The 460012-nt window shown below is 61.7% G+C and carries 433 protein-coding genes, 9 tRNA genes, 3 rRNA genes, 1 other RNA gene, 7 pseudogenes and 1 riboswitch (2 of these 454 running past the window's edge); of the genes and pseudogenes, 216 read left to right on the top strand and 237 right to left on the bottom strand.

The window, feature by feature from the left end; translation table 11 throughout:
• Positions 1-491, top strand: partial view of an endonuclease III gene (gene nth, locus C4K39_RS23645; RefSeq protein WP_068585030.1) — the 3' portion only. Its footprint begins 148 nt before the window's first position; 491 of the gene's 639 nt are visible here — the last part of the coding sequence; its start codon lies beyond the left edge, outside the window; its stop codon occupies positions 489-491.
• A gap of 107 nt (positions 492-598) precedes the next feature.
• A complete protein-coding gene (locus C4K39_RS23640) occupies positions 599-778 on the top strand; it encodes a PA3496 family putative envelope integrity protein (RefSeq protein WP_068585028.1) in 180 nt (59 codons plus the stop codon).
• Positions 779-912: 134 nt separating this feature from the next.
• Here the strand turns inward: C4K39_RS23640 and C4K39_RS23635 are convergent, their stop codons facing one another.
• The 4 genes from C4K39_RS23635 to C4K39_RS23620 form a co-directional block, all read right to left on the bottom strand.
• Positions 913-1539 carry a response regulator transcription factor gene (locus tag C4K39_RS23635; protein WP_068585386.1) on the bottom strand — a complete coding sequence of 209 codons (627 nt, stop codon included), beginning with the start codon at positions 1537-1539 and terminating at the stop codon, positions 913-915.
• A gap of 415 nt (positions 1540-1954) precedes the next feature.
• On the bottom strand, positions 1955-2371 hold the full coding sequence (locus C4K39_RS23630) for a hypothetical protein (RefSeq protein ID WP_068595608.1): 417 nt from the start codon (positions 2369-2371) through the stop codon (positions 1955-1957).
• A 273-nt stretch (positions 2372-2644) separates the two neighbouring features.
• Complete coding sequence (locus tag C4K39_RS23625) at positions 2645-3862, bottom strand: argininosuccinate synthase (protein WP_068585023.1); 1218 nt, start codon at positions 3860-3862, stop codon at positions 2645-2647.
• A gap of 129 nt (positions 3863-3991) precedes the next feature.
• A complete protein-coding gene (locus tag C4K39_RS23620) occupies positions 3992-4906 on the bottom strand; it encodes a flagellar protein MotY (protein ID WP_068585020.1) in 915 nt (304 codons plus the stop codon).
• 157 nt (positions 4907-5063) lie between these two features.
• Between C4K39_RS23620 and pyrC the strand changes: the two genes are divergently transcribed.
• Positions 5064-6110, top strand: a complete 1047-nt coding sequence (pyrC, locus tag C4K39_RS23615) for a dihydroorotase (RefSeq protein ID WP_124347530.1) — start codon at positions 5064-5066, stop codon at positions 6108-6110.
• Positions 6107-6778: a ribonuclease T gene (gene rnt, locus C4K39_RS23610; protein ID WP_068585014.1), complete on the top strand. Its 672-nt coding sequence runs from the start codon at positions 6107-6109 to the stop codon at positions 6776-6778. The genes pyrC and rnt overlap by 4 nt, the downstream gene beginning before the upstream one ends.
• Before the next feature lie 61 nt (positions 6779-6839).
• On the opposite strand, the gene C4K39_RS23605 is transcribed toward rnt, so the two are convergent.
• A complete protein-coding gene (locus tag C4K39_RS23605; protein ID WP_022640616.1) occupies positions 6840-7442 on the bottom strand; it encodes a peroxiredoxin in 603 nt (200 codons plus the stop codon).
• Positions 7443-7766: 324 nt separating this feature from the next.
• Here C4K39_RS23605 and C4K39_RS23600 point away from each other — a divergent pair, with 324 nt between their 5' ends.
• Together C4K39_RS23600 and bfr are read left to right on the top strand one after the other, a co-directional pair.
• Positions 7767-7985 (top strand): bacterioferritin-associated ferredoxin, encoded by a 219-nt coding sequence (locus C4K39_RS23600; RefSeq protein WP_068585012.1) that lies wholly within the window; start codon positions 7767-7769, stop codon positions 7983-7985.
• Between the two features lie 204 nt (positions 7986-8189).
• Entirely contained in the window at positions 8190-8663 is a 474-nt protein-coding gene (bfr, locus tag C4K39_RS23595) for a bacterioferritin (RefSeq protein ID WP_022640618.1), read from the top strand.
• A 129-nt stretch (positions 8664-8792) separates the two neighbouring features.
• Here bfr and grxD read toward each other — a convergent pair whose 3' ends face one another.
• The 3 genes from grxD to plzR all read right to left on the bottom strand — a co-directional run bounded on the left by grxD (position 8793) and on the right by plzR (position 11763).
• Positions 8793-9134, bottom strand: a complete 342-nt coding sequence (gene grxD / locus C4K39_RS23590; protein ID WP_022640619.1) for a Grx4 family monothiol glutaredoxin — start codon at positions 9132-9134, stop codon at positions 8793-8795.
• Positions 9135-9230: 96 nt separating this feature from the next.
• Complete coding sequence (locus tag C4K39_RS23585) at positions 9231-11339, bottom strand: molybdopterin oxidoreductase family protein (protein ID WP_124347529.1); 2109 nt, start codon at positions 11337-11339, stop codon at positions 9231-9233.
• Positions 11340-11472: 133 nt separating this feature from the next.
• A complete protein-coding gene (gene plzR, locus C4K39_RS23575) occupies positions 11473-11763 on the bottom strand; it encodes a PlzR type 4 pili assembly inhibitor (RefSeq protein WP_068585002.1) in 291 nt (96 codons plus the stop codon).
• Positions 11764-12179: 416 nt separating this feature from the next.
• On the opposite strand from plzR, the gene argF reads away from it, so the two are divergent.
• Together argF and C4K39_RS23565 are read left to right on the top strand one after the other, a co-directional pair.
• A complete protein-coding gene (gene argF / locus C4K39_RS23570) occupies positions 12180-13100 on the top strand; it encodes an ornithine carbamoyltransferase (protein ID WP_068584999.1) in 921 nt (306 codons plus the stop codon).
• Entirely contained in the window at positions 13097-14206 is a 1110-nt protein-coding gene (locus C4K39_RS23565; RefSeq protein WP_068584996.1) for an ABC transporter ATP-binding protein, read from the top strand. Before argF ends, C4K39_RS23565 begins: the two co-directional genes overlap by 4 nt.
• Positions 14207-14278: 72 nt before the next feature.
• Here the strand turns inward: C4K39_RS23565 and ybaK are convergent, their stop codons facing one another.
• Positions 14279-14749 (bottom strand): Cys-tRNA(Pro) deacylase, encoded by a 471-nt coding sequence (gene ybaK, locus C4K39_RS23560; protein WP_068584993.1) that lies wholly within the window; start codon positions 14747-14749, stop codon positions 14279-14281.
• 371 nt (positions 14750-15120) lie between these two features.
• Here ybaK and C4K39_RS23555 point away from each other — a divergent pair, with 371 nt between their 5' ends.
• The 14 genes from C4K39_RS23555 (at position 15121) to C4K39_RS23490 (ending at position 29468) form a co-directional block, all read left to right on the top strand.
• On the top strand, positions 15121-15969 hold the full coding sequence (locus C4K39_RS23555) for an MIP/aquaporin family protein (RefSeq protein ID WP_068584990.1): 849 nt from the start codon (positions 15121-15123) through the stop codon (positions 15967-15969).
• 76 nt (positions 15970-16045) lie between these two features.
• Entirely contained in the window at positions 16046-17551 is a 1506-nt protein-coding gene (glpK, locus tag C4K39_RS23550; protein ID WP_068584987.1) for a glycerol kinase GlpK, read from the top strand.
• A 222-nt stretch (positions 17552-17773) separates the two neighbouring features.
• Positions 17774-18529: a DeoR/GlpR family transcriptional regulator gene (locus C4K39_RS23545; protein ID WP_011063123.1), complete on the top strand. Its 756-nt coding sequence runs from the start codon at positions 17774-17776 to the stop codon at positions 18527-18529.
• A 248-nt stretch (positions 18530-18777) separates the two neighbouring features.
• Positions 18778-20316: a glycerol-3-phosphate dehydrogenase gene (glpD, locus tag C4K39_RS23540; RefSeq protein ID WP_068584984.1), complete on the top strand. Its 1539-nt coding sequence runs from the start codon at positions 18778-18780 to the stop codon at positions 20314-20316.
• Positions 20317-20677: 361 nt separating this feature from the next.
• Positions 20678-21592, top strand: a complete 915-nt coding sequence (locus C4K39_RS23535; RefSeq protein WP_060840809.1) for a glutamate/aspartate ABC transporter substrate-binding protein — start codon at positions 20678-20680, stop codon at positions 21590-21592.
• A gap of 194 nt (positions 21593-21786) precedes the next feature.
• Positions 21787-22533 carry an amino acid ABC transporter permease gene (locus C4K39_RS23530; protein ID WP_068584980.1) on the top strand — a complete coding sequence of 249 codons (747 nt, stop codon included), beginning with the start codon at positions 21787-21789 and terminating at the stop codon, positions 22531-22533.
• Complete coding sequence (locus tag C4K39_RS23525) at positions 22533-23204, top strand: amino acid ABC transporter permease (protein WP_022640629.1); 672 nt, start codon at positions 22533-22535, stop codon at positions 23202-23204. Before C4K39_RS23530 ends, C4K39_RS23525 begins: the two co-directional genes overlap by 1 nt.
• Positions 23201-23935, top strand: coding sequence for an amino acid ABC transporter ATP-binding protein (locus C4K39_RS23520; RefSeq protein ID WP_022640630.1), 735 nt, complete (start codon positions 23201-23203; stop codon positions 23933-23935). The genes C4K39_RS23525 and C4K39_RS23520 overlap by 4 nt, the downstream gene beginning before the upstream one ends.
• 74 nt (positions 23936-24009) lie before the next feature.
• Positions 24010-25911, top strand: coding sequence for a two-component sensor histidine kinase AauS (gene aauS, locus C4K39_RS23515; RefSeq protein WP_068584977.1), 1902 nt, complete (start codon positions 24010-24012; stop codon positions 25909-25911).
• Between the two features lie 44 nt (positions 25912-25955).
• Positions 25956-27233, top strand: a complete 1278-nt coding sequence (aauR, locus tag C4K39_RS23510; protein WP_241110199.1) for a two-component response regulator AauR — start codon at positions 25956-25958, stop codon at positions 27231-27233.
• A gap of 27 nt (positions 27234-27260) precedes the next feature.
• Complete coding sequence (locus C4K39_RS23505) at positions 27261-27590, top strand: GlpM family protein (RefSeq protein WP_178083990.1); 330 nt, start codon at positions 27261-27263, stop codon at positions 27588-27590.
• Between the two features lie 146 nt (positions 27591-27736).
• Positions 27737-28657 (top strand): arginase family protein, encoded by a 921-nt coding sequence (locus C4K39_RS23500; RefSeq protein WP_124347527.1) that lies wholly within the window; start codon positions 27737-27739, stop codon positions 28655-28657.
• A complete protein-coding gene (locus tag C4K39_RS23495) occupies positions 28654-29028 on the top strand; it encodes a DMT family transporter (protein WP_068584962.1) in 375 nt (124 codons plus the stop codon). Before C4K39_RS23500 ends, C4K39_RS23495 begins: the two co-directional genes overlap by 4 nt.
• A 32-nt stretch (positions 29029-29060) precedes the next feature.
• The gene (locus C4K39_RS23490) at positions 29061-29468 is read left to right on the top strand and encodes an EamA family transporter (protein WP_068584958.1); all 408 of its coding nucleotides are present in this window, start codon (positions 29061-29063) and stop codon (positions 29466-29468) included.
• A gap of 159 nt (positions 29469-29627) precedes the next feature.
• On the opposite strand, the gene C4K39_RS23485 is transcribed toward C4K39_RS23490, so the two are convergent.
• Both C4K39_RS23485 and C4K39_RS23480 read right to left on the bottom strand, forming a co-directional pair.
• Positions 29628-30491, bottom strand: a complete 864-nt coding sequence (locus tag C4K39_RS23485) for a fatty acid desaturase family protein (RefSeq protein WP_068584955.1) — start codon at positions 30489-30491, stop codon at positions 29628-29630.
• Between the two features lie 147 nt (positions 30492-30638).
• On the bottom strand, positions 30639-31409 hold the full coding sequence (locus C4K39_RS23480) for a MipA/OmpV family protein (protein WP_068584952.1): 771 nt from the start codon (positions 31407-31409) through the stop codon (positions 30639-30641).
• A gap of 228 nt (positions 31410-31637) precedes the next feature.
• Here C4K39_RS23480 and C4K39_RS23475 point away from each other — a divergent pair, with 228 nt between their 5' ends.
• From C4K39_RS23475 to C4K39_RS23450, 6 genes are read left to right on the top strand one after another with little or no spacing between them, the layout of a single operon-like run.
• On the top strand, positions 31638-32333 hold the full coding sequence (locus tag C4K39_RS23475; protein WP_068584949.1) for an HAD-IB family phosphatase: 696 nt from the start codon (positions 31638-31640) through the stop codon (positions 32331-32333).
• Positions 32326-33720 (top strand): aspartate aminotransferase family protein, encoded by a 1395-nt coding sequence (locus tag C4K39_RS23470; protein ID WP_068584947.1) that lies wholly within the window; start codon positions 32326-32328, stop codon positions 33718-33720. The genes C4K39_RS23475 and C4K39_RS23470 overlap by 8 nt, the downstream gene beginning before the upstream one ends.
• Positions 33717-34583 carry an alpha/beta hydrolase gene (locus C4K39_RS23465; RefSeq protein WP_068584944.1) on the top strand — a complete coding sequence of 289 codons (867 nt, stop codon included), beginning with the start codon at positions 33717-33719 and terminating at the stop codon, positions 34581-34583. Before C4K39_RS23470 ends, C4K39_RS23465 begins: the two co-directional genes overlap by 4 nt.
• Before the next feature lie 14 nt (positions 34584-34597).
• On the top strand, positions 34598-35725 hold the full coding sequence (locus C4K39_RS23460) for a GNAT family N-acetyltransferase (protein WP_124347526.1): 1128 nt from the start codon (positions 34598-34600) through the stop codon (positions 35723-35725).
• Entirely contained in the window at positions 35722-37500 is a 1779-nt protein-coding gene (locus C4K39_RS23455; protein WP_124347525.1) for a sensor histidine kinase, read from the top strand. The genes C4K39_RS23460 and C4K39_RS23455 overlap by 4 nt, the downstream gene beginning before the upstream one ends.
• Positions 37490-38887, top strand: coding sequence for a sigma-54-dependent transcriptional regulator (locus C4K39_RS23450; protein WP_124347524.1), 1398 nt, complete (start codon positions 37490-37492; stop codon positions 38885-38887). Before C4K39_RS23455 ends, C4K39_RS23450 begins: the two co-directional genes overlap by 11 nt.
• A 50-nt stretch (positions 38888-38937) precedes the next feature.
• On the opposite strand, the gene C4K39_RS23445 is transcribed toward C4K39_RS23450, so the two are convergent.
• A complete protein-coding gene (locus C4K39_RS23445) occupies positions 38938-39972 on the bottom strand; it encodes an alpha/beta fold hydrolase (RefSeq protein WP_068584932.1) in 1035 nt (344 codons plus the stop codon).
• 243 nt (positions 39973-40215) lie between these two features.
• Here C4K39_RS23445 and metR point away from each other — a divergent pair, with 243 nt between their 5' ends.
• Complete coding sequence (gene metR, locus C4K39_RS23440; RefSeq protein ID WP_068584929.1) at positions 40216-41133, top strand: transcriptional regulator MetR; 918 nt, start codon at positions 40216-40218, stop codon at positions 41131-41133.
• A gap of 24 nt (positions 41134-41157) precedes the next feature.
• On the opposite strand, the gene C4K39_RS23435 is transcribed toward metR, so the two are convergent.
• The 6 genes from C4K39_RS23435 to C4K39_RS23410 form a co-directional block, all read right to left on the bottom strand.
• Positions 41158-41667 carry a GNAT family N-acetyltransferase gene (locus tag C4K39_RS23435; RefSeq protein WP_068584925.1) on the bottom strand — a complete coding sequence of 170 codons (510 nt, stop codon included), beginning with the start codon at positions 41665-41667 and terminating at the stop codon, positions 41158-41160.
• A 2-nt stretch (positions 41668-41669) separates the two neighbouring features.
• Complete coding sequence (locus tag C4K39_RS23430) at positions 41670-42035, bottom strand: nuclear transport factor 2 family protein (RefSeq protein ID WP_068584922.1); 366 nt, start codon at positions 42033-42035, stop codon at positions 41670-41672.
• A gap of 16 nt (positions 42036-42051) precedes the next feature.
• Positions 42052-42690: a LysE family translocator gene (locus C4K39_RS23425; protein WP_068584919.1), complete on the bottom strand. Its 639-nt coding sequence runs from the start codon at positions 42688-42690 to the stop codon at positions 42052-42054.
• A gap of 22 nt (positions 42691-42712) precedes the next feature.
• The gene (locus C4K39_RS23420; protein ID WP_068584916.1) at positions 42713-43147 is read right to left on the bottom strand and encodes an NUDIX hydrolase; all 435 of its coding nucleotides are present in this window, start codon (positions 43145-43147) and stop codon (positions 42713-42715) included.
• A gap of 86 nt (positions 43148-43233) precedes the next feature.
• On the bottom strand, positions 43234-44580 hold the full coding sequence (gene nosR, locus C4K39_RS23415; RefSeq protein ID WP_068584914.1) for a response regulator c-di-GMP phosphodiesterase, NosR family: 1347 nt from the start codon (positions 44578-44580) through the stop codon (positions 43234-43236).
• 182 nt (positions 44581-44762) lie between these two features.
• Entirely contained in the window at positions 44763-45032 is a 270-nt protein-coding gene (locus C4K39_RS23410; RefSeq protein ID WP_068584912.1) for a type B 50S ribosomal protein L31, read from the bottom strand.
• 403 nt (positions 45033-45435) lie between these two features.
• On the opposite strand from C4K39_RS23410, the gene C4K39_RS23400 reads away from it, so the two are divergent.
• The 6 genes from C4K39_RS23400 (at position 45436) to C4K39_RS23375 (ending at position 50129) form a co-directional block, all read left to right on the top strand.
• Positions 45436-47055 (top strand): FMN-binding glutamate synthase family protein, encoded by a 1620-nt coding sequence (locus C4K39_RS23400; RefSeq protein ID WP_068584909.1) that lies wholly within the window; start codon positions 45436-45438, stop codon positions 47053-47055.
• Between the two features lie 62 nt (positions 47056-47117).
• Complete coding sequence (locus C4K39_RS23395) at positions 47118-47402, top strand: putative quinol monooxygenase (protein ID WP_068584901.1); 285 nt, start codon at positions 47118-47120, stop codon at positions 47400-47402.
• Positions 47403-47475: 73 nt separating this feature from the next.
• Positions 47476-47772 carry a cupin domain-containing protein gene (locus C4K39_RS23390; RefSeq protein ID WP_124347523.1) on the top strand — a complete coding sequence of 99 codons (297 nt, stop codon included), beginning with the start codon at positions 47476-47478 and terminating at the stop codon, positions 47770-47772.
• Positions 47773-47846: 74 nt separating this feature from the next.
• The gene (locus C4K39_RS23385; protein WP_124347522.1) at positions 47847-48689 is read left to right on the top strand and encodes an alpha/beta fold hydrolase; all 843 of its coding nucleotides are present in this window, start codon (positions 47847-47849) and stop codon (positions 48687-48689) included.
• 237 nt (positions 48690-48926) lie between these two features.
• Complete coding sequence (locus C4K39_RS23380) at positions 48927-49520, top strand: papain-like cysteine protease family protein (RefSeq protein WP_124347521.1); 594 nt, start codon at positions 48927-48929, stop codon at positions 49518-49520.
• Positions 49521-49529: 9 nt separating this feature from the next.
• Positions 49530-50129, top strand: a complete 600-nt coding sequence (locus C4K39_RS23375) for a hypothetical protein (RefSeq protein WP_124347520.1) — start codon at positions 49530-49532, stop codon at positions 50127-50129.
• Between the two features lie 103 nt (positions 50130-50232).
• Here C4K39_RS23375 and C4K39_RS23370 read toward each other — a convergent pair whose 3' ends face one another.
• Entirely contained in the window at positions 50233-51651 is a 1419-nt protein-coding gene (locus C4K39_RS23370) for an amino acid permease (RefSeq protein WP_068584887.1), read from the bottom strand.
• 552 nt (positions 51652-52203) lie between these two features.
• On the opposite strand from C4K39_RS23370, the gene C4K39_RS23365 reads away from it, so the two are divergent.
• The 3 genes from C4K39_RS23365 to C4K39_RS23355 all read left to right on the top strand — a co-directional run bounded on the left by C4K39_RS23365 (position 52204) and on the right by C4K39_RS23355 (position 56839).
• Positions 52204-55311 carry a transglycosylase domain-containing protein gene (locus C4K39_RS23365; protein WP_124347519.1) on the top strand — a complete coding sequence of 1036 codons (3108 nt, stop codon included), beginning with the start codon at positions 52204-52206 and terminating at the stop codon, positions 55309-55311.
• Positions 55312-55475: 164 nt separating this feature from the next.
• Positions 55476-56057 carry a PadR family transcriptional regulator gene (locus C4K39_RS23360; RefSeq protein WP_124347518.1) on the top strand — a complete coding sequence of 194 codons (582 nt, stop codon included), beginning with the start codon at positions 55476-55478 and terminating at the stop codon, positions 56055-56057.
• Positions 56054-56839 carry a siderophore-interacting protein gene (locus C4K39_RS23355; RefSeq protein WP_124347517.1) on the top strand — a complete coding sequence of 262 codons (786 nt, stop codon included), beginning with the start codon at positions 56054-56056 and terminating at the stop codon, positions 56837-56839. Before C4K39_RS23360 ends, C4K39_RS23355 begins: the two co-directional genes overlap by 4 nt.
• Positions 56840-56892: 53 nt before the next feature.
• On the opposite strand, the gene C4K39_RS23350 is transcribed toward C4K39_RS23355, so the two are convergent.
• Positions 56893-57564, bottom strand: coding sequence for a Pr6Pr family membrane protein (locus C4K39_RS23350; protein ID WP_068584877.1), 672 nt, complete (start codon positions 57562-57564; stop codon positions 56893-56895).
• Between the two features lie 8 nt (positions 57565-57572).
• The gene (locus C4K39_RS23345) at positions 57573-57803 is read right to left on the bottom strand and encodes a VF530 family protein (protein ID WP_068584870.1); all 231 of its coding nucleotides are present in this window, start codon (positions 57801-57803) and stop codon (positions 57573-57575) included.
• A gap of 377 nt (positions 57804-58180) precedes the next feature.
• On the opposite strand from C4K39_RS23345, the gene C4K39_RS23340 reads away from it, so the two are divergent.
• On the top strand, positions 58181-60220 hold the full coding sequence (locus C4K39_RS23340; RefSeq protein ID WP_124347516.1) for a TonB-dependent receptor: 2040 nt from the start codon (positions 58181-58183) through the stop codon (positions 60218-60220).
• A 30-nt stretch (positions 60221-60250) separates the two neighbouring features.
• On the opposite strand, the gene C4K39_RS23335 is transcribed toward C4K39_RS23340, so the two are convergent.
• Positions 60251-61639, bottom strand: a complete 1389-nt coding sequence (locus tag C4K39_RS23335) for an aminotransferase-like domain-containing protein (protein WP_124347515.1) — start codon at positions 61637-61639, stop codon at positions 60251-60253.
• A 316-nt stretch (positions 61640-61955) separates the two neighbouring features.
• Here C4K39_RS23335 and C4K39_RS23330 point away from each other — a divergent pair, with 316 nt between their 5' ends.
• The 6 genes from C4K39_RS23330 (at position 61956) to C4K39_RS23305 (ending at position 69088) form a co-directional block, all read left to right on the top strand.
• Positions 61956-63158: a benzoate/H(+) symporter BenE family transporter gene (locus C4K39_RS23330; RefSeq protein ID WP_124347514.1), complete on the top strand. Its 1203-nt coding sequence runs from the start codon at positions 61956-61958 to the stop codon at positions 63156-63158.
• Positions 63159-63378: 220 nt separating this feature from the next.
• Positions 63379-64734, top strand: a complete 1356-nt coding sequence (locus C4K39_RS23325; RefSeq protein ID WP_124348384.1) for a carbohydrate porin — start codon at positions 63379-63381, stop codon at positions 64732-64734.
• A gap of 119 nt (positions 64735-64853) precedes the next feature.
• A complete protein-coding gene (locus C4K39_RS23320; protein ID WP_068584860.1) occupies positions 64854-67274 on the top strand; it encodes a glucose/quinate/shikimate family membrane-bound PQQ-dependent dehydrogenase in 2421 nt (806 codons plus the stop codon).
• A 299-nt stretch (positions 67275-67573) separates the two neighbouring features.
• Complete coding sequence (locus C4K39_RS23315) at positions 67574-67870, top strand: hypothetical protein (RefSeq protein WP_068584857.1); 297 nt, start codon at positions 67574-67576, stop codon at positions 67868-67870.
• Positions 67871-68045: 175 nt separating this feature from the next.
• Positions 68046-68339 (top strand): hypothetical protein, encoded by a 294-nt coding sequence (locus C4K39_RS23310; RefSeq protein ID WP_068584854.1) that lies wholly within the window; start codon positions 68046-68048, stop codon positions 68337-68339.
• A gap of 101 nt (positions 68340-68440) precedes the next feature.
• Positions 68441-69088, top strand: coding sequence for a carboxypeptidase-like regulatory domain-containing protein (locus C4K39_RS23305; protein ID WP_124347513.1), 648 nt, complete (start codon positions 68441-68443; stop codon positions 69086-69088).
• Between the two features lie 6 nt (positions 69089-69094).
• Here the strand turns inward: C4K39_RS23305 and C4K39_RS23300 are convergent, their stop codons facing one another.
• Positions 69095-70723, bottom strand: a complete 1629-nt coding sequence (locus C4K39_RS23300; protein WP_124347512.1) for an ATP-binding response regulator — start codon at positions 70721-70723, stop codon at positions 69095-69097.
• Between the two features lie 144 nt (positions 70724-70867).
• Between C4K39_RS23300 and C4K39_RS23295 the strand changes: the two genes are divergently transcribed.
• Both C4K39_RS23295 and C4K39_RS23290 read left to right on the top strand, forming a co-directional pair.
• Complete coding sequence (locus tag C4K39_RS23295) at positions 70868-71485, top strand: LuxR C-terminal-related transcriptional regulator (protein WP_068584844.1); 618 nt, start codon at positions 70868-70870, stop codon at positions 71483-71485.
• A 74-nt stretch (positions 71486-71559) separates the two neighbouring features.
• Entirely contained in the window at positions 71560-71991 is a 432-nt protein-coding gene (locus C4K39_RS23290; protein WP_124347511.1) for a HEAT repeat domain-containing protein, read from the top strand.
• Positions 71992-72027: 36 nt separating this feature from the next.
• Here C4K39_RS23290 and C4K39_RS23285 read toward each other — a convergent pair whose 3' ends face one another.
• The gene (locus C4K39_RS23285) at positions 72028-74370 is read right to left on the bottom strand and encodes a putative bifunctional diguanylate cyclase/phosphodiesterase (protein ID WP_124347510.1); all 2343 of its coding nucleotides are present in this window, start codon (positions 74368-74370) and stop codon (positions 72028-72030) included.
• Between the two features lie 398 nt (positions 74371-74768).
• Between C4K39_RS23285 and lon the strand changes: the two genes are divergently transcribed.
• From lon to cmoB, 5 genes are all read left to right on the top strand, one after another.
• Positions 74769-77189 carry an endopeptidase La gene (lon, locus tag C4K39_RS23280; RefSeq protein WP_068584836.1) on the top strand — a complete coding sequence of 807 codons (2421 nt, stop codon included), beginning with the start codon at positions 74769-74771 and terminating at the stop codon, positions 77187-77189.
• A gap of 171 nt (positions 77190-77360) precedes the next feature.
• A complete protein-coding gene (locus C4K39_RS23275; RefSeq protein WP_068584831.1) occupies positions 77361-77753 on the top strand; it encodes a protease inhibitor I42 family protein in 393 nt (130 codons plus the stop codon).
• A 1-nt stretch (position 77754) separates the two neighbouring features.
• Positions 77755-78390 carry a lysoplasmalogenase gene (locus tag C4K39_RS23270; protein ID WP_068584828.1) on the top strand — a complete coding sequence of 212 codons (636 nt, stop codon included), beginning with the start codon at positions 77755-77757 and terminating at the stop codon, positions 78388-78390.
• A gap of 110 nt (positions 78391-78500) precedes the next feature.
• Positions 78501-79244, top strand: a complete 744-nt coding sequence (gene cmoA, locus C4K39_RS23265) for a carboxy-S-adenosyl-L-methionine synthase CmoA (protein WP_068584824.1) — start codon at positions 78501-78503, stop codon at positions 79242-79244.
• A complete protein-coding gene (gene cmoB / locus C4K39_RS23260; RefSeq protein ID WP_124347509.1) occupies positions 79241-80197 on the top strand; it encodes a tRNA 5-methoxyuridine(34)/uridine 5-oxyacetic acid(34) synthase CmoB in 957 nt (318 codons plus the stop codon). Before cmoA ends, cmoB begins: the two co-directional genes overlap by 4 nt.
• Positions 80198-80323: 126 nt before the next feature.
• On the opposite strand, the gene tadA is transcribed toward cmoB, so the two are convergent.
• The 7 genes from tadA to treP all read right to left on the bottom strand — a co-directional run bounded on the left by tadA (position 80324) and on the right by treP (position 89695).
• Positions 80324-80818, bottom strand: coding sequence for a tRNA adenosine(34) deaminase TadA (gene tadA, locus C4K39_RS23255; RefSeq protein ID WP_124347508.1), 495 nt, complete (start codon positions 80816-80818; stop codon positions 80324-80326).
• Entirely contained in the window at positions 80818-82200 is a 1383-nt protein-coding gene (locus C4K39_RS23250; protein ID WP_124347507.1) for a multicopper oxidase family protein, read from the bottom strand. The genes tadA and C4K39_RS23250 overlap by 1 nt, the downstream gene beginning before the upstream one ends.
• Positions 82201-82327: 127 nt before the next feature.
• Positions 82328-82618: a PTS sugar transporter subunit IIB gene (locus C4K39_RS23245; RefSeq protein ID WP_068584808.1), complete on the bottom strand. Its 291-nt coding sequence runs from the start codon at positions 82616-82618 to the stop codon at positions 82328-82330.
• Positions 82619-82620: 2 nt separating this feature from the next.
• Positions 82621-85152: a phosphoenolpyruvate--protein phosphotransferase gene (gene ptsP, locus C4K39_RS23240; protein WP_124347506.1), complete on the bottom strand. Its 2532-nt coding sequence runs from the start codon at positions 85150-85152 to the stop codon at positions 82621-82623.
• 60 nt (positions 85153-85212) lie between these two features.
• Positions 85213-86436 carry a maltoporin gene (locus C4K39_RS23235; RefSeq protein ID WP_124347505.1) on the bottom strand — a complete coding sequence of 408 codons (1224 nt, stop codon included), beginning with the start codon at positions 86434-86436 and terminating at the stop codon, positions 85213-85215.
• 114 nt (positions 86437-86550) lie between these two features.
• The gene (gene treC / locus C4K39_RS23230) at positions 86551-88200 is read right to left on the bottom strand and encodes an alpha,alpha-phosphotrehalase (protein WP_124347504.1); all 1650 of its coding nucleotides are present in this window, start codon (positions 88198-88200) and stop codon (positions 86551-86553) included.
• A 52-nt stretch (positions 88201-88252) separates the two neighbouring features.
• Positions 88253-89695 carry a PTS system trehalose-specific EIIBC component gene (gene treP / locus C4K39_RS23225; RefSeq protein ID WP_068584793.1) on the bottom strand — a complete coding sequence of 481 codons (1443 nt, stop codon included), beginning with the start codon at positions 89693-89695 and terminating at the stop codon, positions 88253-88255.
• A gap of 230 nt (positions 89696-89925) precedes the next feature.
• On the opposite strand from treP, the gene treR reads away from it, so the two are divergent.
• The 3 genes from treR to C4K39_RS23210 all read left to right on the top strand — a co-directional run bounded on the left by treR (position 89926) and on the right by C4K39_RS23210 (position 92099).
• On the top strand, positions 89926-90630 hold the full coding sequence (gene treR / locus C4K39_RS23220; protein ID WP_068584791.1) for a trehalose operon repressor: 705 nt from the start codon (positions 89926-89928) through the stop codon (positions 90628-90630).
• Between the two features lie 107 nt (positions 90631-90737).
• Positions 90738-91451: a hypothetical protein gene (locus tag C4K39_RS23215; protein WP_068584789.1), complete on the top strand. Its 714-nt coding sequence runs from the start codon at positions 90738-90740 to the stop codon at positions 91449-91451.
• Positions 91452-91493: 42 nt separating this feature from the next.
• Positions 91494-92099 (top strand): ADP-ribosyltransferase family protein, encoded by a 606-nt coding sequence (locus C4K39_RS23210; protein WP_124347503.1) that lies wholly within the window; start codon positions 91494-91496, stop codon positions 92097-92099.
• A gap of 66 nt (positions 92100-92165) precedes the next feature.
• Here C4K39_RS23210 and C4K39_RS23205 read toward each other — a convergent pair whose 3' ends face one another.
• The 6 genes from C4K39_RS23205 to C4K39_RS23180 form a co-directional block, all read right to left on the bottom strand.
• Entirely contained in the window at positions 92166-92687 is a 522-nt protein-coding gene (locus C4K39_RS23205) for a helix-turn-helix transcriptional regulator (protein ID WP_068584782.1), read from the bottom strand.
• Positions 92688-92692: 5 nt separating this feature from the next.
• On the bottom strand, positions 92693-92971 hold the full coding sequence (locus C4K39_RS23200) for a hypothetical protein (RefSeq protein ID WP_068584780.1): 279 nt from the start codon (positions 92969-92971) through the stop codon (positions 92693-92695).
• Between the two features lie 307 nt (positions 92972-93278).
• Positions 93279-94856 carry a glutamine-hydrolyzing GMP synthase gene (gene guaA, locus C4K39_RS23195; RefSeq protein ID WP_124347502.1) on the bottom strand — a complete coding sequence of 526 codons (1578 nt, stop codon included), beginning with the start codon at positions 94854-94856 and terminating at the stop codon, positions 93279-93281.
• A gap of 104 nt (positions 94857-94960) precedes the next feature.
• Positions 94961-96436, bottom strand: coding sequence for an IMP dehydrogenase (gene guaB / locus C4K39_RS23190; RefSeq protein ID WP_022640682.1), 1476 nt, complete (start codon positions 96434-96436; stop codon positions 94961-94963).
• A 162-nt stretch (positions 96437-96598) separates the two neighbouring features.
• Complete coding sequence (locus tag C4K39_RS23185; protein ID WP_068584777.1) at positions 96599-97147, bottom strand: sugar ABC transporter ATPase; 549 nt, start codon at positions 97145-97147, stop codon at positions 96599-96601.
• A 131-nt stretch (positions 97148-97278) separates the two neighbouring features.
• Positions 97279-98049 carry a sulfite exporter TauE/SafE family protein gene (locus C4K39_RS23180; protein WP_124347501.1) on the bottom strand — a complete coding sequence of 257 codons (771 nt, stop codon included), beginning with the start codon at positions 98047-98049 and terminating at the stop codon, positions 97279-97281.
• Positions 98050-98151: 102 nt separating this feature from the next.
• Here C4K39_RS23180 and C4K39_RS23175 point away from each other — a divergent pair, with 102 nt between their 5' ends.
• The 4 genes from C4K39_RS23175 (at position 98152) to leuA (ending at position 103357) form a co-directional block, all read left to right on the top strand.
• Positions 98152-99048, top strand: coding sequence for a LysR family transcriptional regulator (locus tag C4K39_RS23175; RefSeq protein WP_124347500.1), 897 nt, complete (start codon positions 98152-98154; stop codon positions 99046-99048).
• 47 nt (positions 99049-99095) lie between these two features.
• Positions 99096-100475: an exodeoxyribonuclease VII large subunit gene (gene xseA, locus C4K39_RS23170; RefSeq protein WP_124347499.1), complete on the top strand. Its 1380-nt coding sequence runs from the start codon at positions 99096-99098 to the stop codon at positions 100473-100475.
• A 3-nt stretch (positions 100476-100478) separates the two neighbouring features.
• Positions 100479-101300 (top strand): M23 family metallopeptidase, encoded by an 822-nt coding sequence (locus C4K39_RS23165; protein WP_068584769.1) that lies wholly within the window; start codon positions 100479-100481, stop codon positions 101298-101300.
• A 377-nt stretch (positions 101301-101677) separates the two neighbouring features.
• Positions 101678-103357, top strand: coding sequence for a 2-isopropylmalate synthase (gene leuA, locus C4K39_RS23160; RefSeq protein WP_124347498.1), 1680 nt, complete (start codon positions 101678-101680; stop codon positions 103355-103357).
• Positions 103358-103599: 242 nt separating this feature from the next.
• On the opposite strand, the gene C4K39_RS23155 is transcribed toward leuA, so the two are convergent.
• The 21 genes from C4K39_RS23155 to trmJ all read right to left on the bottom strand — a co-directional run bounded on the left by C4K39_RS23155 (position 103600) and on the right by trmJ (position 122466).
• A complete protein-coding gene (locus C4K39_RS23155; protein WP_068584766.1) occupies positions 103600-104391 on the bottom strand; it encodes an amidohydrolase in 792 nt (263 codons plus the stop codon).
• Positions 104379-105527 carry a pyridoxal phosphate-dependent aminotransferase gene (locus tag C4K39_RS23150; protein WP_124347497.1) on the bottom strand — a complete coding sequence of 383 codons (1149 nt, stop codon included), beginning with the start codon at positions 105525-105527 and terminating at the stop codon, positions 104379-104381. The genes C4K39_RS23155 and C4K39_RS23150 overlap by 13 nt, the downstream gene beginning before the upstream one ends.
• A 188-nt stretch (positions 105528-105715) precedes the next feature.
• Complete coding sequence (gene der / locus C4K39_RS23145) at positions 105716-107188, bottom strand: ribosome biogenesis GTPase Der (RefSeq protein WP_068584764.1); 1473 nt, start codon at positions 107186-107188, stop codon at positions 105716-105718.
• Between the two features lie 141 nt (positions 107189-107329).
• Positions 107330-108481: an outer membrane protein assembly factor BamB gene (bamB, locus tag C4K39_RS23140; protein WP_124347496.1), complete on the bottom strand. Its 1152-nt coding sequence runs from the start codon at positions 108479-108481 to the stop codon at positions 107330-107332.
• Positions 108474-109115: a tetratricopeptide repeat protein gene (locus tag C4K39_RS23135; protein ID WP_068584760.1), complete on the bottom strand. Its 642-nt coding sequence runs from the start codon at positions 109113-109115 to the stop codon at positions 108474-108476. The genes bamB and C4K39_RS23135 overlap by 8 nt, the downstream gene beginning before the upstream one ends.
• Before the next feature lie 40 nt (positions 109116-109155).
• Positions 109156-110445, bottom strand: coding sequence for a histidine--tRNA ligase (gene hisS, locus C4K39_RS23130; protein WP_068584757.1), 1290 nt, complete (start codon positions 110443-110445; stop codon positions 109156-109158).
• 22 nt (positions 110446-110467) lie between these two features.
• Positions 110468-111577 carry a flavodoxin-dependent (E)-4-hydroxy-3-methylbut-2-enyl-diphosphate synthase gene (gene ispG, locus C4K39_RS23125; RefSeq protein ID WP_124347495.1) on the bottom strand — a complete coding sequence of 370 codons (1110 nt, stop codon included), beginning with the start codon at positions 111575-111577 and terminating at the stop codon, positions 110468-110470.
• Between the two features lie 3 nt (positions 111578-111580).
• Positions 111581-112606, bottom strand: coding sequence for a RodZ domain-containing protein (locus C4K39_RS23120; protein WP_068584753.1), 1026 nt, complete (start codon positions 112604-112606; stop codon positions 111581-111583).
• Complete coding sequence (pilW, locus tag C4K39_RS23115; RefSeq protein WP_068584742.1) at positions 112606-113364, bottom strand: type IV pilus biogenesis/stability protein PilW; 759 nt, start codon at positions 113362-113364, stop codon at positions 112606-112608. Before pilW ends, C4K39_RS23120 begins: the two co-directional genes overlap by 1 nt.
• 12 nt (positions 113365-113376) lie before the next feature.
• Entirely contained in the window at positions 113377-114525 is a 1149-nt protein-coding gene (gene rlmN / locus C4K39_RS23110; protein WP_124347494.1) for a dual-specificity RNA methyltransferase RlmN, read from the bottom strand.
• A 31-nt stretch (positions 114526-114556) separates the two neighbouring features.
• Positions 114557-114982, bottom strand: coding sequence for a nucleoside-diphosphate kinase (ndk, locus tag C4K39_RS23105; protein WP_068584736.1), 426 nt, complete (start codon positions 114980-114982; stop codon positions 114557-114559).
• A 94-nt stretch (positions 114983-115076) separates the two neighbouring features.
• Positions 115077-115277 carry a Fe-S cluster assembly protein IscX gene (iscX, locus tag C4K39_RS23100; protein ID WP_022640701.1) on the bottom strand — a complete coding sequence of 67 codons (201 nt, stop codon included), beginning with the start codon at positions 115275-115277 and terminating at the stop codon, positions 115077-115079.
• A gap of 14 nt (positions 115278-115291) precedes the next feature.
• A complete protein-coding gene (gene fdx, locus C4K39_RS23095; RefSeq protein WP_068584733.1) occupies positions 115292-115633 on the bottom strand; it encodes an ISC system 2Fe-2S type ferredoxin in 342 nt (113 codons plus the stop codon).
• 3 nt (positions 115634-115636) lie between these two features.
• The gene (hscA, locus tag C4K39_RS23090) at positions 115637-117499 is read right to left on the bottom strand and encodes a Fe-S protein assembly chaperone HscA (RefSeq protein WP_124347493.1); all 1863 of its coding nucleotides are present in this window, start codon (positions 117497-117499) and stop codon (positions 115637-115639) included.
• A 51-nt stretch (positions 117500-117550) separates the two neighbouring features.
• Positions 117551-118072, bottom strand: coding sequence for a co-chaperone HscB (gene hscB / locus C4K39_RS23085; protein ID WP_068584722.1), 522 nt, complete (start codon positions 118070-118072; stop codon positions 117551-117553).
• 8 nt (positions 118073-118080) lie between these two features.
• Complete coding sequence (gene iscA / locus C4K39_RS23080; RefSeq protein ID WP_007929524.1) at positions 118081-118404, bottom strand: iron-sulfur cluster assembly protein IscA; 324 nt, start codon at positions 118402-118404, stop codon at positions 118081-118083.
• Positions 118405-118446: 42 nt separating this feature from the next.
• Positions 118447-118833: a Fe-S cluster assembly scaffold IscU gene (iscU, locus tag C4K39_RS23075; protein ID WP_007929523.1), complete on the bottom strand. Its 387-nt coding sequence runs from the start codon at positions 118831-118833 to the stop codon at positions 118447-118449.
• Positions 118834-118926: 93 nt separating this feature from the next.
• Positions 118927-120141: an IscS subfamily cysteine desulfurase gene (locus C4K39_RS23070; RefSeq protein ID WP_068584719.1), complete on the bottom strand. Its 1215-nt coding sequence runs from the start codon at positions 120139-120141 to the stop codon at positions 118927-118929.
• A 50-nt stretch (positions 120142-120191) separates the two neighbouring features.
• Complete coding sequence (iscR, locus tag C4K39_RS23065) at positions 120192-120683, bottom strand: Fe-S cluster assembly transcriptional regulator IscR (RefSeq protein ID WP_011063217.1); 492 nt, start codon at positions 120681-120683, stop codon at positions 120192-120194.
• Positions 120684-120919: 236 nt separating this feature from the next.
• A complete protein-coding gene (gene cysE, locus C4K39_RS23060; RefSeq protein ID WP_124347492.1) occupies positions 120920-121696 on the bottom strand; it encodes a serine O-acetyltransferase in 777 nt (258 codons plus the stop codon).
• Positions 121696-122466 carry a tRNA (cytosine(32)/uridine(32)-2'-O)-methyltransferase TrmJ gene (gene trmJ, locus C4K39_RS23055; RefSeq protein WP_068584712.1) on the bottom strand — a complete coding sequence of 257 codons (771 nt, stop codon included), beginning with the start codon at positions 122464-122466 and terminating at the stop codon, positions 121696-121698. Before trmJ ends, cysE begins: the two co-directional genes overlap by 1 nt.
• 224 nt (positions 122467-122690) lie before the next feature.
• Here trmJ and suhB point away from each other — a divergent pair, with 224 nt between their 5' ends.
• The gene (suhB, locus tag C4K39_RS23050; RefSeq protein WP_068584709.1) at positions 122691-123509 is read left to right on the top strand and encodes a type III secretion system regulator SuhB; all 819 of its coding nucleotides are present in this window, start codon (positions 122691-122693) and stop codon (positions 123507-123509) included.
• A 117-nt stretch (positions 123510-123626) separates the two neighbouring features.
• Here the strand turns inward: suhB and C4K39_RS23045 are convergent, their stop codons facing one another.
• The 6 genes from C4K39_RS23045 to queA all read right to left on the bottom strand — a co-directional run bounded on the left by C4K39_RS23045 (position 123627) and on the right by queA (position 129738).
• Positions 123627-124181, bottom strand: a complete 555-nt coding sequence (locus tag C4K39_RS23045) for a glycine zipper 2TM domain-containing protein (protein WP_068584700.1) — start codon at positions 124179-124181, stop codon at positions 123627-123629.
• A gap of 122 nt (positions 124182-124303) precedes the next feature.
• Positions 124304-125218 carry a protein translocase subunit SecF gene (gene secF / locus C4K39_RS23040; protein WP_068584697.1) on the bottom strand — a complete coding sequence of 305 codons (915 nt, stop codon included), beginning with the start codon at positions 125216-125218 and terminating at the stop codon, positions 124304-124306.
• Positions 125219-125227: 9 nt separating this feature from the next.
• Complete coding sequence (gene secD, locus C4K39_RS23035) at positions 125228-127096, bottom strand: protein translocase subunit SecD (RefSeq protein ID WP_068584694.1); 1869 nt, start codon at positions 127094-127096, stop codon at positions 125228-125230.
• A 62-nt stretch (positions 127097-127158) separates the two neighbouring features.
• The gene (gene yajC, locus C4K39_RS23030; protein WP_011063224.1) at positions 127159-127497 is read right to left on the bottom strand and encodes a preprotein translocase subunit YajC; all 339 of its coding nucleotides are present in this window, start codon (positions 127495-127497) and stop codon (positions 127159-127161) included.
• A gap of 46 nt (positions 127498-127543) precedes the next feature.
• Positions 127544-128659, bottom strand: a complete 1116-nt coding sequence (tgt, locus tag C4K39_RS23025) for a tRNA guanosine(34) transglycosylase Tgt (protein WP_022640715.1) — start codon at positions 128657-128659, stop codon at positions 127544-127546.
• 14 nt (positions 128660-128673) lie between these two features.
• Positions 128674-129738 (bottom strand): tRNA preQ1(34) S-adenosylmethionine ribosyltransferase-isomerase QueA, encoded by a 1065-nt coding sequence (gene queA / locus C4K39_RS23020; RefSeq protein ID WP_068584691.1) that lies wholly within the window; start codon positions 129736-129738, stop codon positions 128674-128676.
• Positions 129739-129846: 108 nt separating this feature from the next.
• Between queA and C4K39_RS23015 the strand changes: the two genes are divergently transcribed.
• Positions 129847-129931, top strand: a tRNA-Leu gene (locus C4K39_RS23015).
• A 100-nt stretch (positions 129932-130031) separates the two neighbouring features.
• Here the strand turns inward: C4K39_RS23015 and C4K39_RS23010 are convergent.
• Positions 130032-130670, bottom strand: coding sequence for a glutathione S-transferase family protein (locus C4K39_RS23010; protein WP_124347491.1), 639 nt, complete (start codon positions 130668-130670; stop codon positions 130032-130034).
• A gap of 116 nt (positions 130671-130786) precedes the next feature.
• On the opposite strand from C4K39_RS23010, the gene C4K39_RS23005 reads away from it, so the two are divergent.
• Complete coding sequence (locus tag C4K39_RS23005) at positions 130787-131905, top strand: transketolase-like TK C-terminal-containing protein (RefSeq protein WP_124347490.1); 1119 nt, start codon at positions 130787-130789, stop codon at positions 131903-131905.
• Between the two features lie 2 nt (positions 131906-131907).
• Here the strand turns inward: C4K39_RS23005 and C4K39_RS23000 are convergent, their stop codons facing one another.
• Entirely contained in the window at positions 131908-132360 is a 453-nt protein-coding gene (locus C4K39_RS23000) for a MarR family winged helix-turn-helix transcriptional regulator (RefSeq protein WP_068588845.1), read from the bottom strand.
• Between the two features lie 176 nt (positions 132361-132536).
• Between C4K39_RS23000 and aceE the strand changes: the two genes are divergently transcribed.
• The 3 genes from aceE to C4K39_RS22985 all read left to right on the top strand — a co-directional run bounded on the left by aceE (position 132537) and on the right by C4K39_RS22985 (position 137553).
• Positions 132537-135206, top strand: coding sequence for a pyruvate dehydrogenase (acetyl-transferring), homodimeric type (gene aceE / locus C4K39_RS22995; protein ID WP_124347489.1), 2670 nt, complete (start codon positions 132537-132539; stop codon positions 135204-135206).
• Positions 135207-135551: 345 nt separating this feature from the next.
• A complete protein-coding gene (gene ppk2, locus C4K39_RS22990; protein WP_164487362.1) occupies positions 135552-136445 on the top strand; it encodes a polyphosphate kinase 2 in 894 nt (297 codons plus the stop codon).
• 370 nt (positions 136446-136815) lie between these two features.
• Positions 136816-137553 carry a hypothetical protein gene (locus tag C4K39_RS22985; protein WP_124347487.1) on the top strand — a complete coding sequence of 246 codons (738 nt, stop codon included), beginning with the start codon at positions 136816-136818 and terminating at the stop codon, positions 137551-137553.
• A gap of 132 nt (positions 137554-137685) precedes the next feature.
• Here C4K39_RS22985 and C4K39_RS22980 read toward each other — a convergent pair whose 3' ends face one another.
• Together C4K39_RS22980 and C4K39_RS22975 are read right to left on the bottom strand one after the other, a co-directional pair.
• Positions 137686-139020 carry an ATP-binding protein gene (locus tag C4K39_RS22980; protein ID WP_124347486.1) on the bottom strand — a complete coding sequence of 445 codons (1335 nt, stop codon included), beginning with the start codon at positions 139018-139020 and terminating at the stop codon, positions 137686-137688.
• Positions 139017-139727, bottom strand: a complete 711-nt coding sequence (locus C4K39_RS22975; RefSeq protein WP_068588861.1) for a response regulator — start codon at positions 139725-139727, stop codon at positions 139017-139019. Before C4K39_RS22975 ends, C4K39_RS22980 begins: the two co-directional genes overlap by 4 nt.
• 167 nt (positions 139728-139894) lie before the next feature.
• On the opposite strand from C4K39_RS22975, the gene C4K39_RS22970 reads away from it, so the two are divergent.
• Entirely contained in the window at positions 139895-140218 is a 324-nt protein-coding gene (locus C4K39_RS22970) for a hypothetical protein (protein ID WP_068588864.1), read from the top strand.
• Positions 140219-140295: 77 nt separating this feature from the next.
• Here C4K39_RS22970 and C4K39_RS22960 read toward each other — a convergent pair whose 3' ends face one another.
• Positions 140296-141429, bottom strand: coding sequence for an MFS transporter (locus tag C4K39_RS22960; protein ID WP_124347485.1), 1134 nt, complete (start codon positions 141427-141429; stop codon positions 140296-140298).
• Positions 141430-141530: 101 nt separating this feature from the next.
• Between C4K39_RS22960 and gcvA the strand changes: the two genes are divergently transcribed.
• Both gcvA and C4K39_RS22950 read left to right on the top strand, forming a co-directional pair.
• Positions 141531-142460 (top strand): transcriptional regulator GcvA, encoded by a 930-nt coding sequence (gcvA, locus tag C4K39_RS22955; protein ID WP_124347484.1) that lies wholly within the window; start codon positions 141531-141533, stop codon positions 142458-142460.
• Positions 142461-142531: 71 nt separating this feature from the next.
• Positions 142532-142927 (top strand): hypothetical protein, encoded by a 396-nt coding sequence (locus C4K39_RS22950; RefSeq protein WP_124347483.1) that lies wholly within the window; start codon positions 142532-142534, stop codon positions 142925-142927.
• Positions 142928-142986: 59 nt separating this feature from the next.
• Here C4K39_RS22950 and C4K39_RS22945 read toward each other — a convergent pair whose 3' ends face one another.
• Positions 142987-143598, bottom strand: a complete 612-nt coding sequence (locus C4K39_RS22945) for a phospholipase D-like domain-containing protein (protein WP_164487313.1) — start codon at positions 143596-143598, stop codon at positions 142987-142989.
• A 223-nt stretch (positions 143599-143821) separates the two neighbouring features.
• Here C4K39_RS22945 and C4K39_RS22940 point away from each other — a divergent pair, with 223 nt between their 5' ends.
• Genes C4K39_RS22940 through C4K39_RS22930 form a run of 3 tightly spaced genes read left to right on the top strand, consistent with a single transcriptional unit; the run spans position 143822 to position 146627 of the window.
• The gene (locus tag C4K39_RS22940) at positions 143822-145744 is read left to right on the top strand and encodes an alkaline phosphatase D family protein (protein ID WP_124347481.1); all 1923 of its coding nucleotides are present in this window, start codon (positions 143822-143824) and stop codon (positions 145742-145744) included.
• A 37-nt stretch (positions 145745-145781) separates the two neighbouring features.
• The gene (locus C4K39_RS22935) at positions 145782-146249 is read left to right on the top strand and encodes a hypothetical protein (RefSeq protein ID WP_124347480.1); all 468 of its coding nucleotides are present in this window, start codon (positions 145782-145784) and stop codon (positions 146247-146249) included.
• Between the two features lie 12 nt (positions 146250-146261).
• The gene (locus C4K39_RS22930; protein ID WP_031320450.1) at positions 146262-146627 is read left to right on the top strand and encodes a DUF7079 family protein; all 366 of its coding nucleotides are present in this window, start codon (positions 146262-146264) and stop codon (positions 146625-146627) included.
• A gap of 5 nt (positions 146628-146632) precedes the next feature.
• Here C4K39_RS22930 and C4K39_RS22925 read toward each other — a convergent pair whose 3' ends face one another.
• The 3 genes from C4K39_RS22925 to C4K39_RS22915 form a co-directional block, all read right to left on the bottom strand.
• Positions 146633-147235: a hypothetical protein gene (locus C4K39_RS22925; RefSeq protein WP_124347479.1), complete on the bottom strand. Its 603-nt coding sequence runs from the start codon at positions 147233-147235 to the stop codon at positions 146633-146635.
• Between the two features lie 160 nt (positions 147236-147395).
• On the bottom strand, positions 147396-149441 hold the full coding sequence (locus tag C4K39_RS22920; RefSeq protein WP_124347478.1) for a c-type cytochrome: 2046 nt from the start codon (positions 149439-149441) through the stop codon (positions 147396-147398).
• A 215-nt stretch (positions 149442-149656) separates the two neighbouring features.
• Positions 149657-150322 (bottom strand): ArsR/SmtB family transcription factor, encoded by a 666-nt coding sequence (locus tag C4K39_RS22915; RefSeq protein ID WP_068588881.1) that lies wholly within the window; start codon positions 150320-150322, stop codon positions 149657-149659.
• Positions 150323-150430: 108 nt separating this feature from the next.
• On the opposite strand from C4K39_RS22915, the gene C4K39_RS22910 reads away from it, so the two are divergent.
• Positions 150431-150934, top strand: a complete 504-nt coding sequence (locus C4K39_RS22910; RefSeq protein ID WP_068588884.1) for a DUF2938 domain-containing protein — start codon at positions 150431-150433, stop codon at positions 150932-150934.
• 282 nt (positions 150935-151216) lie between these two features.
• On the opposite strand, the gene vapC is transcribed toward C4K39_RS22910, so the two are convergent.
• Together vapC and vapB are read right to left on the bottom strand one after the other, a co-directional pair.
• On the bottom strand, positions 151217-151615 hold the full coding sequence (gene vapC, locus C4K39_RS22900; protein WP_124347476.1) for a type II toxin-antitoxin system tRNA(fMet)-specific endonuclease VapC: 399 nt from the start codon (positions 151613-151615) through the stop codon (positions 151217-151219).
• Positions 151615-151848 carry a type II toxin-antitoxin system VapB family antitoxin gene (vapB, locus tag C4K39_RS22895; RefSeq protein WP_068588739.1) on the bottom strand — a complete coding sequence of 78 codons (234 nt, stop codon included), beginning with the start codon at positions 151846-151848 and terminating at the stop codon, positions 151615-151617. The genes vapC and vapB overlap by 1 nt, the downstream gene beginning before the upstream one ends.
• Before the next feature lie 176 nt (positions 151849-152024).
• Between vapB and C4K39_RS22890 the strand changes: the two genes are divergently transcribed.
• Both C4K39_RS22890 and C4K39_RS22885 read left to right on the top strand, forming a co-directional pair.
• Complete coding sequence (locus tag C4K39_RS22890; RefSeq protein ID WP_124348383.1) at positions 152025-152606, top strand: DedA family protein; 582 nt, start codon at positions 152025-152027, stop codon at positions 152604-152606.
• Positions 152607-152726: 120 nt separating this feature from the next.
• Positions 152727-153974 (top strand): 2-aminoadipate transaminase, encoded by a 1248-nt coding sequence (locus C4K39_RS22885; protein ID WP_124347475.1) that lies wholly within the window; start codon positions 152727-152729, stop codon positions 153972-153974.
• 25 nt (positions 153975-153999) lie between these two features.
• Here the strand turns inward: C4K39_RS22885 and C4K39_RS22880 are convergent, their stop codons facing one another.
• The 3 genes from C4K39_RS22880 to C4K39_RS22870 all read right to left on the bottom strand — a co-directional run bounded on the left by C4K39_RS22880 (position 154000) and on the right by C4K39_RS22870 (position 156010).
• Positions 154000-154584 carry a hypothetical protein gene (locus tag C4K39_RS22880; protein ID WP_068588731.1) on the bottom strand — a complete coding sequence of 195 codons (585 nt, stop codon included), beginning with the start codon at positions 154582-154584 and terminating at the stop codon, positions 154000-154002.
• 4 nt (positions 154585-154588) lie between these two features.
• The gene (locus C4K39_RS22875) at positions 154589-155032 is read right to left on the bottom strand and encodes a DUF3592 domain-containing protein (protein WP_068588728.1); all 444 of its coding nucleotides are present in this window, start codon (positions 155030-155032) and stop codon (positions 154589-154591) included.
• 147 nt (positions 155033-155179) lie between these two features.
• A complete protein-coding gene (locus tag C4K39_RS22870; protein WP_124347474.1) occupies positions 155180-156010 on the bottom strand; it encodes an amidohydrolase family protein in 831 nt (276 codons plus the stop codon).
• Positions 156011-156170: 160 nt separating this feature from the next.
• Here C4K39_RS22870 and C4K39_RS22865 point away from each other — a divergent pair, with 160 nt between their 5' ends.
• Together C4K39_RS22865 and C4K39_RS22860 are read left to right on the top strand one after the other, a co-directional pair.
• Entirely contained in the window at positions 156171-156566 is a 396-nt protein-coding gene (locus C4K39_RS22865; protein ID WP_124347473.1) for a GNAT family N-acetyltransferase, read from the top strand.
• 35 nt (positions 156567-156601) lie between these two features.
• On the top strand, positions 156602-157231 hold the full coding sequence (locus C4K39_RS22860) for an SMI1/KNR4 family protein (protein WP_053131851.1): 630 nt from the start codon (positions 156602-156604) through the stop codon (positions 157229-157231).
• 24 nt (positions 157232-157255) lie between these two features.
• On the opposite strand, the gene msrA is transcribed toward C4K39_RS22860, so the two are convergent.
• From msrA to msrB, 3 genes are all read right to left on the bottom strand, one after another.
• Positions 157256-157954 (bottom strand): peptide-methionine (S)-S-oxide reductase MsrA, encoded by a 699-nt coding sequence (gene msrA, locus C4K39_RS22855; RefSeq protein ID WP_124347472.1) that lies wholly within the window; start codon positions 157952-157954, stop codon positions 157256-157258.
• Between the two features lie 87 nt (positions 157955-158041).
• Positions 158042-159820, bottom strand: coding sequence for a cytochrome c biogenesis protein DipZ (locus C4K39_RS22850; RefSeq protein WP_124347471.1), 1779 nt, complete (start codon positions 159818-159820; stop codon positions 158042-158044).
• A 31-nt stretch (positions 159821-159851) separates the two neighbouring features.
• Complete coding sequence (gene msrB / locus C4K39_RS22845) at positions 159852-160370, bottom strand: peptide-methionine (R)-S-oxide reductase MsrB (protein WP_068588712.1); 519 nt, start codon at positions 160368-160370, stop codon at positions 159852-159854.
• Positions 160371-160522: 152 nt separating this feature from the next.
• On the opposite strand from msrB, the gene C4K39_RS22840 reads away from it, so the two are divergent.
• Together C4K39_RS22840 and C4K39_RS22835 are read left to right on the top strand one after the other, a co-directional pair.
• Positions 160523-161236, top strand: a complete 714-nt coding sequence (locus tag C4K39_RS22840; protein ID WP_068588710.1) for a response regulator transcription factor — start codon at positions 160523-160525, stop codon at positions 161234-161236.
• Positions 161233-162741: a sensor histidine kinase gene (locus tag C4K39_RS22835; RefSeq protein WP_124347470.1), complete on the top strand. Its 1509-nt coding sequence runs from the start codon at positions 161233-161235 to the stop codon at positions 162739-162741. Before C4K39_RS22840 ends, C4K39_RS22835 begins: the two co-directional genes overlap by 4 nt.
• A gap of 133 nt (positions 162742-162874) precedes the next feature.
• On the opposite strand, the gene C4K39_RS22830 is transcribed toward C4K39_RS22835, so the two are convergent.
• The 4 genes from C4K39_RS22830 to C4K39_RS22815 all read right to left on the bottom strand — a co-directional run bounded on the left by C4K39_RS22830 (position 162875) and on the right by C4K39_RS22815 (position 166905).
• Positions 162875-163672, bottom strand: a complete 798-nt coding sequence (locus C4K39_RS22830) for a GNAT family N-acetyltransferase (RefSeq protein WP_124347469.1) — start codon at positions 163670-163672, stop codon at positions 162875-162877.
• 1 nt (position 163673) lies between these two features.
• Positions 163674-164150, bottom strand: coding sequence for an HIT family protein (locus C4K39_RS22825; protein WP_068588701.1), 477 nt, complete (start codon positions 164148-164150; stop codon positions 163674-163676).
• Positions 164151-164255: 105 nt separating this feature from the next.
• Positions 164256-165863, bottom strand: a complete 1608-nt coding sequence (locus C4K39_RS22820; RefSeq protein ID WP_124347468.1) for a 5-guanidino-2-oxopentanoate decarboxylase — start codon at positions 165861-165863, stop codon at positions 164256-164258.
• Positions 165864-165984: 121 nt separating this feature from the next.
• A complete protein-coding gene (locus tag C4K39_RS22815) occupies positions 165985-166905 on the bottom strand; it encodes a LysR substrate-binding domain-containing protein (protein WP_022640755.1) in 921 nt (306 codons plus the stop codon).
• Between the two features lie 225 nt (positions 166906-167130).
• Here C4K39_RS22815 and C4K39_RS22810 point away from each other — a divergent pair, with 225 nt between their 5' ends.
• From C4K39_RS22810 to C4K39_RS22770, 9 genes are all read left to right on the top strand, one after another.
• Positions 167131-167925 (top strand): ABC transporter ATP-binding protein, encoded by a 795-nt coding sequence (locus C4K39_RS22810; RefSeq protein WP_068588693.1) that lies wholly within the window; start codon positions 167131-167133, stop codon positions 167923-167925.
• A gap of 49 nt (positions 167926-167974) precedes the next feature.
• The gene (locus tag C4K39_RS22805; RefSeq protein WP_053131879.1) at positions 167975-168748 is read left to right on the top strand and encodes a transporter substrate-binding domain-containing protein; all 774 of its coding nucleotides are present in this window, start codon (positions 167975-167977) and stop codon (positions 168746-168748) included.
• A 50-nt stretch (positions 168749-168798) separates the two neighbouring features.
• The gene (locus C4K39_RS22800; protein ID WP_022640758.1) at positions 168799-169512 is read left to right on the top strand and encodes an ABC transporter permease; all 714 of its coding nucleotides are present in this window, start codon (positions 168799-168801) and stop codon (positions 169510-169512) included.
• Positions 169513-169521: 9 nt separating this feature from the next.
• A complete protein-coding gene (locus C4K39_RS22795) occupies positions 169522-170226 on the top strand; it encodes an ABC transporter permease (RefSeq protein WP_053131882.1) in 705 nt (234 codons plus the stop codon).
• Positions 170227-170268: 42 nt separating this feature from the next.
• A complete protein-coding gene (locus C4K39_RS22790; RefSeq protein ID WP_124347467.1) occupies positions 170269-171450 on the top strand; it encodes a pyridoxal phosphate-dependent aminotransferase in 1182 nt (393 codons plus the stop codon).
• A gap of 131 nt (positions 171451-171581) precedes the next feature.
• Positions 171582-173330, top strand: a complete 1749-nt coding sequence (locus C4K39_RS22785) for an amidohydrolase (RefSeq protein WP_068588687.1) — start codon at positions 171582-171584, stop codon at positions 173328-173330.
• Positions 173327-174253, top strand: a complete 927-nt coding sequence (locus C4K39_RS22780; protein WP_068588684.1) for a CobW family GTP-binding protein — start codon at positions 173327-173329, stop codon at positions 174251-174253. Before C4K39_RS22785 ends, C4K39_RS22780 begins: the two co-directional genes overlap by 4 nt.
• Before the next feature lie 77 nt (positions 174254-174330).
• A complete protein-coding gene (locus tag C4K39_RS22775; protein WP_124347466.1) occupies positions 174331-174828 on the top strand; it encodes a DUF6622 family protein in 498 nt (165 codons plus the stop codon).
• Positions 174829-175008: 180 nt separating this feature from the next.
• Entirely contained in the window at positions 175009-175710 is a 702-nt protein-coding gene (locus tag C4K39_RS22770) for a hypothetical protein (RefSeq protein WP_068588678.1), read from the top strand.
• 70 nt (positions 175711-175780) lie between these two features.
• On the opposite strand, the gene C4K39_RS22765 is transcribed toward C4K39_RS22770, so the two are convergent.
• From C4K39_RS22765 to hmpA, 13 genes are all read right to left on the bottom strand, one after another.
• Complete coding sequence (locus tag C4K39_RS22765; RefSeq protein ID WP_124347465.1) at positions 175781-176902, bottom strand: aminotransferase class V-fold PLP-dependent enzyme; 1122 nt, start codon at positions 176900-176902, stop codon at positions 175781-175783.
• A 3-nt stretch (positions 176903-176905) separates the two neighbouring features.
• The gene (locus tag C4K39_RS22760; RefSeq protein WP_178083974.1) at positions 176906-178111 is read right to left on the bottom strand and encodes an MFS transporter; all 1206 of its coding nucleotides are present in this window, start codon (positions 178109-178111) and stop codon (positions 176906-176908) included.
• Complete coding sequence (locus C4K39_RS22755; protein WP_124347463.1) at positions 178111-179358, bottom strand: ATP-grasp domain-containing protein; 1248 nt, start codon at positions 179356-179358, stop codon at positions 178111-178113. Before C4K39_RS22755 ends, C4K39_RS22760 begins: the two co-directional genes overlap by 1 nt.
• 12 nt (positions 179359-179370) lie before the next feature.
• Positions 179371-180342 carry a proline dehydrogenase family protein gene (locus C4K39_RS22750; RefSeq protein WP_124347462.1) on the bottom strand — a complete coding sequence of 324 codons (972 nt, stop codon included), beginning with the start codon at positions 180340-180342 and terminating at the stop codon, positions 179371-179373.
• A gap of 3 nt (positions 180343-180345) precedes the next feature.
• Positions 180346-181347, bottom strand: a complete 1002-nt coding sequence (locus tag C4K39_RS22745; RefSeq protein ID WP_225926540.1) for a fatty acid desaturase family protein — start codon at positions 181345-181347, stop codon at positions 180346-180348.
• Positions 181348-181860: 513 nt separating this feature from the next.
• Positions 181861-182556, bottom strand: a complete 696-nt coding sequence (locus C4K39_RS22740) for a helix-turn-helix transcriptional regulator (protein WP_124347460.1) — start codon at positions 182554-182556, stop codon at positions 181861-181863.
• A gap of 243 nt (positions 182557-182799) precedes the next feature.
• The gene (cyoE, locus tag C4K39_RS22735) at positions 182800-183687 is read right to left on the bottom strand and encodes a heme o synthase (RefSeq protein ID WP_068588660.1); all 888 of its coding nucleotides are present in this window, start codon (positions 183685-183687) and stop codon (positions 182800-182802) included.
• 10 nt (positions 183688-183697) lie between these two features.
• Positions 183698-184027 (bottom strand): cytochrome o ubiquinol oxidase subunit IV, encoded by a 330-nt coding sequence (cyoD, locus tag C4K39_RS22730; RefSeq protein WP_060840942.1) that lies wholly within the window; start codon positions 184025-184027, stop codon positions 183698-183700.
• A complete protein-coding gene (locus tag C4K39_RS22725; protein WP_031320461.1) occupies positions 184028-184654 on the bottom strand; it encodes a cytochrome o ubiquinol oxidase subunit III in 627 nt (208 codons plus the stop codon).
• 3 nt (positions 184655-184657) lie between these two features.
• Positions 184658-186676, bottom strand: coding sequence for a cytochrome o ubiquinol oxidase subunit I (gene cyoB, locus C4K39_RS22720; RefSeq protein WP_124347459.1), 2019 nt, complete (start codon positions 186674-186676; stop codon positions 184658-184660).
• 3 nt (positions 186677-186679) lie between these two features.
• The gene (cyoA, locus tag C4K39_RS22715) at positions 186680-187624 is read right to left on the bottom strand and encodes a ubiquinol oxidase subunit II (RefSeq protein WP_068588654.1); all 945 of its coding nucleotides are present in this window, start codon (positions 187622-187624) and stop codon (positions 186680-186682) included.
• A 791-nt stretch (positions 187625-188415) separates the two neighbouring features.
• Complete coding sequence (locus C4K39_RS22705) at positions 188416-188925, bottom strand: disulfide bond formation protein B (protein WP_068588650.1); 510 nt, start codon at positions 188923-188925, stop codon at positions 188416-188418.
• A 499-nt stretch (positions 188926-189424) separates the two neighbouring features.
• Complete coding sequence (hmpA, locus tag C4K39_RS22700; protein ID WP_068588643.1) at positions 189425-190606, bottom strand: NO-inducible flavohemoprotein; 1182 nt, start codon at positions 190604-190606, stop codon at positions 189425-189427.
• 154 nt (positions 190607-190760) lie between these two features.
• Here hmpA and norR point away from each other — a divergent pair, with 154 nt between their 5' ends.
• From norR to C4K39_RS22675, 5 genes are all read left to right on the top strand, one after another.
• Positions 190761-192317 carry a nitric oxide reductase transcriptional regulator NorR gene (norR, locus tag C4K39_RS22695; protein ID WP_124347458.1) on the top strand — a complete coding sequence of 519 codons (1557 nt, stop codon included), beginning with the start codon at positions 190761-190763 and terminating at the stop codon, positions 192315-192317.
• A 171-nt stretch (positions 192318-192488) separates the two neighbouring features.
• The gene (locus C4K39_RS22690; protein WP_068588639.1) at positions 192489-193391 is read left to right on the top strand and encodes a chemotaxis protein CheV; all 903 of its coding nucleotides are present in this window, start codon (positions 192489-192491) and stop codon (positions 193389-193391) included.
• A gap of 3 nt (positions 193392-193394) precedes the next feature.
• Positions 193395-193874, top strand: a complete 480-nt coding sequence (locus tag C4K39_RS22685; RefSeq protein WP_124347457.1) for a GNAT family N-acetyltransferase — start codon at positions 193395-193397, stop codon at positions 193872-193874.
• 195 nt (positions 193875-194069) lie between these two features.
• Positions 194070-194396 (top strand): hypothetical protein, encoded by a 327-nt coding sequence (locus tag C4K39_RS22680; protein ID WP_068588633.1) that lies wholly within the window; start codon positions 194070-194072, stop codon positions 194394-194396.
• 91 nt (positions 194397-194487) lie between these two features.
• Positions 194488-195237: a YkgJ family cysteine cluster protein gene (locus C4K39_RS22675; protein WP_068605546.1), complete on the top strand. Its 750-nt coding sequence runs from the start codon at positions 194488-194490 to the stop codon at positions 195235-195237.
• 30 nt (positions 195238-195267) lie between these two features.
• Here the strand turns inward: C4K39_RS22675 and C4K39_RS22670 are convergent, their stop codons facing one another.
• The 3 genes and pseudogenes from C4K39_RS22670 to C4K39_RS22665 form a co-directional block, all read right to left on the bottom strand.
• Positions 195268-196323 (bottom strand): methyl-accepting chemotaxis protein, encoded by a 1056-nt coding sequence (locus C4K39_RS22670; RefSeq protein ID WP_416220698.1) that lies wholly within the window; start codon positions 196321-196323, stop codon positions 195268-195270.
• A gap of 246 nt (positions 196324-196569) precedes the next feature.
• A pseudogene (locus C4K39_RS32305) lies at positions 196570-196851 on the bottom strand (PAS domain-containing protein); the annotation flags it as partial.
• 157 nt (positions 196852-197008) lie between these two features.
• Complete coding sequence (locus C4K39_RS22665) at positions 197009-197254, bottom strand: hypothetical protein (RefSeq protein ID WP_068578873.1); 246 nt, start codon at positions 197252-197254, stop codon at positions 197009-197011.
• Between the two features lie 222 nt (positions 197255-197476).
• Here C4K39_RS22665 and C4K39_RS22660 point away from each other — a divergent pair, with 222 nt between their 5' ends.
• The 7 genes from C4K39_RS22660 to C4K39_RS22630 all read left to right on the top strand — a co-directional run bounded on the left by C4K39_RS22660 (position 197477) and on the right by C4K39_RS22630 (position 207352).
• A complete protein-coding gene (locus C4K39_RS22660; RefSeq protein ID WP_124347456.1) occupies positions 197477-198637 on the top strand; it encodes an efflux RND transporter periplasmic adaptor subunit in 1161 nt (386 codons plus the stop codon).
• Positions 198634-201729, top strand: coding sequence for a multidrug efflux RND transporter permease subunit (locus tag C4K39_RS22655; RefSeq protein ID WP_124347455.1), 3096 nt, complete (start codon positions 198634-198636; stop codon positions 201727-201729). The genes C4K39_RS22660 and C4K39_RS22655 overlap by 4 nt, the downstream gene beginning before the upstream one ends.
• 8 nt (positions 201730-201737) lie before the next feature.
• Positions 201738-202415 carry a heavy metal response regulator transcription factor gene (locus C4K39_RS22650; protein WP_068578867.1) on the top strand — a complete coding sequence of 226 codons (678 nt, stop codon included), beginning with the start codon at positions 201738-201740 and terminating at the stop codon, positions 202413-202415.
• A complete protein-coding gene (locus C4K39_RS22645; protein WP_124347454.1) occupies positions 202405-203769 on the top strand; it encodes a heavy metal sensor histidine kinase in 1365 nt (454 codons plus the stop codon). The genes C4K39_RS22650 and C4K39_RS22645 overlap by 11 nt, the downstream gene beginning before the upstream one ends.
• 176 nt (positions 203770-203945) lie before the next feature.
• Positions 203946-204170: a hypothetical protein gene (locus tag C4K39_RS22640; RefSeq protein ID WP_068578862.1), complete on the top strand. Its 225-nt coding sequence runs from the start codon at positions 203946-203948 to the stop codon at positions 204168-204170.
• 189 nt (positions 204171-204359) lie between these two features.
• Positions 204360-205691: an OprD family porin gene (locus tag C4K39_RS22635; RefSeq protein ID WP_124347453.1), complete on the top strand. Its 1332-nt coding sequence runs from the start codon at positions 204360-204362 to the stop codon at positions 205689-205691.
• Between the two features lie 137 nt (positions 205692-205828).
• Complete coding sequence (locus tag C4K39_RS22630; protein ID WP_124347452.1) at positions 205829-207352, top strand: GGDEF domain-containing protein; 1524 nt, start codon at positions 205829-205831, stop codon at positions 207350-207352.
• 66 nt (positions 207353-207418) lie between these two features.
• Here C4K39_RS22630 and lpxC read toward each other — a convergent pair whose 3' ends face one another.
• The 18 genes from lpxC to rsmI all read right to left on the bottom strand — a co-directional run bounded on the left by lpxC (position 207419) and on the right by rsmI (position 226846).
• Complete coding sequence (gene lpxC, locus C4K39_RS22625) at positions 207419-208330, bottom strand: UDP-3-O-acyl-N-acetylglucosamine deacetylase (protein ID WP_011063304.1); 912 nt, start codon at positions 208328-208330, stop codon at positions 207419-207421.
• A gap of 112 nt (positions 208331-208442) precedes the next feature.
• Positions 208443-209639: a cell division protein FtsZ gene (ftsZ, locus tag C4K39_RS22620; RefSeq protein ID WP_022640798.1), complete on the bottom strand. Its 1197-nt coding sequence runs from the start codon at positions 209637-209639 to the stop codon at positions 208443-208445.
• A 97-nt stretch (positions 209640-209736) separates the two neighbouring features.
• The gene (gene ftsA / locus C4K39_RS22615; protein WP_068595669.1) at positions 209737-210996 is read right to left on the bottom strand and encodes a cell division protein FtsA; all 1260 of its coding nucleotides are present in this window, start codon (positions 210994-210996) and stop codon (positions 209737-209739) included.
• 14 nt (positions 210997-211010) lie between these two features.
• The gene (locus C4K39_RS22610) at positions 211011-211880 is read right to left on the bottom strand and encodes a cell division protein FtsQ/DivIB (RefSeq protein WP_068578850.1); all 870 of its coding nucleotides are present in this window, start codon (positions 211878-211880) and stop codon (positions 211011-211013) included.
• Between the two features lie 4 nt (positions 211881-211884).
• Positions 211885-212841, bottom strand: coding sequence for a D-alanine--D-alanine ligase (locus C4K39_RS22605; RefSeq protein WP_068578849.1), 957 nt, complete (start codon positions 212839-212841; stop codon positions 211885-211887).
• Entirely contained in the window at positions 212838-214295 is a 1458-nt protein-coding gene (murC, locus tag C4K39_RS22600; protein ID WP_068578847.1) for a UDP-N-acetylmuramate--L-alanine ligase, read from the bottom strand. Before murC ends, C4K39_RS22605 begins: the two co-directional genes overlap by 4 nt.
• Positions 214288-215358 carry an undecaprenyldiphospho-muramoylpentapeptide beta-N-acetylglucosaminyltransferase gene (gene murG / locus C4K39_RS22595; RefSeq protein ID WP_068578846.1) on the bottom strand — a complete coding sequence of 357 codons (1071 nt, stop codon included), beginning with the start codon at positions 215356-215358 and terminating at the stop codon, positions 214288-214290. Before murG ends, murC begins: the two co-directional genes overlap by 8 nt.
• Positions 215348-216565, bottom strand: coding sequence for a putative lipid II flippase FtsW (gene ftsW, locus C4K39_RS22590; RefSeq protein WP_068578845.1), 1218 nt, complete (start codon positions 216563-216565; stop codon positions 215348-215350). The genes murG and ftsW overlap by 11 nt, the downstream gene beginning before the upstream one ends.
• Positions 216562-217908, bottom strand: coding sequence for a UDP-N-acetylmuramoyl-L-alanine--D-glutamate ligase (gene murD / locus C4K39_RS22585; RefSeq protein WP_068578843.1), 1347 nt, complete (start codon positions 217906-217908; stop codon positions 216562-216564). Before murD ends, ftsW begins: the two co-directional genes overlap by 4 nt.
• A 6-nt stretch (positions 217909-217914) precedes the next feature.
• Positions 217915-218997, bottom strand: coding sequence for a phospho-N-acetylmuramoyl-pentapeptide-transferase (gene mraY, locus C4K39_RS22580; protein ID WP_068578841.1), 1083 nt, complete (start codon positions 218995-218997; stop codon positions 217915-217917).
• On the bottom strand, positions 218997-220379 hold the full coding sequence (locus tag C4K39_RS22575; protein WP_124347451.1) for a UDP-N-acetylmuramoyl-tripeptide--D-alanyl-D-alanine ligase: 1383 nt from the start codon (positions 220377-220379) through the stop codon (positions 218997-218999). The genes mraY and C4K39_RS22575 overlap by 1 nt, the downstream gene beginning before the upstream one ends.
• On the bottom strand, positions 220372-221835 hold the full coding sequence (locus tag C4K39_RS22570; protein WP_124347450.1) for a UDP-N-acetylmuramoyl-L-alanyl-D-glutamate--2,6-diaminopimelate ligase: 1464 nt from the start codon (positions 221833-221835) through the stop codon (positions 220372-220374). The genes C4K39_RS22575 and C4K39_RS22570 overlap by 8 nt, the downstream gene beginning before the upstream one ends.
• Entirely contained in the window at positions 221835-223571 is a 1737-nt protein-coding gene (locus tag C4K39_RS22565) for a peptidoglycan D,D-transpeptidase FtsI family protein (protein ID WP_124347449.1), read from the bottom strand. The genes C4K39_RS22570 and C4K39_RS22565 overlap by 1 nt, the downstream gene beginning before the upstream one ends.
• Positions 223568-223861 (bottom strand): cell division protein FtsL, encoded by a 294-nt coding sequence (gene ftsL, locus C4K39_RS22560; RefSeq protein ID WP_003171871.1) that lies wholly within the window; start codon positions 223859-223861, stop codon positions 223568-223570. The genes C4K39_RS22565 and ftsL overlap by 4 nt, the downstream gene beginning before the upstream one ends.
• Positions 223858-224805, bottom strand: coding sequence for a 16S rRNA (cytosine(1402)-N(4))-methyltransferase RsmH (gene rsmH / locus C4K39_RS22555; protein WP_068578832.1), 948 nt, complete (start codon positions 224803-224805; stop codon positions 223858-223860). The genes ftsL and rsmH overlap by 4 nt, the downstream gene beginning before the upstream one ends.
• The gene (mraZ, locus tag C4K39_RS22550) at positions 224802-225257 is read right to left on the bottom strand and encodes a division/cell wall cluster transcriptional repressor MraZ (RefSeq protein ID WP_068578830.1); all 456 of its coding nucleotides are present in this window, start codon (positions 225255-225257) and stop codon (positions 224802-224804) included. Before mraZ ends, rsmH begins: the two co-directional genes overlap by 4 nt.
• 308 nt (positions 225258-225565) lie before the next feature.
• Positions 225566-225919: RNase P RNA component class A (gene rnpB / locus C4K39_RS22545), an RNA gene on the bottom strand.
• 72 nt (positions 225920-225991) lie between these two features.
• Positions 225992-226846 carry a 16S rRNA (cytidine(1402)-2'-O)-methyltransferase gene (rsmI, locus tag C4K39_RS22540; RefSeq protein ID WP_164487312.1) on the bottom strand — a complete coding sequence of 285 codons (855 nt, stop codon included), beginning with the start codon at positions 226844-226846 and terminating at the stop codon, positions 225992-225994.
• Between the two features lie 230 nt (positions 226847-227076).
• Here rsmI and C4K39_RS22535 point away from each other — a divergent pair, with 230 nt between their 5' ends.
• The 4 genes from C4K39_RS22535 (at position 227077) to C4K39_RS22520 (ending at position 230532) form a co-directional block, all read left to right on the top strand.
• On the top strand, positions 227077-228888 hold the full coding sequence (locus C4K39_RS22535) for a penicillin-binding protein activator (protein WP_068578828.1): 1812 nt from the start codon (positions 227077-227079) through the stop codon (positions 228886-228888).
• Positions 228888-229259, top strand: a complete 372-nt coding sequence (locus C4K39_RS22530) for a YraN family protein (RefSeq protein WP_068578827.1) — start codon at positions 228888-228890, stop codon at positions 229257-229259. Before C4K39_RS22535 ends, C4K39_RS22530 begins: the two co-directional genes overlap by 1 nt.
• A gap of 104 nt (positions 229260-229363) precedes the next feature.
• On the top strand, positions 229364-229957 hold the full coding sequence (locus C4K39_RS22525; RefSeq protein ID WP_015636934.1) for a phosphoheptose isomerase: 594 nt from the start codon (positions 229364-229366) through the stop codon (positions 229955-229957).
• On the top strand, positions 229954-230532 hold the full coding sequence (locus tag C4K39_RS22520) for a BON domain-containing protein (protein ID WP_068578825.1): 579 nt from the start codon (positions 229954-229956) through the stop codon (positions 230530-230532). The genes C4K39_RS22525 and C4K39_RS22520 overlap by 4 nt, the downstream gene beginning before the upstream one ends.
• Positions 230533-230580: 48 nt before the next feature.
• On the opposite strand, the gene C4K39_RS22515 is transcribed toward C4K39_RS22520, so the two are convergent.
• The 7 genes from C4K39_RS22515 to rplM form a co-directional block, all read right to left on the bottom strand.
• On the bottom strand, positions 230581-230991 hold the full coding sequence (locus C4K39_RS22515; RefSeq protein ID WP_068578822.1) for a ClpXP protease specificity-enhancing factor: 411 nt from the start codon (positions 230989-230991) through the stop codon (positions 230581-230583).
• Positions 230992-231007: 16 nt separating this feature from the next.
• Complete coding sequence (locus C4K39_RS22510) at positions 231008-231625, bottom strand: glutathione S-transferase N-terminal domain-containing protein (RefSeq protein WP_068578820.1); 618 nt, start codon at positions 231623-231625, stop codon at positions 231008-231010.
• A gap of 151 nt (positions 231626-231776) precedes the next feature.
• Positions 231777-232559: a cytochrome c1 gene (locus C4K39_RS22505; protein WP_068578818.1), complete on the bottom strand. Its 783-nt coding sequence runs from the start codon at positions 232557-232559 to the stop codon at positions 231777-231779.
• The gene (locus C4K39_RS22500) at positions 232559-233770 is read right to left on the bottom strand and encodes a cytochrome b (RefSeq protein ID WP_053131929.1); all 1212 of its coding nucleotides are present in this window, start codon (positions 233768-233770) and stop codon (positions 232559-232561) included. Before C4K39_RS22500 ends, C4K39_RS22505 begins: the two co-directional genes overlap by 1 nt.
• Positions 233770-234363 carry a ubiquinol-cytochrome c reductase iron-sulfur subunit gene (gene petA, locus C4K39_RS22495; protein ID WP_068578817.1) on the bottom strand — a complete coding sequence of 198 codons (594 nt, stop codon included), beginning with the start codon at positions 234361-234363 and terminating at the stop codon, positions 233770-233772. Before petA ends, C4K39_RS22500 begins: the two co-directional genes overlap by 1 nt.
• 253 nt (positions 234364-234616) lie before the next feature.
• A complete protein-coding gene (rpsI, locus tag C4K39_RS22490) occupies positions 234617-235009 on the bottom strand; it encodes a 30S ribosomal protein S9 (protein WP_007961615.1) in 393 nt (130 codons plus the stop codon).
• A gap of 14 nt (positions 235010-235023) precedes the next feature.
• Entirely contained in the window at positions 235024-235452 is a 429-nt protein-coding gene (rplM, locus tag C4K39_RS22485) for a 50S ribosomal protein L13 (RefSeq protein ID WP_022640822.1), read from the bottom strand.
• Between the two features lie 246 nt (positions 235453-235698).
• On the opposite strand from rplM, the gene C4K39_RS22480 reads away from it, so the two are divergent.
• Positions 235699-236739, top strand: coding sequence for an NADP(H)-dependent aldo-keto reductase (locus C4K39_RS22480; RefSeq protein ID WP_068578815.1), 1041 nt, complete (start codon positions 235699-235701; stop codon positions 236737-236739).
• Between the two features lie 67 nt (positions 236740-236806).
• Here C4K39_RS22480 and C4K39_RS22475 read toward each other — a convergent pair whose 3' ends face one another.
• Positions 236807-237943, bottom strand: coding sequence for an acyl-CoA dehydrogenase family protein (locus tag C4K39_RS22475; protein ID WP_053131934.1), 1137 nt, complete (start codon positions 237941-237943; stop codon positions 236807-236809).
• Positions 237944-238186: 243 nt separating this feature from the next.
• Here C4K39_RS22475 and C4K39_RS22470 point away from each other — a divergent pair, with 243 nt between their 5' ends.
• Positions 238187-239086 (top strand): GlxA family transcriptional regulator, encoded by a 900-nt coding sequence (locus C4K39_RS22470; protein WP_176719845.1) that lies wholly within the window; start codon positions 238187-238189, stop codon positions 239084-239086.
• Positions 239087-239133: 47 nt separating this feature from the next.
• Here C4K39_RS22470 and zapE read toward each other — a convergent pair whose 3' ends face one another.
• The 3 genes from zapE to C4K39_RS22455 form a co-directional block, all read right to left on the bottom strand.
• Complete coding sequence (gene zapE, locus C4K39_RS22465; RefSeq protein ID WP_068595661.1) at positions 239134-240228, bottom strand: cell division protein ZapE; 1095 nt, start codon at positions 240226-240228, stop codon at positions 239134-239136.
• 88 nt (positions 240229-240316) lie between these two features.
• Positions 240317-241672, bottom strand: coding sequence for a tryptophan--tRNA ligase (locus C4K39_RS22460; protein WP_124347448.1), 1356 nt, complete (start codon positions 241670-241672; stop codon positions 240317-240319).
• 24 nt (positions 241673-241696) lie between these two features.
• Positions 241697-242326 (bottom strand): alpha/beta hydrolase, encoded by a 630-nt coding sequence (locus tag C4K39_RS22455; protein ID WP_068578807.1) that lies wholly within the window; start codon positions 242324-242326, stop codon positions 241697-241699.
• Positions 242327-242470: 144 nt separating this feature from the next.
• Here C4K39_RS22455 and C4K39_RS22450 point away from each other — a divergent pair, with 144 nt between their 5' ends.
• Positions 242471-242905: a Z-ring associated ZapG family protein gene (locus C4K39_RS22450; protein WP_011063336.1), complete on the top strand. Its 435-nt coding sequence runs from the start codon at positions 242471-242473 to the stop codon at positions 242903-242905.
• An 81-nt stretch (positions 242906-242986) separates the two neighbouring features.
• On the opposite strand, the gene C4K39_RS22445 is transcribed toward C4K39_RS22450, so the two are convergent.
• From C4K39_RS22445 to C4K39_RS22430, 4 genes are all read right to left on the bottom strand, one after another.
• On the bottom strand, positions 242987-243748 hold the full coding sequence (locus C4K39_RS22445) for a YiaD family glycine zipper/OmpA-like lipoprotein (RefSeq protein ID WP_068578805.1): 762 nt from the start codon (positions 243746-243748) through the stop codon (positions 242987-242989).
• A gap of 110 nt (positions 243749-243858) precedes the next feature.
• On the bottom strand, positions 243859-244503 hold the full coding sequence (locus C4K39_RS22440; RefSeq protein WP_068578803.1) for an MBL fold metallo-hydrolase: 645 nt from the start codon (positions 244501-244503) through the stop codon (positions 243859-243861).
• A 56-nt stretch (positions 244504-244559) separates the two neighbouring features.
• On the bottom strand, positions 244560-245060 hold the full coding sequence (locus C4K39_RS22435) for a methylated-DNA--[protein]-cysteine S-methyltransferase (protein WP_068578802.1): 501 nt from the start codon (positions 245058-245060) through the stop codon (positions 244560-244562).
• A gap of 142 nt (positions 245061-245202) precedes the next feature.
• Entirely contained in the window at positions 245203-245451 is a 249-nt protein-coding gene (locus C4K39_RS22430) for a hypothetical protein (protein ID WP_068578800.1), read from the bottom strand.
• A 300-nt stretch (positions 245452-245751) separates the two neighbouring features.
• Between C4K39_RS22430 and C4K39_RS22420 the strand changes: the two genes are divergently transcribed.
• The 3 genes from C4K39_RS22420 to C4K39_RS22410 all read left to right on the top strand — a co-directional run bounded on the left by C4K39_RS22420 (position 245752) and on the right by C4K39_RS22410 (position 248898).
• Positions 245752-246426 carry a response regulator transcription factor gene (locus C4K39_RS22420; RefSeq protein ID WP_068578796.1) on the top strand — a complete coding sequence of 225 codons (675 nt, stop codon included), beginning with the start codon at positions 245752-245754 and terminating at the stop codon, positions 246424-246426.
• On the top strand, positions 246419-247759 hold the full coding sequence (locus C4K39_RS22415) for a sensor histidine kinase (RefSeq protein WP_068578794.1): 1341 nt from the start codon (positions 246419-246421) through the stop codon (positions 247757-247759). The genes C4K39_RS22420 and C4K39_RS22415 overlap by 8 nt, the downstream gene beginning before the upstream one ends.
• Before the next feature lie 236 nt (positions 247760-247995).
• A complete protein-coding gene (locus tag C4K39_RS22410; RefSeq protein ID WP_068578792.1) occupies positions 247996-248898 on the top strand; it encodes a LysR family transcriptional regulator in 903 nt (300 codons plus the stop codon).
• Positions 248899-248911: 13 nt separating this feature from the next.
• Here C4K39_RS22410 and C4K39_RS22405 read toward each other — a convergent pair whose 3' ends face one another.
• The 5 genes from C4K39_RS22405 to C4K39_RS22385 all read right to left on the bottom strand — a co-directional run bounded on the left by C4K39_RS22405 (position 248912) and on the right by C4K39_RS22385 (position 258583).
• Positions 248912-251647, bottom strand: coding sequence for a winged helix-turn-helix domain-containing protein (locus tag C4K39_RS22405; RefSeq protein ID WP_124347446.1), 2736 nt, complete (start codon positions 251645-251647; stop codon positions 248912-248914).
• A 309-nt stretch (positions 251648-251956) separates the two neighbouring features.
• Positions 251957-253321, bottom strand: coding sequence for a DUF1329 domain-containing protein (locus C4K39_RS22400; RefSeq protein ID WP_068578788.1), 1365 nt, complete (start codon positions 253319-253321; stop codon positions 251957-251959).
• Between the two features lie 30 nt (positions 253322-253351).
• The gene (locus tag C4K39_RS22395) at positions 253352-255235 is read right to left on the bottom strand and encodes a DUF1302 domain-containing protein (protein ID WP_124347445.1); all 1884 of its coding nucleotides are present in this window, start codon (positions 255233-255235) and stop codon (positions 253352-253354) included.
• A gap of 334 nt (positions 255236-255569) precedes the next feature.
• Positions 255570-257252 (bottom strand): fatty acid--CoA ligase, encoded by a 1683-nt coding sequence (locus tag C4K39_RS22390; protein ID WP_124347444.1) that lies wholly within the window; start codon positions 257250-257252, stop codon positions 255570-255572.
• Positions 257253-257398: 146 nt separating this feature from the next.
• Positions 257399-258583, bottom strand: a complete 1185-nt coding sequence (locus C4K39_RS22385; RefSeq protein ID WP_068578782.1) for an MFS transporter — start codon at positions 258581-258583, stop codon at positions 257399-257401.
• 86 nt (positions 258584-258669) lie between these two features.
• On the opposite strand from C4K39_RS22385, the gene C4K39_RS22380 reads away from it, so the two are divergent.
• Positions 258670-259443 (top strand): AraC family transcriptional regulator, encoded by a 774-nt coding sequence (locus C4K39_RS22380; protein ID WP_068578780.1) that lies wholly within the window; start codon positions 258670-258672, stop codon positions 259441-259443.
• Here C4K39_RS22380 and C4K39_RS22375 read toward each other — a convergent pair.
• Positions 259427-260056 carry a LysE family translocator gene (locus tag C4K39_RS22375; protein WP_124347443.1) on the bottom strand — a complete coding sequence of 210 codons (630 nt, stop codon included), beginning with the start codon at positions 260054-260056 and terminating at the stop codon, positions 259427-259429. The two genes, C4K39_RS22380 and C4K39_RS22375, sit on opposite strands and share 17 nt — an antisense overlap.
• An 82-nt stretch (positions 260057-260138) precedes the next feature.
• On the opposite strand from C4K39_RS22375, the gene C4K39_RS22370 reads away from it, so the two are divergent.
• From C4K39_RS22370 to C4K39_RS22360, 3 genes are all read left to right on the top strand, one after another.
• Positions 260139-261104, top strand: coding sequence for a 2-hydroxyacid dehydrogenase (locus C4K39_RS22370; RefSeq protein ID WP_068578776.1), 966 nt, complete (start codon positions 260139-260141; stop codon positions 261102-261104).
• Positions 261105-261137: 33 nt separating this feature from the next.
• Positions 261138-262136 carry a methyltransferase gene (locus tag C4K39_RS22365; RefSeq protein ID WP_068578774.1) on the top strand — a complete coding sequence of 333 codons (999 nt, stop codon included), beginning with the start codon at positions 261138-261140 and terminating at the stop codon, positions 262134-262136.
• Positions 262137-262187: 51 nt separating this feature from the next.
• Positions 262188-262311: riboswitch (yybP-ykoY riboswitch) on the top strand.
• Positions 262312-262399: 88 nt separating this feature from the next.
• Positions 262400-262984, top strand: a complete 585-nt coding sequence (locus C4K39_RS22360; protein WP_068578773.1) for a TMEM165/GDT1 family protein — start codon at positions 262400-262402, stop codon at positions 262982-262984.
• Between the two features lie 80 nt (positions 262985-263064).
• On the opposite strand, the gene C4K39_RS22355 is transcribed toward C4K39_RS22360, so the two are convergent.
• Positions 263065-263883 carry a M48 family metallopeptidase gene (locus C4K39_RS22355; RefSeq protein WP_124347442.1) on the bottom strand — a complete coding sequence of 273 codons (819 nt, stop codon included), beginning with the start codon at positions 263881-263883 and terminating at the stop codon, positions 263065-263067.
• Positions 263884-264093: 210 nt separating this feature from the next.
• On the opposite strand from C4K39_RS22355, the pseudogene C4K39_RS32300 reads away from it, so the two are divergent.
• Together C4K39_RS32300 and C4K39_RS32295 are read left to right on the top strand one after the other, a co-directional pair.
• Positions 264094-265443, top strand: a pseudogene (locus C4K39_RS32300) (methyl-accepting chemotaxis protein); the annotation flags it as partial.
• Positions 265444-265455: 12 nt separating this feature from the next.
• The gene (locus C4K39_RS32295) at positions 265456-266298 is read left to right on the top strand and encodes a methyl-accepting chemotaxis protein (RefSeq protein WP_437179389.1); all 843 of its coding nucleotides are present in this window, start codon (positions 265456-265458) and stop codon (positions 266296-266298) included.
• A gap of 45 nt (positions 266299-266343) precedes the next feature.
• On the opposite strand, the gene C4K39_RS22345 is transcribed toward C4K39_RS32295, so the two are convergent.
• The 3 genes from C4K39_RS22345 to C4K39_RS22335 are packed head-to-tail and all read right to left on the bottom strand — an operon-like array spanning position 266344 to position 267459.
• Positions 266344-266964 carry an SOS response-associated peptidase gene (locus C4K39_RS22345; RefSeq protein WP_124347441.1) on the bottom strand — a complete coding sequence of 207 codons (621 nt, stop codon included), beginning with the start codon at positions 266962-266964 and terminating at the stop codon, positions 266344-266346.
• Positions 266965-266998: 34 nt separating this feature from the next.
• Positions 266999-267259 carry a putative signal transducing protein gene (locus C4K39_RS22340; RefSeq protein ID WP_068578764.1) on the bottom strand — a complete coding sequence of 87 codons (261 nt, stop codon included), beginning with the start codon at positions 267257-267259 and terminating at the stop codon, positions 266999-267001.
• Positions 267260-267276: 17 nt separating this feature from the next.
• Positions 267277-267459 (bottom strand): CPXCG motif-containing cysteine-rich protein, encoded by a 183-nt coding sequence (locus C4K39_RS22335; protein ID WP_068578762.1) that lies wholly within the window; start codon positions 267457-267459, stop codon positions 267277-267279.
• A 139-nt stretch (positions 267460-267598) separates the two neighbouring features.
• Here C4K39_RS22335 and C4K39_RS22330 point away from each other — a divergent pair, with 139 nt between their 5' ends.
• Positions 267599-268768, top strand: a complete 1170-nt coding sequence (locus C4K39_RS22330; protein WP_124347440.1) for a 1-acyl-sn-glycerol-3-phosphate acyltransferase — start codon at positions 267599-267601, stop codon at positions 268766-268768.
• A gap of 57 nt (positions 268769-268825) precedes the next feature.
• Here the strand turns inward: C4K39_RS22330 and C4K39_RS22325 are convergent, their stop codons facing one another.
• Entirely contained in the window at positions 268826-269113 is a 288-nt protein-coding gene (locus C4K39_RS22325) for a hypothetical protein (RefSeq protein WP_176719841.1), read from the bottom strand.
• Positions 269114-269304: 191 nt separating this feature from the next.
• Here C4K39_RS22325 and C4K39_RS22320 point away from each other — a divergent pair, with 191 nt between their 5' ends.
• Positions 269305-269511 carry a hypothetical protein gene (locus C4K39_RS22320; protein WP_022640865.1) on the top strand — a complete coding sequence of 69 codons (207 nt, stop codon included), beginning with the start codon at positions 269305-269307 and terminating at the stop codon, positions 269509-269511.
• A gap of 112 nt (positions 269512-269623) precedes the next feature.
• Here C4K39_RS22320 and C4K39_RS22315 read toward each other — a convergent pair whose 3' ends face one another.
• Positions 269624-270208: a YajG family lipoprotein gene (locus tag C4K39_RS22315; RefSeq protein WP_068578756.1), complete on the bottom strand. Its 585-nt coding sequence runs from the start codon at positions 270206-270208 to the stop codon at positions 269624-269626.
• 206 nt (positions 270209-270414) lie between these two features.
• Between C4K39_RS22315 and C4K39_RS22310 the strand changes: the two genes are divergently transcribed.
• Positions 270415-270648, top strand: a complete 234-nt coding sequence (locus tag C4K39_RS22310; RefSeq protein ID WP_124347439.1) for a hypothetical protein — start codon at positions 270415-270417, stop codon at positions 270646-270648.
• Positions 270649-271385: 737 nt separating this feature from the next.
• Complete coding sequence (mqo, locus tag C4K39_RS22305) at positions 271386-272897, top strand: malate dehydrogenase (quinone) (RefSeq protein WP_124347438.1); 1512 nt, start codon at positions 271386-271388, stop codon at positions 272895-272897.
• Positions 272898-272990: 93 nt separating this feature from the next.
• Here the strand turns inward: mqo and C4K39_RS22300 are convergent, their stop codons facing one another.
• The 4 genes from C4K39_RS22300 to C4K39_RS22285 form a co-directional block, all read right to left on the bottom strand.
• Positions 272991-273278 (bottom strand): PA4642 family protein, encoded by a 288-nt coding sequence (locus tag C4K39_RS22300; RefSeq protein WP_124347437.1) that lies wholly within the window; start codon positions 273276-273278, stop codon positions 272991-272993.
• Positions 273279-273341: 63 nt separating this feature from the next.
• A complete protein-coding gene (locus C4K39_RS22295; protein WP_124347436.1) occupies positions 273342-273827 on the bottom strand; it encodes a hypothetical protein in 486 nt (161 codons plus the stop codon).
• Positions 273828-273919: 92 nt separating this feature from the next.
• On the bottom strand, positions 273920-274393 hold the full coding sequence (locus C4K39_RS22290; protein ID WP_124347435.1) for a WbuC family cupin fold metalloprotein: 474 nt from the start codon (positions 274391-274393) through the stop codon (positions 273920-273922).
• Positions 274394-274396: 3 nt separating this feature from the next.
• Positions 274397-274954, bottom strand: coding sequence for a hypoxanthine-guanine phosphoribosyltransferase (locus tag C4K39_RS22285; RefSeq protein WP_068578810.1), 558 nt, complete (start codon positions 274952-274954; stop codon positions 274397-274399).
• A 165-nt stretch (positions 274955-275119) separates the two neighbouring features.
• Between C4K39_RS22285 and upp the strand changes: the two genes are divergently transcribed.
• Both upp and C4K39_RS22275 read left to right on the top strand, forming a co-directional pair.
• Positions 275120-275758, top strand: a complete 639-nt coding sequence (gene upp, locus C4K39_RS22280; protein WP_068578742.1) for a uracil phosphoribosyltransferase — start codon at positions 275120-275122, stop codon at positions 275756-275758.
• A 2-nt stretch (positions 275759-275760) separates the two neighbouring features.
• Entirely contained in the window at positions 275761-277035 is a 1275-nt protein-coding gene (locus C4K39_RS22275) for a uracil-xanthine permease family protein (protein ID WP_068578740.1), read from the top strand.
• A 54-nt stretch (positions 277036-277089) separates the two neighbouring features.
• Here C4K39_RS22275 and hemH read toward each other — a convergent pair whose 3' ends face one another.
• Both hemH and C4K39_RS22265 read right to left on the bottom strand, forming a co-directional pair.
• Positions 277090-278112, bottom strand: a complete 1023-nt coding sequence (gene hemH / locus C4K39_RS22270) for a ferrochelatase (protein WP_124347434.1) — start codon at positions 278110-278112, stop codon at positions 277090-277092.
• A gap of 13 nt (positions 278113-278125) precedes the next feature.
• Positions 278126-279028 (bottom strand): TIGR01777 family oxidoreductase, encoded by a 903-nt coding sequence (locus C4K39_RS22265; RefSeq protein ID WP_124347433.1) that lies wholly within the window; start codon positions 279026-279028, stop codon positions 278126-278128.
• 194 nt (positions 279029-279222) lie between these two features.
• On the opposite strand from C4K39_RS22265, the gene C4K39_RS22260 reads away from it, so the two are divergent.
• The 12 genes from C4K39_RS22260 to C4K39_RS22205 all read left to right on the top strand — a co-directional run bounded on the left by C4K39_RS22260 (position 279223) and on the right by C4K39_RS22205 (position 289245).
• Positions 279223-280209 carry an NAD(P)/FAD-dependent oxidoreductase gene (locus C4K39_RS22260; RefSeq protein WP_124347432.1) on the top strand — a complete coding sequence of 329 codons (987 nt, stop codon included), beginning with the start codon at positions 279223-279225 and terminating at the stop codon, positions 280207-280209.
• Positions 280206-280421 (top strand): TIGR02450 family Trp-rich protein, encoded by a 216-nt coding sequence (locus C4K39_RS22255; RefSeq protein WP_068578731.1) that lies wholly within the window; start codon positions 280206-280208, stop codon positions 280419-280421. The genes C4K39_RS22260 and C4K39_RS22255 overlap by 4 nt, the downstream gene beginning before the upstream one ends.
• A 129-nt stretch (positions 280422-280550) precedes the next feature.
• Positions 280551-281501 carry a YbgA family protein gene (locus tag C4K39_RS22250; protein ID WP_124347431.1) on the top strand — a complete coding sequence of 317 codons (951 nt, stop codon included), beginning with the start codon at positions 280551-280553 and terminating at the stop codon, positions 281499-281501.
• Between the two features lie 3 nt (positions 281502-281504).
• Entirely contained in the window at positions 281505-282440 is a 936-nt protein-coding gene (locus C4K39_RS22245) for a MerR family transcriptional regulator (protein ID WP_124347430.1), read from the top strand.
• 13 nt (positions 282441-282453) lie between these two features.
• A complete protein-coding gene (phrB, locus tag C4K39_RS22240) occupies positions 282454-283893 on the top strand; it encodes a deoxyribodipyrimidine photo-lyase (RefSeq protein ID WP_124347429.1) in 1440 nt (479 codons plus the stop codon).
• Complete coding sequence (locus C4K39_RS22235) at positions 283886-284311, top strand: nuclear transport factor 2 family protein (RefSeq protein WP_068578723.1); 426 nt, start codon at positions 283886-283888, stop codon at positions 284309-284311. The genes phrB and C4K39_RS22235 overlap by 8 nt, the downstream gene beginning before the upstream one ends.
• Positions 284308-285078: an SDR family NAD(P)-dependent oxidoreductase gene (locus C4K39_RS22230; RefSeq protein ID WP_124347428.1), complete on the top strand. Its 771-nt coding sequence runs from the start codon at positions 284308-284310 to the stop codon at positions 285076-285078. The genes C4K39_RS22235 and C4K39_RS22230 overlap by 4 nt, the downstream gene beginning before the upstream one ends.
• Complete coding sequence (locus C4K39_RS22225) at positions 285075-286322, top strand: NAD(P)/FAD-dependent oxidoreductase (protein WP_124347427.1); 1248 nt, start codon at positions 285075-285077, stop codon at positions 286320-286322. The genes C4K39_RS22230 and C4K39_RS22225 overlap by 4 nt, the downstream gene beginning before the upstream one ends.
• Positions 286319-287125, top strand: a complete 807-nt coding sequence (locus C4K39_RS22220) for a DUF1365 domain-containing protein (RefSeq protein ID WP_124347426.1) — start codon at positions 286319-286321, stop codon at positions 287123-287125. Before C4K39_RS22225 ends, C4K39_RS22220 begins: the two co-directional genes overlap by 4 nt.
• Positions 287112-288383, top strand: coding sequence for an SAM-dependent methyltransferase (locus C4K39_RS22215; protein WP_124347425.1), 1272 nt, complete (start codon positions 287112-287114; stop codon positions 288381-288383). Before C4K39_RS22220 ends, C4K39_RS22215 begins: the two co-directional genes overlap by 14 nt.
• Complete coding sequence (locus tag C4K39_RS22210) at positions 288376-288885, top strand: DUF2878 domain-containing protein (protein WP_124347424.1); 510 nt, start codon at positions 288376-288378, stop codon at positions 288883-288885. The genes C4K39_RS22215 and C4K39_RS22210 overlap by 8 nt, the downstream gene beginning before the upstream one ends.
• A 54-nt stretch (positions 288886-288939) precedes the next feature.
• Positions 288940-289245, top strand: a complete 306-nt coding sequence (locus C4K39_RS22205; protein ID WP_124347423.1) for a YkgJ family cysteine cluster protein — start codon at positions 288940-288942, stop codon at positions 289243-289245.
• A gap of 7 nt (positions 289246-289252) precedes the next feature.
• On the opposite strand, the gene C4K39_RS22200 is transcribed toward C4K39_RS22205, so the two are convergent.
• From C4K39_RS22200 to hemA, 6 genes are all read right to left on the bottom strand, one after another.
• Positions 289253-289771, bottom strand: coding sequence for an acyloxyacyl hydrolase (locus tag C4K39_RS22200; RefSeq protein ID WP_068578709.1), 519 nt, complete (start codon positions 289769-289771; stop codon positions 289253-289255).
• 114 nt (positions 289772-289885) lie between these two features.
• Positions 289886-290677 carry a glutamate racemase gene (gene murI / locus C4K39_RS22195; protein WP_068578707.1) on the bottom strand — a complete coding sequence of 264 codons (792 nt, stop codon included), beginning with the start codon at positions 290675-290677 and terminating at the stop codon, positions 289886-289888.
• Entirely contained in the window at positions 290670-291425 is a 756-nt protein-coding gene (locus C4K39_RS22190) for a molybdopterin-synthase adenylyltransferase MoeB (RefSeq protein ID WP_068578713.1), read from the bottom strand. Before C4K39_RS22190 ends, murI begins: the two co-directional genes overlap by 8 nt.
• The gene (gene prmC, locus C4K39_RS22185; RefSeq protein ID WP_068578705.1) at positions 291419-292249 is read right to left on the bottom strand and encodes a peptide chain release factor N(5)-glutamine methyltransferase; all 831 of its coding nucleotides are present in this window, start codon (positions 292247-292249) and stop codon (positions 291419-291421) included. The genes C4K39_RS22190 and prmC overlap by 7 nt, the downstream gene beginning before the upstream one ends.
• A complete protein-coding gene (gene prfA, locus C4K39_RS22180; RefSeq protein WP_068578703.1) occupies positions 292250-293332 on the bottom strand; it encodes a peptide chain release factor 1 in 1083 nt (360 codons plus the stop codon). It abuts the gene before it with no gap.
• Positions 293332-294606 carry a glutamyl-tRNA reductase gene (hemA, locus tag C4K39_RS22175; protein WP_068578702.1) on the bottom strand — a complete coding sequence of 425 codons (1275 nt, stop codon included), beginning with the start codon at positions 294604-294606 and terminating at the stop codon, positions 293332-293334. The genes prfA and hemA overlap by 1 nt, the downstream gene beginning before the upstream one ends.
• A gap of 183 nt (positions 294607-294789) precedes the next feature.
• Here hemA and C4K39_RS22170 point away from each other — a divergent pair, with 183 nt between their 5' ends.
• From C4K39_RS22170 to ychF, 8 genes are all read left to right on the top strand, one after another.
• Complete coding sequence (locus tag C4K39_RS22170) at positions 294790-296514, top strand: tetratricopeptide repeat protein (protein WP_068578700.1); 1725 nt, start codon at positions 294790-294792, stop codon at positions 296512-296514.
• Positions 296515-296518: 4 nt separating this feature from the next.
• Positions 296519-297136: a lipoprotein insertase outer membrane protein LolB gene (gene lolB / locus C4K39_RS22165; RefSeq protein ID WP_068578698.1), complete on the top strand. Its 618-nt coding sequence runs from the start codon at positions 296519-296521 to the stop codon at positions 297134-297136.
• A 1-nt stretch (position 297137) separates the two neighbouring features.
• The gene (ispE, locus tag C4K39_RS22160) at positions 297138-297989 is read left to right on the top strand and encodes a 4-(cytidine 5'-diphospho)-2-C-methyl-D-erythritol kinase (protein ID WP_068578696.1); all 852 of its coding nucleotides are present in this window, start codon (positions 297138-297140) and stop codon (positions 297987-297989) included.
• A gap of 36 nt (positions 297990-298025) precedes the next feature.
• A tRNA-Gln gene (locus C4K39_RS22155) sits at positions 298026-298100 on the top strand.
• A gap of 48 nt (positions 298101-298148) precedes the next feature.
• A complete protein-coding gene (locus C4K39_RS22150) occupies positions 298149-299090 on the top strand; it encodes a ribose-phosphate pyrophosphokinase (RefSeq protein WP_003171603.1) in 942 nt (313 codons plus the stop codon).
• Positions 299091-299229: 139 nt separating this feature from the next.
• Positions 299230-299829: a 50S ribosomal protein L25/general stress protein Ctc gene (locus C4K39_RS22145; protein WP_068578694.1), complete on the top strand. Its 600-nt coding sequence runs from the start codon at positions 299230-299232 to the stop codon at positions 299827-299829.
• Positions 299830-299998: 169 nt separating this feature from the next.
• The gene (pth, locus tag C4K39_RS22140; RefSeq protein ID WP_068578691.1) at positions 299999-300583 is read left to right on the top strand and encodes an aminoacyl-tRNA hydrolase; all 585 of its coding nucleotides are present in this window, start codon (positions 299999-300001) and stop codon (positions 300581-300583) included.
• A gap of 22 nt (positions 300584-300605) precedes the next feature.
• On the top strand, positions 300606-301706 hold the full coding sequence (gene ychF / locus C4K39_RS22135) for a redox-regulated ATPase YchF (RefSeq protein ID WP_124347422.1): 1101 nt from the start codon (positions 300606-300608) through the stop codon (positions 301704-301706).
• Between the two features lie 300 nt (positions 301707-302006).
• Here ychF and C4K39_RS22130 read toward each other — a convergent pair whose 3' ends face one another.
• Positions 302007-303155, bottom strand: coding sequence for a radical SAM protein (locus C4K39_RS22130; protein WP_068578884.1), 1149 nt, complete (start codon positions 303153-303155; stop codon positions 302007-302009).
• A 486-nt stretch (positions 303156-303641) separates the two neighbouring features.
• Between C4K39_RS22130 and C4K39_RS22125 the strand changes: the two genes are divergently transcribed.
• The gene (locus tag C4K39_RS22125; RefSeq protein WP_124347421.1) at positions 303642-304574 is read left to right on the top strand and encodes a LysR family transcriptional regulator; all 933 of its coding nucleotides are present in this window, start codon (positions 303642-303644) and stop codon (positions 304572-304574) included.
• Positions 304575-304922: 348 nt separating this feature from the next.
• The gene (locus tag C4K39_RS22120) at positions 304923-306245 is read left to right on the top strand and encodes an OprO/OprP family phosphate-selective porin (protein ID WP_124347420.1); all 1323 of its coding nucleotides are present in this window, start codon (positions 304923-304925) and stop codon (positions 306243-306245) included.
• Between the two features lie 60 nt (positions 306246-306305).
• Here C4K39_RS22120 and C4K39_RS22115 read toward each other — a convergent pair whose 3' ends face one another.
• Both C4K39_RS22115 and pobA read right to left on the bottom strand, forming a co-directional pair.
• A complete protein-coding gene (locus tag C4K39_RS22115; protein ID WP_124347419.1) occupies positions 306306-308360 on the bottom strand; it encodes a TonB-dependent receptor domain-containing protein in 2055 nt (684 codons plus the stop codon).
• A gap of 191 nt (positions 308361-308551) precedes the next feature.
• Positions 308552-309739, bottom strand: coding sequence for a 4-hydroxybenzoate 3-monooxygenase (gene pobA, locus C4K39_RS22110; RefSeq protein ID WP_124347418.1), 1188 nt, complete (start codon positions 309737-309739; stop codon positions 308552-308554).
• Positions 309740-309931: 192 nt separating this feature from the next.
• On the opposite strand from pobA, the gene C4K39_RS22105 reads away from it, so the two are divergent.
• Positions 309932-310825: a helix-turn-helix domain-containing protein gene (locus C4K39_RS22105; RefSeq protein ID WP_124347417.1), complete on the top strand. Its 894-nt coding sequence runs from the start codon at positions 309932-309934 to the stop codon at positions 310823-310825.
• Positions 310826-310879: 54 nt separating this feature from the next.
• Here the strand turns inward: C4K39_RS22105 and C4K39_RS22100 are convergent, their stop codons facing one another.
• A complete protein-coding gene (locus tag C4K39_RS22100; protein ID WP_068578112.1) occupies positions 310880-312097 on the bottom strand; it encodes an MFS transporter in 1218 nt (405 codons plus the stop codon).
• A gap of 256 nt (positions 312098-312353) precedes the next feature.
• Here C4K39_RS22100 and C4K39_RS22095 point away from each other — a divergent pair.
• From C4K39_RS22095 to rimJ, 3 genes are all read left to right on the top strand, one after another.
• Positions 312354-312430, top strand: a tRNA-Met gene (locus C4K39_RS22095).
• Positions 312431-312611: 181 nt separating this feature from the next.
• Complete coding sequence (locus C4K39_RS22090) at positions 312612-313460, top strand: 5'-nucleotidase, lipoprotein e(P4) family (RefSeq protein ID WP_124347416.1); 849 nt, start codon at positions 312612-312614, stop codon at positions 313458-313460.
• Between the two features lie 70 nt (positions 313461-313530).
• A complete protein-coding gene (gene rimJ, locus C4K39_RS22085) occupies positions 313531-314097 on the top strand; it encodes a ribosomal protein S5-alanine N-acetyltransferase (protein ID WP_124347415.1) in 567 nt (188 codons plus the stop codon).
• Between the two features lie 64 nt (positions 314098-314161).
• Here the strand turns inward: rimJ and C4K39_RS22080 are convergent, their stop codons facing one another.
• Positions 314162-315154, bottom strand: coding sequence for a cytochrome-c peroxidase (locus tag C4K39_RS22080; RefSeq protein WP_124347414.1), 993 nt, complete (start codon positions 315152-315154; stop codon positions 314162-314164).
• A 212-nt stretch (positions 315155-315366) separates the two neighbouring features.
• Between C4K39_RS22080 and ggt the strand changes: the two genes are divergently transcribed.
• The 8 genes and pseudogenes from ggt (at position 315367) to C4K39_RS22040 (ending at position 321292) form a co-directional block, all read left to right on the top strand.
• Complete coding sequence (gene ggt, locus C4K39_RS22075) at positions 315367-317202, top strand: gamma-glutamyltransferase (RefSeq protein ID WP_124347413.1); 1836 nt, start codon at positions 315367-315369, stop codon at positions 317200-317202.
• 140 nt (positions 317203-317342) lie between these two features.
• On the top strand, positions 317343-317843 hold the full coding sequence (locus tag C4K39_RS22070; RefSeq protein WP_124347412.1) for a GNAT family N-acetyltransferase: 501 nt from the start codon (positions 317343-317345) through the stop codon (positions 317841-317843).
• 7 nt (positions 317844-317850) lie between these two features.
• A pseudogene (locus C4K39_RS32290) lies at positions 317851-318099 on the top strand (DUF3077 domain-containing protein).
• A gap of 115 nt (positions 318100-318214) precedes the next feature.
• Positions 318215-318517 (top strand): type II toxin-antitoxin system HigB family toxin, encoded by a 303-nt coding sequence (locus C4K39_RS22060; protein ID WP_124347411.1) that lies wholly within the window; start codon positions 318215-318217, stop codon positions 318515-318517.
• Between the two features lie 5 nt (positions 318518-318522).
• Positions 318523-318894 (top strand): helix-turn-helix domain-containing protein, encoded by a 372-nt coding sequence (locus C4K39_RS22055; RefSeq protein ID WP_124347410.1) that lies wholly within the window; start codon positions 318523-318525, stop codon positions 318892-318894.
• A 78-nt stretch (positions 318895-318972) separates the two neighbouring features.
• Complete coding sequence (locus C4K39_RS22050) at positions 318973-319785, top strand: MerR family transcriptional regulator (RefSeq protein WP_068575848.1); 813 nt, start codon at positions 318973-318975, stop codon at positions 319783-319785.
• Positions 319786-319906: 121 nt separating this feature from the next.
• Complete coding sequence (locus C4K39_RS22045; protein WP_124347409.1) at positions 319907-320632, top strand: purine nucleoside phosphorylase YfiH/LACC1 family protein; 726 nt, start codon at positions 319907-319909, stop codon at positions 320630-320632.
• A gap of 78 nt (positions 320633-320710) precedes the next feature.
• Entirely contained in the window at positions 320711-321292 is a 582-nt protein-coding gene (locus tag C4K39_RS22040; RefSeq protein WP_124347408.1) for a hypothetical protein, read from the top strand.
• A gap of 2 nt (positions 321293-321294) precedes the next feature.
• Here C4K39_RS22040 and C4K39_RS22035 read toward each other — a convergent pair whose 3' ends face one another.
• Genes C4K39_RS22035 through C4K39_RS22025 form a run of 3 tightly spaced genes read right to left on the bottom strand, consistent with a single transcriptional unit; the run spans position 321295 to position 323289 of the window.
• Entirely contained in the window at positions 321295-321648 is a 354-nt protein-coding gene (locus C4K39_RS22035) for a gamma-glutamylcyclotransferase family protein (RefSeq protein ID WP_124347407.1), read from the bottom strand.
• A gap of 32 nt (positions 321649-321680) precedes the next feature.
• Complete coding sequence (ddlA, locus tag C4K39_RS22030) at positions 321681-322775, bottom strand: D-alanine--D-alanine ligase (RefSeq protein ID WP_068575841.1); 1095 nt, start codon at positions 322773-322775, stop codon at positions 321681-321683.
• Positions 322776-322809: 34 nt separating this feature from the next.
• Positions 322810-323289: a GNAT family N-acetyltransferase gene (locus C4K39_RS22025; protein WP_068575840.1), complete on the bottom strand. Its 480-nt coding sequence runs from the start codon at positions 323287-323289 to the stop codon at positions 322810-322812.
• Positions 323290-323469: 180 nt separating this feature from the next.
• Here C4K39_RS22025 and C4K39_RS22020 point away from each other — a divergent pair, with 180 nt between their 5' ends.
• From C4K39_RS22020 to C4K39_RS22000, 5 genes are all read left to right on the top strand, one after another.
• A complete protein-coding gene (locus C4K39_RS22020) occupies positions 323470-323841 on the top strand; it encodes a DUF190 domain-containing protein (protein WP_124347406.1) in 372 nt (123 codons plus the stop codon).
• Positions 323842-323876: 35 nt separating this feature from the next.
• Positions 323877-324686, top strand: a complete 810-nt coding sequence (locus tag C4K39_RS22015) for an AraC family transcriptional regulator (RefSeq protein ID WP_124347405.1) — start codon at positions 323877-323879, stop codon at positions 324684-324686.
• A gap of 79 nt (positions 324687-324765) precedes the next feature.
• Positions 324766-325158: a cupin domain-containing protein gene (locus C4K39_RS22010; RefSeq protein WP_124347404.1), complete on the top strand. Its 393-nt coding sequence runs from the start codon at positions 324766-324768 to the stop codon at positions 325156-325158.
• Between the two features lie 236 nt (positions 325159-325394).
• Positions 325395-326009 (top strand): biliverdin-producing heme oxygenase, encoded by a 615-nt coding sequence (locus C4K39_RS22005; protein WP_068575831.1) that lies wholly within the window; start codon positions 325395-325397, stop codon positions 326007-326009.
• Positions 326006-328240 carry an ATP-binding protein gene (locus tag C4K39_RS22000; protein ID WP_124347403.1) on the top strand — a complete coding sequence of 745 codons (2235 nt, stop codon included), beginning with the start codon at positions 326006-326008 and terminating at the stop codon, positions 328238-328240. The genes C4K39_RS22005 and C4K39_RS22000 overlap by 4 nt, the downstream gene beginning before the upstream one ends.
• A gap of 3 nt (positions 328241-328243) precedes the next feature.
• Here the strand turns inward: C4K39_RS22000 and C4K39_RS21995 are convergent, their stop codons facing one another.
• Positions 328244-329143 carry a LysR substrate-binding domain-containing protein gene (locus tag C4K39_RS21995; RefSeq protein ID WP_068575827.1) on the bottom strand — a complete coding sequence of 300 codons (900 nt, stop codon included), beginning with the start codon at positions 329141-329143 and terminating at the stop codon, positions 328244-328246.
• A gap of 102 nt (positions 329144-329245) precedes the next feature.
• On the opposite strand from C4K39_RS21995, the gene C4K39_RS21990 reads away from it, so the two are divergent.
• Positions 329246-330175 (top strand): DMT family transporter, encoded by a 930-nt coding sequence (locus C4K39_RS21990; protein ID WP_124347402.1) that lies wholly within the window; start codon positions 329246-329248, stop codon positions 330173-330175.
• Between the two features lie 5 nt (positions 330176-330180).
• Here C4K39_RS21990 and C4K39_RS21985 read toward each other — a convergent pair whose 3' ends face one another.
• Positions 330181-331587: an MFS transporter gene (locus C4K39_RS21985; RefSeq protein ID WP_124347401.1), complete on the bottom strand. Its 1407-nt coding sequence runs from the start codon at positions 331585-331587 to the stop codon at positions 330181-330183.
• 95 nt (positions 331588-331682) lie between these two features.
• Between C4K39_RS21985 and C4K39_RS21980 the strand changes: the two genes are divergently transcribed.
• Positions 331683-332567: a LysR family transcriptional regulator gene (locus C4K39_RS21980; protein WP_124347400.1), complete on the top strand. Its 885-nt coding sequence runs from the start codon at positions 331683-331685 to the stop codon at positions 332565-332567.
• A gap of 6 nt (positions 332568-332573) precedes the next feature.
• Here C4K39_RS21980 and C4K39_RS21975 read toward each other — a convergent pair whose 3' ends face one another.
• Positions 332574-333068 carry a YbaK/prolyl-tRNA synthetase associated domain-containing protein gene (locus C4K39_RS21975; RefSeq protein ID WP_124347399.1) on the bottom strand — a complete coding sequence of 165 codons (495 nt, stop codon included), beginning with the start codon at positions 333066-333068 and terminating at the stop codon, positions 332574-332576.
• A gap of 137 nt (positions 333069-333205) precedes the next feature.
• The gene (locus C4K39_RS21970; protein ID WP_124347398.1) at positions 333206-333811 is read right to left on the bottom strand and encodes a flavin reductase family protein; all 606 of its coding nucleotides are present in this window, start codon (positions 333809-333811) and stop codon (positions 333206-333208) included.
• A gap of 162 nt (positions 333812-333973) precedes the next feature.
• On the opposite strand from C4K39_RS21970, the gene C4K39_RS21965 reads away from it, so the two are divergent.
• The 3 genes from C4K39_RS21965 to C4K39_RS21955 all read left to right on the top strand — a co-directional run bounded on the left by C4K39_RS21965 (position 333974) and on the right by C4K39_RS21955 (position 336344).
• Complete coding sequence (locus tag C4K39_RS21965) at positions 333974-334747, top strand: SDR family oxidoreductase (protein ID WP_068575812.1); 774 nt, start codon at positions 333974-333976, stop codon at positions 334745-334747.
• A gap of 93 nt (positions 334748-334840) precedes the next feature.
• Positions 334841-335746, top strand: coding sequence for a LysR family transcriptional regulator (locus C4K39_RS21960; RefSeq protein WP_124347397.1), 906 nt, complete (start codon positions 334841-334843; stop codon positions 335744-335746).
• A 70-nt stretch (positions 335747-335816) separates the two neighbouring features.
• Positions 335817-336344 carry a GNAT family N-acetyltransferase gene (locus tag C4K39_RS21955; protein ID WP_124347396.1) on the top strand — a complete coding sequence of 176 codons (528 nt, stop codon included), beginning with the start codon at positions 335817-335819 and terminating at the stop codon, positions 336342-336344.
• Between the two features lie 53 nt (positions 336345-336397).
• Here the strand turns inward: C4K39_RS21955 and C4K39_RS32285 are convergent.
• A pseudogene (locus C4K39_RS32285) lies at positions 336398-336829 on the bottom strand (methyl-accepting chemotaxis protein); the annotation flags it as partial.
• Between the two features lie 162 nt (positions 336830-336991).
• A pseudogene (locus C4K39_RS32280) lies at positions 336992-337624 on the bottom strand (PAS domain-containing protein); the annotation flags it as partial.
• A 304-nt stretch (positions 337625-337928) separates the two neighbouring features.
• Here C4K39_RS32280 and C4K39_RS21945 point away from each other — a divergent pair.
• Positions 337929-338423: a RidA family protein gene (locus tag C4K39_RS21945; RefSeq protein WP_068575804.1), complete on the top strand. Its 495-nt coding sequence runs from the start codon at positions 337929-337931 to the stop codon at positions 338421-338423.
• A 75-nt stretch (positions 338424-338498) separates the two neighbouring features.
• On the opposite strand, the gene C4K39_RS21940 is transcribed toward C4K39_RS21945, so the two are convergent.
• The gene (locus C4K39_RS21940) at positions 338499-338831 is read right to left on the bottom strand and encodes a DUF2790 domain-containing protein (RefSeq protein WP_124347395.1); all 333 of its coding nucleotides are present in this window, start codon (positions 338829-338831) and stop codon (positions 338499-338501) included.
• Positions 338832-339159: 328 nt separating this feature from the next.
• On the opposite strand from C4K39_RS21940, the gene C4K39_RS21935 reads away from it, so the two are divergent.
• The 3 genes and pseudogenes from C4K39_RS21935 to C4K39_RS32275 all read left to right on the top strand — a co-directional run bounded on the left by C4K39_RS21935 (position 339160) and on the right by C4K39_RS32275 (position 341675).
• Positions 339160-340488 carry an OprD family porin gene (locus C4K39_RS21935; protein ID WP_124347394.1) on the top strand — a complete coding sequence of 443 codons (1329 nt, stop codon included), beginning with the start codon at positions 339160-339162 and terminating at the stop codon, positions 340486-340488.
• Between the two features lie 175 nt (positions 340489-340663).
• Entirely contained in the window at positions 340664-340870 is a 207-nt protein-coding gene (locus C4K39_RS21930) for a hypothetical protein (protein ID WP_068580336.1), read from the top strand.
• A 346-nt stretch (positions 340871-341216) separates the two neighbouring features.
• Positions 341217-341675 (top strand): annotated as a pseudogene (locus C4K39_RS32275) (REP-associated tyrosine transposase).
• Between the two features lie 128 nt (positions 341676-341803).
• Here the strand turns inward: C4K39_RS32275 and C4K39_RS21920 are convergent.
• The 3 genes from C4K39_RS21920 to C4K39_RS21910 all read right to left on the bottom strand — a co-directional run bounded on the left by C4K39_RS21920 (position 341804) and on the right by C4K39_RS21910 (position 347663).
• Complete coding sequence (locus C4K39_RS21920; protein WP_124347393.1) at positions 341804-344938, bottom strand: CusA/CzcA family heavy metal efflux RND transporter; 3135 nt, start codon at positions 344936-344938, stop codon at positions 341804-341806.
• Between the two features lie 27 nt (positions 344939-344965).
• Entirely contained in the window at positions 344966-346195 is a 1230-nt protein-coding gene (locus C4K39_RS21915) for an efflux RND transporter periplasmic adaptor subunit (RefSeq protein WP_068580332.1), read from the bottom strand.
• A 199-nt stretch (positions 346196-346394) separates the two neighbouring features.
• Entirely contained in the window at positions 346395-347663 is a 1269-nt protein-coding gene (locus tag C4K39_RS21910; protein WP_124347392.1) for a TolC family protein, read from the bottom strand.
• Between the two features lie 382 nt (positions 347664-348045).
• On the opposite strand from C4K39_RS21910, the gene C4K39_RS21905 reads away from it, so the two are divergent.
• Entirely contained in the window at positions 348046-348720 is a 675-nt protein-coding gene (locus tag C4K39_RS21905; RefSeq protein ID WP_068580328.1) for a heavy metal response regulator transcription factor, read from the top strand.
• A gap of 18 nt (positions 348721-348738) precedes the next feature.
• Here C4K39_RS21905 and C4K39_RS21900 read toward each other — a convergent pair whose 3' ends face one another.
• Entirely contained in the window at positions 348739-349635 is an 897-nt protein-coding gene (locus tag C4K39_RS21900) for a cation diffusion facilitator family transporter (RefSeq protein ID WP_124347391.1), read from the bottom strand.
• Between the two features lie 210 nt (positions 349636-349845).
• Between C4K39_RS21900 and C4K39_RS21895 the strand changes: the two genes are divergently transcribed.
• Positions 349846-350265 (top strand): lysozyme inhibitor LprI family protein, encoded by a 420-nt coding sequence (locus tag C4K39_RS21895; RefSeq protein ID WP_068580323.1) that lies wholly within the window; start codon positions 349846-349848, stop codon positions 350263-350265.
• Between the two features lie 15 nt (positions 350266-350280).
• Here the strand turns inward: C4K39_RS21895 and C4K39_RS21890 are convergent, their stop codons facing one another.
• Both C4K39_RS21890 and C4K39_RS21885 read right to left on the bottom strand, forming a co-directional pair.
• Positions 350281-351600: an MFS transporter gene (locus C4K39_RS21890; RefSeq protein ID WP_124347390.1), complete on the bottom strand. Its 1320-nt coding sequence runs from the start codon at positions 351598-351600 to the stop codon at positions 350281-350283.
• 97 nt (positions 351601-351697) lie between these two features.
• Positions 351698-351931 (bottom strand): Pathogenicity locus, encoded by a 234-nt coding sequence (locus C4K39_RS21885; protein WP_068580320.1) that lies wholly within the window; start codon positions 351929-351931, stop codon positions 351698-351700.
• 114 nt (positions 351932-352045) lie between these two features.
• Between C4K39_RS21885 and C4K39_RS21880 the strand changes: the two genes are divergently transcribed.
• The 5 genes from C4K39_RS21880 to C4K39_RS21860 all read left to right on the top strand — a co-directional run bounded on the left by C4K39_RS21880 (position 352046) and on the right by C4K39_RS21860 (position 360163).
• On the top strand, positions 352046-353464 hold the full coding sequence (locus tag C4K39_RS21880) for a short-chain fatty acid transporter (protein WP_068580317.1): 1419 nt from the start codon (positions 352046-352048) through the stop codon (positions 353462-353464).
• A gap of 203 nt (positions 353465-353667) precedes the next feature.
• Positions 353668-355368, top strand: a complete 1701-nt coding sequence (locus tag C4K39_RS21875; RefSeq protein WP_068580315.1) for an acid phosphatase — start codon at positions 353668-353670, stop codon at positions 355366-355368.
• Between the two features lie 217 nt (positions 355369-355585).
• Positions 355586-357283, top strand: coding sequence for a molecular chaperone HscC (locus C4K39_RS21870; RefSeq protein ID WP_124347389.1), 1698 nt, complete (start codon positions 355586-355588; stop codon positions 357281-357283).
• Positions 357284-357295: 12 nt separating this feature from the next.
• A complete protein-coding gene (locus C4K39_RS21865; RefSeq protein WP_124347388.1) occupies positions 357296-358900 on the top strand; it encodes a J domain-containing protein in 1605 nt (534 codons plus the stop codon).
• Positions 358901-358990: 90 nt separating this feature from the next.
• Entirely contained in the window at positions 358991-360163 is a 1173-nt protein-coding gene (locus C4K39_RS21860) for a hypothetical protein (protein WP_124347387.1), read from the top strand.
• A 53-nt stretch (positions 360164-360216) separates the two neighbouring features.
• On the opposite strand, the gene can is transcribed toward C4K39_RS21860, so the two are convergent.
• Positions 360217-360861 carry a carbonate dehydratase gene (can, locus tag C4K39_RS21855; protein ID WP_068580308.1) on the bottom strand — a complete coding sequence of 215 codons (645 nt, stop codon included), beginning with the start codon at positions 360859-360861 and terminating at the stop codon, positions 360217-360219.
• Positions 360862-361015: 154 nt separating this feature from the next.
• Here can and C4K39_RS21850 point away from each other — a divergent pair, with 154 nt between their 5' ends.
• Entirely contained in the window at positions 361016-361348 is a 333-nt protein-coding gene (locus C4K39_RS21850; protein ID WP_068580306.1) for a serine kinase/phosphatase, read from the top strand.
• Positions 361349-361381: 33 nt separating this feature from the next.
• On the opposite strand, the gene rimI is transcribed toward C4K39_RS21850, so the two are convergent.
• Both rimI and C4K39_RS21840 read right to left on the bottom strand, forming a co-directional pair.
• On the bottom strand, positions 361382-361834 hold the full coding sequence (gene rimI / locus C4K39_RS21845; protein WP_053132139.1) for a ribosomal protein S18-alanine N-acetyltransferase: 453 nt from the start codon (positions 361832-361834) through the stop codon (positions 361382-361384).
• A gap of 8 nt (positions 361835-361842) precedes the next feature.
• A complete protein-coding gene (locus C4K39_RS21840; protein ID WP_083235700.1) occupies positions 361843-362628 on the bottom strand; it encodes an energy transducer TonB in 786 nt (261 codons plus the stop codon).
• A 179-nt stretch (positions 362629-362807) separates the two neighbouring features.
• Here C4K39_RS21840 and mksB point away from each other — a divergent pair, with 179 nt between their 5' ends.
• The 3 genes from mksB to mksF are packed head-to-tail and all read left to right on the top strand — an operon-like array spanning position 362808 to position 367628.
• Positions 362808-364085, top strand: coding sequence for an Mks condensin complex protein MksB (gene mksB / locus C4K39_RS21835; protein WP_053132175.1), 1278 nt, complete (start codon positions 362808-362810; stop codon positions 364083-364085).
• Positions 364075-364782 carry an Mks condensin complex protein MksE gene (gene mksE / locus C4K39_RS21830; RefSeq protein ID WP_068580302.1) on the top strand — a complete coding sequence of 236 codons (708 nt, stop codon included), beginning with the start codon at positions 364075-364077 and terminating at the stop codon, positions 364780-364782. Before mksB ends, mksE begins: the two co-directional genes overlap by 11 nt.
• Entirely contained in the window at positions 364779-367628 is a 2850-nt protein-coding gene (mksF, locus tag C4K39_RS21825; protein ID WP_068580300.1) for an Mks condensin complex protein MksF, read from the top strand. Before mksE ends, mksF begins: the two co-directional genes overlap by 4 nt.
• A 64-nt stretch (positions 367629-367692) precedes the next feature.
• Here the strand turns inward: mksF and C4K39_RS21820 are convergent, their stop codons facing one another.
• The 17 genes from C4K39_RS21820 to mrcB all read right to left on the bottom strand — a co-directional run bounded on the left by C4K39_RS21820 (position 367693) and on the right by mrcB (position 387137).
• A complete protein-coding gene (locus C4K39_RS21820) occupies positions 367693-370023 on the bottom strand; it encodes a PqiB family protein (RefSeq protein ID WP_124347386.1) in 2331 nt (776 codons plus the stop codon).
• A complete protein-coding gene (locus C4K39_RS21815; RefSeq protein ID WP_068580295.1) occupies positions 370016-370639 on the bottom strand; it encodes a paraquat-inducible protein A in 624 nt (207 codons plus the stop codon). Before C4K39_RS21815 ends, C4K39_RS21820 begins: the two co-directional genes overlap by 8 nt.
• Positions 370626-371285 carry a paraquat-inducible protein A gene (locus tag C4K39_RS21810; RefSeq protein ID WP_124347385.1) on the bottom strand — a complete coding sequence of 220 codons (660 nt, stop codon included), beginning with the start codon at positions 371283-371285 and terminating at the stop codon, positions 370626-370628. The genes C4K39_RS21815 and C4K39_RS21810 overlap by 14 nt, the downstream gene beginning before the upstream one ends.
• 146 nt (positions 371286-371431) lie before the next feature.
• Positions 371432-371547: ribosomal RNA gene (gene rrf / locus C4K39_RS21805) — 5S ribosomal RNA — on the bottom strand.
• Between the two features lie 135 nt (positions 371548-371682).
• A 23S ribosomal RNA gene (locus C4K39_RS21800) occupies positions 371683-374574 on the bottom strand.
• A gap of 218 nt (positions 374575-374792) precedes the next feature.
• A tRNA-Ala gene (locus tag C4K39_RS21795) sits at positions 374793-374868 on the bottom strand.
• Positions 374869-374878: 10 nt separating this feature from the next.
• Positions 374879-374955 (bottom strand) — tRNA-Ile (locus C4K39_RS21790).
• 123 nt (positions 374956-375078) lie between these two features.
• Positions 375079-376615: ribosomal RNA gene (locus C4K39_RS21785) — 16S ribosomal RNA — on the bottom strand.
• The 16S, 23S and 5S rRNA genes sit together here with 2 tRNA genes alongside, the layout of an rRNA operon.
• 543 nt (positions 376616-377158) lie before the next feature.
• Positions 377159-377779, bottom strand: a complete 621-nt coding sequence (gene msrQ, locus C4K39_RS21775; RefSeq protein ID WP_124347384.1) for a protein-methionine-sulfoxide reductase heme-binding subunit MsrQ — start codon at positions 377777-377779, stop codon at positions 377159-377161.
• Positions 377779-378792 carry a protein-methionine-sulfoxide reductase catalytic subunit MsrP gene (msrP, locus tag C4K39_RS21770; RefSeq protein WP_124347383.1) on the bottom strand — a complete coding sequence of 338 codons (1014 nt, stop codon included), beginning with the start codon at positions 378790-378792 and terminating at the stop codon, positions 377779-377781. Before msrP ends, msrQ begins: the two co-directional genes overlap by 1 nt.
• A 63-nt stretch (positions 378793-378855) precedes the next feature.
• On the bottom strand, positions 378856-379713 hold the full coding sequence (pssA, locus tag C4K39_RS21765) for a CDP-diacylglycerol--serine O-phosphatidyltransferase (protein WP_068575496.1): 858 nt from the start codon (positions 379711-379713) through the stop codon (positions 378856-378858).
• 146 nt (positions 379714-379859) lie between these two features.
• Entirely contained in the window at positions 379860-380876 is a 1017-nt protein-coding gene (gene ilvC / locus C4K39_RS21760; RefSeq protein WP_068575497.1) for a ketol-acid reductoisomerase, read from the bottom strand.
• Positions 380877-380921: 45 nt separating this feature from the next.
• Positions 380922-381413, bottom strand: coding sequence for an acetolactate synthase small subunit (ilvN, locus tag C4K39_RS21755; protein WP_011063488.1), 492 nt, complete (start codon positions 381411-381413; stop codon positions 380922-380924).
• Position 381414: 1 nt separating this feature from the next.
• Entirely contained in the window at positions 381415-383139 is a 1725-nt protein-coding gene (locus tag C4K39_RS21750; RefSeq protein WP_068575538.1) for an acetolactate synthase 3 large subunit, read from the bottom strand.
• 575 nt (positions 383140-383714) lie between these two features.
• Entirely contained in the window at positions 383715-384050 is a 336-nt protein-coding gene (locus C4K39_RS21745; protein WP_068575498.1) for a YqcC family protein, read from the bottom strand.
• Positions 384050-384796: a tetratricopeptide repeat protein gene (locus C4K39_RS21740; protein WP_124347382.1), complete on the bottom strand. Its 747-nt coding sequence runs from the start codon at positions 384794-384796 to the stop codon at positions 384050-384052. Before C4K39_RS21740 ends, C4K39_RS21745 begins: the two co-directional genes overlap by 1 nt.
• 16 nt (positions 384797-384812) lie before the next feature.
• Entirely contained in the window at positions 384813-387137 is a 2325-nt protein-coding gene (gene mrcB / locus C4K39_RS21735) for a penicillin-binding protein 1B (protein ID WP_124347381.1), read from the bottom strand.
• 117 nt (positions 387138-387254) lie between these two features.
• On the opposite strand from mrcB, the gene C4K39_RS21730 reads away from it, so the two are divergent.
• From C4K39_RS21730 to C4K39_RS21715, 4 genes are all read left to right on the top strand, one after another.
• The gene (locus C4K39_RS21730) at positions 387255-388811 is read left to right on the top strand and encodes a bifunctional aminoglycoside phosphotransferase/ATP-binding protein (RefSeq protein WP_068575501.1); all 1557 of its coding nucleotides are present in this window, start codon (positions 387255-387257) and stop codon (positions 388809-388811) included.
• Positions 388812-388904: 93 nt separating this feature from the next.
• On the top strand, positions 388905-389249 hold the full coding sequence (locus C4K39_RS21725) for a pentapeptide repeat-containing protein (RefSeq protein WP_068575502.1): 345 nt from the start codon (positions 388905-388907) through the stop codon (positions 389247-389249).
• A 220-nt stretch (positions 389250-389469) separates the two neighbouring features.
• A complete protein-coding gene (locus tag C4K39_RS21720; RefSeq protein ID WP_068575503.1) occupies positions 389470-389742 on the top strand; it encodes a TfoX/Sxy family protein in 273 nt (90 codons plus the stop codon).
• Positions 389743-389755: 13 nt separating this feature from the next.
• Positions 389756-390556, top strand: a complete 801-nt coding sequence (locus C4K39_RS21715) for a Crp/Fnr family transcriptional regulator (protein ID WP_068575504.1) — start codon at positions 389756-389758, stop codon at positions 390554-390556.
• 230 nt (positions 390557-390786) lie between these two features.
• On the opposite strand, the gene C4K39_RS21710 is transcribed toward C4K39_RS21715, so the two are convergent.
• The 4 genes from C4K39_RS21710 to C4K39_RS21695 are packed head-to-tail and all read right to left on the bottom strand — an operon-like array spanning position 390787 to position 394344.
• Entirely contained in the window at positions 390787-391647 is an 861-nt protein-coding gene (locus tag C4K39_RS21710; protein ID WP_124347380.1) for a ChaN family lipoprotein, read from the bottom strand.
• A gap of 20 nt (positions 391648-391667) precedes the next feature.
• Complete coding sequence (locus tag C4K39_RS21705; protein ID WP_124347379.1) at positions 391668-392435, bottom strand: heme ABC transporter ATP-binding protein; 768 nt, start codon at positions 392433-392435, stop codon at positions 391668-391670.
• On the bottom strand, positions 392435-393472 hold the full coding sequence (locus tag C4K39_RS21700; protein WP_124347378.1) for a FecCD family ABC transporter permease: 1038 nt from the start codon (positions 393470-393472) through the stop codon (positions 392435-392437). The genes C4K39_RS21705 and C4K39_RS21700 overlap by 1 nt, the downstream gene beginning before the upstream one ends.
• Complete coding sequence (locus tag C4K39_RS21695) at positions 393469-394344, bottom strand: heme/hemin ABC transporter substrate-binding protein (protein ID WP_068575508.1); 876 nt, start codon at positions 394342-394344, stop codon at positions 393469-393471. The genes C4K39_RS21700 and C4K39_RS21695 overlap by 4 nt, the downstream gene beginning before the upstream one ends.
• A 217-nt stretch (positions 394345-394561) precedes the next feature.
• Here C4K39_RS21695 and C4K39_RS21690 point away from each other — a divergent pair, with 217 nt between their 5' ends.
• Positions 394562-394879: a Rieske (2Fe-2S) protein gene (locus C4K39_RS21690; protein ID WP_068575509.1), complete on the top strand. Its 318-nt coding sequence runs from the start codon at positions 394562-394564 to the stop codon at positions 394877-394879.
• Here the strand turns inward: C4K39_RS21690 and sfsA are convergent.
• Entirely contained in the window at positions 394876-395583 is a 708-nt protein-coding gene (gene sfsA / locus C4K39_RS21685; protein WP_124347377.1) for a DNA/RNA nuclease SfsA, read from the bottom strand. The genes C4K39_RS21690 and sfsA overlap by 4 nt on opposite strands.
• Entirely contained in the window at positions 395583-396755 is a 1173-nt protein-coding gene (locus tag C4K39_RS21680; RefSeq protein ID WP_068575511.1) for a pyridoxal phosphate-dependent aminotransferase, read from the bottom strand. The genes sfsA and C4K39_RS21680 overlap by 1 nt, the downstream gene beginning before the upstream one ends.
• Positions 396756-397092: 337 nt before the next feature.
• On the opposite strand from C4K39_RS21680, the gene dksA reads away from it, so the two are divergent.
• The 14 genes from dksA (at position 397093) to C4K39_RS21610 (ending at position 417270) form a co-directional block, all read left to right on the top strand.
• A complete protein-coding gene (dksA, locus tag C4K39_RS21675; RefSeq protein WP_011063504.1) occupies positions 397093-397533 on the top strand; it encodes an RNA polymerase-binding protein DksA in 441 nt (146 codons plus the stop codon).
• Positions 397534-397688: 155 nt separating this feature from the next.
• Positions 397689-398576, top strand: a complete 888-nt coding sequence (gluQRS, locus tag C4K39_RS21670; RefSeq protein WP_164487311.1) for a tRNA glutamyl-Q(34) synthetase GluQRS — start codon at positions 397689-397691, stop codon at positions 398574-398576.
• A gap of 77 nt (positions 398577-398653) precedes the next feature.
• Complete coding sequence (locus C4K39_RS21665) at positions 398654-398830, top strand: hypothetical protein (RefSeq protein ID WP_003176118.1); 177 nt, start codon at positions 398654-398656, stop codon at positions 398828-398830.
• The gene (locus C4K39_RS21660) at positions 398814-401768 is read left to right on the top strand and encodes a sensor histidine kinase (RefSeq protein WP_164487310.1); all 2955 of its coding nucleotides are present in this window, start codon (positions 398814-398816) and stop codon (positions 401766-401768) included. The genes C4K39_RS21665 and C4K39_RS21660 overlap by 17 nt, the downstream gene beginning before the upstream one ends.
• A gap of 22 nt (positions 401769-401790) precedes the next feature.
• Complete coding sequence (locus C4K39_RS21655; protein WP_124347375.1) at positions 401791-403212, top strand: sigma-54-dependent transcriptional regulator; 1422 nt, start codon at positions 401791-401793, stop codon at positions 403210-403212.
• A 724-nt stretch (positions 403213-403936) separates the two neighbouring features.
• Complete coding sequence (locus C4K39_RS21650; RefSeq protein WP_068575515.1) at positions 403937-405325, top strand: polynucleotide adenylyltransferase PcnB; 1389 nt, start codon at positions 403937-403939, stop codon at positions 405323-405325.
• A 2-nt stretch (positions 405326-405327) separates the two neighbouring features.
• A complete protein-coding gene (gene folK, locus C4K39_RS21645; RefSeq protein WP_124347373.1) occupies positions 405328-405807 on the top strand; it encodes a 2-amino-4-hydroxy-6-hydroxymethyldihydropteridine diphosphokinase in 480 nt (159 codons plus the stop codon).
• 392 nt (positions 405808-406199) lie between these two features.
• Positions 406200-407000: a 3-methyl-2-oxobutanoate hydroxymethyltransferase gene (gene panB, locus C4K39_RS21640; RefSeq protein ID WP_124347372.1), complete on the top strand. Its 801-nt coding sequence runs from the start codon at positions 406200-406202 to the stop codon at positions 406998-407000.
• Positions 406997-407857, top strand: a complete 861-nt coding sequence (gene panC, locus C4K39_RS21635; protein ID WP_068575518.1) for a pantoate--beta-alanine ligase — start codon at positions 406997-406999, stop codon at positions 407855-407857. Before panB ends, panC begins: the two co-directional genes overlap by 4 nt.
• A gap of 389 nt (positions 407858-408246) precedes the next feature.
• On the top strand, positions 408247-409911 hold the full coding sequence (gene pgi / locus C4K39_RS21630; protein WP_124347371.1) for a glucose-6-phosphate isomerase: 1665 nt from the start codon (positions 408247-408249) through the stop codon (positions 409909-409911).
• 123 nt (positions 409912-410034) lie between these two features.
• Positions 410035-411972, top strand: coding sequence for an acetate--CoA ligase (gene acs, locus C4K39_RS21625; RefSeq protein ID WP_124347370.1), 1938 nt, complete (start codon positions 410035-410037; stop codon positions 411970-411972).
• Between the two features lie 53 nt (positions 411973-412025).
• Positions 412026-412892: an oxygenase MpaB family protein gene (locus C4K39_RS21620; protein ID WP_124347369.1), complete on the top strand. Its 867-nt coding sequence runs from the start codon at positions 412026-412028 to the stop codon at positions 412890-412892.
• A gap of 338 nt (positions 412893-413230) precedes the next feature.
• The gene (locus C4K39_RS21615) at positions 413231-414247 is read left to right on the top strand and encodes a class I SAM-dependent rRNA methyltransferase (protein WP_068575522.1); all 1017 of its coding nucleotides are present in this window, start codon (positions 413231-413233) and stop codon (positions 414245-414247) included.
• Positions 414248-414351: 104 nt separating this feature from the next.
• The gene (locus C4K39_RS21610) at positions 414352-417270 is read left to right on the top strand and encodes a DUF748 domain-containing protein (protein WP_124347368.1); all 2919 of its coding nucleotides are present in this window, start codon (positions 414352-414354) and stop codon (positions 417268-417270) included.
• A 200-nt stretch (positions 417271-417470) separates the two neighbouring features.
• Here C4K39_RS21610 and C4K39_RS21605 read toward each other — a convergent pair whose 3' ends face one another.
• Together C4K39_RS21605 and C4K39_RS21600 are read right to left on the bottom strand one after the other, a co-directional pair.
• Positions 417471-417827, bottom strand: a complete 357-nt coding sequence (locus C4K39_RS21605; protein WP_124347367.1) for a BON domain-containing protein — start codon at positions 417825-417827, stop codon at positions 417471-417473.
• 216 nt (positions 417828-418043) lie between these two features.
• Complete coding sequence (locus tag C4K39_RS21600) at positions 418044-418460, bottom strand: pilin (protein ID WP_124347366.1); 417 nt, start codon at positions 418458-418460, stop codon at positions 418044-418046.
• Positions 418461-418734: 274 nt separating this feature from the next.
• Here C4K39_RS21600 and C4K39_RS21595 point away from each other — a divergent pair, with 274 nt between their 5' ends.
• From C4K39_RS21595 to yacG, 4 genes are read left to right on the top strand one after another with little or no spacing between them, the layout of a single operon-like run.
• Positions 418735-419952, top strand: coding sequence for a type II secretion system F family protein (locus C4K39_RS21595; protein ID WP_068575526.1), 1218 nt, complete (start codon positions 418735-418737; stop codon positions 419950-419952).
• Positions 419953-419954: 2 nt separating this feature from the next.
• A complete protein-coding gene (locus tag C4K39_RS21590; RefSeq protein ID WP_124347365.1) occupies positions 419955-420827 on the top strand; it encodes a prepilin peptidase in 873 nt (290 codons plus the stop codon).
• A complete protein-coding gene (coaE, locus tag C4K39_RS21585) occupies positions 420824-421447 on the top strand; it encodes a dephospho-CoA kinase (protein ID WP_124347364.1) in 624 nt (207 codons plus the stop codon). Before C4K39_RS21590 ends, coaE begins: the two co-directional genes overlap by 4 nt.
• On the top strand, positions 421444-421647 hold the full coding sequence (gene yacG / locus C4K39_RS21580; RefSeq protein WP_068575529.1) for a DNA gyrase inhibitor YacG: 204 nt from the start codon (positions 421444-421446) through the stop codon (positions 421645-421647). The genes coaE and yacG overlap by 4 nt, the downstream gene beginning before the upstream one ends.
• Positions 421648-421664: 17 nt before the next feature.
• Here yacG and C4K39_RS21575 read toward each other — a convergent pair whose 3' ends face one another.
• From C4K39_RS21575 to C4K39_RS21565, 3 genes are all read right to left on the bottom strand, one after another.
• The gene (locus C4K39_RS21575; protein ID WP_022641062.1) at positions 421665-421880 is read right to left on the bottom strand and encodes a hypothetical protein; all 216 of its coding nucleotides are present in this window, start codon (positions 421878-421880) and stop codon (positions 421665-421667) included.
• 63 nt (positions 421881-421943) lie between these two features.
• Positions 421944-422633 carry an energy-coupling factor ABC transporter permease gene (locus C4K39_RS21570; RefSeq protein ID WP_124347363.1) on the bottom strand — a complete coding sequence of 230 codons (690 nt, stop codon included), beginning with the start codon at positions 422631-422633 and terminating at the stop codon, positions 421944-421946.
• Positions 422630-423097, bottom strand: a complete 468-nt coding sequence (locus C4K39_RS21565) for a hypothetical protein (protein ID WP_068575531.1) — start codon at positions 423095-423097, stop codon at positions 422630-422632. The genes C4K39_RS21570 and C4K39_RS21565 overlap by 4 nt, the downstream gene beginning before the upstream one ends.
• A gap of 152 nt (positions 423098-423249) precedes the next feature.
• Here C4K39_RS21565 and C4K39_RS21560 point away from each other — a divergent pair, with 152 nt between their 5' ends.
• The 3 genes from C4K39_RS21560 to C4K39_RS21550 all read left to right on the top strand — a co-directional run bounded on the left by C4K39_RS21560 (position 423250) and on the right by C4K39_RS21550 (position 425600).
• Complete coding sequence (locus tag C4K39_RS21560; protein WP_068575532.1) at positions 423250-423879, top strand: DUF1780 domain-containing protein; 630 nt, start codon at positions 423250-423252, stop codon at positions 423877-423879.
• 188 nt (positions 423880-424067) lie between these two features.
• Positions 424068-424241 carry a DUF3094 family protein gene (locus C4K39_RS21555; RefSeq protein WP_068575533.1) on the top strand — a complete coding sequence of 58 codons (174 nt, stop codon included), beginning with the start codon at positions 424068-424070 and terminating at the stop codon, positions 424239-424241.
• A gap of 60 nt (positions 424242-424301) precedes the next feature.
• Positions 424302-425600, top strand: a complete 1299-nt coding sequence (locus C4K39_RS21550) for an NAD(P)/FAD-dependent oxidoreductase (RefSeq protein WP_068575534.1) — start codon at positions 424302-424304, stop codon at positions 425598-425600.
• Between the two features lie 505 nt (positions 425601-426105).
• On the opposite strand, the gene C4K39_RS21545 is transcribed toward C4K39_RS21550, so the two are convergent.
• Complete coding sequence (locus tag C4K39_RS21545; RefSeq protein ID WP_068575535.1) at positions 426106-426735, bottom strand: response regulator transcription factor; 630 nt, start codon at positions 426733-426735, stop codon at positions 426106-426108.
• A gap of 378 nt (positions 426736-427113) precedes the next feature.
• On the opposite strand from C4K39_RS21545, the gene C4K39_RS21540 reads away from it, so the two are divergent.
• Positions 427114-428289, top strand: coding sequence for an EAL domain-containing response regulator (locus C4K39_RS21540; RefSeq protein ID WP_124347362.1), 1176 nt, complete (start codon positions 427114-427116; stop codon positions 428287-428289).
• Positions 428290-428451: 162 nt separating this feature from the next.
• Entirely contained in the window at positions 428452-432051 is a 3600-nt protein-coding gene (locus C4K39_RS21535) for a transporter substrate-binding domain-containing protein (RefSeq protein WP_225926543.1), read from the top strand.
• A 125-nt stretch (positions 432052-432176) separates the two neighbouring features.
• Here the strand turns inward: C4K39_RS21535 and C4K39_RS21530 are convergent.
• The 7 genes from C4K39_RS21530 to rluD form a co-directional block, all read right to left on the bottom strand.
• Positions 432177-432253, bottom strand: a tRNA-Pro gene (locus C4K39_RS21530).
• A gap of 93 nt (positions 432254-432346) precedes the next feature.
• A tRNA-Lys gene (locus C4K39_RS21525) sits at positions 432347-432422 on the bottom strand.
• A gap of 5 nt (positions 432423-432427) precedes the next feature.
• Positions 432428-432504: transfer RNA gene (locus C4K39_RS21520), tRNA-Pro, on the bottom strand.
• A gap of 9 nt (positions 432505-432513) precedes the next feature.
• Positions 432514-432589 (bottom strand) — tRNA-Asn (locus C4K39_RS21515).
• A gap of 294 nt (positions 432590-432883) precedes the next feature.
• On the bottom strand, positions 432884-435448 hold the full coding sequence (gene clpB / locus C4K39_RS21510) for an ATP-dependent chaperone ClpB (RefSeq protein WP_068580965.1): 2565 nt from the start codon (positions 435446-435448) through the stop codon (positions 432884-432886).
• A 130-nt stretch (positions 435449-435578) separates the two neighbouring features.
• Complete coding sequence (pgeF, locus tag C4K39_RS21505) at positions 435579-436304, bottom strand: peptidoglycan editing factor PgeF (protein WP_068580969.1); 726 nt, start codon at positions 436302-436304, stop codon at positions 435579-435581.
• Positions 436301-437263 (bottom strand): 23S rRNA pseudouridine(1911/1915/1917) synthase RluD, encoded by a 963-nt coding sequence (rluD, locus tag C4K39_RS21500; protein WP_068580971.1) that lies wholly within the window; start codon positions 437261-437263, stop codon positions 436301-436303. Before rluD ends, pgeF begins: the two co-directional genes overlap by 4 nt.
• 150 nt (positions 437264-437413) lie before the next feature.
• Here rluD and C4K39_RS21495 point away from each other — a divergent pair, with 150 nt between their 5' ends.
• The 3 genes and pseudogenes from C4K39_RS21495 to C4K39_RS21485 all read left to right on the top strand — a co-directional run.
• Positions 437414-438436 (top strand): outer membrane protein assembly factor BamD, encoded by a 1023-nt coding sequence (locus C4K39_RS21495; protein ID WP_068580973.1) that lies wholly within the window; start codon positions 437414-437416, stop codon positions 438434-438436.
• A gap of 133 nt (positions 438437-438569) precedes the next feature.
• Positions 438570-438803 (top strand): PP0621 family protein, encoded by a 234-nt coding sequence (locus C4K39_RS31850; RefSeq protein ID WP_083235883.1) that lies wholly within the window; start codon positions 438570-438572, stop codon positions 438801-438803.
• Positions 438804-439161: 358 nt separating this feature from the next.
• Positions 439162-440055, top strand: a pseudogene (locus tag C4K39_RS21485) (sigma-54 interaction domain-containing protein); the annotation flags it as partial.
• 10 nt (positions 440056-440065) lie between these two features.
• On the opposite strand, the gene thiO reads toward C4K39_RS21485, so the two are convergent.
• The 5 genes from thiO to pilV are packed head-to-tail and all read right to left on the bottom strand — an operon-like array spanning position 440066 to position 443475.
• Complete coding sequence (gene thiO, locus C4K39_RS21480; protein ID WP_124347359.1) at positions 440066-441163, bottom strand: glycine oxidase ThiO; 1098 nt, start codon at positions 441161-441163, stop codon at positions 440066-440068.
• A 55-nt stretch (positions 441164-441218) separates the two neighbouring features.
• Positions 441219-441620 (bottom strand): type IV pilin protein, encoded by a 402-nt coding sequence (locus C4K39_RS21475; RefSeq protein WP_124347358.1) that lies wholly within the window; start codon positions 441618-441620, stop codon positions 441219-441221.
• 15 nt (positions 441621-441635) lie between these two features.
• Complete coding sequence (locus C4K39_RS32055; protein ID WP_124347357.1) at positions 441636-442286, bottom strand: pilus assembly PilX family protein; 651 nt, start codon at positions 442284-442286, stop codon at positions 441636-441638.
• A gap of 38 nt (positions 442287-442324) precedes the next feature.
• Positions 442325-443035, bottom strand: coding sequence for a PilW family protein (locus C4K39_RS21465; protein WP_124347356.1), 711 nt, complete (start codon positions 443033-443035; stop codon positions 442325-442327).
• A complete protein-coding gene (gene pilV / locus C4K39_RS21460; protein WP_068580988.1) occupies positions 443032-443475 on the bottom strand; it encodes a type IV pilus modification protein PilV in 444 nt (147 codons plus the stop codon). Before pilV ends, C4K39_RS21465 begins: the two co-directional genes overlap by 4 nt.
• Before the next feature lie 293 nt (positions 443476-443768).
• Here pilV and C4K39_RS21455 point away from each other — a divergent pair, with 293 nt between their 5' ends.
• Positions 443769-444293 (top strand): GspH/FimT family protein, encoded by a 525-nt coding sequence (locus C4K39_RS21455; protein WP_124347355.1) that lies wholly within the window; start codon positions 443769-443771, stop codon positions 444291-444293.
• Here the strand turns inward: C4K39_RS21455 and ispH are convergent, their stop codons facing one another.
• The 6 genes from ispH to murJ form a co-directional block, all read right to left on the bottom strand.
• Complete coding sequence (gene ispH / locus C4K39_RS21450; RefSeq protein ID WP_124347354.1) at positions 444294-445241, bottom strand: 4-hydroxy-3-methylbut-2-enyl diphosphate reductase; 948 nt, start codon at positions 445239-445241, stop codon at positions 444294-444296. It abuts the gene before it with no gap.
• Between the two features lie 102 nt (positions 445242-445343).
• Complete coding sequence (gene fkpB, locus C4K39_RS21445; protein ID WP_068595631.1) at positions 445344-445796, bottom strand: FKBP-type peptidyl-prolyl cis-trans isomerase; 453 nt, start codon at positions 445794-445796, stop codon at positions 445344-445346.
• Positions 445789-446301, bottom strand: a complete 513-nt coding sequence (gene lspA / locus C4K39_RS21440) for a signal peptidase II (RefSeq protein ID WP_124347353.1) — start codon at positions 446299-446301, stop codon at positions 445789-445791. The genes fkpB and lspA overlap by 8 nt, the downstream gene beginning before the upstream one ends.
• Positions 446294-449125 carry an isoleucine--tRNA ligase gene (gene ileS / locus C4K39_RS21435; RefSeq protein WP_124347352.1) on the bottom strand — a complete coding sequence of 944 codons (2832 nt, stop codon included), beginning with the start codon at positions 449123-449125 and terminating at the stop codon, positions 446294-446296. Before ileS ends, lspA begins: the two co-directional genes overlap by 8 nt.
• A 13-nt stretch (positions 449126-449138) precedes the next feature.
• Positions 449139-450083, bottom strand: a complete 945-nt coding sequence (gene ribF / locus C4K39_RS21430; RefSeq protein WP_164487309.1) for a bifunctional riboflavin kinase/FAD synthetase — start codon at positions 450081-450083, stop codon at positions 449139-449141.
• 129 nt (positions 450084-450212) lie between these two features.
• Entirely contained in the window at positions 450213-451751 is a 1539-nt protein-coding gene (gene murJ / locus C4K39_RS21425; protein ID WP_068581043.1) for a murein biosynthesis integral membrane protein MurJ, read from the bottom strand.
• Between the two features lie 252 nt (positions 451752-452003).
• On the opposite strand from murJ, the gene rpsT reads away from it, so the two are divergent.
• On the top strand, positions 452004-452282 hold the full coding sequence (gene rpsT / locus C4K39_RS21415) for a 30S ribosomal protein S20 (protein ID WP_009050949.1): 279 nt from the start codon (positions 452004-452006) through the stop codon (positions 452280-452282).
• Positions 452283-452393: 111 nt separating this feature from the next.
• Here rpsT and C4K39_RS21410 read toward each other — a convergent pair whose 3' ends face one another.
• The 5 genes from C4K39_RS21410 to rplU all read right to left on the bottom strand — a co-directional run bounded on the left by C4K39_RS21410 (position 452394) and on the right by rplU (position 456202).
• Positions 452394-452855: a CreA family protein gene (locus tag C4K39_RS21410; RefSeq protein ID WP_068581040.1), complete on the bottom strand. Its 462-nt coding sequence runs from the start codon at positions 452853-452855 to the stop codon at positions 452394-452396.
• Between the two features lie 20 nt (positions 452856-452875).
• Positions 452876-453994: a glutamate 5-kinase gene (gene proB, locus C4K39_RS21405; protein ID WP_068581037.1), complete on the bottom strand. Its 1119-nt coding sequence runs from the start codon at positions 453992-453994 to the stop codon at positions 452876-452878.
• 185 nt (positions 453995-454179) lie between these two features.
• A complete protein-coding gene (cgtA, locus tag C4K39_RS21400; protein ID WP_124347350.1) occupies positions 454180-455403 on the bottom strand; it encodes an Obg family GTPase CgtA in 1224 nt (407 codons plus the stop codon).
• 194 nt (positions 455404-455597) lie between these two features.
• Positions 455598-455855, bottom strand: a complete 258-nt coding sequence (gene rpmA / locus C4K39_RS21395) for a 50S ribosomal protein L27 (protein ID WP_003228360.1) — start codon at positions 455853-455855, stop codon at positions 455598-455600.
• A gap of 35 nt (positions 455856-455890) precedes the next feature.
• Positions 455891-456202, bottom strand: coding sequence for a 50S ribosomal protein L21 (rplU, locus tag C4K39_RS21390; protein WP_068581034.1), 312 nt, complete (start codon positions 456200-456202; stop codon positions 455891-455893).
• Between the two features lie 379 nt (positions 456203-456581).
• Between rplU and C4K39_RS21385 the strand changes: the two genes are divergently transcribed.
• The 3 genes from C4K39_RS21385 to C4K39_RS21375 all read left to right on the top strand — a co-directional run bounded on the left by C4K39_RS21385 (position 456582) and on the right by C4K39_RS21375 (position 458470).
• Positions 456582-457550: a polyprenyl synthetase family protein gene (locus C4K39_RS21385; protein WP_068605706.1), complete on the top strand. Its 969-nt coding sequence runs from the start codon at positions 456582-456584 to the stop codon at positions 457548-457550.
• A 122-nt stretch (positions 457551-457672) separates the two neighbouring features.
• Positions 457673-458014, top strand: a complete 342-nt coding sequence (locus tag C4K39_RS21380; RefSeq protein WP_016967028.1) for a zinc ribbon domain-containing protein YjdM — start codon at positions 457673-457675, stop codon at positions 458012-458014.
• Positions 458015-458200: 186 nt separating this feature from the next.
• A complete protein-coding gene (locus C4K39_RS21375; RefSeq protein WP_068580996.1) occupies positions 458201-458470 on the top strand; it encodes a PA4570 family protein in 270 nt (89 codons plus the stop codon).
• A gap of 76 nt (positions 458471-458546) precedes the next feature.
• Here C4K39_RS21375 and bamJ read toward each other — a convergent pair whose 3' ends face one another.
• The 3 genes from bamJ to C4K39_RS21360 all read right to left on the bottom strand — a co-directional run.
• Positions 458547-459164: a BamJ family beta-barrel-assembly machinery protein gene (gene bamJ / locus C4K39_RS21370; RefSeq protein ID WP_068580999.1), complete on the bottom strand. Its 618-nt coding sequence runs from the start codon at positions 459162-459164 to the stop codon at positions 458547-458549.
• A 127-nt stretch (positions 459165-459291) separates the two neighbouring features.
• Complete coding sequence (locus tag C4K39_RS21365) at positions 459292-459597, bottom strand: DUF6482 family protein (RefSeq protein ID WP_068581002.1); 306 nt, start codon at positions 459595-459597, stop codon at positions 459292-459294.
• Positions 459598-459731: 134 nt separating this feature from the next.
• Positions 459732-460012: the 3' portion of a TIGR00645 family protein gene (locus tag C4K39_RS21360; RefSeq protein ID WP_068581005.1), read on the bottom strand. Its footprint extends 208 nt past the window's final position; only the last 281 of its 489 coding nucleotides appear in the window; the start codon falls outside the window, past its right edge; it ends in the stop codon at positions 459732-459734.

Here is a 460012-nt window from a genome sequence, read left to right as displayed (position 1 = left end):
CCACCGCCAAGCTGTTTCCCGTGGCCAACACCCCGGCCGCCATCCATGCCCTGGGCGTCGATGGATTGTCCGAATACATCAAGACCATCGGCCTGTACAACAGCAAGGCCAAGAACGTCATCGAAACCTGCCGTTTACTGGTAGAACGCCACAACAGCGAGGTACCACAAACCCGCGAAGAGCTGGAGGCCCTGCCTGGTGTTGGCCGCAAGACCGCCAACGTGGTCCTCAATACGGCCTTCCGCCAACTGACCATGGCCGTCGACACGCACATTTTCAGGGTCAGCAATCGTACGGGGCTGGCACCGGGGAAGAATGTGGTGGAAGTGGAAAAGAAGCTGATGAAATTCGTACCCAAGGAGTTTCTGCTCGATTCCCACCACTGGTTGATCCTCCATGGGCGCTATGTATGCCTGGCCCGCAAGCCGCGCTGCGGTAGCTGTCGAATCGAGGACCTGTGCGAATACAAGCAGAAGACTTCCGATGATTGACCAGGCATTGATTTTCCTGATGAGTCGATTGAAAAAATCTTTTTTACCCGCCAGGAGAATATCGATATAAGGAGCGCCAATGGCAGTCCTAGCCTGGAGTTGACCTTATGAGTACTGGCAAAGAACAATTGGAAGTAGAAGACGACTTCAACGCGGCAGAAACAGATGATGCCGAGCCCGTAGTAGAGGTTGCGAAAACCAATCTGAGCAAACGTCGCACAATCGACAATCTCCTCGAAGAGCGGCGCTTGCAAAAGCAATTGGCCGATTACGACTATGACCTCTAATAACAAAAAAACCTCCAGCCGGAGGTTTTTTTGTATCTCTGTGCTGTAACTCCTGCGGCCGGTTTCCTCGACCGACCGCAGGCTCATTCCGACGCTGCTCCCAGCTCGCGCTGAACCACTAAAATACTGAACACTCAGGCCAATCGATGGCGCTGGGCGAATTCGATCAAATCGACCAATGAACGAGCATTGAGCTTGGTCAGCAAGCGCCGCTTGTAGGTACTGATGGTCTTATTACTCAGGCACAGGCCTTCGGCAATCTCCTTGTTACTCATGCCACTGGTAAGTTGTTGCAGTACGACCAACTCTCTTCTGGAAAGTAATTCGATCATTTCCTCCTCACTACTGACGTTCTGGCTTGAACGAAAAGAGTGAAGCGCCTCATTGGGAAAATAACTATAACCAGCCAGTACTGCCCGCACTGCACTGATCAGCTCGGTAATGCCCTGTTGCTTGCATACATAACCAGCAGCCCCAGCCTGCATGCAACGCATGGAAAATGGCCCAGGTGTCTTTAAGGTGAACACCAGGATCTTGGTGAGCATGGACCGGGACATCAAACGATTGATAACTTCAAGACCATCAACTTTTGGAATCCCGATATCAAGAATCACAATATCTGGAATATATTCCATGGCCAACTTCAAGGCATCCATGCCGTTTTCCGCTTCAGCTACAACTTCGAACCCATGGCGCTCCATCAACATACGCACGGCCAAACGGGTAACAGGGTGATCATCCACGATCAAGACTCTTTTCATAGGGATATCTAAGTCCTGAGTTTTTTAGATCCAGCACCATACCCCAGAGATTTGACTCTGACACCGAGCCCCTAGGGGCTACGGCCGTACGAGGACGTTCCTTACAAACAATAGAGAATTGCCTTACAAAACAACTAACTCAACAACAGAAAATATAAAATCACGTATAGGATTAATCTCCATACACGCAACCCAACGTATTAATACTGTAACTTATAAAAATTACCAGACGTTAAAACCCAAGACAACGAAAGCCTTATTCAACCAAGGGTATGCAAGAATATAAAAAGCCCAGTCTCAGAAAAACAAAAAACTGACCAAATCCAGAAATTTTCGAAAAAACTCATGCATAAAAATCCGGAGCCTCTTAAAGCTCCGGATATCTTCAAGGCAATTTAACTGGGCACCCTCACACTCAACTACAAGTCGCGTGGTAACGCCCTGTTGGATTCTTGAACGAAAAAGCATGGCAAGTCTTGAGGCGTCTATCGGGGTCCGTCGATTTATAAATATAAACAGTCACATGTTCCTTACCCTTGAAAGGATCAATACCTCCTATGTGCCACAAATCCTTTTTCAGATAGAGGTCAGTGTCATACAGATTGTTGTAGCCGTTGGTGATGGATTCGCTCGCTGATTCACTGAGGGTTTGACGAATACTGGTGTCTTCTCCATCAGTCGACTTCAACTCAAGCTGCTCTTCGGTAATGGCAGCCCATTTATTGCAAGCATCGTCGCTGCAGACATACACCGCTGCCATCGAATTACTGGACACAATGCCCAGGCACAGCGCTGCTGCCAGGGCCAGCAAGCAGGATTGGCGTGTTTTCATTGGCGTCCTCCCAATTGGAACTTGATTTGATATGACGATGAACAAGGTCTTGCCCCATCGTTTACAGCCCCACCAAGCTCCGACGACTTCCTGGTCATCGTGGATGGGGCTGTAGCGGACCTTATTCCCACCGGGGCGGCGGATGCCATGGCGAAATCTTTCCAACCGTGATGCAGCGGGGCGATGCTTTCCCCATAAAAAACGCCGCCTGCCTCGATGGGCAAGCGGCGCTATAGGTGTATCGATCGTGGCGGTTCATGACCGCCCAGAAACTCAGAGCAAGGTCCGGCCCTTGTTAGCGGCAATCCGCATGCGCAATGCGTTGAGCTTGATGAAGCCTGCGGCATCTGCCTGGTTGTAGGCACCGCCATCTTCTTCGAAGGTCGCGATGTTGGCATCGAACAGCGAATCATCGGACTTACGCCCAGTGACGACGACATTGCCCTTGTACAGTTTCAGGCGCACTACGCCATTCACGTTGACCTGGGAGGCATCGATCATCTGCTGCAACATCAGGCGCTCAGGACTCCACCAGTAGCCGGTGTAGATCAGGCTGGCGTACTTGGGCATCAACTCATCCTTGAGGTGAGCCACTTCACGATCCAGAGTGATGGACTCGATGGCGCGGTGCGCACGCAGCATGATGGTGCCGCCTGGGGTCTCGTAGCAGCCCCGGGACTTCATGCCCACGTAGCGGTTCTCGACGATGTCCAGGCGACCGATGCCGTTCTCGCCGCCAATGCGGTTCAGGGTCGCCAGTACGGTGGCCGGGCTCATGTCCACGCCATCGATGGCCACGATGTCGCCGTTACGATAGGTCAGCTCGATGTAGGTCGGGGTGTTGGGGGCGTTCTCCGGGGAGACGGTCCAGCGCCACATGTCTTCTTCGTGCTCGGTCCAGGTGTCTTCCAGCACGCCGCCTTCATAGGAGATGTGCAGCAGGTTGGCATCCATGGAATAGGGGGACTTCTTCTTGCCGTGGCGTTCGATCGGGATGGCGTGCTTTTCGGCATAGTCCATCAGTTTTTCACGCGACAGCAGGTCCCACTCACGCCAAGGTGCAATCACCTTTACGCCCGGCTTGAGCGCGTAGGCACCCAGCTCGAAACGCACTTGGTCGTTACCTTTGCCGGTGGCGCCATGGGAAATGGCATCGGCGCCGGTTTCGTTGGCAATTTCGATCAGGCGCTTGGCGATCAACGGACGAGCGATGGAAGTACCCAGCAGGTACTCACCTTCGTAGACGGTATTGGCGCGGAACATCGGGAAGACGAAATCACGCACGAACTCTTCGCGCAGATCGTCGATATAGATCTCTTTGACACCCATGGCTTGTGCCTTGGCGCGGGCCGGTTCGACCTCTTCGCCCTGGCCCAGGTCAGCAGTGAAAGTCACTACTTCACAGTTGTAAGTATCCTGCAGCCACTTGAGGATCACCGAAGTGTCCAGGCCGCCCGAATACGCGAGAACGACCTTGTTAACGTCCGCCATGCCATCACTCCACGGGGTTGTACGGAAAGCCGTCAAGTCTACCGATCAACGCGGATAATTTACAGAGGGGCGACAGCTTATGACGACCAAGCGACAGATTATGTCGAGCGAGCGACGACGACAGCCGTATCAGGAAGTCGCTGCAGCGTTGGCCCCTGAGGCAGCCTGGGGAGCTGGAGCCGGCTTCTCGGGTGCAGCGACACGTTCCAGATGCACGTTGACCCGACGGTTTTTCGCCCGATTGGCGGCATTGGTGTTGGGAGCCAGGGGATAGCGCTCGCCATGGAAGCGCACGACGATCTGGTTTTCCGCCAAACCGTTGGCCTTGAAGAACTCCATCACCGCCAGCGCCCGACGGCGCGACAGGTCACGGTTGGTCAGGCGATTGCCGCTATTGTCCGAATGGCCGTCAAGCTCGACATGATTGACCGTAGGATCGGCCTTGATGAAGTCCACCATCACCTGCAGCTTGGCCTTGGCCCGGGCGTCCAGCTCGATACCGCCTCCAGGAAAGCCAATCTCGGCCTGCTTGACCTGCTCATAGTTCATCGGCAGCAGTTTGGTCATGCAGACTTGATAGTCGCTGTAAGCCTTGCTGAATTTCACCGGCAGCAGGCGCACCTCGGACACGCCCCCTTCACGGGAGTAATGACGCACCACCGGACTGCGCCCTTCCAGCAGGCCGACGATCAGGCGCCCAGCCTGCATCTGGTTACTGTTGAACAGGACCCCATCGGAACCGGCCTTGACGGCCCCCAGGTTGATGTCGCCACGTCCCGGCTGCCACGGTGCGGCCGCAGCGAGCAGGGTGGCAGAGCCCCCTGCCTGCATCGGGTTGAAGCTCTTGAGACGGAAAATCGCCTGCTCGCCAGCCCGGCGAACGAACTCACCGGAACCAAAATCGGTAACGGGCTGGATCAAGCGGCACTCGAACTTGTCGCCTTCGACCGTCCACTCAATGCTCTCCAGGCGGGTCTGGAAAGTGAGAGCCATCGCGGGCAGGCTGGCAAACACACTGAGCAAGGCTAGATAACGCTGGCGCACGGGAGGCTCCACTGACGTGTACAACAGAAAAATCGACAGGCGTGAATACGCCATACCTTCGGGATATCGGTTGCTCTGAGCAAAACTTGATAGCGAGTGCCTGCAAGAGTCTTTTCCGGTAGCATTCCCCCCTAGTTTTACCCGCCTGGAACCTCCCATGTCCGACCGCCTGACCCTACTGCGTCCCGACGACTGGCACATCCATCTTCGCGATGGGGCCGTGTTGCCCAATACAGTCGCAGATGTCGCGCGCACCTTTGGCCGCGCCATCATCATGCCCAACCTGGTACCTCCGGTACGCAACGCCGAACAGGCCGATGCCTACCGCCAGCGTATCCTGGCTGCTCGCCCAGCCGGCAGCAGCTTCGAACCGCTGATGGTGCTCTACCTCACCGACCGCACCCAACCGGACGAAATCCGTGAAGCCAAGGCCAGTGGCTTCGTGCACGCCGCCAAGCTGTACCCGGCCGGCGCCACTACCAACTCGGACTCGGGCGTGACCAGCATCGACAAGATCTTCCCAGTCCTGGAAGCCATGGCTGAAGTCGGCTTGCCGCTGCTGGTCCATGGCGAAGTGACCCATGGTGATATCGATGTCTTCGATCGCGAGAAGATCTTCATCGATGAACACATGCGGCGAGTGGTCGAGCGCTTCCCGACCCTCAAGGTGGTGTTCGAGCACATCACTACCGCCGATGCCGTGCAGTTCGTCAAGGAGGCTTCGGCCAACGTCGGCGCCACCATCACTGCACACCACCTGCTGTACAACCGTAACCACATGTTGGTCGGCGGGATTCGCCCGCACTTCTATTGCCTGCCGATCCTCAAGCGCAACATCCACCAGCATGCCCTGCTGGATGCGGCCACCAGCGGCAACGAGAAGTTCTTCCTCGGTACCGACTCGGCGCCCCATGCCCAGCATGCCAAGGAAGCCGCCTGCGGTTGCGCCGGTTGCTACACCGCTTTCGCGGCCATCGAGCTGTATGCCGAAGCCTTCGAACAGCGCAATGCGCTGGACAAACTGGAAGCCTTCGCCAGCCTCAACGGCCCACGCTTCTATGGCCTGCCGGCCAACACCGATCGCATCACCCTGGTTCGTGAAGAATGGACCGCCCCCGCCAACCTGCCATTCGGCGAGTTGACCGTCATTCCGCTGCGCGCCGGAGAAAAACTGCGCTGGCGCCTGCTGGAGGATCACTCGTGAGTGACGACCATTTCGACGACGAGCAAGAAGGTAACAGCGGTGGTTCTCGCCACCCCATGGCGGCACGTTTTCGCGGCTACCTGCCAGTCGTCGTCGACGTTGAAACCGGTGGTTTCAACTCAGCTACCGACGCACTGCTGGAAATCGCCGCCACCACCATCGGCATGGACGAAAAAGGCTTCGTGTTCCCCGAACACACCTATTTCTTCCGGGTCGAGCCTTTCGAAGGCGCGAACATCGAGCCTGCGGCCCTGGAGTTCACCGGGATCAAACTCGATCACCCCCTGCGCATGGCTGTCAGCGAGGAGACCGCCCTCACGGATATTTTCCGCGGGGTGCGCAAGGCCCTGAAGGCCAACGGTTGCAAGCGCGCGATCCTGGTCGGTCACAACAGCAGCTTCGACCTGGGCTTCCTCAATGCCGCCGTGGCGCGTCTGGACATGAAGCGCAACCCGTTCCATCCGTTCTCCAGCTTCGACACCGCTACACTCGCGGGCCTGGCATACGGCCAGACGGTACTGGCCAAGGCCTGCCAGAGCGCGGACATCGACTTCGACGGCCGCGAGGCCCACTCGGCGCGCTATGACACCGAGAAGACTGCCGAGCTGTTCTGCGGCATCGTCAACCGCTGGAAGGAAATGGGCGGCTGGCAAGACTTCGACGACTGAATATCGCCTGCATAAAAAAACCGGCCCTTAAGGCCGGTTTTTTTATGCGAGAGGCCTGGCCTTACAGCTTGCCAGCGTTCTCGGTCAGGTAAGCGGCAACGCCTTCTGGCGAAGCGGTCATGCCCTTGTCGCCTTTTTTCCAGTTGGCTGGGCAAACTTCGCCGTGCTCTTCGTGGAATTGCAGAGCGTCGACCAGACGGATCAGCTCTTCCATGTTACGGCCCAGCGGCAGGTCGTTGACGATCTGCGAACGAACCACACCCTTGTCGTCGATCAGGAACGCGCCACGGAAAGCCACGCCGCCTTCGGACTCTACGTCGTAGGCCTTGGCGATTTCGTGCTTCATGTCGGCAGCCATGATGTATTGAACCTGACCGATGCCGCCGGCATTGATCGGGGTGTTGCGCCAGGCGTTGTGAGTGAAGTGCGAGTCGATCGAAACAGCGATCACTTCTACGTTGCGGGCCTTGAAGTCAGCCATGCGGTGGTCCAGGGCGATCAGCTCGGACGGGCAGACGAAGGTGAAGTCCAGTGGGTAGAAGAACACCAGGCCGTATTTGCCTTTGATGGCCGAGGACAGGGTGAAGCTGTCGACGATTTCGCCATTGCCCAGAACGGCTGGGACGGTGAAGTCAGGGGCTTGTTTGCCTACGAGTACGCTCATTGGATATCTCCTGGTGTGGACGTAGTAATGGAAGAAGGGGATGGGTCCTGAGTCTGCCACGCTGATGCGACAACTCCATGACCTGGCCCCGCTCCGCAAGAACCGCCCATGATACACGGCGTTTTGAGCTGTCCTTAGTGGTTTTTCTCCAAGCAGGCCTGCAAGGCTGGAAATGCCATTAATCTGTCATTACCGGGAGCAAAAGCCATTCGTCACTCCGGCAGGAAAAGACCATAAAGGCTGTCGAAACCACTTTGACAATCATTCTCGTTAACATTAAGATCCATCGCAATTGAGCCCCCAACCAGCGACGGTTCTCATCCTATGTATGTCTGCCTCTGCACCGGTGTCACCGACGGTCAAATCCGCGAAGCGATCTACGAAGGCTGCTGCAGCTACCGCGAAGTACGTCAGGCCACTGGCGTTGCCAGCCAATGCGGCAAGTGTGCGTGCCTTGCCAAGCAAGTGGTTCGTGAGACTTTGAGCGAATTGCAGAGTGCCCAGGCGGCAATTCCCTATCCAGTGGAATTCAATGTCGCTTGATTTAATCACCCAGATTCAAACAACCGGACCTAGTGTCCGGTTTTTTTATGCCTGTAATTCAATTGCTTAGAGGTAAAACGCGGAACACAAACATTCTTATTCCGATTAATTTTCATATATTATTCAATAACTTAGGTTTGACAGTAATCTTTATGCGGCTCAAACTCTGCCCATGTTCCACTAATTACAGGGCAGGACCCCATCATGAAAGGCGACATCACAGTCATCCAGCATCTCAATAAAATCCTTGCCAATGAACTGGTCGCGATCAATCAGTACTTCCTGCATGCCCGCATGTATGAAGATTGGGGCCTGAACAAGCTGGGCAAGCACGAGTACCACGAGTCCATCGACGAAATGAAGCATGCGGACAAGCTGATCAAGCGCATTCTTTTCCTCGAAGGCCTGCCTAACGTCCAGGACTTGGGCAAGCTGCACATCGGTGAACACACCAAGGAAATGCTCGAGTGCGACCTGCGCATCGAGCGTACCGGTCATGCAGACCTCAAGGCAGCGATCGCCCACTGTGAATCGGCCGGCGACTTCGGCAGCCGTGAACTGCTGGAAGATATTCTCGAATCCGAAGAAGAACATATCGATTGGCTGGAAACCCAACTGGGCCTGATCGATAAAGTTGGTATCGAGAACTATCTGCAATCGCAAATGGGTGACGAGTAACTTAGCTCGTTATATCCCCGACAATAAAAAGCCCCGCCTCTTTCCAGAAGTGGGGCTTTTTTGCATTACGTGGATATATTCGCGTAATGCGCAGGAGCGAGTGCTCTCGCTCCTGCAAGACAGCCTGGATCAGGCTTCGGTCTTGGCTGCGGCTGCTTTCTCGGCAGCGGCTTTGATCAGGGTCTGCAGTTCACCGTTGGCGAACATTTCAGCCATGATGTCACTACCGCCAACCAACTCACCGTCTACCCACAGTTGCGGGAAGGTTGGCCAGTTGGCGTATTTTGGCAGGTTGGCGCGAATTTCCGGGTTCTGCAGGATGTCCACGTAAGCGAACTTCTCGCCACACCCCATCACGGCCTGAGCGGCTTTCGCGGAGAAGCCACACTGTGGGGCATTCGGCGAGCCTTTCATGTAAAGCAGAATGGTGTTGTTGGCAATCTGCTCTTTAATAGTTTCGATGATATCCATGGAACACCTCGGCTGAACTTTCCGACTCTGTTGTCGGCACGGTGGCGCATTGTAACGGAATCCTGAGCGTACTGCTTGGCCTCTCCGACAGACTTCTCAGGCGGCCTCAACCTTTACCGGTACCCCATTCAATGCAGCGTTTCCCGACAGTGCATCCAAGTGGCGCTCATCGGTCAGGTCATTGACGCTGCAGCCCGGCTGCTGCGTGGCAATGTTCATCTGCACTCCCGAGCGCCCGTGCCCCCAGCCATGGGGCAGGCTCACCACTCCGGGCATCATCTCCTCACTGGCCAGCACTTCGACTTCCACCGCACCGACCCGGGAACTGATACGCACCCTCTGGCCATCGCTCAGGCCCCGCCGGGCCAGGTCCTGGGGATGCATCAGCAACTGATGGCGAGGCTTGCCCTTCACCAGGCGATGATAGTTATGCATCCAGGAATTATTGCTGCGCACATGCCGGCGTCCGATCAGCAGCAACTCCTCCACTGCCGGCGCCCCCTGCTCGGCAAAGCGCTGCAGGTCCGCCATGATCGCCGGCGGTGCGACCTGGACCCTGCGGTTATCGGTCCTCAGGCGCTGCGCCAGGTTTGGCTGCAGAGGCCCCAGGTCGATGCCATGCGGGTGCTGCTCGAGGGTCTGCAAGGACAAGCCAAACGGTGAGCCATCGCCATAACGCCCGGCTCTGAGGCCCATGTCGATCATCTGCGCAGGGGCCATGGTCGGCTTGAGCGGGTTTCCAGTCCTTGCCGCGAACGCCTTGGCCAAACCGACGAATATCTCCCAATCGTGCAGGGCCCCCTCGGGCTTGGGCAGGATCGCCCGATTGAAACGGCTGACATTACGCACGGCAAACAGATTGAAGGTGGTGTCGTAGTGATCGTTCTCCAGCGCCGAGGTAGAAGGCAGGATCAAATCTGCATAGCGAGTGGTCTCATTGATGTACAGATCGATGCTGACCATGAAATCCAGGCCGTCCAGGGCCTCCTCCAGGCGCCGGCCATTGGGGGTGGACAGCACCGGGTTGCCCGCCACCGTGACCAGGGCTCGTACCTGCCCCTCCCCCGGAGTGAGCATTTCTTCAGCCAGGGCTGAAACGGGCAGTTCGCCACCGTACTCGGGAAGCCCGGACACCCGACTCTGCCAGGCATTGAAATGCCCGCCGGAGGTCGCCGCCACCAAATCCACCGCCGGCTCGGTACACAAGGCACCGCCAACCCGATCGAGATTACCCGTGATCAGGTTCAGCAATTGCACCAGCCAATGACACAAGGTACCGAACGCCTGGGTGGAGATCCCCATGCGTCCGTAGCAGACGGCCTTGCCCGCACTGGCAAAGTCCCGGGCCAGCTGACGAATCAGGGGAGCCGGAATCGCACACAGTGGGCTCATGGCCTCGGCGGTGTAACGGGAAACCGCCTGGCGCACCTCGGCCAACCCATCCACCTGCAAATGGCTGTCGCGGGTCGGCCCCTCCTCGAAGATGCTGTTCAACATGCCCAGTAGCAAGGCCACGTCTGCACCCGGGCGAATGAACAGGTGCTGGTCGGCCATCGCCGCCGTCTCGCTGCGTCGAGGATCGACCACCACCACCTTACCTCCCCGAGCCTGGATGGCCTTCAGACGCTTTTCCACGTCCGGCACGGTCATGATGCTGCCATTGGACGCCAAGGGGTTGCCGCCAAGGATCAGCATGAAGTCGGTGTGATCGATATCGGGGATCGGCAACAGCAAACCATGGCCGTACATGAAGTAACTGACCAGATGGTGGGGTAGCTGATCGACAGAGGTCGCCGAAAAACGATTGCGAGTCTTGAGCTGGTTGAGGAAATAGCCGCTATGGGTCATCAATCCATAGTTATGGACGCTGGGATTACCCTGGTAGGTGGCGACCGCATCATTGCCATGGTGCTGCTGGATATCCACCAGGCGCTCGGCCACCAGGGCAAAAGCCTCGTCCCAGCCGATAGGCTGCCATTGCTTGCCGATGCGACGTACCGGCTGGCGCAAGCGATCAGGATCATTCTGGATATCTTGCAGGGCCACGGCCTTGGGACAGATATGGCCACGACTGAAACTGTCTTGATGATCGCCCTTGATCGAGGTAATGCGTGGGCCGCCCTCCTCTTCCTGCGTCACTTCCAGGGTCAAGCCGCAAATAGCTTCACACAGATGGCAAGCACGGTGATGCAGAGTCTTGGTCATGGCCAGCCTCTATTATTTGAAGTACCTGCGTTCAGGCACCGAAGGCAAAAACTATGGCCGCAGCCACGCAAGGACACCAGGGACGTTCGTCATATGAATTCATGGCCATCAACCCAGGCCATGATTGCCACGCTCAATTGGGCGGCAGTCTGGGCAAGCCTTCGGAAGGTATCTGGGCCGTGGTATCCACAGGGCCTTGCCCCGGGTAATCGGCCGACAATTCGGCGAGCAATCGCCAATGCTCGTCGAGACCGGCGCTGATACTCATCATCCGGTCGATCATCTTGCGCGCAGCAGCCCGGGTCACCTGGTCCTCGCTGCGCAACAGCTCGAATGAAAACGCCGTCACCGAGGCGGTCATGTCGGTGAGCGCCCGGGCCGTGAGCCCCAGTAGCGTCATCAATTGTTGCTCCTTGGACTCCATCGCACATGCATCCCTGCTACTGATTCGCCTTTATAACCCCAGCACTTTGCATTAGGAAATGTTTCAGGCTGGGGCCCCACAAACTCCCCCATCACGAATCTTCGGCCCATGGGTCAGAAAACGACCGCACCGGCACCGGCAGCGCCCCACTCAATTGCCAAGCCGTGCCGGGGCAGTGTACAAATGCCTGGCTGCTGTCTGGAAACTGGTCCCTGAAGTGCCAGCGCATTCGCACCCTGGCCTCCCTGAATGCCCATAATCGTCGTAGCACTATTGGTAAGACGCGACATTTAATTATAAGATCGCGCCTTCCCCTATTTCGTCGCCCCGTGCGGCTTCCGCCGCAGGTCCAGCCCGTTGTTCGACAAAACAAGGCTTTGAGAATCTGCGGTCCGTTGCAAATAAGGTAGTTAATGATGAGCGCAAGGCACTTTCTCTCCCTGATGGATTGCACGCCCGAAGAGCTGGTCAGTGTGATCCGTCGAGGCATCGAGCTGAAGGACCTGCGTAACCGCGGTGTACTCTTCGAGCCCTTGAAAAATCGTGTGCTGGGCATGATTTTCGAAAAATCGTCGACTCGTACCCGACTCTCCTTCGAAGCCGGCATGATCCAGCTGGGCGGCCAAGCCATCTTCCTTTCGCCACGGGACACCCAACTGGGACGCGGCGAGCCTATCGGCGACTGCGCCATCGTCATGTCGCGCATGCTCGACGCCGTAATGATCCGCACCTTCGCCCACAGCACCTTGACCGAGTTCGCGGCCAACTCCCGCGTGCCGGTGATCAACGGCCTGTCCGATGACCTGCACCCGTGCCAGTTGCTGGCCGACATGCAGACCTTCCTCGAACACCGCGGCTCGATCCAGGGCAAGACCGTGGCCTGGATCGGCGACGGCAATAATATGTGCAACAGCTATATAGAAGCGGCCATCCAGTTCGACTTCCAACTGCGCATCGCCTGCCCTGAAGGCTACGAACCCAACCCACAATTCGTCGCCCAGGCTGGGGACCGGGTGACCATCGTCCGCGACCCACGGGAAGCCGTGCGCGACGCCCACCTGGTCAGCACTGATGTCTGGACCTCCATGGGCCAGGAAGAAGAAACCGCCAAGCGCCTGGAGTTGTTTGCCCCCTTCCAGGTCAACCGTGCCCTGCTCGACCTGGCAGCAGCGGACGTACTGTTCATGCACTGCCTGCCCGCCCACCGCGGCGAGGAAATCAGCCTCGACCTGCTGGACGACCCACGCTCGGTTGCCTGGGACCAGGCAGAAAATCGCCTTCATGCACAAAAGGCCCTGCTCGAGTTCCTCGTCGAGCCGGCGTACCACCACGCATGAGCCAGCCATTGCTACTGAACCTGCGCAACCTGGCTTGCGGCTACCAGGACCAACGAGTGGTGCAGAACCTCAACCTGCACCTCAACGCCGGGGATATCGGATGCCTGCTGGGCTCCTCCGGTTGCGGCAAGACCACCACCTTGCGGGCCATCGCCGGTTTCGAACCGGTGCATGAGGGTGAAATCCAGCTGGCTGGCGAAACCATCTCCAGCGCCGGCTTCACCCTGGCCCCGGAAAAACGCCGGATCGGCATGGTGTTCCAGGACTATGCGCTGTTCCCCCACTTATCCGTGGCAGACAACATCGCCTTCGGTATCCGCAAGCACCCTGAGAAGGACCGGGTGGTCGCCGAGCTGCTGGAACTGGTCAACCTCAAGCAGTTGGGCCAGCGTTTCCCCCATGAACTCTCCGGAGGCCAGCAACAACGCGTGGCCCTGGCCCGCGCCCTGGCACCCGAGCCCCAACTGCTATTGCTCGACGAGCCGTTCTCCAACCTGGACGGCGAACTGCGTCGCAAGCTCAGCCATGAGGTGCGCGACATCCTCAAGAGCCGGGGAACCAGTGCGATCCTGGTCACCCACGACCAGGAAGAAGCCTTTGCGGTGAGCGACCAGGTCGGAGTCTTCAAGGAAGGTCGCCTGGAGCAATGGGACACCCCCTACAACCTCTACCACGAACCGCAGACCCCCTACGTCGCCAGCTTCATTGGCCAGGGCTACTTCATTCGTGGCCAGTTGAGCAGCCCCGAATCGGTCCATACCGAACTGGGCATGCTGCAAGGCAACCGCGCCTATACCTGGCCAACCGGTGGTGCGGTTGACGTGCTACTGCGCCCGGACGACATCGTCCATGCCCCCGACAGCGCGCTCAAAGCTCGGGTGGTCGGCAAGACCTTCCTCGGAGCCTCGATTCTCTATCGCCTGCAATTGCCCACCGGCAGCCAGCTGGAATCGATCTTTCCCAGCCATGCCGACCATCGGGTGGGAGAAGACGTAGGCATTCGCGTGGCCGCCGAGCACCTGGTGCTGTTCCAGGCCAGCGGCAGCACGGCGGCACAGATCCCGGCAAACGACTCCGGTGTACGGCGCTACAACAGCGCCCACTGAAACGACACCTCGGCTCCGGCGTGGCACCGGAGCCGGCTGTCGCACGACGCCCCAGGTACCGACTGCCGAGACTCAGGGACGTCCGATATCGGCAAACCCGGCCTGGGTATGTTCGGCCAGAACCGCCGCCGCCAACTCCACCTCCAAGCCTCGACGACCGGCGCTAACGAAGATGCTGGACAAGGGCTGCGCAGTACTATCGATAAATGTCCGCAAGCGCTTCTTCTGCCCCAACGGGCTGATTCCTCCCAGCAGGTAGCCAGTGGCACGCTGGGCGGCGGCAGGGTCGGCCATCTCGGCTTTCTTCACCCCTGCGGCATGGGCCAGGGCCTTGAGATCCAGACTGCCGGCCACCGGCACCACCGCCACCAACAATTCCCCCTTCTCACTGCTGGCCAACAGGGTCTTGAACACCCGTGCCGGATCAAGGTTGAGCTTCTCGGCCGCTTCGAGCCCATAGGAAGCTGCCTTGGGATCATGTTCGTAACTGTGAATGCGATGTTCGGCGCGAACTTTTTTCAGCAGGTCCAGTGCAGGGGTCATGGCAGCTCCAGGGCAGGGATAAAAGGCAAAACAAAGCTTTCGGATTTTAGGCCATTGATCGACAAAAGGCTCTAATCCAAGCCTTGAAAACCAGCCCCCTCCCCCGGCAACGCCGGCCTTGCTGTCACTCCTGGGCAGAGCGCCGCCGATCATTCATTTGACTGATATCTATAAAATGACCACTCGTTCACTTTCGACCTTTGACAGCGGTGTTTCTTGTCTATATTTTTTCGTTTCTGAATATCATGCGGTAAATGCAAGCTGCTACCCAGTAACAAGACGAGGCCGGAATGGGGATTCCGCCTTCGTTGGAAGTCGCGCTCCATGCCTTTTGCAGCAGCGCCAGACAACAACAAAAATCGAGGTTCACAATGACAACTGCTCTGCAACAACCGTCGCTATCTGGCCAATGCATGGCCGAGTTCCTGGGCACCGCACTGTTGATCTTTTTCGGCACAGGATGCGTCGCCGCGCTCAAGGTCGCGGGGGCCAGCTTCGGCCTATGGGAAATCAGCGTCATCTGGGGGATCGGCGTCAGCATGGCGATCTACCTGACCGCCGGCGTTTCCGGCGCGCACCTGAACCCTGCCGTGAGCATCGCCTTGTGCCTGTTCGCTGATTTCGAGAAGCGCAAGTTGCCGTTCTACATCCTGGCCCAGGTGGCTGGCGCCTTCTGCGCCGCCCTGTTGGTTTACACGCTGTACAGCAATCTGTTCTTCGATTTCGAACAAGCCCACCAGATGGTCCGTGGCTCCCAGGCCAGCCTGGAACTGGCCTCGGTATTCTCCACCTTCCCTAATCCGTCCCTGAGCACCGCCCAGGCGTTCCTGGTGGAAGTGGTGATCACTGCGATCCTGATGGGCGTGATCATGTCCCTGACCGACGACAACAATGGCCTGCCCCGCGGCCCCATGGCCCCGCTGCTGATTGGCCTGCTGATTGCCGTGATCGGCAGTGCCATGGGCCCGCTGACCGGTTTTGCGATGAACCCGGCGCGGGACTTTGGCCCTAAACTGATGACGTTCTTCACCGGCTGGGGTGAGATTTCCTTCACCGGCGGCCGTGACATTCCGTATTTCCTGGTGCCAATCTTCGCTCCGATCCTGGGCGCCTGCCTCGGTGCAGTTGCCTATCGCAGCCTGATCGCCCGCCACCTGCCCAGCAGCGCGCCGTCTCCAGAGGCCGAGCAGGCCACAGATGGCAAAGTAAAAGCTTCCTGAATCCAGCGGCGCGTGATCCTGCCCAAATCGATCCCGCGCCTGTTTCCACTCCCTTATTTCGTCCAAGGCAATCGACATGACCGACATTCAGAATAAGAACTACATCATTGCCCTCGATCAGGGTACGACCAGCTCCCGAGCCATTATTTTCGACCGCGACGCCAACGTGGTCTGCACCGCCCAGCGCGAGTTCGCCCAGCACTACCCGCAAGCCGGCTGGGTCGAGCACGACCCGATGGAAATCTTCGCCACCCAGAGCGCGGTGATGGTCGAGGCCCTGGCACAAGCCGGCCTGCACCATGACCAGGTAGCCGCCATCGGTATCACCAACCAGCGTGAAACCACCGTGGTCTGGGACAAGAACACCGGCCGCCCGGTCTACAACGCCATCGTCTGGCAGTGCCGGCGCAGCACCGAGATCTGCCAGCAGCTCAAGCGCGACGGCCTGGAAGACTATATCCGCGAGACCACCGGCCTGGTCACCGACCCGTATTTCTCCGGCACCAAGCTCAAGTGGATCCTCGACAACGTCGAAGGCAGCCGCGAGCGCGCCCGCAACGGCGAACTGCTGTTCGGCACCATCGACAGCTGGCTGATCTGGAAATTCACCGGCGGCAAGACCCACGTCACCGACTACACCAACGCCTCGCGCACCATGCTCTTCAACATCCATACCCTGGAGTGGGACGCGAAGATGCTGGAGGTCCTGGACATCCCGCGCGAGATGCTGCCGGAAGTGAAGTCCTCCTCGGAAATCTACGGCCGCACCAAGAGCGGCATCGCCATCGGCGGTATCGCCGGCGACCAGCAAGCGGCGCTGTTCGGCCAGATGTGCGTCGAGCCAGGCCAGGCCAAGAACACCTACGGCACCGGTTGCTTTTTGCTGATGAACACCGGCGACAAGGCGGTGAAGTCCCAGCACGGCATGCTCACCACCATCGCCTGCGGCCCCCGCGGCGAAGTGGCCTACGCCCTGGAAGGCGCTGTGTTCAACGGCGGCTCCACCGTGCAGTGGCTGCGTGACGAGCTGAAGATCATCAACGACGCCCACGACACCGAATACTTCGCTGGCAAGGTCAAGGACAGCAACGGCGTGTACCTGGTACCGGCCTTCACCGGCCTGGGCGCCCCCTACTGGGACCCCTACGCCCGTGGCGCGCTGTTCGGCCTGACCCGCGGCGTGCGCGTGGACCACATCATCCGCGCCGCCCTGGAATCCATCGCCTACCAGACCCGCGATGTGCTCGACGCCATGCAACAGGACTCCGGCGAGCGCCTCAAGGCCCTGCGCGTGGACGGCGGAGCCGTGGCCAACAACTTCCTCATGCAGTTCCAGGCCGACATCCTCGGCACCCAGGTAGAACGCCCGCAAATGCGTGAAACCACGGCCCTGGGCGCTGCCTACCTGGCAGGCCTGGCCTGCGGTTTCTGGGGCAGCCTGGAAGAACTGCGCGGCAAGGCGGTGATCGAGCGCGAGTTCGAACCACAACTGGCCGAAACCGAAAAAGAAGCGCTGTATGCAGGTTGGAAGAAAGCCGTCAGCCGCACCCGCGACTGGGAACCCCACGACGAGGCCAAATAAGCCAAATCCTGGATTCCATCTCCAGGCGATCTGGGCAGCCCCGCATGGCCTGCGGGGCTGCGCAACGAACCGGCATAGCCGCATCCACCACCTGCCGCAGGCAAGGTGTGCGGGCCGGTTTTCGAGACACGGCACTCGCCGTCACCCAGCCTGGCAACTGGTAGGGAGCGGATTCCTGCGGCATCATGGGCAAATTTTGCACGGCAGCCCAAAGGAAGCCCCATGAATCTGCCTCCCCGTCAGCAGCAAATCCTCGACCTGGTCCGCGAACGCGGCTATGTCAGCATCGAGGAATTGGCCCAGCTGTTCGTCGTCACCCCGCAGACCATCCGCCGCGATATCAACCAGTTGGCAGAAGCCAACCTATTGCGTCGCTACCACGGTGGCGCGGCCTATGACTCCAGCGTAGAAAACACCGCCTACGCCATGCGCGCCGACCAGATGCGCGATGAAAAGCAGCGTATCGGCGAAGCCGTCGCCGCGCAGATCCCCGATCACGCCTCGCTGTTCATCAATATCGGTACCACGACCGAATCCATCGCCCGCGCCCTGCTCAACCACAGCCACCTGAAGATCATCACCAACAACCTGCACGTGGCCTCGATGCTCAGTGCCAAGGATGATTTCGATGTGCTGCTGACCGGCGGCAATGTCCGCCGCGATGGTGGCGTAGTGGGCCAGGCCAGCGTCGACTTCATCAACCAGTTCAAGGTGGATTTCGCCCTGGTGGGCATCAGCGGCATCGACGAAGACGGCAGCCTGCTGGATTTCGACTACCAGGAAGTGCGGGTCTCCCAGGCGATCATCGCCAATGCCCGGCAGGTGATCCTGGCCGCCGACTCCAGCAAGTTCGGACGCAATGCCATGATCCGCCTGGGCCCCATCAGCCTGATCGATTGCCTGGTCACCGACCAGCAACCAGTACCAGCCCTGACCCAACTGCTCAACCAGCACAAGATCCGCCTCGAAGTCGTCTGACGCCCCTTCACCCACGACCGGGCAGTCTTCCTTGCCCGGCCGTTGCGGCAACTCTCCTGCCCGCCTCCTGCCTGCACACCCACGACTGCAATAATCGCCTGACAATGTTCGCAAACCGACTTTTCGGGGCCCTTCGATCAGTTTTTTCAATCGAAGCGCGCTGGATACCGCCTTGTTTATGCGCTAGTATTTTCGGAAATGAACATTAATGTTCGAATTCAAATATCAAAGCAACACGAGGCCAGTCGATGCCCACTTCTACCTTGCCCGCGCGCCCTCTTTCCGAGGTTTACGATATCGCCGTCATTGGCGGTGGGATCAACGGTGTTGGAATTGCCGCAGATGCGGCGGGTCGCGGCCTGTCCGTGTTCCTTTGTGAAAAGGACGACCTGGCCAGCCACACCTCATCGGCCAGCAGCAAGCTGATCCACGGTGGCCTGCGTTACCTGGAGCACTACGAGTTCCGCCTGGTACGTGAAGCCCTGGCCGAACGCGAAGTGCTGCTGGCCAAGGCGCCACATATCGTCAAGCCCATGCGCTTCGTGTTGCCGCACCGTCCTCACCTGCGTCCGGCCTGGATGATCCGTGCCGGCCTGTTTCTCTACGATCACCTGGGCAAGCGGGAAAAACTCGGCGGCTCGCGCAGCCTGAAGTTCGGCGCCGACAGCGCGCTGCAAGCGCAGATCACCAAGGGTTTCGAATACTCCGACTGCTGGGTCGATGACGCACGCCTGGTGGTACTCAATGCCATGGCTGCCCGTGAACATGGCGCCCACGTACACACCCAGACTCGCTGCGTCAGTGCTCGTCGCAGCAAGGGTCTGTGGCAACTGGACCTGGAACGCGCCGATGGCAGCCTGTTCTCCATCACTGCCAAGGCCCTGGTGAACGCTGCCGGACCTTGGGTCGCCAAGTTCATCAAGGACGACCTGAAGCTGGAATCGCCCTACGGCATCCGCCTGATCCAGGGCAGCCACCTGATCGTGCCCAAGCTATACGAAGGTGAGCACGCGCATATCCTGCAGAACGAAGACCAGCGCATCGTCTTCACCATCCCCTACCTCGACCAGTTCACCCTGATCGGCACCACCGACCGTGAATACACCGGTGATCCGGCCAAGGTAGCGATCACCGAAGGGGAAACCGACTACCTGCTGCAGGTAGTCAACGCCCACTTCAAGAAACAACTGAGCCGCAGCGATATCCTGCACACCTACTCCGGTGTTCGCCCGCTGTGCAACGATGAATCCGACAACCCTTCGGCAGTGACCCGTGACTACACCCTGGCGCTGTCCGGCAATGGCGACGAAGCTCCATTGCTATCGGTGTTCGGCGGCAAGCTCACCACCTATCGCAAGTTGGCCGAGTCGGCCATGGCCCAGTTGGTGCCTTACTTCAAGCACGCCAAGCCGAGCTGGACTGCCCGCGCCAGCCTGCCCGGTGGCGAGGACATGACCACGCCACAGGCCCTGGCCGACGCCATCCGCAGCAAATTCGACTGGCTGCCCAGCCAGATCGCCCGCCGCTGGGCGACGACCTACGGCAGCCGTACCTGGCGCCTGCTGGAGGGAGTGCACAGCCTGAGCGACATGGGCGAGCATCTGGGGGGTGGTCTCTACAGCCGCGAAGTGGACTACCTGTGCAGCGAGGAGTGGGCAGTGAAGGCCCAGGACATCCTCTGGCGCCGAAGCAAACTGGGGTTGTTCACCACCCCGGAAGAGCAACAGCAGTTGCAGGCCTACCTGCAGAAGATCGAACTCGATCGCGGCAAGATCAAGGCCGCCTGAGTTCCACTGCCATGAAAAAGCCCCTGCACCGTGAGGTCCAGGGGCTTTTTCATGGACTGAACATGAACCCTTCGCCATTTCTCGACGCCGAAGCGCCGCCATTATCGTTCGGATTTCCGAACGCAACCCCGCCAGGGATTCGGCAAACCGGATGAACCCGCCCCACAACCTCTGCCATGAATATTTAATAGCCTTTGAAATCAAGGCTTTGACCATGATCAACTGGCCTGGCACGACTCATGCTCTACACTGTCCGACGAATGCCTGTCGTGCCAACACAACAGGAGCCGTCGAGGCATTCGCTGTATAAAAGAGCCGTCCAATCGGCTGTATAAAAAAAACAAATGTCGAGGAAATACTGATGCGCATCGTTCCCCATCTGTTGGGCGCAGCTATCGCTGCCGCTCTGATTAGCACTCCAGTTTTCGCTGCCGAACTCACCGGCACACTGAAGAAAATCAAAGAGTCCGGCACCATCACCCTCGGACATCGCGACGCTTCCATTCCGTTTTCCTATATCGCCGATGCTTCGGGTGTGCCAGTGGGCTACTCCCACGACATCCAGCTGAAGATCGTCGAAGCCATCAAGAAAGACCTCGACATGCCTGACCTCAAGGTCAAGTACAACCTGGTCACCTCCCAGACCCGTATCCCGCTGGTGCAGAACGGCACCGTGGACGTCGAGTGCGGCTCCACCACCAACAACGTCGAGCGCCAGCAGCAGGTCGACTTCTCGGTCGGTATCTTCGAGATCGGTACCCGCCTGCTGTCCAAGAAGGACTCCACCTACAAGGACTTCGCTGACCTGAAGGGCAAGAACGTGGTGACCACCGCCGGTACCACTTCCGAGCGCATCCTCAAGGCCATGAACGCCGACAAGCAAATGGGCATGAACGTGATCTCCGCCAAGGACCACGGCGAGTCGTTCCAGATGCTCGAATCGGGCCGCGCTGTCGCCTTCATGATGGACGACGCCCTGCTGGCCGGTGAGATGGCCAAGGCCAAGAAGCCTACCGACTGGGCCGTGACCGGTACCCCTCAGTCCTACGAAATCTACGGCTGCATGGTCCGCAAGGGTGATGCTCCCTTCAAGAAAGCCGTGGACGACGCCATCGTCGCTACCTACAAGTCGGGCGAGATCAACAAGATCTACGACAAGTGGTTCCAATCGCCGATCCCGCCAAAAGGCCTGAACCTGATGTTCCCGATGAGCGACGAGCTCAAGGCCCTGATCGCCAATCCGACCGACAAAGCGGCTGACGACAAAAAGTCCTGATTCCTGACTAACCTTACTCCTGAAGGGGCCCTGGCCTCTTCAGGAGCCTGTCACTACCTGCTGGCACATTCTGGAAACACTCGCACCGGTGGTTGTCGAGCCGATCGCGCGTGCCTGGCCGTCCTGGCCAGACGGGAACGGATCTCCCCAGGCGGGTGCTTGTAGTACATCGAACGATCTGAGGGGTAACCCCAATGAATTACAACTGGGACTGGGGCGTGTTCTTCAAGTCCACCGGCGTGGGCAGCGAGACCTATCTCGACTGGTTCATCTCGGGGCTGGGCTGGACCATCGCCATCGCCGTGGTGGCCTGGATCATCGCATTGATACTGGGATCGATCCTGGGGGTCATGCGTACCGTGCCGAACCGCCTGGTGTCGGGCATCGCCACCGTCTACGTGGAGATCTTCCGCAACGTGCCCCTGTTGGTGCAGCTGTTCATCTGGTACTTCCTGGTGCCCGACCTGCTGCCGCAGAACCTGCAGGACTGGTACAAGCAGGATCTCAACCCGACCACCTCGGCCTACCTGAGCGTCGTCGTCTGCCTGGGCCTGTTCACCGCCGCCCGGGTCTGCGAACAAGTGCGCACCGGTATCCAGGCCCTGCCCCGCGGCCAGGAAGCCGCTGCCCGCGCCCTGGGTTTCAAGCTGCCGCAGATCTACTGGAACGTGCTGCTGCCCCAGGCCTATCGGATCATCATTCCGCCGCTCACCTCGGAATTTCTCAACGTCTTCAAGAACTCCTCCGTGGCCTCGCTGATCGGCCTGATGGAGCTGTTGGCCCAGACCAAGCAGACCGCCGAGTTCTCGGCCAACCTGTTCGAAGCCTTCACCCTGGCCACCCTGATCTACTTCACCCTGAACATGAGCCTGATGCTGCTGATGCGCCTGGTGGAGAAGAAAGTCTCGGTCCCCGGCTTGATCTCCGTGGGAGGTAAATAATGGAATTCGACTTCTCGGGCATCGTCCCGGCCATTCCCGGCCTGTGGAACGGCATGCTGATGACCCTCAAGCTGATGGTCCTGGGCGTAGTCGGGGGGATCATCCTCGGCACCCTGCTGGCCCTGATGCGCCTGTCCCACAACAAGCTGCTGGCGAACATCGCCGGCGCCTACGTCAACTACTTCCGCTCGATCCCGCTGCTGCTGGTGATCACCTGGTTCTACCTGGCGGTGCCTTTCGTGCTGCGCTGGATCACCGGCGAAGACACCCCGATCGGCGCGTTCACCTCGTGCATCGTGGCCTTCATGATGTTCGAAGCAGCGTACTTCTGCGAAATCGTCCGGGCCGGCGTGCAGTCGATCCCCAAGGGCCAGATGGGCGCCGCCCAGGCCCTGGGCATGACCTACGGCCAGACCATGCGCCTGATCATCCTGCCCCAGGCCTTTCGCAAGATGACCCCACTGCTGCTGCAGCAGAGCATCATCCTGTTCCAGGACACCTCCCTGGTATACACCGTGGGCCTGGTGGACTTCCTCAATGCCTCGCGCTCCAGCGGCGACATCATCGGCCGCTCCAATGAATTCCTGATCTTCGCCGGTCTGGTGTATTTCACAATCAGCTTCGCCGCCTCGCTGCTGGTCAAGCGTCTGCAAAAAAGGTTCGCCGTATGATCTCTATCAAAAACGTCAACAAGTGGTATGGGGACTTCCAGGTACTGACCGACTGCAGCACCGAGGTCAAGAAAGGTGAGGTGGTGGTGGTCTGCGGGCCGTCCGGTTCGGGCAAGTCGACCCTGATCAAGTGCGTCAATGCCCTGGAGCCGTTCCAGAAAGGCGACATCGTGGTCGACGGTACGTCCATTGCCGACCCCAAGACCGACCTGCCCAAGCTGCGCTCGCGGGTCGGCATGGTGTTCCAGCACTTCGAGCTGTTCCCGCACCTGAGCATCACCGAGAACCTGACCATCGCCCAGATCAAGGTCCTGGGCCGCAGCAAGGAAGAGGCCACCAAGAAAGGCCTGCAACTGCTGGAGCGAGTCGGTCTGGCCGCCCATGCCCACAAGCATCCGGGCCAGCTTTCCGGTGGCCAGCAACAACGTGTGGCCATCGCCCGCGCCCTGGCCATGGACCCGATCGTCATGCTGTTCGACGAACCGACCTCGGCCCTGGACCCGGAAATGGTCAACGAGGTGCTGGATGTGATGGTGCAACTGGCCAACGAAGGCATGACCATGATGTGCGTGACCCACGAAATGGGCTTTGCCCGCAAGGTGGCGAACCGAGTGATCTTCATGGACAAGGGGCAGATCATCGAGGACTGCCAGAAAGAAGAGTTCTTCGGCGACATCAACGCCCGCTCCGAACGTGCGCAGCACTTCCTCGAGAAAATCCTGCAGCACTAAAACCTGTGTTCCCGCAGGAGCTGGTTCGCCAGCTCCTGCGGGCATTGCACAGTGGTTGACCCAAGGCATCTGTGATGAAATGCGACCCCACTCTCTATCGCGCTACGCCGCCATCACTTGCCGTGAAACCCCGCCTGATCCGCCACCTGTTCCTACCGCCGCTGATCATCGTGCTGATGACCGCCCTGGGCTATGCCGGCTTCTGGATCAGCGAGCACAACGGCATTCGCACCCTCAGTGAAAATGGCGCACGCCAGCTGGAGCTGCATGCCCGGGCCGTAGAGAGCGAGATCAGCAAGTACACCTACCTGCCCAGCCTGCTGGAACTGGAATCCAGCGTCTCGACGCTGCTGGCCGATCCTTCGCCGGAACACCGGCAAGCCGTCAACCAATACCTCGAAGGCCTGAACCGCCGCAGCCGCAGCCGGGCCATCTATGTCATGGACACCACCGGCCGGGTGCTGGCCACCAGCAACTGGCGCGATGTCGACAGCTACCTGGGCGAAGACCTGTCGTTCCGGGCCTATTACCAGAATGCCGTACGCGGCTACCCCGGGCGTTTCTACGGGATTGGCAGCACCAACGGCGAACCCGGCTACTACCTGGCCCACGGCCTGGAGGAACAGGGCAAGATCATTGGCGTGGCGGTGGTCAAGGTACGCCTGGAGGCCCTGGAAGAACGCTGGCAAAGAGCGCGCCTGGAAGCGTTCGTCAGCGACGAGAACGGCATCATCATTCTCTCCAGCGATCCCTCGCGACGCCTCAAGTCAGTACGTCCCCTGAGCGACGACACCAAGGAACGCCTGGCTCGCAGCCTGCAGTACTACTGGTTTCCCCTCAACGAGCTGGAGCCCCTGGCCCGGGAGCGCCTGGCCGAAGGCATGGAAAAACTGAGCTTCCCGGCCAACGCCGAACTGGCCTCCGATGACAAGCCCATCAGCTACCTGTCCCAGACGCGCCCCTTGAGCGATACGCCCTGGAACTTCACCCTCCTCACGCCCCTGCAGGACCTGCGCCGCGAGGCCATCAACCAGGGCATCCTGGTAGCCGTGGCCTTCGGCCTGGTGGCTTTTCTACTGATCGCCTGGAACGAGCGGCGCAAAGCCATCGCCACTCGTCTCGCCGCTCGCGAGGCCCTGCAAGAAGCCAATAGCCAGCTGGAACGCAAGATCACCGAACGCACTGCCGACCTGCGGGCCAGTAACGAGCGGCTCAAGGCGCAGATCCGTGAGCGCCGCCAGGCCGAGGAAACCCTGCGCCGGGCCCAGGACGAGCTGGTCCAGGCCGGCAAGCTGGCGGCCATCGGCCAGATGTCCACCAGCATCGCCCACGAACTCAACCAGCCCCTGGCGGCGCTACGTACCCTGTCCGGCAACACCGTGCGCTTCCTCGAACGCGGCGCCCTGGACACCGCCAGCGCCAACCTCAAGACCATCAACGAACTGATCGACCGCATGGGCCGCATCACTGCCAGCCTGCGCTCCTTCGCCCGCCGTGGCGACGACCAGGGCCAGGCCAGCCTGGGCAAGGCCGTGGACGCGGCCCTGCAGGTCCTCGGCGCACGTATCGAACCGCTGCCGCTACAGCTGCACCGCGACTTCAGCGAACAGACCCTGCAAATCGACCAGACCCGCCTGGAACAGATCCTGGTCAACCTCATGGGCAATGCCCTGGATGCCATGCAGGCGCAGCCGGCGCCCCAGCTCTGGCTGGAGGGCGAGGCCAGCGACGGCAAATACCGTCTGCGGGTGCGGGATAACGGCCACGGCATCGACCCTGAAACGCGCAAGCACCTGTTCGAACCCTTCTTCACCACCAAGCCCGGCGAACAAGGGCTGGGACTGGGCCTGACCCTGTCCGCCAGCCTCGCCGCCGCCACGGGCGGCAGCCTGGTGGTGGAACACCCGGCAAGCGGCGGCACCGCCTTTGTCCTCAGCTTGCCCTTGGCAAGCCCCACTCAAGCCGAGCCGATATGAACAACGAGCTGACCGTGCTGATCGTCGAAGACGACCCCCATGTCCTGCTGGGTTGCCAACAGGCCCTGGCACTGGAAGACATCCCCTGCATCGGCGTGGGCAGTGCCGAAGACGCCCTGGTCCAGGTCGGTGAAAACTTCCCCGGTATCGTGATCAGCGATATTCGCCTTCCAGGCATCGACGGCCTGGAACTGCTGACCCGCCTCAAGGCCCGTGATCGCAGCCTGCCGGTGGTCCTGATCACTGGGCACGGCGATATTTCCATGGCCGTCGGCGCGATGCAGAAAGGTGCCTACGACTTCATGGAGAAGCCCTTTTCCCCCGAGCGCCTGGTGGACGTGGCCCGCCGCGCCCTGGAGCAACGGGGCCTGGCCCGGGAGGTGAGCTCGCTGCGGCGCCAGCTGGCCGAGCGCAACTCCCTGGAGGGCCGGATCATCGGTCGCTCGCCAGCCATGCAGAACTTGCGGGAGCTGATCGCCAACGTCGCCGATACCTCGGCCAACGTGCTGATCGAGGGCGAGACAGGTACCGGCAAGGAGCTGGTCGCGCGTTGCCTGCACGACTTCAGCCGGCGCCAGCAGCAGCAATTCGTCGCCCTGAACTGCGGCGGCTTGCCGGAAAACCTCTTCGAGAGCGAAATCTTCGGGCATGAAGCCAATGCCTTCACCGGCGCCGGCAAGCGACGGATCGGCAAGATCGAGCATGCGCACCAGGGCACCCTGTTCCTCGATGAAGTGGAAAGCATGCCCATCAACCTGCAGATCAAGCTGCTGCGGGTCTTGCAGGAACGCACTCTGGAGCGCCTCGGCTCGAACCAGAGCGTCGCCGTGGACTGCCGGGTCATCGCGGCCACCAAGTCGGACCTGGACGAACTGAGCCGGGCCAAGGAGTTTCGCAGCGACCTCTACTACCGCCTCAACGTGGTAACCCTGGAGCTGCCTCCCCTGCGCGAGCGGCGCGAGGATATCCTGCAATTGTTCGAACACTTCCTGCAGCAATCGTCCCTGCGTTTCGACCGAGCGCCACCGGAGCTGGACAACCAGACCCTGTCGAGCCTGATGAGCCATGACTGGCCGGGCAACGTGCGAGAGCTGCGCAATGTCGCCGAGCGCTTCGCCCTGGGCCTGCCGGCCTTCAAGAAAGCAGGCGGCAACAGCGGCCAGGGGCTGGGCTTTGCCGAGGCCGTGGAAGCCTTTGAACGCAACCTGTTGAACGATGCCTTGCAACGCAGCGGCGGTAACCTCAGCCAGGCCAGCCAGGAGCTGGGCATGGCCAAGACCACGCTGTTCGACAAGGTCAAGAAGTACGGCCTGAGCCACTGACCCAAGGCGCACAAACACATGGATCTATTGTTGAAGGCCGCCCTCGGGGCGGCGGTAGTGGTGATCCTGGCAGCCCTGGCCAAGACCCGGAACTACTACATCGCCGGCCTGGTGCCGCTGTTCCCGACCTTCGCCCTGATTGCCCACTACATCGTCGGCAAGGGCCGTTCGATCGACGACCTGAAGACCACCATCCTGTTCGGCATGTGGTCGATCATTCCCTATTTCGTCTACCTGGCGACCCTGTATGTCATGGTCGACCGCTTGCGCCTGGAGGCCTCACTGGCCGTCGCCGCCGTGGCCTGGTTGATCGCCGCCAGCATCCTGGTCAGCGTCTGGGTCCGGCTCCACGCCTGAGGCCTCCCTGGCCGAAGACCCAGCCGCCCGGCTCGGCCAGACAAGCCTGGCCCGACCCTTGCATTTACCCGGCAAAGCCCGCCCAGCCTGCGCTCCAGCTTGATTGCGCAGTTTTCTGGGGGGCGCTGCCATGGGTAAATTGCACCTTGAACATTCTAGATCTCGACCACAGCCTGACCGCCCAGGAGCCGATCATCCGGCGCCTGAACAGCGGCCAGGCCCGGCGCATCGACCTGCTGGACCTGGGCCCCAAGTTGCGGCTCTGGTCCACCGAGCGAACCTATCGCCACTTCACCGAGCGCCTGGGCCAACGGCCACGGCACAGCGGTTCCAAACCGGAAATCTTCTTCGTCGGCTCCGGTGACTACCACCACCTGACTCCGGCCTTTCTCGGCAACCTGGCGGAGCCGGTGAGCCTGATCCATTTCGACAACCATCCGGACTGGGTGCGCTTCGCCCCGCGCCGGCATTGCGGCTCCTGGGTCAACCGGGCACTGCAGCTGGCGAACATCCAACGTATCGTCACCCTCGGCCCCTGCAGCGAAGACCTGCACAATCCACAGCTGCGCGGCGGCAACCTCGGCGCCCTGAAGCACGGCAAGCTGCAATTGTTTCCCTGGCAACACGAACCCTCCAGGGTCTGGGGCCAGGTCGGCGACGGTGCCGGGCACCAGCAACAGGACAAGCACCTGCACTGGCAAAACCTGGCACAGGTGGACTGGCCGGCGTTTCTTCAAGGGCTGATCGACAGCCTGCCCACCGAGGCGGTCTGGATCACCATCGACAAGGACGTGCTGGCCAGCGAGGACGCCGCCACCAACTGGGACCAGGGTGGCATGCGCCTGACCCACCTGCTGCAGGCGATACGGACCCTGGCGGCACGCAAGCGGATCCTGGGCATCGACGTTTGTGGCGAATTCGCCAAGCCAGCCTTCAGCAACGCCTTCAAGCGCTGGGAAGCCAAGTCCGACCAACCACCGGCCGAACGCTGGAGCCAGGAAGACCTGCTACGCAATTCAGTGACCAATGAAGCCTTGATTTCGCTGTTCGAGGAGCTGTTCCCATGACGTTTGTCGTTGTGCTGCTGGTGGCCTTTTCCATCCTCCTGGATGTAATCGGCCAGCTGTGTTTCAAACTGGGCCTGGACCGCCTGCCGGAGCTGGAGGGAGGCTTCCGCCTGAACGCCTTCTGGGGCCAGGTATTCAACGCCCCGCTGTTGTGGTGCGGGGTAGGCGCCTATGCCGTGGAATTCTTCGTCTGGCTGGAGGCTCTGTCCCGGGCCCCGCTGAGCCTGCTGTTCCCGGCAGCGGCCCTGGGCTACTGCGGAGTGGTACTGGCGGGCAAGCTGGTACTGGGAGAAACCGTCAGTCGTCGGCGCTGGCTCGGCACCCTGGTCATCACCGCTGGCGTGATGCTGGTTTGCATCGCCAGCACCTGAGCCTCCCATCAACGCATACAAGGAAACGCTTCATGAGTTCGAACCACGCTAATGACTGGTTGCATGGGCGCCTGGGTACCCTGGTGCTCTGGTTCCTGTTGATCAGTTTCGAGGGCGCCGGCCAGATCGCCACCAAGGTCGGTGGCGACCAACTGGGCCAGATGGACTTCAGCCTGCAATGGCTGGCAGCCGTGGTGGCCAACCCCGGAGTGCTGACCGCGATTGCCTGCTATATCGGCGCGTTCTTCGTCTGGATGTTGATCCTGCGGCGCAGCAGCCTGTCCCTGGCCTTTCCCCTGAGCGCACTGGTGTACGTGGTGGTCCTGCTGGGATCGTGGCTGGTGCTGAACGAGCAGATCAACCCGCTGCACTGGCTCGGGGTCTTCGTGATCATGGGCGGGATCGCCCTGCTGGCCGAGGGCGAAGGCGAAGCGGCCTGAAGACAGGGTCTTCGGCAACTTCAGCCTTGGGCAGCAGCTACAGGATCAGCTTCGTGTAGCCGCTGCCGCCAGGCTGCGACAAGGTCCGCAGGACCTTCGGCGATTTCGCCTCCTGCGCCCGCTGCTCGGTCGTGCACAGCCTTGGGCAGCGGCTACAGGTTACCGACGGTGGGACACCAAAAAGCCCAGCCCGTGGGACACCGGGATCACTTTCACCCCCGCCGCACGCTGTTCCTCGCGAATCTGGCGATGGAAGGCCTTGACCTTGGTCCAGTGCATTTTCGGCCGGTAGTGGTGCTCGGCGTGGTAGCCGTTGTTCATCCAGATCAGGTTGTACAGCGGGCTATAGGAGCTCACGCCCCAGGCAATCGGCAGGTCCGGGTTACCGCCCAGGTGCTCGTAGTAGCCGTTGAGGGACGACAGCGACTGGCCCAGGTACCAGAACGGCAGCAGCACCAGCACCGCGTGCCAGTCGAAGAACGCCAGCGCCAGGTAGAACGCGACCGTCACGGCGATCTCCACTTTCACCCAGCGCGCATCGTCCGGGCGCTTGCGCTGCATTTCCTGGTAGATCTCCTTGGGGTCGTCGCGAAAGAAGCTCAGGAAGGTGTAGGCCCAGGGGTTGTCCGGCTGGCCATCCTTGCCATGCAGGTAGATCGACAGCGGATCGATGGTCTTGCCATGGGCGTCCGGCAGGTCGGAATTGCCCCGGTGATGGCGATTGTGGATATCGCGATACAGGGTCTGGGAGAAGCCGATGGTGACCGACAACAACAGGTCGAAGGCCCGGTTCATCCAGGCCGGAGTGAAATAGGCGTTGTGGATCTGGTTATGGGAAATACTGTTGATGCTCCACGACAGGCTGACCGCATACAGCAGCGCCGACGGGATGATGACCCACCAGGACAAGGCATGGAAATCCAGGGTCAGCCACAGGACAAAGGCGAAATGCGCCAGGGCCATGACGATCGGAATCAGGTCCCAGAGGGAATAGGCGAGTAAACGGTAGGCAGGTCGGGCCATGAAGAACTTCCTGAGAAATTGAGTTCGCGGCAGTTACTGCAAAGGCCAGACCAGTTTTACCCATCGTTATCGGTAATGTCCCCGATCGCTGCCGCGACAGACCCCCTCAGGGCCTGCCAGGCTCCGCGGCAGCAGTTCGAAAGGACGTCAGAACTTGTAGCTGATGGCGGTCTGCACCTGCCCCTGGTTGACCTCGCCCTTGTCACGCACGATGGTGCTGTTGGCCGCCGAGTTGACCAGGCGGATCCAGCTGGCACTGGCCACCAGCGACCAGTTGTTGCCCAGGGGCACCTGGATGTTCTGGGTCAGTGTGAAGTTCTGCAGGCCGCCACCGGCGTGATAGCGCTCGATGCCGGAAGCCAGGAACTCCTTGGTGCTGACACCGAAGAAGGTCTGGTTCTGCCGGGCGTCGGCAAAATGCAGGGTCAGGTTGTTGCTACCGATGATCCCCATGCCCAACGGGTAGCCGATCTCGCCACCGATCTTGCCCAGCATGCCGCCTTGGCCACCGCCGCCCCCGACGGCCTGGCCCACCGAAGCGAACACCCGCCAGAAATCGTCCGGGGCATATTGGATGAAGCCACCCACGTCGGCCATGTCGGGCACGTCCCGCAAGCCACGCAGCGAGCCGTCGGCGTTACGCCCCTGCAGGTAATTGATGTAGGGGCCCATGCTCACGCCATTGCTCTTGAAGGCATCCCAGGTCAGGCCATCGTCACCGCTCAGGCTGACATCCCCCCAATCCAGGTCCAGGTACGGCAATGGGGTGGTGTCATAGCGGCTGCCCGTGGGGTCATGGGGCTGGTAGCCGATACCCAATCCCAGTTCGCCGGTGATGCCGGAGTCGCCCCAGGCGCTGCAGGCCAGGCCCAGCGACAGCAGTCCGGCGAGCAGGGATGAAGGGAATAGCCTTGGCATGAATGAGTTTCCTTGTCTGAACATGCGCGCATCAATCACCAGAGCCCCCCTCGGGCGCAAGCACTGATGTTGTTTGTAGGGAGCTACAAAAATTGTAGCTAGAAAGCTACAAAACACCTCTCCCCTTGGTTAGAGCCCCAGCCCTGCTGGGTTTTCCGTACTTGGCACAGTCCCTGCTGTACCCCTGCCGCAAGCGTAAACAGCGCTCTATTCAACAGGTAACAACAGATGATGCACTGGCATATCGTATGTGACTTCGACGGGACCATCTCCCGCGCCGACGTGATCGATAACGTCCTCCAACGCTTCGCCGACCCCAGCTGGGAGAGCATCGAGCAGGAGTGGCTGGACGGGCACATTGGATCCCGAGAATGCCTCAGCCGCCAACTGGCCCTGGTCAAGGCCTCGCCCGCCGAACTGCTGGGCTACTTCGACAGTGTCGAAATCGACCCCGACTTCCCTGACTTCGTCGATCACGTGATCGGCCTGGGCGCCTCCATCGAAGTGGTCAGCGATGGCATCGAGCAAGGCATCGCCCGCATCCTGGCACGCAACTACGTGACCCTGCTGCCGATCCTCGCCAATCGCCTGCGCCAGGTCGATCACAACAGCTGGCGCATCGATTTCCCTTATGCCAGCGACGCCTGCCGTGCCGCCTCCGGCAACTGCAAATGCAAATCCACCCCGCGCGGCAAGCGTGTGCTGGTGATTGGCGATGGCCAGTCGGACATGTGCGTGGCCTCCACTGCCGACTTCGTCTTCGCCAAGGGCCGCCTGGCCGAGTACTGCGAGCGCAACGCCATTCCCTACGCGCGGTTCGACTCCTTTGCCGAACTGCCGGCACTGCTGGCCAAACTGCCACGCAACGCGGCCAACGCCACTAATTTCTCTATTGAAACCCAGGAACTCTTCCACCATGTCTGATATCCGCATCGCTACCGCAGAAGACCAGATTCTTCTGGAAAAAGAAGCCAAGTACTGCTCCTACGGCGATACCGTTCACTACATCGAACCCCCGCGCATCTTCAGCCGCTGCGAAGGCTCCTACGTCTGGGATACCGAAGACCAGGCCTACCTCGACCTGCAGATGTGGTACTCGGCGGTGAACTTCGGCTACGCCAACCCGCGCCTGAACAACGCCCTGAAGCAACAGATCGACACCCTGCCGCAGATCGCCAGCCAGTACCTGCACAAAGGCAAGATCGAGCTGTCGGAAATGATCGCGGTCGACGCCAAGAAGAAGTTCGGCCTCGACGGTCGCGTGCACTTCAACGTCGGCGGTTCGCAGTCCGTCGAGGACTCGCTGAAAGTCGTGCGTAACGCCAGCAACGGCAAGAGCCTGATGTTCGCCTTCGAAGGCGGCTACCACGGTCGTACCCTGGGCGCTTCGTCCATCACTTCCAGCTACCGCTACCGTCGCCGCTACGGCCACTTCGGCGAGCGCGCGCAGTTCATTCCATTCCCGTACCACTTCCGTGGCCCGAAAGGCATGACCAAGGAAGAGTACGGCAGCCACTGCGTGAAGCAGTTCGCCCGCCTGTTCGAAACCGAATACAACGGTGTCTGGGACCCGAAAGTCGGCCAGAGCGAATACGCCGCCTTCTACGCCGAGCCGATCCAGGGCACCGGCGGCTACGTGATCCCGCCGATGAACTTCTACCGCGAGCTCAAGCAAGTGCTGGATCAGCACGGCATCCTGCTGGTGGTCGACGAAATCCAGATGGGCTTCTACCGTACCGGCAAGCTGTGGTCGATCGAGCACTTCGACGTCCAGCCTGACGTGATCGTGTTCGGCAAGGCACTGACCAACGGCCTGAACCCGCTGGGCGGTATCTGGGCTCGCGAGGAGCTGATCAACCCAGGCGTGTTCCCGCCAGGTTCGACCCACTCCACCTTCGCCTCCAACCCACTGGGCACCGCCGTGGGCCTGGAAATGTTCAAGATGACCAGCGAGATCGACTACGGCGCGATGGTCATGGAGAAGGGCAAGTACTTCCTCGAAGGCCTCAAGGACCTGCAGAAGCGCTACCCGATCATCGGCGACGTCGACGGCCTGGGCCTGGCCCTGCGCTGCGAGATCTGCACCACCGACGGCTTCACCCCGGACAAGGCGACCCTGGACTACATGGTCGAGGAAGGCATGAAGGGCGACATCGAGATCGACGGTCAGCGCCTGGGCCTGATCCTCGACGTGGGCGGCTACTACAAGAACGTGATCACCCTGGCACCATCGCTGGAAATCAGCTACGCGGAAATCGACCTGGGTATCGCCCTGCTGGACCGCCTGCTGGATCGGGCCATGAAGCGATGAGCATGGCTGAGATCGATCTGGGCGAAGGCGACGCCGGCTTCGTTCTCGGCACGGGTCAGGTCGGGATCTTGTTGATCCACGGCCTGACCGGCACCCCGACGGAACTCCGTCGGGTGGCCCAGGGCCTGGCCAAGGATGGTACGTGCACCGTGTACGTACCGACCCTGCCCGGGCACTGCGGGGACAACAGCGACCTGCAGGCCACGGGCTGGCAGGACTGGTACGAAGGCGTGCGCAAGACCTTTGCCGCCATGCAACAGCGCCACGAGCAGGTGTTCGTCGGCGGCCTGTCCATGGGCGCGGTGATGTCGATGTACCTGGCATCCGAGCACCCAGGGCGGATCAGTGGCTTGCTGATGTATTCCACCACCCTCAAGTACGACGGCTGGAGCATCAACAAACTGGCATTCCTTACCCCGTTGCTGATGAAGATCCCGTTCGGCGTGCATATCTGCCGTTTCGAAGAAAAGCCGCCCTATGGCATCAAGAACGAGCGCCTGCGGGCCATCGTCGAGAAGCAGATGAAGGCCGGCGCCAGCAGCGATGCCGGGCTCCTGACCATGGAGGGCGTGACCGTGCGCGAACTGCACCGGATGAACGCCGTGGTCAAGAAACGCATGCCGTCGATCATGACGCCCGCACTGGTGCTGCACTCCAGCGAAGACGACATCACCAGCACCTGGAATGCCGACTACGTGGAACGCAAGCTCGGCGGCCCGGTGACCAAGATCCTCCTCGACAACTGCTATCACATGATCACCGTGGACCTGCAATACCAGCGCGTGATCGAACTGAGCGTGGATTTCATCCAGCAGCGAGTGGTCGCCCCCGCCGTACGCGAAGACTACCGACAGCTGGCGTGACTTAAGGAAGAGACGTGATTACCGCCCAAGCCTTCTCAACCATACAGGCCATCGATCGCAGTGCCTGGAATGACTGTTTTCCAGGGGCCCTGGAGGATTGGGACTATTACCTGGCCGTGGAAAAAGCCGCCATCGTCGATTTCAATTGGCGCTACCTGGCGGTCTATGAAGGTTCGACCCTGGTGGCCGTGGCTCCGGCCTTCACCACCCAGTATCGACTGGACACCACGGTCTCCGGCCTGGCCAAGCGCATGACCGAACGCCTTGAACGGCATTGGCCGGGTGTCTTGCAACTGCGCCTGTACGCCATCGGTTCGCCGGTGGCCGAACAGTGCAACGCCGGCACCGCCAGCCACGTTCCCAGCGAACGCCGCCAAGCCCTGCTGGAGGAGCTGCTGAAACTGGCCCGGGCCGATGCCGACAGCTTCGGTATCGGCCTGATGGCGGTCAAGGATGCCCCCAGCAGCGATCAGCAATGGGCCGCCAGTTGTCTGGCCGCAGGCCTGCAGGCCATGCCGAGCCTGCCTTCGGCGCTGCTGCCGATCCCCTTCGCCTCGGTCGATGCCTACCTGGGCACCCTCGGCAAGTCGACCCGCAAGGACTTGCGCCGCAAGCTCCGGGCGCCGGGGCCACGCATCGAGTGGCGCCAGCAGATCGATGACGTGTTGCCGGACATCATGCGTTTATACGAAGCGACCCTGAACCGCAGCGACCTGCAGTTCGAGCGCCTGCCGGCGGAGTACTTCACCGGCATCCTCGAACAGTTGGGAGAGCGGGCCGCCTGTGTCTTGTACTGGGTCGGCGATCAACTAGTGGCTTTCAACCTGGTGCTGGTCGACCAGAACCGCTTGATCGACAAGTTCTTCGCCCATGACCTCAATGTCACCCGGGAGCACAACCTGTACTTTCGCAGCTGGCTGGCCAATGTCGACTACTGCATCCAGCAGCGGATCTCCCTGTATGAGTGCGGCCAGGCCGGTTATGCCAGCAAGCTTCGCCTGGGCTGTCGCTTCACCGGTAACATGCTGTTCTTCCGCCACCGCAATCCGATGCTCAATGCACTGCTCAAAGTGATAAAACGCTTTGTCCGTCCGGATCGCTCCGACCCCGCCATGGCCGCTGCAATAAGCGAAAGTACATGACCAGAAAAGATCGTCGTCCTCCCCGCCCCTTCGCCATCTCCCGCTGGAGCCTGCAGCGCAAGCTGGTGTTGGCGTTCTGGCTGGTCAGCGTGATCCCCACCATGATCGCCGCCGAGCTGGCGGCCACCACGTTGTCGGAGATTTTCGACAGCAACGTGCGTATCTGGCTGCAGGAATCCACCAAGATCGTCGAGGACGAGATCACTGAAATCCTGCGTGACAACGCCAGGATTGCCCAACTGTTCCTGCGCTATACCCGGCCCCCAGGGGAGCGTAACGCCAACAAGCACGACAAGCTCACCGCCGACATTGCCAACTCCATGGGCATCGACGTGGTGGCACTGATTCGCAAGAGCGACCACAAGGTCATGTTCACCACTGCCGCCGACGATGTGGTCGGCCAGATCAGCACTGCCTCCAATGCCGTCCTGCAGACGATCCAGGTCGGCGGGGCCGCCACCGGGGCGGTGGTCTCGACCTTCCAGACCAACCTCGATGGCGTCGACTATCAGCTGTTGATCGCCACCTACCTGGATGCCAGCTTCCTCACCAGCGTGGCCGACGTGCACTCCCTGGACCTGCGCCTGTACCTGGCCAAGGCCGACGACTTCTCGGAAATCTTCGCCACCCAGCGCTTCGAGGACCACCCGCCGCGGGTGCCGCACAAGATCGAGGACATCCTGCGCACCACCCGCCAGCCCACCGAACAGTTCACCAATCGCTACAGCGGACTGTACCGGCCGATCTTCAACGACAGCGGCGACCTGGTCGGGGTGATCTTCAGCGGCCTGCTGCGCCACAGCAGCCTGGTGGGCCTGGTCAACCAGAGCAACCTGTTCATCCTGATCTTCCTCCTCAGCTCGGCGGCCTCGTTGTGCGTCGGCTGGCTGGTGTCGCAACGCCTGACTCGCCCGCTGCGGGGCCTGTCCACCGGGGTACGGGCCGTGATTGCCGGCGACTATCGGCAGCGGGTTCCAGTTATCGGTGGCGACGAACTGGCCGAACTGAGCAGTACTTTCAACCACATGACCGAGCGCCTGGGTGAACTGCAACACCTGGAGTCACAACTGCGTCGCCGCGACCGCCTGCACGCCCTGGGCGAGGTGGCCATGGGCCTGGCCCATGAGATTCGCAACCCGCTGGGCATCATCAAGACCGCCACCCAACTGCTGCACCGCCGGGTCGACCTGCCGGAGAACGACAAGCGTCACCTGGAGTACGTGATCAGCGAAGTCAGCCGGATCAACGACCTGATCACCGAGTTCCTCGATTTCGCCAAGCCCAGCACGCCGATTCGTGCCACCCAGCCGGCTCGGACCCTGGTGGAGGAGCTCCTGGGTTTCTGCGGCCCGGAACTGGCCACCCACAATATCGATGCCCGGATCGAGGACCAGGCCCCCGGGGCAACGATCCACGCCGATGCCCGGCAGCTCAAGCAGGCCTGCCTGAACCTGATCCTCAACGCCATCGACGCCATGCCCGAAGGCGGCCGCCTGACCCTGGGCATCGCCCAGGAGGATGATGAAACCGTCATCAGCGTCAGCGATACTGGCCAGGGCATCGAACCGGACATGCTGGAACGTATCTTCACCCCGTTCGTCACCACCAAGGCCTCGGGTACCGGCCTGGGCCTGGCCAAGGTCTTCTCTATCTTGGAAAGCCATGACGGGCGTATCGAGTGCGTCAGCGAAAAGGATGCCGGAGCCACCTTCAGCCTGTACATTCCGGCCAACGGTGAAGAAGACGAGGACGACGAGGACAGCGATGACGCATAACCTGTTGGTGGTCGACGACGAACCCAAGCTCTGTGACCTCTTGTCCTCGGCCCTGGGCCAGAACGGCATCCAGGTATTCACCGCAAGCAACGGCCTGCATGCCCTCAAGGTGCTGGAACAGGAAGAGATCGACCTGGTGATCAGCGACTGGCGCATGCCCGGCATGGACGGCCCGCAGTTGCTGGGGGAGATCAAGCAGCGCTACCCGCAATTGCCGGTGATCGTGATGACCGCCTACAGCACGGTGAAGAATGCCGTGCAGTCCATGCGCAACGGCGCCTACGACTACATCGCCAAGCCCTTCGACATCGACGAGCTGGATATCACCGTCAGCAAGGCCCTGCAGTTTCGCGACATCCTCAAAGACAACCAGCGCATGCGCGCCGAGCTTGAAGAACACCAGCAGATCGACAGCCTGGTGGGCGATAGCCCAGCCTTCCGCCGGGTCCTGCAAGCGGTGGACTCGGTGCGCGAGAGCAACGCCACCATTCTCCTCACCGGCGAGAGCGGAACCGGCAAGGAGATGGTCGCCCGGGCCATCCACAAGCATGGCAATCGCGCCAGCAAGCCCTTCGTCGCGGTCAATTGCGCCGCCATTCCAGAAGGTTTGCTGGAGAGCGAGATGTTCGGCCATCGCAAAGGCGCGTTCACCGGCGCCGTGGCCGACCGGGTCGGGCGTTTCCAGCAGGCCGACAAGGGCACGCTGTTTCTCGATGAAGTGGGCGACATGCCCCTGGCCCTGCAAGCCAAGATCCTGCGAGCCCTGCAAGAACGGGTGATCGAGCCGGTAGGCGATCCCCGGGAACGCAAGGTCGATGTGCGGGTGATTGCCGCCACCAACAAGAACCTGCTGGAGGCCGTGGCCAACAAGGAGTTTCGCGAGGACCTCTACTATCGCCTCAATGTGTTCCCCATCCCATTGCCGGCGCTGCGCGAGCGGGTCGAGGACATCGCCCTGCTGGCCAGGCACTTCGCCCACAGCCTGGGGGCCACCGCTGGCAAGCGTATCAACGGTTTCAGTCCCCAGGCCCTGCAAGCCATGGCCAGCTATGCCTGGCCAGGCAATATCCGTGAACTGCAAAACTGCGTGGAGCGCGCCACGATCGTTGCCACCGGCCACACCATCGAGGAAAGCGACCTGCCCGGCTACCTGTTCGATACACGTCCCCAGGACACCGAAGGCAGTGCCGCCATCAGCGTCGGCCCGCAAGTGCCCAGCGACCTGGATGCCGCCCTGGCGGAAGTGGAGAAAGCCTACATTCTCGCCGCCCTGCACCAGAGCAATGGCGTCCAGGCCGCAGCCGCCCAGATGATCGGCATTTCCGAGCGCAGCTTCTGGTATCGCCTGAAAAAGCTGGGCATCCAGGTGGACAAGATCGTTCGCTGACGCGAACAGCGACAAGCTGCAAGCGAAAATCTATCCGCTTGAGGCTTGGCTCAGAGCATGCGACCCACTTCCAGCGGCTCGATCTGCGCCCAGTGCGAAGTATCTTCGCGATGGCTCTGCAGGTACGGCAGCACCGCCGCCAGCAACGGAGCCTTGAAGGCTTCCTGGAAACGATGGGCCAGCCCCGGGATCAGCTTCAACTGGCTGCCTTGGATATGCGCCGCCAAGTGCACTCCGTGCATCACCGGCAACAGTGGATCGGCGGTACCGTGGACCACCAGGGTCGGCACCCGCAGTTGCTTGAGCATGGCCACCCGGCTCGGCTCGGCAAGGATCGCCATGATCTGGCGCTTGACCCCCTCGGGGTTGAATGCCCGGTCATAGGCCAGCGCAGCCTGGTGCAGCAAGACCTGCCGGTCATCCCTCACCTTCGGGCTACCCAGGGCGGCCAAGAGATCGGCCTGCTGCTCCAGGGCCGCCTCCCGGTTGGGTGCATTGCGCCGCGACAGCAATTGCACCAGGGCGGCATTCGGCGCCGGCAGGCCCTCGGCACCGGAGCTGGTCATCACCAGGGTCAGGCTTTCGATCCGTTGCGGGGCCATTGCCGCCAAGTGCTGGGCAATCATCCCGCCCATGCTTGCCCCCAGCACATGGAACTGCTCCACGTGCAGGGCATCCATCAGCCCCAGGGCATCCTCGGCCATGTTGGTCAGGGTATAGGGCGCAGCCACCGGCAGGCCGAGCTTGTAGCGCAGCACCTCGAGCGTCAGGTTGGCGCTGGCCGGTGCCTGGCGCCAGGTGGACAAACCGACATCGCGATTGTCATAGCGAATCACCCGGAAACCCTGCTGGCACAGGGCGACGACCACCTCGTCCGGCCAATGGATCAACTGCCCACCCAGCCCCATGACCAAGAGCAACGCCGGATCGGAGGCACGACCGATGCTCTGGTAGGCCAGGCTTACCTGTGGCAGCTCGACCCGCTGGGTCGGTACATCGACATCGCAACGCGAGGCCGCAAAAGAAAACTGGCCGGGCAATAGCCCGGCCAGCAAGAAAATAATCGAGAGAAATCTTGCCCGCATGGAAAACACCGAAACGCAGAACCCCAGTAGAGCGCGAGTCTGATGAACTTCGATGATTCGCGCTGCCACAGTTGCGTGACAGTTTGATGAAGATTGCCCAGCGGTCATGCCCTCTCCGGTCCGTCAGCCGCCCATGAGGGAAAAATCCCCGGGCGAGGCCAGGCCCCTGGTCGACAGCTGTTCCTGCATGAGACAAACTCAACCTTTTGCTCCCGATCACAAAATTCATTCATGGAGTTCCTGGTGCTCGAGATCCGTCACCTGAAGACCCTGCACGCCTTGCGCGAAGCCGACAGCCTGGTAGAAGCCGCCGAACGCCTGCACCTGACCCAATCCGCTCTCTCGCACCAGTTCAAGGAGCTGGAGGAACGCCTGGGCATGCCACTGTTCGTGCGCAAGACCAAGCCCGTGCGCTTTACCAGTGCCGGGCTGCGCCTGCTGCAACTGGCAGATGCCACCCTGCCACTGCTGCGGGGCGCCGAGCGCGACCTTTCGCGGCTGGCAGGCGGCACCGCCGGCCGCCTGCACATGGCGATCGAGTGCCATAGCTGCTTCCAGTGGCTGATGCCGACCATCGACCAGTTCCGCGACGCCTGGCCCGAGGTAGAGCTGGACCTGGCCTCAGGCTTTTCCTTTGCCCCATTGCCGGCCCTGGCCCGTGGCGATCTGGACCTGGTAGTGACGTCCGATCCCGTGGACCTGGCCGGCATCACCTATGTGCCGCTGTTCACCTACGAGGCCATGCTCGCGGTGGCCAACCAGCACGCACTGGCCAGCAAGCCCTACATAGTCCCGCAGGACCTGCAAAGTGAAACCCTGATCACCTACCCGGTGGAACGGGATCGCCTGGACATCTTCACCCGCTTCCTGGAACCGGCCGACATCGAACCGGCGCAGGTACGCACCTCGGAATTGACAGTGATGATGATGCAACTGGTGGCCAGCGGCCGAGGAGTGTGCGGCATGCCTCATTGGGCCTTGCATGAGTACAGCTCAAGAGGCTACGTGAAGGCCAAGCGACTGGGGGAAAAGGGCCTGTTCGCCACCCTGTATGCGGCGGTTCGCAGCGACATGCTGGACGCGCCCTACATGCGGGATTTCCTGCTGACCGCCAAGGACACCTCGTTCTCCACCCTCGATGGCGTCAGTGCCGTCCGTTGAGCCGACTTGGCTGGCGCTGAAGCCTCAGGACTCGAGCGACAACTCGCGCCACATGTGGATCTTGTCGAAGTAGTCGTCCCCGACCCGAACGGCCTGGGGCTCAAGGCCGTATTGGACAAAGCCACAACGCTCGTACAAGGACAATGCAGCGTCATTGCCTGCGGTCACGGTCAGTTGTACCAGGCGCAGTCCTTCGTACTCCCCAGCCTCGGCCAGCAGGTCCTGGACCAATCGGTAGCCCAGGCCGCTATTGCGCTGTCCAGCGGTGACATACAGGCCAAAGAGGGTCGCCTTGTGCCTGGCCTTCTCGCGAAGTTCGAAGGCCAGGCCGACGATCCCCAGCAGCCGCCCTTCGCAGAACGCCCCCAGGAGCACGTCCAGCTCACCATCCAGGCGAGCGGCCCACCAGGCCAGGGGCAGCTTTTCCCGTTCGCGGACGCTGGAGGTGAACGCCTGCGGATGGCGCTCATAGGCTTCGAGCATCAAGGCCCGGTATTGCTCGACATCATCAGGGGTCAGGCGTTGGATCTGCATGTTCAATCGAGGGTCTTTTGTCCGGTAATGAATGAGGCGGACTTTATCTTGCCATCCTGCACTTCATAGATGGCTACGGTTTCCAGGGTTCCGGTGCCATCGCTAAAGGTGCGGCTGATCAGCTCATGATCAATGACCACATTGCCCATCACCGAGCGCTGGAGCAGCCGGGCGTGCAGGTTGGGCTCCTGGAAGCGCAGTTGCGCCCGAGCCCGGATCTCTTCATGACCACGGGCCAGCAAGGTCGCCGGATGCTCGTATTGCCGGGCATCCCTGGCATAGGTCGCCAGCCAGGCCTCCAGGTCCTTGCGGTTATAGGCTTGCAGTTGCTCCTCGACCACGGTCTCGGGGCTGGAAAACTCTGTCATGGCACTACTCCAGTGTTCAGTTGGCACGACGTTGTTCGAACATCAAGCGCACCGCCAATCCTGCCAGCACGAAACCCATGAAATAACGCTGGGCCGACAACCAGGTCGGATTGCTGGCGAACCAGGAGGCGATACCGGCGGCGAACAGGGCGATCAGCAGGTTCACCGAGAAACTCACGCTGATCTGGGTCAGACCGAGGATGATGCTCTGGGTGAATACCGAACCGTATTCGGGATGGATGAACTGCGGGAAGATCGACAGGTAGAACACGGCGATCTTGGGATTCAGGGCACTGGTCAGAAAGCCCATGGTCATCAGCTTGCGCGGCGAATCGGCCGGCAGTTGCTGGGCCTCGAAGGGCGACCGGGCACCGGGCTTGAGCGCCTGCCAGGCCAGCCATAGCAAGTACAGGGCACCTGCCCACTTGAGGACTTCATAAGCCATGGGCACCGCCATGAACACGGCCGTGAGCCCCAGGGAAGCGGCCATCAGGTGGACGAAGAACCCAGCCACCACCCCCAGCAACGATGTAACCCCGGCCTTGCGGCCCTGGCAGATCGAACGGGAAATCAGGTAGATCATGTTCGGCCCTGGAGTCAGCACCATCAGCAGGGAGGCGGCGACGAAAATCAGGTAGTCGTGCAGTGGAATCATGGCAGTCCTTGGCTATGGGGCCTCAGGCTGGAGATGCCTGGGCCTGGCGATAGAACGGCAAGATCAGATCCCTTGTCAATGGGGCCAGGAACAAACCACCATCGCCGGCCGGATCGATCCAGCGCACCTCCTCGATCTCGGCTGCAGGGGTCACCGGGGTGTCGATATGGATCAGGAATACCTCGGCCTGCACCACGAACCCCGGCTCATTGGCCGCCGGTGCCGAGAATTGTTGCAGGTAGCGGGCCTGGGCCGGGTCGATACGCAAGCCCAGCTCCTCTTCCAACTCACGAGCCAGGGCATGAACCGGCTGCTCGCCAGCCTCGATCTTGCCACCAGGTTGCATGAAGGCCTGGGTACCGCGCTTGCGCACCAGCAGGGTGTGGCCGTCGGCGCCGATCAGCAGTGCCGCAGCGATGCGAATAAGGGAGGGAGCAGCAGAGGAAGATGCAGGCATGGGAATACGAAGACCTTGGAAACGAAGGCGCAAGGATCACATGAGTACCTGCCTGGCGCCATCCACCCATGGTCTTTCTACCTGGCTCAGGCGCTCACCCGTTCCTCTCGGGGCAGCTTGACGAATACGCTGTAGCGAGCGCCCTCCATGGTTTCAAAGGCAATCAGCTTGTCCACCAGGGGCAGGCTGAGCACCTTGCCAGCATTGAGCAACAGCATGCCGTTGTCGGCATTGAGGTTGCGCGCCAGGATCATTCCCGCTACCAGTTCCCGAGTACCCATGACCCGTACCGCAGGGTCTCCCAGAGTGACATCGCACAGGTACACCGAGCACACCTGGATAAACCCCTCCACCAGGTCCGGGTCGTACAGCCGACCGGCGTACTTGCGAATGAACACCAGGGCCTCGTCGCTGTTCATCCGCCGTTCCAGGATCAGGCCGCACTGCAATTCGATGAAGTCCACCGCCAGCTTGAGCAGCCGCGCCCCCAGGGGAATCGCCGGGCCCTTGAGGTGATCGGGAAAGCCCGTGCCGTCCCAGTGCTCCTGGTGATGCCGGATCAGCCGGGCGGCATCCTGCACCGGTTCCAGGGTCATCAGCAGCGACTCGCTCTGCTGCGGGTAGGCCCGGTAGCGTTCGCGCTGGTGAGGGTGCAATTGGTCAGCCGGGGTGACCATCATGCTGTCACTCCAGCTCAACTTGCCGATGTTGTGCAACGCAGCCGCCATGGCCAGGTCGCGCTGGAGCACATCCCCAAGTCCCTGGATCGTGCAGTAGGCACGCACCAGTTCGATGACCCGCCGGTTGGTCTGCTTGCCGACAGGCAAACGCTGGTTCACCAGGAGCGAAAACAGCTCGGCCCCCGTGGCATAGCTGTGCTTGAGCTCCTCATAGGCGAGGTCGAGCATGTCGGCGGTCTGCTGCAACTCGGCGGTACGCGCTGCAACGTGCTTTTCCAGTTGGGCGTTGAGGAGCTTGAGTTCGCTGTTCTGTTGACGGGCCAGGGCCTCCAGGCGTTGGCGTTCACGCTCGCAATGCTGGTGTTCCAATGCCTGGTGCACGGCCTGCAGCAGCTCCTGGTCATTCCAGGGCTTGTTCAGGTAGCGATAGATCTCTCCCTCGTTGATGGCCTTGGTAATCAGTTGCAGGTCAGGATCACCGGTCAATAGGATTCGCGTCGTGAGCGGATACTGTTGGTGGATCTGCGCCAGCAGGGTCGGCCCATCCATCTGCGGCAGGTGGGCGGAACTGATCACCAGGTCCACCTCGCAACTGGCCATGACGTGCAGGGCCTGGGCAGGGTCCCGGGCGAAATGCAGCCGGTAGGGATGAGGCTCGAGCAACTGCTGCAAGCGTTGCAGGATCTGCGCCTGGGCATCGACCAACAGAACCCCGGGCAGGAGTGAAGCAGTGACAACGTCCGGATCACCCATGGGCCACCTCGGTTCAACGTTGATGCACGCATCCTTCATTGCGTGTACTGGCAACAATGATTCTCGTTGCCTGATTCAAGCGTAGAAGAATTTCCACTTGTGATGATGGCCTTTTAATACCACTGATCGCCCCGCAAGCCATGATCGCACCATTGCCCGCGGCAACGGTGCGGCCAACGCCCTTACTTGGCACCCTTGGCGCTGGAACCAAAGGCAGAGAAGCGCTTGTTGAAGCCTGCGATACGACCTTCGGACTGGGTCTTGCGCTGCTGGCCGGTGTACACCGGGTGCGAGGCACTGGAAACGTCGAGGGCCACGTAGGGATAGGTCTGGCCATCGCTGTACTGCTGGGTGCGGTCGGTGTCGACGGTGGAACCGATGAGGAAATACACGTCCGCAGCAGTGTCGTGGAACAGCACAGTGCGATAGGTGGGGTGGATACCAGGTTTCATGGAGCCTCCAGGGCATTTGGCGAACGACTAAAGGTTATACAATAACATATCAATTCAGCCCAAACGAGAACCGATTGCAACAAGCCGTCCGCCGCGATAACCGCGCCAGGCCGCACCCTTGCCCTTGGATTCCGGTCGTCCGCCGTTCAACGGTTGCCCCGACCGGGAGATCGCCCGTAAGCTGGAAATCTCCGCCGAGACCGTGAAAGCCCATTAAAAAACATATCTACGGCACGCAGGGCCTCAATCCCTGTCCGAGCTGTGCCCGATCTCTTTCCAGGCACCTGGTGCCCGGAAGGACCCGTGACGTGTTGCCGGCCCCGGCCATAACAATAAGAACCAGCGCTCCAACAACGATGAGTACCGACAAACGATCTTAATGAGTCCGAACCAAGGAACCCGTATGAGCCTGTCACTCCTGAGCCGCTACGCCTTCTTTGCCGCCTGCGTGATATTCACCCTCGCCAGCCTGCCTTTCGTCGAATACGACTGGGTCTGGCCCTTTACCCTGGTCACCGGCCTTTTGAGCCTGCTGGGGATCTTCGATCTGCTGCAAAGCCCCCATGCCGTTCGCCGCAACTACCCGATCCTGGGCAACATCCGCTACCTGGTCGAAGGCATCCGCCCGGAGATCCGCCAGTACCTGCTGGAGTCCGACAGCGACGCCCTGCCATTCTCCCGGGCCCAGCGTTCCCTGGTGTACTCCCGGGCCAAGAACCAAAGCGCTGACAAACCCTTCGGCACCCTGGTCGATGTCTACCAGTCGGGTTTCGAATTCATCGGCCACTCCATGCGTCCGGCCCCGCTGAGCGATCCCAACACCTTCCGGGTCACCGTCGGCGGCCCGCAGTGCACCCAGCCGTACTCGGCATCGGTTTTCAACATCTCGGCCATGAGCTTCGGCTCCCTGAGCGCCAATGCCATCCGCGCCCTGAACCAGGGTGCCAAGCTCGGCAATTTCGCCCATGACACCGGGGAAGGCAGCATCAGCCCCTACCATCGCGAACACGGTGGCGACCTGACCTGGGAACTGGGTAGCGGCTACTTCGGCTGCCGCACCAGCGATGGACGCTTCGATCCCGAGCGCTTTGCCGCCCAGGCCCAGGACCCACAAGTGCGGATGATCGAGATCAAGATGAGCCAGGGCGCCAAGCCGGGGCACGGCGGCATCCTGCCCAAGCACAAGGTGACCCAGGAGATTGCCCAGACCCGTGGTATCCGCATGGGCGAGGATTGCATCTCGCCCTCGAGCCACAGTGCCTTCTCCACCCCGATCGAAATGATGCATTTCATCCAGCAACTGCGTGAGCTGTCCGGTGGCAAGCCGGTGGGCTTCAAGTTCTGCCTTGGCCATCCCTGGGAGTTCATGGGCATCGCCAAGGCCATGCTGGAAACCGGCATTCTCCCGGACTTCATCGTGGTCGACGGCAAGGAAGGCGGTACCGGTGCAGCGCCGGTCGAGTTCACCGACCACATCGGCGCACCGATGCGCGAAGGCCTGCTGTTCGTGCACAACACCCTGGTGGGCCTGAACCTGCGGGACAAGATCAAGCTCGGTGCCAGTGGCAAGATCGTCAGCGCCTTCGATATCGCCAGCGTCCTGGCCATCGGCGCCGACTGGGCCAACTCGGCACGGGGTTTCATGTTCGCCATCGGCTGCATCCAGTCGCAAAGCTGCCACACCAATAAGTGCCCGACCGGCGTGGCCACCCAGGACAATCTGCGCCAGCGGGCACTGGTGGTCCCGGACAAGGCCCAGCGGGTATACAGCTTCCACCACAACACCCTCAAGGCCCTGGCGGAAATGCTCGCGGCCGCCGGCCTGCAACATCCTTCGCAGCTCGAAGCCAAGCACCTGGTGCGCCGCATGTCAGCCACCGAGATCAAGCTGTTCTCCCAACTGCATGTATTCCTCAAGCCCGGCGAACTGCTCACCGGCCAGGTCAGCGGCGAGTTCTACTCGCGCATGTGGCAACTGGCACGCGCCGACAGTTTCGAACCCAATACCCCAGCCGCGGCCTGAGACCCGCCGTCCAGGCTCCCCTGATGCCAAGGGAGCCTGGCCAACCCACAAGGAAGATCATCATGCTCAAGGTCATTGCCGAAGACTTCATCCTCCCCGAACACCTGGAGACCGTACGCCCGTGGTACGCCGAACTGGTGGAGAAGACCCGCCAGGAACCGCTGTGCATCGCCTACGATCTGTTCGTCGACCAGAAGGACCCCGGGCATTTCATCTTCATCGAACTATGGCCCGACCAGGCCGCCCTCGATGCTCACTGCCGCAGCGAGCACTTCACCCGCCTGGTCCCGCAGATCAATGCATTCCAGGCCCGCGAATGCCGCGTGCTGTTAATGGACTCGTTCTAGAAAACACCCTGCACGATGCTTGACCGGACCACCGAAAGCAGCCCCGACACGACCTACTTTTGGGAGATCCACCATGTCACTGCTGTCATTCGAGCTGCTGTCCCGTCAACTGCCCGAACCCTGGCAATCCAAGCAGGTTGGCCAGGTCGGCCCGGCACGCATCAAGGTGCTGCGCATGGACCGCCGCCCCTATGCCGAAGAAATCCACGACTACAACGAAGGCTTGCTGGTCACTGTTGGCTGCCTGCGCCTGGGCATCGAAGGAAACACCGTGGAGGTGCTGCCCGGGCAGATGTACCTGGTCCAGGCCGGCCAGGCCCACAGCGTGCTGCCCGGCAGCCATGGCACCCTGGTGATCATCGACGTCTAGGCTTCGTGCGTGCGGGCGCATGACGCACCACTGCCCGCAGAGGACCCACTGGCCCCATTGGAATGGAGAAACCCATGTCTCGTCGCTTGCTTGCAATGCTCACCTTGTTGATATCGCTCGACACCGCCATCGCTGCCGAGCGTTGGCAGACCCTGCCCCCGACCCCGGCTCCACTGGCCGAGGCCCGGTCCGACTATGCCCAGGTCAATGGCATACGCCTCTACTACAGCAAGATCGGCCATGGCTCGCCGGTGGTGCTGCTGCACGGCGGCCTGGGCAATGCCGACTACTGGGGCCATCAGGTCAAGGCCCTGGCCACCCGGCACACGGTGATCAGCGTCGACAGCCGTGGTCATGGCCGCAGCACCCGCGATGCCCGCCCCTACGGCTACGACCTGATGGCCGACGATGTGATCGCCCTGCTCGATCAACTGAAAATCCCCCGGGCCGATTTCGTCGGCTGGAGCGATGGCGCGATCCTCGGCCTGGACCTGGCCATGCGCTACCCGCAACGGGTGGGCAAGGTCTTCGCCTATGCCGCCAACACTCGCACCTCCGGCGTCAAGGAAGGGGTGGAGAACAATCCGACCTTCGCCGCCTACATCGAGCGCGCCGGCAAGGAATACGCAAAACTGTCACCGACACCCGGGGAGTACCAGGCCTTCGTCGAGCAAATCAGCCACATGTGGGCCAGCCAACCCAACTGGAGCGACGCCGACCTTTCGAAGATCAAGGCACCGGTACTGATCGTCGACGGCGATCGCGACGAAGCCATCAAGCGCGAACACACCGAGTACATGGCGGCGGCCATTCCCGGGGCTGGGCTGCTGATCCTGCCCAATGTCAGTCACTTTGCCTTTCTCCAGGACCCGGGCTTCTTCAATGCTGCCCTCGAACATTTCCTCGACGAAAAATAACCCGAGGCCTGCCACGGACGCCCCCCTTAGCGGGGACGTCTTTGTCAGTGCATTTGCATTTATGCATATATAAATTGCGTTGACGCATAATTCATCTAAGGTTGAGTGCAGACCCGACAGCGCCTGCCATCGAGGCTGGCCCGGCGCGATGCCTGGCATCCGGGTCCGGTACGCCGCCCACTCACGTGTGGCGACGAATACCAGCCGGAGGCTGGTTTTCACTCACGGAGGATGAACATGCTAAGCACTACCCTGCCCCCTATCGGCAACCCACAGGTCATGCCCCGCTGCCTGGCCGGCACCCTGCTCGATCCGGAACTGGACGAAATCACGCAAGAGGCCGAAGCCGCGCCCCTGGCCGGCGCCCGCCTGAACTTCAGCATCCAGCAACAGACCCAGACCAACTGGTGCTGGGCCGCCCTGTCGGCCTCGGTCGGCAACTACTACGGCACCGGTTCCTGGACCCAATGCGGGGTGGCCAACGCCGAACTGGGCCGCAACTACTGCTGCAGCCAGCCTGGGCCGTGCAACGTATACGGCCAGTTGGACTCGGCCTTGCGCACCACTGGCAGCTATGGCGGCATGCGTGAAGACCGCATGCAGATGGCCGCCATCGAGAACCAGATCGGCATGGGCCGCCCCGTCGGCCTGCGTTGTGCCTGGTACGGCGGCGGCGCGCACTTCCTGACGATCTATGGCACCGATGGCGGCTATGTCCTGGTGGCCGACTCGATCTTCGGCTACTCGACCCGCGCCCTGAACAGCTTCCCCGGCACCTACAACGGCGGCGGCAACTGGACCCACACCTACTTCACCCGGAAAAACTACTGAGGAGGCAGCATGCAACTGACTTACCCCAAGGCGCCCGCCGGTGGCGTCCAGCAACTGCGTCCGGTCCTGCAATCGGCCCTGCAGACCCAGGGCTTCGGTATCAATCGTGCCTTCGCCAATGCCCGTCCGGGCACCTTGAACCTGTCCCAGGCCTTTCGTGGCTATACCCTGAGCCTGGAAGACCTGGCCAACGGCCAGGACCTGACCCAGGCCACGCCGGGCGATTGGCATTACCTGGTGTTCGCCGGTGGCGTTTCGATCGCCGACGCCCAACTGACCGAAACCACCGGCCAGCTGGAGTTCTGTGCACTGAACCACGGTGCCCTGGCGGCCTCGACCATCAGCGCCCTGAACCTGGCCGATCAAGCCCCACAGCTGCAAGGCAAGTCCTATGAACTGCGCTTGCTGTTCGTCCCGGCCTTGCAAGCAACGCTGATCTGGCTGCACGGCGACGCCGAGGAAGTGCTGATTCCCATCGAACCCACGCCCACCAACCTGGCGCCCCGGCAGCTCTACAGCGAGACTGCGCTGTTCGGCCTGCTGGTACCGGCCGCCAAGCAAGCCAAGGCGGTGTTCGATGCCGACACCAGCGGCACCCTGGGCGGTTGAGCCCGGCCAAAAAAAATCCGGCGCCCCTCACGGGACGCCGGATTTTTCATTGCTTGGCCATCAGGCCAGGCTGCTCACGTAGGGAGCAGCCCCGAGCCGCTACTCAGGAAGCCGAACGGGCCTGCTGCTGGGTGTTGGTCGGATGCAGGTTGAGCATGTAGAACAACGCGGTCAACAGGACCAGGAACGCTGGGCCGACATACAGCGCCACACGGGTATCCGGGAAGTAGGCCATCAGCCCCACCACCAGTACCAGGAACGCCAGCGCCAGGTACGAGCTGATCGGGTACAGCCACATCCGGTACTTCAAGCCGGCGCGCTCGGCTGGAGTCAGGCCTTTGCGGAACTTGAGCTGGGCCAGGAGGATCATCACCCAGGTCCAGATCGCGCCGAAGGTGGCGATAGAGGTCACCCAGACGAACACCTTCTCCGGCACCAGGTAGTTGAGCAGCACGCCCAGCAGCAAGGCGAAGATCGACAGCAGCAAGGCGCGACGCGGCACGCCGCTTTCCGAGGTCTTGGCGAAGCTGGCCGGCGCCTGGCCGTTCTGCGCCAGGCTGTAGAGCATGCGGCCGGTACTGAAGATACCGCCGTTGCAGGACGACAAGGCCGCAGTGATCACTACGAAGTTGATGATGCCGGCGGCGGTCTTGATCCCCAGGCGCTCGAAAGTCATCACGAAGGGACTGCCCTGGGTGCCGATTTCGTTCCATGGGTAGATCGACAGGATCACGAACAGCGCGCCCACGTAGAACAGCAGGATGCGCCAGAACACCGAGCCGATGGCGTTGGGAATGGTCTTTTGCGGGTTGCGTGCTTCACCGGCGGTCAGGCCGATCATCTCTACGCCCAGGTAGGCGAACATCACCATTTGCAGGGACATCAACACACCGGTCACGCCGTTGGGCATGAAGCCGCCGTGGGTCCACAGGTTGGAGATCCCCAGGGCCACGCCATCGTTGCCGAAGCCGAAGGCGATGATGCCGACACCGCCAATGACCATGGCGATGATAGTGACGATCTTGATCAGGGCGAACCAGAACTCGAACTCACCGAAGGCCTTGACCGCGATCAGGTTGATCGAGCCCATGCTCACCAGGGCCGCCAGGGCCCAGATCCAGCGCGGCACATCGGGGAACCAGATGCCCATGTACACCGCCACGGCGGTGATTTCCGCGACACAGGTCACCAGCCACAGGAACCAGTAGTTCCAGCCGGTGAGGAAGCCTGCCAGCGGCCCCAGGTAGTCTTGTGCATAGCGGCTGAAAGAGCCGGCGACCGGGTTGTGCACTGCCATCTCGCCGAGGGCGCGCATGATCACCAGGATCGCCAGGCCGCCGATGATGTAGGACAGCATGATGGCCGGACCGGCCATTTGGATGGCCTTGGCCGAGCCGAGGAACAGGCCGACGCCGATACAGGCGCCCAGGGCCATCAAGCGAATATGCCGTTCGCCGAGTTCGCGTTTCAGCGGGCCGCCCTGAGCGGTTTCGCCGTGGGGCAGTTGGTTGCCAACTGGCATAGAGATACAACCTCATTTTGTTATTGGATATGAACCACCGAGTCTTCCAGGCAAAGGCGGGTAACCCTAGCCTGCTTGACCGGACCGCCCTTGTGGGACGGCGCGTCTGTAGGACAAGACCTGCCAGATCAGCGGGGTGCGCAGTATAAAAAGCTCATGACAGGGCTTTTCACTCTATAAATAGCTAAATTCAGAGAGAAATCTCGGCAATATCCGGTTTCACGGAGAAGCATTCCCTGCTTTTTGCCTGCAGACCTCACTCGGAAAGGGTCGCGAGTATTGCACAGCCCCGGGGTGTCGTCATGCCCCTACCTAGGGCGTATTTACCTTGGTAAAGGCTCTATTCCTGCACTTTCCGGTTTTTTCACCGCACACTCTCCTTACCTGCCACCACGCCGCGAATAGCCTGACGATCAACGCTTGATCGCACCAACAGCAGGCTCTCGCCGCGGCGCTGGCTAAACACCTGTTTCGACAATTTCCTCACCGTTGGCCACCACCGACTAAGCTTCAGACAAGTCCGATCAATCTGCGTGGATGGATCAATCGACTATGGGCGCTTTGTGGCACACCGATTCGCGTAACACCGCAGTGCCAAGCCACAGCGACGCCGAAGCGCCTTTGCCCAAACGCCCCAGACCCCGCCGCTATCTCTGGCGCCTGTTCTGGCTGTTGTTGCTGATCACCCTGATTGCCCTGGGAGTGGCCGCCTCCCGGGAAATGCGCACCTCAAAGCTTCAGGCCCGGGAGTTCAGCAGGCTGGCCAATGACCTGAGCTACTCCTTGCAGCCAGGCCCCAGCGACGCGGTGTTCTATCCCGGCAGCGGCCCCTTCGACCGTCGCTTGGGCTATAGCGCCCTGGGCGAGTTCCTGCCGCGCCTGCTCAAGCGCGGCTACCTGATCGAAGCCCAGACCCGGTTCTCCCCAGCCTTGATGGACTACAGCAAAAGCGGTTTTTTTGTGCCCTATGCCGAAAAAATCCAGGCCGGGTTGTCCATCACCGACTGCCGGGCCGCACCGTTGTACCAGTTCAAATATCCGCAACAGCTGTATGCGAATTTCGCCAGCATCCCGCCGCTGGTGGTGCACAGCCTGCTGTTCATCGAGAACCGTGACCTGCTGGACCCGGGACTGGCCCAAGCCAACCCGGCGGTGGACTGGCCACGCTTCGCCAAGGCCGCCTGGTCCCAGGTGGCCCGGCTGCTGCACCTGCCGGGCCAGAGTGCCGGGGGCAGTACCCTGGCCACGCAGTTGGAAAAATACCGTCACTCTCCCGACGGCCTGACGGCATCCGGCGGCGAAAAGATCCGGCAGATGGTTTCGGCCAGTGTGCGCGCCTATCAGGACGGCCCGCAGACCCTGGAAGCCCGTAAACGCATCGTGCGCGATTACCTCAACAGCGTCCCGCTGTCAGCCGTTCCCGGTCATGGCGAGGTCCATGGCATGGCCGAAGGGCTGCGGGTCTGGTACGGCGCCGACTTCAACCAGGTCAACCAGGCCCTGGCCGGTACGGCAACGGATGCCCACAGCCTGGCCCAGCGAGGCCTGGCCCTGCGCGAGGTGCTGTCGCTGATGATTGCCCAGCGCCGCCCCTCCCATTACCTGGCCAAGGGCCGCACAGAGTTGGCGGACTTGACCGACAGCCACATCCGCCTGCTGGCGCAGAACAATGTCATCGACCCGGCGCTGAGCAGCGCCGCCCTGGCCAGCAAGGTGACCTATCGGGATTGGCAGCAACAGCCGACGATCCAGCCGATCGAGACCAACAAGGGCATCAGCGTGGCCCGCAGCCGCCTGGCGGCCCTGCTCAACCGGCCGCTGTACGACCTGGACCGCCTCGACCTCTCGGCCACCAGCACCTTGCAGAGCGACCTGCAGCGCCAGGCCACCGAATACCTCAAGCATCTGGCCGACCCGGCCTTCGCCGCGCAGGTGGGCCTGCTTGGCGAGCGCCTGCTCACCCCCACCAGCACCACGCAAGTGCGCTACAGCTTCACCCTGTTCGAACTCACCCCCGACGGCTCCCGAGTGCGGGTGCAGACCGACAGCACCGACCAGCCCTTCGACATCAACGAAGGCAGCAAGCTGGAGCTGGGCTCCACCGCCAAGCTGCGGGTGCTGACCACCTACCTGCAGATCATCGCCGAACTGCACGACAAGTACGCCGGACAGAGCCCGGCGCAATTGAAGAAGGTCGCGGTGAACGACCAGGACCGCCTGAGCCGCTGGGCCCTGGATTACCTGGCGCAGAACAGCGACCAGAGCCTGCCGAAGATGCTCGACGCCGCCCTGGACCGCACCTACTCCGCCAGCCCCGGCGAGGCCTTCTTTACCGGTGGTGGCGTGCACCACTTCCACAACTTTCGCAACAAGGACAACGGCCGCAGCCCGAGCTTGCGCGATGCCTTGCGCGAATCCATCAACCTGCCGTTCATCCGCCTGATGCGCGATCTGGTGCGCTACAGCACCTATGGCGGCGACAGCGCCAGCGCCGAGTTGCTCAAGGACGATGACAACCCGCGGCGCCAGGAATACCTGGCGCGCTTCGCCGACCGCGAAGGCACCTCGTTCCTCCTGCGCTTCTGGAAGAAATATCGCAACAAGGACACCCAGTCGCGCCTGGAAACCTTCCTCGACGGTATGCATCCCACCGCGATCCGCCTGGCCGCCGTGCATCGCTACCTGCTGCCGGACGCCAGCCAGGACAGCTTCAACCGCTTCGTGCGGGCCCACATGAAGACCGCCAAGGTCAGCGAGAAACTCACCGACGAGCGCCTGGACAAACTCTACGCCAGCTACGGACCGGGCGCCTACGACCTGCCGGACCAGGGCTACATCGCCAAGGTCCACCCGTTGGACCTGTGGCTGCTCGGTTACCTGATGCACAATCCCGACGCCAACTTCAGCCAGGTGGTCAAGGCCAGCGAGTTCGAACGCCAGGAGGTCTACAGCTGGTTGTTCAAGAGCCGTCATCGCAGCGCCCGGGACAGCCGCATCCGCACCATGCTGGAGATCGAGGCGTTCCTCGACATCCACCAGCGCTGGCAAGCCGTGGGGTACCCGTTCGACCACCTGGTGCCGTCCCTGGCCACCGCCATCGGCAGCTCCGGCGACCGGCCAGCGGCCCTGGCCGAGCTGGTGGGCACCATCCTCAATGACGGTGTGCGCCTGCCGACCCTGCGCATCGACAGCCTGCACTTCGCCGCCAACACGCCCTACGAAACCCGCCTGCTCAACGACCCGGACAAGGGCAAGCGGGTGATGCCTTCGCAGGTGGCCACGGCGCTGCGTGGAGCCCTGTCCCAGGTGGTGGATGCCGGCACCGCAAAGCGGGTATCCGGCAGCTTCAAGCTGGCCGACGGTACGCCCCTGGCCATGGGCGGCAAGACCGGCACCGGCGACAACCGCATCGAGGCCATCGGCGCCGGAGGCCGGGTGCTGAGCTCCAAATCCATCAACCGCACCGCGACCTTCGTGTTCTACATCGGCGATCACCACTTCGGCACTCTCACCGCCTATGTTCCCGGTGCCTCCGCCCAAGCCTTCAAGTTCACCTCGGCCTTGCCGGTGCAGGTGCTCAAGGGCATGGCGCCGATCCTCATGCCCTACCTGCAACCGGGTAGCGGCACCCAGTGCCAGGGCAGCCTGGCCCAACGCTGACGCCCCACACGGCGGCCAGCCCCGGGGCTGGCTGCGCGGTATTTCTCGCTCTCTTTGCCAATCAGCAGCTGCGACGAACGGTGGCCCCGGGTCGTGCGGAACCCCTTGCGTCATTCTTAAGATATATCTTAAGTTATGTCTTAACCAAAACGGAGAGCACGAAAATGAGAGAGCACCACCCTCCCCATCATCACCGCGGACATGGCGACGGCCCCGAAGGCTTCGAGCGCCGCGGCGGCCGTGAGCGCGGTGGCCGTGGCCCACGGGTATTCGCCCCCGGCGACCTGAAGCTGCTGCTGTTGGCGTTGATCGCCGACGAGCCCTGCCATGGCTACGACCTGATCCGCCAGATCGAAACCATGTTCGATGGCGTCTACAGCCCGAGCCCGGGCGTGATCTACCCGACCCTGACCTTCCTGGAAGAAAGCGAAATGATCCAGGGCGATGCCGAAGGCGGGAAAAAACGCTACAGCGCCACCGACACCGGTCGTCTGTTCCTCAAGGAGCAGGCCGTTGCCCTGGATGGCGTGCGCATGCGCATCGAAGTCAGCAAGCGCTCGCTGCGCGGGCATGATCGCCCGGCAGAAATCCACGAGGCGGTGCACAACCTGCGCCATGCCCTGCAAATGCATAACGGTCGCTGGAGCCCCGAGGAAATCCTGCGGGTCCGCGATCTGCTGAACAACACTGCCAAGGCCATTGTCGATGGTCCTGCAACCCCTTCCAGCCAGGAGAAAGCCGAATGACTGCCACTTCCGAATTGTCCATTCACCGGGTCATGCACGAGATCAAGCGCCGGCGCCTGCAGGTCCTGCGCGTGGTCGACGTGACCCCGCGCATGCGCCGGGTCACCCTGGGCGGCCCGGAACTGGCCGGGTTCCTCAGCCTGGGCAGCGACGACCATGTGAAGTTGCTGTTCCCGCAGAACGCCGAGCAGCAAGCCGCCCTGCAAACCCTGGTCATGGGCCCGGGCAAGGACAACGGGCCGATGCCCGACATGCGCGACTACACCCCGCGCCGCTACGACCCGCAGCTGGGCGAGTTGGACATCGACTTCGTCTTGCACGGCGACGGCCCCGCGTCGACCTGGGCCGAACAGGTCCAGCCCGGCCAGGAGCTGCACATCGCCGGGCCACGAGGCTCGATGGTGGTCCCGGACATCTTCGACAGCTACCTGCTGATCGGCGATGAAACCGCCCTGCCGGCCATCGCCCGGCGCCTGGAGGAGCTGCCCGCCGGCCGCCGGGTCCTGGCGGTGATCGAAATCCAGGATCGTGCCGAACGCCAGGCGCTGCACAGCGCCGCCGAAGTGGAGGTGATCTGGGTCGAACGTGATAGCGGCCAGCAGGATCTGCTCGGTTGCGTACGCGGGCTGCAAGTGCCAGAAGGCCGGCTCTATGCCTGGATCGCCACCGAGAGCAAAGTCTCGCGGCAACTGCGCCGGATTCTGCTCGATGAGCATCGGCTCGACGATGAATTCGTCAAGGCCGTCGGCTACTGGCGCCTGGATACCAGCGAAGAAGAGTAACCCTCACCCGCGACTTTGCGCCGACGCAGGTGCTTGCCACCTGCATCGGCGAATCATTGCTGGCCCGCGCAATGCCGGCGACCGAGCCAGCGGTCCAACCCCAGCAGCACCAGCGATACCAGGACGAACGTCGCCAGCAGTCCCAGGGCATTGAGCACCGCCCGGGGGTAACCCAGCCGATCCACGGCAATGAAGGGATAGGGATACAACCCAAGCAAGTGCCCACGCCATAACAGGTAGGCGAAGTACAAGGTCGGGTAGAGAGTCCACCAAGCCACATGGCGCACGCGCAACTGGCCCTTGGGTACGCAACACCACCAATAGGCCAGGAACAGCAGCGGCATCACATCGTGCAGCAATTCGTCCGCCAGCCATTGCCACCCCAGTGGATGCCACAGGTGCCGCAGCAACAGGTTGTAGGCCAGGCCCACCAATACGATGCTGGCAGCTACCGCACCACTGACCCAGGGTTGGAGCATGAAGGCCTGCCCGCGGGAAACACGCAGGTTCAGGGCGCAGGTCAGCACACTGGCCACCAGGGTATTGCTCAGCACGGTGAAGAAACTGAAGAAGTTCACCAGGCCGCCCAACAAGCTGGCTCCGGCGTCCCAGCGCAGCAGCAGGATCAGGTACAGCTGTACCGTCAGGCCAAACCAGCCAAGGAATGCCGCCACCGCGATCAGGCCACGCCGGCCGGGCGACTCCAGCTGCGATCCGGGCCTCATGCCGTACCTCAGAGCGGGCGCTTGGTGCGTTGCAACTTCACGTAGAGCCGTTCGACCTTTTCCCGGGCCCAAGGCGTCTTGCGCAGGAATGTCAGGCTCGACTTGATGCTCGGATCAGCCTTGAAGCAGCGGATATCGATGCGCTGCGCCAGCCCCGACCATTCGTAGTGCTCAACCAGGGCCTTGAGGATCTGTTCCAGGGTCACGCCATGCAGCGGGTCGGTGTGGGTAACGGTCATGCCAGGCCTTCGAGCGCAGAAAGAAAAGAAGCCGCGCACCTTAGCCGAGGGCCCGCGCCCACGCCAGTGCGCTGAATTAACTGTAGCCGCTGCCGAGGCGGTGCCAAGGTCCGCCCCCTTAGCGATCGACCCGCCCTCCCTTGCTCCAGCGGCCTCTGCACGCCCGGTCGCAGCCTGCGGCAGCGGCTACAGCGAGACTTCTGCCCCCCGCCCCAGGCCGGTTTTTGCAAGCCGATGAAAAGTTCCCGGCTTTTACAAATAAATGAGATGTTATATTGTATCAACACAAGACAACTCTCTCGCACACCGGGCCGCCCCGTGCCCCGCCTGTTTTTCGACCCTATGCGCGCCGCGCAAAGCTTGCCAAGGAACGACCGATGTCCCTTTCAGCCCACCACCCTTCTCGCTCGCTACTGTGGCGCCTGTCGCCGCTGTCCGCTGCCTTGCTGATCGCCACCCAGGCCCACGCCGTGGAGCTGCCACAGCAGGTCATCACCGCCAATCCCCTGGGTAGCACCGAACTGGCCGCCCCCACCACGGTGGTCGAAGGCGACTCGCTGACCCTGGCGCAGAAGGGCAGCCTCGGCGAAACCCTGAACAACCAACCTGGTGTGTCTTCGTCCTACTTCGGCCCCGGCGCCAGCCGCCCGGTGATCCGCGGCCTGGACGGCGATCGCATCCGCATCCTGCGCAATGGCGTCGGTGCCCTGGACGCCTCGTCGCTGTCCTATGACCACGCCGTGCCTCTGGACCCGGTCAACGTCGAGCGCATCGAGATCGTCCGTGGCCCGGCAGCCCTGCTCTATGGCGGCAACGCCATCGGCGGGGTGATCAACAGCTTCGATAACCGCATCCCCACCGAAGCCATCGAGGGCATCCACGGTGCCGGCGAGTTGCGCTACGGCGGTGCCGACACCACCCGCAGCAGCGCCGGCAAGCTGGAAGCCGGCAACGGCACCTTCGCCCTGCACCTGGACGCCAACTCACGGCAGTTCAACGATCTGAAGATCCCGGGTTACGCCCGTAGCCGCCATGCTCCGGAAAGCGAAGACGGCAACGGCAAGAAAGGCCGCCTGGGCAACAGCGACGGCCGCCAGGACGGTGGTGCCATCGGTGGGTCCTACACCTGGGACGACGGCTACGCCGGCCTGTCCTACAGCAACTACGACTCCAACTACGGTTCCCCCGCCGAGCAGGATGTACGCATCCGCATGAAGCAGGACCACTACGCCTTCGCTTCGGAACTGCGCAACCTGCAGGGCCCCTTCAGTTCGCTGAAGTTCAATGCCGGCTATACCGACTACGAACACCGCGAGATCGAAGGCGGTGAAACCGGCACCACCTTCAAGAACAAGGGTTATGAAGCCCGGGTCGAGGCTCGGCACTTGCCCATCGGCCCGCTCGAAGGGGTGGTCGGGGCCCAGTTCAACCGCAACGAATTCTCGGCCCTGGGCGAGGAAGCCTTCGTCCCGAAAACCGATACCAACAGCGGCGCGCTGTTCATCCTCGAGGAACTGCAAGCCACGGACCGCCTGAAACTCAGCCTTGGCGGGCGCCTGGAACACACCGTCGTGGACCCGGATGGCAAGGGCAACGAACGCTTCGCCCAGGCCGACAAATCCAGCAGCTTCACCGCCGGCAGCCTGTCCTCGGGCGCGGTCTACACCCTGACTCCGGTCTGGTCCCTGGCCGCCACCCTGGGCTACACCGAGCGCGCGCCGACCTTCTACGAGCTGTATGCCAACGGCGCCCACGTCGCCACCGGCACCTACGAAGTGGGCAACGCCAAGCTGTCCAAGGAAAAGGCCGTCTCCAGCGACCTGGCCCTGCGTTTCGACAACGGCGTGCATAAAGGCAGCGTCGGGGTGTTCTACAGCCACTTCTCCAACTACATCGGCCTATTGGGCACGGGGCGTACCCTCAACGATGAAGGCGAAGAAGATCTGTCAGGTCATCCGGAATATACCTACAGCGGAGTACGAGCACGCTTCACCGGGATCGAAGCCCAGGATCGCTGGACCCTGGGGGAAAACGCTTACGGCAAGTTCGCCCTGGAGCTGTCCGGCGACTACACCCGGGCCAAGAACCTGGACAATGGCCAGGACCTGCCGCGCATCGCCCCCCTGCGCCTGAACAGCGGCCTGCTTTGGGAACTGGACCGCTGGCAGGCCCGGCTGGACGTGCAACACGCCGCCAGCCAAGGCCGGGTACCGGACAACGAGAGCGGCACCGATGGCTACACCACCCTGGGAGCCAGCGCCGGGTACCGCTTCGACATCGGCAGCAGCCAGTGGCTGGCCTTCGTCAAGGGCGAGAACCTGACCAACCAGACCGTGCGCTACGCCAGTTCGATCCTGCGGGATATCGCACCCGCGGCCGGGCGCAGTGTGGAAGTGGGCTTGCGCACTACCTTCTAAGTCCAGGCCAGCCAGCGACCTGCCCGCGGCTCAGCGATAACGCCGCGGGTCGGTGCCGATCAGGCTGGCCAACTGGGTCAGGGCAAAGCGCAGTTCGTCGCGGGTGGTGGGCGACATCAACACCACCCGCACGTGACGGCAGTTGGCATCGCGCTCCACCTGGAACTGCGTGCCGCTCATCACCAGCACGCCATTGGCCCGGGCCAGGGTGGCGAATTCATCGGCGGTCCAGGGCTGCGGCAAGGTCAACCACAGGTGGTAGCTGTGGGGCTGGGTCCGGAACTCGAAACCGGCGAACACTTCCCGGGCAATCGCCTGGCGCTCCGCCGCCTCGCTGCGCTGGGTCTCTACCAGCTTGCGGTCCAGCCCCTCGACCAGCACATTGCTGGCCAGTTGCGCGGTCAGCGGCGAGGGCATCCACACGCTGCTGCGGACCATCGCGCTCAAGCGCGACAGCAGCTTGGGCGGGCTGTACAAGTAGCCGACCCGCAGGGCCGGCATGATCGCCTTGGACAGGCTGGTGAGGTACACCGAACGCTCCGGCGCATAGGCCGAGAGCGGCTTGATCTGCGGATCGGTGGCGAGAAAACCGTAGATATCGTCGTCGACCAGCAAAAAATCGAACTCTTCGGCCAGTGCCGCGATCTGGGCCCGGCGCCCCGGCGACATGATCGCCGTGGTGGGGTTCTGGCAACTGGCGACACACACCAGCAACGCCGGCTTCTCCCGCAGGCACTGCTCGCGCAGGGCTTCGGGCAGTATTCCCTCCTCATCCATGGCCACGCCCTGCAAGCGTCGCTCCAGGCCATGGGCTACCGAGAGGATGCCCGGGTATGCCAGGGACTCGCAGAGCACCAGGTCACCGGCATTGCTCAAGGCGCTGATGGCAACCATCAGCCCGTGCTGGGCGCCGGAGGTGATCACCACTTGCTGCCACTGGGCCTCGGGCAGCGAATGCCGTAGCCACTGCGCCCCGGCCTCGCGGTGGGCGGGATGGCCGCCGTCGGGAGCGTAGTCCAGGGCCCGGCCGAAATCGCTGCTGCGGGCCATGTCCACCAGGGCGCCGCGCAACCAGTACTCCAGGGTTTCGCTGTAGGGCTTGATCAGCGACAGGTCCAGGGCCTCGGACTGGCCCAGGGACAACGACGGCCCGGCTGCACCTTCCACCAGCGCCAACGGCGCGCGCCCCAGCACATAGGTGCCACGCCCCACCTCGCCCTGCACCAGGCCGCGGCGCTGGGCTTCGCCGTAGGCCCGATTGATGGTGCCGGGAGTAACGTTCAGGGTCACCGCCAGCTCGCGCAGGGTCGGCAGGCGCTCACCATCCTTGAGCAGGCCACTGCCGATATCGCGCTGCAGCGCATCGGCGATGGACAGGTAGACCGGCTGGTTGAAGTCGCTTAACTGGGGAACCCACATGGAGGCTGGTGACCATCGGCTGCATTGAAATGCGGCGCAGCATAGCACAGGGCCGCTGCCCACCCGCATATCGACTCAATCGAAAAATTGATTCAATAACCAGGCCCTATTCCTTCCAAATGAATTTTGATCAAAAGTATTTTCAATCAATAAAATCGTTAATAAACAATTATTTATAAGAAAGAATCTACAACCAATCTCTTCATCAAGGCATTGATTGCATCAAGACAATTGAATCGATTCAATTTTCTGAAATACACTGAAACACGCTTATATCGATCGACTCAATCATCCACCACCCGCCAGTCGAGATGCCATGCACAACCTCAGCAAGGACCTGTCCCTCTCCGCCGTGGTCGCCGGCTTGATCGCCGTGATCATTTCCTACGCCGGCCCCCTGATCATCGTGTTCCAGGCCGCCCGCGAAGCCCATATGCCCGACGACCAGGTGTCCTCCTGGATCTGGGCCATATCCATCGGTAGCGGCCTGACCGGCCTGCTGCTCAGTTGGCGCCTGAAGGTGCCGGTGATCACCGCCTGGTCCACCCCCGGTGCCGCGCTGCTGGTCTCGATGCTACCGACGGTGTCGCTGCCCCAGGCCATTGGCGCCTACATCGTCGCCGCGCTGATCATCGCCGTGCTCGGCCTCAGCGGTGCCTTCGACAAGCTCATGGCGCGCCTGCCCAAGGCCATCGCCGCCGCGATGCTGGCGGGCATCCTGTTTCGCTTCGGCGCAGGCCTGTTCACCTCGCTCAGCCTGCAACCGGTACTGGTGCTGGCGATGCTCACCACCTATCTGCTGGGCAAGCGCTGGTCGCCGCGCTACGCCATCCCCGCCGTGTTGCTGGTGGGCTGCTGCGTGGCCGCAGCCCTGGGCGAATTCAACCTGGGGGCCATCACCCTGGCCGTGGCCGAGCCGATCTTCATCGCCCCGCAGTGGGACTGGCAGGCCATCGTCAATATCGGCCTGCCCCTGGCCCTGGTCACCCTGACCGGACAGTACGTACCCGGCATGGCGGTCATGCGCAGCGCAGGCTACGCCACCCCGGCCCGCTCGATCGTGTCCTGGACCGCCATCACCTCGGCGCTGCTGGCCCCCTTCGGCGCCCACGGCATCAACCTGGCGGCTATCACCGCGGCGATTTGCACCGGCCGCGAAGCCCATGAAGAACCCAACAAGCGCTACATCGCCGGGATCGCCTGCGGCTTGTTCTACCTGCTCATGGGCGTGTTCGGCGCCACCCTGGCCTCGGTCTTCGCCGCCCTGCCCAGGGAGCTGATCGCCGCCCTGGCCGGCCTCGCCCTGTTCGGCGCCATCAGCAGCGGCTTGAGCGGTGCCATGGCCGACGACCAGCAGCGTGAAGCAGCGCTGATCACTTTCCTGGTCACCGCCTCGGGCATGAGCTTCCTGGGCCTGGCCGCGGCCTTCTGGGGTTTGATTTTCGGCTTGGTCGCGTACTTCGTCCTGGGCCACACCCGACACACGCCCGCCCTGGCGCAGGCGACCCCATCACGCTGAGGAGTAAAGCCCGAACGACTGTTACCGATTCCGAAACGGTTCATGTCGATAAAAGCGCTTTCTCTTGCCGAGAGGGCGCTTTATTCTTCGCACCCGAAGCTGAAACGCTTCATCTTTCCTTTTGAAAACAGCGGCCTGGCGCCTCGACCGACAGCGGTCCAGGTCTCGTGCCCTGCCCTTGTTTCGCCTATTCCTAGAAAAAGACCTTATCCGAATGCCTATGCCTCTTTCTCAGCGCGCAAAAGACAGCGCTGTCCTGACGCCAGTCGCCCTCCTCGGCGCCCTGGGTTTTGCCGCTTGCGCCCAAGCCACGCCGGCCTTCGACAGCGACTCGCCCTGGATGCTCGGCGACTGGAACGGCAGCCGCAAGGAACTGGCCGATAAGGGCTACGACTTCAAGATCGACTACGTCGGCGAGATGGGCGCCAACCTGCGCGGCGGTTATGACCACGATCGCACCGCACGCTACAGCGACCAGTTCGCCTTCGGCAGCCACCTGGACCTGCAAAAGATCCTTGGCTGGCACGATGCCGAGTTCCAGCTGACCGTGACCAAGCGCAACGGCGACAACATCAGCAACGACCGGATCAACGACCCGCGGGTCGGCGGCTTCACCTCGGCCCAGGAAGTCTGGGGTCGCGGCCAGACCTGGCGCCTGACCCAGATGTGGTACCAGCAGAAGTTCTTCGACCAGAAGCTGGACATCAAGGCCGGTCGCTTCGGCCAGGGCGAAGACTTCAACAGCTTCCCCTGCGACTTCCAGAACCTGGCGTTCTGCGGCTCGCAAGTGGGCAACTGGGCTGGCAGCGTCTGGTACAACTGGCCTGTCAGCCAGTGGGCCCTGCGCATCAAGTACCACCTGACCCCCGAGCTCTATGCCCAGGTTGGCGCCTACGAGCAGAACCCTTCGAACCTGGACCGCGACAACGGCTTCAAGCTCAGCGGCAGCGGCACCCAGGGCACCCTGCTGCCGGTGGAGCTGGTCTGGACTCCACGGCTCAATGGCCTGCCCGGGGAGTACCGCGCCGGCTATTACTACAGCAGCGCCAAGGCCACCGACGTCTATAAAGACCGCAATGGCCAGCCCGCCGCGCTGACCGGTGAGGCCTACCGCAGCAGTTCGAGCAAGCATGGCCTGTGGCTGGGCGTGCAACAGCAGGTCACCAGCCTGGCCAGCGACCAGTCCCGGGGCCTGAGCCTGTTCGCCAACGTCACCGCCCATGACAAGAAGACCAACGCCATCGACAACTACGTCCAGGCGGGGCTGGTCTACAAGGGGCCATTCGATGCCCGGGCCAAGGACGATATCGGCTTCGCCCTGGCTCGGGTCCACGTCAACCCGGCCTACCGCAAGAACGCCCAGGCCAGCAACCAGGCCCGCGCGCTGTACGACTACGACAACCCGAGCTACCTGCCGCCCCAGGACACCGAGTACAGCGCCGAGCTGTACTACGGCGTACACCTGGCCAACTGGCTGACGGTACGTCCCAACCTGCAGTACATCCGCCATCCAGGAGGCGTGAGCCAAGTGGATGATGCATTGATTGGCGGCATCAAGATCCAGAGTTCGTTCTGAGGCCCGCCGGCAAAAAAAAGCCTTCGGCAAACACTTTCCAGCTGAACCAAGCCCGCGCCTGAACGTCATCTACAGTGAACATGCGCGGGTACATTCTTAACGTCACGGAGAACCACACTATGAGCACAGAGGGCGCTTCGAGCCCGAGCCGCTTGCCACCAAGGCTGCTCGGGATCTTGCTGCTGCTAATGGGCCTGGCCTTACTGGCCGGGGGGATCAAGCTGAGCATGCTCGGCGGCTCGCTGTACTACGTCCTGGCCGGTATCGGCCTGACGCTGACCGGCCTGCTGTTGCTGGCCGGAAAACGCGCGGCACTGGGCCTGTACGCTCTGGTGCTGTTCGCCAGTACCATCTGGTCGCTGTGGGAAATCGGCCTGGACTGGTGGCAACTGGTACCGCGCCTGTCGTTGTGGTTCGCCCTGGGCGTGGTCCTGCTGCTGCCCTGGTTCCGTCGCCCACTGCTGCGCGATGGCCCGGCACCGATGGGCACTGCGGCCCTGAGCGTGGCCGTGGTCCTGGCTGGTGGCGCCGCCATCGGCAGCCAGTTCACCAACCCGGGGGAAATCTCCGGCGACCTGGGCCGCGACAGCGCGGACATGGCCAGCACCGCACCGGCCATACCGGATGGCGACTGGCAGGCCTACGGCCGTACCGAATTCGGTGATCGTTACTCGCCGCTCAAGCAGATCACTCCGGCCAACATCGGCAAGCTGCAGGAAGCCTGGCGCATCCGCACCGGCGACATGCCGACCGCCAAGGACCCGGTGGAGATCACCAACCAGAACACCCCGCTGAAGGTCAACGGCAAGCTCTATGCCTGCACCGCCCACAGCAAGGTGCTGGCACTGGACCCGGATACCGGCAAGGAAATCTGGCGCTTCGACCCACAGATCCAAGGCCCCAATGGTGACGACTTCCGTGGCTGGGCCCACATGACCTGCCGTGGCGTGTCGTACTACGACGAAGCCAACTACCAGAACTCCGACGCCATCAGCCGTCCGGCGACCCTGTCCCCTGCCGGCCAGGCCATCGCCACCAGCTGCCCACGCCGCCTGTTCCTGCCGACCGCCGATGCGCGCCTGATCGCCATCAACGCCGACACCGGCAAGGTCTGCGAAGACTTCGGCAACAAGGGTGCCGTGGACCTCAAGGCCGGTATCGGCTCGTTCACTCCCGGTGGCTACTACTCCACCTCGCCGGCGGCCATTACCCGCAACCTGGTGATCATCGGCGGTCACGTGACCGATAACGAATCGACCAACGAGCCGTCCGGGGTGATCCGCGCCTTCGACGTGCATGACGGCCACCTGGTCTGGAACTGGGACTCGGGCAACCCCGACGAAACCACGCCGCTGCCTGAAGGCAAGACCTACACCCGCAACTCGCCGAACATGTGGTCCCTGGCCAGCGTCGACGAGAAACTGGGCCTGGTCTACCTGCCACTGGGCAACCAGATGCCCGACCAATGGGGCGGCAACCGCACCGCAGGTGCCGAGAAATTCAGCGCCGGCACCGTGGCCCTGGATATCGACACCGGCAAGCTGCGCTGGAACTACCAGTTCACCCACCACGACCTGTGGGACATGGACGTAGGCAGCCAGCCAACCCTGCTGGACATGAAGACTGCGGATGGCATCAAGCCGGCGCTGATCCAACCGACCAAGCAAGGCAGCCTGTATGTGCTGGACCGTCGCGACGGTACCCCGATCGTGCCGATCCGCGAGATCCCAGCCCCGACCGGAGCCGTGGAAGGCGACCACACCGCACCGACCCAGGCCCGTTCGGACCTGAACCTGCTGAACCCGCCTCTGGACGAAAAAGCCATGTGGGGCGCCACTCCATTCGACCAGATGCTGTGCCGCATCCAGTTCAAGGAGCTGCGCTACGACGGCCAGTACACCCCACCATCGGTGCAGGGCAGCCTGATCTATCCGGGTAACGTCGGCGTGTTCAACTGGGGCAGCGTATCGCTGGATCCGGTACGCCAGCTGCTGTTCACCAGCCCGAACTACATGGCCTTCGTGTCCAAGCTGGTACCGCGCGCCGAAGTGGCCGCCGACAGCAAGCGCGAAAGCGAGACCTCGGGCGTGCAACCCAACACCGGCGCTCCCTATGCGGTGATCATGCATCCGTTCATGTCGCCGCTCGGCGTGCCCTGCCAGGCGCCGGCCTGGGGCTACGTCGCCGGTATCGACCTGACCACCAACAAGGTGGTGTGGAAGCACAAGAACGGCACCAGCCGTGACAGCTCGCCGATCCCGATCGGCCTGCCGATGGGCGTGCCGAGCATGGGCGGCTCCATGGTCACCGCCGGTGGCGTGGGCTTCCTCAGCGGTACCCTGGACCAGTACATCCGCGGTTATGACGTGAAGAACGGCAAGGAACTGTGGAAGTCCCGCCTGCCGGCCGGCGGCCAGGCCACGCCGATGAGCTACACCGGCCAGGACGGCAAGCAGTACGTGCTGGTGGTCGTGGGTGGCCACGGCTCCCTGGGCACCAAGATGGGCGACTACATCATTGCCTACAAACTGTCGGAATAAGCCCTGACAGTAACTGAAAAGGCGGCTACCTACGGGTAGCCGCCTTTTTTGTGCCCGCCCTCACATGCCTTCGTGTAACGGCTGCCGCAGAGTCAGAGCTGCTTCGCGTAGCCGCTCGCGGCTGCGTAGGGCCGCAGACCCAGGAAGCCCCTACGGGCCTTGGCGCAGCCTCGCAGGCTCGGCAGCGGCTACAGCCATGGGTGTTGAAAAGTCCTACAGCTCACAGAGAACAGCATCACCTTGTTCCCTGCGGCCGCCTGCCTTTAAGGTCGGCAGAATCACCGGGCAGGCCCCAGGCAATGGACGACGACACCGCACACTCCCCAAGGCGCTTCATGCCCCTCACTGGCAACGACTACGACATCCCCGCCCTGCTGGTGGATACCCAGGCTCCGCTGGATGCCCTGCACGAAGCGGCCATCCACCGTATCCGTGCCGCGACCCAACTGCTGGAAAGCATTGCCAGCCAGGACCATCTCGGTGGCAATCCGCAATTACTCCAGGACTTCGCCCAACTGTGCGTCATTCCCTTGCGTGATGGCTGCGACCTGCTGGATGTGCTGGGCCGCCGCCTGCAGGAACAACTGGCCGAATGACCCTACCAACTCGAGTAATTGCAAAGGGACATTAGCCCATCTGTGCTAATCGACCCTCCCCGACCCCGGCGCTATAGTTGCGGCCAACCACCTCGTTCCCACCAACACTGCCATCCTGCGGTGCGGGGGACGGCTGCGCCGTGGAAAGAAACTACAACACCAAGGAAGCGTCATCATGAAACTCCATTCCAACATCCGCTCCATCACCCTGCTCAGCGGACTGGTGCTGGCCCTCGCCGGTTGCGCCGTTGCCAAGCCCAGCAACGACGACCTGAGAAACCGTGCCCAACTCACCATTGGCAAGAACGTGACCAGCGTCTCGAATGTACGCAACGACAATACCCAGACCTACTTCACCGCCAACACCAGCGCCGGTGGCTACAACTGCGTGCTGCCCTCCGGCGGCATGATTGCCTTTGCCAGCATGGGTGGCCTGGTTTCGATGCCCGCCGAGTGCAACAAGGAATAAAGCGGCCACCCCGGAAACTCGCGACGAGCCACCGCACCTGCCCGGCGCAGGGCGGGGCTGCGCGAACGCGCTACTTCCCTGCACACAAAGGTCCCGCCGTCATGACATCTCGCCTATTCATGGTCTCCGGTACGGTGCTGCTCGCCTGTGCCTTGAGCGCCTGCGCCCCGCGCCAGGGACGAACCCTGGACGAATACCCGCTGGTGAAGGTCCCCAGCGTGCAATACCCCGACGTCCCCTTCGACACCCAGGCCGCACGTGCGGCCCTGCAACCGGGCACGGCAACCCTCACCGGCAAGTTCTGCATCGTCGGCAACGATGGCATCGAGAGCAGCCGCAACGTCGAGATCTATCTCTATCCGGCCACCCCGCACTTGCAGGCCTGGCACAAGTTGCGCTCATCCCAGCCCGAAGGCGCACCGGTGAGCATGCTCCCCGAGGCCGTGGCCGTGCACCGGGTAACCCGGACCAACGACGACGGCATCTTCCAGTTCACCGGCCTGCAACCGGGCCGATACTTCGTCCAGGGTCAGGACATGGTGTACGGCACCAGCCGCTGGAACGAGTACGTGGGCACCGGCCAGAGCAACACCAACTACGGGCCGGTGACCACCCACTACTACACCGAGCGCAGCTCGATCTCTTCGTACTCGGGCATGCTGGATGACTTCGTCGAACTCGCCAGCGGCGACAACAAGAAGCTGACCATGACCAACTACCCCCTGCTCATCCCGTGCCGGACCTGGTAGCGTCCGCTACGCCCCAACTTGGTGAACCAGCGCTACTGGCGTCTCGCGCAAGGCACGCAAGGTAGCCCGCAACTCCACCGGCCGCACTGGCTTGGACAGGATGGCGATGTTGCGATCATGCAGCGCGGCATGGATCTTCTCGATATCGTGGCCGGTGATGATCAGCGCCGGCACTTCCCAGCCCCGCTGCTGGCGGATGTTGTCGATGCACTCAATGCCCGAGAGCCGGGTGCCCAGGTCATAGTCGGCGACGATGATGTCGCAATCGGTCACCAGGTCCTCGGCCGACGCCTCGGCCTGGACCACACACCCCCAACGCTCCAATAGCGCCGAGGTCGCCAGCAGCACGTTGCGGTCATCTTCCACCAGGCAAACCCGCAACCCGCTCAGCAGGCCGTTCTGCAGCGCCTCGTCATGGCGGCGCAATTGCTGCGGCGCGGCCGGTTGCAGGCCCGACAGGGTCACGCTGGTGCCGTGGTCAACCCGCGAGCGCAAGCGTACCTCCAGGTCCACCAGTTGCCCCAGGCGCTTGACGATGGACAACCCCAGGCCCACGCCCTCGACATCCTTGTCGCGCAATTGGCGGACCCGGTAGAACTCTTCGAAGATCCGCGGCAGGTGCTCTTCGGCGATACCGCGCCCACGGTCATGGATCTCGATGGCCAGGCCCTGGCCGCAGCGGCGCACGCCAATCAGCACGGGCCCCTGCGGTGCGTACTTGAAGCAATTGGACAAGACGTTCTGCACCATGGTGGCCAGCAGCCCTGGGTCGATGCGCACCCAATGGTTGCAGGGCCGAAGCCGCAGCTCGACCCCGGCCCAGCGCGCCGCTTCGGCGTTCTGGCGTACCAGGTCGCGCAGTAACTGCCCCAGGTGCACGGTTTCGTACTTGGGCTGCACGCGCCCGTTGTCCAGGGTGTAGAGGTCGAGGATCGAGCGGAACAACTGCGACACGTTGAGCAGCGAACGGTCGATGTTGTCCACCAGCCGCCGCTCCTCCTGGCCCAGGTCGGCCTCGCGCAGACAGGCGGTGAACAGGCCGATGGAGTGGATCGGCTGGCGCAGGTCATGGCTGGCCTGGGCCAAAAAACGCGATTTTTCCAGGTTGGCGGCAATGGCTTGCTCGGAGGCCAGCCGGGTGCGCTTGAGCAGGATATGGGCATAGACCGGGATCACCGTACTGGTGACCATCAGCATCAGCACCATGTAGGGCTGGCTTTGCCAGTACGGGGTCAACAGGTAGACCATGAACAGCGCGAACAACGCCAGTACCGTGGCGATGGCCAGGTAGCGCGAGCCGAAACGCATGCCGTTGCCCAGGTTGACCCAGACCATCACCGCATAGATGGGCAGCGCGCCCTCGCCGCCCATCACCAGGCCGAAGCAGGTGCCGGTGTAGTCATAGACCATCCCAAAAACCCGTCGGATCGGGTAATGGCCGGGCCAGCGGGCAATGGCCAGGCGCAGGCCGATGGAAACCAGGGTGAAGACGATGATGTAGATGATCACCGGCAAGTAGATGTAGAAATCCTGCCCCGGCAGGCAACTGGTCACGGTGACATAGACCAGCGCGCAACTGGCCACGATGATGCGTAGCGTGGCCTGGTCGAGTTCGCTGTCCTTCTCTGCTTTCATCCAATCACCTCCTTGTGCAATCCGCCGGTTTGCGTGGTCCTACCTGAAGACATGGGGTACCGGACACGACCAGTGGGCAGGTACAGTGCCGGACCGCCAAGGTAGCATGCCCCCAGGACTGTATGTTTCAAGGAGTTTCAAGACATGACATGCCGGATCATCGTCGCTGACGACCACCCCCTGTTCCGCGAGGGGATGCGCAGTACCATCCAACGCCTGCTACCCGAAGCCGTGCTCGAAGAAGCCGGTGACCTGGCAGCGGTACTCGCCCTCGCCCAGACCGGCGAGGAGCCGGATTCATTGATCCTCGACCTGCGTTTTCCCGGGCTGACCTCGATCGGCATGATCACCGATTTGCGCCTGCAACTGCCCCGGACCTCGATCATCGTGGTGTCGATGATCGACAATCAGGACCTGATCAGCGAAGTGATGGCCGCGGGAGCCGACGGATTCATCGGCAAGAACATCTGCCCGGAGGAAATCGCCCAGGCGATCCTGGATATCCGCCAGGGGGAAGTCGTGGTCAAGTACGCCCCCTCCGGCCTGCTGCTGCCCCTGGATGTCTGCTCCGAGATCAGCTCGCTGACCACTCGCCAGCAGGAGGTGCTACGCCTGATTGCCCAGGGCAAGACCAACAAGGAGATCGCTCGCGAGCTGGATATCTCGCCGTTCACCGTGCGTATCCATGTCTCGTCCCTGTTGCACACCCTGAAAGTACCCTCTCGGGCCGCGGCGGCAGTGAAGTTCGCCGGAAACTGGTAGCCCCGCCGGGGAGCATTGCCCATGGCATCCGCTACTCACTCTCCACACCGCAACCCGCTCCACAGGAACCGCACATGAATCGCGATGTACCCCAGGATCCGTTCGAACAGTTGCAATACTGGATCGGCGACTCGCAAGCCAGCAACTGGAACGAATACATCACCGAACAGGTAGGCAGGGGCGTGCTACGGGTCTTTACTCCTGAACAATGGCAGCGACTGGAGGCCATTCTCCTGTCCCAGCCCGAATACTGGCAGCAACGCTGTACTGTCTCCCTGGGTGAACTGCGCAGCCCGGTGGCCATCGACTTGCTCAAGCGCCTGCTGGCTGATTCGACCTACCTGGATGTACGAATCCTGGCGATCTATGAACTGGACTGGGCAGAAACAGCGATCGAGCGCCGCTATGCACCCTGCATCCAGCAAGTCATGGACGGCCTCGCCGAAGACCAGATCGAGCCCGAACTGCACAGGCTGCTGGCCAAGGCTCAAGCCGCAACCTGCTGACCCCCGGTCGCGAGCTTCCCGGATCGACCATCGCCCTCAGCCCGGGACCCTGGATTTGAGCAGCCAGTGCTCGAAAGCCTCGGTCGACAAGGGGCGACTGATCAGGTAGCCCTGCACCGTATCGCACCCCCAGCTTTCCAGCAGTTTCAGGCAGTGTTCGAACTCCACGCCTTCGGCCACGACCTTGAGCCCCAGCTTGTGGCTCATTTCGATGGTCGAACGCACGATCACCGCATCGCCGCTGGTTTCGTCCAGGTTGCGAATGAACGACTGGTCGATCTTCAGCTCCTGTACCGGCAAGCGTTGCAATTGCGCCAGGGACGAATAGCCGGTGCCGAAATCATCCACCGACAAGCTGATACCGCAACCACGCAAGCGCTGGAGTACCGCCAACGCCTGCTCCGGATGGCGCATGATGGTGCTCTCGGTAATCTCGAACACCAATTGCTCGGCCGCGACCTGGTGACGCTCCAGGCACTGGCTGACCCGGTCCTCCAGGCCATCGTCCTCCAGGTCCCTGGCAGAAATGTTCAATGACAGGCGTACCGGCAAGGCCCGGCGATTCCACTGCGCCAACTGCTGGATACAAGCCTCGATCACCCAGGAGGTCAGGCTGTGCATGCTGCCGGTGCGCTCGGCCAGGGGGATGAACTCGGCCGGCGATACCACGCCAAACACGGGGTGCTGCCAGCGCAACAGGGCCTCGGCCTGGTGCAGGTAGTCCCGGCGCAGGTCCAGCTTGGGCTGGTAGTGCAGAAACAGCTCGCCCTCGGCCGCGGCACGGCGTAAATCGCGAATCAGGCTGATTTGCCGTTGGTGGGCCAGGTCGCGATCCTGTTGATAGACCTGCAAGTAGCCAGGCTTTAGCGAAGCATCATGCCGGGCGATGGCCGCGCGGCTGATCAGCTCCTCGGCCGATTGACCGTCGGCCGGATACACCGCCACGCCTACGCAGATCTGCAGGCGAACTTCATCGCCCTGGATCAACTGCGGCCGGCTCAGCAACGCATGCAACCGGTCAGCCATGGCAATGGCGCCGTTGAGCTCGGTGTTCTCCAGCAACAGGAGAAACTCGCTGGAGGTAATACGCGCAGCGGTATCCCCCTGGGACAGCACCTCCCGCAGCCGCCAGCTGAGCTCGCCCATCATCTGCTCCAGGCCTTCGGTCCCGAAGCCCTCGTTGATCGCCCGGTAGTTATCCACCCCCAGGTACAGCAACACCACGTTTCGCCGTTCGGCAATGGCCTTGCTCAGGCGCTCAATGGCCAGCGCCCGGTTGGGCAAGCCGGTCTGGGGGTCATGCAGGGCATTGTGGGCCAACTGCCGCTCGCGGGTAGCGATCGCACTCTGCATGGCGTTGAAGGCATCGGTGAGCACTCCGAACTCGTCGCTGCGCTTGCTCGCCACCGGGGCCTGGTAGTTGCCCGCGCCGATGCGCCGGGCAGCCAGGGCCAGGTCCTCCAGGGGCCGGGCCACCCAACGCGCCATCAGCAATGCACCGACCAGGGACCCCGCCAGCGCCACCACGGCAATCCACAAGAACTCCTTGTCCAACGGGGCGAAGGCCTCCAGGGCCTGCTCCATGGGGCTTTGCAGCAGGGCCATGACCCGCGGGTCGTCTTCACCGCCGGTGTTGGCCAGTTGCAGCGCCTGGTTGAGAAAGCGCTGACCATGGATTTCACTCAGTTGCGGCAGCGGCTGCCACAACGAGTCACGCAGGATGTTGATGATCGCCGACCACAAGGACTCCGGCTGGGTACTGAACAACTCTCCGGCGTTCTGCCCATCGACCGCCAGGAACGACACCTCCAGGTTGCTCATCGAGCGCAGTTCCAGAGCGAAGTTTTCATCCATGGGAAACCCCATCACCACCCGGGCGATCGGCAGCGACTCCAGCACCTCGCCTTGCACCAGGAGATAGGGACGGCCCTGGATCGACACCAAGAGCATGTGGATGTCGTGCCGCAGGGCCCGACGCAAGGCCTGGTCGTAGGGAAAGGGTTGGTCCCGGGAGATGGCCGGCAGCGTGCTGGCGACGACCTGGCCCTCGGGGCTGAGCACGAACATCTCGCTGGAACGGATACCACCGCGATGCCGGGCCAGGGCAGCGAGAATGTCCACGGGTTTGCCACTGACCACAGCACGGCGGAACTCCGAGTCCACCACCAGCCAATCGACACCGTATTGCAGGGTGCGGCCCCGCAGGTCCAGCAAGCGCTCGAAGACCCGGGTACCGGTCTTCAATTGCAGTTGTGCCTGTCGTTCCACCGCCTGGGTAGTCGCGGTCTTGACGGCAAAATACACCGCAGCGACCAGCACCAGCAGTAACAGCGCCAAGACCCCGACAATTCTTGCCTGGAAGGTTCGGCGCCACCTCATATCGCCACTCTCGACCGTTCCGCTTGCAAGCTCCCCCTTGAGCACGGCGTTACGGGCGACAGCCGTTGGGAGCGGAGAAATCCGTTCTTCATACCCATCCCTCTGAAGCGCTGGAGGCAAAAGTCAAAAAAATGGCATCTTTATTCCGTCGTTGCGGATACTCAGATTTATCTGCCGATCATAGAAGATCGCGCAGTATAACTGGTGATCTTGCAGTCATTTTATTGACAACCAATATCGGGAAAATGCTGCACCCTTGACGATGCCGGTTGTCCAGGACGGCTGAAAAAGGCCAGGCCAAAGAACCGGGCAGCTGCGACCCTGTTCGCAGTGCCCCCATTGAAACCCGTCATGACCTGCCCCATCTAACCTGCATAGCCCATCGTGCAGGAGTCTCCATGAGCGACCAGCAAGAATTTCCCGAGGATCCACGCGACTACGTCGATCCGGAAGACACCGAACAGTCGGCCGCCCATGGCACCGGCCTGGCCCTGCCAGGGCAGGCCCTCCCGGACAAGGTCTACATCATCCCGATCCACAACCGGCCGTTCTTCCCGGCCCAGGTCTTGCCAGTCATCGTCAATGAAGAGCCCTGGGCCGAGACCCTGGAGCTGGTGAGCAAATCCGAACATCACTCCCTTGCCCTGTTCTTCATGGACACCCCCCAGGAAGATCCACGGCATTTCGACACTTCGGCGCTGCCGGAGTACGGCACCCTGGTCAAGGTCCACCACGCCAGCCGCGAGAACGGCAAGCTGCAATTCGTCGCCCAGGGCCTGACCCGGGTGCGCGTGCGCACCTGGCTCAAGCACCATCGCCCGCCCTACCTGGTGGAAGTGGAGTACCCGCGCCAACCGGCCGAGCCCACCGACGAGGTCAAGGCCTACGGCATGGCACTGATCAACGCGATCAAGGAGCTGCTGCCGCTCAACCCGCTGTACAGCGAAGAGCTGAAGAACTACCTCAATCGCTTCAGCCCCAACGACCCATCGCCCCTGACCGACTTCGCCGCCGCCCTGACCTCCGCCACCGGCAACGAGTTGCAGGAAGTACTCGACTGCGTGCCCATGCTCAAGCGCATGGAGAAAGTCCTGCCGATGCTGCGCAAGGAAGTGGAAGTCGCGCGCCTGCAGAAAGAGATTTCCGCCGAGGTCAACCGCAAGATCGGCGAGCACCAGCGCGAGTTCTTCCTCAAGGAACAACTCAAGGTGATCCAGCAGGAACTGGGGCTGACCAAGGACGATCGCAGCGCCGACCTGGAACAGTTCGAGCAGCGCCTGCAGGGCAAGGTCCTGCCGCCCCAGGCACAGAAACGCATCACCGAGGAAATGAACAAGCTGTCGATCCTCGAGACCGGCTCGCCGGAATATGCGGTCACCCGCAACTACCTGGAGTGGGCCACCGCCGTGCCCTGGGGCATCTATGGCGAGGACAAGCTCGACCTCAAGCACGCGCGCAAGGTACTGGACCAGCACCACGCCGGCCTGGACGACATCAAGAACCGCATCCTCGAGTTCCTCGCCGTGGGTGCCTACAAGGGCGAGATCAGCGGCTCCATCGTGCTGCTGGTGGGCCCGCCCGGCGTCGGCAAGACCAGCGTCGGCAAATCCATCGCCGAATCCCTGGGCCGGCCGTTCTTCCGCTTCAGCGTTGGCGGCATGCGCGATGAGGCCGAGATCAAGGGCCACCGCCGCACCTACATCGGCGCCCAGCCGGGCAAGCTGGTGCAGGCCCTCAAGGAAGTGGAGGTGATGAACCCGGTGATCATGCTCGACGAGATCGACAAGATGGGCCAGAGCTACCAGGGCGACCCGGCTTCGGCACTGCTGGAGACCCTCGACCCGGAGCAGAACGTCGACTTCCTCGACCATTACCTGGACCTGCGCATGGACCTGTCCAAGGTCCTGTTCGTGTGCACCGCCAACACCCTGGACGCCATCCCCGGACCGCTGCTGGACCGCATGGAAGTGATTCGCCTGTCGGGCTACATCACCGAGGAAAAACTCGCCATCGCCAAGCGCCACCTGTGGCCCAAGCAACTGCACAAGGCCGGCGTCGCCAAGTCCAGCCTGAGCATCAGCGACAGCGCCCTGCGCACGGTGATCGACGGCTACGCCCGCGAGGCCGGGGTGCGCCAGCTGGAGAAACAACTGGGCAAGCTGGTGCGCAAGGCCGTGGTGCGGCTGCTGGACGAACCCGAGGCACGGATCAAGATCGGCCCCAAGGACCTGGAAGCCTCCCTGGGCATGCCGGTGTTCCGCAACGAGCAGGTGCTGAGCGGGGTCGGGGTCATCACCGGCCTGGCCTGGACCAGCATGGGCGGCGCCACCTTGCCCATCGAGGCCACGCGCATCCACACCCACAACCGCGGCTTCAAGCTCACCGGCCAGTTGGGCGATGTGATGAAGGAGTCGGCGGAGATCGCCTACAGCTACGTCAGCTCGCACCTGAAGCAGTTCGGCGGCGACAGCAAGTTCTTCGACGAAGCCTTCGTCCACCTGCACGTACCCGAGGGCGCCACGCCCAAGGACGGCCCCAGCGCCGGGGTGACCATGGCCAGCGCGTTGCTGTCCCTGGCACGTAACCAGCCGCCGAAGAAAGGCGTGGCCATGACCGGCGAGCTGACCCTCACAGGCCACGTGCTGCCCATTGGCGGGGTGCGCGAGAAGGTAATCGCCGCACGCCGGCAGAAGATCCACGAACTGATCCTGCCGGAGCCCAACCGCGGGCACTTCGAAGAGTTGCCGGACTACCTCAAGGAAGGCATCACCGTGCATTTCGCCAAACGCTTCTCTGACGTCGCCAAGGTGCTGTTCTAACCCGGGATCTGCAGGAGCGGGGCTTGCCCGCGATGGACACAATGCGTAGTACCTGGCGTACTGCGCCATCGTTCATCGCGAGCGGCTTCGCTCCTGCAACAGCCTGCCACACATTGCTCCATCTTCAGTTATGCTCGCCGTTCGTCATGAACGATCGGAGCTTCCTGACCCATGCCCACCACTCGCTTGCTCGCCCTGCTCAGCTTTGCCCTGTTGGCCGCCTGCGCCAGCCAACCCAAGCAAAACGTCACCGTGGAGAAGCAGAGCGAATGCCCGCTGCAACTGCACGAGGGGCAGAACCTGACCGTCACTCTGCCGAGCAACCCCACCACGGGTTACCGCTGGGCGATCCAGGACTCGGCCGGCGGCATCCTGCGCAAGGTCAGCCCCGAGGTCTACAGCAATCCGGAAGACACTGGCCTGGTCGGCAGTGGCGGCTTCTCGACCTGGCGCTTCCAGGCCTTCGCCAAAGGCACGGGCCGCCTGCTGCTGACCTACCAGCAGCCTTGGGCACCGGAGGAAGCGCCGGTCAAGGCCTTCGACTGCTCGATCACGGTCAATTGACATGGGCTGGCTAATCCTTGCGCTGATGGGCGCCGCGACCTTCATCTACGGCACCGCTATACATGCCACCCTGCTGTGCCTGCTGGTCAAGCCCCTGCCGGTGCTGGCCCTGCTGGGCTGGCTGCATGATGCGCCGCCTGGCGACTACCGGCGCTGGATCATCATTGGCCTGCTGTTCTCGGTCCTGGGCGATATCCTGCTGGCCTGGCCCATGGACCTGTTCGTGTTCGGCCTGGGCGCCTTCCTGGTGGCCCACTTGGCTTACCTCAAGGCCTACCTCAGTGATTGCCGGCGCCCAGCGCTGCTGCCACTGCTGTTGGCGCTGGCCATCGGCGCGACCCTATTGGGCATCCTGATTTCCCATGGCCTGGGTCCATTGCTGGTGCCGGTGATCGTCTATGCCCTGACCATCAGCGCCATGCTCTGGCGGGCCCTGGCACGCCTGGGCACAGCAGTGCCCAAGCGTTCGGCGGCCCTGGCCGCACTCGGCGCCTTGAGCTTCGCCTTCTCCGATAGCCTGATCGGCCTGAGCCGCTTCGTCGGGGCCTTCGCCGCCGCGCCCTACCTGATCATCATTTTCTACTGGCTGGGCCAGTGGGGCATCGCCGCTTCGGCCTTCAGCCAGAAGCCGCGCTAGCCGCGCAGGGGCGACACCCGGTGCCGCCCCCGGTCCCCCAGGCCTTATCGCAACGGGCCGCAGCGGCTACAATGCCGCCCCTCTTTTTTATCGCCAGCACCGGAACCGCCGTGAGCAAAGAACCCGATCGCCTATTCGCCCAGCCTCTGGCCCAAGTGCCCGACTTCGCCTTCAACGAAGATGTGGTGCGAGTCTTCCCGGACATGATCAAGCGCTCGGTACCCGGCTACCCGACCATCGTCGAGAACCTCGGGGTCCTGGCGGCGCAGTTCGCCCAGCCCAACAGCGTGCTCTACGACCTCGGCGCCTCCCTCGGAGCGGTGACCCAGGCCCTGCGTCGCCATGTGCGCAGCGACGGCTGCCGGGTGATCGCCGTGGACAACTCGGCGGCCATGGTCGAGCGCTGCCGGGAGTACCTCAACGGCCAGGACTCGATGTTCCAGGAGTTGCTGCCCGTGCAGGTGATCGAGGGTGACATCCTGGCCCTGGACTTCCAGCCGGCCTCGGTGGTGGCGATGAACTTCACCTTGCAGTTCATCGCCCCTGAACAGCGCCAGGCACTGCTGACGCGCATCCGTCAGGCACTGCTGCCCGGCGGCGCCCTGATCCTCTCGGAAAAGCTGCGCTTCAACGACGCCCAGGAGCATGAGCTGCTCACCGACCTGCACGTCGCCTTCAAGCGCGCCAACGGCTACAGCGAGTTGGAGATCGCCCAGAAACGCAGTGCCATCGAGAATGTCATGAAGCCCGACAGCCTCGAGGAACACCGCGAGCGCCTGCTGGCCGCCGGTTTCTCGAAAGTCGTGCCGTGGTTCCAATGCCTTAACTTTGCTTCGTTGATTGCCCTGCCATGATCGATCTATCCCCCCTGGCCCGCCATCTGGTGGGCACTCCCCTGGCCGTCTGGGCCCAGGGCCTGCAAGCGCAACTCGATGCCAAGATGGAAAAGGGCCATGGCGACCTGGCCCGCTGGCAAAGTGCCCTGGACGCCCTGCCGAATGTGCGCCCCAGTAAAATCGACTTGCTCAACGGCCTGGTCCTGGACACTGATTGCGACACCGCGACCCGCGAGCGGATGCGCACTGCCCTGATGGGCCTGAGCCCTTGGCGCAAGGGCCCGTTCGACCTGTTCGGCGTGCATGTGGATACCGAATGGCGCTCGGACTGGAAGTGGTCGCGGGTCGCGCCGCACCTTGACCTGCAGGGCAAGCGCATCCTCGACGTCGGCTGCGGCAATGGCTACTACATGTGGCGCATGCTCGGCGCTGGCGCCGACAGCGTGATCGGCGTCGATCCGAATTGGCTGTTCTTCTGCCAGTTCCAGGCGGTGCAGCGCTACCTGGAACAACCCAAGGCCTGGCACCTGCCGTTCCCCTTCGAGGACCTGCCGTCGAATCTCGAAGGGTTCGACACCGTGTTCTCCATGGGGGTGTTCTACCACCGCCGCTCGCCCATCGAGCACCTGCTGGCGCTCAAGGACTGCCTGGTCAAGGGGGGCGAACTGGTGCTGGAGACCCTGGTGGTCGAAGGCGACCAGCAGCAGGTACTGGTGCCGGAAGACCGCTACGCACAGATGCGCAACGTGTGGTTCCTGCCGTCGGTACCGGCCCTGGAGCTGTGGCTGCGGCGCGCCGGGTTCAGCGACGTGCGCTGCGTGGATGTCAGCCTGACCAGCGTGCAGGAACAGCGGGCCACCGAGTGGATGAAGTACCAGTCCCTGAGCGACTTCCTCGACCCCGACGACCACAGCAAGACCATCGAAGGCCTGCCGGCGCCGATGCGCGCCGTGATCGTCGCCAGGAAATGAATCCCCCGTATCCGTAGGATGCGAGGCTGGCCCGCGATAGCGATATCGAACATCAAGCCCGATTCAAGGTGAGCATGCCCGGGCTGATGTCATCGCGAGCAAGCTTCGCTCCGGCAGGGGTGGTGTTCAGTCGCGGCTGGCCCGCCGTGCCTTGAAGAACTCGCTGAGCACCGTGCCGCACTCCTCGGCCAGTACCCCGCCCTCGTACAGCACCCGGTGGTTGAGAAACCCCTGGGTGAAGAACTGTCCCTGGCTCTGCACGATGCCCGCCTTGGGCTCCAAAGCGCCGTAGACCACCCGCGCGATGCGCGAATGGACGATCAGCCCGGCACACATGCTGCAGGGCTCCAGGGTGACGTACAGGGTACTGCCCGGCAGGCGGTAGTTGCTCACTGCCTGGGCCGCGGCGCGAATGGCCACCATCTCGGCATGGGCGCTGGGGTCGCTACCGCTGATCGGGCAGTTGTAGCCGCGACCGATGACCTGCCCATCGAGCACCAGCACCGCACCCACGGGAACCTCCCCAAGGGCGGCCCCCTGGGTAGCCAGGGCCAGGGCCTCGCGCATGAACTCCTGGTCGCGGCTGCGATCGATGATCGACGCCGGGCGAATCTGGCGCATCACACCACCTCGATCGCGGCCATCAGGCCGGTTTCCATGTGGTCGATCACATGGCAATGGAACATCCAGGTGCCCGGGCTATCGGCCACCAGCGCCACCTGGGCGCGTTCGTTCTTGCCCAGCAGGTAGGTGTCGGTGAACCAGGGCTCGACGATCTTGCGGCGATTGGAAGCGATCACCTTGAAGCTCATGCCGTGCAGGTGGATCGGGTGCTGGTACTGGGTCATGTTCTTGAGCTCGAAGATGTAGCTCTTGCCCTTCTTCAAGGTGGCGATCGGGCGATCGGCGCAGGTCTTGTCGGTGATATCCCAGGCCTGGCCGTTGATCTGCCACAGGCTCGGCGGCTTGCCGTTCTCGGTATTCACCGAGACCTTGCCGGCCCACTCGAAATTGAAGTTGAGCTTCTCGGCCTTTTCCAGGTCCGGTTCGGCGATGGGGTTGGCCGGCAGCGCCTTGGGCCAGTCGCCCGGGGCTTCGCTGCTGGCTACCGAGCGCAGAGTGCCCAGGCGCACGAAACCATCGCGCAGGGAAATCTCCTCGCCCGCCTCGGGAATGCGAATGGCCAGGCAGATGCGCATGCCCGGTCCCAGCCAATAATCGTCGTCCAGCGGGCGCGGGGTGATCGGGTTGCCGTCGAGGGCGTAGATCATCGCCTCGCAGTTGCCCTTGAGGTTCAGGCGATAGGTCCAGGTGTTGTCCAGGTTCAGCAGGCGCACCCGCACCACCTGCCCGGCCGGCAGCTCGGTCACCGCCTCGGCCTGGCCGTTGATGGTGATCAGGCGCCCCGCGGTGCCATTGCGCGCGGCCTCGCGCGGTACGCTGAAGGGCATCCAGGCGCCCTGCTCGTCCACGTGCCAGGTCTTCAGGCTCAGGGTGCGCTCATGCTTGAAGCCGGTCGGCTCGCGCTCCTCGACGATCAGCGGGCCCACCAGCCCCCGCCCCAGCTCTTCGGAGCTGCTGACGTGGGGGTGGTACCAGTAGCTGCCGGCATCCGGCACGCGGAATTTGTAGTCGAAGAATTCGCCCGGCTTGACCGGCAGTTGCGAGACGTAGGGCACGCCGTCCATTTCCAGCGGCAGGCGGATGCCGTGCCAATGAATGGTGGTTTCTACCGGCAGGTGGTTGATGAAACGCACCCGCAACCAGGTGCCCTGGCGAACCCGCAATTCTGTGCCCGGCGCCGACGGCCCGAAAGCCCAGGCCTGGGTCTTGAAACCCGCTACCAGTTCGACATCCAACGGAGCGGCAATCAGCTCGTAGTCGTGCCCGGCATTGTCGTCCGCAACCTTGCCCAGCCAGTATCGCGACGCACCGCCGGCGCCCACGCCAACCACCACCAGACCGGCCAGACCACCGAGTATTTGTCGACGGGTAAAGGACATGGACTCAACTACCTCACGTATCTGCCGCGGACCCGGGCCCGCAAAAAGGCAAATACGATACACCCGCAGTTGAGAAACAGTAAGGCCGGCGCGGCGACGGGACGCAGATGCAGGGCCGTGGCTGCGCTCAGTCGCGCAACCCCAACAACAGGTGCACCACGCCGCCCGCCAGGGGCATCACCGCCGGCACCCCTGCCCTTTGCAGGGCAGTGCTGTCGAGCAATTGCGGGTCATGCAGCTCCAGGCGCAACCGGGTCAGGGCCAGCCATTGCTGGCTCTTGATATTGGCATGTCCGCCCAATGCCGCCAGCGTCGGTTCATCCAGGGCATGACCGCCAGCCTTGGGCGCTTTCGGCTGGTCGGGCACCAGGTCCGGGGTCAGGGCTTTCCAGAACGCCCGCTGTAGTTTCTCGAACATCTTCAGTTCTCCAGGACCGGTGAGTGAGCAGCAAGCGGCTGGCGGTGCAGGCATTCACGCACCTGGGCAGCATCCTCCAGATCGACGATACGCGCGGCCAACGCCTGGCACTGGACCAGGTCCAGCTCCCGCACCCGGGCCTTGATGGCCGGGATCAGCGGCACGCTCACCGACAACTCATCCACCCCCAGGCCCAGCAACAGCGGCACCGCCAGGGTTTCAGAAGCCAGCGCACCGCACACACCGACCCACTTGCCGTGGGCATGGGCAGCCCGGACCGTGGTGGCGATCAGGCGCAGCACCGCCGGGTGGAAGCTGTCGGCCTGGCTGGCCAGGCGCGGGTGATCGCGGTCCATGGCCAGGGTGTACTGGGTCAGGTCGTTGGTACCGATGGAGAAGAAATCCACCTCCGGGGCAAAACGATCCGCCAGCAACGCCGCCGACGGTACCTCGATCATGATTCCCAGCTTGGGCGATTGCGCGAGCCCCAGGGCCTGGACCTCCTGCTCCAGCAACTGGCGCGCCTGGCGCAGCTCCGCGAGCTGGCTGACCATCGGCAACATGATGTGCAAGCGGGCCTGCCCGGCACTGGCCAGGATCGCCCGGAATTGCTCCTGCAACAGCTCCGGACGCGCCAGGCACAGGCGAATGCCGCGCAGGCCGAGAAAGGGGTTGGCCTCGCTGTCCATCGGTACATAGGCCAGGGGTTTGTCGCCGCCCACATCCAGGGTCCGCACCACCAGGTTGCGTTCGGGCCCCAGGGCCTGGGCGATGGCCTGATAAGTAGCTGCCTGTTCCTGCGGGCTCGGCGCCTGGGTACGGTCCTGGTAGAGAAACTCCGAACGCAACAGGCCGACACCATCGCCCCCCAGGCTGACGGCCTGCTCGGCCTCCGCCAGGCAGGCAATATTGGCCGTGACCTCAAGGTGATGACCATCGAGGGTTACCGCCGGCAGCGCCGCCTGGGCCAGGTCCCGGTGCTGGCGCTGGCGTTGTTGTTCGCGCTGGGTAGCCAATTGCCGCAGCAACTGCGGCTCCGGGTCCCGGTGCAGTTCGCCACGGTCGGCGTCCAGCAGTACCGGCGTACCGTCGGCCAGTGACAGTACCTGGGGCGACAGGCCACAGAGCGCCGGCAGCCCCAGGGCTCGGGCCAGGATCGCCACATGGCTGGTGGCGCCGCCGCCCACGGTGACAAAACCCAGCACCCTGGTGGTATCCAGGCTCGCGGTTTGCGAAGGGGTCAATTGCTCGGCCACCAGGATGGCCTGGTCCGGCAGGTCCAGGGCCTGTTCCTGCACGCCAAGAATCAGCTCCAGTACCCGCTGGCCAACATCCGCCAGATCCACCGCACGCTCGGCCAAGAGGCTGCTGCCCAGGCTTTGGAACAGCTCGGCGGTGACCTCGATGGCGCTGTTCCAGGCAAAGGCGGCACTCTTGCCGCTGGCAATCAGCGACTCTGCCTGCTCCAGCAGGCTCGGGTCGTCCAGCAGCTCCTGGTGCGCGCGGAAGATGTTCTGTTGCGCCTCACCCGGGGCATCGTCCCGCAGCTGTTGCAGGGCACTGGCGGCCTGGCGCAGGGCCCGCGCCAGGACTTGGCGCTCCTGCTGCGGGTTGTCTGCCTGTTCAATGATCTGCAAACGCTGCGGCACCACCTGCAGTACCTGGCCGAAGGCCGAGCCCGGTGAAGCACAGACCCCACGCAGGATGGCCCCGGGGGCAGCATCCGATACAGCTGGGGATACGGCTTTGGGCAGCGCAGCGACCTGCTCCCCACAGCCGGAGGCCAGCAGCGCCACCAGGGCCTGGATCGCCTGCTCGGCATCCGCACCCACGGCACTGACCTGCAAGGCATCGCCCTGGACCGTCTGCAACGCCATGATCGATACCAGGGACTTGGCGTTGGCCGAGTCGGTGCGCCGGTGCAGGCAGATGTTCGCGGCAAAACCCTTGGCAGCCTGGGCCAGCAAGGCCGCCGGGCGCGCATGCAGGCCCTGGGGGTTGCCCAGGATCAGCGGCTTGGAAAACAGCGCCTCGCCCTCGGCCTCAGCGTCCTCTACAGCGCCCAGGGCCGCCGGAGCGAGCTGCAGCAGCGGCTGGCCCTGCTCCACCAGCCGGCGATCGTCCACCAGCGTGGTCACCGGCTCGCCGCTGACCACCAGCATCAGGGTCAGCAGGCTGCGGGCATGCAGGGCCAGGTAGTCGGCGTCGAACTCGATCAGCGCCTGTCCCGCCACCACCTGCTGGCCTTCATGGACCAGGCAGGTGAATCCCTTGCCCGCCAGGTTCACCGTGTCCAGCCCGATGTGCATCAATACCTGCTGGCCCTGCTCGCCGGTAATGCTCACCGCATGGCCACTGTGCTGCAGGTTGCTGACCACCCCGGACAGGGGCGCGCAAAGGGTCTGGGAGGTTGGGTCGATGCACACGCCGTCGCCGATCACCCGGCTGGAGAACACCGGGTCCGGCACCTGCTCCAGGGGCAGCAGCACCCCGGACAGGGGCGCGAGCAATTGCAAGGGTTGGGTTATGGCCATGACGTCACCTGCTGTTGATTCCTTGAAGTGCCGATGGAGCGCGAGCCCCGACAGCATCGCTTATTTCCACCAGTACTCGACCTGCAAACCGACGTTCGCCCCATGTCGGGCGCTGCCAAACGCACCGCTGTCGGACAGCGCGGAGCCGGCCGCCAGTTGGTTGGCCGCACGCTGGGCCGCCTCGTTCCAGCTGGCATAGGTGTAATACAGGCGCACCTCGGGACGGGCCCAGAACTCTGGCCCCTTGGGCGACCAGGTCGGCGCGAAAGTGAACTTGCTGAGCTTGCGTGTGCCCCCGGGGGCCTCCACCTGATCGTGGCCGAACTCGGCCACCAGCTTGAACTGCTCGGTGATGGCATAGGCCGGGCGCACGCCAAGGGAGATCCAGCTCTGGTCCTGGCCGTCGGGGCGAATGTCCTTCTGATAGACCGCTTCAAACTGACCGCCGAATCGCGGGGTCAGTTGCCAGTCGAAAAACTCCACCAGGCGATAGCTCTTGTTGCTGTCATCCAGGTAGGAGTTGCCGGTATAGCCCAGGCCGGTACCCGGGCCCTCGCCGTATTGCAGGGCGAGCTTGTTCTTACCGCCCAGAAAACCCTGCTGCACATGCTGGGTGGTGATCGCCCAACCGTTGTGAGCACCACGGCGATCGGGCTTTTCCAGGTAGCTCAGGCCCAGCTCCAACTCGCCGCCGGGATTGCTCTGGAAGCCGGCGACGTTGAAGTCATGACGGGTCACCGCCTGCTTCTGGTAGAGGTTGTCCTTGCGAGAAAAGGCATAGCTGTATTTCAGATCGCCGATGCGCACGTCCTCGACCCCGCCGCCGGTGGCGCTCTGGTTCCAGTAGTAGAAGTCGGAGATATGGATGTCGTTACGCTTGTAGTAACGACGCCCGGCCCACAGCGAACCGCCATTGAGGCTGGGCAGCTTCGACCATTGGGCATACATCTGCGGCATGCGCGCCGAGCCGTTCTCCCCCTGGAAGGTCAGGTTGCGGTCGTAGCGGTTGTTGAGCGAGGCCATGCCATCGATGCTGAGCACCGAACCGTCCTCGAGGGTGTACAGGTCCTGGCGCAGCTCCAGCTCGGCGTACTGCTCGCACTCGTTGCCCAGGCGGTATTTGGATGGCGCGCCGGGAAGCTGGAAGCACGATTGCCCGCCACTGTTGACCGAAGTGCCGAGGCCACTGCGCAGGTAGCCGGCAAACTCCAGGGCCTGGGCCGGATAAGGCAAGGCCAGGCACAGGCAGGACGCCGCCAAACCGCGATTGATCGTTGTTCTCATAAGCCACCCCATTATTTTTATTGTGATATCCGCAGGCGCCGGCAGGCCGGCGCGAGGCCCTGCGCGGGCTCCGGTACAGCGCATGCCTGGCAAACGGCAAAAGCCACCTGGCTACTAGGCGTCGGCCAGGTACAGAACGAAGGACTCATAGGGCCGCAACAGCAACTGCCGGCTGCGCACGACATCGCCCAGGTAGTTGCTGATCAACTGCCGCTGTTGCATACCCGGCGCGATAATCTGCGGCGGCAATTGGACCTCGCACGACGCGCCATAGAAGTTGTTCACCACCAGCAGGCGCTCGCCCTGCCCTTCGCGCACGTAGATCCAGAGCTGTGGGTGGTCGGGCAGCAATTGGCGGTAGATGCCGTGCTGGATCAACGCCTGTTCCCGACGCAAGGCGATCAACCGACGATAGTGGTGCAACACCGATTGCGGGTCCTCTTGCTGCGCCTCGACATTGATCCGGTCGGCATTGGCTGCGACCTCGATCCAGGGCTCGGCGCTGCTGAAGCCGGCGTTGGCCCCGGCATTCCACTGCATGGGTGTACGTCCGTTGTCCCGGGACTTCTGCTGGATCGCCGCCATGATCTGTTGCGGGTCTTCACCAGCCTCGCGCTTGAGGCGGTAGATGTTCAGGGTCTCGACGTCGCGGTATTGCTCGATGCGCTGGAAATGCGGATTGGTCATGCCCAGCTCTTCGCCCTGGTAGACGAAGGGCGTGCCCTGCAGCAGGTGCAAGGCGGTGGCCAGCATCTTCGCCGACACCACCCGATGCTCGCCGTCATCGCCGAACCGCGATACCACCCGAGGCTGGTCGTGATTGCACCAGAACAACGCGTTCCAACCGCCACCAGCCTGCATGCCGCATTGCCAATCGGAAAGAATGCGCTTGAGCTCGAGGAAGTCGAAATCGGCCCGCAACCACTTCTGCTGGTTGGGGTAGTCCACCTTCAGGTGATGGAAGTTGAAGGTCATCGACAGCTCCTTCGACTCCGGGTTCGAGTAGCGGATGCAGTGCTCCAGGCGGGTGGAGGACATCTCGCCGACATTCACCAGGTCGTGGCCGGCGAACACCTCCCGATGCATCTCCTGCAGGTACTCATGGACGTTCGGGCCATCGGTATAGAAACGTCGGCCGTCGCTCTGGTCTTCGGGAAAATCCGCCGGCTTGGAGATCAGGTTGATCACATCCAGGCGAAAGCCGCCGACCCCCTTGTCCCGCCAGAAGCGCATCATCTTGAAGACTTCGGCGCGCACCCGCGGGTTGTCCCAGTTCAGATCGGCCTGGGTGTGATCGAACAGGTGCAGGTAGTACTGGCCGGTCTGCGCCTCGTACTCCCAGGCCGAGCCGCCGAACTTGGACTCCCAGTTGTTGGGCTCGTCGCGCCAGATGTAGAAGTCCCGGTAAGGGTTGTCCAGGCTGCTGCGGGCCTGCTGGAACCAGCTGTGCTCGATGGAAGTGTGGTTGACCACGATGTCGAGCATCAGCTTGATGCCGCGCTTGCCGGCCTCCGCGATCAACAGTTCGCAGTCGGCCATGCTGCCGTAGCTGGGATCGATGGCGTAGTAGTCACTGATGTCATAGCCGTTGTCCCGCTGCGGCGAACGCAGGAACGGAGTCAGCCACAGGCAGTCGACCCCCAGCCAGTGCAGATAGTCGAGCTTGTCTACTACGCCCAGCAGGTCGCCGGTGGCCTGTCCTGAGTGGCTGTGAAAACTTTTCGGGTAGATCTGGTAGATCACCGAGCGCTGCCAGTCTTGCATGGGAAATTCCTTTGGAAAGTGCACAAGCATTCACCGCCTCCTGTTGGCCCGGTCAGGCCACTCGGTAACCGGGACGGATGATCTTCAGGCTCAGGCCGCAAGTGAGGACGAAGGGCACCACCAGGGCCACGACCATGCCAACGACGAACATCGGGATGTATTGGGGAATGATCGAGATGAATCCCGGCAGCCCGCCGACACCGATGGCCGAGGCCTGGACCTTGTTCAGCGAGAGAACGACGCTGCCCAGGGCCGAGCCGATCAGCGCGGCGTAGAACGGAAACTTGTAGCGCAGGTTGACCCCGAACATCGCCGGCTCGGTAATGCCGAAATACGCCGAGACCGCCGAGGTCGAGGCCATGCTGCGGTCCCGGGCGTTACGGCTCATGGTGAATACCGCCAGGGCGGCACTGCCCTGGGCCAGGTTGGACATGACGATCATCGGCCAGATGAAGGTGCCGCCCTGGGTAGAGATCAGTTGCAGGTCGACCGCCAGGAACATGTGGTGCATGCCGGTGATCACCAGTGGCGCATAGAGCAGGCCGAAGATCGCCCCGCCCACCATCGGCGCCAGCTCGAACAGCGTGACCACGCCCTCGGTGATCAGGATCCCCAGGTGACGGGTCACCGGGCCAATGATCGCCAGGGCCAGCACCCCGGTGACCACGATGGTGGTGATGGGCACCACCAGCAGGGTAATGGCATTGGGCACCCTCGCCCGCAGCCACTTCTCGATCACGCTCATCACGTAGGCGGCCAGCAGGATCGGCAGGATCTGCCCCTGGTAGCCGACCTTCTCGATCTGGAACAGGCCAAGGATGTCGAAGTACGGCAGGCTCTGGCCATCCAGGCCGGCCACGGCCTTGCCGTAGTTCCAGGCGTTGAGCAGGTCCGGGTGGACCAGCATCAGGCCCAGGACGATGCCGAGGATCTCGCTGCCGCCAAAGCGCTTGGCCGCCGACCAGCCCACCAGGGCCGGCAGGAACACGAAGGAGGTGTTGGCCATCAGGTTGATCAGGCTCCACAACCCGTCCAGGTCCGGATGGGCCTCAAGCAAGGTCTTGCCTTCGATGAACATGCCCTTGGCGGCCAGCAGGTTGTTCACCCCCATCAGCAGCCCGGCGATGATCAGGGCCGGCAGGATCGGCATGAACACGTCGGAGAAGACCCGCACCAGGCGCTGCATGGCGTGGGCCTTCTGCGCGCCCTTGTGCTTCACATCGGCAATGGTCGAGACGGCAAGGCCGGTCTGCTCGCGCAACGCCGCGTAGACCTTTTCCACCTCGCCGGGGCCGATCACGACCTGGAACAGGCCGCCGGTGAAGAACGAGCCCTTGACCAGGTCGATCTGGTTGAGCGTGGCGCTGTCGACCCGGCTCGGGTCCTTCAGGGCCAGGCGCAGGCGCGTCACGCAATGGGCCGCCTGCTCGAGGTTGTCGGCGCCACCGAGGCTGTGCAGCAACTCGCTGGCGATCGTTGAATAGTCGTGGCTCATGCTCGTTCTTCCACCTGAGATTCTTGTTATTGGCAGCACGCCGGAGAGGAAAGCTACTCGTCTGTACGAGTTAAATCAACAACTCGTACAGACGAGTTTGTTTTTTCTTCGGGCCTCCCCACCAGATCCGCCTTCCAGGCTCGCTAGAGCCTGCGTCAGGCGCATGGACAAATGCCCCGCCCAGCCCTTAAGGTGCCTGCCTTGAGCACCGTCCGGCACAGAGCCATCCCATGAGCAAATACAACCGGATCTATAGCGATCTGCTTGCCAGCATCACCACCGAACGCCTGGAACGCGGCGCCCGCCTGCCCTCGGAAACCGAACTGATGGACAGCTACCAGGCCAGCCGCGGCACTGTACGCAAGGCCATCGAACTGCTGCAGGAACGCGGTTTCGCGCAGAAAGTCCATGGCAAGGGCACCTTCGTGCTCTCGTCCGCTCCCATCGAGTTCCAGCTGGGTGGCATCGTCAGTTTCCAGGAAACCTATCCACGGCTGGGGGACGACGTCAGCACCGAGGTGGTGGAGTTCAGCCAGTTTCCTCTCGAAGGATCGCTGCGGGCGCACCTGCAGGCAGAAGAAGGCAGCCTGGTCACCCGGATCAAGCGGGTACGGCGAATCGACGGCAAGCGGGTGATCCTCGACATCAACCACTTCGTCGCGGAGCTGATTCCCGGGCTGGACCGGCAAATCGCCGAGCACTCGATCTACGCCTATATCGAACAGACCCTGCAACTGAACATCAGCTACGCCCAACGCACCATCGAGGCCAGCCCGCGCAGCAAGGACGACCAGCAGTTGCTCGACCTGGACGGCCAGAGCCATGTGATCGTGGTCAGCAACCAGACCTTTCTCCAGGATGGCCGGCAGTTCGAGTACACCGAATCACGCCATACCCTGGACAAGTTCTATTTCTCCGATATTGCGCGGCGCTGAGCCGGGGAGCGTAGCGCCAGGAGCCCAGCCAAAGGCCAATCGAGCCAACACGGCACAATGGCGCCGGCGCCGTAGACTCAACTCAGCAAACATTGCAAGGAGCAGCGATGAAACGACCGTCTCTGGCTGCAAAGATCACCTCAGGCCTGGCCGGGTGGCACCAGCTTCAAACCGCCCAGAACCTCAACGACCTTTCCGGAGAAGACACCGCCCGGTCCGTCGTTGCCCAGATTATCAACGCACAGGGGCAGTTTCTTCCGGCTACCAGCCAGTTACCGGCCAATTGGGGAACAACCAAGAAACGGGTAGACATTGCCCTGTTGGGGCGCTCGTCCGGAGCCGTTGTCTGGTACGGCGCAATCGAAGTCAAATGGCCACGATCCACCACCGATACGCATCAAATCCGCCAGAACATTGTCCAGGATGCAATGCGCCTGGCGTTCATCACCACCCAGGGAATAGGAGCCAAGTTTCTTGTATTAGGGGGTGGGGCCGGCGATATCACCAAGCTGTTCGACACACCTCATCCGAATGCAAGCAACCGGGAAACTCGTCGGCAGGCCTTTACTGACCTGTTCTCGCGAGACTTGAGACAGCCTGATGGCCACCTCACATTTGACGACTGGTCCGTAGCGTTTCCTGACGCGGGCGATCGAGTGCCCTCCACAACCTTCAATGGATTCAATGGCAAACTGAAAACCGAACTTGTCGCTCTTAGCCAAGCGGCAATAGGTAGCAGCACCGTGGGCTCGGTATTCGTTTGGCAATGCAGTCGAACTCGCGGTACCGCTCCTGCAAGGGCAGGTAATCAGCGCCCATGAATCTTGTGCTCAAGTATTTGCGGGCATCCATCAAGGATATTCATGAACCATCACGAAGCGTTCAAGGCACACCTGGGCAGTCTCCCGGACTGCGCTGAACTTCTACGGGTATGCAGAAGCTACAAAACCGCCGACAACTGTTATGCCTTTGAACTCAATGGCCGTCTGAAGGCAGGCCTGCCAATCGATAAGTTCATCGATGACCTGCCGCACCTGCAGAAACTCATCTGCGCTACACCCACCAACACGCTCACCTTGTTTCGAATGACATCCGGCTTCGAGTTTTCAGTGCCATTACTCCAGGCACTCGAAGGTCATTTCACGTACCAGGCCTTCATGTCGACTACGAGCGATAAACAAGTGTTGCGCAGGTTTATCCCGCCATCTGCTGCTCCGCTGGTTCTGGAGATCGAGTGCCCACCGGGCACTGCGCTCGCTCCCCTCGACTTTTTCCCTGGAATCAGTGAAAGCGAATATCTCCTGGGCTGCGGAACAACATTCCAGATAACGTCCAAACCACGAGTCTTGAGCCCGGAAGAAGCGAGCGAATACGCTCCCGGGCAAAATGAAGTACACCTGATAAAACTCAAGATCCTCAAGAGTCCACGCTATGTCGATACAGGCAGCCTGTTCCAGATCGATGCGTGACGCAGCGGCTGCAAAGCCCCCGCCCGCATCTGGCAAAAAACTGACCAAGGCCTCTATCGAAGCCATTCAGCCTAGTAAAGCGATCAGTTCACCACTCGATGGCCCGATACGCAGCGACTCCTTGGCGACGTTCACTTGCTGGGCCACCCGCGCCACTTCGATCACCGGATGCTCGAGAGAATAACCGCCTCTGCTGTCCAGCCAGCTCAGGACCTCCGCCAGATGCCACAACGAGGCGCTGCCCTCATGAATCGCCAAGGGAAAACTCTCGGCATGGCCCAGCATCAACTTGCGCATGTTCTGCCGGGACACACCGACAATCTCCGCGATCTCGCTGAGGCCGACGAAATCCGGGCTGGCTTCCACCAAGCGGGCTTCGGGAATGATCCGCTTGATATCCCCCAGGGCACTGAGCAGTGCCGCTTCGGCACTCTCGGCCTCGCGACTGAACTCCAAGGCCAGCCGCCCGGCCAACCCGGTGCCTACCAGGACATCGGTGCAGTCCGCTGCGCCAAGGCGCTCCACCAGTTGCAGGAGGTCGCAATCTTCGGCCGGCAGCAGATAATTGAGGGTAAACAGGTACTCCATGGTCCTTACTCCTGTCGAGGTGCTGGGGGCTTGCCCCCACGCAGCTGGTTCAAGGTGCAGTTGTCGATCACCCGGCAAAGAGCCCGGGCATGCAGGGTCGGATTCTTAGGGGTGCTCCACACGCTGGTGATGCAGAACTCGCCACAACGACACACCTCGTTGTTGTACGGGCAGTAGATTCGGCCCCAGGCATGGCCGCCGCCGACCTCAATGCGCCAGCCCTGCCATTCGGCGTAGCGCAGGGCCATTTCAACGTCCTTATTGGGATGAATTGCACGTGCCATCCGTAGCCTCCAGTATCGCCAGGAACACAAGGTTGTCAAATGACAACCAAGAGAATTCCGAACAAACCCACTCAACGGATAAACCGCGACAGAAACAGCGGGGGAAGACTCAGAGTAGAGAAAAGCTCGGGACAACGCGCCAAACATGTCTTGCGTGATATTGCCGGACGGCTGCAAAGCCTAGTTTGCAAAAAACTCGCAACACAAATGCCGATAGCGCCACATGCACGTGCCCTTGAACGAAAATGGCGATCGGCCCCCAAAGGTTCCGATCGCCATTGTTTACCGCGAATGGATCAAGTGCCGATCATTCCCACTCGATGGTGGCTGGCGGCTTGCTCGACACGTCGTAGGTGACGCGGGAGATGCCTTCGATCTCGTTGATGATCCGGCCGCTGACGGTCTCCAGCAGCTCGTACGGCAGGTGCGCCCAACGAGCGGTCATGAAGTCCACGGTCTCTACCGCGCGCAGGGCCACGACCCAGGCGTAGCGACGACCGTCACCCACGACGCCCACCGACTTCACCGGCTGGAACACCACGAATGCCTGGCTGGTCTTGTGGTACCAGTCGGCCTTGCGCAGTTCTTCGATGAAGATGTGGTCGGCGCGACGCAGGATGTCGGCGTACTCCTTCTTCACTTCGCCGAGGATACGCACGCCCAGGCCCGGGCCCGGGAACGGGTGGCGGTAGACCATGTCGTACGGCAGGCCCAGCTCCAGGCCGATCTTGCGCACTTCGTCCTTGAACAGTTCGCGCAGCGGCTCGACCAGCTTGAGGTTCATTTCCTCCGGCAGGCCACCGACGTTGTGGTGCGACTTGATCACGTGGGCCTTGCCGCTCTTGGCGCCAGCCGATTCGATCACGTCGGGGTAGATGGTGCCCTGGGCGAGGAACTGGATGTTTTCCAGCTTGCTGGCCTCGGCATCGAACACGTCGATGAAGGTGCGGCCGATGATCTTGCGCTTCTTCTCTGGGTCCGCTTCGCCTTCGAGGTTGTCGAGGAACTGCTTTTCAGCATCGGCGCGGATCACCTTGACGCCCATGTTCTCCTTGAACATGGCCATCACCTGGTCGCCTTCGTGCAGGCGCAGCAGGCCGTTGTCGACGAATACGCAGGTCAGCTGGTCGCCGATGGCGCGGTGCAGCAGCGCGGCAACCACCGAGGAGTCGACACCGCCGGACAGGCCCAGCAGGACGTTGGCCGAGCCCACTTGTGCACGGACCTGGGCGATGGCGTCCTCGACGATGTTCGATGCCGTCCACAGGGCCTCGCAGCCGCAGATGTCCTGGACGAAGCGCGAGAGGATGCGACCGCCTTGCTTGGTGTGGGTCACTTCCGGGTGGAACTGCACGCCGTAGTAGCCCAGGGCGTCGTCGAACATGCCGGCGATCGGGCAGCTCGGGGTGCTGGCCAGGATGTTGAAGTTGCCCGGCATCTGGGTGACCTTGTCGCCGTGGCTCATCCACACGTCCAGGCCCAGTACGCCGTCGTCGTCGACGTGGTCTTCGATGCCATCCAGCAGGCGGCTCTTGCCAACCACGTCAACGCGGGCATAACCGAATTCGCGCAGTTCGGAACCTTCGACCTTGCCGCCCATTTGCTCGGCCATGGTCTGCATGCCGTAGCAGATGCCCAGCAGCGGGACCTTCAGGTCGAATACTGCCTGCGGTGCACGCGGGCTGTTGGCTTCGTGGACCGACTCCGGGCCACCGGCCAGGATGATGCCGCGCGGGTTGAATTCGCGGATCGCTTCATCGTCCATGTCGAACGGGTGCAGTTCGCAGTACACGCCGATCTCGCGCACGCGGCGGGCGATCAGTTGGGTGTACTGGGAACCGAAGTCGAGGATCAGGATGCGGTGAGCATGAATGTCGAGGGCCATGGTCAGTCTCGTCTAATTTCAGAAACGACACGGGGCTGAAAAACACAGCCCCGGTTACTAGATTCGTCGATCGCCTGCAGGCCTGGACCTGAAGGCGATCACTATCAACCTACGCGATAGTTAGGTGCTTCCTTGGTGATCTGCACGTCATGGACGTGGGATTCAGCCATGCCGGCACCGGTGATGCGTACGAACTCCGGCTTGGTGCGCATCTCGTCGATGGTCGCGCTGCCGGTGTAGCCCATGGAGGACCGCAGGCCGCCCATCAGCTGGTGGATGATCGCGGCCAGTGCGCCCTTGTAGGGAACGCGGCCTTCGATACCTTCCGGAACCAGCTTCTCGGCACCGGCCGAGGAGTCCTGGAAGTAGCGGTCCGAAGAGCCTTGCGCCTGTGCCATGGCACCCAGCGAGCCCATGCCGCGGTAGGCCTTGTAGGAACGGCCCTGGAACAGTTCGACCTCACCAGGAGCCTCTTCGGTACCGGCGAACATCGAACCCATCATCACGCAGGAAGCACCGGCGACGATGGCCTTGGACAGGTCGCCGGAGAAGCGGATACCGCCGTCGGCGATCAGTGGCACGCCAGTGCCTTCCAGTGCCGCTGCCACGTTGGCGATGGCGCTGATCTGCGGCACGCCGACACCGGCAACGATACGGGTGGTGCAGATCGAGCCTGGGCCAATACCGACCTTGACCGCATCGGCGCCAGCGTCGGCCAGGGCCTTGGCGGCGGCACCGGTGGCGATGTTGCCGCCGATCACCTGCACTTGCGGGTAGTTCTCTTTCACCCAGCGAACGCGATCGATCACGCCCTTGGAATGGCCGTGGGCGGTATCCACTACCACCACGTCAACACCAGCAGCCACCAGGGCAGCAACACGCTCGCCGGTGTCCTTGCCGGTACCGACGGCGGCGCCGACGCGCAGGCGACCCTGGTCGTCCTTGCTGGCCAGCGGGTAGGCCTTGGCCTTCTCGATGTCGTTGACGGTCATCATGCCCTTGAGGACGAAGGCGTCATCGACGATCAGCACGCGCTCGATGCGGTGCTTGTGCAGCAGCTCGCGAACGGCGGACTTGTCGGCGACAGCCCCATCCTTGACGGTGACCAGGCGCTCTTTAGGCGTCATCACTTCACGGACGCTGACTTCCAGGCGGCTTTCAAAACGCACGTCGCGGGAAGTCACGATGCCCACCAGGTCGCCGTTGTGCAGCACCGGCACGCCGGAGATGTTGTGGGTCTTGGTCAGGTCGAGCAGGTCGCGCACGGTGGCGTCGGCTTCGATGGTGATGGGGTCCTTGACCACACCGGCCTCGAAACGCTTGACCTTGCGCACTTCGGCAGCTTGCTGCTCGATGGTCATGTTCTTGTGGATGATGCCGATGCCGCCTTCCTGAGCCATGGCGATCGCCAGACGGGCTTCAGTGACGGTGTCCATGGCAGCGGAAACCAGTGGAATATTCAGCTCGATGCCACGGGTCAAACGGGTCTTTAGACTGACTTCGTTCGGCAGTACTTCGGAATAACCGGGCACTAAGAGGATGTCGTCGAAGGTGAGGGCTTCTTGGCTGATACGCAGCATCGCGGGGGCTCCCGGGCGGGAAAATGGAAGCGCGCCATTATACTCAGACAGCCTGCCGGGCTCAATGTAAAACTCGATCTAATATCGTTGGAGTGATGGATGGAGAGCGCCTGCCCTGCTGGCCAGAGCCCACCCGGCCAACCAGGCGCCCTCGCCAAGAAACTACAACTGGACCTTGATCCAGCTCATCGGCTGGTCCAGCCAGTCGGCGAACTCATCGATGAAGCTCTGCTTGAAGCCCGCCTCGGTCCAGTTGTTGAAGATGAAGCCCAGGTTGGAGAACCCGCACGGCTGGAGGAACAGGAAGCCGTTGATGTCGTCTTCATGGCCGCATTCGGGACAGGTGAAGTTGTCGGTGCGCCCGGGCATCCAGTCTTCCAGGCTTTCGAACAAGGCCTCGCCGACTTCCTGGCGACACTCGGCGCAGCCAGCCTCCTCGAGAAACCCCTTGGTCGGGGTATAGATGCAGCGCTTGGTGATGATCTCCAGGCCATTGACCGGCTCACCGAACGGCAGCGCCTCAGGGTGCAACACCACGTCCCGGGCACCTGGCGCGATGGCATGCCCCATGCGGTTGCCGGTTCGCCCGCAAGTGGTCAGGGTTTCCTCGACGATATTCTTGCGTACCAGCCAACGCACGATGGCGCGGGCCCGGGGCTCATGCACCGGTAGCGTGGAGATTTTCGGGACGAGGATGCTTTGGGAGTTCATGGTCCAGCCTGGAGCGTCGAGGGACAGGGAAAACGCAGCGCCGGCGAGCCGACCCCATCACCCAAGTGTAGAAGCCGGTTCGGCGACGAGCAGCGCCGAGGGCCGGCAGCTTAATCCCTGATCCTTGCAGGTCAAGCGCTCAAGTAACGGCCGATCAGGGCAATGCCACTGGCCAATACCAGCCAGGTCACCAGGCGCACGAAGGTTTCCCGGGACAGTTTCATCGCCAAGCGCCGGCCAATCCACAACCCCAACGCCATGGCCGGCAACAAGCACAGTGCCAGCAACAGCAGCGGCAGTTCGGCGTAGACCCCGGCCAGGGCGAACAGGCTCAGGCGTACCACGGTGCTGCAACTGATCAGCGCGCTCTGGGTCGCCCGGGCCGGGTCCTTGGGCAACCGGCTGTTCAGGTAGATCGCATAAAGGAAGCCGCCACTGCCGAACAAGGCACCGAACAGGCCGCCCACGATACCCATCGGCACCGACCAGCCGGCCGCCATCTGCGCCGGACGGGCCCTCACCCAGAGGGAGTAGATGGCATAGGTACAAATAAACATCCCCATCAGCAGCAACAACACATCGGACTTGAGGTTGAGCAGGAAGATCACCCCCAGGGTGCAACCCACGGCCATGCACGGCAGCAGGCGCAGCAATTCGGGTTTGGCCACGTCCTTGCGCGAGGGCAAGAGGTTGCCGAAGGCGGCGATGAAATCCAGCAGCACCAGCAACGGCACGATCTTCGACAGGGGCATGAACAGGATCAGGATCGGCCCGGCCACCAGGGCCGTGCCGAAACCGGCGATACCGAACACGATGTAGGCCAGGGCAATGCCCAAGCCGATCGCCAGCCAGGCACCTGGCCCGAATGCCCACTGGTTCAATCCTTCAACGAAAAGACTCATTACTGCCACATCCTCGACCTTGTATCCCACGACTTTAGCCATAGGCGAGCCTTGCGACTAATATCGTCGAAGCCGCCCACTCATCGCAAAAAGGCATGACTTGTGATTTCAACCCGTCAACTGCGTTACTTCGTGGAAATCGCCGAATGCGGCAGCTTCAGCGCTGCGGCAGAACGCCTGTTCGTCGCCCAGTCGGCCCTGAGCCGGCAGATCAAGGAACTGGAAGGCCTGCTGCAAACCCCGCTGTTCGAGCGCACCGCACGCCTGCCGCGCCTGACGGCCGCCGGTGAAGCGTTCTTCCCCAAGGCCCGCAACCTGCTGACCGAACTGCACAAGGCCGGCGAGCTGGCGACCCAGGTCGGCCAGGGGCAACTGGGGACCCTGCGCCTGAGCCATTCCAGCACCGTGCCCATGAGCGGGCGCCTGCTACGGGGAATCAGCCACTATCTACAGCAATGCCCCGGAGCCTCGATGGACATCGTCAAGCTGTCCTCCGAAGCGCAGTTGGAGGAACTGGCCGAGGGCCGCCTGGACGTCGGCCTGTTGCGCCTGCCAGTGTTGCGCCAACGCGAAGGCGTACAGGTCATCCCGTTGTTCAGCGAACCCTTGCTGGTGGCATTGCCTCCGGCGCACCCACTGGCGCTCGACCCACCGGCCAAGGGGGTCGACCTGGCGCAGCTGCGCGACGAAGCCTTTATCTCCATCCCCCATCCCCAGCGGGGCGGCTTGAGCTACCTGTCGGCCGAGTTATGCATGCGCCAGGGCTTCTTTCCCAAGGCGGCGCGGGTGATGTCGCGCAAGACCACCCAGTTGCAGCTGATCCAGGCCGGTTTCGGCATCGCCCTGCTCCCTGAGTCGATGCAGGACATCGCTCCGGCCAACATTCATTTCCTGCCCCTGGCCGATGGCGATTGCCAGAGCGTCATCGCCCTCGCCTGCCGTCAGGATCCGACACCATTGGTGGCACAATTCGTTAAGTATTTTCGCGACTACCTGTAAGCAATTTGCCTTGGCCCATTGGGAAACAGCCCTTTAAACTGCGCCCCATGATTAAAGATCCCTTTGCACGACTCGGACTGGACCGCGAGGTCCTCACCGTCACCCAGCTCAACGGCCGCGCCCGGGTGCTGCTCGAGGACGTGTTCAGCAATATCTGGGTCGAGGGCGAGATCTCCAACCTCGCCCGTCCGGCTTCCGGCCACGTGTACTTCACCCTCAAGGACAGTGGCGCCCAGGTGCGCTGCGCGCTGTTCCGGCAGAACGCCGCGCGGGTGCGCCAGGCACTCAAGGACGGCCTGGCGGTCAAGGTCCGGGGCAAAGTCTCGCTGTTCGAGGGACGCGGCGACTACCAGCTGATCCTCGATACCGTGGAGCCGGCCGGCGACGGTGCCTTGCGCCTGGCCTTCGAGGCCTTGAAGGACAAGCTCAGTGCCGAGGGCCTGTTCAGTGCCGAGCGCAAGCGTCCGCTGCCGGCCCATCCCCAGCGGATTGGCATCATCAGTTCGCCCACCGGAGCGGTGATTCGCGACATCATCAGCGTCTTCCGCCGCCGCGCGCCTCAAGTCTCGCTGACCTTGATCCCTACCGCAGTACAAGGCCGCGAAGCCACGGCGCAGATCGTCCGGGCCCTGCAACTGGCCGATGCCCGAGGCTTCGACGCCTTGATCCTGGCCCGTGGCGGCGGCTCCCTGGAAGACCTCTGGTGCTTCAACGAGGAGCCGGTAGCTCGGGCCGTAGCCAACTGCGTGACACCGATCGTCAGCGCCGTCGGCCATGAAACCGACGTGTCCATCAGCGATTTCGTAGCCGATGTCCGCGCGCCCACGCCCTCGGCCGCCGCCGAGTTGCTGGCCCCGGATTCCAGCGACCTGCAACGGCGGGTCGACAGCCTGCACCGCCGCCTGATGATGCGCATGCGCGACCGCTTGCTGCGCGAGCGCCTGCGCCTGGATGGCCTGGCCCGGCGCCTGCGCCATCCGGGCGAGCGGTTGCGCCAGCAGGCACAGCGCCTGGACGACCTGGACATGCGCCTGCGCCGGGCTTTCGAGCGCAGCCTGAATACTCGCCGTGAACGCCTGGCCCGCCTGGAAACCCGCCTCAGCGCCCAACATCCCGGACGCAACCTGGCGCTGTTGCGCCAACGCCTGGATAGCCTGGCCGAACGCCTGCCCCGGGCCATGGGCGAAGGCCTGAAGGCCCGCCGCCTGCAACTGCAGAGCCAGATGCAGACTTTGCATGTAGTCAGCCCCCTGGCCACATTGGGCCGTGGCTACAGCATTCTCCTGGATGAGCGTGGGCAGGCTATCCGCAGCGCCACGCAAACCCGTAATGGCCAACGCCTCACGGCCCGCCTGGGCGAAGGCGAACTGCAAGTGCGGGTCGAAGACAACCACCTGACGCCTGTCACCCTTTCTTTACTGGACTGATCCATGCCGCGCTTTATTTGCTCCCTACTGTTGCTGTGCCTGGCTTTCAACGCCCACGCCGACAGCTATATCACCCGCCTGTTGAACAAACCCGTGCCCGGCGGCGTGGCAGTGATCGACCTGGGCCAAGCCACCCAGGCGCCCAAGGCCAGCTACCAGGGCAAGCCGGTGCTGGTGGTGAAGGAACAGGCCAACTGGTTGGCGATCGTCGGTATTGCGCTGACGGCCAAGCCTGGCAACCAGCAGATCACCAGCGCCGGCCGTAGCCTGAGCTTCGTGGTCGGCAGCAAGAAGTACCCGGAGCAGCACATCACCCTGAAGAACCAGCGCCAGGTGAATCCCAACCCCGCGGACCTGAAGCGCATCGACGCCGAGCTGGCCGAACAACTGCGCGCCTATCGCAGCTTTAGCCCCAATACCCCAAGCAACCTGCTGCTGGACAAGCCCGTGAACGGGCCGCTGTCGAGCAAGTTTGGCGTACGTCGCTTCTTCAACGGCGAAGAACGCAACCCGCACTCGGGCCTGGACTTCGCCGTTGGAGCTGGTACACCAATCAAGACGCCGGCCGCAGGCAAGGTAATCCTCACCGGTAATTACTTCTTCAATGGCAATACCGTGTTCGTCGACCATGGCCAGGGTTTCATCAGCATGTTCTGTCATATGTCGAAGATCGATGTGAAGGTCGGCCAATCCCTGGCTCGCGGGGCAGTCGTGGGCAAGGTCGGCTCCACTGGCCGAGCCACCGGACCGCACATGCATTGGAACATCAGCCTGAACGACGCCCGGGTCGATCCGGCGATCTTCATCGGTGCGTTCCAACCCTGAAACGCCCTCCCCCACAGCGGTTTCCAGCAGCCGCCCCGGCAAAACACCCAAACCGACAGATTGCGCAGCCAGCCATGGCTGCGCAATACCTGAAAAGACAAAGCACGTTCTAAAGAATAAAATCTCGCAAATAACCAAATTACGAGTATTCCTCTCAATTTTTTCCCATTGCTTGCCATCTCCGAACCCAGTGGTTAGGGTTGAGCACATGAAAACCTCTCACACCCTCATTCAGCGTCGTCAACACCGGAGCCTCTGCCTCGTCAGCGCACGACTGCCAGGCTGAACCGCGGTGCCTCATCCCCCTGCGTCAACATTTGCATTCTTGACTCACCGGCAGGCCGCCTCTCTTCGGCCCGGAACATAAGGATTTCGCCATGACCATGCTCAAAGACCCGTCTTCCAAGTACCGCGCGTTCCCGACCATCAATTTGCCGGACCGCACCTGGCCGTCGAAGACCATCACCAGCGCGCCGATCTGGTGCAGTTCCGACCTGCGTGATGGCAACCAGTCGCTGATCGAACCGATGGATGCGGTCAAGAAACTGCGTTTCTGGAAGACCCTGGTGGCTGTCGGTGTGAAGGAAATCGAAGCTTCGTTCCCCGCCGCTTCGCAAACCGACTTCGACTTCGTGCGGACCCTGATCGAAGACAAGCATATTCCCGACGACACCACCATCCAGGTGCTGACCCAGGCCCGTGAAGACCTGATTGCCCGTACCTTCGAATCCTTGCGCGGCGCGAAGAAGGCCATCGTCCACCTGTACAACGCCACCAGCCCATCGTTCCGCCGCATTGTCTTCAACCAGGACAAGGCCGGGGTGAAGGAAATCGCGGTGAATGCGGCCAAGCTGTTCGTCAAATACGCCGCCCAGCAACCGGAAACCCAATGGCAGTTCGAATACTCCCCGGAAACCTTCAGCGCCACTGAACTGGAGTTCGCCAAGGAAGTCTGCGACGCCGTGGTCGAAGTCTGGAACGCGACCCCCACCAACAAGGTGATCCTCAACCTGCCAGCCACTGTCGAGGTGGCAACGCCGAACATCTACGCCGACCAGATCGAGTGGTTCTGCCGCCATATCAACCGCCGTGACAGCGTGATCATCAGCCTGCATACCCATAACGACCGTGGTACCGGCGTGGCCGCCACCGAGTTGGGCCTGATGGCCGGCGCCGACCGTGTCGAGGGCTGCCTGTTCGGTAACGGCGAACGCACCGGCAACGTCGACCTGGTCACCGTAGCGCTCAACCTCTACACCCAGGGCGTGGACCCCGAGTTGGACTTCTCCGACATCGACGGCGTGCGCAAGGTAGTGGAAGAGTGCAACCAGATTCCCGTGCACCCACGTCACCCCTATGTTGGCGACTTGGTCCACACCGCATTCTCCGGCTCCCACCAGGATGCGATCCGCAAAGGTTTTGCCCAGCAAAAATCCGATGGTGTGTGGGAAGTACCGTACTTGCCGATCGACCCGGCCGATATCGGCCGCAGCTATGAAGCGGTGATCCGTGTCAACAGCCAGTCGGGCAAGGGCGGTATCGCCTACCTGCTGGAGCAGGAATACGGCATCAGCTTGCCGCGCCGCATGCAGATCGAGTTCAGCCAGGTCGTCCAGCGGGAAACCGACCGCCTTGGCCTGGAGATGACGGCCCAGCAGATCCATGCGTTGCTGCACAGCGAGTACTTGCAGGCCAATACGCCTTACGCGCTGGTCAGCCATCGCCTGCAGGAAGAAAACGGCCACAGCTCGGTAGAAGTTGAGGTTTCGGGCAAGGGCCATGGCGAAAACAACCTGCACTGGCGCGGCAAGGGCAACGGTGCCCTGGAAGCCCTGGTGGCTGGCTTGCCGGTTGCAGTGGAGATCATGGACTACAACGAACACGCCATTGGCGCAGGCACCAACGCCAAGGCCGCCGCTTATATCGAGCTGCGAGTCAATGGCGAGCGGGCAGTGCATGGCGTGGGCATTGACGAGAACATCACCACCGCCAGCTTCAAGGCCTTGTTCAGCGCCCTGAACCGCTCGTTGAGCGAGCAACAGGCCAAGGCAGCTTAAAAGCCACTCTTGGTAAAACGGCCCCGGAGAGTCTCCTCTCCGGGGCCGTTTTGTTTAGCCGGCAGGATTCATTCACGGCTGCCGCTCGGCTCAGGCATGCACGTCGACACTGAGCATGGCCTGCAGCAGAGCCGCCTGCAGGACCTGCAGCGTGCTGCTGGTCACGGCGGTCTGCGCCAGGATCTCCATCACCTGCTGAGCCTTTTGTTCCTCGCAGGCCTACCCCTTCTCGGCACCGGCCACTAGGTAAACCTGAAGCTATCGGCGTCGAGGTTAGCCGGGAAACGGGCACGGTAGGCCGCCAATTCCGTAGTACTCAGGCAGACCTGGAACACGCCGTCGGCCTCTCCGGCGCTAAGCAGGGTCTCGCCCTGGAAGTCCAGCACCTGGCTGTCGCCGGTATAGGCGAAGCCTTTGCCATCGGTACCCACTCGATTCACAGCCGCGACATAACACAGGTTTTCAATGGCCCGGGCTGGCAACAAGCGATTCCAGTGCAAACGCCGCGCACCCGGCCAGTTGGCGGTATACAACAACAGGTCGGTGTCCTGGGCGTCACGGCTCCAGACCGGGAAACGCAGGTCGTAGCAGATCAACGGACGAATGCGCCATCCCTTGAGTTCGAACTGCACCTGACGCTCACCGGGAGTGAAATGGTCATGTTCACCGGCCATGCGAAACAGGTGGCGCTTGTCGTAGTGCCAGACTTCACCATCGGGACGCGCCCACAACAGGCGGTTGCGGTGGCTGCCGTCCGCGGCCTGGATGATCACGCTACCGGTGATCACCGCATCGAGCTTTTTCGCCTGGCAGCGCAGCCACTTGCTGGTAGGCCCGTTTTCCGCTTCCGCGAGGGTCGCCGAATCCATGGAGAAGCCGGTGGTGAACATTTCAGGAAGGATGATCAGGTCGGCACCGCGAGCCTGCTCCAGCAGTTGCTCGAAATGCTCCAGGTTGGCCTGGCGATCGTGCCAGGCCAGAGTGGTCTGGACCAGGGCCAGGTTGAGGTCGGGTAACGTACTCAGATCACGCATAGTTTCTCTGCTGCCTGACGCAGCGTCTCCTCGCGCTTGGCAAAACACAGGCGTACCAGACGCTGCCCCTGTGGCGGCTGCTGATAGAACACCGACACCGGGATGGCCGCGACGCCATGCTCACGAGTCATCCAGATCGCCATGTCGACATCGCTCAGGTCCGGACGAATCTGTGAATAGTCCACCAGTTGAAAATAAGTGCCGGCCACCCGGGTGAAGGAAAAACGAGAAGAACTCAGCAAGTCGCAGAACAAGTCACGCTTGGCCTGGTAGAAACCAGGCAACTCCTCGACATGTTCCGGGTGCTCGGCCATGAAGTCGGCAAGAGCGTACTGCAAAGGTGTCACGCCACAGAAGCTGACATATTGATGCACCTTGCGCAGCTCGGCACTCAAGGCCGGTGGCGCCACAACGTAACCGGTCTTCCAGCCAGTTACATGATAGGTCTTGCCAAAGGAGCTGACCACGAAGGCCCGCTGGTACAACTCCTCATGAGCCAACACACTGGCATGAGCCACGGCATCGAACACCAGGTGCTCGTAGACCTCGTCACTGACCAGGTAGATATCACGTTCACGAATCAACTCGGCCAACCGGTCCAGCTCGGCACGACTGATCAGGGCCCCACTGGGGTTGTGCGGGCTATTGATGATGATCATCCGTGTGCGGGGACTCAGGGCCGCCTCGAACTTCTGCCAGTCGATGGCGAAGTCTCCCAGTTGCAATGGCACATGCACACAGCGGCCGCCTGCCAGCTCCACAGAGGGCTCGTAGCTGTCATAGCTGGGATCGAAGACGATGACCTCATCACCCTGGCGGATCACTGCCTGGATTGCACAGAAGATCGCCTGGGTCGCCCCTGGGGTGATGGTCACTTCAGAATCGGGATCGACCTTGACGCCATAAGCCCGAGCGATTTTCGCCGCTACCTGCTGGCGCAGGAGTGGTAGGCCGGTCATCGGAGCGTACTGGTTATGGCCGTTGGCGACGTGTCGGGCAAGCGCATCGCGCAACGCTTGCGGACCGTCGAAATCAGGGAAACCCTGGGACAGGTTGAGCGCTCCGGTCTCGACCGCGAGCTGGGACATTTGCGTAAAGATGGTGGTGCCGACATTCGGCAGCTTGCTGGTGATCATGAGGGTTCCCTGCTGAACACCCGGCTCTACGAAGGCGCGGGAGGTCCCGAGGATAGCCCAAAGGACGGCGATTAAAAAAGGGTCCCTCAAGGACCCTTTTTAATCGCAGCTACAAGCTGCAAGCCATAAGCTGCAAGCCCTTGCCGCTTTTTACTGGCAGCTTGTAGCTTGCAACTCGAAGCACGGTCTCAACGCTTGTCCCGGCGCTTCTTATCGGCCTTCTTGTGGTGCGACATCAAGCGCCGCTTCTTGTTGACCTGGCGGTCGGTAAGCGTGTTCTTGTTGCCTTCGTACGGGTTATCACTGCCTTTGAACTCGATACGAATCGGCGTGCCCACCAGCTTCAGCACGCGACGGTAGGTGTTCTCCAGGTAGCGCACATAGGACTTGGGCACCTTCTCCACCTGGTTGCCGTGGATCACGATCAACGGTGGGTTGGCACCACCCAGGTGGGCATAACGCAACTTGATCCGACGGCTGTTGACCATCGGTGGAGCGTGCTCGCTCACGGCGTCTTCCAGGATCTGGGTCAGGCGGCTGGTCGGCCAACGGGTCACCGCCGACTTGAAGGAGTTCTGCACCGACTGGTAGAGGTTGCCCACACCCGTGCCATGCAATGCCGAGATGAAGTGGATGTCGGCGAAGTCGACGAAGAACAGCCGGCGTTCCAGCTCGGTCTTCACATAATCGCGCTCGCTGGGTTGCATGCCGTCCCACTTGTTCAGGGCAATCACCAGCGCACGCCCCGCTTCCAGGGCAAAGCCCAGCAGGTTCAGGTCGTGGTCCACCACGCCTTCGCGGGCGTCCATGACGAAGATCACGACGTTGGCGTCCTTGATCGCCTGCAGCGTCTTGACCACCGAGAACTTCTCGACTTCCTCGTGGATCTTGCCGCGCTTGCGCACACCGGCGGTGTCGATCAGCGTGTACTTCTCTTCGTTACGCTCGAACGGGATGTAGATACTGTCGCGGGTAGTACCGGGCTGGTCGTAGACGATCACCCGATCTTCGCCGAGCATACGGTTGACCAGGGTCGACTTGCCGACGTTGGGACGACCGATAATGGCGATCTTGATCCCGTCCTTCTCGCTCGGACCAGGAATACGCTTGGCTTCCTCGCCCTCGGCAACGACCTCTTCCTCACCCTCTTCAGGCTCGTCGGCGTCATCCTTGGGGAATTCACGCAGGGTGATTTCCAACATCTGGCTGATACCGCGGCCATGGGCACCGGCGATCGGGATCGCGTCGCCCATGCCCAGTGGCGCGAATTCGGCGCGAGCCATGTCCGGGTCGATGTTGTCGACCTTGTTGGCAATCACGTAGGAGGTCTTGTTACGTTTGCGCAGGTGTTCGCCGATCATCTGGTCGGCTGCGGTAAACCCGGCCTTGGCGTCCACCAGGAACAAGACTACGTCGGCTTCTTCAATGGCCAGCAGCGACTGCTCGGCCATCTTTTCATCCATGCCATGTTCGTCACCGGAGATACCACCGGTGTCGATGAGAATATAGGTACGCCCTTGCCACTTGGCCTCACCGTATTGGCGATCACGGGTCAGACCGGACAAGTCGCCAACGATGGCGTCGCGAGTCCGAGTCAGGCGGTTGAACAAGGTGGACTTGCCGACGTTGGGTCGACCCACCAGGGCGATTACGGGAACCATGCGGCTCTCCACTGCGTTAATTGCGAAAATACAAAAGCCGCTGCGAGGCAGCGGCTGGTGCTCGGGGCAGCACCTTGAAGTGCTGCGAACCTTGTCCAGACAAGGCCGCTTGGGGAATCAACCCCAAGCATAGTCAAACCATTACTTGATGGTCAGGGCTTCCAGTTTGCCGCTGTTGCCATACACGTAGATCATGTCGCCCACCACCAGCGGCCGGGCCCGCAGGCCATCGCTGTCGATACGCTCACGACCGACGAAACGACCATCGACCTGGCTCAGCAGGTGCAGGTAACCTTCCAGGTCACCCACAGCCACGTAGCTGGAGAAGACTTCCGGGGCCGACAATTGACGACGGGCCAGGGAATCATTGCTCCACAGGGCAGTGGTCGAGCGCTCGTCGATACCTTCCACGGTGCCCGAGGACAGGCTGACGTAGACGCTACCGAAACCCTGGGCAACACCTGCATAGCTGGAAGCATCACGCTGCCAGAGCGGGCGACCGCTCTCCAGGTCCAGGGCCACGACACGCCCCTGGTAGCTGGCGACATACAAGGTACCGCCAGACAACAGCAGGCCACCGTCGATATCCACTACCCGGTCCAGTTCGGAACGGCCTTGGGGGATCGCTACGCGCTGCTCCCAGACCGGCACGCCGTTGCGGATGTCCAGCGCCACTACCTTGCCGGTGGAGAGGCCGGCAAGCGCCAGGCGGTTGGTAGCCAATGGTGCACTGGTACCCCGCAAGGTCAGTACCGCTGGAGTGCTGTCATAGAGCCAGAGCTGGTGGCCAGTGCTGGCATCCAGGCCAATCACCCGGTCATCCTGGGTCTGGACTACCACCACGTCACCATTGGTGGCTGGCGGCGCCAGCACTTCGCTGGTGACGCGGGCACGCCATTTCTCTTCACCGTTGGAAGTGTCCAGGGCCACCACTTCGCCTTTCAGGGTGCCGATCATGACCAGGCCATAACCCACGCCCACAGCGCCGGACACAGGCAGCTCGAGGTCCTTCTTCCATTTGACGTCGCCGTTCATGCGATCCATGGCGACCACTACGCCAGTGACATCGGAGGCGTAGATAGTGCTGCCATCGATGGCCGGAACCAGCATGTTGTAGGTATCGCCCTGGCCGTCACCAATGGAACGGCTCCACTGCTTCTGCAGGACGACCTCTTCCTTGAAGCTGACCAGCTCCGCAGGTGGCAGTTCTTTCTTGCTGTTGCTGCTGCAACCCACAGCCAACAAGGCCAGGGCCAGCAATGCTGCATGTTTCCACCGGATCACGTCACGCATCCCCTTTGGCCAGGTCGTCGAGCTTGATTTGTAGGCCACCGACAGCCGCTTCATCCGACAGCGCCGCCTTGGCTTTTTGGTATGCAGCATGGGCTTCATCGACGCGGCCCAACTGGACCAGCAAATCGCCCTTGAGTTCTTCACGGGTGGCCAGGAAAGCCTTGTCGGTGTCACCGTCGAGCAGTTTCAGCGCCTCATCAACCTTGTTCTGCGCCGCCAGCACCTGGGCCAGACGTTGACGAGCCACTTCGCCCAGGGTCGCGTTCGCCGGCTTGTCCGCCACGGCCTTGAGCTGGGCAACCGCATCGTCCAGCTTGCCGGTATCCACTGCGACCTTGGCCACGAACAGGCTGCCGTACTGCGCGTAGGCGGTACCGCCGAACTCGCTGTTGAGCTTGCCGGCCAAGTCGGTAACACGGGCTGCGTCAGGTTTGCCATCAGGTGTCAGGGTGGTTTCCAGCAATTGCTGGTAGAGCACCGAAGCCCCCTGGGACTGGTTGCCTTGGTATTTATGCCAGGCCTGCCAGCCGAACACGATGACCAGAGCCAGCAGGCCACCGGTCACCAGGGGTTTGCCGTTACGCTGCCACCAGTCCTTCAATTCCGCCAGCTGTTCATCTTCGGTACTCGACACCCCAATACTCCTTATTCGCTAAATCGGCTGTTTGACAGCTTCAACCCTGCACGACGCAGGTGGCCAGGTGCGCAGCGAGTGCATCCCAGGCAATGCTTTGTTGTTCGCCCTGGCCACGCAGGGGCTTGAAACCTACCACTTGCTGGGCCATTTCGTCGTCACCGAGGATCAGCGCATACAACGCACCGCTCTTGTCGGCCTTCTTGAACTGGCTCTTGAAGCTGCCACCGCCGGCGTTGACCTGCAGGCGCAGGTTCGGCAGTTGATCGCGTACCCGCTCGCTCAGGGCCAGGCCTGCCAATTCGGCTGCCTCGCCAAAGGCGCAAAGGTAGACATCCACCTGGCGAGCAATTTCTTCCGGTACCCGCTCCAGGGTCTCCAGCATCAGCACCAGGCGCTCGATACCCATGGCAAAACCCACGCCCGGGGTCGGCTTGCCACCCATCTGCTCGACCAGGCCGTCGTAGCGGCCGCCTGCGCAGACAGTGCCCTGGGCACCGAGCTTGTCGGTCACCCATTCGAAGACGGTCTTGCTGTAGTAGTCCAGGCCACGTACCAGCTTCGGATTGATCACGTAGGGGATGCCAGCGGCTTCCAGGCGGGCCTTGAGACCTTCGAAGTGCACCCGGGACTCTTCATCCAGGTAGTCGGCCAGCTTCGGCGCATCCACCAGCACCGCCTGGGTGCCCGGGTCCTTGGTATCCAGGACCCGCAGTGGGTTGGTCTTCAGGCGACGCTGGCTGTCTTCGTCCAACTGGTCGTGGCGAGCCGAAAGGAACTCCACCAGCGCATCGCGATAGCGTGCACGGGCCTCGGAGGTACCCAGGCTGTTGAGTTCGAGCTTCACCGCATCACGGATACCCAGCTCGCCCCACAGGCGCCAGGTCAACACGATCAGTTCGGCGTCGATATCCGGACCGTCCAGGTTGAACACTTCCAGGCCGATCTGGTGGAACTGGCGATAACGACCTTTTTGTGGGCGCTCGTGACGGAACATCGGGCCGATGTACCAGAGTTTCTGCACCTGGCCAGCGCCGGTCAGGCCATGCTCCAGGGCCGCACGCACGCAGGCCGCGGTGCCTTCCGGGCGCAGGGTCAGCGAATCGCCGTTGCGGTCCTCGAAGGTGTACATTTCTTTTTCGACGATATCGGTCACTTCACCGATGGAGCGCTTGAACAGCTCGGTGAATTCGACGATAGGCATGCGGATCTGCTTGTAACCGTAGTTATCCAGCAACCGCGCCACGGTACCCTCGAAGTAGCGCCACAGGGGCGTCTGCTCGGGCAGGATGTCATTCATGCCACGAATGGCTTGCAGAGACTTGCTCACAAAAAATCCTTAATACGTTCGGTTAGCCACGAGCGATCAGCGCTGCGTCGGCTTCGACCTTCTCGGCCGCCTTCTGCCGGATCAGCTTTTCGAGCTCATCCACCAGGTTGTCATTGGTCAGTTTCTGCGATGGCTTGCCATCGATGTAAATCAGGTTCGGCGTACCACCGGTCAGCCCCACATGGGCTTCCTTGGCTTCGCCCGGGCCGTTGACTACACAACCGATCACCGCGACATCCATGGGTACCAGCAAGTCCTCGAGGCGCCCTTCAAGTTCGTTCATGGTCTTGACCACATCGAAATTCTGCCGCGAGCAGCTCGGGCAGGCGATGAAGTTGATGCCACGGGAACGCAGGCGCAGGGACTTGAGGATGTCGTAGCCGACCTTCACTTCCTCGACCGGATCGGCCGCCAACGAGATGCGAATGGTATCGCCAATCCCTTCGGCCAGCAGCATACCGAGGCCGACGGCGGATTTCACCGTGCCTGAACGCAATCCACCGGCTTCGGTGATGCCCAGGTGCAGGGGCTGGACGATTTCCTTGGCCAGCAAGCGGTAGGCTTCGACGGCCATGAACACGTCGGAAGCTTTCACACTGACCTTGAAGTCCTGGAAATTCAGCCGTTCCAGATGCTCGACATGACGCAGTGCCGACTCGACCAGTGCGGCGGGGGTCGGTTCGCCATATTTCTTTTGCAGGTCCTTTTCCAGCGAACCGGCATTGACCCCGATACGAATCGGGATACCGCGGTCGCGAGCCGCATCGACCACCGCCCGAACTCTATCCTCTCGACCGATGTTGCCGGGGTTGATACGCAGGCAATCGACGCCCAGCTCAGCCACGCGCAGGGCGATCCGATAGTCGAAGTGAATATCGGCCACCAGTGGGACCTTGACCAGTTGCTTGATCCGGCCGAACGCCTCCGCGGCATCCATATCCGGGACCGAAACCCGCACGATATCGACACCGGCGGCTTCCAGGCGGTTGATCTGGGCCACGGTTGCGGCCACGTCGTTGGTGTCGCTGTTGGTCATGCTCTGCACCGCGATCGGGGCATCGCCCCCTACCGGTACCGAGCCAACCCAGATCTTGCGGGACTCGCGACGTTTGATTGGAGATTCGCCGTGCATGACTTATTGACCTAACTTCAGGCGAGCAGTCTCGCCAGTGATGAACGGGGCGATATCCACCGCCTGACCGTTGTAGCTGATTTGAGCACCGCGGGCATAACCCAGGCGGACAGCGAAAGGCGGCTTGCCGCTGACATCGACGACTTCACCCTTGCGCTTGAGCGCACTGAGCAGGATCTTGCCATTGCCGTCGCTAACCTGGGTCCAGCAGTCGGCGCTGAACTGGATCTGCACCTGGGCCGAACCGACAGCCGCGGTAGTGGGAACCGGAGCATTGGTCGCGGCGACTGGCGCAACAGGAGTGGTCGGGGCAGGAGCCGCCGGGGCCGGAAGCGGCGTCGCTGGCACGGTCGCCACCGGTGCAACGGTTTGTGCCGGTGCAACATGGGTAGGAGCTACAGGCGCACCGGGAGCGGGCGCCACTGGAGCTGCTGGGCTGGCTGGAGCCTCAGCGGGCGGATTGGCATATTGCGCGGCATTGGCGTCGGCTTCGCTCTTGGCTTCGGCAACGGCCTGGTCTTCCGGCTCGTCCAGAGGGTGGATCTGGGTCTTGCCGTCGGCGCCCTCCACTTCGACATGCTCCGGATTCAGGGCAACCTGTTCCTTGCCACGCTGGGCAGTCTGGTCCTGCCACCAGACGAAACCGCCACCGACCACGGCCACCAACAACAGCAGGCTGACAATCCGCAGGATGGTATGGGAGACCCGTACGGGTTCTTCGATACGGCCCAGGGCGTGGACGGCGCTACCCTGGGAGTCGGTGCCGGTATATTGATCGAAGGCCTGGACCAGGACCGCCTGGTCCATGCCCAGCAACTTGGCATAGGCACGAATGTATCCACGGGCAAAGGTGTGGCCCGGGAGCTTGTCGAAGGCTCCGGCTTCCAGGTTGCTCAGGGAGCTCACGGTGAGATTGAGCTTGTGGGCCACCTCAGCCAGCGACCAGCCATTGCTTTCACGGGCCTGGCGCAAGGTTTCACCGGGATTGACGCGAGTCGTTGCTTGAACTTCGGGTTGCGCCACTTTCATCATTGCTCCGACAGGTATTGCTGATATTCCGGCGTACCGGGATAAAGTCGTTTTAGTTGCAGACCGTAACTGGAGGCCTTGTCGTGATCGTCGAACACCACAGCCAGCCGGGTGCCGAGCAATAGACTACGTGCATTTTGCTCGCCAAGCAGGCTAAAACGATCGTAATAATCACGCGCGGGCACATAATGCCTGTCTTCGTAAGACAACTCAGCCATTTCCAGTAATGCGCGAGGTTGTTGCTGGTTCAAACGCAGGGCTTTCGACAACTGCAACCGGGCCAGTCCACGCTGCCCCAGCTTCGAAGCGGCTACCCCAAGATTCTCGAAAACCCGGGAGCGCTCTGGGTACAGGGTATCGGCCGCCGCTTGCTCGAAGCGCTGATAGGCCTCTTCATAACGTTTTTCTTCGAACAGGAAGCTGCCGTAGTTATTGAGGATCCGGGCATTTTTCGGACTTGCCTCCAGAGCCTTGCGAAATTGCGCATCGGCCAGCGCAGGCTCCATTTCGGCTTGGAACACCAACGCCAGGGCCGCGTTGGCATCGGCATCGGCAGGGCTGAGCTCCAGGGCCTTCTTCAAGGGAACCTTGGCCCGTTCGCCCATACCTTGTTGCAGATACCCAAGGCCGAGCTGAACATAAGCCTGGCGCGCCTCATCACGTCCCTTGCTGGTACCCATCGGGCTGGTATCGCCCGACAGGACACAGCCAGCGCACAAGCTGGCAACAAGCAGGAGCAGCGCTAAGCGCAAGGCCATGGAGATCCTCTCTCAGGTACGGGCCGCGGCGCTTTGCGGCATATCGGCGTCGGCACTCAGCTCGCGCACGGCGATATAGCGTTCACTACGACGGGTGCGATCCAGCACCTGGCCTACCAACTGACCACAGGCGGCATCGATGTCTTCGCCGCGGGTGGTGCGCACAGTGACATTGAAGCCAGCGTGGTGCAGCTGGTCCTGGAAGCGTCGGATGGCGTTGTTGCTCGGACGTTCGTAACCGGAATGCGGGAACGGGTTGAACGGGATCAGGTTGATCTTGCAAGGAATATCCTTGAGCAACTCGATCATCTGCGCCGCATGTTCCGGCTTGTCGTTGACGTCCTTGAGCAGGGTGTACTCAATGGTCAGCACGCGCTTTTCGCCCAGGGCCGACATGTAGCGCTGGCACGACTCGAGCAGCATCTTCAACGGATACTTCTTGTTGATCGGTACCAACTGGTTGCGCAGCGCATCGTTGGGAGCGTGCAGGGACAACGCCAGGGAGACATCAATGTGCTTGGCCAGCTCATCGATCATCGGTACCACGCCGGAGGTCGACAGGGTCACACGGCGCTTGGAGATGCCGTAGCCCAGGTCGTCCATCATCAGGTGCATGGCCGAGATGACGTTGTCGAAGTTCAGCAGCGGTTCGCCCATGCCCATCATCACCACATTGGTGATGGCACGGTCGATGGTCGCGGGAACGCTGCCAAAGGATTTGTTGGCAATCCACACCTGGCCGATGACTTCGGCGGCAGTGAGGTTGCTATTGAAGCCTTGCTTGCCGGTGGAGCAGAAACTGCAATCCAGGGCACAGCCTGCCTGGGACGAAACGCACAAGGTACCGCGCTTGCCCTGGGGAATGTAAACGGTCTCGACACAGCTGCCGGACGCCACGCGCACCACCCATTTACGGGTACCGTCGCTGGAGATGTCCTCGCTGACCACTTCCGGACCGCGAATCTCGGCAACGGCCTTGAGCTTCTCGCGCAAGGCCTTGCCGACATTCGTCATGGCATCGAAATCATCGACGCCAAAGTGGTGAATCCATTTCATTACCTGACCGGCACGGAAACGCTTCTCCCCGATTGAGTCGAAGAATTTCTCCATTTCCGGTTGAGTCAGCCCCAACAGGTTAGTTTTGCCGATCGATGTAGTCATGGTTTCACCTTTCACTCACTGGCCCAATGGCTTAGCGAGTGGTCACCTCGGTAGCTGCGAAGAAGTAAGCGATTTCGCGAGCAGCGGCAGCTTCGGAGTCCGAACCGTGAACGGCGTTGGCGTCGATGGACTCAGCGAAATCAGCACGGATGGTACCGGCAGCAGCTTCTTTAGGGTTGGTAGCGCCCATCAGCTCGCGGTTGCGAACGATAGCGTTTTCACCTTCCAGAACCTGAACGACAACCGGACCGGAAGTCATGAAGGCAACCAGTTCGCCGAAGAAGCCACGCTCGCTGTGCTCAGCGTAGAAACCTTCGGCTTCGGCCTTGGACAGTTGCTTCATTTTCGAAGCTACAACGCGCAGGCCGGCTTCTTCGAAACGGGAAACGATCTTGCCGATAACGTTTTTTGCAACAGCGTCAGGCTTGATGATGGAGAAAGTACGTTGAACAGCCATGGTGTAACTCCAGAAACGGTGATTAAAGCGAAAAATTAAACCCGCGAATTATACGCGGGTTTAAAGGGATTGCCTAACTGCGTAGCCCGCGGATTCAGTCAGTTTCGTCGATCCAGGCAGCCTGAATTGCTTCAAGAACCTTCTCGCCTCCGCGAGCTGGATCGTCACTGAACTCCGGCAATGCCAGAACCCACTTGTGCAGATCGACAAAGTTCACATAACGCGGGTCCACATCCGGCTTCGAATCAGCCAGCTGGATCGCGATTTCCAGTACATCAACCCACTTCAGACTCATGATGGCTCCTTGAATCAGTGCGGCGCTTCGGCCGCGTGGTTGAGCGAGTACTTGGGAATTTCAACGGTCAGGTCTTCATCGCCAACGATAGCCTGGCACGACAGGCGCGACTGGGCTTCCAGGCCCCAGGCCTTGTCCAGCAGATCCTCTTCCAGCTCATCGGCTTCGTTCAGCGAGTCGAACCCTTCGCGCACGATGCAATGGCAAGTAGTGCAGGCACAGACGCCGCCACAGGCACTCTCGATCTCGATGTGGTTGTCATGGGCAACCTCAAGCAGCGAAACCCCTGGCTCGACGTCGACGACCAAGCCTTCCGGGCAGAACACGGCATGTGGCAGAAAAATGATCTGCGGCATCAGTTATTCCTCAATCTCATTCAGGTTGCGCCCCGCCAGGGCAGCTTTCACCGTCGAATCCAGGCGGCGGGCCGCAAAGGCGTCGGTCACTTGCGACAGGCGCTTGGTCTGTTGCTCGATGGCATAACCATCGGTACCGAGCATCAATTCGTTCAGTTCCTGCATTTGCAGCTCAATGACCATGCGCTCCTCGGCATCCAGCAGGCGATCGCCATCAGCCTCCAGGGCACCCTGCACCGCCTCGATCAGGCGCTGAGCATCGACCTGCTGCTCACGCAGCACGCGGGCCACCTTGTCGTCGCCGGCATACTGGAAGGAGTCCTTGAGCATCCTGGCGATCTCGCCGTCGGTCAGGCCATAGGAAGGCTTGACCTGGATGCTGGCCTCCACGCCCGAGCCCAGCTCACGGGCAGACACACTGAGCAGGCCATCGGCGTCAACCTGGAAGGTCACACGGATCTTCGCGGCACCGGCCACCATCGGTGGGATACCACGCAATTCGAAACGCGCCAGGGAGCGGCAGTCGCTGATCAGCTCGCGCTCGCCCTGCAGCACATGGATCATCATGGCCGTCTGGCCATCCTTGTAGGTCGTGAAATCCTGGGCACGGGCAACGGGAATGGTGGTATTGCGCGGAATCACCTTTTCCATCAGCCCGCCCATGGTTTCCAGGCCCAGGGACAACGGAATCACGTCCAGAAGCAGCAGTTCGCCACCATCGCGCTTGTTGCCAGCCAGGGTGTCGGCCTGAATGGCCGCCCCAATGGCCACGACCTGGTCAGGGTCGATTTCGGTCAACGGCTGGCGAGCGAACATCTCGGCAACGGCCTCGCGCACCCGCGGCACGCGAGTCGAGCCGCCCACCATGACCACGGCCTGAACCTCATCGAGTTCGACACCGGAGTCACGAACAGCACGACGACACGCCTTGAGACTGCGAGCGACCATGGGCTCGATCAGCCCATCGAAGGCTTCACGGGTCAGCACAGAACACCAGTCACCGTACCGGACCTCCACAGAGGCCGCTGCGGTCAGGGCTTCCTTGGCAGTACGAGCGGTTTGCAGCAGGTTACGCTGGACCCCCGGATCAAGGTCGGCAGACAACCCTGCCCCTTGAATGATCCAGCCCGCGATAGCGTGATCGAAGTCATCGCCACCCAGTGCGGTATCACCGCCGGTGGCCAGCACTTCGAAGACACCGCCCGTCAGGCGCAGGATGGAAATATCGAACGTGCCACCACCCAGGTCGTAAATCGCCACCACGCCTTCGGCATGCTGGTCCAGCCCATAGGCTACGGCTGCGGCAGTCGGCTCATTGAGCAGGCGCAGCACGTTCAAGCCCGCCAGCTTGGCTGCATCCTTGGTGGCTTGGCGCTGAGCATCGTCGAAATAGGCAGGCACGGTGATCACCGCCCCCACCAGCTCTCCACCCAAGGTTGCCTCGGCGCGCTGACGCAGAACCTTCAGCACCTCGGCAGAAACCTCGACAGGGCTCTTGGGGCCCTGGACCGTTTCGATGAACGGCATGTGCGATTCGCCATCGACGAAGCGATAGGGGAGCTGCTCACCCAATTGCTTGACGTCGGACAGGCCTCGACCCATCAGGCGCTTGACCGAGAGCACGGTATTGAGCGGATCGGAGGGGGCAGCCAGGCGGGCGGACTCGCCCACCTCAACGCTGTCGGCGTGATAACGCACGGCAGACGGCAGGATCACCTGTCCCTGCGCATCGGCCAGCGGCTCGGAAAGACCGCTGCGCAAGGCAGCGACCAGCGAATTGGTAGTACCCAAGTCAATCCCCACAGCCAGGCGACGCTGGTGCGGTTGAGGACTTTGGCCGGGTTCAGCGATCTGCAGTAGGGCCATGTCTATCTGGACTTATCTGTATATCAGGCGTGCGACCGGAGCGGCACTAGGTTAATCGTCGAGGCGCTCTTCTAACTGGCGCACTTCGTAGGTGAGCTTGTCGAGGAACTGCATGCGCCGCATCAGGCGCTCGGCCTGTTCGCGTTGCGCTGCATCATCCCAACAGGCTGCGAAGCCTTCGTTCAGTTCATCCTGGGCGACCTTCAGGCGCCGCTTGAAGGCCGCCACCCCTGCCAGGTCAGCACTGTCCTGCAGGTCCTCGAGCTCCTCGCGCCATTGCATCTGCTGCAACAGGAACTCAGGGTCGTGCACCGTGACTTCCAACGGCAGCTCGCCACCCTTGAGGGCAAGGAGATAGCGAGCACGCTTGGGAGGGCTCTTGAGGGTCTGGTAAGCCTCATTGAGGCTCGCCGAGCGCTCCAGCGCCAGCCGTTGCTCACGCTCGGGAGCATCGGCAAAACGGTCAGGATGAACTCCGCGCGCCAACTCTCGATAACGCGCGGCCAACTGTTCGAGATCCAGGCGGAAACCAGGCTGCAACTCGAATAAAGCGAAATGACAAGGAGTACCCACGAGCCGCCTCAGATGTTGAAGCTTTCGCCGCAGCCACATTCACCGCGCACGTTGGGATTGTTGAACTTGAAACCCTCGTTCAACCCTTCCTTGACGAAGTCAAGCTCGGTGCCATCCAGATAGGTCAGGCTTTTCGGGTCGATGATCACTTTCTCGCCGTGACTTTCGAACACCTGATCGTCCTCGCCGATCTCATCGACGAACTCCAGCACATAGGCAAGGCCGGAACAGCCTGTGGTGCGAACACCCAGGCGAATCCCATCACCCTTGCCGCGCCCATTGAGGGAGCGTCGCACGTGTTGAGCAGCCGCTTCTGTCATGCTGATAGCCATCGTGACTCCTTACTTGTCGCCAAATCTGTGAAAGCCGATCGGTCAGATCAGGCCTTTCTTCTGCTTGTAGTCGCGGACAGCCGCCTTGATAGCGTCTTCGGCGAGCACCGAGCAGTGGATCTTCACTGGCGGCAAGGCCAGTTCTTCGGCCAGCTGGGTGTTCTTGATGGTCTCGGCTTCATCCAGGGTCTTGCCCTTCATCCACTCGGTGGCCAGGGAGCTGGAGGCAATGGCCGAGCCACAGCCGTAGGTCTTGAACTTGGCGTCTTCGATGATGCCCTGCTCGTTGACCTTGATCTGCAGGCGCATCACGTCGCCACAGGCAGGAGCACCGACCATGCCGGTGCCGACATCCGGATCTTCCGCGTTCATCTTGCCGACGTTACGCGGGTTCTCGTAGTGGTCGATGACCTTTTCGCTGTAAGCCATGATTCTTAATCCTCACTCATCAGAGAGTCGCTCTTGGGCCCTGCAAACCGCTTAGTCGATACGTCCTGCAGAACCCCGTGCGGCGACTTAAATTCAGTGTGCCGCCCACTCGATCTTCGAGATATCGACACCGTCTTTGTACATGTCCCACAGCGGCGACAGGGCGCGCAGCTTGGTAACGGCCTCGCAGACCTTCTGGGCCGCGTAGTCGATTTCCTCTTCGGTGGTGAAACGGCCGAAGGTGAAGCGGATCGAGCTGTGCGCCAGTTCGTCGTTACGGCCCAGGGCACGCAGCACGTACGAAGGCTCCAGGGAGGCCGAAGTACAGGCCGAACCGGAAGACACCGCCAGGTCCTTGAGCGCCATGATCAACGACTCGCCTTCGACGTAGTTGAAGCTCAGGTTCAAGTTGTGCGGCACACGAGCAGTCATGCTGCCGTTGACGTACAGCTCTTCCAGGTGCTCGACCTGCTTGTAGAAACGATCGCTCAGGGCCTTGATGCGGGCGTTCTCGGTTGCCATGTCTTCCTTGGCAACGCGGAAGGCCTCGCCCATGCCGACGATCTGGTGGGTAGCCAGGGTCCCGGAACGCATGCCGCGCTCGTGACCGCCGCCGTGCATGGTGGCCTCCAGGCGCACACGAGGCTTGCGACTCACGTACAGTGCGCCGATGCCTTTGGGGCCGTAGGTCTTGTGGGCAGAGAACGACATCAGGTCGACTTTCAGCGCTTGCAGGTCGATTTCGACCTTGCCGGTGGACTGGGCACCATCGACATGGAACAGGATGCCCTTGGAGCGGGTCAGCTCGCCAATGGCGGCGATGTCGTTGACGGTGCCGATTTCGTTGTTCACGTGCATGATCGAAACCAGGATGGTGTCGTCACGCAGAGCAGCTTCCACCATGGCCGGAGTGATCAGGCCGTCTTCACCCGGCTCGATGTAGGTCACTTCGAAGCCTTCGCGCTCGAGTTGGCGCATGGTGTCCAGGACAGCCTTGTGCTCGATCTTCGAGGTGATCAGGTGCTTGCCCTTGGTGTGATAGAAATGCGCGACGCCCTTGATGGCCAGGTTGTCGGACTCGGTGGCACCGGAAGTCCAGACGATTTCACGCGGGTCGGCGTTGACCAGGTCAGCCACTTGGCGACGGGCGTTCTCCACCGACTCCTCGGCCTTCCAGCCGAACACGTGGGAGCGGGACGCCGGGTTACCGAAGTTCCCGTCGACCAGCAGGCACTCACTCATTTTTTGCGCAACACGCGGATCGACCGGAGTGGTTGCTGAGTAATCAAGGTAAATCGGCAATTTCATGGACTCTCTCCTAAATCAGGCTGGCTGGCGTGCCGCTAGCTCTTTGGCTGTCATTCGACGGCGGACGCTTCAATCTTGTCCAGGCGCGGCGCCTTGCCATTACAACGGCGCTGGTCCTGACGCTGGGCTACTTCTTGCACCTCACGGCGGGTGACAAGGTCAGCCAAGCTGATACCGCTCAGAAATTCGTGAATCTGCAGGCTTAGATCGCACCACAGGTGGTGAGTAAGACAGGTGTCACCGGCATGACAATCGCCCAATCCTTGGCATTTGGTTGCATCGACCGATTCGTTCACCGCATCGATCACCTGAGCCACCTGGATTCCCTGCATGTCACGCGATAGCTGATAACCGCCACCAGGACCACGAACACTGGAAACCAGGTTACTGCGGCGCAGCTTGGCGAAAAGCTGTTCGAGATAGGACAGGGAGATGCCTTGGCGCTCAGAGATATCGGCCAGGGAGACCGGGCCATGTTGCGCGTGCAACGCCAGATCAAGCATGGCGGTCACCGCATATCGGCCTTTAGTAGTCAGTCGCATGGACAAGTACCACGGAGTTTCGGAATGGAGGCGAGTATGCAATACCCGAGTAATCGAGTCAACTATAAGACCAACTACTTTAGTCGGATTTACCCGTAAAAGAGCGCGCGAATCATAGCAAAGTCTGCGACGTAATGGCACAGCAGGATGGCAGCAGCTGACCTACGGGTCATTCGCCGGTCGGATCAGCCCTTCAGCAGTGATCCGACCGGCACAGGAAGCCATGCCCGAGGCAATCAACCGACCTGACTACCGCCCTTTTCCTTGACCTCGGCGAAGTCTTCTTCCCGCAGCGCCGGCAGATCCTTGGCACAGTACTCACTCCCCAGATCCTTCAGTGCTCCGCACATACCCTCCAAGCGCACATCGACGGCCTGCAGGTGATCGAGCAATTGGCCAATGGCGCGCGCCACCGGATCCGGCATGTCTTCGCTGACGCCATAAGCATCGAACCCGAGCTTTTCCGCCATGGCCTTGCGCTTGGCGTGCTGCTCATCACTGGACTTCATGATGATCCGCCCCGGTATGCCGACCACCGTCGCACCCGCGGGCACCGCCTTGGTCACCACCGCATTGGAGCCGACCTTGGCCCCGGCACCGACAGTGAAAGGCCCAAGCACCTTGGCGCCCGCCCCGACCACGACGCCATCCTCCAATGTCGGATGACGCTTGCCCTTGTTCCAGCTGGTGCCGCCCAGGGTCACTCCCTGATAGAGAGTGACGTCATCACCAATCTCGGCGGTTTCACCAATGACGATCCCCATGCCGTGATCGATGAAGAAACGACGCCCGACCTTGGCCCCCGGATGAATCTCGATCCCAGTCAGCCAACGCCCGAAGTTCGACACCAGGCGTGCCAGCCACTTCCACCCCATGCCCCACAAGGCGCCGGACAAACGATGGATCCAGATCGCGTGCATGCCCGGATAGCAGGTCAGCACCTCGAAGGCATTGCGCGCCGCCGGGTCTCGATGGAATACGCTCTGAATATCTTCACGCAGACGCTCGAACATCACTGATCCTTCCGTTTCTGCAGCTCCCCACGCGCCGCTTTCTGGGTCTCCGTGAGGATGCCGCGCAATATATTCATTTCCGCCCGGGTGACCGAGCTGCGACCAAACAGCCGGCGCAAGCGCGCCATCAGGTGCCGGGGCTTCTGCGGATCGAGGAAATCGATTTCCACCAGCGCTTGCTGCAGGTGCTCGTAGAATCGCTCAAGCTCATCCATGGTCGCCAGCTCATCACTGGGAGCGACCGTCTCATCCTTACCCACCCCGCCCGACTGACCCTGTATCGCCAGCCAGGACATGCGCACCTCATAGGTCAGCACCTGCACCGCCGTCGCCAGGTTCAGCGAGCTGAACGCCGGGTCCGACGGGATATGCACATGGAAATGACATCGCTGCAACTCGTCGTTGGTCAGGCCGGAATCCTCACGACCGAACACCAGGGCAATCTGGGCGCCCTTGCCCGCCTCCTCCACCACCTTGACCCCGGACTCGCGAGGATCGAGCAGCGGCCACGGAATGCTCCGCTCGCGAGCACTGGTGCCGAACACCAGGGTGCAACCGACCAAAGCCTCTTCAAGTGTGGCGACCACCTGGGCCCCCTGCAGGATATCCGTGGCACCGGAGGCTCGCGCGTCCGCCTCGTGAGATGGAAACACCCGAGGGTCCACCAGCACCAGGCGCGACAACCCCATGTTCTTCATGGCGCGCGCAGCCCCACCGATGTTGCCGGGATGACTGGTATTGACCAGGACGACACGAATGTTCTGCAGCAAGGGAAGTGCTCTCGGACAGGGAAAAGGGGAATAAATCTTACAGAACAGCCCGTACTCCCGCCTTAAAAATAACCAGCTCGCTACTTCTGGACTCGAACCAGGCCGCCCCTTTTCTCAGATACCATACGGCGGAGCAATACGATCAAAGCGAACGACGAACTTCATCTGCAAAAGTTTTCTGCTACAATGCTCGGCTTTCTTTAACAACCTTAGGTGACCTATCCATGCAGCCAATGCTGAATATCGCGCTGCGCGCCGCCCGCAGCGCCAGTGAACTGATTTTCCGCTCCATCGAGCGCCTGGATACCATCAAGGTCGATGAAAAAGACGCCAAGGACTACGTGTCCGAGGTGGATCGCGCCGCCGAGCAGAAGATCATCGACGCGCTGCGCAAGGCCTACCCAAATCACTCGATCATGGGCGAAGAGACCGGCCTGCATGCCGGCACCGGGATCGAAGGCGAAGAATACCTGTGGATCATCGACCCACTGGACGGCACCACCAACTTCCTGCGTGGCATCCCCCACTTCGCCGTGAGCATCGCCTGCAAATACCGTGGTCGCCTGGAGCACGCCGTGGTCCTGGACCCAGTTCGCCAGGAAGAATTCACCGCCAGCCGCGGTCGTGGCGCACAGTTGAACGGCCGTCGCCTGCGAGTCAGCGGCCGCACCAGCCTCGACGGCGCCCTGCTGGGTACCGGCTTCCCGTTCCGCGATGATCAAATGGACAATCTGGACAACTACCTGGGCATGTTCCGCTCCCTGGTCGGCCAGACCGCCGGCATCCGCCGCGCCGGCGCCGCCAGCCTGGACCTGGCCTATGTTGCTGCCGGTCGTTTCGATGCCTTCTGGGAGTCGGGCCTGTCCGAGTGGGACATGGCAGCAGGCGCCCTGCTGATCCAGGAAGCCGGCGGCCTGGTGAGCGACTTCACCGGTGGTCACGACTTCCTGGAAAAAGGTCACGTGGTCGCAGGCAACACCAAGTGCTTCAAGGCGGTACTGACCGCCATCCAGCCGCACCTGCCGGCCTCGATGAAGCGCTAAACAGCAATACAAAAAAAAGCACCCATCGGGTGCTTTTTTTACGCCTGAAAATCCGCTCCTACAGGAGTCGAACTGCCAGCGAAAAGGGAACTTTGGCCGCCGTCGCCGACGAGCAGACTATTGGCCGGGCTGATTCTGGTTTTGCCCCAGGATCAGGCGCCCATCCTTGTCCACCGGGATCTGATTGCCCGGATCACGATCCATCCGGACCTGACCCTGCTTGCCACCCAGGTCGTACTTCACGTCATAACCCACGACCTTCTCGCTGATGTCATTGACCGTATTGCAACGAGTCTGCGTCGTGGTGTAGGTATCACGCTCCTGCATGCCCTCCTGCACCTTGTTACCTGCATAACCGCCACCCACGGCACCGGCCACCGTAGCCAGCTTGCGGCCATTGCCATTGCCGATCATGCTGCCCAACAACCCGCCACCCACAGCACCGGCCACGGTCCCGAGGATCTGATGCTCATCCTTGACCGGGCGCTGACGAGTCACCGCGACATCCTTGCACACTTCACGAGGAGTCTTGATCTGTTGCTTGACCGGCTGCACAGCCAGCACTTGCGCATACTCAGGGCCGCTTTTAACCAGGCTGTAGGTAGCCACAGCACCCCCGGCGGTGACACCGACAGCACCCAATACCGCACCAACCAGCAACGACTTGTTCACGTGAACCTCCTGACCATACATACGGGTCATAACCCGCGCTTCTCCCAGCCTTGGAGCAAAAAAAAAGGCGCGAGTTCAACACTCGCGCCTTTTTTGCTGACCGCCGGAACAGGCTCAGTCGATCATGGACGATCGTCCACTTCCTTCTCGGTGTTGGCCGGAGGAATCAGGTCTTCGCTGCTCAGCTTCAGCCAGATCAGCACCACGTTGGCGATGTAGATCGACGAGTAGGTACCCGCCAGGACACCGACGAACAGGGCGATGGAGAAACCGTGCAGGTTATCGCCACCGAAGAACAGCAACGCAATGATCGCCAGCAAGGTGGAGATCGAGGTCGCCATGGTCCGCAGCAGGGTCTGGGTGGTCGAGATATTGATGTTCTCGATCAGGCTGGCCTTGCGCAGTACGCGGAAGTTCTCACGCACCCGGTCGAACACCACGATGGTGTCGTTGAGCGAGTAGCCGATGATCGCCAGTACCGCGGCCAGCACCGTCAGGTCGAAGGTGATCTGGAAGAACGACAGGATACCCACGGTCACCACCACGTCGTGGATCAGCGACACGATCGCACCGACCGCGAACTTCCACTGAAAGCGGAAGGCCAGGTAGATGAGGATGCCGCCCAGTGCCATGAGCATGCCGAGGCCACCCTGGTCACGCAGCTCTTCACCCACCTGCGGGCCAACGAACTCGACTCGCTTGACCTGCGCCGGGTTGTCGCCGCCGACTTTCTGCAGTGCGGCTGCCACCTGGTGGCCCAGTTGCGGGTCTTCACCCGGCATCCGCACCAGCAGGTCGGTGGTCGCACCGAAGCTCTGCACGATGGCTTCGTGATAACCGGCTTCGTTCAGCTGCGAACGAACCTTCATCACATCCGCCGGACGCTCATAGGTCAGCTCGATGAGCGTACCGCCAGTGAAGTCCAGGCCGTAGTTCAAACCCTTGTGGAACCAGCTGAACAACGCCAGAACGGTCAGGAGCACAGTGAGGCCGAACGCAACGTTGCGCACGCCCATGAAGTTGATAGTACGTAACATGGCAGCCCCTTAAATCCACAACTTCTTGAAGTCACGACCGCCGAAGATCAGGTTGACCATCGCGCGGGTCAGCCAGATGGCCGTGAACATCGAGGTAAAGATCCCGAGGGACATGGTCACCGCAAAGCCCTTGACCGGACCGGTACCCATGGCGAAGAGGATGCCACCCACCAGCAATGTGGTCAGGTTGGAGTCCAGGATCGCCGTGAATGCCCGGCCAAAGCCTTCGTTGATCGCCCGCTGTACGGTCATGCCGGCTGCGATCTCCTCACGGATCCGCGAGAAGATCAGCACGTTGGCGTCCACCGCCATACCCATGGTCAACACGATACCGGCGATACCCGGCAGGGTCAGCGTTGCCCCCAGCAGGGACATCAGGGCCAGCAGCAGCACCATGTTCAACGCCAGCGCCACGGTGGCAATCAGACCGAAGAAGCGGTAGATGGCGATGATGAACAGCGACACGAACAGCATGCCCCACAACGACGCATCGATACCCTTGGTGATGTTGTCGGCACCCAGGCTAGGACCGATTGTGCGCTCTTCAGCGAAGTACATCGGTGCCGCCAGACCACCGGCGCGCAGCAACAGCGCCAACTCCGAGGACTCACCCTGGCCGTTCAAGCCGGTGATGCGGAACTGGCTGCCCAGTGGCGACTGGATGGTTGCCAGGCTGATGATTTTCTTCTCTTCCTTGAAACCCTGCACCGGCACGTCTTTCTCGACACCGTCCACCACTTGCTTGGTGTAGGTGGTGACCGGCTTCTGCTCGATGAAGATCACCGCCATGCCGCGACCGACGTTATTGCGAGTCGAACGGTTCATCAGCTCGCCACCGTGACCATCGAGTTTGATGTTCACCTGTGGACGGCCGTGCTCGTCATAGCTGGCCTGGGCATCGGTCACCTGGTCACCGGTGATGATCAGGCCACGCTCGATCAGCGCAGGAGGACGATTGCCCTCGCGGAACTCGAAGGACTCGGAAGTGGCCTTGGAAGCCCCCGGCTCGGCGGCCAGGCGGAATTCCAGGTTGGCGGTCTTGCCCAGGATCCGCTTGGCTTCGGCCGTGTCCTGCACGCCCGGCAGCTCAACCACGATCCGGTTGGCGCCCTGGCGCTGGACCAGAGGCTCGGCCACGCCCAGCTCGTTGACCCGGTTACGTACCGTGGTCAAGTTCTGCTTGATGGAGTATTCACGGATTTCCGCCAGCTTGGCCGGGGTCATCGCCAGACGCAGCACCGGTTGGCCATTGAGGTCGGCCGGCACGATGTCGAAATCATTGAAATTCTTGCGGATCAGCGCACGAGCCTGTTCACGGCTGTCTTCGTCGCTGAAGCCCAGTTGGATCGCACCATTGAGCTGCGGCAGGCTGCGATAGCGCAGACGCTCTTTGCGCAGCAGGCTCTTGACGTCGCCTTCATAGACTTTCAGGCGCGCATCGAGGGCTTTATCCATGTCCACTTCCAGCAGGAAGTGCACGCCACCGGACAGGTCCAGGCCCAGTTTCATCGGATGCGCACCAAGGTTACGCAGCCATTGCGGAGTAGTTTGCGCCAGGTTCAACGCCACCACATAGTCATCGCCCAGCGCCTTGCGCACTACATCCTTGGCCGGAAGTTGGTCTTCCTTGTTGATCAAGCGCAGCAGGCCACCCTTGCCATTGGCGGCAATGGAGGAAGCCTTGACGTTGATGCCGGCGTCGGTGAGCGCCTTGCTCGCACGATCCAGGTCCGCCTGAGTGACCTGCAACGCAGTGCTCGCACCGCTGACCTGAATGGCCGGATCATCAGGGTATAGATTGGGAGCGGAATAAATAAAACCGATCGCCAGCACCGCCAGGATCAGTAGGTACTTCCACAGAGGATATTTGTTCAGCATCACGCCGCCCGTTTATGACGCGGGGCGCCTTGCGCGCCCCGTCGATTGGTAAAAGATGAAACTTAGATCGCTTTCAGCGTGCCTTTTGGCAGAGTGGCAGCGATTGCGCCTTTCTGGAACTTCAGTTCAACCGAGTCCGATACTTCCAGAACCACGAAGTCGTCGGTCACTTTGTTGATCTTGCCGGCGATACCGCCAGTGGTCACAACTTCGTCGCCTTTCTGCAGGCTGCCCAGCAGGTTCTTCTGCTCCTTGGCGCGCTTGGCCTGTGGACGCCAGATCATCAGATAGAAGATGACCAGGAAGCCCACCAGGAAAATCCACTCGAAACCAGTGCCCGCAGGACCGGCAGCAGCAGGAGCAGCGGCATCCGCATAAGCGGCAGGGATCAAAAAGCTCATTTAGCACTCCGATAGTTGCAAAATTAGTATCTGACGCTTTTGGAACTCAATCCAAAGGCGGCACGGGTAAACCGCGCTTGGCATAGAAGGAATCGACAAAGGCGGCCAATGTACCTTGTTGAATAGCCTCGCGCAAACCAGCCATAAGACGCTGGTAATGGCGCAAATTATGGATGGTATTGAGCATACTTCCGAGCATTTCCCCGCACTTGTCCAAGTGGTGCAGATAAGCACGGGAGAAGTTCTGGCAGGTATAGCAATCACAAGTTGGATCCAGCGGCGAATCATCATGGCGATGGAACGCGTTACGGATCTTCAGCACGCCTGTATCGATGAACAGATGCCCATTGCGGGCATTACGGGTTGGCATCACGCAATCGAACATGTCCACACCGCGGCGCACACCCTCAACCAGATCCTCCGGCTTGCCAACTCCCATAAGGTAACGAGGTTTGTCGGCAGGCATCTGGCCTGGCAGGTAGTCCAGGACCTTGATCATTTCATGCTTGGGCTCGCCTACTGACAAGCCGCCGATGGCCAGGCCGTCGAAGCCGATCTTGTCCAGGCCTTCCAGGGAGCGCATGCGCAGGTCCTGGTGCATGCCGCCCTGGACGATGCCGAACAAGGCAGCCGTGTTATCGCCATGGGCGTTCTTGGAACGCTGGGCCCAACGCAGGGACAACTCCATGGAAATCCGCGCCACATCTTCATCGGCCGGGTACGGCGTGCATTCGTCGAAGATCATCACGATGTCCGAGCCCAGGTCGCGCTGCACCTGCATCGACTCTTCCGGCCCCATGAACACCTTGGCGCCATCCACCGGCGAGGCGAAGGTCACGCCCTCCTCCTTGATCTTGCGCATGGCGCCCAGGCTGAACACCTGGAAGCCACCGGAGTCCGTGAGAATCGGCCCCTTCCACTGCATGAAATCATGCAGGTCACCGTGGGCCTTGATCACTTCGGTGCCCGGACGCAGCCACAGGTGGAAGGTATTGCCCAGGATAATCTCGGCGCCGATGGCCTCGATATCCCGCGGCAGCATGCCCTTGACCGTGCCATAGGTACCCACCGGCATGAACGCCGGGGTTTCCACCGTACCGCGGGGGAAGGTCAGGCGACCGCGACGAGCCTTGCCATCAGTGGCCAGGAGCTCGAAGGACATACGACAGGTGCGACTCATACAGTTTCCTCGGGGGCCAGGTCCTTGGGAGCGGTTGGCGCAGGATTACGGGTGATGAACATCGCATCACCGTAGCTGAAGAAGCGGTATCCATGCTCGACCGCCGCACGATAGGCGGCCATGGTCTCGGGATAACCGGCGAATGCCGAAACCAGCATCAACAACGTGGATTCCGGCAGATGGAAATTGGTCACCAGGGCATCGACCACATGGAACGGCCGGCCCGGGTAGATGAAGATATCGGTGTCGCCACTGAAGGGCTTGAGCACGCCATCGCGGGCGGCGCTCTCCAGGGAGCGCACACTGGTGGTGCCCACCGCCACTACACGACCACCACGGGCCCGGCACGCGGCCACCGCATCCACCACGTCCTGGCCGACTTCCAGCCATTCGTGATGCATATGGTGATCCTCGATACGCTCCACCCGTACTGGCTGGAAGGTTCCGGCCCCCACGTGCAGGGTCACGAACGCCGTCTCCACGCCCTTGGCGGCAATCGCCTCGAGCAACGGCTGGTCGAAATGCAGCCCTGCCGTCGGCGCGGCCACCGCCCCCAGGCGCTGGGCATAAACCGTCTGGTAGCGCTCGCGATCGGCGCCCTCGTCCGGACGATCTATATAAGGAGGCAAGGGCATATGCCCGACCCGATCCAGCAGTGGCAGCACTTCCTCGGCGAACCCCAACTCGAACAACGCATCGTGGCGGGCCAGCATCTGGGCCTCGCCACCGCCCTCGATCAGGATCTTCGACCCCGGCTTGGGCGACTTGCTGGAGCGCACATGGGCCAGTACGCGGTGGCTGTCCAGCACCCGCTCGACCAGGATCTCCAGTTTGCCGCCCGAGGCCTTCTGGCCGAACAGGCGAGCCGGAATCACCCGGGTATTGTTGAACACCATCAGATCGCCCGGGCGCAAATGCTCAAGCAAATCAGTGAATTGACGGTGGGCCAGGGCGCCAGTTGGCCCATCCAGGGTCAACAGGCGGCTACCGCGACGCTCAGCCAATGGGTGGCGGGCGATCAGCGAATCGGGAAGCTCGAAAGTAAAGTCAGCAACGCGCATGATGGGGTTCGTCTAGCAGGGCCGGAAAGTTTAGCGGAATAAGCAAAAATTGACCACGAAAGCCGATTGACCAACGGTAATCGTCTCTCTATACTTCGCCGCCATTGAGCCCTGATGGCGGAATTGGTAGACGCGGCGGATTCAAAATCCGTTTTCGCAAGAAGTGGGAGTTCGAGTCTCCCTCGGGGCACCAAAATCGAAAAAGACCTTGAATATCAAGGTCTTTTTTTTCGCCTGCAGAAAAGTGCCCCAGGCCATCGAGCGGCACAGTCCCTAGCGATTTCAGCGACTCCTCAAGCTACCGAGGCCTCTCGGGAATCTGCCAAGCCGGCCTTTACCGCGGGCCGCGCTTCGATGCTCTCCAACCAGCGCAGGACATGACGGAAGTCGCTGATATCCAGGTTCAACTCCTCATGGGTTCGCAACCAGGGAAAGGCGGCGATGTCAGCAATGGAGTAATGGTCCGACGCCAGGTAGACACTCCTGGCCAACTGCCCATCGACCACGCCATAGATCCGCAATGACTCCTTGCGATAGCGCGCGATGGCCTCCTGGTTGTAAGTCTTGCTGCCATGGAGGAACCACCAGAGTTGGCCAAGCATAGGTCCGATGGACCCGACCTGGAAAAACAGCCACTGCTGGATCGTCAGTTGCTCTTCGGGAGAACGGGCCTGCAGGCAGCCGTACTTTTGCGATAGATAACCAAGGATCGCCGCCGATTCGAATACCGATACCCCCGCCTCGTGATCGACGATGGCCGGGATCTTGCCGTTGGGGTTGATCTGCAAGAACTCCGGCAAATGCTGGCGCCCTTCGGCCAAGTTGAATTTCACTCGCTCACAGTCGATGCCCGCCTCCTTCAGGAAGATGCTGATCTTCTGTCCATTGGGCGTATCGGCTGTATAGAAAGTGAGGGAGTTTGCCGTGTTCATGAGTCCTCCATTGACTGCTTCGGATGCCACCGCATCGCACATGATTGCATTTGCAATGATATTGAGACGTGCAGTATGGTGCAACACCGAAGGCACGCACGGAGAGCTTTGAAGTGATGATGGGTTTTTCCAGTTTCAGGACTTCGCAGGATACCGGCCTGGCAGCCCAGGCCTGCATCGACAAGATCCAGGCGCTCAGCGACCAGGTCAACGCAGGGATGTCTTCCCCCCTCTACACCATGATCGATATCGCCAATCGCCTGGAACGGGACCCGGGCACGGCGAAGAACATCTGGGTCGTGCGCTCCAACCAGCGTCCCGATACCGCCCAGGCTCACACTCGTATCAGCGCCTGGCCCTTGCGCTTGAGCCCCCGGACCCTGGCCAGCGAGAAACCTCTGCTGTACCTGACCAGCTCCTCGACCTCGGCCCAACTCTGCGCCCTGTCGAGCGAATCCTGCCAGCGCGGCATCCTCTGCAACGACATCGAGACCCTGCCCTCACCCTGGCCCAAGGGCGCCCATCCCTGGGTACCTCTCTGGTTGTCGAGCAACCCGCATTGCCTGCCCTTCGACCCGGCCAATGGCGCCGAGGCCCAGGCGATAGCCCTCGCGGCCCTGAAGAGTCTTTATGTAGAGGGTCGCGATGGCTTCTACTACATGGCGCTGCACGATGAGCCCAATGACTTCGTCGAACCCATGGACGAGCACCGTGCCAACCATGCCATGCAAGGCATGTATCAGCTCGGCGAACTGCAAGGCGCGCCCCAAGGGCCACGGGTTCGCCTGCTGGGCGCGGGCTTGAGCCTGCGTACCGTGGTGGCTGGCGCACGGCTATTGCATGAGGACTGGGGCGTAAGCTGCCAGCTGTGGAGTTGCCCCAGCTATACCCGCCTGGCCCGGGACGCTGACAGCGCGCAACGCTGGAACCGCATGCACCCACAGCATCCCAGGCGCTCCTCTCATCTACGCGATTGCCTGGCAGGCGATGACTCTCCCGTGATCGCTGTAACCGGCTACTTCCAGCATGTGGCCGAACAGATCGGCGCCCACGTGAACACCCGCTTCGTGGCACTGGGTGCCGACTCCATCGACTCCCTGTCGCCAGGGCCAAACGCCAACCATTGCCTGGATAAATACTGGATCGCTGCCCTGGCCCTGCGCGCCCTGGCCCAGGAGGGAAAGGTGCCAGCCAAGTACGTCAAGCAAGCCATGCAACGCTACCTGCTGCAATGAGCCTAGGCCTGCCGCCCACTCGTCCGCGCGGCGCTGGCCGCACGTTCCAGGGCGTCGCTGAAAATGCGCTGCTGCTGATCATCGAACTGCGCCAGGAACAGCTCGTCGACCGCCGCTTCGTAGATACGCCACATTTTCTTGCGTAATTCCCTGCCTGCCTCGGTGATCGAGGCACAGGCCCCACGACCGTCTTCGCTGGCACGACTGCGCTCGACCAGGCCCTCGGCCTCCAGGCGATCCACCAGGCGCGTCAGGTTGTAGCGCTCGATGGCCATGACATCGGCCAGTTCGTTCATTCGCCGAGTACCGCCAGAACCGCTTTCCAGCCCCCAAAGTGCGTCGTACCAGGCATAGGACGGAAGCCCGGCAGCCGCCAGGCGCCGCTCGACTTCACGGATCAGGCAACGGTGGGCCCGGACGAATCTGAACCAGGTATCCGGATCGCTGGAAGACATGCATCACCTTTTTCAAAAATCGATTTAGTTGCAATTGTAACGCCGAGAAGGATAAATTCCTGAATCTGATTGCAATTGCAATGAATTAAATTCCGAACAGGGTCGGCCTCGCCGACGCCCTTCGCTATGGCACTGGACAACCCGGTGCTCCCCGCCCCACTGCCCAGGAGACGACGATGGCACAACAATCCGTGTTTCTCGACGAGGACCCACAAGAGACTCGTGAATGGCTCGAATCCATTGAATCGGTTCTGCATGTCGAAGGCCGCCCCCGGGCGCATTACCTGATCGACCAACTGCTGGATTTCGACGTTGCCCAACATGGCGACTTCTACGGACGCGTGACCACGCCCTACGTCAACACCATCGCGGTCAGCCGCCAGCAGCCCTACCCTGGCGACCTCGCCGTCGAGAAGCGGATCAACGCCTACATCCGCTGGAACGCCCTGGCCATGGTGCTGCGTGCCGGCAAGCATTCCAACGTCGGCGGGCACATCGCCTCCTACGCCTCGGCGGCAGTGCTCTACGACGTAGGCTTCGACCACTTCTTCCGTGGTCGCACCGAGCAGTTCGCCGGCGACATGGTCTACATCCAGGGCCACTCCTCCCCAGGCATCTATGGTCGCGCCTTCCTCGAGGGCCGCCTGAACGAAGAGCAACTGGACAACTTCCGTCGCGAAACCGACCGCGATGGCATCTCGTCCTACCCCCACCCCCGGCTGATGCCCGACTTCTGGCAGTTCCCCACCGTGTCCATGGGCCTGGGCCCGATCACCGCCGCCTACCAGGCGCGCTTCATGCGCTACCTGGAGAACCGTGGCCTCAAGGAACACCAGGGCCGCAAGGTCTGGGCCTTCCTCGGCGATGGCGAGATGGACCAGCCCGAATCCCTGGCGGCGATCTCCCTGGCCGGCCGGGAGAAACTCGACAACATCATCTTCGTGGTCAACTGCAACCTGCAGCGCCTCGACGGCCCGGTACGCGGCAACAGCAAGGTGGTCCAGGAATTCGAAAGCCTGTATCGCGCCGCAGGCTGGAACGTGATCAAGGTGATCTGGGGCAGCGGCTGGGATGCCCTGCTGGACAAGGACAAGAGCGGCCTGCTGCGCCGACGCATGATGGAATGCGTGGACGGCGACTACCAGAACTACAAGTCGCAAAACGGCGCCTACGTGCGCGAGCATTTCTTCGGCAAGTACCCCGAACTGCTGGAACTGGTCAGCGACATGACCGACGAGCAGATCTGGAAACTCTCCCGTGGCGGCCACGATCCGGAAAAGGTCTACAACGCCTACGCCGCGGCCATGCGCCACACCGGCGGCCCGACCGTGATCCTGGCCAAGACCGTCAAGGGCTTCGGCATGGGTGAGGCCGGCGAAGGCCAGAACATCAACCACCAGCTCAAGAAGATGGGGGACCAGGCGGTCAAGGCCTTCCGCGACCGTTTCGGCCTGGAGCTCAGCGATGAGCAGCTGGGCGACATGCCATACCTCAAGCCGGCGCCGGACAGCGTCGAGGCCAACTACCTGAAGGCCGCGCGCGGTAAGCTCGGTGGCCATATCCCGGCGCGCTTCAGCGCTGTCCAGTCCCTGCAGATCCCGCCGCTGTCGGCCCTGGAGACGCAACTCAAGGGCACCGGCGAACGGGCGATCTCCACCACCATGGCCTTCGTGCGCATCCTCGGCACGCTGCTCAAGGACCCGAACATCGGCAAGCTCATCGTGCCGATCGTGCCCGACGAGTCTCGTACCTTCGGCATGGAAAGCCTGTTCCGCCAGATCGGCATCCACTCCCACGTGGGCCAGTTGTACACCCCGCAAGACGCCGGCCAGCTCAGCTACTACAAGGAGAGCAAGGACGGCCAGATCATGCAGGAGGGGCTCAACGAATCCGGGGCCATCTCGTCGTGGATCGCCGCCAGTACCTCCTACAGCAACCACGGGGTGATGACCGTCCCGTTCTACATATTCTACTCGATGTTCGGCTTCCAGCGAGTCGGCGACCTGGCCTGGGCCGCCGGCGATGCCCGGGCCCGCGGCTTCCTGCTCGGCGCCACCTCCGGGCGCACCACCCTGATGGGCGAAGGCTTGCAGCACGATGACGGCCACAGCCATGTGGTGTCGTCCACCATCCCGTGCTGCGTCTCCTACGACCCGACCTATGCCTACGAGCTGGCGGTGATCATCCAGGACGGCATGCGCCGCATGTATGTCGAGAACGAGGACATCTACTACTACATCACCCTGCTCAACGAGAACTACGCCCACCCGGACATGCCCGAAGGCGTCGAGCAAGGCATCCTCAGGGGCATGTACCGCTTCTCGGCCCCGACCAAGCAGCACAAGGGCAAGCACGTGCAGCTGATGGGTTGCGGCTCGATCCTGCAAGAAGTCAACGCCGCCGCCAAACTGCTGGAGGCCGACTTCGGCGTCAGCAGCGAGGTCTGGAGCGTCACCAGCCTGACCGAGCTGCGTCGCGACGGCCAGGAAGCCGAGCGCTGGAGCCTGCTGCATCCCCAGCAGGAGCCTCGCGTGAGCTACGTGGAAAGCTGCCTGCAAGACAAGGAAGGCCCGGTGGTGGTCGCTACCGACTACATGAAGATCTTCGCCGACCAGATCCGTCCCTTCGTTCCCCAGCGCCGTTTCGTCGCCCTGGGCACCGACGGTTTCGGTCAGTCGGATACCCGTGAGTCCCTGCGCCGGTTCTTCGAGGTCGACCGTCACTTCATCGCCGTGGCCGCCCTCAAGGCTTTGGCCGACGAAGGCAGCCTGCCACGGGAGAAGGTCGCCGAGGCTATCGCCCTGTACGGCATCGATCCGGAGAAAAAGAACCCCGCCAAGGTCTGACGCGGCACACTGCCTTGCCCTCCCCGGGCAAGGCACTCCCTCGCTGTATCCCCTTCCAACGCCTAGCGCCATCTCCCGAACACAACCTTGATGGAGGTCAACGAGCAGCGCTTTGCGCTCCCTACACTGGTCGGTACCCCCTTTGAACAAGATCCGCAGGCCCCGTCCATGAGTGAAGATTCCCACGCGCTTCCCCTCCCCGAAGTGCTGCCCAAGACCAGCGCAACCAGCCCCGCCAAGACTCCAGCCCGCAAGAGCGCCGCACCCCGCACCCGCCGCCCGCGCAGCACGCCCGCCAAGGCTGCGGCAGTGAAGGCCATCAAGGTTGATCTCGAGCAGAACCCCATGGCCCTGCAGATCGCCAGCGCACCTCGCGGCTCCAACGAAGACAGCGTCTCGGCCAAGCTCCCGGGCAACTATCCCTATCGCAACCGCATGCGCCGCGCCGAATACGAGAAGGCCAAGCACGAGTTGCAGATCGAATTGCTCAAGGTGCAAAGCTGGGTCAAGGAAACCGGGCAACGCATCGTGGTGCTGTTCGAAGGCCGCGATGCCGCGGGCAAGGGCGGCACCATCAAGCGCTTCATGGAACACCTGAACCCCCGCGGCGCGCGGATCGTTGCCCTGGAAAAACCCTCCGAGCAGGAAAAGGGCCAGTGGTACTTCCAGCGCTATATCCAGCACCTGCCGACGGCGGGGGAAATGGTCTTCTTCGACCGCTCCTGGTACAACCGCGCCGGCGTCGAGCGAGTCATGGAATTCTGCTCGCCCCTGCAATATCTGGAGTTCATGCGCCAGACTCCAGAACTGGAGCGCATGCTGTGCAACAGCGGCATCCTGCTGTTCAAGTTCTGGTTCTCGGTCAATCGCGAAGAGCAACTGCGGCGCTTCATCTCGCGCCGTGACGACCCGCTCAAGCACTGGAAACTCTCGCCCATCGATATCAAGTCCCTGGACAAATGGGACGAATACACCGGCGCCAAGCAGGCGATGTTCTTCCACACCGACACCGCCGACGCACCGTGGACGGTGATCAAGTCCGACGACAAGAAACGCGCCCGGATCAACTGCATCCGCCACTTCCTGCACGAGCTGGACTACCCGGGCAAGGACCCCAAGGTCGCCCATGCTCCCGATCCGCTGCTGGTGGGTCGTGCCTCGCGAGGGCTGGAAGAAGATGAGCGCCCCGGCCAGTTGGTAGCGGACATCGACACCACAGGCCCCGCACTGTCGTTCTAAGGCCACCCTCGCCCGCGGCACTCGGGCCTTAGGGCCTGTGTCGCCGCGCGCCTGGCCCAGGCCCTCGTCAGGTGTTAAATTGCCGGCCCGGCAATGACCGCATATTGCACAGACCGGACTTGGACATGGATGCCCAGCAACGCCCTCCGATACCCGCGCTCCCTGGCGCCCGTTGTTTCGCCCGCCCCGCAAACCTTGTGTGCGGCAGGCTACTCGCGACCACCCGACTGCTTCCGGCCACCAGCGCCCGGAACCCGCATCGCACCCGCTCACCCGGCAAGCGTCAGCCCTGCTCGAGCGCTTGCCATGTGTTCTTCCTGAATCGCGCAGTGGCTTGCGCACGTTAATCGCCCGATACCAAGGATGTTCCATGCCCACTATCCCAACCCCGGAATTCAACCAGCTGCCGGCTGGCGCCGTGGCCTACCCCGAAGCCCGTGACCTGTTCGTCGCCGACCAGCAAGAGTTGGCCGAACACCTGCTGCCGCTGCTGTCCTTCGATGCCAGCCTGATCAACCCCGAATGGTCCGCTCGCCTGCACCTGCTCAACCCCATCGAACCCAGCGGCGGCCTGGTCGGCATGTTCACCGAGGGCCAGGGCTTTGGCAGCGACTTGCTGAAAACCAACTGGATCGGTTTCAAGATCGAGGACGGTCGCTATCGCCTGTGCGGTGATCCGCGCTACTTCTTCCTGCACCCGGACAACGCCCACCTGGCCGACCCCGAGCACAACGCCCGCGCCGACCTGGAACAGCACTACACCGAACAACGCGCCGCCTACCAGGCCGCACGCCAGCGCTACCAGGAACTCGGCCACCTGACCTGGCCCCGGGACAACGGGCAAAAGCTCAACTTCATCGAGGAAGTCGGTGGCGTGGCCGAGGGTTATGGCAACTGGGTGGAAACCGTGGAATTCCCCATGGACGTGGTCGAGGCCGAGGATGACAGCGGCGACATCGACGTCTGGCCCCTGAGCCCGGCAGGCCGCCGCTTCCAGCACGTCCTGGGGGTACCGGCCTACAACTACGGCATCCGCGGCGCCGACCTGATCGTGATGTTCTACGAACCGGTTGAAGGCCTGGTGCTGTTCTGCTTCGACTGGTCCTGACCCGCGACACCTGTAGCCGCTATCGAGCGACGCGAGGCTGCGACAAGGTCCGCAGGGCCTTCAACCAGGACGGCCGCTACGCGCCCGTACGCAGCCTCGGCAGCGGCGACAAGAAGCACCCAGGTACAAGGGTTAGAGCGGCAGTTCCACCCGGGCCTCGAGCCCGCCGCCCTCGCGGTTGAACAGGCGCAAGCTGCCGCCATGCTCACGCACGATGGCCCGGGCCGCCGACAGGCCCAGGCCAACGCCGCCGGTGCTCTTGTTGCGTGACGTCTCCAGGCGGAAGAACGGCTCGAACACCTGCTCCAACGCCTCGGGTGCAATGCCCGGGCCACGATCCAGCACCCGCACCCGCACCTGCTCAGCACCCTGCTCGAGCACGATGGCCGGTTCGACGCCGTACTTGAGGGCGTTGTCCAGCAGGTTGGTCATCACCCGCTTGAGCCCCAGGGGCCTGCCGCCATACACCAGGCGCGGCGGGCCGCTGAAGGTGATTTCCAGGCCCTGGTCGCGATAATCGTCCACCAGGGTTTGCAGCAGTTCCGCCAGGTCGAACTGGGTCGCCTGTTCCAGGCGTGCATCGTCGCGAAAGAACTCCAGGGCCGAGTTGATCATGGCCTGCATCTCGTCCACATCGCGGAACAGCCGTTGCTGCTGGTCGGCATCCTCGATGAACTCGCCGCGCAGGCGCATGCGGGTCAAGGGCGTGCGCAGGTCATGGGAAATGGCCGCGAGCATCTGCGTACGGTCCTTGATGAAGTGCTGCAATTGCGCCTGCATGGCGTTGAACGCCAGGATCGCCTGGCGGATCTCGTGGGGGCCCACCGGCTCGATGGGTGGCGCGTGAAAGTCCAGGGCAAAGCGTCGTGCACCCAGGGCAAACTGCTGCAACGGCCTGGCCAGGCGGCGGGTGGCGATCAATGCCACCAGGCCGGTGGACACCAGCACCAGGGCGATAACGATCAGGTTGCGGGTACTCACATCCAGCCCCCAGCTGCGGGATGCCGAGGAAAACATCAGCCAGGATTGGTCGGTCAACTGCACCAATAGCGCGTAGCGGCCATTGGGCCCCGGCCAGTCGCTGGGCATGTAGGCCTCCATGCGCCGCGTAGGCGGCTCCAGCGCCTGGCGGATGCCCTCTCCCACGTACTCAGAGTCCTCGACGACCGGCAGATTGAAAGCCTCGCGAGTCGGCTGCCAGACCACGCTGGAATACTCATGGCTGACCGCTGCCGCCAGCCGTGCACGCTGGCCCGGCTCCGAGGCCTCGATCATCAGCACGATGGACGCCGAGTTCTCCAAAATTCCCGACTCTTCCAGGGACGGATAGGCCCAGACCCCGGCCAACTGCACGAACAGCGTATTGAAGGCCAGGGCCGTGAGCATGGCCATGATGATGGTCAGGGCGATCCAGCGCGCCACCGTATCGCGCAACCGATAGCGCCACAGCGACTTGAGGGCCTTCACTGGCGGGTCACGCTGGGGGTGAACAGGTAGCCGCCATTGCGTACCGTGCGGATCATCGCCGGGCGCTTGGTATCGAACTCCAGCTTGCGCCGCAAGCGGCTGACCTGGACATCGATGCTGCGGTCGAAGGCGTCATGGGCCTGGCCCCGGGCCAGGTCGAGCAATTGCTCGCGGGTGAGGATGCGCTGCGGGTGCTCGACGAACACCAGCAGCAAGTCGAACTCCCCCGCCGACAGCGGGATCATCACCTGGTCCGGCGAACGCAGTTCGCGCCGGGTCAGGTCCAGTTGCCAATCGGCGAAGCGGATCAACGGCCGTGGAACTTCGCTGGCCAGCGGCCGGCTCTCGCCGGAGCGGCGCAACACCGCGCGCACCCGCGCCAGCAGCTCGCGAGCATCGAAGGGTTTGCCCAGGTAATCGTCGGCGCCCATCTCCAGGCCCACCACCCGGTCGCTCAACTCGCCCATGGCGGTGAGCATGATCACCGGCGTGGCATGCTGCAGCCGCAGGCGCTGGCACAGGGTCAGGCCGTTATCGCCGGGGAGCATCAGGTCGAGGATGATCAGGTCCGGCACCTCCCGTTCCAGGGCCGCCCACAACCCAACGCCATCGGTGGCCACGCTGACTTGGTAGCCCTGTTGGACAAAGAATTTCTTCAGCAGGGCGAGGACTTCGACGTCGTCGTCCACGATCAAGAGACGGCTCACCGGCGGGGATCACTTCAACTGGAAAGGAGCGTTATCTAAAACCATTCGCCGCGTCACGTCATATATTTCAACCCGGTAACAAACCTGCAACGCTGCAATAAAGCAGACATCTTTGCGCAAGGTTCGGCTGTCAGCATCGGCCTCCCACTACTGGAGAACAGCCGACCATGCACCTGATCAAGAACACCTCGGCGCCCGCCCCAGCCATTCGCGAAGAACTGCCCGAACCCTGCCTCACCCATTCGGCCCTGACGCTGCTGCAACGGGTGACCAAGCTCGACGACGCCAGCCTGCATTGCCGCGAGGTCAGCCTGCGCCTGTCGGACGATCAGAACCACCTGGTGCTGACCCGCTACAGCGAGCACTACAGCCCCCAAGGCATGGAATGGGTGGAGCGCAAGCATCGGGTCTCGGTCACCGACCTGCTGCGCTGGGTCATCGAACAGGGCCAGCCCCAAAGCGTCGAACGCGGCGACGACCGACAGGCGTAAAGACAGCGGCAAGCTTCAAGATTAAAGCTTGGAGCTTGGAGCTTGGAGCTTGGAGCTTGGAGCTTGGAGCTTGGAGTTTAGATTCCGCTGTTTGCATCGGGCTTCCGGCACGCCAACGCACTCAGTGCCAGGCACACTGCCGCCAGCGAATACACCCACGCCGTGGAGGCCACCGGCAGTAACATGCCGGCGATCAGCGGGCCGAGCCCGGCGCCGATATCCCGCCATACCGCATTGGCCGCCAGGGCTCGCACTCGTCCCGCGCCCGGGTGCCGCTGGGCCACCACTGTCACGACTAGCGGCAGTTGCAGGGCCCGCAGTATCAATACCAGGGCGCCGCCGACGATCAGCCAGTGGCAACCGAACCCCACCAGGGCCACGCAGGTCAGCAGCGAAAAGACGATCAGCATCCGCGTCGCGCCAAAGCGTTGCGCGGCGATGCCGCCCAGGGGGCTGAGGAGCATTTCCGAGACATAGCGCAGGGCCAACAGCGCACCCGCTACCAGCAACGCGTTGCCGGCCATTAGTTGTTCGGCCTGCAACGACAGGCCAATGATGAACAGCCCGTCCAGCACCAGACCTTCGATGAAGGACCACAGCGCCACGCTGTCGGGACGCTGCAAGCGCCGGCCGGAATGGGCCAGTGGATGAGGCCTGCCAGGCAGGCCGAAGGCCAGCAGCATGGCGAGCAGCGAGGTCAGGGCCATGAGCCCGAAGATCACCCGCGGGCCGTATTCGACGCTGACCAGTGCACCGATGGGCAAGGCCAGCATCGGCCCGGTGGCGATCAGCGCGCGGGAGCGGCCGGTGCGGCGGGCGGCGCCCGTGGGCTCGGCAGTGGCCATGACCTGGGTCGAGAGGTTGAGGGCGGCGTAACTCAGGCCCCAACCCAGGCGCAGCAGCAACAACCACCAGAAGCCCGATAGCGTGGCGTAGCCCAGGGCGCACAACGCGGCGGTCGCAGCGGCCAGCACGCACACCGGGCGGTCGCCGTGCCGGGCATAGAAGCGCATCACCTGGCCGTAGCCGAAGATCCGCACCAGGCGGTTGGCGGCCAGCAGCAAGCCGGCCTCGGCCAGGGTCACGCCGAAGGCTTCGTGCTGCATGGGCAGCAACAGGTACAGCAGGACATCACCAGGTAAGCACAGGCCGAGGATGCTGGCGCAACGGGCAGAGTCTTGATCGGTACGGCGAAGCGAAGTATCGGGCATGTCAGGCAAACCGGCAGATCGTGAACCCGATGCAGCGTGCCGCCCGTGGCCCGCGCTGACAAACGCTTTATTTGCGCCGTATAGGTAACTAAATTAGACACATGATCAGCGACCTGCCCCCTCTGAACGCGGTCCGCGCCTTTGCCGCGGCCGCCCGCCACGAAAGCTTCAGCCGCGCGGCGGATGAGTTGCACGTGAGCCACAGCGCCATCAGCCGGCATATCAAATTGCTGGAGGAACACCTGGGCGTGCTGCTGTTCGAGCGTCGCATCCGCCAGTCGGTCCTCACCCCGGCCGGACAGGCTTTCTATGAGCAGGTCAGCGTGGCCCTGACCCAGATCGCCCAGGCCGCCACCGCCCTGCGCCAGGGTGCGGCGCTGCGCAAGGTGACCATCAATGTGCGACCGTCCTTCGCCGTGCGTTGGCTGATTCCGCGCCTGCCGCAGTTCATGGCGCAGTACCCGCAGATCCATCCGGAAGTGGTGACCAGCACCCTGCCCCCCGACCCGGCCCGGGAAACCTTCGACCTGGTAATCCGCCGTGGGCGCTCGGGGTGGGCGGCAGCGCTGCAACCGCAACGCCTGCTGGACGACGAAATCCTGGTGGTGGCCGCCCCCGCGCTCTTGCACGACACCCCCTTGCACAGCCCCAAGGACCTGGCACGCCATACCCTGCTGGTCAGCCGCACCCGGCTCAGCGATTGGTCGAAATGGCTCGAGCACTGCCGGCTCAAGCCGCTGCGCAACCCGCCAACCCTGCATTTTGACCATATGCACTTCGTGCTCCAGGCCTGCGTCGACGGCCTCGGCTTGAGCCTGTGCCCCGCCTCGCTGCTGGCCAAGGACCTGGCCAGCGGCCGGCTGGTCTGCCCGCTGCCACAATTACGCCAGCCCCTGACCCACTATTACTACGCCTTGGCCTGCGACGCCGCACCCGAGGCCCAGGTGTTCATCAACTGGATGCAGGCCCAGATCCAGCACGATGCGATTCACAACCCGGCCCAGCTGCCGGCGCGTCATAGCGGCCACTGAAGCGGCCCGGCAAATCACCCAAGTGTGTGATTGCGGTACAGCAGCGGCGCAATTACAGCGTGTGTCAGCACTTGCATTCGCGCTCACCCTGCATAGCACCGCCGGCCATTGCCACGGCGCTCTTTCATCGCCCAAGCCGGGAGTGCCCCTGGCGGCGCTTCGTCGAGGCGCTATCGATCCAGTGGCTCACCCCCAAGGCGGGGTTCTTCTTCCTTGCCGTGTTCCCGCAGTTGATCCAGCCCGAGGGCAACTACCTGCGTCAGTTCCTGTTGCTGGTGGCCAGCTACGGCCTGCTGGTGAGGGTGGTGCACAGCAAGCACCTATGCCGGCCTGGCCAACGGATCCCGGGGCTGGCTGTCCAGCCGGCGCCGAGTGCGGATCGCCGGCAGGCTCTCGGGGAGAGCCTTCCTGGGCCTCGAGGTGATGATGGCCACTGCCAGTCAATGAGCGGCATGTTTCGCTCTTGAGTACCGGCTACTTGTTGGCGTCCCGTTTCATAAGCGACCGGTCCAAAGAGGAGGATTATTTAGTCTTTCCACTGATCGAAGCTTTCAAGATCTTCCAGTTTCATGACTTCATTATAAATTGCCATTAGCCGCTCATCTTCCTTGGGCTGGGGATAGCGAGGATTGACCTGCGCGATAATTGGCGAAAAGGGATCATCTGGAACAGGATCAGCCAGTCCACCAAAAACCTTATTCAACTGGTACTTGCCCACCCAGATAACAACATCACACTCAAAGTTGAAAAAAGTATCTGTCTCACTTACTGCCGGCCTGGTCATATTCGAACTACCAACGATGCCCGCAATGGGAACACCATTGATGAGAAACAGGGCCACCTTGGCATGCCAATTTTTGTCTTTGGCAATATAGGCCTCAAACCCCACCCCTTCTGCATTCAAGCGCTTCAAAAAGTTTTTATAAGAGGGAAACCATACATCTTCAGAATCAACCTGTTGAGTTTTTTTATCGACCTTAAACTTCCCAGCAATAAAATTTATTTTAAATTTCTCATTATCAGCCTTGGACTTCAGGGCTTGCAAAACATCATCATCAAGAACCGAATAACCCCATAAATCTTCCTGAAAATAACCTGAGCACAAAACAACTTCATTCACAGCCTCAAACTTGAGCATCCTGAGCAGATATCTTTTGAAGTAGCTAAGACGTTTAGAGTTTCGCAGAAGAATATTGAAGCCCATAAATTCCCTATAAAAAATCCGATAAAAAACTCTACAAACTCTGAAGTACCTTCCCTGCTGCCAGCAGTGACTCGCCGCAGGAGTTCACATTACGCTTTATTGACAAAGACTACGGTAGTATCCCGAGCAATTTTTTTGACAAGGCTACTTCTGGCACATGCCCTCTTCCGACTCTGGTGCTCTCCCTCCCGTACTCGCCGGCCCGCTGTTGCGCCGCCTGGAACCGGGCCGGCTGGTGTTGTGGCTGGTGGGCTCGCAGCCTTTGTCCCTGACCCTGCAACTGCAGGCCGAAGGTGCGGCCATGCAGGAACTGGCCCTGGATGAATACCAGTGCCAGGTCATCGCCGTGGGCCAAGAAGCCTATATCCACCTGATCGACGTGAGCCTGGACGCGACCCTGCCCGAGGATCTGCCGATCGCCTATGACCTGCTGATCAGCGATGCACAGCACGGCCTCCAGGGCATGGCCGATTGGGCGCCCCACTTGCTCTATGGTAATGCGCAGCGGGCCGAATTCGTGCTCCACAGCCGCATCGACAACCTGCTCCACGGCTCCTGCCGAAAACCCCATCACCCGGCCCCCGACGGCCTGCTATGCGCCGACCGCCTGTTGGCGCAAAAACCGGCGACCCAAGACCGCCCCGCATTGCTGCTGATGACCGGCGACCAGATCTACGCCGACGATGTGGCTGGCCCCATGCTGCGGGCCATCCATGCCCTGATCGAACGCCTGGGCCTGTTCGACGAACAGCTCGAAGGCGCCGTGGTGGAAGACAGCCAGGCGCTCTACTGCCACCACGCCAGCTACTACCAGCGAGCCGAGTTGCTCCCCGCGCTCAAGAGCAACGAGACCCTGCGCGAGCGGTTCTTCGGCGGAGTGAAGAAGCCGATCTTCACCAGCAGCAGCGCCGACAATCACCTGGTGACCTTCGCCGAGGTGCTGGCCATGTACCTGCTGGCCTGGTCGCCGGTGCCCTGGAGCCTGATCGCGCCCCAGATGCCGCAACTGAGCCCGCAGCACCAGGCGCGCTATGCCAGGGAGCAGCGGCATATCGAGGCCTTCGTCGCCGGCCTGGACGGCGCGGCGCGGGTCTTCGCCCACCTGTCGTGCCTGATGATCTTCGACGACCACGACATCACCGACGACTGGAACCTCAGCGCCCAATGGGAAGAAACCGCCTACGGCCATCCCTTCTCCAAACGCATCATCGGCAATGCCCTGCTGGCCTACATGCTGTGCCAGGGCTGGGGCAACAACCCCGACGCCTTCCCGGCATTGCTGGAGCAGACCCAGGCCCTGAGCGCCAGCGCGCAAGGTAATCGGCAACTGGACCGGCGACTGCACGACCCGTTGCTCGAGCAACTGCTGCGCTTTGCCCAGTGGCAGTACGTACTGCCCAGCACCCCGGCCCTGGTGGTGCTGGACACCCGTACCCGGCGCTGGCGCAGCGAGTTCAGCCTGGGCCAGCCTTCGGGCCTGCTGGACTGGGAAGCCTTGAGCGAACTGCAACACGAACTGCTGGACCACCCTTCGGCGATCATCGTTTCGCCGGCGCCGATCTTCGGCGTCAAGCTGATCGAAACCGTGCAGAAGGTCTTCAGCTGGTGTGGCTACCCGCTGCTGGTGGACGCGGAAAACTGGATGGCCCATCGCGGTTCGGCCCAGGTGATCCTGAATATCTTCCGCCACTCACGCACCCCGGGCAGCTACGTGATCCTCTCCGGCGACGTGCACTACTCCTTCGTCTACGAAGTGCTGATCCGCCATCGCCAGGGCGGCCCGCGGATCTGGCAGGTCACCAGCAGCGGCATCAAGAATGAATTCCCCGCAACCCTGCTGGACTGGTTCGACCGCCTCAACCGCTGGCTCTACTCGCCCCGCTCGCCGTTGAACTGGTTCACCAGGCGCCGGCGCATGAAGGTCATCCCCCATGTGCCCGAGCATGCCAAGGCCGGTGAACGGTTGTGGAACTCTTCCGGGCTGGGCCAGGTGTTCTTCGACGACCAGGGCCAGCCCACGGCCATCTACCAGCACAATGCCAACGGCCGCGAGCCGACACGGATGATCGCACCAAGATAGAATCGCCATTCGCCGGCAACCAGGAAGGACCCGCCCGATGGAAAAACAACCGCTGTATCGCAAGGTCAACACGCGGACCCACGGCGTGCACCACAAGATCCATCCGGCCTATGCCCAGCAGCGCCACAGCAAGGCCCTGGCCGCCAAGGAGCAGCAGCGCGGCAGCATGCATTCCGGGCTGCGCCTGGGGCTGGACTACACGCCGCTGTTCCGCTTCTTGCTCAGCCGAGTGGGCGCCCCCTGGGATGCGGTGTTCAGTGAGGCCAAGAGCCGCCTGGACCGCGAAGACCCGGTGTTCTGGCTGGTGGCCCGGCATGAACACGAACGCGAGGACTACGTGCGCATCGGCCACTTCAGTTTCTTCAGCGGCTTGTACGTCGACGCCCAGGGGTTGCTGCAAATGGTCGATCCGCAACTGCGCGCAGCGCACATGAGCCCCGACTGCCCCTGCTGTACCCACACCCTGAACGGGGTGCCCTTCGGCTTGCCCTACCAGCGCTCCTGAGTCCATTCAACCATGCCTAGCAACCCCATTACCCAGGAACAGTTGGACGAGATCCGCTATGTGCTGTCGGATGCCTTCGTCGACAACCAGGTGGACTATGCCTACATCGCCCGGCAGACCCAGGCCTACGAGCGGGCCGAGATCGAGCGCATCCTCTACTGCGAGGTGGCGCCGGTGTGCTACGTCAACCTGATGGCGGTGATCCCGGAAATCTGGATGGGTTTCGAGCGCACCTCGCTCCTGGCGGATATCGAAGAAAGCCTGCAGCGACGTCGCAACAGCCGCTGGCAAGCCTTTGTCGATCATCTGTATATCCGCTGGATCCGCTACAGCGGTGGCTATATCTGGAAGGAAATCTGCCAGCACTACCCAGGCTGAACCCCCTACCAGTGATCTCTTATCCGAGCATCGGGGCTGCAGTAGTCGCTGGAGTGCAGCCCTACAGGCTCGGCCTGCATCCGCCCCTGCTCATCGATCTTGCGCAGCAGCGCGGTGCATTGCTGGTCCTGCAGGAACACCAGCTGGTAGGTCGCGCCAGCCTCAGGCACGAAGCTCACGCTCTGCTCACAGACGGCGCGGAAATTCTCCAGCTGCCCGGGTTCGCTGTTGTAGAACATCAGGGCGAAGGGACGATTGGCCGGGAGCTTGAGTTCATTGGCGCCAAAACCTTCCTGGCGCCGCATACGGTCGGTCTCGGCGCTCATGGGAATGCCCAGGCTGCGGAACTTGGGATTGGCAATGCCGCGATGCGGCTTGACCATCACGCCCGAGCCCGGTTTGCGCCAGTCGATGCAATCGCTGTATGGCACGCCACGGACCGAGCCCTGAGACACGATGCGGATCAATGCAGTGTCACCGGCATCCGCCGGAACGCGATAACTGACGGTAGTGGCCTTGAGGGTCGAGACGAAGGTGCAACCGCCCAGGCCCAGGGTCAGGGTCAGGGTCAGGGTCAGGCCGAGCAACACCACAGAGGGAAACCGCATGATTCATCCTTGGGGGGAGCGACCATCGGTGGCCGCAAAAGGATGGCGATCTTAACTCGGCGTGATCGGCCTGCCACAGGTTTTTCGCCGCTCGAAAACCGCGGCTACGGGCTACTCAAGCCAGTCATGGCGGCTACCGAAGTAGCCGCCATGGCTAGGGTCAGTAGCGAGCGTCCGCCGGCCGGCCACCGTTCGGCCAATCCTTGACCTTGTCCGGGAAGTCCGGACGCGGTTGATGGGAGAAGTACTCGGCCACATCCAGGGCTTCCTGGTCCGAGAGGCCACCCTGGCCCAGGGGGAACTTCTCGTGGAAGCCGATCGGCATGTTGCGCTTGACGAAGGCCGCGGCGGTGTAGGTACGGGCCATGCCGGCGCCGATGTTGAACGACTCGTCGCCCCACAGCGGCGGGAAGATCAGGCTGCCGTCGGCACGCTTCAGGCCTTCGCCATCAGCGCCATGGCACACCGCGCACTGCTTGGCGTACACCTGCTTGCCATTCTCGGCGTTGGGCTTGAGGGCGGGATCGATCTTGCCCACGCCACGCCCGGCCACCTTGTCCTCGGGACGGGTGTTCATCTTCATCCACTCGAAGTAGGCCACCATGGCTTGCATGTCCGGGCCAGCCACCGGCAGCGGCTTGCCGTGCATGGAGCGGCGGAAGCAACCGTTGATGCGCTCTTCCAGGGTGATGGTCTTGCCCGCCCGTGGCGCGTAGCCGGGGAAGAATGCCGAGACACCGACAAAAGGCGAACCATCGGCCACGGTGCCAGCGTTGAGGTGGCAGCTGGTGCAGTTCAGCGAGTTGCCGACGTTGTCCGGCAGCAGGGCCTTGGTCTCCAGGTGCAGGCGCATGCCGCGCACCAGTTGCTCGGCGTTCGGCGCCGCCAACAGGTTGGCCAGGCGTGGGGTTTCAAACGGCGTGCTCTCCACTTGCGGGCTCAGTTGGGCACGCATTTTCTTGACCTGGTTGGCGTCGATGGCCGAACCCTGGTTGCCCCAGCTGCTGCGGACGAAAGTCAGGATCTCGGCGATTTCCTCATCGGCCAGTTGGGCAAAGCCCGGCATGGTGTAGACCCGTGGATGGGCCGCGGTCTGGGCGGTCTTCCAGCCGGTCAGGGTGATGTGCAGCAAGGACGTCGGGTTGCTCGATGCCACGCTGGGGTTGCCCGCCAGGGACGGGAACATCTGCGGTACGCCGGCACCATCCTGGCGGTGGCAGTCGGAGCAGAACTGCGCATAACCCAGGCCACCACGAGAGGTGAACAGGTTGCTCGGCGGTGCTGCCGGGGCCTGGACCTCGGACGGCATCGGCAGGTCATCCTTGCCCGCCGGCAGCGACTTGAGATAGGCCGCAATGGCGGTCAGGTCGGCATCGGTGAAGTGCTGGGTACTGTGGTGGATCACATCGGCCATGTTGCCCGAGACCGTGGCGAAGCGGTTCTGCCCGGTCTTGAGCAGTTGCACGGTGTCTTCCACGGTCCACAGGTTGCGCAGGCTCAGGGCGCGCCACTCTTCTACCGTTTCCCCGGCCAGGTAATGCTGGCCACCGGATTCGGTGTCGCTCATGGCCTTCTCCTGGAAGGCGATGCCCCGTGGGGTGTGGCAGGAACCGCAATGGCCCAGGCCCTGGACCAGGTAAGCGCCACGGTTGAGCTGTTCGTCACGCTGGGGATCGGGCTTGAAGGGCTGTTTGTCGACGAAGGCGAAGTTCCAGAACCACAGGCCCCAGCGCTGGTTGAAGGGGAAGCCCATGTCGGCCTCCAGGTTGCCCTGGGCCACCGGCTCCACGCCATTCATCAGGTAGGCAAAGAGCGCTCGCATGTCCTCTTCGGTCATCTTCGCGTAGGACGGGTACGGCATGGCCGGGTACAAATGGCTGCCGTCAGGGGTCACGCCTTCGCGCATGGCGCGGTCGAACTGTTCGAAGCTGTAGGCGCCGATGCCAGTTGCCTTGTCCGGGGTGATGTTGCTGGAGTAGATGGTGCCCATGGGCGTCTTCAGCTCCAGGCCGCCGGCCATGACGGCGCCGCCACGGGCGGTATGGCAAGCGATGCAGTCGCCGAGCTGGGCCACATACTGGCCACGCTGGATCGTTTCGGCATCGGGGGTGGGGGCAGCTGCCGGAGCAGGCTCGCTACCGTGGGCAGAATGTACGCAGAGCAACGCAGCGCCCAGGAGGCACAAGCGTGACAGAGAAAAAGCCATCAGGTTATTCCTTTAAAACCCGCCTGGGGTGATCCCCTCGGCCGATATCCGCAAAGGTTTTTATTGGTTATCTCGGGCCCTTGGGAGGTAGGCCCGGGGCCCGGTACCTTGTGGGTCCGAGCCTGAGTCCCTTGTAGCGGATTTCTCTGAAAACCCTGTTGATATGGATCATGCACCTGTAGGCAATGGCCTAAACGCCCCCTGGTACGACGTTTTTACTCGGTCGTTTCCACGCCCAGTCCAGCGGCCTGCCAGTCGGTGAACCCCTCGTCCAGGCGCCGCACCTTGAAGCCCCTGGCCCGCAACAACGCCGCTGCGTTGTGCGAGAGCACGCAATAAGGGCCGCGGCAGTAGGCCACCAACTCTTGTTCCGACGGTAGCTCCGCCAGGCGCAGTTCCAGTTCCTCCACCGGGATATTGATCGCCCCCGGCAGGTGCCCCTGGGCAAACTCCTCCGGCGAACGCACATCCAGCAAGGTCATGCCGCCCTCTTGCAGGCGCTGGCGCAACTCGTCCCGGGAGATCCCTTCCAAGCGCGCCGGTTGCTGGACGCTATCGCTGAGCAGCTCGCGGATCTGCCCATGGTTGTAGTCCACATACCGGCGCAAGGCATCGAGCAAGCCCGCCACCGGGCCCTGGGCCAGGCTGTAGAGCACGCGCTTGCCATCACGCCGGGTCTGCACGAAACCGCCGCGACGCAGCTGCTGCAGGTGCTGGGAAGTATTGGCTACCGAAAGGCCTGAGGCCTCCACCAGGCGCTCCACCGGCTGCTCGCCGCGAGCGATGTGCTCCAGCAGGATCAGGCGATGGTGATGCCCGAGGATGCGCGCCAGCTCGGCCATGTCGGCCAGCGGCTGCTGTGGGGAAAGCGAATCGATCATTGACAGTTCCTGCTGCTTTATTGATCATTCAATCATTAAATTGAATGAAATCTTACCACGGAATACCTGGCACTGTACTGCCAGGCTCCCGTATCTGAAGGAGTCCTTATGCATGCACTCATGGCGTTGATCTTACCGGCACTGGCGATCGGTGTCGGCGCAACCGTGGTCCTGGATCTCTGGAACCTGTTCCTGGCCCGGTTCCTGAACATGCCCGGCCCCAACTGGGCCATGGTCGGACGCTGGATCGGCCACTTCCCCAAGGGCCGGTTCGTGCACCAGAACATTGCCCAGGCCGCACCAGTCGCTGGTGAACAAGCGTTGGGCTGGTTGGCCCACTACCTGATCGGGATCGCTTTCGCGGTACTGTTGCTGCTGACCCAGGCCCCGCAATGGCCGTTGCAACCGACCCTGGCCCCGGCGCTGATCGTCGGCGTGCTGACGGTGGCCGCGCCGTTCTTCCTGATGCAGCCGTGCATGGGCGCCGGAGTCGCGGCCAGCAAGACGCCCAAGCCGAGCGTGGCCCGGCTGCGCAGCCTGGTCGGCCACTCGGTGTTCGGCCTGGGCTTGTACGGTTCGGCCATGACCTGGGCCTGGGTGATGGGACAGTAAGGGATGCCGGACTTATCTAGGGTCTGTTGCCATTTCGCCGCGACCGCGCCGGAGCCAGTTTTAGCGCGGAGCTAGGCACGAGACGCGAAGTTTGGCCGTCCAAATGAGCCGTCGAGTAACGACGCGCCGCGCTAAAACCGGCCCGTCCCTTCGGGTTGCGCGACAAATGGCGCCATGCGTCGTTGCAGGACTTGACAAGGGAACGACCATTGCCTGCGTCCTACGCCTAGCCTGGCGCCATTTGACGCGGCAACGCGGTTTGCGCCGAAACGGCAACAGACCCTAGACCCAATCCTCGACGCGCAACCCGGGCACACGCTCGAACTCACGAAGATTGTTGGTGACCAGGGTCAGCCCCAATGACCTGGCATGTCCCGCTATCAGTTGATCGTAGGGACCTATTCGGTTGCCCTTCTGGGCGAGTTCGGCCTGTAGCTGGCCACTATGGATCGCGGCGTTATCGTCATAATCCAGCACTTGCAGGCGTGCCACGAAGCTTTCGACACGCCCCAGGTTTTTCTCCGGCACGGCAGATTTTTCCGCACCATAGATCAGTTCCATCAACGTGATGGAACTGATGCACAAACGCCCCTGATTACGGCTGAACGCTTCGCGAACCTGCTGGGGTTTGTTCTTGATGGTAAAGATGCAGATATTGGTATCGAGCATGTACTTGAACATCAGAACTCCTCACGTACCTGTTCGGCTGGCTGCTCCCGTTCAGTCATGAAGTCGGCGCTCACGCTGTCCTGCTCATCAAACCAACTGTCCCAGGACTCGCCCGCCGGAGTGATGATGCGGGTGCGGCCGATCGCGACGATGTCCACCCGTGTGACATCGTCCGGCAACGCCACGGCCTTGGGCATGCGAATAGCCTGACTGCGATTGCTTTTGAATACGGAACCGGTTTCCATCGAATCACCTGCTGCATGAGCCAAAGGTGCCTCAAGTCTAGTGAAGCAAAGGGATATGTCAAAGGTATATCCCTTACGCTCAGCCATCGCCGACCGAACGCTTCAACCCGGTAGCACTCGAAGCAGGATGGCGGATCGAAGCCATGACCCACCTCGAACGTACACAAGGGATAACCATGCTCGAACACCTGGACCTCAACGCCCTGATCGCCACCTACGGCTACTGGGTGATCTTCGTCGGTTGCCTGCTGGAGGGCGAGACTGTATTGATCCTCGGTGGCATGGCGGCGCACCAGGGCAACCTGGAGTGGCCCCAAGTGATCAGCGTGGCCACCCTCGGCGGCATCCTCGGCGATCAGTTGCTGTTCTGGACCGGTCGCTACTCCGGCGCCCGGGTACTGCCCAGGCTCAAGCGCCATCAGGCCGCCATCGAGCGGGTCAAGGGCCTGATCGAACGTTATCCCCTGACCTCGGTATTCGCCGTGCGCTTTCTCTATGGCATGCGCCTGGTAGGCCCGATGGTCATCGGTGCCAGCGGCCTGGCGCCCTGGCGCTTTGCCTTGCTCAATGTGCTCGGGGCCGCGGTCTGGGCCATGTTGTTCGTCGGGGCTGGCTATTGGGCCGGCGAGGCCTTGCAGCATTTTTTCGGCGACCTGAAGCCCTATCGCCTGCCGATCTTCCTCGGCGTGGTGGCCCTGCTGGGACTCGCCGCGCTGGTACGGCACCTGCGCAACCGACGCAAGACGAAAACCTCTTGAAGCGGGCGCAAACCCTGGATCGGGAATTTTCATACTGACCCGGCGACTTTATTTCGTTTGTCCCAGGCGGCCGAGGCCGGCTTAGATAACGGCTCGTTTCCGGCATGCAGAGCCCGTCCCATGAGCTACGAAAATATCAGCCGTTCGATCGCCACCGTCCACCCGATCCAGCTCAGCCACGGGCGCAACGCCGAAGTCTGGGACACCCAGGGCAAACGCTACATCGACTTCGTCGGCGGCATTGGCGTGCTCAACCTCGGGCACTGTCATCCGCGCATCGTCGCGGCCATCCAGGCCCAGGCCAGCCGCCTCACCCACTACGCCTTCAACGCCGCTCCGCACGCGCCCTACCTTGAGTTCATGGAGCGCCTGGCCCGCTTCATCCCGGTGAGTTACCCGGTCAGCGGCATGCTCACCAACAGTGGTGCCGAAGCGGCGGAAAACGCCTTGAAGATTGTCCGCGCCGCCACCGGGCGCAGCGCGGTGATTACCTTCGACGGTGGCTTCCATGGCCGCACCCTGGCCACCCTCAACCTCAACGGCAAGGTCGCGCCCTACAAACAGAAGGTCGGCGTGTTACCGGGCCCGGTGTATCACCTGCCCTACCCCAGCGCCGACAACGGCGTGAGTGCCGAAGAAGCCTTGAAGGCCATGCAACGGTTGTTCAGCGTGGAGATCGATGTCGGCGAGGTGGCCTGCTTCATCCTCGAGCCAGTGCAGGGCGAAGGCGGCTTCCTCGCGCTGGACCCTGGGTTCGCCCAGGCCCTGCGCCGCTTGTGCGACGAGCAGCGGATCCTCTTGGTGGCCGACGAAATCCAGTCCGGCTTCGGCCGCACCGGCCAGCGTTTCGGCTTTTCCCGGCTGGGCATCGAACCGGACCTGATCCTCCTGGGCAAGAGCATCGGCGGTGGGCTGCCCCTGGGCGCGGTAGTCGGCCGCAAGGACCTGCTGGACAGCCTGCCCCGGGGCGGCCTGGGCGGCACCTATTCGGGCAATCCGATCGCTTGTGCCGCGGCCCTGGCGACCCTGGACGAAATGACCGACGAGCATCTGCACACCTGGGGCACGCACCAGGAGCGAGCGATTGTCGAGCGTTACCAGCATTGGAAAGCCAGTGGCCTGTGCCGCTACCTGGGGCGCTTGACCGGCGTGGGCGCCATGCGCGGCATCGAGCTGCTGGATGAGCATGGCGCGCCAGCGTCGCAGCCGTTGAACAATCTGCTGGCCAGTGCCCGGGAAGCCGGCCTGCTGCTGATGCCAAGTGGCAAGTCACGGCATATCGTGCGCCTGCTGGCACCCTTGACCACGGAACCTTCGATCTTCGAAGAGGGGCTGGATATTCTCCAGCAGTGCCTGGCGCGCCTGTAAGTCCAGGCATGCCAGGCAGGCTGGGCTAGAACAGATAGCCCATGTAGACCGCAGCGCCACCGCCGGCCTGCAAGCCGGCGTTCATCCCGGCCATCACCACCGCGCCCTTGGCCGACTGCAGCAGTTGGCGGTTGATGGTGTTGGCCGCGAAAATCGAGGCGGCGGTGGAGTTCACCGCTACCGCCAACGCCAGCAGCTTGGGGTCCAGGCCGAACAGCAAGGCCGTGGCCGAGCCACCCACTCCCAACCCGGCACCGACTTCGGTGTACAGGCAAGGGCCGGTAATGTCGTCGCTGGTCAGGTCACGGCTGGCCAGGGCATCGGAAACGAACACCTTGCCGGTACTAGGGAAGGCTTCGGCCGCACCGGCGCCGCCGACGGTCTTGCCCTTGATCCGGATATTGACCTTGCCGAAACGCGGCAGGCGGGCGCCGAACCCTACCCCCACCCCAAGGCCGCCATAATGGTAGTGCACATCCTCGCCCTGGGGCGAGCGCAGTACCAGGGACGCACCGCTGCCTGCCAGCAGGGCCACGGTCAGGCCGCCACCGCTGGCGGTCTGGTACTGCCAGCGACTTTCGTTGACCGGGATCGGGATGTTGTAGCTCATGGGTTCAAAGTCCTTTTAATGGATGCGCGGCGCGACGCCCGCGCTGACTGCTGATGCCGACAAGACCGGCAATGACGAACACCAGGCCGATCAGGCCCAGCACGCCTGGAGTGGCCCAGAGGGCCGCCGGATCGTCGATGACCGCACTGTTGGCCGCGCGGTCGGGCTGGTAGTAGACCCGGACCGGCTGGTCTTTCTGGTAACCGAAGATGAAACCGCCCTGGGGGTAGGAAATCCTTTCTCCACTCGCGGTGGTGAAGGCGATCTCGGGGTGCGAGCCACCGGCATTCAGGTCGCTGACGATGCCGTCGGCGCTCTGGGCACTGGCGAGGAACTCGCGGCGTTCGAGGGTGAGATTGGCGGCGATGACCAGCAGGCCGACGCCGATCAGGGCAAACAGCAGGCCCTGGAAGATTTTACCGAGGCGTGACGGGGTGGAGTTAGCCATGGGCTGTCTCGATATTCGTCCGTGAATGGGGGTGGCCAAGATAGCAAGAAACCCCCAGCTAAAAAAACCGTTGCCGCAGTGCAAGCATCACACGGCATCGGCGTTCAGGCGCCCGGTTCGCGACGGCGGGCGCCGGTTGCGCGGCACCTACAAGCGAAAAACCCGACGGGCATTGCCCTGGAGGAATTTGTCCGCAATCGACGGCGGAAGTTCCAGGGCCTGGACCTGCTCCAGGCATTTTTTCAGCGACAGCTGGGGGAAGTTGCTGCCGAACAAGACCTTGTCCTGGCCGTAGGTGCGGATGAACTGCAGCAGTTGCGGCGGGTAGTAGGCCGGCAGGTGGGCCGAGGTGTCGATGTGGATATTGTCGTGTTTCCAGGCCAGGCCGATCATCTCGTCGGTCCAGGGATGGCCGATGTGCCCACCGACGATCACCAACTCCGGAAAGTCCAGGGCCACGTCATCCAGATACGGCACCGGCCGCCCGGTCTCCGAGGGCATCAACGGCCCGGTATGGCCGACCTGGGTACAAAAGGGAATCCCAAGCTCGATGCACTTGGCATACAGCGGGTAATACAGGCGGTGGTTGGGCGGCAGCTTCCAGAGCCAGGGCACGATGCGCAAGGCCTTGCAACCCAGTTCGCCCACCGCCCGATCGAGCTCGGCCAGGGCTGCCATGGGCCGACTCAGGTCCACCGTGGCCACACCGACGAAACGCTCGGGAAAGGCCCGGGTATAGGCCGCCACTTCATCGTTGCTGAACACCCAGCCCTCGGGCCGGCACCAGGCGCTGAGCATGAGTTTTTCCACCCCGGCCTGATCCATCAGCGCCACGGTCTGCTCGATACTCACCGGCTGGTCAAGCAGGTGCGCCGAGCCGGACTTCTCGAACAGCCGGGCGACTTCCGGCAACAGCGCCCGCGCGCGGCCGTTGGCCGGCTGCGCCCAGGCATCGATGGCTCCCAGTTTCACGGTCATGCTTGTATCCTCCAGGCTGCTCAAGGTCGAACCGACACGCTACGCCCAGGCTCTGGCGGCAACAATGTTCACAGTGCTCGACCCGCTTGACCTAAGCGCCCAGCCTCGCTGGACGGCTGACAGGCCGATGGAACGCAACCTGCCCTCTGGAGATTTCCCCATGCTGATTCGAGACGCCTGCGCTGAAGACAGCGAAGCCCTGTGGCAATTTCTCGCGGACAACGGCTGGCGCCATCGCATTGGTACCCGCGAGTACTTCAGCCAATTGCTGGCCAACTCCCAGCGCACGGCGGTGGCCCTGCACGACAACAGCATCATCGGTTTTGCCCGCGGCCTCAGCGATGGGCTCTCCAACGGCTACCTGTCCATGGTGGTGGTTGCCCAGCACTATCGGCGGCAAGGTACAGGCCGGGCCCTGGTGCACTGGGTGATGGGCGACAACCCGCAGATCACCTGGGTCCTGCGCGCCGGTCGTCCCGGGGCAGCGGAATTTTTCAGCACACTGGGCTTCGAGCCCTCGGACATCGCCATGGAGCGCAAGCGCCATAGCGCCTGATCGCCCTTCACCTGCTGCTCACCCAAGGAATCCTCATGTCAGAACAACACGACACCAATGCCGACTGGCCACCGGCCGGCTGCCCACCCCTGGCCTGGCCGGACCTGCCCGATCAGGCCACGCGCCTGGCCTGGTACCGGGCGGCGATTGGCGCCTACGGCGCGCTATGGGAAGGACACATCAACGAACCCGAGCTGACGCCCGTCAGCGAAGACGCCTTGCAAGCCCTGGAACAGCGCCTGGGCTGCCCGCTGCCACCGGCGCTGCGTGACTATCACCGCCAGCTGGGGGTGCTGTCCCTGGCCGAGACCCTGTGCAGCGTCGAGCCCGGCGACATCTCGATCCAGCCTCTGCTGGAGGCCTACCCCGGCATCGTCGAGATCGACGAGCAATACCTGGACCTGGCACTGGCGCAAAGGCTGGTGGCCTTCGGCGACTACCTGGGCAACGGCAACCTGTTCTGCTTCGAGCGCGACACCGGCGCGGTCTACTACTTCGACCACGATAGCGGCATGGCCCTGACGCCTTTCTTCGATTCGCCGCAGGACTACCTGGATGCGCTGATGCTGCTGTGCCTGGCCGAGGTACATGACGACGATGACGGCGTCGAAGCGCTGATCAGCCAGCGCTATGGCGAGGATCTGCTACGCAAGTGGCGCTACTGACCTCCCCGCCCTCAAGGCCGGTCATCAGCCGCCAGTCTTCACCCGTATCGGCTGTTCCTGGTAACGCTCGGGAAACAGCTGCTTGAGGTGCGCCACCTTGGGCAGGTCATTGATCACGATGTAGGGATAGCCAGGGTGCTCGGCAAGAAAATCCTGGTGATAGGCCTCCGCCGGGTAAAAGGTCTGGTCCGGTTCCAGGCGGGTGGCAATGGGCTTGGCGAACGCCCGCCCTGCATCGAGCTGGGCGATGTAGGCCTGGGCCACCCGTTGTTGCTCGGGTGTCTGCGGGAACAGCGCCGAGCGGTACTGGGTGCCGCTGTCCGGCCCCTGGCGATTGAGTTCGGTAGGGTCGTGGGCCACCGAGAAGTAGATCTGCAGCAAGCTGCCGTAGCTGACCTGGGCCGGATCGAAGGTCACCTGCACCGACTCGGCATGCCCGGTGTCACCTTCGCTGACCCGCTGATAGTCCGCCGTCTGCGCCGCGCCCCCGGCATAACCGGACACCGCGCGCTGCACCCCTTTGACATGGGCGAACACGCCCTGCACACCCCAGAAGCAACCACCGGCAAATACCGCCGTCTCGCTAGGGGCCGGATTGCGTTCATCCAGCGCTGGCGGTGCGATCACCACCGCGTCACCGGTACCGCCAAGGGAAAAGGCCGAGCACTGCCCCGCCAGCCCCAGCAAGGTCATTGCCAGCACTGCACCCAGAATGTTCTTCATACCCGCCTCTCTTGCCATGAGTGAACCTGCAAGGCCCCGCGCGGCCTTTCCACGATCCAGGCCAACCGACTGTCGTGCCCCCACCTCTCAACCAAAAGTGAAGGCATAGGCCTGCACCCCTGGTTCGAGAAACTCGATGCTGAAGGTGTGCTCCGCCACATCGCCGGCCTGACGCACCAACTGGTACAGGCGCTGCTCGGTCACCTGGCCGCTGCCGTCGGGCGCCACATCCACGCCGTGGTCCGCCCCCGGTGCCTGGCCGTCGATCAGCACCTTGAAGCGCACCGGCTTGCCATCCACCCCCGGACCCAGTACCAGGTGCAGGTCACGGGCGTGAAAGCGGTACACCAGCGCCCCGCCTGGCGCAGTGGATCGAGCACTTTCGGCCCCGACCTTCCACTGCCCGCGCAGGCCCCAGTCGTTCAGCGCCAACTGCGCTGGCACGGCATAGGCCGCGACGGTGTCCGGCGCCAGGCTGGCCTGGGGCACGAAATTCTCCGAGCGCTGGTAGCCGACGTAGGTTTCCGGCGAGCGCACCTCGTTCATGTCCGCCGCTTGCTGCACCCCCTGGGCCTCGGCCTGGATCAAGCCACCGGTGACCTGGGCATTGCCGGCCTCGCGCAGCAGTTGCTGGATCACTCGCTCCGACTCGGCGTACTCACCCTCGCCGAAGTGGTGGTAGCGAATGCGCCCCTGGGCATCGGCGAAGTAGTGCGCCGGCCAATACTGGTTGTCGAAGGCACGCCAGATCCGGTAGTCGTTATCGATGGCCACGGGGTAGTCGATGCCCAAGTCCTTCACGGCCTTGGTGACATTGCCCACGTCCCGTTCGAAGGCGAATTCCGGGGCGTGTACACCGATCACCACCAGCCCCTGGTCGCGGTACTTCTCGGCCCAGGCTTTGACATAGGGCAGGCTGCGCAGGCAGTTGATGCAGGAGTAGGTCCAGAAATCCACCAGTACCACCTTGCCCTTCAGCGCCTCGGCACTCAGGGGGGGCGAGTTGAGCCACTGCACGGCGCCACTCAGTGGCGGCAACTGGCCCTGCACCGGCAAGGCCGGCGCGGACATGGCGCCAGCGGCAGCCATCATTGCGCCGCCGGGGTGGTCCTGCGCCTGCATCGCCCCCTCCGGTGTGGCCGCCCCACCCGCCAACCGTCCCACCAGGACCTGCTCCAGGCCGGCGGTGGAGGCCGTGGAAAGACGCGCCAGAATCCCGGTGTCCCAGCCCATGGCAATCGCCGCGACCCCGGCGAGCATCGCTGCCCCCAGGCCCTTGCGCAGCCATTCACCGGCGCCCAGGGAGCGCTTCATGGCGGCGAACACCTTGCCACCGAGCAACAGCGCCACGGCCAGCGAGGTCGCAGCACCGCCCGCGTAGGCCAGCAACAGCAGGCTGGTCGCGAGGTTGGCGCCCTGCAATGCCGCACCGGTCAGCAACAGCCCGAGAATCGGCCCGGCGCACGGCGCCCAGAGCAGGCCGGTGGCAACGCCGATCAACAATGAAGCGCCGGGCCGCGGCCGTGGGTCGTGGCCGGCAGCCTCCGACAGCCGCCCGCCCACCGCCACCAGCGGCCGGGTCAGGCGCTCGGCCAACCGCGGCAGCAGCAGCGTCAGCCCGAACAGTGCTACGCACAGCAACGCGAGCCAGCGACCGTACTGATTGGCTTGCACCACCCAGGCGCCGCCGACCGCCGCCAGGCTCGCGACCACGGCGAAGGTCAGGGCCATGCCCAGCAACAGCGGCAAGCCACTGCGCAAGAACGGCTGGCCGGTGCGAGCGAAGACAAAGGGCAATACCGGCAGAATGCAGGGGCTGACAATGGTCAGCACACCACCGAGATAAGCGAGAAGCAGTAGCCACATGAGGTCATCCTTCTATCGGTGAGAAACAGCATCAGGCCGCTTGCACGGTGAAGTTCATGGCCAGCCCGTTCATGCAGTAGCGCAGGCCGGTAGGGGCCGGGCCATCATCGAATACATGCCCCAGGTGGCCGCCACAGCGCCGGCAGTGCACTTCGGTGCGCTGCATGCCCAAAGAACGATCGCTGCGCTGCGCCACTGCCTGCTCCAGCGGGGCCCAGAAGCTTGGCCAGCCGGTATGACTGTCGAATTTGGTGGTCGAGGAAAACAGCGCCAGGGCGCAGCCGGCACAGGCGAAGGTGCCCGCGCGGTGCTCGTCGTTGAGCGCACTGCTGTAGGCCCGTTCGGTACCCTCCTGGCGCAGTACCCGGTACTGCTCGGGGCTGAGCAAGGTGCGCCACTGGTTGTCGGTGTGGCTGACCTCAAACGCCTCATCAGCCTGGGCCGCCCCCACCAGGCGGCCTTCACCGCCCTGCCAGGGCAGCGCCTTCAGGGCCAGGGTGGCCACCCCAAGACCTGCACCTGCCGCCAGCAATTGTCGCCGTGTGAACATGGGTCTCTCCCGTAATCGGCCTCTGAACCTTGGGCAGAGCCTATGCTTGGGCTGATCGCCAAATCCTCACGCACAGTTAAACAATTCGTGATAACTGGCCGAGGCGAAACACCGCACAATGCGCCCATTGCCCCCGCGAGGCCCGAGTGTCGATGGAACAAGCCAAACGCGTGCTGGTGGTCGAGGATGACCAGCACATTGCCGAGCTGATTGCGCTGCATTTGCGCGACGAACACCTGCAAGTGGTGCACAGCGCCGACGGCACCGAGGGCCTGCGCCTGCTGGAACAGGGGGGCTGGGACGCGCTGATCCTGGACCTGATGCTGCCCGGGGTCGACGGCCTGGAGATCTGTCGCCGCGCCCGGGCCATGACCCGCTACACGCCGATCATCATCACCAGTGCCCGCTCCAGCGAGATGCATCGCATCCTTGGCCTGGAACTGGGCGCCGACGACTACCTGGCCAAGCCGTTCTCGGTGCTCGAGCTGGTGGCCCGGGTCAAGGCGCTGCTGCGCCGGGTCGATGCGCTGGCACGCAACCTCAAGCTGGACAGCGGCAGCCTCGCCCTCGACGGCCTGGCCATCGATCCGCTGACCCGCGACGCCAACCTGGACGGGCGGCGCCTGGACCTCACGCCGCGGGAGTTCGACCTCCTGTATTTCTTCGCCCGCCAGCCGGGCAAGGTGTTCTCGCGCATGGACCTGCTCAATGCCGTCTGGGGCTACAACCACGAAGGCTACGAGCACACCGTCAACACCCATATCAATCGCTTGCGGGCCAAGATCGAAAGCGACCCGGCACAGCCCGCGCGGATCCTCACGGTCTGGGGCCGCGGCTACAAGTTCGCCACCCAGGAGCCGACATGAGGCTGACCCTGACCCAGCGCCTGTCCGTGGTGTTCGCCCTGTTGCTGCTGGTGTGCTGCTCCACCTCGGCCTGGCTGCAGGTGCGCTCCAGCCGCATGCATGAACTGGAAGTGGTCCAGGGCCTGTCGCGGGACCTGGCCGGGCATATCGCCCAGGACACCCAGCTGATGGATGCCAACGGCCTGATGCCCAACGCCCTGCGTACGCTGTTCGGCCAGCTGATGCTGGTCAACCCCAGTGTCGAGGTGTACCTGCTGGACACCCAGGGACGCGTGATGGGCAACGCCGCCCCTGCCGGTCGCCTGCGCCGCGAACAGGTGGACCTGGCGCCAATCCGGCGCCTGCTGGCTGGCGACCCACTGCCGATCCTTGGCGACGACCCGCGCAGCCCGGACGGACGCAAGGTGTTCAGCGCAGCGCCGTTGATGGTTGCCGGCAAGCAGGCGGGTTATCTGTACGTGGTGCTGCTCAGCGAGGAACACGACCGCCTGGCCGAGCGCGGCGCCACGGGTGCGGCCTTGAACATCGCCTTGTGGTCGATCGCCCTGGTGGCGCTGTTATGCCTGATCGCCGGCCTCACGGCCTTCGCCCTGATCACCCGGCCATTGCGCACCCTGACCGAACGGGTCGGCCACTTCGACATCGAGGGTGCTTCGCCGCCACTGGAGCCCACGCCACCAGCTCAACCCAAGAACGGTAGCCTGGATGAAATCGCCATACTCGATGCCACGTTCCGCCAGATGCAAACCCGGCTCAACGAACAGTGGCGCACCCTGACCCGCCAGGATCAGGAGCGTCGTGAGCTGGTGGCGAACATTTCCCACGACCTGCGCACGCCACTGTCGTCCCTGCATGGCTACCTGGAAACCCTGTCGCTCAAGGACGCCAGCCTGAGTGCCGAGGAGCGTCGGCGCTACCTGGGCATCGCCCTGGACCAGAGCCGCAAGGTCGGCGGCCTGGCCCAGGCGCTACTGGAACTGGTGCGCCTGGAACACGGTTTCGTCCAGCCGGTGCTCGAGAGCTTTTCCCTGACCGACCTGCTGCAAGACATCTTCCAGAAGTTCGAACTGGCCGCCGAGGCGCGCCAGGTGCAGCTCAAGGCCGACTTCGCCCCGGGTGCCTGGAGCGTCTGTGCCGACCTGGGGCTGATCGAACGGGTGCTGACCAACCTGGTGGACAATGCCCTGCGCCACACCCCCGGCAGTGGCGAGATAGAGATCGGCTTGCGCGCCGACGGCCCAGAGGTGCAGGTACGAGTCAGCGACAGCGGTCCCGGCATTGCCGAGCACCTGCGCGAAGGCCTGTTCCTGCGTCCCTTCACCATTGGTGGCGCCCGCCGTGACGGCGGCCTGGGCTTGCGCATCGTGCATCGCATCCTGCAACTGCATGGCAGCAGCATCCGCCTGGAGGACCTGCCCGGGCGCGGCGCGACCTTCTGCTTCGCCCTGCCGGTCCAGGCAAGGACCGCCGAGGAATGGGCCAGGCAATCGCGGGCAAGCCAATAGCACTGATTCCGAAACTCATCGCTTCGACCGGTTGCACAAGGCCAAGCCTCGCCCGCTGCCTGTCGCAAAGCAGCCGGGCTGCCCATCTTGTCCAGGGGCTCGCCCCCCGTTCAGGGCGAGGGCTTCAGCGATGTTAAGGCACGGCCCGATACAGCGCTTGCAGGTGGGAAAGGCGCAAGCCGCCGTGCTCCAGGTTGCGCCGGCTCTGGGAGTTCACCAGCGCCGTGGCCGCCACACTCCGAGCGCCGAGGGCGACGGCCCTGTGCAACCTGTGGGCGATCAGGGCCCGGTGATAACCCTGGCCCCGCGCAGCCTTGGTGGTAAAGGCGGTGCCCAGGTAGGCCACGCCGTTGTCGGCGATGAACAACGCCGCACCGGCCACCGCGACACCCTGTTCGCGTATCAGGTACAAGTGCCCGCGAGCATCGTCGAGCAAGGCGCCGAAAGCCGCTTGGGTAACCGGCCGGGCAGCCGCGGGTGCGTTGAATGCCTCGCGGTGCAGCACACAGAAGCTTTCCAGGGTCGACAGATCCACTGACTCGATATCCGAACACGCCGGCGAGGCCGGGATCGCCTCCACGGGCGCAAAGAATTGCCCATGGGTCCAGCCCTTCAGGCGTTGCAGCAGTTGCCCTTGCAGCTCCAGGGTGGGTGCGATCCTGGCCGATGCGGCGATCAGTGCGATCGCCGGGTTACAGGCGCTGCAAACCTGCAACAAGCTGGCCAGCTTCCCGGCATCTCGCTCCTGGTCACCGTGCACCCGATTCAGCATCGGGCTGGGGTTGCTGGCGACGACGAACGCCCCACACGTCGAGTCGCCCTGCAAGCTTGCCCGATAGGGGTTGCCCGGCAAGTTCGCCAGCCCCTCGACCCGGGTCCGCAGGTATTGGTTTTCTGCATATTCCAGCGCCAACGCGCGCGCGCGATCCATATCAGCGGCCGCCTGCCGGCGTTTCACTGACCCAGGGCACCCGTACTTCTTCAGCGATACGCGCAGCCTGTTCCTGCAGGCTCGCGAGGCTGGCCTTGCGCCCGAACAATCCCGTGAAGTGCAGCAGCAGGCGACCGGCGAACCCGAGGCCATCGCCGCTGCGCCGGGGGATCAGGTGCATGTGGGCATGGGGAATATGCTGGTTGGTGGCCCGGCCATCGTTGACCAACAGGTGCGTGCCCTCCACGCCGAAGCCGGCACGACGCTGCGCGGCCACCAGGCCATCGAACACCTGGTACAGGTGCTGGCGGACGAAACCGGGCAACTGGTCGAGCTTTTCCACATGGGACTGGGGAATCAGCAGCACATGGCCCTGCCCCAGGGGGTGCACGTCCATGAAGGCCAGGCAATGCTCATCGCGGTAGACCACGGCCGCGGGCAGGGTTGCAGCGACAATCTGGCAGAAAATGCAGTTCATCCATGAATCCTCAAGTGACAAGGGGCATCCCGGCGAATGCCTGAATGTAACCCAGCTTGTCCCTGTCTGTGCATTTCTTGCGGCGCCTTGCCCTGGCGCCCAGGTTCAGTCCAGCGCCAGATAGGCCCCGGCGTCGACTTCGATCATCACCGGTTGGCGAGTGCCCGCAAGATTCGCCAACAGCTCTTGCAACTGCTCGGGGCTGTCGGCCTGGTGATGAGCCACATGGCAACTGCGAGCCAGGGCCTGGAAATCCGGAGTGAGGATGTCCACCCCCAACGGTTGAATGTCGCGGGCGTGCATGTAGTCACGGATCTCGCCATAGCACTGGTTGTTCCACACCAGCAGGATCACGCCGATCTGTGCTTCACAGGCCGCGATCAGTTCGCCGCTGGTGAATTGCAGGCCGCCATCGCCCACCAGAGCCACCACCGGTCGCTCGGGTTGCGCCAGCTTGGCGCCCATGGCCGCCGGCAGGCCATAGCCCAGGGTGCCGTAGCCGCTTCCGGCGTTGAACCAGCTGGCTGGAGCGGGGGCCTGGTAGCCGCACGCGCCCTGGTACACCGGCTGGGTCGAGTCGCCCACCAGGATGGGGGCGTCGAGGTTATCGCGCAGCAGGTCCAGCAAACCTTGCAGCCCTCGCTGCCTGGGGCTCCAGCTGGCGCGTTCGGCCTGGTTCACCCGTTGCACGCTGTCCACCGCCCAGCGCCGACGAGTGCTCTGCGGGGCGACCTGCTCCAGCAGCGCCTGCAAGCCCTGCCGGGCATCGCCCAACAGGCCGACATGGGCCCGTTGCACCCCCATGACCTGCAACGGGTCGATATCCAGGCGGATCAGCGAGCCCTTGAAGCGCAGCGGCCCCAGGCCAAAGAAGTCGTAGTCGGTCTCGCCCAGTTCGGTACCCACTGCCAACACCACGTCCGCCTCGTCGATCAGTGCCCGGCCATGGGCCGCCGACTGCACCCCATCGAGCAACAGCGGGTGGGCCTGGGGCAGCAAGCCCCGGGCGTTGGTGGTCAGTGCCACCGGGGCTTGCAGGCGCTCGGCCAGTTGCTGCAGCACCTGGGCACAACCCCGGGCCCCGCCACCGGCGAGGATCAGCGGACGGTGGGCAGCATCGAGCAGGGCCAGCGCCGCGGCCAACGAGTCCCCGGCCGGAGCCGGCGCACCGGGCAGGCTGCGCGGCATCAGGTTGAGGTCGGCGGCCGGCATCTCCAGCACGTCCAGGGGAATCTCGATATGCACCGGCCGTGGGCGCGCGCATTTGAACAGGGCAAAGGCCCGGGCCAGGATCTCCGGCAACTCCGCCGGCGACTGCAGGGTATGGCTGAAGGCGCAGACCCCGGCCACCATCGCCCGCTGGTCCGGCAGCTCGTGCAGGTGGCCGTGCCCCAGGCGCAGGTGCTCGCGCCGGTTGACCGTGGAGATCACCAGCATGGGCACCGAGTCGGCGTAGGCCTGGCCCATGGCGGTGAGAATGTTGGTCATGCCCGGGCCGGTGATGATGAAGCACACCCCGGGCTTGCCGCTGGCCCGGGCGTAGCCGTCGGCCATGAACCCCGCGCCCTGTTCGTGGCGCGGGCTGACGTGGCGCAGGCGGCTGCCATGCAGGCCGCGATACAGCTCCACCGTGTGCACCCCGGGAATCCCGAACACCGTGTCCACGCCATAACCTTCCAGCAAACGAACCAGCGACTGCGCACAGGTGGTCATCGACTACTCCTCTTGTTCTTATGGCGGGCGACACCCTGCGCCCGGCTGATGTCGAGGGACATTAGTCGCAGCCACCGAGGAGCAACAATCGAAAAAAATCCTCACGATTGATCAATAAAATTCACGCTTTGCCAGCCCGTCGCGGTTCCGGGTGCAGGCGGGTGATGCCGTGCAACTGCGACTTGACCCACTCGCTGAAGGCCAGCACCACCGGGCGCTCGGCCTTGAGCTGGTCGGCCACCAGGTAGTAGCCGCGGTTGGATTCGATCTCGGTGTCGAACGGCTGCACCAGCAAACCCTTGGCCAGGGCCTCGCCGCTGATCAGGTTGTCACCCATGGCGATGCCCTGGCCGGCGATGCAGGCCGACTGCACGAAGTGCGCATCGGCGAACACGATGCCCCGGCGCACATCGACGTTCGGCGCCCCGGCCGCCGCCAGCCAGATCCGCCAGTCGGAGTAGTCGATCATGTGCAGCAACAGGGCGTGGTCCAGCGCATCCAGGCTCTTGAGCCCGCCCATGGCGTTCACCAGGCTCGGGCTGCACACCGGGAAATAGCGCAAAGAGACGATCTTCTGCACATGCTGGTTGGGCCAGTCGCCCATGCCGTAGGCGACGAACAGGTCGACGTTGCTGTCGCTGGTATCGCCCGGGGTACGCGGCGATACCAGGTGCAGTTCGACCTGGGGATACAGCGCCTGGAACTCGGCGATATGGGTGCACAGCCAGTAGGTGGCGAACCCCGGCGGGCTGCTGATGCACAGGCGCCCGCTGACCTGCTGGCCGTCCGAGCGCTGCCCGGCCTCCAGAATATTGGCCAGCAACAGGTGGATGTCCCGGGCGTAGCGCTCGCCCTGGTAGGTGATGCGGATGCTGCGGCCCTGGCGTTCGGTCAGGGCGAACCCCAGGGTCTGCTCCAGGCTCTTGATCTGGTGGCTGATGGCGCTGGGGGTCAGGTTCAGCTCGCTGGCGGCTTCGGCGACACTGCCCAGGCGGGCCACCGCATCCAGGGCCCGCAGCGCCGTCATGGAGGGATAACGCATACCGATCGTGCCTCGACTGCAAGAAAACGAGTGGCTGCACCATAGCGATAATCGGCGTGCGGCAATAGCCTTGTCCGTCGCCAAAAAAATCACCAATTACTGAAAAAAATTTCCGTGTCCGGCTAAAAAAGCTCGATTGACCCTATGCCGCCGATGGCTAATTCTCAGGTCCTACCCTGTGCCGGGGAATGCCCGGCCATCGCACAATAACAAGAGGGTCGACCCTTGCAATCGCAGCCCAACTCCACCCAGCCCGTGGTGGCGATCGACGATCTGCACAAGAGCTACGCCGATCACCACGTTCTCAAGGGCATCGCCCTGCGCGCCAACGAAGGCGAAGTGGTATCGCTGATCGGCTCCAGCGGTTCGGGCAAAAGCACCCTGCTGCGCTGCATCAACCTGCTGGAGATTCCCTGCAGCGGCAGCTTGCGCATCAATGGCGAACAGGTGCGCCTGAAGACCGACCGCGCTGGCAATCCCCAGGTCGCCGACCCGGCCCAGGTGGCACGCCTGCGCACCCAGCTGAGCATGGTGTTCCAGGGCTTCAACCTGTGGCCCCACCGCACCGTGCTGGAGAACGTCATCGAGGCACCGGTGTATGTCCTGGGCGAAGACCGCAAGGAGGCCATCGCCCACGCCGAGCACCTGCTGGAGAAAGTCGGCCTGGCCCACAAGCGCGACACCTTCCCGTCCTTTCTCTCCGGTGGCCAGCAACAACGGGTGGCCATCGCCCGGGCCCTGGCCATGCGCCCCAAGGTACTGCTGATGGACGAGCCGACCTCGGCCCTGGACCCGGAACTGGTGGGCGAGGTGCTCAAGGTCATCCAGGGCATCGCCGAGGAAGGCCGGACGATGATCCTGGTGACCCACGAGATGGCCTTCGCCCGCGATGTATCGAGCAAGGTGATGTTCCTCCACCAGGGCCTGGTGGAGGAGGAAGGTGCGCCGCAGCAAATATTCTTCAACCCGGCCAGCGAGCGCTGCCGGCAATTCGTCATGGCCCAGGAAAACCGCGTCTGACGTCCCGCTGCAATCCTTGAAAACAACAACTTAGATAAAGGGTCAAGCCATGAAAAACCTGCTCAAGGTGCTCGCCACCGGTTGCCTGTTCAGTGCCCTGTCCAGCCATGCCCTGGCCGCCGACAAGATCGTCTTCGGCATCGCCCTGGAACCCTACCCGCCGTTCTCGATGAAAAGCGGCGCCGGCGACTGGAGCGGTTTCGAACCGGAGCTGATCAAGGCCCTGTGCGAACGCATGCAGGCCCAGTGCCCGCTCAAGGAAGTGGCCTGGGACGGGCTGATCCCGGCCCTGCAATCGAGCCAGATCGACGCCATCCTCAACTCCCTGAGCATCACCGAGGAACGCCAGCAAGTCATCGATTTCTCCGCCCCCTACTACCAGACTCCGGCCATGTGGGTCGCCGACCAGTCCCTGGAGCTCACCCCCACCCCCGAAGGGCTCAAGGGCAAGCTGATCGGCGTGCAGGGCTCGACCTCCAACGCCACCTTCGCCAAGGCCTACTACGGCAAGACCTCGACCCTGCGCTACTACACCACCCAGGACGACATGCTCTCCGACCTGCAGAGCGGGCGCATCGATGTGATGCTGGCCGACGCCCTGACCATCGAGCCGGTCCTGCAGTCGGCGGCTGGCGCGGGCCTGGCCAACAAGGGCCTGGCGCCCCGGGACCCGCTGTTCGGCTCCGGCATCGGCGTCGGCCTGCGCAAGGGCGACAGCGCCCTGCAGCAGCGGATCGACAAGGCCCTGGCGGCACTCAAGGCCGACGGCACCTACGACAAGATCCGCAGCCGCTACTTCAGCGTCGACATCTCTGCCAACTAAGCCGCCCGGCGGCCTGCTGCGGTAGGCCGCCGGCGTTGACTGGATACGTCATGATTTCTCTGTCCGACCTTTCCCAACTGTTCGTCGCCGACGGCTGGCTCGGCGCCCTGGCCCAGGGCGCGCTGGTGTCCCTGCAGATTTCCGCCGGGGCCTTCGTCCTCGGCCTGGGCATCGGCCTGCTGGTGGCGATGATCAAGCTGCGCGGGCCACGCTGGCTGGTGAAGCTGGCCAACCTCTACACCACCCTGTACCGGGCCATGCCCGAGCTGCTGCTGATCCTGCTGCTGTACTACGCCGGCACCGACCTGCTGAACATGGCCATGGCGGCCATGGACCGCCCAAGCGTCACGGTCAACGGCTTCATCGCCGCCGTGCTGGTGCTGGGTATCGTCCAGGGCGCTTATTCGGCGGAGATCATCCGCGGCGCGATCCTGGCCATTCCCCATGGCCAGATCGAGGCGGCGCGGGCCTACGGCATCGAACGCTGGCTGCTGGTACGGCGCATCCTGCTGCCGAGCATGCTGCCCTTCGCCATGGCCGGGTTGTCGAACCTGTGGCTGGTGCTGGTCAAGGACAGCGCGCTGATCAGCATCGTCGGCTACAGCGAACTGCTCTCGGTGGGCAAGCAGGCCGCCGGCTCCACCAAGCACTACCTGGTGTTCTACCTCGCCGTCGCGGCGTTCTACTTCGTCATCACCCTGGTGTCCGGCAGCGTGTTCCGCGTGCTCGAACGACGCACCCACCGCTGGCTGCCCCAGCACTAGGAGGCTGTGATGGATTTTTCCTGGATCAATGGTTTTTCCACCGAGCTGGTACGCGGCCTGGGCATCACCCTCAAGCTGCTGGCCCTGAGCGGAGCTTGCGGTTTCGTCCTGGCGGTGCTGGTGGGCCTGGGCCGAGTGTCACGCAACCCCCTGGTCAGCGCGCCCATGCGCTTCTACATCAGCGTGTTCCGCGGTACGCCGCTGCTGGTGCAGATCTACATCCTCTACTACGGCGTCGGCAGCCTGTTCGCCGCCTACCCGCCGATCCGCGGCAGCTTCCTCTGGCCCTACCTGCGCGAAGGCTTCTGGTACGTGGCCCTGGCGCTGACCCTGAGCGTCGGCGCCTATGTCGGCGAGGTCCTGCGCGGCGGCCTGCGGGCAGTGCCCCGGGGCGAACTGGAAGCGGCCCGTGCCTATGGCATGGGCTACTGGCTGACCTTGCGCCGGGTCTGGCTGCCCCGGGCCCTGGAGCTGGTACGCCCGACCCTGGTGGGCGAATGCGTGCTGCTGCTCAAGGCCACGGCCCTGGCCTCCACAGTAGCGGTCACCGACCTGCTGGGCGCCGCCAACCTGGTGCGGGCCCAGACCCTGAAGGTCTACGAGCCGCTGCTGGCGGTGGCGCTGATCTACATCGTGCTGGCCTTCGTCATCGAACACCTGTGCGGCCGCCTGGGCGCCACCCCCAACAAGCAGGCGCCCCAGCGCCAGGCCTGAACCCATTCATTACGCGGGCAATGCGCCCGTGAGGAGCACCACATGCGTTATTCCCCTTTCGTCCAGCGCATCAGCGGCGAATCCGTCAGTGCCTGGGACATCCACTACGCCGCCATCGAGGCCCGTGGCCGTGGCGAGAACGTGATCGTGCTCAGCGTCGGTGATCCGGACTTCGCCACCGACCCGCGCATCAGCGCCGCCGCCGGCGCCGCGCTGGAACAAGGCGATACCCACTACACCCATGTGCTTGGGCGCCCGGCCCTGCGCGAGGCGATTGCCGCCAAGCAGCGGCGCCTGCTGGGCATCGAGGTCGAGGCGGCCAACGTGGCCCTGGTGGCCGGGGCGCAGAACGGCCTGTTCGCCGCATCGCTGTGCCTGTTCGGCAGTGGCGATGAAGTGCTGGTGCCCGAACCCATGTACCTGACCTACGAGGCTTGCATCCATGCCTCGGGCGCCAGCCTGGTGGCGGTGGAGCAACCGGCGGCCAACGGTTTTCGCCTGACCGCCGCGGCCCTGGAAGCGGCCCTGACCGACAAGACCCGGGGCATCGCCCTGGCCACGCCGTGCAACCCCACCGGCAACGTCTACAGCCGCGAAGAGCTGGAAGCGGTGGCCGAGGTCGCACGCAAGCACGACCTGTGGGTGATTTCCGATGAGGTCTACGGGCAACTGACCTACGACCGCCAGCACCTGAGCATCGCGGCCCTGCCAGGCATGGCCGGACGCACGGTGATCCTCAACAGCCTGTCCAAGACCCACGCCATGACCGGCTGGCGCGTGGGCTGGGTGGTGGGCCCCGAGGAGCTGGTGGGGCACCTGGACAACCTGCTGCTGTGCATGCTCTACGGCCTGCCGGGGTTCATCCAGGAAGCTGCGCTCAAGGCCCTGGAGCTGGATGACGAGGTGGTCGATAGCGCTCGCGAGGTCTACCGCCGCCGTCGCGACCTGGTGATGGCAGGCCTGCGCCAGGTGCCCCTGCTGGACTGCCGCGAGCCAGAGGCCGGGATGTTCATGCTGGTGGACGTGCGCCGTACCGGCCTGTCGAGCATGGACTTCGCCTGGCAGCTGTTTCGCGCCACCGGGGTCTCGGTCCTCGATGCCCAGGCCTTTGGCGCCAGCGCCGAGGGTTTCGTGCGCATTTCCTTCACCGTGGCCGACGAGGTGCTCAAGGACGCATGCCAACGCATCGCCGGGTTCGTCGAGGCCCTGGGCGCACAACGCTGACCCAGGGACCGACGCTGGCGAGGTGGCTTGCTCCCTCGCCATAGCGGCGCCCATGAACCACTGCTTTGCCACTGCGCCTGTCGCCCATTTTTTTGCCCACTGTTGAAGGGCCCTGCTTGAGAGGTTGACCCGTGACCGCTTCCGACCAATTCAACTCCACCCATAGTGCCGTCGACCAGTACGCCGAACTGGTGCTGCACAACGGCCGGATCTACACCCTCGACCCGGCGCAGCCCTGGGCCGATGCCGTGGCCATTCGCCAAGGCAAGCTGATCGCGGTGGGCAGCCTCGCCTCCTTGAGCTCGCTGGTCGGCCCCAATACCCGCCAGCACGACCTGGACGGGGCGTTCTGCATGCCCGGCCTGCACGACATGCACACCCATCCGGACCTGGCCCTGGCACCCCGCTACGCCGACGACCTGGACGTGGGCATCGAGGACCCGACCCCGGAGCAACTGGCGGCGGCGATCCACGCCTATGCCGACAGCCATCCGGGCGATGGCTGGATCTACGGCCAATACTGGGTGCGCTACACCTTTCGCGAGGCCGGCCTGACGCCGGGCCGCGAGTGGCTGGACAGCATCATGCCGGACCGCCCGGTGGCCCTGCTGGACCGCATGTGGGGCACCATGATGGTCAACTCCAAGGCCCTGGAACTGGCCGGTATCGATCGCCATACCAGCGATCCGCGCAACGGCTACCTGGAACGCGACTCGCTCACCGGCGAGCCCAACGGGCTTTTGATCGACGGCGCCTACGCGCTGATCCACGCGGCCATGCCGGCGACGCCGGTCTCGGTACTGCGCCGGGCCTATCGCGATGGCGTGCACTTCCAGACCTCTCGCGGGGTCACCGCCACCAAGTACGTGCACGTCTGCGAGAACCGCTTGCAGGCTCTCAAGGAGCTGGACGACGCCGGCGAGCTGACCCTGCGGGTGGAAGCCGCCATCAGTTGGCAGGACGATATCTTCCCGGTGCGCCGGCGCTGGGAGCTGCTCAGCGGCGAGCGGCACTTCTATCGCAGCTCGCGGTTGAGCGCCAATGCGGTGAAGTTCCATTTCGACGGCACCGTGGAGCCCAAGTCCTCGTACCTGCTGACCCCCTGGCCCGAGGAGTCGAGCTGGCGCGGCAAGCTCAACCTGACCCCGGAACACATCACCGACATGGTGGTGGACATGGACCGCCGTGGCCTGCGGGTGATCGCCCACTGCACCGGCGACGGCGCCTCCGACGTGTTCCTCGATGCCGTGGCCGAGGCCCGGCGCCGCAACGGCCACAGCGGCGTACGCCACCAGTGTGCCCACAGCACCTTGCTGCACCCGGGCAACCTCAAGCGCTTCCAGAGCCTGGACGTGATCGCCGAGTTCTCCCCGGCGGCCTGGTACCCGACCCCGTTCGCCAGCGGCGCGCGCTCAGGCTATGGCCAGGAACGCCTCAAGCGCATCTACGATTTCAAGGGCGTGCTGGCCGCCGGTGGCATCGCGGTGTTCGGCACCGACTGGCCGGTGGCATCCATCGACCCGTGGCTGGCGCTGGAAACCATGGTCACCCGGCAGAACCCCTGGAACCAGGAGCCCGACACCTTCGGCGACCCCATCAGCCTGGAGCAGGCGCTGCAAGTGGCGACCCTCAACGGCGCCCATGCCATGGGCCTGGAACACCTCACCGGCAGCCTGCAGGTCGGCAAGTCGGCGGACCTGATCGTGCTCGACCGCGACCTGTTCGCCCAACCGGCCCGCAACTACATCCACCACACCCAGGTGCAGTTGACCTTCGTCGAGGGCCAGTTGGTCTACGACCGACTGGGCACCTTCAGCGACACGCCGCTGCAGGCAGTGTGGGAAGGCCTGCCACCGGTGATCGAGGGCCAGGAGCCATGAACAAGCTGCCGAGCATTCCGGTCACGGTGGTCTCGGGTTTTCTCGGGGCCGGCAAGACCACCCTGCTCAACCGCCTGGTGCAACGCGCCGACAGCGGCCGGCTGGCGGTGATCGTCAACGATTTCGGCGAGCTGAACATCGATGCGGCGATCATCGCCGAGGTCACCGACGCGGTGTACAGCCTGCAGAACGGCTGTATCTGCTGCACCGTACAGGAAGACCTGCTGGCGCAACTGGTGAGCCTGTCCAAGCTGCGCCCGGCCCTGGAGCGGATCGTCATCGAGTGCAGCGGCGTCTCCGACCCGCAACGCATCGTGCAGACCATCGGCTACCCGCAACTGCGCGACCGCCTGCACCTGGATGCGGTGGTGACCCTGGTGGATGCCAGCGGTTTCCAGGCCCTTGAGGGCGACATGGCGCGCCTGTCCCGGGCCCAGGTGGCCTGCGCCGACTGGGTGCTGCTGAACAAGGTCGACCTGGTCACCCCCGAGCAGTTGCAGGCGATCCGTAGCAGCCTCACCTGCCGCGCCCCGGTATTCGAAACCGTACAGGCCGAACTGCCGGACGAGCTGTTGCTGGCACCGCCGGTACGCTCCAGCGAGCTGCTGTTCAAGGCCTTGCCCCAGGCCCACGACCAGTTGTTCGAAAGCTGGGTATGGAACAGCCCTCGGCCCTTGCAGGCCAAGGCCCTGCGCGCCTGGCTGGCGCAGTTGCCGGCCGATTTGCTGCGCCTCAAGGGGCTGGTGCGCCTGGACGGCAACGAGCAGCCCTATTGGTTGCAGCATGTGGGCAGCCGCAGCCAGTTCACCCTGGCCACCGGGCAACCCGCCGAACATGCCGCGCAACTGGTGTTCATCGCCCGCCGCGGCAGTGGCCTGCGCCAGGAGCTGGAAGCCGGGATCAGCGCCACTCAGGTGGCCTGATCCCGGGAGGCTTCACGGCCTGTTCGGCAAGGCGCAACATGGCCGCACCTCCCCGCCAAGAAGCAAGGACGCTGAAAATGATCAACATTCTCCAGGACACCCCCCTCTGGGTGTATGCGATCTTCGCCATGATCCTCTACTACGGCCTGCGCGCTCGCTCCGGCAGCCGTGAAAGCCTGGGCTCGCTATTGATTGCGCCCTTGATCCTGCTGGTCTGGTCGTTGTGGTCGATGAGCCTGGGCGAGCATCCCCTGTTGGCCCTGGGAGCCTGGACCGCTGGTGCGGTGCTGGGCGGCCTGATGGCCATGCTGCTGTTCTCCACGTTCGGCGCGGTACTGGATTCGGGCGGCGAGGCGCTCCTGGTTCCCGGAACCTTGAAGATCCTCGGGATCTCACTGCTGTTCTTCGTCGTGAAGTACTGGCTTGGGTATCAAAAGGCCGTTCATCCCGAACAGGCCGCCAGCGTGCAGATGCTCAGTATCGGTGGCGCGGCTGCAGGCTTCACCGTAGGGCTGTTCTGGGGCCGGGCACTCAAGTTGTACCGCCACTTGCGAATCCTGCAGGCCAGGCACTGAATCCAGCGGATGACAGGGACCGGGGAATCTTCCCCGGCTAGACCGGTCTGTAGGGACGGCCAGCGCCTCCGGACGCTTGGTCCGTGACAACGGCCGTGCGCTCCAATAGATTAGGCGCCCCCGAAAATCCCCCCGGGGTTTTCGCGCCTCAAACCTGTCAAACCAAGTAGTGGATGTTCAATGCCTGATTCCAACACCGAAGAATCCGTGATCGCCTTGTCGAACAAGACCGAGTACGAAAACGCCATGCATCTTTCCCAGCATGTGTCCCAGGCCAAGACCATCAGCGAGATGGTGCTCGACGCCTTCCACACCTCGAAAGAAAGTGACCAGATTCGCGAGCTGCGCGCAGCCATCCGCCAGGCCCACGACCGCTTTGACGACGATACCGCCTATGAACTCATGGGCCAGCTCAAGCAACTCAAGGACGCCGAAGCGGCGGACCTCGCCGCCCTGGAGGACCTGAGCAAGAAATTCCCCATCAGCCGGATTCTCTCCAGCTACAAGGACGACCCGGACTTCCAGGAACTGGTCTATGGCCTGGCGCTCAAGGTGCTGAACCAGACCCACCAGGCCATCAGCAACCCAAGCGGCAAGAGCAAGGCATCGCGGCCCAAGAAGGAAATGGAAGTGTTCGCCATCAGCAAGGATGGCCTCAGCGTCACCCTGCCGATGCGCCCGCGCTCCAAGGCCAATGCCGACCGCGAAGCCTTCGAGTTCCTGGGCTTCAGCTTTGTCGGTGAAGGCGAAGAAGCCGAGCTGCAAAGCGAGGTATTCGTCGACAACAACGGTGCCGAGCAACCGGCGACCCGCAAGAACATCGTCACCGCGATCCAGCAGCAGACCGCGTTCCCCGGCTACAGCGCGCAACAGCAACTCTGATCCCGCCAGGTCGATAGATAAAAAGACGCCCTGAATTCCGAGGAAGACAGGGCGTTCAAGGAGCACCAACTCACAACAGTGGACGAATTCGTTCCAGCGCCAGCTCTACCTGCGCCACGCTCACCCGACGCCCGACCGAAGCCCGGACGAAGTGGCTGGCGGGCAGGTCCGCCAGCAGCAATGGTGTGTGGGCAGCGGTTCCGGCCCACAGGTTGACCCCCGCCTCCCGGGCCCTGGCAACGAACTCCTGGGCCGTGCCACGCTCCGGCACGAACGAAACGATGCCGCTTTGCCGATACTCGGCACACAGCAGCCGCAATCCCGGTAACCGGGCCAATTCACTACTGAGCAAGGTGTAGGCCTCATTGGCCAGACGCTCGCGATCAGCCAGGTATTCGCCCAGCGCCTGGTGAAGCCCGACCAGGGCACTGAAACTCTTTTCTGCGATCTCCAGCACTCGTGCATCCAGCACATCGATACGGTTGACCTGCCCGTTGGTGCGGGCGGTATGCAAGTCGGCGAAGTTCAGCGTCAAGTCACCCAGCAGCCGGTTCGAGACATAGGCGATGCCACTGCCCCGCGGCCCACAGAGGAACTTACGGCCTGCCCCGGTCAACAGGTCGCAGTGCATGTCCCGGACATCCAGTGCCAGTTGGCCCATGGATTGGCAGGCATCGACCACGTAATAGGCCGGATGCTCGCGCAGGATCGCCCCCAGGGCCTCGACCGGATTGACCACGCCGCAGCACGAAGGAATGTGCGAGACACTGACCAGGAACACATCGCCCCCCAGGTGGCGTCGTACCCAATCCAAATCCAGCGGGCTTTGTGCTGTACGCGGTATGACCTCGACCCGCACGCCCCGACTCTGCTTGAGGAAGTTGAAGAAGATCAAGTTGGCGGCGTATTCGGAACTCGACACCCAGACCCGGCACCCCAGGGGAAACTCCAGCTTGGAGAGGATGCCGGCCCAGGCCTCGGTGGCACTGCTGAACAGCCCGATGTTCGCGCGCGGGGCATTGAGCATCTGCGCCGCTCGCTCATACAGGCCGTGCCCGAGCAGGTCGGCGTATTGCAGCTCGGTTTCGTAGCTGCCCTGGTCGGCCTCGCCATCGATGAAGCCACGCATTGCCTCTACGGTGGCGGCAGACATCAGGCCTGCCCCGGCGGTATTCAAATGCACGAGACTCATGGCTCAGGCTTCCTTGTTCCAGAGAGTGGCCGAACGTTTCATCAATGACACACCGATGCCGAACAACAGCAACACGATCCCCGCGACCAGCCAGGGCGAAAGCAACGCCGGCTGGGTCACCAGCATGAAGGCCAGGGAGGGCGTGATCATCACCCCGATGTTCACGCCAGCCGAGTAGTAGCCCAGGTTGCGATCCACCGTGTGCTGGCTGGAGATGCTGCTGACGTAGTGCGTGATGCTGGGAAAGACGATCATCTCCCCCAGGCTCCACAGCACGGTCGCCAGCAACAGCAGCAAGCCGATCTCGCTGAAGCCCATGAGGAAGAAACCGATCCCGGCCAACACAAAGCCCGCAACCAGCGAGTAGCTGCTGGAGAGATGGGACATGCGCTGGTTGATCGGCACTTCGAACAGGATCACCAGCAGTGCATTGATGAAGAAGATGATCCCGACGAAGTAGGTCGGAAGATCGGTGTAGTTGATGATGTAGGCCGAGAGAAACGTCGGCGGCAGGGCATAGGCAATGTGCACCGGCAATGAGGTCAACAGGATCACCAGCAAGCGCGAGCGCTCGAACGGCACGCTATCGGGCAAGCCGTTGCCACGCCCCTGGTTCGCCGCCATGCCCGCGGCCTGCGTGGAGGCATGGCCGGCAAAGCGCAGGCAGACGACGAACGACAACAGCGATAGCCCGGCATTGATGTAGAACACCGCGCTGGCCGAACTGAGGAACACCAGGCTGCCCAGCAGTGGACCGATGGCCATGCCGATATTGATCGCCAGGCGATTGCAGGAAAACGCCACCTTGCGGGTTTGCAGGTCGCTGTGCTTGACCGTCTCCGAGAAGGTCGCCGGAGTGAAGGCCTCGTAGCAGCCCCCCCAGAGGAACGACAGCACGAACAACGCCGCGATGCTGTCGATCGAGGGGATGATCAGCAACAGCAGGGCGTTGGTCAGCAGCGAACCCAGGATCACCCTCCCCGAGGAGAAGCGCTTGATCAGCGCCCCGACGATCAGGTCGACGAACAGCGCACCCACGCCATAAGTGCCCACCAGCAGCCCGGCGATACTCGCCGAGACTGCATGCTGGTGGATCAGGTAGGCGGCGTAGAACGGGAACGCCATGGTGCCCATGCGAAACACCAGGGTCACCACGAACAGTGCCTGCAAGCGCCGGTTGAGCCCGCGCAGGGCGTGATAGGTGCCCATCATCGTACGCAGTACACGCGATCTTTGTAGGCGCGGATCTGCTCGTAGTCCTGGTCGATCCGCTGCTGCTCGTCGGCGTACAGGAACACTCGCAACGGGCTGCTGAGCAGGTCCACGGTGGGTTTCATCTGCTTGCCCACCTTGTACTTGACGCTGAGCTTATGCACCGTCGCCAGGTTCTCGATGCTCTGGATGGCCTGTGGATCGAAACCGGTGACCTCGCCACTCAGGGTGGTATCGGTGTTGATCACGCAAGCCTCCTTGAGCTTCTTGTAGCGCTTGCCAGCGTACTGCGCCTTGAAGCGCTCGGGCTCGCAATAGGCCAGGTAGGTCAGTTGCGCCTGGTTGCCGTCCAGGCTGATGTCGTGGAAGCGCGGCTCCATGTTGCCGTTCAGCCGCGCCCCCACCTCCACCAGCGCCGGTCCCTGCTCGGTCATGATGACTTCCGAATGCGCAGGCCCGTTGTCGATACCCAAGGCCTTGAGAACCTGGAGGATGTAGTCCACCAGCGCATTGGCAACGTCGCTGTCCGGGGCGATCAGCACGTCGCGGTCGTAGATGTTCTTGCCATGGCCGATCTCGCGCTTGACGTAGCGCCAGATACCGCAGACATAGGTCTGGCCATCGCGACTGACGGTGTCGACGATGTACTCGTTGCCCTTGAGGTAGGACTGGCAAAGGATCTCGGTGTTGGCCAGGCCGAAGATGTCCTGGTTGGCCAGCACCTCCTGGCAGGCTCGTTCGACATCCGCCAGGTCATGGCAAATCGATACGCCATCGGTCGATGCCGAACTCAGCGGCTTGATCACGCAGGGCAGCACATTGCCGGCCTCGACCCACTCCAGCAGTTGCGCGGCACTGCTGGACTTGACCTGGCGTGCGGTGAGCAGGCCGGCGGCCGCCACCTTGTTGATCATCTCGAACTTGTTGCGCCGGGCCAGCGAACCGGCACTGCCATTGCTCGGCAACTGCAGTTGCTCGCTCAGGTAGTCGGCGAACGGCACGCCTGGCTCCTGGCCGGCGATGACCGCCACCAGCGGGAATTCGCGCAAGCGTGCGACGATATCCTGGGCATTGTCGTCGAACGCCAGGTTGTGCTCGAACTCGTCCAGGTTCGGGCCGAGCATGCTCGGCATCAGCTCCTTGGTGCTCTGCACATGCAGCAGGCCGATCCCGGCGTCCTTGAAGTATTGCGGCAGGAAGTTACCGCTGGAGTAGACATCGACCAACGCGACATATTTTTTCATGAGAAGGCCCAATCAGTAGGAGGCGGCGGTTGTCGACTGGCGCTTGCTCGCCACGTCATCCAGTGCCAGGAAAATGTTCTCGGGAAACTCGGCGATGCGATGCAGCAAGTGCAGGTACCAGTTGGTGCCGTAGACCGCCGAGACCCGGGTCTTGACCCGGCCCTGGTCCTTGACCGACTTGATCAGTTGCGGGCGCACACCATGGAGCATCTCCAGTTCCCCGCCATCGGCCAGCCCGCTGGCACAGATGGTTTGCACCAGGCTTGGGTCCTGGGTGGCGAAGGCATAGGCGATACCGGCACCACGGATGCGCTCCAACAAACCCAGATATCGCTGGTCCAGGGCTTCGCCCCGAGGCAGGGCGACGGCCGCAGGCTCGCTGTAGACCCCCTTGACCAGGCGCACCTTGCAACCGGTCTTGAGTACGTCTTCCAGGTCATCGGCGGTGCGGTTCAGCTGAGCCTGCAGGGTGATGCCCAGGTGCGAATGCTGGCGGCTCAATGCCAGGAAGATATCCAGGATCGAATCGGTCCATTGCGACCGTTCCATGCTGATGATCACTCCGACCGAGCGTTCGGCGGCCCGGGCCAGGATGCGGTTGCAGTTCTCCAGTGCCAGCTCACGGGAAATCAGGCTGCCCACGTTGGACAGGTCGAAGCCCAACTGGGTCGGCTCCTGCAATCCGCCATGGCTGGACATCGCGTCGATCAACCGCAGGTATTCCTCGGTGGCCTGCTGGACTTCGGCCAGGGTATTGGCCTCCTCACCCACATATTCCAACCCGGTGCGGTAGCCCTTGAGTTGCAGGGCTGCAAGTTTGTCCAGCATCTGCGCACGGTCCTCGGAAATGATGTAGCGCAGGGCCGCAGGACGCAGGAAATCACGCAGGGAAGCGCAGGCCAGGAACATTTCGCGATAGGCCGGGGTGGCTGCGAGCCTTTTCAGGGCCAGGGTTGCGATGAGGCTGGATGGCATATCGGTCATGGTTCAAACCCCGGAAGCTTGAGTAAGGATCTGCTGGGCGAAACTGCTGGTGTCGTCACGATTGCTCAGGCGATGGGCGCGGTACTTGGCGGCGTAGCTGAGCATCGTCTCCTTGTGCCGGCCCTTGCGGTCGCGAGTGAAGATGCCGGCCCAAAGGTTGTCCCAGCGGGCGTACTCGGGGTGAGTCATCAGTAGCGCATGGGCTTTCTTCATGTTCCAGTGGGGAATGGCTGGATGCAGGTGGTGCACCAGGTGGTAGTTGTCGTCATGCCGGCCGAAGAAGAAGTTTTCCAGGGCCGAACCCTTGCGGTTACGGGTCAGCAGGAGTTTTTCCTTTTCGGCCGCCGGCAATGGATAGTGCTCCGCCAGCTCGATGATCCAGCCCACTGCCACCGCCATGGTGAACAGCGGTACCAGCCAGAACAGCAGCAACTGGCCGATCACCCCGAAGTAGCCGGCCACCGCGAAAATGGCCAGCCAGTAGCCCCACAGCAACCAGCGTTCGATGGTGAACTTGCGATCCTGGCCCTGGGGCTTGACCCGGTCGTTGACGATGTACTTGATGTATTGCAGGGTGCGGAACCCGGAGAGTGCCATCAGCACGTTCTTCAGGAAGAACTCACGCTCGGATTGATTGACGTCATACAGGCCGCACTTGAGGTGGAAGGCATAGTCCGGGTCTTTTTCCGGGTGCCCCAGGTGCACATGGTGGTTCTTGATGTGCGACACCACATAGGACTGGTGCAGGTGAAAAATCAGGTAGCCGGAAAGAAAGGTCCCGGCAAACCAGTTGATCGCGCGGTTCTCGGCCAGCATCTTGTGGGCCGACTCATGAAGGATGTTGGCCAAGGCGCGTTGGGTGGTGCCAATCAGGAACAGCGACAGCGGATAGAACCAGTAGCTGATTCCAAGGGACAGATAAATGGCGAAGGCAATGATGGCGTAGTCTTTGCCGAGGGCAATCATCCAGTGGTAATTATCTTTCTTGCAAAGATGTTTCAACATCCCGAAAGTTTCACGTGTAATCCCCGCGGCCAATTCACCAGTAGGCTCTTTATTCTTATCGACCTGCATAATCACTCCATAATTAAGCGGTACGCAACAACGTTCACTTCCTTAGCAGAAGGGAATCAACTTCAATCACGCTCAATTTGATCACGCGCTGCTTGATTCCCGATTCGGAACACAAGGCTGGCGAACATTGCGGCTAATTTTTTTATTGCCTGGACCAGGCTTTATCGCAGGAAAAAAACTAAAGCAGCGCCACCTTGGCAACAAGCTGCCCTTTTAGACAGGGTCGCTGCCAGGGCCTGTATTTCCTGGACCTGGCCCAGGAAAAGTTCATCCAAACAGGCTCAAAACCCGTACGGGAGAGCGCTGGGCGAGCCTGGTGAGGCACGGCCTCGGGGACATGGTCGGGAGTCATTTGAAGGACCAGCACAAGGCTGCGCACGATCAGGCTCGTGCGCAGTCCAGTAAGGTGTAAGAGGTTTTTTAACCGGCGAACTCGAGGAGAAGTTACTCAGGCTCTTTTATATATCCAAGTTGCAGCGCTTTGCGAATAGCCGACTTACCGTTATTCACCTCGAGTTTATTGAAGATATTCTTCATATGAAACTTCACGGTGCGCGGACTCATATTGGCCAACAACGAAATCTCGTTATACGTCTTGCCAATACTGGTCCATGACAGCACTTCGGTTTCCCGGGGAGTCAGGATACTTGTCGGCAGTTCGGGAATAGGGGCACTGCTCTCCAGGGACTCGTCGTAGACCGAGACCAAGAGCATCTGGATATCGCTCTTGTGCGCTTGCACCGTTTCCCGGAAGCGATGGCTCTCACCCAGGCTGCACAAGTTGAGGATCGAATAGAACCCCTGGTTACCATGGACGATGAAACTCGCACCTTCGGCTACCGGCGGTGCATGGCCTTCTTCGTCGGCGTTGACCAGCAGGTTTTCGTCGCTCCAGAAAAACGGCTTGATGCGCCGCTTGGACAGCGACAGCAGTTGCTCGCGCTGGTAGCCCTCGTCAACCTTGGGCGGTTGCAGGACTTCGGGGTGGTTGGTGATGGTTTCCGCTTCGTCCAGCGTCGGCCCGCATTGATAGACCTCGAACAGGCCCAACCCGAGGTTGGCCAGTTCGCTGTCCAATTGCTCGCGCCGATCCAGCGCGGCCAAAGACGTGGGGTTATTGGATAGATTGTCGCTTCGCATGTGCCTCATCCCTGGTCAACATAAAGACAACCGGATCTTTTGAACCCGCTGCCACGACGGCCTTCGATCCGAAGCGCCTGGAGTGAATCGCCACCGCCAGAAACCGGCTCGTCCAACCTCCTACTGTTGAACGAGCGCTGAATGAATCATGCCCGGGGGCTACTTGTCCAGACAATCGCCGCACTTACCGACAAGCACAAAAAAGCCCTGCGCAAGGCAGGGCTTTTTCGAACATCGTCAGGCTCAGTGGGCGTAGGTCAGCAAGAGCTCGGCCGGGGCCTTGAAATCCACCGACATCATCACGCTCAACGCGGTGATGGTGAAGATCGAGAACACGAAGAGCTTGCGGGCCCACACGGTGTCATCCACCGCCTTGTAGCCGGTCCAGGCCATGTACAGCCAGTACATGCCCATCGCCGCCGCTACCGCCATGTAGCTCATGCCGGCATACCCGCTGAAGGTCAGCATCAGGGTCGCCACCAGGAACGCCAGGATGTAGTACAGGATGTGCTTCTTGGCCACGCGAATACCGCGCTTGACCGGCAGCACCGGGATCGATGCGGCCAGGTAGTCGTTGAAGCGGAAGATCGCGATGGCATAGGAATGCGGCATCTGCCACAGGCTGAACATCACCAGCAGGGTCAACGCGGCCATGTCGAAGCTGTTGCTCACGGCCACGTAACCAATCACCGGCGGCATGGCCCCGGACAGGCTGCCCACCAGCGTGCCGTGAACCGACTTGCGCTTGAGGTACAGGCTGTAGAAGCCAACGTAGATGACAAAGCCGATTACCGCGAACAATGCGGCCAACGGGTTGGCCACGTAGTACAGCAAGGCGACGCCGGCGACACCGAGGAGGGAGGCATAGACCAGGGCCACTTCCAGGGAGATCAGGCCCTGGACCAGCACGCGGTTCTTGGTGCGCTCCATCTTCAGGTCGATGTCACGGTCGATGCAGTTGTTGAACACGCAACCGGACGCTACCACCAGCGAGGTGCCGATCATGGCGGCCAGGAAAATGGCCAGATCGACATGCCCCTTCGAGGCCAGGAAGAACCCGCCTGCCACCGAAAGCACGTTACCGAAAATGATCCCCGGTTTGGTGATTTGGATAAAGTGCTTGAGCGACATCGGGTCTACCTCACTTCGCCATCATGACGGTGTGGATGCTGAACATGATCCACAACGACAGACCAACCAGCAGGACAATGACCAACGCGGCGAAGATGAACGCCACCACGTTGTTGCGCTGTGCCGCGGAACGGTCCAGGTGCAGGAAGTACACCAGGTGCACCAGCACCTGGATCACCGCGAACGCCAGGACGATCCACAGGGTCACGTCTTTAGGCAGCGACGGGTACATCACCAGGCCGAACGGGATCAGTGTCAGGATGACCGACAGGATGAAGCCGATGGCGTAGGACTTGACGCTGCCGTGACCGGCTTCGTCGTGGGAGTGTGCGTTGGCCATTTACATAGTCCCCATCAGGTAAACAACGGTGAATACGCAGATCCACACCACGTCCAGGAAGTGCCAGAACAGGCTCAGGCAGCTCAGACGGGTCTTGTTGGTCGCCGTCAGGCCTTTTTTCTGCACCTGGTACATCATGATTGCCATCCAGATCAGACCGCTGGTCACGTGCAGACCGTGGGTACCGACCAGGGTGAAGAACCCGGACAGGAAGCCGGAACGGCTAGGGCCGTAGCCTTCGGAGATCAGCAGGTGGAACTCGTTGATCTCCATGCCGATGAAGCCCAGGCCGAACAGGAAGGTCATGGCCAGCCAGCCCAGAACCTGCTTCTTGTTGCCCCGGAAGAACGCCAGCATGGCGAAGCCGTAGGTGATCGAACTGAACAGCAGCAGAGCGGTTTCGCCCAGTACATAAGGCAGTTCGAAGATGTCGTGGCCCGACGGGCCACCCGCTACGTTGTTAACCAGTACCGCGTATACCGCGAAGATCGACGCAAACAGAATGCAGTCGGTCATCAAGTAGAGCCAGAAACCGAATACGGTCATCTCGCCCGAGTCGTGGTGATGGTCATCGTGCCCATGGTCATGACCATGGGCGTGTCCAGCATTGGTCACTAAGTTCGACATGGATTAAGCCTGTTCCAACGAGGTTTCAACACGGGTAGCCGGGATCTTCTTCTCCGATACCAGACGCTTGTGCTGCTCGGCTTCGATGCGCTCGATCGTCTCGACCGGCACCATGTAGCCTTGATCATCACGGGCAGCGTGGATCGCGAAATAGATCACGGTGCCGGCCAGGCTCGCGATGGCCATCCACCAGATGTGCCAGATCATGGCGAAACCGAACACGGTCAGCAGAGCCCCCATGACCAAACCGGTAGCGGTGTTGTTGGGCATGTGGATCGGCTGGTAGCGGCCAGGCTGCTCGTAGGCAGTGCCGTTTTCCTTGACTTCGGTGAACGGATCGATACCTTCGGCTTTCGGCAGTACCGCGAAGTTGTAGAACGGAGGTGGCGACGAGGTCGACCATTCCAGGGTGTGGGCATTCCACGGGTCGCCCGATACACACATGTTCTGCTTGCGATCACGCACGCTGACGTACAGCTGGATCAACTGGCAGGCGATACCCACAGCGATCAAGACTGCACCCACCATGGCGACGTACAGGTACGGCACCCACTCTGGGTTGGTGGTGGCGTTCAGACGACGGGTCATGCCCATGAAGCCCAGTGCATAGAGCGGCATGAACGCGACGAAGAAGCCCGAGATCCAGAACCAGAAGGCAGCCTTGCCCCAACCTTCATGCAGCTTGAAGCCGAAGGCTTTCGGGAAGTAGAAGCCGAAGCCGGCGATGTAACCGAATACCGCACCGCCGATGATCACGTTGTGGAAGTGCGCGATCACGAACAGGCTGTTGTGCAGAACGAAGTCGGCACCCGGGATGGCCAGCAGTACGCCGGTCATGCCGCCGATGGCGAAGGTCACCATGAAGCCCAGGGTCCACAGAACCTGGCTGGTGATGCGCAAGCGGCCGTGGTAGATGGTGAACAGCCAGTTGAACAGCTTCACCCCCGTCGGGATCGAAATCAGCATCGTCGCCAGACCGAAGAAGGCGTTGACGCTGGCACCCGAACCCATGGTGAAGAAGTGGTGCAGCCAGACCATGAAGCCCAGGATCGAGATCGCGCCGGAAGCGTAGATCATCGAATGGTGGCCGAACAGGCGCTTGCCGGAGAAGGTCGAGATGACTTCGGAGAAGATACCGAACGCCGGCAGGATCAGGATGTACACCTCGGGGTGACCCCAGGCCCAGAACAGGTTCACGTACATCATTGGATTGCCACCAAGTTCATTGGTGAAAATGTGGAAATCCATGTAGCGGTCAAGCGTCAGCAGCGCCAGGGTAGCGGTCAGGATCGGGAACGAAGCCACGATCAGCACGTTGGCCCAGGTGCAGGTCCAGGTGAAGATCGGCATGTCCATGATCTTCATGCCCGGGGTACGCATCTTCAGTACGGTGGCCAGGAAGTTGACCCCCGTCAGCGTTGTCCCTAGACCTGAAAGCTGTAGCGCCCAGATGTAGTAGTCCATACCCACGCCAGGACTGTATTGCAGGCCCGACAGCGGCGGATAGGCAACCCAGCCGGTCTTGGCGAATTCGCCAACACCCAGGGACAGGTTGATCAGCACGACGCCGGAAACCAGCAGCCAGAAGCTCAGGGAGTTGAGGAATGGATAGGCCACGTCGCGAGCGCCGATCTGCAGCGGCACGACGAGGTTCATCAGGCCGGTGAAGAATGGCATCGCCATGAAGATGATCATGATCACACCGTGGGCGGTGAAGATCTGGTCATAGTGTTCAGGTGGCAGGTAACCAGGCGAACCCTCGGTGGCCAGGGCCAGCTGGGAACGCATCATGATGGCGTCGGCAAAACCACGCAGCAGCATGACCATGGCGACGATGATGTACATCACGCCGATTTTCTTGTGGTCGACCGAAGTCAGCCACTCGGACCACAGGTAGGTCCATTTCTTGAAATAGGTGATACCCGCGACGACCGCCAGACCACCCAGCGCGATCATGGCAATGGTGACCATGACAATCGGCTCGTGGAACGGTATCGCGTCCAGACTTAATTTACCAAACATCGTTTACTCCTCTGCCCCGGCAGCTGAATGCGAGCTCATGTCCATTCCCTGCGAAGTGGCCACTTCTTTCTCTTTCTTCTCGTGCTTGAGCGGCTTGCCTGGAGTCATACCTTCATACTTGTCGACGATGGTCTGGAACAGGTTTGGCGCGTACGAGGAGTAGAGCTCCACAGGGTTGTTCTGGCTTGGCTTGGAAAGGGCCGCGTATTCAGCTGTGTCCAGCTGTTTAGGTGCCTTCTTGACTTCGTTTACCCAGGCGTCGAACTCTTCCTGGCTGGTTGCGATCGCTTTGAACTTCATGCCGGTGAAACCCGCGCCGCTGTAGTTGGCGGAGATACCTTCAAGTTCGGTGTTCTGGTTGGCAATCAGGTGCAGCTTGGTGGTCATGCCCGCCATCGCGTAGATCTGGCCGCCCAGGCCCGGGATGAAGAACGAGTTCATCACGGTGTCGGAGGTCACGCGGAAGTTGACCGGGGTATGGGCCGGGAACACGATCTTGTTGACGGTGGCGATCCCTTGATCGGGATAGATGAACAGCCACTTCCAGTCCATCGCGACCACTTCGATGGTCACCGGCTTGACGTCGGACTCCAGTGGACGATACGGGTCCAGGGCGTGGGTCGACTTGTAGGTCACATAGCCCAGGGCAATGATGATCATGATCGGCACGGCCCATACGGCCACTTCGATCTTGGTGGAGTGGGACCACTTCGGTGCGTAGGTCGCGTCCTTGTTGGAAGCGCGATATTTCCAGGCGAAGGCGAAGGTCATGATAATGACCGGTACCACCACCAGCAGCATCAGAATGGTTGCAGTGATGATCAGGTTTCGTTCATCCAGACCAACCTGACCCTTGGGATCAAGCAAGGTCCATTTGCAGCCTCCCAGCATCAACATGCTGAGCAGCGGCAATAAGCCTAGTAATCTGGGGTACCTGTTTTTACTCATCTCACGACCTCTAAAGCAGCTTGCGCAATGCAGTTGGGTTTTGATCGCCAACACTTCACCCTGCCAAGGGTTGGCATTTTTCTTCAATTGAATAAGGGCCTGCCCGTTGCGTGAAACGCTCAACGACACATCCCGGGCTAGCAGTGGTTCTTATTCGATCTCGTGGTCAAAGGCCTTGTTACAGACCAATTCCATTTGGTGCGGAAGTTAGGAAGGCGCCGACACCTGCAGTCGCATGGAGCGCTCAATCCACTCCTCGACCATCCTCGTGTGCTCAGGGGTGAGCAGCGTCGGAAATTCAGTGCGGGCGATTGTAGATATGTCGCGTTTTATAAACCATGTCTTATCCCGAAATAATTTTTATCGCTGACCGCAACAATCCCACATGATTGTTACGAAGCCGCCGAATCATATCGATTTTCATTCGCAACAAAAACCCCAAAAAAGCCCCTCATGCCCCCCTACTCCGGGGGCCTTAAAAACCGCTGAAAGCCGCCATCCATATGCCTCAGCCCTTATAAAACGGGGTCTGTGAAGAATTGTATAGATAGCAGGCTATGGTTTTTTGCGGTCCTGTCGACGTGCACAAACTGACAGGCACAGATTGAACCAGTCAGGTAATTTGCAGTCTCTTGAAACCATTCCCCCGCCCCTCTGCGACAGCGGCAGTGTGACAACATGTCGCACTTTTGTTGCACCCACGCTTGTCACAAATCACCACCTTGCCGGTCACCTCGTGTCCGACAAAAAAGCCCCGGCCCCTGTGGAGGGGCCGGGGCTTTTCGAAGGGATCAGTAGCTTTGCTTGCGGTTGCGCACCACGCCCAGCGGCACCAGGATCACCGTCAGCACGAACGCCAGCAACGCCCACTGGGCCAGGGACAAGCCCAGGATCGGCGGGTACGGCGTGGAGCAGAAACCATCGACCTGGAAGCCCAGGGGAAAGATGCTCGCCAGCGGCAGACTATCGACGATCGGCTGCAGCACATCGATGCCGCAACTCACCGCCGGGTAGAACTGGGTATACACATGGTGCCCGGCCACTCCGGCGCCGGCGATGGCGCAGATGACCACCAGGGTCTCCATGATGGTGACCCCCCGCCGCGAGCTGAGGGCCGCGCCGATGAAGGCGAAGATCGCGATCAGCAACAAGGCATAGCGTTGCAGGATACACAGCGGGCAAGGCGCCTCGCCCAATACCACCTGCATGTACAGGGCACCGCCGATCAGTGCCAGGCAGATAACCCCCAGCAGCACCAGGAAGCGCCGTTCACGTCCCAAACGCAGTCTGTCGTCACTCATCCCTATTCCTTTTTCTGTGTGTTGCAGCGGCCCGCCCGCCTCTAATCGCGGCGGCGCGCTGTGAAATTGCCAAATGGCCGGTTCGCCGTCGCAGTGCCCGGAAGTCTACACGCTGAACATGACCTTTGAATGCACGGCTTGCCCGCTGCAAGCCAAGGCCTGCCGGGCGAGCGACGGAATCGAACGGATCGCCCAGGCCATCGCGTCCCGGACGATATCGCAGGAAATTAACGACAGGCAGGTTAAGTCGGGATTAACGCGCCAGCCACCCTTTCAAGGTTGGCCAATGGCTGGGGAAATTGCCGATGCCCCAAGGCTCCTGGAGAACAGGAGCAGGTAGGCGGGTAATGCTGTAGGAGCGAGTCTTGCCCGCGATGGACTTCAGAGCGCTGGGTTTATCCAGTGAACACGCACTAGCGTTAACCACCATCGCGAGCAAGCCTCGCTCCTACAGGGAATCACCTTCCTTGACTGATCGGCATTACGGCAGGTGGGAGGGTTACTCCAGGGCCGCGGCCGGGCCGAAGAACTCGTAGCGGCTCTGCTGCTCAGGAATGCCCAGGGCCTTCAGGTGGCGCTTGATCGCGGCCATGAAGCCCTTGGGCCCGAGGAAGTAGGCATCCAGATCGCGCTGCTCGGGCAGCCACTGTGCCAGTTGGTCCTGGGTCAACAGGCCCAGGGTGTCGGCCGCCGGGCTGACGCCATCATCCTCGGCATAGCAATAGAAGCGCTTGAGCTGTGGATAACGCGCGGCCAGGGCATCGACCCACTGGCGGAAGGCATGCACCTGGCCATTGCGGGCGCAGTGGATAAAGTGCACCGGGCGCTCGGTGGCCAGGGCTGCCTCCAGCATCGGCAGGGTCGGGGTGATGCCGACGCCCCCACTGATCAGCACCAACGGCTTGTCGCTGGCCTGGAGGGTGAACTCCCCGGCAGGCGGGAACAGCATGATGCTACTGCCCACCGGGCATTGGTCATGCAGGTAGTTGGAAGCCACGCCACCGGCCTCGCGCTTGACGCTGATGCGGTACTGGCCCTGGTCGGACAACGCCGACAGCGAGTAATTGCGGCGAATTTCCTGGCCATCGATGAACAGCTGCAGGCCGATGTACTGGCCCGGCTCGGCGGCGAGGATCGCCCCCTGGTCTGCCGGCTCGAAATACAAAGAGGTGATTTCCGCACTCTCCTGCACCTTGCGCACCAGCTTGAACTCCCGGGCCCCACGCCAGCCACCCGGCGCCTGGGCTTTCTGGTCATAAATGGCACCCTCGGCGCCAATCAGGATATCCGCCAGTTGGTTGTAGGCTGCTGCCCAGGCGTCGATCACCTCCTGGGTGGCGATCTCGCTGCCCAGCACTTCCGAGATCGCCCGCAACAGGCAGGTCCCGACGATCGGGTAGTGCTCGGGCAAGATCTGCAAGGCAACGTGCTTGTTGATGATCTTGGCGACCAGGTCTCCCAGTTGGTCGAGCTGGTCGATGTGCCGGGCGTACATCAGCACGCCATTGGCCAGGGCCCGGGGCTGGTCGCCGCTGGCCTGGTGGGCTTGGTTGAACAGCGGGCGGACTTCTGGATACTCCGAGAGCATCATCCGGTAGAAATGGGTGATCAGGGCCTCACCACCGCTTTCCAGCAGCGGGACGGTGGATTTGATGATGGCGCGATCTTGGACGCTTAGCATGGGACAACTCCTGGACTTATGACTGCTTGCAGGTTTCCCTTGTCCAATCAGTATTCGTGCCAAGATAAAAATTCTTTAAATTCAATATCTTATGAACATAGTAGTCATAAAGACTTCAATAGATTTATAGTCGCATCGACTACAAGGAGTCACTATGACTGCAAAAGCCCTGCTCACCACCCTGCTACCCCTGGTCACCGACCTGTCACGGGAATTGCCGGAAGGCGAACGCTATCGACGCCTGCTGGAGGCCCTGCGCGTGCTCTTGCCTTGCGATGCCGCCGCACTGTTGCGCCTGGATGGCGAGTGGCTGGTACCGCTAGCCGTCGACGGCCTGAGCACCGACACCCTGGGCCGGCGCTTCAAGGTCAGCGAGCACCCACGCTTCGCCGCGTTGCTGGGCAGCCCGGGGCCAACCCGCTTCGCCAGCGACAGCCAGCTACCCGACCCTTACGATGGCTTGGTGGAAGGGCTCGATGAGCACCTGGAAATCCACGACTGCATGGGCTGCCCACTGTTCGTCGACGAACGCCCATGGGGCCTGCTGACCCTCGATGCACTGGACCCGCAACGCTTCGAACCCATCGAACTGGATGCCCTGCAGGCCTTCGCCAGCCTGGCTGCGGCCACGGTCAGCGCCGCCGAACGCATCGAGCGCCTGGCCCTGCGCGCCGAGAACGAGCACCAGCGCGCAGAGGTCTATCGCCAGGCCAGCGGCCAACACCGGGAAATGATCGGCCAGAGCAAGGCCCACAAGCACCTGATGGAAGAAATCGCCCTGGTGGGCAGCAGCGACCTGACGGTGCTGATCACCGGTGAAACCGGGGTTGGCAAGGAGTTGGTGGCCCAGGCTATCCATGCCGCCTCGCTGCGCGCCGAGCAGCCGCTGATCAGCCTCAATTGCGCGGCACTGCCCGACACCCTGGTGGAAAGCGAGCTGTTCGGCCATGTCCGGGGGGCGTTCACCGGGGCCACCCAGGATCGCCGGGGCAAGTTCGAACTGGCCAATGGCGGCACCCTGTTCCTCGATGAAGTGGGTGAGTTGTCACTGACCGTACAGGCCAAGCTGCTGCGCGTGCTGCAAAGCGGCCAGTTGCAGCGCCTGGGCTCGGACAAGGAGCATCGGGTGGATGTGCGCCTGATCGCCGCCACCAACCGCGACTTGGCACAAGAGGTACGCAACGGTCGCTATCGTGCCGACTTCTACCACCGCCTCAGCGTGTACCCGCTACGGGTACCATCCCTGCGCGAGCGAGGACGCGACGTCTTGCTGCTCAGCGGCTACTTCCTGGAACAGAACCGCTCACGCATGGGCCTGGGCAGCCTGCGCCTCAACGCCGAGGCCCAGGCAGCCTTGCTGGCCTACAACTGGCCGGGCAACGTCCGCGAACTGGAGCACCTGATCGGCCGCAGCGCCCTCAAGGCCCTGGGCAACTGCCGTGAGCGACCGCGGATTCTCAGCCTGGACGCCCAGGACCTGGACCTGCCCCTGGCCAACGAAAGAGCGGCCATTTCCCCTGACCTCGTCTGCGAAGCATTGCCTGCGCCAGCCCCCCATGGCGACCTGCGCCTGGCTACCGAGCACTACCAGCGCCAACTGATCGAAACCTGCCTTGAACGACACCAGCACAACTGGGCCGCGGCTGCCCGTGAGCTAGGCTTGGACAGGGCCAACCTCAACCGCCTGGCCAAACGCCTGGGCCTGAAATGACTCCCGGCCCAGGTCATCGCTGGGCCGGCAGCACAGGCACGTACAGGCCGTGACACTGACTCAAGTGAGCGGGCAATCCGACTAAAGCCTGCCCTGAAAGCGTCGATAACCCGTTATCAATGGTTGTCCGTGGTTCGAACCACGCGCCAATTTTTCAAGAAGAAGGTTTTTATGTCCTCCAACAAAGCCCGCGCAGATTCGCTTTCGCTTCTGCTGTTTACCTTGCGCAGCGGCAAGCTGATGGCAATCAACCTGCTTAAAGTCAGTGAAATCATTCCCTGCCCGCCGCTGACCAAGCTGCCGGAATCCCACCCCCATGTGAAAGGCATCGCCACCCTGCGCGGCAACTCGTTGTCGGTGATCGATCTCAGCCGGGCCATCGGCGAGCGTCCCCTGGCTGATCCGGATGCCGGTTGCCTGATCGTCACCGACGTCAGCCGTTCCAAGCAGGGCCTGCATGTGCAGGCCGTGAGCAAGATCGTGCATTGCCTGACTACCGATATTCGTCCACCGCCCTACGGCTCGGGCGGCGTCAGGTCCTACATCACCGGCGTAACCCAGGTCGACGGGACCCTGGTCCAGGTGCTGGATATCGAGAAAGTGATCCACGGCATCGCCCCGACCCAGATCGAAATGGCCCCCACCGAGCTGAGCATGGAAGACGCCGAGGTCCTGGGCAACGCGCGCATCCTGGTGGTGGACGACAGCCAGGTGGCGCTGCAGCAGTCGGTGCACACACTGCGCAACCTCGGTCTGCAATGCCACACCGCCCGCAGCGCCAAGGAAGCCATCGACTGCCTGCTGGAACTGCAAGGCACGGCCAACGAGATCAACCTGATCGTCTCGGATATCGAAATGTCCGAGATGGACGGCTACGCCCTGACCCGGACCCTGCGCGAGACCCCGGATTTCGCCCACCTGTATGTGCTGCTGCACACCTCCCTGGACAGCGCGATGAACAGTGAGAAAGCGCGCCAGGCCGGGGCCAATGCGGTGCTGACCAAGTTCTCCTCGCCGGAGCTGACCCGTTGCCTGATCGATGCAGCCAAGGCGATCGCCGCCCAGGGAGGTTGAGTCTTGGAGGAACGCTACTGCCTGTTGATGCGCCGTGACCTGACCGGCCCGCAACTCGCCCCCCAATGGCCGGCCGGGGTCAGCCTGCAGTCCTACAGCCTGGAACTGGCGCCCCAGGTGCATCACTTGATGCAATTGGGCTACCTGGATGGTGGCGGTCGCGTCCCGGACCTCGATACCTGGCGCAAGGCCTTCGAGACCGATGCCGAATACGATCCCGATCTGTGCCTGGTGCTCCTGGAGGCCGGGCACGTGATAGGCGTTGCCCAGTGCTGGACCAGCGCCTACCTCAAGGACCTGGTGGTGCATGCCGACGCCCGTGGCCGAGGCCTGGGCCGGGCCCTGCTGCAACAGGTGTTCGTGATGTTCGCCGAACGCCGGGAAGAGCGGCTCGATCTCAAGGTGCTGGAAGACAACCTGCGCGCCCGCCGCCTGTACGACAGTGCCGGCATGCAAGTGGTCCGCCGCGAACGGGGGCCATAGGCAAACTTGCGCCAACACGCCCGGCCTGTAGCCGCTGCCAGGCCTGCGAAACTGCGACAGGACCCGCGCCCCTCAGCGATTCCCTCCTCTTCCGTGCGCGCGACAGCGGCCACATGAAGCACAATCCTGCGGCGGCAGCGAACGACAGGCCGTCGCCGGGGTCCACCTGGGTATCACGCCTTGAGATCTCGCCCCATGAACCACAAGACCCTGGCCCTGCTTTGCCTCGGCGCCATTTGCGGCACAGCCCATGCTTCCAGCGACCAGGCCTGGGCCGAGCTGGAGCAGGCCATGCAGCGCGCCTGCATCCAGGCCAGCGGCTTGAAAAACCCCAAGCCGCTGGGCAACAGTGCGCAGTTCGACGACCAGGTCGGCTATAGCGCCCTCTTGCTCCAGGGCCAGTATCCACAGAAGCACATGCAGGGTCGCAGCGGCATCGAGCTATGCCTGTACCACCGGTCAAGCCGCAAGGCGGTGGTCAGTGAGTGGGACGCCATCCGCCCGGCGCTCAAGGCCCGCTGACTGGCGCATAACTTGCTTCGCCAGGGGTTTCCACGGCGTCGGGCAACAGAAAAACGACGCGCCCTATCGATCCACTCTGGTTGCTCGTGCCATGAACACTCGGTTTTCCTGCGTAGGCTGTGGCAAGTGCTGCCACGACCACCATGTCCCCCTGACTCTCACCGAAGCCCGCGCCTGGGCGGCCGATGGCGGCCAGGTGATCGTGCTGGTGGAGGCCTTCCTGGGCAATGGCCTGGGTTTGCCGGAGCAACAGCGAGAACATGCCCAGCGCCGTTCCTGTCGTGTGCCCAGCGGCACCACCGATGCCTATGTAGCGATCACCTTCGCGGCCTATAACGTCGGCCCCTGCCGGAATCTTGACGAAGACCAACTGTGCCGCATCTATGAACGTCGGCCGTTGGTGTGCCGTATCTACCCCATGGAGATCAACCCACACATTCCTCTGGCCCCCACGGCCAAGGATTGCCCGCCGGAATCCTGGGAACAGGGCCCGCAGTTGATCCTCGGCGGGCAACTGGTGGATGAGGAACTGGCCGGGCTGATCCAGCGCTCGCGCCAGGCCGACCGTGATGACATCCAGCTCAAGCAGGCCATTTGCGCCCGCCTGGGCATTCGTACCACGGCGCTCAAGGGCGATGGTTTTACCGCCTACCTGCCGGACATGGGCGCCCTGGCCAATGCCATCGACCAGCTCCAGGCCGAGCCCTCGGCACAGGCGGAACAAGCCTGGCGCTTCCACCTGTCCGGCGAGCAAGTGGCCACACAGGTGGCGGCCAGCGGTGCCCAGGTGGTCAGCGACACGCCCCTGGACTACGCCTTCATCCCGCTGCGGGCAGCCTGACGTCTGCGACTTCGAGCACCGGCGCGGGCTTCAACCGCGCTTGTGCCAGAACTCCAGCGCCAACTGCCGCAAATCTCCCGCCAACCCGGCCACATCCCCGGAATTGACGTGGCTGAGCTGGCCGGCGTTGACCGTGGCTTCGCAGGCACTGCGAATGCCGATGATGTTGCGGTTGATGTCCTCGCTCACCGCGCTCTGCTCTTCCACCGCCGCGGCAATCTGCAGGCTCATCTCGGTGATCTGGTTCACCCGCTGGCTGATGCCGTCCAGGGCCACCGCCGCACGCTGGGCCTGATCGACGCTGCTCTCCACATGCTGGCTGCTGTGCTGCATGGCCTCCACAGCATTGCGCGCGCCGTTTTGCAGGGTGCTGATCATGCGCTGGATCTCGTTGGTGGAGTCCTGGGTGCGCTGGGCCAGACCGCGCACTTCGTCGGCCACCACGGCAAAACCACGGCCCTGCTCCCCGGCTCGCGCGGCCTCGATCGCCGCATTCAGGGCCAGCAGGTTGGTCTGCTCGGCGATGCTGCGGATGACCTCCAGCACCCCGGAGATATCCGTACTGTGGCTTTCCAACTGATGGATGACCTCGGTGGCTCGCTCCAGCTCGCTGGCCAGGCGCAACACCGCGCTGCGGCTTTCCCCCACCAACTGGTGGCCTTCACGGGTTTCGCTCTCAGCCTGGTCGGCAGCCACCGAAGCCTGCTGGGCATGGGTCGCCACCTCCGCCACGCTGGCCGCCATCTGGTGGATGGCCGCCGCCACCTGGTCGGTTTCCGCCTGCTGCTCCAGGGTGCTGTTGTGGCTGCTGTGCAGGTGCTCCACCAGTTCCGCCGCATGCCCGGCCAGGCGCTGGGAAGCATCGCCGATCCTCCCCACCACTGCGCCCACTTGGGCCTCGAGCATCTGCAGGGCGAACTCGATACGCCCGAACTCATCGGCGCGCCCGGTATAGATGCCCTGGCTCAAGGGGTTGTCGCCAATCTGCCGGGCCCGTTCGGTGAGCCGCTGCAGCGGCCGCAACTGCCAACCAATGCCGGTAGCCCCCAGGCAGCAGCCCAGGGCAACGGCCACTCCCTGGTACATCCACGATTGCGGCAACAACCACACCGAGACCCCGAAAGTGCCGATGAAGCTGGCGCTGATCCAGGCCCACAGACGCAGGCGCAGGCTCATCACCGGCAGCAGGTTCCACCAGGACGGGCCTGGGGTGTTCAGGCGCCGATAAGCCCGCTCCGCGGCCTCCACCTGCTGCGTACTGGGCTTGGTCCGTACCGATTGATACTCCACCGCCTGGCCATCGCGGGTGACCGGCGTCACGTAGGCGCTGACCCAATAATGATCACCGTTCTTGCAACGGTTCTTCACCATGCCCATCCAGGAGCGGCCACGCTTGAGGGTTCGCCACATATGGGCAAAGGCCGCCGACGGCATGTCCGGATGACGCAACAGGTGATGGGGAGAGCCCAACAATTCTTCACGGCTGTAACCACTGATCTTGATGAAATCAGGGTTGGCGTAGGTGATCGCGCTGGTCAGATCGGTGGTCGAGAGGATGTTCGCATCAGGGGCAAAGTCCACGTTTCGCCCAGTAACCGGAAGGTTGATCTTCATGGATAGCGCGCTCGTAATTGTTGGGTGGAGTCAGCAGGGCTGCTGACTCTAAGCGCACTGAAAGCACAAATACTGATCCAGCTCAGGTTTAAAGCAATTAGCCATCATCGTGCTTGAAAAGCATAAATCGCTGCTTTATCCGCGATTGTCGGCGATCTCAGCGTTTTCCCATGGAGCGTCGAGTGCCCGGAGGCGCTACACCGGGGGTCTTGGCGTGATAGTCGCCACCACCACCCTGATACCCGGTCTGGCGGGCATTCTTGGCTGCCATGAACTGCGATGGCTTGAAAGGAAACTTGAACGCCGGGATCGCAGTCTTGCCGTCGCTGTCGCTGGCGACCGGCTCAGCCGCAGGCTCGGTGTGCGAAGCCTCATGGGGATCGGGCTGTACGGGGGATGTCATGGAAACTCCGGGGAGATAGGGCAGGCAGGCCCAGGAACAGGCCAGGGGAGCGGCAGTATACCTGTGCAGCGCAGCACTTTGAGCGAGCCGCCAGCCCCCATGAAGGACTTTTCTGACAGCGCTGACAGCCAGCCGTCACCGTGCTGACCCGATCACCGGGCTATAACTGTGCACAGATCATGGCCATCCTTCCGACATCATCGCTCCCGGCGCCCTACTCCCATGCCCATTACCAAGAAATCCGTCGTCTGCGCCGTCCTGCTCGTGGCCCTGGCCGCGGGTGCTGCGTGGTTCCTGAACAAGCCGGCGACCACCAGGCTAGCCACTCCCACGGCGATTCCGGTGCGGGTGGTGCAGGTGACCCGCCAGGATGTACCGCGCTACAGCAGCGGTATCGGCTCGGTGTTGTCACTGCACAGCGTGGTCATCCGGCCTCAGGTGGATGGCATTCTCACCAAGTTGCTGGCCAAGGAGGGGCAACTGGTCAAGGCCGGCGACCTGCTGGCCAGCATCGACGACCGTTCGATCCGTGCTGCCCTGGACCAGGCGCGGGCGCAACTGGCGCAGAACCAGGCGCAGCTCCAGGTGGCCCAGGTCAACCTCAAGCGCTACAAGCTGCTGTCGGTGGATGACGGGGTTTCCAAGCAGACCTACGACCAGCAACTGGCCCTGGTCAACCAGCTCAACGCCACGGTCCAGGGCAACCAGGCAGCCATCGATGCTGCCCAGGTCCAACTGTCCTATACGCAGATTCGCTCCCCCGTTTCCGGCCGGGTCGGCATTCGCACCGTGGATGAAGGCAACTTCCTGCGCATGACGGACAGCCAGGGCCTGTTCTCAGTGACCCAGATCGACCCCATCGCCGTGGAGTTCTCCCTGCCCCAGCAAATGCTGCCGACCTTGCAACGCCTGCTCCGGGCCCAGGACCCTGCGGCAGTCAGGGTCTACCAGGGCGCGGACAGCGACAGCCCCGGAGCATTACTGGGCAACGGCCACTTGACCCTGATCGACAACCAGGTCGACAGCGGCACCGGCACCATCCGCGCCAAGGCCGAGTTCGACAATGCCCAGCAGGTGCTCTGGCCCGGGCAACTGGTGACGGTGAAGATCCAGACGGCCCTGGACCAGGGCGCGCTGACCGTGCCACCGACGGTGGTCCAGCGCGGCCTGGAGCAACACTTCGTGTACCGGCTCAAGGGCCAGCAGGTGGAGGCCGTCCCCGTACAAGTGCTGTACCAGGACAGCGGCCTGAACATCATTTCCGGCGTCCAGGCCGGCGACCTGCTGGTCAGTGACGGCCAGTCGCGACTCAAGCCCGGCTCCCAGGTCCAGGTACTGAGCGATCCGCCCCAAGTGGCCCAGGCCGCGGAGTCCAAGCCATGAAGGGCCAAGGCTCGATCTCCGCCTGGTGCATCGATCATCCGGTCGCCACCGTCCTGCTGACCTTTGCCCTGGTATTGCTTGGCCTGATCGCCTTCCCACGGCTGCCGGTGGCGCCACTGCCGGAGGCCGAGTTCCCCACCATCCAGGTTTCCGCCGCCCTGCCCGGGGCCAGCCCGGACACCATGGCCTCCTCGGTGGCCACGCCGCTGGAAGTGCAATTCAGCGCCATTCCCGGCATGACCCAGATGACCTCCAGCAGCGCCCTGGGCACGTCCCTGCTGACCTTGCAGTTCACCCTGGACAAAAGCATCGATACCGCAGCGCAAGAAGTGCAGGCGGCGATCAACACCGCGGCCGGCAAACTGCCCAAGGACATGCCCACCCTGCCTACCTGGAAGAAGGTCAATCCCGCCGACAGCCCGGTGCTTATCCTCAGCATCAGTTCCACACAAATGCCCGGGACCGAACTGAGCGACTACGCCGAGACCTTGCTGGCCCGGCAACTCAGCCAGATCGACGGGGTCGGCCAGATCAACATCACCGGCCAGCAGCGCCCGGCGATCCGGGTCCAGGCCTCGGCGGACAAGCTGGCGGCCATCGGCCTGACCCTGGCCGACATCCGCCTGGCGATCCAGCAGACCAGCCTCAACCTGGCCAAGGGCGCGCTGTACGGCGAGTCGAGCATTTCCACCCTGTCCACCAACGATCAGTTGTTCCATCCCGAGGAATACGGCCAGCTGATCGTTTCCTACAAGAATGGCGCACCGGTACGCCTGCAGGATGTGGCCCGGGTGGTCAACGGCCCGGAAGACGCCTATGTCCAGGCCTGGTCCGGCGACCAGCCCGGGGTCAACCTGGTGATCTCGCGCCAGCCAGGCGCCAATATCGTCGAGACCGTGGACCGTATCCAGGCGGCCCTGCCTGGCCTGGAGGCGATGCTGCCGGCCTCGGTGCAGGTCAAGGTGCTGGTGGACCGCACCCAGACCATCCGCGCCTCGCTGCATGAGGTGGAGATCACCCTGCTGATCGCCGTGCTGCTGGTAGTGGCGGTGATGGCGCTGTTCCTGCGCCAGTGGTCGGCGACCCTGATCGTCTCGGCGGTGCTGGGTGTGTCCCTGACCGCCAGTTGCGCGCTGATGTACGTGATGGGCTTCAGCCTGAACAACCTGACCCTGGTGGCCATCGTCATCGCCGTGGGGTTCGTGGTGGACGATGCCATCGTGGTGGTGGAAAACATCCACCGCCACCTGGAAGCCGGCGACGGCATGCGTGAGGCGGCGATCAAGGGCGCCGGGGAGATCGGCTTTACCGTGGTGTCCATCAGCTTCTCCCTGGTGGCGGCATTCATTCCGTTGCTGTTCATGGGCGGCGTGGTGGGACGGCTGTTCAAGGAGTTCGCCCTGACCGCCACCTCGACCATCATGATCTCGGTGGTGGTCTCGCTGACCCTGGCGCCGACCCTGGCAGCGCTGTTCATGCGCGCTCCGGTACATCCGCCCCATAGCAAGCCGGGCTTCGGCGAGCGCCTGCTGGCCCTGTACGAGCGTGGCCTGCGCAAGGCCCTGGCGCACCAGAAACTGATGCTGGGCATCTTCGGCCTGACCCTGGCCATGGCGATCGCGGGCTACGTCCTGATTCCCAAGGGGTTCTTCCCGGTGCAGGACACCGGTTTCGTCCTTGGTACCACCGAGGCTGCGGCGGATATTTCCTACCCGGACATGGTGAAAAAACACCAGGCCCTGGCCGAAATCGTCGCCGCCGATCCCGCGGTGCAGGCGTTCTCCCATTCGGTGGGGGTATCGGGCAGCAACCAGACCATCGCCAACGGACGGTTCTGGATCTCGCTGAAAAAACGCGGCGAGCGAGACGTCTCCGCCAGCGCCTTCATCGATCGCATCCGCCCGCAATTGATGAAGGTGCCGGGGATCACCCTCTATCTGCGGGCCGGCCAAGACATCAACCTCAGCTCCGGTCCGAGCCGTGCCCAGTACCAGTACGTGCTCAAGAGCAACGACGGTGCGACCCTGAGCACCTGGACCCAGCGCCTGACCGAGAAACTGCGTGGCAACCCGGCCTTTCGCGATATTTCCAACGACCTGCAACTGGGTGGCAGCATCACCCACATAGAGATCGACCGGGTCGCTGCAAGCCGCTTCGGCCTGACGGCCAGCGATGTCGACGAGGCGTTGTACGACGCCTTCGGCCAGCGCCAGATCAACGAATTCCAGACCCAGGTCAACCAGTACAACGTGATCCTCGAACTCGACACCCGGCAACGGGGCAAGGCCGAGAGCCTCAGCTACTTCTATCTGCGCTCGCCGCTGACCGGGGAAATGGTCCCACTCTCGGCCCTGGCGCGCTTCGATCCACCCACCGTGGGGCCGTTGTCGATCGCCCACGACGGCATGTTCCCGGCGGCCAACCTGTCGTTCAACCTGGCCCCCGGCGTGGCCCTGGGCGACGCGGTGATCCTGCTGGACCAGGCCAAGAGCCAGATCGGCATGCCAGCCTCCATCAGCGGCAACTTCCAGGGGGCAGCCCAGGCGTTCCAGAGCTCCCTGGCCAGCCAGCCCTACCTGATCCTCGCCGCGCTGGTGGCGGTCTACATCATCCTCGGGGTGCTGTACGAAAGCTTCGTGCATCCTTTGACCATCATTTCCACCCTGCCCTCGGCGGGCCTGGGCGCCTTGCTGATGCTCTGGCTGTGTGGCCAGGACTTCTCGATCATGGCGCTGATCGGCCTGGTACTGCTGATCGGCATCGTCAAGAAAAACGGCATCCTGATGATCGACTTCGCCCTCGAAGCCCAGCGCCAAGGCGGCCTGGCGCCTCAGGAAGCGATCTACCAGGCCTGCCTCACCCGCTTCCGCCCCATCATCATGACCACCCTGGCCGCCCTGCTCGGCGCCTTGCCCCTGATGCTCGGCTATGGCACTGGCGCCGAACTGCGCCAGCCCCTGGGCATCGCCGTGGTCGGCGGCCTGCTGGTGAGCCAGGCGCTGACGCTGTTCACCACGCCGGTCATATACTTGTGGCTCGAGCGGCTGTTCCACCGGCCCCGGCCGGCCCTGTTGCCGGCAACCAATACCTGAGGCGGGTCATGCGCGTTCTGATTATCGAAGACGAAGAAAAAACCGCGGACTACCTGCATCGCGGATTGACCGAGCAAGGTTATACCGTGGACCTGGCCCGGGATGGCATCGAGGGCCTGCACCTGGCCCTGGAAGCCGACTATGGCGTGATCGTGCTCGATGTCATGCTGCCGGGCCTGGACGGCTTCGGCGTGCTGCGGGCCCTGCGCGCGCGCAAGCAGACCCCGGTGATCATGCTCACCGCCCGAGAACGGGTGGAAGACCGGATCAGGGGCCTGCGCGATGGCGCCGACGACTACCTGGGCAAGCCGTTTTCCTTTCTCGAACTGGTGGCTCGATTGCAGGCCCTGACCCGGCGCAGTGGCGGCCACGAACCGGTGCAAATCAGCATCGCCGACCTGTGGATCGACCTGATCAGTCGCAAGGCCAGCCGCGCCGGTACTCGCCTGGACCTGACCGCCAAGGAGTTCTCGCTGCTCAGTGTGCTGGCACGGCGCCAGGGTGAGATCCTCTCCAAGACCGCCATTGCCGAGATGGTCTGGGACATCAATTTCGACAGCGACGCCAACGTCGTGGAGGTGGCGATCAAGCGTCTGCGGGCCAAGCTCGACGGGCCTTTCGAACACAAGTTGCTGCATACCATCCGCGGCATGGGCTACGTACTGGAGAACCGCAGTGCCGAGTAACTCCATCGCCCTGCGCCTGAGCGGCTTGTTCACCCTGGTGGCGCTGCTGATCTTCCTGCTGATCGGCGGGGCGCTCTATCAACAGGTGGACAAGGGCCTGGGCCAGTTGCCGGAGGCCGAGCTGGATGCGCGCTACAGCGTGCTGGAGTCAGCCTTGACCCGCTATGGCAACCCCGAACACTGGGGCAAGATCAGCGCCAAGCTCAAGCTGCTCAGCGAGGAAGACAAGCGCATCCGCTTCTGGGCCATCAGCGGCGACCCGGACTATGAATACGGCAATCCCGATGCGCGGCTCCGCGCCTTTGCCCAGGGCCCGTTGGGCATGCGCGACTTGAGCCTGGACGAGCATCCCTATCCGTTGCGGGTGCTGGTCAGCCAGTTGCCGGCCAAGGAACAGCGCCCGCCCCTGCGCTTTTTGATTGCCATCGACACCGAGGCCTTCCACCAAACCCAGCACCAGTTGCTGATTGCCTTGATCGGCCTGGCCATCGTCGGCGTTCTGCTGGCCTCGGCCCTGGGCTATTGGGTGGCGCGGATCGGCCTCAAGCCGCTGATCAAGCTGTCCCAGGAAGCCCAGCGCCTGGCCCCGCCAAGGCTCTCGGGGCGCCTGCAGCTGTCACCGCTGCCACCGGAGCTGAGCCAGTTCGTCAACTCGTTCAACTCCACCCTGGAACGGGTCGAACTGGCTTACTCGCGCCTGGAGTCGTTCAACGCCGACGTGGCCCATGAGCTGCGCTCGCCACTGACCAACCTGATCGGCCAGACCCAGGTGGCCCTGACCCGGGGGCGCTCCGCGGAGCACTACTTCGAGGTGCTGCAATCGAATCTCGAAGAACTGGAACGGTTGCGCTCGATCGTCAACGACATGCTGTTCCTGGCCAGCGCCGACCAGGGCAGCAAGGCCACCAAGCTCACCAGCACCTCCCTGGCCACGGAGGTGGCGACCACCCTGGACTACCTGGATTTCATCCTCGAAGACGCCCAGGTCAGGGTCGAGGTCCAGGGCGACGCCCAGGTCCGCATCGAGATCGCCCACCTGCGCCGGGCGCTGATCAACCTGCTGAGCAACGCCGTGCAGCACACCGCCGCCGGCGAAGTGATCCGGGTCCGGATCGAGGTTCAGGAACAACAAGTGGCGATCGCCGTCAGCAATCCGGGACAGGGCATCGCCAGCGAACACCTGCCGCGCTTGTTCGAGCGTTTCTACCGGGTGGACGCCTCACGCAGCAACAGCGGCGCCAACCATGGATTGGGCCTGGCCATCGTCAAGGCCATCGCCCTGATGCACGGCGGCGACGTCTTCGTGCGCAGCGATCGAGGGATCAATACCTTCGGTCTCTACCTGCCCCGCTGAAACCGCCGCCAACACCTGACCTGGGACAAGAGGCGGCAAAATCCTGCAACCATCGCGCTCTTGACTGTTGTTTTTTTGGTAACAGTCCTTATCCTGTTCGGCTCTTTTTCCAGCCTCATCGTGGTTATATTTTTGTCGCACCGAATTGAACTTGCTCTGCAAGAAGGTCTTCAGAAATGTCCAACAGCATGGGTATTGCCAGCGCGTTCGTCTTGTCTTCCCTGTTCGTGGCGCCAGCCGCCATGGCCGAAGAGTCCCAGGCTTTCATCGCACGCAATGCCGCACGCGCCGCCGCGTTCGAACAAGCACAGATCGCCCAGGCGGCCCAGCAGCAGAACAGTCAGCAAGCCCAGAAGATCACTGCCGAGCACAGCAAGGCTGATGCCCAAAAGGACAGTTGATCCAAGCCAACGACTCGTTTCCCTCGACAACTTCTCTGTTTTCAATGCCGAGTAAGTTGTCTTAAAGCCGCTGAATCCAGCGGCTTTTTTTTGTCGTGGAGAAATCCCCGGCACGTTCGTCATGTACAGAACAAGAACACACCGAATTCAAAATAAAAAACTATCTTCACCCACCAAAGGAGCAACACGTTGTTTAGGACTTCGCTAAAGGTCAGCCCACTATTCATTGCAATCGCTGCAACTATCCCGAGCCTCGCACAAGCCGCCGAGGACAGCGCGACCGAGGGTTTCGTCGCCGGTTCGAGCCTCAAGCTCAACGCCCGCAACTACTACATGAACCGCAACCGCCAACAGCATAAGGATGACAACATCGAGTGGGGCCAAGGCTTCCTGGGGGTTTTCCAGTCCGGCTATACCGAGGGCACCGTCGGTTTCGGCGTGGATGCCAATGCCATGCTCGGCCTCAAGCTCGATGGCGGTGGCGGCACCGATGGCTCGAGCATCCTGCCGATCAGCCGCAGCGGCAAGGACGGCGGCAAGGCCCCGGGCTCCTTCTCCACCGCCGGCGCGACCCTGAAGATGCGCGCCTTCGACACCGAATTGAAAGCCGGTGACCTGTTCCTCAACAACCCGGTGATCGCCGGGGGCATGAGCCGCATGCTGCCGCAGACTTTCCGTGGCGTGAGCCTGACCAACCACAGCTTCGACGGCTGGTTGATCGAAGGTGGCCAGGCCAGCTTCACCAAGCTCTACAACCAGAGCGGCCACAAGCGCATTGGTACCGCCTACGGCGCCTTGCCCAGCAATGACGAAAGCCGTCACCTGAACTGGGCCGGGGTGGCCTGGAGCGGCGTGCCGGGACTGACCAGCAGCCTCTATGCCTCCGAGCTCAAGGACATCTGGAACCAGTACTACTACGACCTGGACTACACCTACGCGGTCAATGACCTGGTCAGCCTCAACCCCGGCCTGCACTACTACCACACCCAGGACACCGGCAAGGCCCTGCTGGGCAACATCGACAACAACACCTACAGCCTGCACTTCACCGTCGGCGTAGGTAGCCACAGCGTCACCGCCGCCTACCAGCGGGTCAACGGCAATACACCGTTCGACTACATCAACCAGGGTGACAGCATCTACCTGGACAACTCCCAGCAGTACTCGGACTTCAACGGCCCCAACGAACGCTCGTGGAAGCTCAAGTACGCCTATGACTTCGCCGGCATCGGCCTGCCTGGCCTGACCTCGGCGCTATCCTATTCGCGCGGCGAGCTGGACCTGACCAAGGTCAATCCGAACAGCCCTGGTTACTCCAGCTGGTACAGCGCCGATGGCAAGAATGCCAAGCATTGGGAACGCGACCTGGATATCAAGTACGTGGTGCAGGGCGGCAAGGCCAAGGACCTGGCGGTGCGCCTGCAATGGGCAACCAACCGGGGTGGCAATGGTTACCGCGTCGTGGATAACGACACCGACGAATACCGTGTGATCGTCGACTACCCGATCAATGTCTTCTAAGACGCTATAAATAGAAGGCCAGCAAGTGTTGCTGGCCTTTTGTTTATGTGGGATTTATACAAGCGCCAGGGATCGATCGCTTTGCCCGGTCGCCCACACAAGGCTCGAAAATCCTCGAGGTAGCAAAAATCAGAACCATGAGCTTGAGCAGTGCGACATCCCGCACAGGGACACCCGCATCAAACTCCGAACGATTGTTGATCCTGGCCAGTTCGCTGATCGTCGCGGCCATCCTCGGCATCGTCACCTTCCTGCTGATTCGCGAGCGTGCCTCCGCCGAACAGGCCGCCATTCGTGCCGCAAACAACATCGTGCAACTGATCGATGCCGATGTGATGCGTAACGTGGAACTCTACGATCAGTCGCTCAAAGGGCTGATCAGCGCGGCACAACGCAGCGACCTGGATCATGTTTCCGCCGCCATTCGCCACCTGGCTCTCTTCGATCGTGCCAGCGCCGCCCCCTACAAGGGCGATATCCTGTTGCTGGACAAGCACGGCGACGTCCTTGCCGACTCGGCCTCGGTGCAGCCACGCAAGGCCAACTTCGCCGATCGTGAGTACTTCCGACTCCATGCCGCCAACCCGGCACCGGGGATGATGATCAGCCGGCCATTCCGTGCCCGTACCACCGAACAGGATTGGCGCATCAGCTTCAGCCGTCGCCTCAATGGCGAGAACGGCGAGTTCCAGGGCGTCGCCGAGGCGGCCATGCGCCTGAGCTATTTCAACCAACTGTTCAAGAACCTCGATATCGGCCGCAACGGCACGATCAACCTGATCAGCCGAGAAGGCATCCTCCTGGCACAACAACCACAGCTGGCCGACGACCTGGTGGGCAAGGACTTCAGCCAGCGTCCCAACTTCGTACGTTTCCTGCGTGAGGGCTATGGCAGCTTCAGCAGCATTTCCAGCGTTGACCAGATGCCACGGCTGTACACCTTCTCCAAGGTTGGCGACCTGCCGTTGATCGTCATCGTCGCCTTGGCTACCGACGAAGTCTTCGGCTCGTGGCGGCGCACCGCGCTGCTGGTCAGCGGCGCTACGGGAGCGCTGTGCATCGCGTTGCTCTGGCTGACCTTGTTGCTGTGTCGTGAACTACGACGCCGGCACAACGCCGAGCAGGAACTGGCTCGCCTGGCCTCCATCGACGCCCTCACCGGCCTGGCCAATCGCCGTACGCTGGACCTGGCCCTGAAAAATGAATGGGCCCGGGCCCAGCGCTCACTCCAACCGCTGTCGCTGCTGATGATCGATGTCGATCACTTCAAGAATTTCAATGATCGCTTCGGCCACCCCATGGGGGACCAGGCGTTGCATCTGGTGGCACAAACCATCGCGGCCTGCATCGGCCGGCCGACCGATCTGGCAGCCCGCTACGGCGGCGAGGAATTCGCCGTGGTTCTACCCGGCACCGATACCGTCGGGGCCTCGCTATTAGCGGAAAAGATCCGCACCAGCATCCAGGACTTGCCGGCCATCAGCGAACAGGCCGCTTCCCTGACCGTGAGCATCGGCATCAATACCTGGTCGGGCAACCCGGGTGCCAGCCAGCAGGAGTGGTTGAACAACGCCGACAAGGCGCTGTATCAGGCCAAGTCCAGCGGACGCAACCGAGTGGTTTCCAATATGTCCCAGGGCTGTTCCAGGCGCAGCGCCTGAAACCCGGGCATAAAAAAAGGCCATCCGGGGGGATGGCCTTCAAAATAAAAGGAAAGAGAGTGTTACTTACACGGCCGCGACTGGACGCATGTAAGAGATCGGTGCAGTGCTGGCATCTTCGAAGGTCACCACTTCCCAGGCATCTTTCTGCTCAATCAACTTGCGCAGTAGCTGGTTGTTCAGTGCGTGGCCCGACTTGAAGCCTTTGAACTCACCAATCAGGCTGTTGCCCAGCAGGTAGAGGTCACCAATTGCATCCAGGATCTTGTGCTTGACGAACTCGTCTTCGTAGCGAAGACCGTCTTCGTTCAGCACGCCATCCGAATCGACCACAATGGCGTTTTCGACGCTGCCGCCGAGTGCGAGGTTGTGCTTGCGCAGGTACTCGATATCACTCATGAAACCAAAGGTACGGGCGCGACTGACTTCTTTTACGAACGAAGTACTGGAGAAATCCACGCTTGCACTCTGGGTGCGGTCACGGAAAACCGGGTGATCGAAATCGATCTCGAAGCTCACTTTGAAACCATCGAAAGGTACGAAAGTGGCGCGCTTGTCGCCGTCTTCCACCGTCACTTCACGAAGGATGCGGATGAACTTCTTAGCTGCGTCCTGTTCTTCGAGGCCGGCAGATTGAATCAGGAATACGAAGGGTCCGGCGCTACCATCCATGATCGGGACTTCGGACGCGGAGAGCTCGACGTAGGCGTTATCGATGCCCAGGCCAGCCATGGCCGAGAGCAAGTGCTCCACCGTGTCCACCTTGACGTCACCGTTGACCAGTGTCGTCGACATAGTGGTTTCGCCAACATTTTCCGCGCGAGCAGGGATCTGCACCACAGGGTCCAGGTCGGCACGACAAAACACAATGCCGGTGTCGACAGGCGCAGGCTTGAGGGTCAGGTATACCTTCTCCCCGGAATGCAGGCCTACACCTGTGGCACGGATAATATTCTTCAGGGTGCGTTGTTTAATCATGGCTTGGGCCGCTTCAGCGCAAATTGCGAACTGGTATCAACAAAGGCTGGCGATAATAGCAGACCATGCCTTTGCTGAACACCAATCACCCTAATACCCCTGATACATTCCATCAATCGGCCTGACGACGCAGGAATGCCGGGATGTCCAGGTAGTCCAGATCATCTTGCGGATTCAACTTCGCTGCGGTCGCCGCGTTCGATTGCGCCTGATTACGCATCACGGTCGGACGATCCAGGTCGCGGTAGTTCACCGACGGCAACTCCTGGCGAGCAGGGGCTGGCGCTTGCGACTGCGCGGACGACATGGAGGTCTGAACGGTGTTGTCGATGACCTTCACAGGCTTCTCGATCTTCGCACCCAGGCCGGTTGCTACCACGGTCACGTGCAACTCGTCGCGCATGTCCGGATCGATAACGGTACCGACCTTGACCATGGCGTGCTCGGACGCGAAGGCCTCGATGATGCTACCCACGTCGGAGTACTCGCCCAGGGACAGGTCAGGACCTGCGGTGATGTTCACCAGGATGCCGCGAGCGCCTTCCAGGTTCACGTCTTCCAGCAGCGGGTTGCGGATCGCCGCCTCGGTGGCTTCGCGCGCACGGTTCGGACCGCTGGCGCAGCCGGTACCCATCATCGCCATGCCCATTTCGCTCATGACGGTACGAACGTCGGCGAAGTCGACGTTGATCATGCCTGGACGCTTGATGATGTCGGAGATACCGCGAACGGCACCGGCCAATACATCGTCCGCCTTGGCGAAAGCCGACAGCAGGCTGGCGTCTTTACCCAGGATGGTCAGCAACTTCTCGTTGGGGATGGTGATCAACGAGTCGACGCTTTCGCTCAGCGCGCGGATGCCCTCATCGGCGATCTGCATGCGCTTGCGGCCTTCGAACGGGAACGGACGAGTCACCACCGCAACGGTGAGGATGCCCATTTCCTTGGCCACTTCGGCGATGATCGGCGCCGCACCGGTACCGGTACCGCCGCCCATGCCCGTGGTGATGAACACCATGTTGGTGCCCGCCAGTACTTCAGCGATACGCTCGCGGTCCTCCAGAGCGGCTTGGCGGCCGACTTCCGGGTTGGCACCCGCACCCAGGCCCTTGGTCACGCCGGTACCCAGTTGCAGGATGGTCCGCGCGCCGATGTTCTTCAGCGCTTGAGCATCGGTGTTGGCGCAGATGAACTCGACGCCTTCGATGTTGCTCTTGACCATGTGATTGACCGCGTTGCCGCCGCCACCGCCTACGCCGATAACCTTGATTACCGGACTTTGCGGGATGTTGTCTACGAGTTCGAACATTTTCCCTCTCCTTTCATTTCTCTAGTTTTTCGCCTACTGCCTACTGCCTACTGCTTTTACTGCGTACTGCTTGAAACGTGTCGCTTGAAACTGCTTATCAGAAGTTGCCCTGCACCCAGCTCTTGATTCGATCGATCAAGGCGGCCTTGGGCTCGTCGCTGCTGTAACTGTCGCGGTTGCCGATACCGGAGAACTGGATGCCGTCGGACTGCTTCTGCAAACCGTATTGCAACAGGCCGACACCGGTGGAATAGATCGGGTTGCGCACTACGTCGGACAGGCCCTTGACGCTGTGGGGCACGCCCAGGCGGACTGGCATGTGGAAGATCTCTTCGGCCAGTTCCACCGCACCTTCCATCTTCGATGTACCGCCGGTGAGCACGATGCCCGCCGGGATCAGGTCTTCGTAGCCGCTGCGACGCAGTTCTGCCTGGATCAGGGTGAACAGCTCGTCGTAGCGTGGCTCGACCACTTCGGCCAGGGCCTGGCGCGACAACTCGCGTGGCGGACGATCGCCAACGCTCGGCACCTTGATGGTCTCGCCGGCACCGGCCAGCTTGGCCAGGGCACAGGCGTAGCGGATCTTGATCTCTTCGGCGTACTGGGTCGGAGTCCGCAGGGCCATGGCGATGTCGTTGGTCACCTGGTCGCCGGCAATCGGGATCACCGCCGTGTGGCGGATCGCGCCCTCGGTGAAGATCGCCATATCGGTGGTACCGCCGCCGATATCCACCAGGCACACGCCCAGTTCCTTCTCGTCGTCGGTGAGCACCGCATAGGCCGAGGCCAACTGCTCGAGGATGATGTCGTCGATCTCCAGGCCGCAACGGCGCACGCACTTCTCGATGTTCTGCGCCGCGTTCACCGCACAGGTCACCACGTGGACCTTGGCTTCCAGGCGCACGCCGGACATGCCCAGGGGCTCGCGAACGCCCTCCTGGTTATCGATCACGTAGTCCTGCGGCAGGGTGTGCAGGACACGCTGGTCCGCTGGAATCGCCACGGCCTGGGCAGCGTCGAGTACCCGCTCCAGATCCGCCGAGCTGACCTCGCGATCACGGATCGCCACGATGCCGTGGGAGTTCAGGCTGCGGATGTGGTTACCCGCCACGCCGACGAACGCCGAGTGGATACGGCAGCCCGCCATCAGTTGCGCCTCTTCCACTGCGCGCTGGATCGACTGCACGGTGGACTCGATATTCACCACCACGCCCTTCTTCAGGCCGCGGGATGGATGGGTGCCGATACCGACGATTTCCAGCGAGCCATCGGCCGCGACTTCGCCTACCAGCGCCACCACCTTGGAGGTGCCGATATCCAGGCCGACGATCATTTTGCCGCTTTGCACATTTGCCATGGTCCTGCCTCTTCTTAATTCTTCGCGACAGCGGGCCGCGCCGTCGTGGGTGCCGCCGAATCGCGCCAGCCGACGGCCAGGCCGTTGGCGTAGCGCAGATCGATGCGCGCGATGTTCGTGATCTGTTCTTTCAGCGTTTTTTCATAAATGGCAATGAAGCGGCGCATCTTCTCCACCAGATGATCGCGACCCAGCAGCAACTCGATACCCGGGCCGGCACTGCCGGCACCGGTGGTCAGGAACCAACTGCCACGCTCACGCAGCTCCAGACGGGCGATCGAAAAGCCCAGCGGTCGCAGCATCTGGCTCAACACCTGATACTGCTGCATCACTTGCTGCTGGGCCCGCTGCGGCCCGAACAACTGCGGCAAGTGTTCATAGTTCGCCAGCTCACGCGGGGTGAAGGCCTGGCCCTGGTTGTTCAACAGTGCCTCATCGCCCCAACGGGCCACAGGCAGTTGTTCTTCCAGGCGAATCACCACTTGGTCCGGCCACACCCGACGTACCTCGGCATGAGCGATCCAGGGCATCTGCTCCAGCTCGGTGCGCATGCTCGCCAGGTCGATGGTGAAGAAGCTCGCCGCGACGTAAGGCGCGATCCGCTGCTGCACCGCTTGTTGGCTGATGTAGCTCAAGTCCCCTTGCACCGCGATCTTGGTGATCGGGCGATCGGCATAAGGCAACAGGCGCTGGGCACCTTCATAGGTGCCGAACCCCAGGGCCACCAACAGCACCGGCCAGAACAAACCTTTCAGAAAGCCGAAATTGGCCTTCGGCAGACGCACCGACATCGGCTCTTTGGCCACCATCCGGCTGGCACCCCGCGGCACCGGCTTGCGGCCGGGTGCTGCAGGTTGCTGATGACGAAGCGATGCGCCTTGCATGGACTTAACCTCGCGCCTCAAGACTGGCTGCCAGGATGGCCAATACCAGCTGCTGGAAATCCAGACCGGCCGCGCGGGCGGCCATCGGCACCAGGCTGTGATCGGTCATGCCTGGAGCGGTATTCACTTCCAGGAACCAGAACTGCCCCTGGGCATCCTGCATCACATCGGCCCGCGCCCAACCGGCGATACCGAGCGCCTCGCAGGCCTTGGCCGTGAGCTCCATCAGTTCCTGCTCTTTGTCGGCATCCAGGCCACAAGGGATCCGGTACTGGGTATCGGATGCCAGGTACTTGGCGTCGTAGTCGTAGAAAGTATGGGGAGTACCCAGGGCAATAGGGGGCAGGACCTGGCCACGCAGGGTCGCGATGGTGAACTCCGGACCCTGGATCCATTGCTCGACCAACACTTGCGAATCATAGGTACTGGCCGCCTTCCATGCCTCGATCAATTCGGAGCTGGTGGTCACCTTGGCCATACCGATACTGGAGCCTTCATGGGCCGGTTTGACGATCAAAGGCATGCCCAGTTCCGCCACTGCGCAAATACAGTCGCTTTCAGAGCTCAGCACCGCATGGCGTGGAGTCGGAATGCCCAGGCTGTGCCAGACCTGCTTGGTCCGCAGCTTGTCCATGGCCAGGGCCGAGGCGAGGATGCCACTGCCGGTGTAGGGGATCCCCAGGCACTCCAGCAGGCCCTGCATGCTGCCGTCCTCACCACCACGACCGTGGAGGATGATGAAGGCGCGATCGATCTTCTCGTTCAGCAAGCGCTGCAACAGGTCGTCGCCGACGTCGATGCCGAACGCATCCACACCGCCGCTTTGCAGGGCTTCGAGCACGGCCTTGCCGGACTTCAGCGAAACCTCGCGCTCGGCGCTCTTGCCGCCATACAGCACGGCCACGCGACCGAAATCGGCCGGCGCTACGGTGGAGAACAGGTTGGCGTAGGCAGCAGTCATTTCAATGCTCCCTTGCCAGCCGCCACGGCACCTTCGAACAACGGGCTGGCGAGCAGCTTGGGCGCCAGGCCGCCGATATCACCGGCCCCTTGGCACAGCAGGATATCGCCAGCACGCAGCAGCGGCTTGACCACCGGCGCCAGGTCGACGCCACGCTCGATGTAGATCGGGTCCAGTTGGCCACGCTGGCGGATGCTATGGCACAGCTGGCGACTGTCGGCACCGGGGATCGGCTCTTCGCCGGCCGGATAGACCTCCATCAACAGCAACACGTTGGCATCGGCCAGGACCTGCACGAAGTCGTCATACAGGTCACGGGTACGGCTGAAACGGTGCGGCTGGTAGACCATCACCAGGCGGCGCTCCGGCCAACCACCACGGACGGCCTTGATCACCGCGGCGACCTCGGTCGGGTGGTGCCCATAGTCGTCCACCAGCATCACGTTGCCACCTTCCACCGGCAGCTCGCCGTACACCTGGAAGCGTCGACCCACACCCTGGAAGCCCGACAGGCCCTGGACGATGGCTTCATCGCTGATGCCTTCATCGGTGGCAATGGCGATGGTCGCCAGGGAGTTGAGGACGTTGTGGTTGCCCGGCATGTTCACCGACACGTCCAACGGCTCGCGGTCGCGGCGCAGCACGGTAAAGAACGTCTGCATGCCTTGCTGGCGAACATTGATCGCCCGCACGTCGGCTTCTTCGTTGAAGCCGTAGGTCACGGTAGGACGCTTGACCTGCGGCAGGATCTCGCGGACCACCGGATCGTCCAGGCACATCACCGCCAGCCCGTAGAACGGCAGGTTGTGCAGGAAGTCGACGAAAGTCTTCTTCAGCTTGTTGAAGTCGCCGTCATAGGTCGCCATGTGGTCGGCGTCGATGTTGGTCACCACGGCCACCAGCGGTTGCAGATGCAGGAAACTGGCATCGCTTTCGTCGGCTTCAGCGATCAGGTAGCGGCTGGTGCCCAGCTGTGCATTGGTACCTGCGGCATTGAGCCGGCCACCGATGACGAAGGTCGGGTCCAGGCCACCTGCGGCGAATACCGAGGCCAGCAGGCTGGTGGTGGTGGTCTTGCCATGGGTACCGGCCACGGCTACACCGTGGCGGTAACGCATCAGCTCAGCGAGCATTTCTGCCCGTGGCACCACCGGAATACGCCGCTCCAGGGCCGTGGCGACCTCAGGGTTCGAGGTATTGACCGCGCTGGACACCACCAGTACGTCGGCATTGGCGGCATTCTCGGCACGGTGGCCGATAAAGATCTGGGCACCGAAGGACTCCAGGCGCTCGGTAACGGCCGACGACTTGAGGTCGGAGCCGGAGACCTGATAGCCGAGGTTCATCAACACCTCGGCGATCCCGCACATGCCCACGCCGCCAATACCGACGAAGTGGATACGGCGGATGCGGCGCATCTCCGGTTGCGGCATGGCTTTTTGATTCTCAACCATGGGCCACCTCCAGGCAGATCTTCACCACGTCCTGGGTCGCTTCGGGTTTGGCCAGGCGGCGTGCGGCCCGGGCCATGTTGTCGAGTCGTTCTGGTTGCATCAAAACCTCTGTCAGGCGAGCGGCAAGGTCCGCTGCACCAGTCGTTCTTTGCGGCATCAGGAAAGCAGCGCCTTCACGAGCCAAATATTCGGCATTGCGAGTCTGGTGATCGTCGATCGCATGGGGCAGAGGCACCAGCATCGAGGGCAGACCGGCAGCAGCCAGTTCGCTGACGGTCAACGCACCTGCGCGACAGACCACCAGGTCGGCCCAGCCATAGGCTTGGGCCATGTCTTTGATAAAGGGCTGCACCTGAGCCTCGACGCCAACGGCGCGATAACGCTCTGCAGTGACTTCATCGTGGTTTTTGCCAGCCTGGTGGAACACCTCCGGGCGTAGCTCGGGGGCGACCTGTGCCAGGGCTTCCGGCAACAGTTTGTTCAACGGCTCTGCGCCCAGGCTTCCGCCTAGGATCAGCAAACGCGCCTTGCGTCCGGCCAGGGCCTCGCGCGGTGTATCGAGGAACAGCTCGGTGCGTACCGGATTGCCCGTGGTGCGGCGGCTACCGGAGGCCCCGAAGGTGTCCGGGAAAGCTTCGCAGACTCGGGCGGCCAACGGCACCAGCAGCCGATTGGCGGTACCGGCAACTGCGTTCTGCTCGTGAACGACGACGGGCACCGAGGACAATCTGGCAGCGACACCGCCGGGCCCGGTCACATAACCACCAAAACCCAGTACGCAAACCGGCTTGAGCTGGCGAATGATGCGCCGCGCCTGGAGTACCGCCTTCAACAACACGAAAGGTGCCTTGAGCAACGACAACTTGCCCTTGCCGCGCAGCCCGGTGACGTTGATCAAGTGCAACGGCAGGCCTGCTGCTGGAACCAGCTCGTTCTCGATACCCCGGGGCGTGCCCAGCCAGTGCACGGTGTAGCCGCGCGCCTGGAACTCGCGGGCACAGGCCAGCGCCGGGAACACGTGGCCACCGGTGCCGCCCGCCATGATCAGCACGTTAGCGCCCATGGTTCGGCTCCTCGGCAAAGTCACTTTCGTTGAACTCCATCTCTTCGCTGCCCAGATGGGTCCTGCTCTCCCATTCGATACGCAGCAACAAGCCAAGGCAGGCGCAGCAGATCACCAGGGAACTGCCGCCATAACTGAGGAACGGCAAGGTCAACCCCTTGGTCGGCAACAGGCCGACGTTCACCCCGATGTTGATCAGGAACTGGCCGATCCACAGGAACGACAAACCATAGGCGACATAGGCAGCAAAGAACTGCCGGGCCTTCTCCGCCCACAGGCCGATGTACATGCCACGGATACAGACGAAACCGAACAGGGCCACGGTGCACAGCGACCCCACGGCACCCAGCTCCTCGGCCAGCACCGAGAACACGAAGTCGGTATGCGCCTCAGGCAGGTAGAACTGTTTCTGCACGCTGTTGCCCAGGCCAACGCCCAGCCACTCGCCCCGTCCAAAGGCAATCAGCGCCTGGGACAGCTGGTAGCCGGCGCCGAACTGGTCGGCCCACGGGTCGGCGAAGTTGGTCAAACGCGCCATCCGGTAGGGCTGCATCTGGATCAACAGCACCACCGCCGCCACCGCCAGCACCACCATCAAGGAGAACCGGAACAGCCCGACGCCGCCAAGGAACAGCATCGCGGCCGCGGCCCCCATCATTACCACGGTGGCGCCGAAGTCCGGTTCCATCAGCAGCAGGCCGGCCATTGGCAACAGCACGATGAATGGCTTGAAGAAGCCCATCCAGCTTTCGCGTACTTCCTTCTGCCGGCGCACCAGATAGCCGGCGAGGTAGATCACCACGAAGACCTTGGCGATCTCCGATGGCTGGACGTTGAAGAAACTGAAGCCGATCCAACGCATCGAGCCGTTCACTTCACGGCCGATGCCCGGGATGATCACCATCACCAACAGGCCGAATGCACCGATCAGCATCATCCACCCCAGGCGCTGCCAGGTGGCGATCGGGATCATCATGGTGACGATGCACGCCCCCAGGCCCAGCAGGATGTAGATCAGGTGCCGGATCATGTAGTACAGAGCGCTGCCGGACTGGGCCGCCGCCACTTCGGTGGATGCCGAAGCGATCATGATCAGCCCCAGGCCGAGCAGCGTCAGGCAACCGGCGAGCATCGGGAAATCGAGGTCGACGCCACGTCCCGTGATAATCGGCGATGGATACGGCTTGATGATGTTCCTCAGGTTCATGCCAGCGCCTCCACGATGTGGACGAACTGGTGACCACGGTCCTCATAGTTCTTGAACATGTCGAAACTGGCGCACGCGGGCGACAGCAGCACCACGTCCCCTGGTCGTGCGGTCGAACGGCACTGCTGCACGGCTTCGAGCAGCGAGCCGACACGAATCAGCGGCACGCCCTCACCGATGGCCTCGCCTATCTGCTCCGAGTCACGCCCCATCAGGATCACTGCGCGGCAGTTGGCCGCCACAGGGTCACGCAGGTCCTTGAAGTCGGCGCCCTTGCCATCGCCACCGGCGATCAGCACGATGTTTCCATCGATATCCGCACCCAGGCCTTCGATGGCCGCCAGGGCAGCCCCCACATTGGTGGCCTTGGAGTCGTTGTAGTAGCCCACGCCATCCAGGTCGCGAACCCATTGGCAACGGTGCTCGAGGCCGGCAAAGGTGCGCAAGGCCGCCAGCATGGCATCGAACGGCAGGCCCACCGCATGCCCCAGGGCCAGTGCCGCCAGGGCGTTGGACTGGTTATGGGCGCCGCGGATCTTCAGCTCGCGCACCGGCATCAGGTTCTGGAACTCGAAAGCCAGGTACTTCTCGCCATTCTCCTCGCGCAGGCCAAAAGCCTTGAAGTCGGGCGCTCCCAGGCCAAAGCTCCAGCACGGCAGGCCCTCACCCACCAACGGCCGGGTCAGGGCGTCCTGGCGGTTGAACACCACTTGCCGGGCACCACGGAAGATCCGGTGCTTGGCCAGGTGATACGCGGGCAGACCACTGTAGCGGTCCATGTGGTCTTCGCTGATGTTCAGCACGGTGGCTACTTCGGCACCGAGCTGGTCAGTGGTCTCCAACTGGAAGCTGGACAACTCCATGACATACAACTCGATGTCGTCGTCGAGCAGATCCAGGGCGGGTGTGCCGAGGTTACCGCCCACAGCCACACGCTTGCCTGCAGCGGCGGCCATTTCACCTACCAGGGTGGTCACCGTGCTCTTGGCATTGGAACCGCTGATGGCGACGATCGGGGCTTTCGCGTTACGCGCGAACAGTTCGATATCGCCGGAGAGCTTCACGCCACGGGCAGCGGCGGCCTGCAGGGCCGGAGTTGCCAGGGCCAGGCCGGGACTGACGTAAAGTTCGTCGGCACGGCACAGGAAATCGACATCCAGCTCGCCACAACGCACTTCCACCTGCGGGTAGTCACGGCGCAGCGTGGCGAGCTCAGGTGGATTTTCCCGCGTGTCGGCCACTGCAAAAGCAACGCCCCGGCTCGCCAGGAAGCGAACCAGGGACATGCCGCTCTTGCCGAGGCCGACGACGATGCGGAAGTGGTCAGAAGCGATCAGGGACACTCGTTTCTACCTCAGTTTCAGGGTGGCAAGGCCGATCAGCACCAGGATCACGGTGATAATCCAGAAACGGACGATCACACGTGGCTCGGGCCAACCCTTGAGTTCAAAGTGGTGATGGATCGGTGCCATGCGGAACACGCGTTTGCCGGTCAGCTTGAACGAAGCCACCTGGATCACCACGGACAGGGTTTCCATCACGAACACGCCGCCCATGATGAACAGCACGATTTCCTGGCGCACGATCACCGCGATGGTGCCCAGGGCCGCGCCCAGGGCCAGCGCACCGACGTCGCCCATGAAGACCTGCGCCGGATAGGTGTTGAACCAGAGGAAGCCCAGGCCCGCACCGATCAGCGCGCCACAGAAGACAATCAGCTCACCCGCCCCTGGCACGTAGGGAATCAACAGGTATTCAGCGAATTTCACGTTACCCGACAGGTAGCAGAAGATACCCAGGGCGCCGCCGACCATTACCGTCGGCATGATCGCCAGGCCATCGAGACCGTCGGTCAGGTTGACCGCGTTGCTCGAACCGACGATGACGAAATAGGTCAGGACCACGAAGCCAACACCCAGGGGAATGCTCACATCCTTGAGCATCGGGATCAGCAGCGTGGTTTCCACCGGGCTCTGCGCCGTCATATAAAGGAAGATCGCTGCCGCCAGGCCGAACACCGACTGCCAGAAATACTTCCAGCGGCTAGGCAGCCCGCGAGAGTTCTTCTCGATCACCTTGCGATAGTCATCGACCCAACCGATGGCACCGAAGGACAGGGTCACTAGCAGGACCACCCAGACATAGTGGTTACGCAGGTCGGCCCACAGCAGGGTGCTGACGCCGATGGCCGAAAGAATCAGCGCGCCGCCCATGGTTGGCGTGCCGGACTTGGACAGGTGAGACTGCGGGCCGTCGTTGCGTACGGCCTGGCCAATCTGCCGGTTCTGCAGGGTACGGATCATCCACGGACCCAGGCACAGTGACAAAGACAATGCGGTCAGTACCCCGAGGATCCCGCGCAGGGTCAGGTACTGGAAGACCGCGAAGCCTTTGTAGAACTGTTGCAGGTACTCCGCTAGCAGCAGCAGCATTAATGTTTCACTCCGTCTTTTTCTTGAAGATGGGAACCACACAAGGCCGCAACGATGTTTTCCATCGCCGCGCTACGCGATCCCTTGATCAAAATGGTGGTGTTTGGATCTTGTTCGCCGCCCAGGGCTGCGATCAGGTCAGCCTGGCTGGTGAAATGGCGCGCATGTTCGCCATAGGCGGCGACGGCATGCGCCATCATCGGGCCTACGGCATAGAGGGCCGAAACCTTGCCTGCGGCATATGCACCTACTTCGCGGTGCCCCTGCTCCGCCCACTCGCCCAACTCGCCGATATCTCCGAGCACCAGGACGGTGCGGCCGGAAAAGCCGGCGAGTATATCAACGGCAGCGCACATTGAGGTGGGGTTTGCGTTGTAAGTGTCATCGATCACCCGCATGCCGTTCCTGGCCAACTGGGCGACAGTACGACCCTTGACCGGTTGCACTGCGTTCAGGCCGGTAGCGATGCCGAACAACGACACACCCATGGCGTGGGCAGCTGCTGCAGCGGCCAGGGCATTGGCGACGTTATGGCTCCCCAGCAGATTCAATTGGATCTGCTCGCTGCCTGCGGGCCCATGCAGGGTAAAGAACGGGCAACCACGGGCATCGCGACCTATATCCGTGGCGTAGAAATCCGCTGCACTGTTGGTCATGGCGAAACTCAGGACTTGGCGCCCGGCAGCGCGGGCCTTCCAGATCGAAAATGCCTTGTCATCCAGGTTCAATACGGCAATGCCGGAAGCATCGAGCCCCTCGATGATCTCACCCTTGGCCTCGACGATCTTCTCCGGACCGCCGAACTCGCCAACGTGGGCGGTACCGGCATTGTTGAGAATTGCCACGTGAGGGCGGGTCATGGCCACGGTGTAGGCGATTTCACCTATGCGCGAGGCGCCCAGCTCAATGACTGCGGCGGTATGTTCCGCAGCCAGTTCCAGCAGGGTCAGGGGCGCCCCCAGATCATTATTCAGGTTGCCGCGGGTTGCCAACACCGGACCACGGGTACGCAGGATGCTCGCAAGCATTTCCTTGACCGTGGTCTTGCCACTGGAACCGGTAACGGCCGCCACCGGATTGGCGAAAGCCGCACGATTGAGCGCCCCCAACTGCCCCAGGGCCAGGCGAGTATCCTTGACCAACAACTGCGGCAGCGTGCTATCGGGAATCTCGCGCTCGACCAATGCCGCCACGGCGCCTTTGCCGGCAACTTCATTCAGATAATCGTGACCATCGAATCGTGGACCGGTCAGGGCAACGAACAACTGCCCGGCCTGGATCGCCCTGCTATCGATGCTCACCCCGCTAAAACGGGCATCGCCCGCAATCAGGCGGGCGTCCAATGGCGCAGAAATTTCGCTGAGCGACAGGGCCTTAAGCATCCGCCACCTCCCATGCACTCAGGGCTTTACCCGCCTCGACGAGATCGGAAAAAGCGTGGCGCTGACCATTGATTTCCTGATAGTCCTCGTGCCCCTTGCCTGCCAGGACCACGACGTCATCAGCAGATGCGGAGGCGATCAGGTGAGCAATCGCCGGCCCGCGACCGGCAAGGAACTCCACCTGCTCGGCAGCAGCGAAGCCGGCGCGAATATCGTTGAAGATCTGCATGGGGTCTTCGCTACGCGGGTTGTCATCGGTGACCAGCACGCCATCGGCCAGACGCTCGACCACTTCGGCCATCAATGGGCGCTTGCCACGGTCGCGATCGCCACCACAACCAAACAGGCACAGCAGGCGGCCCTTGGCATGTGGGCGCAGGGCCAGCAATACCTTTTCCAGGGCATCCGGGGTGTGGGCGTAGTCGACTACCACCAACGGCTGGCTACCACCGCCCAAGCGCTGCATGCGCCCGGCAGGTCCTTCCAGCTTGGGCAGCACCGCAAGGATTTCATCCAGGGCATATTCAAGGCCAAGCAGCGCACCCACCGCAGCCAGCACATTGCTCAGGTTGAAACGACCCAGCAGGCTGCTGCGCAGATGATGCTCACCTTGTGGCGTCACCAACGTGGCACGCACCCCGTCGTCATCAAAGCGGGCTTCGCGGCAATACAGGTGGGCGGCAGGGTCCTCGAGGCTGTAAGTGATCAGCCTCGACTCATGTGGCTCGAGGGCCAATTGCCGGCCGAAGTCGTCATCGAGGTTAAGCACCCGGCAACGCAGGTCGGTCCAATTGAACAACTTGGCCTTGGCGGCACCATAAGCCTCCATGGTGCCGTGATAGTCCAGGTGATCGCGGGACAGGTTGGTGAGCACCGCCACATCGAAGGCCAGGGCCGCCACGCGTCCCTGATCCAGGCCATGGGAAGAGACTTCCATGGCCACGGCTTTGGCCCCGGCATTCTTCAGGTCAGCCAGGGTTGCCTGGACGGCGATAGGATTGGGCGTGGTATGCAGGCCACTTTCCAACGCGCCATAGAAACCGGTACCCAGGGTGCCAACCAGGCCACAACGCTGACCGAGCAGGTCCAGGGCCTGGGCAACCAACTGGGTGACACTGGTCTTGCCATTGGTACCGGTCACGCCCACCAGGTTCAACTGCCGGCTGGGTTCACCATAAAAACGTCCGGCGATGTCCGACAACTGTGCCGCCAGGCCCTTGACCGGAATCAACGGCACATCGGTCAGGGGCAGGACAGTGGCACCGTCTACTTCATAAGCCACGGCGGCCGCACCACGCTGCAAGGCGTCTGCAATATGCGCGCGACCATCGAACTTGGCGCCAGGCACAGCCAGAAACAGGTCACCGGCACGGACATTGCGACTGTCCAGGGTCAGCTCGCGAATCAGCAGATCGCGACCGGCGTGGGCAAAAATCTTGTTCAGGCTAAGGGACATCAGCCGCGCCCTCCATTGGCTCGCACCGGGGTACCGGTGGCGTTGGCTTGCTGCGTGGTCGGCAGGTTATCCGGAGTGATGTTCATCAGGCGCAGGGTGCCGGACATTACTTTGCTAAATACCGGAGCCGATACCAGGCCACCGAAGTAACCGGCCTTGCTCGGCTCGTCGATGACCACGACGATGGCGTAGCGCGGATCGCTCATGGGGCCGAAGCCTGCAAACAGCGAGCGGTAGGAGTTCTCGGCGTAGCCCTTGGTACCCACCGAAGTCTTGCGCGCCGTACCACTCTTGCCTGCTACGTGATAGGCCGGAACCTGGGCGCGGAACACCCCGCGAGGGGCCTCGATCACTTGCTGGAGCATGCCCTGCATGGTCTTGGCGACTTTCTCCGGGATTACCTGGGCGGTTTGTGGCGCCTTGTCGGACTTGATCAATGTCAGCGGAGCGATACGCCCGTTGTTGGCCAGCGCGGAAAACGCGTGCACCAACTGGATCGCTGTCACCGAGATGCCGTAGCCATAAGACAGCGTGGCGGTCTCGGCCTTGCGCCACTCGCGATAGTTGGGGAGATTGCCAACGCGCTCGCCCGGAAAGCCCAGGCCGGTGTCCTGGCCCAGGCCAATCTTCTGCGCCAGGCGGAAAATGGTTTCGCCACCGATATCGAAGGCGATCTTGCTCATGCCCACGTTACTGGAGTTGATCAGGATGCCGGTCAGGTCGAGGATCGGGCCTTCGGTCTTGGATACGTCGCGGATGGTGTACTTGCCCAGTTGCAGGGTGCCCGGGTAGACCTCGACGGTATCGCTGGGTTTCCAGCGCCCGGTTTCCAGCGCGGCGCTCATGGAGATGGCCTTCATGGTCGAGCCGGGCTCGAACACATCGATCATCGCCCGGTTGCGCATCATCGCCGGCTGCAGGTTACGGCGATTGTTCGGGTTGTAGGTCGGCTGGTTGACCATGGCCAGGATCTCGCCGGTCTTGACGTCCATGATCACCAGGCTACCGGCCTTGGCGCCGTTCTCGACGATGGCATTGCGCAGCTCGCGGTTGGCCAGGTACTGCAAGCGCAGGTCGATCGACAACGCCAAGGGCTTGCCGGCCTTGGCGTTCTTGGTCACTTGCACGTCCTTGATCAGCCGGCCACGCCGGTCCTTGATCACCTGGCGCTTGCCAGGCACTCCGGCCAGCCATTCGTCATAGGCCAGCTCGACACCTTCGCGGCCACGATCGTCGATGTCGGTGAAGCCCACCATATGTGCAGTCACTTCACCGGCCGGGTAGAAACGCCGGAACTCCTCGATGCCATAGACCCCCGGGACCTTGAGGTCGAGCACGGCCTGGCCCTGCTCCGGAGTCAAGCCCCGGACCAGGTAGATGAATTCCTTGTTGGCCTGGGCCTCAAGACGCTCGGTCAACGCCTTCGGGTCCTGGCCCAGGGCCATGGCCAGGGCAGGCCAGCGGTCCTTGGCCAATTGCATTTCCTTGGCATTGGCCCACAGGGTGGTCACCGGCGTACTTACCGCCAGGGGTTCGCCATTGCGATCGGTGATCAGGCCACGGTGCGCAGGGATGGGAATATGCCGCACGCTACGGGCATCGCCCTGGCCTTTGAGGAAATCGCGATCGATCACCTGCAGGTCGATGATGCGCCAGGCGATCGCCGACACCATGACTGCGAGCAAGCCCAGCACCACGCGAAAACGCCAGGGATAGAGCGCACCGTCGAGCTTCATGGCGCCACCATTCGAACTTCGGCTGCGCCGGGGATATGCATCTTCAGTTGCTCGGTAGCCAGCACTTCGATCCGGCTATGGGCGGTCCAGGTGCTTTGCTCCAGGATCAGCCGGCCCCACTCGGCCTGCGCCTTGTCGCGCACACTCAGCTCGCCGTACAGCGTATTGAGCAACTGGCGGTTCCAGTGGGCGCTGTAGGACACCGCAATCGCGGAGACCAGAACGCCTATGAATAGCAGGAGCATGAAAAAGCTTCCGCCTGGGAGTGGCTTGGCAAAAAGCTTGCTCACCGCAGCTTCTCCGCGACACGCATGACGGCGCTACGGGCACGGGGATTGGCTTTGAGTTCGGCCTCGGAGGCGAACTGCGCTTTGCCATGAATCTTGATTTTTGGCTGGAAGGCTTCGAAGCGCACCGGCAGGTTGCGTGGCAAGTTGTCAGCCTCGCCCTTGACCAGGCGACGCATGAAAAGCTTGACGATGCGATCCTCCAGGGAATGGAAACTGATCACCACCAGGCGCCCACCTACTTCCAGGGACTCCAGCGCAGCTTCCAGGCCGGTCTCTAGGTCGCCCAGTTCGTTGTTCACGTGGATACGCAGGCCCTGGAACGCGCGGGTCGCCGGGTTCTTGCCCTTTTCCCAAGCCGGGTTGGCCACCTTGAGCACTTCAGCCAGGTCGGCAGTGCGCTCAAAAGGCTGGACCTCACGACGCTCGACCACGGCCCGGGCCATGCGCCCGGAAAAACGCTCCTCGCCATATTCCTTGAATACGCGGGCAATCTCTTCTACCGGGGCGGTCGCGATGAACTCGGCAGCGCTGATACCCCGGGTCGGATCCATGCGCATGTCCAGCGGACCGTCATTGAGAAAACTGAAACCGCGCTCAGGGTCGTCCAACTGCGGCGAAGACACGCCCAGGTCCAGCAGAACACCGCTGACCTTGCCATCCAGGCCACGACTGGCAACCTCGGAACCCAGCTCGGCAAAACTGCGCTGCACAACGACAAAGCGGCCGTCTTCGGCCGCTAGCGCTTGCCCGGTGGCAATCGCTTGGGGATCTTTGTCAAATCCGAGGAGCCGCCCTCCCGGACCAAGCTTGCTGAGAATCAAGCGGCTATGTCCGCCACGACCGAACGTGCCATCCAAATAGCAGCCATCAGGACGTACCGCGAGAGCCTCGACGGCTTCGTCAAGCAGTACGGTGATGTGGTTAAAGCCGCTATCAATAGTCACAGGATCAAATCACGCAGTTCATCAGGCATCGCGCCCGGTTGTTGAATAGCCGCCAGGTCCGCTGCAGAAACAGCATTCCAGGCATCCTCGTCCCATAGTTGGAACTTGTTCAGTTGGCCCACCAACATCGCGCGCTTATCCAAATGGGCATATTCACGCAGGCGCGGTGGCACCAGAAAACGACCACTGCCATCGAGTTCGAGATCGACGGCATTACCAATCAGCAAACGCTGCAGGCGACGGTTTTCTTCGCGAAGCGAAGGCAGTGCACGCAGCTTGGTTTCAATCAGCTCCCACTCATCGAGTGGATAAACACACAAACAAGGATCAACGGCATCGATGGTGACGATTAACTGCCCGGAACTTCGCGAAACGAGCTCGTCACGATACCGGCTGGGCATGGCTAGCCGGCCTTTGGCATCGAGACTGATAGCGTTAGCTCCGCGAAACACGTCAGCGTTTCTCCAAATTTTAGCGTTTTGCGCTCAAAAAACCCACTTCATGCCACTTTCCGCCACTTGCGCACACTATAGGAATGCGCCCACACCACCGTCAAGGCACGCGGCGACGGAAAACCCTTATAGAACGGAGATTTAGGAGACTTAGAGGAGGGGTAACGAGAATTCGAAGGGCATTTCAAAGCATTAACTTCAGACAACTCAAGAAGCTGCCGCTCAAAGTTAAAGTAATTTATTAAGAGTAAGAATTTTTCGGTATTACAGGAACGCTTCTGCTATTGAATCAAGCAGGGAAGGAAAAGGTGGAGAGTCGATCTGTAAGCCGGGTTCTGTCGAGGACAGTCATTCCTCTACGATGGCCATCACTGGACATCTTTAGCAACCTACCCGGTTCCAGCGCGGGCCACGCCTTGGAACCCTATTTGGTCTTGCTCCGAGTGGGGTTTACCTAGCCACGAACTGTTACCAGACGTGCGGTGCGCTCTTACCGCACCTTTTCACCCTTACCGGCACCGAAGTGCTTAGGCGGTTATTTTCTGTGGCACTTTCCGTAGGCTCACGCCCCCCAGGCATTACCTGGCACTCCGCCCTATGGAGCCCGGACTTTCCTCCCCCCTCTAATTTTCATAGAGGGCAGCGACTGTCCAATCGACTCTCCGCCGCGCAGGTTAACGGCAGAGCCGCCCAAGGACAAGCAATAAAAGCCTTTGGCCACTCTGCTACGCAATTTATTGCGCCTTCTGTTTCTCCAGGGCGACCTGATAGAGCACATTCTTGCGCTCGCCGGTAATTTCAGCCGCTAGCGCAGCCGCCCGCTTGAGCGGCATTTCCTTGAGCAGCAGGTCCAGGATACGCATCGTTTCGGCATTGATCGCATCCTCACCTTGCGGGGCAGTCCACCCCGCCACCAGCACTACGCACTCCCCTCGCTGCTGATTGGCGTCGGATGCCACGAACTGGCGCAGCTCGGAAAGCGGCAAGCCCTTGAGGGTCTCGAAAGTCTTGGTCAATTCACGGGCCAGCAATGCAGGCCGCTGCGCACCAAATACCGCTTCCATATCCTCCAGGCACTCAAGAATCCGATGAGGAGCCTCGTAGAAAATCAGCGTGCGAGGCTCTTCGCGAACCTGCTCCAGGCGCGCCCGGCGCCCAGCAGCCTTGGCTGGCAGAAACCCTTCGAAGATAAAACGATCGGATGGCAGCCCTGCAGCAGACAACGCCGCAATCAATGCACAGGCTCCCGGCACCGGCACCACGGTCACCCCGGCCGCTCGAGCCTGGCGCACCAGGTGATAGCCAGGATCGGAGATCAATGGCGTCCCGGCATCGGAAATGAGTGCAACATCCTCGCCCGCCAAGAGGCGCGAGATGAAGCGACTACCTTCATCTCGCTCGTTGTGCTCATGACAAGCCGCCAACGGCGTAGTGATACCGAAGTGTTGCATCAACCGTTGAGAATGCCGGGTATCTTCGGCGGCAATCAGCGATACCTCTCGCAACAACTTCAAGGCCCGGGCACTGATATCGTCCAGGTTGCCGATGGGCGTCGCCACCACATAAAGCGAGCCAGCAACGGAATTCATAGAACCTGGAACAGTCAAAGCGCACACCTCGCGGTCGGGAAAAGAATCCATTGTAGCGCGTTGAAGCCCCATCAAGCCGCTCGGCGATTACCTTGCCCCCGAATGACCCCATGCTATACAGCAACATCTGCACGCGCTAAATCGACGGTTTATCACCAGTAACATCGCGCCCCGGCCAGCGCTTGGGTACAATTCAACGTTAATTTGATCGAGTATTCAGGAACACTTACATGATCGCTTGCCTGCGGCTGTTTACTGCCCTCTGCCTGGCTACCCTTTTGGTGGCTTGCGCCAGCTCGCCCTCCTCCAGCCTTGGCGAACTTCCACGGACACCGGATGCCAGCATCGAGCAATTGCTCGAAGAGGCAGCCTCCAGCAAGAACCCGGACAAGGCTGCCCTATTGCGCCTGAGCGCCGCCGACCTGGCTTATCGCCAAGGTAATGCCGGACGCGCCGGACAGATCCTGCAACAAGTGCAACTGGACCAGCTCAAACCTGCCCAGCAGATTTTCGCCAGCACGCTGGCAGCTGAATTGGCCATGGCCCGTAACCAGCCCAAAGCTGCCCTGACCGCCTTGGGCCACCCCAGCCTGCAACACTTGAGCGAACTGCCAGCAACCCAGCAGGTGCGCACCCTCAGCATCCACGCCCGCGCCCTCGAAGCCGATGGCCAGACTCTGGCTGCCGCCAAGGAACGCGTAGCGCTTGCCCCCCTGCTTAAAGATGACGCCGCAGCGAAGAACCATGAGGCCATCTGGGCCCTGGTCGCCGCCCTGCCCACCGATCAACTGCAACCGGCCGGGAACGATGACCTCAGCGGCTGGCTGAGCCTGGCCTTGACGGTAAAGACCGCAGGCACCCTGGAACAACAGCAGACCGCCATCGATAACTGGCGAGCACAGAATCCAAAGCACCCTGCAGCCATTCAGCTACCACTCCCCCTGATCAAGCTCAAGGAGCTGGCCAGCCAGCCACTGTCGAAAATTGCCTTGCTGCTACCCCAGGATGGCCCGCTGGCCTCGTACTCCAAGGCCCTGCGCGAAGGCTTCATGGCTGCCCACTATCGCGCCCAGCAAGCTGGCCAGAAACCACCAAGCATCGAGTTCTATGACAGCTCGCGCATCAGCTCGCTGGACGAGTTCTATCGCAAGGCCCAGGCAGATGGCGTGCAATTGGTAGTAGGCCCGCTGGAAAAACCACTGGTCAAACAGCTGGCCGCACGCCCACAACTGCCAATCACCACCCTGGCCCTGAACTACGGCGAGGGCGAGCAAGGCCCTGCGCAACTGTTCCAGTTCGGGCTGGCGGCAGAAGATGAGGCCCGCGAAGCCTCTCGTCGCGCCCGGGCCGATGGCCTGCATCGTGCGGCGGTCCTGGTGCCGAAAGGCGAGTGGGGAGATCGTGTACTCAAGGCCTTCCGCCAGGACTGGGAAGCAAATGGCGGCAGCGTGATCGGTATCGAACGCGTCGACCAACCCGTCGCACTGGCCCAGCAGATCGCCAACCTGTTCCAGCTACGCCAGAGCGAAGGTCGGGCCAAGAGCCTGCAGAGCACCGTAGGCAGCCAAGTGGCCGCCCAGCCATCGCGCCGCCAGGACATCGAGTTCATTTTCCTCGCCTCCACTCCACAGCAGGCACAACAGATCAAACCGACACTGAACTTCCAGTACGCCGGCGATGTACCTGTCTACGCCACCTCCACCGTATTCAGCGCCAGCGGCGACCAGAACCAGTACAACGACATGAACGGCATCATGTTTTGCGAAACGCCATGGTTGCTGGATGCCAACGGCCCACTGCGCCGTCAAGTCACAGCCCAATGGCCCCAGGCAGGAGGCAGCCTCGGCCGCCTGTACGCCATGGGCGCCGACGCCTACAGCCTGGCCCCACGCCTGGGCCAGCTCAAGGCATTGCCCGACAGCCGGATCGAAGGCGAATCCGGAAGCCTGGGCATAGCCGCCGGCCAACGAATCGAACGCCAGCTGCCCTGGGCCAAGTTCATCAACGGTCAGGTCACCCGCCTGCCCGATACGTTGCGCTAATGCTCCAAAGATCACGCCAACAACGCGGACGAGATGCCGAAGGCCTTGCGCTCAGGCATCTCCAACAGCAAGGGCTGCGCCTGCTGGCACAGAACTGGCTATGCAAGCGCGGCGAGCTTGATCTGGTCATGCTTGACGGCGATACAGTAGTATTCGTCGAAGTCCGCTACAGACAACACACACAATGGGGTGGCGCCCTGGGCAGCATCGATGGGCACAAGCGCCAGAAACTGATCCTAGCCGCGCAGCTTTTCCTGCAGAGCGAATCACGCTGGTCCAATCACCCCTGTCGTTTCGATGTAGTCGCCATTGACGGCACCCCGGATTCAAACGCCCAACTGAACTGGCTACGCAATGCCTTTGACGGCTGATAGACATCACAGGGCCGCGCCTACCTTCACCCAATTTCTTTGCTCTTTGCTTTGCGGGCTGCACATTCACGTGCCACCAAGCCGCGCTACTTAAGGTCACACAGATGGACATGCAATCCCGAATTCGCCAGCTTTTCCAGGCCAGCATCGACACCAAGCAACAGGCGATGGACGTACTTGCACCGCACATCGAGCAAGCCAGCCAAGTAATGGTCAACGCCCTGCTCAATGAAGGGAAGATGCTCTCCTGTGGCAACGGCGGCTCAGCTGGCGACGCCCAGCACTTTTCTTCCGAACTGCTCAACCGCTTCGAACGTGAACGCCCCAGCTTGCCGGCCATCGCCCTGACCACCGACAGCTCGACCATCACCTCGATTGCCAACGACTACAGCTACAACGAAGTCTTCTCCAAGCAGATCCGCGCCCTGGGCCAACCCGGCGACGTACTGCTGGCCATCTCTACCAGCGGCAACTCTGCAAACATTATTCAGGCCATCCAGGCCGCACATGATCGTGAAATGATTGTCGTAGCATTGACCGGCCGTGACGGTGGTGGCATGGCATCGCTGCTGCTACCGGAAGATGTCGAGATTCGCGTACCGGCCACCGTTACCGCACGTATCCAAGAAGTCCACCTGCTGGCGATCCATTGCCTCTGCGATCTGATCGACAGCCAATTGTTCGGGAGTGAAGAATGACCCCTAATCGCCTTGGCCTCCTGGCCTTGACCCTGTGCCTGAGCATCACTGGTTGCAGCTCGGTGATTACCGCCACCCGCGACAAACCCATCGATGACGATCGCGGCACTCGCACCTTTGGCAGCAAGATCGATGATTCCCTGATCGAAACCAAAGTTGCGGTCAATGTCGCCAAAGCCAGCCCGGACCTGGAAAACAACTCGCATATCGTCGTGACCAGCTTCAACGGCATCGTGCTACTGGCAGGCCAGACACCCCGCCAGGACCTCAAGGCCACGGCCGAGCAAGCCGCCAGCGAAGTACAGCGAGTCAAGAAAGTACACAATGAACTTCAGGTACTGCCGCCCTCCGGGTTCCTTGCACGGCAGAACGACAGCTGGCTGACCACCAAGATCAAGACCCAGATGCTGACCGATGCCAGCGTTCCAGCTTCACGCATCAAGGTGGTGACCGAAAACGGCATCGTCTACATGCTTGGATTGCTGACCAAGCAGGAAGCCGCCCAGGCGACAAACCTGGTACAGGGCGTCTCTGGCGTCCAAAAGATCGTCAAGCTGTTCGAATACATCGACTGAGATTCCAGCAGGCGTAAAAAAGGCGATCCAACCGGATCGCCTTTTTTATTACTTGACCACTTTCAGGCTTGGCCTGCCACTCGGGCGCGGAGGCTCATCATCTGGCGGCAGGTCATCATCCGGCTCAAGATCGGCCCCATCATCAAGGGGAGACTCCAGATCAAAGACCATGCCCTGGCCATTTTCACGGGCATAGATCCCAAGAATCGCACCAACGGGTACATGCAGGCTATGAGGCACGCCACCAAAGCGCCCCTCGAAGGTCACCACATCGTTATCCATGTGCAAATGACGCACGGCACTGGGGGAGATATTCAGGACGATCTGCCCATCACTGGCAAAGCCCTGGGGCACCTGCACCGCCGGGTAATCAGAGTTGACCAGCATGTGCGGGGTGCAGTCGTTGTCCACAATCCACTCATAAAGCGCGCGGACCAGATAAGGTCGACTGGAGTTCATAGCGGCTCCTTAAGCCTCAGCGCATATCACGTTCGACACCAGACAGACTTGCCTGGAAAGCCTCACGCGCAAATTGGCGTTCCATGTAATCAAGCAGCGGCTTGGCCTGCCGCGGCAGTTCGATACCCAAGACTGGCAATCTCCAGAGTATGGGCAGTAGGCAGCAGTCCACCAGGCTTTGTTCCTCACTGAGGAAAAATGGCTTATCGGCAAACAGCGGGGAAACACCCGTCAGGCTTTCTCGCAACTCCTTGCGAGCCTGGACCCGCGCCGCCTCCTTGGTTCGCGGATCAAGAATCAGATCCACGTGCCCGCACCAATCTCGCTGGATACGGTGCATCAGCAGCCGGCTATTGGCTCGAGCCACAGGATAGACCGGCAACAATGGAGGATGCGGATAACGCTCATCCAGATACTCCATCACCACCGTCGACTCCCACAACGCCAAGTCACGATCAACCAGCGTAGGCAAGCTCCCGTAGGGATTCACTTCGATCAGTTTCGGCAGCTGACGCCCCGCCTCCACACTGATGATCTCGGCGCTGACACCCTTCTCCGCAAGCACGATGCGCACCCGGTGGGAATAGTGGTCGGCGGGGTCGGAGTAACAGGCCAACCGATTGGTCACGCCCATGGCGATCCTCCTCGCGTGTTGAATTTATCGAAAGCAGAAAAACGAGCGCGCCCTCAGGACGCCTCTGGTAACCCCCGGATGATACAGGGTTGTTACAGTTTCAGAGACGCCCTTGGGCGCGCAGGCTCAACAACTGATGCTTAGAACGCTATCAATGCACATCCTTCCAGTATTCGCGCTTGAGCAGGTAGGCGAATACGAAGAAGAAGGCCAGGTACAGCAGCACGTAGGTGCCGATACGCTGGTGCTGCAGCTTGACCGGGTTAGCCGAGTAGGCCAGGAAGGTCACCAGGTTCTTAACCTTCTCGTCGAACTGCGCCTCATTGAGGGTACCGGTGTTTTCCTTGACGGTCAGCTGATCACAAGCTTCGTGAGTCAGCGGAGTGCCGGTCAGCGGGTCATATTGCTTCTTGCCGTCTTCGACAATCTGCACCTGCTTGCAACCGACCACCTGGCGTCCTTGCAGGCCAACCAGGACGTTAGGCATACCTACGTTCGGGAACACCTTGTTGTTCACACCCCAAGGACGTGCCGGATCCTCGTAGAAGGACTTCAGGTAGCCATACAGCCAATCGGTACCACGAACGCGAGCCACCAGGGTCAGGTCGGGCGGAGCAGCACCGAACCAGGTCTTGGCATCCGCCGGCTGCATGCCGATGTTCATGTGGTCGCCGATCTTCGCACCGGTAAAGACCAGCTTGCTCATCATCAGGTCGTGCGGAATGCCCAGGTCGTCGGCCACTCGCTCGTAACGCTGGAACTTGGCGCTGTGGCAACCCATGCAATAGTTGGCAAAGGTACGAGCGCCATCCTGCATGGCCGCCTTGTCGCTCAGGTCGATGTCGACCTTTTCCAACTCGGGACCGCCGTGTTCGGCAGCGAAAGACAATACAGGCATAGCAACAAGAATCAGTGCAGCAAATAACTTTTTCATCAGCCAGTCACCCTTTCCGGAACCGGTTTGGTCTTCTCGAGCCTGGTGTAGAACGGCATCAGAATGAAGTAGGCGAAGTACAGGAAGGTACATACCTGCGACAGCAACGTACGGCCTGGAGTTGGCGCCAGTACGCCCAGCACGCCCAGGATCACGAACGAGATGCAGAACACCAGCAGCCAGATCTTGCTGAGCCAGCCTTTGTAGCGCATGGACTTGACTGGACTGCGGTCAAGCCAGGGCAATACGAACAGCACGGCAATCGCAGCACCCATGGCAATAACACCCATGAGCTTGTCCGGCACCGCACGCAGAATCGCGTAGAACGGAGTGAAGTACCAAACCGGGGCAATATGCTCAGGCGTCTTGAATGGGTTGGCTTGTTCGAAGTTCGGCTTCTCGAGGAAATACCCACCCATCTCCGGGAAGAAGAACACGATCGAGCAGAAGATGAACAGGAACACCACTACGCCAACGATATCTTTCACGGTGTAGTAAGGATGGAACGCAATGCCATCCAGCGGCACGCCGTTTTCGTCCTTGTGCTTCTTGATATCGACGCCATCCGGGTTGTTCGAACCCACTTCGTGCAGTGCCAGGATATGCAGCACTACCAGGCCCAGGATCACGATAGGCAGGGCCACGACGTGCAGGGCGAAGAAGCGGTTGAGGGTAATACCGGAGATCAGGTAGTCACCACGAATCCACTGGGTCAGGTCGTCACCGATAACCGGGATCGCACCGAACAGCGAGATGATCACCTGGGCGCCCCAGTAGGACATTTGCCCCCAAGGCAGCAGGTAGCCCATGAAGGCCTCGGCCATCAGCGCCAGGTAGATCAGCATGCCGAACAGCCAGACCAGCTCGCGCGGCTTCTGATAGGAACCGTAGAGCAGGCCACGGAACATATGCAGGTAGACCACGATGAAGAACGCCGAGGCGCCAGTGGAGTGCAGCAGACGCAGGATCGCGCCGTACTCGACGTCGCGCATGATGTATTCGACGGAAGCAAAGGCTTCTTCTGCCGAAGGGGTGTAGCTCATGGTCAGCCAGACACCGGTAACGATCTGGTTGACCAGAACCAGCAGTGCCAGGGAACCAAAGAAATAGAAGAAGTTGAAGTTCTTCGGAGCGTAATACTTGCTCAGATGGTCTTCCCACATCTTGGTGGCGGGGAAGCGTGCATCTACCCAATCCATGAACTTGCTCATCACGCTTTCTCCGTGTCGACGCCAATGACGATGACGTCATCCGACTCATAGGAATGCGGGGGTACTGGCAGGTTCAACGGCGCAGGCTGCGACTTGTAGACACGACCGGCCAGATCGTAGTGGGAGCCGTGGCAAGGGCAGAAATAGCCACCTACCCAGTCCTTGCCCAGATCCGCGGGCGCCACTTCAGGACGGAAGGTTGGAGAACAGCCCAAGTGGGTGCAGATACCGATCAGCAGAAGAATCTCTGGCTTGATCGAACGCACTTCCGGGTCGACGTAGGTTGGTTGTACCGAGTTCTTGGAGTTAGGGTCAGACAACTGGCCCTCGATCTTTTTAAGATTCCCCAGGATTTCCTCTGTACGGCGGACGATGAACACTGGCTGACCACGCCACTCAGCAACCATCTGCTGACCTGGATCGATCTTGCTGATATTCACCTTCACCGGTGCACCTGCGGCTTTCGCCTTGGCACTGGGAAACCATGACCCCACGAACGGGACCGCAGCCCCCACCGCTCCGGCAGCACCCACCACGGATGTGGCTGCTACCAAGAAGCGACGCCGGCCTGCATTCACGCCGTCATTGCTCATTCAGTCCTCTCCCATCAGCTTTGTGGCCTGTTAAATCAGGCATCTACTAAGTAACAATCTGAACTTATAAAAATTTTGCCGAATGGTAATGAAAAGCCCCTATTCTGACAAGGTAATTACCAAGCCGGCCCTGCGCCAGGCCTTGTAGTATAGGGCCTCCACGGATGTGGCAAGTTGTCACACGGCAAATTTCAGGCAATAAAAAACGCCCAGCTCCGCGAGGAGACTGGGCGTTTTTGAACGCAGTAGCGAATTAACGCTTGGAGTATTGCGGACGCTTACGCGCTTTACGCAGACCCACTTTCTTACGCTCAACTTCACGTGCGTCACGGGTTACGAAACCAGCTTTACGCAGGGCGCTGCGCAGAGTCTCGTCGTAATCCATCAGGGCGCGAGTGATGCCGTGGCGGATTGCGCCAGCCTGGCCACTTACACCACCGCCGATAACGGTAACGTAGATATCGAACTTCTCAACGGTCTCGGTCAGTTCCAGCGGCTGACGAACTACCATGCGGGCAGTTTCGCGACCGAAGAAGCTATCCAGGGAACGGTTGTTGATGGAGATGTTGCCAGTGCCCGGACGCAGGAACACGCGTGCGGTTGCAGTCTTGCGACGGCCAGTGCCGTAATTTTGAGTCGCCGACATAATGAACTATTCCGTTAAATCTTCAGTTCTTGGGGCTGCTGAGCAGTATGAGGGTGAGCAGCGCCCGCATACACTTTCAGCTTACGGTACATGTCGCGACCCAGCGGGTTCTTAGGCAGCATGCCTTTTACCGCGGTCTCGATCACGCGCTCAGGGGCTTTAGCGATCAGCTTCTCGAAGTTGATCGACTTAATGCCGCCCGGGAAACCGGAGTGGGAGTAGTACATTTTGTCAGTGGTTTTAGCACCAGTAACACGTACCTGCTCGGCATTGATCACGACGATGTAGTCGCCAGTGTCAACGTGAGGAGTGTACTCAGGCTTGTGCTTGCCACGCAGACGGCTCGCGATTTCGGTAGCCAGACGACCCAGGGTCTGGCCAGCGGCGTCGATGACGAACCAATCGCGCTTTACTGTTTCCGGTTTAGCAGTAAAAGTTTTCATTCTTTATAGCCTCAGGGGCCGCCCAGCAAAATAGACGGCGGATCTTACTGAATAGTGCTTACTTTGACAAGGTCAAAGGCAGCCGAATACAGACGCTTTCGGGGGCTCGGGTCAGCGCGTCTGACATGCGGCAAGAATCTTCGGCAGGCGGGGCATCACTTCCACCGCAGAAAGAGCTGCAGAATTATCCAGATTGCGAAACAAAATTCAACCTGCTTTTATGATTGTTTTGCCGAGGAAGTACCCATGGACTACCGCCAACTGGGCCGGACCGACCTGAAAGTGAGCACCATCTGCCTGGGCACCATGACCTGGGGCGAACAGAACAGCGAGGCCGAAGCCTTCGCCCAGATCGAGCGAGCCAAGCAGGCCGGGATCAACTTCATCGATACCGCCGAGATGTATCCGGTGCCACCCAAGGCCGAGACCTACGCCACCACCGAACGCTACATCGGCAACTGGTTCAAGCAACGCGGCGACCGCGCCGACTGGATCCTGGCCAGCAAGATCGCAGGCCCGGGCAACACCATCGACTACATCCGCGACAAGCACCTCAAGCACAACCGCAAGCATATCGTCGAAGCCGTGGATGCCAGCCTCAAGCGCCTGCAAACCGACTGGATCGACCTCTACCAGTTGCACTGGCCGGAACGCAGCACCAACTTCTTCGGCCAGCTCGGCTACCAGCACAAGGCCGACGAAGACTTCACCCCGCTGGAGGAAACCCTCGAGGCGCTGGACGAGCAGGTCAGGGCCGGGAAGATCCGCCACATCGGCCTGTCCAACGAAACCCCATGGGGCACCATGAAGTTCCTGGCCCTGGCCGAAAGCCGTGGCTGGCCGCGGGCGGTATCGATCCAGAACCCCTACAACCTGCTCAACCGCAGCTTTGAGGTGGGCCTGGCGGAAATTGCCATCCGCGAACAATGCGGCTTGCTCGCCTACTCGCCCCTGGCCTTCGGCTTCCTGTCCGGCAAATACGAAGGCGGCGCCCGCCCCGCCAAGGCACGCCTGAGTCTCTACAGCCGTTTCAGCCGCTATTTCAATCCCCAGTCGGAAGCCGCCTGCAGCCGTTACGTGGCGTTGGCTCGCGAGCATGGCCTGGACCCGGCACAAATGGCCCTGGCCTTCGTGACCCAGCAACCTTTCGTAACCAGCAACATCATCGGCGCCACCACCCTGGAACAACTGGACAGCAACATCGCCAGCGCCGAACTGAAGTTATCGGAAGAAGTCCTGGCCGGGATCGAAGCCATCCACAAGGACCAGCCCAACCCCGCCCCGTAAGCCACGCCTTGCGCCACTGGCCGGCCAACAGGCAACCACCTGTTCGCCGGCAGCGCTCGCGCCCTCCTTATAAAGAACGAGCGATGATTTCCTTCATGATCTCGTTGGTCCCGGCGTAGATCCGCTGCACCCGGGAGTCGGCCCACGCCCGGGCAATCGGGTACTCCCACATGAAGCCGTAGCCGCCATGCAGCTGCACGCACTCATCCAGGACCTTGCACTGCAGGTCGGTTCCCCAGTACTTGGCCATGGCCGCCGTCGGTACGTCGAGCTTGCCCTTCAGGTGCAGCTCCAGGCAGCGATCGACGAACACCCGGCCAATCTGGATTTCCGTGGCCATCTCCGCCAGCTTGAACCGGCTGTTCTGGAAGTCGGCGATCGCCTTGCCGAAGGCTTTGCGCTCGCGGGTGTAGTCCAGGGTCCATTTCAACGCCGCCTCGGCGCTGGCCAGGCCACCGATGGCCACGCTCAAACGTTCCTGGGGCAGTTCCTGCATCAGGTAGACGAAGCCCATCCCGGCCTGGCCCAGGAGGTTCTCCTTGGGTACCCGCACGTCCTGGAAGAACAGCTCCGAGGTGTCCTGGGCCTTCATCCCGACCTTTTCCAGGCGCTTACCCTTGGTGAACCCTGGCGAATCGGCCTCCACCAGGAACAGGCTGGTGCCCTTGGCCCCGGCCTTGGGATCGGTCTTGGCCACCACGATGACCAGCTCCGCCAGGTAGCCATTAGTGATGAAGGTCTTGGAACCGTTGAGCACATACTCATCGCCGTCGAGCACTGCCGTGGTCTTCACGCCCTGCAAGTCGGACCCGGTTCCGGGCTCGGTCATGGCGATCGCCGTGACCAGCTCGCCCGAGACCATCCGCGGCAGGTATTTCTGCTTCAGCGCCTCACTGCCGTAATGCAGCAGGTACGGCGCGACGATGTCCGAATGCAAGGAGAAGCCGATACCGCTCAGGCCCAGGCGGCTGACCTCCTCGATCACCACCGTGCTATACAGGAAATCCGCCCCCAGCCCGCCGTATTCCTCGGGAATGTGTGAACACAGCATCCCCGCCTCGCCCGCCTTGCTCCACAACTTGCGGTCGATGTAGCCCTGCTTTTCCCATTCGCCATGGAAAGGCACCGCTTCTTTTTCAAGGAAGGTACGCACACTGTCACGGAAGAGTTCGTGTTCGGAACTGAACAAGGTTCTGGGAATCATGCAGCCACCTGTGATTGTCATTGATCGGGTCTGGCTGCCAGAGCCTAAGCCCAGCCACAGGCACGGGACACTGGACACATCCGACAAAAAATAAGACGATCCAGCCGTCTGGTGACCACTTTCCCCTATAAGAACAATCGAATTATGTCTAACCAAACTTCCACGCCCTTGCGGCGCGTCAGCATCCTGGCTATCGACCGGGTTTTCGCTTCCACCCTCATGCAAGCCAAGGATTTCTTCCACCTGGCCAGCCTGCGCTACGGCAAGCAGCTGGGTCATGGCCTGACGCCGGCCTTCGAGACTCGCCTGGTCAGCCCCGACGGCCAGCCGGTCTGCAGCTTCAGCAACGTGATCATGCCAGTGGATGGCCCACTGGAAGATAGCGACGTGATCATCCTCCCCGCCTTCTGGGACGACTTCGACTCACTGTGCCAACGTTATCCACAGATCCTGCCCTGGCTACGCGCCCAACACGCCCGTGGCGCCGTACTTTGCGGCGAAGCCACCGGGGTCTTCTGGCTGGCCGAGGCCGGGCTGCTCGATGGCAAGGAGGCCACCACCTACTGGCGCTTCTTCAGCACCTTCAGCGAGCGCTTTCCCAAGGTCCAGCTCAACCAGGACAAGCACCTGACCGATGCCGACAACCTCTATTGTGCCGGCGGCACGACCTCGGCCTGCGACCTCTATATCTACCTGATCGAGCGCTTCTGCGGCGCCAGCGTGGCCCAGGCCGTGGCCCGGGACATCCTCTATGAGGTCCAGCGCAGCTACGCCCCGGGACGCATCGGCTTCGGTGGCCAGAAGCTGCATCAGGACGTGATCATCCTGCAGATCCAGCACTGGCTCGAAGAACACTTCGCCGACAAGTTCCGCTTCGAGGACGTAGCGCGCGAGCACGGCATGAGCATTCGCAACTTCATGCGGCGCTTCCAGACCGCCACCGGCGACAAGCCCCTGCACTACCTGCAGCGCCTGCGGATCGAAACCGCCAAAGGCCTGCTGTCAGGAACACGCAAGAGCATCAAGACCATCAGCTACGAAGTCGGCTACGACGATGCCAGCTTCTTCGCCCGGCTGTTCCGCCAGCACACCGAGCTTTCACCCAACCAGTACCGCCAGCAGTTCCAGCAACTGGCGGCATGAAAAAAAAGGGGCCTGCATAGCAGGCCCCTTTTTCCATCGAGTCGCGATTACGGCTTGTGCGCCCGCGAGAGGAACTCGTGGGATTGCATCTCCAGCAAACGACTGAGGGTCCGCTGGAACTCGAACGTCAGCCGGCCACCGGTGTAGAGATCCTTGAGCTCCACTTCGGCGGAGATGATCAGCTTGACGTTACGGTCATAGAACTCGTCGACCATATTGATGAAGCGCCGGGCGATGTCATCGGTAGCAACGCCCATCTGCTCCACACCGCTGAGCAGCACCGCGTGAAAGATCTTGCCCAGCTCGATGTAGTCGTTCTGGCTACGCGGGCCGTCGCACAGCTCGCGGAAGTCGAACCAGGCCACATCGTCACAGGTGCGCAGTGCGCGGATCTCGCGGTTCTCGACGATCAGTACGTCGTTTTCCACGGCCTGGGTGCACTCCGGCGTCAGCGCCCGGAAGCTCTTGCGCAAGCTTTCGTGGGCTGCCTCATTCAATGGATAGTGGAACAACTCGGCCTGCTCCAGGTGACGCAAGCGATAGTCGACACCACTGTCGACGTTGACGATTTCGGTGTTCTGCTTGATCAGGGCAATGGCCGGCAGGAAACGGGCGCGTTGCAGACCGTCCTTGTACAGGCCGTCCGGCACGATGTTCGAGGTGGCGACCAGGGTCACGCCGTTCTTGAACAGCTCTTCCATCAGCGTGCCGAGAATCATCGCGTCGGTAATGTCGGACACGAAGAATTCATCGAAGCAGATCACCCGCGCCTCTTGCGAGAAACGCTTGGCGATAATGGTCAGCGGGTTCTTCTCGCCACCCAGGGTCTTCATTTCCTCGTGGACGCGCTTCATGAAGCGGTGGAAGTGCGTACGAACCTTTTCCTTGAATGGCAAGGCCTCGAAGAACGTATCGACCAGGTAGGTCTTGCCACGCCCCACGCCGCCCCAGAAGTACAACCCCTTGACCGGCCCCAGGTCCTTCTTGCCAAAGAGCTTGCCGAGCAGGCCCGGCTTGTTGTGCTCGGCCGCGATCAGATCGTCATACAGGCGCTGCAGATGACGCACAGCGGTTTCCTGTGCAGCGTCATGGAAGAAATCCGGGCGTTTCAGATCTGCTTGGTATCGTTCTAGGGGCGTCATAATTCGTTAGCAAGGCAACAAAAACGGGCCGTCACTTTAGCGACGGCCCCGGGGAATGGCAATCAGCCCTTGGTCGGGAAGATTCCGCTCAGTCCTGGGCTGGAGCCAGGGCAATCCGTACTTCTGCGATGGCCGCATCGCGGGCAGCAGCATCGGCAAAGGTCGGGCTGTCAGCCACACAGGCACCGTCCAGCCAGATACCGAAGCCATTGGCCTCGGTACGCAGGTCCAATTCCTGACCCGACTGCAACTGCTTGCTCGCGGCACCGGCGGCCTTGCCATCGGCAAAGTTGCGCGACAGCAGCAGTTGCTCGCCATCGGCGGACAGCAGGCGGAAACGGAAGCTGCCATCGTCCTCGCGGAAGCTGACGACACGCGCAGCCTTGGCCGCCTTCTTCTTGGTGGTGGCCGCCACCTGAACCTGGTTTTCGAAGGAGCGCAGGCCTACCGCTTCGCGCAGCTCGGCCAGGAACGGCGTCGCCACGCCACGGGCCTTGGCCGCGCCAGCCAGGAGGATGTCCTCCAGATCCGCCGGGCGCGCGATCAACTGGTGATAACGCTCGCGAGCCTCGCCCAACTCACCATCCAGCAACTGGAACAGGCGACTCTTGGCTTCGCCCCAGCCCAGGCCCTGCAGCAGTTCGCTACGGAATTCGGCGGCCTGCTCGGCAGTGGAGAATGCCTGGAACAGGGTGAACAGGTGGGAGTTGTCCGGATCCTTGGCTTCGCCTGGCGCCTTGGAGTCGGTGACGATCCGCGAGATCGCATCCTTCATGTCCTTGGCACTGGTGAACAGCGGGATGGTGTTGTCGTAGCTCTTGGACATCTTGCGACCGTCCAGGCCTGGCAAGGTGGCAACGCTTTCCTCGATCAGCGCTTCGGGCATGGCGAAGAACTCCTTGCCCTGGCCGAACAGGTGGTTGAAACGCTGGCCGATGTCCCGGGCCATCTCCACGTGCTGGATCTGGTCACGCCCCACCGGCACTTTATGCGCGTTGAACATCAGGATGTCCGCGGCCATCAGCACCGGATAGCTGTACAGGCCCATGGTGACGCCGGCATCCGGGTCTTCGCCGGCCTCGACGTTCTTGTCCACCGAAGCCTTGTAGGCATGGGCACGGTTGAGCAGGCCCTTGGCGGCGACGCAGGTCAAGAGCCAGGTCAGTTGCGGGATTTCCGGGATATCGGACTGGCGATAGAAGGTCACGCGGTCCACATCCAGGCCACCAGCCAGCCAGGTAGCGGCGATCTCCAGGCGCGAGCGCTGGATACGCAGCGGATCATCACACTTGATCAGGGCGTGATAGTCGGCCAGGAAGTAGAAGGAATCGGCATTGCTGTCGCGGCTGGCGAGGATCGCCGGGCGAATCGCCCCGGCATAGTTGCCCAGGTGCGGCGTGCCGGTGGTAGTAATGCCGGTGAGGATACGCGTACGAGTAGTCATGGGTAATCGCTTATCAGACTGCTATCAATTCGTGAGTCGCGGCAGCACCAGATCCTTCAGATCGGTGAGCTTGCCGTGAAAGAAGTGTCCGCATTCTGCCACTTTCAGCAGCTCATGGGGACGAACAAGCGCACCAGACCAGTCATAGACAGCCTGTGGATCGATGACCTCATCGGTTTCCGGCTGGATCAAGGTCAGTGGACAGTCCTGCGCCAGGGTGTCGGTATCGCGCAAGCGGGTCACCGCTGCGGCCACCATGAACAGGTGCTTGAGTTGCACGCCCTGGGCTTCGAGGCGCCCACCAAGGCTTGCCGCGACGAAGCCGCCAAAGGAAAACCCCAGCAGCGTCAATGGCAACTGCGGGTGCTTGGCCCGCAGCCAATGGGCCGCCGCCTCGGCATCGTCGACTTCGCCCGTGCCCATGTCGTGGCTGCCCTCGCTGGCACCGACGCCACGGTAGTTGAAGCGCAGGGTGATCAGCCCGGCATCTCGTGCAGTGCGCTGCAAAGTGGACACCACCTTGTTGAGCATGGTGCCGCCCTGTACCGGGTTCGGGTGGCAGATCAGCGCCACGCCGCGAGCGTCGGGCACCTCCAGATACAAGGCTTCCAGTTGGCCTACAGGGCCGGCAATCACTACAGGGGTTTCACGCATTAGCAAGGAAGGAACTCCGTGACCTCGAAGGGGGTCGACTCGTCTAGCAAATGGTCTGTGCCAATCTATTGCGAGTGAATCGCGGTATACAGCGCAGGTTCGAGCCGTTAACGTAAAGCAAAGCCGTTTATAGAGGAAGGACTCGTGGAACACTCGCTCTTAGTTTGGTTGTTGCCGACTCTTGCCCTGGTCGCGGGTGTCGCCATTGGATTCCTGGTCGCTCGCCTGCTGCCCAACGCCGCGCCTAACCGCACGCAGCGTCAGCTGGACGATATCCAGGAACGTTTCGACAATTACCAGAATGAAGTGGTGACTCACTTCAACAGCACCGCCACCCTGGTGAAGAAGCTCACCCAGAGCTACCAGGAAGTACAGGATCATCTGGCCGAGGGTGCCAATCGCCTGGCCCTGGACGAACTGACCCGCCAGCGCCTGCTGGCCGCCCTGCACTCCGAATCGGTACAGGCACCACGTGAACGCCTGACGCCACCACGGGATCAGGAGCCACCACGGGACTATGCGCCAAAGACCCCTAACGCCCCCGGCATGCTCGACGAGCAATATGGCCTGAAGAAATAACCAGCTTCTGCCTGCCAACAAAAAGCCCGCCCGATTTTCATCGGGCGGGCTTTTTTGTACCCCCGGCTCAAGCCGGTTCGATCAGTAACCCTGCTGGTAGGGCTGTTGATACTGCTGCTGGGGAGGCTGCTGGTACTGCTGGGTTGGCTGTTGATATTGCTGGCCGGGGATCGCCTTGAGGTTGACCTCTACCCGACGGTTCTGGGCCCGGCCATTGACGTCGGCGTTGCTGGCGATCGGATTGTCCGGGCCAGCACCGCGCGAGGACAGGTTGGCACTGCTCACACCCTGGGAAGTCAGGTAAGTGGCCACACTTTGCGCACGACGCTGGGACAGGTCCATGTTGTGCTGGCGGCTGCCGGTGCTGTCGGTATAACCGACGATCTCGATCTGGTTCTGGTTGAACTCGCGCAGGGAGTTGGCCAGGTTGTTCAGCGGTTGATAGAAGCTTGGCGCGATATTCGCCGAGTCGGTGGCGAAGGTGATATTGCCGGGCATGATCAACTTGATCTGGTCACCCTGGCGCTGCACTTCGACCCCGGTATTGGCCATGCTGGCGCGCAGCTTCTTCTCTTGCTGGTCGGCGTAGTAGCCATAACCGGCAGCGGAGGCACCCACCACGGCAGCACCGATCAGCGCGCCCTTGCCACGGTTGTTGTGGTCGATTGCAGCACCGGCCAGCGCACCGGCCAAGGCACCCAGGCCACCATATTTCGCAGTTTTGCTCATGCCCGACGAACCGCCGTCAGCCTGCCCCTGGTTGTCATAGGGGTTAGGCGAAGCGCAGCCGGATAACAAGGCCACAGCAGTAGCGACAACAATCAAACGACGCGAGGTGAACATGGAAAGCTCCTACATATGCATTCTGTAATGCAGAGGACGTTGGCAACGGACCTTTGCCGGCTTTGGAACACACAGAACAGCAAAAATTCCGTGGGAGGCCGAGCAAAAAATCAGGCTCTCACGAACGGGTTCTGGCGCATTTCATCACCCAGCCGAGTGTCCGGACCGTGCCCGGCGACCACTGTGGCGTCTTCGTCGAGGGTATACAGACGCTGCTTGATCGAGCGCACCAGGGTGGCCTGGTCGCCGCCCCACAGATCCGTGCGCCCGACCCCGCGCTTGAACAGCGTATCGCCGGCAATAAGAAGCTTAGCCTCGGAAAACCAAAAGCTCATGGAACCTGGGGTATGTCCCGGGGTATGCAGGGCCACGCCACAACCGCAGGCCAGCTCCTCGTCATCGCCCAGCCAGCGATCCGGAGCAGGAACCGGGGTATAAGGCACGCCGAACATGCTGCACTGCATCTCCAGGTTGTCCCAGAGGAACTGGTCATCCTTGTGCAAATGCAAGGTCGCGCCGGTCTTTTCCTTCATCTGCCCAGAGGCCAGGAAGTGATCCAGGTGGGCATGGGTGTGGATGATGCTCACCACCTTCAGGCCCAAGGCGTCGAGGCGCGCCATGATCAGGTCCGGGTTGCCACCCGGATCGACGACGATGGCTTTCCCGGTCAGAGGGTCGCCGATGATGGTGCAGTTGCACTGCAACGGGCCGACGGGGAAGGTTTCGCGAATAAGGCTGGGTTTGGCGGCGTCCATGGGAATGTTCCAGAAAAACGAAAGAACATTCTGGCACAGCTGCCGCCATGGCTCACTTAGAACGCCAGCGGCATGGTCTCCCCGCCTTCCAATGCCAGGAGGAACTGCTTGGCCTCGAGCCCTCCGGCAAACCCGGTGAGGCTGCCCGAAGCACCTATCACCCGATGACAAGGCGTGACGATCGAGATCGGATTCCGACCGTTAGCCGCCCCCACTGCGCGTACGGCCTTAGGGCTGCCGATCTGCTGCGCAATCTGGCTGTAGCTGCGGGTTTCACCGAAGGGAATGGTCAGCAGGGCCTGCCAGACCTTGCACTGGAACTCGGTGCCGACGAAGTCCAGCTCCAGGTCGAAACGCTTGCGGGTACCAGCAAAGTACTGCGCCAACTGTTTCTGGGCCTCAAGCAACGCGGGATGATCGCCGGCCTCCTCGAGCGGCCCCAGGCGCACCCGGTTTTCCCGCTCCTGTTCCCAGAGGATCGCGGCAAGCTTCGCACCCCTGGCCACCAGGGTCAGCTGTCCCACCGGGGACGGGATGATCTTGAATACACAGGACATGTCAGCTCTCCTTCATTCCGCCAAGGGTATGGGGCACGGCTCCCATGGAGCTTGCCTTGTACGCCTTCACTGTAAATCGAGATTCAAGCGCCAGAACTACGTTTCTTGCGTTCGAATTCGACGGAGAACCCTTGCCCCCGAACTAATCATCCTCTTCGATCAGGTAGCAATTGTCACTGCTGCTACGCCGCCCGTGAGGGTCGACGATAAAAGCCCCGCGTCCCTGGCCGCACTCGAGCAAATGCACTGGGGACAACTCCCGCTGCTTATCGATCTGCGCATTGAAGCGCATGATGTAGGCCCCCAGGGACAGCGATACACACAGAATCAGTACCAGGCACAACACCAACTGGTCGGTGTAGTTGCCCTCATCAGAATGCACTGGCGACATAGTCCTGCCCTGCCCGTTCAGCGTTCTGCCCAATCAGGAACCAGCTAAGGGGTCCACCCTCGCCCAAGCGCACCAACGGCGCCCTGGAAGGCAGGACACAGGCCATCAGGCCCAGGAGAATCGAAACCAGCAAGATGCCTTTGATGACTGAAGACAGGTTCATGGCTGCGCCACGCTCTATGAAAGTAGGATTCCAGACTAGCGAGGGGTGGGTTAACGGCAGGTAAACATCGGCGGACACTCATCGGACTCCGCTATCCTTCGCTCCATCGAGCGACACAGGCCCTGAGGGATATTCCCGTGCACATCAACTTGCTGCTGGTCGAGGACAACCTTGACCTGGCCAATACCGTCATTGAGTACCTGGAGATCAGCGGCATCGTCTGCGATCACGCCAGCAATGGCCAGGCAGGCCTTAACCTGGCCCTGAGCCAACACTATGACGTCATCCTCCTGGATATCATGCTGCCGCGCCTGGACGGCCAGCAGCTTTGCGCCCAATTGCGCCAGCACGGCAGCCAGACGCCGATCCTGATGCTCACCTCCCTCGATGCCCTGCCGGACAAGCTCGCCAGCTTCGCCGCCGGTGCCGACGACTACCTGGTCAAGCCCTTCGAGCTGGCCGAGCTGGTGGCCAGGATCCGTGCCCTCAGCGTACGCCGCAGCGGCCAGGCCAGCCGCCTGCAAGTAGCCGACCTGGTAATGGAGCTGTCCACTCGCAAGGTCAGCCGGGCCGGGCAGGAACTGCACCTGTCACCCATCTGCTGGACCCTGCTGGAATGCCTGATGCGCGCCAGCCCCGAACCGGTCACTCGGGAACGCCTGGAGGCGACGATCTGGGGCGACGAGCCGCCGGACAGCAATACCCTCAAGGTCCATATGCACCGACTACGCAAGACCGTGGACAAGTGTTTCGACCAACCGCTGATCCATACCCTGCCCGGTATCGGCATACAGTTGAGGTCCCATGCCTAAGAGTCTGGCTTTGAAGTGGGTGATCAGCAGCAGCTTCCTGTTGCTGATCGCCATCGTGTTGCTGATCTACAGCCTGCTGCTGCCGGAATACAGCGTACGCGGCCTGCTCTACACCGCCAGTGCAATGATGGAGGAGGAAGCCCAGTACTTTTCCCGGCACTACGCGAAGAACCCGAACACACCACCACCGCACAACTATTTCTACACCAGCGTCATCGGCAAGGAGGCCTTGCCGGAGAAAATCCGCCACATGCTCGATACCCCGCCCAGCATGTCCTTCGGCGCGGTCCAGGTATTCGGCGACCTGGACTCCGAAGACGAGGATGAAGGCCGCGCCGTCCTGGCCCAGCCCCTGAGCGACGGCAAGACGCTGTACATGTACGACATCGATCATGACCAGGAAGAAGGTGGAGAGGTGGAAACCCCACGCTCCGATGCCTACCTCGACCATGAATTGCGTGGCGTCATCTTCATCAGCCTGGCCGTGTTCATTCCAGCCCTGATCATCATCGCCTTGCTGGTCTGGTGGCTGGTCAGGCCCCTGGGGCGGCTGGCCCAATGGTCCACCACCCTCAAAGACCCGGAGGCAGTATCCGGACAACGCCCGCACTTCGGTTTCAAGGAGTTCAACATGCTGGCCGACGCCCTGGCTCAAAGCGTGCAACAGGTGCAGGCCGCCAGCCTGCGCGAAGGTCGCCTGTTGCGCTACACCAGTCACGAACTGCGCACTCCGCTGGCGGTGCTCAAGGCCAACATCGAACTGCTGGCCCTGCAGTCCGGAGGTGTCCTGCCGCCGCCCCTGCAACGTATCGAGCGCTCGGTACTGAACATGCAGCGCATCGCCGAAACACTGCTGTGGATGAGCCGCGAACTGCCCGAGCCCTTGCCGGAAGAGGCCATCGACATGAGCGGCCTGGTCAACGATCTGATCGAAGAGCACCGCTACCTGATCGGCACCCGGGATATCGAGCTGATCCTCGACATCAGCAGCGAACCCTGCCGCCTGCCGTTCACCGCATGCCGCATCGTGGTCGGCAACTTCCTGCGCAATGCCCTGCAGTACGCCGATGACGGGGTCGTGGAGATCAATTTCGCTTATCCACAGCTGCGCCTGGTCAACCGGATTCGCGAAACCCAGCAAAGCGAGGCCTCCGCCGACTTCGGTTATGGCCTGGGCCTGGAACTGATGCGCCAGCTATCCGCCCGCCTGGGCTGGCATATCGAAGTCACAGTGGAAGAACAGTGCTACACCGTGACCCTGGCGTTCGAGAACACAGAGCCCCCACAAGAGCCGCAACCTGAGGCGGACAACCCAGCCGACCTGCCGTCATAGCCTGCGCCAGTAGCACCGAGCGAGGAAAAATGTACTGGCAAGCGATGAAAAAGCTGGTTCCGCCCTCCCCTGCAACCCTCTGCTTATAGGTATTGTGGGCGGACAAGAATCGCGCTCGGGGCATGCCGCTGCGTCGCGTGGTTGCGCTGATCGATGCGGTGCCCTTCGGTCCGGTGCAATCATGCCCGGATCATCACGATCCTTTCCCCGGGCCAAGGCAAAGAACGAGGTTCGCCGTGGCCACCTACAATCTGCGTCAACTCAAGTACTTCATCACCACCGTCGAATGCGGCAGTGTCGCCGAAGCATCACGCAAGCTGTACATCGCCCAACCTTCGATCTCCACCGCCATCAAGGGCCTGGAAGACAGCTTCGGCGTCCAGTTGCTGATCCGCCATCACGCGCTCGGCGTCTCCCTCACCCCCAGCGGCGCACGCTTCTACCGCAAGGCCCAGGAACTGTTGCGCATGGCCAAGGAGTTCGAACAGAACGCCCTGGCAGACAACGACGTGGTGTCCGGGCAGATCGATATCGGCTGCTTTGAAACCGTGGCGCCCCTGTACCTGCCGCAACTGATTGCCGGCTTCAGCGCGTTGTATCCCGGGGTGGAAATCCGCATTCGCGACGGTGAGCAACAAGAGCTGGTGCAAGGCCTGACCGGTGGCGCCTACGACCTGGTAATCCTGTATGAGCACGAGCTGGACGGCACCATCGAGACCGAGCCGCTGATGCCGCCCCAGCGCCCCTATGCCCTGCTGCCTGCCGATCACCGCTACGCCCAGCAAGCCCAGGTCTCGCTGCGGGACCTGTGCCTGGAGCCCATGATCCTGCTGGATGTACAACCCAGCCGCACCTATTTCGTCAGCCTGTTCGAAGAGCTGGGCCTGACACCCCAGATTGCCTTCAGCTCACCCTCCATCGAGATGGTGCGGGGCATGGTCGGGCAGGGATTCGGCTTTTCGATCCTGGTGACTCGCCCCCATTGCCAGTGCTCCTACGACGGCAAGCCGGTGGTATGCGTGGATATCGTCGAGGACGTGACCGGCTCCGGCCTGGTAGCGGCCTGGCTCAAGCGTGGGCAACTGACCAAACCGGCCCGCCTGTTCGCCGATTACTGCAAGCAGCACCTGGCCTCCTGAACGGCAAAAGCGCCTACCCCAGCAACCCCAATTCCTGGGCCCGGGCCACCGCCTGGGTCCGGCGCTCCACTCCCAGTTTGCTGTTGATGTGGCTGGCATGGGTTTTCACCGTGTGCAGCGAAATGAACAGGCGCTCGCTGATCTCCTGGTTGGAGCATCCCCGGGCAATCAGTTGCAGCACAGAGAGCTCCCGGGAACTCAGGCACTCACTGGGAGCCGCTGGCTCCGGCGAGTCACGGGGCGTCGAAGGCAAGCGCTCGAGCAAAGCCTGGGTCAGCGCAGTGCTGGCACACGACTCGAGCTGCTCGCGCGCCCAGGCAGGATAATCGAGCAGCAGCGCCTCGAAAGGCTGCAATACGCCCCCCACTGCCGCCTCCAGGGCCAGGGCAAAATCCCGGCGCGCCTCCGGCCCCTGCCCCGCCGCCAGCAGCCATGCGGTTTTCTGGGTCAGGGCCATGACGCACAGCAATTGCCGGCCACTGTGCCGACCATGCTCCACCAGACGTTCCAGGCGCTGAATGGCCCTGGCTCCCTGGCCCTTGATACCGTCCAGCCGGGCTTGCTGCAATTCGATATGCAGGGGTAATTGAGGATGGAACTCCGGCGGCGCCGCGGCCTGCTCGCCCGTGTAGGTCTGCCCCAAGCGAGCCAGCCAGGCCTCGGCAAGGTCAGTGCGCCCCTGGGCCAGCCACAACTCGCACTTCACCAGGGTAATCATCGCCAGGTAGTAGATCGGCGGTACATCCCAGATATGCATCAGGCGCTCGGCTTCGGCCAGCTCGGCAAAGGCCCGGGCGAACTCACCGCGCTGGCCCTCCTGCTTGGCGATCACGCAGTGCCCGATCAACACGCTGATATCACGACAAGCCCGGGCCTCCACCAGCCCGGCCTGCAGTCGGGCCTGGCCGGCTTCGGGCTGCAAGCGCAGGGTCAGCAGATAACCTTCATACAACGTCAGCCGTGCCCGCACCGCGTACAGCCGTTGGGCCGACAAACCCTGCAAACGGCATAAGCCTTGATGCACTTCCTCCTGGGCCCGCAATACCTCGCCGCGGGCCTGCAACACCCGCGCGCGATCGTAATGGGCCAAGGCTTCGAACAACGGATTGCCGACCCGCTGCGCCAGCTCCAGGGACTCGCGATTGAGGCTGCGGGCACGCCACAGGTCGGCATCGGTAATGGCCAGGCTGGACAGGGTGGACAGGCACATCAACCGTTGCCCGTAGCGCTTGTGAGGCAAGCTTTCCAGGGCCTCGCCGCAATAAGCCAGGGTCTGCTCCCGCTGGCCACGACCACGGGCGATGATCCCGCTCAAGGCCAGCCATTGCGCCAGCATCGACTTCTGTGCAGTGGCCGAAGGTGCCGGCAGGAAACGACTCAAGTGAGCCGCCAGTTCCTGTGCTGCATCCAACTGGCAGGCCAGGCCCAGGGCCCAGCTATAGAGCACGATCAGGCGCGGGGTGCTGACCAGCAGGCTGTCGGGCAGGTCCATTTTCCAGCGCAGCAGCATGCCGACGTTCTGCTCGGCCAGCAGTTGCTCCTCTGAAAGGTTCTGCACCAGATTGGCAGCCACATCCAGGTGCCCGGCACGCAGCGCCTGCTCCACCGCCTCGTCCAGCAGCCCCTGGGCGTTGAACCAGCGACAGGCTCGCAGGTGCAGGCTGGCAGCCGGTATCAGGGCATTGGCCGTCGGCCGGCTGCGCAAAAGATCGGAAAACAGATGGTGATAGCGATACCAGCGTCCATGTTCGTCCAGCGGTACCAGGAACACTTGGTGGGCCTGGAGGAAGCGCAGGATCTCGGCACTGTCATGGGCTTCGCGCAGGGCATCGCAAAGCTCGGCGCAAAAGCGTTCCTGCAGGGCCGTATCGTAGAGAAATGCCTGGACTTCGCCGGGCAGGCAGTCGATGACTTCTTCCAACAGATAGTCGCGAATGAGCCCCTCGCCACCATGCAACCCCTGGGGCAGGGCGCCCACGCCCCCCGCTTCGGACACCGCCAGCAGCCAGAAGCGCAAGCCCGCGACCCAGCCTTCGCTGCGCTGGATCAGGCTTTCCAGGGCTTCACCGCGCAATGCGTTACTGTGCCGATCCAGCAGGCTCAGGGATTCTTCATGGGTCAGGCGCAGGTCCTGTTCATGCAGCTCCAGCAATTGCCGCGACAGGCGCAGCCGCGCCAAGTGCCAGTCCGGGCGCTGGCGGCTGGTCACCAGCACCAGCAGGCCATCAGGTAGATGGTTGAGGAAAAACTGCAAGCAACGATCCAGGACCGGTCCCTGGGCCAGGTGATAGTCATCCAGCACCAAGACCAGCGGCGTGGCCGTGGACAACTGCTCGGCCAGTTCATCCAGCAGACCGTCCAGCCATTCTTCAAAGGCAAATGGCTGGTGACGCTGGCGCATTTTCAACAAGCCCAGGGACTGCCGGCCCAGTTGCGGAAAATACTGCTGCAAGCCGGCCAGCAGGCGCTCGAGAAAACGCCCGGGGTCGCTGTCCCGGCGGCTCAGCCCCAGCCACAGGCTCTGCCAGTGCTGCGGCAGGCCTTGGCAAAACTCCACCGCCAGCGAACTCTTGCCAAACCCGGCCGGGGCGCAAACCAATAACAACCGCCCCTTCAATCCGCTCTGCAAGCGCTCGCAAAGACGCGGTCGCTTGACGTACCCATCAGGCAACGGCGGTCGATAAAAACGCCCTTCCAGCGCAGGAATCACCGCATTGTCGGACCCTTGAAGGGAGAACAGATCAGTCATGGCCAACTCTTATTGGTGTACGGTTGTCGGCGTAGCAGATGCCCGCAGACTAGCGGTAAAAGGCCACCTGTTGAAGGTTTTTGCGACCATTTGCGCGAAAAAGACTATGACCAAATTGGTCAGATAAAACTGAATGATTGGATGATATTTCCTTTGCTTATTAGGAGCAGGAACCATTCAGTCCAAGAAAGATAGACACATTGGCGCTGATTTCTACATCAGGCGCCCTTGTCCGTCTGGCAGGCAAAAAAAAGCCCCGAACCAGCCGGGGCAATTTTCGAGGATGCGGCCTCTACTTGCTGCTACCGATCAGCGAACCCCATCCTGGCGCAGGGCCGCCGGAGTGAAGTCGCTGGTGGTGGCGGTGAAACCGAAGTCATACGCCTGTTTCTCTTCGTTCTTCATGCCCAGCGCCAGGTAGCGGCCGGACTGCAGGTCGTAGAGGGTTTCCAGGGCATACCAGGGAACCTGCTTGTCGTAGTACTCCTCGGCATGGGCCTCGGCTACGCGCCACAGCTGGCCACGACCGTCGTAATGATCGATCACGGCGGCCTGCCAGGTGTCTTCATCGATATAGAAGTCGCGCTTGGCGTAGATATGACGCTGGCCTTCCTTCAAGGTCGCGACCACGTGCCAGACCCGGCGCAGCTCGTAGCGAGCCAGGTCCTGGTTGATATGCCCGGCCTTGATGATGTCGGCGTACTTGAGGGCCGGCGAGTCGATCTTGTAGCTGTTGGAGGCAATGTACATCTCCTTCTTGCCTTCCAGCTTCCAGTCGTAGCGATCCGGGGCACCGTTGTACATGTCCAGGTTGTCGGAGGTCCGCAGGCCGTCGGCAGCGGTCCCCGGGCCGTCATAGGAGACTTGCGGGGCACGGCGCACACGGCGCTGGCCGGCGTTGTAGACCCACGCCGAACGCGGCTCCTTAACCTGGTCGAGGGTTTCGTGGACCAGCAACACACCACCGGCCAGGCGCGCCGGCGCGGTGACCTTCTGCTTGAAGTAGAACAGGATGTTGCCCGGGTTTTTCGGGTCGTAGTCCTTCATTTTGTCGCGGAACACGAACTGATCCTGGAAGTACACCAGGCTGTAGGAGCCATTGGCCTGGGGCGTGGCCTGGGTGACCAGGCGAGTCACGCTGCCGCCGCGATAACGGGTGATGTGGTTCCAGATCACCTCGACCCCGCTTTTCGGAATCGGGAACGGAATCGCGGTCTCGAAGTTCTCCAGGCCGTTGCCGCCGGAGACCAGGTTGGTCTTGGTGGCATTGCGCTTGATGGCGGCAAAGACATCGGCTGGAACGGTGGCGCCACGGTGGGAGGGATACACGGGCATCTTGTAGGTGTCCGGGTAGCGCTTGAACATCGCATATTGCCCGGGCGCCAGCTTGTCCTTGTACTGCTCGACGTTCTGCGCAGTGATGGTGAACTGCGGTTGCTCACTGCTATAGGGGTTGGACAGGAAACCCTTGCTGTCCACGGTGCCGGCGTTAGTGGCCAGCGGCTTCCAGGCCGGAATGGTGCCGGCGGCGTTGCCGGCCATCTCTGCGCCCATCGGTGTCAGGCTGGTGCCGAGCTTGGCGGCCTCATCGGCCGACACCGCAGCCATGACGCCAGTAGCCAGCAGCGACAGTCCCAACACACCGACGTGCAACAGACTCTTGGTGATTTTCATATTGTTGTTCTTCCTGAAAATGCAGTGTGCTTAAAAGTTCACGCCAACGCTCAAGGCGAGGAAGTCCCGGTCATCCACGGTGCTGAAGTCGCCACCAAAGAAGTTGGTATAGGCCAGGCTCGCGGTGTAGGTGTTCTGGTACTCGGCATCCAGCCCCAGGCTGATGGCCTTGCGGCCTTCCTCGAAGTTGCCGCCAGGGCCCGGCGAGTAGCCCTTGACGTCATGGGACCAGGCCACGTTGGGCTTGAGGTTCACACCGGCGAACACATCCGGGTATTCCCAGATGGCCCGGCCGCGGTAGCCCCAGGAGGTCGCCGTGGTAAAGCCATCGTTGTTGCAGTTGGTGTTCAGGCCGGCGGTACTGCTACCCAGGCCTGCCCCCTGAGCCGTGGAACTGTCGAGGGCCTCACATGCACCACCCGGCAACCGGCCCGGCCCGAAGACTGGATCACGGCCGTAACGCACATTCGATTTGCTCTCCAGGCCACCCACATAGGTAACACCGATTTCGCCCACCAGCGTCAGGCGGCTAGCGCCCATGACCTGATCGAGGAAGTGGGTGAAGGTCGTCTGGAACTGGGTGATTTCCTTGCGGCGATAGCCATGCAGGTCCTGGCCCGGAACCCCGTTCAACAACGAAGCGTTGCCCAGCACCGGGCCTCCGAGTGGGCGCACGCCGGCAAACAGGATATCGGTGGAGTTGAGTTGCACCGGAGCATTGGGGCGGTAGCTCAACTCGCCACTCCATGCTGTCCCCGTGGGCAGCGTGGTGGAGAAGCTCAAGCCGTACAGGCGAATATCTTCCGGATACTCCACGAAGTAGTTGGAGTTACCTGCCACGACGATCGGCGCCAGTTGTCGCAGGGCGGCCGGCAACGCGGGATTACGGAACTGGGCGTAGACCGAGCCTGGTGCCCCCTGGGCACTGAAGATCGGGGCTCGGCTGTGGTAGTTCATGAAGTAGGCGCCGAATTCGGTGTCCAGCGGCTCATAGTTGTAACGGAACGCCACGCCAAACTGACCGCTATCACGAGCATCCCGGTCCGCACCACGGCGTACCAGTACCCCCTCCTGGTTGATATCCACCTTGTTGGCATTCAGGAATGGGTTGGCCGCCGCCGGTACCGTCGAGCGCTTGTTCAGCACTCGCAGGTTGTTGTCGCAACCATCGGAAATGATGTCTGGCTGCGAGAAGAAGGTCCCGCAGTTGTCGGTCACCGTCTGGTCCCACTCCAACTGGTAGAAGGCCTCGGCCGACAGGTTCTCGGTCAGGTTCTGCGAGATGTAGAACATGTTGACCGGGATCAGGCCTTCCTTGATCTCGGCGCCTGGGCGGCGAAACGCCGACACATCGATCGGGTTGATCGAGTTGATGCCGCCGCCAATGAAGGTACTCTCGCCCCAGCTCACCACTTGCTTGCCGAAACGCACCGAACCTGGCTCATCGCCAATGGAATAGTTGTGATAGACGAAAGCATCGAGGATCTGCCCACCGGAGGACTTGGCGCCTTCCTTGCGGTTGTGATCGCTGATGTTCTTGAACTCAAGGTCTTCGTCCTTGAGCTTGAAGTCGTACCAGTACTTGCCACGAACGAACACACCGGTATCGCCATACTTCAGTTCCAGGTCATGGATACCCTTGAAGATCTTCGAGAAGGTCTGGCCCTTCTTGAAGTTCAGGTGGCCATCATCGGAGGTCTGGGAGAATCCCTTGCCACCGTTGTTGACCCCGATCAAGTCCTTGTTGGGGTTGGCGGTCGACCAACTGGCCCCCAGGGAAAGGGACGAATCGAAGCTGCCTTCGATTTCACCGATATTGAAACTGACGCCGAATGCAGGCCCGGCGAGCGTGGAGGCGAGACCGACGGCCAGGGGCAGTTTCGCCCGGCGCCAGAACTGGTTTGCTGATGTCATCGACGCTACTCCATGTGCATTATTGTTATGGCAATAAGTACTTCCGAGACCGCCTCGAATACCTCGTCGGCACACCGGCCAGGCTTCAAGGTTGCGTGATGACGACACCGCGCAATGCCCCGTCCCTCGAAAAGACTCTGGATGGACTATAGCCAGCAAGGGGTACTGCTTGATCCCTCTAAAGTGTGATTTGCAGCCTGACACCCGTGCTGGAGCCGACCTTGGCCATAACCATTGAAAAACGACCGGCAAGAATGACGGAAAAATCCACGAGTACAAGGCAAAGGCTTGCAGGATGGGGATGCCGTGCCCCCAAGGGCACGGCAGGAGAACATCAGAGTGTGGAGAGAAAAGCGCTGTTGGTGGCCTGCCATTCGCTGATGTTGACGCGAATGCGCTTCTTGTCGAGCTTGCCGACGCTGGTCTTGGGAATTTCAGTAACAAGGGCGATTTGAGAAGGAATGGCCCATTTGCTCAAGTGCCCCAGCTCGACGAAAGGCTTGAGGTGCTCCTTGAGCTCGCGGGCGCCGATCTCATAGCCTTCGCGAATCACCAGCAAGGCAAAGGGGCGCTCACCCCATTGCGGATCGGCGACCCCGACCACTGCTACTTCGCGTACCGCTGCATGACGACTGATGAGGTCTTCCAGGTCCAGGGAGGAAATCCACTCGCCACCGGTCTTGATCACATCCTTGATCCGATCGCGGATATCGATCACTCCCATGCCGTCCAGGGTCGCTACGTCGCCGGTATGCAGCCAGCCGCCCTCCCAGAGCTCGGCGCCCTTTTGCTGCTCGTTGAAATAGCCCTCGGTCAGCCAGGGTGCACGCAGCACCAGCTCGCCCTGGGATTCGCCGTCCGCCGGCAGGAAGTTGCCCTCGGCATCGACGATCGCCGCCTCGACCAGCGGCCCGGGCACCCCGGCCTTGATCCGGTAGGTAATGCGCTCGTCCTCGCTGCCAGCCATCAGCTCGTCATTGAGGTGCGCGCATGACACCAGCGGACCGGTCTCCGACATGCCATAGGCGGCAGTCAATTGCACGCCCTTGGCCTTGGCGGCCTCGTACAAGGCACGGTTCAGGGCACTGCCGCCAATGACGATCTTCCAGCCACCGAAGTCCGTACCCTGGGCCGCCTTGGCGTTGAGCACCATCTGCAGAATGGTCGGTACGCAGTGGGAGAAGGTGACCTTCTCCCGGCGCCACAGCTCCACCAGGTACTCTGGATCATAGCGCCCGGGATAGACCTGCTTGAGACCCAGCATGGTGGCCACGTAGGGCAGGCCCCAGGCATGCACGTGGAACATCGGGGTGATGGGCATGTACACATCGTTGGTGCCCAGCAGGCGCACGCTGTCGATGGCGCCCATGATGGTCGACACGCCCATGGTGTGCAGCACCAGTTGGCGGTGGGTGAAGTACACGCCCTTGGGATTGCCGGTGGTGCCGGTGGTGTAGAAGGTGGTGGCCACCGAGTTCTCGTCGAAGTCCTCGAATGTGTAGTGCGTACTGGCCGCAGCCAACAGGCTCTCGTATTCGCCCACCAGGTTCGGCAGATCGGCGCTCTTCTGCTCGCCATCGGTGAGCAGCAGGGTCTTCTCCACCGTGGTCAACTGCCCGGCGATGGCCTGGTACAACCCGACGAACTCGCTGTTGACCAGCACGAAGCGGTCCTCGGCGTGGTTCATGGTGTAGAGGATCTGCTCCGGCGACAGGCGCACGTTGATGGTATGGATCACCGCGCCAATCATCGGGATGGCGAACATGCACTCCAAGTAACGATGACTGTCCCAGTCCATCACCGCCACGGTATCGCCGGCCTTGACTCCGGCGGCGGTCAATACATTGGCCAGGCGGGCCACGCGCTCGATCAGGGTGGGGTAGGTGTAGCGCAACTGGTCGCGATAGATGATCTCGCGGGTTTTCTCGTAACGGCTGCCGGACATCAGCAACCGCTTGATCAAGAGCGGATATTGGTAAGCGCCTTCGGCGGGTGGGATAACACGAGTCTGCAACATAACAATCCCTTTTCTGACGGCTCGGTCGTAGCTGGAGAATACCCACTCTAGAGTGCCCGCGCGCCAGCTAAATCAGCCAAAGGGATGATTTGCAGAGCCGTACAAATACTAGCGCCAGGCCAGTATCGCAACGGCTCCGCATCGACTCAGGCCTGTTGACCCAAGGCGGCCTCCGCCGGCGTCCGGGGAAAGGCCAGGGCCGCGACGAACGTCAGCGCGGCAACACCGGCCAGGATCAGGTACAACCCGCCAAGCCCCTGGCGCGGCTCCACCAGGGCGATCAACGGAATCGCCGTGGCACTGGCGCCGAACGACAAGCAATAGCGCAGGGCGAAGACCCTGGCCTGCCACTGTGGCGCAACAAAGTTGGCCACCATGGCGTCATTGACCGTGACCTGGCCGAACACCACGAACATGAACGCCGCCCCCAGCGCGATCACCGCCCAGCCATCGGCGTGAGCCAACCCAAGCAGCAACGGAGCCTGGAACAGGGTCATGACAATGAACGGCCATTTCAGGCTGAAGCGATGCAACAACCGGCCCATGGTCAATTGCGCCACCGCGCCGAAGGCATAGGCCAGGCTGACCACCACGCCCAGGGTCTGCGCAGACGTGAAGACATCTTGCAGGCGCTCCTGGAACAGTTTCGGGTACGTCATGGTGGTGGCGTTGAACACCACGCCGCCGGTGGCGGTGGCCAGGGCCAGGACAGCGAATACCAGGAACATCGAGATCTGCTGTCCACCCTGCCCTTTCATCGCCCCATGAGGACGCGCGGGGATAGGCTCCTCGCGCACCTGCAAGGCAAAGCCAATGCCCAGCACGATGGCCACGACACCCGGCAGGATAAATGCCGAACGCCAGCCGAAGTGAGCCACCAGGAAACCGGTGAGCAAGGCCGAGAAGGCCACGCCCAGGTTGCCCCACATGCCATTGATGCCGATTTCCTGCCCGCGGTTGCGGGCATAGGCCACCAGCATCGCCGTTCCCACCGGATGATAAATGGCCGCGAATACCCCCATCAGGGTCAAGCCAATCACCAGCATGGTCGGGCTGTCACTCAGCCCGGTGAGGATCGAGGCCCCTCCAATGCCAAAGAAAAACAGCAGCATCATCCGTCGTCGGCTCCAGTGGTCCCCCAACCAACCAGCCGGCAGCGAACAGGCGCCAAAGGCGATGAAACCACCCAGGGACAAGCCGATCAGCGCGGCGTAGTCCATGGCGAAGGCCTGGGTCATGCCCAGTACCGCCGCCGGGAAGATCAGCATGAACATATGGTCGATGACATGGGCGGCATTGACGTAGCGGATGACATTTCGGGCTTGGTTCATGGCGGCACGCTGCAGGTAGTGAAGGTGACGCCTATGCTAGGTTGGCGACAAACAGCATTCTGGACAATAAAGTCATCGGAGCAGACATGTTAATCAGCCACTTCCAGCAGGGCCCGGTCAGCGCCTACTCCCGTGACTATGCCGACGCCGCGCACCAGCCATTGCACTGCCATGACGAGGCCCAGTTCCTCTACGCCGCTTGCGGCACCATGCGCCTGGTGACCGCCCATGGCGCCTGGGTCATCCCGCCGACCCGCGCGGTGTGGATTCCGCCCTTGGTGGAGCATGAGATTTTCATGGCCGGGGAGGTGCGCATGCGGACCCTGTTCATCGCCGCCGAGCGTTGTCCCGCCTCCTTGCAGCAATGCTGCGTGCTGGCGGTCACACCCTTGTTGCGAGAACTGATCCTGCGGGCGGTACAGGGCCCGCAGCAGGCGCAAAATCCGCTGATCCAGCAACTGATGCTCGAGGAAATCGCCAGCCTGGAGAACCTCCCGCTACACGTCCCGATGCCCCAGGACCGGCGCCTGCAAGCCATCTGCCTGGCCCTGCTGCGCACCCCCGACCATTCCTACACCCTGGAAGATTGGGCGCAGCAGGTGGGCGCCAGCTCACGGACCCTGGCGCGGCTGTTCCAGCAGCAGGTACAGATGAATTTCAATGCCTGGCGCCAACAGTTGCGCCTGATGGAAGCCCTGCCACGCCTGCTCGCCGGGGAAAGCGTGCACAGCGTGGCCGACTCACTGGGATATGGCAGTACCCGGGCCTTCAGCGCCATGTTCCAGCGCTTGCTCGGGGATACGCCACGGCACTACGTGGCGTCCCTGAACCAGCTCAGTGCCCTCAATGCATCTCGGTGAAGGCCAGCTTGACGCCGATGGCGATCAGCACCGCGCCCATGGTGCGGTCGAACCAGTGGCCCATGCGGGCAAAACCGGCACGGACCCGCTGCTGGCTGAACAGCATGGCCACCAGGCAGAACCACAGGGCCGTGGCAGCCGCCAGGTAGACCCCATAGCCGGCCTGGATCGCCAGTGGTGTATGAGGGTTGATCACCACGGTGAACAGCGAGAGGAAAAACAGCGTCGCCTTGGGATTCAGGCCATTGGTGACGAAGCCTGAGGTGAAGGCCCCACGGGCCGTGCGCACGCCGGTTTCCTTGTGCAGGTCATCCGCCGCCGGCTTGGCTGGCTGGGCACGCAGGGCCTTGTAGCCGATGTACAGCAGGTAGGCGGCGGCCAGCCATTTCAAGGCGTTGAACAGCACGATGGACTGGGAAACGATCAGGCCGATCCCCAGCAACGAATACCCCACATGCAGGAAGATCGCCGAACCCACTCCCAGGGCGGTCCAGGTACCGGCGCGGCGGCCATGGGTCACGCTCTCACGCACCACCACGGCAAAGTCCGGGCCGGGGCTGGCCACCGCCAGCAGGTGGATGAGGGCAACGGTCAAGAACTCGGTGAGGTACATGCAGGCTCCTGTTATGTCTAATTATTTCATCTGTTAGGCTCGCAGATTACGCCTTGGTTTCCTCGTACGAAAGGTACAGTTCATGACCGACAATCGCCGCGCCGTATTTCTCGATCACCGCTCGCTGGACCTGGGCGACCTGGACCTGGGAGCGCTGCACGACAGTTTCAGCCCCCTGCAATTGCATGCCTACACGCTCCCGGAGCAGGTAGCCGAGCGCTTGCAGGGCGCCCAGGTCGCCATCAGCAACAAGGTCGCCCTCACTGCCCAGACCCTCGCCGCCTGCCCTGACCTGCGGTTGATCCTGGTGACGGCGACAGGCACCAACAATGTCGACCTGGAGGCGGCACGGCGCCAAGGCATCACCGTCAGCAATTGCCAGGGCTATGGCACGCCATCGGTGGCCCAGCACACCCTGATGCTGCTGCTCAACCTGGCGACCCGAGTCGCCGACTATCAACAGGCCGTGGCCGCCGGGCGCTGGCAGCAAGCCAAGCAGTTCTGCCTGCTGGACTTCCCGATCATGGAACTGGCGGGCAAGACCCTGGGCCTGCTGGGCCACGGCGAATTGGGTGGCGCCGTAGCTCGCCTGGCCGAGGCCTTCGGCATGCGGGTGGTCCTGGGACAGATTCCGGGACGCCCGGCCCGCGCCGACCGCCTGCCCCTGGATGAACTGCTGCCCCAGGTGGATGCCCTGACCCTGCACTGCCCGCTGAACGAACACACCCGCCACTTCATCGGCGCCCGGGAACTGGCCCTGCTCAAGCCCGGGGCCCTGGTGGTCAACACCGCCCGAGGCGGGCTGATCGATGAACAGGCCCTGGCCGACGCACTGCGCAGCGGTCACCTGGGAGGAGCCGCTACGGACGTCCTGAGCGTCGAGCCACCGGTCAACGGCAACCCCTTGCTGGAAGCCGATATCCCACGCCTGATCGTCACGCCCCACAATGCCTGGGGCAGCCGCGAGGCACGCCAGCGCATCGTCGGCCAAGTACTGGAAAATGCCCGGGCCTTCTTCAACGGTGAACCGCTGCGGGTCGTGAATTGATAAACTGCGCCACTTTTTGCCCAGGTGCGGACGATGGACATACGCAGTGAAATACTCCTACGCCAGACTGAGTTGTTCCAGGGCTCACTGTTGCTGGCCGGCCTGAGTGCCGATGATCTGCTCGGCCGCCTACCCGCAGCCCGGGGCTGGTGCTGGCATGCCGGTGACCAGGCCGCGCTGCAGGCGCGCTTCCCGGGACGCAGCCACTTCGGCGTGACCGCGCCAGACGACGCGTTCGACAGCGCGGTGCTGTTCCTGCCCAAGTCCAAGGACCTGGCCCAATACCTGCTCAATGCCCTGGCTTCGCGCCTGGCCGGGCGCGAGCTGTACCTGGTTGGGGAAAAACGCAGCGGTGTGGAAAGCGTCGCCAAACAGCTCGCGGCCTTCGGCAAGCCACGCAAGCTCGACAGCGCCCGGCATTGCCAGTTGTGGCAAGTCACGGTCAGCAACGCCCCCGAACCCGTGGCGCTGGAAAGCCTGGCCCAGGAATACCAACTGCCACTGGCCGAGGGCCCGTTGACAGTCATCAGCCTGCCCGGGGTGTTCAGCCACGGGCGCCTGGATCGGGGCACTGCCCTGCTGTTGGAGCACCTGGACCATCTGCCCCCAGGGCACCTGCTGGACTTCGGCTGCGGCGCTGGCGTACTGGGAGCCACGGTCAAGCGCCGCTACCCGGACAACCAGGTGACCCTGCTGGACGTGGACGCCTTCGCCGCCGCCAGCAGTCGCCTGACCCTGGCTGCCAATGGCCTGGAGGCCGAAGTCCTGACCGGTGACGGCATCGATGCTGCCCCCGGGGAGCTGGACGGCATCCTGACCAATCCGCCGTTCCATACCGGGGTCCATACCGACTACCAGGCCACGGAAAATCTGCTGCGAAAAGCCAGGCAACATCTTAGAAAAGGTGGCGAACTTCGAGTAGTTGCCAACAGCTTCCTGCGCTACCAACCACTGATCGAGGAGCATCTGGGACCTTGCGCGATCAAGGCCGAAGGCGATGGTTTCCGCATTTACCGGGCCAAACGCGGCTGAGCGTTTTTTTCGCACACAAGGCTTGCCGAAAGGATTTTGCCTAGGCAGAATCCGCTCCGTCCTAGGGGAGTAGTCTCCCACGAGCGCCACGCTCGTCCGGCATGCGTCAACATACTTGGTCCGAAGACCATGGCGCATGCGACCCAAGAGTCCGCACAGACGGACCGCAGGGTTTGACAAGACCTATGACACGCACACCTTACCCGGGGCGGGAAGGCTGTACGTGTCATAGCCGTGTCGACCCGCCCCTTAGGAAAGCCCTGATGCTGGATTCTCTGCTCGTTCCCACCGCAATCGTTGCCTTGGCCGAAATCGGCGACAAGACGCAACTGCTCGCCTTGATTCTCGCTGCACGCTTTCGCAAACCCTGGCCGATCATCGCCGGCATTGTCGCCGCGACCCTGGCCAACCATGCGGCTGCCGGGGCGGTAGGCGCCTGGTTCGGCAGTTTCTTCTCGGACACGACCCTGCACTGGATTCTTGCGGCCAGCTTCGCTGCCACTGCGCTGTGGACACTGGTGCCGGACAAGATGGACGACGATGAAGCCACTACGGCACGCAAGTTCGGCCCGTTCCTCACCACCCTGATCGCCTTCTTCCTGGCCGAGATCGGCGACAAGACCCAAGTCGCCACGGTCATGCTGGCTGCGCAGTATCCAGAGTTGTGGCTGGTGATCATCGGCACCACCCTGGGCATGCTGATCGCCAACGTGCCGGTGGTACTGGCGGGTAACTTCGCCGCGGACAAACTGCCCCTGACCCTGATCCGTCGCCTGGCGGCGTCGGCGTTCTTCATCCTCGCCGCAGTGGCGGTGTACAAGGCCATGCAGAGCAGCGGCTGGGTATAAATGAAAGCGCCGGCCAGGCAACCCCTGCTTGCAGGAGCGGCCTTGCCGGCGCAGGCGTCATCCAGGATGACGCCGAGGGATCAGGACTTCTTGGCCTGCTGGTACAGCGGCATCACCTTGGGAATCGCCGCCTGCAACGAAGCGATACGGCTGGTGGACGCCGGGTGGGTGCTCATGAATTCCGGTGGCGCAGAACCGCCGGCGGCCTGGCCCATCTTGTTCCACAGGGTAATGGCCGCGTTCGGGTTGTAGCCGGCGCGAGCTGCCAGCTCCAGGCCGATCAGGTCGGCTTCGTTTTCATTCTCGCGACTGTTAGGCAGGGTCATCAGCAGGTTGACGCCGTTGTCACCCAGGGCAACTGCCTGCTGGGAAACCCCGAACAGGGTAGCGATCTGCTTGCCGGCACCCAGCGCGTACTGCTTGGACATCGCCTCGCGACCATGCTCACGCAGGGCGTGGGCGATTTCATGCCCCATCACCGCGGCGATTTCATCGTCGGTCAGCTTCAGCTTCTCGATCAGGCCGGAATAGAAAATGATCTTGCCGCCAGGACCGCAGTTGGCGTTGAGTTCGTCGCTCTTGATCAGGTTGACTTCCCACTTCCACTGCGCGCAATCCGGACGGAAGTTCGGGGCCTGGGCAATCAGGCGGTTGGCGATGACCTGCAGGCGCTTGGCGTTGGCGCTGTTCTTGTCCAGCGCGCCCTGGTTGCTGGCCTCGCTCAGGGTCTCCTGGTACGACTGGGCGTACGACTGGTTGACCTCGGCACTGGACACCATGCTGAACATGGACTGCTTGCGATCCACGCCCACCACGCCGGCGTTGGTGGTGTTGACCGTTTCACAACCACTGAGCAGCACAGCGGCGCCCAGTGCACATACAACCAATGATTTCTTCATGAAAAACGCTCCCTGAAAACATGGCGCGTATCCTAAGGGCGCGTTTGTATCAGCGCCAGATGTAAAACACGCTTTTGGTCGCAATTGAGATACAGCCCGGCACTGCAGAAAAAAGTTCATGCAGGTCCAACGACACGGCAACGTCGAGCTGGCACCTTGCCATTAACGACACGATCAGCTCCCAAACCGTCATTTGTGCAATTGCCGCTAATGGCCAGCAGGGCTGCGGCCGATACAGCACGGCAGACCTCAATTCCTGCGCCCGGAGCCTCTATGAAGTTCAAGTCGATCCAGTTTTCGGTGGCCGCACTGGCCGGAGCCATCGTCCTCAGCGTGGTTGCAGCCCTGGTGCTGTATGCCCTGTTCTCCGGCGCCAGGACTCAGCAAATGGTGCAGGAAAGGACCCAGGCCCAGTTCGAACAAGTCATCGAACAACGCCTGAGTGGCCTGGCGCAGACCCAGGTCAGCCAGATCCAGCGGGAGCTGGAGGCGCCGCTGCTGATTGCCGGGGGCCTGGTGCGCGTTAACGCCCTGATGGGTAGCCGGGATGCCCAGGGCCAGGCGCAATTGAACCTGAGCCGCGAGCAGATGATTGCCCTGATCAAGGAAAACGTCGCCCAGAACCCGAAGATCCTCGGCGCCTATATAGGCTGGGAAGCCAACGCCATCGACCACAACGACGGGGCCTATGTCGGCACCAGCGTGGTCGGCATCGATGCCGCCACCGGTCGCTTCCTGCCCTGGTGGTTCCGCAACCAGGACTCCAGCCTGGGCCTGGACAAGCTGGCTGACGTCAACGATCGAACCGTACTGTCCACCGGGGTGCGGGCCAGCGAGTACTACCTGTGCTCCAAGGAAAGCCTGAAACCCTGCGTGATCGACCCTGCCCCCTACAAGGTCGGCGACAAGGTGGTGATGCTCGCCTCCTTCATCCAGCCCATCCTGCTCGACGGCAAGTTCCAGGGCATCGTCGGCGCCGACCTGTCAGTGAACTTCATCCAGGACATGCTGGTGGCCGCCAACCAGAAGCTCTACAACGGCGCTGGCGAAATGGCCCTGATCGGCGGCAACACCCGCCTGGTGGCCTACACCAAGGACCCAAGCAAGTTCGGCGAAAAAGTCAGCGATGTGCTCACCAGCGACACGGTCACCAAGCTCTCCAGCCTCAAGCGTGGCGAGGTGACCTACAGCGTCGACCAGGCCAACGGCCATATCGCCCTGTACCTGCCCTTCGGCATCGGCCAGACCGATGCGCACTGGACCCTGATGCTGCAACTGCCCCTGGCTGCGGTGATGGCTGACCTGGACAAGCTGCAGGCCGATCTGGCCGAACAGCGCAAGGCAGACACCTTCGGCATGGCGATGGTCGGACTGGTGATCGCCGGGCTCGGCCTGGTGGTGATCTGGTTGGTGGGCCATGGCATTGCCCGACCACTGCGGCAGATGGTGGCGATGCTCGATGACATTGCCCAGGGCGAAGGCGACCTGACTCGCCGACTGAGCAGCGACCGCGCCGATGAACTGGGCTCCATCGCCAAGGGCTTCAACACCTTCCTGGCCAAGCTGCAAGCGATGATCAGCCAAGTGGTGACTTCGGTGCAGAGTGTCAGTGACTCCTCGGAGCACACCGCCGACATCGCCATCCGCACCAACCAGGGCGTACACAAGCAGATGGTGGAGATCGACCAGGTGGCCACTGCCGTGCACGAGATGACCGCGACCGCCCAGGACGTGGCGCGCAACGCGACCCAGGCGGCACAAGCCGCCGGTCACGCCGACCAGGCCGCCAGCCAGGGCATGCAGATCGTGCGCGATACCTCCAGTGCCATCGGCGCCCTGGCCGAGGAAATCGGTCGTGCGGTCACCGTGGTACAGACCCTGGCCAAGGACAGCGAAAACATCAATGCCATCCTCATTGCCATCCGGGGTATTGCCGAGCAGACCAACCTGTTGGCGCTCAACGCCGCGATCGAGGCCGCCCGGGCCGGCGAGCAGGGGCGTGGCTTTGCCGTGGTCGCCGACGAGGTGCGCAACCTGGCGCAGAAGACCCAACAGGCCACCGAGGAAATCCAGTCGATGATCCAGCAGTTACAGCAAGGTACCCGGGAAGTGGTGCGGGTCATGGAGGACAGCCAGCACAAGACCGACCAGAGCGTGGAACATGCGGCCAAGGCAGCCCAGGCCCTGGAGACCATCACCCAGGCCGTTTCGGTGATCAACGACATGAACACCCAGATCGCCAGTGCTGCCGAGGAACAGAGCGCAGTGGCCGAGGACATCAACCGCAACGTGATCAATATCGGCCAGGTCGCCAATGAAGTTGCCGGAGGCGCCGATGAGTCCAGCGCCGCCAGTGCCGGCCTGACCAAGCTGGCCGAGCAGCAGCGACGCCTGATCAATCAATTCAAGGTGTGAGTCATCATGGGCCCGGCTGCTGCCGGGCCCATGACGCTGGAGCGATCAAGCAGGGGTCAGGCACTCGGGGCCATTGAGCTTGGGATCGTTGATCAGGTTGGCCAGCACTCGCTCACGCAGGGCAGCGGGAGGACTGGCCAGCAAGGCGTGCAGGGCATGCAAGGGCGTCTCGGGGTCGAGCCAGGCTTCCTGGCCGGCAGCATCGAGAATCAGCGGGCGGCGCAGAGTGGAAGCCGCCTGGGTCACCACCGCAGTACTCAGCCAGACTTGCTCTTGCACCGGGTAGGCTTCCCAGATCGCGGCAAAGAAAATCGACGAGCCCTCCCCTGGCGTCAGCCAGTAAGGACGCTTGCGGCTGCCACCCCGCCACTCGTAGAAACCATTGGCCGGCAACAGGCAACGGCGCTCGCGAAATGCCTGGCGAAACATCGGCTGCTCGGCCAGGGTCTCCGCCCGGGCATGGGCCGGAGTGCGCGACAGATCGGTCAGCCAGGGTGGCGTCAGCCCCCAGCGGGCGCGGGCCAGGGTACGCTGACCATCCTCAGCACGCTGGATCAGCACCGAGTCATGGGGCGAGATGTTCCACTGGGCCCGCTGATCTGCGGGAAACCCCGGCAAGGCGGCAAACGCGGGATTCCAGCGAAACAGGGCATAACGTCCACACATGGGGTATACGACTCTCAGTAAATCGGGGCACGGCCTAACAGACCAATACCCCGGCAAAACTGTCCGGCTCTTCGCAGGGCAAAGGCAAGGCGGCATTGTACGCAGTGATCAACTCCCGTGCCCGTTGCACCTGGTGATTTTCCACCGACAGCGCCAACAAGCCGAACACCGGCAACTCTCCTACACCCCCCAACAGGTCCCCGCCGTGCAGATGGGCCTCGATACCCTCGCTGGCCAACATGCCCCGGAGCAGCTCACCTTCCATCAGATTCTCCGGCTCATAGATACGCTGCATGGAAACCGTCCCCAGGCTCAGTCGTTTTCAGTGTGCACATCGAGCATCCATTCCTGACCATCGGTCTGCAGCGTGAACACGATGGGCCGGCAGCAAACCGGGCAGTCCTCTATATAGGTCTGGTCGCCGGCTGAGAGATCCAGCACCGCCTCCGCCTGTTCGCCGCAATAAGGACATTGATAATGGTCGGTTTCCAGCATCGCGGTCTCCCGAGTGACTTATGCGTATAATCGCCGGTCTATTTGCAGGGCTTTTTATGCTTGAGCTGAGTTTTCAGACCGTGCCCGGCTTTTTTGATCCAAACCTACTTCTTACCCTAGCCGTTTCTAACAAGAGAGCATGATGGGCGAATTCGATGCCATCCGACCTTACCACGACAGCGAAGTACCAGCGGTGCTGGCTCGGCTGATCAGCGACAAGGCATTCCTAGATATCCTCACCCACTTTCGCTTCCCGCGTTTTGCCAATACGTTCGGCTGGCTGCTCAAACCCCTGATCGCCCACCGCCTGCGCCGTGAGTTCGCCGGCGTCACCTCGGTGGCCACCTTGCAGGACAAGGTCGAGTTCTACGTCGACCACACCATCGAACGCGCCACCGACGGCGTGACCTATACCGGCGTCGAGCAGTTCAAGTCCGGTACGGCCTACCTATTCCTGGCCAATCATCGCGATATAGTCATGGACCCGGCCTTCGTCAATTACGCGGTCTACCATGCCGGCCTGCCGACACCTCGTATCGCGATTGGCGACAACCTGCTGCAAAAGCCGTTCGTCAGCGACCTGATGCGCCTGAACAAGAGCTTCATCGTGCATCGCTCCCTCAGCGGCCGTAGGGAAAAGCTCGCGGCTTACCAATTGCTCTCTGCCTACATCAACCACTCGATCCTCAACGACGGCCAGTCGATCTGGATCGCCCAGGCCGAAGGCCGGGCCAAGGATGGCGACGATCGTACCGAGTCGGCGATCCTCAAGATGTTCCACATGAGCCGCAAGGACGAGCCGTTCGGCGAAGTGATCCAGTCGCTGAACCTGACGCCGGTATCCATCAGCTACGAATATGACCCTTGCGACCAGGCCAAGGCCCGGGAGCTGTACATCCGCGCCACCACCGGCAGCTATACCAAGGCCCCGGGAGAGGACGACGTCAGCATCGCCAAGGGCATCACTGGCTACAAGGGCCGGGTCCACGTGAACTTCGCCGCGCCGATCCGCGCCCTGTTCGAGGACACCAAGCAGTTGGCCATGGAAATGGACCGGCAGATTCTCGGCGGCTACCGGCTGTTCCCGGTGCACTACCTGGCCTACGCCCAGTGGCAGGACGCCGACTCGGCGTTGCAAGTGCCCAACGCCGCCGAGGTGTTCCCGGCCCAGGAGCTGACCAAGGCAAAAGAAGAATGGCAACGCCGGCTCGAAGCCTGCCCGCCAGAGCATCGCCCCTACCTGGTATTGCAATACGCGACCCCGGTACGCAACCAGTACCGGGTCAAGGCAGGCCTGGCACTGCAGTAGTGCCACGGACAAGCACAACGGCGCCTTTAGGCGCCGTTGTTGTATCCGCAAAGACCATCAGAAGTGGGTGCTGACCCAGGACACCAGCAGGGCCAGCGCCAGGCAGGCAAAGCCGAAGCGATAGAAGAAGCGATTGATGCGCAAAGTGGCCGGGTCGAGCATCAGCATGGGCTGGTCCACCGCCCGCTGTTCACTCTGGCTGGCAAGGTTGGCCAGGGCACGCAATTCACGGCGGCGAGTGGCATGCAGCAGCCAACTTCCCGGACAGGCGAACAACAGGGCGAAGAGGTTGATCAGCTTGCCAGGATGGGCGTTGAACGTGGACCAGATCAAATGCAGCGACATCATGAACCTCGGAATGGGACCTGTGTTCGGGCTATCGGGAGCACCCGCGGCGCGGATTCTACTCAATCCCCAAATGCTCCCAAGCGCCTTTCCGACCAATAACGAGGCATCCGTCATTTAATTTAAAACGTCATCTTTTCGTCATCTAAACAAGCCAGTCTGTCGCCCCTCGATGACCCACGGAGCTTGTCATGCTGCACGCAGAAAACCAGGACCGCCTCTACCTGATCGCCCCCAGCGAAGAACAGCAAGCGCTGGTCGGAGCCCTGGCCTTCAATGTCCAGGACCGTCATTGGCTGGTGTATTGCGCCCTGGGCGGACATCAGCACGCGGACCTGCCAGAGACCGACCTGCTGACGGGCGTGAGTGTGCTGGACTTCTACGTCGAAGCCGCGTGAGCGCTGGCACGAATGCCCATGAAAAAGCCCGGCTCCATTGGAGCCGGGCTTTTTCATCGCCTGGGCCAAGGCCGTCAGGCAAGGTCCTTCGATCACAGCGCCAGGGGGCCCATCACTCGCCGAGGATCTGACCGACGGTCGGGTCCTTGAACAGGCGGGTCAAGGCATCGCTGAGCACATCGCCCACCAGCTTGGTATTGGTGTCCTGGTTTGGCGCCATGCCAAAGCGCTGATCCAGGGATGCGCCATAACGGCCGCTGTAGCGGCGGTTGGCGTTCTGGACGTCGGAGCGGAAAGTCGCGCCGATGGTCGCCTCGGTTACGTAAAGGCCTTCTTTGGGCGACTGGTACTTGAGCTCGGCCAGGGTCACGGTCAGTTGGGGAGCATTGCTACCACCAGTGGTAGGCGTGAAGCCCAGCAAACGCACTGCAGCTTCGGCCTGGGCCTGCAACTTCGGCAGAATCTGCGCGCTTTGTACGGTGATGGCACTGGTTTCCGGGTACAGGCCGCCACGGGTCCCCAGGGTTGGCGATGGGCGGCCGTCGACGACTCTCACCACCACTGGCTGGCCACGGCCGACAGGCGCCAGCTGAGAGGTGAGCTTCGGCTCCGGGCTGAGTTGTTGCGGGCTGTGGGCGCAGCCGACCAGCGACAGGCTGGCCACAGTGATCAAACCGAACAACAGGCGTTGCAACATGCTCATCTCTCCAGGAATCAGGCACAAACAGGCCCGCAGTATAGCGGTGCACAACAGCGGCAAACCAGCATCTGGCGGGACTTAAAGCAAGTCTCAGACAGGTTCTGTACAAGGGGGTTCCTGTAACCTAGCGTTAACCGGCATTACATGATGATGTAACTACTAAACGACATTCTTGTCGTCAACGACACACTAGGTGCTTGGCCATGAAACTCCTCCGCTCGCTGTTCGCGCCACGTCAAGCGTTTCGCAACTTCGCGCTGCTGGATTACCAGGGGCGCTGCCAGGCTTTGCGCCAGAGCCGCGTGCCCCCGGTGGGCGATGGCTGGGTGGAAATAGAAGAAATCCGCCTGAACTGGTTACACCAGCCGTTGCCAGCCAGTGCCTACCTCAGCACGCGTGCCACGACAGCCAGGGTGCAACCGATACTGGCCACCTGACCAAAAGCCGAATAAAAGTCGCAAAATAGGGTCATTTCTGCGCATTTCTTCGTTACAATCTCCCCCCGATTATAAGGACGTCTCCTGATCGGGCCTCGCAACACTGCCAACGCATTGCCTTGGCGCCCCATACTGCCCACAGAGAGCCGCCCACACAGATCGAGTGAAGCTGGCGTGCTTGCTGTCCCATCTTGCAAACCTCCACTTTTCACGAATCTGCAGAGCTGCCCTTGCAAGGACACTGAAGTTTTGCCCGTCGTGCCCGCATCCCTTGAATGCAGGCATCACCGCTCGGGCCAGGTGCCAGGCCGAGGCAGCCCTTTTTTGAGGTTCACGTCTTCAAAAGAGCGTGAAAAAACGGGTTTTCACAACTTCACAAGAGTGTGGCGAGCAAATGAATAGTTTTGCGTCTGAACTGGCACCATTGGCCTCTACAACAGCCCGATTACACAGGACCGAGCCCTCCTCAGATACTTGCGCTTGATGCCTGTCCGCTGACGGATTTGGTTGCACTAACGGATGTCTCGACCATAAGTCGAATTGCCCCGAGGCTCCCCAAGATGCGTTCATATGCACCTTGAGGCCCGGTTGGTAGCGTCCGCAGAAGTTGCAAAGAATTGCGAAGACTCGGACATGGCAATCCTGGCCATGGGTAACCTGGGGCACCACGTGAATCGCCCCATCACTCCTGGCAGCCATGCCGTCAATTTGGTGCTGCAGATTTTGGAGACGCGTTAATGGCGCATAACGAAGCAGTAGACGTCGTATTGGTCGGGGCCGGCATCATGAGTGCCACCCTCGCCGTACTGCTCAAAGAGCTCGACCCCGCAATCAAGCTGGAAGTCGTCGAGCTGATGGACTCGGGTGCCGCGGAGAGTTCCAACCCATGGAACAACGCCGGTACCGGTCACGCTGGCCTTTGTGAGCTGAACTACACGCCACAGGCCGCCGATGGCAGCATCGACATCAAGAAAGCCGTGCATATCAACACCCAGTTCGAGGTGTCGAAGCAGTTCTGGTCCTACCTGACCAAACAAGGCACGTTCGGCTCGTCCAAGTCCTTCATCAGCCCGGTGCCACACCTGAGCTTCGTCCAGGGCGACAAGGGCGTTTCCTTCCTCAAGAAGCGCTTTGAAGTGCTGAGCCAGCACCATGCCTTCGCCGACATGGAATACACCGAGGACAAGGCCAAGATGGCCGAGTGGATGCCGCTGATGATGCCGGGCCGCGCCGCGGACGAAACCATCGCCGCCACCCGCGTGACCAACGGTACGGACGTCAACTTCGGCGCCCTGACCAACCAGTTGCTCAAGCACCTGACCAGCGCTCCGGACACCCAGGTCAAGTACTGCAAGCGCGTGACCGGCCTCAAGCGCAACAAGGCCAACGGCTGGACCGTGAGCATCAAGGACGTCAACAGCGGCAACACCCGCGAAGTCGACGCCAAGTTCGTATTCCTCGGCGCCGGTGGCGCGGCACTGCCACTGCTGCAAGCGTCGGGTATCGAGGAAAGCAAGGGCTTCGGTGGTTTCCCGGTCAGTGGCCAATGGCTGCGTTGCGATAACCCGGAAGTGGTCAAGCAGCACCAGGCCAAGGTCTACAGCCAGGCCGCCGTTGGTTCGCCACCGATGTCGGTGCCGCACCTGGACACCCGCGTGGTCGACGGCAAGAAGTCCCTGCTGTTCGGGCCTTACGCCGGCTTCACCACCAAGTTCCTCAAGCACGGCTCGTTCCTGGACCTGCCGATGTCGGTACGCGCCGGCAACATCGGCCCGATGCTGGCCGTGGCCCGGGACAACATGGACCTGACCAAGTACCTGGTCAGCGAAGTCATGCAGTCCATGGAACAACGCCTGGAATCCCTGCGCCGCTTCTACCCCGAGGCCAAGGCCGAGGACTGGCGCCTGGAAGTCGCGGGACAACGGGTGCAGATCATCAAGAAAGACCCGAAAAAAGGCGGTGTGCTGCAGTTCGGCACCGAGCTGGTTGCAGCCAAGGACGGTTCCCTGGCCGCCCTGCTGGGCGCCTCCCCTGGCGCGTCGGTCACCGTTTCGATCATGCTCGACCTGATCGAGCGCTGCTTCCCGGCCAAAGCCAGTGGTGAATGGGCTGCCAAGCTCAAGGAAATTTTCCCGGCCCGGGAAAAAGCCCTGGAAAGCGACGCGGCCCTGTATCGCAAGATCAACAGCGAGAACAACCTGAGCCTGGAGCTGGTCGCGCCAAGCAAGGAAACCGAAAGCTGCGCCTGATCCAGCAGCCATGAAAAAACGCCCCGTCCTGCAAGGAACGGGGCGTTTTTTATTCCCGGTCCTAAAAGACCGGCATCCTGCCAAACGCTAGGATCAGCCGCGGGCCTGGGCGATCAGCTCAATGTAGTCAGCGGCATTGCGTTGGTCCCGGATCAACTCGACGAAGGTCTTGCCCTGCTCGTCCTTGCCATCCAGATCGAGACCCGCCTCGACGAAAAAGCCCAGGAAACGCTCGAAATCATCGATACGCAAGCCACGATAGGCCTTGATCAGCTTATGCAGGGACGGCGAGGTCGCGTCGACCGGCTCAAAATCGAGGAACAACTTGATCTGCTCGTCACCGATCTCGTCACCAATCACTTGCTTCTTATCTTTACGCATTGCCGACTCCAGCTCGCAGACATTTCACGGGGCGGGCAGTTTACCCCCAGCCCGCATCCAGCCTCAACGCGGACGCACGCTGCCAGTGTGCAGGTCGGCCCAGATATGGCCATTGGCATAGCTGAGGAACTGGCAATACACGGTGTCGTTACGCAACAGGTCCATCACTGCCCGGTACTGTGCCATGGGGTAGTACAGGGTCAGCGTCTTGCTCTTGGCATCGTATTGCGGCTTTTTCAGGCTCTTGCTTTCGCCGTCGAAACTCACCAGCACCTGGCTGATGGTAGCGCCCTTGTTCAAGGGCTTGCCCTTGAGCCGAAGCCACACCGGCGAGGTCACGGGAATCGGTTGCTGGTTGGATTGGCGCTGGCTACCGATCACCACCGAGTATTCGGTGACTTGCAACAATTGTTGTTGCTCGGGGACAGCATCACGCAGGGTCAGGTCGTCAGGCGGCAGGAACTGCCCGTGCATGGGGGCCGGAGCGGCTGCGAGCGGCAGGCTCAAGCTCAGGAGAAGGGCCGCGCAACTGCGGATCAACAGGCTCATGACAGGCTCCAGACAAGGGCCGAGCACTCTAGCACGGGTTCTGCCCCTCTACACCCGCCCCACGCCGCTACGACAGGCCCACAACACAGAGCTCAGTCGAACTGGGCGAGCATCCAGGCGTGGTAATCAGGCGCACCCGGCTCACCTTCACGAGGCGCCCAGCTGGCGTGCTCGCCCTCGCTCAACTGACAATAAGGCCCAGCCTTGCATTCGAACATCAGGCTATCGGGCGCCAGTGCCACAAAGCCATGGAACACTCCGGCAGGCAGGTCCACCCCTACGCAGTCGCCACCGGCCTCCAGGACACGCTTTTCCCGCACCTGGCCTGCCGCATCGAAGATCAGCACGCCCAGGCGCCCCTTGAGCACTAGCAGCGTCTCAGCCTTGTCAGCGCTCAGGTGCCGATGGGGCGGGATATAGGTCGAAGGTTGCAGGCCTATCGCCAAGCGATGACAAGGCTCTTCCATGGCATGGAAGTTGTGATGCTGGCGCCCACGAGGATTGGCCGCGGCCTTCTCGGTCAGATCACGGAACAGTGCTTGATCGAAAAAGCTCGGGCCGGACATGTCTTACATCCCCTTCACGGCGTAGATGCCTGCGGCGTTACGCCAATAGCCCTTGTAGTCCATGCCATAACCAAAGACATAACGGTCGACGCAGGTCAGGCCCATGTAGTCGGCCTTGAGATCCGGACGGGCCTTGCGATCGTGATCCTTGTCGATCAGTACGGCGGTATGCACGGCACGGGCACCGGCGTGACGGCAGAAGTCGATGATCGCGCTCAAGGTGTGCCCTTCATCAAGAATGTCGTCGATGATCAGCACGTCGCGGTCAATAAAGGAAACTTCTGGCTTGGATTTCCAGAACAGCTCGCCACCGCTGGTTTCGTTGCGATAACGAGTTGCATGCAGGTAGGAGGCTTCCAGGGGAAAGCGCAAGTGGGTCAGCAACTTGCCAGCGAAGATCAGGCCGCCGTTCATCACGCAGAACACCACCGGATTGCGCTCAGCCAGGTCTTCAGTGATTTGTGCACCGATCCGGGCGATGGTCGCCTCGACTTCAGCTTCGGTGTACAGGCAGTCAGCCTCGCGCATGATTTGACGGATATGCTCGAGATCAGCGGACATGGCGCTCTCCAAGGGGGTGGCAGTTTCGGAAAAGCGGGCAAAGGTACGCATCCGGCCCGGTCAGATCAAGCGTTTCTGGACTAACGTACTTTATGTCTATAGGACAACAACCCCGGATAGATTAATCTAGGCCGTTTTTTTTGCCCGCCGCCGGAGCCTTTCCCTATGCCTACCCATGAGATCCGCCACCCGCTGATCCGTCATAAACTTGGCCTTATGCGCCGCGCAGACATCAGCACCAAGAACTTTCGCGAGCTCGCTCAGGAAGTCGGTGCCCTACTGACATACGAAGCCACCAAAGACCTGCCCCTGGAAAGTTATGAGATTCCAGGCTGGTGCGGCCCTGTCCAGGTCGAGAAGATCGCTGGCAAGAAGATTACCGTGGTTCCCATCCTGCGCGCCGGCATCGGCATGCTCGAAGGCGTGCTGAGCCTGATCCCAGGCGCCAAGGTCAGCGCCGTCGGCGTGGCCCGCAACGAGGAAACCCTGCAAGCCCATACCTACCTGGAAAAACTGGTACCGGAGATCGATGAGCGCCTGGCGATGATCATCGACCCCATGCTGGCCACCGGCAGCTCCATGGTCGCCACCATCGACCTGCTGAAAAAAGCCGGTTGCCGGGATATCCGTGCCATGGTCCTGGTGGCTGCTCCCGAAGGTATCGCTACGGTCGAGCAGGCTCATCCGGATGTGACGATCTACACCGCCTCCATCGACCAGAAACTCAACGAGCATGGCTACATCATTCCTGGGCTGGGTGATGCCGGCGACAAGATCTTCGGCACCAAGCAGAAGGATTCCTGATCATGCAGGATGAGTTCAACGATCCGCTCTGGCGCCAGGTGCTGTCTGGCGCCCAGATGCTTTTCGTGGCCTTTGGCGCCCTGGTGTTGATGCCGCTGATTACCGGTCTTGATCCCAACGTGGCGCTGTTCACGGCGGGTCTTGGGACTCTGTTGTTCCAACTGGTCACTGGCCGCCAAGTGCCGGTGTTCCTGGCTTCGAGCTTCGCCTTCATTACCCCGATCATTCTCGCCAAGGGCCAGTTCGGCCTGGCCGCGACCATGGGCGGCGTCATGGCGGCAGGTTTCGTCTACACCTTTCTCGGGCTGGCGGTGAAGATCAAGGGTACGGGGTTCATCGACCGCCTGCTGCCACCCGTGGTCATCGGCCCGGTGATCATTTCCATCGGCCTGGCCATGGCTCCCATCGCCGCCAACATGGCCATGGGCAAGGCCGGCGACGGCAGCGAGCTGATCCACTACCAGACCGCCATGATGATCTCCATGCCGGCGCTGCTCACCACCCTGGTGGTGGCGGTGTTCGGCAAGGGAATCTTCCGCCTGGTGCCGATCATTTCCGGGGTACTGGTGGGTTTTGCCCTGTCGTTCTACTTCGGCGTGGTGGACACCGCCAAGATCGCTGCCGCGCCTTGGCTGGCCCTGCCGCACTTCACTGCACCGGAGTTCAACTGGCAGGCGATCCTGTTCATTGTTCCGGTAGCCCTGGCGCCAGCCATCGAACACATCGGTGGAGTGATCGCCGTAGGTAGCGTGACCGGTCGCGACTACCTGAAGAAGCCCGGCCTGCACCGCACCCTGTTTGGCGACGGCGTCGCCACCACCGCTGCCGGCCTGTTCGGCGGTCCGCCCAACACCACCTACGCCGAAGTGACCGGCGCGGTGATGCTGACCAAGAACTACAACCCGAAGATCATGACCTGGGCTGCGGTGTTCGCCATCACCCTGGCCTTCATCGGCAAGTTCGGTGCACTGCTGCAAAGCATCCCGGTGCCGGTGATGGGCGGGATCCTCTGCCTGTTGTTCGGCTCGATCGCCGCCGTGGGCATGAACACCCTGATCCGCCACAAGATCGACCTTGGCGAGGCACGCAACCTGGTGATCGTCTCCGTGACCCTGGTGTTCGGTATCGGTGGAATGCTGGTAGGTACAGGTACCGGCCAGAATGACGTCGGCCTCAAGGGCATTGCCCTGTGCGCCATCGTCGCCATTGCCTTGAACCTGGTCTTGCCAGGCAACGATAGCTGGAAAAACAACAAGTCCGACGGGCCCATCATCTGAAGCCCAGTCACCGGCTCCCGCAGTAGCTCAGGAGCCGGTGACCGACGCCAGCCTCTATAAGGCCAGCGGTGCCCGGGCGCACAAATTGGCCAACTCCTGCACCCATTGCGGGTCATCGTTCAAGCACGGAATCAACAACAGATCCTCTCCTCCGGCCTCACGGAACTGTTCACGTCCGCGATCCCCGATCTCCTCCAGCGTCTCGATGCAATCGGCGACAAAGGCTGGGCACATCACCAGCAGCTTCTTCACACCCTGCTGGGCCAACTCATCCAACCGGGCTTCGGTATAAGGCTCGATCCACTTGGCACGTCCCAAGCGCGACTGGAACGACACCGACCATTGCCCATCGGCCAGGCCCATTTGCTGGGCAAAGGCCTGCGCGGTACGAAAGCACTGCCCGCGATAACAATTGTCGAGCACCTGCGGCGAGGCGTCCCGGCAGCAATCCCCCAGGCCATCCAGCCGGTGTCCTGGGTTGAGCTTCTGCAAGTGTCGCTCAGGCAAGCCGTGGAAACTCAGCAGCAAGTGGTCGAATGGCTGTTGCAGATGTGGCTTGACGCTGGTCACCAGGGCGTCGATGTATTCAGGCTGGTCGTAGAACGGCTGCAGCACGCTGAACTGCACATCCAGCTGATGCTCGCGCACTACGCGCCGGGCTTCCTCGACCACAGTGGTCACAGTACTGTCGGCGAATTGTGGGTACAGCGGAGCCAGGGTAATCCTGCGCTGGCCCTGGGCCGTCAGCTTGAGCAGTGCAGATTCGATCGAAGGCTCGCCGTAGCGCATCGCCAACTCCACAGGCCCCTGCTTCCATTGCTCGCTCATTGCTCGCTGCAGGCGTCGGCTGAGCACCACCAACGGCGAACCCTCTTCCCACCAGATGGATTGGTAGGCGTGGGCCGACTGAGCCGGGCGCTTGATCAGGATCAGCGACACCAGTAAGCGTCGTACCGGCCAGGGCAGGTCGATCACATAGGGGTCCATGAGGAACTGATTGAGGTAGCTGCGCACATCCGCCACGGAGGTGGAGGCCGGCGAACCGAGGTTGACCAGGAGCAACGCGTGATCGGTCATGCAACGTCCTATTTCAATGGCGGCGGGATACGTCATCCAGGGCCGCGGGCAAATCAGTGAACTGGAAAGTGAACCCTGCCTCCAGCAAGCGCGCTGGCACGGCGCGCTGGCCGCCTAGTAGCAACAGCGACAACTCGCCCAGCAGCAGGCGCAACACAAAGGCCGGTAGCGGCAACAATGCAGGCCGGTGCAGGACCCGCCCCAGGGCCTTGGCGAACTCACGGTTGCGTGCAGGCTTCGGCGCGCAGGCATTATAAGGACCCCGTGCCGCATCCTGATGCATAAGAAAATCAATCAGGGCAATTTGATCATCGATATGAATCCACGGCATCCACTGCCGGCCATTGCCGATCGGGCCACCCAGGCCCAGCTTGAATGGCAGCAACAGGCGTGACAAAAAGCCGCCCTGCGCAGACAGCACCAGGCCGGTGCGCACCAGCACCACGCGCACTCCCATGGACTCGGCACGTTGCGCCGTTTCCTCCCAGGCGATACACAGTTGACTGGCAAAATCTTCGCTGACTGGCGGCGACTCTTCATCCAGCTCGCGTTCGCCGCCATCGCCGTACCACCCCACCGCCGACCCTGAAAGCAGTACACGGGGCTTGTGCTCACGGCTGTCGAGCCAGGCCAACAGGGTTTCGGTAAGGGCAATGCGGCTGGCCCACAACAGCGCCTTGCGCTTGTGAGTCCAGGGACGATCGGCTATGGGTGCGCCGGCCAGGTTGATCACCGCATCCACGGGGAGCTGGTCCAGCTCTTGCAATTCCTTGACTGCCCTTACTTGAGGACCGCACAAAGCGGCCACTTTATCGGGCTGGCGAGTCCATACACTCAACTGATGACCCTGGGCCAGCCAATGGCGACACAGCGCCTGCCCGATCAAACCAGTACCGCCGGTCAGCAATATATGCATGACATCTTCCTCGCGTGGCGTTTTACCCGAATCACTAGTCTATTTTTATAAGCAGGGATCTTTTCAATCGGGCAGGCTGCATTTTAACGATAGACAACCTGCACAACCGATCGCGCCGAAAGCTATACCAAAAAACAATATTGTACAGGTTTTGGCGGCGGCGTAGTCTGTACAGCAAGGTAAACGAGGCCCCTATGACAGTACCCATCGCAATCATTGGTACCGGCATCGCCGGACTCTCCGCCGCCCAGGCGCTACGAGATGCCGGGCATATCGTCCACCTTTTCGACAAAAGCCGCGGCAGCGGCGGGCGCATGTCGAGCAAGCGCAGCGATGCCGGCAGCCTGGATCTGGGAGCCCAGTACTTCACCGCCCGCGACCGGCGTTTCGTCACCGAAGTCCAGCGCTGGCAAGCCAAGGGCTGGGTCGCCGAGTGGACACCGCAGCTCTACAACTCCCACGGCGGCCAGCTCAGTCCCTCGCCGGATGAGCAGACCCGCTGGGTCGGCACCCCGCGCATGAGCGCCATCACCCGTGCCCTGATCGGCGACCTCGAAGCCCATTTCGCCTGCCGCATCACCGAAGTCTTCCGCGGCGAACAGCATTGGCACCTGCAGGATGCGGAAGGCTTCACCCATGGCCCTTTCAGCCATGTCGTGATCGCCACCCCGGCCCCGCAGGCCACGGCCCTGCTAGCTGCCGCGCCGAAGCTCGCGGGGGTCGCCGCCGGAGTGAAAATGGACCCCACCTGGGCAGTCGCTCTGGCCTTCGACACCCCTCTGGAAACCTCGATGGAAGGCTGCTTCGTGCAGGACAGTCCGCTGGACTGGCTGGCCCGTAACCGCAGCAAGCCCGGGCACGACAGCCACCTCGATACCTGGGTCCTGCACGCCACCAGCTCCTGGAGCCGGCAGCACATCGACCTCTCGAAAGAAGCCGTGACCGAGCAATTGCACGGTGCCTTCGCCGAGCTGCTGCACAGCGTCATGCCCGCCCCCACCTTCAGCCTGGCCCACCGCTGGCTTTACGCCCGCCCGGCCACCAGCCATGAATGGGGCGCACTGGCCGATGCCGACCTGGGCCTGTACGTGTGTGGCGACTGGTGCCTGTCCGGCCGGGTCGAAGGCGCCTGGCTGAGTGGCCAAGAGGCCGCACGCCGACTCCACGAGAGCTTGCAGTGAATCGCCTCAACCCGCGCAAACTGCTGCTGTCGAAGTGGACAGCAGCCCACCCGCAACACCGCGAGAAACACTTCCTGGTCACCGAACTGTTCTGCGATGAAGAAGGCACCGTGCTGGATATCGAGCTGCAGGCGGTCCTTACCCGACGCAGCCAGCGCCTGAGCTGGCAAACCCTGCAGGACGACCGCGACTGGCGAATGGGCTGGCAATAACCGGGCGCACTCGGTCCGGGGACAATACCTATACAAACAATTTGACTTGTACAACTTCAATCCTATGATTGAGACAAGTTGTACAAGATTAATGGTTTTGTACAGGAATGTTCCCCCGGAGGTCGAACCATGTCCACCCAGCCGAAAATCGCCATCAGCGCCTGCCTGATGGGTGCCGAGGTCCGCTACAACGGTGGCCACAAGGAGTCCCGCCTGTGCAGCCAGGTACTCAAGGACTACTTCGATTTCCTGCCCCTGTGCCCAGAAGTTGCCATTGGCCTGGGCACCCCACGGGAACCGATCCGCCTGGTGGGCGACCCCGCACAGCCACGGGCCGTGGGCACGCGGGACAGCAGCCGGGATGCCACCCAGGCCCTGGTGGAATACGCCGAACGCATGGCCGTGCAGCTGGACGATATCTGCGGCTACATCTTCATGCAGAGCTCTCCGTCCTGCGGGCTGGAGCGGGTCAAGGTGTACCAGGCCAACGGCATTCCCCATCGCCACGCCGGTCGCGGCGTCTACGCCCAGGCCTTCTGCGCCCGGCACCCGGACCTGCCGGTGGAAGAAGCCGGACGCCTCAACGATCCGGTGCTGCGGGAGAACTTCCTGACCCGGGTCTACGTCTATCGCGACTGGCAGGTACTGCTCAAGCAAGGCCTGAGCCGGCGCGCCCTCACCGACTTTCACGCACGCTGCAAATACCTGCTGATGGCCCATCACCCGGTCCAGTACAAGGCCCTGGGCAACCTGCTGGGCAACATGGGCCAGGGCGACCCGGCATTGATCGGCCCGCGTTACTTCAGCCAGCTGATGACTGCACTGAGCCGCTGCGCCACCCGCGGAACCCACAGCAATGTGTTGCAGCACATCAGCGGTTACTTCAAGCGAGCCATCAGCGCCGAAGACAAACAGGAAATGCAGCACGTCATCGGCCAATACCGCCTGGGCATCGTCCCGCTGGTGGTGCCCTTGACCCTGCTCAAGCACCACTTGCGCCAGAATCCCGATCCCTACATTGCCCGACAGTTATACCTGCAGCCGCACCCCGAAGACCTCAGCCTGCGCAATGCGATCTGAGCCATGAAAGACCTCACCCTAGCGGCTGACGAAAACAGCGCCCCGTACCAGGACCCTCTGGAGGAACGCTGGCTGCCGATCCGCGAAGTAGCGCGCCAGACCGGGGTCAACGCCGTCACCCTGCGAGCCTGGGAGCGGCGCTACGGGCTGATCGTGCCCCGACGCACGCCCAAGGGCCATCGCCTGTACTCCCAGGAACAGGTGCAGCAGATCCTGAACATCCTGACTTGGCTCAATCGCGGGGTTGCAGTGAGCCAGGTCAAGCACCTGCTGACCAACACCGCCAGCTCCAGCTCGGCGGTGGAGAATGACTGGCAGCGCCTGCGCCAGACCCTGGTCCAGGCTATAAGCCAACTGGCGGAACGCAAGGTAGACGACACCTTCAACCAGGCCATGGCGCTATATCCGCCGCGGACCCTGTGCGAGCACCTGCTGATGCCGCTGCTGGCGGAACTGGAGCAGCGCTGGCAGGGCCAGTTCGGCAGCCAGATGGAACAGGTGTTCTTCTACACCTGGCTGCGTAGCAAGCTCGGCGCACGGATCTACCACAACAACCGCCAGGTGCAGGGCGCGCCGCTGTTGCTGGTCAACCAGTCGGACCGACCCCTGGAACCCCATCTGTGGCTCACCGCCTGGCTGGCCAGCAGCGCCGATTGCCCGGTAGAGGTCTTCGACTGGCCCCTGCCCGGGGGCGAACTGGCACTGGCCACCGAGCGCCTGCAGGCCCGGGGCCTGCTGCTGTACTCCAGCAAGGCGCTCAACCCCGCCCAACTGCCACGGCTGCTGAATGGCATTGCCTGCAAAAAATTCATCGCCGGACCCGCGGTGTGCATCCACCCCGCCGAGTGGTCCGTATGTATCACTGAAATCGCCGATCTGCACCTGGCCCAAGACCCGATCGCGGCCTGCCAGGCACTGCTCGAGCGAGGACTTTTCTGATCCGGAAACCGACATGCAATTGATCTGGCTGCGCAGCGATCTGCGCCTACACGACAACACCGCCCTGAGCGCCGCCGCCCAGCGGGGCCCGACCGTGGCGGTGTACCTTTTGAGCCCGGAGCAGTGGCAGACCCATGATGATGCACCCTGCAAGATCGATTTCTGGCTGCGCAACCTGCAATCGCTGAGTACCGCCCTGGGCCAGCTGAACATCCCGCTGCTGGTTCGCAGCGCCGCCACCTGGGACCAGGCGCCCCAGGTCCTGCTGGATCTGTGCCAGCAACTGCAGATACGCATGCTGCACTTCAACCAGGAATACGGCGTCCACGAAAGCCGTCGCGATGAAGCGGTGACAAGGGTTCTGGAGAAGGCCGGTATCAGCGTCCAAGGCCACTTCGATCAACTGCTGTTCAAACCCGGCAGCGTGCTGACCAAGAGCGGCGGCTACTTCCAGGTCTTCAGCCAGTTCCGCAAAGTCTGCTACAACCGCCTGCACACCGCGCTGCCCGCGCTGGTGAGCGCGCCCAGGGCGCAGATACCGCTGCCGATCAATGCCGATCCGCTGCCAGATCAGGTCGACGGCTTCCCTACCCCGGGCCCGAGCTTGCGCGAACTGTGGCCAGCCGGCGAAGACGAGGCGCAAGCGCGACTGGAGCGGTTCGCCGATGAACAGATCCACTATTACCAGGGCGAGCGCGACTTTCCGGCCAAGCCCGGCACCAGCCAGCTGTCGCCCTACCTCGCCGCCGGCGTGATCTCGCCCCGCCAATGCCTGCACGCCGCCTTGCGCAGCAACCAGGGGGAGTTCGAAAGCGGCAACCCCGGGGCAGTCACCTGGATCAACGAGCTGCTGTGGCGCGACTTCTACAAGCACATCCTGGCGGGCTACCCACGGGTGTCCCGGCACCGCGCCTTCCGACCGGAAACCGAAGCCGTGAAATGGCGCGACGCTCCCGAGGAACTGGCGGCCTGGCAAGAAGCCCGCACCGGCTTGCCGATCATCGATGCCGCCATGCGCCAGTTGCTGGAGACCGGCTGGATGCACAACCGCCTGCGCATGGTGGTGGCGATGTTCCTGACCAAGAACTTGTTGATCGATTGGCGCGAAGGCGAGCGTTTCTTCATGCGGCACCTGATCGACGGCGACCTGGCGGCCAACAACGGCGGCTGGCAGTGGAGCGCCTCCACCGGCACCGATGCCGCACCCTACTTCCGCATCTTCAACCCGGTGAGCCAATCGCAGAAATTCGACAGCGAGGGGTGCTTCATCAAGCACTGGCTGCCACAACTGGCCGGGCTGAACAAAAAAGATATCCACAACCCGGCGACCCTGGGCGGGCTGTTCGGCGTCGCCGACTACCCGGCGCCGATGGTGGATCTGTCACGGTCCCGGGAACGGGCCCTGGCGGCGTTCAAGGCACTGCCCTCGCGGCTGGATGCAGGCCATGAGTGACTTCCTCGACCACTTCGCCCGGGAATTCGCCACCCTGGACGCCCACAACCTCGATCGCCTGGGCCAGCTCTACAGCGATGACATCCAGTTCACCGACCCTCTGCACGAGGTTCATGGACTGGCCCCTTTGCGCGATTACTTCGCCCAGCTGTACGCCAACGCCCGCGAACTGCGCTTCGACTTCCACGGCAGCGACCAGTGCGCCGAAGGCCAGGGCTACCTACGCTGGACCATGAGCTACCACCACCCGCGCCTCAATGGCGGCGGCCTGATCCAGGTGGCCGGCTGTTCACACTTGCAATGGCGTGACGCCCGGGTCTATCGCCACCGCGACTATTTCGACGCGGGAGCCCTGCTCTACGAACACCTGCCACTGATCGGGGCAGTGATCGCCTGGTTGAAAAGGAGGCTCGGATGAACCCGGCCATGCCAAGGCGGATCTGGCTCACCGGCGCCGGCAGCGGCATCGGCGCAGCGCTGGCCGAAGAGCTGCTCGGAGCCGGTGCCCAGGTGGCGCTCAGCGCCCGCTCGCGCGAGCCGCTGGAGGCCCTGGCCCAGCGCTACCCGGGCCGGGTGCTGGTGGTGCCGGGCGACCTTGGCGACGCCTTGCAGGTGCGCGAAATCGGCAAGCGCATCGCCCAGGCCTGGGGCGCTCTGGACAGCGTGATCCTGAATGCCGGGACCTGCGAGTACATCGAGGTGCAGCAATTCGACTCAGCGCTGATCGAACGGGTACTGAACACCAACCTGCTGGCCGTCGGCTACTGCATCGAAGCCGCACTGCCGTTGTTGCGCGCCGGCAATCACCCGCACCTGGTGGGTGTGGCCAGCTCGGTGACCTATCTGGCTCTGCCCCGGGCCGGTGCCTACGGCGCCTCCAAGGCGGCGCTGCGCTACCTGCTGCAGTCCCTGCGCATCGACCTGGCTGCCGAAGGCATCGACGTGACCCTGGTCAGCCCGGGCTTTGTCGACACGCCGCTGACCGCACGCAACGATTTCACCATGCCCATGCGCTGGAGCGCCCGGAAGGCCGCTCGGCATATCCACAAGCGCCTGCCCCGCCGGGATCTGGAGATCGCGTTCCCCGCCCCGTTCATCTTCGCGCTCAAGCTGCTTTCCTGGCTGCCCGGCCGCCTGCAACTGGCCCTCGCCAAACGCCTGGCCCACGCAGGGAATGCCCCATGAAAATCGCCATCATCGGTAGCGGAATCGCCGGCCTGACCTGCGCCTACCTCCTGAACCGTCGTCATGACCTCCAGGTCTACGAGGCTGGCAGCTGGATCGGCGGTCACACCCATACCGTGCAGGTCAGCCTCAACGGCGAGACCCAAGCCGTGGACACCGGTTTCATCGTCTTCAACGACTGGACCTACCCCCATTTCATCCGCCTGCTGGGGCAGATCGGCGTCAAATTCAAAGCCACCGAAATGAGCTTCTCGGTGTGCGATCCAGCCACGGGCCTGGAGTACAACGGCAACAACCTCAACAGTCTGTTCGCCCAGCGGCGCAACCTGCTGTCACCAGGGTTCTGGGGCATGCTGCGGGACATCCTGCGCTTCAACCAACACGCACTGCTCGACCTGCAAAACCAGCGGATCTCGGCCTCGACCACCCTCGGTGATTACCTGAAGGACCAGGGCTACGGCGAGCGCTTCATCCAGCACTACATCGTGCCCATGGGTTCGGCGATCTGGTCGATGTCACAGGGGCAGATGCTCGATTTCCCCCTGCAGTTCTTTGTTCGTTTCTTCAAGAACCACGGCTTGCTGTCGGTGAACAACCGCCCCCAGTGGTACGTGATCGAAGGCGGCTCAAGCCGCTACATCGAACCACTGACGGCCTCGTTTCACGAGCGCATCCGCCTGGGCTGCCCGGTGCAAAGGGTCGAGCGCGACGAACTCGGCGTGGTGATCCACAGCGCCGCTGGCAGCGAGCGCTTCGACAAGGTGGTGTTCGCCTGCCACAGCGACCAGGCCCTGCGGCTGCTGGCCAGCCCGAGCCGCGCCGAACAGGACATCCTCCAGGCGCTGCCCTTCGCCGACAACGACGTGGTGCTGCACACCGATATCCGACTGCTGCCGCGCCGCCGCCTGGCCTGGGCCAGTTGGAACTATCGCCTCGACGCCAGCGCCGAGAAGGCCGCCGCCGTGACCTACGACATGAACATTCTCCAGGGCCTGCAGAGCAGTACCACCTTCTGCGTCAGCCTCAACCAGAGCGCGGCCATCGATCCATCGAACGTTCTCGCCCGCTACACCTATGCCCATCCGCAATACAGCCTGGGGGCGGTGGCCGCGCAAGCGCGCTGGAGCGAACTGCAAGGCGCCCGCCACAGCTTCTACTGCGGTGCCTACTGGGCCAACGGTTTCCATGAGGATGGCGTGGTCAGCGCCCTGCGAGTGGCCCAGGCCTTCGGGGAGCAACTGTGAACAGCGCCCTGTACAGCGGCTGGATCAGCCACCGGCGCTTCGCCCCCAAGGGCCACGCCTTCCGCTACCGGATCGGCTTGCTGTACCTGAACCTGGAGGAACAGGACGCGGTGCTGGGCCTCTCACCCCTGGCTGGCCGGAGCCGCTTCGCGCCCTTCGCCTTTCGTCAAGGCGACTACCTGCCGGCCTTCACCAGCCGGGGCATGGACCTGATCGACGCCGTACGCCAGCAGGTGGCCGCGGCCATCGGCCATGCACCGAGCGGCAAAATATGCCTGCTGACCCAGGCGCGCAGCTGGGGCCTGGCCTTCAACCCGGTGAGCTTCTTCTACTGCTACGAGGCCGACGGGCAACTGGCGGCGATTCTCTGCGAGGTCAGCAATACCCCCTGGCGCGAGCGCTATCACTATGTGCTGCCGGCCAGCGCCGACGCTCCCGAGCACCAGCACTTCGCCGTGGCCAAGGCCTTTCACGTATCGCCGTTCCTGCCCCGGGACCTTGAGTACCGCATGAGCTTCAGCCTCCCCGGCGAACGCCTGGGCGTACACATGGCCGACTGGCAGGGTGAGCTCAAGTTGTTCGACGCCACCCTCAACCTGCAACGCCAGGCCCTGGATCGCCGCAGCCTGCACCAGTATCTGCGGCGCTTTCCGTGGATGACCGCCAAAACCTGCCTGGCGATCTACTGGCAGGCCTTGCTCCTGGCCGCCAAGGGCCTGCGTTTTTTTCCCCATCAGGCCGCCGTTGGCACCTTTCGCACCGCCGCTGTACCACCCAAGGATCGCCGCCATGAAATCCTCTAGCGTCTCGGCCAAAACCACTCTGTTCAGCACTCACGGCCTCACCGCCAACCTGTTGCGCCGTGGCGTGCTGCGGCAACTGGCGCAACTTCGGCACGGCCAGTTGGTGGTCTACGAAGATGGCGAGCGACGGGTGTTCGGCAGCAGCGACGGCGCCCTGCAGGGAGAAATCCACGTCCATGACAGCAGCGCCTGGGGCTTGGTGGCCAGCAGCGGCTCCATCGGTGCCGGCGAAGCCTTCATCCATGGCTACTGGAGCACCCCGGACCTGACAGCGGTCATCCGCGTGTTCGTCAGCAACCTGGAAGTGCTGGACGCCATGGAAGGCGGCCTGGCCAGGCTCGGCCGGCCGCTGGTTCGCGGCCTGCACTGGCTCAACCGCAACACCCGCAAGGGTTCGCAGAAAAACATCGCCGCCCACTACGACCTGGGCAATGAGCTGTTCGAGCAGTTCCTCGATCCCACCATGATGTATTCCGCCGCGCAGTTTCGCAGTGCCGAGGACAGCCTGGAGCAGGCCCAGTTGAACAAGCTGCAGTGCATCTGCCAGAAGCTGGCGCTCACTCCCGAGGACCACCTGCTGGAAATCGGCACCGGCTGGGGCAGCATGGCCCTGTATGCCGCGCAGCACTATGGCTGCCGGGTCACCACCACGACCCTGTCCAGGGAACAGTTCGCCTACACCCGGCAGCGGATCGACGCCGCCGGCTTGCAGGACCGGGTGACCCTGCTGCTGGAGGATTACCGCGACCTGCGCGGCCAGTACGACAAGCTGGTGTCGATCGAAATGATCGAAGCCGTGGGCCACCGCTTCCTGCCCACTTACTTCAAGCAATGCGCACGCTTACTCAAGAGCAACGGCCTGATGCTGCTGCAGGCCATCACCATTCGCGACCAGCGCTACGAGCAGGCGAAGAACGGCGTGGACTTCATCCAGCGCTACATCTTCCCCGGTGGCGCCCTGCCCTGCGTGCAGAAAATGCTCGAGGTGGTCAGTCGCGACACCGACATGAACCTGCTGCACATGGAAGACTTCGGCCTGCACTACGCCCGGACCCTGCGCCTGTGGCACGAGAACTTCCGCCGCGCCCACGGCCGCCTGGGCGAGCTGGGCTACGACCCCTATTTCCTGCGGCTCTGGGAGTTCTACCTGTGCTACTGCGAAGGCGGCTTCCTGGAGCGCGCCATCGGCACCGCGCAACTGCTGCTGGCCAAACCCGCTGCGGCGCCACAGCCCCTGCTGGGGCGCCTCGATGCCTAGGCAACTGCTCAATGCCCTGTTGTTCCAGCTGGGCTGGTTCACCTGCGTACTCAGTGGCGACAGCCTGTGGCTATTGCTTGGAGTGGTGATCGTACTGGCGCACTTTCGCTGGGTCGGCCGCTGGGGCGACGAAGGCCCGATGATGCTCGGCATTGCCCTGATCGGCATCACCCTGGACAGCTTCCTGAATTGGCTGGGGGTGTTTCAGTTCCAGCAAGTCAGTCTATTGATTCCCTTCTGGCTGATGCTGCTCTGGGTCCTTCTGGCCAGCACCTTGCGCCACGGCCTGGCCTGGAGTGCCCGCCCCTGGTGGCGAGCCTGCCTGCTGGGAGCGCTGGCAGGTCCGCTGTCCTACTACGCAGGGGGGCGCCTGGCCGGCGTGAGCTTTCCCTACGGAACAGGGCCGATCGGGCTGGGAGTGCTCTGGGCCCTGCTGTTGCCGCTGCTGCACGTGTTGGCACGAGTGGCCCCCGAGGCTCCACCACTGGCCACCGAAGGCTGAGCGTTGGTCAGGGCTTTCACACAGCCAGGCCCCACTGCCTTACACTGCGCGCCTATGACCACCATCCCCGTTACCCCCATCGCCGAACCCGCCATCAGTTGCTCGACCTGCGCCGCCTGCTGCTGCCAGCTGGAAGTGATGCTGATCACCGATACCGGGGTGCCCGAGCGCTTTATCGATACCGACGACTGGGGAGGCGAGGTGATGCGCCGCCTGGATGATGGCTGGTGCGCAGCTCTGGATCGCGACAGCATGCGTTGCACGATCTATGAGCTGCGCCCCTTGATCTGCCGCGAATTCGAATTGGGCGAGGCCGATTGCCTGAGCGAACGCCGGGGTATCGCCACGGCGTATCGCTGAGCCTTGGTCAGAGCGGCATGGTGTAGTGCAGGGCGTAGCTCTCGACCCCGTCGTTGGGGGAGCGCAAGCCAGCGTTGGAGTAATGCGTGGCGCGAATGCCGACCTCATGGCCCCCGGCAAAGCGCAGGCCGAAGCCGATGCGATCCTCGAACTGGAAGGCCGAGCCCAGCTTGTTGTCTTCCACTTGGGTATGAGCGAAGGCCGCTATGCCAATTCCCGCCTCGACGTAGGGTTTGACGCTGCCTGCTGCGAACTCGTAGACCAGCACCGGGGAGAACGACAGGCTATGGTTGCTCGACTTCTTGTCACCATTCCAATAGGTGTAGGCGCCGCTCCAATAGCCGGTCAGGCGACCGACATCGCTTTGCAGCCAGCTCTTGTCCCAATCCAATTGCATGCCTAGCCGATAGGTTTGCGTCGAGTCCCCGGTCTGTCCTACGGAGAATTCGACCCCCGCCGCCTGTGCGGAAACACTTTGCCCCAACAACGCAGCCGCAAGCGCGGCCAGACAAAACACTCGCTTCATCAGGAACATCCTTTTTGAATGATTTTGAACGTTTTTATACAACCCTGTAGACAGGCTATAGAAGTCCGCGCCGAGCCAGAAGTTCAGCGCAAACGATAGGGTTTCACGTTTTTTTCACAAATCGAAAGGATGCACACTAACGGATTTTTGCCACAGGATGGGCAGCACTTGGGCAAAGTGCGGCACATTGCCGCTCGTCCAGAACCGGGTTTCGCCGGCTGGCCCTTGCGCGCGCAGGCCCGCTTCGTCCAGCAGGCGCTGGAGCTGACGCGCTACCGCGGCCCCGGTATCGATCAGGCTGATGTGTTGCCCCAGCATCCGCACCAGCACCGGCTTGAGAAAGGGATAGTGGGTGCACCCCAGGATGATGGTGTCGCAACCGGCCGCCAGCAGCGGCTCGACATACCCCTGCAACAACTGGCACAGGGCATCGCTGTGCAGATCCCCATTCTCGATCATCTCCACCAACCCTGGGCAAGGTTGGGTGACGACTTTTACATCGGCGGCAAAACGATCGAGCAAGGCGGCGAACTTGGCACTTTGCAAAGTCCCGGTAGTTGCCAGGACCCCGACCACGCCACTGCGGGTTGCCGCCGCAGCCGGCTTGACTGCAGGCTCCATGCCGACGATGGGCCAGTCGGGAAAATCCCGGCGCAACTCGGCTACCGCCGCCACGGTGGCGGTATTGCAGGCCAGCACCAGGGCCTTGGCACCCTGCTCGCGGAAGAAGCGCGCCATCAGCGTGCAACGCTGGCGGATGAACTCGGGGGTTTTCTCGCCGTAGGGGATGTACCCACAGTCGCCTAAATACAGCAGAGACTCATTGGGCAGCAGGCGCTGGATCTCCGCCAGGACGGAGAGGCCACCCACGCCGGAATCGAAGACCGCAACCGGCGCCTCACTCATGCAGGCCACCGCACACCTTGCAGCCTGGATCGCGCTTGACCCGCAGCTCGCGAAAGCGTGTGCCCAGTGCGTCGATCAGCAGCAGCCGCCCCACCAGTGGCTCGCCAAAACCAGCCAGCAACTTCAAGGCTTCCAGCGCTTGCAGGCTGCCCACCAGCCCCACCAGCGGCCCCAGGACCCCGGCCTCGCTACAGGTCAGCTCGGCCTCACTGCCGTGCCCATACAGGCAGTGGTAGCAAGGACTCTCCGGACGCCGCGGGTCGAACACCGACAATTGCCCTTCCAGGCGAATCGCCGCGCCACTGACCAGGGGCTTGCCGGCCGCCACGCAAGCGGCATTCACGGCTTCACGGGTGCTGAAGTTGTCACAGCAGTCCAGTACCAGGTCAACATCGGCCACAGCCGCAGCCAGGGTGTCCTCATCCAGCGCCAACGGGTGACGTACCAGGCGAATGTCCGGGTTGAGGGCCGTGAGACGGCTGATGGCCGAATCCACCTTGAGCGCTCCGACAGTGGTGCTGTCGTGAATGATCTGGCGCTGCAAGTTGGTCATGTCCACGGTATCGAAATCCGCCAGATGCAACTCGCCAACGCCCGCCGCTGCCAGGTAGAGCGCCACTGGAGCCCCCAGGCCACCGAGACCGACGATCAATACGCGGCTTTGCTTGAGACGCAACTGACCGTCGATATCCACCTGCTGCAACAGGATCTGGCGGCTATAGCGCAACAGCTCCTGGTCGGTCAGCACGGCAGGCATCCCAGGCTGATGCGCTCATGGCCACCCAGGTCGACCCGGCTGTGAACGTCGATGAACCCTCGGGCGCCGAGCAACTCACGCACCGCCGGCGCCTGGTCGTAGCCATGCTCGAGCACCAGCCAGCCGCCGGCCACCAGGTGCTCGGGAGCCTGGGCCACGATCAGGCGCAGATCGTCCAGGCCATCCTTGCCCGCCACCAGGGCACTCTCCGGCTCGAAACGCACATCGCCAGCGATCAGGTGCGGGTCTGCCTCGGCAATGTACGGGGGGTTGCTGACAATCAGCTCGAAACGCTGCCCATCGATGGAGTCGAACCAGTGGCTGCTGAGCACCGTCACATTGTTCAGGTGCAGGCGCTGGCGATTGCGTTCGGCCAGGGCTACGGCCTCCAGCACTCGATCCACTGCCGTGACCTTCCAGGCCGGGCGCTCGCTGGCCAGGGCCAGGGCAATGGCACCGCTGCCAGTCCCCAGGTCCAGGACCCGGGCCGGGCTTGCCGGCAGCAGTTGCAATGCGGTTTCCACCAACAGCTCGGTATCAGGACGTGGGATCAGGGTATGGGGCGCGACTTCCAGGTCGAGGTTCCAGAAGCCCTGCTGGCCAAGAATATAGGCCACGGGCTCACCGGAGCGGCGCCGCTGCAGGTACTCGGCGAACAGCAGGGCGGCTTCGCTGGGCACGATGCGCTCGGGCCAGGTGTGAAGAAAGCTGCGGGACTTGCCCAGGGCCGCGGCCAGGAGCAGTTCGGCATCCAGTCGCGACGTGGGTGAATCCGGCAATTGCGCGGCGCGCAGCAAGCTGGCGATGATGGTCATTTACTCACCCAACGCCGCAAGTTGATCGGCCTGGTACTCGGCCAGCAACGGCTCGATCACCGCCTCCACCCCCCCGGCGATGATTTCATCCAGGGAGTACAGGGTCAGGTTGACCCGGTGGTCGGTAACACGGCCCTGTGGGAAGTTGTAGGTACGGATACGCTCGGAGCGGTCGCCCGAACCCACCAGCAGCTTGCGCTCGCTGGCAATGGCACTGGCCGCAGCACTGGCCTGCTGGTCGTTGAGCTTGGCCGACAGCCAGGCCAGGGCGCGCGCGCGGTTCTTGTGCTGGGAGCGCTCTTCCTGGCACTCCACCACGATCCCCGATGGAATGTGGGTAATACGGATGGCCGAGTCGGTCTTGTTGACGTGCTGGCCACCCGCACCGGAGGACCGATAGGTATCGATGCGCAGGTCGGCCGGATTGATTTCGATGGCTTCCTGTTCATCCGGCTCCGGCAGCACGGCCACGGTGCAGGCGGAGGTATGGATGCGGCCCTGGGATTCGGTGGCGGGCACTCGCTGCACGCGATGCGCTCCAGACTCGAATTTCAGCTTGCCGTAGACATTCTCACCCTCGACCCGAGCGATGATTTCCTTGTAGCCGCCATGCTCGCCTTCGTTTTCCGAGAGAATCTCCAGGCGCCAGCCACGCCGCTCGGCATAACGCGAATACATGCGGAACAAGTCGCCGGAAAAGATCGCGGCTTCGTCGCCACCGGTACCGGCGCGAATTTCCAGGAACACGTTGCGCCCATCGTTGGGGTCCTTGGGCAGCAACATGCGTTGCAGGTTGCTCTCCAGTTCGACCAGTTGGTCCTTGGCCTCGCGAACTTCCTCGACGGCCATCTCCCGCAGGTCCGGATCGTTGTCCTTGAGCAGCGCCTGGGCGCCCTCCAGGTCGGCCTGGACCTTGAGCACCTGTTTGTAGGCGGCCACGATCGGCTCGACCTCCGCATACTCCTTGGAGTAGGCACGGAACTTGGCCTGATCGGAAATGACCTCGGCATCGCCAAGCAGGGCGGTCAGTTCCTCGAAACGGTCCTGGAGAATATCCAGCTTACTGAGCAGTGACGCTTTCATTACGGGGTTTTATCCGAAGAGCCCTCACCGAGGGCAAACAGTTCTTGGGCCATGGCCAGCGCATCGAGGCGGCCTTCGGCAGATAGCTTTTTCAACTGCACGCTCGGCGCGTGCAGCAATTTATTGGTCAGGCCGCGGGCTAGCTGGGCCAACACGTCCTCGGCGCTGCTGCCATTGTTCAGCATGCGCAGGGCCTTTTGCAGTTCTTCGTCGCGCAGGCGCTCGCTCTGTTGACGATAGGCCTTGAGCACGTCCACCGCCGCCAGCTCGCGCAGGCGCACCATGAAATCCTCGGCGCCGATGTTCACCAGCTCTTCGGCAGCCAGTGCCGCACCCTGGCGGCTCTTGAGGTTTTCGGCGACGACTTCGTGGAGATCATCGACGGTATAGAGGTAAACGTCGTCCAACTCGCCGACTTCTGGCTCGATGTCACGAGGAACGGCGATGTCCACCATGAAGATGGGCTTGTGCTTGCGCAGCTTCAAGGCGCTTTCCACCGCGCCCTTGCCAAGAATCGGCAATTGGCTGGCGGTGGAACTGATGACGATATCGCTGTGCACCAGTTCCTGGGGAATGTCCGAGAGCAGCACCGCGTGGGCGCCGAACTGTTCCGCCAATTGGCTGGCGCGTTCAAGGGTCCGGTTGGCTACCACGATTCGCTTGACGCCCAGCTCGTGCAAGTGACGAGCCACCAGCGTGATGGTCTCGCCGGCACCGATCAGCAGGGCCTGGCTGCGCTGCAGGTCGCTGAAGATCTGCTTGGCCAGGCTGACGGCGGCAAAGGCCACGGACACCGGGTTCTCGCCGATGGCCGTGTCGGTACGCACCTGCTTGGCGGCGCTGAAGGTCGCCTGGAACAAGCGGCCCAACAACGGTCCGACAGTCCCGGCCTCGCGGGCCACGGCATAGGCCGACTTCATCTGGCCGAGAATCTGCGGCTCGCCCAGCACCAGTGAGTCCAGGCCCGAAGCCACGCGCATCATGTGACGAACTGCCGCATCATCCTCATGCACATAAGCACTGGCGCGTAGTTCGTCTAGGCTCAGCTGGTGATATTCCGCCAGCCAGCGCAACACGACATCCGCCGAAAGATGATCCTGTTCTATATACAACTCGCTGCGGTTGCAGGTGGAGAGGATCGCAGCTTCGCGGCTGTCGGTGAGTCGGCAGAGCTGCTGCAAGGCCTCAACCAACTGCTCAGGAGTAAAGGCCACGCGCTCGCGGACGTCTACGGAAGCAGTCTTGTGGTTAATACCAAGTGCAAGGAAGGCCATTCAAGGTCGCTGATGATGTCGAGAAGCCGGCAATTGTCCTACTTCGACAGACTCAGAACAACTACCGCCGGCTATTGTCCTAATAGACTGCCTCTGTTCTGGCATCCCGTTGAGTCTCGGTTATGTTTGGCCGAAGGCTTGTGTCATGATGATCCGACCGCAGGTTAGTCGCCCTCTTCCTATATGAATAGATCTTCCGCGTTGCTCCTCGCCCTTGTCTTCCTCAGTGGGTGCCATGCCCTAGGCCCCGTCTCATCGGATGCTACATCGCCGGTGGAAGACAGCACTCCAGCCCCTGAAAAGCCCAAGGTTTACTCCTCGTTCAGTGAAGACACCATCTTCAGCCTGTTGAGCGCTGAACTGGCAGGCCAGCGCAATCGCTTCGACATTGCCCTGGACAACTACGTGACCCAGGCCATCAACACCCAGGACCCGGGCATCTCTGAACGGGCATTTCGCATTGCCGAATACCTGGGAGCCGACCAGGCAGCCCTGGATACCTCGCTGATCTGGGCCAAGAACGCCCCCGACGACCTCGAGGCACAACGCGCGGCCGCTATCCAGCTGGCCCGCGCCGGGCGTTACGACGACTCCATGCTCTATATGGAGAAAGTCCTGCAAGGCAAAGGCGACACCCACTTCGACTTCCTGGCCCTGTCGGCCGCCGATACCGATCAGGAAACCCGCGACGGCCTGATGAAGGGGTTCGACCGCCTGCTACAGAAACACCCGCACAACAGCCAGCTGATTTTCGGCAAGGCCTTGCTGATGCAACAGAATGGCGACGACAAGGAGGCCCTGGCCCTCCTGGAGCAGAATCCGCCAGAAGACGGCGAGATCGCGCCGTTGCTGCTGCGCGCGCGCCTGCTGCAAGGCTTGAACCGCAGCAAGGAAGCCCTGCCCCTGCTGGAAAAGAGCATTCGCAAGTACCCGGATGACAAGCGCCTGCGCCTGACCTACGCCCGCATGCTGGTGGAACAGGACCGCATGGAGGATGCCAAGACCCAGTTCTCGAGCCTGGTCCAGCAGTACCCGGAAGATGACGAACTGCGTTACTCCCTGGCCCTGGTATGCCTGGAAGCCAAGGCCTGGGATGAGGCCAAGGGTTACCTTGAAGACCTGATCGCCCGGGAAAGCCACGAGGATTCTGCACACCTGAACCTGGGGCGCATCGCCGAAGAGCGCAATGACCCGCAAGGAGCGTTGATCGAGTACGGCCAGGTCGGCCCGGGTAACGACTACCTGCCAGCACAACTGCGTCAAGCCGACATCCTGATGAACAATGGCCGCACCGACGAAGCGCAGAAGCGCCTGGCAGCCGCCCGGGACACGCAACCTGACTACGCCATCCAGCTGTACCTGATCGAAGTCGAGACGTTGTCGGCCAACAACCGCGGGGACAGCGCCTGGAAGATGATCCAACAGGCCCTGCAGCAGTATCCCGATGACGTCAACCTGCTCTATACCCGAGCCATGCAAGCGGAAAAACGCAATGACCTGGCCCAGTTGGAAAAGGACCTGCGCCTGATCATCCAGCGTGAACCAGACAACGCCATGGCATTGAACGCCTTGGGCTACACCTTGTCCGACCGGACAACCCGCTATGCCGAGGCCAAGGCCCTGATCGAACAAGCCCACCAGCTGACGCCGGATGATCCGGCGGTACTCGATAGCCTGGGCTGGGTGAACTTTCGCATGGGCAACCTGGACGAAGCCGAGCGCCTGTTGCGCCAGGCGCTGGAGCGCTTCCCCGACCCGGAAGTCGCCGCGCACCTGGGTGAAGTGCTGTGGCACAACGGCAAGCAGCGCGAGGCCCGGCAGACCTGGGGCAAGTTCATCAAGGAACAGCCCGACAGCCCCGTGCTGCGCGAAACCATCAAACGCCTGACCGGATCAGAGACTCTTTAAGACCATGCTTTTGCGCCATTTCATCGTTTTCAGCTTCATCGCCCTACTGGCCGGTTGTGCCGGCTTCGGTGCCCGCGAGGCAGTCCAGGGCCAGGGCAACCCGGCGCAATGGCGCCAGCACAAGGACCAACTGAGCAGCCTCGACGGCTGGCAGATCAACGGCAAGATCGGCATTCGCGCACCCAAGGACTCCGGCAGCGGTACGCTGTTCTGGCTACAACGCCAGGACTACTACGACATCCGCCTGTCCGGCCCACTGGGCCGCGGCGCCGCCCGCCTTACTGGCCGCCCGGGCCAAGTCAGCCTGGAAGTGGCCAACCAGGGCCGCTATGAAGCCAGCAGCCCAGAGTCGTTGCTGGAAGAACAGTTGGGCTGGAAACTGCCGGTATCCCACTTGGGCTGGTGGGTTCGTGGGCTACCCGCCCCGAACAGCAAGAGCCGCCTGACCCTGGATGGCGACAGCCACCTGGCAAGCCTGGAGCAGGATGGCTGGCAAGTGGAGTACAGCAGCTATTCACAGCAGAACGGCTACTGGCTGCCCGAGCGCATCAAGCTGCATGGCAACGACCTTGATGTCACCCTGGTGATCAAGGAATGGCAACCACGCAAGCTGGGGCAATGACATGACCGCGCAAACGCTGACCCTGCCCTCCCCGGCCAAGCTCAACTTGATGCTGCATATCCTGGGACGTCGCGATGACGGCTATCACGAGCTGCAGACCCTGTTCCAATTCCTCGACTACGGCGACGAGATCACCTTCGCCGTGCGCGATGATGGCCTGATCCGCCTGCATACCGAGTTCGAAGGCGTGCCCCACGACAGCAACCTGATCGTCAAGGCCGCAAAAAAACTTCAGGAACAGTCCGGCTGCTCCCTGGGAATCGATATCTGGATCGACAAGATCCTGCCCATGGGCGGCGGCATCGGTGGCGGAAGCTCCAATGCTGCCACCACCCTGCTGGGCCTCAACCATCTCTGGCAACTGGGCTGGGACGAAGATCGCCTGGCAGCACTGGGCTTGACCCTGGGCGCCGACGTACCGGTTTTCGTTCGTGGGCACGCGGCATTTGCCGAAGGCGTAGGGGAAAGACTCAGCCCCGAATACCCAGAAGAACCCTGGTATCTGGTACTGGTCCCGCAAGTCTCTGTAAGTACAGCAGAAATTTTTTCCGATCCGCAGTTGACACGTGACACCGCGCCCATTAAAGTGCGCCCCGTTCCCAAGGGAAACAGCAGAAACGACTGCCTTCCGGTAGTCGCAAGGCGTTATCCAGAAGTACGTAACGCGTTGAATTTGCTAGGTAAATTTACCGAAGCAAAACTGACTGGAACTGGAAGTTGTGTGTTTGGGGGCTTCCCAAGCAAAGCTGAAGCTGATAAAGTCTCGGCCCTTCTTACAGAGACCCTTACAGGGTTTGTAGCAAAAGGAAGCAACGTTTCGATGTTGCATCGCAAGCTTCAAACGCTGCTCTAACGGAAACGAGTGCCAGGCACTCGAAGCAACAGATACAGGGGCGTCGCCAAGCGGTAAGGCAGCAGGTTTTGATCCTGCCATGCGTTGGTTCGAATCCAGCCGCCCCTGCCATTTTCCTTATACTCATCCAGGTATACCCTCAGCCTTCAGGTACTGCGCGTGTCCAAGATGATGGTCTTTACGGGGAACGCCAACCCCGATCTGGCTCGGCGTGTCGTACGTCAGCTGCATATCCCTCTCGGTGACATCTCTGTTGGAAAATTTTCCGACGGCGAAATTACTGCCGAGATCAATGAAAATGTCCGCGGTAAAGACGTCTTCATTATCCAGCCGACTTGCGCTCCGACCAACGATAACCTGATGGAACTCGTCGTGATGGCTGATGCCTTCCGTCGTTCCTCGGCTACTCGTATCACTGCTGTTATTCCTTATTTTGGTTATGCCCGTCAGGATCGCCGTCCGCGTTCCGCACGTGTGGCTATCAGCGCGAAAGTCGTGGCTGACATGCTCACCGTGGTCGGCATCGACCGTGTTCTCACGGTTGACCTGCATGCTGACCAGATTCAGGGTTTCTTCGATATTCCGGTAGATAACATCTACGGCTCCCCTGTCCTGGTGGATGACATCGAAGACCAGCGTTTCGAAAACCTGATGATCGTCTCCCCGGACATCGGCGGCGTCGTGCGTGCACGTGCCGTGGCCAAGTCCCTGGGTGTGGATCTCGGGATCATCGACAAGCGTCGTGAGAAAGCCAATCACTCCGAAGTGATGCATATCATCGGCGACGTCGAAGGACGCACCTGCATTCTGGTCGACGACATGGTCGATACCGCCGGCACCCTGTGCCACGCGGCCAAGGCCTTGAAAGAGCATGGCGCAGCCAAGGTCTTCGCCTACTGCACACACCCTGTGCTGTCGGGCCGGGCCATCGAGAACATCGAAAATTCCGTGCTGGACGAGCTGGTGGTGACCAACACCATTCCGCTGTCCGCAGCAGCACAGGCCTGTGCACGTATCCGCCAACTGGATATCGCACCGGTAGTTGCCGAGGCGGTTCGCCGCATCAGCAATGAAGAATCGATCAGCGCGATGTTCCGCTAAGGGTTAATCCCAGGCAGAACATCTCGATGACGAAAAGCGCCCCGTCCCAACCTTGGTTGGGACGGGGCTTTTTTGCCCGTATCGCCCTTGGCGCTGGTCGCAAACGCCAAGGCGAACGAGGTTATTTTGGAGATACAAAATGAACGATTTTACCCTGAATGCTGAAGTGCGTTCCGACCTGGGGAAAGGTGCGAGCCGCCGCCTGCGTCGTCTCGCCAGCCTGGTTCCAGCTGTTGTTTACGGTGGCGACAAAGCCCCTGAATCCATCAGCATGCTGGCCAAGGAAATTGCCAAACTGCTGGAAAACGAAGCTGCCTACAGCCACATCATCGAACTGAACGTCGGTGGCACCAAGCAGAACGTCGTGATCAAGGCCCTGCAACGTCACCCAGCCAAAGGCCACGTAATGCACGCCGACTTCGTTCGCGTAGTTGCTGGCCAGAAACTGACCGCCATCGTTCCAGTGCACTTCATCAACGAAGCTGCACCTGTTAAGAAAGGCGGCGAGATCTCCCACGTAGTGTCGGAAATCGAAGTTTCCTGCCTGCCGAAAGATCTGCCTGAGTTCATCGAAGTCGACCTGGCTGACGCTGAAATCGGCACCATCGTTCACCTGTCCAACATCAAGGCCCCTAAAGGCGTTGAGTTCGTGGCCCTGGCACACGGCAACGACCTGGCAGTAGCCAACGTCCACGCTCCACGTGTTGCTCCAGAAGCTGCTGAAGGCGCTGCAGAGTAATTTCACTCTGACGCCGGAGTAGCGGAAACATCGCGGACAGTGACGTAGCGAGAAAGCGGGCGAGAACGCGAAGTTTACGCATCATGGTAAATGAGCTGTTGTCGTCCACTTTCGCCGCTGCCAAGCTGCGCGGCGATGTTATCCACCACTCCAGAGAAGGGCCCCTATCGTGACTGCCATCAAACTGATCGTTGGCCTGGGTAATCCAGGCGCCGAATACGAACAGACCCGGCATAACGCAGGGGCCCTTTTTGTTGAGCGCATCGCCGACAAACAAGGTGTGAGCCTTGTGGCCGATCGCAAATATTTCGGCCTGACCGGACGCTTCAGTCATCAGGGTCAGGACATTCGTCTGTTGATTCCCACCACCTACATGAACCGTAGCGGCCAGGCCGTGGCGGCGCTTGCAGGTTTCTTCCGCATCAAGCCCGAAGAAATCCTGGTGGCCCACGACGAGCTAGACTTGCCTCCCGGCGTCGCCAAACTCAAGACCGGCGGCGGACACGGCGGGCACAACGGACTGCGAGACATCATCGCGCAGCTCGGCAACCAGAATACCTTTCACCGCCTGCGGCTCGGCATCGGCCACCCGGGCGTCGCCAGCATGGTTTCGAACTTTGTCCTGGGTCGTGCGCCACGTGCCGAACAGGAAAAGCTCGACGCCAGCATCGATTTTGCCCTCGGCGTGCTGCCGGATATCTTCGCCGGTGAATGGAACCGTGCGATGAAAAACCTGCACAGCCAGAAGGCCTGACTCTTATCCGAGGGGAAACACCATGGGATTCAATTGCGGCATCGTCGGCCTGCCCAACGTCGGCAAGTCCACCCTGTTCAACGCCCTGACCAAGTCCGGTATCGCGGCAGAGAACTTCCCCTTCTGCACCATCGAGCCCAACAGTGGCATCGTGCCGATGCCCGACCAGCGCCTCGACGCCCTGGCCGAGATCGTCAAGCCGAACCGCGTACTGCCGACCACCATGGAGTTCGTCGACATCGCCGGCCTGGTAGCCGGTGCATCCAAGGGTGAAGGCCTGGGCAACAAATTCCTCGCCAACATCCGCGAGACCGATGCCATCGCCCACGTGGTGCGCTGCTTCGAAGACGAGAACGTGATCCACGTTTCCAACAGCGTCGACCCCAAGCGCGACATCGAGATCATCGACCTGGAACTGATCTTCGCTGACCTCGACAGCTGCGAGAAGCAACTGCAGAAAGTTGCACGCAACGCCAAGGGTGGCGACAAGGACGCCCTGGCGCAGAAAGCCATCCTCGAAAAGCTGATCCCGCACTTCACCGAAGGCAAGCCGGCTCGCAGCCTGATGAAAAACATGGCTGACGACGAAAAGGCCGTGATTCGTGGCTTCCACCTGCTCACTAGCAAGCCGGTGATGTACATCGCCAACGTGGCCGAGGATGGCTTCGAGAACAACCCGCACCTGGACGTGGTCAAGGCCATCGCCGAGGAAGAAGGCGCGGTCGTAGTGCCGGTCTGCAACAAGATCGAAGCCGAGATCGCCGAACTGGAAGAAGGCGAAGAAAAGGACATGTTCCTCGAGGCCCTGGGCCTGGAAGAGCCTGGCCTGAATCGCGTAATCCGCGCAGGCTACGAACTGCTGAACCTGCAGACCTACTTCACGGCCGGCGTGCAGGAAGTGCGGGCCTGGACCGTTCGCGTCGGCGCCACTGCACCGCAAGCGGCGGGCGTGATCCACACCGACTTCGAAAAGGGCTTTATCCGCGCCGAAGTGGTGGCCTATGACGACTTCATCCAGTTCAAGGGTGAAGGCGGTGCCAAGGAAGCCGGTAAATGGCGCCTGGAAGGCAAGGAGTACATCGTCAAGGACGGTGACGTGATGCACTTCCGCTTCAACGTTTAAGCATGAAGATGGATCCTCAAGGATCCTGATAGATGCCAAACAAACCCCTTGAGGAGATATTCCCCAAGGGGTTTTTTCATTCTGCGGGCCCCATCCAGTTAATGTTTATCGGCCCTTTTGTGCATCGGGTATTTTTCAAGGTAAAGATACAGCGCTTGAGCATTTTTACTACCCACCTCCTGCAACTATAAACCGCCTCCACGCCTCCTTTAAAAATAATGTCGATCAAAAAAGCCCTAAGGCACGACTGCATCAGTCGTGCCTTAGGGCCTCGAGAGAACAGATACTTTTTACCAAGAATCAGCTTGCCCCAGTCCTATTCTCAAATCGACCGTAAAGGATGTAGTGCTGATAGCCGCTAGAGAAAACTCCTTTGGCGATTGCGGCATTCACATCATGGTTACATTGCAGGTACTGGAGCTCATTGAAATTCTCTGCACTAACCTCGTTTTCCTGTCGCCCAAGTTCCTCACTATCAATCGGAAGACCTAGAACATTAAGGCGCTGGAAGTTGATGATTCGATTGATGGCATGCCGCTCCATCGGTCCTTGGTTGGCCCCGGTAGCGTAAGAGTGCAGACCATTTTTTGTGCAACGGTTGCACATGTCTGCACAGTTGGCTTGAGTGGACTTAAGACCGCTCAACTGCTCCAGAGGAAGCTCCAGGTACTTACCAACGGAGTACTCGGACTGGTTAAATACTGAGCAGCATAGGACGGTATTTCCATTGCAGTCCAGCACCAGCATGTTGTCTTTTAGAGAGCACGCATGCTTGGGATAGTGTTTAACCAGGTTAACTAGATCATCGTATGGCGGTAATGCCAGTCTTTTAAGGGTTTCACGATCTGCATCGGTGACAGATGAGTCGCGTTCAATGATCGCGAGGGTTTTCTCCAGTGGCATCATCACCGAATAACCCGTACTGAATGTGAAACCCAGGCGCTCACTGAACTCACGCATCAACGCTTCTTCTTCCAGGTTGTCTAGATAGCGATGATAGTAGACTTCGATTAGCGTATTAAGATTGTACTGCTTTTTGATTTCATGCAGCTTCAGCATGTTTTCCTTGACAACTTCAATGTTGCCACCAACATGCCCAAGCTCGTAAGTTTCTTGGTAAAAACCAGATAATGAAATGCGAAAGAATGAAGGTTCGGCTTTTAATGCCTGCTCCATATTCTTTGAAATATTTAAATTGGTGCTAATCCCACTGCTTATCCCTGCTGAGTTTATTATTTCAATGAACTCACCAATGCGCGGGTGAACCAAGGGCTCGGTCCAGTTGTAGAGGTGAATTGAACTGACACCCTCTGACTTGGCCTTTTTAACTATTTCATTAAACATCTCCATGGGCATGGATTTTTTGAAGTTATTGTTCTCGGAGTTTCCCATGGGGCATGAAGGGCAACTTAAATTACAGGCCCCAACAATATCTATGAACATATGCATTGTGATAGTCCTTCACTATGCTAATACGGTTTGTATTTTTCTTATGGTGGTTTGGTTTGTATTAGATACAAACCACTCTCTAAGGTCATGTTATTTATTTGCGACGAGAACAGGTCCGAACAGCCTTGATATCTGCGCTTGCCAATTATGCCAGGTGGCATCGATCCAGCTCCATGAGCCCCCTCGGCTTCCAGGCGCTTTGCAGGCTTGTCTGCATTGTTCTTCGCAGCTTAATGATGAAGGTCAATGATGTCGGGCAAACATGCTAATGCCCCGTTATGAATGGTCAGGCAGGAAAACACTGCTCCGACACTTTCCTACAACCGGACAGCCCCTCCCTGCACGACATGACAGATAAGTAATTTTCCCGCGATGCTGCTGAAAGGCAGCGTTACGTATCCTCGTACGAACACCTGCGAGGAGCCGGCCATGAAGCCGCCGATAAGCACGACCTGCCACCAGTACCAAGACGGCTAGGGCCTGTGCATGCCAGCTGAAATACCCCAAGTCGACATGCAGTCGATCGATGCTCTCTCGGCTCAATGCTTTCTCATCAGTGCACGCTGCGCATCGTTCAAGCAAGCAGCACGTAGCCTGAACATCAGTGCGGCGGCGCTGCGCAAGAAGCTTTTGGTACTCGAACAACTCATTGGCACGCCGTTGTTCCTTTACCAGGACAACAAACTGAGCCTGACCCTGATAGGTAAACGCCTGCAAAAAAACCTCTCCAGGCGCCAGGAGCAGTCGTTGCCGGCCAAGGTCGACTCTACCTGCCAGGCCGGCGTAGTCATTGCCGTGGCGGATATATTGCTGCGAGATATTCTTGCAAGGGACCTGATCGCCTTCCTGCGTCGTAATGCCACCTCTCGGATAGAGTTGATCCCACTGCACGGAACACCTTCGGCCAAGGCCGACATCCTGCTATGGCTGGCCGATCCGGGAAGCCCGCGACCTGACCCCGGCTTCGCCACTACCCTGCCCATCTGCCTGGCGCCAATCCAGTATTCGGCCCACGTTGCCAAGCGTTATGTACCCAAGTCGGCCCTGCCCAGGCGCCCGGAGCAGTTGGATGACTACATGCTGGTCCAGCTCAGTAGCCACTACTGCGTGCCTGCCCTGGAACCCTGGAACCGCCTGATACGCCGTCGCGCCAGCGGCATCGCGCAGACCGGCGACCCACACCTGGCCCTGGAGCTGATCAGGAACAGCGCCTGCGTTGGCCTGCTGCCCGACTACATCGCTCAAGTGGACAAGGCCCTCATTGCTTTGCCGCAGTTGTTCGACTCCCCCCTCCAGCAATACGCCTGGCTCTGCACCCACGCCCACGCCGCAGCACGCCCTGAGGTGAGGGTCCTGGTGGAGCTGATTCAACAGGCCTTCACCAAGCGCCGCGAGTGGTTTACCCCCGCAGACGCTTGAACCCGTCGCTCCCCGATAACAAAAAAACCCTATCCCGAGGCTCTTATCCGCCTCCCGATGGCGCTCTTTTTTTGCCGTGAACTGGCGCTGCAGCCACCCTCCTCGCACCCTCGATCCGGCCCATGACTTTTACCCGTCATGTTCCTGACATATTCCAAGACCTTGGTTCACCCTGCCCCACCACGCCGCGGCCCTTGAAATTCCTGGACCGTGGGATGGTCCCGCCTGATCGAAACAAAAACGTCACGAAAACCAACAAAAAGCTTCATTCACGCTGACAACTATCCGCCCAGCCAGCCCTACAGGCATGGCTACTCAAGGCAAAAGAGCAATGGACGGGAGAGCAGTATGTCGGTCAGAACCACCGGAACCCCAACAGGCTGTGCAGCAGTCATCGGCCTGTTGGGCATGGCAATCACCCTCACCACTCATGCGGGCACGGTCACCACCGACGGCGCCGATATCGTGGTGAAAACCAAAGGCGGCCTGGAAGTGGCCACCACCGACAAGGAGTTCAGCTTCAAGTTGGGCGGACGCTTGCAGGCGGATTATGGCCGCTTCGACGGCTACTACACCCGCAATGGCAATACCGCGGATGCGGCCTACTTCCGCCGCGCCTACCTGGAAATCGGCGGCACCGCCTACCGCGACTGGAAATACCAGATCAACTATGACCTGTCGCGCAACGTCGGCAACGACAGTACCGGTTACTTCGATGAGGCTACCGTGACCTACATAGGCTTCGACCCACTGAACCTGAAGATCGGGCGCTTCTACACCGATTTCGGCCTGGAGAAAGCCACCAGCTCCAAGTGGGTCACGGCCCTGGAGCGCAACCTTTCCTACGACGCCGCCGAATGGGTGAACGACAACAGCGGTACAGGTATCCAGGCCAACAGCGTGGTAGGCAAGGTCGCCTACCTGTCCGGCAGCCTGTTCAGCGAGAACAACAACGACACCGATGGTGACAGCGTCAAGCGCTACAACTTGCGCGGGGTCTTCGCGCCTTGGCATGAACCGGGCAACGTCCTGCACCTGGGCCTGCAATACGCCTACCGGGATCTCAAGGACAGCGCCGTCGATACCCGCATTCGTTCGCGCATGGGCGTGCGTGGCGTCGATACCAACGGTGGCAACAGCGCCGGCAGCAACGGCAATCGCGCGGTGTTCGGCGGGACCACCGCCCAATCAGGATTATGGAAAGGCGATTCGGTCTGGGGGCTCGAAGGAGCCTGGGCGCTGCAAGCCTTTTCGATCCAGGCAGAGTACCTGCGACGTACGCTCAAGGCCGACACGGCCGCCAGCGACATCAAGGCCTCGGGTTACTACACGCAACTGGCCTATACCCTCACTGGCGAGCCGCGGATCTACAAACTCGATGGCGCCAGGTTCGACACCATCAAGCCGCAGAACAAAGCGCTCGGTGCCTGGGAGCTGTTCTATCGCTATGACGCCATGAAGGTCGAGGATGACAACGTGGTCGCCAGCAGCGCGGTGCGCCAGGTGGGCGATGCCCAGGGCAAGAGCCACACCCTGGGGGTCAACTGGTACGCCAACGAGGCCCTGAAGCTCAGCGCCAACTACATCAGGGCCAATACCGACAACATCAGCAATGCCGTCGGTGACGACTCCGGCCAGGGCCTGGTGATGCGCATGCAGTACGTGTTCTAGACAGGCCCGCAACACCAGGACCGCCCCATTGCCAGGCAACGGGGCGGTCGAGCTGTAGCCTCAGAAGTAGGTGGTCGCCCCCGCGAAGAACGCCCGACCGGGCACATAGAAGTTGGTCGAGCCATCCCGCAGGTCCTTGTCCAGCAGGTTTTGCACCCCGCCATTCAAGGTCAGCCACTTGGTCAGGGCCAGGTTGGCCGTCAGGTCGTAGGTGGTGTAGGACTGCACGAAGTCATTGCCCAGGCCCCGCTGCTTGCCCACATGCTGCGCCGACAGTTCGGTGCTCAAGCGATCGTTGACCTGCCAGTCCAGTGCACTGAACAGCGAGAGCTTGGGTGTACTGATCAAGTCTTCGCCGGTGGACAGGTTGCGGCTTTCCAGCATGTAGGTGGCATTGGTGCGCCAGTTCACCGAGTCGCCCAACGGAATCCGGGTGGTGCCTTCCCAGCCGCGGGTCCGGGCCTTGTCGACGTTCTCCAGCATGGTCCACCAACGGCCCTGGAACTGCCCCAGGGGGCCATACTCGATCTTGTCGGTGAAATCGGTATGGAAGTAGGTCAGGCCCAGTTCCCAATCATCATGGTTGAAGGACACGCCGATCTCTTTGTTGGTGCTGGTCTCTGGCGCAAGGTCCGGGTTGCCGGCCATCCAGCAGCTGCCCTGGACATACCCCAGGGGCTTGAGCGAGCCACAGCCACGGCCACCGGATTCGGTCGCCGCCCCGGCGCTACCCTCCTTCAGGCTCGGCGCACGAAAGCCCTTGGACACCCCGCCCCGCACCGTCCAATCCGCATGTGGATGGTAGACCACATAGGCCCGCGGGCTGTTGTGGTTGCCATATTTGTCGCTGTGGTCGAAGCGGTTGCCCAGGGTCAGGGACAGGTTGTCCAGGAGGAACAGTTCATCCTCGATGAATGCCGCCGAATAATCGCCCTTCAGGGTCGAGCCACTGACTGGCGCCCCCTTGTAGTCCACCGGCACCGTGCCCAGGGTGTCGGTGTTGGTCAGCTCTTCACGCTTCCATTGCCCACCGACGGTCAGGCGCTGGTCCACCAGCAACTCGAACGGTATGTTCAGGCTGCCCTCGACGATCTTCTCCTCGGAGTTGGCCTTGCCCCAGTCGATATCGTTGCGGTACTTGTTCAGGTAGGCATCGAGTTTAGAGGTACCGAAGCTCCACTCCCCGACATGGGACAGGATGTAGCTGTCGCGGATCAGGCGGCTGGGACCAAAGCCTCCCCCAATAGTGTCCCCCCAATCACCGAAGGTCTTCTTCGAGGACCAGGCACGCTCTACCCCATGCACAGCCTCGAAAGACAAGCTCTGCTCATCGTTGATCTGCCAGTCCAGCAAGGCGTTCAGGCTCTGGTCCTTGGAGCCTCCAGCCCCGTCGCCATACATGAATTCGCCCATCGAATCACGACGGGCCTCGACCTCGTCCGCCGCCCGCCGAGTCACGTTGGCTCCCAGGCGCAGCCCCAGGGATTCGGTCAACGGGCCGGCCAGGTTGGCACTGTACTGGGTAGTCTGGCCACGGTCGGAATCCTTGGGCACGGTGATATGGGTGCTGGCCGAACCGCTCCAGGTCCGCGACACCTTGCGGGTGATGATGTTGATCACCCCACCCATGGCATCCGAGCCATAAAGCGAGGACATCGGCCCACGGACGATCTCGATGCGCTCGATCATGTTCGGCGAGATCCAGTTCAGGTCCTGGCGCGCCAGGTCGCGGCGGTAGCTGATATCCCCGGAGCTACCGACCCGCTTGCCGTCCACCAGGATCAGCGTGTACTTGTCGTCCAGCCCCCGCAGCTTGATCTTCGACTGCTCGCCCACCGGGCCGAAACCGCCCGTTACACCCGGTACCCGGCGCAACAGGGTGTTGAGGTCATAGACCGGCTGGCGTTCGATTTCCTCACGGGTGATGACGCTGACACTGGCCGGCGCATCCTTGAGGTCCGTGGCGCCACCACTGGCCGTGACGAAGGCGGTATCCAATTCCAGCGAAGTCGGCTTGGAGTCTTCACCGGTCTCGGCGGCCTGTGCCAGCGGGCCAAGCAGGCCAACGCCAGCACTCAATAGAAGGGAGTTGAACAAGCAGGAGCTGAGTTTCATTACACGCAATCCTTGTCGAACCAATGCACCTTAACGGTGCGCTAAGGGATGGGGGGATCGGAGTGTAATACTAATGATTATCATTTAGATACGAGAAAATTACAGAACTGACATATTCGGGCGTGCCTCAAACGTGGTCGCCCAAGTGGCCATCCCTGCAAGCAAAACGTGATGGCTGCGGTGCCGATGATTCAGCCCACTTCCTCATAAGGCAGGCCCACATAGTTCTCGGCAATGCTCACCAGACCCGCGTGGGAGTTGAGGAAATACTCGCGGTCGGCCTGTTGCATCTTGTGTGCCCAGGCATCCTGATGCTCGCCGAAATCATGCATGAGATTGGTCATGAACCAGCTGAACCGTTCGCCTTTCCAAACCCGGCGCAGGGCCAGTTCGGAATACCTGGACAGCAGATCGATCCGTCCCTGCCGGTAGACCTTGACCAGGATGCGGTACAGGTAGTGCACATCGGACGCCGCCAGATTCAGCCCCTTGGCCCCGGTGGGTGGGACGATGTGAGCCGCGTCCCCTACCAGGAACAGCTTGCCGTGCTGCATCGGCTCCACCACATAACTGCGCAGGGGTGCGATGCTCTTTTCCAGCGATGGGCCGGTCACCAGGCGCTGAGCCAGCTCCTGCGGCAGGCGCATCTTGAGCTCCTGCCAGAAACGCTGGTCGGACCAGTCCTCGACCTGCTCTTGCAGCGGCACTTGCAGGTAGTAGCGGCTGCGAGTCAACGAGCGCTGGCTGCACAGGACAAAACCGTGGTCGTGCTGGGCATAGATCAACTCATGACTCACTGGCGGGGTATCGGCCAGCAAGCCCAGCCAGCCGAAGGGATATTCGCGTTCATAGTGCTTGAGCACGTCCTGGGGAATGCTTTGGCGCGCCACGCCATGAAAGCCGTCGCAGCCGGCGATGTAGTCGCAGTCGATGCGCTGCTGCCGGCCGTCCTGTTCATAGGTGACATAGGGGGATGCACCCTGCAGGTCATGGAGCTGCACATCATTGACCGAATAGAAAATCGGCGCGCCGCAGGCTGCGCGGGCCTGCATCAGGTCGCGGGTGACTTCAGTCTGGCCGTAGACCATCACGGTCTTGCCACCGGTAAGGGCCTTGAGATCGATACGTACCCGCCGCCCGCCCAGCAGCAGCTCCACCCCTTCATGGACCAGGCCCTCGGCGTCCATGCGCCGGGCCACACCCACCTCGCGCAGCAACTCCACCGTGCCTTGCTCCAACACCCCGGCACGGATACGACCCAGGACGTAGTCCGGGGCCTGGCGCTCGAGAATCACCGTATCGATGCCAGCCTGGTGCAGCAATTGGCCCAACAGCAGTCCGGATGGGCCGGCACCGATAATCGCAACCTGAGTCTTCATTGTCGTCGTCTCACAGGGTGTTCCGATGCGGGCCACAGGCCTCGATCGGAATTTATGGTTATTGTTCTACCCCTGCATTTTTGCTGACAAAAAACGCAAAAAATGATGATAAACCGCTACAAAAATGTACTTTTGCAAACAGCGTTCGATTATCGAGCAGCCCATCCCTCTCCTCGTAAAGGTCCAGAGCCCATGAAAGCCAGCCTTTCCAGCATCCCGGTCTTCAAGCTCTATGGCGAGAATCAGGCCTGGCCGACCCCGGACCTGCTGCACTGCGAATCCATCCCCGAACGCAGCAGCCTGCACCACTGGGAGATCAAGCCCCATCGCCACGCAGACCTCTACCAGTTGCTGTACGTGCAGCGTGGCCAGGCCGTGGTAGAAGTCGAAGGCCAGCGCCGAGAAGTACAGGAGACGGCGGTCCAGGTCATACCGCCGCTGATGGTCCATGGCTTCCAGTTCAGCGCCGATATCCAGGGCTACGTGCTGACCTTGGCGGCCCCCCTGGTCGCCCAGTTGGAAACGCAGTTGGGCGCTCCACTGGCAGTGCTGGCATCTTCTGGTTGTTACTCGGTGGGGCCCGACCGGCGCAGTCTCGACACCCTGTTCAAGACGCTGCTGCATGAGTACGAAGGTAGCGCCTCGGCCCGGGATCTGCTGCTGCAATCACTGGTCAACGTGCTGATGATCTGGATCGCCCGCCGCGGCCAGCGCAACGCCATGCCCGGCAACCGCAACGAGCGTCACCAGCAGTTGCTGGGACATTTCATCAGGCTGGTGGAACGGCACTACCGAGAACACCCTACAGTGGAATCCCTGGCCCACCGCATCGGCTTGTCCAGCGTGTACCTCAATACCCTGTGCCGGGAACTGGCCGGGCAGACCGCCCTGCAGATCATCCACCAGCGCCTGATGCTGGAGGCCAAGCGCAGCCTGGTGTACAGCAACATCGGTATCAGCCAGCTAGCGGATCAGCTAGGTTTCAGCGATCCCACCTACTTCTCGCGGTTCTTCAAGCGCCTTTGCGGCCAGTCGCCCAATGCCTTCCGACAAGATTGTGCACGCCAACGCCAAAACCATGGCTAGGCCCAAAAACAAAACGCCCGGGCATGGCCCGGGCGTGTTCGACAGCGTTTGGCCTCAGGCCTTGCGGGTCCGGGGCAGGAAGATCGCCAATACGCCGAACAGCGGCAGGAACGAGCACAGGAAATACACATGCTCGATACCGTGCAGGTCCGCCAGGTGCCCCAGCAGCGCTGCACCGATCCCGCCAAAACCGAACATCAGGCCGAAAAACACCCCGGCGATCATGCCCACGTTGCCCGGCACCAGCTCCTGGGCATAAACCACGATGGCCGAGAACGCCGAGGCCAGGATGAAGCCGATCACCACGCTCAGGACGCTGGTCCAGAACAGGTCCACATGAGGGAGCAGCAGGGTGAACGGCGCCACCCCGAGGATCGAGAACCAGATCACCGCCTTGCGCCCGATCTTGTCGCCAATGGGGCCACCGAAGAAGGTGCCCGCCGCCACCGCCCCCAAGAACAGGAACAGGTGCAACTGCGAACTGGCCACCGACAAGTCGAACTTCTCGATCAGGTAGAAGGTGAAGTAGCTGGTGAAGCTGGCCATGTAGAAATACTTGGAGAACACCAACAGCCCCAGCACCACCAGGGCACTGATCACCCGCCCCCTGGACAACCCGTGGGTGGCCGCCTGGCCCTGCTTGAGCTGATGCAGGCGCAGATGATTGGCGTACCAGCGACTGATGGCATACAGCACCACCAGGGCCAACAATGCGAACAGGCCGAACCAGGCCACGTTGCCCTGCCCATAGGGAATGATGATCGCCGCTGCCAGCAGTGGGCCGAACGCGGTGCCAGCGTTGCCGCCCACCTGGAAGCTCGACTGCGCCAGGCCATAGCGACCGCCGGATGCCAGGCGCGCCACCCGCGAAGCCTCCGGGTGGAAGGTCGAGGAACCGATGCCGATCAATCCGGAAGCCAGCAGGATCAAGCCGAAGCTGCTCACCTGGGACATCATCAGGATACCGACCAGGGTACAGACCATGCCCGCCGGCAACAGGAACGGCTGGGGACGTCGGTCGGTGTAGTAGCCCACCCAGGGCTGCAGCAGCGACGCCGTGAGCTGGAAGGTCAGGGTAATCAGGCCCACCTGGGTGAAGGTCAGGCCATAGTTGGCCTTGAGCATCGGGTAGATCGCCGGCATCACCGCCTGGATCAGGTCGTTGATCAGGTGCGCGAGCGCCACCGCGCCAATGATGCGCAGGACCAGCGGGCTGCCTTGGGAGGCAGGAGAAGCCGTCGTTGCGACAGGCTGGGCATTGCTGATAGCCATAGAATTGTTTCCGTACAACGGGTGGGTGCACAGGGGCAAGGTGCGTCAATGTGCCACTTTTGCGGGCACTCACGCCATCCCCTTAGCTTGCTAACGACCCGTTCCCTTCGCAATACATCGCTGCCTCTGGAGGCACAAGTGGCGACTCGGCAATGCCAGCAAAGGGGGGATTTTGATAAGCGGTTGATAGCGTAGATATTTTTTTGAAAAAAATGCTTGACGCATGATCGTTCCGAGCGAATAATGCGCGCCACTTGGCTACATAGCTCAGTTGGTTAGAGCATAGCATTCATAATGCTGGGGTCCGGGGTTCAAGTCCCTGTGTAGCCACCAAGTACCGAAAAACGGCTTACCGCAAGGTAGGCCGTTTTTTTATGCCTGCGAAAAAGTACCCGGGATTACGCCTCATTGATCCACAATCGCGACACCCGCATTGAGCGCCGGCGCAGCCTGGGATAGAACACCCGGGCAGTGTTCGTGAGAGCTGCGCAATCCTCACTTCTAGGGCTCGACCATGACAATAAAAACCACCGGGACTTCCCTCGCCCCCTGGCTGTTCTCGCTTCTGGCCATGACCTGTGCCCCGGCCTTCGCCGACCAGGCCAGCGCACCATCTTCCAACCTGCTGACCGCCGCCGTGGCCTGGCGACAGACCGCCGCCGAGTTCCAGGCGCTGTACTACCAGGGCTTCAACGTCGCCAGGATGCAACTGGACCAGGCCCTGCAACAACGCAAGGCCGGCGACCGCCCGCTGGCGATCATCAGCGATATCGACGACACCGTGCTCAGCAGCAACAGCTACTGGGGCTACCTGATCAACTCGGACGAGGAGTTCTTCGACGACGCCGCCTGGGACCAGTGGGTCGCCGACAACGGCCCGGTCGCCACCCCGGGGGCGGTGGAGTTCCTCAAGTACGCCCAGTCCAAGGGCGTCGAAGTGTTCTACGTCACCAGCCGCGACCAGGGCGAGAAGACCTATGAATACGCCCTGGCCAACCTGCGCCACAATCAACTGCCGTTCGCCGACGAGCAGCACCTGACGGTGTACCGCGACAGCTCCAACAAGGAACCGCGCCAGCAGGAAATCGCCAAGGACCATAACGTGGTGGTGATGCTCGGCGACAACCTCAACGATTTCAAACGCAAGTACTACGTGGCCGACGTCCAGCAGCGCAGCCAGCTGATGAGTGAAGACCGCGAACAGTTCGGGCGCAAGTTCATCCTCTTCCCCAACCCCACCGACGGCCATTGGCTGAAGGCGATCTTCGGCGACTCCGAACCGCCGGCCACCCCGGAGAACCGCGCCAAGTTCAAGGCGGCCGCCGGAGCGAATGCCTGGCAGGAAACGGCCGCCAAGCCTTAGGCTCCCACCCTCCACCATGGCCTTTTCTGGGCCATGGTTTCGCCCTTCCCCAATCCCGCAGGCGGTAGATATGAACGCTTCCGAAACCCCGACGCCCCTGCATACCCAACGCCTGGTCCTGCGCAGTGCCGATCAAGACCAAGCCCCGGCCCTGCAGCGTTACCTCCTGGATAACCGCGAGCACCTCGCACCCTGGGAGCCGCTGCGCGACGAGGAGTACTTCCAGCTTGCGGCGGTGGCCCAGCGACTACGGGACATGGCAGGCAAAGTCGCCGCACAAGAGGCACGACACTGGTTGCTGTTCGATCGCGACGAGCAGCGCGTATTGGGCGCCTGCAACTTCACCAACATCGTGCGAGGTGCGTTCCAGGCCTGCCACCTGGGTTTCGCCCTGGCCCGACACGCCCAGGGCCGGGGCCTGATGCACGAAGCCCTGCAAGCGGCCATCGGCCATGCCTTCGATGAACTGCAACTGCATCGGATCATGGCCAACCACCGCCCCGAGAACCTGCGCAGCGCCCAACTGCTTGCGCGCCTGGGCTTCGAACAAGAAGGCCGGGCCCGCGCCTACCTGAAGATCAACGGTGAATGGGCCGACCACGTGCTGACCGCGTTGATCAACCCTCGGCCTATGTGAGCCGCCAATCCATCAACAGGACTGCAACGCAAAAAAACCGCAGCGAGCTGCGGTTTTTTCATGGTCAGTTGAACGGCTGTGGCCGCGGAGTCTGCGCCGAGGAAGGTGGCAGCATCGGCAACTTGAAGTCCGGCTGGTCGCCAGTCAGGGTTTCCAGGAATGCGACGATCTGGCCAACCTGCGAGGTGTCCAGCTTGCGTCCCAGCTGCAAGCGGGCCATGACGTCCACCGCCTCGTCCAGGGTCCAGTAGGCACCGTCGTGGAAGTAGGGATAGGTCAACGCCACGTTGCGCAGGGTCGGGACCTTGAAACGCATCCGGTCGGCGTCCTTGCCGGTCAGTCCGGCAACGCCCTGGGCCGGGTTCTTGGTCACGTAGGGCTCGATCATGCCCATCTTCTGGAACGAGGTGCCGCCCACTGCCTCGCCGTTGTGACAGGCCACGCAGCCGATGGACTTGAACAACTGGTAGCCCTTGAGCGCGGTGGGGCTGATGGCCGCCTGGTCGCCTTGCAGCCAGCGATCGAAGGGCGCGTTGGGAGTCACCAGGGTGTCTTCGAAGGCCGCGATGGCGTTGGTCACGTCATCGAACTTGATGCCATCGTCACCGTAGACCCGCTTGAACGAGGCCCGGTACTGAGGGATGGAGCGCAGCACGTCCACCGCCAGGTCATGGGTGAAACCCATCTCCCCCGGGTTGGCGATGGGGCCCCCTGCTTGCTCCTGGAGCGTGGCGGCGCGGCCGTCCCAATACTGCGCAAAACTCAGGCCCGAGTTGAGCACCGTGGGCGAGTTGATCGGCCCCTGCTGCCAGTTGTGGCCGATGGAGGTCGGCAGGTTGTCGCTGCCACCCATGCTCAGGTTGTGACAGGAGTTGCAGGAAATGAAACCGGACTTGGACAAGCGCGGGTCGAAGAACAATTGCTTGCCCAGCTCCACCTTGTCGACATCCGTGATCTTCGCCGGCTGCACCGGCTGGATCGGTTCGCTGGGCGTCGCTCCCCACGCCTGGCTCCCCCACAGCAATCCGAAAACAAGCAACCACTTACTCGTGTACATGGCGTCCTCTCATCAGGCTTTATGGTTTGCCCCAACCATGTGCCCAATGGCTGGCAGGTGCCCTGATACAGGTCAATCGGTGCAGGTTGAGGCGCCCGGGCGGTCGCGCAAGACCGGGGGTTGCCGGCCGGTGAAGCCCAACGATGCTTTCTAGTGCTGTACATTGCCCCCACGGAAGACACTTCAATTCCCTTGCGAACGGAGCTCAACGCGTGTTCTCGACCCTCCCCTCCCGTTATCGCCAATTGGCCGGCATCGGCCTGATCGCCGCCGCCCTGGGCCTTGCCGCCTGCCACAATCCACCGGCCTCCACCGCCCTGCCACCCGCTCCGGAAGTCGCCTCGGGCTACCGCACCGACATGCAGACCCGGCACGCCGCCAAGCACATGGCCGCTGCCGCCAACCCGCTGGCCGCCGAGGCCGGGCGCGAAATGCTGCGCAAAGGGGGATCGGCCATCGATGCGGCGATCGCCATGCAGGCCGTACTGACCCTGGTGGAACCACAATCCTCGGGGATCGGCGGCGGGGCGATGATCGTGCTTTGGGATGGCAAGGCCGTGCGCACCTATGACGGCCGCGAAACCGCCCCGGCGGGCGCCACCGAGAAGCTGTTCCTGCAGGCCGACGGCAAGCCCATGCCCTTCCCCCAGGCGCAGATCGGCGGACGCTCGGTGGGCACTCCCGGGGTCTTGCGTGCCCTGGAGATGGCCCACAAGCAACACGGTCGCCTGCCCTGGGCGCAACTGTTCGAACCGGCGATCCGCCTGGCCGAACAAGGCTTCGCTATCTCGCCACGGCTGCACACCATGATCAGCAGCGACAGCGCCCTGCCCCGCTCGCCGGACATGGCCGCCTACTTCCTCAACGCCGATGGCACGCCCAAGGCCGTCGGCACCTTGCTGAAGAACCCGCAACTGGCCGCAGTGCTCAAGCGCATCGCCCAGGAAGGCCCGGACACGCTGTACAAGGGGCCGATCGCCGCTGAGATCGTGGCCAAGGTCCAGGGCCACGCCAACCCCGGCAGCCTGTCGCTCGCCGACCTGCAGAACTACCGCGCCAAGGAACGCGCGCCACTGTGCAGCGACTACAAGCGCTGGCAGGTCTGCGGCATGCCGCCGCCCTCCTCCGGTGGCGTGGCCGTGGCGCAGATCCTCGGCACCCTGCAAGCCCTGGAGCAGCGTGATCCACGCTACACCCTGGCCAATCTCAAGCCGCAGAAAACCCAACAGCCGGCCGGCCTGGAACCGGCGCCACAAGCGGTACACCTGATCGCCGAGGCCGAGCGCCTGGCCTACGCCGACCGCGGCCTGTACGTGGCCGACAGTGACTTCGTGCCAGTGCCGGTGGCCGGCCTGATCGCCCCGGACTACCTGGCCAGTCGTGCCGCCCTGATCGGCGAGCGCAGCATGGGCCAGGCCGAGCCCGGCAAACCACGGGGCATCCAGGTGGCCTATGCACCGGACCGTTCGCCGATGCGCATCTCCACCTCCCAGGTCGTGGCGGTGGATGACCAGGGCGGCGCGGTGTCCATGACCACCACGGTGGAAGCGGCGTTCGGCTCGCACCTGATGGTCCAGGGCTTCATGCTCAACAACCAGATGACCGATTTCTCCTTCATTCCCGAAGAGAACGGCCAGCCCGTGGCCAACCGCGTGCAGCCGGGCAAGCGCCCGCGCTCGTCCATGGCGCCGACCCTGGTCTTCGATCGTGCCAGCGGCGAGCTGTTGGCCAGCGTCGGCTCCCCCGGCGGCTCGCAGATCATCGAGTACGTGGCCAAATCGGTGATCGGCATGCTCGACTGGAACCTCGACCCGCAAGCCGCCGTCGGCCTGCCCAACTTCGGCAGCCGCAATGGCCCCACCGAGCTGGAGCAGGGCCAGTTCAGCCCAGCGCTGAAACAGGCGTTGCAGGCCCAGGGTCACCAGGTGAATGAAATCGACATGACCAGCGGCACCCAGGCCATCGTTCGCGTGCGTGATGCGAAGGGCAAGGCGTCCTGGGCCGGTGGCGCCGACCCACGGCGTGAAGGCGAAGCGCTGGGGGACTGAAGGTTCTGCGCTGCACCCAAGGGCTGGCCGTGAGGCCGGCCCTTTTTTGTGGGCCTGTATGCTGTTTTTTGCAGCGCTCTGTATCTGATCGAGCAGGAAGTTCTGCCCTAGCATCAGCGCTTGCCAACGAGGAACAGACGATGCAGCCGATCCCCGCCGATATCACCGTCCCAGGCCTGAATGTGCGTCGCCTGGGCCTCCAGGACCTGGAACTGGTGTGCGCCCACCGCCAGGCGATGTTCCTCGACGCCGGCCATCCACCGGCCACCTTGCAGGTCATGACCGAACACTTTCGTCCCTGGCTGCATCAACGCCTGGTGGACGGTCGTTACTACGGCTTCGTGCTGCTCGAAGCCGAGCAGCCCGTGGCCAGCATCGGCCTGATGAGCATCGACTGGCCGCCCCACCCGGCTCACCCGACCCAGGATCAACGCGGCTACGTGCTCAACGTCTACGTCGAGCCCAGCCACCGCCGCCGGGGCCTGGCCACGGCGCTGATGCAACTGGCGGACGCCGAGTTCCAGCAACGCGGCCTGGGTTTCGCCATCCTGCATGCCACTCGCTCCGGCCAACCCCTCTACCAGGGCCTGGGCTGGGCCGCCACCAGCGAAATGGCCAAGCCCCTGCAACCCTTCGCGTAACCACGCCCTGACCACTCCCGGTGCAATCCGCTTTCCCTGTGCGGCGAACACCTGCATCCGCTGTTTCGCGTGAAGGCCGATGTGCCGATCAGCGATGCCCTGGAGCACGCCTCGACCCTGTTGCATCTGGCAAAGCAATTCACCCTGGAGACAGCCATGGAGCCCCAGTGCGACCGCCATGCTTGAGCGGCACACTTTCCTGGCAAAGATGGGCAAGGCACCGATGTACAACGTGCACGCCACGCTCTGCGCATGACCTGATCGTCCCTGAGCCGACGTCGCCTGCGCGGGCAGATCCAGCGATCTACCCGCACGTCGCTCGACTCACTCAGTGACTTGTTCAAGTCCCAGGGCGGGACTAGGATCGCGCCATGAGAATTACTGCAGTCAGCCAGTTAAAGGCCTTCTGGGAGCGCTACCCGGACGCAGAACAGCCTCTGCTGGCCTGGATCGATGAAGCAAGGAATGCACAGTGGTCCAACCCCACGCAGATCAAGGACCAGTACCGCAACGCCAGCATTCTCAAAAGCCGCAGGGTGGTCTTCAACATCAAGGGCAACGAGTATCGACTGATCGTTGCCGTGGCCTATCGTTTCGGCGCGCTCTACATCAGATTCGTAGGTACGCACCAACAGTTCGATGCCATCGACGCTGACAGCGTAGACAGGGAGTAACCCGCATGAACATCCGCCCCATCCATACCGACCGGGACTATCGCGCAGCGCTGAAAAGCGTCTCGCCGATGTTCGACAACGAACCACAACCGGGAACCCCTGAAGGCGATTACTTCGACGTGATGATCACCCTGATCGAAGCGTACGAAGCCAGGCAGTTCTCCATCGACCTGCCCAACCCGATCGAGGCGATCAAGTTCCGCATGGAACAATCCGGGCTGTCAGCCGCCGACCTGGTCCCCGCCATCGGCCGTACCAACCGCGTCTATGAAGTGCTCAACGGCAAGCGCGCGCTCACCTTGCCCATGATCTGGAAACTGCACCAATTGTTCGGCATTCCCGCCCAGAGCCTGATCAAGCCCACAAAATCATCCTGAGCACCACGGCCGGGCTTGAGCTTGCCCTTAGGTAAAGGCCCAAGATGCCGGCAAGCCCAACAACACCCAGGACGCTCCATGCTCACCATCGGACAAATGGCCCGCTGCCACGGCCTCACCACCAAGACCCTGCGCCACTACGACAGCATCGGCCTGTTCGCCCCCATGCTCACCGGGCGCGACAACGGCTATCGCTACTACAGCCCGCAGCAGATCGCCACCCTCGGCCGGATCGTCTGGCTGCGCCAGTTGGGCATGTCCCTGGAGGACATCCGCACCCTGGCCGACCAGGGTGGCCTGGACAGCCCACTGGCCATGGAGCAGGCGCTGCAAGGGCAGGCGCGGCAACTGGAAAGCGACATCGCTCGCGGCCAGAAGGTGCTGGGCCACCTGCAACGCTACCTGGCCCAACCTCCACGCCAGCTCCCCAAGGCCCAACTGCCGGAACGGGTATTTCTCAGCGCGCAGCGGATCATCGGCATGGCTTGGCAGCAGGGTGATGCGGGCTCCATTCCCGAGTTGTGGCAACGCTTCGAACCCCGCGAACAGGAAATCCAGCGCCTGGCCGAGCCGATGGGCACCTACGGCGTCTGCCAACCCCTGGACGACAACCAATGGCGCTACATAGCCGGCCTGCCGGTGGCCGCCGACGCGCCCCTGGTGCCGGGCATGGTGGAGCTGGAGATCCCCGCCCGCCATTACGCCCGGGTGGAGCACCACGGCACCGTGCAAACCCTGCCGGAAACCTTCCGCGCCGCCTACAGCGAATGGCTGCCCGCCGCCGGGCTGGTGCCCGTGGATGCGGTGGAGTTCGAGTACAGCGGTGAACGCTTCCTCGGCCCGATGCACCCCGACAGCGTGGTGGAGTTGTATATCCCGCTCGGTGCCTGAGGCTCTGGAATCGGGGCGACCGCTGGTCACCCCCTTCGCCCCACGGCTTGCCGGTCAGCAAAAATGCATCGGATACCGCTATGCTCTGCCCCCATCCCCGAGGTAACCGAGCGCAGGCCCGATGAGTTTCCAGGCAAATGTGTTGAAGCAGATCGCAGGTATCCGCCATGAGTTCTCCACCATCGGCGCGACGCTACCGGCCAGCCTGTTCTTCTGCTCCCAGGTACACAGCGGCGATGTCATCGAGGCCAGCACGACCCTGCCCAGCGGGATCATCCGTGGCGATGCGGTACTGACCCGCTCCACCCGACCGATCGCGGTGGTCACCGCCGACTGCCTGCCGATCCTGATCAGCAGCGACGACGGCGCCTGGGTCGCGGCGGTGCATGGCGGCTGGAAGGGCCTGCACGGCGGAATCATCGCCAATGTGCTGCAACACCTGGCGACCAAGGGTGTGGAACCGCACCAAGTGCGGGTCGCCATCGGCCCTTCGATCAAACCTTGCTGCTATGAGGTCAGTGCCGACTTCATCACCCCCCTCTCGGCAGATCCGCTGCGCCCCTGGCCGGCCACCCAGGCCCCCTGGAGCCACGAGCAACCCACGCCGCTGCTGCCATCGCAAATCCCCCCGCCCGCAGCCAGCCAGCAAGGCTCCCTGTGGTTCGACCTGAGCCGCTACGCCGTGCATTTGCTACATGCCGCTGGTGTCATCGATCAGCAGATCGAAATCAGCCCGCTCTGCACCTACTGCTCCACCCCAAGCCTGGCCAGCTACCGGCGCCGAGGCCATCGGGGCGAGGAAAAGACCTTCCAGTACTCCTGGATCGGCCGCACGCTCGCCGGCTGACCGCAGCATCAAGATAGGTTTGCCAGGCCAGCTGGGTTAACGTGGCCGCCTTTTTCAGGCCCAACCCAAGGAGTGCCCGTGTCTGACAATCTCTATGCCCCGCCCCAGGCGGACCTGGCCGCCCCCCTACCACAAGCCAAGCAGCCGCCGTTCTACGTGGTATCCCGGGGCAAGTTCCTCACCCTGTTCATCCTCACTTTCGGTCTCTACCGGGTGTACTGGGCCTACAAGAACTGGAAACAGTTCAAGCAGGACAGCGGTGAGGAAATGTGGCCGGTGGCCCGGGCGATCTTTGCCATCTTCTTCACCCACGCGCTGTACCGCGAGGCCGATGCCCGGCTCAAGCACAATGGCCAGGACTTCAAATGGGAGCACGATGGCCTGGCGACCCTATTCGTGGTCGTATCGGTGGCCAGCAATATCCTGGACAGCCTGGCACGCAAGAACATCGGTTATCCGCTGGTGGATATCGCCAACCTGCTGTTGATACCTGCCCTGGCCTGGATCACCTGGCTCGGCCAGCGCGGCCTGAACGCCGCCGCAGGAGATCCCGAAGGCCGCAGCAACGCCCGTTTCACGCCGCTGAACTATGTGTTCATTGTGCTCGGGGCGGTGCTGCTGGTCGTGGTGTGCCTGGGGATGATGGTCATGGCGCTCTGAATTCAGGCGCTGACGTAGACCCAGGCCTGGAGGCCGGAAGACAAGGTCACGCTGACTCTTTTGTAGTCCGAGACTTCATAGCGGTCGGCGGCTGCCAGTTCCTCGGCAGTGATGCGAAACACCATGCCGGGGATCGGTGCGCTGTCCGCCGACCCCGGACGCAGGATCGGGTGATGGGTCTTGCCGCTACTGGCCAGCACCTGCGGGTCAGTGATTTCCACCCAGTGCTGCTCGTAGCCGAGCATGGCGTCAGGGCTGCCCTCCAGCTCGCGCCCGAAGTTGGCCAGTTGCACCGCCTTGTCCTGCAGGGTCCCGTAGGAAAAAAGATAAACCGATGCTGGAGTTGCCGCACTCATCCGTAGTGTCCCAATCAAGGTTGTGATCCGCTTCAGCGGGTGATTTTCAATGCCTGCCGCTCGCCGTGTCGCTCCAGCGCCAGCTCGATCAGCCGGCTGACCAGCTCGCTGTAGGTCATGCCCGCGGCCTGCCACAACTTGGGGTACATGCTGATGCGCGTGAACCCCGGCAAGGTGTTGACCTCGTTGATCAGTACCTGGCCACTGTCAGTGAGAAACACATCGACCCGCGCCAGCCCGGAGCAACCCAGCACCTGGAAGGCCTCGATGGCCAGGGCACGAATCCGCTCGCTGGCTTCATGGCCAATGGCCGCCGGCACCACCACCTGGGCCGCCTGCTCGTCGATGTACTTGCTGTCATAGGAATAGAAACCGCTGCCGACCACGATCTCGCCACAGCCACTGGCGATGGGCTGGTCGTTGCCCAGTACCGCGCACTCGATCTCCCGGCCATGCACCGCCGACTCCACCAGCACCTTGTGGTCGAACCCCAGGGCCAGCTCTACCGCGGCCTGGTACTGGGCCTCATCCTCGACCTTGCTCACCCCCACCGACGAGCCCTGGTTGGCCGGTTTGACGAACAGCGGCAGGCCAAGCGCCGCCTGGACCTGGGCAAAGTCATGGCGCGCCCGGTTGGCGCGGGTCAGGGTGACGAAGGGCGTTACCGCAAGGCCGGCATCGCGCAGCAGGCGCTTGCTGATGTCCTTGTCCATGCACACCGCCGAGCCCAGCACGTCGGAGCCGACGAAGGGCAAGTCGGCCATGCGCAGCAGGCCCTGCAGGCAACCGTCTTCGCCCAGGGTGCCGTGGACGATGGGGAAGATCACATCGACGTGCCCCAACATCTCCTGGCTGGAGGTCTCCACCAGTTGCCCGCTGGCCTTGCCCGGCACCACCGCCAGTTCACGGTTGGACTGGTTGAGGGCGATCAGCGCGGGGTTCTCCTGGTTGATCAGGAAGTTCGAGGTGTCGTTGAGGTGCCAGTGGCCCTGCTTGTCGATACCGATCAACACCGGTTCGAAACGTGTGCGATCCAGGGCGTCGACGACGTTACGTGCCGATTGCAGCGACACTTCATGCTCGGCCGAACGGCCACCAAAGATAATCCCGACCCGCAGCTTGCTCATGAATGGTTTCCGTCTTGAAAAAAGATTCCCGGCCTCAGCTCGGGCTGTAGCGCAGGTGGATCAGCGCCACCCGCTCCTGTTGCTTGTCCTTGCGTTCCTCGATGGCGAAGGGCACGAACCCCAGCTTCGGGTAGAACAACAGCCCCGCCACATTGCTGTTGAAGCAGGACAGGGTCACATCGCGAGCCTGGTGCCGGCTGCGGGCGAGATAGATCATCTGCCCGATCAACTGCGCACCCAACCCGACGCTGCGCACCTCCGGATCGACGATCACGTTGCCGATGGTGCAGGTGCCGCCCTGCTCCCAGCGATAGAAATTGGCGAACCCTACCACCTGCCCGTCCCGCTCGAGCACCGTGGAATCGCTGCGCTGGGCGATGGAGTCGCGTAACTGCTCAGGGGTCAAGGGCCAGGTGGCGGCGGGAAAAAAGAAGAACAGCTCCTGGGCGTTGCGTACAAAGCTGCAGATGCGCGGGATATCGGCATCTGCCGCCGGGCGGAAGGTCACTGTCATATTCGGTCTCCTGCGCGGAAGTAGCGTCCTGGTCGGGGTTCGCATCACGGGCCCCAAAACTTGCCGCATGAGCCTGTCGCGAGGGGGTGGACGCTACTCCACTCGCTCCGGGCAGGCAACAGCCGAACGCCCCGCGAACTATGCTCAAGGAAGCAGCCACCACGCTGTCGGAGGGCGATCATGAAAGGCTACCTGGTCATTTTCTTCACCCAGCAGAACCGTCGCCACCAGGGCCGGATGCTGGGTGACTGGATCGTCGATCTGGCCCGCGGCATGGGCCTGCACGGTGCCACCCTGTCCAGCGCCATCGAAGGCTTCGGCCAATCCCGGCACCTGCATTCGGTGCACTTCTTCGACCAGGCCGACCAGCCCCTGGAGATCCGCCTGGCAATGACGATGGCCGAGGCCGAACGCCTGTTCGAGCGCCTGGCGACCGAGGATTTCTCGCTGTTCTACATCAAGACGCCCATCGAGTTCGGGTACCTGGGCAAGCAGGCGCAGCCGATGGCACCTGATGCGCCCAGCAAGACAGCCAGCGCCCCCTTAAGTTAACGTGCCCGCCTTGGTTTCCCCATCAGGACTGTTCCATGGCCAGACCTGCCACCCCCACCGACTGGGTTCACCGCGCACCACCCGCCCAGGGCCTGGAGCGCATCGAAGCGTACTTCGCCGGGCATGGCTACGACATGCATCGCCACGACACCTACGCCATCGGCCGCACCCTGCGCGGGGTACAGAGCTTCCAGTACCGCGGCGGCTGGCGCCATAGCCTGCCGGGCGGAACCATGGTCCTGCACCCCGACGAAGCCCACGATGGCGAAGCCGGCACCCAGGATGGCTTTCACTACCGCATGCTGTATGTCGAACCCGCCCTGATCCAGCAGATCCTCGGTGGCCAACCCCTGCCCTTCATCGCTGGTGGGCTGTCCGCCGACCCACGCTTGTTCGCCGCCACCGACGCGCTATTGCGCAGTGTCGAACACACGATGGACCCGCTGGAGCAGCAAGATGCCCTGTTCGACCTGGCCCACGCGCTCAACCGGGTATCCGGGGTCGCGGCGCCGCGCCAGCGCTTCGACTACCAGGCCGCCGAACGTGCCCGGGAATACATCCACAGTGCCCTGGACCGCACCCTGACCCTCGATGAGCTGGCCGCCCACAGCCAGTGCGATCGCTGGAGCCTGTCCCGGGATTTTCGCCTGCTGTTCGGCACCAGTCCCTACCGCTACCTGAGCATGCGCCGCCTGGACCTGGTCCGGGCGCTGCTGGTGCAGGGCCAGCCCCTGGCCCACGCAGCGCTGGCTGCCGGCTTCGCCGACCAGAGCCACATGACCCGCCAGTTCCGCCAGGCCTATGGCCTGCCACCGGCACGCTGGCTGAAGATGCTCGGCCGCTGAGCCACGCACAATCGTTCAAGAATCCACCGCCGGTCATGACCTACCCTGGGCGCTCATTCACCAGCGATATGGAGCCCCCATGAACAATCCCGCCAGCACCGCGCAACGCCCATACCAGAGCATCAACTTCGCCCAGAAGCTCGGCCTGTTCAGCGAACAGTGGACGCCCAAGGTGATCGCCGAGATGAACGACTACCAGTTCAAGATCTCCAGGCTGCAAGGCGAGTTCGTCTGGCATGCCCATGCCGAGACCGACGAAACCTTCATCGTCCTCGACGGCCTGCTGCACATCGACTTCCGCGACGGCCGGGTGTCCATCGCCAGCGGCGAGATGTTCGTCGTGCCCCGGGGGGTGGAGCACAAGCCCTGGTCCGAAGAGGAGGTCAAGCTGCTGCTGATCGAACCCCGTGGCGTGCTCAATACCGGAGACCAGGGCGGCGAACGCACGGCACAGAACGATATCTGGATCTGATCCCTGCCCGGCGGTCGGCCAAGGGAATTTCTAGCGAGCTGCCAGGGTCAGACCTGCGGTAAGCCACAGATCGGCTACCCTTGAACGGCTACAGGAGCGTCGACCAACCTGCGTCGCTCCTGGCAGCCATGGTTAGTTTTCCGTGCGCTGGCTCCATTGCAGGGACCGCAACCTGGTCCCGGTCCTCGATGACGCCCATGGCGCATCCCTCCACCGCCCAGACCCCGGACCCCTGAATGCCCGAACCGCACCAACCCTCCCTTGCCCCTCCCCTGCTCCAGGATCTGCGTGCCGGCACCGCAACGCTGCATGTGGCCCTGGAGCAACGCCTGCCGTTCTTCTGTGAGCAGCTGGACGCTGCCTGGTACCAACGCCTGATCCAGGCCTACTACGGCTTCTACCAACCCCTGGAGGCGGCTCTGGATCAAAGCGGGCTGATTCCGGCCGGCTACGAGCCGCAACTGCGGCGCAAGACTCCAGCGCTGCACGGCGACTTGCTGGCCCTGGGCTTGAGCCAGGCCGAAATCGACCACCTGCCACGCTGCCCGCAGCTGCCCCGGCTGGACACTCCGGGCGCCTGCCTGGGCACCCTCTACGTGCTGGAGGGCGCGACCCTGGGCGGGCAGATCCTGCGCCGCGAAATGGCCCGGCGCCTGGCGCTGGATGCCGGCAACGGCGGAGCCTTCCTCGACGTCTACGGCGCCCTTACCGGCCGGCGCTGGAAGGATTTCCTCGACTACCTGGGCCGCATGCCCAGCCACACCAGCGCCCGCCAGCAAGTAGTGGACGCCGCACAATCCACATTTGCCTGCTTCGAGCGCTGGCTCGACAGCCGCGAGGTGCTGCTATGACCCCCCAGGATTCCCAGGCCTTCGAGCAGTTGCTGGCCAACTGCGCCAACGAACCCATCCGCTCCCCGGGCGCAATCCAGCCCCACGGCGTCCTGCTGACCCTGGACGAGCCAGGGTTGCGCATCCGCCAGGTCAGCGCCAACGTCGAGACCCTGCTGGGCCAATGCGCCGAGCAAGTCGTCGAGCAGCCCCTGGACAGCCTCCTGGGCACCGAACACACCCAGAGCATTCGCCAACTGCTGCAACTGCAACACTTGCTCGATGCCCCGCCGCTGTACCTGGAGCTCCATGGCAGGCGCTTCGAAGCCTTGCTGCACCGGCACCAGGACGTACTGATTCTGGAACTGGAGCACCAGCTCGAACAGCACCAGGCCCCGGAGCTCAAGCAGCGCACCGACAACCTCGGGCGCCTGCTGCGTCGCCTGCAGACCGCCAAGACCCTGCAAGAGCTGTACGCCATCAGCGTCAGCGAGATCCAGGCCATGACCGGCTACGACCGGGTGCTGATCTATCGCTTCGAAGACGAAGGCCACGGCCAGGTGATCGCCGAGGCCACGCGGCCGACCATGGAAGTGTTCAACGGCCTGTTCTTCCCCGCCTCGGACATTCCCCAGCAGGCCCGCGAGCTGTACCGCAGCAACTGGCTGCGGATCATTCCCGATGCCGACTACCAGCCGGTGCCGCTGGTGCCGACCTTGCGCCCGGACACCGGACAGGCCCTGGACCTGAGCTTCGCCACCTTGCGCAGCGTGTCGCCGATCCACTGCCAGTACATGAAGAACATGGGTGTGCTGTCGTCCATGAGCATCTCCTTGCTCAAGGACGACCAGCTCTGGGGCCTGATCAGCTGCGGCAACCGCCAGCCACTGCTGGTGCCCCACGAGTTGCGCATCGCCTGCCAGACCATCGGCCAGGTGCTGTCGCTGCAGATCAGCGCCATGGAAGCCCTGGAAGTCAGCCGCCAGCGCGAGGAAAAGCTCGCCACCCTGGCCAGCCTCAACCAGGCCATGGCACAGGCCAGCGGCAGCGTGTTCGCCAGCCTGGCCCAGGACCCCGGGCAGCTGCTGGAACTGACCCGGGCCGGCGGCGTGGCGATCATCGAGGATCACCAGCTGCACTGCTTCGGCAACTGCCCGCCGCCAGAGCAGATCCGCGCCCTGCACCGCTGGTTGCAAGCGTCCGGGCAACCGGTGTTCGCCACTCACCACCTGGCCAGCGTCTACCCGCCGGCGGCCAGTTATCAACAGGTGGCCAGCGGTGTCCTGGCCATGAGCCTGCCCAAGCCTGTGGATAACGGCGTGCTGTGGTTCCGGCCCGAGGTGAAGGAAAACATCAACTGGAGCGGCAACCCGCAAAAGCCCCTGGACCTGGAGAACTCCGACGCCGGCCTGCGCCTGCGACCGCGTACCTCGTTCGAGATCTGGAAAGTGGAAATGGCCGGGATCTCCAACAAGTGGAGCCACGGCGACCGCTTCGCCGCCAACGACCTGCGCCGCTCGGCCCTGGAGCACGACCTGGCGCGCCAGGTGCTGCGCGAACAACAGGCAGTGCGCGCCCGGGACGAGCTGGTGGCGGTGGTGTCCCACGACCTGCGCAACCCCATGACCGTGATCTCCATGCTCTGCGGCATGATGCAGAAAGCCTTCAGCTCCGACGGCCCCCACACCTCGCGGCGCATCTCCTCGGCCATCGACACCATGCAGCAGGCCGCCAGCCGCATGAACATCCTGCTGGAGGATCTGCTGGACACCTCGAAGATCGAGGCCGGGCGCTACCGCATCGCCCCCCAGCCGCTGGATGTCGCGCAGATCTTCGAGGAAGCCTATTCGCTGCTGGCTCCCCTGGCCCTGGACAAGTCCATCGATATCAGTTTCCACGCCGAGCCGGACCTGACCATCCACGCTGACCCCGAGCGGCTGTTCCAGGTGTTGTCGAACCTGGTGGGCAACGCCATCAAGTTCACCCCCAAGCAGGGCAAGGTCGGGGTGGTGGCGATGTCCGACGGCGAGCAGATCGTGTTCAGCGTCCGCGACTCCGGAGAAGGCATTCCCGCCGACCAACTGCCGTTCATCTTCGACCGCTACTGGACCATGAAGGAAGGCAACCCCAACGGTACTGGCCTGGGGCTGTACATCACCCAGGGCATCGTCCAGGCCCACGGCGGCACCATCCAGGCCTACAGCGAGGTGGGCAAGGGCAGCGAGTTCCGCTTCAGCGTGCCCCGGGCCTGACCCTCATTCGGCGCCGTGGGCCACCAGCCAGTCATGGAACAACTGGCCGCTGGCCGACAGGCGCCGGTTGCGCAGGTGCACCAGGAAATCCGCCTGGCCGGTGTGGAACGCCCAGTCGCCAACCCGTAGCAACTCGCCCTGGGCCACCCCGTCGCGGGCCATGAAATCCCAGCCCAGGCCCACCCCCAGCCCCTGCTGCACGGCGCTGAACATCAAGGTCAGCTGATTGAAGCCCAAGGCCCCCGGCGGTGCGCTGTAGTCCAGGCCGAAGTGACGGAACCAGTCCCGCCAGTCGATGCAGTTCCATGCCGAGGCGTCCAGCTGGATCAGCGGCAAGGCCGCCAACTGCCCAAGCTCGCTGACCACCGGCAACTCCAGGCGCCGGCTGGCGATGGGGTAGACGATCTCGGCGAACAGCGGCGTGGCCGCCAGGGACGACCAGTGCCCCGGCCCGTAGAGAATGCCGAAGTCATGCTCGGCCACGCTGGACTCGTCCATGTCGTTGTTGGCATGGATACTCACGGTGATCTCCGGGTGCTGCTTGTTGAATGCCAGCAAGCGCGGGAACAGCCAGAACTGCGCCACCGCATGGGTGCATTGCACGGTGATGGTGTTGGCATCGCGCCCGGCCCGTAGCCGCGTGACGCTGCGCAGCAAGGCTTCGAGCTGGGTGCTGACCTGGGCGAACAGCGCCGCGCCGCTGGCAGTGAGCTTCACCCCCCGGGCCTGGCGCTCGAACAGCTCGGTCTTGAGCGACAGCTCCAGGGTGCGGATCTGCTTGCTCACCGCGCTCTGGGTCAGGCACAGCTCGGTGGCGGCCCGGGTGAAGCTTGCGTTGCGGCCCACCGCTTCGAAGGTCACCAGGGTTTCCAGTGGCGGCAAGTGCCGGGCGAAGCGACTCATTAGGTATTCCCCAGGAGAATAGGTAGGTGCCTATATATCCTTTGTCCATCCGGTCAGCAATGACTAGCCTGCGCACCTTGATGAATCGCTGCGAGTGTGTGCATGAAACGCGGAGTTGCTTATGCGGTCCTGGCCGGTGCGGTCTGGGGCCTAGCCATTGTGGTGCCCAGCCTGTTGCCGGAGTTCAGCCCGCTGATGCTCAGCTGTGCCCGCTTCACCCTGTATGGCGCATTCTCCCTGCTCCTGGCTGCGCCCCAGGCACGCGAGCTGCTGCAGCGCTTGACCTGGAACGACGCACTGCTGCTGGTGAAGCTGGCACTGACCGGCAACCTGATCTATTTCATGCTGCTGGCCAGCGCCATTCAGTGGGCCGGTGTGGCCAGTACCGCGCTGATCGTCGGCCTCTTGCCCCTGACCATCACCCTGGCCGGGCGCGGGGATGCCGACGCGGTGCCGTTGCGGCGCCTGCGCTGGCCGCTGCTGCTGGTGTTCGGTGGGATCTGCTGCATCAACCTCGACACCCTGCTCACCGCCCAGGGCGATTCGCCGGAGTTGGGCCAGCGGGCCCTGGGCCTGCTGTGTGCCTTCGGCGCGCTGCTGTGCTGGACCTGGTTCGCCAAGGACAATGCTCGCTACCTCAAGAGCAGCCGCTTCGACAGCGGCCAGTGGTCGAGCCTGTGGGGCATCACCACCGGCCTGATGAGCGCCGTGGTCTGGCTGCTGGCCCAGGGCCTGGAGTGGCCGGGCACGCGGAGCGAGGCCAGCGACCAGCGCTGGATGCTGTTCTGGGGCTTGAGCCTGTGCAGCGCGGTGCTCGGCTCGTGGTTCGGCAATCGCATGTGGAATGCCTCGACCCGGCGCCTGCCACTGACCCTGAGCGGCCAGTTGATCGTGTTCGAGACCCTGTTCGCCCTGCTCTACGGCTTCATCTGCCTGCAGCACCTGCCGAGCTTGCTGCAAGCCAGCGCGGCGTTGTTATTGCTGGCCGGCGTGCTCTGGGCGGTGCGCCGGCACCTGCCGCAGGCTCACTAAGGGCCTCAGCCCGAGGCCGCAGAACACCCCGGCAGCGTCACCGGGGAGCGGGGCAGGCGCAGGGCCAGCAAGGCGCCCAATAACGCCAACAGGGCACTGGCGGCGGTGGCCAGCTCGATGCCATAGGCCTGGTTGCCCACCGGGCCCAGGGTGTTGGCCAAGGACACCAGCAAGGCCAGGCCCAGGGCGCCGCCGATCTGCTGGCTGGTGGAGGCCACGCCCGCCGCCACGCCCTGCTCGGTCGCGGCAATGCCCTGCCCCGCCGAGATCCACATGGTGTTCCAGGTCATGCCCTGGCCGATGCTCATGATCACGATCCCGGGTAACAGGCCGACAAAACCCCGGCTGCCCGGTAGCGCCAGGTAGATCATGCCGATGCCCAGGGCCCCGGCCAGCAAGCCGCAGACCAGGACCGCCCGCAGGCTGGCGCGCCGCAGCGCCCGCTCGCCCAGCCAGATGCCCAGGGTGCAGAGCACCGTCGAGGGCAGGAAGGCCAGGCCACTGTGCAACACACTGAACTGGTAGACCTGCTGGAAGTACAGGCTGAGGAAGTAGTACTGCACCCCGAAGCTGCTCATGAACAACGCGGTGATCAGCATCGCCATGCGCAGCTGTGGATAACCCAGCAGACGCAGGGGCATCAACGGGTCGCGCCCCAGGCGCTCGATACGCAGGAACAACCCGAGCAAGGCCAGCGCCAGCAGCAGGCAGGCCAGGGTCGCCGGGGCGGCCCAGCCCCACTCAGGCCCCTGGACGATGGCGAACACCAGCAAGGTGCCGCCCAGGGTCACGCTCAAGGCGCCCGGCAGGTCGAACTGGCGCCCGCGCTGGCGTGGCGGATCGGCGGGAATCCAGCGCCGGGCCAGCAATGCACACGCACCGGCCAGGGGCACGTTGACCAGGAACACCGCCGCCCAGCCCCAGTACTGGGTCAGCACGCCCCCCAGCAGCGCCCCCAGGGCCAGCCCGGCCGCCGACGCTGCGCTCCACACCGCGAAGGCACGGTTACGCGCCGGGCCTTCGGCGTAGTAGGTATTGATCAGGGCCAGGGTCGCAGGGAACAGCATCGCCCCTCCCACACCCTGCACCGCTCGCGCCAGCACCAGCAACAAGGCGCTGCCCCCCAGGCCGCCTGCCAGCGACGCCAGGGCATAGAGCCCCTGGCCGACGATGTAGAAACGCCGCTTGCCCAACAGGTCCGCCGCCCGGCCGCCCAGCAGCAGGAAGCCGCCGAAGGTCACGCTGTAGGCACTGACCACCCATTGCAGCTGCTGGGCGGAAAAGCCCAGGCGCTGGCCGATCTCCGGCAAGGCAACGAAGACGATGGTGGCGTCCAGGGCAATGATCAGCTGGGCCGTGGCCAGCAACAGCAGCATCCAGCCCGACGGCTTGGCTAGTGGGTTCGCGGACATCGCGGGACTCCTCGGATGAAATGACGGCGGCCAGTTTCATCGATGCGTTTTAAATGATAAACAAGCGATTCTTTCTTTCAGTAATGACTTTAATCATGGATCTGAACGCCCTGCGCCTGCTGGTCCGAGTGGCCGAAACCCGCAGCTTCACCCGCGCCGCCGGGGACCTGGGGCTGACCCAGTCCGGCCTGTCCCGGGCCATCTCGCGCCTGGAACAGCAGTTGGGCGTGCGCCTGCTGCAACGCAACACCCGCAGCGTCAGCCTGACCCCGGACGGCCAGATGCTGGTGGAGCGTGCCGGGCCGCTGCTGGCGGAACTGGCCCAGACCGAGAGCCTGCTGTTGGAACGCCGCGACTCACCCACCGGCGTGCTGAAGATCAGCACACCCTCACTGTTCGGACGCAAGGTGGTGATGCCGGTGATCGGCGGCCTGACCGAGCGTTATCCGGCCTTGAGCATCGAGGCGGTGATGACCGACCGGATCGTGGATATCGTCGATGAAGGTTTCGATGCCGTGCTGCGTACCGGAACCATCCAGGACCAGCGCCTGATCGCCCGCCCCCTGGCGCCGCTGCGATGGGTCACGGTGGCGGCGCCGGCCTACCTGGAACGCCACGGCACGCCTCGGGACCTGGCCGAGCTGCAACGCCACAACTGCCTGGCCGTGCGCAACCTGCGCAGCGGCCGGCTGGTGGAATGGCAATTCATGGACCAGGGCAAGCCCCTGGACCTGGCGGTCACGGGGCGTTTGATCTTCGATATCGGCGATGCCCTGGTGGACGCCGTGCTGGGTGGTTTCGGCATCGCCCAACTGATGGAGTTCGCCGTGCGCGAGGCCCTGGACGACGGGCGCCTGCGGCCCATTCTCCAGGCATACGACGGGCGCAGCCGCGAGCTGTCGCTGGTCTACCCGCCCTCGCGCCAGTGCTCGGCAAAACTCACCACATTCGCCGCGGCCCTGGGCCAGGTGAGCTGGTAAGGCACGTCAGCCCTCTTCCGGCGCATCCTGGGTCACACTGAGCAGGCGCGGCTGGGCGATCCGCAGGTAGTCCTCGGTGGACAGCACCATGGATGCATCCAGGCGCCCGGCATTGAAGGCGATTTGTTCATAGCGCGAAGTCAGCTGCGGATCGACGATCAGCAAGATCCGTGGATCGAAGCTCAGCGGTGGGATGGCTCCGATCACGCAGCCCGTCAGCTCCCGGGCCAGCTCCGGCGCCACGAGCTGGGCTTTCTTGCCTCCCAGGGCCGCGCCGACTTTCTTCATGTCCAGCTTCTGGTCCCCGGACAGGATCACCAGGGCGTAGGCATCGTCACCGCCCTTGAGGCCACACAGCATGGCCTTGGCCCCCTGGCCCGGCTCGGTGCCGCGAATCTCGGCGACCCGCGCCGACTGCCCTTCGGCCGGATGTTCGATCACCCGGTAACGGGCCTGGTGACTGTCCAACAGTTGCACCAGGCGCTGAAAAACATCGTGCATAAAAATCCCTTGTTAGAAATGCCCGGTGCCGATTCAAACACCCGCCAGGGGCGCTGGCCAGCACCGCGCAGCTATAAGCGCACCGGCATGGACGATCCTAGACGGCAACGCCTGCGCGGCTATGCCCAGTCCCTGGTTCACACATCGCCAGCCAACGGTAGCTGGCGCCCGTCAAGGCTGTCGCCAATGGCCAGGAAATGCCCGCCGGCCACATGGTGCAGGGTGCGCAGCCGATCATGGCCGTCGAAGTGCCAACGCCCCTCGCTGAACACTCGCGAGTCGGCCTGGGCGGCAATCACTTCGCCGAGGAACAAATCGTATTGCTGGTGGTTGTGGGGCTCGGGTAGCAATCGGCACTCCAGCCAGGCCACGCAACCTTCCAGCAACGGCGCGGCACAGGCCTGGCCGGCGAAGGTGGCCAGGCCGTAGGCGCTGAATTTATCTCGACCGGCCCGGCTCATCTCCAACCCTGAGCTGTTGCCCAGGCTCTGGGTGATATCGACCTGTTCCACACAAGGCACGTTGAGTACGAAGCTGCCGGACGCCTCCAGCAGTTGCCGGGTCCAGGTGCTCTTGTCGAGCACCACCGCGACCTTCGGCGGTTGGAAATCCAGGGGCATGCCCCAGGCGGCGGCCATGATGTTGCGCTGCCCTTCATGGGCGGCGCTGACCAGGACGGTGGGACCGTGGTTGAGCAGACGATAGGCCTTGTCCAGAGGGACCGAACGACGAAATGCGGGCATGGCAGGCTCCTGAAAAAAAGCGATTGTAGCGCCACTCCCTGGCGGTGCAGATGGGTCGATTGGATGGATTTCCTGGATTATCCGTCCAGCGCCCGGCGGCTTATCCACAGCGCCCCAGACACTAGACTCAACCTTCATTTCAACAGTTGAAGGATGCGCACCATGGCCGACCATTCCCTGAACGACAAAGTGGTGCTGATCGCCGGAGGGGTGAAAAACCTCGGCGGCCTGATTGCCCGCGACCTCGCCCGCCACGGCGCCCGGGCCGTGGCCGTGCACTACAACAGCGATGCCAGCCAGAACGATGCCCAAGCCACCCTGGCCGCCCTCCAGGAGCTGGGAGTCCAGGCCCATGCCTGGCAGGCCGACCTGACCAGTGCCAGTGCAGTGGAGCGCCTGTTCAGCGAAGCCAAGGCGCGCTTCGGCAAGATCGATATCGCCATCAACACCGTGGGCAAGGTCCTGAAGAAACCCATCGTCGAGATCAGCGAAGACGAGTACGACCAGATGTTCGCGGTCAACGCCAAGAGCGCTTTCTTCTTCATCAAGGAAGCCGGCAAGCACCTGGAGGACAATGGCAAGCTGGTGACCCTGGTGACTTCGTTGCTGGGCGCCTTCACCCCTTTCTATGCCGCCTATGGGGGTTCCAAGGCTCCGGTGGAGCATTTCACCCGGGCAGCGGCCAAGGAGTTCGGTGCCCGTGGTATCTCGGTGACCGCGGTGGGACCGGGGCCGATGGACACGCCATTCTTCTACCCGGCCGAAGGTGCCGATGCCGTGGCCTACCACAAGAGCGCTGCGGCGCTGTCACCCTCGAGCAAGACCGGCCTTACCGATATCGAGGACGTGGTGCCTTTCATCCGCCATCTGGTGACCGAAGGCTGGTGGATCACCGGGCAGACCTTACTGATCAACGGCGGCTACACCACCAAGTAATCCTGGCGCTCAAGGGGTAAATTGGCCTGCCGGGCTGCACGTAGCCCCAGGCTGAAGTCAACCGGCATTCCCCGAACCAGGACAGTTGTGACGATGGATAAACTTGAGCAGTACCGGGTATTCATCCAGGTGGCCGACATGGGCAGCTTCATCAAGGCCGCCCATGTCCTGGAATTGCCCAGGGCCACGGTGTCATCGGCGGTACAGCAGTTGGAGACCGGCCTGGGTACCCGCCTGTTGCACCGCACCACTCGCCACGTACAACTGACCGCCGACGGTGCCATTCTCCTGGAACGGGCCCGCCGCCTGCTGGCCGACGCGGCAGAACTCAACCTGCTGTTCCAGCATCGCCAAGTGGATGTCAGCGGTCGCTTGAACATCGACGTCCCCAGCCGTATCGCCCGGCGCCTGGTGGTTCCAGCGCTGCCCCAGTGGCTGGCGCAGTACCCCGGCCTGCAACTGGCCCTGGGGGCGTGCGATCGCAGTATCGACCTGGTCCAGGAAGGCGTGGACTGCGCGATCCGTGTCGGCAGCCTGGCCGACAGCAGCCTGGTGGCCCGCCCCCTGGGGCAACTGGCCTTGATCAATTGCGCCAGCCCTGGCTACCTCGCCGCCCATGGCGAACCCCACACTCCCCAGGACCTGCAGAACGGCCAGTGGATGATCGGCTACGCCTCTCCCGACACTGGCCGCGAGCAACCCTGGGAATACCAGCTCGAAGGGCGCGAGCACCTGCTCAGCCTGCCCAGCCGGGTGATCGTCAACAACGTGGAAAACTACATCGCCTGCTGCCGCCAGGGACTGGGGCTGATCCAGGTGCCGCGCTTCGATGTGCAGCACCTGCTGGACCGTGGCGAGCTGGTGCAAGTTCTGCAGGGGCTGCCAGTGGCACCGATGGACATCTGCGCGCTGTACCCCGACCGGCGCCATCGCTCGCGGCGGCTCAATGTATTCATCGAATGGTTTGCCGAACTGGTCCGGCCACACCTGGAACCATGAGCGACGGGCTTGCCCAAGGGCAGCGAGTCATGAGATGAAGGCGCCCCCAACGGACTGAGGCACACGGACCATGGCGCACCTGCTGATCGTCGCCCCACAGCTTGACGACCTGAATGACCTGTTGGCGTTCGAAGAAGAGAATCGCGCCTTCTTCGAAGCCTCGATCAACGCACGGCCCCCCAGCTACTACTCCAGCGAAGGCGTCGCCCAGGCCATTGTCCAGGCGCAACAGGACGCCGAGGCTGACCGGGGCTATCAATTCCTGATCCGGGAAAGTGGCTTGCTGGTGGGACGAATCAATCTGCATCGGGTCCAGCGCCCGTACTTCAACTGCGCCGAACTGGGCTACCGGGTCGGTGCCCGCTTCACCGGTCGCGGGATCGCCAAGAGCGCGGTGACCCAGGTGCTGCAACGGGCATTCGAGGAGTTGCGCCTGAGCCGTATCGAGGCCAATGCCCGGCCTGAGAACATCGGTTCGGTACGCGTACTCGAAGCTTCCGGCTTTTCCCGCTATGGCCATTCACGCCGCAGCTTCCAGTTGCACGGGCAGTGGTTCGATCGCTTGCACTACGAATGTCACTCACCGTTGCTGAGCTGAGCTGACCTGGCGAGCGCCCGCCACGCAGACGAGCGCCCCTGGCGACAGGCGACTCAGGTCGACAACTGGTTGGCGAACTGCCCTACCGCACTGACCACTTTCTGCGCCCCGTCCTGGATCTCGACGATCACCGTACCGGCTTCCGCCGCCAGGGCCAGGCCCTGCTCGGCGCGTTGCTTGCCTTCGGCCATCAGCTCCACCGCCGTACGCGCCATGTCCTGGTTCTGGCGCACCACGCCGACGATCTCGTCGGTCGCGCTACTGGTACGCGAGGCCAGTTGCCGAACCTCGTCGGCCACCACCGCGAAGCCGCGCCCTTGCTCGCCGGCCCGGGCTGCCTCGATGGCGGCATTGAGCGCCAGCAGGTTGGTCTGTTCGGCGATCCCGCTGATGGTCTTGACGATACTGGCGATCACCAGAGATTGCGCGCTCAAGGCTTCGATACCGTCGCCCGCGTCCTGCATGTGCCTGGCCAGGTCCTGCATCACGGTCACCGCTTCGGTCACCACAGTAGTGCCGCGCTGGGCGCAGGTGTCGGTCTGCAACGAGGTGTTGTAGGCGATGCTGGCGGCTTCGGCCACCGCCAACTCCTGGTTCACCTGGTCGGTGATCACTGTGGCGAACTTCACCACCTTGTAGAGCTTGTTGTTGGCATCCAGCACCGGGTTGTACGAGGCCTCCAGCCAGACCACCCGGCCATGGGCATCGACGCGCTTGAAGCGTTCAGCGATGAACTCGCCGGCGTTCAGGCGCCGCCAGAACTCTTGGTAAGCCGCGCTGTTGTACTCCTCGGGCTCGCAGAAGATGCGGTGATGCTTGCCTTGGATCTGCGCCAGGCTGTAGCCCATGCTCGACAGGAAACGCTCGTTGGCGCTGAGGACGTTGCCGTTGAGGTCGAACTCGATCACTGCGGTGGAACGCACCAGGGCGCCGATCAGGTTCTCGTGCTCGCGGGATGCCTCGATGGTACGGGTCAGGTCGCTGGAGAAAATCGCGAAGTACTTGATCCGTCCCTCGGAATCGCGCACTGGCTGGGAGATCGAACGCAACCAGGCTTCCTGGCCATTACCGCGCAACAGGCGCACCGCCCCGGCAAAGTGTTCGCCGCGGGTCAGGGTGTTCTTGAAGCGCAGATGGAATTCATCGTGCTTGACGTGCGCCGGGACGATGTCTTCCAGAGGACGTCCCACCAGGTCGCCGCTCTTGTAGAGCATTTCCTGGGCGAAGTTGTGGTTGACCGATTGAATCCTTCCATCGGCGCTCAAATTGATCACGAGCATCTCGCTTTCAAGGCTTTCCTTCACTTGCTGAAGGCTCGAAAGTTCTTCACGAAGAGTCGACAGCTCTTGCTTCAAGCGTTTATTGAACATGGGGATGTACCGGGGGACTGAAAAAATAAGCTGCTTTGGGCCTAACATCGGCCCTGAAATACATTTCTTAATAGCCGTTGGAAGCTGTCCGACGAAAATAATTCAACGCCCCGCAACCCCCGTTGAAACAGGGCTTTGGCCAATGGTTCGAGCTCTCGAAGAGCGCGTATAGTCCAAACTTTGGAAAATCAATGACGATTGACGGAGTTGGACCATGGACGCATCACGCAAGGCACTTTTCCAGCAGGCCGCGGCACGAGTCGGACACTGTTTCGAAGGGGAAATGCGCATTGGCGGCAACTATGTACCGGCCGTACGCAATGACGATGAGGTCTACGTCAGCGGCCAGATTCCCCGCATCGACAACACCGTGATGGTCGTGGGCCGGGTGGGCGCCGAGACCTCCCTGGAACAGGCGCGGCATGGCGCGCAGATCTGCACCTTGCGGGCCCTGGCGATCCTCGAGCAGATGCTCGGCGATCTGCAGCGGATCAAGCGCATCCTGCGGATCAACGTCTACGTCCAGAGCGCGGCGGACTTCACCCAGCAGAGCGAAGTGGCCGACGGTGCATCGGAAATCCTGTACTCGGTATTTGCCGAGGCCGGCGTACATACAAGGACCTCGATAGGGGTCTACCAGTTGCCGAAAAACGCCTCGGTGGAGGTCGACATGATCGTCGCCCTGCATCCCGGATCGCACCAGGACTGAAGGGCAGCACGCTGGCCGGGCAACCACTTCGGACCCGGCCAGCGCAGCGGCAGGCGGGCAGTGGCCATCCATGGATCAACTGCCATTGTTACGGCACTGGCCCATGATCTGGTACTCGATGGTCATGAGCTGGCCCGTGGAGTCCTCATAAGTCATGCGCGAAGGCACCACCTCGCAGGACTTGATCGGCGGGGTGATGCTGACCACCTTGGCGATGTCCAGCTTCATGCCATAGCGATAGCTCTGTACCACTGGCGCGGCCTTGCCCTGCTTCGCCGCATAGCGCTCCATGGCCTTCTCGTTTTGCTCCATGGCCCGGGCAAAAGTGCGATCGCCGCCACCTTCGGCCAACGCCAGGGAAGAGATGGCAAACAGCATCGCGGCAATGCTCAAGTTAAGTGGTTTCATGACAATCTCCTCGTTCGGTTGACAGCTACGAGGATAAAAAACCGACCCTGTCAGAATGATCGCGTGCGCATTACTTATCTGTAAGGCGCCTCTCCGGCCTCCGGCCAGTCTCAGGCAACGCCCGGCCCACAAGGGCTACAGCTCATCCGGGCGATCCCTCGCCCCCTCCTTTCTTGCGCAATTGTAATAGTCGGGTCACCCCGTCGTTATCTGTGGTTTGCAACTATCGACAACGGCTCCGGGCACGGCGATGCCCCGGCGGCCAAACCAATAAGAACGCCTGCAGCGATATAAAAACCGATAGCTGCACACTCAGGAGCGCCCTCCCATGCGTATCAACCCTCTTCTGTCCCTGTCCGCACTCACTGCGGCACTGGGGCTCGGTCCTATGGCGGCGGTAGCTGCCGAGGAACGTCCCGAAGGCTTTATCGAAGGCAGCCAGCTCAACCTGCTGCTGCGCAACTTTTATTTCAATCGCGACGATCGCAAGGGCCAGTCCAGCCCCACCGGCAACGGCTACTCCGAAGCCTGGACCCAGAGCCTGATCGGCAAGTTCGAGTCAGGCTTCACCCAGGGCACCGTGGGTTTCGGCCTCGATGCTTTTGTCATGCACGCCTTCAAGCTCGACTCGGGCACAGGGCGCAGCGGCGGCAAGGGATCGTTCGGCATGCTGCCGGTGAACGGCAGGAACGAGCCGGCCGACAGCTATGGCAAGGCGGGGGGTGCCGTGAAACTGCGGGCCCTGGATACCGTGGTCAAGGTCGGCGACGTCTTCCCTACAACCCCCGTACTGCAGTACGGCGATTCGCGGGCACTACCCCAGAGCTTTCGCGGCTTTACCCTGGAGAACACCAGCCTCAACGACCTGAAACTGCAAGCCGGACGCATGCATGGTGTGGGCTCGATGAACCAGAGCAGCCTGCGCGATAGTTTCGTCACTTTCTACAAGGGCCCGGTGGACTCGCCCTGGGTCAGCTACTTCGGTGGCGACTACCAGATCAATCCCAACCTCGGTTTCAGTCTCTACGGCAGCCGCCTCAAGGAGGTGTGGGACCAGCGCTACTTCGGCGCCTCGGCCAAGTATCCGGTGTCCAACCAGCTCACGCTGTTCAGTGGCTTCAACTACTACAACGTGGTGGACGAAGGCCGTAAGGAACTGGGCGAGTTGAACAACAACATCTGGAGCGCCAAGGTCGGTGCCACGCTCGGTGCCCACACCCTGGCCTTGTCCCATCAACGCAACAACGGCAACAACCCCTTCGACTACCTGCGCCAGTCGGATTCGATATTCCTCGACAACTCGATCCAGTACAGCGACTTCAACGCGCCCAAGGAGCGCTCGTGGATGGTGCGCTACGACCTCGACATGCAAACCCTGGGCATCCCCGGGCTGACGTTCATGGCCCGTTACGGACGAGGCAGGGGGGCCGACTACAGCCACGCCAATGCCCAGTACATGCAACGCGATTCGGCAGGCGCTCCGTTGACTGGCCAACGTCGCTGGGAACGGGACATCGAGGCCAAGTACGTATTCCAGAGCGGGCAGCTCAAGGACCTGTCGCTGCGTATCCGCCAGGCCACCGTCCGCTCCAGCCGGTTCGAATCGGACCTGGAAGAATTCCGCCTGATCGTCGAATACCCCCTGGCACTGCTCTGAAGGCTCTGGCCGGGCAGGTTGCAGCCTGCCCGGTGTTAAAACTTCTTCACAGACGCTTGGCTTTCAGAACTGTAATATCGGCCTCACCTTCTCGTTAGGTTGGTCTCCATATACTCCCGGACATACTTCGACCCGCTGTGTTCCTACCAGCGACCGGCCTGCCAGGAGAGAGAACATGCGTCCAACCCAGCTATTACTGACCGGCCTTCTGGCTGTCACCTGCTCCACCGTTTGGGCCGCCGATGGCAGCGAACGTTCGCAACAAGCCCGCACAGCCTTCCTGGCCAGCCAGGAACAGATACACGGCGAATCCGGCCGGGAAACGGAGACCGCCACCACCGACGCCCCTTCTACGCCCAGCAAGGCTGGCGAAGATATTTGACGGCGCTGGTCCACAGAGCACATTCATCTCTTGAAGCGTTTTCATGATGCTCCTTTGGAAAGAGATGAATTTTCAGCGCCCCTCGGGGCGCTTTTTTTGCCTTCCTCTCGCCCGCCTTCATGACAACACCACCGATCGCAAGCCCCGCAAACCTGTAGCCACTGCCGCAGGCTGCGCCCGGGCGCATAGCGGCCGCAACATGAGGTCGATCGCCGAAGGCCCTACGGGCCTTGTCGCAGCCTCGCGTTGCTCGGCAGCGGCTACAAGGAAAACCGGATACATCTGCCAACAAGCCGGGTCAGGGCTAGGTAGAGACCAATCGTTCAACCTGATGGAGCGCAAGGGAATGAGGGACTGGCCTGATGGTTACCGTCTGTTCAAGGGACGGCGTTCGGAGATTGGCAGGATCTATTCCGTGACGGTTGTCACCGAGCACCGGCGCAGAATATTCGACGACTCCCAGCTCGGCCGTCTGGTGGTCGAGCAACTCAAGGGTCAGCACGAGGCAAGCCTGACTCGGACCCTTGCCTAGGTAGTGACGCCCGACCACTTGCATTGGCTGTTTCAGCTGCAGAAATGCTCTCTGGAGGAGGCGTTGTACCGTCTCAAGTCCAGGAGCGGACGCATTATCAACCTGCGCCTGAACAACCTTGGCCGACTTTGGCAGAAGGGGTATTACCAACGGGCCGTGCGCCGGGAGGAAAACCTCAAGACAATTGCCCGTTACATCATCTGTAACCCGGTCCGCGCCGGCTTGGTCCAGCGTGTAGGCGACTACTCCCTTTGGGATGCGGCTTGGCTCTGACCTTTAGCCGCAGCCCGCTGGGCCTTCAACAATCGACCGGGCATTCTCATGTCGCGGCCGCTGCGCGTCCGTGCGCAATCTGCGGCAGCGGCTTCACGCAGCCGGTCCCGGGGGCGATTACACAGGCATCACTCCTCCCGGCGGTGGGCCCATTGGTACAGCGCGGGCAATACCAGCAGGGTAAGGATGGTGGAGGACAGGATGCCGCCGATCACCACCGTAGCCAGGGGCCGTTGCACCTCCGCTCCAGTACCGGTGGCCAGGGCCATGGGCACGAAGCCCAGGGACGCCACCAGCGCCGTCATCAGTACCGGGCGCAAGCGAGTCAGGGCGCCCTCGCGGATGGCCATGGGCAACGACCGCCCCTCCTCCCGCAGGTTGCGGATGAAAGCAATCATCACCAACCCGTTGAGCACCGCGACCCCCGACAGGGCGATGAAACCGACCCCCGCCGAGATCGACAGCGGAATGTCCCGCAGCCACAAGGCCATGATCCCGCCTGTCAGGGCGAAGGGAATGCCGGTGAACACCAGCAGCCCATCCTTGAGGTTGTTGAACATCATGAACAGCAGGCCGAACACCAGCAGCAGGGCCACCGGCACCACCACCCGCAGGCGCTGGGACGCCTCCTGCAACTGTTCGAACTGGCCGCCCCAGGTGGTCCAGTAACCCGCCGGGACTTTCACCTTGTCGGCGATCAGGGTCGTGGCCTCATCGACGAAGGAGCCAATGTCGCGCCCCCGCACGTTGGCGCTGACGATCACCAGGCGCTTGCCGTTTTCCCGGCTGACCTGGTTGGGGCCCAGGACCAGGTCCAGGCTGGCCACTTCCGACAGCGCGATGAAACCGATCTGCCCATTGACGCTGCCTGCCGTCGCGGGGATTGGGACCAACAACCGCGACAACCCATCGATGTCAGTGCGCAACTGATCGGACAGGCGCACCACCATGTCGAAGCGCCGATCGCCCTCATACAGGATTCCAGCCTGGCGCCCACCCACGGCCACCGCGATGGTGTCTTGCACATCACCGACGTTGAGGCCATAGCGCGCGGCTTTGTCACGGTCGATATTGATGGTCAGCACCGGCAGCCCGGTCGTCTGTTCCACCTTGACCTCCGAGGCGCCCGCCAGGCCCTGCAAGGCGCTGGCGATCTCGTTGGCGGTCTTGTTCAGGACCGTCATGTCGTCGCCGAAGACCTTGACTGCCACATCGCTGCGCACCCCGGAAATCAGTTCGTTGAAACGCAACTGGATCGGCTGCGACAACTCATAGGCATTGCCCGGCACCATGGCGCTGGCGCGCTGGATATCGGCGATCAGCGCTTCCCGGGACTTGCCCGGATCTGGCCACTGGGCCTTGGGCTTGAGCATCACGTAGCTGTCGGAAATGTTCGGCGGCATCGGGTCCGAAGCGATCTCCGCGGTGCCGGTGCGGGCGAACACCCGCTCCACCTCCGGCACCTGGGCCAGCAGGGTCTTTTCCAGGCGCTGCTGCATGTCCACCGATTGCGAGAGGCTGGTACCCGGCACCCGCAGGGCCTGCAGGGCCAGGTCGCCCTCGCTGAGGCTGGGGATGAACTCGCTGCCCATGCGGCTGGCCAGCAGGCCGCTGCCCACCAGGACCGCGCCGGCCAGGGCGAAGGTCAGCCCGCGCCGTTGCATCACCCAGTCCAGCACCGGTGCATAACCACGCTTGGCGTTGCGCATCACCAGGTTCTCCTTCTCCTGGACCTTGCCGGTGACGAACAGCGCAATGGCCGCCGGGACGAAGGTCACCGAGAGGATCATCGCCCCCAGCAGGGCCATGACCACGGTGAACGCCATGGGGTGGAACATCTTCCCGGACACGCCGGTGAGGGCGAAGATCGGCAGGTACACCACCATGATGATCAGCTGGCCGTAGATCAGTGGGCGCCGGGCTTCCTTGGCCGCGGCAAAGACTTCATGCAGGCGCTCCGAGCGGGTCAGCATGCGCCCGTGGCTCTGCTGGGCATGGGCCAACCGGCGGATGGCGTTCTCGACGATCACCACCGCCCCGTCGACGATGATCCCGAAGTCCAGGGCGCCAAGGCTCATCAGGTTGGCACTGACCTTGTTGCTGAACATGCCGGTGAAGGTGAACAGCATCGACAGCGGGATCACCAGGGCGGTGATCAACGCCGCGCGGATGTTCCCCAGGAACAGGAACAGGATGACGATCACCAGCAGTGCGCCCTCGAAGAGGTTCTTCTTCACCGTGGCGATGGCTTTCTCCACCAGGTTGGTGCGGTCGTACACAGTGACCGCCACCACACCCTCGGGCAGTGTGCGGTTGATCTCTTCAAGCCGCTTGGCCACCGCCTGGGACACCGCGCGGCTGTTTTCGCCGATCAGCATGAACACCGTGCCCAACACCACTTCACGGCCATTCTCGGTGGCCGCGCCGGTGCGCAGCTCACGGCCGATTTCCACCTGGGCCACGTTGCGCACACGGATCGGCGTACCGTCGCTGCTGCTGATGACGATGTTGGCGATGTCGTCGATGGAGGCCAGTTGCCCCGGGGCACGGATCAGCAACTGTTCGCCGCTGCGCTCGATATAGCCGGCACCGACGTTGGCATTGTTGCGTTCCAGGGCCGTCACCAGGTCAGTGAGGGTCAGGCGGTGGGCCGCCAGGCGCTTGGGGTCCGGAGCGATCTGGTATTCCTTGGCGAAGCCGCCGATGGTGTTGATCTCGGCCACCCCGGGAACGTTGCGCAACTGCGGCTTGATGATCCAGTCCTGGATCACCCGCAGGTCGGTGGGGGTATAGGGCGTGCCATCTTCCTTGCGTGCCCCCTCCTCGGTCTCCACGGTCCACAGGAAGATTTCTCCCAGTCCGGTGGAAATCGGCCCCATCTGCGCCTCCACCCCTTCGGGCAGTTGCTCACGAGCCACCTGCAAACGCTCGTTGACCAGTTGCCGGGCGAAGAAGATATCGGTGCCGTCCTTGAAGATCACCGTTACCTGGGACAGGCCCGAGCGCGATAGCGAGCGGGTTTGCTGCAAGCCGGGCAAGCCGGCCATGGCAGTCTCGATGGGAAAGGTGATGCGCTGCTCGGTCTCCAGTGGCGAGAAGCCCGGCGCCGCGGAGTTGATCTGCACCTGGACGTTGGTGATGTCGGGGACGGCGTCGATCGGCAGCTTCTGGTAGCTGGCGATGCCGATACCGGCCATCAGCAGTACCCCCAGCAGGACGATGATGCGCTGCTCGATGGCGAATTGAATGATGCGTTCAAACATGGATAGTCACTCTCCGCTGGGGCCTGTTCAGTGGCTGTGCTCGGCCGAACCCTTGCCCAGTTCGGACTTGAGGGTGAAACTGCCGCGCGTGGCGACCTGGGCGCCGGCGGCGAGGCCTTCGCGGACTTCAACGAAGCCATCCTGGCTGCCCCCAAGCACCACAGGCGTAGCCTGGAAACCCTCGGCCACACGCACGAACACCGAAGGCCGGTCTTCTACGGTCTGGATCGCCTCCCGGGGCACGCTGACCGGCACCTCGACGGCCGCGGTGGCCACCTCGACCGCCACGAACAGCCCCGGACGCCAGCTCTCCTTGGGGTTGGCCAGGGTCACCCGAACCGTGGCGGTACGGGTCTGCTCTCCCAGCAAATTGCCGACATAAGCCACCTGCCCGCGGACCTGGGTGCCCAGCTCGCTGGAGCTGACATTCACCGACTGGCCGACCCGGACCTTGTCCAGGTCCTTGGGAAATACACCGAAGGTCGCCCAGACCCGGGACAGGTCGGACAGGGTGAAGGCCGCCGTGGTCTCGCCCACCACTTCGCCGACACTGAGGTGCTTCTCCACCACCACGCCATCGAACGGCGCGCGCATTTCATAACGGTTGCCCCCCGCCAGCTGGGCACTGCCGCTGAGCGCCGCCATCTTCTGCCGGGCGTTGCCCAGGGCGATCTCGGCCTCTTGCAGCACCTGCCGCGCCAGCAGGTAGTCCTGCTCGGCGGAGATCTGGTCGACCCACAACTGGCGCTCACGCTCGAAAGTAGTGCGGGCCAGTTCCACCCGCCGGCCGGCCGCCGCCAGCTCGCTGCGCTGGTCGGAAACCTGCTGGCTGGCAATCACCGCCAGCAGGTCGCCACGCTTGACCGACTGGCCGAGGTTGGCCTGCACCGACTCCACCACCCCGGCGGCACGCGGCACGATATGCGAGGTGCGGTCCTCGTCGAAGCGGATTTCCCCCGGCAGGCTGAGCAGGCGATCCAGACGCCGCGGGCCGGCCTCGGCCAGCTCGATCCCGGCCGCCGCGATCTGCTGGGCATTGAGCTCCACCAGGCCCTCATGCCCCTCTTTTCCATGGCCCTCTTCGCCCTGCCCTTGCTCGGTATGCCCTGGCTCGCCATGCCCGGCGGGCGCCGTGGAGGCTGAAGGCTGGTCCGTGGCCGGGGGCTCTCGATTGACCAGGCCAGGCAGCAACGAGGCCGCCAGCCCCAGGCCGGCCACCGCCACTATGGCCACAACAAGGCTGCGTTTTTTGTCCATGGATGCTCCTGAAAATGTCGAGGGTCGGCGGCGCAGGCGCGGCCTTACGAAGTGGACGGAAAGAAAAACTTCCCCAGGGCCCGGTGCAGTTCGTGCACGCACCAGTGCCGGGGGGGCTCGTCGCTGCTGGCCGGAGGCACCCGGCCGCAGTCGCTGAGCAGCAACAGGGCGAAGTACGCAAGGCCCCGCAGCCAGGGTTTCACCAGCGGCTGAGGTCGCCGTAGATACGTTCGATCCGCACCCAGGCATCCGTGCTTTGCGCTACCGCCACCAGGTACTGGTTACGGGCGCCGATCAATGTGCGCTGGGCATCGAGCACCTCGAGGAAGCTGAACTTGCCCATCTCGAAGCCACGGGTGGCGCTGTCTACCGCGCTCTGGGCAGCGGGCAGGATGGTCTGGTTGAACGACTGCACTTCGCGTCGGGCCGTCTCCCATTGCTCCAGGGCCTGGCGAGTCTCGGTACGCAAGCGCAATTCAGTGGCGTTGCGCAGGTCCCGGGCCTGGTCGGCGCGGCGCGCGGCGGACAGCACGTTGCCCTGGTTGCGGTTGAACAACGGCAGCGGCATCGACAGCCCCACCAGGTTGATCCGGTCCTTCTTGCTGCCGTCTTCGTTCCGGCTGGCGTCGTACTGGCTGCCGATGCTGATGTCCAGGTCGGGAATGCGCTGGGCCTTTTCCAGGTCCAGGGAGGCTTCGCGCTGGACGATCTCCTGCTCCGCCAGGCGCAGTTCCGCGGTCTGGGCCAAGCGGTTCAGCAGCTGCGCCGACGCAGGCGGCACGGTGACGATCCCGGCTTGTTCCTGTACGGCAGAAAAATCCGCGCTACCGCTCCCGGTGACCCTGGCCAACTGCCGATAGGCGTTGTCCTGCTCCAACTGGCCACGGTTGAGTTCCAGGCGGATCTCCGCCAGTTGCACCTGGGCCCGGGTAGCCTCCACCGGCGATGCCTTGCCGGCACCGACCCGCCCCTGGGCCACGGTAAGGCCGCGCTCGGCCAGGGCCAGGGAGCGTCCGGCCAGTTGCGTACGCTCCTGGGCTCGCAGCGCTGCGTAATAGGCTTCCAGCACATCGGCCCGCAGTTGGTTGCGCCGCCGATCCAGTTCCAGTTCCGCCAGCCTCTGCCCCTGGCTGGCCACCTCCACCCGCGCACCGCGCTTGCCGCCCAGTTCCAGGGTCTGGCTGAGCTTGACCGAAGTGGTGCCTTGCCCGCGCTTGGTGTTCTCGATATCCGTGGACAGCACCGGGTTGGGGATCAGCCCGGCCTGCTGGCGGGCGCCCTGGGCAATATCGATTTCCCAACCAGCGGCGGCCAGCTCTGGGTTGTTGGCGAACGCCCTGGCCATGGCGCTGTCGAGGCTCAACGCCGATTGCCCGGCGGCATTCGCGGCTTGCCCCGCCAGGACCATTAATAAAACCGTGCAGCAGCTCCTTGCGGCCCGGGCGCAGATTCTCGGGAAATTCGGCATATCAGGTTCCGACCCTTGCTGAAACGAAGTCTTGGCGCAGGCACGGCGGCATATACCGGTACATATAAAAGGGTTATTCGACCGATATGAATTACACCGCTGTACTTGTCGACAGGGAAATATTCAAGATCGGCAAACTTTAACTTTCGGTCCTTATCAGCAGGGTGGCGCAAAAATTACAAATCTGTAATCAAGGTTTACGGCCCGGGCTTCTGTATTAATATCCCAACAACAAAGCCAAGGCCCACGGCGCTTTCACGCTCAAAAAGAGATGCTTCAAAAACAACTTAACAACTTACCAACGACAACTTACCCATAACTTAAACAATAACTTTCCAGTGTTTGTCGACTACCAATTTCAATTGCAGAGAACTTCCTCAACATGCGTATCCTGGTTATCGAAGACGAACTCAAGACTGCCGACTATCTGCAACAGGGATTGACGGAAAGTGGTTATGTGGTGGATTGCGCCAACAGTGGCGCCGATGGGCTGTACCTGAGTCGCCAACATGCCTACGACCTGGTGATCCTCGACGTCAACCTGCCGCAGATCGATGGCTGGGGCGTGCTCGGCCAGATCCGCCAATACAGCAATACCCGAGTCATGATGCTCACGGCCCAAGGCCGGCTGGCAGACAAGATCAGGGGGCTGGACCTGGGGGCCGACGACTACCTGGTCAAGCCGTTCGCTTTTCCCGAGTTGCTGGCCAGGGTCCGGACCCTGATGCGCCGCAGCGAGCAGTCGCCAGTGCCAGATGTGCTGCGGGTCGCCGACCTGGAGCTGGACCAGGGCCGGCACCGGGCCTTTCGCGGCAAGCAGCGCATCGACCTGACAACCAAGGAATTCGCCCTGCTGCACCTGCTGATGCGCCAGAGCGGCGTGGTGCTGTCACGGACCCAGATCATTTCCTTTGTCTGGGACATGAACTTCGACTGCGACACCAATGTGGTGGAAGTTTCGATCCGCCGCTTGCGGGCCAAGATCGACGATCCCTTCGAGCGCAAGCTGATCCATACCTTGCGCGGGGTCGGCTACGTGCTCGAGGAGCGTGACTGAACAACAGCCCACCGGTGCTCAGTGATCGTGTTCCTGCTCATGGAATCCGGCCTGTTCCACCTGCAAGGTAACGTGGGCAATTGCGAAGCGCTCCTGTACCAGCTCGGTGACCTGGGCCAGGATCACCTGCTCATCGCAGCTGTCCAGCTGCGCTACGAGATGGGCACTGAGTACATTCTTGCCACTGGTCAGGGCCCAGATGTGCAGGTCATGCACCTCGCTGACCCCTGGCACGCCACGGATGCCCTGCTCCACCTGGTCGATATCGACTCCGTCCGGCACGCCCTGCAACAGTACGTTGGTACTCTCCTTGAGCAGGGTCCAGGTCCGTGGCAGCACCCACAGGCCAATGGCCGCCGCCACCAGTGAATCGACCCAACCCCAGCCGGTGAACATGATCACCAACGCCGCGAGGATCACCCCGAGCGAGCCGAGCATGTCGCTCCACACCTCCAGGTAGGCCCCCTTGACGTTGAGGCTCTCGCTGCTGCCGGAAGCCAGGAGGCCCATGGAGATCAGGTTGACGATCAAGCCCAGCACCGCGATCACCAGCATTCCCGTGGACTGGATCTCCGGGGGCGCCTGCAGGCGTTGCCAGGCCTCGAACAGGATGTAGAAGGCCACCACGAACAGCAGCAGGGCATTGAATGCCGCGGCAAGGATCTCGAAACGGGCATAGCCGAAGGTGCGCTTGCGATCCGCCGGACGCTTGGCGACCTGGATCGCCACCAGGGAAATCGCCAGGGCCAGGGTATCGGTGAGCATGTGCGCAGCATCCGACAACAACGCCAGGCTGCCGGTGACGAAGGCACCGATGACCTCGGCGATCATGAAACTGCCGGTCAGCCCCAGGGCCATCCACAATTTGCGTTCGTGCCCGGCCCGTACCTGCCCGTGACTGTGTCCTGCGCCCATGGAGCCTCCTGCGATGTAGTGGAAAACCTCGGCCTGATGATAGTCCGGTTGAGCGCCGGGCAGGCTCACCCGGGCGAATTGTCATCGGGCTGTTATCTGCCGGTTATCCAGCGTGCCCCGGAGCCACTTGCGGCCCGCGCGCTCATGTCGCTTTTGTGCCGGCCGCGGCCCTGTAGAATGCCCGCTTCATTCTTCGTCCAAGGGATCGCCATGCTTCGCCAGCCCCGGATCTTCGCTCTGGCCACCGCCCTGCTGCTCGGTGCCGGCAGCGCTTGGCTGCCAGCGCAAGCCGCCGCGTTGGACTGCGCGCACATCGAATACAGCCAGCAGGTCGATCGCTGTGCCCAGCAAGACAAGGAGCGGGCCGACAGCGCCCTCAACCAGAGCTACCAGGCGCTGCTGGAGCGGGCGCACCAGAGCTATCCCGGCAACCTGCTCCAGGAGCAGGAGTACCTGGGCAAGCTGAAGAACGCCCAGCGCGCCTGGATCAAGTACCGCGACAGCACCTGCGTGCTGGAGGCAGTCGACGTGGAGCCGGGCAAACCGGCCCACGCCACCTTGATCAACCGCTGCGTGACCCGCCTGAGCAACGAGCGCAGCCACTACCTGGACCAGTTGCTGGTCGACTGAGGCCAGGCCGCCACCTCAACAGCAGCCGGCTTCCTGGACCTGGGACCGGCGGGCCTCCCCGACCCGGGTACCGAAATACCCGGCACTGGCGGCCCCGATCACCCCCATCGCCGCACAGAACATCACGCAGATCCAGGGGCTCCAGGGCATCAGGGCGATCAGCAGCAACGGCGTGGTGCTGGCCCAGAGGGCATAGGCGATGTTGTAGGTGAAGGAAATCCCCGATACCCGGATCCGCGCCGGAAACAACCCGACCATCACCGACGGCACCGCACCGACCACCCCGCAGCCCAGCCCGGCGACGGCATAAGCCAGGCCGACCCAGTCGCCGCCACTGATCAGGCAGCCATAGAGCACGGCAATGCCCATGGGCAGCAGCAGGCTGTAGAGCATCACCGTACGCCAGGCGCCCAGGCGGTCGACCAGGAGCCCGGCCAGGACACAGCCCAGGTTGAGGAAAACAATACCCAGGCTGCTCAGGGCGAAGGTATGGCCGGCACTCATGCCAAAGCTCTTTTGCATCATGGTTGGGGTAATGACCACGAACACCACCACCGCCGAGGTCAGCACGCAGGTGAGGATCAGCGCCGGCAGGATCGCCAGCCGATGGTCGCGCAACACGGTGCGCAGCGGCAGCTCGCCGGCGCTTTCACGTTGCTGCTGCAGGGCCATGAACACCGGGGTCTCGCTCAGCCAGCGACGCAACCAGACACCGATCACGCCGAAGACCCCACCCAGCAGGAACGGATAGCGCCAGGCGTGATCGAGGATTTCCTCGGGGCTGAAGACCTGCGCCAGCAAGGTGGCAGTCAAGGCACCCAGCAGGTAGCCGAAGGTCAGCCCGGCCTGGAGAAAGCCCAGGGCATAACCGCGATGAGCGCGGGGGGCGTGCTCGGCCACGAACACCCAGGCGCTGGGCACCTCGCCCCCCACGGCTGCGCCCTGCAACACCCGCAGGGCCAAGAGCAGCAAGGGCGCGAAGTAACCGATCTGGGCATAGGTGGGCATGCTGCCAATCAGCAGGCAGGGCAGCGCCATCATCAGGATGCTCAGGCTGAACACCCTCTTGCGCCCCAGCCGGTCGGCAAAATGGGCCATGAGGATGCCGCCCAGGGGGCGGGCCAGGTAACCGGTGACAAAGATGCCGAAGCTCTGCAACAGCCGCAGCCACTCGGGCATTTCCGGAGGAAAGAACAGTTGGCTCAGGGTCAGGGCGAAAAATACGAAGATGATGAAGTCGTAGATTTCCAGGGCACCGCCCAGGGCGGCCAGGCCCAGGGTCTTGTAGTCCGCGCGGGAGAAACGGGCCGGCGACGATTCGGTGGCAAGGGTCATAGGGGCAACTCAGCTGGCAGGGCAAGACAAAGGCGCCCATGGTCTACGCAAAAGATCCGCGGAACAACCCGTTCCCCTCCCGGGCCCTTTGGCCGGCTCAACCGCCCTTCGCCATGGCGATGGCGGCCTGGATGGCCGCACGGGCCTGGGGGCTGTTCTTCCAGCAGCTCGACCCCACCAGGGCCGAGGCCTGGGTGACAATGTCCAGGGCATCGGCACCGGCCAGTTGCGCCAGGGAAACGATGCCCAACTGCTCCAGCCGACCGACGACGGTAGGCCCGACACCCTTGACCTTGAGCAGTGCAGCGCGTTCTTCAGGGGAAAATGACATAGCGGTTCAGTCCTTTGCAGTCCGTGGCAATTGCCGCATTCTTGCACAGTTCTCGACCGCTCCTGTCCGGGGCGGCCGACCTCCTTATAAACATAAGAAATCCGAGGTACTTTCGTGGCCGCCGATATTCAAGATAGCCGCTCTGCCCGCTTCGCCCTGGGCTGCTCCAACTGGGCCGAACGCTGGTTTCCCGATTCCTGGGTGTTCGCCGCGCTGGCGGTGATCATCGTCGCCCTGGCCACCCTGGCCATGGGCGCCAAGCCCACCGATACCGCCATGGCCTTCGGCGATGGCTTCTGGAGCCTGATTCCCTTCACCATGCAAATGGCCTTCGTGGTCATTGGCGGTTATGTGGTAGCCAGCTCGCCGCCGGCGGTGAAGCTGATCGACAAGCTGGCGCATGTTCCAGGCAACGGGCGCTCCGCAGTGGCCTGGGTAGCGCTGATCTCGATGCTGGCGTCGCTGCTCAACTGGGGCCTGTCGCTGGTGTTCGGCGGCCTGCTGGTCCGGGCCCTGGCAAGGCGCACCGAATTGCGCATGGACTACCGCGCCGCCGGAGCGGCCGCCTACCTGGGCCTGGGTGCGGTCTGGGCTCTGGGCCTGTCGTCCTCGGCGGCGCAATTGCAAGCCAACCCTGGCAGCCTGCCCCCCTCGATCCTGGCCATCACGGGCGTGATCCCCTTCACCCAGACCATCTTTCTCTGGCAGTCGGGAGTCTTGCTGCTGGCCCTGATCGTGGTCTCGCTGGTGGTTGCCTACGCCACTGCCCCGGGCCCCAACAGTGCCCGGGATGCCCAGGCCTGTGGCGTCGATCCAGGCTTCAGCATGCCCAAGCCACAGCCCCGCAGCCGCCCAGGCGAGTGGCTGGAGTACAGCCCGTTGCTGACCATTGTCCTGGCGCTGCTGGCTGCCGGCTGGCTGTATCACGAGTTCGCCACCAAACCTGCGATCACGGCCATTTCCGGGCTCAACACCTACAATTTCCTGTTCCTGATGGCCGGGGCCCTGTTGCACTGGCGCCCGCGCAGCTTCCTGGACGCCGTGGCCCGGGCCGTGCCGACCACCACCGGAGTGCTGATCCAGTTCCCGCTGTACGGTTCCATCGCAGCCCTGATGACCGTGGTCAAGGGCGTGGACGGCCAGACCCTGGCCCACCATATCTCGACCTTCTTCGTGCAGATCGCCTCCCACGATACCTATGCCCTGCTGATGGGCCTGTACTCGGCGGTACTGGGCTTCTTCATCCCCTCCGGCGGCGGCAAGTGGATCATCGAGGCGCCCTACGTGATGCAAGTGGCCAATGACCTGCAATACCACCTGGGCTGGGCGGTGCAGATCTACAACGCCGCCGAGGCCCTGCCGAACCTGATCAACCCCTTCTACATGCTGCCGCTGCTGGGAGTCCTGGGCTTGAAGGCACGGGACCTGATCGGTTTTTCCTTCGTCCAGTTGCTGGTGCATGCCCCCCTGGTGCTGGTACTGCTCTGGGCCCTGGGCAGCACCCTGGCCTATCTGCCACCGATGACGCCCTGAGGCACAGGCCCAGTTGTCCACGGGGCGCCGCTTGCAGTGGCGGCCTGTGGATAACCTGCGCTAAGGCCCGGGCTTGAGACTTTTCTCGGCTGGCCATGCTGTTCCAGGAAAGTATTCCTGTAGTCTTTGCGTCACATTCGGTTGTTACCGTGCGACCGAAATACTTTGTAACTATTTCTAAGAGAGACGAGCAAGGAGCCTCCATGAGCGACGATACCGACCTGCGTGACACGGCAGAGCCTGCCACCGACCAACCCACAGACACCAGCCGCCGCCGCTTCCTAGGCGGCGTCGCGGTTCTGGGGGTCGGTGCCACCCTGAGTGCCTGCGGCAAGGCCGGCGAGCCCGGGAACAAACCGGACGAGCGCCCACTGTCTCCCGTTGAGCTGGACAAGGCCCTGCGCGAGCAAGTGAAGAACGTGGTAGTGGTCTTCGCCGAGAACCGCAGCTTCAATAACCTGTTCGCCAACTTCCCGGGTGTGGAACAACCGCTGTCGGCGCTCAAGCCCGAGGCCTACCAGCAACGTGACCGTGATGGCAGCCTGCTGAGTAAATTGCCGCCGATCTGGGGCGGTATCTTGCAGGTGGGTCCGCAAACAGTGGATGGCGTCACCTACCCGGTGGAAACCCAGTTCCAGGAAAACCTGCCCAACGCGCCGTTCGCCCTCAAGGGCCCCAATGGCGAAGACCTGCCCCTGGGCCTGGTGACTCGCGACCTGTGGCACGTGTTCTACCAGAACCAGATGCAGATCAACGGTGGCAAGAACGATGGTTTCGTGGCCTGGGCCGACTCCGGGGCCCTGACCATGGGTCACTATGCCCAGACTCGCTACTCCCTGCGCCTGTGGGACGTGGCCCGGGAGTTCGTGCTCTGCGACAACTTCTTCCAGGGCGCCTTTGGCGGCTCGTTCCTCAACCACCAGTACCTGATCAGCGCCAAGGTGCCGTTCTACCCGGACGCTGCCAATTCGGTGGCCAAGTCGCAGATTGCCTCCGTACAAGGCGATGACCCCAAGGGCACTCGCCTCAAGCCCCTGGAGAAATCCCCGGCCAGTGCCATGGACGGTGCGCCGCAATTCGGACCCAGCGCACTCACTCCGGATGGCTACGCGGTCAATACCATGGCCCCGCCCTACTGGCCGACCTGGATCCGCGACCCTGAACGCCCGGACTACGCCAAACCCGACCTGCCCAGCGTGCTGGTGCCCCAGACCCACGAGCATATCGGCGACAAGCTGTCGAAGAAGAATGTCGACTGGGCCTGGTACGGCGGCGCCTGGCAGGCCACCATCGACCAGTTCAAGGACTCCAGCGGGATTCCCAAGATCCCCAACTTCCAGTACCACCACCAGCCGTTCAACTACTTCCTGCGCCAGGGGCCGGAGAACCCCGGCGAACGGGCCAAGCGCCTGCGTGACGGTGGCCTGGGCGATGAGGCGAGCACCAACAAGTTCTTCGCCGACGCCGAGGCCGGCAAGCTGCCGGCAGTGACCTTCTACAAACCCCAGGGCAACCTCAACCTGCACGCCGGTTATGCCGATGTCGCCGCCGGCGATCGACATATCGACCGGGCGCTGAAAGTGCTGCGCGAGAGCCCGCAGTGGAAAAACATGGTGGTGATCGTCACCGTCGACGAGAACGGCGGCTGGTGGGACCACGTGGCACCGCCCCAGGGCGACCGCTGGGGCCCGGGTACCCGGATTCCGGCGCTGGTGGTATCGCCGTTCGCCCGCAAGGGCACAGTGGACCACACGGTCTACGACACCGCCTCGATCCTGCGCCTGATCACCCGGGTCTTCCAGCTAGAAACCCTGGATGGCATCAAGGAACGTGACGACGCCATGATCGCCCGTGGCCAGAAGCCCATGGGCGACCTGACCAACGCCCTGCACTTCAAGGCCTGACCAGGCCAGGCTGGCGCTCCGCTCGGAAGCGCCAGCCTGGAGCCCCCAGGTTGTGCGCCCTGCACAACCTGGCGGACTCGACAGTCTTTAGCGCCGACCTTTAGCGCCAATAATAGCCATGTGACATCATTCGCTTTACCCCTTCCCCTGCCGGGTAATATCCTGCGCGCCACTTATCTGTTTCACACGTTTTGCGCCAACAAGGGAGTGCGTCGTCATGATCGTAGGCATCGACCTGGGAACCACCAACAGCCTGGTCGCGGTCTGGCGCGAAACATCCAGCGAGCTGGTGCCCAACGCCCTGGGCCAGTTACTGACACCCAGCGTGGTCGGCCTGGACGACGAAGGCCGGGTCCTGGTGGGACAAGCCGCCAGGGAACGCCTGCATACCCACCCGCACCTGACCACGGCCCTGTTCAAGCGCTACATGGGCAGCGCCACCGAAGTGCGCCTGGGCGAGCGCTCATGGCGGCCGGAAGAACTGTCTGCGCTGGTCCTCAAGAGCCTCAAGGAGGATGTCGAACGCGCCTATGGCGAGCCGGTGGTCGAAGCCGTGATCAGCGTTCCGGCCTACTTCAGCGATGCCCAGCGCAAGGCCACGCGGATCGCTGGCGAACTGGCAGGGCTGAAGGTGGAGAAACTGATCAACGAACCCACCGCCGCCGCCCTGGCCTACGGCCTGCACCAGCGTGACAAGGAAACCTCGTTCCTGGTCTTCGACCTGGGCGGCGGCACGTTCGACGTTTCGATCCTGGAGCTGTTCGATGGCGTCATGGAAGTGCGCGCCAGCGCCGGGGACAACTTCCTTGGCGGCGAAGATTTCGACAGCCTGCTGCTGGAGCATTTTCTCGAACAGCACGCCCAGGCCCCGGGCTTTCCCGAACGCCACGAGGTACTCCAGCCCTTGCGTCGCGAGGCTGAGCGAGTCCGCCGCGCCCTGGGCCAGGACAGCAGCGCCGAATTCACCTTGCGCCTGGATGGTCGAGAGTGGAGCCAGGTCATCACCCAGGCGCAGTTGGCGCAACTCTATGCACCGCTGCTGGAACGCCTGCGAGCGCCTATCGAGCGGGCCCTGCGCGATGCCCGGATCCGCGTCAGCGACCTGGATGAGATCCTGCTGGTGGGCGGCGCGACCCGCATGCCGCTGGTGCGCAAGCTGGCCGCCGGGCTATTCGGCCGCTTTCCCTCGATCACCCTCGACCCGGACCAGGTCGTCGCCCAGGGCGCCGCGGTGCAGGCTGCGCTCAAGGCGCGTGCAGCGGCGCTCGAAGAAGTGGTGCTGACCGACGTCTGCTCCTACACCCTGGGCATCGAGACCTCCCAGCAATACGGCAAGCAGATCGAGACCGGGCACTACTTGCCGATCATCGAGCGCAACAGCGTGGTGCCGGTCAGCCGGGTCAAGACCGTGCATACCCTGCACGACAACCAGGAACAGGTGCTGCTGAAGATCTTCCAGGGCGAAAGCCGCCTGGTCCGCGACAACGTCGCCCTGGGCCAGCTGGAAATGAATGTGCCCAAGCGCCCGGCGGGGGAAGTGTCGCTGGACGTACGCTTCACCTATGACATCAACGGCTTGCTGGAGGCCCAGGTCACCATTCCCCTGACCGGGGAAAGTCATTGCCTGGTGATCGAGAACAACCCCGGGGTGCTGAGCCCGGAAGAAATCCAGGAGCGCTTGCAGGCCCTGGCGCAATTGAAAATCCATCCCCGGGATCAACAGGTCAACACCCTGCTCAGTGCCCGCCTGGAACGCCTCTACCAGGAAAGCCTGGGGGATCTACGCGAGCAGATCGGTTACTGGGCCGGGCAGTTCCAGCAAGTGCTGGAGACCCAGGATGAACGCCGGATTCGTGAGGTGCGCAGCCAGCTCAACGAACAATTGCAACGCCTGGAACACGGCCACTGGCACTGAGGGAGCCGCGACATGGACTGTTGGTCGCTACTGCAACTGCCGGAAGACGCCGATGAGCGCACGATCAAGCGCAGCTATGCCCGGTGTCTCAAGACCCTGCGCCCGGAGGAGGATGCCGAGGGCTTCCAGCGCCTGCGTGAAGCCTACGAACAAGCCCGCTCCCACGCTCGCCAGCGCCAGGAGCCAGCCGCTGGCATACAGGCGCCTTCGCCATTGCTGGCCGTCCAGGCCGAACCGCAGAACCTGCGAGAATGGTCACGGCTGCTGGACATCGACTCCCCAGCTCCCGAAGCCAGGACAGTCGATCAGCCCCAGCGCCGGCTGCTGCAGGGCCTGACGCCGGAGAACCTCACGCAGCGCTGGCAGCAAGCCCGGCTTTCAGATTGTGCGCCAGGCTTCGAGGCCGGCCTGTTGCAGCATTGCTTCGAGCGCCCCCAGGTCCGTGTCGCCATCGCCTCGTGGGCCGTGGAACACCTGCAATGGCTGACGCCCTGGCAGCAGGTACCGATGAGCGCCGGGCAACAGCAAACCCTGGCGCAGACCCTGCTGCAGCACTACTGCAAGAGCCTGCAAGCCCACCTGGAGGTCGAGGACGACCGGGCCTTCCTCCAGCAACTGGCCGCCTATGACAAAGAACCCTGGCTGCAGGTGTTCGATCAGCGCCAGAGGTGGCAAAGCCAGGTACTGCAATTGCTCAACGACCACTCGTGGAGCCTGGCGCTACTGGAACAGGTATGCCAACTGTTGCACTGGGACGACAAGAACGGCGTGCATCCGGAACCCGCCGAAGCCTGGGAAAGCCTGATGCAGCGCCGCCAGCAGGAGAGTTTCTATCGGCTCCAGCAGCTCAAGAGCGAAGATGAACGAATCTGGGAGCCCGACATCCTCGCGGCCCACCTGCTGCTCAAGCCCATGAGCGCCAGGCAGCAACAACAGCTCCTGCGCAACACCGACCAGCATCATTGGCAAGCCTTCCACCGCCTGGCGCAAATGCTCTCGCTGCGCTACCCGGCGCTGCTCGAGCGGCTGCCGCAACCGGACGTGTACTACTGGCTGCGCTACCTGCAACGCCCCGTCGCCGAGCAGTCATGGACCAGGCTCTGGGCCGGCACCAGCTTGGCACTGGCCTTGTATTTCCTCGGGCAGAACCATTACTCGCCGGGCTTTAGCATCATGCTCGCGGCGGCGCTGGGCTGGGTTCCGGTCTGGATCGGCTTGCTGTTCATGAGCCGCTGGATACGCCTGGCTCCCCATGTGATCGTGCAGGACCTGTGGCTCAGCGAGCGCTGGATTCCAAAGGCCTTCGACCCCGAGGGCAAGTGGCTGGTGCTGCGCCACGGCCTTCCCCAGCTGGCGCTCCTTGCCCTGTTCGGTGCGATCCAGGGCACGCTGGGCCTACTCACCTACCTGGGCATGATCCTGCTCAATCTGCTGCAGTCCCAGCGAGTAGGCCGTATCGACCCGCAACTGAGCGCCAGCCATCCATGGCTGACGGCCTTGCATTGGGCGCACTGGAGCCCGCTGCAGATGGTCTTCCTGCCGCTGATGGTCCTGCTCTGCGTGTTTTGCCATTTGTACTATCCTGGCTTTCCGCTGACCTCGCTGTATCCGCCCTGAGCGATCGGCTGCGCTTGAAGGCAGGGAACTTCGCGACCTCTGCAACCTGTTTTGCCCCTTTTGGGGGTTCACGCTGAAAAGGATCTGAGCATGTTCAAGACTGCAGGACTGGCCCTCGCCCTGGCCACTACCGCCCTCTGCGCCACGGCCCAGGCCGATGTCACAGTCGACCTGGGCAGCCCCCAGCGAGTCACTCGGCTGTTCGCCTACCCCAACAACTGCAACGTCATCTGCTATCGCAACTGGAGCCTGGAGCAGACGGTGGCCCACTACCTGACCCAAAGCGTGCAGCGCGACGGGTATGCCGGCGCCAAGGTCAGCGTCAAGACCGAGGGCGACAAGGTGCTGGCCTCCATCACCGGCGTTCCGGCCGGCTATGACAAACCCCTGAGCGCCCTGCTGGATGCCGGGGACCTGGCGTACAAGGGCGCCAGCCAGCTCAACAGCGACGGTCACTGGAACTACAGCTGGTATCTGTTCCTGCCCCTGGGCATGGCCCTGGAGAATCGCAAGAGCGTAGAGCTGCTGCATTTCCCACCGGACTATTCGCTGACCCGCTACCAGGACTACCTGGAGTCGGCCACGACCGATCGCTGGGCCACCCTGCTCACCGCCAATGGCATCGCCAGTACGCAGACCCCGGCCTACCAGACCATCGTCGACATCGCACCTATCGCCGCTCCATCCAACGCAGGCAAGGACCTGGAAGGCGTCTACAGCTACTTCAACAGCTACCAGACCACCATGGTCAAGCAGGTCAGCCAGGGTGCCAAAGGCGTGGCCTTGCCGATGGTGGCCTTCGGCGCGCCGGTACGCAGCTGGCTCAAGCAACAGTACGGGGTCACGGTCAATGTGCTGGGCCTGGCACAGATCAGCCCCAGCGAGGGCCTCAAGGTGCCGGTGCTGGGCTCCAACCACCCCAGCTACATCTGGTACGCGGCGGACCCGGCCAACTACGACAATGACCAGGCCAAGGCCGATGCCGCCGGCTTGAAGGTCATGGGGCAGGATTTGAGTGCGGCCTGCTGGCAGGCTGGCATGGGCAGCAAGCCCGGGAGCGACGCCAAGGTACTGCTCGACCGCTGCACCCAGACCTGGCAAGTCACGCAGAAGGTGCAGACTTGCGAGATGTTCTACACCTCGGTGCGCAAGCTGGACGAGCAGCAGGCCGCGGCCAAATGCAGCAGCGCGCCGGTCAAGCTCCAGCTCGACCAGCTCAAGGCCCCGGCGCCTGCCCCGAGCACCGAGGTGCCACACCTGTAAAGCCTCTGTAGCGCTGCAGCGGCTATCGCCTGCAGCGCTACACGGTGGAGGGCCTAGACTGCGCCCACCGGGCGCAGGCGGTACTGCGGCGGCAACTGCTCGGAGCCACTGATGGTGGTGTTCAGGCTCTTCCAGCGACCATCCTTGATGCCATAGATGCAGCCGTGGATCGACAGGCTCTGACCGCGGTGCCAGGCGTTCTGCACGATGCTGGTGTGGCCGACGTTGGCCACTTGCTGGATCACGTTCAATTCACACAGGCGATCGACCCGCTCCTCCTCCGTGGCCAGTTGTCCCAGCGCCTCGCGATGCTCGTAGTACAGGTCGCGGATCGACCGCAGCCAGCCATCGATCAGGCCCAGCTGGCGATCCTGCATCGAAGCCCGCACGCCACCGCAACCGTAGTGGCCGGTGACCAGGATGTGCTTGACCTTGAGTACGTCTACCGCGTACTGGATCACCGACAGGCAATTGAGGTCGGTGTGCAGTACCACGTTGGCCACATTGCGGTGTACGAACAGGTCGCCTGGCAACATGCCGACGATCTCGTTGGCAGGCACTCGCGCGTCCGAACAGCCGATCCACAGGTACTCCGGCGTCTGCTGGCGAGCGAGCTTGGAGAAGAAATCCGGATCCTGCTGCTTGATCGCTTCGGCCCAACGCTCGTTGTTATCAATCAGGTCTTGTAGTTCGTTCATGCTGTGAAGCCTCAGGAATGATGCGCAGGTTTGACAGACGACCATCGGTCGGGGTCACGCGGGAGACTCAGATACCGTTCATCCCTGGAGGGGGAATCTTCACCGATGGGGCCGGGTCTACCGCCTTGTCCGCCCCTGAGCATGAGTAGTCGCCATGACTGAATCACGACGCCCCTACAGGGCTGTACAGCCCGCTCCCATCGATGATGACCAGGACCGCATGGGCTCCATGGAGGAGTTGCACTTCAATGACCTGGCTCCCGGCAGCGGCCATGGCCACACAATCACCGAAGACGGCTCAACCGATGACGACCTCAGCCCGGAGATCCTGATCCCCGAGGATGGCGCCCGTTCCGCTTGGGAACAGGGGGCCAACAAACCGGCCGACTGGGACCTGAGTATCGTCGATGAAAGGGATATCGGGGGTGGCGTCGGTCTGGATGAAGCCGAACTGGCCAGGCGCAAGCCACTGGACGGCAAGCCCTGAATCGAACATGGCCTGCCGCCAGCCGACCGGGACTCAGTCCACCAGGGTGCAGGCCATGACCAGGGCGTCTTCGCGCCCACCTACTGCGGGGTAGTAGTCGCGGCGACGCCCGACTTCATTGAAGCCATAACGTTCATAGAGCCGATAGGCGGTCTGGTTACTGGAGCGCACTTCCAGGAAGCATTCCCGAGCGTCCTTCTGGTAGGCGCGCTTCATCAGTGCCTCCAGCAGGTGCAGGCCCAGGCCGCGGCCCTGGTTTTCCGGCTTGACGGTGATGTTCAGCAGGTGGGCCTCGTCGATGATCACCTGGATCACCCCGTGCCCCACTTGCTGGCTGCCTTCGAACATCAGCCAGACTTCATAGGATTTGAAGGCATCCATGAAGATGCCGCGGGTCCAGGGGTGGCTGAACGCGGCATATTCGATCTTCAGGATGGCATCCAGGTCCGCCTCGGTGGCCAGGCGGAAGGTCAACGCGTCACTCATCGCTACTCTTACTCATCATTGCTTTTCCAGCGCGCCATCAACCGGCGCATGGCTTGCCAGACATCGGCCTTGCGCTGTGGCTCTTCCATCAACAACTCCAGCCCGGGCAAGGCCCAGGCCGAACCCAGGCCTTCGACCTCCAGTTCGCGGTTGTAAGCCTCGGCATCGGCCTCGCCGGCAAAACGTATGGCCGGCAGGCCTACCAGCCACAGGCAGGCACAGGGTTGTTCTTCGACCCGCATGCCGACAAAGGCCTGGACGAAATCCCGTGCGGCCTCGGGGCCCTGGTCCAGGTTGCCCCGGGTCAGGCGCGGCCAGCTCACCGGCTCGGCGAGGATCTGCGGGCTGTCCGGCAGGCCGGCGGCGCGCAGCATGTCCTTGAGCAGCAGGTAGGCTGGGTCGCGGCTCTGGAACGCCTCGCCGGTGGGCAATTCCACCAGCAACAGGCAACGTCCGGCCCGCAACAGTTGCAGGGCGAAGCGCGGCGGTGGCACCACCGGCGCCTTGACCACCGGGGCGGCTTCCTCGTCCTCGACCACGGGCTTGGCGGCCGGGCGGGCAGAGGCCGCAGCCGGGCGCGGCACTTCGATCTTCGGCCGCTCGACACTGCGCACCACCGGGGCCGCTGCGGCCCGGGCCTCGGCGACGGGCGCAGGCGGCGCCTCCACCACCGGCTCCGGCAAAACCAGCAGTTCGGGGCGCGAGGGGGCGGCAAAGGGCAATTCGCTGCGCGGCAACCAACTGACCACCTGCATGGCGGACAGATAAGCGCGACGACGGGACTCGATAAGCAAGGGTCGGCCACTTGTGGATAACTGAGGTGGGGGATTCTACCGTCCTTCGCCGAAGATCGCCCGCAGTTGATGAGGCCCAAAAGCGACAGTCCGTCTCTTAGCTGGGCCCGGGGGTGAATTGTCAGCCCCCTGATGCAGTACAATCGCCGCTTTTCATTGCCAACCAGCCGGCCATTCCGATGATCGAACCCAAGCGCGTGTTGCGCGCCCTAGCCGAACACTGGGCACTTCTGGAGCCACTGTGCGAGCACTTCGACCAAGGCACCCTGAGTCTTGCCGAACTGCGCTCACAACTGGCCACCCAGCAACTGGACAGTACGCCCCAGGACATCACCAACCTGCTGGACGTATGGATACGCCTGGACATCCTGGTCCCGGTGGCGAAAAGCCCGAACCGCTTCGAGCTCAACGCGCAGATCCACGACTTCCTCGCCTACCTGCGGCGTGAACACCGCCTGGGCCTGTGCCTGGAGATCGAAGCCTACCTGCGCCACCTGGAGCGCCTGGCAGGCTACATCCAGGACGCCTTCGAGATCCGCGACGGCCACGACCTGGCGCGCCAGTTGCGCCTGCTGGACATGCGGGTACGCGATGTCCTGAAGAAACTTGCCAACGACGAACAGGCCCTGGTGGCAGTGGCCGAACGGGCCAAGACCAGCGACCGGCAGATCCCCCTGCGCCAGCGCTACGCCGAGGTGCTGGCCACCTGGGACGAATACGTCGAGCCGATGATCCAGCTGGTGAACGCCGACGGCGCGTTCGAGCAGGGCGTGCGCAAGGTGGAGAACGTGCTGCTGCGCATGCTCACCGAACAGCAGCGCCTGGGCCACCTGGTGGACGACGACATGCTGCTGCGCACCCACGCGCGGATCCTGGAGATGCAGACCAGCGCCCAGTTGACCCTGCGCCATGCCCGGGAACTGCTGCTGCCGCTGCGCGAAGAGGCCCGCCGGCACAATGCCGTGACCCGTGGCGCCGCCCTGGCCCTGTCGGTCATCCGGCGCAAGGGCATCGACGCGGTGCCCCAGGCGGCGATGCCGATGTTCACCCGCCCGCAGAGTACCTTCCTCGGCAGCTCCGGCCAGGTGGAGGCCTATGTCTACGCCCTGGCCCGCTTCGAGCCCAAGCCGGCGCGCTTCCCCAAGGCCCACAAGACCCACAAGGGCCTGGCCCCCAAGGCGCCACGCACGGTCCGGGAAATGCTCGAACGCTGCGAGAACGCGCTGCCGATGCCGGACCTGATGAGCTGGCTGCTGGACCAGGAACCGGACGGCGCCACCGACGAGTTGCTGTACTGGTTCTCCCGCTTGTCCCGGGAAAAACGCTTCAAGCGCGAGCGTCTCGAACGCCGCGAATACCACACCCAGGAGCACCAGGTCAGCCTGCGCTCCTTCGCCCTGCTCTCGGCTCGCGACGACCAGCCCGAGCAAACTGCGAGTAATGCCAATGCATCTTGATCTTTCCGAACTGTCCCAGCTGGCGCCGATCTTCCGCGAGCTGTTCAAGGGCTACCACGTCAGCCGCCGCGATCCGGAGCTGTACGCGCAACTGTCGAACTTCCAGGACCAGTACCGCACCCTGTTCAAGGCCCTGGGCTTCGAGCTGGTGTGCGATACCCGCGGCTTCTATTACTTCGTGCCGGACAACGCCGCCGCGCAGGTGAACAAGACCGCCCAACGCCTGGCGCTGTTCACCTTCATCCTGGTGGAGCACCTGGCCGACCAGGGCCGCGACCCGATCGCCGTGCTCGACGGCGGCAGCCTGGGCCGCGACGAGCTGCCCTCGCTGCTGGACAAGTACCGCGACCTGTTCATCCAGGCCGAGGTGCAAACCCAGGAAGAGCTGGAAGAAAAGATCATGCGCCGCATGACCCAGCTGGGCTTCGCCCTGGAGGAACCGGGGATCTACCGCTTCCTGCCGCCGATGCACCGCTTCCTCGACGTCTGCCTGTCGGTACAGCAAGACCGCGACCTGGCGGCCAGCCTGCACAGCGTGCTGCCATTGCCGACCCCGGTGCTGGTGGACGAGGACAGCGACGAGAAACTGCTGCAAACCGATGACCCGCTGGACCTGAGCGAATTCGACGAGTCCGAGGAAAGTGAAGAAGACGCGCTGGCCCGGGCCATCGCCGAAGAACAGGAGCTCGACGCATGAGCAAGGAACGCTACGGCATCCGCCGCTTTGCCCTTTTGAACACCGCTGGCTACAGCCTGGGCCTGTTCCCCCTGGAAGAGCCGCTGTCGGTCTACGGTGCGAACAACCTGGGCAAGTCGGCGTCGATCAACGCCCTGCAATTCCCGATCCTGGCGCGCATGTCGGACATGAGCTTCGGCAAGTACAGCCTGGAGCAGTCGCGGCGCTTCTACTTCGCCTCCGACACCAGCTACATCCTGGTGGAAGTCTCGCTGCCCCACGGCCCCCACGTGATCGGCGTGTCGGGACGCGGCCCAGGCGGCGGCTTCGGCCACCAGTTCTTCGCCTACGCCGGGCAACTGGACCTGGCCCACTACCAGAAGGACGACACCTGCCTGCGGCAGAAAGAGCTGTTCACCAACCTGGAGCGCCATGGCCTGAAGGCCTACGAGCTCAAGCCCGATGAACTGCGGCGCCTGCTGGTCGGTGGCCACACCTCGATTCCCCTGGACCTGACTCTGATTCCGCTGCGTTCCACCAGCGAACAGAGCCTGAAGACCTTCCGCGCGCTGTTCATCAACCTGCTGCACATGCGCGAAATCACCGCGGCCAAGCTCAAGCAGCTGTTCCTCGATGCCTTCGAACACAGCCTGCGCTCGGGCAGCGTCGACTACATCGCCGCCTGCGACGAGGCGTTCCGCGATGTGCGACGCATGGAGCAGGACTACAACTCGCTGGTGGCCGCAGGCCCGCTGGTGGAGGCCCTGGCCAACGGCGTGAAGCAACGGGACATCCTGCGTGGCAAGCTGCATCGCCTGTCGCCGCTGCTGGACTCGCTGCTGGGCACCTGGTCGGACTACGCCAGTGCGCGCAAGGAAGAGCTGACCATCCAGGCCGAGCACTACCGCAACGAGCAGGACGCCCTGCAGAACGACCAGCGCAGCAGCACCCAGGAAATGATGCGCCTGGAGCGGGAAATCACCGGCACCCAGCGCTGGCTGGGCGAGCTGTCGGTGCTCAAGCACCGCTTCGCCCTGGTGGATGACGTCAAGGTCCTGGAGCAGCAACTGCTGGCGGCCAAGGATGCCCACGACGAACTGGCCGGCGCCCTGGCCCAGTCCCGGCAGTTCTCCGCCGAAGACCTGGAAGAGCGCCTGCGCGACCTGGAAAAACGCCTGAAGTCGGTGAAACAGCAGCTCGACCACGCCGACAACAACAGCTACGCCCGCCTGCGCGAAGAGTTCTCCCAGCAGGATGTGGAACGCCTGATGCGCCTGTTCAACAGTGCGCTGTTCAGCCTGCCCCTGGGCGAGCACGGCATCGCCCTGGACGACAATGGCGAGTGGGTGAAATCCGTGGAGCTGATCCTCGACGGCTTCAAGGGCGAGCGCTTCGAAGTGCCCGGCCTGACCATCGACATCTCCCATATCGAACCACCGGCGTTGCAGGCGCTGGCCGACCGCGCGGCCCTGCGCGACCAGAAGGAGCGCCTGGAGAAGGAGCTCAAGCAGCTCAAGACCCAGGCCGCCGTGGCCGCCGACCGCGCCGCGAGCAAGACCCAGACCGAAGCCCTGTACCAGCAGGTACTGGATGCGCAGAAAGCCCTGGAAGACTTCCGCCGGACCCAGACCCTGAGCGCCGAGGAAGGCGAGAAGCTGGAGCAGCTGGCACAGATGGAAGCTGCCCAGGACGAACTCAAGCGCTCCAGCGACGCCTTCACCGAGCGCGTCCAGCAACTGTCGGCCAAGCTGCAATTGGTAGGCCGCCAGATCAGCGACATGGAAGCCAAGCAGCGCACCCTCGACGACGCCCTGCGCCGTCGCCAGTTGCTGCCGGCGGACCTGCCGTTTGGCACACCGTTCATGGAGCCGGTGGACGACTCCATGGACAACCTGCTGCCGCTGCTCAACGACTACCAGGACAGCTGGCAGGGCCTGCAGCGAGTCGATGGCCAGATCGAGGCGCTGTATGCCCAGGTGCGCCTCAAAGGCGTGGCCAAGTTCGACAGCGAGGATGATGTCGAGCGTCGTCTGCAGCTGTTGATCAACGCCTATTCGCACCGCACCGAAGAAGCCCTGACCCTGGGCAAGGCGCGCCGTGCGGCGGTCACCGACATCGCCCGGACCCTGCGCAACATCCGCAGCGACTACGACAGCCTGGAACACCAGCTGGCGCTGTTCAACCGCGAGATCAACAAGCGCCAGGTTTCCAACCTGCAGAGCTTCCGTATCGTCCTGGCGCCGAACAAAGAGGCGCTCAAGCACATCGACCAGATCATCCACAGCGCCGGCCAGTACGAGGAAGGCGAGACCCTGTCGGTGTTCGACCTGAGCCAGAGTGCCGAGCAGGACAACAAGAACGAAGAGGCCAAGGAGTACCTGGCGCGGCTGGTGGCGGCCAACCACAACCAGCTGGGCCTGAAGGACCTGTTCGAACTGGCGTTCGAGATCACCAAGGTCAACGGCCAGCCGGTGATCCATACCGACATCGATGGCGCGGCGTCCAACGGCACCACCATGACCATCAAGGCGCTGACCAACATGTACTTGTTGCTGCACTTGATGGACCGCGACCAGGCCGGGCGTATCCGCCTGCCCTACTACCTCGACGAGGCGGCGGACATCGACGAACGCAACCAGGCGGCGCTGCTTGAAACCAGCCTGCAACTGGGCTTCGTGCCGATCCTGGCCAGTGTGAAGCCGCAGGTCTCGGCCCAGGTGGCCATCGACCTGGAAGGCGGTAGCGGCCCGAACGGCATCTATATCGATGAAGCGGACTGGAAGTTCATCCGGCGCCACGACCAGGTCAAGGCGGTGATGAACGAACACGCCGAGGATGAAGCACAGACGGAGTTGGACGAAGCCTGATTTCCCTGCGCTGAAATACAAAGGCCGCCCTCTTGTAAGGGCGGCCTTTTTTATTGGGTTGGCGCTAGCGTGTTACCGGGGCGGCCGGTTGCTTGCCGAGGGGAATCTTCGGTGCCCAGGTCAGCCATTCATCCTCGAACTGGTCGAACAGCGGGAACGTCTGCTCGGGCCGCGCCGGGTTGCCCATGCGCTCGCCATCCGGGGTGGCGAAGGCGATGCCGCCCTGGATCAGGGTCTCCAGGGATTCAGTACGCACGGTCGCGCCCTTGAACAAGCCGAAATCCACGCCAAAGCCGCTGCTGTTCCAGAAGCGCGTGCCACCGCGTACCAATGGCGCGTACTTGGGCTCGATAAGGATATGGATCAGGACCCGATCGGCCGTTTGCCCCAACTCATAGCCGGTGACCTTGCCCACCGTTATCTCGCGGTAGGTCACGGGTACGCCGATCTTCAGCGAACCACGCCGGGCAGCGCTCAGCACCAGGCTCAGGCCGGGCTCCTGGACACTGGCCTGTGGTGGCTGTGGCAGGGCCACGAAGCTGGTTTGCCCGCCGAGGTTTTTCTCCGGTGGCTGGACCTCGATGTACTGGCCGGTGACCAGGGTCTCCAGGTTCGAGGTCTTCATCAAACCCAGCTCGGGCTTGACCACCCAGAACTGGCTACCGACCCGCGCAATACGCTCAGGCACCTCGGTGATGCGCGCCTTGAGCATCACCGACTGCATATCGGGGCTGAGGGTGACTTGCTCGAGCTTGCCCACATCCAGGCCCTTGAAGCGCACCGGGGTGCCGGCACGCAGGCCATCGGCGCGATCGACCTTGATCTGCACCACAATGCCGCGCTGCGCTGCCTCTTCCTGGTTAGCGAACAGGCGGAACCTCGGGATGCGCTTTTTCAGCGGTACATCGGGTATTGGCGTATCGAAAGCGATGCCGCCGGCCATCAAGCTTTGCAGCGACTCGCTCTTGATCTGGATGCCACCGGTCAAGCCACCCGTGAGGGTGATGCCGCTGACATTCCAGAAACGAGTCGAGCCGTTGACCAGCTTCTCGTACTCCTTCTCGATATGGACGCCGATCACCAACTGTTTGCGGGTGTGGGAAAACTGGTAGCTCTGTACGGCCCCGACCTTGACCTGTTTGTAGAGGATCGGGCTGCCGACCTCCAGGGAGCCGAGATTGTCGGTGAACAGCACCATGTGCAGGCCCGGTGTGCGCAGGTCCAGCGGTGGCGCCTTGGCCCGAGCCTCGAATTCACGCTGCGGCGCGGCGCCCTTGTCGCCCGGGCGAACGGCGATGTAGTTGCCCTTGAGGAGGGCCTCCAGGCCGGTGATGCCCGCCAGAGTGATGGATGGCTTGACGGTCCAGAACTGGGTGCCCTGCACCAGGTAATCTTCGGCCAGTGGGTCGAGGGTCAGTTCGGCGGTGGCGCTGGTCAGGTCGGAATCGACTTTCAGGGCTTTCAGGCTGCCGACCTGAATGCCTTTGTACATGACTGGGGTATGCCCGGCCTGCAAGCCTTCGAAATCGCTGAGCTTGACCTTGACCCGGATACCGGCCTGGGCGGCGTCGAAGTCTTCGTAGAGGCGAAACGGCAGGCTCGGATCGGTTGGCGGGCTGTCCTTGCGGTTTTCCGGAGTGGCGAAGGCAATACCGCCGGCCACGATACTGGCCAGGGATTCACTGCGAATCTTCAGCCCGCTCAGGTTGGCATCGACACTGATCCCGCTGGCGTTCCAGAAGCGCGTGTGCTTGCGCACCAGGCTGGCGTAGGTTGGCTCGATGTAGACCTTGAGCTCGACAGTGCTCTGGTCTTCGGAGAGCAGGTAGCTCTTGATCTGGCCGACCTGGATCTGTTTATAGAACACCGGGCTGCCGCGGGTCAGTGAGCCCAGGCGGTCGGCCTTGATGGTCAGGTGCAGGCCGGGCTTGGCGTCGGACAGGGGTGGCTCTTCGACCAGCGCGGTGAATTTGCGTGTGGGGTCTCCGCCTTCTCCCGGACTGACGGCGATATAGTTGCCGGAGACCAGGGTTTCCAGGCCAGTGATGCCGGCCAGGCTGACGCTGGGCTTGACCAGCCAGAAGCGCGTGTTGGTCCTCAGGTACTGCTCGACGTCCTTGTTCATCTCGACGGTAGCGATCACGCCCTTCGAATTGCCTTCATCGTCCAAAGCGAGCGCCTTGACCTTGCCGACGGGCATGCCCTTGTAGAACACCTCGGTCTTGTTGGCCTGGACTCCTTCCCCGCTTTCAAAACGCAGTTGGATCTCGATTCCTGTCTCACTGTAGGCTCGCCATCCCAGCCAACCGCCAATAATCAAGGCAATGAGAGGTAACACCCAGATGGCCGACCAGTTGGAGGCCGGGCGGGTTTTGGCGGTAGGCAAATCACTCATGGTCGTCGTCCGACTCCGTGTTGTCCCAGATCAGTCGGGGATCGAAGGTTATTGCAGCCAGCATGGTGAGGATTACGACGCTGGCGAAGGCGACCGCTCCGAGATTGGCCTCGATGCTGGCCAGCCGCCCAAAGTTGACCACCGCCACCAGGATGGCGATGACGAAGATATCCAGCATCGACCAACGACCGATGAACTCGATGAAGCGGTACATGATGATTCGCTGCCGAGCAGACAACGGTTGGTGGCGCTGCACCGAAAACAATAGCAGGGCGATTCCCACCAGCTTGAAGGTAGGTACCAGGATACTGGCGACGAACACCACGATGGCAATAGGGATCATGCCGTGCTGCACCAACTGGATGACACCCGACATGATGGTGCTGGGGCTACCCTGCCCCAGGGCACTGACCGTCATGATTGGCAGGACATTGGCCGGGATATAGAGAATGGCGGCAGTCAGCAGCAATGCCCAGGTGCGCAGGATGCTGTTAGGGCGACGAGGGTGGATCATGGCTCCGCAACGGGTACAGGTTTGTCCCTTGCTGTTGGCTTGTTGCCGGTTCAACTCATGGCATTCGATACAAATCAGAATGCCTGCATCAATCGCCCGCATGTGCATCCTCTCCAGAAAGTGCCTGCCAAACCTGGTGAGGCGACATCACCACTTCCAACCAGACCTGTATCAGCAACAAAGAGATAAAACACACCAGGCCGAGGCCTAGGGTAATGGACGCCATATCGGCCAGTTTGACAATGGCGACCAGCACCCCCATGAGATAGACCTCGAGCATGCCCCAGTCCCGCAGGTGGTGATAGATACGGTAGAGCAGCAAGCCATAACTTCGGCCGATATTCCAACGGATGCTGAGTAACACTAGTAGTTGGCAGATCAACTTGAGCAAGGGGATCCCCATGCTGCACAGGAATACCACTACAGCCACGCCTTGCATGCCGGTGTCGAACAGTCCCAGCACACCGCTCCAGACCGTGTCCTTAGAAGACTGGCCTAGCAGGTTGAGTTGCATGATGGGAAGGAAATTGGCCGGGACGTAGAGCAACAAGGCGGCGATCACCAAGGCCAGGCTGCGCGATACAACCGCTTGGCGATGGGCGTACAGCTCGTAGCCGCAGCGGGGGCATTGGGCCTTTTCTCCATGGGCCAGCACTGGCTTGCGCATCAGCAAGTCACACTCATGGCAAGCGATCAACTCGCTCAGCGGTAGTTCTGACACCCCTGGAGGGTCAACCGGATCCAGCATAGAGGGCTCAAGGATAAGGGGAACGGCCACTATTCTAGTGTTCTGACCTGAAAATAACTGCGCAATTTTTCATTCGAACAAGAGTGTTTTCGTTCGCGCAAAGACAAAACCCCAACTGCTTTCGCAATTGGGGTTTCGGAATTTAATCTTGACGATGACCTACTCTCACATGGGGAAACCCCACACTACCATCGGCGATGCATCGTTTCACTGCTGAGTTCGGGATGGGATCAGGTGGTTCCAATGCTCTATGGTCGTCAAGAAATTCTGTAGCTGAGCCGTTGTTTGGGCAACGTTCCAGCGAATGGGTATGTAATAGGTTTGTGTGCTGCAAACTTTCGGTTCGTGCGTCTTCACACACCGCAACTCGCTCTTAAGCAAATTGCTTGGGTGTTATATGGTCAAGCCTCACGGGCAATTAGTATTGGTTAGCTCAACGCCTCACAGCGCTTACACACCCAACCTATCAACGTCGTAGTCTTCGACGGCCCTTTAGGGGATTCAAGATCCCAGTGAGATCTCATCTTGAGGCAAGTTTCCCGCTTAGATGCTTTCAGCGGTTATCTTTTCCGAACATAGCTACCCGGCAATGCCACTGGCGTGACAACCGGAACACCAGAGGTTCGTCCACTCCGGTCCTCTCGTACTAGGAGCAGCCCCTCTCAAATCTCAAACGTCCACGGCAGATAGGGACCGAACTGTCTCACGACGTTCTAAACCCAGCTCGCGTACCACTTTAAATGGCGAACAGCCATACCCTTGGGACCGGCTTCAGCCCCAGGATGTGATGAGCCGACATCGAGGTGCCAAACACCGCCGTCGATATGAACTCTTGGGCGGTATCAGCCTGTTATCCCCGGAGTACCTTTTATCCGTTGAGCGATGGCCCTTCCATACAGAACCACCGGATCACTAAGACCTACTTTCGTACCTGCTCGACGTGTTTGTCTCGCAGTCAAGCGCGCTTTTGCCTTTATACTCTACGACCGATTTCCGACCGGTCTGAGCGCACCTTCGTACTCCTCCGTTACTCTTTAGGAGGAGACCGCCCCAGTCAAACTACCCACCATACACTGTCCTCGATCCGGATAACGGACCTGAGTTAGAACCTCAAAGTTGCCAGGGTGGTATTTCAAGGATGGCTCCACGCAGACTGGCGTCCACGCTTCAAAGCCTCCCACCTATCCTACACAAGCAAATTCAAAGTCCAGTGCAAAGCTATAGTAAAGGTTCACGGGGTCTTTCCGTCTAGCCGCGGATACACTGCATCTTCACAGCGATTTCAATTTCACTGAGTCTCGGGTGGAGACAGCGCCGCCATCGTTACGCCATTCGTGCAGGTCGGAACTTACCCGACAAGGAATTTCGCTACCTTAGGACCGTTATAGTTACGGCCGCCGTTTACCGGGGCTTCGATCAAGAGCTTCGCTTGCGCTAACCCCATCAATTAACCTTCCGGCACCGGGCAGGCGTCACACCCTATACGTCCACTTTCGTGTTTGCAGAGTGCTGTGTTTTTAATAAACAGTCGCAGCGGCCTGGTATCTTCGACCGGCATGGGCTTACGGAGCAAGTCCTTCACCCTCACCGGCGCACCTTCTCCCGAAGTTACGGTGCCATTTTGCCTAGTTCCTTCACCCGAGTTCTCTCAAGCGCCTTGGTATTCTCTACCCAACCACCTGTGTCGGTTTGGGGTACGGTTCCTAGTTATCTGAAGCTTAGAAGCTTTTCTTGGAAGCATGGCATCAACCACTTCGTCACCTAAAAGGTAACTCGTCATCAGCTCTCGGCCTTAAGATCCCGGATTTACCTAAGATCTCAGCCTACCACCTTAAACTTGGACAACCAACGCCAAGCTGGCCTAGCCTTCTCCGTCCCTCCATCGCAATAACTAGAAGTACAGGAATATTAACCTGTTTTCCATCGACTACGCTTTTCAGCCTCGCCTTAGGGACCGACTAACCCTGCGTCGATTAACGTTGCGCAGGAAACCTTGGTCTTTCGGCGTGCGAGTTTTTCACTCGCATTGTCGTTACTCATGTCAGCATTCGCACTTCTGATACCTCCAGCAAGCTTCTCAACTCACCTTCACAGGCTTACAGAACGCTCCTCTACCGCATCACTTACGTGATACCCGTAGCTTCGGTGTATGGTTTGAGCCCCGTTACATCTTCCGCGCAGGCCGACTCGACTAGTGAGCTATTACGCTTTCTTTAAAGGGTGGCTGCTTCTAAGCCAACCTCCTAGCTGTCTAAGCCTTCCCACATCGTTTCCCACTTAACCATAACTTTGGGACCTTAGCTGACGGTCTGGGTTGTTTCCCTTTTCACGACGGACGTTAGCACCCGCCGTGTGTCTCCCATGCTCGGCACTTGTAGGTATTCGGAGTTTGCATCGGTTTGGTAAGTCGGGATGACCCCCTAGCCGAAACAGTGCTCTACCCCCTACAGTGATACATGAGGCGCTACCTAAATAGCTTTCGAGGAGAACCAGCTATCTCCGAGCTTGATTAGCCTTTCACTCCGATCCACAGGTCATCCGCTAACTTTTCAACGGTAGTCGGTTCGGTCCTCCAGTCAGTGTTACCTAACCTTCAACCTGCCCATGGATAGATCGCCCGGTTTCGGGTCTATACCCAGCGACTAAACGCCCTATTAAGACTCGCTTTCGCTACGCCTCCCCTATTCGGTTAAGCTTGCCACTGAATATAAGTCGCTGACCCATTATACAAAAGGTACGCAGTCACAGAACAAAGTCTGCTCCCACTGCTTGTACGCATACGGTTTCAGGATCTATTTCACTCCCCTCTCCGGGGTTCTTTTCGCCTTTCCCTCACGGTACTAGTTCACTATCGGTCAGTCAGTAGTATTTAGCCTTGGAGGATGGTCCCCCCATATTCAGACAAGGTTTCTCGTGCCCCGTCCTACTCGATTTCACTTCTAAGATCCTTTCGCGTACAGGGCTATCACCCACTATGGCCGCACTTTCCAGAGCGTTCCGCTAAAATCAAAGAAGCTTAAGGGCTAGTCCCCGTTCGCTCGCCACTACTAAGGGAATCTCGGTTGATTTCTTTTCCTCAGGGTACTTAGATGTTTCAGTTCCCCTGGTTCGCCTCTTACACCTATGTATTCAGTGTAAGATAACCATCTTATGATGGCTGGGTTCCCCCATTCAGAGATCTCCGGATCAAAGTCTGTTTGCCGACTCCCCGAAGCTTATCGCAGGCTACCACGTCTTTCATCGCCTCTGACTGCCAAGGCATCCACCGTATGCGCTTCTTCACTTGACCATATAACCCCAAGCAATCTGGTTATACTGTGAAGACGACATTCGCCGAAAGTTTGCAATATTCACAAACTTTACCTTAGCCTGATCCACTACCAGTGAAAGTAGTGTTCAGTCTATCTTTCTATCACATACCCAAATTTTTAAAGAACGATCTAATCAAAAGACTAGAAATCAACATTCGATTTGAATGCTCATTTCTAAGCTTTCAGAAGCAGTTTATGGTGGAGCCAAGCGGGATCGAACCGCTGACCTCCTGCGTGCAAGGCAGGCGCTCTCCCAGCTGAGCTATGGCCCCATAACAAAATTGGTGGGTCTGGGCAGATTCGAACTGCCGACCTCACCCTTATCAGGGGTGCGCTCTAACCAACTGAGCTACAGACCCAATTTCGAGCTTGTAACTGTTAGCTTGGAGCTATCAGCTTGGAGCTTAAAGCTGCTTCTATCGTCTTCTTCAATGAATCAAGCAATTCGTGTGGGAGCTTATGAAGCAGCTGATGTCGTCGATTAAGGAGGTGATCCAGCCGCAGGTTCCCCTACGGCTACCTTGTTACGACTTCACCCCAGTCATGAATCACACCGTGGTAACCGTCCTCCCGAAGGTTAGACTAGCTACTTCTGGTGCAACCCACTCCCATGGTGTGACGGGCGGTGTGTACAAGGCCCGGGAACGTATTCACCGCGACATTCTGATTCGCGATTACTAGCGATTCCGACTTCACGCAGTCGAGTTGCAGACTGCGATCCGGACTACGATCGGTTTTGTGGGATTAGCTCCACCTCGCGGCTTGGCAACCCTCTGTACCGACCATTGTAGCACGTGTGTAGCCCAGGCCGTAAGGGCCATGATGACTTGACGTCATCCCCACCTTCCTCCGGTTTGTCACCGGCAGTCTCCTTAGAGTGCCCACCATAACGTGCTGGTAACTAAGGACAAGGGTTGCGCTCGTTACGGGACTTAACCCAACATCTCACGACACGAGCTGACGACAGCCATGCAGCACCTGTGTCAGAGTTCCCGAAGGCACCAATCCATCTCTGGAAAGTTCTCTGCATGTCAAGGCCTGGTAAGGTTCTTCGCGTTGCTTCGAATTAAACCACATGCTCCACCGCTTGTGCGGGCCCCCGTCAATTCATTTGAGTTTTAACCTTGCGGCCGTACTCCCCAGGCGGTCAACTTAATGCGTTAGCTGCGCCACTAAAGTCTCAAGGACCCCAACGGCTAGTTGACATCGTTTACGGCGTGGACTACCAGGGTATCTAATCCTGTTTGCTCCCCACGCTTTCGCACCTCAGTGTCAGTATCAGTCCAGGTGGTCGCCTTCGCCACTGGTGTTCCTTCCTATATCTACGCATTTCACCGCTACACAGGAAATTCCACCACCCTCTACCATACTCTAGCTTGCCAGTTTTGGATGCAGTTCCCAGGTTGAGCCCGGGGCTTTCACATCCAACTTAACAAACCACCTACGCGCGCTTTACGCCCAGTAATTCCGATTAACGCTTGCACCCTCTGTATTACCGCGGCTGCTGGCACAGAGTTAGCCGGTGCTTATTCTGTCGGTAACGTCAAAACAGCAAGATATTAGCTTACTGCCCTTCCTCCCAACTTAAAGTGCTTTACAATCCGAAGACCTTCTTCACACACGCGGCATGGCTGGATCAGGCTTTCGCCCATTGTCCAATATTCCCCACTGCTGCCTCCCGTAGGAGTCTGGACCGTGTCTCAGTTCCAGTGTGACTGATCATCCTCTCAGACCAGTTACGGATCGTAGCCTTGGTGAGCCATTACCTCACCAACTAGCTAATCCGACCTAGGCTCATCTGATAGCGCAAGGCCCGAAGGTCCCCTGCTTTCTCCCGTAGGACGTATGCGGTATTAGCGCTCCTTTCGAAACGTTACCCCCCACTACCAGGCAGATTCCTAGGCATTACTCACCCGTCCGCCGCTGAATCCGTGAGCAAGCTCACTTCATCCGCTCGACTTGCATGTGTTAGGCCTGCCGCCAGCGTTCAATCTGAGCCATGATCAAACTCTTCAGTTCAATACTGCTTGGGTTTTTAAGAAACCCTAAACTTGGCTCAGCAATCTCAAATGACTATTTGATTTCTCGAATGGTCACTTGTGATGCTGATAATCTTTTTGACTATCAGTCTAACTACACAAGCACCCACACGAATTGCTTGATTCAGTTGTTAAAGAGCGGTTGGTTAAGATCTTTCGTCTCAACCGAGGCGCGCATTCTACAGCAGCCTCATTTGCTGTCAAGTGATTTTTTTAAGAAGTTTTCAAAGTTTCCTTTGTAACTTCAACCACTTGCGCTTTCGATCTCTCGTTAGCGGGAGGCGAATTCTACAGCGTTACACGCTGCTGTCAACACCTCTTTTTAACCGCTTTCGATCGAGAGGATCGAAACGCTAACAAGGCCACTTTCGCTGCCTTATCAGCTCCTTTCGGGCTTCGATGAACTGAAGCGTGACCGCTGTCGAAATCTTGGTAACTCGTTGAATCTCAAAGAGTTTTCCGTTTCGACTGCGCCGGAAGTGGGGCGAATTATAGACCTGTAGAATCTGCCGTCAAGCACTAATTACGTTTTTCTTGCAGAAGACGCTTTTCCAATCATAAGCCGAGGAATACGCCGAGCTACGGAAGGCAGGCGCAACACCATCAATACTACGCCCAAAGACGCATAAACGGCCCACTCCTTCAGGTCGGCTCGGACGATCCACAACATATGCAGCAAGCCGAGCCCAAGAATGAGATAGACCAAGCGATGCAACTTCTTCCAGCGAGCCCCCAACCGTCGCTGGCTATAGCGATTGGATGTTACCGCCAACGACAACAGAAGGATGAACCCCAAACTACCGACAAGGATATAAGGCCGCTTACGCAACTCCACGCCAAGTTGCGACCAGTCCAATCCCAGGATGAAAACGCCGTAGGCACTCAGATGCAGTACCACATAAGCAAAGCACCATAACCCCAGCTGCCGTCGCACAGCGATCCAACCCGACCAGCCTGTCAACTTCTGCAATGGCGTCATACTGAGCGTGAGTAACACAAACACCAGAGCTCCCAAACCCAGCCGGTCGACCAGGACCTTGCCCGGGTCGGGCCCCAGCAACGAAGCCCAAGCCTCATACAACCAATACAAGGGCCATATCGCGCCAGCAATGAAGACACCGACGCGCCAGAACGAATAACGCATCAGTAGTCCTTCCTCAGATCCATCCCTCTATATAAAGAGGCGACCTCTTCCCCATAGCCATTGAACATCTGGGTCTCGCGGACATTCGGGCTGAACAACCCACTGGGAAGGCGCCGCTCCCGTGCCTGGGTCCAACGGGGATGATCGACCGTAGGATTCACATTTGCATAAAAGCCGTATTCATTGGCAGCGATACTCTGCCAAGTCGTCTTGGGCTGCTCACTGACCAAACTGATGCGCACAATGGACTTCACGCTCTTGAAACCATACTTCCAGGGCACCACCAACCGTAGCGGCGCTCCGTTTTGGTTCGGCAACTCCCGTCCATACATGCCAACTGCCAGGATCGCCAGCGGGTTCATCGCCTCATCGAGTCGCAATCCTTCGACATAAGGCCAATCGATCAAGGCGAACCCGGAGCGCTGCCCCGGCATGTGCTCGGGGTCGCGCAAGGTTTCAAAGCGAATGAACTTGGCCTTGCTGGTGGGTTCGACCTGCTTGAGCAGCGCTGAAATGGGAAAGCCGATCCAGGGGATCACCATCGACCAGGCTTCGACGCAACGTAGTCGATAGATACGCTCCTCCAACTGATAAGGCTTGATGAAATCCTCGAGCGCATAACGGCCCGGCTTGGCCACCTCACCATCCACTACAACGCTCCACGGCTCGGTCTTCAGCCCTCCCGCGTTGGCGGCCGGGTCACCTTTATCAGTGCCGAACTCGTAGAAATTGTTGTAGTGGGTCGCGTCTTTGAAGGGGGTGATGGCCTCCCCGTTGGCAACTACCGCCTGCCAACGAGTATCCGGCAGCTTCTGCGTAAACCACGCCGGTGCCCGCCCAGGATCGACGTCGGCATAACTCCCCGCGTCCTCCGCCCTCCCCCAGCGGGGTAACGCGGCCGCAGCAATACCCGCAACAGCACCACCGAGTAATGCGCGTCGAGAAAGATAAAAGGCCTCAGGGGTGATATCCGCTGCTTTGCAGTCAGAGGACTTGGGGAACTTGAGCAGCATGGCAACTCCGCAGTATTGGATGACAGATACACCAATAGACTGCGGAGTATGGGGGAAATTACATCACTCGACGTGATTGCGACGACGAAGGTGCAACAGGTACTGGATGGGGCCCGATGCGGCATAGGCCAGGAACACCAGCAGCAGGATACGTGGCGGATCACTGAATACCACGGCAAATACCAGCACCACGGCAAGGATCGCAACGAACGGCACGCGCCCCTTCAGATCCAGGTCCTTGAAGCTGTTGTACTTGATATTGCTGACCATCAGCATACCGGCGGCGGCCACCAGCAAAGCCACCAGGAACGACATCTTCGAACCCTGGATGCCGTAATCACTGAAGGCCCAGACGATACCCGCCACCACACCCGCCGCTGCCGGGCTGGCCAGGCCAATGAAGTAACGCTTGTCGGCCGTTCCCACTTGGGTATTGAAACGTGCCAGGCGTAACGCGGCACCGGCTACATAGATGAAGGCGACCATCCAGCCGACCTTGCCCATGTCACCCAAGGCCCAGCCAAAGGCCAGCAATGCCGGCGCAACGCCAAACGCCACCATGTCCGACAAGGAGTCGTACTCAGCGCCGAATGCACTCTGGGTGTTGGTCATGCGGGCCACACGGCCGTCCAGGCCGTCGAGCACCATGGCGACAAAAATCGCGATAGCCGCAAAAGCAAAATACTTGCTTGCGCCCGCAGCATCACCGGCACTCAAGGCACTCTGGGCACTCATGGAACTGATGATGGAATAGAACCCCGCGAACAGGTTCGCAGTGGTGAACAGATTAGGCAGAAGATAGATACCACGATGCCGGACTTTACGGCCTTCAGCGTCATGCCCTTCTTCGACATGCTCATCGATCGGTAGCAGGCTTTCGGCGTCAGAGGCCTGGTTTGGCTCTTCGGGACGTTCGCTCATGGACATTACCTTGCAACGGTGTGAAAAGTTTCGACAGATACCCTGGGCCGGGGTTCGGCCGCAAAGGAGCCTGCTTTATACCAGAACCTATCCCCGCAAACGAAAAAACGCGGCCTAGGCCGCGTTTTCCCTGACAAGACTCGAACTTAGTTCTTGGTTTTGTCGACGATCTTGTTCGCAGAGATCCACGGCATCATCGAACGCAGTTGCTCGCCGATGATCTCGATACCGTGAGCGGCGTTGTTACGACGCTTGGCAGTCATCGATGGGTAACCGGTGGCGCCCTCGCTGATGAACATCTTCGCGTACTCGCCGTCCTGGATGCGCTTCAGGGCGTTGCGCATGGCCTGGCGGGATTCGGCGTTGATAACCTCTGGACCCGTCACGTATTCGCCGTACTCGGCGTTGTTGGAGATCGAGTAGTTCATGTTGGCGATACCGCCTTCGTACATGAGGTCAACGATCAACTTCAGCTCGTGCAGGCATTCGAAGTAGGCCATCTCCGGCGCGTAGCCAGCTTCGACCAGGGTTTCGAAGCCGGCCTTGACCAGCTCGACGGTACCACCGCACAGAACAGCCTGCTCACCGAACAGGTCGGTTTCAGTCTCGTCCTTGAAGGTGGTTTCGATGATGCCGGTACGACCGCCACCCACGCCTGCCGCGTAGGACAAGGCAACGTTCTTGGCATTGCCGGAAGCGTCCTGGTAGATCGCGATCAGGTCAGGAATACCACCACCCTTGACGAATTCGGAACGCACGGTGTGGCCTGGGGCCTTCGGCGCGATCATGATCACGTCGAGGTCAGCACGCGGTACTACCTGGTTGTAGTGGATCGAGAAGCCGTGGGAGAAGGCCAGGGTGGCGCCTTTCTTGATGTTCGGTTCGATTTCGTTCTTGTACAGGGCGCCCTGGAACTCGTCGGGAGTCAGGATCATGACCAGGTCGGCAGCGGCAACAGCGCTAGCCACATCAGCCACTTTCAAGCCATGGGCTTCAGCCTTGGCAACAGTGGCCGAGCCTTTGCGCAGGCCAACAGTCACATCGACACCGGAGTCTTTCAGGTTGCAGGCTTGAGCGTGACCCTGGGAACCGTAGCCGATGATGGCAACTTTCTTGCCCTGGATGATCGACAGGTCACAGTCTTTATCGTAGAAAACTTTCATGAACTTCCCCTATGTCAGGCCGTTCCGGCCATTCGCTAATTTGAATTAGATGCTCAGTACTTTGTCGCCACGGGCAATCCCGGTGACGCCACTGCGTACGGTTTCCAGAATCGATGCGGTGCCGATCGATTGAATGAAGCTGTCGAGCTTGTCGCTGGTACCGGTCAATTGAACGGTATACACGCTAGCGCTGACATCAACGATCTGCCCACGATAAATATCGGTAGTACGCTTGACCTCGGCGCGCTGGGCGCCAGTTGCCTTGATCTTGACCAGCATCAGCTCGCGCTCGATATGCGCGCTCTCCGACAGATCCACCAGCTTGACCACCTCGACCAGCTTGTTCAGGTTCTTGGTGATCTGCTCGATGATCTCGTCATGGCCGACAGTGGTGAGGGTCAGACGCGACAGGGTCGGGTCTTCAGTCGGTGCCACGGTCAGGCTTTCGATGTTGTAGTTGCGCTGCGAGAACAGGCCAACAACGCGAGACAAGGCGCCCGGTTCGTTTTCCAGAAGCAAGGAGATGATGTGCCGCATATTAAGTACGCTCCGTCTTGCTCAGCCACATATCGCGCATGGAGCCGTCTTTGATCTGCATCGGATAGACGTGCTCGCTGGTGTCGACCTGGATATCGAGGAACACCAGGCGATCCTTCATGGCAAACGCCTCTTCCATCTTCGGCTTCAGGTCCTTCAGGTCGGTGATGCGGATGCCCACATGACCATAGGCCTCCACCAACCGGACGAAATCAGGCAGCGATTCCATGTAGGAATGCGAATGACGGCTGCCATAGCTCATGTCCTGCCATTGGCGAACCATACCCAGCACGCCGTTGTTCAGGTTGATGATCTTGACTGGCAGGTCGTACTGCAGGCAGGTGGACAGCTCCTGGATGTTCATCTGGATACTGCCTTCACCCGTGACGCAGGCGACATCATTATCAGGGAAGTTCAACTTGACCCCCATGGCCGCCGGGAAACCGAAGCCCATGGTGCCCAGGCCACCGGAGTTGATCCAGCGATTGGGTTTGTTGAACTTGTAGTACTGCGCCGCAAACATCTGATGCTGCCCTACATCGGAAGTCACGAAGGCATCACCCTTGGTCACTTCGCACAGGGTCTCGATCACAGTTTGTGGCTTGATGATGCTGCCGTCGCCCTTGTCATAAGGGAACAGGCCGCGATCACCGCGCCACTCGTCGATCTGCTTCCACCAACTGGCGACCGTATCCTTGTTCGGGGTCTCGCCGATCTCCTTGAGAGCCGCGACCATTTCGGTCAGGACGCTCTCCACCGGACCCACGATCGGCACATCGGCCTTGATGGTCTTGGAGATGGACGCCGGATCGATATCCACATGAATGATCTTGGCGTTCGGGCAGAACTTCGGCGCACCATTGATGACACGGTCGTCGAAGCGTGCGCCAACAGCCAGGATCACATCGGCATGGTGCATGGTCAGGTTTGCGGTATAGCTACCGTGCATGCCGAGCATACCGACGAACTGCCGATCGGTTCCCGGATAGGCACCCAGGCCCATCAAGGTATTGGTCACAGGCAGGTTGAGCATCTTGGCCAACTCGGTCAGCGCCGCAGAGCCGCCACCGAGGATCACACCGCCGCCGGAGTACAGCACCGGACGCTTGGCCGACAGCAGCATCTCCGCCGCCTTGCGGATTTGTCCGGAGTGACCGCGGACAGCCGGGCTATAGGAGCGCAGCTTGGCTTTCTTGGGAAAAACGTATTCGAACTTTTCAGCCGGGTTGGTCATGTCCTTGGGGATATCGACCACTACCGGGCCAGGACGACCCGATTGCGCCAGGTAGAACGCCTTCTTCATGACCTCCGGGATTTCCGAAGCGTGCTTGATCATGAAGCTGTGCTTCACGATCGGCCGGGAAATACCGATCATGTCGGTTTCCTGGAATGCATCGGTACCGACCATGGTGCTAGGCACCTGGCCAGAAATGATCACCATCGGGATCGAGTCCATATAGGCAGTAGCAATGCCGGTGATGGCATTGGTCGCGCCCGGGCCGGAAGTCACCAGCACCACGCCGGCCTTGCCGGTGGCACGGGCATAACCGTCAGCCATATGGGTAGCCGCTTGCTCATGACGAACCAGGATGTGGGTCACTTCCGGTTCTTTGAACAGGGCATCGTAAACATGAAGGAGAGCACCGCCCGGGTACCCGTAGATATATTTGACGCCTTCGTCACGCAAGAAGCGGACGAGCATCTCACCGCCAGATAAAAGCTCCACGTTGTTCACCTCTAAAACGCCAGAATACCGCCCTCAAAAGGGAGCGGGTCTTAATAGGTTTACTTCTCAGCAGAGCATGAGCGACGGTGGTCGCCGACTACGTCAGCACTGACTGAGCAAGCATTGGGAACGCCCCAAAGTGTTGCGGGGTTTTCCCACCCAGCGCGAGGTAACGCGTTGCGGGTGTAGCACTTCGGTGCGGATGTGCACCTCATGATCTGCTGAGTGGGTCTGCTTCTGGCAGTCCCTCTACAGCGGACTTTGGATTCTTCTGTTTCGTCCTCACCAAGTCAAGCTGTCTATATGACTAATTCGAACTAATCGCATGAGAACGCAAGAAAAACCTCAAAACCAAACTAAATTTGCGTTTCGATTGCTCAATTCATCACAACCAAATCATAAACACGAACCTTGACTTTGGCCAAAAACCTACGAACGAGCCTCGCCCCCACAAAAGCTCTGCGGCATCAGAAGATAAAACAGGCACGCAGGAGCGATGCAGGCTGCAAACCCACAGAAGAGCATGACAAAGGAGAGGCAAAGAAACACTGCCAGGCAAGCCTGGCAGTGCCGATTCAACGGGTAGCGATGATGAGTTGGTCGAACTCTTTGAGCAGTACTTGCAACTGCCGATCCCGCCCCTGCATGGCACGGTTAGCGAATACCATCTCGGCCATTTCCTGGATGCCGGAGGCATTGGGCAAGGGCAGATCCTGCTCCAGGATCTGCTTCATGCGCGGGAGGAAGATCCACTGCAACCATTGCTCGAATTCCAGCGTATCCACGGCAAAGGGCTGGGTGCTGGCCAGAGCCTCGCTGCTGGGAACCGTATCGTCCCACAGCCCCTGGAGCCGCAACTCGCGCTCGATCAGCAACAACTGCTCGGCAATTCTCGGGAAGCGCGAATCCATCACAGCGAGACCCGGGCTTTCTGCCGCGCCTGGGCGGCGCCTGCGGCATCCCCCTGCTTCTCCCGCGCCTGGGCGATCAGCTCCCAGAGACTGGCCTGCAAGTCGGGCCGGCCGTTGGCAAAACTCAGGCCGCGGCGGGCAAACTGTTCTGCCTGCGGAGCATCGCCCTGGGCCATGCGCACCTGGGCCAGGCGATACAACACCTGAGGCTCCCGCGGTGCCACACGCTGGGCGCGCTCCAGGCTGGAAGACGCTCCATTCAGGTCACCACTGGACTGCTGCTGCTGAGCGGTGGTCAAGAGGGCCAGTACCGGACCGTCCAGTTGCTCGTCTGCCGACAAGCCACCAGCACGTGCCGAAGGGATGCTGCCTGATGACGGCGGCATGGTGTAGGTCCCCGAAGTGCTCGGAACCGGCTGATAACCCGAACCCTCTACCGGGCCGGGAGTAATGGGACCGGAGCTCGACGGCCCGGGAACGATCGGCGAACTGCTGATCGGCGCCGAAGTGGCCGCACCGCCACCTGGCACCATGACCACCACGCCCGAATCCTCGGGAATGGCTCGTGCCTGGGCTTGCGCCGGACGCTTGATGGTCGTCTGGCGGAAACCTCCGGTAGCGGAAATCCGCTCGTTGTTCGACACCGTAGTACCGGAGTCCACGACGGGAATGGAGCCACGTTGCACGCTGGCGCAACCGTTGAGCAACGCCAGAGCTGTAATAGCTGGAACCCACCACTTGTTCACGTCAAATCCTCATCGCTTAGTTCATCCAGCCCTTGACCCAATCCATCACCGACTCGCCGCCTGCCGGGTTTTCACCACCGCAAGAGGCGCCGGGAGGCGGTTCGCTGCCGCGAATATACGGCATCTGCACGGCGCCCGGACAGTTGGCATCGGAGCCTTGCCCGGTACGCGAATCCACCCACGCCTGAACCACGTTATCCGGCTGCGGCATGTCCAACGGCATCGGATCGGCCTTGCGCATGAAACTGGTCCAAACCTGCAAGGCACCGGTAGCCCCGGTGAACGGCGTCTTGCCGTTGTCGTCGCGCCCCAGCCAGACCACTGCCAGCAAGTCCTGGCTGAAACCTGCGAACCAGCTATCCCTGGAATCGTTACTGGTGCCCGTCTTGCCAGCGAGTGTCAGGCTACCGGGCAGCACGTTATACACCGAGCGCCCCGTACCTTCGCGCATCACTCGCTGCATAGCGCTCTGGATCAGGTAGATCGAACCAGCATCGAAACGCTGCTGTATCTGGAACGGATAGCGCTTGAGTGGCTCGCCCTCAGCGGTCAGCACGCTACGGATGCCACGCATGGGCGTATTGAAGCCACCGTTGGCCAGGGTCTGGTACATGGTGGCCACTTCAATGGGGCTCATTCCCCCGGCGCCCAGCAACATGGAAGGAAACGCCGGGAACTCGCGGGTGACGCCCAGGCGCCCAAGGGTCTTCAAGACATTGGGCACGCCCACTTCCAGGCCAAGCCTGGCCGTGGAAAGGTTGTAGGAGTGGGCCAACCCCTGGTACAGGAACACTGTCCCGTGGGAGCGCCGGTCATAGTTCTGCGGCTTCCATACCTGGCCATCGGCCCCCTTGACCGAGAAGGCCTCGTCCGAGAGCCAACTGGTCAGCGTGTACTGGCTGGGCTTTTCCAGGGCAGTCAGGTAGACCGCCGGCTTGATCAGCGAGCCGATCGGACGCACGGCATCCAGGGCGCGGTTGAACCCGGCAAAGCTGGCTTGGCGGCTACCGATCATCGCCTGCACTTCGCCGGTTTCGGGGTTGGTCACCACCATTGCGGCCTCGACATCCTCGGCCCCTTTGCGTCCTGCCAGGCGCTTGAAGGTATCGTTGACCGATGCCTCGGCCTTCATCTGCAGGATCGGGTCGAAGCTGGTGAAAATCCGCAGCCCTTCCTCGGTCAAGTCTTCGTCACGATAATCCTCGCGCAGTTGGCGCTTCACCAGGTCGAGGAAGCCAGGGAACGAGCTATCCGCCAGGCTGCCGCGCTTGGTCACGCCCAGCGGCATCTTCTTCGCGGCTTCGACTTGCTCGGGGGTGGCAACACCCTGCTGCGCCAGCAGATCGAGCACCAGGTTGCGACGTTCCAGTGCACGCTCCGGATACCGTCGTGGGTTGTAGTAGGACGGCCCCTTGACCATGCCCACCAACAACGCCACCTGATGCAGCTTGAGTTCCGACAATGGCTGGCTGAAGAAGAACTGGCTGGCCAGGCCAAAACCGTGCACCGCACGCTGACCGTCCTGGCCGATGAACACTTCGTTGAGATACGCCTCGAGGATCTCGCGCTTGTCGTAGTGCAACTCCAGCAACAGGGCCATCATCGCTTCGGTGAGCTTGCGCGACAGGCTGCGTTCGTTGGTCAGGAAGAAGTTCTTCACCAACTGCTGGGTCAGGGTACTGCCGCCCTGGCGCATCTGGCCCGAGGATGTATTGACCCAAACGGCCCGGGCGATCGACTTCGGCGAAACCCCGAAGTGCGAATAGAAATCCCGGTCTTCCACCGCCACCAGGGTTTCCAACAGGTACGGCGGGACCTGGTCGATCTTGATCAGGATCCGGTCTTCGAGGTTCTTGGGATACAGGCCGCCAATCAACAGGGGCTCCAGGCGCACCACCGCCAGTTTCGCGCCCTTGCTGCCGGAAAGCTCGGCAACAAAGTCGCCGGAGAAGCGCACCCGCACTGGTTGCGCCTGCTCCAGGCCTTCGTAGAACTGGAATCCACGCGTGTTCAACTCAACGGTATTGCCGTTGACCGACGCCGCGCCAGGGCCATTGGCAATGCTTTCGCGGCGATAGCCCAGGGCATCGAGTTCCGTCAGGAAGTCATCCTTGCTGAGCTTTTGTCCGACGAACAGCTCCAGCGGACGCGCATAAACCTTGGCCGGAATGGTCCAGCGCTTGCCAGAGAACTTCTCCTGGACCACGGCATCGAGATAAACCGCAAAGCCGGCGAGTACCACCAAACCGACCAGGCCAAGCTTGAGCGCCCAGCCCAGCCAGGGGCGCAGGCCGCCGGATGGAGTTTTTTTTGCAGAACGAGGGGATCGGGTACGAGTCATGGCGGCGGATTATACGCACTTTGATTCATCACCAACATGCACCACCCGAGGTTTGCCTTAGTGCCTCCAGCAGCCATAATAACGCCCTCGTTTTTTACCGACTCTGAAGGACCGCCTGTGAGCCAGTCACTGATTGCCGCCCTGCAAAACCCAGCGCTGTACCCACATCCCGTAGATGGGTTCCAGGTCATAGAAACCCACATTTCCTGGGTGATCCTCACCGGTCCCTTTGCCTATAAAGTGAAGAAACCCGTCAATTTCGGTTTCCTGGACTTCACCAGCCTGGAGGCGCGCGAGCACTTCTGTGGTGAAGAACTACGCCTGAACCAGCGCCTGACCCAAGACCTGTACCTGGAAGTCCTGCCCATTACCGGCAGCGCCGAGACCCCGGAACTGGCCGGTAGCGGCCCAGTGGTCGACTATGTGCTGAAAATGCGCCAGTTCCCGCAAAGCCAGTTGCTCAGTACCTTGCAGGCCAACAGCGAGCTGACCGCCGCGCACATCGACGAGATGGCCAAGCAGATCGCCCAGTTCCACCTCAGTGCCCCTCAAGTCCCTGCCAGCCACGAGGCCGGAACGCCACAAAGCGTGATGGCGCCGGTACGCCAGAACTTCGAGCAGATTCGTCCGTTCCTCAGCGACAAGGCCGACCTGCAACAACTCGAGGCCCTGGAGGCCTGGGCCGAAGCCAGCTTCGAACGCCTCAAGCCATTGCTGGGCCAGCGCAAGAACGACGGTTTCATCCGCGAGTGCCATGGCGACATCCACCTGGGCAATGCCACCCTCATCGAGGGCAAGGTGGTGATCTTCGACTGCATCGAGTTCAACGAACCCTTCCGCTTCACCGACGTGTATGCCGATATCGGCTTCCTGGCCATGGACCTGGAAGACCGTGGCCTGAAGAGCCTGGCACGCCGCTTCATCAGCCAGTACCTGGAGCTGACCGGCGACTACCAAGGGTTGGAGCTGCTCAACTTCTACAAAGCCTACCGCGCCCTGGTACGCGCCAAAGTCAGCCTGTTCAGCATGCCGGCCGACGCCACCCCGGTACAACGCGCAACCACCCTGCGCCAGTACCGCAACTATGCCAACCTGGCCGAGAGCTACAGCACCATTCCTTCACGCTTCCTGGCCATCACCTCCGGTATCTCCGCCGTCGGCAAGAGCCATGTAGCGATGCGCCTGGTAGAAGCCCTGGGCGCCATCCGCTTGCGCTCCGACGTCGAACGCAAGCGCCTGTTCGGCGAGCAGCAGGGATCCAACGATCTCAACGCCGGCATCTATAGCAGCGAAGCCAGCGACACGACCTATGCACGACTGCATGAAATCGCAGAGATCATCCTGCGCGCCGGCTTCCCGGCGGTCATCGATGCCACGTATCTCAAGCGAGCCCAGCGCGATGCCGCCGCGAAGGTGGCCGAAGCGACCGGCACTCCCTGCCTGATCATCGACTGCAACGCGCCTGAGGCCGTTGTTGCCAGTTGGCTGGCCCAGCGCCAGGCCGATCAGGAAGACCCGTCCGACGCCACCCTCGAGGTGATCGCCATCCAACGAGCCACTCGCGAAGCCCTGACTGAAGAAGAACTGCTGCGCAGCAAGCGGGTGGAAACCAACGAAAGTGGCAGCCTGGATACCCTGGTGGCCAACATTCGCCAACGCCTGCCGGGCCTCTAAGCGAGTATTTCAGCCGTGAAGCAGCAAAGACTTCACGGCTGAAAAATAGTGGCACTATACTGGCGTCATAAATCCAGCACTGGTGATGTCGCCATGAGCCACCCCAAACTACTCGATACCCCGCTCTACGCACTACTGCACAAGGACGACATCACGGGATTCAACCGTGAGCGCCCGAAAGATCAGCCCATCGATATGCGCGGCGGAGACTTTCGAGGCCTGGACCTGCGAGAACTGAACGCGGAAGGTATCGACTTCACCGACGCTTATTTCCGCTCCGCCGACCTGCGTGGACTCGATCTCAGGAATGCCAGCATGGAGGGCGCTAGCCTTGCCCATGCCCAGATATCCGGCGCTTATTTCCCGGTAGAACTCACTGCCGACGAGATTCTCATGTCAGTCAACTTCGGTACTCGCCTGCGCTACCGTACCCGCTGACTCTCCCTGCACTCAGTCCGGCGCCAGTCCTTGCGCCGGACTGCGCTTGCCCAGCGCCTCGCCCCCAAGAGGCCATTTGCACATCTATCCCTCCTGGCTGTGAATCCCCTGCCTTAGAAGCATTTGCGCCAAACCCGACCAAAGAACAGCGCGATTTCTACTGAGCGCTACACTCTTTTGGAGCTGCCCACTCACCATTCGGCCATCGCCAGGAGGCTTGATGAATGATGAATTGCAACACCTGAAGAACCTTGGCAAGACATCCGCACAATGGCTGCATGCAGTGGGCATCCATAGCGCTTCGGACCTGCGCCGCCTGGGAGCGGTGGACGCATACCGGGCCGTGCGTACCCGTGGTTTTCGCGCCTCCAAGGTCCTGCTCTATGCCATTGAGGGTGCGTTGATGGACATGCACTGGAACGACCTCCCCGCCGAACGCAAAGAAGCCTTGAACAAACAGCTGGACGCCATTTCCGCTCGCCACAAAAATTGACTGGCAGGTCCTTATGTATCTCCTGGGAGAGCAACCGGCCTACGCCGACGCCCTGATCAATCGCCTGCAGGGCATTCCACCGCAGCTGCTGGATGGTTTACCCCCCGATGGCCCGGCATTAGAGCTGCCCGCTACGACAGACCTGGCCAATGTACTGCCCGGCCAGCAACTGTTCTTGCTGGAAAGTGGCGTGATCCAGGCCAGCGTGGAGGAGCGGCCGCTGTTCTACCTGCATGAGGGAGACCTGGTCGGGTTACGTCGCGGTATCGAACACCCCCAATGGCACTTGAGTTGCGACGCGCCGTTGACCCTGATCCCCTACCAGAGGGCCGAGGTGTTCCGGCACATCTACGCCGATGAACAACGATCTGAGTTACTGGTGCAGTACCTGATCGGCCAGACCGCCCTGCTCTCGGATGCCGTCGCCCGCCTCAAGCCTCCGGAGCTGCGAAGCAGCAATGGCTTCAAGCGAGTACAAGCCGGTGAAGTGCTGATTGCCCAGGGGGATGAGGCCGATCATGTCTTCGTGATCGTCGAAGGTCATGCCGAAGCCTTTGTCGACGCTCACAAGGTTGGCGATGTGCCCAAGGACGAGATCTTCGGTGCCATGTCGGTATTCACCGGAGAAAAACGCAGCGCCAGTGTCATCGCCAGCGAGCCGAGCACCATCATGCTGATTCCCAAGGAACAATTTCTCAGCCTGACCCAGAGCAATCCCCGCGTGGCCCATAGCCTGATCGAAAGCATGGCGCGGCGCATCAACCAACTGAACAGGGAAGTCATCCGGCTCAGGACCCAAGGCGGCAAGGAATAAAACCAGTGGCCGGTAACGATTCAAACAAGCGTTTAGCGAAATATGCAAAAACCTGGAATCACTTCGTTGACATCTAAATGAGAATCGTTATGATTATCACAACTGGTCGCGAGATCAGCCGATAACCTGGAAGACCAGTGGTTCGGACTCTCAGATTATCTCCTCATCAGGCTAATCACGGTTATTTGACCCGGCTCTTGCCGGGTCTTTTTTTGCCTGCAAAAACATGATCACTGTTTCAGCCGGGCGCAATAGTCCTGCTCAGGTTGCGCTGGCGTATACCAGACAAAATCGGCGCTCGATGCTCCTACCTGGCTTCCCTGTTCGGCTAGCAATAACACCACGGCCTCGCGCCCGGGGGCCAAGTCAGCCATATGCAATGGCACGCCAAGATCCTTGCGAGCATGAAAGGCACCAGCAAGAAGAACCGCTGGAGCCGGAGCCGCCAACAACCGCTCGGCCATGCGCCGATCCCGTTGCTGCTGTACCGCCAGCATGGCTGGCACCTGACTATCAGGCAGCAGGCCACAATGAGACTCGCGGATCTGCCGGGACAAGGCATCAACCACCGCTCGGGCATTGGCACTCACTCCCGGCACGGAAGGGACCTTGGCATAGATTCCACGCACCTCCTGGCGGTCCAGGTTGGCTGCCAGCAGCGGATAGGGTTGTTTGAGCGCATAACCGACCAAAGGCCCATAGAGGCTCCAATCCCATCCCGATTGCCAAGCCAACAATCCTGGCAAATCATCAGGCAGGCGTCCCGTACCAGCCGAACGCTTGACGCCATCGACCCTGGCCTGCTGATCCGGATTGAGCATCTCCAACAACAGGCTGCCTTGAGAACGCTTGGCAGCCATCGAACGCAAGAGCCATAGCTGCAAGGCATGGTGGTCAGGATTGTCATGGCGCTCACCAACGATCACTCGTGGTGCTGGCACCAAATGCGCCACCAGCTCATCAGGACTGAGTACCTGGCCACTATGCAAGTTGACAATATCCCCCGGCCGTACCACCACCGGCGGCAAGATCGAAGGTGCGCTCTGGCACCCCGCCAGCAATACCACCAGCACACACCACAAGGAACGCATCACGCCCTCCAACTTTCGAGTCAACGAGCAATGATCAGCGGATGCCCGCGCTCAGGATGCTCCTGCACCAACACCTCAAGGCCGAACACTGCCTTCAAGGGTTCGGCCTGCAGCACGCACGCCGGTGTCCCCAGAGAATGAGCGCGCCCCCCCTCAAGCAGTAGCACCCGATCACAGTAGCGCGCCGCCAGGTTAAGGTCATGGAGGATCACCAACACCGCCACGCCCTGCTCGGCAAAAGCCCGGATGGCTTGCAAAGTGACATGCTGGTGCAACGGGTCGAGGGCCGAAGTGGGCTCGTCGAGCAACAGGCTCTGCCCCTCTTGCCCCGGCCATAGTTGAGCCAGGACCCTGGCCAGGTGCACCCGCTGGCGCTCGCCTCCCGACAGGGCCAGATAGCTGCGATCCCGAAGGTGCCCGACATCGGCCGCCGCAAGGGCGGCACTGACTATCTGCGCGTCACGGATACGACCGGTCTGGTGGGGTAAGCGCCCCAGCCCCACCACTTCCTCGACCCGAAAGGCAAAATCCAGGCTCGACGCCTGGGGCAGCACGGCCAGGCGCTGGGCCCGTTGCATCCCTTCCCACTGCGCCAGCTCCCGCTGATCCAGCAGCACCCGCCCCTGATGTGCGGACAATTCGCCGCTCAAGGCTCCCAGCAGGCTGCTCTTACCCGCGCCATTGGGGCCCAGCACCCCCAGCACTTCACCGGGCTTGAGTTGCAGGTCGATCCCTGCCAGCACCTGCTTTGCCCCACGTCGGATGTGCAGGTCCTCTGCTTGCAACATCAGGCACGCCCTCGCAATAGCAGGTACAAAAAGAAAGGAGCCCCGAGAAAGGCCGTGACGATGCCGATGGGCAATTCGGCCGGCGCCAGCGCCAGACGCGCCACCAGGTCGGCCAACAGCAGCAGGCTGGCCCCGGCCAGGATCGATGCTGGCAGCAAAGTGCGATGATCAGGCCCAGCCAAAAGGCGGACCAGATGAGGCACCACCAGACCGACGAAACCGATCATCCCAGCGGCGGCGACCGCCGCCCCGACGCCAAGGGCAGTGCAGAACACCAGTTCGCGCTTGAGCCTCTCGACATCGACGCCCAAATGCTTGGCCTCCGACTCGCCCAGTAACAACGCATTCAGGGCCTTGGCCCGACGTGGCAGCCACAGCGCCACCGCGAGCGTCACCAGCAGCAGAGGCCATAGGCGCTGATAGCTGGCACCGTTCAGGCTCCCCAGATTCCAGAAGGTCAGGGTACGCAAGGTGGCATCGTCGGCCAGGTAGGTGAACAGGCCCACGGCAGAACCGGCCAGGGCCGTCAGGGCAATACCCGCCAACAGCATTGTCGCCACATGGGTCTGGCCATTGCGTCGTCCCAGTCGATAGACCAGCGCCGTCACACCCAGCCCGCCCAGAAATGCGCAAAGCGAAAGCAGATAAGGACCGATGGCTTCCGGCAAGCCACCGAACATCGCCCCCCCTACGATGGCGATCGCCGCTCCCAGCGCAGCACCACTGGATACCCCCACCAAACCGGGGTCGGCGAGCGGGTTGCGAAACAGCCCCTGCATGGCCACTCCAGACAGGGCCAACACACCACCCACGGCCAGACCGAGCAGGGTTCGGGGCAGGCGAATCTGACCGAGGATCAATTCGGCCTGCTCCAACCCTTGTCCATCAATCGGCATGCCCAGCATCCGCAAGGCGGCGCGCAAGGTATCCAGCAATGGCAAGCTGACCGGGCCCAGAGCCAAGGAAAGCCAGGTCGCCAAGAGACATAAGGCTCCGAGCCCCAGAAACAGCGTACGGGGTTTGACCAGACGACTCATTGGCCTGGCTTGGCCTGTGGATAAAAGACCGTCGACAGTTGTTTCAGGCTTTCAGGCAGGCGCGGCCCTAGGCCCCCGACCAACAAGGTCGGGTCCAGCTCGACCACCCGCCCGTTCTTGACCGCCCGGGTCGCCGCCAATGCCGGATTTTCCTTGAACAAGGCGGCGCGGGCCGCATCCCCAGTCAAGCTGCGGTCGGAGAACACCAGGACATCAGGACTAAGACCTGCCAAAGACTCCACCGAGAACGGCTTGTACCCGGTATGAGTCGCCAGGTTACGCCCACCGGCCCGTTGCAGTAGCCAGTCAGCGGCGGTGTCCTTGCCGGCGATCAGTGGCTTGCCCCCGGCATGCCCCAGGACCAGTAGCACTCCCGGCGCCGACTGATGTTCTTGTGCCTTGGCGATCCAGGCTTGTTGCTGCTCCAGTTGCTGCCGATAGCCTTGGAACAGCTGCCCGGCCTGCTCCTCGCGTCCCAGGAGTTGCCCCAGATGCTGCAAGGTTTGCTGCAAAGTGGCCAGGTCAGCCTCGGCAGAAAACAATTCGACCTTCACCCCGGCACTGCGAATCTGCGAGATCACCGGCGGCGGCCCCATCTCCTCGGTTCCAATCAACAATTGTGGACGCAGGCTCAGTACACCTTCAGATGACAACTGGCGCTGATAGCCAATGCTGGGCAACGCCTTGAGCGACGCCGGGTGTTGACTGGTGGTGTCGACCCCCACCAGATTCGACTCCGCCCCCAGGGCACTCACCCACTCGGACAAGGCTCCGCCGGCACTGACCCAACGCTGTGGCAACTCCTCGGCAGTGGCCCAGTGGCTCACCAGCAATCCGGCACAGAACGCAAACGCGCTGGCGGTCAGGCGCATATGAACATTTCCTTTATAGAAGTGAGGCCCTCGAAGCTGCTGTCCATGTGACATGCCAGGCTGGCCAGGCATCGAAATGATCGAGCGCTCCTCAACGAGCGAAGCGGCCATTTGATAATTGTTTGCATTTGACCGTCAAGCATCGACATGTTTCACCCTGCGGCCAGGAGAAATCCGTGGCAGGCTCAACCAAGGCTTACGGACCAAAAGGATAGTCATGAAATTTCTTTGCGCTGGCAGCGACCTGCCCGAAGCCGGCAGCCGGGGTTTTCTGCTCGATGGCGTAAAGCTCTTCGCCGTGCGCCGTGAGCAGCGGGCTTATGTCTACAGCAACCGTTGCCCGCACCGGGGCGTCGCGCTGGAGTGGCAACCCGATCAGTTCCTCGACCCCAGTGCCAGCCTGATCCAGTGCGCCACCCATGGCGCACTGTTCCTGATCGAAAGCGGCGAATGCGTGGCCGGCCCTTGCGCCGGCCAGTCACTGCAAAGCATCGACTGCCACGAGGACAGCCAGGGGATCTGGGTCGAGCTCTAGAGCCGTACCTCAAGACGTCGGTCGATACATACCTCTTGGGCCGTCAGGCGCACGCCATAGGCCAGTACCTCGACGCCAGCCGCCACCGCCTCGCGCAGCGCCGCAGCGTAACCCGGGTCGATTTCCTCCGCCGGGCGTACCGCATCGATGCCCGATAGATTGACGCAATACAGCTGCACTGCCCTGATCCCCTCGCGGGCCAGGCTCGCCAACTCGCGCATGTGCTTGGCCCCACGCTGGGTCACCGCATCGGGAAATGCAGCGACCGTCGAACCATCGAAGCCCAGGGTGACACTCTTGACCTCAACGAATGCCGGACCCTCTGGAAAGTCGAGACGAAAATCCACACGGCTGTTTTCCTGCCCATACGCCACCTCGCGCTTGAGCTCGGTAAAACCACGCAATTCGCTGATCACCCCGGCATGCAATGCTTCTTCCACCAAGCGGTTGGCCCGCCCGGTATTCACGCAAGCCAGCCGGCCCTGCGGGGTTTCGCTGATTTCCCAGGTCCCTGGCAACTTGCGCTTGGGATCGTTCGAGCGACTGAACCACACCTGCCCCCCCTCCACCATGCAGTTGAACATGGAGCCGGTATTGGGGCAGTGGATGGTCAGTTGCTCACCATGGAGGGTTTCGATATCGGCCAGAAAACGCTTGTAGCGACGTAACAGGCGCCCCTCTTCCAGGGGAGGATCGAAACGCATCAGCCTTGCCAGCTCTGCAGGCCGCGGGCAACTCGCTCCACCGCTTCCTGCAAGCGCTCCAGGCTCTGGGTATAAGCGAACCGCACATGATGTCCCGCCTGGTGGCGACCGAAATCCAGACCTGGCGTGAAAGCCAGGTGCTCGGTTTCCAGGAAATGCCGGCAGAAGGCAAAGGCATCGCCACCAAAGGCGCTGATATCGGCATACAGGTAGAAGGCCCCTTCAGGCTCCACGGCGATACCGAAGCCCAACTCGCGCAGGGCCGGCAGCAGGAAGTCACGACGACGTCCGAACTCGGCGCGCCGTTCTTCCAGGATGTCGATGGTCGCGGGTTCGAAACAGGCCAGGGCGGCATGCTGGGCTATGCTCGGGGCGCTGATGTAGAGGTTTTGCGCGAGCTTCTCCAGTTCGCCGATCGCGGCTTCGGGCGCCACCAGCCAACCCAGGCGCCAGCCGGTCATGCCGAAATACTTGGAAAAACTATTCAGGACGAAGGCACTGTCATCCACTTCCAGGACGCTGGCCGCATCGGTGCCGTAGGTCAGGCCATGGTAGATCTCGTCCACCACCAGGTGGCCGTTGTGCGCCTTGACCGCCGAAGACAAGCCAGCCAGTTCGTCACGACTGAGGAGCGTGCCGGTGGGGTTTGCCGGAGAGGCCACCAGGGCACCGACGCTGTCCTGGTCCCAGTAGCGCTCTACCAGGTCCGGGGTCAGTTGGTAGCGCACATCCGGACCGACCGGAACCAGTTGCGCCGCCCCTTCCACCAAGCGCAGGAAATGCCGGTTGCAAGGATAGCCCGGGTCGGCCAGCAACCAGTGCTTGCCGGGGTCCACTAGCAAGCTGCTGGCCAGCAACAGGGCACCGGAACCGCCAGGGGTGATCATGATCCGCTCGGGATCGATATCCAGGCCGTAGCGCTGCTGGTAGAAGCCAGAGATCGCCTTGCGCAGCTCGGGGATGCCACGGGCCGCTGTATAGCGAGTCTTGCCGGCGCTCAACGCGGCCTGGCCAGCCTTGATGATGGGTTCGGCGGTGGTGAAGTCCGGTTCGCCGATCTCCAGGTGAATCACATCATGCCCAGCGGCCTGCAGCTCGTTGGCCCGGGCCAGCAAAGCCATGACATGGAAAGGTTCGATAGCGCGACTGCGCGCACTGTAGGGCAGAGCCATTAGCCTTCCTTCATCCAAGGGGAGCAAAAATTCGATTCTACCCATGCTCGCAGGATTAGGGAGAACCCGGGAGTATTCCGGCGCTCTTTGGCCCAGGTCCAATCGAATTAAACGGAACCCGCAGCGTTGGCTAAAATCAATGATTGAATGAAGCGGTCATAAAGCCATGTCAGACTTTTCTCCGCCCATAGGCCAGGCAGGACAAAGGCTCGACAACCGGGAGTAGCGCGCTCAGGTTTGATCTGGTAAGTTCGCCCGCTTGCAGTCGCAGGGCCGGCAACTGTCGGAGATGGAGCAATCCTGCGCAATGGATTACAAGAGTAGAGGCGGTCCATTCATGCCCACCCAAGCAAAGCAACAGATTCAATCGATCAGCGGTTTTGAACCTTATGTTGAGACTGCGGGCGAAGAGTACATGGGCAAGCCCATGCGCGAGCACTTCACCAAGATCCTGAACAAGTGGAAGCAGGACTTGATGCAGGAAGTCGACCGCACTGTTGATCACATGAAGGACGAGGCTGCCAACTTCCCCGATCCGGCCGACCGTGCCAGCCAGGAAGAAGAATTCAGCCTCGAACTGCGCGCCCGTGACCGTGAGCGCAAGCTGATCAAGAAAATCGACAAGACCCTGCAACTGATCGAAGACGAAGAGTACGGCTGGTGCGAGTCCTGCGGTGTCGAGATCGGTATCCGGCGCCTCGAAGCCCGCCCTACCGCCGACATGTGCGTAGACTGCAAGACCTTGGCAGAAATCAAGGAAAAACAGGTCGGCAAGTAAGCGCCGGCCTGGACCAGAAACGGAGCGTAAAAACGCTCCGTTTTTGTTTCTGCCTCCTCCTTTTCGCCTCCCCCGCATGAACGATCCTGCTCGCCAATGGCAGTAGCTACCAACGCCATCGCCACCAGGGGACCAGAGCAAGTAACATCCGCGCCATGACTGCCTCTTCCTATATCGGGCGCTTCGCCCCCACTCCCAGTGGCTACCTGCACTTCGGCTCATTGGTCGCCGCCCTGGCCTCCTACCTGGATGCCCGCGCCGTCGGTGGCCGCTGGCTGCTGCGCATGGAAGACCTGGACCCACCCCGCGAAGAACCCGGGGCCCAGTCGGCGATCCTCAAGGCCCTGGAAAGCTATGGCTTCGAATGGGATGGCGAAATGATCCGCCAGAGCGAACGCCACGATGCCTATGCCCAGGTCCTGGATCGCCTGTTCAACCAGGGGCTGGCCTACGCTTGCACCTGTTCGCGCAAGCAACTGGAGCCCTACCAGGGCATCTACCCAGGGCTGTGCCGCAACCTCGGACATGCCCAGGATGACGCGGCAATACGCTTGCGGGTACCTGAGCTCGAGTATCACTTCATCGACCGGGTCCAGGGCCAGTTCCGCCAGCACCTGGGGCGGGAGGTGGGAGACTTCGTGATTCGCCGTCGCGACGGGCTCTATGCCTACCAACTGGCCGTGGTGCTCGACGATGCCTGGCAGGGGATCACCGATATCGTGCGCGGCGCCGACCTGCTGGACTCCACCCCGCGCCAGCTCTATCTGCAGGAACTGCTGGGCCTGCCCCAGCCACGCTACCTGCATGTGCCGCTGATCACCCAGCCGGATGGCCACAAGCTCGGCAAATCCTATCGTTCGCCGCCGCTGACGGAAGACCAGGCCCCGCCGCTGTTACTGCGCGCCCTAAGGGCCCTGGGCCAGAAACCACCAGCCGACCTGGCCGATGCCAGCGTGGCGGAAATCATGAGGTGGGGAATCCATCACTGGGACGCGTCGCTGATTCCGCGCACACTGAACGTACCGGAAGCGCAATTGAACTGACGCCACTTGCAGGTTGGCGCCCATCCGTTACCATCGCCGCACGTTTTCGGGCACGCACACAATAAAGAGAGGCCGAGATGTACATCTATCGCTTGGTCCTGCTCCTGGTAGTGGGGATCTATCTGTTCTCCCCCGCCATCATGGATTGGTGGATCGATGCTACTGGCGCCTGGTATCGCCCGTATCTGCTCTGGCTGATTCTGATCGTCGTGACCTTCATCCTGCAGAGTCAAAAAGATGCCGATGAGCTTTAGCCTGACCCAGATGATCCTGGCCAGCGCCGCCTATCTACTGGTGCTGTTCGGGGTGGCCTGGATCAGCGAGCGCGGCATGATCCCGCGCTCGATCATTCGCCACCCGCTGACCTACACCCTGTCGCTGGGAGTCTATGCCAGCGCCTGGGCCTTCTACGGCACCGTGGGCCTGGCCTACCAGTACGGCTACGGCTTCCTTTCCAGCTACCTGGGAGTATCCGGGGCCTTCCTGCTGGCGCCCGTACTGTTGTATCCGATCCTCAAGATCACCCGCACCTACCAACTGTCATCCCTGGCCGACCTGTTCGCCTTCCGTTTCCGCAGCACCTGGGCCGGCGCACTGACCACTATCTTCATGCTGGTGGGGGTATTGCCGCTACTGGCCCTGCAGATCCAGGCGGTGGCCGACTCCATCGGCATCCTGACCCATGAGCCGGTGCAACATCGGGTGGCCCTGAGCTTCTGCGCACTCATCACACTGTTCACTATCTTCTTCGGCTCACGGCACATCGCCACCCGGGAAAAACACGAAGGCCTGGTGTTCGCCATCGCCTTCGAGTCGGTGATCAAGCTGATCGCCATCGGCAGTGTCGGCCTGTACGCGTTGTACGGGGTGTTCGACGGGCCGCAACAGCTGGAGCTCTGGCTGCTGCAAAACCAGACCGCCCTCGCGGCGTTGCATACCCCCCTGCAAGAAGGCCCATGGCGCACACTGCTGCTGGTGTTCTTCGCCTCGGCGATCGTCATGCCGCACATGTACCACATGACCTTCACCGAAAACCTCAACCCCCGCGCCCTGGTCAGCGCCAGTTGGGGCCTGCCGCTGTTCCTGTTGCTGATGAGCCTGGCAGTACCGCTGATCCTCTGGGCCGGACTCAAGCTTGGCGCCACCACCAACCCGGAATACTTCACCCTGGGTATCGGCATTGCCGCCAATAGCCCGGCCCTGGCACTGATGGCGTATATCGGTGGGCTCTCGGCCGCCAGTGGCCTGATCATCGTCACCACGCTGGCCCTCTCGGGGATGGCCCTGAACCACCTGGTACTGCCGCTTTACCAACCACCAGCGGAAGGCAATATCTACCGCTGGCTGAAGTGGACCCGCCGGGCCCTGATCGTCGCCATCATCATGGCCGGCTATGCCTTCTACCTGCTGCTGGGGGCCGAGCAGGACCTGGCCAACCTGGGGATCGTGGCGTTCGTCGCGACCCTGCAATTCCTGCCTGGAGTGCTCTCGGTCCTGTACTGGCCGACCGCCAATCGCCGGGGCTTCATCGCCGGTTTGCTGGCCGGGATCCTGGTGTGGATGGTGACCATGCTGCTGCCGCTGATCGGCAACCTGCAAGGCTTCTACATCCCGCTGCTGAACATGATCTACGTCCTCGACGACACCAGTTGGCACATGGCAGCCATTGCCTCGTTGGCAGCCAACGTCCTGATGTTCACCCTGGTCTCGTTGTTCACCAATGCCAGTTCCGAGGAGGCCAGCGCTGCGGAAGCCTGCGCAGTGGATAACGTACGCCGCCCTCAGCGTCGGGAACTGCACGCGGCATCGCCCCAGGAGTTCGCCACCCAGCTGGCCAAGCCCCTGGGTGCCAAGGCTGCACAGAAGGAAGTGGAACAAGCCTTGCGCGATCTCTACCTGCCTTTCGATGAGCGCCGGCCCTATGCCCTGCGGCGCCTGCGCGACCGGATCGAAGCCAACCTCTCAGGCCTGATGGGCCCCAGCGTTGCACAGGACATGGTGGAAACCTTCCTGCCCTACAAGGCTGGTGGCGAGAATTACGTGACCGAGGACATTCACTTCATTGAAAGCCGGCTCGAGGACTACCACTCGCGCCTGACCGGCCTGGCTGCCGAGCTCGACGCCCTGCGGCGCTATCACCGGCAAACCCTGCAAGAACTGCCGATGGGTGTTTGCTCCCTGGCCAAGGACCAGGAAATCCTGATGTGGAACAAGGCCATGGAGGAACTCACCGGGATCCCTGCCCAGCATGTAGTGGGATCGCGCCTGGGCACCATCGCCAACCCCTGGAAAGACCTGCTGCAAGGCTTCATCGACCTGCCGGACGAGCACTTGCACAAGCAGCACCTGGCCCTGGACGGCCAGACACGCTGGTTGAACCTGCACAAGGCCGCGATCGACGAGCCCTTGGCTCCAGGCAATAGTGGGCTGGTGCTGCTGGTGGAAGACCTGACCGAGACTCAGACCCTGGAAGACAAGCTGGTGCATTCAGAACGACTGGCCAGCATCGGGCGCCTGGCCGCCGGGGTGGCCCATGAAATCGGCAACCCGGTCACCGGCATCGCCTGCCTGGCGCAGAACCTGCGTGAAGAGCGTGAAGAAGACAGCGAGCTGACGGAAATCAGTGGGCAGATCCTCGAACAGACCAAGCGCATCTCGCGCATCGTCCAATCCTTGATGAGCTTTGCCCACGCCGGTAGCCACCAGCACAACGACGAAGCGGTGTGCCTGGCGGAAGTGGCCCAGGACGCCATTGGCCTGCTGGCATTGAACCGACGCAATTTCGAGGTGCAGTTCTTCAATTTATGCGATCCCGACCACTGGGTCGATGGCGACCCCCAGCGCCTGGCCCAGGTCCTGATCAACCTGCTGTCGAACGCCCGCGACGCCTCTCCTCCCGGTAGCGCCGTACGCGTCAAGAGCGAGGCTTTCGAGCACACGGTAGACCTGATCGTGGAGGACGAAGGCAGTGGCATTCCGAAGAACATCATGGACCGATTGTTCGAACCGTTTTTCACCACCAAGGACCCAGGGGAAGGCACCGGACTGGGCCTTGCACTGGTCTATTCCATCGTTGAAGAGCATTATGGACAAATCACCATCGACAGCCCGGCCGATCCACAGAGCCAGCGCGGCACCCGTATCCGAGTGACCTTACCGCGCCATGTCGAAGCGACGTCCGCTGTGAACTGAGACCGTCGAGAGAATTGAATCAATGCCGCATATTCTGATCGTCGAAGACGAAACCATCATCCGCTCCGCCCTGCGACGCCTGTTGGAACGCAACCAGTATCAGGTCAGCGAAGCCGGCTCAGTGCAGGAAGCACAGGAACGCTTCAGTATCCCCACGTTCGATCTGATCGTCAGTGACCTGCGCTTGCCTGGTGCCCCGGGTACCGAGCTGATCAAGCTCGGCCAGGGCAAACCGGTACTGATCATGACCAGCTACGCCAGCCTGCGCTCGGCCGTGGACTCGATGAAAATGGGCGCGGTGGACTATATCGCCAAGCCTTTCGACCACGATGAAATGCTCCAGGCCGTGGCGCGGATCCTGCGGGATCGGCAAAACGTCGAGCAGATGCCGGCCGAACGCCCGGCAGGCAAGACCGGCACTGGGACCGAAAAGGCCGGGAACGCGAACGGCGAGATCGGCATCATCGGCTCCTGCGCACCGATGCAGGATCTGTACGGCAAGATCCGCAAGGTCGCGCCCACCGACTCCAACGTCTTGATCCAGGGCGAGTCCGGGACCGGCAAGGAGCTGGTAGCGCGGGCACTGCACAACCTGTCCAAGCGGGCCAAGGCCCCCATGATCTCGGTGAACTGTGCCGCCATTCCGGAGACCCTGATCGAATCCGAGCTGTTCGGCCACGAGAAAGGCGCATTCACCGGCGCCAGCGCTGGTCGGGCCGGCCTGGTGGAAGCAGCCGATGGCGGCACCTTGTTCCTCGACGAAATTGGCGAACTGCCTCTAGAAGCCCAGGCGCGCCTGCTGCGCGTACTGCAGGAAGGTGAAATTCGCCGCGTCGGCTCGGTACAGTCGCAGAAGGTTGACGTACGCCTCATCGCCGCGACCCACAGGGATCTGAAGAGCCTGTCGAAGATCGGCCAGTTCCGCGAGGACTTGTACTATCGCCTGCACGTAATTGCCTTGAAGCTACCGGCCTTGCGCGAGCGCGGCGCGGATGTGAATGAAATCGCCAACGCTTTCCTGGCCCGCCAGAGCGCACGTATCGGCCGCACGGACCTGAAATTCTCCGCCGATGCCGAACAGGCGATTCGACATTACTCATGGCCGGGTAACGTGCGTGAACTGGAAAACGCGGTGGAGCGCGCAGTGATCCTGTGCGAAAGCCCAGAGATTTCCGCGGACCTACTGGGTATCGATATCGAATTGAGTGATCTGGAGGACGACGACTTCGTCAGCCTGGCACCCCAGCCAGGGGCCACCAGCCACGAGCCGACCGAAGATCTGTCACTGGAAGATTACTTCCAGCATTTTGTCCTGGAACACCAGGACCACATGACCGAGACCGAATTGGCCCGCAAGCTGGGCGTCAGCCGCAAATGCCTGTGGGAGCGACGTCAGCGCCTGGGCATTCCACGTCGCAAGAGTGGCGCGACCAGCGAAAGCTGATACCTGCACAACCTGGATGAGGTAACGCCGGGTTTGTGAAAAAAACTGTTACCCCTGTAAGGGGACGTAACAAAAGCCGGGGCTAAAGGTAACGAAGCCCCGGTTTTTTTTGCCTTGAAAAAACCTGCCCGCCCCGTCTAACCCCTTGTTTTATTGGGGTTTGCAAAAGTTGGCACGGCACCTGCTATATGTTTGGTACAAGAACAATAACAAGCAATGCATAAGACAATAAAAATAAGACGAATCGACTCACGCATAACAAAAACAACACGGCGGAGGCGCAGCTAACTGATTCTTTTGAAGAGGCGTTGTATTTGGGGCGTGCCCCACAACCAGGCTGAGAACAACAAAAACTGCCCTAAAGCAGAGCCTGAACTGGTTGGATCGAAAGATCATTGCAACTCAGCGATCAAAGCAATCCGTTTGCTCTTGGCTCCCGATTGGGAGGGTCACTCTGGACAAACCAGGTGACAAGGGCGTTAAACAAAAACAAGAAGCCCGAAATCGAATAATAAAAACAGAGCACGCAACTATTCTGGGGGAGCTTCGGCTCCCCTTGTGGTTTCTGGAATTCGCTCTGGCTCTCCTGGCGGCACAAACCAATAGTCTTGTGCACAAGTCGCGGCAGCTTCCTACACCATCCTTCGACTAAATGCTAGAATCACCGCCCATCATGCGGTCATTCTTCGTTTTTGGCCGAACATTCCTTCAAACAGTGCATCCCATGCTGAAGAAGCTGTTCCAGTCATTCCGTTCTCCCGTACGTCGTACGCAACACAAACGCAGCACCCCTGAAGTGCTCAATAGCAGCCAGCACTCGCTACAACGTGCTCAATTCAGCCGGTATGCGGTGAGTATCGTCGAGCGCTTGCAGAACGCCGGTTACCAGGCCTACCTGGTGGGTGGCTGCGTGCGCGACATGCTGCTCAATATCACTCCCAAGGACTTCGACGTTGCCACCAGTGCCACACCGGAGCAGGTCAGGGCCGAGTTTCGCAATGCGCGGATCATCGGTCGTCGCTTCAAGCTGGTGCATATCCACTTCGGACGCGAGATCATCGAGGTCGCGACCTTTCGCGCAAACCATCCGCAAAACGAAGACGAAGAGGACAACAACCAGTCCTCGCGTAACGAAAGCGGGCGGATCCTGCGGGACAATGTCTATGGCACCCTGGAAGAAGACGCGCAACGCCGCGACTTCACCATCAATGCCCTGTACTACGATCCGGTCAGCGAGCGGATCCTCGATTACGCCAATGGCGTCCATGACATCCGCAACAACCTCGTGCGCCTGATCGGCGACCCACGCAAGCGCTACCAGGAAGACCCGGTACGCATGTTGCGTGCCGTGCGCTTCGCGGCAAAGCTGAACTTCGGCATCGAGAAACACACTGCCGCGCCGATCCGCGAACTGGCCCCCATGCTGCGGGAAATTCCTTCGGCACGCCTGTTCGAAGAAGTGCTCAAGCTGTTCCTTTCCGGCCACGCTGCCGACACCTTCGAAATGCTGGTGGATCTGCAGCTGTTCGATCCTTTGTTCCCGGCTAGCGCCGAGGCCCTGGAATACAACCCGACCTATACCCATACACTGATCAGCGAGGCCCTGATCAACACCGACCTGCGGATCAAGCAGAACAAGCCGGTGACCCCTGCCTTCCTGTTCGCCGCCTTGCTCTGGCCCGCCCTGCCCGCTCGAGTGCTGCACCTGCAAGAGCGCGGCATGCCGCCAATCCCGGCCATGCAGGAAGCCGCCCACGAATTGATCGCCGAACAGTGCCAGCGCATAGCTATTCCCAAGCGCTTCACCATGCCGATCCGCGAAATCTGGGACATGCAGGAGCGCCTGCCACGGCGCAGCGGCAAGCGGGCCGACCAGTTACTGGATAACCCACGCTTTCGCGCCGGCTACGACTTCCTGCTGCTGCGAGAAAGCGCAGGCGAACAGACAGAAGGCCTGGGCGAATGGTGGACCGACTACCAGGACGCCAACGACTCCGAACGCCGTGACATGATCCGCGACTTGAGCGGCAAGGACGATACAGCCGGCGCCCCACGCAAGCGCCGGCGCAGTGGCGGCGCCAAGCGCAAGCGCACTGGTTCTTCGGACGCCTAGTGATGGAGCGGATCTACATCGGCATGGGCAGCAATCTGGCTGCCCCTGAAGAACAACTGCGCAGCGCCGTCGAAGCGCTGGCGCAGTTACCGCAAAGCCGGCTATACGGTGTATCGGCGTTCTACCAGAGCGATTCCCTGTTGCCTGGGCAACCTCGCTATACCAATGCCGTGGCAGCGCTGGACAGCACTCTGCCCCCTCTGACCCTGCTCGATGCCTTGCAAGCCATCGAAAACCAGCAAGGTCGCGAGCGCAATGAACGCTGGGGCCCCCGGACCCTGGACCTGGACATCCTGCTGTTCGGTGATCGACTGATCGATGAGCCGCGCCTGAAAGTCCCCCACTACCATATGCAGGCACGCCCCTTTGTCCTTTATCCCTTGGCCGAGCTGGCTCCTGCCGACCTGCAATTGGCCGATGGCCGAACCTTGCAGGAACTGCTCGCGGCCTGCCCATTTGTCGGCCTGGAGCGTCTGGCCTGACCGCTGAAACGCATCAGTAACGCGGGTAACACCAGCGGCGTAACAATGCGGTAACACATCTAATTGACTTCCAGGGTTCTCCTCACGACTATAGGCGTCCCGTTGCCGCCATCAAGGCGCTAAAGGGCGCAATTCAAGTGAGGCTTGTTCGCGGCACCCTCAGGAAACGCCAGGCAGAGGCAGTTATGCAACGGCGGATCAACCGCTGCCAGCCGCCCTCTTCCACGCACAGCATGCTGTGCTCATGCTCCACAGGTGAATCCCGGGACCGCTTTCACATCGCTTGGAACCAGGCTGTATAAGCACGACAAAAGACCGTGCGCCTGAACAACGAAGAATCACGCGCGTTACTCGCAGTAGTTTCCAAAGCGCCTGAATGAGGACCCCTTTTCATGCCAGATATCACGTTGACCACCCTGCAAAGCCTCAAGCAGAAAGGTGAAAAGATCACCATGTTGACCTGCTACGACGCGACCTTCGCCCATACCTGCTGCGAAGCCGGCGTCGAAGTCCTGCTGGTCGGCGACTCCCTGGGTATGGTCCTGCAGGGGCACGACAGCACGCTACCGGTCACCAATGCCGACATGGCCTATCACGTCGCAGCGGTGAAGCGCGGCAACAGCGGGGCACTGATCCTCGCCGACCTGCCTTTCATGTCCTACGCCACCACCGAGCAGGCACTGCACAGCTCGGCCCAGCTGATGCAGGCCGGTGCGCACATGGTCAAGATCGAAGGTGCAGCCTGGCTGGCCGACTCGGTCCGCCTGCTGAACGAACGCGGTGTTCCGGTTTGCGTTCACATGGGGTTGACCCCACAAACGGTGAACGTACTAGGTGGTTATAAAGTACAGGGGCGCAATGAGAGCCAGGCCCGACAAATGCGCGCCGATGCCATCGCCCTGGAACAAGCCGGCGCGGCGATGCTGCTGCTGGAGTGCGTACCCAGCGAGCTGGCAGCGGAAATCACCCAGGCCGTGAAGATCCCGGTCATTGGTATCGGTGCCGGTAGCGCCACCGACGGCCAGGTGCTGGTACTCCACGATATGTTGGGCCTGTCCCTCACCGGCCGCTCGCCCAAATTCGTCAAGAACTTCATGGCAGGCAAGGACAGTATCCAGGCTGCGCTGAGCGCCTATGTGCAAGAAGTCAAAGCCGTTACCTTCCCTGGCGCTGAGCACGGATTCTCCGCATGAACACTGTCAAGACAGTCCGTGAACTACGCGCAGCCGTCGCGCGCGCGCGTAGCGAAGGCAAGCGCATCGGCTTCGTGCCGACCATGGGCAACCTGCATAGCGGCCATGCCGCCCTGGTGGCCAAGGCCGCCCAGCGTGTCGATTTCGTGGTCGCCAGTATCTTCGTCAACCCGTTGCAGTTCGGCGCCGGCGAAGACCTGGACAAGTACCCGCGCACCCTGGCTGCCGACCAGGAGAAACTGCTCCAGGCCGGCTGCCACCTGCTGTTCGCCCCAAGCGTCGAGGAAATGTACCCCGACGGCATGGCCGGGCAGACCCGGGTCAGCGTTCCCCAGCTCTCGGACGGCCTGTGCGGTGCCAGTCGCCCAGGACATTTCGAAGGCGTGGCCACAGTGGTCAGCAAGCTGTTCAACATGGTGCAGCCCGACCTTGCCGTGTTCGGCCAGAAGGACTACCAGCAGCTGGCGGTCATTCGCGCCCTGGTGCATGACCTGAACATGCCGATCCAGATCATCGGTGAGCCGACGGTACGTGCCGCCGACGGCCTGGCACTGTCCTCGCGCAACGGCTACCTGAGCGAAGAACATCGGGCTATCGCTCCGGTGCTGTATCGCAGCCTGAGCCAGATTGCCCAGGCGATCAGGGAGGGTGAGCGCGACTACCCCAAGCTGCTGGCCGAACAGCAACGCCAACTGGAGGCGGCAGGACTGCGCCAGGACTACCTGGAGATCCGCCAGGCCCAGAACCTGCGCCCCGCCACATTCGAAGACCGTGACCTGGTGATCCTGGTCGCGGCCTACCTGGGCTCGACCCGACTGATCGACAACCTGCACCTGAACCTCGACGCGCCAGCCTGAGCGGCCGATTGCCCGAACCCCAAGCTTCGGGCAAACTGCCGCCGGCCGGGGCCTGTAGACAATTCTACAGGCCCCGATCGAGAATCTGGCCCAGCCAGTATCCAGGTCATGCCAACCGTATAGTCCTGATCCAGATCGACCAGCCCCAATCCCGTTTCTTAACACTCAAAGCCTGCATGCTGCCTGCTCGACCCGGCCTGTAAGAAAATTGTGCCGACCGCAAGTCGGACAAAACCAAGACAGAACAGCACGCCGGAGTTACTGTTGCCCTCCCGGATGATTAATCGAATCAGCACCGGAGGGAGCAAATGAAAGTCCTTGGGCCATATCGGACTTCTGGGGCTTTTCGGTGTCCAAAAGGCAGTTCAAGCAAAAGGAAAACCGCAGCGATGGCGTACTACCGCACTCCTCACGACGTTACCGCTCTGCCCGCCTGGCAGGCGCTGAAAGACCACCGCCAAGCCATGCAGGACTTCAGCATGCGCGAGGCGTTCAATGCCGACCCGCAGCGCTTCAGCCAATTCACTCTGAGCAGCTGCGGCCTGTTTCTCGACTACTCCAAGAACCTGATCAACAGCCAGACCCGCGACCTGCTGGTTAGCCTGGCGCAAGAAGTCGGCCTGGCCGATGCGATCAAGTCCATGATGACTGGCGAGCTGGTCAATGCTTCCGAAAGCCGCCCGGCCCTGCACACCGCCCTGCGCCGCCCAGTTGGCGACAAGCTGTCGGTGAACGGCGTCAACGTGATGCCGGAAGTACACAAGGTGCTGAACCAGATCACCGAACTGGTGGGCCGTATCCACGACGGCCTGTGGCGCGGCTATACCGAGAAGCCCATCACCGATGTGGTGAACATCGGCATCGGCGGCTCCTTCCTCGGCCCGGAACTGGTCTCCGAAGCCCTGCTGTCGTATACCCACAAGGGCGTGCGCTGCCACTACCTGGCCAATATCGATGGCAGTGAGTTCCACGAGCTTTCAGCGAAGATTCGTGCTGAAACCACGCTGTTCATCGTTTCCTCCAAATCGTTCAACACCCTCGAAACCCTGAAGAACGCCCAGGCTGCACGGGCCTGGTACCTGGCCCAGGGGGGCTCCGAGGCGGAGTTGCACCGCCACTTCATCGCAGTGTCGAGCAACAATGCGGCCGCGGTAGCCTTCGGTATCCGTGAAGAGAACATCTTCCCGATGTGGGACTGGGTTGGTGGGCGCTATTCGCTGTGGTCGGCCATCGGCCTGCCGATCGCCCTGGCCATCGGCATGTCCAACTTCAAGGAACTGCTGTCCGGTGCCTACACCATGGACCAGCACTTCCAGAACGCCCCGTTCGAACAGAACATGCCGGTGCTGCTGGCCCTGCTGGGTGTGTGGTACGGCAACTTCTGGGGTGCGCAAAGCCACGCGATCCTGCCGTACGACCACTACCTGCGCAACATCACCAAGCACCTTCAACAACTGGACATGGAGTCCAACGGCAAGAGCGTGCGCCAGGACGGAAGCCCGGTGAATACCGATACCGGCCCGGTAATCTGGGGTGGCGTCGGCTGCAACGGGCAACATGCCTACCACCAGCTGCTGCACCAGGGTACCCAGTTGATCCCTGCCGACTTCATCGTGCCGATCGTCAGCTTCAACCCGGTGGCCGACCATCATCAATGGCTGTACGCCAACTGCCTGTCCCAGAGCCAGGCCCTGATGCTGGGCAAGACCCGCGCCGAAGCCGAGAGCGAGCTGCGGGACAAGGGCCTGAGCGAGGCCGAAGTGCAACGGCTGGCACCGCACAAAGTGATCCCAGGCAATCGCCCGAGCAACACCCTGGTAGTGGAGCGCATCAGCCCACGGCGCCTTGGCGCACTGGTAGCGTTGTACGAACACAAGGTATTCGTGCAGAGCGTGATCTGGGGCATCAACGCCTTCGACCAATGGGGCGTGGAGCTGGGCAAGGAACTGGGCAAGGGCGTCTACAGCCGCCTGGTGGGCAGTGACGAAACCCTGGCCGAGGATGCCTCGACCCAAGGCCTGATCAACTACTTCCGTGGTCGCCACCGCGGCTGATCGCCTGCATCCATGGGGGCCGGCTTGCCGGCTCCCATTCGGGCCCTGGCCCTGGCCCTTGAACCTTGCCCCCACATGCGCGCACCCTTGGACCTTGTCGCCAAACAAGCACAAGGAGCCGTCATGTTCGATATCAGCATTTTTCCGAAAGCCGATGCCGTCCGCCAGGCAGCCCAACTGAGCCAGGACGACTACCTCCACCTCTATCGCCAGTCCATTGAGCAGCCAGAACTGTTCTGGGCCGGGCAAGCCAAACGTTTCCTGCACTGGAGCCAGCCCTGGGCCGAGGTGCATCGCTATGACAGCCACACTGGCCAGGCCAGCTGGTTCCGCGGCGGCCAGCTCAATGTCAGCTACAACTGCATCGATCGCCACCTGGAGACACGCGGCGACCAGGCCGCGATCATCTGGGAAGGCGACGACCCTGCCGAATCCCTGCGCATCACCTACCGCACCTTGCACCAACAGGTCTGCCGCCTGGCCAACCTGCTCAAGAGCCGCGGCGTGAAGAAAGGCGACCGGGTGTGCATCTACATGCCGATGATCCCCGAGGCCGCCTACGCCATGCTCGCCTGCACCCGCATCGGTGCCGTGCATTCGGTGGTGTTCGGCGGATTCTCCCCGGAAGCCCTGCGCGACCGGATCCTCAACGCCGATTGCCACACCCTGATCACCGCTGACGAAGGCCTGCGCGGCGGCAAGCTGGTGCCGCTTAAAAGCAATGTCGACAAGGCCCTGCTCAGCTGCCCGGACGTCAGCAGCGTGATCATGGTGCAGCGCACCGGCGCTGCAGTGAGTTGGGTCGACGGCCGCGACATCCATTATGAGCAGGCCATGGCCGCCAGCAGCGACCAGTGTGCGCCCGAGCCGATGGACGCCGAGGACCCGCTGTTCATCCTCTACACCTCCGGCAGCACCGGCAAACCCAAGGGGGTGCTGCACACCACCGGCGGCTACCTGCTGCAGGTGGCCATGACCTTCAAGTACGTCATGGACTACCGCGACGGCGAGGTCTTCTGGTGCACCGCCGATGTCGGCTGGGTCACCGGCCACAGCTACATTCTCTACGGCCCATTGGCCAACGGCGCCACCACGCTGATTTTCGAAGGGGTACCCAACCACCCCAGCACTTCGCGCTTCTGGGAGGTGGTGGACAAGCATCGGGTGAACATCTTCTACACCGCGCCCACCGCCTTGCGCGCGTTGATGCGCGAAGGCAGCGGCCCGTTGCGCAACAGCTCGCGCGCCAGCCTGCGCCTGCTCGGCAGCGTCGGTGAACCGATCAATCCTGAAGCCTGGGAATGGTATTTCAACGCCGTGGGCGAACAACGCTGCCCGATCGTCGATACCTGGTGGCAGACCGAGACCGGCGGCATCATGCTCAGCCCGCTGGCCAGCACCCGGCTGATAAAGCCTGGCTGTGCCATGGCACCGATGTTCGGCGTGCAGCCGGTGTTACTGGACGACCAAGGCCAGGAGATCCAGGGCGCCGGCAGCGGCATTATGGTGCTCAAGGGCAGTTGGCCGGGGCAGATCCGTACCGTCTATGGCGACCCGCAACGCATGATCGAGACTTACTTCGCGCCCTATCCGGGCTACTACTTCACCGGCGATGGCGCCCGTCGCGACGAAGACGGCAGCTACTGGATCACCGGGCGCATCGATGACGTAATCAACGTCTCCGGACACCGTATCGGTACCGCGGAAGTGGAAAGCGCCCTGGTACTCCACGACGACATTGCCGAAGCCGCGGTGGTAGGTTACCCCCACGACCTCAAGGGCCAGGGGATCTATGCCTTTGTCACCCCGATGCAAGGCGTCGAGCCTGGCGAGCAGTTGAAGCAGGAATTGCTCGCCCTGGTCAGTCGAGAAATCGGCAGTTTTGCCAAGCCCGATCTGATCCAGTGGGCACCGGCATTGCCCAAGACCCGCTCGGGCAAGATCATGCGACGTATCTTGCGCAAGATCGCCTGCAACGAACTGGACAGCCTGGGCGATACCTCAACCCTGGCAGACCCCGGCGTGGTGAATGGGCTGATCGACAAACGCCTGAACAGCTGAAACCGGAGCGGCCCCGGCCGCGCCGCCTTTTTCATTATCCGCAGCGAGTCGCCATGGAATTCATTCGCAGCCGTATCGAAAGCCAGGTCATGAGCCTCTCCGGCCTGTCCCTGGGCCAGCTCGACCTGGAAAACCCCAAGGGCGACCCTGGCCTGTTCGGCCCGGGCGCGGTCTGCTGGCAAGTACACGCCGACTTCAGCAGCATGCTGATTGGCGGTATCAGCGCCTTGCTGATGCAGGCGTTGCATCCCCTGGCCCTGGCCGGGGTCTGGGACCATTCGAACTTCCGCCAGGACCTGATCGGTCGCCTGCGGCGCACCGGGCAGTTCATTTCCGGAACCACCTTCGGCTCACGCCAGGACGCCGAATGGTTGATCGATAAAGTCCGCGGTATCCACTTGCACATCACCGGCACCGCACCCGATGGGCGAGCTTATGCCGCCAGCGATCCGGACCTGCTGACCTGGGTGCACGTTGCCGAAGTCAGCAGCTTTCTCGCCGCCCACCTGCGCTATCTCAACCCGCATCTGCCAGGAACGGACCAGGATCGCTACTACGATGAAGTCGCCCTGATTGCCGAGCGCCTTGGCGCCCGGAATGTGCCTCGCTCGCGCAGGGCTGTGGCCGACTACTTGCAAGCCATGCGTGCGCAACTATTGTGCGACGAGCGCAGTCGCGAAGTATTGCGCTTGCTGCTGGCCGCTCCAGCCCCCAGCCGGCTGGCCAAGCCCCTTGGCTCATTGATGATGCAGGCCGGAATCGACCTGTTGCCCGACTGGGCCAGTGCCCTGCTCGGCGTCAACCAGCTCCCCCTGCAGCGCCAGCTGATCCGCGCCAGTATCAAACGCAGCGCACCGATGCTGCGCTGGGCAGTACGCGACAGCTCCGCGCACCGGGCTAGACGGCGCATGGGCCTGTAGAAACCGACCGGCCAAGGTCAATGACGGCGCCATCGCCCACCCGATCGGCGCCTCGGGCTGCCGATATTGGTGACCCCGCTGCATGAAATGCTCTAGCGCGATGCCAGGAAAGGCCTGGCCATCGAGCGCTAACCCCGTACATCCGTAGGAGCGAGGCTTGCCCGCGAGACAAACGTCATGACACCGCCGTGCATCAGGCACAGCGCGTGTTCGTTGAAGATTTATCGTGGGCAAGCCTCGCTCCTACAGACAACAGAAGCCCACCACCGCGCGCACCGCCTACAAGCACTAAACGAAGCTGGTAAACTGCCCCGCCCAATCATTCGCAAGGCGCCCGCATGTCTTCCTTGAACCAGGCGCTGCGCGCCGCCCTCGATCATCGCCAAGACCTGCTCGCCGAGCTGCACCAGCAAGGCACCGATTGCTATCGCCTGTTCCATGGCAGCCAGGAAGGCGCCGGCGGCCTGACCATCGACCGATATGGCCCGCAACTGCTGGTCCAGAGCTTTCACCAGCCACTGGAACGCGATGCCCTGCTGCAACTGCATGAGATCGTCGACCAGCGCCTGGAACTGTCTAGCCTGCTGGTCTACAACGACCGCTCCCGGAGCAATTCGCGTATCGCCCGTGAAGACTCGGTGTACCGCGCCGAAGACGCCGCGCTGGAAGATCTCGTCGGCCATGAGTGGGGCCTGAACTATCGGGTTCGCGGGCGTCATACCGGACAGGACCCCTTGCTGTTCCTCGACCTGCGCAATGCCCGGGGCTGGGTCAAGCGCCACAGTGCCGGCAAGAGCGTGCTCAACCTCTTTGCCTATACCTGTGGTGTCGGGCTCTGCGCTGCCGCAGGTGGCGCTCGCGAGGTCTGCAACCTGGACTTCGCCGAAGGCAATCTGGCGGTCGGTCGGGAGAACGCCCAGCTCAATCCACAGTTGCCATCGATGGAGTTCGTGCAGTCAGATTATTTTCCGGCGATCCGCCAGTTGGCAGGCCTGCCCATCAGCCAGCGACGTGGGCAGAAACTGCCCAGCTACCCACGCCTGGAACAACGCCAGTACGACCTGGTGCTGCTGGACCCCCCAGCCTGGGCCAAGAGCGCCTTTGGCACCGTCGACCTGCTGCGCGATTACCAAAGCCTGCTCAAACCCGCGCTATTGGCCACCGCCGAGGATGGCGTACTGATCTGCTGTAACAACCTGGCCAAGGTCTCGATGCAGGACTGGCGCGAACAAGTTCTGCGCTGCGCCGAGAAAGCCGGGCGCCCGGTGCGGGATTGCCAGGTCCTGCCACCCGCCTCGGACTTCCCCTCCCTGGATGGCCATCCACCGTTGAAAACCCTGGTCCTGCAACTCTGAAGCGATGTCATAAATCTGAACAATCCTGAAAAATGGACTGGTTTCGGAACCGTAAACGCGTGCCATACTCCAAGGCACATTTGATTCAAAAGATGAAGCCTCGCATGACCAAAGGATTGATTCGCGCTACCTGCGCCTTGTTGACCGCTCTCGCCCTTTACAGTCTGCTGGGCTTTTTCATTTTGCCGGGTATCGCCCTGCGCGTGGCCAACCAACAATTGGCCAACTACGCCACGACCCCTGCGCATATCCAACGCATCGAACTCAACCCTTTCAGCCTTGAACTGACGGTCTGGGGCCTGGGCATTGGCGAGCCGGGCAAAGAGCAAGTGGCCTTCGAGCGCCTCTACGCCAACCTGCAACTGGACAGCCTGTGGACTCGCGCCCTGCACCTGGCGGATGTGGAGCTGGACCAGCCCAAGACCGAGATCCTTTTCGACAAGGAGGGCAAGCTCAACCTCCTGGGCCTGTTCAAGCTCCCGGCCAGCGAACCCACGCCCAGCGATCCTGAGGCCAAGCCCTTTCCCGTCCGTATCGAGCGCATCAAGCTGGCCGGTGGCTACGTGCATTTTCAGGATTTGCGCCCCAGCGAGCCCATCGAGTTCCTCTACAACAAGCTCGACTTCGAGCTGAAGAACCTCAGCACCCTGCCTGACGACAGCGCCGACATGACCCTGGTGGCGACCGGTCCTGATGGCGGGCAGATCGACTGGAGCGGTAACTTCAGCGTGACCCCATTGGCGTCCGAAGGCACCTTGAAAGTCACCGACGGCAAGATGAAAGCCTGGTGGCCTTACGTTCGCGATGCCGTACCGCTGGTGCTGGAAGAAGGCCAGGTGAGCCTCGACACCCATTACAAATTCAGCCTGGACAAAGGCACCGAGCTCTTGCTGGACAAGGCATCGGTCAGCATCGCGCCCTTTGCCATCAAGGCGCCAGATGGCCGTCCCCTGGCGCGACTGGAACGCCTGGACGTCAGCGAGACCACGGTGGACCTGGCCAAGCAGCAAGTCGTCGTCGGCAAGATCAGCAGCCAGAAACTTGAAACCTGGGCCGCCCGCGAAGCCGACGGCCAACTGGATTGGCAAAAGCTGTTCGCCAGCCAGCCCGCCAAACCGGCCCCCAAGCATGAGCCCGCCACCGCCGAAGCGCCCAAGGAGCCAACGGCGCCGAGCAAGCCCTGGCAGGTCCTGCTCAAGGACGTGCAGTTGCGCAACTACCAGGTGCACCTGGCCGACCGCCAGGTCAAGCCGGCGGTCGCCCTGGAAGTGGGACCGCTGAACCTGGACCTGAAGAACTTCGACAGCCTCAACCAGTCGCCCTTCACCCTCAAGCTCGATACCGGCCTGGGCAAACAGGGTCGGATCGATGCCAGCGGCGAGTTCAACCTCAACCCCATCAGCGCCAAACTCAAGGTACAGACCAAGGACATCGACCTGCGCGTCGCCCAGTCCTACATCAGCCCATTCATTCGCCTGGAGCTGCGTAGCGGCATGCTCGGCAGCGATCTGGCGGTCGACCTGAAGAAGGTCGAACCGCTGGCCTTCAGCATCACCGGCCGGGCCAACGTGGATCAACTGCACACTCTGGACACTCTGAAGACCCGCGACTTCGTGAAGTGGAAGCAGGTGGTGGTGGAAGGCCTGAACTACCAGCATGGCGACAGCCTGAGCATCAGCCGCATCAACCTGATGCAGCCCTATGCGCGCTTCATCATCAACGATGACCGCACCACCAACGTCGACGACCTGCTGATCCCTCAACCGGCGGGCAGCGCCAGCAAATCCTCGGCCAAACCAGCGGCCAGCTCGAGCAAGCCCCTGGGCATCCACATCGGTGAAATCGCCATCAACGACGGCTCGGCCAACTTCGCCGACCTGACCCTGACGCCCAACTTCGCCACAGCCGTCCAGCAGCTCAACGGCCGGATCGGCACCATCGACAGTCGCCAGGCCAAGCCTGCGGATGTGGACGTCAAGGGCAAGGTCGATCGCTATGCGCCAGTGACCATCAAGGGCAGCGTCAACCCTTTCGATCCGATGTCGGCCCTGGATATCGCCACCAGCTTCAAGCGGGTGGAACTGACGACCCTGACGCCCTATTCCGGCAAGTTCGCAGGCTTTCGCATTCGCAAGGGACGGCTCAACCTCGACCTGCACTACATGATCACCAAGGGCCAGCTCAAGGCCGAGAACAAACTGGTGGTCGAACAACTGCAGTTGGGGGAAAAGGTCGACAGTCCGGACGCCGTGGACCTGCCAATTCGCCTGGCGGTGGCCCTGCTCAAGGACACCGACGGCAAGATCTCCATCGAGCTGCCGATCTCGGGCGACCTGAACAACCCGCAGTTCAGCGTCATGCCGATTGTCTGGCAAACCTTGCGCAACCTGGTGCTGCGCGCGGCCCAGGCACCGTTCAAGTTCATTGGAGGCCTGATCAGTGGTGGAGGGTCGGAAGACCTGGGTAGCGTGAGTTTCACCCCAGGCTCCAGCGAACTGAGCAAGGAATCCGAATCGTCACTGACCAATCTGGCCAAGGCGCTCCAGGAGCGCCCGACCCTGCGCCTGGAGATCGAAGGTACCAGCGCCCAGAGCAGCGACGGCCCGTTGATTGCCGAACAACGCCTGGAGCGCGAATACCAGTACAACTACTACAAGATCCTCCAGCGTCGCGGTGACAAGGTCCCTGCCCAAGCCTCGCTGCTGCAGGTGCCCGAAGGCGAGAAAGCCCCATTGCTCGAGGGCATCTATCGCACCCGCCTGAAACAACAGCCACCTGCGGAATGGAATCAGCTCAGTCGTGACGAGCGTAGCGCCAAGCTGCGTGAAGGCTTGATCAAGTACTGGGGCGCCAGCGAGGTGCTGTTGCGTCAGCTGGGCCAGGAACGAGCCAGCAGCATCAAGGACTTCCTGGTGGAAAAGGGCCAGTTGGCTGACGACCGGGTCTACTTCATCGACGCCAACCTGGGCCAGGCAGAAAGCAACGGCAATGTGATTACCCCTATGCATCTGGACAGCGAATGATCCTGGGGCGGAGCTGTCCCCTCTGACCGGCACCCTTGCTCATCAGGCGTTGATATCCGCCACTCAATAGAACAGGCCCCGACACCAAGTGCCGGGGCCTGTAATGATCACATCCCTGTGATCTTCGCATGAACCCTTGAAAGTAGTGGCAGGCACCAGCCTGCCGCTACCTCTCCCTGTCCAGGCGAGAACCTGTCGGCTTATTCAGCCTTCAAGCCATCGGCGGAGACCGCCTTCACGCCTTTGATCTTCTTGGTGATCGCCACCGCTGTGGCCTTTTGCGACTCGGTGATGGCCACGGTGGACGACAGGGACACGACGCCCTTGTTGGTTTCGACCTTGATATCAGTGCCAGGAATGCCTTTCTCGGTGACCAGATCGCTTTTCACCTTGGTGGTGATCCAGGTGTCGGAGGTGGCCTCTTTGGCCTTGGTCACTTCACCGGCAGCCACGACCATGGGCGACTGGGTGCTTTGGGTGGGCTGTGCAAAAGCTACGTTGGCCATAGTCAGGGTCAGAGCGGTAGCGGTTGCAGCAGCGATAGCGAACTTCTTCATACGAGTAACTCCTGTTCTTCTGGGAAGCCTGCGCCGTGTCCTGGCAACAGGGTTATCAGGGATATTGCAGGCGCTGTGCCAACTCCCAACCAAACAAAATATCCATATAAATCAATATCTTATAAAAAACACAAAAATTCGGACTCATGCAAAATGCATGATGACGCGCATCTCTGCATGCAAGTTGCGAGTTCCTGGCGGCCAGCAGCCAGCCATTCAGGCCTCATCCGCACTACAGCCTTTGGGAGCATAGTCCGCCTCCACCGTGGTGACGCAGCTCCAACCGGTTGCCGCCGAACGCCTCAGGGTCAAGCTCTTGTCCAGCACTGGCCCCGGGGCATTGAGGATCGTGCAGCCGATGCTCCCTTCTCCAGTGGCTGCCGTGCCCGCAGCGCTCATCCGGCAATTGGATGTCTGTGCAATACCACCGGCCAGCGCCAAGGTCGGATCGGTGCCCTGCGCAAGCAGGTCCTCGACGCCCGCTTTCAGCGCCGAGGCCTCCGCCAGCGCAGCGACTACCTTGGCCCTGGCCTGGTACTTGGCGTAAAGCGGCATCGCCACCATCGCAAGGATGCCGATAATGGCGACCACCACTAGCAATTCGATCAGGGTAAAGCCGGACTGTCGTTTCATGGATTGCCTCCTGGCATGAATAGAAATTGCAAGAAAAGCCGCAAGGGCCATCAGACCCAAAGCACGCCCTGTGCCAGATGCCTCACCCCGCAATCCAGGCTCTACAGGGCAGAGGTCCAAGGCCTTCGCTGCAAGAAGTCGCACTAACTGACAAATTTCGTCAGCCTCTGTCGTTATCCGTCAGGGCTCCGGGAGCTAGGCTTGAAAGGGCAGGAAGGCATCTGCCTGTGCGGTAGTTCGCAACGAAATCCACCGTCTTATCAGGGATCGAACCATGGCGGTAAAAGCTTCCAGGACCAGCGTGTACCTCTGGCAAGGTACCGATAGCCGGGGTCATGTCATGAGCGGCGAACTGAGTGCCGCGAACCCGGCCCTGGTTGGGGCTCGCCTACGCAAGCAGGGCATCATCCCAACCAGGGTCCGCCGCAAACCTCGGTACGGGCTGCGTTTGGGAGCGCGGGTAAAATCACGGGACATCGCTTTGCTCACCCGCCAATTGGCAACGCTGTTCCAGGCTGGCGTACCGCTGCTGCAGTCCCTGGAAATCATTGCCGATAGCTTCGGCCAACCGTTGATCCGCCAGCTCCTGGGACAACTCAAGCACGATATCGAGGCCGGCTCCAACCTGGCCAACGCGCTGCGCAAACACCCACAACACTTCGACCCGTTGTACTGCAACCTGGTGGAGGCCGGCGAGCAGGCAGGGGCCCTGGATACACTGCTGGAGCGGATCGCCACCTACCAGGAAAAAAGCGAGCGTCTCAAGGCCCGCCTGAAGAAGGCCATGGTCTACCCCCTGGCAGTGATCGGCGTCGCGCTCATAGTCAGCAGCATCCTGCTGCTCAAAGTGGTTCCGCAATTCCAGAGTCTGTTCGCCGGCTTCAATGCCGAACTGCCCTGGCTGACCCAGAAGGTCATCGGTCTTTCATATTTCCTGCAGCAACACGGTGGAACCTCGCTGGCAGCCTGCCTGGGGCTCGGGCTAGGTGGACGCCTGCTCTATCGTCGTTCTGCACGTCTACGCGATCATCTGGATGCAGGGTTGTTGCGCTTGCCCCTGGGTGGCGCCTTGCTGCACAAGTCTGCCGTGGCGCGCATGGCCCGTACCCTGGCCACCACCTTCGCTGCGGGAGTCCCCCTGGTTCAAGCCCTGGAGTCCGTCGCTGGTGCCAGCGGCAACCACATTCATCGACGCGCGATGGAGCGTATCCGCCTCCAGGTCGAAGGTGGCATGCAACTGAATTTCGCCATGCGTGCCAGCGGTGTTTTCCCTGACATGGCGATCCAGATGACCGCCATCGGTGAAGAATCCGGAACCCTGGATCATTTATTGGAAAAGGTAGCGGCGCATTATGAAACCGAGGTGGATAACCTGGTGGACAGCCTGACCAGCCTCATGGAGCCTTTGATCATGGTGATCCTGGGCAGTATCGTCGCAGCCTTGGTACTGGCGATGTACTTGCCCATTTTTCAACTCGGTACAGCGATCTGAACATGTCCTTGCCTGAAGTCCTTAGCCTTTATCCCCTGGTATTCGTAATGACCGGCCTACTGCTGGGGCTGATCGTCGGCAGTTTTCTCAATGTACTGGTCTGGCGTCTGCCACAGATGCTCGAGCGTGACTGGCGGGCCCAAGCCCATGAAATCCTGGGGCTACCTGCAGAGCCTGAAACCGCTCCCTATAACCTGCTGTTGCCCCATTCCCATTGCCCCAGCTGCGGAACACCTATCCGTCCCTGGCAGAATGTTCCGCTGATCAGCTATCTGTGGCTGCGTGGCCACTGCGCCCATTGCCAAGCCAGCATCAGCCTGCGCTATCCCCTGACCGAACTGGCTTGCGGCCTGCTCTCGGCGTTCGTAGCCTGGCATTTCGGTTTTGGCTGGCCAGCCGGCTTGATGCTGCTTCTGAGCTGGGGCTTGCTGGCCATGAGCCTGATCGACGCCGACCATCAGTTGCTACCGGATGTTCTGGTACTGCCGTTGCTGTGGCTGGGACTGATCGTCAACAGCTTCGGTATCTTCACAGACCTTGAGAATGCCCTGTGGGGCGCGGCGATCGGCTACTTGTTCCTGTGGTCGGTGTTCTGGCTGTTCAAGCTGCTGACCGGCAAGGATGGCCTGGGCCATGGTGATTTCAAGCTGCTGGCGCTGCTGGGTGCCTGGGGCGGTTGGCAGATCCTGCCGCTGACCCTGCTTCTGGCCTCCCTGACCGGGGCGCTGCTGGGCACCCTCATATTGCGCTTGCGCCAGGCCAAAGGCTCGACGCCTATCCCCTTTGGCCCATTTCTGGCGATTGCCGGCTGGATTGCCTTGCTCTGGGGTGGTCAAATAACCGACTTCTATTTGCAGTTTGTCGGTTTCCAATGACTCGCTCCGTGAACACCCCCTGGACCCTTGGCCTTACCGGCGGTATCGGTAGCGGCAAGAGCGCCGCCGCCCAGCACTTCATCGACCTGGGCATCCATGTGATCGACGCCGATCACGCCGCCCGCTGGGTGGTGGAGCCTGGACGCCCTGCCCTGGGCCAGATCGCCCAGCACTTTGGTGACGGCGTATTGCAAGCCGACGGCCAGTTGGACCGCGCGGCCCTGCGCAAGCTGATCTTCGAAGAGCCGGAACAGCGCCGCTGGCTAGAGGCCCTGCTGCACCCGCTGATCGCCGAGGAGATCGCCAGCCACCTGGCCCGTGCCGAATCACCCTACGCGATCCTGGTATCGCCTTTACTGGTGGAGTCCGGTCAGGCCCGGATGACCCAGCGCATCCTGGTGATCGATGCACCACAGCAATTACAGGTCGAACGTACCCTGCTGCGTGACCAGGTCAGCGAACAGCAGGTCCAGGCGATCCTGAAGGCCCAGGCCAGCCGTGAAGAACGGCTACGGCATGCCGATGATGTACTGGTCAACGACCGCGACCGGGCCTGGTTGAACAGCGAGGTCGAACGCCTGCATCACTTTTACTTAACTTTGCGTGGAGGCCAGCCATGAGCCAACCCCTGACCGTCGAATGCCCAACCTGTGGCGCCCCCGTGGAATGGACCGCGGCCAACGTCAACCGGCCGTTCTGCTCCGACCGTTGCAAATTGATCGACCTGGGCGCGTGGGCGGCCGAGGAACACAAGATCCCGGTGAGCCCGGACGCCGAGGACGAGCTGTTCTCCGAGGAACTGCCGCCCCGGGCCCACTGAGTCCGCCGATAGATCGATCAGGGCCGCATGAAGCTGTAGTCCTGATCGTCGTCGAGGTTTTCCGCGAGGAACTGCAACTCATCCGCCAGGTCCTCGATACTGCGCACATTCTTGCTCTGCTGCACCACCGCGCTAAGCAGGGCCCGCAGGCTCAAACCCGGCTCGAACCCTTCCTGCAAGGCATTTTGCAGGCTGTCGCGCACTTCCTGCCGGGCCCACTGATAGACACTCATGACCGCACTCCTGGAATTTTTGCCGAGCATGCAGCGCGGCCCGAAGCCCGGAATTGATATGGATCAAGGGCGCGGGTCCTCGTCCTTCCAGGGTGCCGAGAGGTAGCGAGTACGGTTGAACGTCTCCAGCCATTCGGGGCAGAACACCACCAGGGCGCTGACCACCATGCCGTTGATGAATGCCTCCGGAAAGATGATCAACCACAGGTAACCAATGAAATCCTCAAGCCATTCGGGCATGGCGAAGCGTTCGTCGAACCAGAGGATGCCCAATGCGCAAAGCAGGCATAGCAGCGCTGAAAGCGCCGCAGCAAAAAAACCGGAACAGAAGATATAGACGAAAAGATTACGTGGCTGCGCCCTCTCCACCAGCCAGGCGCAGGTTTCAGTCACCGCCACCGGCAGCAAGATCAACAGCGCACCATTGACTCCCAGGGCTGCCAGGTCCTGGCGTCCCAAGACCAGCAATCCCAGTTGCGCGATCAAGCCACCGACTATCGCCAACGGCCAGTCCAGCAGCAGGGTCACCGCTGTCATGCCAATGAAGTGATAGGACACCCCGGTATCGAAATCCCGCCGAACCAGCCATAGCAGGAACAAGGCGAACACAGTGCCGAATAACAAGTGCTGGCGGCGACTGTCGCTAAACAATTCGACCCAGGGCGCACGCCATACCGCCCAGGCCAGCAGCGGCACATACAGCAGCCAACCCAGCATCAGCGTCTGCGGCGCCAACAGTGCCGAACTGATCATGGCCTGGCTTGTTCCAGCGCCGCAGCCAGTTGCTCGGCAGTGGCGTACTCCTGGCGTGCCACCAAGCGTCCGTCCTGCAATTGCAGCCACAACACCTTGTCTTCGGCTGCGACATAGCGCGGGGCTACTCGCCCGTCGCGATCGAGCATCACCCGGTAGGGATAGTCACGCATGGCCGGAACCGCGAACATCTTGGCAATCAATGCCGGCATGCGCTGGATATCCGCGACGAAAACACCTTGGCGCTCCTGCAGATAATCCTTGGGTTTATCCTTGAGTGCGGCATTCACCAGCTTGGCCGCCTCCATGCTGCGCGCCACCAGCAACACACGAGCCTGGGAGTCTAGGCTATAGGCCTCATCGAACTGATCCAACAGGGTCCAGGGCGCCAACCGCTCTCCCACTTCCAGGGCGTTGGCCCATAACGGCAACAGGCTCAGCAACAGAATTGACCAGCGTTTCACTGCACACTCCTTATTGATCGATTAGACGCAAAACAGTCTACACCGCCCCTGGGCAGGCTCCAGCCAAAGCCTGCGAACAGCTGGCAATGTCAGGCTGAGCTTTTTCCTGTGCCCTGGTTCTTAAGGTCACAATTGGGCGCTAAGCTTGGGTAATGGATGACTCAGATTTCTTGCGCCTGCTTACCATCCAGGCCGAGCAAGCCAATGCGTTCCTGTCCAATGCCCGCAAATGGGAGCGTGAGCGTTGGGTCTGCCAGCGCCTGTTGCAAGGCCTGAACATTCCCTATCGCAATGACGAGTTCAGCGCTGCCGGACAGGAACCACCGGATGTGCTGTTTCGCGAGGCCAGCTTCGAAGTGTTCTTCGTCCTTGATGAGGGGCGCCGGCTCAATGATGAATGGCGTGACGAGCTGCAACGCCGACGCAGCGCTTTTTCCCTGAGCCAGTTGGTAAGGCGCGAGGCCAAGCCCAAGCGCATCCCTGCCAACGAGTTGTTGCTACGCCTGGCGCCAACGCTGCGCAAGAAGGCCCACAACTACCAGGAACGCGGAATGAACCTGGGAGAGCTGGATATCATTGCCTTTGCCGCCCTTAAGCGTGAGGTGCTGGATCTCAACAGCCATTTTCCACCACCCACCGAGTACCTGCGCCAGGGCTGGCGCTCCCTGTCCCTGGTGGGACCGACCTTTGCCCGAGTTCTGTTCGCTCATCCGGATGCTCCTGAGTTCCTGCGCAGCAACCTGGGACGCAGCATCGTTTTCGACGTTGGTATCAGTTTATGAGACTCGTCAATCCGCCTTCGGTGGGCATGGCGTAATCCTCACGGCGATGGTAAAAAAGCCCTCATGCCTGCCCGCGCCGGGTTTTCCCTTAAAACCCGACGCAACAGCGGTAATGCTCCTGTTTATGTCGGATTACACTGAGCTGTAACGTTCCCGCATGTTGCGACGTCTACCTGACGAGGCCTTTTATGAGCAGCCGCCTGAACCCCGACGACCAACGCCATGTCGAAGATTATCTGCAACTACCCCAGCACCGAGTCGAGCGCCGGCCCTTCCGGCCGTGGATGCTCCTCGTGGTGGTAGTCGTGGTGACCGTGGCCCTCGGTCTGTTGAGCCGTCTTATCAGTTACCTGACGCTATGAGCTGCATCGCGCTCGCTCGGTCGACTGTCCCGATTTCTTTTAGCCTTGCGAGATATCCCCATGACTCATCGTATTGTCATCGTTGGCGGCGGCGCCGGCGGCCTGGAGTTGGCGACCCGCCTGGGTAAGACCCTGGGCAAACGCGGTACCGCCAGTGTGACCCTGGTGGACGCCAATCTGACCCACATCTGGAAACCACTGCTTCACGAAGTGGCAGCCGGTTCGCTGAACTCCTCCGTAGACGAACTCAACTATGTTGCCCAAGCAAAATGGAACCACTTCGAGTTCCAGCTGGGGCGCATGAGCGGACTTGATCGTCAACAAAAAAAGATCCAGTTGGCCGCCACCTACGACGAAGAAGGTGCGGAGCTGTTGCCTGCTCGCGAACTCGACTATGACACCCTGGTCCTGGCCGTTGGCAGTACCACCAACGACTTTGGAACCCAAGGTGCTGCCCAGCACTGCCTGTTTCTCGACACCCGTAAACAGGCCGAGCGTTTTCACCAGCAACTGCTCAACCACTATCTGCGAGCCCATGCTGGGCAGACCCAGGAGTTGGAGCAGATCAGCGTGGCGATCGTCGGTGCTGGAGCTACCGGCGTCGAACTGGCGGCGGAGCTGCACAATGCAGCCCACGAACTGGCAGCCTATGGGCTGGACCGTATCCGCCCGGAAAACATGCACATCACTGTGATCGAAGCCGGGCCGCGGGTACTACCAGCATTGCCAGAACGCATCAGCGGCCCCGTGCACAAGACCCTGGAAAAACTCGGGGTACGCGTCATGACCAACGCCTCAGTCAGTGAGGTGACGGCCGAAAACCTGATCACCGCGGACAACCAGGTCATTCCCGCCAGCCTCAAGGTTTGGGCTGCGGGTATCCGTGCGCCTGGCTTCCTCAAGGATATTGATGGCCTGGAAACCAATCGTATCAATCAGCTTCAAGTACTGCCGACCTTGCAGACCACACGCGACACGAACATCTTTGCCTTCGGCGATTGCGCCGCCTGCCCACAGCCAGGTAGCGACCGCAACGTACCGCCAAGGGCGCAAGCCGCGCACCAGCAGGCATCGTTACTGGCCAAGTCATTGAAGCTGCATATCGAAGGCAAGGAACTGCCAACCTACAAGTACACCGACTACGGCTCACTGATCTCCCTGTCGCGATTCTCCGCAGTAGGCAACCTGATGGGCAACCTCACCGGTAGTGTGATGCTTGAAGGCTGGTTGGCGCGGATGTTCTACATCTCGCTCTATCGCATGCACCAGGCGGCGCTCTACGGAGTATTTCGTACAGCGATGATGATGCTCGGCAGTCGAATCGGGCGTAGTACGGACCCACGTTTGAAGTTGCACTAAACCCGCGATCCGCCAAACACCCACTACCTCAGGTAGTAGGGTGTTTGGTTATGCAACAACATCTGCCCTACGGTTGCCAGACACCCATTTTCGATCAGGCACTGGCAGCAAGCGATAACCAACCACAAAAAGCGCGGGAAATCTCAAGACAACTTCAGGGGAAACGTTAGCGCAGACGCTGCCGTGCCGAATCTGGCAACACCGCCTATTTCCCTCCAACTGAGTTGGCAGTTGAAAATCAAACTAATCACACTTGCAACTGTATTACACGCAAGCCACCTCGAATAACGACGTGCCTCCAACTGCCAGAATTCTGCAAAGTTTCAATATCGCTCCCATACCCCTCACCATCGTAAATACGGGAGAAAATTTCGATCCAACGGTTCAATGACCGATAGTCCTTCAGGGTTCGGCTCAAATGAATCCAGAAGTTTCAGAAATAGAAACTGGCAACTCGAACAAACAGCGGCCAGCCATTGAAAATGACTAACCGCGAACAATCAATTCAGGGAATCAGTGCGTTACGCTTGGCGAATTCCGCCAAGCTTACTTGTGAGCCCAAACCCAGCTTCTGCAAAAGGCGAGTCTTGTAGGTACTGACAGTCTTGTTGCTCAAAAACAGCTTCTCACCAATGGCCTTGTTCGAATACCCCTTGGCCAGGTGCTGCAACACAATCATCTCCCTGTCAGTCAGCGAGCCGATCTGTTCGGACTCAGTACGCTGCTCTGTCGTAGAGGCTGAAACATCCTGGGCCAGGGAGGGATAAAAGGTGTATCCAGCCAGGACTGCGTTCAGGGCCACGACTAGATTGCCCAGGTCTTCTTCCTTGTTGACAAACCCCCTAGCGCCCAGTTGGATACAGCGCCTGCAGAAGCTCTCAACAGATTGCGAAGTGAGTACCAGCACCTCGGTAGGCAAACCGAGAGCCTTGATACGTGAAAGCACCTTGAGACCATCCAGCTTGGGAATGCCGATATCGAGAATCACCACATCCGGTACATGCTCGCGAACCAACTCCAAAGCATCCAAGCCATTATCTGTTTCGGCGACCACCTGCATGTTGTTCTTTTCCAACAACACCTTGACAGCAAGCCGAACAACAGGGTGGTCATCAACTATCAATACGCTATGCATATTTTCACTTCACCTTAAGAACTCGACTTTCGGCCAGCCATGACCGCTCGGAAAATATACTTTATCGCACCCAGACAAGATGCAACTTTTATCGCCACATGCGGTATCGACTTCATGAGTACAGCGCACATGAAAACGCGATAATCATCTCGCCAACCAAACTGGATGAAATTCACAAACCACACAGCCACGCTACTGCGCAAACTCAGGTTCCGGGTAAACCATCGCTGACACAAGTGGCAAATGCGGCCCGCAGGAGGAATCTGGGAGGTCCGATTGCTCTCCAGGAAAATTCATACAACACCTAGGAATATGCCCAATAGCTTCAACTCCATGACCTTAAGCAAGATAGGCATCAATTAATAACTCGAGCCGGTCATGCAAAATCTGAATATTCTGGTTCTGGAGGACGACCCCTTGCAGCGCCTGGTCATCACCCTGGCATTGAGGAAAGTCATGCCTGGACACGTCCATGAAGCGGGCAACGGCAATGAGGCCCTGGACCTGTTGAACGCCAGCGAGAAAATGGACATTGCCATATGCGACCTGAAAATGTCAGAGATGGACGGTCTGGCGTTCCTGCGCCAGGCCAGCCAAAACGGCAAGCTGCACTCCGTTATCCTGTGCAGCCAGCTTGAACCAATCCTGCGACAAGCCGCCATAACAATGATCAAGCGCCTGGGCTTGAATTTCCTCGGCGATCTGGGAAAGCCTTTCAGCCTCGAGCGCCTTATCACGCTGCTGGCGCGTCATCAGAGGTGGCGCCAAAACCCATTCACGCTCTTGACCAGATTCGAGTTGCCAACGCTGTCCGACATCGTTCGCGGGTTGGACAATGGCGAATTCGAACCCTACTACCAGCCCACGGTGGCGCTCGCCGATACCTCGCTGCTGGGCGTGGAAGCCCTGGTCCGCTGGAATCACCCGCAACTGGGTGTGCTCCCGCCCTCGTACTTCCTGCATGTCATGGAACAGAACAGCCTGCTGGACCGGCTGTTCTGGCCATCCTTCGAGCTCGGCCTGGCTCTACGCCACACCCTGGCTCAACAAGGCAAGCCCCTGAACTTTTCATTCAACCTGCATCCATTGCAGCTCGCATCCCTGAACCTGACCGACTCCATCGCGTCGATGGCTGCGCTATTCAAGGTGCCCTCCAGCAGCCTCACCTTTGAAATCAACGAAACCGGCATGGCAAGCGTCCCTGCCATCAGCCTGGAGAATCTGGTGCGCCTGCGCGTGATGGGGTGCGGCCTGGCCATGGATGATTTCGGAGCCGGCTACGCATCCTTGGAGCGCCTTTGCGAGATACCCTTCAGCCAGATCAAGCTGAATGGCAGCTTCGTACGCAAAATGAAGCACCACCCCAGAAGCAGCGCAATCATTAGTTACACAGTGACCCTTGCCCGCTCCCTGGGTATGTCCCTGATCATCGAGGGCGTCGAAACTGCCGAGCAACGCAGGCGCCTGCAAGAACTGGGTTGTCACGCCGCCCAGGGATTTCTCTTCGCTCGCCCGATGCCTGAAAAGCACTTCACAGCCTATTGCACACGCTAGTCCATCACCTCGATGGCTCACTGACAGATGACAATCCATATTCTGCCGCCACCAGCCAATGCTCATCACAGCATTGTCTGCTGACCATTCCCTCCTGACCTCCTGATTCCAGAAGCGATCATGCATTTACCACTTAACTGGCTTCTTAGCTGCTTGACGATAATGGGAGCCCAACTGGCAATGGCCCAGGTGCTACCTACGACCCTGTACAGCACTGCACGCCTGGACCCTCACGAACTCATGCTGGAGGAGGAAGACTGGCGCTGGCTACGGAGCAAGCAGGAACTGAAGATCGGCGCCATTGCCGCGGAATCGCCACCGTTTAGCGTCAGCTACAACGATAATCGCTATGAGGGGCTCAATGCAGATATCAGCGCACTGATCGGCCAGATGCTCGGAGTCAGCATAAAAATCGTTCCCTTTGCCACCCGGGAGGAAGCCATAGAGGCCCTGAAAACAGCCAACATCGATTTGCTGAGCAGTCACAGCTCCGAACGAAGCGAGCACAGCCTCAGCTTCACCCAGTCGTTCGCCGAAGGCCGCCTGGCCCTGTTCAAACGCAACAATGACCCGCGCAACGCCTCAACCGATCTCGCCGGGCGGCGGATTGCCGTGACCAAGGAACACAGCCCAGAACTGCGGTCACGCTTTCCATTGGCCCATCTGCTGATCTATCCATCCCACGAAGAAGCGATAGCTGCCGCAGCATTCGGTGATGCAGAGATCTACGTCGACGACCTACTCAGCGCCTACTTCCATATCAATCGTGCCTACTATGGCTTTCTCAAGTTCGAGCGCTTCATAGGCCCATCCCGCGCCGGCTATGGTTTTGCTGTACGCAGTAACAACCAGCGCCTGCAGAAGATCCTCGACCAGAGCATCAGCAGCATCGGCCAGGAAAAACTCACCAGCCTGACCCAACGCTGGGTGGGAAGCGGTTTCTTGCCATCAGATGAACGAGTCCCCTTGACCGCAGAGGAATCACGCTGGATCGCACGTAACCCAGTCGTGCGCCTAGTGATCAACGATGACCTGGCACCTGTGGCCTTTTACGATGCCAAAGGCGTTTTTTCCGGTGTTGCGGCTGAACTGCTGGAAGTGATTAGCCAGCGCACAGGCCTGCGATTCGAAGTAACCGCCCGCAACGGTGGCTACCCGCAACAGATTGAAGCCCTGCAACGCTCCGAGGCGGACCTGGCCATCATGACCGCCAGTGCGCAGCGAGAGGAGAGCCTGCGCTTTACTCGCCCGTTCCTGAACAGCCCCTTTGTACTCATCACCCAGACGGACAGGACAGCCTGGGCACAAGTACCAGACAACCTGATTGGCAAGCGCCTGGCCATACCCGCCGGGCATGTGGCATTGCAACAGGTACGCGAGCTGTATCCCAAGACCCAGGTGATAGAGACACAAACCTCGCTGGATAGCATGAGTCAGGTCTACTCAGGCAGTGCTGACGCAGCGGTGGTCGCCCTGCCCACATCGCGCTACTACATCGTCCGCCTGTTCCAGAATCGCCTGGCCGTTGCCGGCCTGATCCACAGCAGCCAGAAAACCGCCAGCTTTGCCGTACGTCGGGGCGATGCGGAGCTGCAATCGATCCTCGACAAGGTTTTGCTCAGCCTCCCCGCCGACGATCTCAATGCCATGGCCAATCACTGGCGCTCACCGCCAGGCATGAGCAGCGAAACCTGGCGCGACTACAGCATCGTAATCGCGGAAATCATTACCGGAGCGGCATTACTGCTCCTGCTGTCCTTGATCTGGGGCTTCTATCTGCAGCGCCGCATAAAGGCCGAGAAGACACTCAATGATCAACTGCGCTTCATCGAAACGCTGACCGAAAACATGCCCCCGGTGCTCTACATACGAGACCTGGAGGGCAATATGCTGTCCTGCAATCGCAGCTATTTGCGTAGTGTCGGGCTGAGCGCCGAGCAGGTCCTGAACAAGACCGTGCAGCAACTGCCCAGCGAGCACTTCTCTGCGGAACCCGATCTGCACCAGAGCTATCTGCAAGCGATCAATGATGGGCAGACGGTCACGTCCATCTATGCCATACAACTGCAGGGCAAGGAGGTCTGGATAGAACACTGGATCCAGCCCTTCCAGGACGCCAATGGCGTTACCAAAGGCGTGATCTGTGGCTGGCTGGACATTACCAAGCACCGATACCTGGTCCAGGAGCTCAAGGAAGCGAAAAACCTTGCAGATGAGGCCAGCCGGGCCAAGACGACGTTCCTGGCGACCATGAGCCATGAAATACGCACCCCAATGAATGCAGTCATCAGCATCCTGGAGCTGGAACTCAAGCGTGCCAACAACGACAGGATTGAACGCTCCAGTATCGATATCGCCTATAACTCGGCCAAAAGCCTGCTGGAGCTGATCGGCGATATCCTCGATATTGCCCGCATCGAATCCGGACGCCTGAGCCTCTCGCCCAAGCGTTCCAATTTGCGCGAGCTGGTGGAGTCGGTCGCCAGGGTATTCGAGGGGTTGGCACGGCAGAAAGGCCTGAGCCTGATCCTCGAGATCGACTCCAGCATCAACGGCGATGTCCTGGTAGATGGGATGCGCTTCAAACAGATCCTTTCCAACCTGGTGAGCAACGCTATCAAGTTCACCGAGGCTGGCTTCATCAAGGTGACCATAACGGCGGACTTGATGGAAAACGCCTTGCTGCGGATCAACCTCTGCGTCGAAGACTCAGGGATCGGAATATCCCCGGCCAGCCAACAACGCCTGTTCCGGCCGTTCTCGCAGGTGGAGCGCAACGTACCGAACGCAGAAGGTACGGGCCTGGGCCTGGTGATTTGTCGCTCCCTGTGCGAAATGATGGGGGGCCAGATTTCCCTGAACAGTTCGTTGGGCCATGGCACTCGGGTGAATGTGGAGTTGCGCCTGCAGGCCCTGGAACGGGTCGCCACCAGCGAACGCCCCGCCCAGCCCAAGGCGCGCCAGATGCGCCGCCTGCAAGTTCTCGTGGTGGACGATCACTCAGTGAACCGCCAGGTTCTGCAACAACAGCTGTGCTTCCTCGGACATGATGTAGTCGAGGCAGAGAACGGCCTGGATGCCTTGAATATCTGGCGCGAGCACGCTTTCGACATCATCATCACCGACTATCACATGCCCATCATGAATGGCGCTGAATTGGCCCGGGCTATCCGTCAGGATGAACGTGACAATGCTTGCGAGCCCGTGACCATCGTTGGCTTGACTGCAGACGCGCAACCTGAAGAGACAGACCGTTGTGTCCAGGCCGGAATGAATGATTGCCTGGTCAAGCCCATCAGCCTCGACGAACTGGAGGAGCGCCTGCTGACGTTGGGCGAGGTCGATGAGAGTGAACAGGGGCCGACCTCCGCGCCTCCACAAGACCTTACTCAACCACCCCGGGTATTCGACCTCGAGTCCCTGCATACCCTGGTGGGAGGCGAAGCGGCAATGCTGCATCAACTCTTGAACGAGCTGCTGAGCAGCAACCGTAAAGACCTACAGGCACTGACAACGTGCTTGCGGGACCAGGCGATCACTGAACTGGCGGAACTGGCGCATCGTATTAAAGGCGCAGCGCGAGTGGTAAAAGGTGCACAGCTGGTAGAAAGCTGTCGTCAACTGGAGGATGCCTGCCTCAGCCCCGACCTATCCTTGGCGGTAATCACCGAACGTGTTGAACAGGTGAAGCAGGCGATCATGACTCTAGAACTGGGCTTGCTTGGAGAATACAAGAGCCGGGAAGAATCACTAGAGCGCTGAAAGGGCAGCGACTACTGGTCTTTAAGCGTTGTTCGCTTCAGCCGAGCAACGCTCAATATATCCTTGGAACCTTACGAGCAGACAAACGAAAAAGGGCACCTCTAGAGGTGCCCTTTTCGTAAATATGGTCGGGGTAAGGGGATTCGAACTCCTGACATCCTGCTCCCAAAGCAGGCGCGCTACCGGACTGCGCTATACCCCGGTAAAAAAAAGGCACCTTCAAGAGGCGCCTTCTTCGAACAGTGCTTTTGGCCCCTGCTCTTAAGATTCGATTCCAGCGAACTGGTTTCAAAAATGGTGGGTCGTGCAGGATTCGAACCTGCGACCAATTGGTTAAAAGCCAACTGCTCTACCAACTGAGCTAACGACCCAAATATGGTCGGGGTAAGGGGATTCGAACTCCTGACATCCTGCTCCCAAAGCAGGCGCGCTACCGGACTGCGCTATACCCCGGTTTGAAGTTGGCTCCGTGACCAGGACTCGAACCTGGGACCCAATGATTAACAGTCATTTGCTCTACCGACTGAGCTATCACGGAACTAAGCACTTCAAGCTACAACGTGTTGCTTCATCCTCTTCGACTTTCTTCGTATCGCTACGTTCATGTCTCTGAGGCGCGCCATTTTACAATCTTTAAAACCTCTGTCAACCCCCTAAATTGCTTTTAAGACAATGATTTGCGAGTTCATTGCCGGTTTCTTCTTCAGCAGAAAAAACCTGAGGGGTGACTGACTGCGGGGCGCACTTTACAAGCCTTTTCCTTATAGTTCAACGCCCTAGTGAAAAAAAAGCCTCGCAATGCGAGGCTTTTTATCTACAGGCGATCTGATGATCAGTTGAAGACGATTTCGTCCTCCTGCACCGAGGCCGTAATCGTTCCCCCAGGCAAGAAGCCCCCGGAGAGGATCAACTGCGCCAACGGGTTCTCGATCCAACGCTGGATCGCCCGTTTCAGCGGCCGGGCACCATACACGGGGTCGTAACCAACCGCGATCAGCTTGTCCAAGGCCTCGTCGCTCAGCACCAGACTCAACTCACGCTCCGCCAGACGGCTACGCAGGCGGCCCAGTTGGATCTGGGTGATACCGGCGATCTGGTCCCGTGCCAAAGGCTCGAAAATCACCACTTCGTCCACCCGGTTGATGAACTCCGGACGGAAGTGCGTAGAGACCGCGTCCATCACGGCTGCACGTTGGGCCTCACGATCCCCCACCAGCTCCTGGATCTGGGCAGAGCCCAGGTTGGAGGTCATGACGATCACCGTATTACGGAAATCGACCGTGCGTCCGTGGCTATCCGTCAGCCGGCCATCTTCCAGAACCTGCAGCAGGATGTTGAACACATCCGGATGCGCCTTCTCCACCTCATCCAGCAGGATCACCGAATACGGCTTACGACGCACAGCTTCGGTCAGATAGCCACCCTCCTCGTAACCGACATAGCCCGGAGGTGCACCAATCAAGCGCGCGACGGAGTGTTTCTCCATGAACTCGGACATATCGATCCGCACCATGGCCTCTTCAGTATCGAAAAGAAACTCCGCCAGAGCCTTGCACAACTCCGTCTTACCGACCCCGGTCGGGCCAAGGAACATGAACGAGCCGCTTGGCCGGTTCGGGTCGGACAATCCTGCACGGGAGCGCCGTACTGCGTTGGCTACCGCCACGACAGCCTCGTTCTGGCCGATGACACGCTGGTGCAACAGGCTTTCCATCTTGAGCAGCTTGTCACGCTCGCCTTCGAGCATTTTCGATACCGGAATGCCTGTCCACTTGGACACCACTTCGGCGATTTCTTCCTCGGTGACCTTGCTGCGCAGTAGTTGGTTTTCGCTGTGGCCATGCTGGTCGACCATCTGCAGGCTGCGCTCCAGATCCGGGATCACCCCGTACTGCAACTCGGCCATGCGGTTCAGATCGCCCTTGCGACGAGCGGCTTCCAGCTCCTGACGCGATTGCTCGATCTTCTGCTGAATCTGGGCAGAGCCTTGTACTTCAGCTTTCTCTGAAGTCCAGACCTCTTCAAGATCGGCATATTCACGCTCCAGGCGAATGATTTCTTCCTGCAGCTTCTCCAACCGCTTGATCGCGGCCTCATCGTCTTCCTTCTTGAGGGCCTGGGATTCGACCTTCAGTTGAATCAAGCGTCGCTCCAAGCGGTCCAGCACCTCCGGCTTGGAATCGATCTCCATGCGAATACGGCTGGCCGCCTCATCGATCAGGTCGATGGCCTTGTCCGGCAACTGCCGATCGGTAATGTAACGATGGCTGAGCTTGGCAGCCGCGATGATCGCACCGTCGGTGATGGCCACCTTGTGATGCACTTCATAACGCTCTTTCAAGCCACGGAGGATCGCGATGGTGTCTTCCTCGCTAGGCTCGTCCACCAGCACTTTCTGGAAGCGCCGCTCAAGAGCCGCATCCTTCTCTATATATTGACGGTACTCGTTGAGAGTAGTGGCACCGACGCAGTGCAACTCCCCCCGGGCCAGGGCAGGCTTGAGCATATTGCCTGCATCCATCGAGCCCTCGCCCTTGCCAGCACCGACCATGGTGTGCAGTTCGTCGATGAACAGGATGACCTGCCCCTCCTGCTTCGACAGTTCGTTAAGCAATGCCTTGAGGCGCTCCTCGAACTCACCGCGATATTTGGCACCAGCAATCAACGCCCCCATATCCAGGGACAGCAGACGCTTGCCTTTCAGGCCATCCGGCACTTCACCGTTGATGATCCGTTGGGCCAGCCCCTCGGCAATGGCCGTTTTACCCACGCCAGGCTCGCCGATCAGCACCGGATTGTTCTTGGTCCGGCGCTGCAGCACCTGGATCGTACGGCGAATTTCATCGTCACGACCGATCACAGGATCGAGCTTGCCGTCTTCGGCACGCTTGGTCAGGTCGACGGTGTACTTGTCCAGCGCCTGGCGCGACTCTTCGACGTTGGCGTCATTCACCGCCTCGCCACCGCGCAGGTTGTTGATGGCATTCTCCAGGGCTTTCTTGCTCACGCCTTGGCCCAGCAGCAACTTGCCAAGCTTGCTGTTCTCATCCATGGCCGCCAGCAGCACCAACTCGCTGGAAATGAACTGATCGCCTTTCTGCTGGGCCAGGCGATCGGCCTGGTTGAGCAAGCGCGCCAGGTCCTGGGACATGTTCACGTCGCCAGTGGGGTTCTGGATCTTCGGCAGTTGGTCGAGCTCTTTGCTCAGTTCCTTGCGCAGGCTGTTGACGTCGAAGCCCACCTGCATCAACAAAGGCTTGATGGAACCGCCCTGTTGTTCAAGCAGAGCCTGCATCAGGTGCGCCGGCTCGATGGCTGGGTGGTCGAGGCCAACCGCCAGGGATTGAGAATCGGATAAGGCCAGCTGTAGCTTGCTGGTTAATCGGTCTATACGCATTAGTCACCTTCCTTTTGAGCAGGCCGGAGCGATGGACACACCTAAATAGAGAAACCTGCCAGATGATTCTCTAGATGCGGTCGATTCTGGGAGATTCAAGCGCCAGTTGCTTGACGCAAGTCAGATTAGTCTAGCGCTCGAGCCAGACGAGGGAAGCAAAACGCCCGGTACGCGGACTGCGCCGATAGGAGAAGAAGCGAGGGTCGCTGACTGTGCAATAACCACCGCCATAAACAGCCGTGACGCCACGGGCCGCCAGGCGCAGGCGGGCCAGTTGGTAGATATCGGCCATGAAGCGCCCGGCATTGATGCTCGGCACGAAGGCCTGCTCGGCCTCGGCCAGCTGGGCGACGAACACTTCACGCACTTCGGCGCCCACTTCAAAACGCTGCGGACCGATGGCCGGCCCCAGCCATACCAGGACCTCAGAAGCTGGCACGTCCAAATGATCGAGCGTGGCTTCCAGCACCCCGGCAGCCAGCCCACGCCAGCCGGCATGAGCGGCCCCGACCCGGGTTCCGGCGCGATTGCAGAAAAGCGCCGGCAGGCAGTCGGCGGTCATCACCGTACAGGCAATACCTGGGGTCGCGGACCAGCTGGCATCGGCGGTTGCAACCACGGCCGGATCGGCGTGGGCCACCGCGACACCGTGCACCTGCTGCAGCCAGGCCGGGGCCATGGCGAAGCGTTCAGTGAGGCGACGACGGTTTTCGGCTACCGCTTCAGGATGATCGTCAACGTGATCACCCAGATTGAGACTGTCGAACGGCGCCAGGCTGACGCCGCCCTCACGGGTGGTAACACAGGCTTTGACTCCAGCCGGCGCTGGCCAGTCGGGAATCAGCCAGTCATTCATCCGATGAACGCCTCGCGGTCTTGCTTGAGCAGCGACAGCAGCCAGACGAAGTCTTCCGGCAACGGCGACTCCCAGCTCATGCGCTTACCGGTGGTCGGGTGGTCCAGTTCCAGGAAACGTGCATGCAGAGCCTGGCGCGGGAAGTTCTTCAATGACTCGACCATGGTCGGGCTGGCTGCCGGAGGAATGCGGAAGCGGCCGCCATATGCCGGGTCCCCCACCAACGGAAAGTTGATATGGGACATATGCACCCGGATCTGGTGGGTACGACCGGTTTCCAGCTTGACCCGCACATGAGTGTGGGAACGGAAACGCTCCAGCACTCGGTAGTGACTGACGGCAGGCTTGCCGCCTTCCATCACCGCCATGCGTTGGCGTTGCTGGCCATGGCGCCCGATCGGGGCATTGATCTTGCCACCGGCGGTCACGACACCGATCACGATGCACTCATAGATGCGGCTGACGGTACGGCTCTGCAGTTGGGCGACCAACTGCGTCTGGGCCTGAATGGTCTTGGCCACGACCATCAGCCCGGTGGTGTCCTTGTCCAGGCGATGGACAATACCGGCCCGTGGCACATTGATGATGTCGGGGATGTGATGCAGCAGGGCATTGAGCAAGGTGCCATCAGCATGGCCAGCAGCCGGGTGCACCACCAGGCCGGCAGGTTTGTTGATCACCAGGATGTCGTCGTCTTCATAGACGATGTCCAGCTCGATGTCCTGAGCGACCCATTCACCCTGGGCTTCCTGCTCGGCAGTCAACTCAAGGACGGCACCGCCGTGCACGATATCCCGCGGGCGAAGTACCGCCCCATCCACGGTCAGTCGACCGTCTTTGATCCAGGCGGAAAGGCGCGAACGCGAATGTTCGGCGAATAGTTGGGCGGCGACTTGATCGAGGCGTTGACCGCCCAGTTCGGACGGCACCTCTGCGCGAAGTTCAATTTTATCGGACATGCTCGGACTGGGGGTCGGCACAGCCTTTGGTTTCGGCTGCGCGCTTGTGGTTAAATACGGCGTCTTTTGCCCCGAGGCTTTCAACGGGGCGCTCATCATAACAGGACGGCCCCGCCCAAGACAGCGGCCGTCATAGGGACGCAAGCCGCTATGCAAGTGAAACACCTGCTGCTGATCGCCATCCTCGCACTGACTGCTGCTTGCTCATCGAAGGAAGTCGTTGACGAAAACCTGAGCGAAGTCGAACTGTACCAGCAGGCGCAGACCGACCTGGACAACCATAGCTACACCAGTGCCACCTCCAAGCTCAAGGCCCTGGAGTCGCGCTATCCCTTCGGTCGCTATGCCGATCAGGCACAGCTCGAGCTGATCTACGCCAACTACAAGAATGCCGAGCCAGAAGCCGCCAAGTCGGCTGCCGAGCGCTTCATTCGCCTGCATCCCCAACATCCGAACGTGGATTACGCCTACTACCTCAAGGGCCTGACTTCGTTCGACCAGGACGTGGGCCTGCTGGCGCGCTTCCTGCCGTTGGACATGACCAAGCGCGACCCGGGTGCCGCTCGCGACTCCTACAACGAGTTCGCCCAACTCACCAGCCGCTTTCCCAATAGCCGCTACGCACCGGATGCCAAGCAGCGCATGATCTACCTGCGCAACCTGCTGGCCTCCTATGAAATCCACGTAGCCGACTACTACCTGACCCGCCAGGCGTACGTTGCCGCAGCCAACCGTGGCCGCTACGTCGTCGAGAACTTCCAGGAGACCCCTTCGGTAGGCGATGGCCTGGCGGTCATGACCGAGGCCTATCAGCGCCTGCACCTGGATGAACTGGCAGCCACCAGCCTGGAAACCCTGAAGCTCAACTACCCGAACCACCCAAGCCTGGTGGATGGCCAGTTCGTACCGCGGGTAGCCGAAGCTGACAACCGCTCCTGGCTGAGCAAGGCCACCCTGGGCCTGATCGAGTCCCGCCCACCGCTGCCACCGGGAGAAACCCGCGCCAACCAGGACATCATGAAGCAGTACCAGGATGCCAAGGACGCGATTCCCGCAGAACTCAAGTCCAAGAATGGCAATAGCGATGCTATCGAGGAAGAAAACCACGAAGCCGAAGGCAACAACAGCGACCGCTCCTGGTTCAGCTACATGACCTTAGGCGTGTTCGACTGATTGCTGACAGTGGCGCAGTCCAAACAGAGGGAGACTTGAAGTCTCCCTTTTTCATGTCCCGAGTTTCATAGGCCTGTGCGCCCGGCAAGCGCTTGGCTAAACTGCCGTATCTTTCCCTACTAAGCTGGTCACCATGGTTCGTCTACTGTTCTGGATAGCTCTGATTGCTGCTGCGGTATGGTTCTGGCGCAAATTCAAGCGGCCCGATTCGGCCCCTCGTGCATCAAGTGAACCCACTACCACGCCCATGGTGCGTTGCGCCCATTGCGGCGTACACCTGCCACAGGATCGGGCGTTGAGCCTGTCGCAACAGTGGTACTGCAGCCAGGCACACCTGGAACAGGGGCCAGGCAGCCAAGACCGCTGACTCTACCGGCCCTGCCCTACCGGTGCAGGGCCATCGCCCTCCCACGCCAGAACAATTGGCGACAAAAAACTCTCCCACCCCAGCCCCTTCGACAGCAGGCTTCAGCGCCCGGGTTTACAACGCGTCCGGACGGTTACAGGCCTCGCCCAACGTATCCCGATCTCCCCGCTCCTGCCCCACGGGGCCTAGACTTCAACTCTCGGGCTACCGGCATCGTCGCCTCCCGCTTCTTTTCATGGATGAAATCGCAACTGTCATGAACTCACGGCAAACGGTGCTGTTGGCCGATGCAGCCAGGGCTTCCTCCCACTCAAACCTGTTGACAGGAGAGTCATCAGCCCTGGCCGGCTTGAACCGCCAGATCGCCAAGCTGGCCTCCAGCTTGGCAGCGGTCTACATCAATGGAGAGTCCGGTAGCGGCAAAGAGCGGGTAGCCCGCCTGATCCACCAACTGGGCCCCAGGGCCCGACAACCGTTCATTGCCCTGAACTGCGGCGCCATTCCTGCCGACCTGGTGGAGAGCGAGCTTTTTGGGCACTGTAAAGGCAGCTTCAGCGGCGCCTTGGCCGACTACCCCGGGTTATTCCAGGCGGCCAACGGTGGCACCTTGTTCCTCGACGAGATCGCTGAGCTTCCTCTAGCCATGCAGGTAAAACTGTTACGGGCCCTACAGGAAAAGTCCGTTCGCCCTGTTGGCAGCCATACGGAACGAGCGGTCGACGTGCGGATTCTATGTGCCACCCATCAGGACCTGAAGGTCCTGGTAGAACGTGGCCAGTTTCGCCAGGATCTCTACTACCGCTTGAACGTCATCCAGCTACAGGTCCCGGCCTTGCGCGAGCGCCGTGGAGATATTGCCCTACTGGCACGCCAGATCCTCCAGCGCCTGGCCGCCGGTAGCGGTCAACCGGTACTCGAGCTGCACCCACAAGCGCTACAAGCTCTTGAACAATATGACTTTCCTGGCAACGTGCGCGAACTGGAGAACCTGCTGGAGCGGGCCCATACCCTTTGCGAAGGTCCACGAATAGAGCTGGCGGACTTGCACTTGCCCATCACCGAAACCGTCAGTGGATCCTACGAGCAACCTCTGGCGACCTACGACCTGGTGCAGCATCTGCTCCAGGTCGAACGCCATCTATTGCTCCAGGCCCTGGAGAAAACCCGCTGGAACCGCACCGCCGCCGCCCAGCGCCTGGGCCTGTCGTTTCGCTCGATGCGATACCGCATGAAGAAACTAGGATTGGAGTAGAGCCCGCTGACTAGATTCGACCTGCGGGGCCGTAAGGCGCCGGATCGATGATCGGTGGATTGCCCAGCAACAAATCGCAGAATAGCTGGCAGGAAGCCGGGGCCAGCACCAAACCGTTGCGGTAGTGCCCGCAGTTGAGCCATAGCCCCTGGACCCCGGGCACCGGCCCGATGAAGGGAATCCCTTCGGGAGACCCTGGACGCAGTCCAGCCCAGTGCCCAACCACCTCGGCATCCACCAGGGCCGGGACCAACTCGACAGCCGAGCTCTTGAGGCTCTCCAGGGCCGAAGCCGTCGGGGTCTTGTCGAACCCCTCATGCTCCAGGGTGCTCCCCACGAGAATGTGCCCGTCACGCCGAGGAATGGCATAACGCCCCTTGGCCAGGACCATGCTGGACAGGAAGTCGGATGCGCATTTGTACAGGATCATCTGCCCCTTGACCGGCTCCACCGGCAGCTCCAGGCCGAGACCGGCCAGCAACTCACCGCTCCAGGCCCCGGCACACAGCACCACCTGGTCCGCCGTCACTTCACCCAGAGAGCTATGCACCCCCACCACACGTTGTTCGTCACGAATAAAACCCGTGACAGTGCAGTGCTCATCGATATGCACATTAGGCAGGGCTTGCAAGGCAGCCTTGAGGGACTTGACCAACCGTGGATTGCGCACATTGGCTACGTTGGCCATGTAGATCGCCTGCTGGTAGCCCTTGCCCAGCACCGGTACGGCATCATGTACCGTCGAGATATCCACCCGGCTCAACGGACGACCTTCGTGCTGGGCCCACTCCAGGGCCTGGGCCTGATCCTCCAGGTCCAGCCAGTAGAGTCCGGTGGTATGCACTTCCGGATCGATACCAGTAGCGCCGAACAATTGCCGCGCCAACTGTGGATAAAAATCCTGGGACCAGTGGGCCAGGGCGGTGACTGCCGGGCTGTAGCGCCAGGGATAGAGCGGCGAAACGATTCCACCACCGGCCCAGGACGACTCTCGCCCCAGGTCCGAGCGCTCCAGAAGCCTCACCTGCTGACCCTCGGAAGCCAGATTGAAGGCAGTGAGCAAGCCAATGACTCCTCCCCCCACCACCAGCACTTGCTGCTTAGCCATAGTTCGATCCAATCATGAGAAAGACAACAAAGATCCCAGATCTCTGGAGGGTTGCTCAGCGCCCCCAGCAATCCTTCGTGGTCAGGCCGTCGGCCTGATTGCTGAGGCCAATGGCACCGGCCTGGTCGATGGTGAAGCTGCCACATTTGTCCGCGGCCATCAGGCCATCGGCCTTGGGTTGCGCAACCAGCGAAAAAGTCGTGTCGGTCAAGGTTGCAGCAATGCTGTAGTAATCATTTCCCAGGCTAAGGTCTGGAGCATTGCTATAGACCCCGGACTTGGAGTGATAGCGTTCGAGCTGTTGCGCCTGCTCGCTCAGCAGCACAGCAATTTCACTGCGGTGCGGTTTCTTCATGTATTCGGTGATGCTGGGAAGGCTCAGGGTGAGCACCAGGCCAATGATCGCAATCACGATCATGACTTCGATCAGGGTAAGACCCTGGTTGGATCTGCGCATGGTCAAGAATCTCGCTTACTGAATTTGTCGCCACAGGATACGACGCCCATCCATCGGTAGGTTTCCTACCGCATTACCGACGCTCTCAGGGAATCTGCTACGGGTCTCATGGGTGCCTGGTTCCGGCTTGGCCTGGCTAAATGCCCAGCCCGCTGGTCCACCCTCACGGGCATCACTACTCCCCGTTGCCGCAGCGCCGAGCATCTTACCGCTGAACACGTCCACCTCGGTCAATTTCCCACGATCCACGTCCGGCACATGTGCATAAATGCTCTCCAGGACACTTCGCAAAGGCCCGGAAAATCCGACAGCGGTCACTCGAAACAGGAGCACTGGGCGGCTCACAAGAAGCTCGACTACCGGCTCCCGGGCTACCCCCAGGTTCTGCACGCGGTAGTAACCCTCTTTCGTCGCTATCCACTGCCCTCCACCCCCCATGATCTCTGGAGGCGCGCATTGCAGGAAGTTGCCACATGGCGCCAGGACATGACCGCCTCGCCGCACTGCGCCTTCCCCCTCCCTCAAGGCCGTTTCGGCAGACTGGAAGGCGCGATTGTACAGCGCCAGGCTGGCAGCCATCTTCTCCTGCAGCAGGGCATTGTGCATGGCTGAAAGGCCAATCATCGTCAGCAATGACAGGAATACCAGGCTGGTCAAAAGCGCCATGCCACGCTCCTTGGCACTTGCACAGATAACGGCAGTCATCACGGCAGTCTGTTACGTAGGGCCGCCACCACCGTGAAACGCTGCGCACGGACAGCCGCGCCAGGAGCACCCAGCGTCAGGCTCAACCTGACGCTGCGTATACGCGCCGGATCCTGCGGATTACGACTGTAGTAAGACGCCAAGCGTGCAGTGGCCGAATGGGCCAGGCCAAAACTCACATCGAAGGCCTCGACATTATCCAGCAACACCACTTGCTGCTGGCCCAGTCCGCTGCCCAGTAGCAGTTGATGGTTCTTGAACCGGTAGAACAATCGACGCAGGGCAAATACCTGCTGCCCTTCAGCGCCTTTGTGTACTCCTGAATAGGCCACCGCACTCGTCCGACAATCAGTCACCAGGCTCCAGGTCGGTGCGCTGCCCACCTCCCCGATATCGACGGTCACCAGGCTCAATTTCTGCTCGGCACGGCTCCACTGGATCGGCGCCGACATATGCCGGGAGAACGAACCGTCGGTACTGGCATCCTCAATGGTTCGCAAGCAGCCGGAAAACCCCACCATGCGAATCTCTTGCAGCATCTTGCCCAGGACAAAACGCGCCTCCTCCTGCTGGTAGGCCGACGCCCCCTGGCTCATGTAGGTGCTCTTGGCTGCAATGAACACCTGGACGGCCCCCAGTACCAGAACCAGGCTCAAGAGCAGCGCCAGCATCATCTCCACCAGACCAAATCCCGGGCTTGGATGACTCATTGGGCACCTCCCGCTTCTGCCGACAACTTGCTACCCAGCAGCAGGCTGCGCTGGGTGCCCGAAGCCCCGGCGGCACGTGAGTCATCCCAGGAGATACGGACGCTATGGACGCCGCGTTCAAGACTGATGCTGCCCTTGGCACCCGGCCCGCCAAAGCTTGCAACGTTGCTGGCAAAGTCATTCAGGTCCTGGTCCCGAATATTGTCTCTATGCTCATCGCCGCGGCTAGCCACCGTGTAATCCGCTCCAGCATTGGCCCTGATCCGGTCGAGCATGTCATAGGCGATGAAGCTGGCCTGGGTGCTCATCCGGGCACTGTCGGTGTACTGCAAAGCCTTGAGTTGGACCAACGCCGCTCCCAACAAGCCCAAGGCCAGGATCGAGAGCGCCACCAACACCTCCACCAGGCTCGTGCCGGCCTGTGCATATCGTTGCCCCATTGCCCCTCCGCTCATCGACACAGCCACGACCAACATCGTCATTGCCTGAGGTTAGTCCCGGAGTCATCGCTGGAGCGGCATCTGGAACAACCGGCAATACAATGCAGCCAACTCGACAAGTGCGTCCCAGAGCAGGCGGTGCAAGAGCGGGTAGCGAACGATGAAACCCTTTGTAGGGATTCATGAGGGAGCTCAAGGCGCAGCGCGGCTATAACCAGCCATAAGTCCAGGCAGCTATGTGAAAACCTGCCTGTGGATTTCGCAGAGCCGCCACTTCCAGGGAGGAGAATACTGTGCACGAGAGAGGTTTCAGCTTGATCGAGCTACTGACCGCACTGGCGCTGCTGGTGTTACTGCTACCGCTTTCCAGCACCACGTTCAGTGAACTGCTGTCTTCGAACCGGCAACAGGATGCTGCACGAACCCTGGCCAGCGATCTGCGCAACGCCAGGGCCGCAGCGATTCAGCATCGCCACACGACACTGGTCCATGCCATGGGCGGAGGCTGGAGCCAAGGCTGGAGAGTCATCCTGGACATCAGCGGCAAAGGGGCAAAAGATCCGGAGAACCCACTGATCATGGAGCGCCGGGGCACAAGAGGAATCGCAATAGAGGGCAACCGCCCGGTGCAGGATTTCGTGCGCTTCGGCGCCATGGGCAGCCCGCTGCTACCAACGGGAGCCTTTCAGGCTGGCACGTTGCATATCTGCCAGAGGGCCCGGGAAGGCAGCCTTTATCAGGTAGTGTTATCGCGCAGTGGCAGGATCAGCCTGCGCAATGAAATCATCGAACAGGCTTCATGCACATCCCCTGGCTGATCAGAGTAGAGAACGGACCCGCAGTTCTTTGGGCATGGAGAACGTGATGTTCTCTTCGCGACCGGCGAGCTCGTCGGCCCCCGTCGCCCCCCAAGCCTGGAGCTGCTGGATTACACCACGCACCAGGACCTCCGGAGCCGATGCCCCTGCGGTGATGCCAATGCGCTCGACACCCTCGAACCAGTTGCGCTGCAGATCCTCGGCACCATCGATGAGGTAGGCCGGAGTCGCCATGCGCTCGGCCAACTCGCGCAGGCGGTTGGAGTTGGAGCTGTTGGGGCTACCCACCACCAACACGACGTCACACTCGTCGGCCAGCTGCTTGACCGCATCTTGCCGGTTCTGCGTGGCATAGCAGATATCATCCTTGCGCGGCCCACCGATGGCTGGGAAGCGCGCCCGCAAGGCATCGATCACGCGGCTGGTGTCGTCCATGGACAAGGTGGTCTGGGTCACGAAAGCCAGGCGATCGGGGTTCTGCACCTGCAGCTCGGCCACATCCTTCTCATCCTCCACCAGATAGATGGCGCCACCGTTGCTGGAGTCGTACTGCCCCATGGTGCCCTCGACCTCAGGGTGGCCGGCGTGGCCGATAAGAATGCACTCTCGACCATCGCGACTGTAGCGCGCCACTTCGATATGCACCTTGGTCACCAACGGACAGGTGGCGTCGAACACCTTGAGGCCGCGGCCGGCAGCTTCGCTGCGCACGGCCTGGGATACGCCGTGGGCGCTGAAGATGACAATGACGTCATCCGGCACCTGATCCAGCTCTTCGACGAAGATCGCTCCACGATTGCGCAGGTCTTCGACGACAAATTTGTTGTGCACCACTTCATGCCGGACGTAGATCGGCGGCCCGAAGACTTCCAGGGCGCGATTGACGATTTCGATCGCCCGGTCCACGCCGGCGCAGAAGCCACGGGGATTGGCGAGTTTGATTTGCATGCTGTGCCTCGTGTCTTGCGCGCAAGAAGTTAGATCGTTGTAGACAGCGGATCGCCGGCAAGCCGACTCCTTAAGAATAGGAGACGGCCTGCCGGCGATGCTTTAAAGCGCTTTGACGTCGATAATCTCGACATCAAAGGTCAAGGTCTTGCCAGCCAGCGGGTGGTTGAAATCAACGGTGACCTGGGCTTCATCGAAGCTTTTGACCACGCCGGGCAACTCAGTGTTCGCCGCGTCGTTGAAGATCACCAGCAACCCCTCCGACAGCTCCATATCCTGGAACTGCGAACGTGGAATGACTTGTACGTTCTGCGGGTTGGGCTGGCCAAAGGCGCTTTCCGGCTCGATGGTCAGGTTACGCTTGTCGCCAGCCTTGAAGCCGAACAGCGCCGCCTCGAACCCCGGGAGCAGGTTGCCATCGCCCACCTTGAAGGTCGCAGGAGCCTTGTCGAAGGTGCTGTCCACCGTATCGCCGTTCTCCAGGCGCAATGCGAAGTGCAGAGTGACTTCGGTGTTCTGGCCGATGCGTTGCCCAGCCAATGCCTGTTCAGTCATGAACGGTTTCTCCGGTTTTCTTGCTCTTGAACATATCCAGGGCCAGCATCACGGCACCGACGGTAATAGCGCTGTCGGCGAAGTTGAATGCCGGGAAGTACCAGCGGTTCTGCCAGTGCACCAGGATGAAATCGATCACATGACCCAGGACGATGCGATCATACAGGTTGCCCAGGGCACCACCCAGCACCAGGGCCAGGGCGATGGCCAGCCAGGTCTCACCCCGGCCCAGGCGCTTGAGCCAGACCACCAGCACCGCGCTGACCACAATGGCGATCAGGGCGAACAGCCAGCGCTGCCAACCCGAGCCGTCGGCCAGGAAACTGAAGGCGGCACCGGTGTTGTAGGCCAGGGTCCAGCTGAAGTAGTCGGGAATCACCACGATCTGCTGGTACATGGTCAGCGAGTTTTCGAAGTGCAGCTTGCTGACCTGGTCAATGACCAGGACCAGCACGCTCAGCAACAGCCAGCCCAGACGACCGAAACGGCCTGCGGCATTAGGCATAGTGACGGACCTCGCCTTCACCGCTGATGTTATCTACGCAGCGACCGCAGATCTCCGGATGCTCAGGGTGGACGCCGACATCTTCACGGCAGTGCCAGCAACGGGCGCACTTGGCGAAGCTCGACTTGACCACTTTCAACTTGAGACCGCTGACCTCAGTGGCCACTGCGTCCGCCGGCGCCTGCGCAAGAGGCGCGACACTGGCGGTGGAGGTGATCAGCACGAAGCGCAGTTCGTTGCTCAACTTGGCCAGGTCGGCCGACAGTGCGTCTTCGGCATACAGTGTCACTTCGGCCTGCAGGTTGCCGCCTACCGCTTTCGCAGCACGCTGGTTCTCCAGTTCCTTGTTGACCGCGACCTTGACCGCCATGATCCGCTCCCAGTAGGCACGGTCCAGTTCGAAGCCTTCCGGCAGCTCGCTCAGCCCTTCGTACCAGGTATTGAGCATCACCGACTCATTGCGCTCGCCCGGCAGGTACTGCCACAGCTCGTCGGCGGTGAAAGCCAGGATCGGCGCGATCCAGCGCACCAGCGCCTCGCTGATGTGGAACAGCGCGGTCTGGCAGGAGCGACGGGCCTTGCTGTCGGCGCCGGTGGTGTATTGGCGGTCCTTGATGATGTCCAGGTAGAAACCGCCCAGCTCCTGCACGCAGAAGTTGTGCACCTTGGAGTAGACGTTCCAGAAGCGGTATTCGCCGTAGTGCAGCTCCAGCTCACGCTGCAGCAGCAAGGTACGGTCCACGGCCCAGCGGTCCAGGGCCAGCATGTCTTCGGCTGGCAGCAGGTCGGTGGCCGGATTGAAACCGCTCAGGTTGGAAAGCAGGAAACGCGCGGTGTTGCGGATCCGCCGGTAGGCGTCGGCACTACGCTGCAGGATCTGGTCGGATACTGCCATCTCGCCAGAGTAGTCGGTCGCCGAGACCCACAGGCGCATGATGTCGGCGCCCAGGGTGTTGTTGACCTTCTCCGGCTCGATGGTATTGCCCAGCGACTTGGACATCTTGCGCCCGCTTTCGTCCACGGTGAAACCATGGGTCAGCAGTTCGCGGTACGGCGCATGGCCGTCGATGGCGCAGCCGGTCAGCAAGGAGGAATGGAACCAACCGCGGTGCTGGTCGGAACCCTCCAGGTACAGGTCGGCGCGCGGACCTGTGGCGTGACCGATATCGTGGGAGCCGCGCAGCACGTGCCAGTGAGTGGTGCCGGAGTCGAACCAGACATCCAGGGTGTCGGCGATCTTGTCGTACTGGCCGGCTTCATCGCCGAGCAGCTCGGCGGCGTCCATCTTGAACCAGGCCTCGATGCCTTCCTTCTCGACGCGCTTGGCCACTTCTTCCATCAGCTCGACGGTGCGCGGGTGCAACTCGCCGCTTTCCTTGTGCAGGAAGAACGGAATCGGCACGCCCCAATTGCGCTGGCGGGAAATGCACCAGTCCGGACGGTTGGCGATCATCGAATGCAGGCGCGCCTGGCCCCAGGCCGGCACGAACTGGGTGTTCTCGATAGCCTGCAGGGCACGCTCGCGCAGGGTGTCGCCGGCCACCGGTTGCTTGTCCATGCCGACGAACCATTGCGCAGTCGCGCGATAGATCAGCGGAGTCTTGTGACGCCAGCAATGCATGTAGCTGTGGCTGATGGTCTCGGTGTGCAGCAACGCACCGACTTCGCTCAGCTTGTCGACGATGGCCGGGTTGGCCTTCCAGATGAACTGGCCGCCGAAGAACTCCAGGGAAGGCGCATAGACGCCATTGCTCTGGACCGGGTTGAGGATGTCGTCGTTGACCATGCCATAGCGCTTGCAGGTCACGAAGTCGTCCTCACCGTAGGCCGGCGCGGAGTGGACCACGCCAGTACCGGCGCCCAGCTCTACGTAGTCGGCCAGGTATACCGGCGACAGGCGGTCGTAGAACGGATGACGGAAATTGATCAACTCCAGGGCCGAACCCGGGGCAGTCGCGATCACCGAACCTTCCAGGCCGTAACGGACCAGGCAGGACTCCACCAGTTCCTCGGCCAGGACCAACAGGCGCTCACCGGTATCCACCAGGGCGTAGTTGAACTCCGGATGGATGTTCAGAGCCTGGTTGGCCGGGATGGTCCACGGGGTGGTGGTCCAGATCACGATGGCCGCGGGCTTGGCCAGCTTGGCCAGGCCGAAGGCAGCGGCCAGTTTGTCCTCGTCGGCGACCGGGAAGGCCACGTCGATGGTGGCGGACTTCTTGTCCTGGTACTCGACTTCCGCCTCGGCCAGGGCCGAACCGCAATCGAAGCACCAGTTCACCGGCTTGAGGCCCTTGAACACGAAGCCACCCTTGACCATCTGGGCCAGGGCACGGATTTCACCGGCCTCGTTGGCAAAGTTCATGGTCTTGTAGGGGTTGTCCCAGTCGCCCAGCACGCCCAGGCGGATGAACTCGACCTTCTGGCCCTCGATCTGCTCGGAGGCGTAGGCGCGGCACAACTCGCGGGTCTGGTCCGAGGACAGGTTCTTGCCGTGGGTCACCTCGACCTTGTGCTCGATCGGCAGACCATGGCAATCCCAGCCCGGCACGTACGGAGCGTCGAAGCCCGACAGGGTCTTGGAACGGATGATCATGTCCTTGAGGATCTTGTTCAGCGCATGACCGATGTGGATCTTGCCATTGGCGTAGGGAGGACCATCGTGCAGAACGAACTTTGGACGGTCCTTGCCAATCTCGCGCAACTTTCCGTACAGGCCAATGCTGTCCCAACGCTGCAGAATCTGTGGTTCGCGCTGAGGCAGGCCGGCCTTCATTGGGAAGGCGGTGTCCGGAAGGTTTAACGTGGCTTTATAGTCGGTCATTTAAGGCTCTTCATTAGCGATTGGCGCTATGGATACGTGCCACTTGGGCACGGGCGGCGGCAACATCCGCATTGATCGCCGTCTTCAACGCCTCCAGGGAGGCGAAACGCTGCTCTTCACGCAGCTTATGGTGGAAAACCACCGTCAAACGCCGGTCATACAGATCGCCGGCAAAATCTAAAAGATGAACTTCCAGGTGGGCCTTGCCATCACCTGCGACCGTGGGGCGGACGCCGATATTGGCAACTCCCGGCCAGGCCTTGCCATCGATGTCGACACTGACCAGGTAGACCCCGGAGAGCGGCACACGACGACGCTTCAATTGCACGTTGGCCGTGGGCGTACCCAACTGGCGCGCCAGTTTCTGGCCATGCAGGACCCGACCGGCAATCCGGTACGGGCGACCGAGCAAGCGTTCGGCCAGCTCGAAATCAGCGGCAGCCAGTGCATTGCGGACCTGGGTACTGCTGATACGCAAGCCATCGAGTTCAACAGTCTGGGCCGCCTCGACGGTAAACCCGTGGGTCACGCCCGCCTGCTGCAGGAACTCGAAGTCGCCCGCCCGATCACACCCAAAACGGAAGTCGTCGCCGACCTCCAGGTGCTGTACCCCCAGGCCATCCACCAGGATCCGCTCGACGAACTCGCTGGCACTGAGCTTGCTCAGGCGCTGGTTGAACGCCAGGCACAGGACCCGGTCGACCCCTGCCTGAGCCAGCAACTGCAACTTGTCGCGCAAGCGTGCCAGGCGTGCAGGAGCAGACTCGGGAGCGAAGAACTCTCGCGGCTGTGGCTCGAAAATGACCACACAGCTGGGCACGCCCAGTTCAAGCGCACGCTCACGCAGTCGACCCAGGATAGCCTGGTGACCAAGGTGAACACCGTCGAAGTTGCCAATAGTGGCGACGCAGCCCCGATGCTGGGGGCGCAGATTGTGAAGGCCTCGAACCAGCTGCATAACGCGCTTCTTGCTCATAAAGTGGCCGATTATAACCACACCGGGCGGCTGACGACAGGCAGCACCACACCCCAAAGTGATCGAACCGACAAAACCTGTGTCAACCCCGCCCCAACAACTAAACCGTCGTCAGTTCAGAGCCTTGCGATTGAAGTCCCGCAGGCGAAAGCCCAGTAACGCCAACATACCGAAATAAGCCACTACACCGGCTGCCACCAAGGCTCCCAGGCGCAGAAAGCGCTCGAGCATATGCCCCTGATCCCAGGCCGGCATGAAATACATCGCCCCCAACAACACGCCCGACATCACCGCTACCGCGACGATCAGCTTCAGGGTGAAGACGCCCCACCCCGGCTGGGGCAGGAACATCTGCTGCTTGCGCAACTGGTAGAACAGCAGGCCCGCATTGATACAGGCACCGCCGCTGATGGCCAAGGCCAGGCCCGCATGCTTGAAGGGACCGATCAGCATGAGGTTGAGCAACTGAGTGATAACCAGGGTAAAAATGGCGATTTTCACCGGCGTGCGGATGTTCTGCTGGGCATAGAAACCCGGCGCCAACACCTTGATCACGATGATCCCCAACAAACCGACGGCATAAGCCACCAGCGCGCGCTGAGTCATGGCGGCATCGAAGGCACTGAACTCACCGTACTGGAACAGGGACACCGTCAAGGGCTCTGCCAGGATCCCCAGCGCCAGGGAGCAAGGCAGCACCAGGATGAAACACAGGCGCAACCCCCAATCGAGGATCCGCGAATATTCGTGACGATCCTTATTGGCGTAGGTCTTGGCGAGCGTTGGCAGCAGGATGGTCCCAAGCGCCACGCCCAACACACCCGAAGGCAGCTCCATGAGGCGATCGGCGTAATACATCCACGACACCGAGCCGGCCACCAGGAACGAAGCGAAGATGGTGTTGATGATCAACGAAATCTGGCTCACCGACACCCCGAGGATCGCTGGCAGCATCTGTTTCAGCACCCGCCACACCCCAGTATCACGCAGACTCAGGCGCGGCAGCACGAGCATGCCGATCTTCTTCAGATGCGGCAGCTGGTAGAGCAACTGCGCCAGCCCCCCAGCCAGCACCGCCCACCCCAGAGCCATCACGGGGGGATCGAAGTACGGCGTGAGGAACACCGCGAAGATGATCATGCTGACATTGAGCAGGGTCGGTACGAAGGCCGGCACCGAGAAGCGATTCCAGGTATTGAGGATCGCCCCGGCCAGGGATGAGAGGGAGATCAGCAATATATAAGGAAAGGTCACCCGCAACAGGTCGGAGGTCAGGGCGAACTTTTCCGGGGAATCGACGAAACCCGGTGCCGTGGCCCAGATGACCCAGGGCGCTGCGATCATTCCAAGGGCCGTGACCAATGCCAGCACCAGGGTCAACAAGCCGGACACGTAAGCGATGAAAGTACGCGTCGCCTCTTCGCCCTGCTGGCTCTTGTACTCCGCGAGGATCGGTACGAAGGCCTGGGAAAACGCTCCCTCGGCAAAGATCCGCCGCAACAGGTTGGGCAACTTGAAGGCAATGAAGAAGGCATCCGTGGCCATCCCGGCACCGAAGGTACGCGCGATGATGGTGTCACGCACAAACCCCAGCACTCGGGAAAGCATCGTGATAGAGCTGACGGCGGCCAACGACTTGAGCAGGTTCATGAAAAGCTTTGTGCCTTAGTAGATAAACAGCAGGCGAAAGGATGCCCACCTGTGCGATACTCCGCGCCGCAACAGCACAGAGCCAAAGCTCGCGAGTTTACAGGTCAAGCGCCGGAAATAAATATCCCGCCTCTTCAGATCGACCACTCAGCGGAACGCATCAGCTGCCCTTGACAACACACCAACTCATCGGCATGATTCGCGGCCTATTTTGTTTGCTATTTCCCAAAAAGTCTTTCGAGGAGCTCGACGGTGGCCAACTCACCTTCCGCCAAAAAACGTGCAAAACAGGCTGAGAAGCGTCGCAGCCACAACGCCAGCCTGCGTTCCATGGTTCGTACCTACATCAAGAATGTAGTTAAAGCCATCGACGCAAAAGACGCCGAAAAAGCGCAAGCTGCTTACGTTCTGGCCGTGCCAGTTATCGACCGTATGGCCGATAAAGGCATCATCCACAAGAACAAAGCTGCTCGCCATAAAGGCCGCCTGAATGGCCACATCAAGGCTCTGAAGCTCGCTGCTGCAGCCTAAGCGATACGCTTGTTGAAAAACCGACCCAAGGGTCGGTTTTTTATTGCCTGTAATTCAACCCGCCCGACGAGCCAGCCCAACATCCACAGGGCCGACTCGCCAGCGATCAGATTACTGATGCGACCAAGGCAGGATCGGAATCGCCGTCACCGCATTCTGCGGACTACCCTCGATCAACCGATCGCTATAGACCAGGTACACCAGGGTATTGCGCTTCTTGTCGAGGAAGCGCACCACCTGCATGGTCTTGAACACCAATGACGTGCGTTCCTTGAATACCTCCTCGCCATCCTTCAGGTCACCCTTGAAGGCAATCGGCCCCACCTGGCGACAGGCAATGGAGGCCTCGGCTCGATCCTCGGCCAAACCCAGGCCACCCTTGAGACCACCCGTCTTGGCCCGCGACAGATAGCAGGTCACGCCATCGACCTTGGGGTCATCGAACGCTTCGACGACGATCCGATCATTCGGCCCAACAAACTTGAAGACCGTGGACACCTGGCCAATCTCCTCGGCCGACGCCATGAGCGGCATCGCCAAGAACAAACCCAACAATCCCTTTGCCATGCGCATTCGATTTTTCCTTATGCCACTCAAACCAGAATCAGATTGTCGCGATGAACCAGCTCCGGCTCGGCCATGTAGCCCAGCACACCGACAATCGCATCGGAAGGCTGGCCAATGATCTTCTGCGCCTCTTGCGCACTGTAGTTAGCCAACCCACGAGCGATCTCGCGCCCATCAGGCGCCACGCAGACCACCATCTCACCACGCCGGAAGCCACCCTGGACCTGCTTGACACCAACCGGCAGCAAACTCTTGCGGCCCTGGGCCAACGCAGACACTGCCCCCTCATCGAGCACCAGGGTACCGCGAGTCTGCAGATGCCCAGCCAACCACTGCTTGCGCGCAGCCAGCATGCCGCGCTCCGGCGACAGCAAGGTGCCGATCCGCTCGCCCGCCTTCAACCGATCCAGGACCCGCTCCAGCCGCCCACCCACGATGATCGTGTGCGCCCCGGAACGCGCCGCCAACCGCGCAGCGCGCAGCTTGGTCTGCATACCGCCACGCCCCAGAGCACCGCCAGTACCACCAGCCACCGCATCCAGGGCTGGATCATCGGCTCGCGCCTCATAGATCAGCTGGGCGCCTGGATTACTGCGCGGGTCAGCATCGAACATGCCATCGCGATCAGTCAGGATCACCAGCAAATCCGCCTCCACCAGGTTGGCCACCAGTGCCGCCAGGGTATCGTTATCACCAAAACGGATCTCATCGGTGACCACGGTATCGTTCTCGTTGATCACCGGGATCACCTTGAGCTCGACCAATGCGCGCAAGGTGCTGCGCGCATTGAGGTAACGCTTGCGATCCGACAAGTCGTCATGGGTCAGGAGGATCTGCGCGGTATGCCGACCATGCTCGGCGAAGCTCGATTCCCAAGCCTGCACCAGCCCCATCTGGCCAATGGCCGCGGCAGCCTGCAACTCATGCATCGCACTCGGTCGTGCGGTCCAGCCCAGGCGACTCATGCCAGCAGCGACAGCGCCGGAAGAGACCAGCACCAGCTCGACACCAGCCTCATGCAAGGCCACCATCTGCTCAACCCACACACCCATCGCTGCGCGATCCAGCCCCTTGCCGTCCGCCGTCAGCAGCGCACTGCCGATCTTCACGACCCAGCGCTGTGCACCCGTCACCTTGCTCCGCATCTCATTCAACCTTTGCCAGCGAGCGACGCGACCGAGCGCCACTCATGGGGTTATTCGTATGTACGCCGCGCAGACACCAAAACGCCGCTCAGATGAGCGGCGCATTGAAAGCTGGCCCGGCAGCGATGATAACACCGCGCCAAGCCAGATAAACCGTCTTCGCGGGCAAGCCCGCCAACGATGAATCAGTCGCGGACGTAGATGATTTCCGGGCCATCCTCGTCATCCACATCCTCCTCATCCCAGTCATCGTCGCCGATATCATGGACGCTCTTCACGCCAGTGCGGCGCAGGGCCCGCTGGTCATCCAGGGCCTGCAGCTGGGCACGCGCCTCATCCTCGATACGCTGATCCAGCTCGGCCAGTTCATCGGCAAAGGCCGGGTCGGCCGCCAGACGATCGGCACGATCTTCCAGGTACCGCATGATGTCGCGACTCAGGCGCTCGGTGCCTTCCTTGGAGATAGCCGAGATCACATACACAGGACCGGTCCACTCCAGGCGCTCGACAACCTCCTTGACGCGCTCCTCCCGCTCCTCCTCAAGAAGCATGTCGCTCTTGTTCAGCACCAGCCAGCGCTCACGCTCAGCCAGGGACGGACTGAACTTCATCAGCTCGTTGACAATCACCTCGGCAGCATCGGCAGGACTGCTCTCATCCAGCGGCGCCATGTCCACCAGGTGCAACAGGATGCGCGTACGCGCCAGGTGCTTGAGGAAGCGGATCCCCAGGCCAGCGCCATCGGAAGCCCCCTCGATCAACCCCGGAATATCCGCGATCACGAAGCTCTTCCAGCGATCGACGCTGACCACGCCCAGGTTCGGCACCAGGGTCGTGAACGGATAGTCGGCGACTTTCGGCTTGGCCGCGGAAACCGAACGAATGAAGGTACTCTTGCCGGCATTCGGCAAGCCCAGCAGACCAACGTCCGCCAGCACCTTCAACTCCAACTTGAGGTCACGCTGCTCGCCCGGCTTGCCCGGTGTGGTCTGGCGTGGCGCACGATTGGTACTGGACTTGAAGCGGGTGTTACCCAGGCCGTGCCAGCCACCCTGCACCACCATCAGGCGCTGGCCCGCCTTGGTCAGGTCACCGATGACCTCCTGGGTGCCAGCATCGATCACCGTGGTACCAACCGGAACCCGCAACTCCAGGTCCTCGCCCTTCTTGCCGGTGCAGTCGGTGCTACCGCCATTGGAGCCACGCTCGGCGTCAAAATGGCGGGTATAGCGGTAGTCCACCAGGGTATTGAGGTTTTCGTCGGCGACCATGAAGATCGAGCCGCCATCACCGCCATCACCACCGTTGGGACCACCGTTCTCGATGAACTTTTCCCGACGGAAACTCATGCAACCATTGCCGCCGTCGCCAGCTTTTACTCGGATCGAAACTTCATCAACAAACTTCATGATCAAACGCCTCTCGCCGCACGGGCGAGCTGAAAAAACCAAGACATAAGACTCTTGCAAAAATGAGCGCAGCGGCCTCAATCAACGACCGAAAATTCCAACGCTGGCAGCCCGTACAAACAGCTTTGCAAGAGACTCATCCCACAAACGAAAAAGCCCCGTCGCGAGACAGGGCTTTTCCAGCGATCGCGCAATTAAGCTGCGACGACGCTCACGTAACGACGACCGAAGGCGCCTTTTACTTCAAACTTGATCACGCCTTCGATTTTCGCGAACAGGGTGTGATCCTTGCCCATGCCAACGCCGTAGCCAGCGTGGAATTGGGTGCCGCGCTGACGCACGATGATGTTGCCGGCCTTGATGACCTGGCCGCCATACATCTTCACGCCAAGGCGTTTGGCTTCTGAGTCGCGACCGTTACGGGTACTACCACCAGCTTTTTTGTGTGCCATGAGTTCAATTCTCCTAGTGAGGAATTAGGCTGAAATTAAGCCTGAATACCGGTGATTTTGATCTCGGTGAACCACTGGCGGTGGCCCATACGCTTCATGTGGTGCTTACGGCGACGGAACTTGATGATGCGGACTTTATCGTGACGACCTTGGGCGATCACTTCAGCCTTGACGGTTGCGCCAGCAACAACAGGTGCGCCGATGTTCACGTCATCGCCATTGGCGACCAACAGAACGCGGTCAAAAGTCACGGATTCGCCAGTGGCGACTTCCAGTTTTTCGATCTTCAGGTATTCACCTTCAGCGACCTTGTATTGCTTACCGCCGGTAACGATTACTGCGTACATGGTATTTCTCCGATAATCCTGCTCACCCAGCTCTTAATAAGAAGAGGTATTGGCTGGCATGGCTGCATGGGGCTGGAACGGCCCAAGTGCAATTGCGTAAGGCAGGTGCTGCCCAGGAAGTTCAGGGTGCGCGATTGTACGCAAGGCACAATAACGATGCAAGTGCCGCTCAGGAGCGCGAAAGATGCTGTCAAGCCCTTGTGCCAAAAGAAAAGAAAGCATGCCATCAGGCTTCAATGGCAAAACAAGAGCATTAACCTAGTATTTTACCTTGGCAAATTACGGCATACCGGGGCTTTACCCTCTCGGGAACGCGCCTTGACACCTGCGGACGTGGGTCCTAGCATGCCGCGCATCCCTTCTGGAGCACCTGTCACTGATGCAACCCCAAGCTTTCTACCGCGCGGTGGCGGAAGATTTTAACGCCGTCGACGGCATCATCAAGAAACAATTGACGTCCCGAGTACCGCTGGTTTCGAAAATCGGCGACTACATTACCTCGGCCGGCGGTAAACGCCTGCGTCCTCTATTGGTGCTGCTGTGCGGCAAGGCCCTGGGTCGCGAGGGCGACGATCTGCGCATGCTGGCCGCCACCATCGAATTCCTGCATACCGCCACCTTGCTGCATGACGATGTAGTCGACATGTCCGGGATGCGGCGTGGACGCTCGACCGCCAACGCGATGTGGGGCAACGCCCCAAGCGTGCTAGTGGGCGACTTCCTGTACTCGCGCTCGTTCGAAATGATGGTCGAACTGGGCTCGATGCCCGTCATGCGCATCCTGTCCCATGCCACACGCATCATTGCCGAAGGCGAAGTGCTGCAACTGTCCAAGGTACGCGACGCCAGCACCACCGAAGAAACCTACATGGAAGTCATCCGCGGCAAGACCGCGATGCTCTTCGAGGCCTCGACCCACAGTGCCGCGGCCCTGGCCGGTGCGACGCAGGAACAGGCCGAGGCGCTGCGCACCTTTGGCGACCATCTCGGCGTAGCCTTCCAACTGGTCGACGACCTGCTGGATTATCGCGGCGATGCAGACACGCTGGGCAAGAACGTCGGTGACGACCTGGCAGAAGGCAAGCCGACATTGCCATTGATCTACACCATGCGTGAAGGCACCCCGGAACAAGCGGCCCTGGTTCGCCAAGCGATCCAGAAAGGCGGGATCGAAGATCTTGAAAGCATCCGCAATGCGGTCGAAGCCTCTGGCTCCCTGGACTACACCGCGCAACTGGCTCGTGATTACGTCGCTCGTGCCATTGCCTGCCTTGAAGCCCTGCCAGCCAGCGAATACCGCGATGCCCTGGTGGAGCTGAGCGAATTCGCGGTGGCCCGCACTCACTAAGATGCACCCCGGCTCCTGCCAGTGGCAGGAGCCGGTCCTACCTCCAGGCCCTGCGCCCCCGCCTCCCGGCAAAACCCTATATAATGTGCGCTTTTTAGCCATCCTGACTTTGAGGAGCCTAAGTGAGCACTTTGCCACCCTGCCCAAAATGCAATTCCGAATACACCTACGAAGACGGTACCCAGCTGATCTGCCCCGAGTGCGCCCATGAGTGGTCCGCCAGTGGCGAAGCCGAAGCCGCTTCCGATGAAGCAGTGAAAAAGGATTCGGTGGGCAACGTACTGCAGGACGGCGATACCATCACCGTGATCAAGGACCTCAAGGTCAAGGGCACTTCTCTGGTAGTCAAGGTCGGTACCAAGGTCAAGAACATCCGCCTGTGCGATGGTGACCACGATATCGACTGCAAGATCGATGGCATCGGCCCGATGAAACTCAAGTCCGAGTTCGTCCGCAAGGTTTGAAGCCACGCCTCTCGCGCCCAGCGCGAGAGGCCTCCCCATCCTCAAGCACTCCCCTGCTAGCCAAAAGCCATTCGCTTTGAGCGAAAGCAATTTCTGCGCAGAAAAAAGCAGAAACCGCCAATAGGCACTTGCTATTCATTGAATAAGAATTATTCTCATTGAACCCCATTCAAGGAGATGAGAACCATGACTTATTTGATTGATGCCTGGCTGGATCGCCCACACCCCTACCTGCGAATCCTGCATCGGGAAACCGGGGAAGTCTGTGCGGTGTTGGAAGAAGAAGCCCTGAACGAGCTGCAGGACCAGGGTGATCTGGACCTGAATGGCTTGAGCTCCAGCGAACCACTGGTTCTCAAGGAGTTGGTGCGCAACCTGTTTTTGTTCTGCTACGCCAGAGCCTTGCGGCCGACCGGCACCGACAGCCAGGGTCTGAGCGCAAGAATCCGCCTATGACCCCGCTGCCGATCAAGGAGCCTGCTCGCAGGCGATGACGACAGTTTCGTCGCCAACGCGCAGGCTCCTCTACCGATTACAGAACGTCCAGCAACTCGACGTCGAATACCAGAACGCTGTGCGGAGGAATGCTGCCAACGCCTTGCGCACCGTAAGCCAGCTCGCTCGGTACATACAGGCGCCATTTGCTACCGGCATTCATCAGTTGCAGGGCTTCAGTCCAGCCCGCGATCACGCCGCCTACCGGGAACTCGGCAGGCTGGCCACGCTCGTAGGAGCTGTCGAATACGGTGCCGTCGATCAGGGTACCGTGGTAATGAGTACGCACGCTGTCTTCACGGGTCGGCTTGGCGCCTTCGCCCTGGGTCAGCACTTCGAACTGCAAGCCGGAAGCCAGAGTGGTGATGCCTTCACGCTTGGCATTTTCAGCCAGGAATGCCAGGCCCGCACCTGCTGCGGCCTCAGCCTTGGCAGCGGCCTCAGCCTGCATGATTTCGCGAATCACCTTGAAGCTGGCGGACATTTCGTCCTGGCCAACGCGGCTTGGCTTACCATCAAAAGCATCGGTCAGGCCTGCCAGGATCGCCTCCAGGCTCACGCCCGGCGGTGGGTTATCACGCAGTTGGTCGCCCAACTGACGGCCAATACCGTAGCTGACGCGGGTTTCGTCGGTAGACAGGTTTACTTCGGACATGACGCTGCTCCGCTGTGCGGACGGCTCGCGAAGCACCGTGCGAAAGCACGTTCCTCCGGAGCGCCCGGAACCAAAAGGGCGAGCAGACTAGCACAGAAGGCCAGCGCGGATCATCGCCGCCGGGAGCTCAGCCCCCGGCATGCAGGGTGATGGGGACTTTCAAGCGATCATCAGTCCCGGCAGCCAGCCCGCACATCTCGTCGTGCACCAGGGTATGGATCAGGTTGAATGGTAAATCAGGAAAGGCCTGCAGCACCTCACGGGCATGTTCTACCGAACGCAAGTGGAATGTCTGGCCCTGGGCATCGATCAGTGGAAAGGCCATCCCATGCATTCGAGCCTCAAGCAGGTAGATTCCCCCCTCCAGGGAGATCAGGTTCAACTCGTCGACTTTTCCGGCAAGAGCGTAGGCATTCATTTCCTGCAGGTTCATGAGCGCACCTCGTGCAATCCACTCCCGTGACCTGTACAGGGATATGCCCCGGCCAGGAAAAGCACAAGCCACAAACGACACCGCCCGTCCGTTTCACAACGGACGGGCGGTATTCATCCCGCTCACAGGAGCCCTTAGTGCTTGGTCAGCTTGTCCAGGTAACCCATGGCAAATGCGGAGACAACGAAAGTCATGTGGATAACCACGTACCACAGCAGGTATTCGGTAGGAATGTTCTTGGCATCCATGAACACTCGCAGCAGATGGATCGAGGAAATCGCCACGATGGACGCAGCCACCTTCATCTTCAGCGACGAGGAGTCCATCTTGCCCAGCCAGCTGAGCTTCTCCTTGTTTTCATCGATGTCCAACTGCGACACGAAGTTCTCGTAGCCGGAAATCATCACCATCACCA

It is taken from the genome of Pseudomonas sessilinigenes, assembly GCF_003850565.1.
Lineage (GTDB): Bacteria > Pseudomonadota > Gammaproteobacteria > Pseudomonadales > Pseudomonadaceae > Aquipseudomonas > Aquipseudomonas sessilinigenes.
This window is presented reverse-complemented; position numbering and strand designations above follow the sequence as displayed.

Bases quoted from the DNA above. Each gene is read 5' to 3' on its own strand.
- C4K39_RS23640 (WP_068585028.1), top strand. From the start codon at position 599: ATGAGTACTGGCAAAGAACAATTGGAAGTAGAAGACGACTTCAACGCG.
- C4K39_RS23635 (WP_068585386.1), bottom strand. From the start codon at position 1,539: ATGAAAAGAGTCTTGATCGTGGATGATCACCCTGTTACCCGTTTGGCC.
- C4K39_RS23630 (WP_068595608.1), bottom strand. From the start codon at position 2,371: ATGAAAACACGCCAATCCTGCTTGCTGGCCCTGGCAGCAGCGCTGTGC.
- C4K39_RS23625 (WP_068585023.1), bottom strand. From the start codon at position 3,862: ATGGCGGACGTTAACAAGGTCGTTCTCGCGTATTCGGGCGGCCTGGAC.
- pyrC (WP_124347530.1), top strand. From the start codon at position 5,064: ATGTCCGACCGCCTGACCCTACTGCGTCCCGACGACTGGCACATCCAT.
- C4K39_RS23605 (WP_022640616.1), bottom strand. From the start codon at position 7,442: ATGAGCGTACTCGTAGGCAAACAAGCCCCTGACTTCACCGTCCCAGCC.
- C4K39_RS23600 (WP_068585012.1), top strand. From the start codon at position 7,767: ATGTATGTCTGCCTCTGCACCGGTGTCACCGACGGTCAAATCCGCGAA.
- bfr (WP_022640618.1), top strand. From the start codon at position 8,190: ATGAAAGGCGACATCACAGTCATCCAGCATCTCAATAAAATCCTTGCC.
- grxD (WP_022640619.1), bottom strand. From the start codon at position 9,134: ATGGATATCATCGAAACTATTAAAGAGCAGATTGCCAACAACACCATT.
- C4K39_RS23585 (WP_124347529.1), bottom strand. From the start codon at position 11,339: ATGACCAAGACTCTGCATCACCGTGCTTGCCATCTGTGTGAAGCTATT.
- plzR (WP_068585002.1), bottom strand. From the start codon at position 11,763: ATGGAGTCCAAGGAGCAACAATTGATGACGCTACTGGGGCTCACGGCC.
- argF (WP_068584999.1), top strand. From the start codon at position 12,180: ATGAGCGCAAGGCACTTTCTCTCCCTGATGGATTGCACGCCCGAAGAG.
- C4K39_RS23565 (WP_068584996.1), top strand. From the start codon at position 13,097: ATGAGCCAGCCATTGCTACTGAACCTGCGCAACCTGGCTTGCGGCTAC.
- ybaK (WP_068584993.1), bottom strand. From the start codon at position 14,749: ATGACCCCTGCACTGGACCTGCTGAAAAAAGTTCGCGCCGAACATCGC.
- C4K39_RS23555 (WP_068584990.1), top strand. From the start codon at position 15,121: ATGACAACTGCTCTGCAACAACCGTCGCTATCTGGCCAATGCATGGCC.
- glpK (WP_068584987.1), top strand. From the start codon at position 16,046: ATGACCGACATTCAGAATAAGAACTACATCATTGCCCTCGATCAGGGT.
- C4K39_RS23545 (WP_011063123.1), top strand. From the start codon at position 17,774: ATGAATCTGCCTCCCCGTCAGCAGCAAATCCTCGACCTGGTCCGCGAA.
- glpD (WP_068584984.1), top strand. From the start codon at position 18,778: ATGCCCACTTCTACCTTGCCCGCGCGCCCTCTTTCCGAGGTTTACGAT.
- C4K39_RS23535 (WP_060840809.1), top strand. From the start codon at position 20,678: ATGCGCATCGTTCCCCATCTGTTGGGCGCAGCTATCGCTGCCGCTCTG.
- C4K39_RS23530 (WP_068584980.1), top strand. From the start codon at position 21,787: ATGAATTACAACTGGGACTGGGGCGTGTTCTTCAAGTCCACCGGCGTG.
- C4K39_RS23525 (WP_022640629.1), top strand. From the start codon at position 22,533: ATGGAATTCGACTTCTCGGGCATCGTCCCGGCCATTCCCGGCCTGTGG.
- C4K39_RS23520 (WP_022640630.1), top strand. From the start codon at position 23,201: ATGATCTCTATCAAAAACGTCAACAAGTGGTATGGGGACTTCCAGGTA.
- aauS (WP_068584977.1), top strand. From the start codon at position 24,010: ATGAAATGCGACCCCACTCTCTATCGCGCTACGCCGCCATCACTTGCC.
- C4K39_RS23495 (WP_068584962.1), top strand. From the start codon at position 28,654: ATGACGTTTGTCGTTGTGCTGCTGGTGGCCTTTTCCATCCTCCTGGAT.
- C4K39_RS23490 (WP_068584958.1), top strand. From the start codon at position 29,061: ATGAGTTCGAACCACGCTAATGACTGGTTGCATGGGCGCCTGGGTACC.
- C4K39_RS23485 (WP_068584955.1), bottom strand. From the start codon at position 30,491: ATGGCCCGACCTGCCTACCGTTTACTCGCCTATTCCCTCTGGGACCTG.
- C4K39_RS23480 (WP_068584952.1), bottom strand. From the start codon at position 31,409: ATGCCAAGGCTATTCCCTTCATCCCTGCTCGCCGGACTGCTGTCGCTG.
- C4K39_RS23475 (WP_068584949.1), top strand. From the start codon at position 31,638: ATGATGCACTGGCATATCGTATGTGACTTCGACGGGACCATCTCCCGC.
- C4K39_RS23470 (WP_068584947.1), top strand. From the start codon at position 32,326: ATGTCTGATATCCGCATCGCTACCGCAGAAGACCAGATTCTTCTGGAA.
- C4K39_RS23465 (WP_068584944.1), top strand. From the start codon at position 33,717: ATGAGCATGGCTGAGATCGATCTGGGCGAAGGCGACGCCGGCTTCGTT.
- C4K39_RS23455 (WP_124347525.1), top strand. From the start codon at position 35,722: ATGACCAGAAAAGATCGTCGTCCTCCCCGCCCCTTCGCCATCTCCCGC.
- C4K39_RS23450 (WP_124347524.1), top strand. From the start codon at position 37,490: ATGACGCATAACCTGTTGGTGGTCGACGACGAACCCAAGCTCTGTGAC.
- C4K39_RS23445 (WP_068584932.1), bottom strand. From the start codon at position 39,972: ATGCGGGCAAGATTTCTCTCGATTATTTTCTTGCTGGCCGGGCTATTG.
- C4K39_RS23435 (WP_068584925.1), bottom strand. From the start codon at position 41,667: ATGCAGATCCAACGCCTGACCCCTGATGATGTCGAGCAATACCGGGCC.
- C4K39_RS23430 (WP_068584922.1), bottom strand. From the start codon at position 42,035: ATGACAGAGTTTTCCAGCCCCGAGACCGTGGTCGAGGAGCAACTGCAA.
- C4K39_RS23425 (WP_068584919.1), bottom strand. From the start codon at position 42,690: ATGATTCCACTGCACGACTACCTGATTTTCGTCGCCGCCTCCCTGCTG.
- C4K39_RS23420 (WP_068584916.1), bottom strand. From the start codon at position 43,147: ATGCCTGCATCTTCCTCTGCTGCTCCCTCCCTTATTCGCATCGCTGCG.
- nosR (WP_068584914.1), bottom strand. From the start codon at position 44,580: ATGGGTGATCCGGACGTTGTCACTGCTTCACTCCTGCCCGGGGTTCTG.
- C4K39_RS23410 (WP_068584912.1), bottom strand. From the start codon at position 45,032: ATGAAACCTGGTATCCACCCCACCTATCGCACTGTGCTGTTCCACGAC.
- C4K39_RS23400 (WP_068584909.1), top strand. From the start codon at position 45,436: ATGAGCCTGTCACTCCTGAGCCGCTACGCCTTCTTTGCCGCCTGCGTG.
- C4K39_RS23395 (WP_068584901.1), top strand. From the start codon at position 47,118: ATGCTCAAGGTCATTGCCGAAGACTTCATCCTCCCCGAACACCTGGAG.
- C4K39_RS23390 (WP_124347523.1), top strand. From the start codon at position 47,476: ATGTCACTGCTGTCATTCGAGCTGCTGTCCCGTCAACTGCCCGAACCC.
- C4K39_RS23385 (WP_124347522.1), top strand. From the start codon at position 47,847: ATGTCTCGTCGCTTGCTTGCAATGCTCACCTTGTTGATATCGCTCGAC.
- C4K39_RS23380 (WP_124347521.1), top strand. From the start codon at position 48,927: ATGCTAAGCACTACCCTGCCCCCTATCGGCAACCCACAGGTCATGCCC.
- C4K39_RS23375 (WP_124347520.1), top strand. From the start codon at position 49,530: ATGCAACTGACTTACCCCAAGGCGCCCGCCGGTGGCGTCCAGCAACTG.
- C4K39_RS23370 (WP_068584887.1), bottom strand. From the start codon at position 51,651: ATGCCAGTTGGCAACCAACTGCCCCACGGCGAAACCGCTCAGGGCGGC.
- C4K39_RS23365 (WP_124347519.1), top strand. From the start codon at position 52,204: ATGGGCGCTTTGTGGCACACCGATTCGCGTAACACCGCAGTGCCAAGC.
- C4K39_RS23360 (WP_124347518.1), top strand. From the start codon at position 55,476: ATGAGAGAGCACCACCCTCCCCATCATCACCGCGGACATGGCGACGGC.
- C4K39_RS23355 (WP_124347517.1), top strand. From the start codon at position 56,054: ATGACTGCCACTTCCGAATTGTCCATTCACCGGGTCATGCACGAGATC.
- C4K39_RS23350 (WP_068584877.1), bottom strand. From the start codon at position 57,564: ATGAGGCCCGGATCGCAGCTGGAGTCGCCCGGCCGGCGTGGCCTGATC.
- C4K39_RS23345 (WP_068584870.1), bottom strand. From the start codon at position 57,803: ATGACCGTTACCCACACCGACCCGCTGCATGGCGTGACCCTGGAACAG.
- C4K39_RS23340 (WP_124347516.1), top strand. From the start codon at position 58,181: ATGTCCCTTTCAGCCCACCACCCTTCTCGCTCGCTACTGTGGCGCCTG.
- C4K39_RS23335 (WP_124347515.1), bottom strand. From the start codon at position 61,639: ATGTGGGTTCCCCAGTTAAGCGACTTCAACCAGCCGGTCTACCTGTCC.
- C4K39_RS23330 (WP_124347514.1), top strand. From the start codon at position 61,956: ATGCACAACCTCAGCAAGGACCTGTCCCTCTCCGCCGTGGTCGCCGGC.
- C4K39_RS23325 (WP_124348384.1), top strand. From the start codon at position 63,379: ATGCCTCTTTCTCAGCGCGCAAAAGACAGCGCTGTCCTGACGCCAGTC.
- C4K39_RS23320 (WP_068584860.1), top strand. From the start codon at position 64,854: ATGAGCACAGAGGGCGCTTCGAGCCCGAGCCGCTTGCCACCAAGGCTG.
- C4K39_RS23315 (WP_068584857.1), top strand. From the start codon at position 67,574: ATGGACGACGACACCGCACACTCCCCAAGGCGCTTCATGCCCCTCACT.
- C4K39_RS23310 (WP_068584854.1), top strand. From the start codon at position 68,046: ATGAAACTCCATTCCAACATCCGCTCCATCACCCTGCTCAGCGGACTG.
- C4K39_RS23305 (WP_124347513.1), top strand. From the start codon at position 68,441: ATGACATCTCGCCTATTCATGGTCTCCGGTACGGTGCTGCTCGCCTGT.
- C4K39_RS23300 (WP_124347512.1), bottom strand. From the start codon at position 70,723: ATGAAAGCAGAGAAGGACAGCGAACTCGACCAGGCCACGCTACGCATC.
- C4K39_RS23295 (WP_068584844.1), top strand. From the start codon at position 70,868: ATGACATGCCGGATCATCGTCGCTGACGACCACCCCCTGTTCCGCGAG.
- C4K39_RS23290 (WP_124347511.1), top strand. From the start codon at position 71,560: ATGAATCGCGATGTACCCCAGGATCCGTTCGAACAGTTGCAATACTGG.
- C4K39_RS23285 (WP_124347510.1), bottom strand. From the start codon at position 74,370: ATGAGGTGGCGCCGAACCTTCCAGGCAAGAATTGTCGGGGTCTTGGCG.
- lon (WP_068584836.1), top strand. From the start codon at position 74,769: ATGAGCGACCAGCAAGAATTTCCCGAGGATCCACGCGACTACGTCGAT.
- C4K39_RS23275 (WP_068584831.1), top strand. From the start codon at position 77,361: ATGCCCACCACTCGCTTGCTCGCCCTGCTCAGCTTTGCCCTGTTGGCC.
- C4K39_RS23270 (WP_068584828.1), top strand. From the start codon at position 77,755: ATGGGCTGGCTAATCCTTGCGCTGATGGGCGCCGCGACCTTCATCTAC.
- cmoB (WP_124347509.1), top strand. From the start codon at position 79,241: ATGATCGATCTATCCCCCCTGGCCCGCCATCTGGTGGGCACTCCCCTG.
- tadA (WP_124347508.1), bottom strand. From the start codon at position 80,818: ATGCGCCAGATTCGCCCGGCGTCGATCATCGATCGCAGCCGCGACCAG.
- C4K39_RS23250 (WP_124347507.1), bottom strand. From the start codon at position 82,200: ATGTCCTTTACCCGTCGACAAATACTCGGTGGTCTGGCCGGTCTGGTG.
- C4K39_RS23245 (WP_068584808.1), bottom strand. From the start codon at position 82,618: ATGTTCGAGAAACTACAGCGGGCGTTCTGGAAAGCCCTGACCCCGGAC.
- ptsP (WP_124347506.1), bottom strand. From the start codon at position 85,152: ATGGCCATAACCCAACCCTTGCAATTGCTCGCGCCCCTGTCCGGGGTG.
- C4K39_RS23235 (WP_124347505.1), bottom strand. From the start codon at position 86,436: ATGAGAACAACGATCAATCGCGGTTTGGCGGCGTCCTGCCTGTGCCTG.
- treC (WP_124347504.1), bottom strand. From the start codon at position 88,200: ATGCAAGACTGGCAGCGCTCGGTGATCTACCAGATCTACCCGAAAAGT.
- treP (WP_068584793.1), bottom strand. From the start codon at position 89,695: ATGAGCCACGACTATTCAACGATCGCCAGCGAGTTGCTGCACAGCCTC.
- treR (WP_068584791.1), top strand. From the start codon at position 89,926: ATGAGCAAATACAACCGGATCTATAGCGATCTGCTTGCCAGCATCACC.
- C4K39_RS23215 (WP_068584789.1), top strand. From the start codon at position 90,738: ATGAAACGACCGTCTCTGGCTGCAAAGATCACCTCAGGCCTGGCCGGG.
- C4K39_RS23210 (WP_124347503.1), top strand. From the start codon at position 91,494: ATGAACCATCACGAAGCGTTCAAGGCACACCTGGGCAGTCTCCCGGAC.
- C4K39_RS23205 (WP_068584782.1), bottom strand. From the start codon at position 92,687: ATGGAGTACCTGTTTACCCTCAATTATCTGCTGCCGGCCGAAGATTGC.
- C4K39_RS23200 (WP_068584780.1), bottom strand. From the start codon at position 92,971: ATGGCACGTGCAATTCATCCCAATAAGGACGTTGAAATGGCCCTGCGC.
- guaA (WP_124347502.1), bottom strand. From the start codon at position 94,856: ATGGCCCTCGACATTCATGCTCACCGCATCCTGATCCTCGACTTCGGT.
- guaB (WP_022640682.1), bottom strand. From the start codon at position 96,436: ATGCTGCGTATCAGCCAAGAAGCCCTCACCTTCGACGACATCCTCTTA.
- C4K39_RS23185 (WP_068584777.1), bottom strand. From the start codon at position 97,147: ATGAACTCCCAAAGCATCCTCGTCCCGAAAATCTCCACGCTACCGGTG.
- C4K39_RS23180 (WP_124347501.1), bottom strand. From the start codon at position 98,049: ATGAGTCTTTTCGTTGAAGGATTGAACCAGTGGGCATTCGGGCCAGGT.
- xseA (WP_124347499.1), top strand. From the start codon at position 99,096: ATGATTAAAGATCCCTTTGCACGACTCGGACTGGACCGCGAGGTCCTC.
- C4K39_RS23165 (WP_068584769.1), top strand. From the start codon at position 100,479: ATGCCGCGCTTTATTTGCTCCCTACTGTTGCTGTGCCTGGCTTTCAAC.
- leuA (WP_124347498.1), top strand. From the start codon at position 101,678: ATGACCATGCTCAAAGACCCGTCTTCCAAGTACCGCGCGTTCCCGACC.
- C4K39_RS23155 (WP_068584766.1), bottom strand. From the start codon at position 104,391: ATGCGTGATCTGAGTACGTTACCCGACCTCAACCTGGCCCTGGTCCAG.
- C4K39_RS23150 (WP_124347497.1), bottom strand. From the start codon at position 105,527: ATGATCACCAGCAAGCTGCCGAATGTCGGCACCACCATCTTTACGCAA.
- der (WP_068584764.1), bottom strand. From the start codon at position 107,188: ATGGTTCCCGTAATCGCCCTGGTGGGTCGACCCAACGTCGGCAAGTCC.
- bamB (WP_124347496.1), bottom strand. From the start codon at position 108,481: ATGCGTGACGTGATCCGGTGGAAACATGCAGCATTGCTGGCCCTGGCC.
- ispG (WP_124347495.1), bottom strand. From the start codon at position 111,577: ATGCACGGCGAATCTCCAATCAAACGTCGCGAGTCCCGCAAGATCTGG.
- C4K39_RS23120 (WP_068584753.1), bottom strand. From the start codon at position 112,606: ATGAAAGTGGCGCAACCCGAAGTTCAAGCAACGACTCGCGTCAATCCC.
- pilW (WP_068584742.1), bottom strand. From the start codon at position 113,364: ATGGCCTTGCGCTTAGCGCTGCTCCTGCTTGTTGCCAGCTTGTGCGCT.
- rlmN (WP_124347494.1), bottom strand. From the start codon at position 114,525: ATGACTACATCGATCGGCAAAACTAACCTGTTGGGGCTGACTCAACCG.
- ndk (WP_068584736.1), bottom strand. From the start codon at position 114,982: ATGGCTGTTCAACGTACTTTCTCCATCATCAAGCCTGACGCTGTTGCA.
- iscX (WP_022640701.1), bottom strand. From the start codon at position 115,277: ATGAGTCTGAAGTGGGTTGATGTACTGGAAATCGCGATCCAGCTGGCT.
- fdx (WP_068584733.1), bottom strand. From the start codon at position 115,633: ATGCCGCAGATCATTTTTCTGCCACATGCCGTGTTCTGCCCGGAAGGC.
- hscA (WP_124347493.1), bottom strand. From the start codon at position 117,499: ATGGCCCTACTGCAGATCGCTGAACCCGGCCAAAGTCCTCAACCGCAC.
- iscA (WP_007929524.1), bottom strand. From the start codon at position 118,404: ATGGCTATCAGCATGACAGAAGCGGCTGCTCAACACGTGCGACGCTCC.
- iscU (WP_007929523.1), bottom strand. From the start codon at position 118,833: ATGGCTTACAGCGAAAAGGTCATCGACCACTACGAGAACCCGCGTAAC.
- C4K39_RS23070 (WP_068584719.1), bottom strand. From the start codon at position 120,141: ATGAAATTGCCGATTTACCTTGATTACTCAGCAACCACTCCGGTCGAT.
- iscR (WP_011063217.1), bottom strand. From the start codon at position 120,683: ATGCGACTGACTACTAAAGGCCGATATGCGGTGACCGCCATGCTTGAT.
- cysE (WP_124347492.1), bottom strand. From the start codon at position 121,696: ATGTTCGAGCGTCTGCGTGAAGATATTCAGAGCGTATTCCATCGAGAC.
- suhB (WP_068584709.1), top strand. From the start codon at position 122,691: ATGCAGCCAATGCTGAATATCGCGCTGCGCGCCGCCCGCAGCGCCAGT.
- secF (WP_068584697.1), bottom strand. From the start codon at position 125,218: ATGTTACGTACTATCAACTTCATGGGCGTGCGCAACGTTGCGTTCGGC.
- secD (WP_068584694.1), bottom strand. From the start codon at position 127,096: ATGCTGAACAAATATCCTCTGTGGAAGTACCTACTGATCCTGGCGGTG.
- yajC (WP_011063224.1), bottom strand. From the start codon at position 127,497: ATGAGCTTTTTGATCCCTGCCGCTTATGCGGATGCCGCTGCTCCTGCT.
- tgt (WP_022640715.1), bottom strand. From the start codon at position 128,659: ATGTCCTTCGAGCTCCTGGCCACTGATGGCAAGGCTCGTCGCGGTCGC.
- queA (WP_068584691.1), bottom strand. From the start codon at position 129,738: ATGCGCGTTGCTGACTTTACTTTCGAGCTTCCCGATTCGCTGATCGCC.
- C4K39_RS23010 (WP_124347491.1), bottom strand. From the start codon at position 130,670: ATGAACACGGCAAACTCCCTCACTTTCTATACAGCCGATACGCCCAAT.
- C4K39_RS23005 (WP_124347490.1), top strand. From the start codon at position 130,787: ATGATGGGTTTTTCCAGTTTCAGGACTTCGCAGGATACCGGCCTGGCA.
- C4K39_RS23000 (WP_068588845.1), bottom strand. From the start codon at position 132,360: ATGTCTTCCAGCGATCCGGATACCTGGTTCAGATTCGTCCGGGCCCAC.
- aceE (WP_124347489.1), top strand. From the start codon at position 132,537: ATGGCACAACAATCCGTGTTTCTCGACGAGGACCCACAAGAGACTCGT.
- ppk2 (WP_164487362.1), top strand. From the start codon at position 135,552: ATGGCCCTGCAGATCGCCAGCGCACCTCGCGGCTCCAACGAAGACAGC.
- C4K39_RS22985 (WP_124347487.1), top strand. From the start codon at position 136,816: ATGCCCACTATCCCAACCCCGGAATTCAACCAGCTGCCGGCTGGCGCC.
- C4K39_RS22970 (WP_068588864.1), top strand. From the start codon at position 139,895: ATGCACCTGATCAAGAACACCTCGGCGCCCGCCCCAGCCATTCGCGAA.
- C4K39_RS22960 (WP_124347485.1), bottom strand. From the start codon at position 141,429: ATGCCCGATACTTCGCTTCGCCGTACCGATCAAGACTCTGCCCGTTGC.
- gcvA (WP_124347484.1), top strand. From the start codon at position 141,531: ATGATCAGCGACCTGCCCCCTCTGAACGCGGTCCGCGCCTTTGCCGCG.
- C4K39_RS22945 (WP_164487313.1), bottom strand. From the start codon at position 143,598: ATGCTCAAGTTTGAGGCTGTGAATGAAGTTGTTTTGTGCTCAGGTTAT.
- C4K39_RS22940 (WP_124347481.1), top strand. From the start codon at position 143,822: ATGCCCTCTTCCGACTCTGGTGCTCTCCCTCCCGTACTCGCCGGCCCG.
- C4K39_RS22935 (WP_124347480.1), top strand. From the start codon at position 145,782: ATGGAAAAACAACCGCTGTATCGCAAGGTCAACACGCGGACCCACGGC.
- C4K39_RS22930 (WP_031320450.1), top strand. From the start codon at position 146,262: ATGCCTAGCAACCCCATTACCCAGGAACAGTTGGACGAGATCCGCTAT.
- C4K39_RS22925 (WP_124347479.1), bottom strand. From the start codon at position 147,235: ATGCGGTTTCCCTCTGTGGTGTTGCTCGGCCTGACCCTGACCCTGACC.
- C4K39_RS22920 (WP_124347478.1), bottom strand. From the start codon at position 149,441: ATGGCTTTTTCTCTGTCACGCTTGTGCCTCCTGGGCGCTGCGTTGCTC.
- C4K39_RS22915 (WP_068588881.1), bottom strand. From the start codon at position 150,322: ATGATCGATTCGCTTTCCCCACAGCAGCCGCTGGCCGACATGGCCGAG.
- C4K39_RS22910 (WP_068588884.1), top strand. From the start codon at position 150,431: ATGCATGCACTCATGGCGTTGATCTTACCGGCACTGGCGATCGGTGTC.
- vapC (WP_124347476.1), bottom strand. From the start codon at position 151,615: ATGTTCAAGTACATGCTCGATACCAATATCTGCATCTTTACCATCAAG.
- vapB (WP_068588739.1), bottom strand. From the start codon at position 151,848: ATGGAAACCGGTTCCGTATTCAAAAGCAATCGCAGTCAGGCTATTCGC.
- C4K39_RS22890 (WP_124348383.1), top strand. From the start codon at position 152,025: ATGCTCGAACACCTGGACCTCAACGCCCTGATCGCCACCTACGGCTAC.
- C4K39_RS22885 (WP_124347475.1), top strand. From the start codon at position 152,727: ATGAGCTACGAAAATATCAGCCGTTCGATCGCCACCGTCCACCCGATC.
- C4K39_RS22880 (WP_068588731.1), bottom strand. From the start codon at position 154,584: ATGAGCTACAACATCCCGATCCCGGTCAACGAAAGTCGCTGGCAGTAC.
- C4K39_RS22875 (WP_068588728.1), bottom strand. From the start codon at position 155,032: ATGGCTAACTCCACCCCGTCACGCCTCGGTAAAATCTTCCAGGGCCTG.
- C4K39_RS22870 (WP_124347474.1), bottom strand. From the start codon at position 156,010: ATGACCGTGAAACTGGGAGCCATCGATGCCTGGGCGCAGCCGGCCAAC.
- C4K39_RS22865 (WP_124347473.1), top strand. From the start codon at position 156,171: ATGCTGATTCGAGACGCCTGCGCTGAAGACAGCGAAGCCCTGTGGCAA.
- C4K39_RS22860 (WP_053131851.1), top strand. From the start codon at position 156,602: ATGTCAGAACAACACGACACCAATGCCGACTGGCCACCGGCCGGCTGC.
- msrA (WP_124347472.1), bottom strand. From the start codon at position 157,954: ATGAAGAACATTCTGGGTGCAGTGCTGGCAATGACCTTGCTGGGGCTG.
- C4K39_RS22850 (WP_124347471.1), bottom strand. From the start codon at position 159,820: ATGTGGCTACTGCTTCTCGCTTATCTCGGTGGTGTGCTGACCATTGTC.
- msrB (WP_068588712.1), bottom strand. From the start codon at position 160,370: ATGTTCACACGGCGACAATTGCTGGCGGCAGGTGCAGGTCTTGGGGTG.
- C4K39_RS22840 (WP_068588710.1), top strand. From the start codon at position 160,523: ATGGAACAAGCCAAACGCGTGCTGGTGGTCGAGGATGACCAGCACATT.
- C4K39_RS22835 (WP_124347470.1), top strand. From the start codon at position 161,233: ATGAGGCTGACCCTGACCCAGCGCCTGTCCGTGGTGTTCGCCCTGTTG.
- C4K39_RS22830 (WP_124347469.1), bottom strand. From the start codon at position 163,672: ATGGATCGCGCGCGCGCGTTGGCGCTGGAATATGCAGAAAACCAATAC.
- C4K39_RS22825 (WP_068588701.1), bottom strand. From the start codon at position 164,150: ATGAACTGCATTTTCTGCCAGATTGTCGCTGCAACCCTGCCCGCGGCC.
- C4K39_RS22820 (WP_124347468.1), bottom strand. From the start codon at position 165,863: ATGACCACCTGTGCGCAGTCGCTGGTTCGTTTGCTGGAAGGTTATGGC.
- C4K39_RS22815 (WP_022640755.1), bottom strand. From the start codon at position 166,905: ATGCGTTATCCCTCCATGACGGCGCTGCGGGCCCTGGATGCGGTGGCC.
- C4K39_RS22805 (WP_053131879.1), top strand. From the start codon at position 167,975: ATGAAAAACCTGCTCAAGGTGCTCGCCACCGGTTGCCTGTTCAGTGCC.
- C4K39_RS22800 (WP_022640758.1), top strand. From the start codon at position 168,799: ATGATTTCTCTGTCCGACCTTTCCCAACTGTTCGTCGCCGACGGCTGG.
- C4K39_RS22795 (WP_053131882.1), top strand. From the start codon at position 169,522: ATGGATTTTTCCTGGATCAATGGTTTTTCCACCGAGCTGGTACGCGGC.
- C4K39_RS22790 (WP_124347467.1), top strand. From the start codon at position 170,269: ATGCGTTATTCCCCTTTCGTCCAGCGCATCAGCGGCGAATCCGTCAGT.
- C4K39_RS22780 (WP_068588684.1), top strand. From the start codon at position 173,327: ATGAACAAGCTGCCGAGCATTCCGGTCACGGTGGTCTCGGGTTTTCTC.
- C4K39_RS22775 (WP_124347466.1), top strand. From the start codon at position 174,331: ATGATCAACATTCTCCAGGACACCCCCCTCTGGGTGTATGCGATCTTC.
- C4K39_RS22770 (WP_068588678.1), top strand. From the start codon at position 175,009: ATGCCTGATTCCAACACCGAAGAATCCGTGATCGCCTTGTCGAACAAG.
- C4K39_RS22765 (WP_124347465.1), bottom strand. From the start codon at position 176,902: ATGAGTCTCGTGCATTTGAATACCGCCGGGGCAGGCCTGATGTCTGCC.
- C4K39_RS22760 (WP_178083974.1), bottom strand. From the start codon at position 178,111: ATGGGCACCTATCACGCCCTGCGCGGGCTCAACCGGCGCTTGCAGGCA.
- C4K39_RS22755 (WP_124347463.1), bottom strand. From the start codon at position 179,358: ATGAAAAAATATGTCGCGTTGGTCGATGTCTACTCCAGCGGTAACTTC.
- C4K39_RS22750 (WP_124347462.1), bottom strand. From the start codon at position 180,342: ATGACCGATATGCCATCCAGCCTCATCGCAACCCTGGCCCTGAAAAGG.
- C4K39_RS22745 (WP_225926540.1), bottom strand. From the start codon at position 181,347: ATGTTGAAACATCTTTGCAAGAAAGATAATTACCACTGGATGATTGCC.
- C4K39_RS22740 (WP_124347460.1), bottom strand. From the start codon at position 182,556: ATGCGAAGCGACAATCTATCCAATAACCCCACGTCTTTGGCCGCGCTG.
- cyoE (WP_068588660.1), bottom strand. From the start codon at position 183,687: ATGTCGCTCAAGCACTTTATCCAAATCACCAAACCGGGGATCATTTTC.
- cyoD (WP_060840942.1), bottom strand. From the start codon at position 184,027: ATGGCCAACGCACACTCCCACGACGAAGCCGGTCACGGCAGCGTCAAG.
- C4K39_RS22725 (WP_031320461.1), bottom strand. From the start codon at position 184,654: ATGTCGAACTTAGTGACCAATGCTGGACACGCCCATGGTCATGACCAT.
- cyoB (WP_124347459.1), bottom strand. From the start codon at position 186,676: ATGTTTGGTAAATTAAGTCTGGACGCGATACCGTTCCACGAGCCGATT.
- cyoA (WP_068588654.1), bottom strand. From the start codon at position 187,624: ATGAGTAAAAACAGGTACCCCAGATTACTAGGCTTATTGCCGCTGCTC.
- C4K39_RS22705 (WP_068588650.1), bottom strand. From the start codon at position 188,925: ATGAGTGACGACAGACTGCGTTTGGGACGTGAACGGCGCTTCCTGGTG.
- hmpA (WP_068588643.1), bottom strand. From the start codon at position 190,606: ATGCTAAGCGTCCAAGATCGCGCCATCATCAAATCCACCGTCCCGCTG.
- norR (WP_124347458.1), top strand. From the start codon at position 190,761: ATGACTGCAAAAGCCCTGCTCACCACCCTGCTACCCCTGGTCACCGAC.
- C4K39_RS22690 (WP_068588639.1), top strand. From the start codon at position 192,489: ATGTCCTCCAACAAAGCCCGCGCAGATTCGCTTTCGCTTCTGCTGTTT.
- C4K39_RS22680 (WP_068588633.1), top strand. From the start codon at position 194,070: ATGAACCACAAGACCCTGGCCCTGCTTTGCCTCGGCGCCATTTGCGGC.
- C4K39_RS22675 (WP_068605546.1), top strand. From the start codon at position 194,488: ATGAACACTCGGTTTTCCTGCGTAGGCTGTGGCAAGTGCTGCCACGAC.
- C4K39_RS22670 (WP_416220698.1), bottom strand. From the start codon at position 196,323: ATGTACCAGGGAGTGGCCGTTGCCCTGGGCTGCTGCCTGGGGGCTACC.
- C4K39_RS22665 (WP_068578873.1), bottom strand. From the start codon at position 197,254: ATGACATCCCCCGTACAGCCCGATCCCCATGAGGCTTCGCACACCGAG.
- C4K39_RS22660 (WP_124347456.1), top strand. From the start codon at position 197,477: ATGCCCATTACCAAGAAATCCGTCGTCTGCGCCGTCCTGCTCGTGGCC.
- C4K39_RS22655 (WP_124347455.1), top strand. From the start codon at position 198,634: ATGAAGGGCCAAGGCTCGATCTCCGCCTGGTGCATCGATCATCCGGTC.
- C4K39_RS22650 (WP_068578867.1), top strand. From the start codon at position 201,738: ATGCGCGTTCTGATTATCGAAGACGAAGAAAAAACCGCGGACTACCTG.
- C4K39_RS22640 (WP_068578862.1), top strand. From the start codon at position 203,946: ATGTCCAACAGCATGGGTATTGCCAGCGCGTTCGTCTTGTCTTCCCTG.
- C4K39_RS22630 (WP_124347452.1), top strand. From the start codon at position 205,829: ATGAGCTTGAGCAGTGCGACATCCCGCACAGGGACACCCGCATCAAAC.
- lpxC (WP_011063304.1), bottom strand. From the start codon at position 208,330: ATGATTAAACAACGCACCCTGAAGAATATTATCCGTGCCACAGGTGTA.
- ftsZ (WP_022640798.1), bottom strand. From the start codon at position 209,639: ATGTTCGAACTCGTAGACAACATCCCGCAAAGTCCGGTAATCAAGGTT.
- ftsA (WP_068595669.1), bottom strand. From the start codon at position 210,996: ATGGCAAATGTGCAAAGCGGCAAAATGATCGTCGGCCTGGATATCGGC.
- C4K39_RS22610 (WP_068578850.1), bottom strand. From the start codon at position 211,880: ATGCAAGGCGCATCGCTTCGTCATCAGCAACCTGCAGCACCCGGCCGC.
- C4K39_RS22605 (WP_068578849.1), bottom strand. From the start codon at position 212,841: ATGACTGCTGCCTACGCCAACCTGTTCTCCACCGTAGCGCCGGCCGAT.
- murC (WP_068578847.1), bottom strand. From the start codon at position 214,295: ATGGTTGAGAATCAAAAAGCCATGCCGCAACCGGAGATGCGCCGCATC.
- murG (WP_068578846.1), bottom strand. From the start codon at position 215,358: ATGGGCGCTAACGTGCTGATCATGGCGGGCGGCACCGGTGGCCACGTG.
- ftsW (WP_068578845.1), bottom strand. From the start codon at position 216,565: ATGAACCTGAGGAACATCATCAAGCCGTATCCATCGCCGATTATCACG.
- mraY (WP_068578841.1), bottom strand. From the start codon at position 218,997: ATGCTGCTGCTGCTAGCGGAGTACCTGCAACAGTTCTACAAAGGCTTC.
- C4K39_RS22575 (WP_124347451.1), bottom strand. From the start codon at position 220,379: ATGCTTAAGGCCCTGTCGCTCAGCGAAATTTCTGCGCCATTGGACGCC.
- C4K39_RS22570 (WP_124347450.1), bottom strand. From the start codon at position 221,835: ATGTCCCTTAGCCTGAACAAGATTTTTGCCCACGCCGGTCGCGATCTG.
- C4K39_RS22565 (WP_124347449.1), bottom strand. From the start codon at position 223,571: ATGAAGCTCGACGGTGCGCTCTATCCCTGGCGTTTTCGCGTGGTGCTG.
- rsmI (WP_164487312.1), bottom strand. From the start codon at position 226,846: ATGAATTCCGTTGCTGGCTCGCTTTATGTGGTGGCGACGCCCATCGGC.
- C4K39_RS22535 (WP_068578828.1), top strand. From the start codon at position 227,077: ATGATCGCTTGCCTGCGGCTGTTTACTGCCCTCTGCCTGGCTACCCTT.
- C4K39_RS22530 (WP_068578827.1), top strand. From the start codon at position 228,888: ATGCTCCAAAGATCACGCCAACAACGCGGACGAGATGCCGAAGGCCTT.
- C4K39_RS22525 (WP_015636934.1), top strand. From the start codon at position 229,364: ATGGACATGCAATCCCGAATTCGCCAGCTTTTCCAGGCCAGCATCGAC.
- C4K39_RS22520 (WP_068578825.1), top strand. From the start codon at position 229,954: ATGACCCCTAATCGCCTTGGCCTCCTGGCCTTGACCCTGTGCCTGAGC.
- C4K39_RS22515 (WP_068578822.1), bottom strand. From the start codon at position 230,991: ATGAACTCCAGTCGACCTTATCTGGTCCGCGCGCTTTATGAGTGGATT.
- C4K39_RS22510 (WP_068578820.1), bottom strand. From the start codon at position 231,625: ATGGGCGTGACCAATCGGTTGGCCTGTTACTCCGACCCCGCCGACCAC.
- C4K39_RS22505 (WP_068578818.1), bottom strand. From the start codon at position 232,559: ATGAAAAAGTTATTTGCTGCACTGATTCTTGTTGCTATGCCTGTATTG.
- C4K39_RS22500 (WP_053131929.1), bottom strand. From the start codon at position 233,770: ATGAGCAAGTTCATGGATTGGGTAGATGCACGCTTCCCCGCCACCAAG.
- petA (WP_068578817.1), bottom strand. From the start codon at position 234,363: ATGAGCAATGACGGCGTGAATGCAGGCCGGCGTCGCTTCTTGGTAGCA.
- rpsI (WP_007961615.1), bottom strand. From the start codon at position 235,009: ATGTCGGCGACTCAAAATTACGGCACTGGCCGTCGCAAGACTGCAACC.
- rplM (WP_022640822.1), bottom strand. From the start codon at position 235,452: ATGAAAACTTTTACTGCTAAACCGGAAACAGTAAAGCGCGATTGGTTC.
- C4K39_RS22480 (WP_068578815.1), top strand. From the start codon at position 235,699: ATGGACTACCGCCAACTGGGCCGGACCGACCTGAAAGTGAGCACCATC.
- C4K39_RS22475 (WP_053131934.1), bottom strand. From the start codon at position 237,943: ATGATTCCCAGAACCTTGTTCAGTTCCGAACACGAACTCTTCCGTGAC.
- zapE (WP_068595661.1), bottom strand. From the start codon at position 240,228: ATGACGCCCCTAGAACGATACCAAGCAGATCTGAAACGCCCGGATTTC.
- C4K39_RS22460 (WP_124347448.1), bottom strand. From the start codon at position 241,672: ATGACTACTCGTACGCGTATCCTCACCGGCATTACTACCACCGGCACG.
- C4K39_RS22455 (WP_068578807.1), bottom strand. From the start codon at position 242,326: ATGCGTGAAACCCCTGTAGTGATTGCCGGCCCTGTAGGCCAACTGGAA.
- C4K39_RS22445 (WP_068578805.1), bottom strand. From the start codon at position 243,748: ATGTTCACCTCGCGTCGTTTGATTGTTGTCGCTACTGCTGTGGCCTTG.
- C4K39_RS22440 (WP_068578803.1), bottom strand. From the start codon at position 244,503: ATGGACGCCGCCAAACCCAGCCTTATTCGCGAAACCTTCCCCGTCGGC.
- C4K39_RS22435 (WP_068578802.1), bottom strand. From the start codon at position 245,060: ATGTCCTGTGTATTCAAGATCATCCCGTCCCCGGTGGGACAGCTGACC.
- C4K39_RS22430 (WP_068578800.1), bottom strand. From the start codon at position 245,451: ATGTCGCCAGTGCATTCTGATGAGGGCAACTACACCGACCAGTTGGTG.
- C4K39_RS22415 (WP_068578794.1), top strand. From the start codon at position 246,419: ATGCCTAAGAGTCTGGCTTTGAAGTGGGTGATCAGCAGCAGCTTCCTG.
- C4K39_RS22405 (WP_124347446.1), bottom strand. From the start codon at position 251,647: ATGACTGATCTGTTCTCCCTTCAAGGGTCCGACAATGCGGTGATTCCT.
- C4K39_RS22400 (WP_068578788.1), bottom strand. From the start codon at position 253,321: ATGAAAATCACCAAGAGTCTGTTGCACGTCGGTGTGTTGGGACTGTCG.
- C4K39_RS22395 (WP_124347445.1), bottom strand. From the start codon at position 255,235: ATGACATCAGCAAACCAGTTCTGGCGCCGGGCGAAACTGCCCCTGGCC.
- C4K39_RS22390 (WP_124347444.1), bottom strand. From the start codon at position 257,252: ATGTTGCAGACTCGTGTTATCCCACCCGCCGAAGGCGCTTACCAATAT.
- C4K39_RS22385 (WP_068578782.1), bottom strand. From the start codon at position 258,583: ATGAACCAAGCCCGAAATGTCATCCGCTACGTCAATGCCGCCCATGTC.
- C4K39_RS22380 (WP_068578780.1), top strand. From the start codon at position 258,670: ATGTTAATCAGCCACTTCCAGCAGGGCCCGGTCAGCGCCTACTCCCGT.
- C4K39_RS22375 (WP_124347443.1), bottom strand. From the start codon at position 260,056: ATGTACCTCACCGAGTTCTTGACCGTTGCCCTCATCCACCTGCTGGCG.
- C4K39_RS22370 (WP_068578776.1), top strand. From the start codon at position 260,139: ATGACCGACAATCGCCGCGCCGTATTTCTCGATCACCGCTCGCTGGAC.
- C4K39_RS22365 (WP_068578774.1), top strand. From the start codon at position 261,138: ATGGACATACGCAGTGAAATACTCCTACGCCAGACTGAGTTGTTCCAG.
- C4K39_RS22360 (WP_068578773.1), top strand. From the start codon at position 262,400: ATGCTGGATTCTCTGCTCGTTCCCACCGCAATCGTTGCCTTGGCCGAA.
- C4K39_RS22355 (WP_124347442.1), bottom strand. From the start codon at position 263,883: ATGAAGAAATCATTGGTTGTATGTGCACTGGGCGCCGCTGTGCTGCTC.
- C4K39_RS32295 (WP_437179389.1), top strand. From the start codon at position 265,456: ATGATCAGCCAAGTGGTGACTTCGGTGCAGAGTGTCAGTGACTCCTCG.
- C4K39_RS22345 (WP_124347441.1), bottom strand. From the start codon at position 266,964: ATGTGTGGACGTTATGCCCTGTTTCGCTGGAATCCCGCGTTTGCCGCC.
- C4K39_RS22340 (WP_068578764.1), bottom strand. From the start codon at position 267,259: ATGCAGCGTATCTATGAGCCGGAGAATCTGATGGAAGGTGAGCTGCTC.
- C4K39_RS22335 (WP_068578762.1), bottom strand. From the start codon at position 267,459: ATGCTGGAAACCGACCATTATCAATGTCCTTATTGCGGCGAACAGGCG.
- C4K39_RS22330 (WP_124347440.1), top strand. From the start codon at position 267,599: ATGATGGGCGAATTCGATGCCATCCGACCTTACCACGACAGCGAAGTA.
- C4K39_RS22325 (WP_176719841.1), bottom strand. From the start codon at position 269,113: ATGTCGCTGCATTTGATCTGGTCCACGTTCAACGCCCATCCTGGCAAG.
- C4K39_RS22320 (WP_022640865.1), top strand. From the start codon at position 269,305: ATGCTGCACGCAGAAAACCAGGACCGCCTCTACCTGATCGCCCCCAGC.
- C4K39_RS22315 (WP_068578756.1), bottom strand. From the start codon at position 270,208: ATGTTGCAACGCCTGTTGTTCGGTTTGATCACTGTGGCCAGCCTGTCG.
- C4K39_RS22310 (WP_124347439.1), top strand. From the start codon at position 270,415: ATGAAACTCCTCCGCTCGCTGTTCGCGCCACGTCAAGCGTTTCGCAAC.
- mqo (WP_124347438.1), top strand. From the start codon at position 271,386: ATGGCGCATAACGAAGCAGTAGACGTCGTATTGGTCGGGGCCGGCATC.
- C4K39_RS22300 (WP_124347437.1), bottom strand. From the start codon at position 273,278: ATGCGTAAAGATAAGAAGCAAGTGATTGGTGACGAGATCGGTGACGAG.
- C4K39_RS22295 (WP_124347436.1), bottom strand. From the start codon at position 273,827: ATGAGCCTGTTGATCCGCAGTTGCGCGGCCCTTCTCCTGAGCTTGAGC.
- C4K39_RS22290 (WP_124347435.1), bottom strand. From the start codon at position 274,393: ATGTCCGGCCCGAGCTTTTTCGATCAAGCACTGTTCCGTGATCTGACC.
- C4K39_RS22285 (WP_068578810.1), bottom strand. From the start codon at position 274,954: ATGTCCGCTGATCTCGAGCATATCCGTCAAATCATGCGCGAGGCTGAC.
- upp (WP_068578742.1), top strand. From the start codon at position 275,120: ATGCCTACCCATGAGATCCGCCACCCGCTGATCCGTCATAAACTTGGC.
- C4K39_RS22275 (WP_068578740.1), top strand. From the start codon at position 275,761: ATGCAGGATGAGTTCAACGATCCGCTCTGGCGCCAGGTGCTGTCTGGC.
- hemH (WP_124347434.1), bottom strand. From the start codon at position 278,112: ATGACCGATCACGCGTTGCTCCTGGTCAACCTCGGTTCGCCGGCCTCC.
- C4K39_RS22265 (WP_124347433.1), bottom strand. From the start codon at position 279,028: ATGCATATATTGCTGACCGGCGGTACTGGTTTGATCGGGCAGGCGCTG.
- C4K39_RS22260 (WP_124347432.1), top strand. From the start codon at position 279,223: ATGACAGTACCCATCGCAATCATTGGTACCGGCATCGCCGGACTCTCC.
- C4K39_RS22250 (WP_124347431.1), top strand. From the start codon at position 280,551: ATGTCCACCCAGCCGAAAATCGCCATCAGCGCCTGCCTGATGGGTGCC.
- C4K39_RS22245 (WP_124347430.1), top strand. From the start codon at position 281,505: ATGAAAGACCTCACCCTAGCGGCTGACGAAAACAGCGCCCCGTACCAG.
- phrB (WP_124347429.1), top strand. From the start codon at position 282,454: ATGCAATTGATCTGGCTGCGCAGCGATCTGCGCCTACACGACAACACC.
- C4K39_RS22235 (WP_068578723.1), top strand. From the start codon at position 283,886: ATGAGTGACTTCCTCGACCACTTCGCCCGGGAATTCGCCACCCTGGAC.
- C4K39_RS22230 (WP_124347428.1), top strand. From the start codon at position 284,308: ATGAACCCGGCCATGCCAAGGCGGATCTGGCTCACCGGCGCCGGCAGC.
- C4K39_RS22225 (WP_124347427.1), top strand. From the start codon at position 285,075: ATGAAAATCGCCATCATCGGTAGCGGAATCGCCGGCCTGACCTGCGCC.
- C4K39_RS22215 (WP_124347425.1), top strand. From the start codon at position 287,112: ATGAAATCCTCTAGCGTCTCGGCCAAAACCACTCTGTTCAGCACTCAC.
- C4K39_RS22210 (WP_124347424.1), top strand. From the start codon at position 288,376: ATGCCTAGGCAACTGCTCAATGCCCTGTTGTTCCAGCTGGGCTGGTTC.
- C4K39_RS22205 (WP_124347423.1), top strand. From the start codon at position 288,940: ATGACCACCATCCCCGTTACCCCCATCGCCGAACCCGCCATCAGTTGC.
- C4K39_RS22200 (WP_068578709.1), bottom strand. From the start codon at position 289,771: ATGAAGCGAGTGTTTTGTCTGGCCGCGCTTGCGGCTGCGTTGTTGGGG.
- murI (WP_068578707.1), bottom strand. From the start codon at position 290,677: ATGAGTGAGGCGCCGGTTGCGGTCTTCGATTCCGGCGTGGGTGGCCTC.
- prmC (WP_068578705.1), bottom strand. From the start codon at position 292,249: ATGACCATCATCGCCAGCTTGCTGCGCGCCGCGCAATTGCCGGATTCA.
- prfA (WP_068578703.1), bottom strand. From the start codon at position 293,332: ATGAAAGCGTCACTGCTCAGTAAGCTGGATATTCTCCAGGACCGTTTC.
- hemA (WP_068578702.1), bottom strand. From the start codon at position 294,606: ATGGCCTTCCTTGCACTTGGTATTAACCACAAGACTGCTTCCGTAGAC.
- C4K39_RS22170 (WP_068578700.1), top strand. From the start codon at position 294,790: ATGAATAGATCTTCCGCGTTGCTCCTCGCCCTTGTCTTCCTCAGTGGG.
- lolB (WP_068578698.1), top strand. From the start codon at position 296,519: ATGCTTTTGCGCCATTTCATCGTTTTCAGCTTCATCGCCCTACTGGCC.
- ispE (WP_068578696.1), top strand. From the start codon at position 297,138: ATGACCGCGCAAACGCTGACCCTGCCCTCCCCGGCCAAGCTCAACTTG.
- C4K39_RS22145 (WP_068578694.1), top strand. From the start codon at position 299,230: ATGAACGATTTTACCCTGAATGCTGAAGTGCGTTCCGACCTGGGGAAA.
- ychF (WP_124347422.1), top strand. From the start codon at position 300,606: ATGGGATTCAATTGCGGCATCGTCGGCCTGCCCAACGTCGGCAAGTCC.
- C4K39_RS22130 (WP_068578884.1), bottom strand. From the start codon at position 303,155: ATGCATATGTTCATAGATATTGTTGGGGCCTGTAATTTAAGTTGCCCT.
- C4K39_RS22125 (WP_124347421.1), top strand. From the start codon at position 303,642: ATGCCAGCTGAAATACCCCAAGTCGACATGCAGTCGATCGATGCTCTC.
- C4K39_RS22120 (WP_124347420.1), top strand. From the start codon at position 304,923: ATGTCGGTCAGAACCACCGGAACCCCAACAGGCTGTGCAGCAGTCATC.
- C4K39_RS22115 (WP_124347419.1), bottom strand. From the start codon at position 308,360: ATGAAACTCAGCTCCTGCTTGTTCAACTCCCTTCTATTGAGTGCTGGC.
- pobA (WP_124347418.1), bottom strand. From the start codon at position 309,739: ATGAAGACTCAGGTTGCGATTATCGGTGCCGGCCCATCCGGACTGCTG.
- C4K39_RS22105 (WP_124347417.1), top strand. From the start codon at position 309,932: ATGAAAGCCAGCCTTTCCAGCATCCCGGTCTTCAAGCTCTATGGCGAG.
- C4K39_RS22100 (WP_068578112.1), bottom strand. From the start codon at position 312,097: ATGGCTATCAGCAATGCCCAGCCTGTCGCAACGACGGCTTCTCCTGCC.
- C4K39_RS22090 (WP_124347416.1), top strand. From the start codon at position 312,612: ATGACAATAAAAACCACCGGGACTTCCCTCGCCCCCTGGCTGTTCTCG.
- rimJ (WP_124347415.1), top strand. From the start codon at position 313,531: ATGAACGCTTCCGAAACCCCGACGCCCCTGCATACCCAACGCCTGGTC.
- C4K39_RS22080 (WP_124347414.1), bottom strand. From the start codon at position 315,154: ATGTACACGAGTAAGTGGTTGCTTGTTTTCGGATTGCTGTGGGGGAGC.
- C4K39_RS22070 (WP_124347412.1), top strand. From the start codon at position 317,343: ATGCAGCCGATCCCCGCCGATATCACCGTCCCAGGCCTGAATGTGCGT.
- C4K39_RS22060 (WP_124347411.1), top strand. From the start codon at position 318,215: ATGAGAATTACTGCAGTCAGCCAGTTAAAGGCCTTCTGGGAGCGCTAC.
- C4K39_RS22055 (WP_124347410.1), top strand. From the start codon at position 318,523: ATGAACATCCGCCCCATCCATACCGACCGGGACTATCGCGCAGCGCTG.
- C4K39_RS22050 (WP_068575848.1), top strand. From the start codon at position 318,973: ATGCTCACCATCGGACAAATGGCCCGCTGCCACGGCCTCACCACCAAG.
- C4K39_RS22045 (WP_124347409.1), top strand. From the start codon at position 319,907: ATGAGTTTCCAGGCAAATGTGTTGAAGCAGATCGCAGGTATCCGCCAT.
- C4K39_RS22035 (WP_124347407.1), bottom strand. From the start codon at position 321,648: ATGAGTGCGGCAACTCCAGCATCGGTTTATCTTTTTTCCTACGGGACC.
- ddlA (WP_068575841.1), bottom strand. From the start codon at position 322,775: ATGAGCAAGCTGCGGGTCGGGATTATCTTTGGTGGCCGTTCGGCCGAG.
- C4K39_RS22025 (WP_068575840.1), bottom strand. From the start codon at position 323,289: ATGACAGTGACCTTCCGCCCGGCGGCAGATGCCGATATCCCGCGCATC.
- C4K39_RS22020 (WP_124347406.1), top strand. From the start codon at position 323,470: ATGAAAGGCTACCTGGTCATTTTCTTCACCCAGCAGAACCGTCGCCAC.
- C4K39_RS22015 (WP_124347405.1), top strand. From the start codon at position 323,877: ATGGCCAGACCTGCCACCCCCACCGACTGGGTTCACCGCGCACCACCC.
- C4K39_RS22010 (WP_124347404.1), top strand. From the start codon at position 324,766: ATGAACAATCCCGCCAGCACCGCGCAACGCCCATACCAGAGCATCAAC.
- C4K39_RS22005 (WP_068575831.1), top strand. From the start codon at position 325,395: ATGCCCGAACCGCACCAACCCTCCCTTGCCCCTCCCCTGCTCCAGGAT.
- C4K39_RS22000 (WP_124347403.1), top strand. From the start codon at position 326,006: ATGACCCCCCAGGATTCCCAGGCCTTCGAGCAGTTGCTGGCCAACTGC.
- C4K39_RS21995 (WP_068575827.1), bottom strand. From the start codon at position 329,143: ATGAGTCGCTTCGCCCGGCACTTGCCGCCACTGGAAACCCTGGTGACC.
- C4K39_RS21990 (WP_124347402.1), top strand. From the start codon at position 329,246: ATGAAACGCGGAGTTGCTTATGCGGTCCTGGCCGGTGCGGTCTGGGGC.
- C4K39_RS21985 (WP_124347401.1), bottom strand. From the start codon at position 331,587: ATGTCCGCGAACCCACTAGCCAAGCCGTCGGGCTGGATGCTGCTGTTG.
- C4K39_RS21980 (WP_124347400.1), top strand. From the start codon at position 331,683: ATGGATCTGAACGCCCTGCGCCTGCTGGTCCGAGTGGCCGAAACCCGC.
- C4K39_RS21975 (WP_124347399.1), bottom strand. From the start codon at position 333,068: ATGCACGATGTTTTTCAGCGCCTGGTGCAACTGTTGGACAGTCACCAG.
- C4K39_RS21970 (WP_124347398.1), bottom strand. From the start codon at position 333,811: ATGCCCGCATTTCGTCGTTCGGTCCCTCTGGACAAGGCCTATCGTCTG.
- C4K39_RS21965 (WP_068575812.1), top strand. From the start codon at position 333,974: ATGGCCGACCATTCCCTGAACGACAAAGTGGTGCTGATCGCCGGAGGG.
- C4K39_RS21960 (WP_124347397.1), top strand. From the start codon at position 334,841: ATGGATAAACTTGAGCAGTACCGGGTATTCATCCAGGTGGCCGACATG.
- C4K39_RS21955 (WP_124347396.1), top strand. From the start codon at position 335,817: ATGGCGCACCTGCTGATCGTCGCCCCACAGCTTGACGACCTGAATGAC.
- C4K39_RS21945 (WP_068575804.1), top strand. From the start codon at position 337,929: ATGGACGCATCACGCAAGGCACTTTTCCAGCAGGCCGCGGCACGAGTC.
- C4K39_RS21940 (WP_124347395.1), bottom strand. From the start codon at position 338,831: ATGAAACCACTTAACTTGAGCATTGCCGCGATGCTGTTTGCCATCTCT.
- C4K39_RS21935 (WP_124347394.1), top strand. From the start codon at position 339,160: ATGCGTATCAACCCTCTTCTGTCCCTGTCCGCACTCACTGCGGCACTG.
- C4K39_RS21930 (WP_068580336.1), top strand. From the start codon at position 340,664: ATGCGTCCAACCCAGCTATTACTGACCGGCCTTCTGGCTGTCACCTGC.
- C4K39_RS21920 (WP_124347393.1), bottom strand. From the start codon at position 344,938: ATGTTTGAACGCATCATTCAATTCGCCATCGAGCAGCGCATCATCGTC.
- C4K39_RS21915 (WP_068580332.1), bottom strand. From the start codon at position 346,195: ATGGACAAAAAACGCAGCCTTGTTGTGGCCATAGTGGCGGTGGCCGGC.
- C4K39_RS21910 (WP_124347392.1), bottom strand. From the start codon at position 347,663: ATGCCGAATTTCCCGAGAATCTGCGCCCGGGCCGCAAGGAGCTGCTGC.
- C4K39_RS21905 (WP_068580328.1), top strand. From the start codon at position 348,046: ATGCGTATCCTGGTTATCGAAGACGAACTCAAGACTGCCGACTATCTG.
- C4K39_RS21900 (WP_124347391.1), bottom strand. From the start codon at position 349,635: ATGGGCGCAGGACACAGTCACGGGCAGGTACGGGCCGGGCACGAACGC.
- C4K39_RS21895 (WP_068580323.1), top strand. From the start codon at position 349,846: ATGCTTCGCCAGCCCCGGATCTTCGCTCTGGCCACCGCCCTGCTGCTC.
- C4K39_RS21890 (WP_124347390.1), bottom strand. From the start codon at position 351,600: ATGACCCTTGCCACCGAATCGTCGCCGGCCCGTTTCTCCCGCGCGGAC.
- C4K39_RS21885 (WP_068580320.1), bottom strand. From the start codon at position 351,931: ATGTCATTTTCCCCTGAAGAACGCGCTGCACTGCTCAAGGTCAAGGGT.
- C4K39_RS21875 (WP_068580315.1), top strand. From the start codon at position 353,668: ATGAGCGACGATACCGACCTGCGTGACACGGCAGAGCCTGCCACCGAC.
- C4K39_RS21870 (WP_124347389.1), top strand. From the start codon at position 355,586: ATGATCGTAGGCATCGACCTGGGAACCACCAACAGCCTGGTCGCGGTC.
- C4K39_RS21865 (WP_124347388.1), top strand. From the start codon at position 357,296: ATGGACTGTTGGTCGCTACTGCAACTGCCGGAAGACGCCGATGAGCGC.
- C4K39_RS21860 (WP_124347387.1), top strand. From the start codon at position 358,991: ATGTTCAAGACTGCAGGACTGGCCCTCGCCCTGGCCACTACCGCCCTC.
- can (WP_068580308.1), bottom strand. From the start codon at position 360,861: ATGAACGAACTACAAGACCTGATTGATAACAACGAGCGTTGGGCCGAA.
- C4K39_RS21850 (WP_068580306.1), top strand. From the start codon at position 361,016: ATGACTGAATCACGACGCCCCTACAGGGCTGTACAGCCCGCTCCCATC.
- rimI (WP_053132139.1), bottom strand. From the start codon at position 361,834: ATGAGTGACGCGTTGACCTTCCGCCTGGCCACCGAGGCGGACCTGGAT.
- mksB (WP_053132175.1), top strand. From the start codon at position 362,808: ATGATCGAACCCAAGCGCGTGTTGCGCGCCCTAGCCGAACACTGGGCA.
- mksE (WP_068580302.1), top strand. From the start codon at position 364,075: ATGCATCTTGATCTTTCCGAACTGTCCCAGCTGGCGCCGATCTTCCGC.
- mksF (WP_068580300.1), top strand. From the start codon at position 364,779: ATGAGCAAGGAACGCTACGGCATCCGCCGCTTTGCCCTTTTGAACACC.
- C4K39_RS21820 (WP_124347386.1), bottom strand. From the start codon at position 370,023: ATGAGTGATTTGCCTACCGCCAAAACCCGCCCGGCCTCCAACTGGTCG.
- C4K39_RS21815 (WP_068580295.1), bottom strand. From the start codon at position 370,639: ATGCGGGCGATTGATGCAGGCATTCTGATTTGTATCGAATGCCATGAG.
- C4K39_RS21810 (WP_124347385.1), bottom strand. From the start codon at position 371,285: ATGCTGGATCCGGTTGACCCTCCAGGGGTGTCAGAACTACCGCTGAGC.
- msrQ (WP_124347384.1), bottom strand. From the start codon at position 377,779: ATGCGTTATTCGTTCTGGCGCGTCGGTGTCTTCATTGCTGGCGCGATA.
- msrP (WP_124347383.1), bottom strand. From the start codon at position 378,792: ATGCTGCTCAAGTTCCCCAAGTCCTCTGACTGCAAAGCAGCGGATATC.
- pssA (WP_068575496.1), bottom strand. From the start codon at position 379,713: ATGAGCGAACGTCCCGAAGAGCCAAACCAGGCCTCTGACGCCGAAAGC.
- ilvC (WP_068575497.1), bottom strand. From the start codon at position 380,876: ATGAAAGTTTTCTACGATAAAGACTGTGACCTGTCGATCATCCAGGGC.
- ilvN (WP_011063488.1), bottom strand. From the start codon at position 381,413: ATGCGGCACATCATCTCCTTGCTTCTGGAAAACGAACCGGGCGCCTTG.
- C4K39_RS21745 (WP_068575498.1), bottom strand. From the start codon at position 384,050: ATGGATTCGCGCTTCCCGAGAATTGCCGAGCAGTTGTTGCTGATCGAG.
- mrcB (WP_124347381.1), bottom strand. From the start codon at position 387,137: ATGACTCGTACCCGATCCCCTCGTTCTGCAAAAAAAACTCCATCCGGC.
- C4K39_RS21725 (WP_068575502.1), top strand. From the start codon at position 388,905: ATGAGCCACCCCAAACTACTCGATACCCCGCTCTACGCACTACTGCAC.
- C4K39_RS21720 (WP_068575503.1), top strand. From the start codon at position 389,470: ATGAATGATGAATTGCAACACCTGAAGAACCTTGGCAAGACATCCGCA.
- C4K39_RS21715 (WP_068575504.1), top strand. From the start codon at position 389,756: ATGTATCTCCTGGGAGAGCAACCGGCCTACGCCGACGCCCTGATCAAT.
- C4K39_RS21710 (WP_124347380.1), bottom strand. From the start codon at position 391,647: ATGCGTTCCTTGTGGTGTGTGCTGGTGGTATTGCTGGCGGGGTGCCAG.
- C4K39_RS21705 (WP_124347379.1), bottom strand. From the start codon at position 392,435: ATGTTGCAAGCAGAGGACCTGCACATCCGACGTGGGGCAAAGCAGGTG.
- C4K39_RS21700 (WP_124347378.1), bottom strand. From the start codon at position 393,472: ATGAGTCGTCTGGTCAAACCCCGTACGCTGTTTCTGGGGCTCGGAGCC.
- C4K39_RS21695 (WP_068575508.1), bottom strand. From the start codon at position 394,344: ATGCGCCTGACCGCCAGCGCGTTTGCGTTCTGTGCCGGATTGCTGGTG.
- C4K39_RS21690 (WP_068575509.1), top strand. From the start codon at position 394,562: ATGAAATTTCTTTGCGCTGGCAGCGACCTGCCCGAAGCCGGCAGCCGG.
- sfsA (WP_124347377.1), bottom strand. From the start codon at position 395,583: ATGCGTTTCGATCCTCCCCTGGAAGAGGGGCGCCTGTTACGTCGCTAC.
- C4K39_RS21680 (WP_068575511.1), bottom strand. From the start codon at position 396,755: ATGGCTCTGCCCTACAGTGCGCGCAGTCGCGCTATCGAACCTTTCCAT.
- dksA (WP_011063504.1), top strand. From the start codon at position 397,093: ATGCCCACCCAAGCAAAGCAACAGATTCAATCGATCAGCGGTTTTGAA.
- gluQRS (WP_164487311.1), top strand. From the start codon at position 397,689: ATGACTGCCTCTTCCTATATCGGGCGCTTCGCCCCCACTCCCAGTGGC.
- C4K39_RS21665 (WP_003176118.1), top strand. From the start codon at position 398,654: ATGTACATCTATCGCTTGGTCCTGCTCCTGGTAGTGGGGATCTATCTG.
- C4K39_RS21660 (WP_164487310.1), top strand. From the start codon at position 398,814: ATGCCGATGAGCTTTAGCCTGACCCAGATGATCCTGGCCAGCGCCGCC.
- C4K39_RS21655 (WP_124347375.1), top strand. From the start codon at position 401,791: ATGCCGCATATTCTGATCGTCGAAGACGAAACCATCATCCGCTCCGCC.
- C4K39_RS21650 (WP_068575515.1), top strand. From the start codon at position 403,937: ATGCTGAAGAAGCTGTTCCAGTCATTCCGTTCTCCCGTACGTCGTACG.
- folK (WP_124347373.1), top strand. From the start codon at position 405,328: ATGGAGCGGATCTACATCGGCATGGGCAGCAATCTGGCTGCCCCTGAA.
- panB (WP_124347372.1), top strand. From the start codon at position 406,200: ATGCCAGATATCACGTTGACCACCCTGCAAAGCCTCAAGCAGAAAGGT.
- panC (WP_068575518.1), top strand. From the start codon at position 406,997: ATGAACACTGTCAAGACAGTCCGTGAACTACGCGCAGCCGTCGCGCGC.
- pgi (WP_124347371.1), top strand. From the start codon at position 408,247: ATGGCGTACTACCGCACTCCTCACGACGTTACCGCTCTGCCCGCCTGG.
- acs (WP_124347370.1), top strand. From the start codon at position 410,035: ATGTTCGATATCAGCATTTTTCCGAAAGCCGATGCCGTCCGCCAGGCA.
- C4K39_RS21620 (WP_124347369.1), top strand. From the start codon at position 412,026: ATGGAATTCATTCGCAGCCGTATCGAAAGCCAGGTCATGAGCCTCTCC.
- C4K39_RS21615 (WP_068575522.1), top strand. From the start codon at position 413,231: ATGTCTTCCTTGAACCAGGCGCTGCGCGCCGCCCTCGATCATCGCCAA.
- C4K39_RS21610 (WP_124347368.1), top strand. From the start codon at position 414,352: ATGACCAAAGGATTGATTCGCGCTACCTGCGCCTTGTTGACCGCTCTC.
- C4K39_RS21605 (WP_124347367.1), bottom strand. From the start codon at position 417,827: ATGAAGAAGTTCGCTATCGCTGCTGCAACCGCTACCGCTCTGACCCTG.
- C4K39_RS21600 (WP_124347366.1), bottom strand. From the start codon at position 418,460: ATGAAACGACAGTCCGGCTTTACCCTGATCGAATTGCTAGTGGTGGTC.
- C4K39_RS21595 (WP_068575526.1), top strand. From the start codon at position 418,735: ATGGCGGTAAAAGCTTCCAGGACCAGCGTGTACCTCTGGCAAGGTACC.
- C4K39_RS21590 (WP_124347365.1), top strand. From the start codon at position 419,955: ATGTCCTTGCCTGAAGTCCTTAGCCTTTATCCCCTGGTATTCGTAATG.
- coaE (WP_124347364.1), top strand. From the start codon at position 420,824: ATGACTCGCTCCGTGAACACCCCCTGGACCCTTGGCCTTACCGGCGGT.
- yacG (WP_068575529.1), top strand. From the start codon at position 421,444: ATGAGCCAACCCCTGACCGTCGAATGCCCAACCTGTGGCGCCCCCGTG.
- C4K39_RS21575 (WP_022641062.1), bottom strand. From the start codon at position 421,880: ATGAGTGTCTATCAGTGGGCCCGGCAGGAAGTGCGCGACAGCCTGCAA.
- C4K39_RS21570 (WP_124347363.1), bottom strand. From the start codon at position 422,633: ATGATCAGTTCGGCACTGTTGGCGCCGCAGACGCTGATGCTGGGTTGG.
- C4K39_RS21560 (WP_068575532.1), top strand. From the start codon at position 423,250: ATGGATGACTCAGATTTCTTGCGCCTGCTTACCATCCAGGCCGAGCAA.
- C4K39_RS21555 (WP_068575533.1), top strand. From the start codon at position 424,068: ATGAGCAGCCGCCTGAACCCCGACGACCAACGCCATGTCGAAGATTAT.
- C4K39_RS21550 (WP_068575534.1), top strand. From the start codon at position 424,302: ATGACTCATCGTATTGTCATCGTTGGCGGCGGCGCCGGCGGCCTGGAG.
- C4K39_RS21545 (WP_068575535.1), bottom strand. From the start codon at position 426,735: ATGCATAGCGTATTGATAGTTGATGACCACCCTGTTGTTCGGCTTGCT.
- C4K39_RS21540 (WP_124347362.1), top strand. From the start codon at position 427,114: ATGCAAAATCTGAATATTCTGGTTCTGGAGGACGACCCCTTGCAGCGC.
- C4K39_RS21535 (WP_225926543.1), top strand. From the start codon at position 428,452: ATGGGAGCCCAACTGGCAATGGCCCAGGTGCTACCTACGACCCTGTAC.
- clpB (WP_068580965.1), bottom strand. From the start codon at position 435,448: ATGCGTATAGACCGATTAACCAGCAAGCTACAGCTGGCCTTATCCGAT.
- pgeF (WP_068580969.1), bottom strand. From the start codon at position 436,304: ATGAATGACTGGCTGATTCCCGACTGGCCAGCGCCGGCTGGAGTCAAA.
- rluD (WP_068580971.1), bottom strand. From the start codon at position 437,263: ATGTCCGATAAAATTGAACTTCGCGCAGAGGTGCCGTCCGAACTGGGC.
- C4K39_RS21495 (WP_068580973.1), top strand. From the start codon at position 437,414: ATGCAAGTGAAACACCTGCTGCTGATCGCCATCCTCGCACTGACTGCT.
- C4K39_RS31850 (WP_083235883.1), top strand. From the start codon at position 438,570: ATGGTTCGTCTACTGTTCTGGATAGCTCTGATTGCTGCTGCGGTATGG.
- thiO (WP_124347359.1), bottom strand. From the start codon at position 441,163: ATGGCTAAGCAGCAAGTGCTGGTGGTGGGGGGAGGAGTCATTGGCTTG.
- C4K39_RS21475 (WP_124347358.1), bottom strand. From the start codon at position 441,620: ATGCGCAGATCCAACCAGGGTCTTACCCTGATCGAAGTCATGATCGTG.
- C4K39_RS32055 (WP_124347357.1), bottom strand. From the start codon at position 442,286: ATGGCGCTTTTGACCAGCCTGGTATTCCTGTCATTGCTGACGATGATT.
- C4K39_RS21465 (WP_124347356.1), bottom strand. From the start codon at position 443,035: ATGAGTCATCCAAGCCCGGGATTTGGTCTGGTGGAGATGATGCTGGCG.
- pilV (WP_068580988.1), bottom strand. From the start codon at position 443,475: ATGGGGCAACGATATGCACAGGCCGGCACGAGCCTGGTGGAGGTGTTG.
- ispH (WP_124347354.1), bottom strand. From the start codon at position 445,241: ATGCAAATCAAACTCGCCAATCCCCGTGGCTTCTGCGCCGGCGTGGAC.
- fkpB (WP_068595631.1), bottom strand. From the start codon at position 445,796: ATGACTGAACAGGCATTGGCTGGGCAACGCATCGGCCAGAACACCGAA.
- lspA (WP_124347353.1), bottom strand. From the start codon at position 446,301: ATGCCTAATGCCGCAGGCCGTTTCGGTCGTCTGGGCTGGCTGTTGCTG.
- ileS (WP_124347352.1), bottom strand. From the start codon at position 449,125: ATGACCGACTATAAAGCCACGTTAAACCTTCCGGACACCGCCTTCCCA.
- ribF (WP_164487309.1), bottom strand. From the start codon at position 450,083: ATGCAGCTGGTTCGAGGCCTTCACAATCTGCGCCCCCAGCATCGGGGC.
- murJ (WP_068581043.1), bottom strand. From the start codon at position 451,751: ATGAACCTGCTCAAGTCGTTGGCCGCCGTCAGCTCTATCACGATGCTT.
- C4K39_RS21410 (WP_068581040.1), bottom strand. From the start codon at position 452,855: ATGCGCATGGCAAAGGGATTGTTGGGTTTGTTCTTGGCGATGCCGCTC.
- proB (WP_068581037.1), bottom strand. From the start codon at position 453,994: ATGCGGAGCAAGGTGACGGGTGCACAGCGCTGGGTCGTGAAGATCGGC.
- cgtA (WP_124347350.1), bottom strand. From the start codon at position 455,403: ATGAAGTTTGTTGATGAAGTTTCGATCCGAGTAAAAGCTGGCGACGGC.
- rpmA (WP_003228360.1), bottom strand. From the start codon at position 455,855: ATGGCACACAAAAAAGCTGGTGGTAGTACCCGTAACGGTCGCGACTCA.
- rplU (WP_068581034.1), bottom strand. From the start codon at position 456,202: ATGTACGCAGTAATCGTTACCGGCGGTAAGCAATACAAGGTCGCTGAA.
- C4K39_RS21385 (WP_068605706.1), top strand. From the start codon at position 456,582: ATGCAACCCCAAGCTTTCTACCGCGCGGTGGCGGAAGATTTTAACGCC.
- C4K39_RS21375 (WP_068580996.1), top strand. From the start codon at position 458,201: ATGACTTATTTGATTGATGCCTGGCTGGATCGCCCACACCCCTACCTG.
- bamJ (WP_068580999.1), bottom strand. From the start codon at position 459,164: ATGTCCGAAGTAAACCTGTCTACCGACGAAACCCGCGTCAGCTACGGT.
- C4K39_RS21365 (WP_068581002.1), bottom strand. From the start codon at position 459,597: ATGAACCTGCAGGAAATGAATGCCTACGCTCTTGCCGGAAAAGTCGAC.